The following is a 454,260-nucleotide window of genomic DNA, read 5'->3' as shown; positions in this document are numbered from 1 at the left end:
CCCGAAAACCCCTGCAAAACACCACAGCCACCACGCCAGAAAAAATCCCCGCAGCAAAACCGAAAAAGCTGTCCCGCCGGACGGGCTCCCTGCGCGGGAGGCGGTCACTTCGTGACTTGTATACCGGTCTTGGCGAGTGAGGTGCGTGGGTCCTCCCGCTGGTCGGAAGGACAGCCCTAGAAGAGACTTAGCTTGCGGGGCATCTCTATGCCGAGGTGCTCATAGGCTAAGCGCGTGGCGACTCGGCCGCGTGGGGTGCGGTCGAGGAAGCCGATCTGGATGAGGAAGGGCTCGTAGACCTCTTCGAGAGCGTCTTGTTCTTCGGCCAGCGCTGCGGCTAGAGTATTGAGGCCTACTGGGCCGCCGTCATACTTTTCGATGATGGTGCGGAGGAGGCGGCGGTCCAGCTCATCGAAGCCGTGAGCGTCTACCTCTAGGAGTGACAAAGCAGCCTGTGCGGTAGGGCGGTCGATCATGCCTTGCGCGCGCACCTGCGCGTAGTCGCGGACTCGGCGGAGAAGGCGATTGGCGATACGGGGGTGCCTCGGGAGCGCATGGCGATCTCGGCAGCGCCGTCGCGGTCGATGGGGACGCCCAGGACTTCGGCGGAGCGCTCGACTACGAAGCGGAGCTGGTCGTCGGTGTAGAACTCGAGGCGGAGCAGGATGCCGAAGCGGCTGCGCAGCGGGGAAGAGAGCATGCCAGGGCGGGTGGTGGCGGCCACGAAGGTGAAGGGGCGGATCTCCATGACGTGGGTGCGCGCGGCAGGACCCTGGCCGATGATGATGTCGAGCTTGTAGTCCTCGAGCGCGGTGTAGAGCTTTTCCTCAAGGACGGGCTGCAGTCTGTGGATCTCGTCGAGGAAGAGAACCTGTTTTTCGCGCAGGTTGGTGAGGATGGCGGTGAGGTCGCCTTGTATCTGTAGCGCGGGGCCTGAGGTCTGCTGGTAGCCGACGCCCAACTCGTTGGCGATGATGGTGGCGAGGGTCGTCTTGCCGAGGCCGGGAGGGCCGAAGAGGAGGACGTGGTCGAGCGCTTCGCCGCGTGATTTTGCCGCTTCGAGGGCGATGGCGAGCTGTTCTTTGGCTTTTTCCTGTCCGATGAACTCGGCGAGGCGGGTTGGGCGTAACTTTAGCTCGAAGATGTCATCGTCGTCGGCTTTGCCGGCCGAGACGAGACGTTCGGCTTCGGTGGATCGTGCTTGATTGAGGTCTATCTTCGCCATGCCCTGAGGGCGATACTAAGGCGAAGGACGGCCGGAAGCAACTGTAGCGCCCGGATATCTTTTCGGATGTTCGGGCTGAGAGGTTTCGACAGCTATGCCAACGATCGGACGAGCCGTTCTAGAGGGAGCCGGGAGCCTGATTGCTCTTGGTGGTTTGTACGACGTCTTTGTTCCCCGCCTGCCTGCGAATCTGGCGGTTGTGTGCGGAGGAGATCCCCGTAGCTCCAGATTGGTTCGGGAGCTGTTGCGTGCACTGGGTGGAGCGCTGGTTGGGATCGGTGTGAGTGTGGTGGTTCTCGCCGGCAGATTGGGCGCGGAGGAGAGAGCGCTCTTGAAGTTGCTGATACTCCTGCTGGTGCTGCCGTCAGAGGGGGTGAATGCGTTTGGGATGTTTCGAGTGGGCTCGCCTTACTACGTGCCGCTTGGGCTGATAGTGATTACGCTGGTGGGATTGGCGATGGGTTAGCAACTATTCCCTACGGAATGACAAACGAAAGAACTGGCAACTGCAACCGCAGATCCCTTCGGGGAGGACAACAAAAGAACAAGCAACGACAACCGCAACTGCGACAACAGCTGCGACCACAAATACAGGGACCCTTATTTGTGGAGGGAGTACACGACTGAACCGTGCGGGGGAGATCGACCTGGAAGGAGTTCAGGAGGCCTAGTTCCTTTCTCTGCCAGAGGTCGCGGACCTTGTACTGCGCCTTGTCGATGTAGCCGTACTCGGCGAAGGTCTTGTCGACGTGAACGGGCGCGTCACTGAGATTGAAGACGGCGAGATAGTACTTGTCGCCGCGAATGGAGCGCGAGGTCCAGGTGACGAGCGGCCCGTCCTCGGTGTTCATTTCGCTGGCTGTGGAGTCGTGGTCCATTTCGATGACGGCCTGATTGGTGAGAAGCGACTTGAGAGCATCGTCCATCTCGGTGAGATTGCCTCCAACGAAGAGCGGTGCTCGCGCGATGGCCCAGAGGGTGATCATCGTACGCTGCTCATCTTCAGTGAGCCTTGAGTTGCGTGGTTTACCTTCGCCGGGATTTGGACGGAGCTGGCCGACGGGGAGCATATCCGCATCGGGCCAGCTTCCTGGCTTTGCCTGATCGGCCCACTTCGCGAGGATAGAAAACTGATCCTTTACGCCCTGCGACCACGTGGCGTCGGGGTCCTTATCCCAGTGATCCCAGACATCGCTCGAGATGCGCCACATCTGCGCGTTCTTTTGGACCTCGCCGGCGTGCTCGATTGGCGTGGGCCCGGGCGAGAGGCTGAGCACGATGGGGCGGCCTGATCGCTCGATGGCTTTGTGAATCATTCGAATCTCGGCGCTCATGTAGGGGTGCGCGATGCAGTCCACCTTGAGGAAGTCGACGCCCCAGGAGGCGTACTGCTTCATCAGTGCGTCGTACCAGGCCTGTCCGGCGAGGTTGGCTTTCACGCCGAAGTTGTCCGGGTTCCAGGAGCAGGTGTCGGTGGTGTCTGCCGCCATGCTGGCGCGATAGTGCGTGGTGCCGATGTATGTGTTGGCGAAGACAGTTTTTTCGGGATGCCTCGGAGCATGTGGATTCCGAACCTGAGGCCGTCGTCGTGGACGGCATCGCTGAGTGGTTTGAAGCCTCTGCCGGTGGCGGAAGAGGGGAAGCGGTTGGGAGCGGGCTCGTACTGGCCACGGAGGTTGACGGTGTAGTGCAGAGCCTGCGGCATAGACATGTTTTCGGGGTTCTGCAGATACCAGCCTTCATCGATGACGACGTACTCCCAGCCGAACTCCTTGAGTTGCGCTGCAAGAACGACCGTGTTGGCGCGAAACTGGGCCTCGTTCACAGTGGGGCCGTAGGCGTCCCAGCTGTTCCATCCCATGGGTGGTGTAGGAGCTAGCGCTTTGTCCTGTGCTGTTGCGGAGACTGTGAGCAGAAGTGCCAGAGCCACGCTAAAACGCTTCATCACCATGCGAATAAACATATCAAAGTCAGCGTGCTCCGTTCAGTCGGGAGCGGAACCCTGCGATGGAGGCGATGGCTGCGTGAAGTTGCGATTAGACTGGACGCATCCATGAAGTCTTAGAAGTCTTACGCCAAGGAGTAGGAACGTGATCCAGATTCGCTCGGCCATCCGTGTTGCAGCCTCAGTTATTTCTCTCTCCACAGCTCTGATTGCGCAGTCGATTCCGTCTGCCGTGAAGGCAGCGGAGGCTTCCATCGACGGCGAAAAGATCCGCGCGCAGGTGCGCTTTCTGTCGGACGATCTGCTGGAGGGACGCGGGCCGGGGCTGCGGGGGAGCGAGATTGCGGCGAAGTACATTGCGACGCAGTTCGCGCTCTATGGGTTGAAGCCGGGCGGCGACAACGGAACGTATCTGCAGCAGATCAACTTTGTTGGGATGAAGGCGATTCCGGAGAAGACGACGATGTCGTTGATTCCTGCGAAGCCTGCGGGCAATTCGATTGATCTTTACTCGATCGATTTGAAGTATGCGGACGACTATACGGTGAGCAATCGCACGCTGACGCCAAGCGTCGATATCGATGCGCCGATTGTGTTTGTTGGTTATGGTGCGATTGCGCCGGAGTTTCAGTGGTATGACTACGCGGGCGTGGACGTTAAGGGGAAGGTGATTCTATGCATCGTGGGAGATCCGCCTTCGACCGATCGGAACTTCTTTGGCGGCGATGCGCTGACCTACTATGGGCGCTGGACGTACAAGTTTGAAGAGGCGGCGCGGAGGGGGCCGTGGGCGCGCTGATTATTCATCGCACGGATCTGGCGAGCTATGGCTGGGATGTAGTGAAGAACTCGAATACGAGCGAGAAGACTTATCTGCGGGATGATAAGAATCCGCAGCTGGAGGCGGCCAGCTGGATTCAGCTGGATGTGGCGAAGAAGATCTTTGCGTCGAGTGGGCTGGACGCGGATGCGGAGATTGTTGCTGCGGGCAAGCGTGGCTTCAAGGCGGTGGAGTTGCCGGTGAAGCTGAAGGCGCATATTGAGAGCACGGTGCGGTCGTTCCAGTCGCCGAATGTGGTGGGAATTTTGCCGGGGGCGAATGGCGGGGGTAAAGACCAGGCTGTGATGTATACGGCCCACTATGACCATCTGGGGTTTGTGCCGGGGATGGCTGGGGACAATATTTATAACGGCGCTGCGGATAATGGCACGGGCTGTGGGATGCTGCTGGAGATGGCGCGGGCGTGGGCACAGTCGGGCGTGAAGCTGCCACACTCGCTGATCTTTGCTTCAGTGACGGCGGAGGAGCAGGGATTGCTGGGCTCCGAGTATCTGGGGCAGCATCCGCCGATTCCTGCGGGGCAGATTGCGCTGGATATTAATTACGACATGATTCTGCCGATCGGCGTGCCTCTGGAGACCAATGTGAATGGCGCGCAGAGGACTACGTTTTATCCGACGGTGGAGGCTACGGCGAAGAGGTTCAATCTTGGGATTGTGCCGGACCCGAAGCCTTCGGCGGGAAGCTACTATCGCTCGGACCACTTCAGCCTTTCGCGTGTGGGAATTCCAGCGTTCTCGATTGAGACGGGAAATCTTTATGAAGGGCATGACGCAGCCTGGGGACATAAGCAGCATGAAGAGTTCACCGCGCATGACTATCACAACTTCAGCGACAACTTTCATGAGGAGTGGGACTTCAGTGGGAATGCGAAACTCGACCGCTTTGGCATGGAACTGGGCTGGGAGGCTCTGAGCGCGCCGGCGATCATTCAGTGGAAGGCGAAGGATGAGTTCGAAGCGGCGCGGAAGGCTAGCCAGGGAACCAGATAGGATCGCGTGAAGGAAGGTATGGCCGGAGAAGATCCGCGGATCAGTAGAAGTCGGCACAGCTAAGGAAGTAGCCGCAGGTTCGACAGACGAGCTTGCAGCGGCTGTCTTCGAGCCGCGAAGAGCAGGTGGGGCAGAAACGGGAGTGGTGTTCGGTCGGGAGCGAGGAGTTCGGGCAGGTTGTCGCTGCGTGGTCGGCTGCGGCGGGTGCCGAGGTTGAGGACATCTCGAAATGCTATTGCATGCGAGATTTTTCAAAGTCCTTTGTTTCAAGCCGCGCATCGAAAAAGGTACTGTTGATAGGTAACAGTTGAGAACAAAAGGAGAAATACGATGGATCGCACTGGCAGCGCAGTATGGCACGGCAAGATTATGGACGGCACGGGCACCATTTCCACGCAGAGCGGCACGTTGAAGGACACGCAGTACAGCTTCAAGACGCGGTTTGCCGATGGTGTTGGCACCAACCCCGAGGAGTTGATTGCGGCGGCGCATGCAGGGTGCTTCACGATGGCGCTTAGCGGACAGCTTACGGAGGCGGGCTTTACTCCCGACACCATTGAGACGACTGCGGTGCTGACGCTCGATGTTCATGGCGCGCCGACGATCACCAAGATTCGTCTGACCACGAAGGCGAAGATTCCTGGCATCGATAAGGCGAAGTTCGACGAACTGGCGCACAATGCTGAGGTTGGATGCCCGGTGTCGAAGGTGCTGAAGGCGGCGACGATTACGCTCGACGCTACGCTGGTTTAGAAGATGGGTGTCCTGCCGGACGGGCCCGCTACGCGCGGCGCGGCCACTTCGTGGCGGGTATACCGGTCTTGGTTGGACAGCGGTATAGATCCTCCCGTTGGTCGGAAGAGAATTCAATTCCGACCAACGGGAGGATCACAATCACAAGGTATAGAAGTCACGAAGTGACCGCACCGCGCGCAGCGGCCCCGTCCGGGAGGACTTATCAGTGAGCGTGGCCGTGATGGTCATGCCCGTGACTGTGGGCACCAATTGCCTCTAGCTCGGGAGGCGCAGCGCAGCCATGCGTAGTCTCACAGCCGGTGATCTCAAACTGGATAGTCGTGTGGGTGATGTGGAAGTGATCGCGCAGGGCGCATTTGATGTCTGCGAGGATGCTGCTGCACTCCGACATGGGCATCTCGGCGATGGTGACGTGACTCGCGAGCGCGTGGGACTGTGAGCCAAGGCTCCAGACATGCAGGTCGTGAACGTTGAGGACACCGTCGACCGAGGCCATGGCCTGACGAATCTCCCCGAGCTCGAGATTGCGCGGCGTACCTTCGAGCAGGATATTCAGGGTCTCGCGAATGATGCCGATCGAACTCCACAGGATCATTCCGGCGATCAAGATAGAGAGCACGGGATCGATCCACGACATGCCGGTGAAGAAGATAGCGGCGCCTCCGGCGATCACTGCGGCGGTGGAGAGCGTGTCGCCCAGCATATGGAGGAAGACGCTGCGGATGTTGACGTCGCCCGAAAACTTCCAGAGAAGAGTGGCGATGGTGCCGTTCATCAGCACGCCAGCGGCGGCTACGTACATCATCAGCTTCGGCTGCACCTCGACCGGCACGCTGAAACGATGGATGGCGGCGAAGGCGATCCAAATAGAGAGCACGATGAGAGTTGCGGCATTGACGAAGGCGGCCAACACGCCTGCTCGCTGGTACCCGAAGGTCTTCTGATCGGTTGCGGGACGTGCCTGAAAATAAACGGCTACGAAGGACAGCACGATGGCGAGGAGGTCGCTGACGTTGTGTCCGGCTTCAGAGATAAGGGCCAGGGAGTGTGCCCGCAACCCGAAGTAGAAAGTCGCCCCGACGTACGCCAGCGTGAGCACCATGGAAAGCCGCAGAACGCGCTGCATCTTGCTATTCGGGGTGGCGACCATGTGCATGAGAACAAGTGTAGTCTGCGCCGGGGTTGGGTTCAATCGAGGGATTGTGATGTGTGCGCCATCAGTCTGCTATTGTTTTCCGGATGCCAGATCAAATCCCCTCAGCGGCCGCTCCCTATCCGATAGCGAACCAGAGCCGCGTCGGTTTTCTTAAGAACCACATCACGCGCGCCAATATTCAGATAGGCGACTACACGTACTATGACGATCCGGCAGGGATGGAGGAGTTTGAGCGTAATGTCCTCTATCACTTCGACTTCGTCGGCGACCGGCTGATCATCGGCCGGTTCTGCTCGATCGCCATGGGAGTCAAATTCATCATGAACGGCGGTAATCACCGGACGGACTGGCTGACAAACTATCCGTTCCCGGTGTTTGGCGGCGAATGGTCGACGGCGATGCCGGAGAGCTGGCCGAACAAGGGCGACACCATTATCGGCAACGACGTCTGGATAGGACACGGAGCGACGCTGATGCCTGGCGTTCGGGTCGGAGACGGAGCGATCATCGCAGCCGAAGCAGTTGTCACGTCGGAGGTCGAACCGTATGGAGTGGTTGGCGGCAATCCGGCGAGGCTGATCCGCAAACGCTTTGACTCGGCGACGATTGACCAGTTGCTTCGTCTCTGCTGGTGGGAGTGGCCTATTGAAAAAATTACGTCGAAGGTGAAGGCCATCTGCAGTGGGGACCTGGCAAGCCTGACCAGCTAGAACGGTTTGTCGAGCTCGTCCTCTGCCGGATAAGGGACGGGTGGGCGGGTGCCTAGCCGTAGCCCGCTCCACGTCTCAGCTACGACGATGCTGTTTGCAGGATTTTGCGGGGCATAGCGGACCTGAATAGGAAGATCGGTGCGAACGCCGTGGACCAGGTCGGCGAGCATGGTGACGTCCTGAGCGCACTCGTAGGTTACGCCGGCGATGCGGTAGACGTAGACGATCATGTCTGGTGTCAGAGGGCCCTGGCGGACAGGCTCAGGATCGTCTGCAAGGTCCAGAGCAGGACAACGAACCTCCGCAACCATGGTGTCCATGATGGTTCCGTCGGTGATGCGTCCGACTCGCGCCAGCAACTCGCGACGCTCTCGCTCTATCTCTTCGGCAGAGGGCCTGCGGCGGGTTAGGACGTAGCTGACGACGCCGATCGTCGCCGCAGTCGTTGCTCCAATGCCGATGAGAACTCGCGGCGAACGGAGGACAAGCGGCAGATGAGTTGGAATCAGCGCAAACACAGTCTCTGCCCAAAAGCATAGACCATGGCAAGGGGATCGTGAGGGGGAAGGTGCTGTCTGAGTACACAACTTTCCGGGTATGGAACGGAGGAGTTACTTCGAGAGTAGGCGCTCGTTGCGCGATATACTGAAGATTGCCCATGAAGCCTTTCTCCTCTTCCAGCACCAGGTCGTCTGTTGTCGCCCAAAAATATCCACTCTGCCATCCGGTCTTGCCCATCCGTTGGATCTGGGCGAGGGGCGGCGAATTCGTTCTACTACAGTGATCTGTGTGCGCCGCGGCGACTCGGTCGTGATGGCTGCCGATGGGCAGGTGTCCCTTGGCGCGACGATTATGAAGGGAACGGCGAAGAAGATCCGCCGCCTGTACCAGGACAAGGTGCTGGCGGGATTTGCGGGATCGACCGCCGATGCGTTCTCGCTGTTTGCGCGGTTTGAAGGCAAGCTGGAGCAGTACGCCGGCAACCTGGGACGCGCCGCCGTAGAGCTGGCGAAGGACTGGCGCACCGACAAGATGCTCCGTCAGCTGGAAGCGCTGTTGATTGTGGCTGATCCGAAGCAGACGTTTCTGATCTCGGGTACCGGCGACGTGATCGATCCGGATGAAGGGATCGCGACGATCGGGTCGGGCGGCAGTTTTGCGCTGGCCAGCGCGAGAGCTTTGATGGAGAACACAGATTTAAGCGCCCGGGAGATCGCGGTGAAGAGTCTAATGATCGCCGCGCAGATCTGCATCTACACCAATGACCAGATGACGGTGGAAGAGCTGAAGTCTGAAGTGCCGGCGAGCCAGTAGCGTCGACTGTTCGTAGAAGTTTTATAGAAGGTTCGTCGCTGGGATATGCGACAAGGAGTACCGCACTATGGCAATTTTTCTACCTGGAGCCGCTGAAGATCAGGCACTCGCACTCGATGAGATGACGCCGCGCGAGATCGTCACTGAGCTCGATAAATACGTTGTGGGGCAGCACGCGGCAAAACGGGCCGTGGCGATTGCGTTGCGTAATCGAATGCGCAGGCAGAAGCTTGCGCCAGAGCTGGCCGATGAGATCATGCCGAAGAACATCATCATGATTGGGCCGACGGGCGTGGGTAAAACGGAGATCGCTCGGCGTTTGGCGAAACTGACGAACTCTCCGTTTCTGAAGGTGGAAGCCTCGAAGTTTACTGAGGTGGGCTATGTGGGACGGGATGTCGAATCGATTGTGCGCGACCTGGTGGAGATCGCGATCGACATGGTTCGCGAAGAGAAAATGGAAGAGGTCGAGGATAAAGCGGAGCTTGCGGCGGAGGATCGGCTGATCGATCTACTGTTGCCTCCGACGCCTGCCGCAGCACCTGCTGCGACTGCTGCTGCGGCCACGCACGAGCCAGGGAGCAATCTCATTCAGCTTCCGGTGGCTGCGCCGGTTGATGACTCCGAGGAGAAGCCGGGGGATCGGGAGCATAGGACGAGAGAGAAGCTGCGGCAACAGTTTCGCGAGGGCAAGCTGGATGAGCGCACAGTGGAGCTGGATGTACGCGACCGCAACCAGCCCAGCTTTGAGGTGATCTCCAATCAGGGTTCGGAGGAGATGGATATCAACCTGAAAGACATGCTGCCGGGCCTGTTTGGACAGCGCACGAAGAAGCGCAAGATGAAGGTGGCAGAGGCTTTCGACTACCTGGTGCAGGAGGAGGAGAACCGGCTGATCGATATGGATCAGGTGACTCGGCTTGCGGTGGAGCGCGTTGAGGATTCGGGGATTGTGTTTCTGGATGAGATCGATAAGATTGCCGGACGCGAAGGTGGGCATGGGCCGGATGTTTCGCGGGAGGGCGTGCAGCGGGATATTCTGCCAATCGTGGAAGGGACTACGGTTAATACAAAGTACGGAATGGTTTCGACGGATCACATCTTGTTTATTGCAGCCGGGGCGTTTCACGTGTCGAAGCCCAGCGATTTGATTCCGGAGTTGCAGGGACGTTTTCCGATTCGCGTTGAGCTTAACTCCTTGACGGTGAATGACTTTATTCGCATTCTGACGGAGCCAAAGTCGTCTCTGGTGAAGCAGTCTACGGCGCTTCTGGAGACGGAGGGGTTGAAGCTGGAGTTTACGAAGGAGGCGATTGCGGAGATGGCGCAGTTTGCTTTCAAAGTGAACGAAACTACCGAAAACATTGGGGCTCGGAGGCTGCACACGATTCTGGAGAGGGTGCTGGACGAGATCAGTTTTCAGGCGCCGGACCTGTTCAAGAGTCCGCGGGCGGAGATTACGGAGGAGGGCGTGGTCGGCGAAGTGCCTGTGTCTGCGTCGCTTACGTCAGAGCTGCAGATGCCGTCGCCGCCTCTGCCTGTGATTGAGCGGCAGACTGCTACGGGCGTGGAGAAGGTCATCGTGGTCGATCCGGAGTATGTGCGGCAGCAGGTGGCATCGATCGTGAAGGATCAGGATCTTTCTCGGTATATCTTGTAGTTTTTTTAGCGCGTGGTGGAGTGGTGTTTTTGCAGGGTTTTTCGCGTTTTTTGGTGTCCAAACGTGGTGTTTTGGATGGTGAAACGTGGTGGCGTTGTGGTGTTTTGTATGGCTGGAAGTGCAGCAAAAAGCTGGCGTAAAAATGCGCCAGCTTTTTCACTTTAATTTTCATGATCGATCGCCTGGTTCAACGGCTTCTGAGAAGACATAACTTTTACAACTGACTCAGGGCTCTCTTTCGAGCGGCTTTTGGTGTTGGAAAGCTAGATTTTGGGGTCTTTGAATGAAGTAGTGTCCCGGCGTTGTCATTCGTCGGTCAACGGCAGCAACTTGTTGAGCTACATCGGGTTCAATGGTCAGGCACAGTTTGAGCCTACTGTGACTTTTCGTCCTCTGTTTCATCTAAACAACAGAGGTTTTATGAATATGTCAGGGCTCAAATCGGTTCTTCTACTTTCCCTGGCGACTCTGTTTACGCCTGCCTTTGGACAACAGCAAGGCGCAAACCCAGCCCGCCCAGGAACTCTCAATTATGTTGAAGGTCAAGCTTCGATCGATGGCCACCAGGTCACGGCGCATTCTGTGGGCCAGGCGGAGGTGGAGCCGGGTCAGTACCTTGCGACCGCTGACGGTAAGGCGGAGATGCTGCTGACGCCGGGCGTGTTTCTGCGGTTGGATAAGAACAGCACCGTGAAGATGATCAAGCCTGACCTGACCCACACCGAGGTGAGCGTGGAGCAGGGGCGTGCCGAGGTGGAGGCGGATCAGCTCTACCCGCAGAACATGATCCTGATCGATCAGAAGGGCGGTCAGACGCAGATCCTGAAGAACGGGCTGTATGAGTTCAACGCAGATGCGAATACGGTGCGCACCTTCGATGGGAAGGCGGGGGTCTATCCCGGCAAGAACCTCGAGAGCAATGTGAAGCCTGTGGATGTGAAGGGCGGCAAGCAGATCACGCTCGTTGGCGAGGCGGTGAAGCCGGTGAGCTTCAACAAGGAAAGCTCGGAGGATGATCTATATCGGTGGAGTCAGTTGCGCTCGCAGTACCTGGGTGAGGCGAACATAGATCTTGCGGCGGAGTATGCGGGATACGGTCCGGCGTACGGCTACGGCGGTTTCGCGCCTGGTTGGGCGTGGGATGCTTCTCTGTATGGGTATGACTGGCTGCCGGGTGGCGGTCCGTTCTTCAGTCCGTTTGGATATGGCTTCTACTCTCCGTACTACCTGTATGGCGGCGGCTTTGTGTATGGCCGTGGCTTCTATGGGCGCGGCTACGGCTATCGTGGCGGATATGGATTCCGTGGCGGCAGCGGAGGCTATCGTGGGGCATCGGTCGCTGGTGGAGGATTCCATGGCGGCGGATTCCAGGGTGGTGGCGGTGGCGGATTTCACGGAGGCGGTGGAGGCGGCGGTGGCCACCGGTAAGTCAGACAGGAAGAGGGGTTAGGCGAAGAAGGGGCTGGATGGCGGGAGACGCTCTCCAGCCCTTTCTGTTTCGTGAGGATGCGTGGCGGTTTGAATCGACTGAAATCGATGGCTCTCCCTATCTCCGGTTTGTCTTCAACGCGGCGAGTCCTGTTTCTAAACGAATTGCTGTGTAACGTTTCGAAGGTGAAGGTCACTACCAGTGCGTTATCACTCTTTCGCCGGCTCTGATGTCCTTGAGAACCAAACAGACGTGAAAGTAATCCACCAGACCGGCGGAGTTGAGTTGGAGAAGTTTGGGGCAGAGTTGCTGTCTTGCGGAGGTTATTGCGGAGTGCTATTGTGTCGTAATTTTTATGTTTGATTTTCTCAGGAATACCGCATAATTGTGCAACAAACAGCGTTTCCATCTCTGTAAGACCGACGAGTTACCAGGGCCCCCGCGAACCAGGTGCAGTGAGTTTCAAAGACCCGGCGGGAGGGTCAGACATTTTGCTCTGTAATTTTTCTGCTGTCTTTAGAAGAGTTGACCGAGGCAGCCATCCGCCCATCGCAGGAAGGCTCTGCACAGTTCTCACTCTGGACTGCTTCACGTCTCTCAGTTTTGTAAAAGATGACTTTTGCCATCGCGCTGATGGTGCTTTGTGGACTATTGTTCTGGTTCAGGGTTTGAGGACTAAAGGTGACGGCACTCGTTCTGTCACCGAAGAGGTAACAAACGCATCCCGCGCGGGCTGCAGTTGCGGCCAAATCCAAGTGCGGCGATGCCCGGGTCCCAGATGAACTATGCGTTTCTTCCCGATCTTCTGGCGTTGATGATCCTGATTGTGATCCTGATGTTGCTCAGGCAACGACATCCTCAGGAGCGCGCCGATCTGTGGCTGCTGGGCTTGTTCTTTACGCTGGTGGAAGCGGGTGCGCATACGTTTTACGCGCCGAGCGGACCGCCGCAGAAGATTCTGCATGTGATCGTGATGGACTGCTACCTGCTGACGGGCATGATCTTTGTGTGGGCATCGGGAGTTTATCCTGTCTCCAAGGCTTCGCGGTTGCTTTATCTCTCGCTGAATACGCTGCCGCTGCTGGCGTTGTGCACGGTCTATGGTATGCACATGGACACGGGGATTGTCTTCTTCCCGTGCATGGCTGCGGGCATGGTGATTGGGGTTTCGACCTCGCTGTATCTTCGCCGCAGTTGGATAGCCGCCGTGCTGCATGTGTGTGGGTGGATGACGATGGGATATCTGATCCACGTCTCCGACTACAGGGCGGCAGTGTACTGGAGCCTGTGCTGCGTGTACGCGACCGCGGCGCTGAACTTCCAGCGGCGGTTGCCGACGGGAAGCACGGGCAGGCTCGCTATTGTGACCGGCTTCACGATCTGGTCGCTGTGCCTGCTTCTGCATCCGTGGATTGTGCAGTATCGCGCGTATGCCGATATCGCCTCGCACATATGGAATATGCAGAAGTCGCTGATCTCGATCGGCATGATTCTGGTGATGCTGGAGGAGCAGGTTTCGAGCAACGAGTGGCTGGCTCTGCACGATGAGTTGACCGGGCTGCCGAACCGGCGTCTGTTTGCGGACCGGCTGATGATTGCGCTCGACCGGGCTGAACGCACGCACAACCGGCTGGCGCTGATTGTTCTGGATCTGAACGGCTTCAAGAAGATCAACGACACGATGGGGCACCAGGCGGGCGACCAGGTGCTGCGCGAGGTATCAGCGACTCTGCGCAGGGGCGTACGGGCGTCGGATACGCTGGCGCGGCTGGGCGGGGATGAGTTTGTGATCGTGGCGGCGGATGTGGAGCCGGGGAAGTCGCTGGATCACCTGTTGGAGACGGTGCGGAGCACGCTGGACCGTCCGATCGTGGTGGAGGGCAAGCCGATGATGCTGTCGGCGAGCGTGGGCATGGCCGTATACCCGGAGGACGCTCACGACTCGATCCGGTTGCTTCGCGTGGCAGACCAGAGGATGTACGCGACCAAGCAAAGGCCGGCAGTCCAGACGGCCAAGGCCGTGGTTGGCCGGCCTGCGGTAGCGGACTCGCAGATGGCAGCGGTGGTTAGTGTGCAGAGATAGAGTTGCGGTATTGTATGAAAGTGTGACGCGAGGTGAAAGAAAAAGGGCAGAGACCTGGTTGCATCGGTCTCTGCCCTTTTTTGTAACCGTTTTTGTAACGAATCGAACTAGTGGTGTCCGTTGTCTGCGTGGCCGTGTCCGTCGCGCATCTCGTTGCCGTGGAAGTTCTCCATGTGGTCCACGTGATTCTCTGGCCGTGCGGCCTCGCCACGTGCAGGGTATGGGCCGTGGTATCCGTGCTCGGGATGGTAGTGGTTATCGACGTGGCCGGAGAAGTGTTCCGGGCCGTGGAACCAGGGACCCGTGCCGATAAAAACACCGCTACTGAACCATTCGGAACCGTAGTAGCCGTAGGGCGCGCAGTTGTAGGGTGCGTAGTCATAGTAGCCATAAGGGCATGCCGGAGCAGGTCCGATGTTGACGCTGATTTGAGCGTCCGCTTTAGGAGCTGCTACTGCAAAGCTGAAGGCAGCGGCAACTGCGGCTGCGGTGAGAATTTTAGTAGCGTGCATTTTTTCACCTCTGCCTTGTTTAGAACCAGGCGAAGGTGCGAGAGGTTGTCAGAGATAAAGTTTGTTCCAAGGCAACCCGGCGGCCTTTTTGAGGAGGCCGCCGGGAGGTAATCGTTTAATTGTGAAGACTAGCGAGCTGCAGTTGCCGGTTCACTGATCTCGCTGAGGCGCTTTTCGAGAATGACTTCGAGATCGACGATGGCCTTGGAGAAGCCGTCGATGCCTTCTTTCAGCTTGTCGTGCGCCATGCGGTCTTCGGCGTGCATCTTGTCGAAGGTGGCCTTGTCGATCGTGAGCTTCTTGATGTCCAGGCTCTGTGCTTTGGCCGGGTCGAGCTTGCGCGGCAGTGAGCCCTCGGTTTTTTCAAGCTCGTCAAGCAGCTTCGGTGCGATGGTGAGGAGGTCGCAACCCGCGAGTTCGGTAATCTCACCGATGTTGCGGAAGCTTGCACCCATGACGACCGTCTTGTAGCCAAATTTCTTGTAGTAGTTGTAGATGGTGGTGACGGACTCAACGCCGGGGTCTTCGGCACCTTTGTAGTCCTTGCCGGTGTCTTTCTTGTACCAGTCGAGGATGCGTCCGACGAAGGGCGAGATGAGAGTGGCCTTGGCTTCGGCCGCAGCGATGGCCTGGTGAAGACCGAAGAGCAGCGTCATGTTGCAGTGGATGCCCTCCTTCTCGAGGATCTCAGCGGCGCGGATCCCCTCCCAGGTGGAGGCGAGCTTGATGAGGACGCGGTCGTGTGAGATGCCGGCCTTGTCATAGAGAGCGATGATGGCGTGGGCCTCTTCGATGGACTTCTGGGTGTCGTAGGAGAGGCGGGCGTCAACCTCGGTCGAGACGCGGCCGGGGACGATGTCGAGAATCTTGAGGCCGAAGGCGACTTCGAGAGGCCGGAAGGCGGCTGCAGCGACTTCTTTGTCCGAGACGTGGGCGCCTGCTTCTTTGCGCATCTTCTTGAGCACGTCGTCGACGAAGGACTGGTATTCAGGTTTTTCGGCGGCGGCGGCGATCAGAGAGGGGTTCGTGGTCGCATCCTGTGGGCGGAACTGCTGGATGGCGTTGAAGTCCCCGCTGTCGGAGACGACGGTGGTGTATCCGCGAAGCTGTTCGAGTAACGATGCCATAATCTTTCTCCTTGGCTGTTATGCATATTTTATCAAGCTGTGAGCGATTGCGCTGTTTGTTAGAGCGCGGAAGGTGCTATCCGGCGGCAAACTGATTTTCTAGGACGCCGAGACTGTCTATTTCCACTTGGATGCGGTCGCCGGGCTGAACGGCTCCTACTCCCGCGGGAGTTCCTGTGGGAATGAGATCGCCGGGTTCGAGAGTCATGGTGGCGGTGATGTAACGGAGGAGGTCGGCGATGGAGAAGATGAGGTCGCGGGTGCTGCCCTGCTGCTTGACGACGCCGTTGAGGCGGGTGGTTACGGTGACGGGCGAGGGGGCTTTGGCATCGGGTCCGTTCGGGAATCCGACGGGGTCGATCTCGTCCGAGACGATGGGGCCGACGGGGCAGAAAGTGTCGAAACCCTTGCCGCGTGTCCACTGACTGTCGGACTTCTGGATGTCGCGGGCGGTGACGTCGTTGACGCAGACGTAGCCGCGAATGTAGGGGCGGACGTCTTCGTCGGGGCCGATCCTGTAGCAGCGGCGGCCAATGACGATGCCTAGTTCTCCTTCGTAATCAACGCGGTTGGAGAGGGCGGGAATGCGGATGGTGCCTTTGGGGCCGAGCAGCGAGGAGGGCGGCTTGAGGAAGAGGAGGGGCTCGGCGGGGACTTCGTTGCCGAGCTCGGCGGCGTGGTCGCGGTAGTTGCGGCCCACGCAGAGAATCTTCGAAGGGGTGACCGGGGGAAGGAGATGCAGGTCGTCGAGCGGGGTGGGTTCGAAGTCGACGGCGAGGGTTGGGATGGGGACTCCGCCGAGGATGCGGGTATTGAGGTCTTCCTGTGGGGCTTGCATGGGAAGCGTGGCCCAGAGGATGCCATTGCGCTTCTCGACGAGGGCGTAGCGAGGGAGAAAGGTGCCGTTTTCAGCCGACAGGTACTTACAGTAACGCATGTGTTTTTTATTGCTCCCTTAGTGTTTCCTGCACGTCCCCGCTTGGGGCGCTCTCGTTTCCGGTGGCATCGACTGCGGTAACGCGATAGGCGTAGCGATGACCGGGAATAGCGGTTTGATCGCGGTAGGCAGGGCCGACGATCGGGGATGGGTTCAGGCGCGTTGCTGATCCCGCAACTTGGCCTGTCGAGGTAACTTCCTGTCGATACACACTATATCCGGCAAGATCGATCTCTGTGTTGGGCGTCCATGAAAGATCGATGGAACGGTCTGACGCAGTGGCTCCGCCGGGGACGGCCTCAAGTCCAGTTGGGATCGCGGGCGGGAAGGTGTCGAGCATGGCGACGGTGACCGGAGCGGAGATCACGCTGCGAACTTCGAGGGCGCGGCCTGCGAGGGAGATCTCGCGAACCCGCCTGGCCATGTAGCGGTAGCTTTCGCCCTTCTGCGTCGTCTGGTCGATCGTGCCGCCTGCATCTGCGGCTTGTTTCGGAGTTTCCAGCTTTACGTCGTCCGGAGTTTTTGGCGGGGTCGTTGGCGTCGCCTGCGGTTTGGCGGAGGCGAATGCCGCGGGAGGGGATGTCTTTCTGGATTTGCTTCGGAGCGTAGGTTTAGGGGCGGTGGAAGAGGCTGAATTAACCGGGGCAGGAGTTGCAGACGTAGGCGAGGGCGCGACCAGATGGCGGTCAAGCTGCACCTGAGAGTATCCCGGTGCGGCGTCCTTCCGCTGCATCCACTCGAGCTGAATGCCTTCGCGGGTGGATGTCGCTCGGAGCTGCTCGACTGGCGGAGGGGCAGCGCCGGCAGCGGCGAAGGCCTCCGGGGAAGAGCCTGCGGAGCGCCCGTGGGCGTTGAAGAGCTGCACCCGGTAGGCCAGGAGGGAGGCCGGATCTACCGTCAGCGATGGAGGAAGAAGTTCTTCCGCCTGACTCGGTCCGCTCTGTACTGGGAGGCGCTTCGCTACAGCACATGCGGGAGTTGAAGGGGGACCAAAGGCGTGACCGGGATAGAGATGCGGCAGATCTCTGCTGTGATTGTGCCTTTGATTGCAATGCGATCGGTCGTCTTGTCCGGGGTCGTCCAGTGAAGAGTGACCGTGTCGCCGACCCTCTCGGCGGTAAGGTCCTTGACGACCTCGGGCAGATCGAGGAGGGGGCGTGAGGCGGCCCGGGACTGGCGCAGCCTGCAGCAAACACGATCGATAGCGCGACGGCGCCGCGGGATGACCATCGCCGGAGCTGCGAATGGCAGGGGATGAACGAAAACTTCATTGGTCTGTGACCATCATAGGCCAGGGAGTCAGAGAGCCTATGTCCGGACCTGCACCGGGTGCGCCGTTAGCAGAGCCCTCCCACGCGGATGACGAGTCGAGATGCCAGGACGCCGCACACCTTGTTCGAAGTTGTGATGAAGTTTTGACATCAACGACAACCGCAACCATAACAATCGGCCATGGAAATGGCGTGGCGACAGTGGTGTGGACCACGAGCACATTTCTGCATGGCGACGAACTGGCACTGTCGATATGCCCTAGTGTAGTAGGATCTTGCAAGCCGCACTTGTTCTGGTCGAGGTTGCGTGTATCCAAAACCGTCTCATCATTATTCGCCCTTCGGTTCCTCAATGTTCCCGCATAGTCAGCAGAATGTCTTTAGTGTGACGTGCTCGCCGCCGCAAGTGTATCGGCCTCAGCAGTCGAGTAGGCCAAACCCTGGATCTGCTCCCTTGCGAGTGTCGGCTTCACCCGGCGCTCCACTGCTTCCGGTACAGCGTAAGACAGGGGAGTCGTAGCGCCTAGTGTGTATCGCCCGACCCCTGCCCAGAGTCCTTCGCAGGCGATCGCGCCCCAAAGCAGGGGAGTACGACAGGCCGTACCGCCGCCGTACCGCCCTCAAATGAGCCTGACCCAGGCGAAGCTGGCACCGAACGGGAGGTCCGTCCAGCGTGGCTTTTTACCTCCGATCGGAAATCGGATCGCAATACCAAAGAATGCCATTCAGCGGAGCAGAGGGTCCGTCATTCAGAGAAAGTGCCGGATTTGCCAAAGTGATTGGCACGAAGAGGGCAGCTGCCGTTTCAGGCCAACCGTGGGATCTCAGATGGGCTATGGGTTCACGCAGGCGGTAACCAATAATGTTATTAGCAACATCGTGACGTTCGGGCTCGGAGCGGCGGCCAAGGGAGGTAATCTCAAAGGTAGGCTCATGGGTGGGCTCCTTGGATTGGGTGCGAATCTGGCGTTGGGAGCGGGGGATAACTACTTTCAAATTCCAAAGAAGACGACGTTGGTTTACAAGAAGGAGAGTCCGCATCTCTGAGAGACGCGTGGCGGCTCTAATATCCCAAGAAAGTGAAGCCTAGCGGCAGAGCCAGACTTTGAAGGCGCTGCGGCAGGGGTGATAGTTCGCCTTTTTCAGGCCAGCCTTCACTTTCGCGAGATTTTTGCCCCCAGAAGGCCTTTTCATAGTGTTTTCTTTGTGCTCATCCTAATCCACATCTCGGCACCACCGACTAAAGGCTTAACTCTTTTTCGAGAAGGACCCTGTGTAGGCAAATAATTCGCATCCAACCCAAAAGTGAGCCAGTCCGGACATCTTTTGATTGGGTTTCAACGTCTGTTGGCGTAGCGAATAACCTTATGAGCAAAACAATTTCTTCCCCTTCCCTTGCCACTGCCGAGATCTCAGTACAAACCGATAGCTTCATCCCCGGCGGCGAAGCTAACTCGACCGTAAACGTCCGTCACCTCCAGGTCGATGGCGAGGCAGCTGAGTCGTTCATCGCTGAAAAGCGCATCGGGGAACGCATCAAACACCTGCGGCTGAAGAAGTCGATGGGACTGGTGGAGCTGGGTCGCCATACAGGATTGTCGGCGAGCTTTCTGTCGCAACTGGAGACGGGACGTGTGGTGCCGACGCTGCGCAACCTGGCCCGCATTGCGATGGTGTTCTCGAAAGACCTGAGTTATTTCTTCGATCCGGAGCCGCAGACCCTGTTCCGGGTGCATCGCCGCCATGAGCGTGTGCGCCTGCCGCAGACCGGGGCCGATGATCCCGCCTACTTCTTCGAGAGCCTGGGGTACCTGGTTCCCGATCGTCAGCTCGATCCTTACTTCGCGGAGTTTCTGCCGGAGAAGGAGGGCCGTTCGCCACGCGCACACCAGCACGTCGGGTGCGAGTTTCTCTACCTGCTCTCGGGCACACTCGATGTGCGGCATGGCGAGACGATCCACCATGTGGAGGCTGGGGATGCGATTTACTTCGACGCCAATACGATCCACAGCTACATGTGCACCGGCAAGACGCCCGCAACAGCCCTGATCGTAACGTTGCAGCATCCGTTGTTGATGCAGCTAGGGAGTGGGACGCGGTCGGCGAATGGAACCAACGGGAAGGTCCGCGGCATTCCCGGCTCGATTCTGCCGCAGGCTTCTGTTGCAAAAAGCTGTCTTCGCAGATGCACTAATTGGGGACTAAAAGAACGATTCCGATAAACGCTTCTTCACCTCGCGGGCGAAGTCGTTTTCACTCCCGGCAGGTTCGGCAGGTCGACCTTCATGACGCCGAGACGCTGAAGGACTTTGCGGGTCAGCCCGGTCAAGGGCTTTGAATTCAGCCTGCTGGTCAGGACCCAGTGCAGATCTCTCTTTGCTGCCGGAACGGCCCGGCGCAGTCCACGGTCCTGCGGTCCGCTGGCAGCGTAGACCTGCACGTAGTAGTTCGTGTTTGTGATGGCGTGCCGGAGACGCAACATAGGTTCTCGGCCCTGGACTGCATCCTGCGGAAGCGGTGGCAACTCGTACATGTTCGGCATCAGGCTGGCGTCCTCGGCGCGAAGCTGCAGGAGAACTTCGGTGAGGGTGCCGCGCTTTCGCAGACTGAGCAGATACGCTGCGGGACGGCTGAGCTGCCCGCCTCGCGGCGGTGTGAGGTGCTCGCCACGAGTTTTGCACATCGCATAGACAGGGCAATTAAGACAGAGCGGAGCCTTCGGCAGACAGATCGTCGCACCGAGTTCCATCATGGCCTGGTTGTGATCGCCGGCGGCGTTGGTTTGTTCGCCGATGCGCCGGTTGGGTACGAGGGCAGACGCCTGTTTCTGGACGAAGGCTCGACCGGCGGCGTCTCTTTGCTCTGGCCTTCCGGTGAGGCGCAACAACACTCGCTCCACGTTGCCGTCGACTACAGCGATACTTTCTCCGAAGGCGATGCTGGCGATCGCTGCGCTGGTGTACTCGCCGATGCCGGGAAGAGTTCGCAGCTCTGCGGAGGTGCTGGGCAGGATGCCTCCTCGTTCTTCGGTGAGGAACTGCGCGGCTTTGTGCAGCATGCGGGCACGGCGGTAGTAGCCAAGGCCCGACCACAGGGCGAGAACTTCGGTCTCGGGCGCGAGCGCGAGAGCAAGGATGGTGGGGAAGCGTCGGAGAAAGCTCTGATAGTGCTCGATGACGGCGGCGACGCGCGTCTGCTGCAACATGACCTCGGAGAGCCAGGTCCGATAAGGATCGCTGATGTTGCGCCAGGGGAGTTCGCGTGCGTGGGTCCGGTACCAGCTCATCAGTCTTCGCCGGAAGAGAGCGGCATCGAGGGGTGCGCTTTTCGGAACGACAGGGTGCATTCGATCTTCGTTCGTGATTGCTGGCCTGGGTAGGGAAGACATCGCAGCAAGTCTATAGCGTCGCGAAAGAATACATCCTGAAAATTTTATGCATGAGAGGGCGTTTCGGTCCGGCAGCGGTCGTGAGCGATGAGGCGAATCTGCTGGCGAGGAGCCCTTAGCAGAGCTGATACTTCCAGTTGCGCTGCTTGCCCTCGGCCATCCATTCGACCGCAGTTGCGATGCGCTTTTCGCGTGTCTCGGGACGCTTGGCGTCGGCGATCCAGTCGGTGTACTCGCGCTTGCAGCTTGGGCTGAAGGCCGCAAAGACTGCGGCAGCTTTCTTGTTCTTCTTCAAAGCGGCGGTGAGTTCTTCAGGCGCTTCGACCGCGGGCTTCGGAGCTTTTACGACTTTGCCTCTGGCTGCCATGGGGCTGGTGTATTCGCCGCGGTCGATGATGGCTGTGGCCTGCCGGATGAGAGAGAGCATCTGCTTGTCGGACGGCAGGTCTTTGATGCTCGCAATGCGGCCGAGCGTGCCCATGCCGCCGCGCTGGACGATGCCGGCCTCGGTCAACACGGCGCCGATCTCTTTGCCCCAGAAGCCGAAGCTGCAATGCTCTTTGAATCCTGCCATGTTGCCGAGGATGACGCCGCCATACTCGAAGAACGGCATACTCCATTTGATGGTCTCTTCGACGCGTGGACAGCCCTTATGCATGAGCTCGCGTAGATGCTCCAGGATCGGCTGCGCGAAGGGCCTGGACTTCGCGATGTACATGTCTACCCTGGCGTTGAAGTTTGCAGCTGGCATGCTTTCTCTCCTGATTTCAGGACAGCAGTTTACACGGTGCTAGGCCGTGTCGCCCTCCTTGGTTTTGGGCACGATGGGCTCGTGCTTGACCGGATAAGGCGGTCCCTTGGAGAAGACCTTCTGCATCTCGGAGTCGTAGCCGTAGACGTCGTCGAAGAAGTGAACCTCGCCGCCGTCCTCGACGATAGCGGTGAGATAGAAGATGACGATCGGCAGAGGAGTTTTGAGGCTGACGGTCTTATTGTCCGGGCCGCTGTTCATGGCCTCCTGCACCTTCTCGAGATCCCAGTCGCCCTGGCCCTGGAGGACCCAGGCGGCGAGGTCGGCGGGTTTCTGAACGCGGATGCATCCGTGGCTGAAGTCACGTCTGGTCTGCTCGAACAGCGAGACGGCAGGGGTGGAGTGAAGGTAGATGTCGTACTGGTTGGGGAATATGAATTTGACCAGGCCAAGCGAGTTCTTCGGGCCGGGCTTTTCGCGCACCATCACGGCTCCCTGCGCAACCTGGTGGGCGGTGTAGTCGGTTTGGACTACCCCTTGTTGTTGGTGACCTCGAAGTTCTTGCTGGCGAGGTAGCCGCGATTGGACTCGATGTGCGGCACCAGCTCTTTGCGCGCGATGTCGACTGGGACGCTCCAGTAGGGTCGGAAGACGAGGTACTTCATCATGTGCGTAAACACAGGGGTTTCGTGCTGGCCCATCACTTTGCCTACGACGACGCGCATGGTGAAGTCGAGCTTGTGGTCGGGGTCGAAGCCGCGCAGGACGAACTCTGGCAGATTCACCATGAGGCGTGCGTGCAGGTAAGGCTCGGGGAGCCAACGCCAGCGCTCGAGGGAGTCCTGCAACTGGGCCACGCGGAAGGCCATCGGGACGTTGAGGGACGTGATCGTCTGCGGCGTGAGCTTGCCGTCTGCGGCGAGACCGTGGCGATGTTGGTAGTGCTTGACGGCGTCGGAGAGGGAGGTGTCGAAGGTGGTGGGAGACGCGAGGGTGGAGCCGGATGGGGCGTCGCCCTCGAGCTGGAGTCTGGCAAGCAGGGCGGGTAGTGCGGGGTAAGCGCCACCGGCGGCAACTGGCTTGGCGACTGTGGGCAATGGCTCTGTTTGCGTCTGACCTTGTTGCTTCGCGAGATCCATGTAGTGTGACAGTGCAGCTTCGGTCTGGCGGTACTGTTCGGAGTCAGGTTCTACGCCGGCGATCAGCTTGGGCACGTCGGCTGCGTCTACGGCGTTGTCGGAGACGAACTCGGCGAGGTCGTACTTCTTGTCCTGTACGGGAATCTCGAAGTTGAAGTGCGACGGGTTGACGCGGCCTATGCGCAGGTCGGAGATGTACCGCATGACGTTGACTGTCATCGCTACATCGAAGAGCGAGATGGCGTCTTCGGATTTACTGTCGAGCGCCTGCACGCGGTCGGCCCAGCGCGGCGCGTCGTAGTCTTCGGGAATGAGGCCCTTCGATGCGGCGTCCTGAAAAGCCTGGATAAAACCCTTCGCGGAGGCGGTGGGCGCTCCGTCGCGGGTCCAGGCGACCTCGTAGTTGCGATCGTCATAGAAGGTGGCCACGATGGATTCGTAGTCGGAGAAGTTCGGCCAGCGGAGATTGGGGACTTTGGTGGTGTCGACCTTCTCGGGCGGCAGCACTTTTTCTCGACCATCTCGTGCAGCTTATCCGCGTAGGCCGTCGTATTGGGTTGAGACTTCGACTTGCGGTGGCGATGGCATCCGCCGACCAGCAGCAAAACAGTAAGGGCCGATGCGGTACAGGCGGAGCGAAGAGAGACTTTCATCATTACGGGCGAGACCATCCTTCAGGGAGCAGCAACTTTATGAGGGTGCCGACCTATTATGCAGTATTTCTTGAGAGTTCGCGCGAATCCGACGGACGAACCAGTGGCGATCCGGACGCAGTTGGGTTTCGCGACGGGGAGAGGTTCAACGTGCGATCTCCGGCAGCAGCGACAGGCAGAGAACTGCCTGCATGAGAAGAATCGCACCTGACAGAGCGAGAAACATCTTCCGTTGACGCGTCTCCAGGACGTCTGCGAAGACTCCGCCAACAAACGTGAACAGGAACGGCAGCGCCCACAGCCATGGTTGCGATGTGGTCTGCGTCGTCACCAGCGGAAACAAGAGGCAAACCATGACGAGGGGCGCGGTGTTGCCGAAGTAGCGGCAGCGGCGGGTTGAAATGTAGAGCAGGAGCGATACAAGCGTCGCTACTACGATGGGTGCATTCGCCGTACTCAGGAAGAAGCGTTTGGCTCCATCGAGCGCAAACCAGAAACGTGCGCCGCCGCCGGTGAAGACGTAGCTGAATGGGGCGGGACGGAATGCGTAAAACGCGAACAGAATCGCCAGTGCGCCGACAGCGGAGAAGACGAGGATCTGCATGACGTAGCTGCGGCGACGCTGCGCGAGATACATCATCCACACGACTGCCATCACGGAGCCGATGATTGCAGCCAGCAGATGCGCGGCGGCAGTAAGTCCCAACGCGAGGGTGAGCAGTGCGATCCGGGGTCGCCATTTGCTGCGCGGCCCCTGCATGGCATGGGCTACTCCCATGGCCGTGTAGACGAGCCCGTAGAGCCCCCACATGGCTAGTACTTCGTTGTTGGGCGTAACGGCCGAACGAATGATCGCCGGACAGAAGCAGTAGAAGCCGAGAGCGAGAAATCCGCCCTCGTTGCCGAAGAGCCTTCGTGAGACCCACCATAGGCCGCCGCCAAGCCAGACCGCGAAGAAGATGAAGGGGAGGTGGAGGAGATATTTGACACTGAAGAGTTCGTGTCGCGCCTCCCACGTGGACCCGTGCAGCGAGCCCTGCGCGTAGAGCCGGTTGTCGGGTTTGCGAAGATTGTCTGTGCCCAGCATTACTAGCCGCTGCACGGTGAGAGGTAGCCCAGCGACGCGATACGCAAAGGTGCCGTCGCCGTTGAGGTTGCCGCAAGTGGTGAAGTAGCCGGCCAGCGGCGACGGCCGCTCCCACATCTCGCGCCCGCACTCGGCGTAGCGGTAGTCCTGCTGGGAGAGCTGCTGTCGGCCTACGACCCAGAGGCATTCGGCCAGAAAGATTAGCAACAGCAGCGCAGCCCACTGCTGCGGTCGTCCGAACTTAATGCGGGGGAGCTTCATTCCCATTCTGAAGTAGGCCGGCCTTTATCTTTCCTCAAGTCTGATGTCCCATTGGGCTGTCCGGGTGCAGCTGACGTGCATTTTGCCGCGCAACTTACACCGCCGGAGACGTTTCAGCAGCCGCCTCATCGAGTGTATCGTGAAGGTTATGCAGTCGCTTTCTTTTACCCCTGGTCGTGCGTTTCTCTCTGTCAATTCGCCGATCGTTCCCTGGACCGTGGTCTTTGAGGATGAAGGCGTCGCGGGATACTTCTATGCCTGCGATCGCTCGCAGGAGGTGCATGAACACAGCATTATGGATGCGATGCTGATCTACAATGTGGCCGCGCTGGCCAAGAGCGACGCCGAACTCCAGCGTCCTTGGCCACAGCGCATCGCCTCGGTGGAGTGGTCGCACGATGGGCTGCAGGCCGTGCTATATCTCGATGGAACCGCGCAGGCACTTTATGACTTTCAAGCGCACTGCGGATACTGTCGCATGGATTTTCCAAACTTCATGTCGGAGCAGGGGGATACGTGGCGCAAGTCGAGCCATGCGTGGTCCGATGCTGCGTTGCAGCGCTTTGAGTCGAATCTGTACGCCTGAGGAAGCGGCGTAAGATCAACCGAGAAACAGCTTCTCCACGTCGAGCCAGTCGTTGACGCGCTTGTAACCCGTGACGCCGGCGTTGTGAGGCGAGCTATAGAGGATGCCTTCGCCCTTGAACCGTCGCAACTGCCGCGGGTTGTCGTCGATCAAATAGTCCGCTCGGAGAATGCTTTTGTCGCCACAGTAAACGATGTGCGACGCGGGGATAAACGGGAAATGTTTTGCGAGCCAGCGATACTTCGCCTGGAAAGATGTCGGAACTTCCATCGCCGCGGTCGCGATAAAGACCTCGTAGTTCATGTGCAGCCGCTCGAGGACACGCTGCGACTCCGGCATGACGGACAGCACTTCGAAGAAGTCCTCCGAACGCAGATACGCGTCGAGCACGGCATGGCGGTCTACTGACACCACGTCCCACAGCCACTTGCCCTGCAGGTCTTTGAGACTGACGTTTTCGCCGAAGTGCTGGTTGTAGCGGAGCAGATGCTCGCCGAGCGCATCGGCCATCACCTCGTCCATGTCTATGCAAATTCTCTTCAAGATTTCACGCTAAGCCCTTGCTGTTCATTTCTTCAATATGGATCTAAAGAGACCGAATGATTGATGCTGCGATGCTCTCTACCGGAACCGTCTTGCGCTGCGGAGCATCCCGCGCCGGATCGTAGTAGAGCAGCCGTCCGCAGCTCTCGCAGGTCATCATGGTCTCGTCGTTGCTGCGGTCGCGGAGATCATTCCAGCGCTGCGGCCGCACCATCATCTGGCAGGCCATGCACTTCTGGTTGAGCGCTTCGGCTACGGCGGTCCCTTTGGCTTTGGCGATGCGGTCGTAGGTGGAGAGTGCGGCCTCGCCGATCTCCGCACGGACTGCGGTTCGTTTCTCTTCCACCGCAGCCAGCAGGGTCCTATCAGCGGCGATGGTGTCGGTCGCTCGGATTCGCTCGCGCTCTAAAGTAGCGGACGCGTCGGTGACAGCTTCGTCGGCAAGTTTCTTCTGCGACTCGATCCCTTCGCTGCGCTCCATGCTCTCGATTTCGGCGTCTTCGAGCTTGCTGATCTCCGCCTGAGCGAAGGCGATCTCGTGCTCGAAGGCGGTCACCTGCACGGTCGTTGTGGCCATGTCCATGTGCTTGCGCGTGCGGTCGATCTTGGCTTTCTGGTCCTTGACGTCAGACTCCTGCCGCCGCCGCAGCGCCTCTTCTTTAGCTATCAGGTCAATGATAACTGCGCGTTGCCCCTGCGTCGCCTTTGCCTTGGCGTCAAGCGCCGCTACGTGCTTCGGCAGCGCTACCATCTCGTCGCGGAGGCGTTTGGCCTCGACGTCGTGTGCCTGCAATACGATTAGCTTCTCAAGATCCGGATGCATTGGACATCTCTCTTTCCACTCGGTTCGGTCGCTGAAGAGGCTCAACTACAGCGGAAAACTCGAAGTCTAGCACTGCTCTCGTCACTTGTTAAGTATGCGCCTTACTGCTCGGCCAGCTTATCTACGTTGATGTAGTACAGATCGGTCGCCGCGTCGAACTGATCTTTGGTAAGGGACGTTTTCATGGTCTGCCAGTCGGTGGTGGGATGAATCGTCTCCCAGTGCTCCTTCAAGCCTACGCGCACAGGCATGGCGAAGGCTTTTTCGTCAGTCTTCCAGCGGTATTGGACCGTGCCGGCGGACTCGTCAAACTTCAGCTCCAGCGTGGGGATCGCTGTGTGACGCAGATACTGATCGAAGACGGGGTCAGGTTCCTCCCGGTTTGTTGGTTGAAGTACTGTTCAACATCTTCCGTCATGATGTTCTGATATTTGAATTGCTGATAGAAGTCGTGGATCAGCGCAAACCAGCGGGTGTCGTCGTCCACGATGCTGCGCAGGGTGTTGAGGAAGAGAGCGCCCTTGAAGTATTGGTCCTGCGGGGGCTCGGCGTTGGTGCCGCGTGCCGTGATGATGGGACGGTCGTTTTTTATCTTTTTCTTGAGCGCGTTGACGTACTTCACCTCGTCCTCGTGGCCGTAGTTGTACTCGACGTAGAGGCACTCCAGATAGGTGGTCCAGCCTTCGTGGATCCACATGTCGGACTTGTCGGCGGCCGTGATCGCGTTACCGAACCACTCGTGTCCGCTCTCGTGAATGATGATGAAGTCGAAGCGTGGGCTGATGCCGACGCCGGTCCAGTCGCGGTCGAGGTAACCATTGTGGAAGTGGTTGCCGTAGGCGACGGCGCTCTGATGCTCCATGCCTGCGTAGGGAACTTCGATGAGTTTGTAGCCGTCTTTCTTGAAGGGATACTCGCCGAAGTAGTGGTAGTAGGCCTTCATCATGCCCGGCACCTGGGCGAACTGACGCTTCGCTCCGTCGAGGTCTTCGGGCAGAACGTAATAGTCGAGAGGAAGGTCGCCGAACTTGTCGTCAAAGTGAACGTAGTTGCCGATGTTGAGCGCTACGTCGTAGTTGTTGATGGGGTAGTGAACCTTCCAGTCCCAGCGCGTGTAGCCGTCTCCGAGATCTTTCTTGCCGATGAACTTTCCGTTCGAGACATCCATGAGGCCGTTTGGAACGGCGACGTTGATCTCCATTCCGTCCTGGGGCTCGTCGCGCCACTGATCTTTATTGGGCCACCAGACGCTGGCGCCGGTCTCTTCGCAGGCTGTGTTGATCCAGGGATGGCCGACGGTGTCCTGCTTGAATGTGAAGCAGCCGAAGCGGCCAGTCTCTACTGGGCTTCCCGAATAGTGGACGTCGATGGAGTAGCTGTGGCCAGTGCGCAGGGTCTTGGGGAAGTCGACGAAAAAGGTGCCGCCGTCGCGCTCATAGTTCAGCGTGGATTTTCCCATCTCGATCTTGTCGATTCGGAGGGTAGGAAAGAGTTCGAGCTGAATGCGGGTGCCGTCGGTGAGCATCTTGAAGCGGATCGTATTGCTGCCGCTGATGAACTTCTTCTCGGGGTCGACGCGGAGCTCGAGGTGATAGGAGAGGAGATCGTTGTTGGCGCGATAGGGCCCATAGGATCCGCGTAAGAGATCGGCGTGGGTGGGTTGTTTGATCGCTGGCGGCGTTGTGGCGGGGGCAGCGGGTTGCGACGTCTGGGCATGGACGGGAAAGGCGGTGGCTAACGAAAACAAGACGCTGAGTGACCGATTGCGAAGGGCGGTTGAGAGCATTGATCTTAGCCTATCGCGATTTGACGGAAGTTGAATGGCAGATCAGCGTCGCTCCTCGACGAGAGATTTCATCGCCAGGCTCTCTGTGGTGTTCAACTCGGCGAGTCCTTCAGCGACGCCGGCGCGGTCCTGTTCGGAGCGGTTCTGGCTGACCTTCCATTTGCCTTCCAGGCGATCGATGATCATCTCAAGCCCGACGATACCTTTTACCTGCGAGGCGATATAGTCCGTCGGGGCATCCTCGATCTTCCACGGAACTGGGGAATCGGCCTCATGAATCGTTGTGAGGCTGTGCAGATGGGCCATCAACCACTGGCTGTCTTCGATGACACGCAGATGACCGTACGCATGAACCACCACGTAGTTCCAGGTGGGCACCACCTCCCCACTCTCCTGCTTCTCGGGATACCAGGTGGGCGTGATGTAGTGCTGAGGACCAGAGAAGATCGCAAGCGCTTCGAGGTCTGGCGAGAACTCGCGCCATTGCTGGTTGGCTCGTGAAAGGTGGCACTTGAGGCGGCCAAGAGGCGTGCTGTCGCGCTCCAGAACCATTGGAATATGCGATGCGAACAGACCGGCCGTCCCCATAGTGATGAGCGACGCAAATGGCTGCTCTTCGATCAGTTTATGGATAACCGGAGTGCGGGTTTCGCTATTTGCCCGAGGAATGTACATTTCCGCTTCTCCCGAAAGCTTTGGGTATGAAGTTATCACCGCATCAAACCGGATAGGCCGCTACGCAGATCGACAGATTTCGTTCGCAACTCTCTGAATCCCGGCTCACGCCGATACAATCGAATAAACCACACATGGCAGCTACAGTAATCGAACTCCCCGAGGCGCAGCTCTCTGAAGCGCATCGTCCCGAGCAACATCCGACTGTGGAACGCCCCTGGCGACCGCGGATCAACCCGTGGATCGTTGCCATGACGGTGACGCTCGCGACCTTCATGGAGGTTCTGGACTCCTCAATCGCCAACGTTGCGCTGCCCCACATCGCGGGCGGTCTGGGAGCGACGCAGGATGAGGCCACCTGGGTGCTCACCGCGTATCTGGTCGCGAACGCCATCATTCTGCCCGCCGGGGCTTACATGACGACCTTCATCGGGCGCAAGAAGTTCTACATGATCTGCGTCGCACTGTTCGGCATCAGCTCCGCTCTCTGCGGCTTTGCTCCTTCGTTGCCGATCCTGATCTTCTGCCGCGTTCTGCAGGGTGTTGGAGGCGGCGGTCTAGCACCTTCGGAACAGGCGATCCTCGCCGATACCTTCCCACCGGAGAAACGAGGGCAGGCCTTCGCGATGTATGGCCTCGCCGTGGTCTGCGCGCCTGCAATTGGACCAACGCTGGGCGGCTACATTACGGACAACTTCGACTGGCGCTGGATCTTCTTCCTCAATGTACCCATCTGCCTGATCTCCCTCTTCCTCACCTCGCGCATCGTCGAAGATCCGCCCTGGGTGAAGAAGCAAGTCGAGCAATCGCAGAAGGGCGGCATCAAACTCGACTTTCTCGGCTTCGGTCTGCTGGGCCTTACCTTCGGCTCGCTCGAGTTCATTCTCGACAAGGGCCAGGAAGACGACTGGTTCTCCTCGAACCTCATCACCTTCTTTGCCGTGGCGATGGTCGTTGCGTTTGTAGCGATGATCTGGTGGGAGCTCAAACAGCTCCGCGAAGGCCATCGCCCCATCCTCAATCTAACGCTCTTCAAGCGCCGCAACTTTTCAATCAGTTTTCTGCTGATGTTCGTGCTCGGCTTCTCACTCTACGGCACCACCATCCTGATCCCACAGTTTGTGCAGACGCTGCTCGGCTACACTGCCGAACTTGCCGGACTTGTCCTCTCGCCCGCAGGCCTGATGATGATGTGCATGATGCCCATCGTCGGCGTTCTGGTCGGCAGGGTCGATCCACGCAAGCTTATCGGCTACGGCTTCATCATGCTGACACTGTCCCTGATCACGATGCATACGCTGAACCTCGGCGTGAGCTACGGATACCTCGTCTTTGTGCGCTGCTTTCAGGCGTCAGGTCTTGCGTTCCTGTTTATCCCGATCAATACGATCTCGTACATCGGGGTAAAGCAGTCTGAGAATAACGACGTGTCGGGCCTGACGAATCTTGCGCGAAATATCGGCGGCTCTGTGGGAACCGCATTCGTCGCCACCATGCTCACACGTCGCACTGCAGCCCACGAGACGAACATGGTACGCAATCTTACGACGGGCAGTGCTTCTTTCATGAACCGGGTGGCAAAGCTGAAAGGGATGTTCGGCGGCCACAGCAGCGGCAACCCCATGACGGGCACTGGCTCCCACACAGCACAGGCCTATCTCTACAACGAGCTGCACCGTCAGGCGGGCATGCTCGCCTACCTCGATATCATCCAGTACATGGCGGTCTTCTGCGCGTGCATGCTGCCTCTGCTCTTCTTTATCCCGCGGCCACCCAAACACGCGAGTCCTTCGGCCGGCCATTAGGTAAGTTGTCTCAACAGGCGTGTTCTTGAACGCTCGTATCCGCACCCTCCGAAACTCGAAGCTAAAAACAACTTGACCCTCCCTTCAGCTGAAGAGAGGGTCATCCGACCTGAAAAGTTAGAACTTGTAGATTAGGTCTGCGCCAAAGAAGAACTGATTCCGCGCCGTTCCATTGTCATATCCGCGAGCGTTCCATGAGTGGTCGAAACGCAGTTCGGGGCGCAAGAGAATCGTGGTGCCGATGTACTTCGTCGCGTACAAGGTGTTCTCCGTGTACTTGCCCGGAATCCCCGTGCGCTGTCCCTTCTTGTCATCCAGGAAGTCCGTTCGAAATCCGGCGAAGAACTTCGAGTTGAACTCACGATTGACGTAATTCACGATGGCATACTCGGGGGCGGTGCACCGCAGCTGTCCGGGCGCGCAGAAAGCACCGTTAGCGCCAAGCTCCGTCGGCACAGGATTGGCCACGTTGCCCGCAACGTTCGGGACCTCGCGCTCATACATGTACCAGGCCTCGGTCGCCATGTGCCACTTCGCGTTGAACTTGTGGTACCAGGTACCGTCGTAGTCCTGCAGGTTGTTGTACGCGTATTTGCCGTCGTTGATGCCGTTCGCACAGGCGTAAAAGTTGTCGTGGTTGCTCGCGGTGGAGTAGTTCAGGCAGGCAATTGCCGACGGCTTGCGATCGTCCGACCATGGCGCGACGTCATGCCCTGCGGAGATACCTGCCTGCACCATCCACTGCTTGGTCAGCTTGAGCGTTGCAATCGCACCGGTGTCGGTGAACGGATCGATGGTGTAGAGAAGCGAGTGAGTCATGTTGTAGTTGTTCGGAGCGAGCTGCGCTTCGATGCCGGGCACTGAAAGGAAACGCCCGATGCGAATATTCAAACCTTCCTTCACAGGAAAGTAGAGATCGGCATACTCCAACACCGGGTCGAAGCCATAACGACGATTCTTCTGCAGCAACTGCTGGCTGAAGTAGTCCTTCGCGGTGGTAAAGCGATAGTCAATACCGTAGAACGCCGTAAGATGATAACCCCAGTCGAAGTGGGTCTTCTGCACAGTGTCCGGCAGACGTTCTACATACACCACAGCCTGGTTCAGCTCGACGCGATTCGGAAAGATGTCATAGGACAACGGAAAGTTGTTATTGGATGATGTGCTTGCATTGACGCTAGCTGCAACCCACCCAAAGATCTTCGTTCGGCTGTTCTCCAGCTTCAATGCAGTCATCAGCGGATACACATTTCCATCCGGAACACCGATTAGGGGAGATCCACCGTAGCCCCAGTCAGAGCTCGGGAATGGAGTCGAGTCGAGAGGCGCGTCCAGAGCGCGGCGAGCAGGCGTCGGGGAACTCGGCAGCTTCCCTGTCCAGTCCGCCTTGTAAAAACCTCCGAGTCGCTCGAAGAAGTTTCCCTGCAATCCGGCGCCGCTAGCTGGCGTGGCCGTGTTCCCATGCTTCTGCATCTCCGCAGGAACGAGAGGAACGTTATACATAACTCCTTCATTGCTATCAGTCGTAGAAGCGGCCGTTGTGCTACTCCCTAAATCCTTCGCGTCGTCAGGCCTCTGAGCTAGGACAACCCCAGTAATACTCGCAAAAAGAAGACTCAAGCACGCAGCGCGCGCCGAGCCAACATTGATCTCATACAATCGCATAACTCTCCCTGCCGATGGTCGATTGGCAGATCCCGCTCGATCTGGTTGCGACACAAAACGACATTTCTAAGGTTAGGCTGGGACCCATAAAGGAATCGTAAGGAAGGCCTAAAGAGTTCGTATGAGAGAAATATCTGTTTCAGACGGAAGATGTTCAGGGTTTGGCAGGAGTAAGTGGCGTTCCGAGCACCGGCTCCTTCAATCCTTTGATAGATGCCCCCTCTTCCCCTGTAGATCGAACACAATCACTTCGTTGCGGTCCTTCACCATCCATGGTGCCGGCGCGTAGAGCGTCTTCTGTGGACCGACATTCCAGATGCGGCCCAGCGCGTGGCCGTTGAGCCAAAGTTGCCCCTTTGTAAACTCGCTGGTGTCGAGGAAAGTATCTCCCGCAGTGCCTGGTTCGAAGCTGGCACGATAGAAACACGCGCCGTCGCAGGGCTCTTTTGAAAACTTCAAGCTGGCAGTGTCCTTGAGGGGCAGCGGATAAATCTCCCAGCCTGTTAGTTCTTTGCCGCCTAGCATCACCTGTTTGGTAATGCCGGCACGTTCGCCACCGATGGCTTTGCCGAAGTTGATCCGGCCGGTATTCTCCACCAGAATATCCAGACGGGCGTTGCTGACAACTGCAGGAAGCGTAAGACGGTCCTGCTTCAATCGCCGATCGAGCGTTCCGATCAGTCTGCCGTCCAGGTAGACCTGGGCATAGCTGTGAAGCTCATCGAGAACAAGCTCGCCCTGCGCCGCTGCGTTCAGCTTGGTGCGGTACAGAATGTAGCCGTAGGCCTGGTCGATATCTTCCATGCTCAACGGATGCTCCGATCGGACCGGCGCGGGCAGACTCTTCCACAACGACGCTGATTCGACGAATCGGATCTGCGGAGTCTGGATCGTCGGTGCGACCTCCGGCACCGGGGGTGGCGTGACTCCTGTGGACTTTGCAATGATGTCGCGAAACACGAAGTACTTGGGCGTGGGCCGTCCGCCTTCATCCAGCGCGGCGTCGTAGTCATAGCTGGTGACGTCCGGTTCATAACTTCCCGGTACGTCTCCGTTGGCTCCATTCATACCTCCGAAGCTTGTACCGCCATGAAACATGTAGAAGCTTACGGAGTAGCCATGCTCCAGCATCCACTGCAGATTGTCTGCCTGTTTGTCCGCGTGCGTGTTCGCGTGGTCTGCGCCATAGTGATCGAACCACCCTGCCCAATATTCGCTATTGATAAACGGCCCGTCAGGACGAACCTTTTTCAGCGTCGCAAACGCCCGCTCTGCAGTACCGTCTTCTTCACCGCCAAAGTTGATCCCAACTGGAAGCTCGGGCAGCGAGCCGTCCGACACTTTCTCCGGGCCGTCAGCGGTGTAGAGCTGCGACTCGGTGAATCCTGCATCGACCAGAAGCTTATGAATCTGCTCCATGTAAGCGTGGTCGTTGCCGAACGATCCGTATTCGTTCTCCACCTGTGTCAGGATGATCGGGCCGCCATTGCCCACCTGCAACGGTGCAAGCTCCTTGCCCAGACGAGCAATCCATTGTGCAGCTGGCTTCATGAACTTCGGATCGCTGGTGCGCACCACGGTGCTGTGATCTTTCAGCAGCCAGGGCGGGTAGCCGCCGAACTCCCACTCCGCGCACACATACGGACCGGGGCGAAGAATCACATAGAGCCCTTCCTGCTGAGCCTCGCGAACGAACTCTGCGACATCGTTGTTACCGGAAAAGTCATACACCCCGGGCCTCGGCTCATGTACGTTCCAGAAGACGTAGGTTGTGATCGTGTTCAAGCCCATCGCCTTGGCCATGCGAAACCGTTGCCGCCAGTAGGCTCGCGGAATTCGCGGATAGTGCATCTCCCCGAGATCACCTGAAACGGCTTTCCATCCAGCGTGAAGTGATCGCCTTCGACTGCAAATCGATGCGCCTCCCCTGTTGAGCTAATCCATTCACACTAAGAAAGCCGGCCAATAACAAAACGAAGATCTGGAGTCGCACTCAATCCTCACACGCACAAAAATTGATCGAGGCCCGCAGCAGATTGCGAGCCTCGAAATCATCGCCAATTCTACGCGGGTTACACCGGGAACGGATTGCGCTCTTTGAACTGAACCTGGTGCCAGTACGGATAAGCCTTCGGTAACTCGCTCGCCTTATCCAGCTCAGCCACTTGTTCTTTGGTCAGCTCCCAGCCAATGGCCCCGAGGTTCTGCTTCAACTGCTCTTCGTTTCTCGCGCCGACAACTAAAGTCGAAACCGTAGGCCTCCGCAGCAGCCAGTTCAACGCGATCTGCGGTACTGTCTTGCCGGTCTCCTTCGCAATCTCGTCGATGGCGTCGACCACGGCGTAGAGATATTCGTCGGGGACTTGCGGACCTGCATCATTCACGATGTTTGAATTCAGACGGCTGTCCTTCGGTATGCCCGTCTCGCGGCGGATCCTGCCAGTCAAACGTCCCCAGCCCAGCGGCGACCATACCAGAGCACCCACACCCTGGTCGGCAGCCAGCGGCATCAACTCCCACTCGTAGTCGCGGCCAACCAGCGAGTAGTACACCTGATGGCCAACATAACGCGACCAACCATAGCGTTCGCTTACACTCAACGACTTCATAAGATGCCAACCCGAAAAATTGGAGCACGCGATGTAGCGAATCTTGCCCTCGCGCACGAGGTCATCGAGCGCACGCAGCGTCTCCTCCACAGGCGACGTGGCATCGAACGCGTGAAGGTGATAGATGTCGATATAGTCGGTGCCGAGCCGCTTCAGCGAGCGCTCCGCTGACTGGATAAGATGGTAGCGGGATGACCCCACATCGTTCGGTCCCTTGCCAAGCCGGAAGGTCGCCTTGGTCGAGATCATGACGTCGTCACGATTGTGCTTCGCCAGCGCCTTGCCCAGTGCCTTTTCGCTCTCGCCGTCCGAATAGACATCTGCCGTATCGAACAGGTTCATCCCCGCATCCATGCAGATGTCGACGATCCGGTTCGCTTCTTCCTGCGTCGTCTCCGACCAGGCCTTGAAAAACTCGTTAGCAGTGCCAAACGTACCCGCACCGAAGCAAAGCTCCGGCACCTTCAAACCCGATTTACCAAGCTGTCTGTATTCCATGCAGATTAAGATGCAGCCAGCACTCTTTTCGCACTAAATTTTGAGCCTTCACAATTCGCCTTCGAGATCGAGCCGATCGCAGATCACTCAGCTAAGTCACCCGAATGTAGGTCGCGTAAGTTTGACTCTGTACCGAGGTAAAAGGCACCATCTTCACCACGCCATTCGCGCTTTGCAGCATCCATTCCCCGCCTTCGGCCTGCTGTATCGCCAGCGCCTGTGCACTGCTCGCCATCACCGGCTCCGAAGCCAGTGCAAACAATACCCTCGGCCCCAACATCACCGCTGCGGTCTCAGGATGCGCCTCGTCCAATATCTCGAGCCGCGGCTTCATCGGCAGTTGCAGCTTCACCGTATCGCCGGTCCGCCATTTGCGTTGAACTGTGGCAAACCCCGACGGTACCGCCATCTGGACGGAACGACCATTCACCTGTAGCGCGGCCCCGTCCGCCCACGCCGGAATCCGCAGCTTGAGTGCAAACGAAACCGCTCGCGTGGTCTTCATCCGCAGGCGCACCTCCGACGTCTCCGGATACGCTCCTTCCAGTTCCATCTCGATCTTCGCGTTGCCTTCGCTCCACCGCAAAGCAGAAGGCAGATAGAGATTCACCCACACAGCTCCCGGCTCGTGAAAGTATCCGTTGATCCAATAGTCCGCGACGACCTGCGGAAGCGTCCCTGAACAGCAGGGCCACCGATGGACCGAATAAACCCGCTTGCCTCCAGAGCCCAACACGTCGTTCGGCGTGCCGGCCGTGTCCGCGGCATTGTCTGTCGAAGATTGCGAGTGATAGTCCGCGTAATAAAAGGCGTGTCCATCGGGCTGCAGAGGCATAGCTCCAAGAACGGTGTTGTACATCACACGTTCCATGCTGTCTCCGTACCGCCCCTCGCGAGTGCAGCGCAGCAGATAACGCGTCAGCTTCATGTGCGCATAGGCTCCGCACGGTGTCTCGAAGCTGTTGTGGCTCTTTGCGAGGCTTGCGAAGACCTTCCCCGATCCGGGCGTCTGCAACATCTCGTCCGGTCCCCATCCACCAGTCGCAAAGCTCTGGTCGAGCAGCATGTCGAAACCGTTCTTCGCTGCGCGCAGATGCTTTTCGCTCCCTCCAACCATTTACGCCTGCATCGCCGAGCACAGCGCATTCACGTAGCTGTACGCATGCTTGCCGCCCAGCACGTTCTCTCCGCGTGCAAGTGAATCGAAGTAGCTCGCGTCGTCAAGGTAACGCTCCGCCATCTCGCGATACGCAGACCCCCGCGATCCCATTTGTGCCGATACAAGATACAAATTCTCCGGCAGTGTATAACTCTCGTCCCAGACCCAGGAGATATCCTTGCCCTCCCGCCAGACTACCTCCCGGTCAACTGCGTGCCCCGGCAACTCCGGCAACGCGGCCTTTCGTGTGCGATCGAGAATCTCCAGCGCATCGCCGTCGCCGGCAAGGCGGTGCGCATCCATCAATCCAGACACAAGCTTGTCGAAGCAGTAGGCTGGAAAGCGGTTCTTTGCGTAGTATTCGGTCGCAATGGTCTCGGCATAGAGGCGGTTCAAACGAACGACTCGTTCACGCAGCGCCGGATCGCCAGTGATGGCATGCATTCGCGACAAGGCCGATACCCATTGCCCAAACGTTGCACTCGGAGCCAACCCCGCGTCTTCCGTTCTGTAGTCATAGTCCGCCCGGTACTGATACCACCCGCCAATATCTTCGCCCGGCGCTTCCTGCCCAACCATCTTTCGAAAAGGCATCAGCAGACTGTCATCGCTGAGCCCCATCAGAACGGAGCGGGCGTTCTCCATCTGAGCCAGGTGCGGCGCACTCTTGAGGGTTACCTGTCCGTAGCCCACCTCATCGAGCGGCCGCACGTCAACTGCAGCGAACCCAACCTGTTGCAACGCTCCGCCTGCAACCACAGCGGCCCCGCCTCGCAACAGCGCCCGTCTGGATATCTCAAAGCTCACTCCAGCATTCTCCGCCTGGGTGGATAGATCTGTCACGTGCTGGAGTGCACAAGGCAGATCGTGGCTCTGAAGATTTAGCGTGCGTAATGAATAACCTCGCCGCGACAAAGCATGGGATGGATCGTTCGGCGACGCCGGCTACTGAAGGCCACTTCGCGTATTGCGCATGTTGACTTTGCAGGTGGCAGACTCCGGTGGATGCCGCCACCATATCTGGAAGTCGCGTGTCACGTCTGTCAGACCCATCGAGCGAAGTTCAGCCTGAACGTCCGGATGGCGGTCGGTGAAGCCCCAGAGATATTACGAAAAGAAGATCGGCCACGACGAAAGGTCGAGCGCTAAGAAGGTGATCAATATGACGAGAAATACCGTTACCCTGCGCGGCGTGATTACTCCATCGGCTTATCCACCTGCGACTGGTAGACCTCTTCCACCCGTGCGACCGTGTCGATCTCGCTCACCGGCTTGTCTGTCCTGATCTTCAGGATGCGCGGAAACCGCAGCGCAAAGCCGCTCGCATGGCGTCCACTGCGCATGATGTTGTTGAACGCTACCTCCAGCACCATCAACGGTTCCACCGTGCGGAAGAATCCCTGGTCTTCGAGAGTGTGTTCCATCATCCATGCGCTCATCTCAGCAATCTCGACATCGGTGAGACCCGAATAAGCCTTGCCTACGTTGAGTAGATCGCCATCACCACTTCGCACCGCGAACGTATAGTCGCTCAAAATCCCTGCGCGCTTCCCATGCCCAAACTCCGCCCCTGTCACCACAACGTCCAGCGTCGCCAGCTCACGCTTCAGCTTCACCCACGCAAGACCGCGGCGCCCCGGCTGATAGACCGACCCTGCCGCCTTCAACATCACGCCTTCGTTGGCTCGCGCCCTCGCGTCTGCGTAAGCCCGGTCAATATCCTCGGCTGACTCCACCAGACGCGACGGTGAGATCATCAGCCTCTCTACGCCTGCGCTCTCCTCGACTGCAAACAGCACCGCCTGCGAATCGCGAGCGCGTTCATCAACTATCAGCGGCGACACCACCTGCTCAACAAGCCGCTCCACCGCCGCCTCCAACCGATTGCGCCGCTCCCGCAACGGCAACTCAAGCAGCAGTTCGCCATCCTCGCACATCAGGTCGAAGGCCATAAACACTGCCGGCACTTGCTGACGCCATTCGTTTGAAACCCGCTTGCGTCCGATCCTTTGTCCCAACACCGCGAACGGTAGCGCACGTCCCTGTTCGAAGTCCCACCCCAGAATCTCACCATCTAAAATCAGCGAGCCTGTGGCTCTGCTTACCTCCGAGCAGACCTGCGCAAACGCCTCTTCTAAGTCCGGAAAGCTCTCGGTCACATCTTCCTTGTTGCGAGAGTAGATCGCCACCCGCCCCGGCTGAGTGGCATCTCCGAAGTGCACCTGCGCCCGCATGCCGTCGTACTTGTCCTCGAGAAACGCCTCGATACCCTGCGTCTGCCGAACGTTCGACGTCGTCTCATCTCCCTCCTCCTGTATGCTTTTTGCGATCACATCTCCTGGAGGAGCATCCGCAAACTCTTCGGCATCGACGTCGAGCTTTCGCGGCAAAACAACCTCACCGGGCGTCTCGCCCTCAGTCTCCACGGCAACCGCAACTTCGGCCTCACGGTCAGGATCGAGCTTTATCGCCCGCCTCAGACTGTCTTCCGCCTTTTTGTTCTTTCGCGGCTTCTTAGGTTTTATGACCGCCACCTTCGCGGGCTTTCCAGTGAATCGCTCCACCGCCTCCTCCGGCGTATCGACCGGCGAGGCCAGCATGAATCCCAGCGGATGAAACAGCCGCATTCTCGCCTCATTCAACGTCCCGGAAAACGCTCGACGCACCGCGCTGCCGAGATCGGCCTCTAACATCACCGCTCGCCGCACCGCCTCAACGGAGGCGCCAGCCGCAACGGCAATTGCCTCCTCCACCAGGCTCTGTTTCACTCCAATTCGCATGTCGCCGAGCATCAGTTTCAGCAGGTACTTCGCTTCGAGCGGAGTCGCCCTCCGCAGCAAGCCCTCGACCAGAGCAGCACGAATCGCCGTCGTCTTCGCCACCGCCATCGCCGCAAAGGCCTCCGATAACTCGGCCAACGTTAACTCAGGCGTCTTGGGCCCCTCGGCAGCAACCAGCAGATCGTATGCCGCCGCACCCATATCCCCATGCCGCCGATAAGCCGTGGTCAACGCCTGGTCGCTGGCCCCGCTCACAGCCAGCAGCGCCTTCGACAACAACGCCCCGCCAGCGTTCAGCTTCCGGGAATCCGCCTCTGCAAAAGGCGTGCCGGCAACATACAGCGCAAACCACCCTGCATCTTCACCTTCGGGCGCAGCCTCATGCGCGTCCGCAATCGCTGCAGAGATAGCTGCCCGCTTCTTCAGACGCCCAGGTTCACCAGCCAACTGCTCCGCCAAGCCTGCCACTGCAGAAAATAAAGCCATTTAGAAGCAGACCCCTCGCCGGAATTGAGTTCGAAAATGGAACTCCCCTGTAAAAGATGCATTCCGCATCATCCAGGTCAGGAGTAACATCTAAATAGACATGAACGCACTTGCAAATCCGGTGTCCACCCCCGCGTGACCGCGTCCCCCGACCGTCACGACTTTGCCTAGCTGCGCCTCTCCCTCACCCGATTCTCCTGATCCCACATCACTTTCACTCAATGGAGCAGCTATGTTCGACCGCCTCGACCAACTCGAAGCCCGTTATGAAGACCTCGGCAAGCAGATGTCCGACCCCACGCTCGTCAACGACCAGAAGAAGTTTCAGGCCATCGCCAAGCAACACCGCGACATGGAGCCGACCGTCGAAAAATTTCGCGAGTATCGCAAGATCAGGGACGGCATCGCCGAAGCCAAGGCCATGCTCGCCGACCCCGACCCCGAAGTAAAGGAGATGGCACAGGCCGAGCTCGACACGCTGGAGCCCCGCCTCGAGCCCGTGGAAGAGCAGCTCAAGGTCCTGCTCCTCCCCAAGGATCCTAACGACGAGAAGAACGTCATCCTCGAGCTGCGTGCCGGTACCGGAGGCGACGAGGCTGCACTCTTCGTCGCAGAGGTCTTCCGCATGTATATGCGCTTCGCCGAGCAGCACAAATGGAAGGTCGAGATCCTCTCCCAGACCGAATCCGGCATCGGCCACGGCCTCAAGGACATCACCGCCATCATCGAAGGCGAAAACGTCTACTCGCAGTTGAAGTACGAATCCGGCGTCCATCGCGTACAGCGCGTTCCCGCGACCGAAACTCAGGGCCGCGTCCATACCTCAGCGATCACTGTCGCAGTTCTTCCCGAGGCCGAAGAGGTCGACATCAAGATCGAGGCCAAAGATCTGCGTATCGACACCTTCTGCTCCTCCGGACCCGGCGGCCAGTCGGTAAACACGACGTATTCGGCCGTGCGCATCACACATCTGCCTACCAACACCGTCGTCAGCTGCCAGGACGAAAAATCGCAGATCAAGAATCGCGAGAAGGGTATGCGCGTCCTGCGCGCCCGCTTGTACGAGGTGGAGGCCGAACGCATCCACCAACTTCAGGCAAAAGACCGCAAGCAGCAGATTGGCTCCGGCGACCGCAGCGAGAAGATCCGGACCTACAACTTCCCGCAGAACCGCCTTACCGATCATCGCATCGGCCTCACCAACCACCAGCTCGCAATGGTGATGGAGGGGCAGATTCAACCCACCATCGACGCCCTCATCGCGCACTACACCGCCGAAAAACTCAAGGCCGAAGCAGAAGCTGCCTGAGCTGTTTCACGCCTGCCCAGTAACGAACGAAGAGAGGGCTGACTTGGCATTACCCGCACCCCACGGGAAGAGTCCATGTCAGCCTCCTCCAAAGGATCGACCTATGATCAGGCATTACCGGAGCGGCCGCCGCTCTGCCCGTCCCACGATGCACCCTATCTTCCTCGCTCTTGTTTCAACCCTCTTCGTACCCCTCCTTCACGCGCAGCCCGATACCAAAACACCACCCTTCAACGGAATCGCCCATGTTGCCTTCCGCGTGCACGATCTCGCCAACTCCGTCGTCTTCTACGAAAAACTCGGCTTCGAACAGGCCTTTGACCTTCGCAAAGACAATGTTCCCTACGAGTCCTTCATCAAGATCAACGACACTCAGTTCATCGAACTCCACGCGGCCGCCCCAACAGACACCGACACCGGGTTCCTGAGCCTCTGCTTTGAGGGCGCAGACGTCCAGGCAATCAACGACGACTACCTCAGCCACGGCCTCACCCCCACACCGGTGAGCAAAACAGATGCCGGGAATCTGCGCTTCATTATGGGAGGTCCCACCCAGCTCTCGGGTCCGCAGATCATCGAGTACACCCAATACGTCCCCGGCTCGCTCCACAGCACCGACCAGGGCAAGCACCTCGGCCCCGACCGAGTCGCCGAAAAGCTGATCGCAATCTCGCTCCCCATGGCCGACCCCACCTCTGATGGGCCCCGGTAATTTTGAGCCAGGAGAAATGTTAGTCTTCGACCAAATCTAACCCTATGGCTGAGGAGGATTTGGATGAGGAAGAGACGGTTCACGGTAGAGCAGATGATTGGTGTGCTGAAGCAGGCGCAAGTAGGCGTTCCTGTCGCGGAGGTGATCCGCAAGGCGGGGATTAGCGAGCAGACGTACTACCGGTGGAAGGCGAAGTACGCTGGCCTAGAGGTGGACGAAGTTCGCAAGATGGCTCAGTTACAAGAAGAGAACCTGCGTTTGAAGCAGCTTGTTGCAGAGCTAACGCTGGACAAGACGATGCTGCAGGATGTGCTCTCAAAAAAATGGTGAAGCCTTCGCGGCGTGGGCCGATGGTGGAGCGGCTGGTTGGAAGCTACCTGGTAAGCGAACGGCATGCCTGTCGTGTTCTACGCGTCCCTCGAGCGACCTACCGCTACCGAAGCTGTCTCGATCCACGGACTGAACTGCGGATGAGGATCCGCGAGATCGCTCAGGCAAGAGTGCGTTATGGATACCGCAAGATCCGCGTGCTGTTGAACCGCGAAGGCTGGGATGTGGGCAAGTACTTGGTGTACCGGCTGTACAAGGAAGAAGGACTGACGCTGAAGAGGATGAAGCCTGCCGGGAAGCGGAAGGCATCTCGAACTCGTGAGGATCGGATCAAGCCTACGGCTCCGAACGAAGCCTGGAGTATGGACTTCGTGATGGATCAGCTGCAGGATGGAACGCGGTTCCGCGCCTTGACGATCGTGGATGTGCATACGAGAGAAGCTGTAGCGATTCAAGTAGGACAGAGCCTGAAAGGAGACGATGTTGTGCGGACACTGAACCAGTTGAAGCTAGACCGTGGCGTGCCGAAGGTGCTGTTCTGTGACAACGGCAGCGAGTTCACCAGTCAGGCGATGGATCTATGGGCTTATCGCAACAGCGCTAAGATCGACTTCTCCAGACCAGGCAAGCCAACAGACAACGCCTTCGTTGAAAGCTTCAACGGAACCCTGCGAAGTGAATGTCTGAATATCCACTGGTTCCTCGATTTGAAGGAGGCAAGACACCTGATCGAAGCATGGCGGCAGGAATATAATGAGAGTCGTCCTCACGCAGCTCTCGATGACAGGACGCCGAGCGAGTTCGCCAGCCAGATCGCGGCTAGCCGCGATCTGGCTGGAACCTAAACAGGTCGAAGACTAACTCTGACCTTGGTACAGGAAAATTAGGCCCTTCACCTCCGCACGCGACTTTTACATCAATCAGCTCAACTTCAAGCCCATCGCCAACGATCCGATGAGTCTTCACATGCCCGGCGAGAGTGGTCAAGAAGTTGAAATCATGCCCGCGACCCCCGGCAGTCACGCGCGCATCACCATGGAATCGGCCAATCTAGGCAAGGCAGCGCGCCACCTCCACAAAGAAGGCGTCTTCGCCTTCAAAAACGGAGCCACTCTCACCGTGATCGACCCCGACGGCAACGTCCTCCAACTCGAAACACGTTAGCGAACCCTCCCCGTCTGCTACCGTAAAGTCACGCATGCGCCTCTCTCCACTTCTCGCACGCACATCTCCCGTCTGCGTCCTTGGATGCTTCGCCTGTACCCTGGCCCAACAGCCCGCCCCCGCGCTCGACCGGATCCTCACCCGCGTCGAAGCCAACACCGAGCAGTACAAGGCCGCTGTCCCCAGCTTCCTCTGCGACGAACACATCACCTCACAGGAGATCCGTGACGGCGAGCTCAAGCATGAAACCACTGTCGAAGCACTCTTCCGAGTGACTCGATCTGCCTCACCTGCTGGCGCCCTCGAAGAATCCCGCGAAATCAGGTCGGTCAACGGCAAATCGTCGAGCAGCAAAAAACTCGACATGCCCATCTCATTCAACGGCGGCTTCAGTGCGGCACTCGCGAAGTTTCTCTCGGCTGATCGCCGCGAGTGTTTCGACTACCAGGCCGATCCCGCTTCCCCTGCACCTCCCGGCACCGAAGCCTTCACCTTCACCGCTCGCGAAGCCGCCGCGAAACAACCTGCCTGCGTCTCGATTCAACCAGGCACCACCGGCAAATTCGTCATCGACGCCTCCACGATGCAAGTCACGCACATCGAACGAACCGTTCCGAATCCCATCGGCAAAGAACAAGCAGTGCTTGGCACAGCCTCCGTCGACTACGCTCCCGTCACCCTCAACGGAAGATCCTTCTGGCTCCCCTCCACGGTCGTCGCCTTCACCACAGAGACCACGAAGACGAACGCCTTCCGCTTCACCGCGAAGTACACCAACTACCATCGCTTCGCCGCGAGCTCAACCATCCTCCCCGCAACCTCAGACTCCACCCGCCCGCAGTGAAGGTAGCCGCCAGCATGACCCTCCGCCAGGCCATCACGAACGCTGCTGCAGAGCTGGCCGCCAACCCACACCTCAGCGAACACGCCCACCGCGACGCCGAACTCCTCCTCCTCCACACCCTGCAGATCTCCCGCGTCACCCTCATCGCACATCCCGACCGCGATCTCTCCCTGACCAACACACCCTCTATCAAATCGCAATCAACCGCCGGCTCCAACTCGAGCCCATCCAGTACATCACCGGCGAGCAGGAATTCTACGGCCTGCGTCTCCACGTCACTCCCGCTGTCCTCATCCCGCGCCCCGAGACCGAACATCTCGTCGAAGCTGTCCTTAAGCTGCTCCCCGCGAACCAGCCTGTGAAGCTCGTCGATATCGGTACCGGATCGGGAGCCATCGCCATCGCACTCGCCGTCCATCTTCCCCTCGCCGAGATCACAGCCCTCGACCTATCCTCCGACGCTCTCGCCATCGCAGAGCGCAACGCCCGCGAACACGGAGTAGCCAATCGCATCCAGTTCCTTCAATCCGATCTCCTCGTCGCCATCAAATCTCTTGGCCAGACCTTCGACGCCATCGTCAGCAACCCGCCCTACATCCCCGAATCCGACCGCCCCACCCTGCACCCCCAGGTTCGCGACCACGAGCCCGCCACTGCGCTCTTCGCAGGCGAAACCGGCCTCGACATCTACCGCCGGCTCATTCCGGAAGCCGCGAGCGCACTCAAACCAAACGGCATACTCGCCCTGGAAATCGGCCACGGACAGCAGAAACCGCTCACCCATCTGCTCGCCGGATGGAACGACGTCACCTTCGTCAACGATCTGCAGCACATCCCACGCGTCGCTTTAGCACGCAGACCGAACTCCTTCCACCCGGAACGCTAAAATCTGTCACAATGAAACCCTCCACTCAATTATTCGTATAACAGTCGGAGCCTGTGTTCCATGAGAAAGACTGAACTTCAAGATCATCTCTACGCGCTCGAAGAGCGTCTCCTCCACCCTGACCGTGAGGCTGACCGCACCGCGCTCATCCCGCTCTTCGCCGAAGAGTACAGAGAGTTCTGCACCTCCGGCCGCGTCTTCAACCGCCAACAAGTGATCGACGTCCTGCTCACCAGCGCCACCCGCCACGCGACTATTCACCACTTCTACATCGCACAACTCGCAGAGAACATCGTTCTCGCCACCTACCGCGCCACCACCTCTGTCGCCGTCTCCCACCGTTCTTCTCTGTGGATCTTTCGCGACAACCGCTGGCAGCTCGTCTTTCATCAGGGCACCATCGCCAGCTGACCGATCTGACATCACAGTGAAAATCGCTCGAATCTCCACAAATCAGATATCAGATTCTGCTACCCTCCCATCATGCGCCCCCAAGTACTGAATCTCCTTCTGACTACCTGCCTCTGCGTCATCCCCCGTCTCTGATCGCCCAGACTCCCTCGATTGAAGCGCGTATGGCCGCTCAGAACGACCTGTTCGAAGAGATTTACCAGGCCGACCTCAAGAGCAATCCCGAGCGCGCCACCGCCGTAGGCGACTATCGCTACAACGACAAGCTCGCCGACTACTCCGTCGAGGCCATCATCCAGCAGAACACCGCCAATCAGGCCAACCTGCGCCGCCTGTCAGCCATCGACGCCGCGGGCTTCCCCGAGCAGGACCTTCTCTCCCACCAACTCATGGAGCGCAGGCTGAAGCAAAGCATCGAGAACTTCGATCTCAAGAACTACGAGATGTCCGTCAACCAGCAGAACGGCATCCACACCTCTCTCCGACCTGCCGTTGGCCGTTCCGCTGGACACCGTCCAGCACTACGACGACTACATCGCCCGCCTCCACCAGATTCCTCACGCTCTCGCCCAATCTGAGGACATTTTGCGCCTTGGAGTCAAAGATGGTCTGATGCCGCCACGATTCCTGCTCGAAAAAGTCGCCCAGCAGGCCTCCGACATCGCCGCCAAAAGCCCCTTCCTGGTCGCTATCAACAAAATTCCCCCGACCTTCTCCGACGCCGACCGTCAACGCCTTACCACGGCCATCCAGCAGACCGTCGACACCGAAGTTTCGCCCGCATACCGCACCTTCGCCGCATTTATCGCAAAGGACTATGCACCCCACGGCCGCACCTCTATCAGCGTCTCGACACTGCCTGACGGCAAGCACCGCTACGAGGTCGCAGTACGCGAGCAGACGACCACCGACATGACCCCGGCGCAGATCCACCAACTCGGACTCGACGAGATCACCCGCATCACCGCCGAGATGACCACCCTCGCCCACAAGGCCGGCTTCAAGGATCTCGAAAGCTTCCGCGCCTCCATCAAGGCCAATCCCAAATACACCCCCACCTCATCCGAACAGATTCTCGACACCTTCCGCCACTACATCGCCCAGATGCAGCCGAAGCTCTCTGAACTCTTCACCGTTCTGCCCGACTGCCCGGTAACGGTCGAAGCCATCCCCGCCTACCAGGCCGCTGCCGCCACTCACTACCAGACCGGCACTCCCGACTGCAAACACCCCGGTCGCGTCTCCGTCGGCACCAGCGACTTCGCTCACCGCTCGCTCATCAACGACGAGGCCATCGCCTACCACGAAGGCGTTCCCGGCCACCACATGCAACGCTCCGTCCAGCAGCAGCTCAAGGGCCTGCCAGAGTTCCGCATCCACGGCGGAGGCTTCACCGCATACACCGAAGGCTGGGCTCTCTACGCCGAACAACTCGGCAAGGATGTCGGCTTCTATCAAGACCCGGTCAGCGACTACGGTCGGCTCTCCTCCGAACTCTTCCGCGCCGTCCGCCTCGTCGTCGACACCGGCATCCACTCGCAGGGCTGGACACGCGAGCAGGTCGTCGCTCTCTTCGAGCAGACCGACAGCCTCCAGGGTCCCGAGATCCAGTCTGAAACCGACCGCTATATCGCATGGCCCGGACAAGCGCTCGCCTACAAGATCGGCCAGCTAAAGTTCATCGAGCTGCGAGAGCGTGCGAAAAAGACCTCGGCCCGAAGTTCGACCTCCGCGCCTTCCACGATGAGATGCTCAGCGCCGGAGTGCTCCCCCTCGACCTTCTCGATCACCGCACGGATCGTTGGATAGCCGCTCAAAAGGCTCAATCTACCCAGCAAGCTACCTCCGGAGCAGCACACACACCCTAAAAACTCTAGTGTCCTGCCGGACGGGCCTCCTCCGCGGAGGGCGGTCACTTCGTGACTTGTTTACCTTGTTTCGTTTGACCGAACACCATCGGTCCTCCCGTTGGTCGGAACGAGAAATCTCAGTGCCGACCAGCGGGAGGCCCTAAGCAGACCATCCTGCCCAGACCGGTATACGCGTCACGAAGTGACCGCCCTCCGCGCAGGAGGCCCGTCCGGCAGGACAGAAGGATCGTTAAACGTATTCTTAGAGTCCCGCGTACCAGTCATACCCTAGCTTCGTCCAGTAATCGTCGGGCCGCATATCGGTGTAGGCGATCAATCCAATTCGTTTGATCTGTTTGTAACCGTACTTGATCGGCATATGTAACCGTATGGGTGCGCCATGCCACTGCGCCAACTGTCGCCCGGCCATCTCGGTCACCAGAAGGCTCTGCGGATGCATGCACGCCTGCAGGCTGAATCCGCAGTAGTAGTCCCCATCCGGCGTCTCCATGTAGACGTACTTCGGCAACGAGCCATCCGGCTTCTTCTCTGGCGGATACTTCTCAATCAGATCCGCAAGCCGGTACCCGCCCCAGTGCACCACCTGGCTCCAACCCTCGATGCACTTGAACTCCGTCACCAAGTCGTGGTGCCGCAGACTCGTAACGTCATCCATCTTCAGCAGCAGCCCCGGCGTCCCCGGGTCGAGCGTGTTATCCGACATGCCTGCCTCCTCCTGCCCACGCGGCCGCCTATTCCCCTGCGCCTTCTTCAACGCAGCAAACGCAGCCTCAAATGCAGGTGGCATCTTCACATCATTCTCCTTCTCGCCGTTCCCGCCGACCATCGTGCTCGCCGCGCCACCCTGCATCATCGGCCCTTCCCCCATCCCCGCGTCGCCATTCGGATCGGTCTTGGCCTTCGGCCCATCTCCTACCACCGCCGCAGCCTTTGGCGCTACCTTCGTATCCTGCTCGACGGGCCCAGCTTCTTTCTTCGCGACGTACTGGTACTCCCACGCCGTCACATCGTCGACATACTCAGGAAGACCCTTCGCATTCGCCACCCCCACCATCTGCAGCCGATAGCTCACCGGCATCAGGTCCATCTTCAATCCGTAGTTGCCGTTCGTCCGCAGCTCCATCGATCGGTCGACCGGATACGTCGGTGCAAGTCCGCGCTCATCGAACACCCCGCGCGACAACTTCGCATTCAACTCCAGCATCTTCCGCAGCGGCTTCTGGATCAGCTGGTCGCGCGGACTGCGATCGATCCACCGATAAAATCCGTAACCACCAACCGCCGCCGCTGCTGCAACCAAAAAGCTGCGACGCGTCCTCTGCCCCGACTGCGCCCTCACTGCAGCATCCAGCGTCTCTACCTTGACCGCCCGGGAGTCTCTCCGCTCCCGCTCTCCATCGCGTTCCCAATCGCGGTCAAGATCATCCTCGCGGTCTTTTTCTCCTTCTCCCACTTGCGGCGCTGCTCCTGCTCCTCGCGCTCCTCCCGTCCGTCGCTCATCCCGCCCTCCTTTCCTCGTCCAGCGAAGCCTTCACCGCCGGCACAATCTCATATCCGCTCACCATTGAGCGGAAGTTATTCCATCCCGCAAGAATCACCTGCACCACATGCACCAAAAAGAACGCACAAAAGCCCATCGTCAGCCAGAAGTGTTCCCATCGCGCCATCTCGTACCCGCCCAGCAGCGATGTGATCCAGTGCACCTGCGTCGGCTTGTAGATCGAAAGCCCAGTCACCAGCGATCCCAGACCCATCAGAACCACCGACGTATAAGCGATCCTCTGCGCTCCGTTGTACTTCTTCTGCGGCGGCAGCCCCTTGCGAAGATGCAGATCCACCAGCGTCACCTGGATCGCATCCATCAATGATCTTCGCTCCGGCACCAGCACCCGCCACTCCCCCGAGATCAATAGATAAGCCACATACAATATTCCGTTGATCGCAAAGATCCACATAAAGAAGAAGTGATATCCCAGCCCCTCAGTCACACGATAGGGCGCATTAATCAGCTTCCAGAACCACGGCGGAAACAGCCGCACCAGCGTCAGCGATCCCACACCCACTCGATACACCGCATGAGGATGCTGATACGCGTTATCCGAGTCATTCCAATAGATCAGCAACCCGCTCCAGATCATCGTGAATAAAACCGGAAAGTTCACCCAGTGCATCCACCGAATCGCCAGGGGATGCTTCTTCTCCAACCTGATCGTCGCCACCGCAGGCTCTCTTGCCTCGACAGGCGCTACAGCAACCCCAACTGTCGAAGCCACTGTCTCCGGCACGACTACGGAAGCAGCGGCCGCAACGGATTCATCCATCGCCTTACCACCCGCCATCGGTGTCGGAACCGGAGTTGCATCGACCATCTCTGCCGGGACCTCACCGGCCCACTGCTTCAACGTCGCACCCGGCTCACTTCTGTCTTTTGGATTCTCAGGCATTTGAGCTCCCATCGTGCACTCTCGCGCACAGCTTCTACAACGCAGCGCCTCCGAATCGTTAGAGTCCTTCCCGCGCCAAAGGTTACGCCATTCCTCTACGCGTCGATGCGCCCTACCTCAACTGCACCCGCACCTGGGCTCCTGTCTCATCAGCAAACGTAACCTTCTTTGCGCTCATCACCGCACGGCCCCCAGCGCCGCGGCCATCCAAAGGAAAGACCGCGGCGTGATCCGCATCCGTCCAGCAAACCAGCCCCTGAACGCAACCCAGAATCTGCGGCACCCCAGGGACCCCGCTCCATCCCTGCACCAGATACCGCCGTTCAGTCCCCGGCTCCTCCACCAGGACATCGTTAGAAAAATTAATAAACAGCCGCGCCCCATCCACCGCCGCGCCGTTCCGCTCCACCTTGCCCAGCGGATCCCGCAAAAGATTCTCTGCCGGAAGACCGCCACGAAGATCACCAGCAGCAACGTCCCCACAACCAGAATCTTTCTCAATTATTTCTCCTCGTGGTACTCCTGCTCTGTGTTGATGCCCCAGAGCGCAGCCTTATCCACATGCCCAGCCACGATACCATCCACTGCCGTCATCGCCGTCAACATACTGTGATCCTGGTTGTTGTACTTATGCATTCCGTTTCTCCCCACCAGAAACAGATTCTCGAATCCGTCGGTAAACTCCCGCAGTTCATCGAATCTGTTATACGTGCCAAAGTACGCCGGATAAGTCTTCGGAACCCGCACCACATGCCCATCCGAAACATCCTCCGCGTTCAAAATCCCGATCTTCGCCACCTCGGCAATCGCAAACTTCTTCAGCTCTTCATCCGGCATCTTCCAAAGATCGTCCGTGTCGTAGCAAAAGTATTCCAGCCCAATCCAGACCTTCGTCGGGTCCGCCACCAGATAGGGACTCCAGTTGTTGAATATCTGTAACCGGCCCAGTACCACATCCGGCTCCTGCACGTAGATCCACGTATCTTTCAGCAGCCCACCATCCGGCTCCTTCACCTTCAGCCGATCCACCAGCAGCCCCACCGTAATAAAGTCCCGATATTGCAACCCCGCGCTCACCTCGCGCACGTTCTCAGGCACCGAAGCATCCAACGCCTCCACCAGTTCGCGCATCGGCATCGTCGAGAAGAAATAATCTCCCGCGAAGGACTGCCGCTCTCCCGCCACATTCACCGCATCGATCGAAACCACTCGCTTCACGCCGCCTTCCAGCGAGCAGTGAATCCGATCCACCTTCCAACCCATGTGAATCTCACCCCCGCCCTCGCGAATTAAGTCCGCGACATGCTCCCAAAGCTGCCCCGGTCCAAACTTCGGATACATGAACCGCTCAATCAAGCTCGTATCCGTGCCCTTCTGCGCAAGGTCACCCGCCTTCGCTTTACCTCCAAGCGTTTTCTTCAAAAAGTGCTTCACCGCCGTCGTCAGGCTCAGCCCCTTGATCCGCTGCGCCCCCACTCCGCCGAGATCTCATTGCAAGGCGTCCCCCAAACCTTCTCCGTATAGCTTTTGAAGAACGTCAGATAGAGCTGCCGCCCAAACCGGTTAATCAGAAAGTCCTCAAGACTCTTCTCCGGCGCAATCTGGCTCACCTGCGACTTCATATAGCTCGTACCAACACGAAACGTCCTGGCCAGCCCAAGATTCTTCAACGTCGTCGCGGTCAGCGTGATCGGATAATCAAAGAACTTTCGCAGATAGTAGATCCTGCTCTTGCGCGGTCGAATCAGCATTACCAGATCCGGATCAGGATCGGGCGTCGCCGCCGTCACCATCATCTCCACCGGCCCTTCGCTCTCCGCCTCGTCCTCGACCTCTTCCGCCGCATGTGGATCAATCGGCCCCGCCCCACGCAACACCGGTTCCTCCGACAGACGCGCCGGTACAGCAACCACCCGCTTCTTTCCCTGATAAGAGATCTCCGGCTCCGACCCCATATCGCCAACGTCGGGCGGCATCAAGTCCACCCACCACTGCATCACGCGGTCACTCTTGGAGAAAAATCGATGGCCACCAATATCCATCCGATTGCCCTTGTACTTGATCGTGCGCGAGATCCCGCCAATCTCTTCGCTCGCCTCGAGGATGATCGGTTTTACATCCGACCGTCTCAGCAACTCCAGTCCCGCGGTTAGCCCTGCAGGCCCTGCTCCGATAATCACTGCTCTCCGCGACATGCGCCCGCCTGCTCCAGACGCGCACACCGCGCCAAACCCAAGCTTATCGTAAACAAATCGCTCACTGCCAGAGCGCAACGCGGTCCGCTGACTTCATCTCCATTTGCTACACTGTGCCCATAGCCCCAAGGCAGCTTGCGAAGGAGCCCCTACAACAAACATGACCGAGCCTGCCCTGCGCAACGTCTCCTTGCCCGAGCGCCTCCGCGCCCATCTCGCCATCGCCAGACTCGATCATTCCATCAAGAATCTCTTCGTTCTGCCCGGCGTCATCGTACCTCTCAGCGTCTATCCTGCGCTCTTCACTCCCCATCTCTTCGTCACTCTGCTCCTCGCATTTGTCGCGGTGACATTGATCGCCTGCAGCAACTACGTCATCAACGAAGTCCTCGACGCGCCCTTCGATCGCCTTCATCCAACCAAACGCAACCGCCCCGCCGCGCGCGGTCTGGTCAACATTCCCGCCGCCTACGTGCAATGGCTTTTGATGATGGTCGCAGGAATCGCCGTCGGTCTCACCATCTCCCGCATGTTCGCCCTCGTTGCGCTCGTCCTCTGGATCATGGGCTGCCTCTACAACTTTCCTCCGATCCGCACCAAGGACGTGCCCTACCTCGACGTCCTCACCGAGTCCATCAACAACCCCCTGCGTATGCTGCTCGGCTGGTACGCCGTCACCAACGTCATCGTCCCACCTGTCTCGCTCCTAATCGCCTACTGGATGCTCGGCTGCTACTTCATGGGCCTCAAGCGCTTCAGCGAGCTCTCCGAGATCGGCGACCGCACCGTCGCAGGAGCCTATCGCGCATCCTTCAAGCGCTACACGCCCGAGTCGCTGCTCGTATCGGTGGTCTTCTACGCCTCTACCGCTATGCTCTTCCTCGGCGCCTTCATCATCCGCTATCGTATCGAGCTTATCCTCGGCTTTCCTCTCGTAGCCTTCACCATGGCGATCTATCTCAAGCTCGCCTTCAAGCACGACAGCGCCGTACAGAACCCCGAAAAGCTCTATCGCGAACCTCTCCTGATGACCTCGTTTGCCTCCACCGCCCTGGTGATGGGCCTTCTGCTCTTCATCCGTATCCCACGTCTGGAGTTGTTCTTCACTCCAACCCTGCCCTCTACTACCCCTGCCGTAGCTCAACCCGCGCCCATCAGCTACACTCCACCCGGCTCACAGCAGCAGCGGCTTAGAGTCCCCGCGAAGATATGATCTCGTCGCAAAATTTGAGGGTTGAAAGCAGCCGCGACAGTCTTGCGCTCCCCTGGACAGCAGTCGCATCTCTGATCCTTACCGCCGCCATCTCCCTCCTCTGGTCGCACCACAAGCTCATGTCGCAGGACGAGTTCTTCGTCCTGCAGACCGACAGCGTTTCCAGCTACGCCCAACTGATCCACATCCAACACAGCTATCCCATCTCGCTCGATCCCCTCGTCTACCACACCCTCGCGCACTTTGCGATCAGCATCTTCGGTGCAGGCGCCTTCGCCCTGAGACTGCCCTCGCTGCTCGGCTACCTCCTGATGCAGCTCTGCCTTTTCTACTTTGTGCGGCGCATCGCCAACGAGCACGCCGCGATCTTCGCAATGGCGTTTCCCGCGATCACTGCGACTCTCTTTTACTCCGCCGAAGGCCGTCCCTACGGTTTGTTGCTCGGCTTCTATGGACTCGCCATGGTGAGCTGGCAAGCCGCTACGCGTCGCCAGTCGCAACGCACCGCCTCCCTCATCCTCCTCGCACTGGCAGTCGCACTCACGCTCAACACTCACTACTTCGGCGTCCTATTGCTCCTTCCCCTCTGCGCCGCAGAGCTCTTTCGCACCATCCAGCGCCGACGGCTGGACCTTCCCGTCGTAGCCGCCATCATCCTCGGCATGGCCTGCATCGCCTTCGCGTTACCCTTTGAAAAGTCCGCCGCTGAGTTTCGTAAGAACTACTACAACGCCGGAGACGTCAGCTACCACGCCATCACCCAGGCCTACCGCTCGCTCTTCCTGGACTACACTCACGCGAGCCTCAGCATCCAGCACTTCGCCGCCATCGGCCTTGTCGTCTTCGCAGCGCTCCTCGTCTTTGGCAGCGTGCGCCAGCTGCGCAACCAGGACCTCCAGCTCCCAACCGCCGAGCTTGTCTTCCTCATCGTCCTCGCCGCACTGCCCTTCTTCGGCTTCCTGCTGGCCTTCTTCGTGACGCACTCCATCGAGGTCCGTTACGTCCTCGGAGCAATCCTCGCGCTCAGCATTCTCCTGACGATTGCCCTGTTCCCATTACTTCGCCGAACCAACACCGCCATCTTTACGTTGTCCGCGCTCGCGATCGCCATCGTATTCACTGGAGCCATTCGCATCCACGCCGAACAGGCAAAGACCCGAGACTTCCTGACCTCGCTCACACTCAGCCCTCAGATCAAAGCCGCAATTCTCTCCAGTCCCAGCGGCCTGCTCTACCTGCAGGAGATGGGCACCTTCGAAGTAGCCAGCTACTACGAGCCCGACCCCGACATCCGCTCCCACATAGCCCTGGTCTACTCCAGCCCTCAGGAGCTGCTCTGGAGCCGACGCGACACCGAGTCGCTCACCGCACAACACATGCGCCACTTCACCGGATTTCCTATCATCGCCTGGGAGCAACTCTCCACCGAACCCGGCGATCACGTCTTCGTGCTTCTGCACAGCGGCTGGAACTGGACCGACCAGGCACTCGCAGCCGCACACGCTGAGATCAAGCCGTTAGGCCCCGCCATGGGGGCGACGCAGCCTCCCTGCGACTCTCACTTGGCTCCCAAACGCAATCCCCAAAATAATCTCGTGATCCTTCAGCCGCCGAGGAGCCATCAAGCAGCGATAGTTTCGACCGCTTCAGTACGACGAGCCAGCCGCATCAGCAGCACGAGCAACAGAAGCGCTCCAAAGTACATGTAAGACTGCAACACATTCCATCCGCGCCTGCCTGCCAGCAGATTAGTCGCCGCCAGAAAGTTGTCGCAAAGAAAAACGACAGCCCCCACAACCACGGCTTCTTGCTCTCCCAGCACCCATAAGCAAACCAGAACCACGCAAAGATTCCGAACACAATGCCGTAGTGGTGCTCCCACGCCATCGGCGAAGCCGCCACCGACGAAGCCCCATCGCAGCGATATCCGCCGTCGATCCGCGCAGCCTTCTCCACGGATACACCAGCACTCCACCTACCAGCACCAGCGACGTCACCACCGACGTGCGGTACACCCACGCAACGTAAGGGGTGTAAACATGCGGTGTGTACCCCAGATTCTCGCCGTTGAAGATCATGCGATTCAAAGTCCCAAACATCGACTGATTCGCAAAGTGCGACTGCGCGTTATGACTCAGACTCGCCAGCACGCCCACATAGTCAAGATTGTTCTGCCAACCGAAGACCGCAACCGACATCGCCAGCGAAACACTCGAGCAGATCAGGAACGCCCCCATCGCGCCCCATCTTCGGCGCACCGCCATCCACACCAGCAACAGCACATACTGAGGCTTTACGAACGCCAGCAAAGCAGCCACGATCCCCGCCTCGCGCTCGCGCCCCGAAGTCCACAGAAAAAGCATCACCGCGAAGCCAAAGGAGAGCATCGTCTGAGCGTTCCCCAGCGAGTACCCCTTCAGCAGCGGATAGCACCCCAGACAAGCAAGGATCACCGCAAGAACCGCGGGCCACGTCAGATCCGCGCCGCGCATTCGCAACAGCCTGCGCCCCATCGCAAGCGAGACCGCCGCGACCCCCACCACCGAGAGCCACGAAAATAGCGCCAGCAAACGGAGCATCATTGCATCGCCGACTCCAAGCCTGCGCAACTCAACCAGAGGAAGCTCGCTCGCCAGTGAATAGATAAGCGTGTCATAGAGAGGAGCCGCGTAGATCGGCTTCGTGGGATTGGCGTCAAAATAATCCTGCGACTTCATCATCGGAAGCCACGAGTCGGTCCACTGACGCATGTGCAGAAAGTCGCCCACCTCAACCTTGATGCTCCCCGGATTGCCCAGGTGTAGCGCCCGGCACAGACCCCACTGAACAACGTTGGCAAGCAGCAGACTACACACCACAAAGAGGAGAAGCCGCTTGCCGTGGGTAGCGGCGCTTGAATGATTCCCTGTCCTGGACGTCACGCCCCCACTCTACCAAACAGATCCGATTGAAAAGAAACGTTTTATTCGCATTGACCATACTTCTTCAACACACCGTCGCCACGCGTTCTGTGTTACCCGTCGATGTATCATGAAGGCGCCAGCATGCCCATCCCCGCACCCACCCTCCTCGGCGAACCCGCTTCCTCAAGCTCCACCGCAAAGCCCGGCTCCCCGATGAAGAAAAACGATTCGATCCAGATCCTTCGCGCAGTCGCGGCCCTCCTCGTAGTGCACGTTCATGCCCTCTTTACCGTCTCTCACCACGCCCTCCCCGCGCAGAGCCGCTTCTTCAATCTGGTCAATTTCGGATCATGCGGCGTCGACATCTTCTTCGCCATCAGCGGCTTCATTCTCTCTACCGTGGCCATGAACATCCGGCCCACACACTTCGGACATGCTCACAAGGCCCTCGACTTCCTCTTCCGAAGATTTATCCGCATCTTCCCCATCTACTGGATCCTCTCCCTCTTCTTCGTGCTGGTCCAGTTCAAGCAGCATCATCTCGTCCTGTCGTGGTTCGTCAACTCCTATCTCCTGCTTCCCTCCATGCGGTTTCCCCTTCCCACCCCACTCGTCTTCGTCGGCTGGACTCTGATCTTCGAGATGCTCTTCTACTACGTCATCACCCTCAATCTCTTCTTTGGCACCCGTCGCGTCATCGAAAGAACCATCCTTTCCATCGTTGCACTGATCGCACTGGGCGGCGTCCTTGGCTTCCAGCAGCCGGTCTTCATCCTGCTTGGCAATCCCATCAACCTGGAGTTCGTCTTCGGATGTGGGATCGGACTTCTCTTCGCACGTTACGGCAAGCGCCAAACCCTCGGCACAGTCCTCCTCTTTGCCGGAGCACTCCCGCTACTCTTCACTCTCATCTTCAATAAATATGACGTCGGTCAGGCGACCAACACCCTCAACGGTTCCCTCAGCTGGAACCGCGTCTTTCTCTGGGGCATTCCCGCTGCCATGATCATCGCCGGCCTCGTCTTCCGTTCCACCAGGATCCGATCGCCTCTAGGCCGCTTCGGCGTTCAACTCGGCTACGCATCCTACTCCATCTATCTGATCTCGCTGCCGGTCTTCTACGTCTACGATCGCTTTTATCCTCACACCGCGAAGCTCGGCCCAGACGCAAACGTGCTTCTGTCTTTTCTCGTCGTCGCTGCCATGGGCCTGCTCTGCTATCACTTCCTCGAAAAACCGATGCTGCGCTGCCTCACCGCGAAGTACCATCACCCCGCCGTACAGTCCGCCCCGTAGACAAGGACGGGCCCCCCATCGAAAGGGGGCCTCTAATCTTTACAACACATAAACCTCTTAAGAGACTAAAGCCTCGCGCCCCTGCACTTCGAACTCGAGACCGTTCTTTCCAGCCTTCACCACCACATGGTCGCCGTGCAGCACGCTGCCGTCCAGAATCTTCACCGCCAGCTTATCCTGCACCAGCCGCTGAATCGCTCTCTTCAAAGGCCGCGCCCCATAGGCCCGGTCGTATCCCGCTTTGAAGATCGCCTTCCTCGCGCCATCGGTCAGCTCCAGCGTAATCTTTCGGTCCGCCAGCAACTTCTGCAGATCCTTCAATCGCAGATCGACGATATGAGTCAGCTGCTCATCAGCCAGCGGATGGAAGATCACAATGTCATCCACGCGATTCAGGAACTCCGGCTTGAAGTGCTTGCGCAGCTCATCCATCACACGTACCTTTGCCTCTTCGAACCCGTCCTCGCCCTGCGCCCACGCCGTAGACAACTGCCCCGCGCCAACATTCGAAGTCATGATCAGCACAGTGTTCTTGAAATCGACCGTCCTGCCCTTCGAGTCCGTCAGCCGTCCATCATCGAGCACCTGCAGAAGCACGTTGAACACATCCGGATGCGCCTTCTCAATCTCATCAAACAGAATCACCGAATACGGTCTGCGTCGCACCGCCTCAGTCAACTGTCCGCCCTCGTCATACCCGACGTATCCCGGAGGCGCTCCAATCAACCGCGCCACTGCATGCCTCTCCATATACTCGCTCATGTCGATCCGCACCATCGCGGCCTCATCATCGAACAGGAACTCCGCCAGCGCCTTCGCCGTCTCCGTCTTGCCCATGCCGGTAGGCCCAAGAAAGATAAACGAACCAATCGGCCGCTTCGGATCGCTCAAGCCGGCACGCGATCGCCGAATCGCATTCGCCACCGCACTCAGCGCCTCATCCTGCCCAACCACGCGCTCGCGCAGACGATCCTCCATCTGCACCAGCTTCTGCGTCTCGCCCTCCAGCATCTTCGAGACCGGAATCCCAGTCCACTTCGACACGACCGCGGCGATATCCTCCTCGTCCACCTCCTCCTTCAACATCCGCGAAGGCCGCTTCGCAACTCCAGCAGCAACGCCAGACTTCGCCTCAGCCTCGTCCTCGCGAACAGCGGCGTCCTGCTCTGCCGTCAACTCGCGCAGCTCTGCCTCTCGCTTCGGAATCTCGCCATACTGCAACTCCGCCGCACGCTGCAGGTTGCCCTTCCGCGTCTCTTCGCCCATCTGAAACCGCAGCGCCTCCAACTGCTCCTTCAGCTCCGCAATCTTCCCAATCGCGCCGCGCTCCTTCTGCCAACGAGCACGCAGCCCAGCCGACGCCTCCTTCACCTCGGCCAGCTCGCGCTCTACAATCTCCAGCCGCTCCTGCGAGCCCGCGTCCTTCTCCCGCTTCAACGCCGCGCGTTCAATCTCAAGCGAAGTTGCCCGCCGCTCCAGGTCATCAATCTCCACCGGCACAGAACCAATCTGAATCGCCAGCGCCGCCGCCGCTTCATCCACAAGGTCAATCGCCTTATCCGGCAAAAACCGATCCGAGATATACCGATGGCTCAACACCGCCGCCGCTACAATCGCCGAGTCTTTAATCCGAACCTTGTGATGAGCCTCATACTTCTCCTTCAGCCCACGCAGAATCGCGACCGTATCCTCAACGTTCGGCTCGCCGACATACACAATCTGGAACCGCCGCTCCAGCGCAGCATCCTTCTCGATGTACTTCTTGTACTCACCCAGCGTCGTCGCGCCAATCGCCCGCAGCCCGCCGCGAGCCAGTGCAGGCTTCAGCATATTGCTTGCATCCAGCGACCCTTCGCTCGCGCCCGCGCCCACCAGAGTATGTAACTCATCGATGAACAAAATCACTTCGCCGTTCGACTCTTCGATCTCCTTCAGCACCGCCTTCAGCCGATCCTCGAACTCCCCGCGAAACTTCGCCCCGGCGATCATCGCGCCAAGATCCAGCGAGCACACACGCTTGTTCTTCAGAATCTCCGGCACATCCCCTAGAAAGATCCTCCGCGCCAGCCCCTCAACGATCGCAGTCTTCCCCACGCCCGGCTCGCCAATCAGCACAGGATTATTCTTCGTCCTGCGGCTCAGCACCTGCACCACGCGGCGAATCTCCTCGTCCCGCCCAATCACCGGATCGAGCTTTCCGCGCCGCGCCAGGTCCGTCAGATCCTTCGCATACTTCTCCAGCGCCTGAAACTTCCCTTCAGGATTCTGGTCCGTCACCCTCTGACTCCCCCGCACCGCACTCAGCGCCTTCAGAATCGCCTCATGGGTCCCGCCCAGCGCCGCCAGCGCCACCTGCACAGGATCATTCTTCGCCTTCGACAGCGCCAGCAGCAGATGCTCCGTCGAGACATACTCGTCCTTGAAGTTCTCCGCCTCTTTGAACCCCTGCTCCACCACCTTCTGCAGAGCGTTCGACATCCCCGGCTGACCCCCACCCTGCACCTTCGGCAGCTTCGCAATCGCCGAGTTCACCCCAGACAGCAACTGCTCGACCGGCACCCCAATCTTCTCCAGCACCGGGATCACCACTCCCTCGCGGTCCTCCAGCAGCGCCGCCATCAGATGCAGCGGCAGCACCTCCGGATTGCCGTTCTCCGCCGCATACCCGCTGGCCGTCTGCACAGCCTCCTGCGATTTCACCGTCAATCGATCCCACTTGATCGCCATAAGTCTTTATCTCCCCATCAAAAGCAACAGATTTGAGCTTTTCGTTTAGATTAGACGTCTGAGGTGCTTCAGAAGATGCGGAAATCTGATAGCAACTCACTCATATCTTACGAGGGTCGGCCAAGCCTTGTTCCCTCTATAACTTCCGCAACTGTCCCGCTCGACGCCGGGTATACCCCTTTAGTTCTATTATTCACCACCACCCATGGTGAATCTTTGTTGGCAAAGAGGATGCCGCCACCCGGCACACCACAAGCATCTACTTCCGTCGCAGCTCCCGGGTCCTTCGCCGTCCCGCGAAACAGGCGTCGGCCCCCACAAATACGCCCGCCACCCACCACGCTAACTCCTCCTCCCCTGGCCCAATCAGCCAAACCAGATAGTGGACGCGAGGCTATGCATTCACTTCCCCGGCCACGACTCCACCATCGGACAGGTTCGGTCGACACAACTCTGCCTCAACAAAGTCAACTGTGCCGCCGGGGTACTCTATCTTGAGCACTGGCCTTCCCAAGCCGGAGTCAGGCCGGGAGATACCATCACCCTGACCAGTCAGCTGAGGCCAACCGCAGGTTATGTTGCATCGTGGCATCATTCGGCACATCTGTTCCAAGCCCTCGGAAGAGCCGTCCCAGCCGATAGGGTTGCCGACATAATTGCCGTACTCGTCTTCCGTTGGGAAACTCGGTTTGGGGGCAAGAACCTGAAGCAAAAGGCGGATAGACGCAACAGACCAATCAATACTGAAAGTTTTGAACACATTCGCACCACGGGCGTGATAACTCACGCGCTTTATAACATGACGCCAAAACGGTTGTCATATCTTATTGACAATTCTAAGCTGCTGGATGCAATCGATTCCGCCACCCGTTTCAACCTTATGCCGCCACCCTCTGCAAGGTTATGCCGCCACCCGATACAGCGCCATTCCGCCACTGAATTAGGGAGCCGGGCGAGGGTGTCAAAAGTATCATCCGCGCCGCAGGCGTGATCGGGAGATTCGTAGTTGCTCAAAACACCCCGTATCTCGGAAAGTTCGACTAAACCGCTGACATGACGGCCGTTGCTGAAGTCAGGACTACGGCATTCGTCTCATCACATGCCCTTGTATACCTGCCGGAAGAGAGGTCCGTGTTTCTTCGAGAGTGGTATCGAGAATTCCATGGAAAGTGGGTATATAAAACGACCACGAGCTGGGTCAATATAGAAGCGCGCCAGTAGTTAAGGTCAATTTGCGGAGGGGACGACAATCGCGTTGCAGCGAATCGGAATTTGAGCATCAGTGTAAAGTTGCTACCGCCACAATTTAAAGGGAGGCTTATGAATATTCATCACGGTGCAGTCATGATCGCGTTGCTAAGCCTGGGCTTGGCAGCGCCTGGGCAGTTGACCGCCCGATCCGATTATGATCCGGGACCTGGAATGATACAAACAGAAAGTGCGGTCTCCGGTCTTCACGACTTCGACTTCCTTGTGGGTCACTGGCAGGCTCATCATCGAAAGCTGAAGCACCGCCTCGCCAATAGTCACGAGTGGACTGAATTCGAAGGCACGTTGTCTAACCAGCCGCTTATGGGAAGTTACAGCAATGTCGACGATACAGTGCTCAACGTTCCGGGTGCAGCCTATCGCGGTGTCGCACTGCGGTCCTTCGACCCGAAGGCCCAGCAGTGGTCAATCTGGTGGCTCGACAGCAGGACACCATCCGATCCACTGGATCCACCCATGATAGGAAGCTTCCACAATGGCGTAGGCACTTTCTATGGCGACGACACGGTCAACGGAAAGCGAGTTCGAGCGCGCTTCATCTGGTCCAACATCACTCCGACATCCGGTCACTGGGAGCAAGCGGACTCGCCAGATGAGGGCAAGACTTGGGAGACAAATTGGGTGCAGGACATCCAGCGAGTGCAATAACCGAGACACCGGATGGCATTAGGAACTCAGTCTGCGGAGCCCACGCGCAAAAAAGAGGAGTAGGAGGTGGGAACCGAGACGAATCTCTATCAGAATAGGAAGGCGGGGCGTGTTCAGTCCGCTGCAGGTCGGGCTGCCAATTCCTTTGCCAGAGTGAACGCGTACCTGATCGCCGCCCAAATGAAAGAGGGGAGGCATCTCAGCCTCCCCTGCAAAACACACCATCAACGTATTACTTAGCCGTCTGAGCCTCAACCTGTTTAGCGCCGCTGCCCACCTGCACCTTGATCTGCTTTGGCTGGGCCTCCGCCTTCTTCGGCAGTGAGATCGTCAACACGCCCGCGTCCGCAGAAGCCCTCACGTCCTCTGTATTCACAGTCTGAGGCAGGGTAAAGCTTCGAACGAAGCTTCCAAATCTCCGTTCGATTCGGTGAAAGTTCTCGGCCTTTTCAGTTTGTTCAAATTTGCGCTCACCCTTGATCACCAAAGTCTGGTTCTCCAGCCGTATATCGAGATCTTCCTGCTTTACACCGGGGACCTCCAACTTGAGCACCAGGCTGTCCGCGTCCTCATACACATCCACCGCTGGGGTAAAGCCCCCGCTCGAAGCCTCCACCGATCCTGCAAAGTCGTTGAAGATCGAGTTCAACCGCTTCTGCAGCCCGGCAACATCTTCAAAAGGCGTCCGCAACGGCACAAACCGAGTCATTGTCGTCATAAACCCTCCTACGTCAGTAACTTGAAATCTCAGGGCACCATCCATCAAGCCCTGCACTATCTTAGACGCATAACAGCTCCAACAGTTGCATAAAATATGACTAAATTACACTCAAATAATTCGCTATGAGACGTTTCTACCGAATCAACACCAAATTCAATGACTTACCTGAGACGGCGCGTTCCACCACCCGCCCACCCAGCCGGTGATGGGGACGAGAGGCCCTCTTGTCGTGCTGTCAAACTGTCTGCGATCAAACCGTAAACTGGTGATCTACAATCGTCACTTACAGCTCGGCATCTTTCCGTTCCGGAGGTTTGTCCTCTGATCCCATATTTGCGCGTCACCGCTCACACTACTCCCGCCAACAGGGCGGGGATGCCTGCGGCTGCTAAATGACCGTCTCGGTCGTGATGCCCACCTACAACGCGGAGACCTTTCTCCACGATGCCATCACCAGCGTTCTCCGTCAGACCCGGAGCGACTTCGAGTTCATCGTGGTCGATGACGGCTCAACCGACGGGTCACTCGCCATCGTGCAGTCTCACGCGCAGAACGATCCCCGCATCAAAGTATTCAGCCAGCCCAACGCCGGCACTGCAGCCACTCTCAATCGAGCCATAGACCTCGCCTCTTCGGACTGGGTCTTCATCATGCATGCGGATGACGTCATGCACGCGAACCGTCTCGAACGACAATTGGCCTTCCTCGATGTGCACCCTGAGTTGGCCGTCGCCAGCAGCCTGGTTAATCACATCGACGAGAAGGGAAGAGTGATCGGACAGGACAACTCCTTCTTGTTCACTCACGAGGAGATTGAAGAAAAAATTCAACTCAACAAGCTGATCGGTTTCAATCATCCGGCCGTCGTACTTCGCAGGAGCGTGATACAAGCTGCAGGAGGATATCGTCAGGAGTTTTGGCCCGCCGAGGACATTGATCTCTGGAACCGCCTCGCAGAACAGGGACATAAGATCCTCGTCCAGCCCGAGATCCTTCTCGATTACCGTATCCATGGCGGCTCGGCTTCTATCTCTCGTGCGCACCTTACTCGAAAAAAGTCCGCTGGCTAAGAGAATGTATGCTGCGTCGCAGAAGAAGCGAGCCCGAACTCACCTGGGAACAGTTCCTCGCGTTCCGGCGACAAACTTCCCTTCACCAGCGAATCAACGAGGAGAGAGTCGACTTCTCACAGATCTTCTACAAAGCAGCGGTTGGCCACTTCGCTGGCCGACGGTATATCCACACCGTCGGCAATGCAACTCTCGCTGTCCTCCTTCGACCCCGATACATCCTCTCCGAGATGATCACCAAGTCGAAGTGGCGAATGAAGAGCCTCAAGAACAAACGCAAGTAGCCCCTCTGGCCCTCCGCCACTCGCGCGAGAAGCAGAACCCGAACCTACTTCCCGTCCTCTGTCCCTCGGATAAACGCCGCTACATCCGCATGAAACTGCTTCAACACATCCTCGTTCACATAGACCATGTGCCCGCTCTGATAGTAGTGATAGCTGATATTCGCCTGCAGTTTCTGCGGGATCTGCAGATGATGCATCTCGAACTTGCCCTCAAAATACGGCGTCGCCAGGTCGAAGTAGCCGCCCGCCAGCATCACCTTCATCTTCGGATTCGACTTCATCGTGTACGCCAGGTCCGGCATCACGTTCGTCCCTCCCTCCTGCTGATTCGCCGGCGGACCACCCGGAGCCTGATGCCGCAGATCCCACGTAAAGTCCGGATCCCCATAGGCCCCCGGCTTATACGTCTGATTCTCGCCATACTTCAGCTCCGTCCGCATGTATTGATTCAGCGCCGCCGTATACGCCGACGAGATCGCATTGCTCTGCGGGTCATACTCCGCATCCGCGCTCAACGGATCGATGTCAGGCCCCTTATACCGCGTATCCAGCCGCCCCGTCGTCGTCTCGTCATCCAACTGCAGCTGCTTGCTGAACGCCGCACCCGTCACGCGAAGATTCGCACGCATCAGGTACGTCACCGGCAACCCGGTATATTGATGCAGCTTCTCCGCCACCGCCTGCTTCCTTGCCTCCGGCAGCTCAGACCCCTGCAGCAGCGCGCTCATGTAATCACCGATCGCATACTGCTCCACCTCGGCCAGAAACGGCTCCAGTGCCGCAGGCTGCGTCGGCAGTTTGTGATGATAGAACGCGCTCGCCGCAAAAGTAGGCAGTCCCAGCGCATAAGCCTGGTCCACACCAGGATTCCACTTCGGCCCATCGATGCTGTTATCGAAGCTCAAAATCTGCGACAGCAGAACAATCCCGTTCAGATCCACATTCTGCAAAGCGGCTGAAAGCACCGCACTGCGCGGCGTCCCATAGCTCTCGCCAAAAAGATACTTCGGTGAGTTCCATCGGTTGTACTTCGTCAAAAATCTCCGAATGAACCGGTCGAACGCATGCGCATCCTGATCCACACCCCAGAACGCCTTCTCTTTCTCCTTGCCCATAATCCGGCTGAACCCGGTCCCCGGCGCATCGATAAACACCACATCGCTCACGTCCAGCAGGCTGTTCTCGTTGTTGACGATCTTGTAAGGGGCTCCTCATCATGCTGCGCGTCGGTCGTCACCACACGCCTCGGCCCAAACGACCCCATATGCAGCCACATCGTCGCCGACCCCGGTCCGCCGTTGTACAAAAACGTCACCGGCCGCCCAGCAGGCGCATCCTTCTTGAAGTACGCCACATAAAACATCCGCGCCGTCGCAGGAGCCTCGTCCGGCTTCTCGGGATCAGGCGCCTTCTCTCCCGTATCCGGCAGCATCTTCCCATCCAGCCCCAGCATCGCGTCCTGAGAATCACTTGACCCCACCGTCAGCGTCCCCGCCACTGCACGGTAAGCGATCGCCTGCCCACCCACCGTCACCGATCCATCCGTCGTCGAGTCCGATGGTGGCTCCGCCGGCTCTACCACTGGCGTCCCCGTCACCACCAGCTTCTGTTCCTTCTTCTTGTCGCTCTCTTTCTTCTCCTGCGGTCCGGCCCCCATCGCGATAGCAGCAGACGCAAACAACACGCCACAAGACACACCGATCCGCACCAGCTTCCTCGACATCCTCACACTCTCCAAAAGGACAAATTTCCAGTGTGAGAAGTATATCCGCAAAAAATTTCGCAACCACTAATGCACTCTCAATTGCGTTTATGCGTTCGGCCAGCTACCGCAGCGCATACGCTCGGCACTCCTCCCTGCCGGGCATAGTCGTCCCTCACGAAACACCCACCCCCAGGCAACGGTGTTCACCAGCGAACAAGATTTCCGTTTTCGGACAAGTTCGGCTCCGAAAACGGCCGACCGTCACCCGTATCGCACAAAACACAGTGCTTGCATCACAGACTCTTTGGCTCGAATCAGTCTTTCTTCTGTTGCCGGGTGCCCCATATCTCGATTTTGAGATGTGGGCATTCGCGCAGAGCGCGAACCGCTTTAACTCATCAGCCACGCCACTACCGTAGCCAACCAACTCCGTCCTCGATACTGCCAAAACCCTGTCAAGCCCCAAAACCGCAAATCCCCGCGTCAATCCAGCACTTTCGCGTGGCATATTAGTTATCCCTAAACAGATATACTGAAATCAGAGAATTCAAAAGCCAAAACCAGACAGACAAAAGAGATTAGACACAATCTAACTCCTTTATTTGTAATATTTTGCAGGCAACTCAACTGGAATCAATATTTTAGCCACGCAACGTCCCTCCAAACCGCTGAAACAAAACAACTTCCGTGCAAGATACCCAGGGGGAGGGGAGGGTCAAGTCCACAGCGGAAAGGGCCATGCGACCATTGAAATCATGCCTAGAACAATAGAAGACCGGTCCCCGCGAGTAGTCGCGGCCCAGCCCCACGGACCAGCCGCAGCGATCACCCGCCGCGCCGCAGACCGCCTGCGAGCAGGACACCTCTGGGTCTACCGGTCAGACGTAGAGTCCCTAATCCCCCCATCGGAGCCACCGACCTCCAGCCCGGAGCCCTCATCACAGTGATGGACAGCCGTGGCATCCCCCTCGGAACCGGCCTCTACAGCGCCGCCTCGCAGATCGCAGTAAGAATCGTCTCGAACGAGGCCGCCCTGACCCGAACCGCCTACCTCGACCAAGTACGCGAACGAGTCCTCGCCGCCCTCGCCCTGCGAGACGAAGTTGCGCCCGAGTCCATGGAAGATGACGCCTGCCGACTCATCTTCTCCGAGGCCGACAACCTCCCCGGCATCGTCGCCGACCGCTACAACGACCTCGTCATCCTCCAACTCCTCACCCAGGGCACCGCGCAGGACGACATACGAAGCCTAATAACCGAAGTCGTCCGCGAACACCTCCGCCCCGACAACGGTGGCATCACCCTCTGGGAGCGCCCCGACCCAAAGATCCGCGAACTCGAGCAGCTCGCCCCGCCGACCCCAGGCCCCCTCCACACAAACACCACCGAATCGCCACAACTCACCACGATCTTCACCATCAACGGTCTTCGTTTTCACTTCGACGCAGGCTCCGGCCAGAAGACGGGTGCCTTCCTCGACCAGCGTCTCAACTACGCCGCAGCAGCAAGATACGCCAACGGCAACGCGCTCGACATCTGCACCTATCAAGGCGGCTTCGCCCTCCACATGGCCCAGAGCTGCCGCCACGTAACCGGAGTCGACGCCAGCCGCAGCGCCCTCGAAGTAGCCGATCGCAACCGGGAGCTCAACCCCGAACTTCCAGCAAAGGTCGAGTGGATCGAAGCCGACGCCTTCGAGCTGCTCCGCGAGTACGAATCCACCGGCCAACAATACGACACCATCGTGCTCGATCCGCCCGCCTTCGCCAAGTCGAAGCGCGCTGCCGAAGGCGCCATGCGCGGCTACAAGGAGCTCAACCTCCGCGCCGTGAAGATGCTCCGCCCCGGCGGAACCCTCATCACCTGCTCCTGCTCCCACCACGTCCCCCTGCAGGAGTTCACCGAGGTCGTCTCCTCCGCCGCCTCCGACGCAGGCCGACGAGTCCAGCTCCTCGAGACCCGCGGCGCCGCCCCCGACCACCCCGCCATCCTGACCCTTCCCGAGACCAGCTATCTCAAGTGCCTCATCTGCCGGGTGGGGTGACATCGGAAGAGATCCACAAAAGGTCCTCCCTCAGATTGCAGTCCGAAAGACGCCATATCGACGGAGAGGAATTTAAGATCAGGCAAACGAAGACCTCCAATCAATGACAGCGAGACCGCACGTGGAGAAGGTTGATGTCGTAGTACTCGGCGCTGGTGCGGCGGGAATGATGTGTGCCATCGAAGCCGGGAAGCGCGGACGCAAAGTGGCCCTGCTTGATCACGCCGAGCGCGTTGGAAAAAAGATCCTGATCTCAGGCGGTGGCCGCTGCAACTTCACCAACATTCACTGCCGCTCAGAGAACTTTCTTTCAGAAAATCCCCACTTTGCAAAGTCCGCACTCGCCCGCTTCACACCTTCAGACATGATCGCCATGGTCGAAAGACACGGCATCCGCTACCACGAGAAGACGCTTGGACAACTTTTCTGCGACCGTTCCGCCCACGACATCGTCGCAATGCTGGAACGCGAATGCACAGAGGCGAGCGTTCGCATAATCCTCGGCGCGAAAGCAATCTCCGTCCATCGCAAAGACTACCTCGAAGTTCAAACATCGGATGTAATACTTCGATCCGAGTCCGTAGTCATCGCCACCGGTGGCCTTTCAATTCCCAAGATGGGCGCAACCGCACTCGGCTATAGTCTGGCCGAACAGTTTGGCCTACGCGTCGTTGCGTGCAGGCCGGGCCTGGTTCCCCTCGCCCTCAGCCCCGAGGATCGCGAGCAATGGTGCGACCTGGCAGGTGTCTCGGCTGAGGTCGTGAGTATGGCGGGAACACGCCCTCGACGAGGTGACTTCCGCGAGAAGATGCTGATTACGCACCGCGGACTCAGCGGTCCAGCGATTTTGCAGACATCGTCTTATTGGCAACCGGGCGAGGCCATCACAATAGACCTCGCACCCGACTCAAATGTCCTGGCCGCGTTGCTGTCCAGAAATGCACGAAGAGATGCCACCGCAGCGACGAACGCCATACGCGCGGTCTTGCCGGCTCGTATGGCAGAGCGATGGGTTGCGCTCTACCAACCGGCCGACTGGACCAACGCATCTTTAGCGAGAATGGAACAGCATTTACACGAGTGGTGTCTTACGCCGGCAGGAACCGAAGGCTACGCCAAAGCCGAGGTCACAGTGGGGGCGTTGACACCGCAGAACTGGACGCGAAGACGATGCAGAGTCGTAAGGTAGCAGGTCTCTATTTTATTGGTGAGGTCGTCGACGTAACAGGATGGCTGGGAGGATACAACTTCCAGTGGGCGTGGGCCTCCGGAGTGAGTGCAGGACAGTCGGCTTAAGCACTCGCAGCATCCAAGGCCGGCGATTTACTGAACGATCAGTGTGAGATTGACACTTCGCGTCAAGCCAGCGCTCGTCGCTCCCGCAACTACGGTGTAAGTTCCCGCCGTTGTCACGGGGCCCGACGGCGCGCCTGGATTCGATCCACTCGTCAAAGGAATCTCCCGTCCCGCACCGCAGCCGCTCGCAACGAGCAGCAAACAGAGCAAAGCAAAACCGGCCACGTTTGAGCGGCGCGCTGGCCGCAGCACCAGCAACACGAACGGGAACAAAGTCGCAAACAAAAGTGTGCTCGGGCGACTAGTCGAAGATCGGCCCGATGAAGACGCCGCAGCAACCCCCGTCAACACCGTCACGGAGACTGTAGTCGTACTGCCAAGCGGAATGCTTGAGGGGGTGACGTTACAGGTTGAGTTAGCAGGAATCCCCGTGCAGGTGAAAGTTACCGTGCCAGAAACATTTGACGACGAACTGAGCAGCAACGGAAAAACAGCGTTCTGACCACTCGTAATACTAATGCTGGTAATCCCATTCGTGGTGAGTGTGAAATCAACACCCGGCCCGGTAAGTGAAAGTTTCTGAGGGGAATTGCCCGCGCTATCTGTCACGGTAAGCGATCCGGAACGCGGCCCACCTACGGTCGGCGCAAAAGCAACCTGCAACACGCACGCTGTATTAGCCGCAACGCTAGCACCGCAAGTGCTGCTATTGGGCAGAATCACATAGTCTCCCGTAAGCGAAATTCCTTGTATCGAGAGCGGCACATCCACGTTGTTCGTTAGCGTGACAGTCTGCGGAGCAGACTGAAGACCAACACCGGTAGCGGGAAACGCTACCGTCGAAAAGGGAGCCAGGGACACGCCAGGCGGCGCAACGCCGATACCGTTTAGCGCGACGGTCTGAGTTCTGTATTGATCCGATACTGAAAGCACACCACTGAGCGGTCCGATGTTCTTCGGCGCAAAACTTACATTCATCGAACACGTTGAATGCGGATTCAGCGAGTTGCCGCAGGCATTGACTACCGTAAAGTCTCCACTCGTAATCTGTGCAGCAATCAGGGTCAGCGGCAGATCGCCCGTATTGGACAGGGTGATCTGTTGTGCAGGACTTGCACTATCGATCTGCTGTACGCCAAAAGCCAATGACAGTGGCGAGAGCGCGTCTGTCGCAGGAGATGTCCCAACTCCAATCAGCGAGGCGGTCTGCGTTCCCACATCATCGGTCACGGTTAAGGTTCCGCTTCGCGTTCCGGAGGCCGTAGGCGTAAAGGCGATACCGACTGTGCATCCACCTGGTCCAAGGCTGGGACCGCAGGTGTTGACCGTGATTCTGTAGTCTCCGCCGGTTATGATCGTCCCCTGCAAGCCCACAGCGGCATTACTCGTATTGGAGATTGTAATGTTCTGGACCGGACTGGTTGCATTGAGAGGTGTTGAAGGAAAAGTGAGCACAACGGGATCGAGGACAATAGCCGCCGCGGCCAATCCAGTACCCGATAGTGTCACGGTCGCCTGCCCGCCGGCAACATTGCCGTAGACAGTGAGGATACCGCTACGACTCCCCGTTGCAGTTGGCAGAAAACGTACCTGAATCGCGCATGTAAGGTTGATAGCAATAGGCGCTCCCTTACAGTTATCAGTCTCATTGAAATCGACCGGGACTGCCACCTGGCTGACCGTAAGCGGGGCAAGCCCTGTATTTGTAACTGTAATAGTCTGCGTCGCACTCGCTGTACCGATCGACTGCGCGTGGTAGGTAGGCGAAGGAGGATTGAGGCTGATTGTCGGCTGCGCAGCGGTAGCTGCCGTAACCAGGGGAATCTGCCATAATCCGCGACCATAAGTTGCAGCGCGCAACTCACCGGTGCGGCCATCACCCGTTGCCATGGCTGGCGCAGCCGCGAGTTCGACTACAGGGGCATTCGGCAAATTAGTACCGTAAACGCTCCAACAATTAGCAGTGGTACAAGTGGTAACCTCTGTCGTGACATACACCCCCGTGTCCATCGCGACATAAAGAGTATTGGCATCGTTGGGATCGACGACGACGCTGTTCGCCGGGGCATCAGGAAGGTTGCTGCTGATGTTGCTCCAATGAGCACCGGCATCGATGGAGCGATAGAGATGCGCTGCGTTGATTCCATTTCCTGCAAACCCCATCACCGTCGCATAAATGGTGTTCCCAGTCGCGTCATGAGGATCCGCTGCGAGGGAGGAGAGATCGAAGCCCCTGAGTTGAAGCTTGTCCCTTGCCCATTTGTGACAGGTGAAGTTGCAAGATCGGTCCAGGTCGTTGTGCTGTTTGCGGTCCCCGCCGTGGTGATGGAGTAAAGATGGCCTCCAGCGCTCCCACCCCCATCAAGTCTTCCCGCCATTCCGGCGTAGAGAACCGGCGAACCTGCATCCTGCGCAGCCGATGCGTTACTTATGAGGCCACCTGCAGCTAGAGATCGCAGAACCGGATTTGAACTAGCGCAGGATGTGCCCTGAGGGCCGGCCAGAAAGCTGCTTAGCGCGTTCGACGACGACCACAAGGACCCATCACCCGCCGGTCCACTTCACACCCGGCAAGTCCCGACGAGAATATTGGACGGAAGAGCGGGATCGAGCAGCCAGGGAGCATCGATGAGGGAGTCATCTTCATCGACCTGCGCAGGCCCAATCGTCGGCGTCCCCATAAAGTCCGCGGACGTGCAGGCCGCACCTTTGGAACACTGACGGATACTCACCCCGGCGGCAGTGGAGACGTACCACAGCAATGGATTTGTCTGGTCGATTCCGACCGTGCCGCCTTCGCCCGTAGAAAGCTGCGGCCACGAGCTTGAACTCAGAGATGCAGTTGCTGCGGTGCCATTCGCCCCAAGACCGACAAGCAGCGCCCCGGCGTCCGACGGATGCTGTGCGAAGCTTATGACCTCTGCCAGTGAACCGAGGCCGCCGTTGAGGTTTTGAAAGTGAGTCGCGTCATCGGCGGAGCATGGAGGTAACTGCTCGTTTACACCGTCGGTCGACCGCCATAGGCCTCCATCGTTGCCAAGATAAATCAGTGGCTGGGAGGCCGTCGCCAACGTGGCAATCGCATGCTGAGCGGGCGCGACCTGCGCGGGAGCGGCACATCCATTTACCGCATTGGTCGAGTTGCGCAACACGCACCCTGCAGCAAGAGAGCAGCGATAAAGATCGGTCGTCCCGGCATACAAAATCGTGTCCTGGGTCGAGCCGCTCGGTCCCGATGGCGTAGCCGCAAGCGCAAGATTATAGTCTGCCTGGGGTATGACGTTGCTGCCATTGCCGATCTCCAGCGCGCCCGATGGCAACTGTTTGCCGAAGGTAACAATGCCGCTTCCGCAGCTCCCTCCGGATAGACCACACACATCCTGCCACAGACCTTGATCGAGATTATTCTTATCGACCGTCAGCGCAAACGTATCGCCAGTGTCAGGCTGTACAGCCAAAGCCCCGCAAAAGATCGGGCACGATGTGCTTCCTATCGAGTTTGGATCTACTGGACAGGCCGCTGTGGAGAGCCCCTGCCCAGGTTGGTTCGCAAGACGCGTCCACGTCACACCATCTGCTGACTCATAGTATCCGTGATAGCGAACCGCGGCGTAGAAGCGCTGACGAATGGGGTTCCAGACAACCGCTGTCGCCGCTCTACCACCGAGATCTCCGTTAGAAGGTAGCGGCGTCTGTACGGTTTGGCTGCCGTCCATGATGGTTGACATCTGCCAGGTGACACCGGCGTCGATCGAGTAGTAAAGGCCCATCACGCTGTTAGTCGTATCCGGCGCGTTGACGAGAACACCCTCGGCCGCCTGCGAGACCGCTGCTACGACAGTACCCGGAGTCGTTGAACTCCACGCAAAACCTGCAAAACCAAGTCCACTGAAAAGGTGATTACCTGCCACGCCATCCTGCGAGTTTTGAATGAGCGTCCACGTCACCCCGTTATCGGCGGATCGCAGCAGCCCGCTACCGTAAAAGGAATCGGATGCGTCGTTAGAATCCCCAGTCCCGGCCAGGATCACGCCGGCTTGAACACTGATTGCGCCGATACTGAGCGATGGGATGGCTGCAGTTCCGGCGTTCGCGCTGAACACCGGCAGCGTATCGGTAAGAGGGATGAACGTAACGCTGGCAGATGGTCCGGCCGCATTGCTCGACTTCCAAACTCCGCCGCCGGTCGTCCCAAGATAAACCGTATTTCCGGTTGGATCGGCCGGATCGATCGCAATCGCGGTAACGCGGCCCGTCACGTTGCCATAGGCGATGCTGGCGACCTGATTTGGCCCCACTGCCTGCCACGGCGCACTTAGACTCGATAGTTGAGGCAAAGCCGCTTGCTGCATCAGCATCCCTGCATGCTTCTGACGAGCGACATCCATGGCTTGCGCAGCCGGCACAGCTCCCGCAAGAGTACGGCCGCCGAGAAATCGACGCGACCGAACCATGTGCGAAGAGATGGAATACGCCGACGGAACAGTGCCTTCGGGCTTCGCAGTTGCTGGTGTAGGGTACAACTGGCCAAAGACGAGAATAGGCGCAGTAAACGTGAGAAAAAGAACAATCGTATAAAAAAAGCGACTCACACAGTGGCGGAGATGATGCGCGAGACGCTCGTGTTGTGAGGATACGACTAGGCCCATAGCGTGTGATCCGCAACTTAAAGACAGCTAACAATGATGCTGCAAGCTGACATAGGATGAGTCAACGCTAGAGCAGGAGAAGTACGACAGACTGTGCCAGAACGGGATGAGAAATCTCTCATCAACGTTTTGACTCTCAGAAATTACGGGGCTCTCTGGCCACCTCTTCAAAGTCTTCCTCAGCGAGCGATGTAGCAGGAATCGACAACATCCGCCTTTTCTCGAATCTACCATCAGCCGCAACAACGCCACAATCTCATCATAGTTGTAGGCTTACTAGTCGAGGACAAGAAACAAATATCGGCCGCCGATGTGGCAATGAAGGACGCGGTTTGCCGAGAAGATAGACCCCTCTGAACGCCTAAAACGCCAGCGAACTTTACTGAGGCAGGACTTCCATCTGCCGAATGTATTCTTTGGAATCGAACTTCTTGCCCGTCGACGCACCGGACATATATCTAATCTTGCCGAAGATGGGCCGCGTGCCCCAGGCGCGATCGAACTTTCCCAGGACCGCCCACGCAATACCGGCGTATCCGTTCGGGTCGCGGCCGTCCAGAAAATACTTGTCGTTGAGATAGATCGAGTACTTCATCGCCGTCGCAACGTCGGGTGTCCACTCCAGAATCTTCTTTGCCCAGTACATCCGCAGGTAGTTATGCATCCAGCCATATCGAACCATTTGGATCTGGGCAGCATTCCAAAGATCGTCAAAAGTGTGCGCATTCTCCAACTGATGAAGCGTGTACAAATGTTCGCGTTCGTCGCGAGCGTGTTCGGCGATAGTCGTCTTCGCCCAGCTCTCAGCGCAGTCAGGTGAGTCATAGTTTGCCGTGTAGCGCACGAAGTTGACAGCAAGTTCGCGCCAGGCGATCAGTTCGTTGAAGTAGCTGTCGCGCGCAGAGTGCAACTTGGGATTCGCCTTCGCAGCCGCATCCACGGCGAGAGCAATCGTGATTGGACCTATATGCCCATAATGTAGGTATGGCGACATGCAAGAAGTGCCATCGGTCTCCGGATGATTACGCTGTATGTCGTAGTCTTCCAAGAGTTTTCCTATAAAAAACTTGAGACGCCGGAGCGCGGCATGAGTTCCCCGTGCCACGCTTCAACCGGAAGAACGCTACGGTCGAGTTCCTTCCAATCGCGCGTCATATCCTCATGGACGGAATCGGCATGAAACCCCCGAGGCCGCTTCCATGCATGCTCAGCGCGGACATTTTCGTAGGGATGCAGAAATTCGGGCAGAAGACGATACAGGCGCGGACGAATCGTATAAGCACCGTACTGAGCCTTTTCTATAAGCTTCGAAGGAACGACTACATCCGTATCGACTGTCCAGAACGGAATCTTGATCTTCGATGCCAATTTTTTACGCCACTGTTCTGGCACCCGCATGGGATTTTCATCCCCAACCAAAAACACTGCATGCACGTCAGCTAACAACTGTTGGTGCGATTCGCGAGGAGCCCGACGCATCACAAACGTAATATTTCGACTCGCAAGATCGGCCTCGATATCCGGCAGACCCTGATTGAGAAAAACATAGTGACGCAGATTCGCGTGGGGAAAGTTAGAGATCCCCGCAAAATAGACTACAAGCGGAAGGCCAAGCAGGTTAGCCACTTTAGCGGCAAGATCAACCGCATGATTGTCGATACCGCGCTGAGCCCTTTGCATCCAGTAGACAACGCACCTTCCCTCCGGATCTGGCGCTCCATCCCGCCTCACTGTCACGCGGGAATCTTTCGACCAGCTCAGCAATTCTTCCGACAGGGCAGATCGCGGAAAGAGCATAATTCGAGTGTACGAGGTGCCGCAACACAAGTTCGACGCAATAAAAAATGCGGCCCGAAGGCCGCATCCCTGTGAAAACAATCTGCACTACCAAAGGCCCCATGCGCGGCTGATGTAGTCGCTCATAGTCATTGTGATCAAGACTAAAAACGTGAAAAACCCTGCAGCAACCGTCAACTTGATCAGATTCGACTGATATTTGACATGCATGAAAAACAGAATGACTACAACAGCCTTGAAGCTTGCAATAGCCAGCGCGACGACTGGATTGAAGATACCCAGATCAATATAGGCTGCGCCCACTGTAATCCCGGTAAAGACCAGCAACGTTGCAAAAACGATTCCATACGTCACCGGCGTAATGATGTGATGATCGGCATGCTCCGGATTGATGACATTCGACGGATCGTGATATTCGGACATAGTCTTCTCCTTCCAGGCCAAAACGGCAACTACAGCTGCGGCTAGGAGCCGGGGTGTCTGTTGATGAGATAAAGCAAGGGAAACAGGAAGAGCCAGACGATATCCACGAAGTGCCAATACAATCCGAAGTTCTCGATAGGAGCAACATACCCTGAAGAGAACTCTCCTCTATTGGCGCGCCATGTAAGCCAGAACAAGAGTCCAACTCCCAAAATCATGTGGAACGCATGCATTCCGGTCATCGCAAAATAGAGGAAGAAGAATACCTGCGTCTTCTGCGCCATATCAGGTGCAAGCGGCTTCTCCTTCAACCCATAAGCCTGCGGATTGACGAACTCGGACACATCAAAGTGCGCGCCTGGAATGTGATGCTTCTCCCATTTCTCGTGATACTCGACCGCTTTGATCCCGAGGAAGGCGACTCCAAAGAACGTTGTGAGCACGAGAAAAAGGACAAGCAGACCCTTCTTCTGCACCTCCGCAGCCCACACCCCAAGTGCCATGAAGAATCCAGAGGTGATCAGAATGGCGGTGTTGGCAGCGCCCAAAGGGATACTGAGCTGATTGGAAGATACGACGAACGCATCGTGATACCAGTTGCGGTACAGCAGGTAGGCGAAGAAGAGGCCGCCAAAGAACATAATTTCAGTCAGGAGGAACAACCACATGCCAAACGTGGCAGCCTCGCGCTGCTGCTCTTTCGTTTCAAAGTGATGGCGGTGCTGCGGAAGAACGACGTGTTCGTGTTCCGCCGCAACTGCGGTCTCGTGCGTGTGTGGATGCGTAGCTACGATCGTGTTATCCAACGGTCGTCACCTCTTGTGCAGTCTTGTGTGCGAGCCACTCGTAGTCATAAGCTTCATGATCCACGACCGGCGTCTCAATAAAGTTTTCGGTCAGCGGCGGCGATTGAATCTGCCATTCGAGTCCGGTAGCCTGCCACGGGTTATTGCCTGCAATAGCGCCGTACTTCAGCGACCACCCCAGATAAAGCAGCGGCAGCATGTAGCCGACGCCAAGTACCGTGGCACCCGCTGTCGACAGAACGTTCAGCACCTGGAACTCCGGCGGATAGGCGTGGTACCGTCGCGGCATACCCAGATAACCAAGAATGAACTGCGGCAGGAAAGTCAGGTTGAATCCGATGAAGGTCGTAACCGCTGCAAGCTTGGAGAGCGACTCAGGATACATACGCCCGGTCATCTTCGGCCACCAGAAGTGGATGCCCGCGAGAAACGCCATCAGCATTCCGCCCACCATCACAAAGTGAAAGTGAGCAACGATGAAGTACGTCTCCGTCAGGTGGATGTCCATACCCAGGGCGCCTAGAAAGACTCCCGTCATGCCACCGATCGTAAACAGTCCCAGGAACCCAAAGGCGTAAAGCATCGGGGTCTCGAACGTGATCGAACCTTTCTGCAAGGTAAATGCCCAGTTGAAGATCTTGATTGCCGAAGGGACCGCCACAAGCATCGTCAACAGCGAGAACACCAGCGCCGAGTAGTTGGAGACGCCCATGATGAACATGTGGTGAGCCCAGACAAAGAACCCAAACAGAGCAATCGCTACGGACGAGAACGCAACCGCCGTATAACCGAACACTCGCTTGCGGCTAAACGTGCTGATGACTTCAGAGATGACTCCCATGCCAGGAAGAATCATGATGTATACAGCAGGATGCGAGTAGAACCAGAAGAGGTGTTGGAACAGCAGCGGATCGCCACCTTTGGTTGGATCGAAGACTCCAATTCCAACCAGTCTCTCGAGCGCCACAAGAACCAGAGTAATCGCCAGCACAGGAGTGCCAAGCACCATCAGGATTGACGCGGCGTAGTGCGACCAGACAAACAGCGGCATCCGGAACCAGGTCATTCCCGGCGCCCGCATACGGTGGATGGTTACGATAAAGTTCAGCCCCGTGAAGATCGACGAAAATCCGAGAATGAAGACGCCCGTCGCAGCCGTGACCACATGGGTATTCAGGTAGTGCGTGGAGAGGGGCGTGGTGAAGGTCCAGCCAGTGTCTACGCCGCCCAGCACCATAGCTCCAAGAACGACGAGACCGCCAAGCCAGTAAAGATACCAGCTCAACAGATTAACTTTGGGAAAGGCGAGATCTTTCGCGCCCAACATGATCGGAATCAGGAAGTTCCCCAGGGTCGCCGGAACGGATGGAACCAGAAAGAGGAAGATCATCACGATACCGTGCATCGAGAAGAACTTGTTGTACGTGTCTGAAGCGACAAGATCTGGTTGGGGCGTCAGCAGTTCAAGCCTGATCAGACCTGCAAATGCACCCCCGATGAAAAAGAAGAAGGTGATCGAGATCAGATACAGCATCGCAATGCGCTTGTGGTCGCCAGTGAACAGCCAGCTGAGCAGCCCGTCCTCGTTGTTCAGATAATTGCGCTTTGGAATCGTGGCCGTCCTCTGGTCCGGCAGGTTGACGATCGTGTAACTCGTTGCACTCATGGCTTCACCACCCCTGGCGTTGTCGGCGCCGCTTGGTTCGACTGTGACGTGGTCAGCGTCTGCTGGACACGATAGTTGCTCTGCATAGCTTTGATGTACTCGACCAGATCGATCAATCCGTCTTCGCTGATCTGCCCCTGGTAGGTCGGCATGATCGGGGCGTATCCAGCGGTGATATGCTGCGAAGGATTGAGGATCGCATCACGCAGGTAAGCATCATTGACCAGCACCTGTGACCCGCTGGTTAGTTGCAACTTCGAGCCGTAAACACCTGCGAGATTCGGTCCGCGAGCAGCGGCACTCCCCGAATGGCATGCGTTGCAGCCCATACTGGCGAAGAGCCTCTCGCCATTCTGAGCCAACGACATGCCACTAGTGGACTCCTGCGTCCACTTATCGTAGTCATCAGGGCTTAGCACGGTAACTTCGCCAATCATTGCGGAGTGATTCGTCCCGCAATACTGCGTGCAGAAGATATGGTAGGTTCCTGGAGTCGTCGCCTGAAACCAAACCGTGGAGTAGCGTCCCGGAATCACCTCGCGCTTCACGCGAAAATCAGGAATGGAAAAGCTGTGAAACACGTCCTGCGAGATCATCGTCAACTGCACAGGACGGCCAGTCGGCACATGCAGCGCATTGATCTCGTGCTGCCCGCCCGGATGCTCTGCCTTCCACATCCACTGCTTGCCCACCACGTAGATGTTCATAGCGTTGGTCGGGGGTTGTAGATGCGGAAATACAGCAGCGCACCCCAAACAAACACAATCAGGAAGAGAGCGAGAGGGATGATGGTCCAGGTCGCCTCAAGCAGGGTCGAGCCTTCTACTTGGATCGCCTCCGGATGCCTCTCCTTGCGGTAGCGGATCGAGAAACCGAAGACAAGGAAACCCACCAACGTCAGGCCGACGACCGTGATCAACAGCAGGAAGAAGTAGAGCGCGTCAGCGTAGGGCGCGATGGTCGACGCCTCGCGCGGAAACAGCGCCGAAGCGTTAAGCCACTTCACCAAAAATTGCCACAGGACTGGACTGATATGCATCGTTACCCTTTATCCGTTCTCTTTCTTAGTCAGGTCGTGTTCGCGCGCTGGGTTGACATCTCGTCGAAACATCAAAAACATAAAGCCACCTAGACCCGCCACGGTCACCATGCCGCCAAACTGCACCACTCGCGCAATGATCAGCGAGTGCTTATTCGTCTGCGGATCGTAGTGATAGCAGTAGGTCAAAATGTTCGCCACGGGTGAACCAATCTTGTTGCCCGAAGCATCGATCAGCCCCAGCAGCATGTCCTTCGGCGAGTACTCCACTCCCAGGTAGTACTGAGCCAGCTTTCCGTCCGTCGTAACAATCTCGATTGAACTGGCGTGAGCGAACTGCGTCAGCTTTCCATCGGGCCCGGGAACCTTGACATATCCAAAACCAACCGCATTCGTCACCGCATCAATCGCCGGTCGCTGCCCCGTTAGGAAGTGCCAGCCCGAAGCAGTCTCCGGGCGCCCATAACGCTTCACATAGAAGGCCTTTTTTGCCGCCGCAGTCTCCGGAGTCTCACTCGGGTCGATGCTGATAATGACCACATCGAAGTCTTTCCCGGGTGTCAGCTTGACCATCTCCATCGCACCGGTCAGTCCGTCCAGCTCCTCAGAGCACAGCATCGGGCAGTTGTAGTAAACCAACGAAAGAATCGCGGGATGCTTCCCAAAGTAATCACCCAGCTTTACAGTCTTCCCGGTGTCGTCCACAAAGGACGCGTCCAGAGGAAGCTGCTGATTCAAATGCTGTGAAACTCCAACCTTCTGCAGCACCTGCGGCAACTGGTCGCCGGCGTTATCACCACTCTGCTTATCGCCATAACTTGAGACTTGCGCCGACAACGGAGCGCCCAGCAGTGCGAAACAAAGTATTGCCGCCTGCCATCCACCTCGGATTGTCCGCCCGTATCTCATATCTCTTCTCTATGATAAATCTGCTTGAGCAAATTCATTACTTTGCTGGAGCAAGCTCTGCCTGCGTTGCTGCTTCAGCTTTGCCGTATGTCATCTTTTGCTCCCGTGCTTCGATAACCTCAAGCTCATATCCAGTCCGGGCAAATCCGGAGGTCAAAGGAGCCGAGACCACTGGCTTCTCATCTCCGGCCATCTCGACGGTTGCCGCTGCCGCCTGAGGGTTGACCGGGAGACCGCGCTGCGCGATCAACTCCATTGCACGAGAGATCGGAATCCGAATCGACCCATTCTCGGCAGGAGTAACGCTGTAGTAGTTAAGCAGGAGATCCTCGCGGGCATGCATGTCCGCCGTCGCCTGATTGCCGTCATCAATATCCAGACGAGGCTCCGGGAAACTCGACGTCATCTGCTGGAACTCTCTCTGCTGCATCTCCGGGTTGCTGGCCAGATCCTGCCGCTTGCCGTTGGTGGTCTCGGCACCTGCAAACGCTGACAACTTGTTCCACCTGGTCGTCGGCCCGTCAGATTTTTCAATCGCCGAGTTGATGACCTTACCCATCACAAAGCAGAAGAGGAAGAAGACCAACACGGACCCAAACAGGCCAGCCAGAAATACAGCCACTCCGCCAGCATTGACGTCCGTCGTTTCATATCCCGGAGAATCCGCGTCAGGGACATGAGCGTCGTGTGCTCCCGGTGTTTGGTGCATCTCGTGATCGTTAGTGGGCATGTTCAGGCTCCAACATCTCTTCAACGTGAGGATCGTTCACATTGAGCAGAGGACGTGCTTGCAGTTGCGTCATGTAATAAGCAGCCCATAGCGAAATAACGGCCACGGGAACAGTGATGTACGCGAGAATTCCAACGTTGCCCGCGAGATGCAGATTGCCTGCAGCATCGGCAAAGTTCGGCTCAATCAGCCAGAACATATCCAGGCAGCGCGCGAAGATCATGAAGCAAGTCAGCCAGATCATCTTCTGCTTGTTCCGCTTCAGGTCCCGCGACAGCAGCAGGCAGAAGGAATCAGCCAGTGACAGATGAAGTCCGCCGAGCAGACATACCACCACCCGCCATGAATCCGGTTCAGATACCAGGGAATCTCGTCCGGCACATTGCCCGACCAGATGATCAGGAACTCGGCAAAGCAGAGATAGATGTTGAGCATCACGAACGCAAATGCCAGCTTGCCCAGATCATGCTGCTCGGTCGCCCTCAACATCGTCTTCATCGGCTCAAAGCGCGAAAGCAGAATCACCGAAAGAATGCCAAGCGCGAGGACAGCGTACCCTTGCCCTACCAGGAACTGCAGCCCCCAGATCGACGAGTACCAGGTGATGTCCAGTGACTTGATCCAGACAATCGCACCATCGGTCAGGAGAATGACGTAGATCAGAATTCCAATGCCGCTCAGGTTTTCGAACTTCACCCGCCAACGGTCAAAGCTCGGCTCGGTCCCACGCGCCGGATCTGCATCACGCTCCATCGACCACTTGTTGAGGAGGAAAGCAAACAGCAAGAGAATCGCGAAGATAAAAACCGTCTGAAAGATTGCAGCGCCAGGATTCAACATAGCGCGCTTCGCGTTCAACGTCATCGCCTGCTCAAGAGTTACCGCGTGATTTGACAACGCCTGAGCCACCGCTCCAGCCGTCGGAAACGCCGCCCACTGGTACAAATGCTTCCACAGGAAGATGATGGGTACGAACATAAGCCCCACCAGCCAGATCGTGCGCGTCATCGCCTCGAGCGGTCGTCGCAGCAACAGGCCCCACTTACCGCCGCTGACATACTGCAGCATCAACATCGCCAGCCCGCCACCCGCGAAGCTGAAGCAGATCATGTACCCCAACAGGTAGGCGCGAAGGATATGATTCTTTCCCTCATGGGTGAAGGCGAAGAAGATCGACAGAATCGTGGCGACCGCAAAAATGATCAGCGCACGCATCCGCCAGGCGGAGAGAATCTCCGGCGCAGCGAGCGACGCAGGCAGTACTCGCGGGCCGTGGTGGGAGTGGTCGTCCTGCCCGCCCGCTTCTCCGTTATGTTCGTGTCCAAATGACATGCGTTTCAAGCCTTCGTTCGGAAGCTTCCGAGGTTACTGCTTCGGTGCGGTTTGGCCGGCAGACGTCGCCGGAGGAACTGCGTTGGGTCGCGATGGTGCAGCAGAGGTCGTTCCAGCAGCCCCGGCTCCCGGGACGGGCAGCACATAAAGTCCATTGTCAGGTGTTCCCGTCACAGCAGTCGGCGGTAACACCCATTCATTAGCAAAGGAGCCTGGCAATCCCTCCCGTTCGGCAATACTTGCAAGCGGCTCAACATGAGCTCCCGATGCCACGTCCGCCTGCGTCGCCTTTTGGCTGAGCTGCAATGCCTTGATATAGGCGACAATCGCCCAACGGTCTGCAGGTGTGATCTGTGAGGAATAGTCGGGCATCGAACCATAGCCATTCGACATCACGTGGAAGAAATGCCCCAGCGGCGCGCTCTCGAGCCGAGCCGAATGGAAGCTGCCGGCCTTGGAGTACCCGCGCTGCACGATCATGCCGATACCATTTCCCACACGCGAGTGACACGGCGTGCAGTAGACGTTGTAACGCTCCTGCCCGCGCTCTAACACCTGGATCGTAGCCGGGAAGGGCATGCCATCTCCCTCTTTACCATTCACGAGCCCGGTATAAAAGTAGGCGTCTTCATGCAGCTGGTTCCGCGCAACCGTATTCTCGACCTGCGGACGCACGGAGCGGCCATCCGCATAAAAATCTGTCCCGCGCTGCGGAAAAAACTTTGGCTGATTATGCATATCCTGGCGGCAGCCCGTGACCACCAGCAGGGACAACGCTGCGGTGACGAGGCCAAGACGCCGGGATGTCAATCTCACTTGCGTATTAATGATCCACCTCCACCACGGAGACCGCAGGGAACTGCTCGAGGAACGTCCGTGTCTCTGCGAGCGAGAACTTGGGATCGACCCCTCGATGCACAGGAAAAACTTGTCGGTCGTCGCGCCGTTTCTAAAGTTCGGCGCGTTGAAGACCGGATGATAGAGCTGCGGCAAACCATTCAGTGCAATCATCCCGAGCGCCGCCGAGAACCCGGCGAATAGAATCGTCCACTCGTACGCTGGAATGATGAATGCTGGCCAGGAGAACAGCGGCCGACCGGCAATATTCAGCGGATAGGCCCAGACATTGATCCAGGTCTCCATCAGAAACGCCGTCGTCACTCCCATCAAGCCGCCAATCAGGCACACCAGCGGCACACGCGTCTTGTGGAAGTGCAGCGCCTCCGCAGCTTGTTCGACCGGGTACGGCGTATAGCACTCCATCCGGCGGTATCCCGCGCGGTGGGCTTCTTCTGTTGCATGCACTAACTCACCGGGCGTATTGAACTCGGCCAGTATTCCGTAGATTCCTTCGCGGGGCGGCATTAAGATTCCTCCTCACTAACTATCTCTGCGATCTGTCCGCCCGGCGTCACCTTGGTCTGTGGCAGCATCATCCGGATCTCGGACATCGGAATCATGGGCAGGAAGCGAACAAACAGAAAGAACAGGAACGTAAACAGACCCATCGTTCCCACGTAGATCATGTAGTCCCACTTCGTCGCACGATACGTACCCCAGCTCGAAGGCAGGTACTCGCGGTAGAGACTTGTCACAACAATGACGAAGCGCTCGAACCACATGCCCGTATTGACGATGAGCGAGAGGATAAAGAGGAACGTCACGTTGACCCGAAGCTTACGCGACCACAACGTCGTCAGCGGAATCGCGATATTGGTCAGGATCAGGATCCAGTACGCCCAGCCCATCGGCCCGAACATACGATTCCACATCATGAAGAACTCCCAGTGGCTGGCCGAAAACCACGCCATGAAGACCTCCATGCCGTACCCGTAGGCCACGATCGAACCCGTCGCCAGCATCACCTTCGCCATGTTGTCCAGATGGCGCAGCGTTACCAGGTCTTCCATGTGGTAAAACTTGCGGATCGGAATCGCCAGCGTCAGCACCATCGCAAAACCGGAATACACGGCGCCGGCAACAAAGTAAGGCGGGAAGATCGTCGTATGCCAGCCCGCCAGCGCCGCCACGGCGAAGTCGAAGCTGATGACCGTGTGCACCGAGAGCACCAGCGGCGTCGAAAGACCCGCCAGCAGCAGGGAAGCCGACTCATATCGGATCCAGTGCCGGGTCGAACCACGCCAACCCAGCGACAGCATCCCATAGAAATACTTCGCCGCCGGCATCGTCGCCCGGTCACGCAGCGTCCCGAAGTCGGGAATCATGCCGATATACCAGAAGATGATCGAGATCGAGGCATACGTCGAAACCGCGAAGACGTCCCACGCCAACGGGCTGCGGAACTGCGGCCACACGTTCATCGTGTTCGGGTAAGGGAAGAGCCAGTAAGCGAGCCACGGACGGCCAACGTGGATCAGCGGGAAGGTTCCAGCGCAGACCACGGCAAAAATCGTCATCGCTTCCGCGAACCGATTGATCGAGTTACGCCACGACTGTTTGAAGAGCAACAGAATCGCCGAGATCAGCGTTCCCGCATGGCCGATACCGATCCACCAAACAAAGTTGATGATGGCGAATCCCCAGGCACCGGGAATCGTAACGCCCCAGATTCCGACGCCTTTAATAAACAGCCACGTGCAGCCGATCACCACGCCCATCGCCACGCCGCCGCCGACCAGCAGGCCGAAAAACCAGCCCAGCGGAGTGTTCGACGTCAGCACGATCCCGGCAATCTTCTGCGTCACCGACCTGAAGTTATGGCCCGGCGCGATAACCGCATACTCGCCAGTACGCGGGTCGATCATGGGATCGACGATCGGGTCTTGCATGGGTCCTTTAGTCGCCATTATGCCAGCTCCGGATGCGGGTTGATGACTCCGGCCGTATAGGTGGTACGCGGACGGAAGTTGAGATCAGCGAGTACCTGGTAGTCGCGCTCCTCAGCCTTGGCCTTTGCCACCTTGCTTGCCTTGTCGTTGATGTTGCCGAAGGTAATGGCGCTGGTCGGGCAGGCCTGCTGGCATGCCGTGACAATTTCGCCGTCACGAATCTCGCGGTTTTCCTTATCCGCCTCAATCTTTGCCGCCTCGATACGCTGCACGCAGTAGCTGCACTTCTCCATTACGCCGCGCGAACGGACCGAAACGTCAGGATTCCGCATGAACTTCAGGCTCTCCGTGTCGTAGTCCGAATACAACAGGAAGTTGAACCGGCGTACCTTATACGGGCAGTTGTTCGAGCAATAACGAGTCCCAACGCAACGGTTGTAGACCATCGTGTTCAGGCCCTCAGGCGTATGCACCGTCGCGCCCACCGGGCAGACCTGTTCGCAGCCCGCGTTTTCGCAGTGTTGGCAAGCCATCGGCTGAAAGTGCGCCTTCGGTGCATGCAGGTCGCCTTCGAAGTACGTATCGAGGCGCAGCCACTGCATGTTGCGTCCTACCTTTACCTGTTCGCGGCCCACGACGGGGATATTGTTCTCCGCATAGCAGCTCACGATGCAGGCATTGCAACCAATGCAGCTGTTCAGGTCGATCGCCATTCCCCAGGCATTCTGAATCTTCAGCGTCGATGGGTCCTGCTTCTCGTAGTTCCAGTTATCCGGGAAGAACGAGTTGTCGTGCGGAACCTTCTCGCCCTGCGGCGAATATCCAACCTTGTCGATCAGCGTCCCGCTCGCGCCACCCTCATGAGCGAAGTTCGGATTCTTCTTGACTTCCTCGAGCGTCGCATAGCGGATGATCGAACGCTCCTCCGCCTCGTGCCCAGCCAGAGAGTACACACCCTCTTTATCCGACAGCGGCTTCTCCAGATCGTGCTGCGCAAAGCTGCCGCGATGCTCGATGTTGTGGACCTTCGTAATGCAAAGATCGTACGTTCCCGGCACCTTCTTCGCAGTCGCGCCTGAGACCGACAACAACCCGTCCATAGTGCGAATCTGGTAAGCATCGAAACCGACACCCTGGCCAACACGGCCCGCCTCAACGCCACGGCCAAAGCCAAGATGGACCGTAATCACGCCATCCGGATGGCCCGGAATCATCATCGCCGGCGCAACCACCTCGCGGCCGTTCAACGAAATCTTTACCGGATCCGACTCATCGAGCTTCAAATCGGCCAGCGTGTTGATACTCATGATGGCCGCGTTATCCCAGCTCAGGCTCGTCACCTGTTTGGGTAGCTCCTGCAACCATCCAACGTTCGCGAAACGGCCGTCGTAGATCGAAGGATCAGGCCGGAACGAAACTTCGAGGCCGCTCGGAGCAGCAGCCGACGCGAAGGACGATACGGCACTCTTACCCGCACCACCAGCCTTCGCCGTGAACGCAGTTCCTTCCACCCAGCCGTCGTGCAGCGCCTTACGCCACGCTGTAGCAAAGTCGCCCTTGATATAAGTCTTCGCATTCGCAACAACAACGTCGTAAGCCGACTGCTGCGGATCCGCCAGCAGCGCCTGCAGCACATCATGCGCCGACTTGCCGCCATACATAGGATCGATCATCGGCTGAATAATCGAGATCGTTCCGTCGTACGCACGCGCATCCGACCAGCTCTCGAGATAGTGCGCTTTGTTGATATGCCAGTTCGAGATCGCACCTGTCTCGTCCACATGCGAGGCAAGCTGTGCCGTCACCGGAACGTTCACGAAGGCATCCCTGAAGCCGAGATCCCACGGCGCCGAGTAGATCGGATTGACACCAAGCACCACCAGCCACTGAACCTTGCCGGCCTGCATATCTGCGACCAGCGACTTCAGGTCAGCGACCTGCTCGCTCGGCATCGGGTTCACCGTCTCGGTGTAGATAACCGTCTTACCCACAGCGCCCAGCGAAGAGTTCAAAGCATAAGCCGCAGCATGCACCGCCGGCGAAGCCTGCTCACCGGGAATCACAACGCACTTGCCGCCGCTGCTCTTCAAATCGGCGCTCAACGCAGCAAAAAACTTCTGCTGTTCCGCGGTCGCACCCTGCGGAGCCGAACCATTCGCCAGCGCCACCGCAAAGGTTGCAATCTCGCTCGGCTTCAACGCCAGCCGATGTTCCGCCTTGAACCCCGTTACCGTCGGCATGGTCTCGACGACGTACAGCCGGTTCATCGTCTTACCCTCTTCATACCGATGCCGTTCCGCGTAGCCGGAAGCCAGCGACAGGAAACCAGGATGAGCAATGCCACCCAGGAAGTCCGCATCGAGCGAAACGATGACATCAGCCTCTTCCAGCTTGTACTGCGCGTCCGCATAGCCGCCGAACGCCGCCTTCGAAGCCGCGCGCGAGGAGTCCTGGTTCACCGGCTCCCACTGCACCATCTTCGCCTGCGGATACGCCGCCTGCACCTGTTTCCACTGCGCCGCCAAAGTCGGCGAGGTAATTGTCTCGCTCAGGAAGTAGATGCCCTGCCCGCCAGAGGTCTTCTTCGCGGCGGTTGCAAACGCCTGCTGGAACTCACCCCAGGAAGAAACTTCACCGCGATGCAACACATGCTGCGAACGGTCTGGATCGTAGAGATCAAGCAGCGTCGCTTGCGTAAAAGCGTCCGACTTCCCCTTCGACATCGGATGCTCGGGATTTCCATCGACCTTGATCGGCCGGAACGAATCCGACTTCACCAGCACCGGAATCGCGCCCGTCGGAAATGGATAAGCCGTCGCAAAGTACATCGGCTTGCCGAGAACCAGGTCCTCAGGCTGCTTGATGTAAGGAAAGATCGGCTCATCCGGCTGCTTCGTACAACCCGCCAGTCCAGCCAGCGCCAACGACGCGCCCATCACCTTCAGGAAGCCGCGCCGGCTGACCGCATCGACCCACTCGCCCGCTCCAGCCTGTCGCGGAAACTCTTCCTGCATCAACTCCTGGAACGCCGGCGTATCCGCCAACTCATCCAGATTCTTCCAGAAGCGCCGACCCGTCTTGCCATCCAGCTTCGCATGAACCTCAGCAAGCGTCATCTTCGCCGGTGCAATCTGGGTGATCACTACGGGTTGTCCTGCTGGTGCTTTCATCTCAGCCATCGTCTCGTCTGTTCCAGTCTTGTTCCCAGTCGTCTTCATCGGTGGCACGTCTCACAGCTCGACAGCTGCTCCGGATTGCGGATGTGGTACTGGGCCGTCAGATACTTGCCCAGGTCAATCTGGCTCGTGAACTTCTGATAGCTCGCCGGCATCGTGATCCCCAGTGGCGGCACATCGCTCGATGTCGGCCCATTCGCCTCGGTGTTCATCTGCAGCATCGCCACCTCAGGACTCTTACCCGAAGGATTCGTCGTCGTGCAGCTCACACTCTGCGCAGTCGGGCCAGAGCCAGCCGCGCCCGTTGCCGTGCTCGAACACCACACCGGCTTCTCGCTCGAAGGCCCAGCCCAGGCCATGTTGTAGATCTCACTGGTGGGCCGCAGATTCACCGCAGGATTGCGATGGCAGTTCAAACACCACTCCATCTGCAGCGTGTTCTGCTGATACATCAGCGGCATCTCGTCCACGCGTCCATGACAACTCGCGCAGCCAATGCCTTTATTCACGTGGATCTCATGATTGAAGTAAACGTAGTCCGGCAGGTCATGCACGCGGATCCACTGAATCGACGCGCCCGTCGCCCAGCTCTGTCGCACCGGCTCAAGCAGCTCGGCGTTGGTCCAGATCTGCGCATGGCAGTTGATACAAGTCTTGGTCGGAGGAATCCCGGCATACGCGGCCTTCTCCACCTGCGTGTGGCAGTACTGGCACTGAAGGCCAAGTCCCTCAACGTGGTGCTTGTGGCTGAACGGTATCGGCTGATCCGGCCGCTGACCCTGCCGCGTCACCCACGGTGATCGCTGCAGTTCGTTCAGGGTGACGCCGAGCGCGATGACGATTACGCCAGTCAATACCAGGCTGAATCGAGCCAGCGCGTTCGAACTGCGGTCAAAAACTTGCGCCATGAGTGCGTTCCTGCTTCCTCTGCATTACCTGAGCTAAGGGTTGAGAAGTTGCTGTCAAGGGTTAGGTACTGCTGCTATCAATTTACCGGGTTACCGGGCAAATCCACACTCCGGCGGCTGGAGCGTCCGCAATCGGAGGTGCCCCGAAAAATTCCTGTCTCGAAACTCAGAGTATAGCAGTGGAAAAGAATGTCTCAACTCATCTGCAACAACTCGCAACTGATTTTCTTCCTGCAACATCCGATTATCGAACCCGCCTAGAACCGCCGACACAACATCTCGTGCATGCTTGTTCATCGGCTGAAAACCAATACAACATCTAACCTGCCTGAAACGTATCAGACTTGTAAATGCAAACCAACTTAGTCCGAATTCTGCTAATCGCCCACAAGACTTTTCCGCCCCTCCTGCGATACCGTCAGTGTCATGCCGCGTCCGTTCCACACGCCACGTCCTCCACGCTATAACACCGCTCAAGCCCTGCTCGATCTCTCGACCTCAGACCCCAAACTAGGCAAGCTCATCGAACGCGCAGGCCCCTTCAAGCTCAACGTCTCCAGCACCCAATCCCCTTTCGAAGCTCTCGTCGAAAGCATCATCTATCAGCAACTGCACGGCAAAGCCGCCGCCACCATCCACCGCCGGCTCCTCGAAAGCTTCTATCCCGTCACCTCCAACCAGCACTTCGCCGCGCAACATCTCCTCGACTGCCCCAACGAGCAGCTCCGCGCCGCCGGCCTCTCCCACAACAAGTCCCTCGCCCTCCGCGACCTCGCCGCCAAAACCCTCGACGGCACCGTCCCCACCCTCCTCCGCATCCGCCGCATGTCCGACGAGGCCATCATCGAACACCTCACCCAGGTCCGCGGTGTCGGTCGCTGGACCGTCGAGATGCTTCTCATCTTCCGCCTCGGCCGTCCCAACGTCCTTCCCGTCGACGACTACGGCGTCCGCAAAGGCTTTGCCCTCACCTTCGGCAAACTCAAACCCGCCGACAAGGTCACCCCCGCCGACCTCCCCAAACCCGACATCATGCGTCGTCGCGCCAAAAAATGGCAGCCCTGGTGCTCTGTCGCCAGCTGGTATCTCTGGCGCGCCTGCGACCTCGCAGCCGGAAAACTCCCATCCGCCTGATTTTAGAAATCCAACCAGGAACACCCTCAGGTCCCCAAATTTTCGCAAGAGGCGTCGCGAACGGTAGTTGGGAGTCAGCCTGTCCGCTCAGCCAATCCCGCCGCCTCAACACCTCAAACAACGTGATCCTCAAACACCAGAAACAGACGAACAATGCGCCGCTCCATCACCACCCTCACCCTTCTGCTCATCACCATCCCCATCGGCCTCGCCGTACGCTTTCTCCCGCTCGGTCTGCCCTGGTTCCTTTATAAATACCTCGGTTCCACACTCTGGGCAGAGGCACTCTACTGGTTCCTCGCCACCCTCCTCCCAACGCTCCGCCCAATGGCAGTCGCCACCATCGCCCTCACTATCGCCACGCTGCTCGAACTCAGCCGCCTAGTCCCCATCGCCTCCATTGACGCCTTCCGCCTCACCTCCGCTGGAAAAATCCTCCTCGGCCGCTACTTCTCTTTCAAAAACATCGTCGCCTACGTCCTCGCCATCACTCTCACCGCCACGCTCGACCACCTCGTCGCACATCGGCAGACAAAATCCTGACATCCCCTCCGTATAGTCCTACCTATGACCGAAGCGGGCCGTCGAACTCTGTCTGTCCTTGGCATCTGCGCGGCCTGGGCGCTTACCTCGGCCGCTCCTCTTCTCAAATATCTCTCTCCGGCTAAGGCAATAGTCGCCTTGGCACTTGGCTCTCTTTCCATCGTCATCGGTATGTCCTGCCTCATTCGTCTCAACCGAAGGCCACGTACGATCAGCATCGGCTGGTTCCTGCTTGTCTTTCTCGCTCTGACGGCAGCCTTCGCAATCCTCTATCCCCTCTCCCTGAGACACACCCTGAACATCGGATCGGACCGCGAAGATGCCCTCCGCATCGAACTCCTCGCCGTCCGCCATCACCAATACCCTTACGACACGCGCACCTTCCTGGGCAATCCACCGACCCCGCTGCCGGGAGCGATGCTGCTGGCCGCACCATTCTTTGCTATGGGACACATCGCCTGGCAAAACTTCCTGTGGCTCGGTCTATTCTTCGGCTTCACCCTCCGCTTTTTCCGCTATCGCGCAACCGCCCTCTTTTATCTCGCGGTATTCCTCCTGTTCGCACCAGCACATCTCAGCGACTTCTCCTCAGGCGGCGACTACCTCACCAACTTCTTTTACATCGCCATCGCCGTTACTCTCTTCAGCCAATCTCTGAATCATTCCCTTTACGCCTCCATCCCCGCCGCACTCTTTCTCGGTGTCGGCCTCTCGTCGCGCATCCTCTATGCCGTCATCCTGATTCCTCTGCTCTCGTTTACCCTGCAACGAACCTCCCGCCTCCGCACTGCCGTGCTGTTCTTTCTCGTTCTCCTCTCAACCTTGGCCGTCACTCTACCGGTTTTTTGGCGGCATCCTCTCTCGCAACTCCTGCTGCAGCTCCAGCAGAACGGAATCAAGCTCCGCTACATTCCCGCCGTGATTCATCCTCAGTGGACCCTCCCATTGCTCGCGATTCTCGTAGCTTCCACCGCCTTTTGGATTCGCATGGATCTTCCACGCCTCTTTCTCATCTTCGGCGCCGCAACCTTTGTGATGCTTGCGCCCTTCGTCGTAACCTTCGCACTCCACTCGGACAAGTTGCGTTACGCCTTCTTCTATCTCTCGGTTTCCACGCTTTCGTTCTCTCTTTGGGCACTCTCACGCTACGAGCACAGCGGACGGAACACTTATCTGATCCCGCCAGCGGAGCGTTCGCCCCGGACCGCATAACTCCACCCTTTAATGATTTACGGCCTCGCTCTCGTCGAATCCGCGAAATTTCTACTTCGCGCGCCGCACCCAACCCCTCCACCCGCGATACCCTCTAACTGAATACTTATGGCCAAACCTCGCGCCGCGAAGTCCCCCAAGCCGCAAACAGCCGTCGAAGCTCCCCGCTTCGTATGCATTCACGGCCACTTCTACCAACCCCCACGCGAGAATCCCTGGCTCGAAACCGTCGAAGTCCAGGACTCCGCCGCCCCCTATCACGACTGGAACGACCGCATCACCGCCGAGTGCTACGCCCCCAACGGCGCCTCCCGCATCACCAACAAGCAGGACGAGATCATCCGGATCATGAACAACTACGCCCGGATGAGCTTCAACTTCGGCCCCACGCTCCTCAGCTGGCTGCAGGACAAAGCCCCTCGCACCTACCGCATGATCGTCGACGCCGACAAGTTCAGCGCCCAGCGATACAGCGGTCACGGATCCGCCGTCGCCCAGGTCTACAACCACCTCATCATGCCCCTGGCCAACCGCCGCGACGCCCTCACCCAGATCCGCTGGGGCATCGCCGACTTCGAATCCCGCTTCGGCCGCAAACCAGAAGGCATGTGGCTCGCCGAAACCGCCGTCAACCGCAACGTACTCGACCTCATGGCGCAGGAGGGCATCAAGTTCACCATCCTCGCTCCCGTCCAGTGCGCCCGCGTGCGCCGCCTCGATCCTCCCGCAGGCACAGCCTCCAAACCAAACCTCGATCCCGTCGCCGCAGCCGCAGCCCCCGCAGAAGAGCCCTGGGTCCAGACCCCCAACGCCAACGTAGATCCAACCCGCCCCTACCTCGTCAAACTCGACGAAGGCCGCACCATCGCCGTCTTCTTCTACGACGGCCCCGGCTCCCGCGCCATCGCCTTCGAAGGCCTCCTCAACAGCGGCGAAAACTTTGCCAACCGTCTCCTCAGCGGCTTTCACCCCGCCTCTCCCGGAGACCCCGAACTCGCACAGATCTCACACGTGGCCACTGACGGCGAGAGCTACGGCCATCATCACAAACACGGCGAGATGGCACTCTCCTCCGCCATGCACCGTATCGAAGAGGGTCAGCAAGCCAGGCTCACCAACTACGGCGAGTTCCTCGAGAAATTCCCGCCTAAGTGGGAGGCCGAAGTCGCTGAGGACACCTCCTGGTCCTGCGCTCACGGCGTCGAACGCTGGCGCTCCAACTGCGGCTGTAACGGCGGCAAAGCCGGATGGAACCAGGAGTGGCGCGCTCCCCTTCGCGAGTCCCTCGACTATCTCCGCGACGCCACCGCGCCCCTGGCCGAACAGCTCTCCCAATCTTTCTTCAACGATCTCTGGGCCGCTCGCGACGCCTACATCCACGTCGTCCTCGACCGATCCCCCGCCTCCATCATCCGTTTCTTCGCCGACCACGCCACACGCCACCTCACCGAAGACGAGCGTGTCGCCGCCCTCGAACTCATGGAGCTGGAACGCCACACCCAGCTCATGTACACCAGCTGCGGCTGGTTCTTCGACGAGATCTCCGGCATAGAAACCGTGCAGATCATCGCCTACGCTGGCCGCGTCCTCCAGCTCGCCGCCAAACTCTTCGGCCCTCCCGGCGCAGCTCTCGAAGCCGAGTTCCTCACCCGCCTCGCCCGCGCCAAAAGCAACGTACCCGAGATGGGCGACGGCGCAGAAGTCTATCGCCGCTACGTCACCAACATGAAGATCGGACTCGAGCAGGTCGGCGCCCACTACGCCATCAGCTCCATCTTCCGCGCCTATCCCGAGCACGGCGAGCTCTTCTGCTTCGACGTCCATCGCGAATCGCAGGAGGTCTTCAACTCCGGCCGTGGCCGCGTCTCCCTGGGCCGCGCTCTCCTCTACTCCCGCATCACCGAAGAGAGCGAGGAGCTCTGTTTCGCCGTCCTCCACCTCGGCGACCAGAACCTCTCCGCCGCCGTCAAAGCCTACAACTCCACCAACCCAGCCGAGGTCGAGGCCTTCGCCACCTTCTCCACCGACATCAGCACCGCCATCCGTCGCGCCAACCTCCCCGAGGTCATCCGCCTCATCGACCGCTTCTTCGGCGAAACCGCCTACTCCCTCACCTCGCTCTTCGCAGACGAGCAGCACCGCATCCTCAGCACCATCCTCAACCAGACCGTCTCCGAGATGGAGGACTCCCTCCGCAAGATCTACGAAGACCACGCCTCCCTCATGCACTTCCTCACTGAGTCCGGCATGACCGCTCCGCCAGCCCTCGCCACCGCCGCCCGCTTCGCCATCAACGCCAGCCTGCGCCAGGCCATCGAGTCCGAAAACTTCGACACCGCCGAAATAGAATCACTCATCGCCCGTGCCGAGGTTGACCAGATCCCACTCGATACAACTCTACTCAGCTACACCACTGGACAGCGCATGAAGCGCGCAATGATCCGCCTGGAAGCCGCAGCCGCCGGAGACTCTCAGGCCTCCGACGCTCTGACCTCAGCCATTGAAGTCGCAGAGGCCACCCACAAGATGCCCTTCGAAGTGAACATCTGGCAGGCCCAGAACATCTGGAACGACCTTCTCCGCCGAAGCGACACCAACTACTGGTCCGACGAGTGGAAGGAAGGCTTCAAAAACTAGGCGAGACCATGAACATCAAAGTCGACCAGCTCGTCATCGAAGAGGGCGTCAGCGCCTTCTAACCACCACGCCCCAGACCATTCCAGTTTTTATATCCACGTTGCTTCCGAATCGCCAACTATCCGGAATTAGCCTGCCGATGAACACAAGGGCGTTGGTCACCCAACGCTGTTTTGACCCCAACCAGCATCAGTCTTCGTCTTCTCCCTCTTCTCGCTCCGCGCGCCTGAACGCATGCTGCAGAACATACTCTCCAACGGCAGTACCCGTCGCCTGTCCGTCATTGCACGCCGTACGGAAGTGAATGCCGGCAAACACCCGGGCATTGACGATCTCAGTAAGGGCCGCTGAGAAACTGGGGAAGGAGCGGACCACGCCGGTCATCACGTCAGAATCCACCATGAAGGAAGAATTCTTGCCGAAGTAGTGCGCCAGCACCGTCGCGGCTGCGGCACTGACCGTGGAGTGGCCCGACGGATACTCCGGATGGGGTGGCGTATTCAACAGCGGGACCCAGCTCGGATCCGCAATTGTCGCGGGATTTCCGTCCGTGTCAGCCAGTCGGATTGCCGTCACCGGCCTCCATGCCACGTAGTAGTACTTCGCCTCCCAGCAGGCGATAGCTGCATCTGCCATGGCAACGTTCACCGCCGCAAATATCAACGCATTCTCCTGCAATGTGGTGTGGTGTTCCTTACCCAGTAGAAAAAGCGCAATCCGGTTCCAGTAGAAAACGGCGGTGCTCGCATTCCAGAATTGACTGAAGAGAGTCTGGTCGGCCGTGCGAGTAACACTCGTCAAACTGCCCATCGACTTTGTTTCATTGAAAACCTTTGCGTATAGAGCGCTGGTCAAGGCTGGAGGACCACCCGGCCGGAACTGCGACGGAGACTTGATCACCCACGGAGTCATGTACGCGTACTGCGGCCCAAATCCGGGCAAGAATCCGGGGGAGTAGGACGCCACTGCCCAACATTGGTTCCCCCAAGGAAGGGTGGCGGAGCAGGAGTGAACCCATCGGTACTGCGCCAGGCCCAGATCGAGTCCGCAACCTCCTGGCCCCAATGGACTCCGTTGTCGATAGCCTCCTGCCGCTCATGGCGGGGGTGTTTCCCCACGAGTGCAGCCAGCGACGCGGCCCGCTGCGCATCAAGGGTGCTCTGTTGGGCGGGATACAGTCTCACCAGGCTCGCATAGGCCGCCTGGATAGCAGCAGCCCTTGGCGAAGACTCCCACGGGGCCGCAGGTTTCACATGGATAGGCGTATATCTGCGGGTGATCCCGTTGACCGCATCGAACACGGAACTCTGCACTATCGCCGCATTGCGGGTCATATCGAGAGGGTTGGTCTTTGCGACGAGCGCCGTCTGGAACATGATCTGGTTCCAGTCGGTGACTTCATCCGCGCGCGCGGTTGGAATAGAGAGACTCGCGAAGACGAGTGCGCTCGCAAGTGACAAAAAACCGCGAACATGACGTTTCATTTGATTTCTCCTTTTTTGGGGATAGACGTTCTGGAGCGAACAGGCCTGGATAGGTCGCAGATTGGTCGGTGGGAGGGCAGCGAGGTTACTGGCAAAACCGCACCGCACCGCCGTAAGGTGCAAGCGCGCTACTTCTGGTCATCGGCCTGGAACACTCTCTGGACAAGAATCTCGTGTGGTAATACCAACACGGTTAGCTACCTATCGCTGATTGATCCTCATGACAATCCCTCCTTATACAGGGTTGCGTGCGTATAGATTGCGTGCTGTATAGGATTGCGTGCCACTACGAGCTGGTCCCATGCCCGATCGAGGCATGGAACTGGCTGGATTTGAACTGGCTGGATTTCCCTTGATCCCGAGGCCCTGGAAGACTCGCCGTTCCATCGTTTCTTATGGCGACCAAGTGCCAACAGAACCAGCGCGGTTGCTATTGCGGTGCGAGGTTCTTCTGCAGACGCTGACCATGAACCCTGCGAACGTGCGAGGGGACAGTAAGAACGGCGTCGTAAATTTATCCTAAATATCCATTTATGGCAAGTTAAATATGCCACTCACTGGCTGCAAGCCAACCGTCATCGCCCCCACCGCCTGAGCCTTAGCGCTAACCTTTTGGCCACAGGGCCTGCACAACTCCTGGAGCAATCAACACCAGAGTCCGAAACTTGGCCCTCGCAATTAGAGAACTTTGCGCAATTTCGACGAGAAGAGGCGGTCAGCTTCAACTCCTCCAATGCAGCGTAACCGGCCCACTCAACGGATGCTCCCCCGTCCCCTTCAACCGCGCCTGCTTCAAAGCGAAGTACCACTTCGCCGGCTTATCCGCATCATCGATCAGCATCAGCCCCGGATGAAATCTCAACCCCTCGGCCTGCTCAATCATCGTCTGCTGATCCTGCCGCACAAACCGCGCTCCAAAGAACGTAGCAATAGAAGTTACAAATGGAACCCAGTAAAAAACATTCCAAGCCGCAACTACGTCAATCCTGCAAGTCGAACCAGTCACCGGCGTAATCGTAGTCAGGCTCGAAAACCATTTCTCCCCCGCGCGTATCGTCTCGTACCTCCGATTCGGCAGCACAAAATCAATCGTCGTCGTAATCGGCTCGCCATAAACTCCCAGCAGCTTGTAAGGCGCCGAGTTCGCGCTCGGAGCATGCGACGACATCCGAAACCCCGCATTCCTTCCGTTATTCTCCCTGTCCTCCAGCGGCTCAAAGTGCTTCGTCTTCTCATGAATACTCGCCGCCGACCGCCACCACCACGCCTGGTGCACAAACGGCCCATGCGCCGGATCTATCAACCCGATAATTCCATGGTCAACATTGCAGGGCAGCTCAGCCACCAGGTGCGCGCTCCGAAACCTCGCCGAAAACTTCGGCACCTCCGGCACCGGCGGCAGCGCCTCCAACACCTGCACTCGCCCCGCCCCCGCCTCCGGCAGATAAACCCAGGCGAACCCATCCCGCTCCTCACAAGGAAACGCACCCGCATAAATCTTCGTCGGGTCCAGCGTCTCATGGCTCGTCAGCGAAGGAATCTCCCTGCACTGCCCGCTGCAAGGCTCAAACTTCCAACCGTGATACTTGCACGTCACCGTCTCCCCATCGAACCATCCAGCCGACAGCGGAATCCCCCGATGCGGACAAAGATCCCGCATCGCAAACAGCCTCCCACCCGTCTTCCTCCCCAGCAGCAGCGGAACCCCCAGCAGCAGCGCCTTCGCCGTCTTGCCCTCCCGCAGTTCCCCAGCGCGCAGCGCAGGATACCAATCCCCAAAGATCAGGTCCGCAGGCGGCCCCGCAACCTCCGCAACTCGCACCAACTCACTCAACCTGAACGCCCTCGCTCAAACAACACGCTTCTCATCATATGGCCTGCCGGCCGGGCCCACTGCGCGTGGAGCGGTCACTTCGTGACGGATATACCCCTTCGGTTGGCGCTCCCGCTGGTCGCGATAAAAAGCTTTATGCCGACCATCGGGAGGCCCGAGGCGAAGCCGGTATACATGTCACGAAGTGACCGCCGCCCGCGTAGGGCGTCTTCACGGCAGTTGATAAACTCACCTAACACCTCGCACCTCCGCCACCATGCAGACGACACCCCCATCCCCCATGTCGCCCACAACAAAAAACCGCCTCATCCTCTTCGTCCTCTGGCTCCTCTTCTACGCAACCCTCACCCTCTTCGTCCCCCCGCTCCTCGACGACGCCGACTCCGTCCACGCCGAAGTCGCCCGCGAGATGCTCCTCCGCCACGACTGGGTCACCCTCTACGCCAACGGCATCCGCTACCTCGAAAAGGCCCCTCTCCTCTACTGGAGCATGGCCCTCAGCTTCAAACTCTTCGGTGTCAACACCGCCGCCGCACGTCTGCCCATAGCCCTCACCGTCCTCTCGCTCGCCCTTATCCTCGAAGGCTTCGCCCGCCGCGCCTTCAGCAGCCCTGAGCAAGCTCAATCCCCCGAGCCGGCCTCTACGCCGGCCTCATTCTCCTCTCCAGCTTCGGCATCTTCATCTTCACCCGCATCCTCCTGCCCGACGCCGACGTCTGCCTCTGGCTCACCCTCGCCCTCTTCTTCTACTGGGCCACCGAGTCCGGCCAATCCCCACCAAACCAACAAGACCCAACTCTCCATGGCCACAAAACTCCGGTCGCCCCATCCTTCGCGGCCTCATCGCGAAGGGCGGGAACGACGTTCGCAAGCCGCCACGCCAGCCCCACCCTCTGCTGGCTCTTCGCCGCCTGCTGCGCCCTCAACGTCCTCACCAAAGGCCTCATCGGCATCGTCTTCCCCTCCTCATCGTCCTAGCCCACCTCATCCTCACCCGCCGCAACCTTCACGCCGTCCTAACCCGCATCCGACAGCTCCACCCCTCTCAAGCACCATCGTCTTCCTCCTCATCGTCACCCCCTGGCACATCCTCATAGCCCTCGCCAACCCCACCCAGGGCCATCCCGGCAACCTCACCTTCTCGCAAGGCCACTGGTCCGTCCCCCTCCCCACCGACGGCAACGTCCACGGCTGGCTCTGGTTCTACTTCGTCAACGAGCAACTCCTCCGCTACCTCAACCTCCGCGTCCCCCGCGACTACGACACCGTCCCCCTCCTCCTCTTCTGGGCCCTCATCCTCATCTGGATCATGCCCTGGAGTGCATTCCTCTTTCGTGCCCTCGCCACCGTCCCCTGGCGCAAAGCCCTCCGCCCGCGAGTCTCCATCCGCACCCTCACCCAGCGCGAAAACACCCTCCTCCTCCTCGGCCTCTGGGCCATCATCCCCGTCCTCTTCTTCTCCCTCTCCACCCGCCAGGAGTACTACGTCCTCCCCTCCCTCCCCGCCATGATCCTTCTCATCGCCGCATGGCTCGACCGCGAAGCCACCGAAGCCGAATCCTTCGCCGTCCCCAACCCCCTCGTCCGCTCCGGCCAGCGCATCTCCGTCGTCCTCCTCGTCCTCGGCTCCCTCGCCGCCCTCACCGCAGGCTTCTTCCTCCTGCACTCCGCCCCACCCAACCCCGGCACCGACCTCGCCTCACTCCTCAAACAAAATCCCAGCGACTATGCCCTCTCCTTCGGCCACTTCCTCGACCTCAACGCCCAGGCCATGGGAGCCTTCCGCGACCCGCTCCTCCTCACCGCCATCGCTCTCTTCTCCGGCACCCTCGCCAACTGGCTTCTCCGCCGCGCCTACCAGCCGCACGCCGCAAACCTCTGCCTCACCGCCGCCACCTTCGCCTTCGTCTTAGCCGCCCACATCGGCCTGCAGATCTTCTCCCCGGTCCTAAGCTCCCGTCAGCTCGCCACCGCCATCGAGCCCGAGCTAAAACCCAGCGACCTCATCGTCATCCACGGCGAGTACGAGAGCGCCAGCACTCTCGGCTTCTACCTCGGGCGCAATGACCTCCACATCCTCGACGGCCGCTCGTCCAATCTCTGGTACGGCTCCTTCTTCCCCGACGCCCCACCCATCTTCGAAGATGCTCTCTCGCTCAAACTCCGTTGGCTTGAGCCCCGCCGCATCTTTCTCTGGCAGGATCTCTCCCAACCACTACCCATCCTCCCGGGCAAGATCCATTTCATCGCCCAAAGCGGCGGCAAAGAGATCCTCAGCAACCAACCCAACCCCTACTAAAGACTGAGTCCTGCCGGACGGGCCTCCTGCGCGGAGGGCCGGGCGTTCACACGCCTTTTTAGAGCTTCGCGTGGTCCTCCCGTTGGTCGGAATCATCTTCCCTCGCGACCAACGGGAGCGCCAACCGAAGGGGTATACAAGTCACGAAGTGACCGCCCCACGCGCAGTGGGCCCGTCCGGCAGGACAAAGCCATGATCTCTAAAAGGGTTCCTACAGACCTAAGTTACTTATCCGTCTTCCAAACAAACAGAAACTCATCGTTGCTCGAAGTGGCCAGGTTCATCTGACGTTGCCGCGCCGCGCGGCTCAGCGCCGACCGAACGTTCTCCTTCGAGTCCGGCAGCTCTGCCAACGGAATCTTCAGCGCGCTGCCTGTAGCCAGTTTCTCGATATCGCTCAACAGTTGAGTGATGATCTCCTTGTGCTTCCCATCCCTGCCCTTGGGAACATTCACCTGAAGCACCGACTCGAATTTCATTCCCTTCAAAAGCAATTCGTCGTCGTGGCTCAAGGTCCCCCTCGATCTGATGGTCTAAAACTAACCTAAAGTTAACGTAACACTAAATAGATTCATTCTCCGATGCACGGGTTGCTTTCTTCAACGGAGCCTAAGCTCCCGCATAACCCACAGATTTAAAAGAGTTAACCCGTATAGAGCAAACAGGTCTAGGTTTGAAAAAGAGGTAAAACCCATGGCTAAGAAGCTCAAATTTGAAGTCGTTTCAGTAGCGGACGTTCCCAGGGAAGACGCCGTAGCCCTCCCCAAAAAAACAAACCGCTCATCCTGATCGTTGACGACGAACAAATTATCGCCGACACTCTCTCGATAATCCTCTCCCGCAGCGGCTTCTTCACCATCACCGCCTACGACGGCCTCCAAGCTCTCGAGATCGCACGAAGCGCCCGACCCGACCTCGTCATCTCCGACGTCATGATGCCCGGAATGACCGGCGTCGAACTCGCCATCGCCATCACCCAGAGCATCCCCACCTGCAAGATCCTCTTGTTCTCGGGACAAGCCGCAACCGCCGACCTCCTCGTTCACGCCCGCAACGCCGGCCACAACTTCACCACCCTCACGAAGCCCGTACACCCCACCGACATGCTCCAGCGCGTCGCCGAGTGCCTTGCGGTACAACAGGCCGTCTTCACCACTACACACAACACCACGGACGATTCTTCCCGACCCGCAACCTACCTCGTAAACTAACCCTGCCCAATACCCGCCCCAGCCGATTCGTAGACATAGGGCGGCTTGGTCACCTGCTTCACAAAGTCTTCAAGTCTCTGCCCCTTCTTCTGCACAAACTCGCGCCCCAGCACCTCGACCTCTCGCATTCGGTCGATGCGAAACACTCTAAAGTCCTTCCGGAGCTCGCACCACGCTGCCAGCGTCCACGCCCCGCCCCAAAAGTAAAGCGCCAGCGGCCTAACCTCGCGCTCGCTGCTCTGGCCGTCCTCTTTCGCGTAGCAGAACGCCACCGCCCGCCGCCCCACGCACGCATCATGCAGCACATCCAGCCTCTCCTTCAAAGGCTGCACCATCCGGAACCCAGGCGCATACATCAGAATTGAATCCAGCCGCTCTCGAAGCTCCGCAGGCAGCACCGCCTCTATCCGCTGCAGCGCCTGGTCCGCCGAAGCCACACTCGCCGCCCCGCCCCACGCCTGCACCATCCGCGCCCCCAGCACCAGCGCCGTCAACTCATCCCGCGTAAACATCAACGGAGGCAGGTCCATATCCCGCCGCAGCGTATACCCAACCCCAGCCTCTCCCTCAATCGGCATCCCCGAGATCTGCAGATCGCGCACATCCCGGTAGATCGTCCGCTCCGAAACCTCCAGCTTCTCCGCCAGCATCCGCGCCGTCTGCAATCTGCCGCCGCGCAGCACTCGTACGATTCGGAAGAGTCGGTCAGCCCGTCGCATGCACCCATCCTATCCTCACTCCGTGGGTGTACACCGGCTTCGCCCAGGGTCCCCAATGGGTCGGCACAAATATTCACCGCGACCAACGGGAGCGCCAACCGAAGGGGTATACCCGTCACGAAGTGACCGCCCCGCGCGCAGCGGGCACTTGGCCACATCACCTCAAATCGAAGTATGCAGACCAATATGATTCCCCTCCGTATCCTTCAGGCACGCAAACGCACCATGCCCTCCAGGAATCACCGTACGCGGCATCAGCATCAACCCCCAGCCTCACGCACCCGCGCAATCACGGCATCCAGCTCTCCATCGCAGTTCAGATACACCATCGTGCCGCCGCGACCTGGTTTCCGAAACGGCCGCTTCACCAAGGCCCCCGCTACACCGCCCGGCGCCGCCGGAAAAACACGCATCGGATCCCCCATCTCTCCAAAATCATCCTTCTTCATCCTGCGATCGAGAATCGTCTCGTAGAACCTCGCGGCCCGATCCAGATCGGCACACGGAATCTCGAACCAAACCGCCCCTGACTTCGGCTGTTCCTTCATATTGCCTCCCTGACATTACGAACACAGAGGCAGCATACTGACACCCTCCTGACACCGTACTGTCAGGAGCCTTCACCGAATCTCATCAAAATCCACCCCACCCGTATCCACTCAGGCACCTGTTCCCTAAGCCGATTCCCGCACAGTACAAGCCTCCAGGTAAGCGCACACCAGAAACACCAGCTCCTGCCGCAAACCCTCAAAATGCTTCTCCGGATCACCCGACTCCAGCAATCTACGGCTCACCCCGGCCATCGCACTCATCAACATCGAAGCCACCATCTGCGGATCCTTCGTCAGCCGATCGCGAGCCGTTGTCAGCATCCCAACCAGCGCCTTATTCGTCTCCACACCGCTTCTCAGCGCAATCTTCGCCCCATCTACATCCGAACTCACCGAGTACAACGCCACACTCGTCTTCGCATCCCTCATCTTCGCCTCAAGAAATGCGTTGATCAGAGCCGTCGCCATCTCCTTCAGACTCTTCCCCCGCTCCTCTCTGCACACCCTGCTCATCGCCCCGGCCACCTCATCGAGATGCCGCGCCAACGCCGCCTGCAACAACGAGCTCTTATTCGGAAAGTACTGATACAACGTCCCCACCGACACCCCCGCCCGCGACGCCACCTTCGTCGTCGTCAACCGCTCCTTGCCCACGCTCAACAAAACCTGAATAGTCGCCTCCAGAATTGCATCCACGCTCGCAGCCGAACGAGCCTGCACCGGCGATTTACGCGGCTCCAACAGCACCTGGGAACGTTGCGGCAAATGCGAACTCCTGACCTGAGGCTTTCTTCATCTAACCACAGGTAACCACAACGACGACAAGCAGCGAACCGACAAAAGGAGCAACAGCATGACGCAACAAACAAATCTAGGCAGCGCCTTCACCTTCCCCGGCACCTCGATGACCGTACACCGCATGGGCTACGGGGCCATGCAGCTCGCCGGCCCCCACGTCTTCGGCCCGCCAAAGGACATGAACACCGCCATCGCCGTCCTTCGCGAAGCCATAGCCGCCGGCGTCAACCACATCGACACCAGCGACTTCTACGGCCCCCACGTCACCAATCAGATCATCAAGCAGGCCCTCCACCCCTACCCCGACCGCCTCATCATCGTCACCAAAGTAGGCGCACGCCGCGGCGCAGACGCATCCTGGAACCCCGCCCTCTCCCGCCAGGACATCATCGACGCCGTCCACGACAACCTCCGCAACCTCGCCCTCGACAAGCTCGACATCGTCAACCTCCGCGTCGGTGGACTCGCCGGCCCAACCAAAGGCTCCATCGAAGCCCCCTCACCGTCCTCGCCGAACTCAAAGCCCAGGGCCTCATCCGCCACCTCGGCCTGAGCAACGTAACCCCGCAGCAACTCGCCGAAGCGCAAAAGCTCACCGACATCGTCTGCGTCCAGAACCTCTACAACGTAGCCCACCGAACCGACGACGCCTTCCTCGACGACCTCACCAACCAAGGCATCGCCTACGTTCCCTTCTTCCCCCTCGGAGGCTTCACACCCCTGCAATCCGCAGCACTCGACGCAGCCGCAGCCGCCCTCCAATCCACCCCTATGCAAGTCGCGCAAGCCTGGCTCCTCCAGCGCTCCCCCAACATGCTCCTCATCCCCGGCACCTCATCCCTCAGTCACCTTCGCGAAAATCTAAAAGCCGCAACCCTCGAACTCCCACCCGAAATCATCACCAGCCTGGACTCAATCGCAGCAGCTCCCAAACAATAACGATCGCGCAGACTTGGGCGAAGATCCTCCGATACTATCCTCCCGTTGGTCAGCACGGAATCTGCATCACGACCAGCGGGAGAACCACGCGAAGCCCATCACAAGTCACGAAGTGACCGCCGCCCGCGCAGGGCAGACCTTGAGCAGGTAGTTCATAAACAAGTTCTGAAACATGGTGCACCCGGTCGTCGTACCCAACCTCAACCAGCGAATTGTCGCCAAGGTTGCGCGCCCGAGTGGTGGCGGCTTCGGCCATCGTCTCTTACTTTTTGGGATACGCAATCCTCGTCGTCACGATCTTCCCATTGAAGGCGAACGGTGCTTGGTCGAAATAGTCCAGCGACACGGGCGAGCCGAGATCGCTGCCGATGTCGAAACAATCGTTGGCGGTGAAGGCCAGCGCCGCCGTAATCGGCACCCGGCCCTGCGCCACTGCCTGACCGTTGACCTTCAACGTGACGTCCAGCGGAGCGCCGGGCTTGCGTGCTGCCAGCTTCGACTCGACCTCGACCTTCACGGCGCCGGTCGGCAGTTTTTCTTTCGCCTTGATCTGCGTCCGGTCGACCTCGAAGAGGTTGTATTCGTAGTGGAGCACGCCATCCTTCACATATAAGGAGAGGCCGCCGGAAAATCCGCCCAGGGCGTACAGAACACCGTTGGCGTTCGCAGCCACTTCCACTTCCATGCTGACGGTGTTGTCGAATTTTCCGAGCTTCGGCGCGGTGAACTCCGGCATCCCCGTGATCGGGCCGCTGAAAGTCCATTCGGTGTAGGGTGTGGAGGGCGCGTCTTCCGGGTGGAACACTGGCGTCCACAGGCCTCCGCCGATGGGCAGGTTCTCGTTCTTGGCCGACTCGACCAGGAAGAGGTTCTTCATGTACGCGACCCTTTCAGGCATCTTCGCTGCAAGGTCATTGGCCTGAGACCAGTCGGCATCGAGGTTGTAAAGCTCCCACACGTCATTGCTCGGGTTCCAGTCCGCTATGCCCTTGGGCAGTCCCGGCACCCATGGAATTCGGGGGCCGAAGGTGTCGGCATACCAGCCGTTCTGGTAAATGCCGCGGCTACCCATGATGTCGAAGAACTGCGTTGTCTTGCGCCCCTTCGCTGCCGCGTCGGCAAACGTATAGGCCATGCTGACGCCGTCAATCGACATTTGGTCAACGCCGTTGACTACGCGAGGTGGTGTGATGCCAACCACCTCGTAGATCGTCGGCACAATGTCGATGACGTGATGGAACTGCGGACGCGGCGCATCATCGTGTTTGATCTTTGCCGGCCACGAAACAGCCATCGGCTGGCGCGTGCCGCCGAAATGCGCAGCCACAAGTTTGGTGGATCTGTAAGGCGTCCCGCCCGCCCAGGCCCAGCCCGCGTGATACATGTTGTCGGTCTTCGCCGAACCCAGCACATCAAGGCCCCCGAGTTCGTTCAGCGTCTTGATGTGTTGCTGGGTCGTGGTCGGAATACCGTTCTGCGCGAGCATTTCGGAGATGGTGCCGTTCTGGCCCTCCGCCGACGCGCCGTTGTCGCCCCAGATGTAGAAGATGAGAGTATTGTTCAGCTTTCCTTCCCTCTCGATCTCATCAACAATGCGGCCTGCGTTGTAGTCGGCGTGTTCGGCGAAGCCGGCGTACACCTCCATCAGGCGGCGCTGGAACGGTTTTTCGCTTTCCGGAATGGAATCCCACGATGCAAGCGTCGCCGGGCGCGGAGTGAGCTGGGCATCCTGCGGGATCCAGCCCCTCTCCTTGGCACGCTTGAAGGTGCGCTCACGATAATTATCCCAGCCGTCGTCAAACTTGCCTTTGTACTTGTCGGCCCATTCTTTGGGGACCTGATGCGGGCCGTGCGCCGCGCCCGGCGCCCAATAAATGAAAAATGGCTTGTCAGGAGTGAAGGCCTGCTGCTCGCGCAGCCAGCTGATAGCGTCCGTCGCGATGTCCTCGGAGAGGTGATACCCGGGATGCTCATACTCGTGCGGATCCAGGACCGTAGTATTGCGCACCAGACGCGGCTCATACTGCGAGGCCTCGCCGGCGAGGAAGCCGTAGAAATACTCGAAGCCATAGCCGGTAGGCCAATAGTCGAACGGGCCCTTCGAGGTCGTCAGTTCGGCGGGCGTGTTGTGCCACTTGCCCCAGGCCCCCGTGTTGTAACCGTAGTCCTTCAGCACCTCGGCTACGGTCGCCGCCGACTTCGGGATCGTGCCGCTGAAACCGTCGAAATCGTTGGCCAGTTCGGCGATCTGCCCGTTACTGATGCGCGTGTGATTGCGCCCGGTCAGAAGCGCGCCACGTGTCGGCGAGCACATCGCAGTAGAGTGAAAACGGTTGTACGAAATCCCCGCCTTCGCGACGCGGTCGAGGGTGGGCGTGTTGATCTCGCCTCCATAGGTTGAGGCTTGGCCTGGACCGACATCGTCCATCAGGATGATAAGGATGTTCGGCGCATCAGAAGTCAGGTGCTTCGGGTCAACGCGCTTCTTATAGACAGAGTCCGGCATCGTCAGCCCGGCAGTGGAGGCGGAAGGCGTGGGCGGGAACGGCAGGACTTCCTGTGCACTTGCCGCAGACACGATGGCCGCGCCAATGAGGAGACCGTATGTGGTGAATAGAGTCTTCATTTATCGTTGTCTCTTTTCTCGTCTGGATTGAGCCATATTCGAGCTGAATCTCGCGCAAGCGAGATCGGCAATACTCCCAGCAGACCTATCGGTACTCGCGGTAAGAGTCTATAAGCGGCGGTGGTGAGTGGGTAATTAGCACAATTAACAGGTGCGCATAGAAAACTGTCCGGCATGGCGGACTTCCTCCAGAGTCAAAGGGCCATCCGCAAACGGCTGGTCATCAGATGACAAAAGGCCAACGCGCTAATCTGGCTTGGGTTAAAAAATCAATCTGCGGATTAGTCGTCAAAATTCGCTTCTCATCATTTAAGCGGCGTAGACGCGAACCTTCGCGCCGGCGTCCACCCGCTAATACCCGCCCGAATCCCCACCGTGCGACAGATTCTCGAACCGCGTATAGTCCGCCAGATACGCCAGCTGAATACTTCCAGTCGGTCCGTTTCTCTGCTTCGCGATGATGATCTCCGCCTTGCCCTTCAGATCCTCATTCTCGCGATCGTAGTACTCCTCGCGATGAATAAAGCAGACCACGTCGGCATCCTGCTCAATCGAACCCGACTCGCGCAGGTCGCTCAACAGCGGCTTTTTATCCCCACCCTCTGCTCACTCGCACGCGAGAGCTGCGACAGCGCCACCACCGGCACCTTCATCTCCTTCGCCAGCGCCTTCAGGCCGCGCGAGATCGCCGAGACCTCCTGCGTGCGATTCTCAAATCCCTTCTGCGCACCCGCCGACCCCGTCATCAGCTGCAGATAATCGATCACAATCAGATCCAGCGCACCATGCTGCTGCTTCAGCCGCCGCGCCTTCGCCCGCATCTCCGCCAGCGTAATTCCCGGCGTGTCGTCGATAAACATCTTCGACTCCATCAGCCGCTCCAGCCCGTTGATCAGCTTCGCCCGGTCCTCACGCATCAACATCCCGGTCTGAATCGCCTTCGAGTTCACGAGCGCCTGCGAAGCCAGCATTCTGCGCAGCAGACTCGACTTGCTCATTTCGAGCGAGAACACCGCCACCACCTTGCCCCCGCGCACCGCCGCATTCTCCGCAATATTGATCGCCCACGCCGTCTTGCCCATCGAAGGCCGAGCCGCAATGATCGTCAGCTCCGACTCCTGCAGTCCGCTCGTCATCCGGTCGAACTCGATGTAGTGCGTCGCCAGCCCCGTAACCTCGCGCCCCTGCTCATACAGCGCGTCGATCGACCCAAACGACTCCTTCACAATCGCCGTAATATCCGAGAACCCGCCCGTCACCGCATGCTCTGAGATCTCCGTCAACCTGCTCGTGACCTGGTTCAGCACATCGATCGCCTCGCGGCTCTGGTCCGAGGCCTCGATCATCCCCATATCGCACACCGTCAGCAACTGCCGCATCAGGCTCTTGTCGCGAACGATCCGAACATAGCTCTCGATGCTCAGCTTGCGCGGCAAACCCTCACTGAGCGACGCCAGATAAGGCAGCCCACCTACCGAATCCAGCTCCTTCTTCTTCCCCAGATAATCGGTGACGGTAACAATGTCGACTGCATGACCAACCTCCACCAGGTGCAGCATCGCATCGTAGATCTTCCGGTGCGAGTCCAGCGCAAAGTCATCGGTCTTCAGCAGCATCGTCGCGTCAATAATCGCGACCGGCTCCACCAGCATCGCGCCGAGAATCGTCATCTCGGCATGCACGGACGCCGGCCGTTCCTGCTCGCCGACAATGTGGGGATAGGTGGCCATGAGTCTTTAACCTTACCTGCCGCCTCCACCAAATTCCATCCTGTGCAGAAGATGTAGTCCTGTGGACAAGAGGTGGTCCTGTGCAAGGTGTGGATAAGAACATCCGTGCATCTTTAGTCTACGTCCGCACGTAAACCACCGAGTGATCGCTAAGTGCCATCCTTGGTTCACAGAAACGCAGTCGTTATACGCTGGTAAGCAGAGTCAAGCCCAAGTTCCGCAGGAGCAAAGATGGGCGTCGAAAAGGTTCTAGCCATTCCCGAGCAGGCCCAACGCGACAAAGCCTCCTTCGAGGTCCTCCGTGTCTGGATCGCCGAACAGGGCCAGCACGTCAGCATCCGCAGCGGAGCCTGGGAGGACCCCTTCGCCTGGGGCATCGTCCTCGCCGACCTCGCCCGCCACATCGCCCTCGCCCACCAGTTGCAAAACAAGGAAACCGACCCCGGAGCCTTCCTCAACCGCCTCCTCGAAGGCTTCGAAGCTGAGATTGAAAACCCCACCGACGAGCCCGAGGGCGAAGTAACCCAATAACCCACACACAACCCGCTAAAACCCACCCAGTTCAAACCCGCTCCCATCTCGAGTCGTCATTCTGAGCGGAGTGAAGGATCCCTGTATTTCGCCTTCGCCCTTGTTCGTTCTTCTCCACCACCCCCAAACCCGTCGTCTCGACCGAAGCGACAGACAGCCTTACCGTCTGTCGCGCAGTGGAGAGATCCCCGCATCTCGCCCTTGCTTCCCACCCAGACCAAAATAAATCCAAAATCCTGGCGCATTTTTCAACACCAGAATCTATGGTGCTGGAACACCACATCCACCACACATGCCACCACGTTCAGCCACGCCAAAAACCACGTCCAGACGACGTGGTTTCCTCAAATACCCCTGAAAACAGGCCCTCTCCCGCAGGCAGAACCAGCCGAAAATTATTTGTGCTTGTAATCCTGAAAAAGATCAGGAAACTGCTGCTTCAGAGCCGCCATCTTCGGCACATCGCACACCTGGATATAAGGATTATTCGGATTCTTCTCCGCATAGTCCTGGTGATAGTCCTCGCCGTCATAAAACGCCTTCAGCGGCGTAACCTCCGTCACAATCGGCTTGGGAAACACATGCGCCGCATCCAGCTGAGAGATATAGGCCTTGGCCACCTTCTCCTGCTCCGGCGACGTATAAAAAATCACCGACCGATAAGAAGTCCCCACATCCGGCCCCTGCCGGTTCAACTGCGTAGGATCATGCACCACAGAAAAGAAGATCCGCAGCAGCGTCCCATAACTAACCTTAGCCGGATCGAACACAATCTTCACCGACTCAGCATGCCCCGTCCCCTCCGACGAAACCTGGTCATAAGTAGCAGTCGAAGCAGATCCACCCGAATAACCCGCAGTCGTAGCCGTAACCCCTTTCACTCGCTGAAACACCGTCTGCACGCCCCAAAAGCAGCCACCCGCAAACACCGCAGTCTCATGCGATGCCGCAACATGCGGCTCATCCATCGCAGGAGCCGGAATCGGCTCTCTTCTCTCTGCTCCCATCACCATTCTCTTCCCCCTCCAAAAAGCATAAGCGCAACAACCCCAACCCCCAGAACGATCAACCCGGTCTTCACCACATTCGACATCGCAAACTCCAGTCCGCTTCGTATTGGACGCTCCGGCACCACAACCGGTTACATTCTCAAGCTTTCCCTCCCTTCCAGCTCTACCTGTACCCATATCAATCATCCAAGCCCAACAGGAGGACCAAACCTTGCCCGGCCGCGTTCGCATCGGAATCTCCGGATGGACCTACAAACCATGGCGCGGCGTCTTCTATCCCAAAGGCCTCGCACAAAAGAAAGAGCTCGCCTACGCCTCCTCACTCTTCCCCACCATCGAGATCAACGGCACCTTCTACTCCCTCCAGCGCCCCTCAAGCTTCGCCACCTGGGCCGAGCAGACCCCCGACGACTTCGTCTTCTCCATCAAAGCCAGCCGCTACATCACCCACATGCTCAAGCTGCGCAACGCCGAGCAGGCCCTGGCGAACTTCTTCGCCTCCGGCCTCCTCGCCCTCGGTCACAAACTCGGCCCCATCCTCTGGCAGTTCCCACCCAACTTCCAGTTCAACGCCGCCAAGCTCGAAGAGTTCTTTACCCTTCTTCCGCGCGACACCCACGCCGCTGCCGTGCTCGCCCAACACCACGACGATCGCCTCAAGGGCCGCGCCTACACCGCGCTTATGAGAAAGCGTCTCATCCGCCACGCGATGGAGATCCGTCATCCAAGCTTCGTCACACCAGACTTCATCTCCCTCCTCCGCCGCCACAACATCGCCCTGGTCTGTGCTGACACAGTCGAATGGCCCCTCCTCATGGACGTCACCTCAGATTTCCTCTACTGCCGTCTCCACGGCTCCGAAGTCCTCTACACCAGCGGCTACAGCGATCAGGCGCTCGACCAGTGGGCCGCTCGCATAGCAGCCTGGGCACGCGGAGGAGAGGTCACTGACGGCGATCACGCCAGCCCCAAACCCGCACGCCGGCGAACCGCCCGAGACGTCTACGTCTACTTCGACAACGACGCCAAGGTCCACGCCCCCAAAGACGCGCAAGCCCTCATCCAGCGAGTCAACCAGCTTCTAACCCCGACCAACGGGAGGACCGAAACACCTCACTCACCCACAAAAGGTACACAAGTCACGAAGTGACCGCCGCACGCGGAGGGCGCCCGTCCGGCAGGACAGGTATTAAGCCACCCGCGCCCGCCCCTGAATCTCGATGTAAACATGAATCAAACTAACCGCCGCCGGAGTAACTCCCGCAATTCGGCTAGCCTGTCCCAGCGTCTGCGGCCGCACCCGCGAAAGAATCTCCTTCATCTCACTCGACAACCCACTCACCGTCGAATAATCGAACCACCCCGGAATCGCCCGCCTCTCAGCCTTCCGCATCTTCTCCATCGACCGTCGCTGCTGATCCAGATACCCAGAGTACTTAATCTCCGTCTCCACCGTCTTCATCTCATTCCGAACCCACGCCGGCAGTTTCTCCTCACCCGCCGCATCCATCGCCGCTACCCAACTGCTCAGCGCCCCATCGCCGACCCGCAGCCTCTCACGAAGCACCGAAGCGACCTCCTCGATCGGCACCTCCGGCCGCTTCAAAAGCTGCGCAAATGTCTGTCCGCCAACCCCAGCGGCGTCACCGTCCAGCCTCTCCAGCAACGCAGCCGGCAACTCCTCCGCCCGCACCCGCGCCGAACCCAACAGCCTCTCAAACGCAACCGCCCGAGCCTGCTTCGCCTCATACTCCGCCCAGGCAGCATCATCGATCAGCCCCAACCGCCGCCCATGCGGAGTCAACCGCCTGTCTGCATTATCGATCCGCAGATGCAGCCGAAACTCCGCCCGCGAAGTAAACATCCGGTAAGGCTCATTCGTCCCTTTGCTGATCAGATCGTCAATCAAAATTCCCGTATAAGCCTCAGTACGATCCAGCGTAAAGCCATCCTCGCCCCGAACAGCCAGCGCCGCATTGATCCCCGCCATCAATCCCTGGCACGCCGCCTCCTCATATCCGCTCGTCCCGTTGATCTGTCCCGCAAGATAAAGCCCGGCAAACGACTTCACCCGCAGCGTACGATCCAGCTCCGTCGGATCGATCGCGTCATACTCAATCGCATACCCCGGCCGCAGCATCTCTGCATTCTCAAGCCCAGGTATCGATCGCACCATCGCCGCCTGAATCTCCATCGGCAGACTCGTGCTCATACCGTTGATGTAGACCTCATGCGTATTCAACCCCTCCGGCTCCAGAAAAAACTGGTGTCGCGTCTTCTCCGGAAACCGCACGATCTTGTCTTCAATCGACGGACAATACCGCGGCCCAATCGCCTCAATCTGCCCCGTGTACATCGGCGATCGATGAACATTTTCCCGAATCAGCCGCAACGTCTCCGGCGTCGTGTGCGCGATGTGGCACTTGATCTGCCGCAGCGGAATCTCTTTCGTCCGAAAGCTGAATGGCGTCGGGTCTTCATCTCCCGGCTGCTCCTGAAACTGGCTCCAATCAATCGTGCGCCCATCAAGTCGCGGCGGCGTCCCTGTCTTCAACCGGCACTCCCGCAGCCCCAGACGCTTCAGCGCCTCTCCCAGCAATACGCTGGCTGGCTCTCCACTACGCCCCGCCGTGTACTGCTGTTCCCCGCAATGAATGAGCCCATTAAGAAATGTCCCTGTTGTAACAATCGTCGCCGCAGCATAAATCAGGCGCCCATCCCGCAACTTCAAACCGCGCACCACCCTTCGCGGAGATTCCATTGACCTTGTGTTGTCATTCCGCATCCTGAGCGCAGTCGAATGGGGGCAGAATCTGCTTCTCCAACTTCCGTCGCAATACCTTCCGTCTCCACAATCAGGTCCACCACCTCAGCCTGCTTGATGAAGAGATTCTTCTGCCCCTCCAGCACCTCGCGCATCTTCACGCGATACAGCGCCTTATCGCACTGCGCCCTCGGCGACCACACCGCCGGCCCCCGCGAAGTATTCAGAAGGCGAAACTGTATCCCCGTGGCATCGGCAACCTCGCCCATCACACCGCCCAGCGCATCCACCTCACGCACAAGGTGTCCCTTCGCAATCCCCCAATCGCAGGGTTACAACTCATCTGCGCAATCAAATCCAGATTGAGCGTAAAAATCGCGGTGCGCAGTCCCATCCGCGCCGCCGCCATCGCCGCCTCGCAACCTGCATGCCCCGCACCCACCACCGCCACATCGAACTGTTCCGAAAAGCTCACTTCTCTATTCTAGGCGTCACTGCCCGTTTCTTTGTAATTGCACCTTTACAAGTCACTATTCCCAAACAACAATCAACCATGCGCCTTCATCGCCATCTCGCCGCCTTTGCGCTTCTCTGCGTCTTCCTTCCTCTCACCCTCCATGCCCAGCAACTTCCCGCAGCCATCACCGCCGACCCGGTCCACGACAAGACCAATCCCGCCGGCTTCGAAACCTTCCAGATCCCCAGCCACGGTGCGCTCCTCAACGCACTCGCCTACATCGCTCCTGGCCCCGCCCCGCATCCCGTTGTCCTTCTCCTCCACGGCTTCCCCGGTAACGAGAAAAACCTCGACCTCGCCCAGGCCATCCGCCGCGATGGCTGGGACGTCGTTTACTTCGACTACCGCGGCTCCTGGGGCTCCCCGGCGACTTCTCCTTCACCCACTCCATCGAAGACACACAATCCGCCATCGCCTTCCTGCGCGATCCCGCAAACGCAAAGAAGCTTCGCTCCGACCCGTCCTCCATCGTCCTCGTCGGACACAGCATGGGCGGCTTCATAGCCCGCTACGTCGGCGCGCAGGATCCCGCCATCAAAGCCGTCGGCCTCATCTCCGCCGCCGATATGGGCCTCGACAAAATCCAATCCACCAAACCCGATCAGAGAGACGCAGCAGTCGCCGCTCTCGCCGCTCACCTCGCTGCTGAAGGCATGGCACCGCTCGCTGGATGCACCCCCGAAGGCCTCGCCAAAGAGGTTGCCGCGAACTCCATCGCCTGGAATATCCTCGCGCTCGCGCCAAAACTCGCCACTCGTCCCATGCTCGTCATCACCTCAGACGATGGCCTCGCGCCCTCAAACGACGCCTTCGTTGAAGCTCTCAACAAAGCCGGCAATCAGGAGGTCACCGCGATCCACATGACGACCGACCACTCCTACTCCGACCAGCGCATCGCCCTCGAAAAGGCAGTCCTCGACGGCCTCGACTATCTTCAACATAAATAGCGCTGTCACACACAGCCGAGCCACCGGATATTAAACTGCTCTCAGCTTCGTTACATCTAATCGACGAAGCAGACGGAGCAACCTTGAACCGACTCGCGCTCAGCCCGATCAGCTTCACTACACCGCATCTGAATTTGCTCGCGCTGGAGATCCCCCACTTCCGTCACACCTGGTTCTTCGCCATCTTCCTCTTCTGCACCGCCATCGTGCTCGCAAACGTGGTGCACTACGTCCTGTTTCGCCTGCTGCGCCGCAAAGAAGAGGAGAGCAAAAGCTTCGGCTGGGGGGCCTTCAGCGCCGCCTCGGCAAACCCGCTCGCGCGATCTTCTTCCTCACCTGCCTCCTCCTCATCCTCCCCGCCGTACCCGACCTTCCCGGAAAGTTCGAAGACACCATACGCCAGGGCCTCATCATGGCGCTGGTCGCCTCCCTCGGCTGGTTCGCCGTCGGCTGCATCTACGTCCTGCAGGCCATCATGCTGCGGCGCTACGACCTCAACGCCGAAAACAACATCCGGGCACGCCGCGTCCACACCCAGTTCCAGCTCTTCCGCCGCATGCTTATCACCTTCGTCGTCATCATCGACATCGGCGCCCTCCTCTGGACCTTCAACGACCCCCGAATCTGGCACTACGGCTCCGGCCTTCTCGCCTCCGCCGGCATCGCCTCGCTTATCATCGCCACCGCCGCCAAATCCACCGCAGCAAACTTCTTCGCCGGCCTGCAGATCGCCGTCACCGAGCCCCTCCGTATCGACGACGTCGTCGTAGTCCAGGGCGAGTGGGGCCGCGTCGAAGAGATCAACTCCGCCTATGTCGTCATCCGCCTCTGGGACCTCCGCCGCCTCATCGTCCCCCTCAGCTACTTCATCGAAAACTCCTTCCAGAACTGGACCCGCCAGTCCTCAGACATCATGGGCACCGCCTTCCTCTACGTCGACTACTCCATCCCCGTCGAAGCCCTCCGTCAACAACTCGAGTCCATCGTCCACCCGTCGCCGCTCTGGAACAAACAAGTCTGCGGCCTCCAGGTCACCAACCTCACCGACCGCTCCATGGAACTCCGCTGCCTCATGAGTTCACGCAACTCCAGCGACAACTTTGACCTCCGTTGCCTCGTCCGCGAAAAGATGACTGAATGGATCCAGCAGAACTACCCCGAGGCCTTCCCCACCACCCGCTTCGCCTCTCGCCCAGACAGCTCTGCCCAACCGCAGGAAAACCAAAGCCTCCCAAATCTCCTTCAACCAACCGACCACCGCTAGACCTACATCCCCCGACCAACGGGAGGACCCACGCGCTCATCCAGCCAGGTCCGGTACACAAGTCACGAAGTGACCGCGCGCCGCGCAGGCGGCTCGTCCGGCAGGACAGAACTCGCTATAGACTAGCTACCATCGAGGTTTCACAGCATGCTAGGACAAACTCCGATCATCGCCTTCATTCCCACTCGCGACGCCGCACAGTCCCGCACCTTCTACGAGGACCTCCTAGGCCTGCGCTTCATCAACGACGACAAATTCGCCCTCGTCATGGAAGCCAACGGCACCATGATCCGCATCGTTCGCGTCGGCAACTTCACTCCCGCCCCCTTCACCATCCTCGGCTGGCAAGTCAAAGACATCCACCAATCCGTAGCAGACCTCACAGCCAAAGGCCTCAAATTCACTCGCTATTCCCACTTCGAGCAAAGCCCCGACGGCGTCTGGACCGCACCCGGCGGCGCAGCCAAGGTCGCCTGGTTCGCCGACCCCGACGGCAACACCCTCTCGCTCTCACAGCACTAGCCTGTCTCCCCCTCCGACCAACGGGAGGACCGGAAAAGGTATACACGTCACGAAGTGACCGCCCCACGCGGAGTGGGCCCGTCCGGCAGGACACCTCTGCGAATGGCGCCCCTCAAAACTCGACCCTCAGCCCCAGCTGCACCTGTCGCTCCGGCGACTGTCCCGTCGCCGCCCCCGTAAATGTCCCGAACGGTCGCACATTTAGCCCCTCCGCAGCAACCGTCGCAGCATTTTGAAACACCAGAGGCGTAATCCCATTCGCCTCCGTACCCACCACATAAGCACGCTGCATAATCGCGGAGTAGTTCACCCGATTGGTAAGATTGAACGCCTCGGCAACCCCGCGCACCTTCACGCTTTCGCTCACCAGCACAGCCTTGCTCAAACGCAGATCAACGCGTCCGGTATCCGGCAGCCGCAGCGTATTTCTTCCAACCGTCGGCAGATACACCGCCCCACCCGCGCCATTGATGCTCTCATGTCCACCGGCCAGCCTCGTGCCCCCAAAGATATCCAGGCTGTAAGGTCTCCCGCTCGTCTCTGTAAAGATGGGAGCGACCGCCCAGCCATTCACCGTCCTCCTCAGCCAATGCTGCTCGATCGCAAACTTCGGCTCCCACACCACGCTGGCCACAATCTTATGCGGATAGTTCAGCGCAGAAAGCCCCTTGTCATACCGCACGTCGAACGGATCGAACTGTCCGTTAGTTCGTGGCGTCGCGCCGCCGCTCTGTCCATAGTCGATCGCCTTGGCCCACGTCCAGCTCGCTCTGAACTCCAACCCGCCGCGGCTGCGTCGTCGAGCCTCCAGCACCAGAGCGTTATAGGTCGCATTCGCATTCGAAATAATGTCGGTCACAGGCCCGAAGTTCGTGTTCAGCCTCTGCGAATAAAACGGAATCACAAACGTCTCCCCATCCCGAACGCCCACTAAACCGGTGCCACCCTGCAGTTGGAACTCCTTCGTCGCAACCGACGGAGCAATATTGATATCCGCCGAGTTCGGCAGCTGCCGGTCAAGATTCAACAGATAGGTCGCACTCGCAATCATCCCCGCACCCACCTCGCGCTCAATCGAAAAGCTGCCCTGCTGCACCGCCGGCAGCCGAAATCTTCGATCGAACACCATCGCCGACGTCGTCTTCCCCACCGCCGCCGGCGGCATCGTCACGTACGAGCACGCATACCCAAACCCCTGATTCGCAACCTGCGGACAATTTGTGACCGTCGTCGGTAAGATCAACACGCTCGTCGTCGAAGAGGGCAGCGCAGTGTTTGACAACGCGCTACTCAATTTGGCGCCGGGCAGCCTGCCATAGAAAAGACCATACCCAATGCGAACAACCATCCGGCCCGACCCGGACGGCTCCCACGACACAGCCGCTCTCGGGCCAACATTATTGCGATCCTCCGGAAACACACTCGTCGCGCCCTTCTGCCCAAATGCCGCATCCAGCGTTGCATTGGGCCGCTGCGGCAGCGGAGAGAGTTCGTATTCGTAACGTAAACCGGCACTTATTGTCAGTCCCCGCCTCACCCTCCAGCTATCCTGCAAAAAACCGGCCCATTCCTGCGTGTTGAACGTCACTGTCTTTTGCCCAAAGCTCTGCGTAAAAGAGCGAAAGCAAAAATCATGGATCGGCGCCGTGATCGATGGACAACCACCATTCGGATACGCGTTCACATTGAAGGTATAGTCGGTGATCCAGTCCACCAACCCGCCGGAGTGACCAGACGTAACTCCGCTGTCGTAATGAAACGCTCCCTGCGGATTGTTCAGACTCGAAATATCGTCATGAACAAAGCTGACGTCTACACCCGCCTGCAGCTGATGCCGCCCTCGCACCACCGTCATCAAATCCGCCAACTCCACCTTATCCTCATCCGGATATGCCGTGCGCCCCAGCGAGTTCGACGGCCCAAACGTAAATCCATCGGGCCCAATCGCAATCTCCGGAGCGAATCCACCCGGCCCCACCGCCGGCTCCTGCGGCAGCGGCTTCGCCGCGGTCTCATACTGAAAGTCACGCCCATACTGAACCCGCAACTCATGCGTCAGCTTCGGCGACACCCGCCACATCCATCGCCCCAACAGCGAATCTACCTTCACATAGCTGCTCCCCAGGCTTGCGACTCCAAGATCCACCACCGGCGCAGACCGCACGCCCGACGGCGCACTTGACCGCGCCCGGTTGTATTGCAGACTCACGCGGTGGCGCTCCGTTGCCTGCCAATCCATCTTGCCGAAGTTGATTGTCTGGTCCTGTCGCCGCGCCACGGTCCCCGTCAGGCTGTCAAGATAGGTCAATGCAGCATTCACCTTCGCCCGCGTCACGCCTCGGTTGCCTAGCAACGCACTCTGCGTTGGTGTCAGCAGATAGAAGTTCGGATCATAGGGTGTCGAGACAGCCGGGAACGACCGGAGCTGCTGATCGTACGTATAAAAGTAAAAAAGTTTATCCCTCACTGCTGCACCGCCAACGCTGCCGCCGAACTGTTGCCGAAGATCGGAGGGCTTCACCGCGGTACTTGTGCTCACACCGTTCACATAGGTCGTCGCGATCGAAAAAGGATTCGTTGCTCCAAGCGCGCTCGACCGCACCAGGTAAAAACCCGTCCCATGCAGCGCATTCGTACCGTTCTTCGAGACCGTCGTGATGATTCCTCCCGCCGCATGCCCATACAACGCCGAGTAGTTCTGGCCGCTCACACGAAACTCCCTCACTGCCTCCTGAGAAAACGTGGAAGCAGCACCCGCGTGCCGACTATACCCACCCCCTCCATCCATGCTCCCTGCACTCACCCGCCGTGAAGACCCCGTCTCCGCAGCATCTTCGATCTCCCCCGCACTCTCCCCGCCCGTCCCACGCGGCACCGCGCCAAAGCTCTGGTCGTCATCTCCACCATCAATCCGGCTGCTGTTTTGCGTCGAAGCCACCCCGCGGAAGCTCAACAGCCCGTCCCCCTCCGGATCCGCGTTGACCGTCGGCGTCAATAAAGCGAACGTCTGCCATCGCCGCCCATTCACCGGAGTCCTCTCCATCTCCTCAGGCGTGACCACACTGGCCGTGGCCGCAGACGCCACCTCATCGACGCTCACCGTAGCCGGTCTCTCTGGCGCTGCGGTCACGTTCACCGAACTGACTATCCCGCCAACTTTAAGTTGCGCCTCCACCGAGGTCACGCCCCCAACCTCCACGACCACCGGCTCCAGCGTCAGATTCGCGAACCGCTCATAGTCCACCACCACGCGGTACTCTCCCGCGGGCAGATGAGCCACGACAAACTCACCTTTGCCCTCGGTCGTCGCGACAGCGGTAAATCCGTTCGCGAGATTCTGCGCCTGCACCACCGCGCCCACCAGCGCAGCACCCGTCGCATCCACGACAAAACCGCCGACCGCCCCATCCACCGAACTCTGGCCCCACGCACACCCCCATGGCAGCAGCGGCGCTACACCACAGCAAGCAGGCCCGGACAACGTTCCTCACACCCGCGCTCACCATCGCGCGTCCCAGACAGAACGACATGCACTCTCCGCGGATTCTGTACCGCTCTACGCCGCAACCACGGGAAGATTGAAAAGTAAGCTCGCCATGCCCTTCGCTATCCAGGCAAAACGTCGCAGCCGCAAATTGTCCGCACCACGCCAAAAACAACAGGACACTATGAGATTAGCCGCAGACGCGCCAATAATGAAAGACCACTTCCGTGTTAAACACAAAAGAGCGGCGACCGAAGCCGCCGCCCTTTTGAAATGACCAGGGTTAGAACTGCGCCCGAACCGACAACTGGACCTGACGGGGTGTATAAGAAAATCCGCTGGCGTTCGAGTTGGTCACGGAACCGAACAGAGGCAAAGCGGAGTTCGCGCTGCTCGTGTTGAACGTCAGCAGATTCGCGGTCACCTGCTTCGCTGCATTGGTCGTAGTACCGATGAAGTATCCGGTCGTATTCACTGACGTGACGTTCTGACGGTTCAGAATGTTGAAGCTCTCTCCAAGCAGCTCCAGCTTCACGCGTTCGGCAACATTGAACCGCTTCGACAGCCGAAGATCCAGCACATTCGTGCTCGGCTGCTGAAGGCCGTTGCGCTCAAACCCCGGCAGCCGGAATGTTCCGTTGACTGTGCCGGTTCCGCCCGATCCGTTTGCGCCACTCCCCACCGCGTTCAACTGCGCACCGTTGACAAGCCCGGTCGACAACGTCCCGCTGGTGGCTACCGAATAGGGCAAGCCGCTCTGCGCCGAGAAGTTCGGCGAAACCTCGTAGTCGTTCAGCAGATAGCTCTTCCAACCCGTAAAGCGCCACGGCGAGGTCGCCACCGCCGTCAGGACAAACCGGTTCGGAACATTCTGATTGGAGTTGCCATACTCCTCGCGAAGGCTGGTCGGGTCCAGCAGCGCATTGGCAGAGCTTCCAGTCGTATTGTTCTCCCCGTAATCCAAGGCGTGCGACCAGGTATAGTTCGCGCTGAACTGCAGGTTGTGCGTAAGACGGTGTGAGATCTGACCCACCAGCCCCTGGTAGTTCGAGTTCACTCCGCTGAAGATGTTCGTCTTCGCGCCGAAGTTGCAATCCGGACGCTGGCTCGGACAGATCTTGGAAGACGCCGTGCTCTTCGCAAAGAAGTTCGACATGAACGTGGAACCGTTCTGCAGCGGGCCTTTCCCGGACGTGTCCACCACCGTGTAGGTCACGCTGGTCGGAGCAGGCAGGTTCAGATCAACAAAACTCGGCAGACGCCGCCCAAACGCTCCCAGCCAGGTCACACTGACGACCGTATTCCAGCCCAGGTCCTGCTCCACCGTCAGGTCCGCCTGATGGATCTCCGGCAGCTTGAAGTTCTTGTCAAAGAACGTAGCGTTCGGTGGAGTTCCCGTGTTCACTAGTGCCGGAATTACCTCCGGAAACACCGGGGCGCCCGCGCTCGTCGACGTATAGGTGAAGCTCGGCTGACCGTTGAGCGAACCCGTGTTGATCAGCGCGTTATAAATCGACGAGTTGATCACGCGAGCGAAAAACTCTCCGTAGCCGCCCCGCAGAATCGTCTTGCCGCTTCCAAACACGTCGTAGGCAAAACCAACTCGCGGACCGATGTTGCTCTTGTTGCTCGGCAGGGAGCCCGTCTGCGGAATCGATGAAACGACAAGGCCGCTGACTGGCGACGGCAACTGTTCATACTCATACCGAATGCCGCCCGTCAAACTCAGGCGCGAATTCAACTTCCACTCATCCTGCACGAAGAACGCATAATCCCCCGTATTGAAATTTAGCCCGGGCCGACCAAAACCCTGCGTATAAGAGCTGTAGTTATGCGCCTGAGCAACTGTCTTCGGATTCTGCGAGAGGTAAAAGTCCGTAAGGTAGTTGGTCAGCGTGGAGTAACTATATCCGCCATACTGCGCAAATAGGTTGTTGATCAGGTCATACGTGTGGATGTAGTCGCCGCCAAATTTAATGCTGTGGTTTCCATGAATCCAGTTCACCGTATCGGCAACCTGATTCCGCCGCTCATCCGGCAGCGCAGCACGCTGCAGAAACGTCTGTGTTCCAAACGTGAAGCCATTCGTAATCGAGACACTCGGCGGAAGTCCGCCAAAAGGGTTGCTATAGCCTCCCAGGGTCGGCCCCACCAGGTTCGACGTCTCGTAGGCCGCGGGGGCCTGGGCGAACTCGAACTCAAAATCACGCCCATACTGATAACGAACCTCATTGCTGATGTTGTTCGTAATCACCGTATCCAGCTTCGCAATGCCGAACGTATCGCGTACATAGTCGTTGCCAAAGCTATGCGAACCATCAAAGACCGTAGCTGCGGTCTGGATGCCGGCCGGCGAGATCCAGCGTAACCGGTTCACCTCAAACGAAGCATGATTCCTTCCGTTGATCTGCCAGTCCACTTTAGGAAAGAAGATCGTCTGATCGCCCGTACGCGGCACACTGCCGAGCAGCGAATTCAGATTGGCAAGACCGCTGGTGTAATCCGTTGCAGCCGCACTATAACTGGCCAGTTTGAGATTCGTTTGCAGTGTGCACGCCGCCGCATCGATCGTGCTTGGCGCGGTCGCACCTTTCCCTCCGCACACCTGGCCGGCCGGAAGCGCCGCGTCAGGGGTAGCGAAGAAGCTCGTAGGATTGCTCGCCGCCGCGACCGCTGGGAAGTTTCTCTGAAAGCGATCCGCCGCAAAGAAGAAGAACAGCTTGTCGCGAAAGATCGGTCCGCCCACCGCCCCGCCCCACTGCTTGCGCCGATCCGTCGGCTTGAAGTTTACCGAACTGAAGGGTCCATTGGGAACCAGTTGCACGGTCTTTGTCGTAAACGCGTTCGCTGCTCCCCACTCCGCATCGCGATCGTAAAAGTACGCCTCACCGTGGAACTTATTGCCGCCTGACTTCGTGATCGAGTTCACAACGCCGCCCGCGGCCCGGCCATACTCAACCGTGTAGTTCGAAGTATTAACCTGAAACTCCTGAATCGAAGCTTTGGCCGTCGAGTAGCCCGCGCGAGTGCGTCCACGCTCCTCCGAAAAGTACGCCTGATTGTCGTCTGCTCCGTCGATGGTTACATTATTCAACAAAGTGCTCTGGCCACGAAAACTCAACAGCCCAAATCCGCTCGAATCGGCAACCACTCCAGGCGTCAGCAGCGCGTAGGCCGACCACCGATAGTTGTTCACCGGAAGATCAAGCAGCATCTTTTGATCGATCACTCCAGAGAAATCAGGCGACGTCGTATTCAGCACTGGCGCCTCGCTCGTGACCTCAATCGTGTCACTCACGTTACCCACAGGCATCTTGGGAGAGATGTCCGTCAGCAGTCCAACCTCGACGATCACCTCGCCGGAACGGTAGCTCCGAAACCCAGGCGCCGTAATTGTAACCGTGTAGGTTGCAGGCTGCAGATGGATCACCCGGAACACGCCCGAGCCATCGACCTTCACGTTCTGTTCAGCGTTCGTTGCGTTCGAGTGAACTACTACGATCGCGCTCCCAATTGCAGAACCGCTCGAATCCTCTACTGTACCGCCGATCGCGCCGTCGACAGCCGACTGCCCATAGCCCTGTAACCCCGTAACCGCGCAAAACATCGCAATCAGCGCGCCGCGCCTCATCAATCCCGAAATCTTCATCTGGTCTCCTGAGTTTGTTTCGCCCTGCAGACTGCACGTCCTTCCGCGCCTGCTGCGAGCCAAAGTCTTGCTTGCATCGTGTGAGTCTTCTCAGAGTCGCATGAGACGGTTAACGTAGGATTACGAGATGTAAAAATGCCGTCTTCTGCAAGCTCCCGCACGCCACCCTCGAATCGTCACACGACCTCGCGCCTATCGCCGCAACCCGCTCCCGGCGCGCAAACTTGTACACTGTTAATGAAGATGTTTATTGATGAAGCAAGAATTCGTATCAAGGCCGGCGACGGCGGCAATGGCTGCATGGCCTTCCGCCGCGAAAAGTTCGTCCCCAAGGGCGGCCCCTCTGGCGGCGACGGAGGCCACGGAGGCGACGTCCTCATGTCCTCCTCCCTCAGCCACAACACCCTCGTCCACTTTCGCTACAACCCCGAGCACAAAGCTCAGCGCGGCGGCCACGGCCTCGGCTCCAACTGCTCCGGATACTCCGGCGAAAGCACCACCCTCAAAGTTCCCGTAGGCACTCTCCTCTACGACGACGCCACCGGCGAGCTCATCCACGACTTCGCCCGCCCCAACGAGACCATCGTCATCGCCAAAGGCGGTCGCGGCGGCCGTGGCAATCAGCACTTCGCCACCAGCACCCATCAGGCCCCGCGCGAGCACGAGCTCGGCCGCGCCGGCGAAGAACGCGCCTACCGCCTCGAACTCCGTCTCCTCGCCGACGCCGGCCTCGTCGGCTACCCCAACGTCGGCAAATCCACCCTCATCTCGCGCCTCTCTGCCGCCAAACCCAAGATCGCCAACTATGCCTTCACCACGCTCGAGCCAAACCTCGGCGTCGTCCAGGTCGGCGACTTCCCCCACACCGAGTCTTTCACCGTCGCCGATCTCCCCGGACTCATCGAAGGCGCGCACCTCGGTCACGGGCTCGGCATCCAGTTCCTCAAACACATCGAGCGCACCAGCGTCATCGTTCATCTCGTCGACGTCTCCGACTCCGGCGCTGCCGAAGGAACCGCCCGTCCCGACCCCGTCGCCGACTACAAAGTCATCACCGAAGAGCTCAGGAGCTTCGATCCAGCCCTCGCCGCCAAGCCCACCATCCTGGTAGCCGCAAAGATCGACGTCGCCAATCCGGACAAACTCAAAAAGCTCACCGCGATGGCCAAGCGTCGCAAGCTGCCCTTCTTCGCCATCTCCGCCGTCACCGGCGAAGGCATCGAGCCGTTAAAGTTCGCCATCGCCGAGCTGGTCGCAACCCACCGCCCCATCGCACTCGAACCCGACAACACCGAGCCAGTAAAACTCAAACCCAACTACCCCCCACCGCCCGGTTCCGCCCGCGGCCGCGCCTAGCATTTCGATCTCGAGCCGTTCGGGACAACGTCAAACACTGGCTGCGAGTTCCTCCCCTCCTTCACCGTCGGCGTGTCGAATTCCTTTTTGCCGTGTCTTTTTGCCTCGTCATCCAGTATGGATTTCCGGTTGCCGTTGCCGTTGCCGTTGCAGTTTGCGGTTGCTGTTGCCTGTCCTTTTGTTGTCATCCCGTAGGGATCTGCGGTTGCCGTCGCCTCTTCCCCGTCACTCATACCCCGAAAAGGAAAGAACCACACCAATGCAATCCACAAAAAAGGCTGTCAAGCCCCCATTTCGATTAACCCATTTACAATCATGAATTTGTACCGTGCGCATTAGTTTAGTCCCGACAGCTACAATTGAAGAAAGGAGAGAAAAAGAGCCGGACTTTCAGTTAAAACCGTCTAAGCCGTTTGTTTTGAAATTTTTACCACTAACCCCTTTTGAATGACTAGTTTGCAAGATAGCTTCTTTAGCAAGTATCTGATAATAAAAGAGTTAGCGCCGAGAACCCCGGGGTACCCCTGGACAATGACATAAGAAGCGGAACATCAGTTGTCTTGCCATCCAAGTCACAAGACGCGTAAGGTTTAACGCGGACCCAGGTACCCACTGGGACAGGTGGTATCCAGCCAAAGTCGCCCCTCCGAGGGCGACACGCGGCGGAGCTGCACTGGAGATTGCAATGAGCTTGACCACGTTCTCAACGGAACGAGCCGGCGCCCAGGGTGGGCGACAGGCCGATTCCCCCGCTAAAGTTACCGTCCCCTCCCTCCTCGAAAAGAAACTACTACGTCGGCCAATCAGCGCCATCACGGCCTACGACTACGCCAGCGCCCGGCTCATCGACGAGGCTGGACTCGACGTCGTCCTTGTAGGAGACTCGCTCGCCATGGTCATGCAGGGACACGAAAACACCCTCGCCGTCACCATGGACGAGATGCTCCTCTACACCCGAGGAGTGCGGCGTGCCGTAAAACGCGCCCTGCTGGTGGCCGACATGCCCTTCGGCAGCTATCACACCGACGACCGCGAAGGCCTCGCCAACGCGATCCGCTTCATCAAGGAGTCCGGAGCCGAAGCTGTCAAGCTCGAAGGTGGCCGCGAACGCGCTGAGCTCATCCGGCGCATCACAGCCGCCGAAATCCCTGTCATGGGACACATCGGACTAACTCCCCAGAGCGTCCATCGCATGGGAGGCTACAAGGTCCAGGGCAAGACAATGGAAGCAATCGACGAACTACGCGCCGACGCCCTCGCCCTCCAGGAGGCAGGCTGCTTCGCCATCGTCCTCGAAGGTGTGCCCCGCGAACTAGCCCGCATCATCACCGAAGAACTCAGCATCCCCACCATCGGAATCGGCGCCGGCCCCGACTGCGACGGACAGATCCTCGTCCTGCACGACATGATGACCATGACCTTCTCGCCTCCAGCGAAGTTTGTCAGACGATACGCCGACGTAGCGGGAGTCATGCGCAAGGCATTGGAACAATACCGGCACGACGTCGAAGCCCGAACCTTTCCTGCGGACGCCGAAAGCTACCATTTCTCCCGCGAGGTCCGGGAATTGATGACAGAACCGATGGAAGTGGTGGGATAGCCGCAAAACCGAAACGAGAAGGAAGCTCTCAGAGTCGCGTCCAGCGGACTGATGGTGGCGCGCGTTTGGTGTCCTGAAAAGTGACGAATCAAAGATAAACCCGCAGCGATGCGGGCGAGAGGAGCTGTCAACCCGATGCAGATCGTAAAGAGTATTGCGGAGATGCAAAGTATCTGCCGCAACCTCCGAACCCAGGGCATAACGATGGGCTTTGTGCCGACGATGGGCGCACTTCACAAAGGTCATCTCTCTCTGATCCAGCGAGCCCGCTCTGAGTGCAAAACTGTTGTCGCATCGATCTTCGTCAATCCTCTCCAGTTCGCCCCAGGAGAAGACTTCGCCCAATATCCACGAACCTTCGAGGAGGACTGCAGACAACTCGAGAGCGAAGGTGTAGCTGTTCTATTCGCTCCCGACGCCACGGAGATGTACCCGAACGGCGCTGTAACCACCATCACCGTACCCGGCATCGGCGACCGGCTAGATGGAGCCTCGCGGCCTGGTCACCTTACCGGAGTAGCCACCGTTGTAGCGAAGTTATTTCACCTGGTGGCACCCCACCGCGCCTACTTCGGACAGAAAGATGCCGCACAACTAGCCGTCTTGCGACAGATGATTCAGGACCTGAACTTCGATCTTGAGCTCGTGAGTTGCGCGATCGTGAGAGATGCTGACGGCCTCGCTCTGAGCAGCAGAAATAAATACCTTAGCGTTCTGGAGCGTGAACAGGCGCTGGTTCTGCATCGAGCGCTCACTAAAATCGAGCAGAGCATCGCAGAGGGCGAACGCCACAGTTCCACGCTTTTGCAAATCGGAAGAAACACTCTAGAGACTGCGACGGGCATACGAGTCGACTACCTTGCCATCGTCGACGCCCGATCGCTCCTTCCCGTGGCGACCGCAGAGAGAGGCGTTCTAGTCGCAGTAGCTGCGTTTATTGGGCGAACGCGTCTGATCGACAACTTTCTCGTCGCCTGAAACCGAAAAACCGGTCGATAGCGCCAGAGCGAGCTCCGCGAATGACACGGAAGTACCATGCAACCCTTGCAAATATACGTTTATTGGGTTCGTGCTTTAGTAACATTCAGGGAGCGCCATCTTGGTGAGGACTTGTCCTTGAACCGGCGGCGGCGTGGACCGTCCACCGGCAAAGGATGCAAGACAGACTGCAGGGAAGAGGCAACTTCAGATGCCGAGCACTTCCATTCACGAACTCGCAATTCAGCAGATCGAGAGGCTTTCACGAAGAGGGTTTCAACGACTAGCGTTGCCACGGCCGCTTGAGAGCGCCTTCGAGCAGTCAACACTCGCGCGACGCTCCGAACGTCTCTGGCTGGAAGGTCTGGTAGCGATTGGCCTCTTCAATATTTATCTCCTCGTCGACCACTTTCTTCAGGACCGCGGCAACTCCTGGCTCCCGTTACAAATCCGCCTGTGCGTCGTCACACCCCTGGCCTTGCTGATTAATCTCAGCATGCGCTGGAGTCCAAACAAGATCTATCGCGAAGTAAGCATCGCCGGGGCAAGCTGCCTTATAGGAGTGACTCACCTCTACATCGAGAGTAATAAAAATGCGGCCTCCTCCGCATACGCTCAAGTGGGCGTGATAGTTGCGGTCATCTTTGTCAACGTGGTGATGCGGCTGCAATTCTTTTACGCTCTCAGCGCATCGGCCATTTTGCTGGCGAGCGATCTGGTCTTCATTCAACACGACCATTTCCTGAACTCTTCGGAAAAGCTACTCGGAATCACCTTGGCTGTCTGCGCCATTTCGATGACGGCAATTGCGAATTACAGCATCGGGCGAGAAGAACGATTGGGCTTCCTGATGCGGCTGCGCAGCGAGATACAAAGCAAAGAGCTCTCCTTCCTGAATGTCGAGCTGCAAAGGATTTCCTGCGTCGATAGCCTGACCGGGCTTGCCAATCGACATGCTTACGAGTTGCAGTTTGCCAAACTGTGGAGCGAATCTATTGACTCCCACTCATGCTTGTCCGCCATCGTGATCGACATCGATCACTTCAAGCTCACAAACGATACCCGCGGACATCTCTACGGCGACCGAGTACTGGTGCGAGTTGCTTCTCTGTTGTTGCAGGGTCTCCGCTGTAAGGACGACTTCGCGGCCAGATTCGGTGGCGAAGAGTTTGTGATTTTGCTTCCCGGCACAACACAGGAAGGGGCCATGATAGTCGCCGAACGCGTCCGCAAACTCGTCGAGGTGGCAGGTTCGCCAGCGCTACCCGAGCCCGGCAGCCATCCCAGGCTTTCAACGGTAAGCTGCGGCGGAGCGTCCTGCTACCCGAGCGACGTCAACTGCAAGGAAGACCTACTGGAGGCGGCTGATAAGGCGCTCTATCGCGCAAAGGAGCTGGGCCGCAACCGGGTATGCTGGGGCGAATTAGCGAAAAGACAGAAAGAACCGTCACCCACATACAAGCGACCTGCAAGGTTTTCGGTCAAGAGTGAGCCACTGACGAGCGTCGACTAACCCCACCGTTCGGTATCGCGGGTTCGATACTTCCTCCTGTGGGGGCCACTTCTGCAGCCTAATGGATTGTGGACAACTTTGTGGTCAAAACGCGCACCAACGTCCAGAGTGCGATGCCACATAATCACGTGGCCAAGGCTTTGGCCTTTTAGTGAGCACAGGATAGTGCAATTGCAATCTGCTACAACCTAGAAGGCCGAGCAATGATGTTTAGCCAGCGGGTGTTTCGCTCTTTGGAAATGGAATCGTCGCTGATCCAGGTTTCTTCAATGGAGAAGCCTGATTTCTCGAGAATTGCATGCAATTCGCTTTGGCTATAAAAAGCGAAAAACCGTCCATCTGGAAGTGATTCTTCGCCCACCCCCAGGATCATCGAAATGTAGAACGATGCATCGCTCTTAAGCGCAGACCGCAAGCGTTTTAGGACAGAGGGCAGAACTTTCTTAGGGAGGTGTAAAAGTGAAGCGCATGCCCAAGCCCCATCGAATTGGTTTTCGAATGCCAAATCTTCGAAACGCATCACTAAACAACGGACTCCTGAGAACTCTTCTGCCATCTTGGCAAGCACGGGGGAGCCATCTAGGCCGATCGGATCAAATCCGCCAAGTAGCATCGCTTTGAGATCTCTCCCCGAGCCTGCGCCTATGTCGACAACGCGGGAGCCTGGCTTCAGAGTCTTAAAAAGCGCTCGTAGATCGGTGACAGAATGACTTCGTTGACGCTCCCGCAGCAAATTCACGGATCACGGGCTCTGCCGTATTGGTGTCCGTTTTGGTCATATTCATGAGAGAGTCTTCCTTTTCCATTCTTCTACATCGCGTGTGATGGCCAAGAAGCCAGTGTTGATCAGTGACGGGAGTTCTAAGGGGAAAACTGAGGCAAGGTCAACGTTTAACAGCGCTCTCGGCTGCGATTCTGGCTCATCCCTTTCGACTCGGATCCCGTTCTTCGAATTCAACCCTTTCGCGAGCTCATGCTGGTGAGCCATAACCGCAAAGTGTGCAAGGTACCGTGCAAATACGCCCATTAGGTCAGCTTCTTCAGCACGAGCGTAGCCGGCCTTCTCTTGAATGATGTTAACGACTCGGGATCCAATAGCAACAATTTCGTCGATATAAATCTCGACATCGAAGGCCTGCCCATACACGTGCTGCATATGCATTACGACTCTGAACCGTGTCCATCCGCTACCGGGGAGGAGAATTTGGAACTCCTGTTTATCCTCGGAAGCTTGCCCGTTCGGGTTCTTAGAACTTACAAGCTGAAACCTGTCCGGCGCTGCTTTGCAGAGAGCCGAGTTCATTTGACGATAGAGACTGAACGACTGACCGAGTAAAGCTCGCAGTGGTCCGTACAGCAAAAATAGCTGCCTAAGCTGCCAATCCACGACGGCGCTGCTGATATTGGCTTTACTTTGTCTTTCAGCGAGGCGCAAATCGTTATCAGCTTTGACTTGGGCTAAACCCGCTTCCTGTTCCAGGCGCTCGCGCTGCTGCTTGTTATTTGCAAAAACACCAACGAAGACGCCCACTACACCAGTTACCGCTGCAATCAAAGCTGGTCCCAAGTCAACGAGAGAAAGCTTTTTATCGTCGTCAACTCGCTTCTCGATCTCTGAGAGGCTCGTCTCCGTACGGGCTGCCCTGTCGTCCAAAGCTTTGAGCCGTTGATCCACTTCCTCCAGTACCTGACCAACAGGCCTGGAGATCCCGGCACTGCGGTTTGAAACGCTGCTTAGACCTCTTGAGCTGGAAGCTGCCTTCTGAGCGCCCGCCAGCGGAGTCATCATTATCAAAACTACCGCGAGCAATGTGAAAGCTTTGCGCATCGTCATCATTCATTTAACTTTAGCGCTTGTTGAATGGCTTGGATCAACAGCAGACTTCCGTTGGAGGGAATTCTGATTCTGCGGGCGTCTTCCCGAACACGGGTATTCGAACCTGGCTCGATCGGGCCGTCAGTACCGTCGTATACGCGTTGCGATGGAAGTCGTTAGGAGCCCATCCCCGGGAAGTACATAGTCGCCTCAGTTTGGGCGGGGGCTAATCATATGCTCATTTCGCCTCGATCCGGACGATGGTGAATAATATTATGTCCTTCTATTCGGAGGCCTTTTTCATCCGGGGAGTTGTTCCAACCCTTGCGCGTTCCAATGTCGGTTCGGCCCAGCAAACCATGCGCTTCCTCTTGGGAGGAAAGTGCAGCGAATTCAGCGTAACGGGGGTGGAAGGCGTCGACAAAGGTCTCTTTGCGATGCAGGATCGGGGGGTTATTGAATCGCTGAAGTTTTTAATCCCATACGACGCCGTGGGCAAGAACACGCGAACACTGTAGGCCAACGAAGGATGAGCGTCGTCCTCGAATTCGGGATAACTAAGGAAGGACAGCTTTTTCCCATCTAGAGCGATCTTGATGAGGTCGTAATCCAGTTCGCCGACGATTTGGCGGGCAGCTAGAATCATCAGTCTCAGCAGCGGAGGCAGCTGCGCCTCGGCAGTACGGTGGATGTACAACGAGTCAGGCAGCTTTTGCCGACCGGAGAGAGTTTGCACTGCTGCTGAATGGCGCCAGGTTTGCCAAGCTCGAACAGGAATTCGACGCCAGCCTGAATAGAAGCCTTGTAGCTCGGCCAGAGCATCTTTATGTCAGCTTGGACCTCTTCTGGCATGACACGAATGGGCGGTGGAGTCAGACCCTGCAGATGCAACATCGCAATGTACGTAAGGAAAGTTTGACCGCTTTTGCTCCCGAGTTGAAACGAGAACATCTCGGTCGATAAGGCTTTCGGCGATTCGCTCGATCCGTTGCACAGAACCATATCGCTCGATCAAGCGGAAAAGGGACTTGAATTCGGCCAGGAGCGGTACTCGTCCGAGAGCCTTTGTCTGCGAGAGGTAGCGTGGCGTGCGTAGGGTTGACAGTAACAACTCCGCAGACGATGGCGTAATCGAAAATACGTTTGAGAAGATTGCGAAGCTGAGCGGCTGCGGATTCGAAGCCATTGTCGCGTTTCTTGAATACGAGCCGCTGCACATCTTGCGCTGTGACATCTCTCAATGCCCAGGTTCCGAACGCGGGGTAAATTTCTTTTTCAAGATAGCGGCGAAGTTGCTTAGTGTCCTTTCGATCTCTCTCGATTACCTCTCTGAAGTAACGCTCACTGAAGTCGGCGACGGAGGTAGAGTTCGCTAAAGCGAACTTTTCTAGTTGTTTTTGCTTCGCCGGCGATATGCCATCGTGCACCGCCTTCGCGAGTTCGTCGCGTTTCGATCTCGCAGCCTTCAAGCTCACAAGCGGGTATTTCCCCAGCGAGATCTTCTCCGTCTTTCCTTTGAACTGATACCTGTATCGCCAGGAAGCAGCTCCAGTCGGCATCACCTCAAGTGCAAGCCCACGACCGTCGCTTACGGCGTAACGAATTTCTTGAGGCTTCAGCCCTTTGATCTGAAGTTCGGTTAGCGGCATCTGCGCCTCAGATTGTCCACGGGAGCCGATTTTGGGAGCAACATGAGACGCAATGTACAGCGTCGTGGACAACTTAGAGAACGGCTCTCCAAGGATTTGCTTGGACGCGATTGGTCACTAAGGTACTGTACACATTGCAATAACCGTGATGGCATGGATTGGCTCGGAGCGCCAAGGAAGCGCTCTTATTTGCCGATGCAGAACTTGCTAAAGATGAGGTTTAGAATATCGTCGCTCGTCGTAGAACCAGTGAAAGCGTCGAGCGCGCGAAGACCTTCGTAGAGATCAAGAAGGATCATTTCGTGAGGGATGATCGCGGTCACCGCCTGTCTTGCCCGATTGAGAGCTACCAATGCGTCCGATACCGATCGCTGTTGGCGGTGGTTTGTGAGAACCGCGGTCTCCGCGTTTGGGATTTCCTTCGTGACCAGCGACAGGATCGCTCGGCGTAACTCTGGGATACCGGATCCGGTGAGAGCAGACGTTTCAACGGCCTGAAGACCGGGTTCTTGCGATTCCCGATGTCCGAGGTCTTGCTTGTTGATAACAATAAGGAAGGGCCGCCCCGCCAAGGTGGCAACAGCTGTCGCGTCTTCTTCATGGGGTGGTGCAGTAGCATCCAGGACCAGGAGCACTACGTCGGCTTCGGACATAGCTTCACGGGATTTAGCGATGCCTATTGATTCGGCTTCGTCGATGGAGTAACGCAGACCCGCGGTGTCGATGAGTTCGAGGGGAATGCCTTCGAGCGATACTCGTTCGGTGACCAGGTCGCGAGTCGTACCAGGCGTCGATGTGACGATGGCGCGGTCGCGTTGGATTAGTCGGTTGAAGAGAGACGACTTACCGACGTTGGGGCGGCCTACTATGGCCATCGTGAAGCCGTCGCGGACTATGCGGCCGTAGGCAAAGGAGGTCTGCAGTACGGCGAGGGGGCCTCGATTGCTGCTATCTGGGAGGAGATTTGATCTTGCGCGAGGAGGTCGATGTCGTCTTCAGCGAAGTCGATGCCAGCTTCCAGTGCGGCGATGAGGCTTATAAGTTGTTGTTTTATTGGGGTGATGTGACGTGATAGCGAGCCGCCAAGCTGTTGGGCGGCGATGCGGGCCTGATGAAGGGTGGTGGATTCGATCAGGTCGTGGACGGCTTCGGCCTGGGTAAGGTCGAGGCGGCCGGAGAGGAACGCTCGCTGGGTGAATTCTCCGGGTTCGGCGAGGCGGGCGCCTGCGTCGAGGCATTGGCGGAGGAGGTGATGGAGGAGGACGGGCGATCCGTGGGCGGAGATTTCTACGATGTCCTCGGAGGTGTAGGAGTGGGGGGACTGGAAGTAGGTGACTACGGCTTCATCGAGAACTTCGCCCGTGGAATCAAGGATTTCAGCGAAGCGGGCCTGGGCGGGGGCCAAGGGATGGCGAAGTTTCAGGAGGGGTTCGGCGATGGAGCGAGCAGCGGGGCCTGACAGACGGACGATACCGATGCCGCCGCGGCCGGATGGGGTGGAGATGGCTGCGATGGTGTCTTCGGAGTTGAAGCTGGAGTTGGAGTCGTTCACCGGGATTTTTCCATGTTAGCGGGAAGAAAAAATCCTGTGTGGTGATTGTGGTGTTTTTCTGGGGAGTTTTGCGAAAAGCGTGGTGCAGAACGTGGTGTTTTGATGGTGTAAGCGTGGTGAATTGCGTGGTAAACGTGGTGAAGTAAACACGCATTTTTGACGAGTGAAAAACCTGCCAACTTTTCGAAACTTTTTGCGAGGCGGTACTTCCGACCGAATTAGCCGCGGGAACGTAGGGGGCGAGCCGGGCGGACTGTCTGAACTCGTTTCAGGGAGCCTGCCTCGGCGAGTCACGAAAAGACGCGCCAGCCACCTGAAGGTGACCGGCGCGTGTTGATGGTGATTCGTTATTTATTCGACGCGGGACGATCCTGGTCGAGTGCTTATTGCGATTCGGATTAGATGGTGAGCTTGCGACGGACGACGCCAGCCAGCCCGATCAGCCCGGTACCAAGGAGAGCGAAGGTGCCGGGTTCCGGAACGGCAGGAGGCGGTCCAAGGACCTGAGAGTAATCAGCTGACAGATCCTCGATGAGGAAAGGATTGCTGCTGCTTGCCCCGGTAAGGGAGATGGTTTTGATGAACGTGCCGCTTTCGGACCATTCGTTGAGTGAGCCCTGGAAGATGTTGGAGGTGAAGAAGTCGGTTCCATCAAATGCGATTCCGGTTGTTCCACCGGAGTGAGCGGCTGCGTTGATGTAGTCGGTCTGAATGAGGTTGCCGTTGGTGTCGTAGAGGTCGTAGTTATCTACGCTGCCGTCAGCCTCGTTTGAGAGAAGATATCCATTACCGTTCATTACGAAGTACTCGAGACCATCACAGAAACCGGTGCAGTCTGCGAGCGACACCGTTTTCAGCAGCGTTCCGGTCGGGCTGTACAGGTAGGCATGGTTGGTGCCGCTGTAGTCGCCGACCCAGAAGTTTGTCCCGTCATAGGCGATGGTCGAAAGAGCTCTCGAGCCAGCGACCGTGAACAAGGGTCCGTTGTCTGTTTTTGTGGCGAGGTTGTAGGAGTAGACGGCGTTGGTGGTAGCCGAGGTGTAATACATTGTGGTCCCGACGACCACTACACCGCGACCGTTAAAGCCGCTGAGTCCGGTGTAAGTGTTGGTGACGGCACCCGTAGTCTTATCGATTTGAAAGACGTATGGAGAACCGTTGTCGGCGTTGTCTCCGTAGATGAAGTTGTCCGCGAGAGCTGAAGAGGTCGCGGCAGCGAAAAGGCAGGCTAAAACAAGTAATTTTTTCAAGAAACACCTCCAGAGCTGGTTGGAAAGACTGGACGAATCCCGAGCCTTCGTGTGGCTGCGGTTGAGAGAAAAAGGCCGCAGCTTCTCAAGCGAATGGCGTCGGAGGAACGACGGCATAAACGGAGATAGCGATGATTTTTTGAAGGGGCCTGAAAACCGTACCGGAGATCATAACCGCCTGGTTTGCGGTAGGGTCTCTATCGAGCGTTCACCAAGAAAACTTTCCGGATATTGGCGCTTCTTGGCTGACGCGAAGCTATGTGCAATTGCGGCTCCAACTGTGCCTGTTGAAAAGAAAGCATTTATTCGAGGGAAATTGAGAGTTCATGCAAAGAATTGCGGATTTATGGGAACTAGGGAACTTATTACACTGAACTACTGATCATAGAGAGAGTACCTGGTCGTGAGCTAAGGCCGATCGCAGACAAAGCAAGTTCCGCAAGATCGTGGATTTAGTTTGTCGCGATTGAACGGACTGCCCAATTGATGCGTGATGGCAAACGATTAGGATTGCGGAATGGGGACACAGTTTTCGAATGAGGCTTTGAAGTTTTTGCGGGGGCTGAAGAAGAACAACGACCGCGAGTGGTTTGGAGAACGGAAGGACGTCTACGAGAAGCAGCTGAAGGAGCCGATGCTGAAGCTGATCGGTGAGGTGAATGAGGCGATGGCGGAGTTTTCGCCGGAGCACCTGCGACCTGCGAACAAGATCCTGATGCGGATCTATCGGGACATTCGCTTTAGTAAAGACAAGCGGCCTTACAAACATCACGTGTCGGCGTGGTGGGCTCGGGATGGTCTGCAGAAGACCTCGGGGGTGGGTTTTATCTGCAGGTTAGCTCGACGGATGTACTGATTGCCGCTGGGGTTTATATGCCGGAGCGTGAGCAGTTGCTGGCGATACGGCGATACTTGGTGGATCATCATCCGGAGTTTCGCAAGGTTATGGCAGGGAAGAAGCTGCGGTCGCTGATGCAGGAGACCGATACGCTGTCGCTGACGCGGCCGCCGAAGGGGTTCGCTGCGGACCATCCCGCGATTGATTTGATTATGTGTAAGCAGTGGGGCTTGTCGGCTACTCTGCCGGTGGAGAGGGCTACTTCGCCGGGGTTGCTGAAGGATGTGGTGGAGCGGTTCAAGGTGGCGGCGCCGTTGATCAGGCTGCTGAATACTCCGCTGATGGGGAGGCCTAAGAGGCCTATGTTTTAGAGGCATGCGTCCTGCCGGACGGGCCCACTGCGCGTGGGGCGGTCACTTCGTGACTTGTTTACCGGACTTGATGGGGGAGGGCGTGGGTCCTCCCGTTGGTGGGGTGTGAGTTTTGCGGATTTGACGGCGCCGACAACTGGCCTTCGATAGCGTACATCTGATCCAAGTAGCTGGAGGGCGGGATGAGCGTGACGGCGATTGTTGTGGCGGTGGTTTGCGTTTTGGTGGTGGGGTGGATTGTGCGGCGCGTGCTGGCACAACGTGAGGTGAGGGAGAAGAGCATTGAGCCTGAGGCTTTGTATGCTCTGCTGCAGGCGAAGCAGATTCTGCTCTACGATGTGCGGCAGCCGCTGGATTTTCTGGCGCATCCGGAGATCATTCCGGGAGCTATGAGGATCGCGCCGAAGAATATCGCGGATGAGACGGCTCATTTTTCTCGTGACCAAAATTCAGTGATTTATTGCACGGGCGGCGATGATGAGACCAGTCAGATGGTGTTGGGGAAGGCGCGGGCGCTGAACTTTACGCGAGTGAAGCTGCTGCGGGGTGGCCTGGCGGCCTGGAAGGAGAAGGGTTTTCCGGTGGAGGCTTATACGGAGTCCTTCCATTTGGATACGGCGAAGTGAGGTGGTTGCTCAGTTGGCGTGCCGGTGTGGGAGGGACTTATGTCTCGGAACGTTTGAATGTATTCGCTTATTTGGAACAGCAACTGCAAAGGCTAAATACGGGGGTCTCTCCACTGCGCCGTGCGATAAGACCGCACGGCTTCGGTCGAGATGACGAGTTTCTACGAGAATAGCCCTGGTGAAGATCGGTGGCCTATTTCGTTATTTGACAAAGGCTAAATGCGGGGTCTCTCCACTGCGCCGTGCGATAAGACCGCACGGCTTCGGTCGAGATGACGAGTTTCTACGAGAATAGCCCTGGTAAAGACCGGTGGCCTGGTTGGTTATTTGATAGAGGCTAAATACGGGGTCTCTCGACTGCGCGGTGCGAAAGACCGCACGACTTCGGTCGAGATGACGAGTTTTATGAAGTTTTCGGTTTTTAGATGTTTAAAGCTTGGCTTTTACTTCCGTCATGAGCGAGCCGATGGGATTTGTGACGGCCTGCTTTGCGATGGTCCCTAAGGATTCGCCGCGCCGGTACATTAGATAGGCTGCGATGACACCTGATGCGATGGTTGCGAACAGGATCAGCTTGCTCATCGAGCGGCGATTTTCGGCTAGTTCTAATTCCTCGGTTCCCATGTTTCCCCCTGGAGCATTGCTGGCTGTAGGATGCAGATTTGTTTGCGGGACGCGTTTCCAGCGATGATCTTTTTTAGACGATGGGGCGGAGCGTTTCATAGCTGACGCGGACTGCTTCGAGCGAGGTCATTCCTTCGATGGGTGGATCCTGCTCGACGAAGATGTGCTGGAGGCCGGACTTCTCGGCGGCGGCGATGATGGGCTTGAAGTCGATGTGGCCGCGGCCGACTTCGGTGGGGCGGTGGGCGGGGTCGACGCCGAGGGTGGTGGTGACGGGGGTGCCGGCGGGGAAGTCCTTGGCGTGCATGAGGGGATAGCGGCCGGGATATTTGGTGAAGTAGTCGATGGGATTGTGGCCGGAGGTGATCATCCAGCCGCAGTCGAGCTCGAACTTGACGAGTTTGGGGTCGGTCTCGCTGAGGAGAATCTCGTAACCGGTGTGGCCGCCGTAGTCGCGGAACTCGAAGTTGTGATTGTGATAGGCGTACTGGAGACCGGCCTTCTGGGCCTGCGCTCCGATCTCGTTGGCCTTGGCGGCGATCTTTTTGAAGTCGTCGAGGGTGAAGGCTTTGATGAGGTCCATCATCTTCGAGACGTCAAAGCCCGGCGGGGTGGAAGGAAGGAGTACGGAGCTGACGGCGTAGTGGGCGCCGAGGGTGTTGGCCTGGTCGAAGAGTTGGGCGGTGTCGGCCATTCCGAAGAAGAGATGGGCGCTGGGGCATTTGAGCCCGGCGTCGTTGAGCATGGTTCGCATCTGCGCGGCGTTGATGTCCTGGAGGGAAAGGACTCGACTTCGCGGTAGCCGATTTTGGCGAGGGCGTGGAGGGTGGCGAGGGCGTCTTTTTCAGTTCGTCCTGCACGGTGTAGAGCTGAACTCCGATGGGCATGCTGGTTTCGCCGAATGCAGATCGGAGGGGAACGAGGAGGCGAGGCCGACGGCAGCGGACTGTTGCAGGAATAGACGACGTGAGGGATTCATGCTTCTCCTGATGCTGTTGTGAGTCTCTGCGGGTTTGGCTGTCTTCGCGGTTGTGGCGGATGCGATTGTTCTTTGATTGGATCGGGATCAGTCTACTTGGCGTCGGCAAAGCACTGTCAAGGGAATAACGCTAGAAGACGTGGCCGAGGCCGAACCACCATTTGCGGTGGTCGTTGCTGCCTGCGGCTCCGCCTATGTTAGATGGGGCCGAGGGCGGTGCGGACGATGAGGGCGAAGCTGCCGTCCCAGGCTTCGGATTCACGTTCGTCGACGGGGTTGAGGTTGTTGTAGACCTTGCCTCCCTCGAAGAAGCCGACTGCATAGACGCCTTCGCCGAGGAGTGGGGCAGGTGGAAGACTTTGCGTTCGTATGCGCCCTGAAGGAGCCAGTACTGGTTGCCGAGCAGCTCGTTGCGGCCGTAGGAGCCGAGGCGGAAGGCCCCCGAGAGGGAAGCCATGGAGGGCGGTGACCTCTGGCGGTGCGCCGAAGGAGGCGCCTCCGCGATGGGAAGGCTGTTGTTCTTCTCGATTATTTCGCCGCGGTGGGATCGAGGAGAGCTTTACGAATGATTGGAGCTACGCGTGTGCCGAGGAGTTCGATGGCGTGCAGGAGTTTGTCGTGGCGCAGGGCGGCTACGCTCATCTGAAAGCTGATGCGGGAGATGCCGCCGAGGGCTTCGTTCATCCTGAGGAGCTTTGCGGCTACGGTTTCGGGATCGCTGACCATGAGGGCGCCGGTGGGACGGCGGAGAGCTTCGAACTGATTGCGAGTGACTGGAGGCCATCCGCGTTCTTTGCCGATTTTGGTGAAGGCTTCGGCGTAGCCGGGGAAGAAGTCGTCGGAGGCTTGCTGGTCGGTGTCGGCTACGTAGCCGAGGGCGTGGATGCCGACTTTGAGCGAGCCGGGAGCGTGGCCTGCTCGCTTGCCTGCTTCGCGGTAGAGGTCGATGAGGGGGCGGAAGCGGTGGGGCTCGCCGCCGATGATGGCGACCATGAGAGGAAGGCCGAGCATGCCGGCGCGGGCGAAGGACTCTGGCGTGCCACCTACGCCGAGCCAGACGGGCAGCGGGTTTTGCAAAGGGCGCGGGAAGACTCCTTGTCCGGTCAGAGCTGCGCGATGTTTGCCGGACCAGCGGATGTTGTTGCTCTCGCGAAGGGTGAGGAGAAGGTCGAGCTTTTCGGCGAAGAGGTCGTCGTAGTCTTCGAGCTTGAGGCCGAAGAGAGGGAAGGATTCGATGAAGGAGCCGCGGCCTGCGACGATCTCGGCACGACCACCGGAGATAAGGTCGAGGGTGGCGAACTCCTGAAAGACGCGTACGGGGTCGGCGGCGCTGAGAACGGTGACGGCAGAGGTGAGGCGGATGGTTTTGGTAATGGGGGCTGCGGCCGCCGGGATGACGGCGGGGGCGGAGTCGAGGTATTCGCTGCGGTGATGTTCGCCGAGGCCGAACTGGTCGAGGCCAACTTCGTCGGCGAGCTTGATCTCTTCGAGGAGATGGGCGATGCGCTGTTGCGCGGTGACGGTCTGCCCGGTGATTGGATCTGAAACGAGTGCGGCGAAGCTGTCGATGCCGATCTGCATCTGTTGTCCTCTTTGTTTGATTGTCTCTTAGGTTGATGCGGAGGGAGGGAATTTGATTCAGGGTCGGTGCTCCTGTTGGTTTGGGTGGGGGTTGCGGCAGAAGAGGCAAAGACGAAATGCGGGGGTCTCTCCACTACGCTGTTCACGATGAGACTGTGAACAGCCTCGGTCGAGATGACGTGTATTTCGTGGGGGGACAGACAGAGACAACAGCAGATTCCTCCCCGGTTCGACTGCGCTCAGGGTACGAATGACAACCAAAGGACAACCGCAACAACAAATGCGGGGGTCTCTCCACTGCGCTGTTCACGATGAGACTGTGAACAGCTTCGGTCGAGATGACGTGTATTTCGTGGGGGAGACAGACAGAGACAACATCAGGTTCCTCCCCGTTCGACTGCGCTCAGGGTACGAATGACAACAAAAGGACAACCGCAACAACAAATGCGGGGTCTCTCCATTACGCTGTTCACGATGAGACTGTGAACAGCTTCGGTCGAGATGACGTGTATTTCGTGGGGGAGACAGACAGAGACAACAGCAGATTCCTCCCCGGTTCGACTGCGCTCAGGGTACGAATGACAACCAAAGGACAACCGCAACAACAAATGCGGGGTCTCTCTACTACGCTGTTCACGATGAGACTGTGAACAGCTTCGGTCGAGATGACGTGTATTTCGTGGGGGGACAGACAGAGACAACAGCAGATTCCTCCCCGGTTCGACTGCGCTCAGGGTACGAATGACAACCAAAGGACAACCGCAACAACAAATGCGGGGGTCTCTCCACTGCGCTGTTCACGATGAGACTGTGAACAGCTTCGGTCGAGATGACTGTTTTTGAGTGGTGAGTAGAGCAACTACAGATGCAAAACAACTACAACGTTGGCCGGCGGAGATGGTACATCCCACCCATCGCAAAGTGCGCGATGGATGGGGCACCCGGTGATTCCGGTGATATGAAGATTAGTTGATTGTTACTGCGTTGGATACGGATTGGTTAGAACCAGTGGTCGTGGTCGTGGCAGCCTTTGTTGTCGGTGATGGAGGTTAGCTTCTGGTCTGCGGCGGTGAGTGAGCGGCCGAAGCAGTCGCCGAGGGAGTCGTTGCTGCGGTAGGAGGCGCTGGAGTTGCCTACGCCGGGAGCAAGGATGCTGAAGCCGGAGCTTAGCTGAATAGTGTCCTTCGAAGCGACCTGCTCGTGAGCGTTGGAACGAAAATAGGAAAAGCCGTCGAGAGACTTTGCTTCAGTGTGGAGGTTCTGCTGGTCGACCGAGACTGTCTGCGTGAAGGTACCGTCGGGATTATTGATTAAGGCGTAGTCGATGGTGAGGGGAAAGAGATGTGCCTGGTTGTCTTTTCGATCAGGAAACTGTCGCGAGTTGTGGTCTCGGAGTCGACGGTGCTGGTCTGAACCAGGTTTTGGATTTCGGGTTGGGTTACCGGGTTGACGTTGAAAGTTTGCGCGCTGACGAAGTTGACCCTTTGAGCGACGGTGGTTTCGACGCGACCATGCGAGGTGTTGACGTATCCGGTGATAGAGAAGGTGCGGTTGGAGCCGACGTTGACGGTGCCGGTGGTGGTGCCGCTGGAGTCGGTGGAGAGGTTTTGGACGACCTCGGGATTTGGGGCGGCGGTGAGCGTGTTGCTCAGGACTCCGCCTGAGACTTCTTTGCTGCCGTGGTCGGTGTAGACGAAAATGTTCCCGGTGGAGAGGAAGAAACCGTTGGCGTTGAAGACGCTGACGGCAACGGTATGCTGGGCGCCATCGCCGAGCAGGCCGGCGAAGGGTGTGAGGTCAACGCGGTAGGGCTTGAAGTCGAGGGTTTGGACGCCGGTGATGGGCTCCCACAGAAAGGGGTCGATGCCGCCGGTGAAGATCCATGGAAAGACGGGAGCGACGCCGGCGGGTTTGCCGTCGATGCTGATTTCGGTCTCGCGGAAGGCGGTGTTGCCACAGGTTTCGAGTTCGCCTGCGACTGCGCTGGGGACGCAGAGATACCAGAACTCGTCGCCGATCTGGCTTTGCGAGATGACGTCGAGGTAGACCTTCTCGACGTTGCGCGGAAGGTTGAGAGTCGCGGTCGCCTGGTCGGCGGTGGTGTTGAGAGTGACGGGGCCGTTGCCGGCGCTGACAGGGACGACGATGTCGGGGGTGATGGGTGCGGGGGTGTGGAAGTTCGCTGGGTAGAACTCGAGTGCGGAGCTGGCGAAGATGATGCCGGTGAAGGTGGAGTTGACGATGTTGCCGATGGAGGCGAGGCCGGTCTGCGGAGTTTTGAAGAGCGCGGTGAGGTCGGTGACGTCGCGCTCGATGTGCCACGAGGGGCTGAGGGCGGCGCGGGGTTCGGCGGTGGTGCCGTAGAAGATGTTGGTGTCGCCGAGATAGAACCAGGCGCTCCGATCGAATTGACGGCCGGCGGTGACGGTGAAGTCCGCAGTGAGGACGACCTTGGCCCAGGGACCGGGACATGCTGCGGGCGGTGTGTAGGTGAGGGGCGCGCCGTTGAAGTTTTCAAAGGCAGCGTTGGTGAGCAGCGGGACGACGCAGGGCTTGGTGGCGGGGCGCGGGACGAGGGGCTCTGCTGTCGCTGGATTGGAAGAGCCTACCTGCGGAGTTGTTGGGGCGGGAACGACTTGCGCTGACGCAGTGCCGATGGTCAGGAATGCGAGAAAAAGAAATTTGAAGATGGAGGGGAGTGGCGCGACGACGCGTGAGGGGAGGTTGCTTTGCGCATGAACTTTGCTCCTTGGATTTACTGCGGAGCAAGATATCACATACTGATTGCGGGTGAGTATTCGGGGAGGAACCTTGCGGAATATGTTGGAATCGATCCGGACGGACGGTACGACTTTTTGCGCATGGGTCCTGGAGACAACGTGCAGTATTTTTATTGTGGCAAGAATGTGTGAATGGATTTTGCTATCGAAAACTTAAGCGGAAGACATTTTTTTGACTGTTCTGCCTCCTCGCGTTTCGAGGACTATCGGTGAGATCTTGCCCTTGAAATTGGGGATTTTTCTTGGAATTTATGAGAAAAATGTACCTGTTTTCGAACAAAACCGAGAAAAACCGGAAAAAACCTGTGGAAACCGAAGAAATGGAGTTGACAAAGCGCGCGGAAAGGCTGAAGGTGAATTGCGGTACGGTTCTCCGCACCCGCATGAACACTGGTGATTTCGCATTGCAAAACTGGATGCGCTTTACGAAATTTTTATGCGGGCAAGGCGAGCAGACCTTAGAGTCTATTTCGAAAGTAAGAAGGAGCAACACATGGCAAAGGGAATGACAAAGACAGCGCTGGTTCGCCACCTGGCGGAGAAGCTCGAACTGACCAACAAGCAGACCGCAGGCTTTCTGGAACTGCTGGCAGAGACCGCAGTGAAAGAGACCAAGAAGAATGGTGAGTTCACCATTCCTGGTATCGGCAAGCTGGTAAAGGCAGAGCGTAAGGCGCGTCTTGGCCGCAACCCGCAGACGGGTGAGACCATCAAGATCAAGGCCAAGACCGTGGTGAAGTTCCGCGTGGCCAAGGTTGCGAAGGACACAATCGCACCGGTCAAGAAGTAATTCGACTGCGACGCTCGCGTGCGCCGATTGGTGCGATAGTGTCGCAGGAGAAGGCCCTCCCACATTGATGCGCCTCAGAGTCTAGTCTGCTGATGCGTGAGAACAAGTAACACCAACCCGCTGTGTCCACGATTTGATCGTGTGGGCGCGGCGGGGTTTTCGTTTAAGAGCGAGAGATGCAAAGGCGTGCTGCGCGCACGGCGCGATCTGCCATCGAGGCTGACGCGCCCTTCGGCGCCTTTCAGCGTTTGGGGAGGAAGGCGCGGACGATGAGGGAGATGCCGAGAGAGATGAGGACGCCTTTGATGATGAGGATGGAGTTGTAGCGCCAGCCGAGCGTCGCGAAGGAGATGGCGACTCCCCACATGTAGATTTCGGATAAGAATGCTGTGGGCCAGGTGGGGCGCACCGGGGATGTGGGGATGCGCGTGGTGAATGAGGGGAAGAGGCGGGGGACTTTGGCGCAGTAGTCGAGATAGGGAGCGCCGAGTTTTGTGGTGAGGAAGGCCTCTTCTGCGAAGATGAGGCGTAGCTGGAAGAAGATGATGGCGAAAATAGAGAAGAGGCTCCGCTGGTCGGCATGAGGAGCGCAAGAGCGAAGGTGTGGAAGAAGGTGCCAAGGTAGAGCGGATTGCGGAGATACCGATAGGGACCGGCGGCAACGACGCCTTCGCTGTGCATCCCACCTGCCTGAACGACGGAGGGGTCAAGGTAGGCTGAGCCCCAGGTGCGCAGGAACGCTCCTGCGAAGGCACAGACGATGCCGAAAGCCAGGACTGTGATAGTCGCGGCGCTGAAGCCAAGCCAGCCGCTACGCGCGGGCCATGCCGCAAGGTACTGCCAGGTGCGGATGGAGTCCAGGTGCAGCAGACTGTTCCACGGGGCGATGAATCCGAGCAGGTAAATAACGACGCCGATGATGAAACGAAAACGGAACTCAAGGGGTGAGGCTTTCATGATTCGGCGATTTCTCTCCTGCTACTTGTGAGTCTCGTCTTTGTAGACCACGCCGGACTTCATGACGAAGGGGACGTGCTGCAGGAGCTTGACGTCCTGGAGCGGGTCGCCGTCGATGGCGATGAGGTCGGCCCACTTGCCGGGATCGATGGAACCGACGCGGTCTGTCCATCCCATGAGGTCGGCGGCGTTGAGGGTGCCGGTCTGAATGCCTTGCAGGGGCGACATGCCAAACTGATTGACGTAGACATCGACCTCGTGGGCGTTGAGGCCGTGGGGATAGACGGCGGCGTCGGTGCCGAGCGCGATTTTCACGCCCGCTTTGATGGCTTTGGTCGCATTTTGTTTTTCGACGGCGCTGACGTCTTTCATCTTGTGCTGGTACAGAGGCGGAAGGTTGCCGTACTGCTGCATCCAGTCGATCAGGTAAGCAGTAGGAACGAGGTAGGTGCCCTTCTTCTTCATGAGCGCGATGTCTTCGTCGTTGATGTAGCTGCCGTGTTCGATGGAGTCGACACCGGCTTCGGTCGCGAAGAGAATGCCTTGCGCGCCGTGAGCATGGGCGGCGACCTTGCGTCCGAGACGATGCGCATCGGCGACGATGGCCTGCATCTCTTCGAGGGTGTACTGCGAGGCTTGTGGGTCATCTCCCTTGGAGAGGACGCCGCCGGTGGCTCCGATTTTGATGAGATCGGCGCCGTACTTGATGTTTTCGCGGACCTGATGCTGGACGGCGGGGATGCCGTCTGCCACGCCTTCTCCGTGGACGTGGTACTCGTATGGAAGAAGATTCTCATCCATGTGGCCGCCGGTGATGCCGAGGGCAGGGCCGGAGACCTGCATGTGCGGGCCGGGAATGTGGCCGGCGTTGATCTCATCGCGTAAGGCAACATCGGTGAAGTCGTTCGCGCCGACGTTGCGCACGGTAGTGAAGCCGGCTTCGAGCGTGACCTTGGCGTTTTCAACGCCGATGATCGCCTCTTTAGCCGGCGTCATGGAGAGTTCGTAGTACGGATCGAAGTTCGGCGCCATGGTGAGGTGGGTGTGGACGTCGATAAGGCCGGGCATGACGGTGAATTTGGTGAGGTCGATCTCAATATCGCCGGACTGCTTCGGTGTGGAGGCCGTGGGAGCGATCGCGGTAATGCGGTCGCCTGTGATGATGATCGTCTGGCCTGCGGGTTCAGCGCCGGTTTTTACGTCGAGAAGATGGCCGGTGCGGAGGAGGGTGCGTGGTGTCGTTTGAGCGTGGACGCCAAGGACGGCAATTTGTAACAGAAAGAGGAATAAATATAACTTCACGTGATTGGCTTTACGCATTTGGAGTCTCCTGGCGTGTCTGTGAGAGCCTTCGATGTTTGTATTGCACGGCCTGAGTTGATGAGTGAACGTAATTCGCTGAGAGGACGGCGTGGCTCCGGGAGACTATTGCCCGCCTAGAGCGGAGAGAATCGAGTCGAAGTCTTCGAGGCCCGAGTATTCGATGATGACGCGGCCTTTGCCCTTTTTGTCCTCGATGCGCACCTTGAGGCCAAGGGAGCGGCGCAGGCGGTCTTGCGCTTCGCGGACGTTGGGGTCTTCGGGTAGGGCGTCGGCCTTCGACTCCTTTTTTCTTTTGCTTCGGGATTGATCAGGCCCTGGACGTAGCTCTCGGTCTGGCGGACAGAGAGTGACAGCGCGATAACCTTTTGAGCGGCTGCGGTGATCGCTTCGGAGGAATCGAGGGCGAGCAGGGTGCGGGCGTGCCCGAAGGAGAGGTCGCCGGACTCGACTTTTTGCTGGACCGTATCAGGCAAACGCAACAAACGAAGGAAGTTAGCTACACTGGCCCGCTCCTTGCCGGTGCGGATGGCCATCTGCTCCTGGGTCATCTTGAAGTCGTTGCTGAGGCGTTGGTAGGCGCGAGCCTGCTCGATGGGGTTGAGATCGGCGCGCTGGAGATTTTCGACGATGGTCATCTCGAGCGTCTGCTCATCCGAAACCTGACGGACGATAGCCGGGATGGTGGTTTTATTTGCTTTTGTGCTGGCCAGCCAACGGCGCTCGCCGGTGATGAGCTGGTAGCGGCCTCCACTAAGTGGCCGCACGACAATGGGTTGCACTACGCCTGAAGCTGCGATGGACTGCGCCAGCTCCGCTAACTTGGCCTCGTCGAAGTGGCTTCGGGTCTGGAAGGGGTTGCGTTCGATCTGGTCGAGAGGAATCTCGAGGGGCTTGCCGGTTGGCTCGACGACGGGCGGAGGTGGGGCGGGCGCGGCGGGGCGGTGAGGTAGGAGAGATTCGAGGCCCTTGCCCAGGGCTCGACGTTTGGGATCGGCGGTTGCGGTTGGCATGATTTACAGCTTTCTCTGGTGAAGTATTCGATCTTTTTTGACGAACTTTGTCCTGCCGGACGGGCCCACTGCGCGTGGTGCGGCCACTCCGTGGCTTTTTAACTCTTCGATTGCCAGAAACGGGGTTTCTTTTCGGGTTTGTTGAACGACTTGAGGGAGCTTGCGGCTGCAGCGGCTGCCGCTTTTCGTCGCTTCGCTTCCGGGCTGTCCATCTTGTTGCGACTCAGGAGTTCGAGGGCCAACTCGCGGTAGGCCTCGGAGCCGCGGGACCGTGGGTCGTAAAGCGAGACGGGCTTGCCGTGGCTGGGGGCTTCGGCGAGGCGGATGTTGCGGGGGATCGTGGTCTTGAGGAGCTTGTCAGTGAAGAAGGCCTGCAGATTCTCCGAGACCTGCTGGGAGAGGTTGGTGCGGTCATCGTACATAGTGAGGAGGACGCCCTCGAGAGCAAGGCCGGGGTTGAAGCTCTGACCGACGCGGTCGAGGGTGCTCATCAGCTCGGAGATGCCCTCGAGGGCGAAGTACTCGGCCTGCATGGGGACGAGGAGGCTGTCGGCCGCGACGAGGGAGTTGAGGGTGAGCAGGTCGAGGGCTGGGGGCAGTCGAGGAGAATAAAGGGGTAATCGGCGCGGATGGGCGCGATCGCGTCGCGGAGCTTGTATTCGCGGCGGTCGAGGGATATCAGCTCGATGGTCGCGCCGATGAGGTTTTTGCTGCTGGGAACGAGCTTGAGCGTGTCGATTTCGGTCGAAAGTAGAGCCTCTGCGATGGTGGTCTGGCCCACCAGGATGTCGTAGATGCTGAGACGGGCTTCCTCACCGTCCTTGGCACGGGCAAAGCCAAGGCCCCCGGTGGAGTTTGCCTGTGGGTCGCAGTCGATGAGAAGGGTACTGAGGCCTTCAAGGGCGAGGGCGGCTGCGAGGTTGATGGCAGTCGTCGTCTTGCCGACTCCGCCCTTTTGATTGACGACGGCAATCACTTTGGATGGCGTTGGAGATTTTGGGTCTGCGGCTATCTGCGCTACGTCTTCAGGCTTGGGAGTGAGCTGTTCAGTCGTCATTGCGATAGTTGCAGGGTATCGGGCGGCGGGCGGCGTGGCAATGGCGACTGGTCTGTGCAGAACGGGCAAGGGCTGTGGAGAACTTGTGGGATACGTGGTTTTGGCGTCTGGATTGAAGGCTTTCGGGAGCAGTGATGTGGAAAACTTTGTTCCACGTGGAACATCTAATCGCGAGTAGCGCGTAGAAGGATGCTGGCTTGGGTTCCTGGAACTGGGATGGGCGCCTGAAGGGTGAAGCCGGAAGGCTGGATGGGTGGGGCTCCGACAAGGAGGAGAAGTTCTTTGTCAGCAAGGGGAGCAGCAGCAGATAGTGCGGCGGCCATATTGTCGACGGCGCGGAGCGTAACTGTATGAAATCGCCGGGTTTCAGGCATGGTTTCGACACGGGCGGCCCATATCTCCACCGCCAGGCCGAGGGTTCGGACCGCTTCGCGGAGGAAGGCAGCCTTTTTATTTTGGGATTCAGCGAGAGTTACCGCGATCTCGGGGTGGAGGATGGCGATGGGTAGGCCGGGGAAGCCTGCGCCAGAGCCGAAATCCAGGAGGGTTCTGGTTTCGGGGTCTAGAAGTTGTCCGGCAAACAGGCTCTCGCCGAAGTGACGGCGAACGATTTCCATGGGGTCGCGAATTGCGGTGAGGTTCGTGCGGGAGTTCCACTTGAGGAGGAGTTCGAGGTAGAGGGAGAGTTGAGAGACAATGACGGGCGCTGCGTTCGGGAGATACGGGGTCAAGAGCGAGGCGATCTCCGCCTCTGAGAGAGTTGGCATGGAACTCCAGTATCTCAGGGTTGGGTTAGGAGAATCGTGGGAGAGTGTTCCACGTGGAACATATGAATGGAATCGCCCCCTTCAGGCGACGGAGGTGTGGACAGGGCGCGGGCTCCATGTGGCGGCTTGCTCGACGAACCGGTCGAAGAGAGCGCGGGAGGAGGGGCTGAGGTCGTAGCTGCGTTCGGGGTGCCACTGTACGCCCAGGACGAAATGTGAGGTAGCGCCTTCGCTCGCCTGACCACCCTCGACGCCTTCGATGACCCCGTCCTGCGGGCAGCGTGCGGCAACGCGGAGGCCGTCCCCCGGGATGCCGATAGCCTGGTGGTGGCTGGAGTTGATGGGGAGGCGGAGAAACTCGTCCTGCTGGGGAGCCTCGGCCGGATCAATAAAGGAGCCAAGGAGGGAGTCTGGCGCGATTGCGGCACTGTGGGCTATAGCGACACTTCTGCCGGCGGTGTGGTTTACGGGCAGAATGGAGAGATCCTGCACCAGCGTGCCTCCGCGCCAGACGTTGAGGAACTGCAGGCCGAAACAGATGGCGAAGATTGGTTTGTAGAGGTTGTGGGCGTCCTGGATGAGGAGTTCATCCACATTTTCGCGGGCGCTGTCGGCTGGAGAGCACTCGGGGATGGGTTCCTGACCGTATTTCTGCGGATTGACATCGGCGGGACTGCCGGGCAGGAGAACGGCCTGGCAGCTATTGATGAGATTTGCGATAGCTGTGGGGCTCTCGTTCAGGGGAATTTCAACCGGTACGCCCCCGCTGCGTTCGACCGCGGCGGCGTACTGGGACCAGGAGCGCTGGTTGTAGACGAAGTCGCGACTCGTAGGGACGGGAATGGCGATGCGGGGCTTCATGGCAGATTAATCATACGACCTGGCGCTGTGTTCCACGTGGAACATCTTTTTCGCGGATCGCACAAGTGAGCCTTCGTCACTCGATTGCGGAGTACTGGGAGTACGTGGCGGAGATGGAGTCGTAGAGCCGCTTAGTAAGGGAATCGGCATCCCGGGCATTGAGGCCGATGGTAGGAATTGGGTCGCCCACCACGATGAAGACGGGGCGAGGGTGAATAGCGTAGACGTGGATGGGAAGAAGCTCGTAGGTTCCGATGAGAGTGAGAGGAACCAGGGGGACCTGGGCCTTGATGGCCATGTAGGCGCAGCCGGACATCATCGTCTGCAGTTGGCCTGTCGCTGCGCGGCCGCCTTCCGGGAAGAGAACCAGTGGCAGACCGTGTTTGAGCGTCGCGACGCCCCGGTTCAGGCTGGCTACCAGGGAGCGGGGGCTCTTCGAGTCCACCGGGACCTGGCCCGAGCGATTGAGGTACCAGCCGATGAATGGAATCTTCCAGAGTGACTGCTTGGCCAGAATGCGGAATTGGAAGGGGAGTTTAGCGAAGAGGACCGGGGTGTCCATATAGCTGAGATGGTTCGAAGCGTAAACAGCGGTATCTTGTTCGTGGAGCTTCTCGCGGCCAATGATCTTGACGGGAGACAGGCTGACGAGCAGGAGCGCGCGCGCCCATAGGTGCGCAATGGCGTGTTGTTGGCGGCCCGATTTATCCCATAGGCCGGCCAGGAGGGAGATGCATCCGAAACCCGCAGTGGCAAGGCCTGCAAGGGGGACTAGAAGAAGGTACGACAGCCAGCGAAGCAAAAGGGGAGGCTGCTTCGCGGTGAAAGGTGGCCCCTCCGGCTCTTCCACGGAGAAGACGGGTTGAACCGAAGGCGTTGGTTCGGGTGATACCGAAACAGCACCGTTCTCAGTGTTGTCCGGCACGTTGTTTGCCAGGGGAGAGTCGTTCATAGCTCTCCGGCGAGGCGGCGGATCTCGCCCACTAAATACACGGAGCCGGTGGCGATGACGAGACCGTCTGAGGGCGTTACGGCACGGGCCTGAGCGAGCGCGGCGGCAAGGTGAGGGGCAGCGTGAGCTGGAATATCGAGAGCGTGGGCAGCGGCCAGGAGATCGTCGATAGGAGCAGCCCGGGGATTGTCGATTGGAGCGAAGACAATATGGTCTTTGCTGCGTTCCGAATCGGCCGAAGACGAGTCGAAGAGAGGAAAGAGGATCTGCGCCATCTCGTTGAGGTCCTTATCGCGGAGGCAGCTGAAGAGAAGGGTACGGGGCCGGGCTTCGGGAAGCTGTGCGATGGCGGCACGGAGGGTCCAGGCACCGGCTGGATTGTGCGCTACGTCAAGCAGGAGCTGCGGACCGCTGGGGAAGGTAAAGAGTTCGAGGCGACCGGGCCATTGCGTGTTTCGGATTCCTGCTTCGATATGGGCATTGGTTATTTTGTAACCTATCTGGTTACTTTCTAGAGTATTTTCGGCGCTTTTGTAAGCTTTCCAGTTACGTAGCTCCGCCACAGCGGCGATTGCCAGGGCGATGTTGCGCTGCTGATGATGGCCGGGGAGCGGCGAATCCACTTCCAGGGCTTCCCCATCGAGCGTGATGCTGTAGTGGTTGGCTGGTAACGGGCTCGCCGCTTCTTTTCCAAGCGCTCCCGCGCCGTGACCTGGAACAGATCTTGGAACAGCCGGGGTTTGGCCGGGGATGTAGCTGGCGGCGTTGACGGCGCGGAGATTGAGAGTGGCTGCAGCCTCGCCGATAGCCTGATTGGCCTCGGGGTGTTGGGGGAGGGTGATGAGGGTGCCGTTGGGACGCAGGATGCCGGCTTTTTCGCGGGTAATCTCGGCGATGGTGTTGCCGAGGTAATCCTGATGGTCGAGAGCGATGTCGGTGAGAATGGACAGGAGCGGGTCGACGATGTTGGTGGCGTCGAGACGCCCTCCCAGACCCACTTCAAGAATGGCAATGTCTACCGGGGACTTTTCCGCGCGCGTCGCGTTCTCTCCCGCGAAGTAGAGGAAGCCTACCGCGGTGAGCACCTCGAAAAAACTGGGCGGGTACGGCAGGTCGCCGGATTCGACGAGATGGCGGGCGGTCTCGTCGACCTCAAAGTAGAGGCGGGCGAAGTCTTCGTCGGGAATCTGGTGACCGCCGATCTGGATTCGTTCGTTGACGCGGATCAGGTGGGGCGAGGTGTAGAGGCCGGTACGATATCCGGCAGCGGTGAGGATGCTGGACAGGGTGGCGGCGGTAGAGCCTTTCCCGTTGGTTCCGGCGATCAAAACCGAGGGAAAGCTCGTTTGTGGGTCGCCCAGGGCTGCGGCGAGAACTCGCATGTGCGCGAGGTCGAATTTGCGGCGGGGCGCGTTGGGTGTGGCGGGGGCAAGTTCCTGCCCTAAAGCGTAGAGATGGTCGACCGCTGCCGAGTAGGACATGGGGCTATTTTAGGCGATGGCGTGGCTTTGAATACCGCGGCGAGCACCGTGACCCGGATCGAACTCTCAAATTCCACAGACGTGCCGCCCCTAACACCAAGGTGGGATATCGAGGGTGGTTCGGCGGGCGGATAGTGGGGTATCAACAGTTGCAACATGCAATGTTTTGCAAACTAATCTGCCGGTTCAAGCCCTGGAGGGGTTCCAAAACCCAAGGGGAGAAAGGAGACGTTTTATGCGCTTAGCACTCGGTATCGCTTTTGGAATGATCGCCGTAGCACCGTTTTTCGGTCGGTGGAGGGCGAATGTGTGGTTGAAGAAGCATGTCCCCGCAGAACGCACCATGAAGAGTGTTCCAGAGATCGCTTAACTGAAGCACTAACGTAAAGAAAAACAGGACCGTTGCCCATAGGGGTGCGGTCCTTTCCTTTTGTGGGTATCTGCTGATTGATCGAAAGGACTTTGGCTTCGATCTTATTTTGAGACCAGGAAATGGCGGACAGTTGTTTAGCTATCCGCCGTTGCTGCGATCTTCGTAGTCGTTTGGAGGCCGCGGGATCTACGTCGCGGACGAACTCATCTCTCTCGTTTGGCCTGTCGGGAGATCATGACGACTTTGGAGATGTCGCTGGGAATCCGGGCAGGACTGGAAAGCATCGCTGTCCTGGTAAACCGCGGCGATCCCGTCCAGCCCGGGAGTCGAAACAGATCGAAGGGGTGAGCCGCAGGAGTTTTATCGTCGCTCTGTTCCGGAGAGTGATGGTCGCGGAGCTCGCCGAGAACGATGGAGCGCGTGGTGGCGCGTTCAGCGGGCGAACTCGATTCCCAGTAGAGGCGGAAGCCCTGACCGCAAACCGAACAGTGAATGTCCTGCCGGAACTCGGATCTTCTAAGTAAGACCTGCATGTTGTTGTCGTCCTGTGGGCAATTTCCCCGAATTTCTGGACACTCTCAAACATCCTTACCGTAGCGGCAGTGTCCGGACGAGTCCATAGCACCCTCGTGTGAGCGGTATGGTTCGGTAGTAACGCCCCCGGGTTTTGACCGACGGCGACGGGGTTCGTGTTCCATTCGCAAGCCGTCGCCTCGACGCGATTTGCAGCAACCATCTATTCTTGAAGATGTGAGCGAGCAGATAATCAGGATTCAGCTTCCGGACGGTTCAGTGCGCGAGGTTTCGCGCGGTACAACAGCGTATGACGTGGCAATGAGCATCTCGCCGCGACTGGCTGCAGCAGTGGTGGTGGCGCGCATTCGTCCGCTAACGCCGGCGACTACGGGAGTTGTTGAGACGGATGAGACCTCGGAAGCCGCGATGTATGGCAGCGCCGAGAGCGGCGAACGGTTGGTGGATCTGACCGCGCCCCTAACGGAAGATGTGGCGCTCGAATTGTTGAAGGAGAGCGACGAGGCTGCACTGAAGGTGGTACGTCACTCCGCCGCGCACGTGATGGCCACCGCAATTCTCGAGCTCTTTCCCGAGACCAAGCTCGGACATGGACCTGCGACAGACTCCGGCTTCTTCTATGATGTCTACCGCGAGACGCCATTCAGTGACGAGGATCTCGCCGCGATCGAGACGCGTATGGGCGCGGTCGTTGCGCGCGATGAGAAGTTTCTGCGCGAGGAAGAGTCGCGCGAGATGGGATTGAAGGACTACGCCGAGCACGGCGACTTCATGAAGGTCCACTTCATCGAGAAGTTTACGCAGTCGGGCGACGAGATCTCGCTTTATCGCAACGGCAAGTTTGTGGACTTCTGCCGCGGGCCTCATGTGCCATCAACAGGGCGTGTGAAAGCGTTCAAGGTGACCTCAGTCGCTGGAGCCTACTGGCTAGGCGATGAGAAGAATCAGCAACTGCAGCGCATCTATGGCACTGCGTTTTTCAACACGAAGGATCTCGACGCCCACTTCAAACGATTGGAGGAGATCAAGGCTCGCGACCACCGCGTGCTCGGCAAGCAGCTCGACCTGTTTTCCATCCAGGAGGTCGCGGGATCCGGTTTGATCTTCTGGCATGCGAAGGGCGGGCTCATCCGCAAGACGATGGAAGACTGGATGCGCGAAGAATGTATCCGTCGTGGTTACGATATGGTCTACACACCGCACATCATGCGGCGAGAGCTTTGGAAGATCTCCGGACATGAGGGTTTCTATTCGCAGAACATGTATCCGCCGATGGAGCTTGACGACGCGGAGTACAGGCTGAAGCCAATGAACTGTCCCGGCCACATACTCATCTACAAGAACTCGCCCAAGAGCTATCGCGATCTGCCAGTGCGATACGCGGAGCTTGGCAACGTGTATCGCTACGAGCGGTCGGGCACCATGCACGGGCTGCTGCGCGTACGAGGCTTCACCCAGGATGATGCGCACATCTTCTGTACGCCGGAGCAGGTCGTCGACGAGATTGAAGGCTGCCTCGACTTCGCCGAAGCGGTGCTCAAGACCTTCGGGTTTAGCGAATACCGGGTCGAGCTCTCGCTGCACGATCCGAAGAAGTCAGGAGAGTTTGTCGGCAATCCCGGCGACTGGGAGAAAGCCGAGTCCGCCCTCAAGGGTGTGTTGACCAAACGCGGCGTCGCGTTCAAGGCCATCCCCGGGGAGGGCGCGTTCTATGGCCCGAAGATCGATATCAAGCTCGTCGACGTCCTGGGACGGCTGTGGCAACTGTCGACCGTACAGTTCGACTTCAATCTGCCCGCGCGTTTTCAGTTGGAGTACAAGGGCGAAGACGGAGAGCTGCATCAACCCGTGATGGTGCATCGTGCGCTGTTCGGTTCGGTGGAGCGGTTCTTCGGTGTGCTGATCGAGCACTACGCCGGAGCATTTCCGCTGTGGCTCGCCCCGGTGCAGATCGGAATCGTACCCATCTCGGAGAAGCATGTGGAGTATGCCGTCGCGGTCAAGGCGAAGCTCGAGGCTGCAGGCCTGCGTGTCGAGGTCGACCAGCGGAATGAAAAGATGAACGCGAAGATCCGCGAGTTCACATTGCAGAAGGTGCCCTTCGTGCTGGTGATGGGCGACAAGGAAGCTTCTACGGAGGCCGTTAGTGTGAGGACACGCGGAAAGGGTGATGAAGGCAGTGTTGCGCTCACCGACTTTATCGAAAGAGCCAGGGGATTGGTCGCTTCCAAGTCGGTTGCACTTTAGTCTAAGTCGGTTGCGCTTTAATCCAAGTCGGCTGCACTCTAGCTCTGCGCGTGGAGGAGTTGACCATGGCTTCGCTCTCCGATCAGGACCGGGCAGCGGCGATTCTTATTCTCGATCAGTTGCGCGAGCGAATCGTTGCTGTCGCTGGAGAGGATCGCGAACGACTGTTTCAGATGCGACGATACATCCTGAAGCGTTTGGAGTTCGACGAGCGTGGGACGCCGACGCAGCGCCGCAAGCTGAAAGAGGCGAAGCGGAAGAGTCAGCTTGGGCTTTGCGCGTTGTGCCAAACAACGTTGCCGGAGCGTGGCGCAGAACTTGACCGTTTTCGTGCCATCGATGGGTATACTGCAAGAAACACCCAGCTGGTTTGCCATAGCTGCCATCAGAAGGCTGAAGCAGAACGCGGATTCGCATGATGTTGAGAACCTGTTTTCTGAGATCTCCATCACTGATGATCGAACAATAAAGTATCGATCGAGCAGGGCGAGGGTGTTCGCGAGGCCGCGGATCTGTTGACGGACAAAGGTTTAGATTGAGTCTGCAAGCTGAACAGCAGTACAATCGACAGGGGACCGATGTTTACGATTAGCGACAGTGTTCATATCAATGCTCCGATCGAGAGATGTTTCCAGCTTTCGACCAACATTGAGTTGGTGGGAAAAACACTGGGAATGAAGCCGATCGAAGGCAAGACCAGGGGAATGATCGCACCTGGAGACAAGCTGCTGTGGGCTGGATGGAAGTTCGGCTTTCCGCAGATGCATGAGGCCCTCATTACCCGATACGAATCGCCTGTGTTTTTTCAGGACACGATGGGTAGGGGACGTTTCAAACGGTTCCAACACGACCATCACCTCTTCTACATCGACGGACGCACCGTTCTGAACGACAAGATCCGGTTCACCCTTCCGCTTTCCTGGGTGGGTAGGCTCGTCGCCCGTACGATCCTTGTGCCTTACATCTCCCGGGTGCTTCGGCGCAGGATGAAGCTGCTGAAAAAGGTAGCCGAGAGTCAGGAGTGGCGAAAGTATCTTCCGGAAGAGACACGAGCGGACTAGCGCCGGTGCGCGATCTTCCGATCCCCGACACGACAAATCCCAGACACAAGAAATCCCGACACAACAAATTTAGTTTGCATCTCTTAACCACTTCGAGTGCAGGCGTTGCCCTGCGTGCATCTCACTTCTTCTGAGGTGTTTCGATGAGGGCCGTCGTCCTGCATGAGTACGGTGGACCGGATAAGTTGAAGTACGAAGTTGTTCCTGACCCGGTTGCCGGCAGGGGCGAGGTGCTGGTGAGAGTTGTCGCCACCAGTGTCAATCCGATCGACTACAAGATGCGGAGCGGCGAGGCGAAGGAGCACTTTCCGCTGGAGCTGCCGGCGATCATCGGGAGAGATCTCTCGGGGATCGTTCGCGAGGTAGGCGAACGCGTGAGCGGCTTTGCGCCCGGCGACAAGGTAATGGGGTTCGCGACAAAAACCTACGCCGAGTTGGCGGTAGTCAAGGCGACCGATCTCGCGCTCGTTCCGAAGAAGCTGGATCCCGTGCATGCGGCAGCGCTGCCTCTGGTGACCCTGACCGGGGAGCAGTTGATCACTCGCGGCACGAAGATTCAATCCGGCCAGACTGTGCTGGTCTCGGGCGCGGTTGGCGCCGTCGGCCGATCGGCGGTATGGGCCGCGAAGAAGGCCGGGGCGATCGTAATCGCGGGAGTAAGAAAGTCGCAGCTAAAACAGGCGGAGTCCTTGAAGGCCGACCACGTACTCGCGCTTGATGACTCGGCGGCGATGGACAGGCTCGGATTTATCGACGCGGTCGCGGACACGGTTGGCGGGGAGACCGCGAACAAACTCCTGGCGAAGGTGAAACCGGGGGTGTCTTCGCTTCGGTACTGGGGCCCCCGACAGATGCGAGGTTTCATCCCACGGTCAGGGTCCAGGCGGTTCAGGCTGTGCCAGACGCTAAAACACTGAGAACATTGGCCGAAGATCTGATTGCTGGGCGATTTGACATTCTAATCGACAGAATGGTGCCGCTAGCTGAGGCGGGCGAGGCACAGGCTGCTGCAGCAAAAGGTGGGATAGGAAAGATACTATTACTGGCGTAATCTATCTCTGTTACGCCAAGTACTGAAGAGTAAACGGTGACTGGGTCATGGAGACAGTTCGATTAGAGACCTGGATTGATGCACCGGTAGAACTGTGCTTTCTGCTGTCCTTGAGTATTGATCTTCATCTTGCGTCGGCGCGTTCTTCCCGAGAGAAGGCAGTAGAGGGGTGACGACGGGGTTGATCAGCGAGGGCGAGACAGTGACCTTTCGCGGCCGGCATCTCGGTTTGAAACTGCGGCACAAGACCCGCATCGAAGTTCTGCGGCCCTACTCGTACTTTCGCGATGTCATGGTTAAGGGTGTGTTCTCACACTTCGAACATGAACATCACTTCGCGGAAATGGATGACGGTACCCGGTTACGGGACGAGATTAGATTTACCGCTCCCTGGGGCGCGATAGGACGACTTGCTACGAGGATCCTGGTCAAGCGTCATCTTACAAAGTTTCTGATGGAGCGGAATGCCGGACTTAAGCAGGTGGCGGAGTCTGAGGACTGGCATCGTTACCTCGACGGTCAATCCGTGACGATCGCGGTGGCTCCCCAAGGAAATTCGATCAAGAAGAGATGGGAAGCCAGCAGTCTGCTGCCTCGTTCGCAGACTTAGCTCCCAATAAACGCATCGTTAGCGCCGACGGAAACTGTTGCGAATGGCGCGTGTACGGTCGGCCGTCGGGATCGGCTGCGCAGGAGCCGGGCCCTCTGGATAGAGAACCACAAAGCGTCTGGGGCCTTCGCCGGAGGAGGCCGTCGGCAATCCGGACTTCGTCAGGGCGAGGTGAAGCATCCGGCGCTCGCGCGAGGTCATAGGCGGGAACGAGAAGGGCCTGCCGGTGGCGCGAACCTGCTCGATGGCTGTCTCGGCAGCCAGATGAAGTTCCCGGTCGCGTCTGGCTTTGAAGCCTTCAGCGTCGAAGAAGATGAGGTCGTGTTCTTCGGGTTCGAGCCGGAGGATCTTGGCAGCGAGATGCTCGATCGCGTGGAGAAGCTCGCCGTTGCGGGCAAGTAGAAGCGGAGTATCTGCGCCGGTAAACTCGACGCAAATCAAGGGCGACGGATCGGATCCGGAAGCACCGGGTATGGCAGAGGAGTTCGCGCCGGTAGGAGTGTCGGCGTAGGGTTGCACGTGGCCGTTGCAGGCAAGGATGTGAGACTGCAAATCGAGACTTCCTGTATCTGTTAAGACTTTCAGGAAGTCCGCGATCTTCTTCACAGCACGGCCCTGATCCATCAGGGGGTTCGTCATTTTCTTAAGACCGATTTCGAGGGAATGAAGTTTCAACCCTTTGTTATTTGATTCTCTCAAAGTATTACTGCTTTGGGGGCTGCACTGCCCGACGAAGGCTCGTTTATCGCACCAAACCCTATCGCTTTCCCGAAATGGTCGTCGGGGTCCCTGCCTTCCGGCGGGCTCGTTTGGCGGCGATCTCACGCATCTCCCGCCCGAGGCTGGTGCGGTTCATCACGGATTGCTGCACAATGCTGATCAGGTTTCCGATTGTCCAGTAAAGAGCGAGACCCGAGGCGTAGTTCCAGGTCATATAGCCCGAGACTGCCGGCATCATGAACGCCATCATCTTCTGCTGCTGCGGATCGACGCCGGGCGACGGCGTGTAGAACTGCACCAGGAACTGGCTCACGATCATCACGATCGGCAGGATGTGGTACGGGTCTGCGCTGGAAAGATCCGGCAGCCAGAACCAGTGCGCCTGCCGTAGCTCCACCACTTTGGGCAGCATGCTGAAGAAGGCGAAGAGCAGCGGCATCTGGATCAACGTCGGAATACAGCCCCCGAACATGTTCACCCCGTTATCCTTCTGCAGCTTCATAATCTCGACGTTCATCTCATTGCGCTTCGGATCGGTCGCCTTGTACTTCTTGTAGCGCTCCTTGATGGCGTCCATCTGCGGCTGAATGCGCTGCATCTTCAGGCCGCTCTGCATCGTCTTCACGCGCAGCGGCAGAATCAGCAGGTTGATCAACACCGTCAGCAGCACGATCGACCAGCCCCAGTTCGGCGCAATGTGGGCGTGGATGAACTGCAGCGAGAGAAAGAGATACTTGCCGATGGGTCCGAAGAAGCCGAAGTCCAGCAGCGGCTCCAGCGAAATAGTATTGCCGGTCGCGTGGATGCCGCGCAAAACGTTCACTGCCTTAGGGCCAACATACACGCGGGTCTGAGTGTGGCCACTCGTGTCCCCAAGCGCAGCGCCCAGAACCGGCACCTCAATCGCTCCCTTAGCCGGTGCGCCCGATCCAAGCCCCGTACGCCGAATCGTCTTTGCAACGTCCAGCTGGTTATGCAACATCGCCACAGTCGCGGTGTCCGGCGAATCCGGCAGGAAGATCGCTGCAAAGTAAGTGTCGCTCGTCCCGGCCCAGTCGAACGGCCCATTCAGAGTCTCGCCGCCCGATACCTTCTTCGCGGCCAGGTGCTGCTCTTTCGCGTTCTGTGCGTAATCAAGCTGCGCCCCCGCATAGGCGGATGCATTGTCCTGATCGCCGAAGCCGCCCGGCCAGTTGATCAGCGCGCGAACCGGAGCGCCGTTGCGCGTCACCTCGACATCGGCGTGCAGCACATAGGTCTCGTCAAACGAGAACGTCTTGCGAACCGTTGTCGCGCCGTCCGAATAGTTGAATGTCAAACTCGCAGGAGCGGCCAGCGCCCCGCTAGCCGACGGCACATACAGTGCCTTACTCAAGCTCGCCGTCAACGCAGCATCGTAGGTATACAGCGACAGCGGATATCCGAACTGCTGCGCAGCCTGCGTATGAACGAGATTCAGCGGCTTGCCGTCCGAATCCTTGTACTTCTTCAAAATCCAGCTCGACACCTGACCGCCGCGGTTGGTGAAGGTGATGCGGTAGAGCTCATTTTCGACCGTGGTGGTCGCCTCAGCAGGGGCCTGCACCGTCGGAACCCCGGAGGCCGCAGGAGCAGCTGCGGTTGAATCTGTCACTGCAGGGGAAGCCGGAGACTGCGCCGGCGCTTGCGTTCCGCCAACAGCAGCTGCGCTCTGGCTAACGTTGGGTGAGGCCGTCTGCGGATTATTTTTCGCGCGGAAGTACTGCAGGCCAAAGAAGACGGTGACCAGGACGAGCATCATGACGAGGAGCGATTTATTGTCGCCGCCGCCCTGTTGATTGGGGTTTTTGAACTCTGCCAAAAGAGACTTCCTATTCTTTGCTAAACGTAAGGCCGCCTCCGCAGACTTTGGAGACGCTACCTCTATGATAAATGGTCTGTGGAAATAGGTGCAGCCACTGCAGCCTTCGAGCTTTCCAGAGGCACCGGATCAAGCCCGCCCTTCGCAAAGGGGTGGCACCTGCCCACCCGCCGCAGCGCCAGCCACGACCCCTTGACGACACCGAAGCGAACCAGCGCAACATAGGCATACTCCGAACAGGTCGGAAGGTAGAGGCACTGGCTCGGACTGAAGGCATGAAGCACCGGCGACACGATCGCTTTATAGAAGCCGTAGGCCACGCGAACACCGAAACCAGGCTGAGAGTCCTTCATCGGTCTCAGAGCGACGCAGCAGACGTCTGCCTGCTCGCACGATCCCTGGGCTGCCGTTCAGCCGCCTTCTGAATAGCGCGGAAGACGATGGCAACCTCGCGCTCTAAGGTCGAAAAGTCGAGATCCATGACGCTGCGGCGCGGATGCAGAATCACATCGACCGGTGTGTTCAGGGTTGCAAGATTCTTGCGGACGGCCTCGCGCATGCGGCGCTTGATTCGGTTCCGGTCAACTGCCTTTCCCATCACCTTGCCCACCGTCAGGCCCACCCGCGGACTCGACGCGTCCGCGTCCCGCACCGGAGTTCCATCGGCCCCAAGCTGAGGGCGGAGTGTAAAGAAGTAGCTCATCTGTTTCGAAAACTGTTTGCGGCTGGCCTTATACACGCGCTGATAGTCGGCGTGTTTGCGCAGGCGGAAGATCGAATTTTGATTCGCGGTCATTGGCATACGGGCAGACGGCCTGCTGTCTCTATCGTAACCCTCCTCGCAACGCGAGGGCCAAGCGAAGCAGTACACAAGTCACGAAGTGACCGCCCCACGCGCAGTGGGCCCGCCCGGCAGGACATTGCCTGAAAAAATAGTTAGAAAACGTGGCTTCCCTGCCTCTCCTGCGCCATCAGGCAGTGCCAATACCGTCTGCTCACGCAAAGAAGCCCGCCTTTTCCCGGCGGGCCTCTCGAGGAAACGATCACCTCTGCGTCCATTCAAAACGCTAACTATTTCTTTTTGCCCGAGGTGCTGTCTCCACTCTTCACGTTTGTCTCTTGACCTGGTTTCTTGGTCGTTGTGCTGGGCTGGTTGCTGCCCTGCGAAGGATTATTCCCCTGGTTTCCCTGGTTTGGCTGATTCATATTCTGTGCCATAACGATTGTCTCCTTTGCCGGCCCTCGACCACTATCTCGGTGTTGCCGACACTCATTAAGAGACCTGTCGCAGCCGGAATGGTTGCCCCAAACAGATGCCTTACGTCCTGGTAGACGTTGGTTTAGCCTAGGCAATCCACCCGCAGGGGGAAACTCATTTCGAATCTGAACGATGAAGCTCGAATGCCGAGCGGGTGGCTATTAAAGGCAAACACCATCGAACGAGAGCCATAGCTCTCCCCGATGGTCTTTGGGAACCCCAGATACTTCTTTCGGATTTTCTATCGCTTACGATTTCCGGAGGAACCAGAAAGCGCCGTGAAGACGTTGACTGGCTAATTCGCTCTAAGCAAAAACTAGTCGCGGAAGCCGGCGCTGACGGCGATCTTATGACGGCCCTTGGCACGGCGGCGGTTGAGGACAGCGGCGCCAGCCTTGGTCTTCATGCGGGAAAGAAAGCCGTGGGTCTTGGCGCGGTGGCGACGGTTAGGTTGAAAAGTACGCTTCGGCATGACAAAAAACTCCTGCGCAGGGTAGAACACCTGCTCAAACTTCTAGGCTGTTGCAACAATCTCTGAGTATACCCGATAGGACGGGATTTTCACAGCCCCTTCCACTGCGTCCTTTGTGCCACAGAAGAATCTTAAACCCCAGTTCAAAGAGCAAGCCAAACCGAATAAGATGACCACTGCGAAAGAAAGCACAATGAAACAATCGAACAACTCTGATCCCACAACGCCAACCGCACGAGTATCAAGAGGGTCAAATGAAGTTTATGAAGGATTGGACGAATGAGTCTTTCCCAACTCGTGATTTCTTCTCGCCAAAGCGATATCGAAAACACCATCGATGAATTCACGCGACACCCTCCAGGAGAAGAACTGTCGCTACGAACAGGGGAAGAAATGCTTAGTCGCAGCGTATTTTTTCGTCAGTAAAGACACTGAATTTCACTTCTTCACTGGTAATGGTGCAACTTCCTTTTTTGATGGGAACCACTGAAAAACACCATCTTTTCCGTGCTACTATCGAACCCGATTCGCAACACGTTTTTCTGCACGTCCAGCCGTCCCGCACTCTGCTTCACGTTGAACTACTCCTCTCCGCGGCCAAGGTTGCAACGGGTGCTCAGCGGAGAGAATTCTGGCAACACAGGGGCCGTCTTTACCTGTCCTCAGGGGCAGGGATGGACTTCTATTTGCCACTTATCGTGTGAACCCGCACGACTGAAAGAAGTGCCACGTCTGGTTTTGAACAGGAAACAAGACAAGGAAACAAAGAATGTCATTCGTTCCGACGGCTACCGCCGTATTGAATTATTGGGTTCGTATTCTGGCTGCGCTCGAGAAGAAGATCAACCGCCAGTCTTACGAGACTTGGCTTAAGCCGACACGGTTCTCACATCTTGAGGGCAAAAAGCTCTTCGTGCGAATTCCCTCCACGGACTTTCAGCACATCGGCGACCGTTACGCCGACCTCATTCAGGAAGCTATCGACAATCTCGGACTCGACGTCGAGTCCGTTTCGTTCACCACGCCCGAGCAGGACCCACGCGCGCCCAAGGTACGCGAGGACGGCGGCTTTGCGCCTGTGCCGAGCCACAGCCAGAACGCGCCCAGGCAGCGCCTCGGTGGATCGACAAACTCAGTAACAGGGCCGACGCCCGAGCAGGCGCGATTCGACTGGAGCGCAGCCTCCCAGCTCAACCCCCGCTACCAGTTCGACGCCTTCGTCATCGGAAGCGGCAATCAGTTTGCATCAGCAGCGGCACAGGCCGTGGCAGAACGGCCTTCGAAGGCCTACAACCCGCTCTTTCTCTACGGCGGCGTCGGTATGGGCAAGACCCACCTGATGCATGCCATCGGCCACGACGTGAAACGTCGCCAGCCGCACGCCTCCATCAGCTACGTCAGCGGCGAAAAGTTCACCAACGAGATGATCAACTCGGTCCGCTACGACAAGATGACCGGATTCCGCGACAAGTTCCGCAATGTCGATGTGTTGCTGATTGACGACATTCAGTTTCTCGCCGGCAAGGAGCGAACGCAGGAGGAGTTCTTCCATACGTTCAACACCCTGCACGAGAGCATGAAGCAGATCGTCATTGCAAGCGACCGGCCTCCGAAAGAACTCGCCGACTTTGAGGATCGTCTGCGTTCGCGCTTCGAGTGGGGTTTGATCGCTGACATTCAGCCGCCGGATCTCGAAACGAAAGTCGCGATTCTGCAGAAGAAGGCAGAGAGCGAACAGACGCAGCTCCCCACCGACGTAGCGATGTTTATCGCCTCGAATGTGCGGACCAACGTGCGTGAGCTTGAGGGCGCGCTGGTGCGTCTGATCGCCTGGTGCAGCATGCATGGCGTCGAGATCACTCTCGCAGTCACGCAGCAGTGCCTGAAGCAGTTCATTGACACTCAGGTTCGCAAGATCACGATTGAGACGATTCAGCGCACCGTAGCGGAGCAGTTCGGCATGCGCGTCGCGGAGTTGAAGCAGAAGAACAACTCACGTCAGATCGTGGTGCCGCGGCAGATTGCCATGTTCCTGGCCAAGCAGTTGACCGAGGCTTCCCTTCCCGAAATCGGACGGCAGTTTGGCGGCAAGCACCACACAACCGTGATGCACTCGATCTCGAAGATCGACGAACAGCGCCGTGCGGACAAGGACCTGAACCGCACCATCAACAAGCTGATGGAGACGCTAAGCTAAAACCCCTGAAAGACTGTCCTGCCGGACGGGCCCACTGCGCGGAGCGCGGTCACTTCGTGACGTGTGTACCGGTCTCGGCAGGATAAGCAGCATCGGTCCTCCCCTTGGTCGGAATCATCTTCCCTCCGAGCAACGCGAGCACCACGCGAAGCAGTACACAAGTCACGAAGTGACCGCCCCACGCGCAGTGGGCCCGTCCGGCAGGACATTGCCTGAAAAAATAGTTCGAAAACGTGGCGCATTTTTAGCAGCTCGAAAACACGCTCCTAACCCACCATGTTTACCATGCAAAATACCACGTCTTCACCACCAAAACACCACCACAAAAATACCATTTTCTCCAAAAACCCCAATCAAAACACCCCTCCACCAGCGCCAGAAAAAATCTACTTCGGAAGATACTTCGCAGGGATCGGATTGGCAGGAGATTCAGAGTCCCAGAAGATGTTGACGATCCAGTACCGGTCCCCGTCCTTGAGCAACTGAAGGCTATTAATCCCTCGAGTAAAAGGAGTGGGATCATCCGCGTTGTGGCGCGACTCGTAAGTGCTCCAAACCTGAACAATATTGCCGAACTGCTCAATTTCATTATGAATGGAGCGCTCGAAGAATCCATTGGCCGTCATCCGTCCCTGACTGCGCGCGATGTAGCTGTCAATGGTAAGTACAACCGCATCACTACGCCCGCTGGTGGATGAGGTAGTCGCAGGAATAAGGCGCGCATCAGGGATAAAGAGCGAGCGCATACGGTCCCAGTCGCGTGTCTGGCCTTTAGCGCCGGAGATCACGCTGTAGACAGCGTTGAGGATCGCTTCAGGTGATTTCACGTCCTCAGGTTTCGCCTGCGGCCAGTCGGCTCTCGTCGCGATGGAACCGATCAAGGTGGGAGGAGCAGGTGGCTGCGCTGGGGCGGAAGGTGCCTGCGCGTGCGCGAGGGTTGCGAGAGATAGGGACAGCAGAGTAGCAACGATTCGGTTCGCCGGCTTCACGGAAGCTCCTTAAGTAACAGAGCTACTTTACTAAGGTCAGAGACATTCTGGTTAATCAAGAATGAGGCTGCTGCGCGCTGGAGGACGAAGGCATAGCCTGTGGAGCATGCTAAAGACCTTTCTTTTCTTTGGAAGTGAGGCGGGGACAATGCTGAATGCGTTCCCGTCTTTTTCGTCACCAAGTGATGTAGACTCCTTTGCGAATCCATTGGGGGCTGCTGATCTGCTGCATCATGAAGTCGGCTACGTCCTCGCGAGAGATGCGGCTGCCGTTTGGGGGCAAGGCGTCGCCGTCGATGCGATAGACGCTACGGCCGTGCGTGTTGGTGAGCATGGGAGGCATCACCATGGTCCAGTCGAGGCTGCTGTGGGAGAGGTTGTTCCATTGTGAGATCTGCGACGCCACGGGCCACTTGAGGAAGGTGTTGTACACGATGTTCTGGACGATCCAGCGACGCCAGGCTGGCTGCTTGTCGAGCGAGGTGGGGAGCGCGCCGGCGGAGCCAAGAACGATGATGCGGCGAACCGGTTTTGCCTGAGTATCGGTGTCCTGCATCGCAGCGATGATCTGCGGGATGGCGCGCTCGAGGACATCTTCCTTCTTGAGGGACTTTGCGCCAAGCGCCGACAGGACCACGTCGGCGCCCGCGATGGTTTGACGCACCGGGGCAGGGTCGAAGGCGCTCCCTCGGATGATCTTGAAATTCAGGTGCACCTGAGAGCCGGGAGACGCGGGACTCGTGAAGAGGAAGTGGGAAGGCGGGGTGGACCGGAACAGTGCTGTGACCTCGTAGCCGGCGCGGATGCAGCGTTGGGCCAGGAGTTTTCCGGTGGCACCACTGGCTCCGAAGAGAGCGATCTTCATGCGGGCTCCTTTTGGATTCGGGACTGATTATCCTCCTGATTGAGATGAAGGTGTGTAAAAAGGGGTTGGGGTAACTGCATGATTCTGTTTTATTTGTTGAATATTCCCACGGTTGGGGATGAGTCTTCTCGCAAGTTGAAAAGTGTGGCTGTGAAGAAGTGGGATAAGAGGGCCGTTGATGAGACGATCGGGCCTAGTCTTCCTAGACGTACGCTTCGGGTGGGCCGGTTTTCTAAAACAGGACACCAACGTAAACATTTATTTATGAATTTGATGGGAAGGAAATCCACTTTTCAAGTGACAACGGTTACTGCTACTAGTCTTTCTTCTCTTTTCTCTTGTTTCTTAGAAGCAGTCACGGGCAATGAAGGAGGTTCTGGCTGGTTTCGACATCGCACACAACGACCTTGGTTTCCACAAAGAAATCTCGCGCTGGAGGCGCCTTCACCCCTAAAATCAAGCAGACGTTGAACGGCCGAGATGCATCGTGGGTTCGATTCGGTGTACAGTTTGGCCAGCAGCAACCAACGAGATGGAGAGACAACTGTGACCATTGCGACCCAGGAGCCCGAGATGACTTTGCCGACCGAGACGAGCGCAGCGCCAGCCCCAACCGGCAACCTCGAGATCACCGTCTCCCGCGCTGAGTTGTTGCGAGAGTTGACCGCTGCCCAGAGCGTGGTCGAGCGAAAGACAACGATTCCGATCCTGTCGAACTTTCTGTTCGAGGCGACGCAGAGCGAGGGCGGCGACCGGTTGACAATTACCGCGACGGATCTTGATCAAAGTCTGCGGACGAGCTGCGCAGCCAAGGTGAAGAAGGCGGGTGCCTGCACGATTCCAGCGCGGAAGCTGTACGACTACATCAAGCTGCTGCCTGAAGGTGAGATCTCGATCAAGCTGATGGACAACCACTGGGTGCAGATCCGGGCGGGACGGTCGAACACGAAGATGGTGGGGATGGCGCGGGCGAACTTTCCGCAGGTTCCGGAGTTCCCTGCCAGTGGCGCGGTGAAGATCTCGGTTCCTTCTCTGAAGAACATGGTTTCGAAGACGATCTTCGCTATCTCGAACGAAGAGTCTCGTTACACGCTGAATGGTGCGCTTCTGGTACTGAAGGCGGAGAGCATGGCGATGGTCGCGACGGATGGACATCGGCTGGCGCATATTGAGAAGCTAGGAGAGACGCTGGATGGCGTGTCGGGCGAGAAGAAGACGCTGATTCCCCGCAAGGCGCTGAGTGAACTCTCCTCTCTGCTGGGCTCGACCGAAGCTGAGACGCTGGAGTTTGGCGATGACGATCAGACCCTGTTCTTCCGGGTTGGCGGGCGTGTGCTAACCAGCCGCAAGCTGACCGGACAGTTTCCTAACTATGAGGCGGTGCTACCTCGGGACAACAACAAGTTTGTGATCGTTCGTTGCGAAGATCTGATGGGGTCGATACAGCGCGTGGCGCAGTTTGCGGATGAGCGAAGTGGCGCGATCAAGATACGGCTGGAGCAGAATGAGTTGAAGCTCTCGTCTTCGAGCACAGATGCTGGTGAGTCGGAAGATACCATCGAGACACCCTATAATTACGATCCACTGGTAGTGGGGTTTAACAGCCAATATCTTATCGATTTTTTGAAGGCGATTGGCAACACGGGCGAGGTGCGCCTGGAGTTCAAGGATGCCCAGAGCGCCGGGCAGATGCGGCCCGAAGATGCGAATGAGGATGTGAAGTACAGATACATCCTGATGCCCATGAGAATCTGATCTGAGGCGGTTTGAAGAAGAAGTGTCGAATAAGGGATAATTTGGCGCACGCGCCATTTTTGGTACCTACCAAAAGTTGTAAAATGAAACAAACCCATAATTTAGCCAAATGGCCAGCTTATGGGTTATTTTTTGCCCCACTGAGCGACGTATTCGGCAAATTAGGTTTGCGAATTGAAGGTGTTCGTGAACGTGTCGGTTGACCCTTCCGAAACTCTGGGCCACGTTATGGTCTATTAGAGAGGTTTCGGCCAACTTATGGTCTCAGAGGTTCTTTGCGCGGGCATTGAAAGCTAGAGAGTTATATTGGCCAGATTTTGGGTTGTTTTTCAAAGACGACGAAAAGAAATAAGCATAGCTTTGCCGAATAGCTGGCTATGTCTATTCGCAAAGTTCTACACACCAAATGTTAAGTGATTTTCAAATTCTATTTCGTGTTGATTGACGTCGATGGACTTGCTTCAATTTACCGGCGTTGCATTGTGCTGATCGAGCGTTACGGAGTTTGGGCCGGGCTTAAGCTGGATGGCCTGTTCCCAAATAAGAGCTTGATTGTTATAGCGGGTAGAGATCATCAGGTAGTAGGTTCCCGGAGCCACGCCGGGTAGGGTTCCGGTGCCGTTGGCGTCGGCGCGGACGGCTGAAGCAGCATCAGCCTTGACAGCGTCCAGGATCTTTTGACAGTCCGGCGTTCTATTAGGACCACAAGCATTGGCCACATATTTGTAGGGCGACATTCCTGCGGGGACTGAGACGCCGCCTTTTGCGAGTGCGTTTGCGTAGCTGTCGCGCAAAAGAACGTAAGGGCGTCCGGCGAGAGAATTAGGAGTGCCGGGTTGCGCAGGAAGCCCGGAGGCTATCGACAGAGTGGCGTTGCCGAGAGGCGCGGCTGGAGTTGAAACGCCGCCGCCGCCGTTGGCGGTCCCTGTTGGCGGAGCCGCTGGCCCCGGGCTTCCTCTGGCTACAAGCGCCGCTGCAGAGCCGCCGTCAGAGGGGATGGTCTTGCTTGGGGTCAGGACAGCGAGGTCGCAAGTCTGCTCCATCGGGGCGAAGGTGAAGTCGCCATCGTCGTTCTGGCCGGTGACGATGCGTCCGTGGACCAGATAGGGGCCCGAGCCTGGGTCCAGGGAGCCGTTGGGGCCGAAGGTGAGGGTAAGGGGTGGTCTGAGGCTGCGACACGGATGACTGCGGGGGTTCCGTCGGCAACGACGGTGTAGGGATAGGCGCGGGCAGAGTCGGGACCACAGCCGAGGATGACGGATTCGGGGAAGAACTGGGCGCTGAAGCCGGTGGAGGCCGCGAAGATACCGTGCATGCGAATGCCGGGAGGTGTCGGGGGGCCTTTATCTCCGTCATTGAACATGGATTTGAGGAGGTTTGTTTGCATCGTCTGCACGCCAACCCCTGCGCCCTTAGAAGAGAGGTTGATGGCGGGGCAGGTGGCGCGCTTGGGGACGAAGTTGGTGTAGCCGGGTGTGGATGCCCCGGGGACGTAGGTGCTGCTGGTGTGGGTAGTGGCGGCGTCGTATTGGCCGTTGCCCTGATAGGTGAGCTGGGATTGGCCGTAGTTGCCGGCCTGGCTCTGATTGACGGTTTCGTGGGTGGTGGTTTGGGAGGTTTCGGTGTGGCCGGGGAGGAGCTACCAGGACTGTAGCCGCCGGCGACTACGCCATCGATGGTGACGGGGCCGGGCGGCCCGGTGATGGTTTCAGTGCCGTGGAGGCTGAGGACGAGAGGCTTGGGCCTGGTGTTGATGGTGAGGACAGCGCGGCCGCCTTTGAAGTCGAGGGAGTAGGCCTCTTGATTGGGCGAGAGGAAGGAGCAGCTGACGAGGACGCCGCCGTCGATGAAGTCGAGACGCCAATGACCGGGACCCTCGAAGACGCCAGCCATTTCAGGGCCGGGAGCGGGTTCTTTGGTGGCCGAGGGCAGAACTTGAGAGATCATCTGGCCGAAGGCTCCGAGAAGAGAGTTGCCGGTACAGGTAGCGGGAAGGCGTCCGGAGCTGACGCAGCGGCGCATGGCGCGCTCCTCGGCGTTTTTGGGGGGCGGATTTGCTGCTGCGAGGCGTTGGCTCCTGCGGGTTGAGCTCTGTTGAAGTTGGGCTGGGGGTTGGCTTTCTGAACGTTGGCGTTGTAGATCTCCTGCTGTCTTTTCTGAAAGGCCTGCGCGGCGGCGAGTTCCTTGGCGGTGGGCTGCTGACAGGTGGGAAGTCGCTTCTTGAGTGAGCCGCGGGTCTCGCTGGTGATGGCTGCGATGCCGGTGGGGCCGACGTGATCAGGATGCTCGACCATACAGGTGGCGGTGTCGGAGAGATCGCGTATGTTGCAGCCTTCTATGTAAATGTGCTCGCCGTTGCAGACATAGGTCACGTGGAGCTGGATGTCCTGCGCGGCCGCGGTGGCGAAGGGACCAAGTAGTGTCGCAGTGCACAGTTTCAGGGTGAGGCGGGCGGCTTTGCCATGGCGGCTTAAAGGGTGTGAGATCATCTTGAACCCCCTGAATTTCGAAGTTTACGCAACCTCCGATGGCCCTCAGAGGATTCGCTTGAGATAAGCGAGAGCCTGGATTCGAGTACTGCTCTGTGAAGGGAAGTCGATAGTAGAACTTTTTGAGGGGAAACAGCAAGCGACAGCAAACGTAATATAGGTTTATGAGTTCAACCGATGCTCTCGCGAACGTGCCGCCCGCAAACTCCTGCTCCGCCTGCCCGTCCGTTCGTTTCAGCTTCGAAAACACCTATGCGCGGTTGCCAGAGCGCTTCTATACGCGGGTAGACCCTACCCCTGTTCATTCCCCGCACCTGGTCGAGGTAAACGTGGACCTGGCCCGGAAGCTTGGGCTGGATCCTGATACTCTGACGACCCCGGAAGGTGTCGAGATATTTGCCGGCAACCGCTTGGCTGAAGGATCCGAGCCTCTGGCGATGGCCTATGCCGGGCATCAGTTCGGATATTTTGTGCCTCAGCTAGGTGACGGCCGCGCTAATCTGCTGGGAGAGCTGGTGGGGCATGACGGCATACGCTACGACATCCAACTCAAGGGCTCGGGCCCGACGCCCTACTCCCGGCGCGGCGACGGCAGAGCCGCTCTCGGTCCGGTCTTGCGTGAGTACATCCTGAGCGAGGCCATGGCGGCGCTGAACGTGCCGACCACGCGGGCACTTGCTGCGGTGACTACGGGCGAACAGGTGCTGCGCGAAGAAGTCATGCCTGGAGCCGTGCTGACTCGCGTGGCGGCGAGCCACCTCCGTGTGGGCACCTTCCAGTACTTCGCTGCACGGGGTGACACGGAAGGGACACGCACACTTGCGGATTATGCGATCGCGCGGCACTATCCTGAGGCCGCAAAAACGAAGCAACCATACCGAGCGCTGCTGAACGGAGTGATTAGCCGGCAAGCGCAGCTGGTCGCACAATGGATGCTCCTCGGTTTCATCCATGGAGTCATGAACACCGATAACACTTCTATCTCGGGCGAGACCATCGACTACGGACCTTGCGCTTTTATGGAGGCTTACGATCCGGCCATGGTGTTCAGCTCGATCGACCATCAGGGACGCTATGCCTACGGCAACCAGCCCCACGCCGCACACTGGAACCTGACCCGGCTGGCCGAGACTTTACTGCCCATTTTGGAGCAGGAGGCGGGAAACGAGGCGAACGCGCTCGCTTCGGCCAAAGAGGCGCTCGCTGACTTCGTTCCGCAGTACGAGACGGCTCGCGTTGCCGGTCTGCGTCGTAGGCTGGGCCTGTTTACAGAGAGCGACGGAGATGCCGCGCTGGCACAGGATCTACTGGATCGCATGGCCGCCAACCGCGCAGACTTCACCCTTACCTTTCGACGACTATGCGATGACGTGGACGTGCCAGAAGGCGGAGAGGGAGTACGCACGTTGTTCGATGAGCCAAGCTCCTTTGATGAGTGGGCTGGAGGATGGCGTCAGCGCCTGGGACAGGAGCCTCTCCCCGCACCGGTCCGTGCTGCGGCCATGCGATTGGCAAGTCCGGCATTCATCCCGCGCAACCACTTGGTCGAGGCCGCGTTGAACGCAGCCGTGGAGCGGCAGGACTTTCAGGCATTCGAGGAACTGTTGGACGCTGTGTCACGGCCATACGAAAACAGGCCAGACCTGGAAAGGTATGCCACCCCAGCCCGCCCTGAGGAACTCGTCAGGCAAACTTTCTGCGGAACCTGAGCGACGGATAGCGATCGCCACAGCTGCAAAATTTAGAATCTGTTGCCGTGAACTAGCCTCATTAGGCTTTTTCATTTACAAAGTCTACGGCGTCTTCTCCAGACGTTTTGAAGAGAAAACCTCATCAGGAAATGCATGCGACGTTCCATCAGGTCTCTTTTCTCTGCGGGCGTGTGAGTGTGTTCAGCTCTTCTGGAGTTGAGCGTATGCGCGTTTCAGCACCGCGGCCGAGGCTTCGAGAGACTTCTGTTCGACTTCGTTGAGGCGTAATTCGAGGACAGTCTCGACACCGCAGTTGCCTACTATGCAAGGCGTGCTGAGTGAGACTTCCTTGAGGCCGTACTGGCCGGTCATCATGGTTGAGACCATGAGAACAGAGCGCTCGTCTCGAAGGATAGCCTCGCAGATGCGCGTGACGCAGGCGGCGATAGCGAAGCAGGTGTTGCCTTTGAGTGCGGCGACCTCCGGTCCGGCGTGGCGGACACTGATCAGAAGTTCTTCCTGAGATGGCAGCGTGTCGACGCCAGGATATAGAGCGAGTGGGATGCCAGCGACTTGAGCGGCACTCCACACCGCGACCGAAGAGTCTCCGTGTTCGCCGATTACGGCCGCATGAACAGAGCGTGCATCGACGTTGAGCTTCTCACCCAGGATGTGGCGGAGGCGCTCTGTGTCTAGTAGCGTGCCGGTGCCTATAACCTGGCCAACTGGCAATCCCGACTCTGTTTGAGCAATGTAGGTGAGGACGTCGAGCGGGTTCGTTGCGATAAGGAGCACGCCATCGAACCCCTCTGCCATGAGTTTGCTCATGCAGCTTCGAACGATGATGGCGTTGCCTGCCAGCATGTCGAGTCGCGAACCGCTGAACTTCCCTGGCGTGCCTACGGTGATGATCGCGATGGAGCTTGCGGCGGCATCCTTGTAAGTGCCAGCGAAGATCGTCACCGGAGTGCCGAGCGGGACGGCTTGCTGGAGGTCGAGAGCTTCGCCGTGTACGAGGTTTTCGGTGTCACCGATGAGGACGATCTCGCGTGCGAGGTGGTTTTGCAGCAGGGCGTAGGCACAACTGGTTCCGACGTGACCGCAGCCGATGACGGTGATGCGTGTGCGTTGAGAGGGCATGGGCCTCCTTTGCGACGAATGCTGTGATCGAACTCGATGGTGCGAATTTTATCGCACGCCGATCACTGGCGCAGTTCAACTTCGGTGGCTCCCTGTCCGCCTTGATTCTGCGGTGGTTCGGTGACGGTAGTGACGTGGGGATGATTGCGAAGATATTCGCGTAGGGTTCGACGGAGTACACCCATGCCAGTTCCGTGCACGATGCGAATGCGCGGCAGGCCGGCGAGGAAGGCGCGGTCGAGGAAGCGTTCTACCTCTGTCTGCGCTTCGTCTGCGGTGCGGCCGATGACGTTGATCTCGGAGGTCATGTAGTCGGTGTCGTTGTTGGCTGTGGCGACGGTGATGCCTCCGCGTTTGCGCGCGGCTTCGAGCGGCGTGACTACCTTGACCGACTCGACCTCCGCGATGTCATCTATGGCGGCGCGCATCTTCATCGGGCCCATGGACACTTCGAAGTTTTTTGCGTCGATGATCCGGTCTACCCTTGCCTGACGCCCGAGAGACTTGAGTTTTACGAGATCGCCGACCTTGATGCCCTTGGGAAGATGGGGTTGAGCGGCTGGGTCGTTCTTGTCAGCGCGCGTTGTGTGGGCGACGACGGTGGAGTTGAACTGTTCGGAGAACTCGCGACGGAGTGTGGCCATGCGGCGGTCGGAGTCGCGAGCGATCTTTTGGGCAAGAGTCTTGTCGTCAATGGCTTTTACAGTTTCGCGGAGTTGGTAGGCGAAGTCTTCGAGGAGAGAGCTGAGTTTGGCCTCGAGCTCTCTGGTGCGGGCCTTTTGTTCGACCCGGCCTTCGACTTCGACGCGAGCCTTTTCGCGGGACAGCTCGCGTTCGCGAAGCTGCATGGTTTCGCGCTCGGCCGCAGCTGCGGTGAGCTGGTCGTGGAGTTGGTCGAGGAAGGCGCCGATGTCAGCGGTCTGCGTGGTCATCTGGGCGCGGGCTGCGGTGATGATGTCGGGCGCGAGGCCGAGTCGTGCTGCGATGTTGAGCCCCGCAGAGGCTCCTGGTACGCCGAGGCGCAGTTCGTAAGTAGGGGTGAGGGTCTGTTGATCGAAACCGACGGCTGCGTTGAGCACTCCGGCGTGGTTGGCGGCGTAGACCTTCAGGGAAGTGAGGTGGGTCGTGATGCAACACCATGTATTGCGCTTGAGGAAGTGGCTTGCGATGGCGACCGCGAGCGCCGCACCTTCTTCGGGGTCCGTGGCCGAGCCCAGTTCGTCGAGCAGGACGAGCGAGTCTGAGGTCGCTTCCCGGGAGATGCGATCGAGATTGACGACGTGAGCGGAAAAGCTGGAGAGATTGCGCTCGATGGATTGGGCGTCGCCTATGTCGGCGTAGATGCTCTGGAAGAGTGGGAGCTTTCCTTCTTCTGCGGGGACGGGGATGCCTGCCTGGGCCATCAGCGAGAGAAGGCCCAGGGTTTTGAGAGAGACTGTTTTTCCTCCGGTGTTGGGGCCGCTGATGATGAGCTGCTTGGCTTCGGGAGGAAGAATGATGGTGAGGGGAACCGGTGTCCTGGGTTCGGTGCCTGTAGCCAAGGCGTTAGCGCGCATGCGAAGCTCCAGCAGAGGATGGCGAGCGGCTGTAAGTGCCAGCTCCTGCGTGAACATTGGGCGGGAGCAGTTGAGGGTCTCGGCGAAACGAGCGCGCGCATGGTGAGATTCGACCTCGGCAAGAATGCACGCGCCGAGGTGGATTGCTGCGGAGTTTTGTCCGAGAGCGTGCGTCATCGCGACGAGGATGCGGTGTATCTCCGACTGCTCTTCGTCAAGGAGCCGAACGAGTTCGTTGTTCTGCTCGATGGTCTCGAGTGGTTCGACGAAGACGGTCTGGCCGGAGGAGGACGAGCCGTGAATGACGCCGGGGACTTTTCGCTTGAATTCGGATTTGACGGGGATGACGAAGCGGTCGCCGCGGATGGTTATGAGATCTTCCTGCGTGCTGCCCCTTCGCTGAGGCTTTGCAGAGATCTGCGGAGACTTGCTTCGATGGCGCGGTGCTGGCGCTCCATGGCGCGTCGGAGGCGGTTGAGTTCGGGCGATGCGTCGTCGTTGAGGCTGCCGTCGGGCTCGATCTTGCCGCGCAGGAGGCGAAGGAGTGGAGCGAGGTCGTAGTCGAGCAAAGGCGCCGAGAGTGCGGCGATTCCTGGCCACTCGTAGCGGGTCCCATTTGGAGGTGGGTCGATGAGGTTGCGCCACGCTGCGACGCGCTCTACGACGGCGAGGAGGTCGCGAATCTCGGTTGACTCGAGGGCAGCGCCTTCGATGCGGGCTTTGTCGAGGAGAGGGTGGGGTCGAAGAGTCCGCGGAACTCGAAACTGCCGCCTCGGGTGAGCATGGCGCGCAACTCGGCGGTGCGTTGCTGCTGCTGGTCGATCCAGGCGAGGTCGGCGCAGGGTTCGAGCGCTAGAATCCAAGCGCGGCCCAGGGAAGAAAAAGTACGACCGGCGATGTACTCGCGGAGGCGCGGCCACTCCAGGGCAGCAGCGCTCGCTTCGCGTAGCGGGGAGGGGATGATCGGCAATAGCTCTGGTGAATTCACTCCTTTTATCGTACCCTCGCAGGGAACTGATGATCGAACCTATGCGTAGCAACGAGTGCGCAGGACCGGCGCCCTGAGAGGTTGGAGGTGTGAGATGGTCTGTCAGGCATGTGGATCTCCCGTCGTCGATGGAGTTCATTTTTGTGCGAAGTGCGGGGCGCAGGTCGTTGCTGCGCAACCGATGTATGCAGCTTTTCCCCAGCCGCCGGTATTAACAGCGGTCCCCCGGTACAACGCAATCTGCAGACGCTCGGAGTGCTTTGGTGTGTTTTTGGAGCGTACCGGATTATCGGCGGGTTGATGGGCATGTTCTTTCTACGGGCATTTGCGTTCCGCAACTTCGGCGGATTCGACTGGCCGTTCAACAACCATAGTGGCCTTGAACACTCCTGGATGACCGCGTTGTTTCCTATGATCGCTGCTTACACGGTGGTTATGGCTGCGTTGGCTGCGCTGGTAGGGTATAGCCTCTTGATGCGGCGGCCCTGGGGAGGACGTTCGCTATCGTTGTCGGAGTTCTGACTCTATTGAAGCCACTCTTCGGCACCGCTCTGGGGATCTATACGCTGTGGGTGCTGGCTCCAGGGGCTTCGGGGCTTGAGTACGATGCGATCGCGGATCGAACCTGAAGGCTGGACGTAAACTGGAATCATGAACTTTCCTGCCACACGTTTACGGCGTTTGCGTCGAACCGAGGCGATGAGGTCGCTGGTTCGCGAGACTCATCTGCACCCCGGCGCGCTGATCTACCCCCTGTTTATCTGTCCCGGCGAAGGAATCCGCAAAGAGATCAGCTCGATGCCCGGGGTCTTCAATCTGTCGATCGATGAAGCGATGAAGGAAGCCGAGGCCTGCGCTTCGCTGGGGCTTGGCGGTTTGCTGCTCTTCGGTCTGCCGTCCGAAAAAGATGAAGAGGCCACCGGGGCATGGGCTGAAGACGGCATCGTACAGCAGGCGCTCCGATCGATGAAGAAGAATGGGGCGCTTGATTCCCTGGTGACAATCGCTGACGTTTGTTTGTGTGAGTACACCTCGCATGGCCACTGCGGCGTCGTCGCACGGGATGGCGACCACTACGAGATTCAGAATGACTCGAGTGTCGCGTTGATCGCCAAGACAGCAGCTTCGTTGGCCAGGGCTGGCGCAGATATAGTCGCTCCTTCGGACATGATGGACGGTCGGGTTGAGGCGATTCGTGATGCCCTCGACGCAGGCGGCCACGAACAGATTCCCGTGATGAGTTATGCGTCAAAGTTCGCTTCTGCGTTCTATGGGCCGTTTCGTGAGGCGGCTGACTCTGCTCCGCAGTTCGGGGACCGTCGCAGCTACCAGATGGACGGTGCGAATCTGCGAGAGGCTATGCGGGAGATCGACCAGGATATTGCCGAGGGTGCAGATATGTTGTTGATGAAGCCCGCGATGCCGTATCTCGATGTGATTCGCGCGGCGCGGGAGCGATACGATCTGCCGATGGGCGCGTACCAGGTGTCTGGCGAGTACTCGATGCTGCACGCTGCGTTTCAGCGTGGATGGCTGGAGCCTGAGCGGACGATGATGGAGTCGTTGTTGTCAATCCGGCGGGCCGGTGCGGACTTTATCGTGACGTACTTCGCGAAGGATGCAGCGAAGGTGCTCGCGTAGCGAACGATTTCGCCAGGCTAAGGCGAGTTGATGGGATCGTCGATGCTGTCAGGGGGAGTTGAGTAATGATCGCTTCCTCACCGAAACGGGCGCGCAGCTGTGCGAGCGTAGTGTCCTGCTGGACAGGCGAAGCATAGCGGATGTTGTAGTTCGCGATGGTACTTGCCACGAGATAAAGCTTCGCCCCCGGAATCGTTCGCCAATAGCTCTCGCGGAGCTTTTCGGCGCCGCGCTCCCGATCACGTTCGAGCTCCGCCTGCTGATAACGGGCGGCACGTTCAAGGAAGATGCCCTCGAGCTTGCCGTCTTGATCGAGAAACCAGTCAACAAGTTTCCCGCGATAGAGAATACCTGCTGCAAGAGCGTCGATCTCGACGTCGAAGTCCTGCTGACTACGCGGCAGGGAACGTGTGGTGAAGAGCAGCTCCCACTCCGAGACATACGTGAGAAGAAAGTCATCGCAAAATCGCTTCAACAGCCTATGCATGCGCTGGTTGGTGCTGTAATCCCCGTAGCGTGAGACGATCAGGCCGGACGCCCATCCTTCCAGCGCACAAAACAGCCAGAGTAAAGAGAGAAAACGGCCCTGCTCAAGAAACGCGCGCAGATAAGAGTCCGCCAGATGGACTTTTGCGGTGAGAGGATTCGGCGGGGTAAGTTCCGGGCCGGGAAGAAGCGAACGAAAGACGATACGATAGGCCTCGTCCTTGGAAGGTCCGATCGATAGGTTTGGCAGGTTGCCCAACGGTGTGTGCACCAGCAGGATCCACGAGAGAACAAAGGGCGCAATCGTGACGAGCAACGAGAAGACGACCTCTTCGGTGCGGGTGCGTTGGTATCTTCTTGCAGGGATGTAAGCTGAGAAGAAGAGTCGATAGATGACCCCTGGGGCAAGCAGGTAGCCGATCAGCAGAAATCCCGCGACCAGCGCACTCATCGTCTAGGCGGGCTTGCGGACGATGCGGAAGCGGTGGCCTCGATCATCGGTGAAGAGGGCTACCCCTGTTTCAGCTAGATCGCGCCGCACAGCGGCAATCTTCTCGGTGAGGGTGGTCTCCGGTGAAAGAGGCGAATCCGCATCCTCCTCTAAAACGCTGTTGCGAAGTGCGCTCGTCAGCCGGGCTACATTGCTAACCATCGAAACGTTTCTCCCTGATTCGATTATCAATCCTTTGTCAAGTAGTTTCGCCGAAATTTCGCCCTGGTTCACTCCTTCGTTACCCGTCCATCGAGGTTATGCAAGGTGCGTCTTCGTCTGTTCATGGTGCGCATCAACTGCTCTGCGCGAGAGCTGGTGTCCCGGGTGTGCGGACGATGGCCCAACTCTTGAGGGTAAAATTGAACTGTTTGAGTTCGACATCTTATGGAGTGTTCCCTTGGCAGATACGATTTTCGACTTAGTAGTGCTTGGCGGCGGACCCGCCGGATATACCTGCGCTATCCGCGCGTCGCAGTATGGCCTGAAGGCGGCGCTGATCGACGCGAATGACCGGCTGGGCGGAACGTGCCTGCTCTGGGGCTGCATTCCCACCAAGTCGATGCTCTTCTCCGCCGAGCTGTGGGATCACCTGAAGCATGCCGACAGATATGGCATTGAAGTGACGCAGCCCAAGCTGAACTGGAAGGGTGTATTGGCGCGCAAAGACGATGTGATCTCGCGTCACGTCAAGGGTCTCGACTTCCTGATGAAGAAGAACAAGATCAATGCCATCAAGGGCTACGGTCGCTTGACGGGCCCCGCGAAGGACGGTGTACACACGATCGAGGTGAAGACGGCTGATGGCAAGACCGACACCGTAAAAGCCAAGAAAGTTGTGTTGGCGACCGGTTCGGACGCACGTTTGCTCCCCGGCTACACAGCGGACACAACCATTCTGACGAACTACGAGATTTTGAAGATTGACGAGGCTCCCAAGTCGTTGGTGGTTGTGGGATCCGGCGCAGTCGGCGTCGAGTTCGCTTCAGTCTTCAAGAGCTTTGGTGCGGAGGTGACGGTCCTCGAAGCGCTGCCCCGCATGGTGCCCGCGGAGGATGAGGACGTCAGCAAGGAGTTGCTGCGCCTCTTCAAGAAACGTGGCATCGATGTCCACCTGTCGGCGAAGGTCGACAAGTTCGAAAAAATAAAGATGGCGTGCTCGTCCACTTCACGAAGTCCGACGGAACGGGCGAGACCAAGCAGGCCGAGAAGGTGCTGGTCGCGGTCGGCCGGGCTCCGCGTACCTATGACCTGGGTCTCGACAAGGTGAAGATCACTCCGGATCGCGGCTTCATTGTCACCAACGAATGGATGGAGACGACCGAACCTGGCATCTACGCAATCGGTGATATCGTCGCGGGGCTGCCTCAGTTGGCCCACGTCGGCAGCATGGCGGGACTCGTGGTTGCGGCCAGGATCGCCGGCAAGTTCGCCAAGCCAGTGAACCGCACCCGCATTCCGGGCTGCACCTACTGCGATCCTCAGATTGCGAGCGTCGGCCTTACAGAGGCGCAGGCAAAGGAGAAAGGCTTCCAGGTCAAGGTCGGCAAGTTCCCGTTCGTCGGCAACTCCAAGGCAACGATCCTCGATGCGCACGATGGCTTCGTCAAGGTCGTCTCGGATGCGAAGCACGGTGAGATTCTTGGCGTCCACATCATCGGCACTACCGCGACAGAGATTATCGCCGAGGCCGTCACTGCAATTGAGCTCGAGGCGACCATAGAAGAGATGATGTTCACCATCCACGCACACCCGACGGTGGCTGAGGCTCTTCTTGACGGCTTTTCGAGCGTTGAAGGCATGGCGGTCAACGTCTAGCCCGGATCAGTGTTAGGACAGCAGTCTGGCGATCTGGCTCGGCTGCTGTCTCCAATCGTCGACGCCACGAAGCAGCTCATGTATATCAATCTCCTCAATCTCGGTCGCGTCCCCTACAGCGCGGCCCTTGCCCTCCAGCAACAGGTAGTCGCGGCGCGAAAGCAGAATTTGATAGGCGACACGCTTCTGATGGTGGAGCATCCTCCCGTGTTGACGCTTGGCCGGAATGCGCATCGCTCCAACGTCCTCGCCCGCGACGAAGAACTGGCGCAGCGCGGAGTCGAACTGCACGAGGTCAACCGCGGCGGCGACGTCACGTATCACGGTCCGGGCCAGCTGGTCGGGTACCCCATCATCGATCTGCGCGGCGACCTGCCAGGTAAAAAGGACCGCATCTCGGCCCGGTCGACTATGTCCGTCTGCTTGAAGAGGTCTTAATCCGAACCTGCGGCGACTTTGGCGTCATGACGCAGCGTATCTGCAAGCTCACAGGCGTCTGGACGACGGCTGGTGGCAGCATCCGCGAGAAAAAATTGCGGCGATAGGTGTCCATGTCTCTCAGGGTGTCACCTCCCACGGCTTTGCGCTGAACGTAACCACGGATCTAAGAGATTTCGACTGGATCGTCCCCTGCGGCATCACCGATCGGCAGGTAACAAGCCTCGAGCTGGAGGTTGATCACGACCGCCAGCTAACAATGGACGCAGCTTTTAACTCGACAGCCCGGAACTTCGGCCGAGTTTTTGAGCGCCAGATGCTTTGGTGCGAATCAGTTGATCAGTTGCTCGCCGAGCATGTAGGAGCCCATAAGTCGGGCACCACGGCCGATGTTCGCTAACCGCACCGCGCGGCCAGCAATCACCCCGCCGCCGTATAATCCCATTTGCGTACGCCCGATAGCGGACCGGGCAGACACATGGCGGTTTTTTGCCGCTCGTACCTCGATGCCGCACCTGAAATCAGGGGAGAACAGATATTCATGCCGACTGACGTAGTTATGCCGCAGATGGGCGAATCCATCACCGAAGGCACCATCACAAAATGGCTTAAGAAACCGGGCGATGCCATTCAGCGGGACGAACCCCTCTTTGAGATCTCGACCGACAAGGTTGACGCGGAGATTCCTTCGCCCGCCGCCGGAACTCTGAAGGAGATCAAAATCTCCGAAGGTACGACGGTCCAGATCAACACGGTCGTTTGCAGCATTGACGAAGCCGGCTCGTCATCGTCGCCCGCTGCGTCTCCGGCAAAGACTGAAACCGCGGTTAATCCCAGAGCTGACACCGTCACACCTGCTGCGGCCGATGCACCATCCGCAGTTCAGGGGAATCCGCCTGCTGCCTCCAATGGCGCCGCGGGTCCAGGAACCGAAGTTCTAATGCCTCAGATGGGCGAGTCCATTACAGAAGGAACAATTACCAAGTGGCTTAAGAAAGTGGGGGATACAGTCCAGCGCGATGAACCCATCTTCGAGATCTCGACCGACAAGGTCGATGCCGAGATCCCTTCGCCGGTGGCCGGTACTCTCTCAGAGATCAAGGTCCAAGAGGGTGCCACCGTTACGATCAACACGGTGGTCGCAGTCATCGGTGGCGCGGCCGGAAAGGCAGCCGCGCCGACTGCATTGGCACCTGCATCCGCGAAAACCACGGTTGCTCCTGCCCCCGCCGCACCTTCCGCTTCTGCAGCAGCCGGCGAGCGCGTCCGTTCTTCCCCGCTGGTCCGCAAGATCGCGAAAGACAACAGCGTCGACCTCTCGCAGGTCCCTGGCACCGGAGCCTCGGGCCGCATCACCAAGACCGACATCGTCAGCCATCTGGAGCAGGGTCCAAAGCCTGTTGCTGCTGGGTCTGTCGTTCCTGCAGCCTCTTCGCCGGTCCCGGCTGCCGCAAAGCCGGCCGCTCCCCAGCCGCAACCCGGCGAGCTTGTTCCTATGACCAAGATGCGCTCCATCATTGCGCAGCGCATGGTCGAGTCCAAGCGCACCAGCCCACATGTCCACACTGTCTTCAAGGTTGATATGACGCGCATCGTCAAACTCCGCGAGAAGGAGAAGTCAAAGTACGAGCAGCGCAACGGCGTCAAGTTGACCTACATGCCCTTCATTACTCGAGCCGCTATCGTCGCCTTGCGCAAGCACCCCATCGTCAACGGCTCAATTGAAGGCGAAGCGATCCGCTACAACAAGAACATCAATATCGGCATCGCCGTCGCCCTCGACTGGGGCCTCATCGTCCCTGTTCTGAAGCAGACCGAAGAGAAAAACTTTCTGGGTATTGCTCGCGGCATCGTCGATGTAGCCGATCGCGCCCGCAACAAGAAGCTCGCTCCCGATGAGATCTCCGGCGGCACCTTTACGCTCACAAACTCTGGTATCTTCGGTGAGCAGTTCGGTACTCCCATCATTAACCAGCCACAGAGCGCGATCCTCGGCATCGGCGGCCTCAACAAGGAAGCCGAAGTCATCACCGATAAGGACGGCAACGACTCCATCGCGATCCGTTCCATTCAGCGCTTTACCCTTGGCTTCGATCACCGCATCGTCGACGGTGCAGACGCTGGTAAATTCATGTCTGATTTCAAGGCATACCTCGAGAACTGGTCCGAAGATATCGGCTAGCAGCTTCAACTTAAGCACAAGAAAGCGCGGCAGACTTAGTTCAAGCCTGCCGCGCTTTCTTCTCACTGCCGCTACAGCAGAGCCTTCGCTCGCAGCACCAGCTCTATAGCCTCATCCGCCGTAGCACCTACAGCCGACAGATGCCCCATCTTGCGCCCGTTGCGCGGCTTATGTTTCTCATATAAGTGGAGACGAACCCCGGGCACAGCCAGTGCCGCATCGAACCTGGGTTCGACAGTCCGCCCATCCTTCAGCCATAAATCGCCGAGGAGATTCGCTATGGCCGCGGGCTGCACAATGCCGACTTCACCTAACGGCAGATCACACACAGCCCGCACCAACTGCTCAAACTGCCCCGTCACACAAGCTCGGACGCTCGCGTGGTAGCTGTTGTGCGGCCGCGGAGCAAGCTCGTTGACCAGCAGGTCCCCACCGGTCGTGCAAAACATCTCAACCGCGAGAACTCCCTCAAGCTGAAACGTATCGGCAAGCGCCTTCGCGATCTCCCCCGCCTGCTCCTCCATCTTCGAAGACAGCGGAGCGGGAATTACACTCCAGGCCAGAATCTGCTCTTCGTGATGATTCAGCGCAGCAGGATAGACCTTCACCTCGCCATTGGGAGCACGCGCAACCAACACAGAGATCTCTTTTGCTAGGTCAACGGCCTTCTCAGCCACGCCAGCCCGTTCACCCAAGGCCTCCCAGGCACCCTTCACCTCATCGTCGATTGATGCGCCGGTAGTAAATCCAACCTTACCCTGACCCCGCCCGTCGTATCCGCCGGTAGCGCTCTTACAGAAGCACCTGCCTCCAAGTGCAGCCACAGCATTCCGCAGATCGTCCAACGACCGAACCGCGCGATACTCTCCCACGGGAAATCCGTTTCGCCTCAGCCAGTCTTTTTGCTCGATCCTGTCCTGAATCACCGCAAGCATCGCACCGCCAGGCCGTACTGGTGCATAGCTCGCCGCCGCTTCCATGCTGCCGGGCGAAATCTGCTCGATCTCCAGCGTCACTACGTCACATCCGCGCGCAAGGTTTGCCGCCTCCCGCGAATCATCCCAACCGGCCTCGATGCATCCATCCACCACAAACCGCGCAGGGCAAGCCGGATCAGGATCCAACACGAGGATGCGATACCCCATCCCACGAGCCGCCATCGCCGTCATCCGGCCTAGCTGCCCACCGCCAAAGATTCCAATCGTCGCGCCAGGCAGGATCGGTTTTGCACTCGAAGAGCCAGAGGTCACGCGCCAACCTCATCTTCCTTTACTACCTGAGCAAGAACCTCATCCCGTCGCGTCGCCCGCCACGCCACCAGTTTCTGCTGCAACACTGCATCCGTCGTAGCCAGGATCGCGATAGCTAACAGACCCGCATTCGTAGCTCCCGCCGCTCCAATCGCAAGTGTTCCCACCGGCACTCCCTTCGGCATCTGCACAATGCTCAACAACGAATCCATCCCTTGCAGCGCTGTCGCCGGAATCGGTACTCCGAGCACCGGCACCACGGTCTTCGCAGCAATCATTCCGGGCAGATGCGCCGCGCCGCCAGCGCCCGCGATGATCACCCTCAGCCCGCGCTCAACGGCCGAATCTGCGTAATCAAACAAAAGATCCGGCGTCCGATGAGCCGACACCACCCGCACTTCATGCGCGACGCCAAACTCCTTCAGCATCTCCACGGCGCCTCGCATCACCGCATAATCATTGCGGCTCCCCATCACAACTCCAACCAAAACAGTGCCCAGCGGCTCGGCGTCCATGGCCCGATTATACGGTTTCCAGCGCACGCCGCGCCCCGAGCAGCACTACGAACGCTTCGCCCACAGACTCGCGTTCAGACACATCACGACACCGTCAATCGTCATACTCAGTCCCTGCGTAAACTTGTCCGAATCGGCAATATGCTTCATCGTCACAGCATCGGTGATGTTGATCGCGGCCCCTACGATCTCTATCGCCACCTCCTTCTTCTGCTCCCCAGTCTTCGCCCCAAACAAAGCCTCAGTTCCTTGAACTACGCCTGGAAGCAACGCAATCGATCGCGAAAACAACTTCAGAAAATTCATAACCTCTCCCTATCGCCTCAAGTAGTCAATCGCCATATGGAACATGGCCAGTACCGCTCCGCCCGCACCCAACAGCCCCTTGATACGTTGCACGCTGCGTTCATGCTGCTCAACCCTGTCCTCCAGCTGAGTCAGTCTCCCCGGCTGTCCTATCCCCAGCAAATGTTCCATCTGGTTCTTCAGCACACTCAAATCCGCTACTACAACTCCCTCGCCCCTTACCGCGCCCACCAACCCACTCTCTACGCCGTCCGTTGCGGAGCCGCCCTCCTCCTCCGCTTCGTGGACTTCGACGAGGGCCGTCTCATCCTCCGTCCCTACTCTCGCGACTTCCCCGTCCAACTCCTGCCCCTTGCCTCGCACGAAACCCCGGCCGACTACATCGTAGGCCGCGTCTGCCTCATCTTCTCCGAGCTCTGAAAACCTATCCCAGAGACAAGGCGCCGAAGGCGCGTAAGCCTCGATGGCAGATCGCGCCGTGCGCGCAGCACGCCGTTGCCTGTCTAAAAGCCACTCGAAAAAACTCCGTACTCAGACCAGGACATACCCACAAGATCTCAGTGCTACCCTATCCCTAGCGATGAACCTCCGCATAGCAGCCATCCGCTCGGGCACTGACCCGGTCCGCAAGCTCACCACCGGATCCTTCCAACGCTGGCTCGAAACGCCCCTCACCTGCCCCAGGTGCGACGCCACTTACAACCTAGCCGTCGACTGGGACCAATCCTCCGACCGCTGGTTCCCCGAGACCTCCCGACCACTCATCACGCTTCTCAAGAAGGCGATCCACATGGGCCACACCACCGACCACCGCGTCTCTCACTTTGAAACCGAAGGCGTCGTCGTCGAAAGCATCACCCCACCGCTCCCCTGGAATCCCACGAAGCGCTAACACGCCCTGCAAACCGGAACAATGGACCTATCGCCTTCCTTCCTCTACACCCAAACTGGATAGGCGGGCGATCATCCACCTGGAAGAGTCAGCGCTCGCCGTCTTCGCCACGAATACGAGATCTACAGAAAGTCCACCAAAAATGCCTCACCCGCGGCATCTACTGAAACCCAATAAAACCCAACCCCAACCGCGGTCAGCCGTCTCCATTGCAGGACACAACGCCGATCGCGAAATCCCCGCAGAGCGCCTCTTGCGGCTCCCGGGGACACTAGCCTAAGCTACCGCCAACTCGTACTCTTCCGCGCTAAGATCAGTCACCAAACCAACGCTGGTCACGCCCACTGCAGGCTTCTTCCAGTCGCCCAACGAGCGGCTCAGCATCGATGCTGCGCAACCCTCACCGCAAAGAATCGTGATATCCCGGCTCCTCGCCAACTCTGCATCCCAGGGCATAAACGTAACGCCGCAGGATGTAACTTTGGCCAGAACCCAATGATTGCTGGTCTTCTTCTGGACCCCGCAAACGCATGTATAAACCGAAATTGCTGCCATATAGCTTTCCTCCCTGTTTCGCTGTTCCCGCGAACTCTGTGCTACATCTTGCATAGTTGCACTTGGCCTGCCAATGCTGCTAAAACGCCCGTCTTTCTTTGTTTTCAACGCTGTCGTCGCATCCTGTTACCACTCATAAGACACGATCAAATGCCCCAGATTGCCAAAAGTAGGAAAACATTTGCCACTCTCTCATCTCAAGGGTAATTTCTTCAGAAATCGAAACGGAACATACCATCTGATGCTGGAAAACCGAGCAGCGCCCCACAATTACCAGCACAAGCGAAGATTTAACGAAATCCCACCTTCGTGCCACACGGCAGCCAAAAAACACTCAACGCTCTTAAGCAAACCTGGCAGGTCGCCACTGTTTCAAGGGATGGCCGCTTATAGAGAACCCACTCATCAATCGCCGATGGAAGATCACAACACAGGCTGGCCAGTCGTATCAATCTGCGAAGATGAACCTCGCGTCGGTGAACGATCTGACGGGTCGTCCGGCCCGCCATGGCGATCCAGGTGAGCACGAGAAGCGCAACAGCAGAGAGTATGACGAGAACTGGTCGAACTTGTACGCCGAATACCTAACCTGTTCAAGCAATCCAGCGAAGAGCGACAGGAATATAATCTCTCCCTGAGATGGCAAGGACCCTCCGAAGAGGGTCATTGATTTTGATCTGCAGAGCCATCTGTTCTTAGGAATCGGCTCTGTCCCAAGAGCGTTCGTTTACCCCTTGGGGCCTACCGTGCCGCCGCCACTGGTCGAGCCGCCACCACCACCCGTAGAGCCGCCCGACGGTGCGGGGCACCCGCTGCTGTCGTTACCATGGCCATGATCGCACTCTTTGCCTTGGTTGTCGTCGCTGTAGCCGCCTTGGCCGGTGATCAGGTTGTATAACCAGCCGAGCATAGTTGAATGGGATTGTTGACCACCGCTGCCGTTATCGGAGGCGTAGACGGAGGAGGTTGCGAACAACGATAATCCAAGGACAAAGGCAATGAGCAGTCGACTGAACTTCATGTTTTACCTCGCGTAGTACTGGGGCGAAGATTATCAGTATGCAGATTTTTGCGTATAACACTTTTGGGTGACTGTCAGCGCAGGCACACCCGCAGGTCTTCACAAACTTGTCTTCCCCGGTGCATAAGAGAGCGATCGCTGGACAACAAGTGACAGCGAAGCCTCAGAGCCGTCACACCTGGGAATCCAGAATCACAAGCCCCCACGCCTGCATCTGATCAGGTGTCCAAACATCCTTTAGGTACGGCAAATTACGGTGATGTGCCAATTCTCAACTGTTATTTTTCGGAGTGACAGAGGTGAAAGAACTCCACCAACAAATTGTCAATAAGACCCAGCGGCAGTTGAGTACCAGGCATCGTCTGTGTCTCCTCCTTCTCAGTATCTCTGTCACCAGCGCAGCGGTAGCCCAGCACATGTCCGCACCCGAGCCGCAGACTGGAACGATCATCGGTACGGTAACCGATGTGAATGATGGCACCATTCCCGGAGCTACCGTCGCTCTTGAAGATTCTTCGCTCACTAATCCCCTGCATGTGAGGACGGGCGATGATGGTTTCTTCAAACTCAACCACCTCACTCCGGGAACACCCTACCATGTCACCGTCAGTGCCAACGGATTCGCGGACTGGAACTCCCCCGAGATCATTCTCCGGCCAGGTCAATATATGGACCTGACCGACATCCGGCTCCGGATTGCAGCCGCGATCACCACAGTCAACGCACTACTCTCCACCGAGGAACTCGCCACCGAGCAGGTCAAGTTGGAGGAGAAGCAGCGCGTCCTGGGATTCATCCCCAACTTCTACGTCGTCTATGACCACAATGCCGTGCCACTCACGCCGAAGCTGAAGTTCAGACTCGCTCTCAAGACCTCCATCGACCCCGTCACCTTTGCCGGCGCAGCCTTCGTCTCTGCCATCGATCAAGCCTCCGACACCCCCAACTACCAGCAGGGCGCCAAGGGCTACGGCCAGCGTCTGGGCGCAAACTACGCCAACGGTTTAACCGACATCTTGATCGGCGGCGCCATCCTGCCATCCATTCTCCATCAGGATCCGCGCTACTTCTACCAGGGCACAGGCACCAAGAAGTCGCGCGCACTCCACGCCCTCTCCACCCCCTTCATCTGCAAAGGAGACAACGGACGCTGGCAGCCGAACTTTTCAGGCCTCGGCGGATATCTCGCCTCGGGCGCCCTCTCCAACACCTACTATCCGGAGTCCAATCGCGGCCCGGGCCTGGTCTTCTCGACTACCTTTATTGACATCGCCGCCGACATGGCCAACGGCATGATACAGGAGTTCGTCCTGCGCAAGCTGACCTCTACCTCCAGGTCCCGACATCAGTCAGACGCGGGAAGCAACTAGAAAGCAGAAGGCAATCGAAAGTACGACAGCCCAGACAATCTCACTCCCCACAGGCCGCCTCAGCGCATAAGCCAGATGCCGAAGCTCTTCCTCTATGGGAGTAGATATGGCCGAAGCGGAGACCCGGCCTGCCATGCGGCTAGTCGACTCTCTTGTTGCTCGCCCGCCGCGGCTTCGGCTTGCTCTTGGCCGCCTTGAGATCGAGATTGAGCGCCACTGCAGCGCGGATGAGTTCCTTCAAGGCCGCCTCATCGATCTTCTCGCCTTCGTGAATGTCGATGGCGCGCCTGACGTTCCCGTCGAGGCTGGAGTTGAACAGACCCGACGGATCCTTCAACGCAGCTCCCTTGGCAAAGGTCATCTTGACGACATTTTTGTACGCCTCTCCCGTGCAGACGATGCCGCAGTGGGAGAAGACGGGAGTCCCCATAAACTTCCACTCTTCGACGATCTCCGGGTCTGCCTTGTGGATGGTTGCCCGCACCTTCGCGAGCATCTTCCCGCGCCAGTCCCCAAGTCCGTTGATCTTCGCATCGATGAATGCAGAGGCAGATTCCACCGCGACGGCCTTTTTCATATATAGCTCCAAACTCTCGCACCTATTCTCACTGCGCTCAGCGCAACCTGCAACCTCCTCAGACGTCGTGCACTGGTCAGTTTGGAGTGAATGACTGAAGTTTCCGAAAACCGGACTTGGCGGGAGGGTCGACTCTCTGTGGCCGATCATTAGGTCGGGTTCTGTCGCGAAGGCACTCGCCAGTGGCGGCTAAACAATCATGAAGCTGCACGCGAAAAGGAGGAAGAGCACCGTACACAAGCCGAGGGTAAAAAGCGATTGTTTTCGATTGCTGCTGGTACCCAAGCCAACCAGAGACAAACAGATGGAACCGAAGCCACAGAGGAGCCACAGGACGACATACAACCGAGTGAGCAACACGATTTGCTTGCCGAATATATGAGCTGACAATGCGCCAAGGAAGGCTGCCAACTCAATTGCACAAAGTATTTGTGCGACATCGTTATGCCTTCCCCACGAACGGCTACTCGGAGATGCCAGCTTCAATCGCGTTTCCTTTCTACACCTAACGATCGTACGCGTTCGATTTTCCCCGAAAACGGGGCGGTCTCAACCGGTCGGTGCAACACCATCTGATATGAATTCATTTTCTAAAGGTGGTGTTTATGGCACAAGGAAAACGGAACAGGCTTTCCACTGAGCAGCGGATCGAGATGTGGCGCCGTTGGAAGTCGGGCGAGTCGTTGCATGAGATTGGGCGCGCCTTCGGTAAGGGGCATGGTTCTATTCGGTTCCTGTTGACGCAGCGCGGAGGTATAGTTGCTGCTGCTCGTCGGCGTTCACCGCGAACGCTGACGCTGGCCGAGCGGGAAGACATCTCACGTGGAATTGCATCCGGTTCGTCGATTCGGGAGATAGCCAGCGGGTTGCAACGGCCTGTGTCGACAGTGAGCCGGGAGGTGTCGCGTCATGGCGGGCGGCCACTCTATCGAGCCAGTGAAGCCGATCGTCAGGCCTGGGAGTCGGCTCTGCGACTCAAGGTGTGCCTTCTTGCCATCGAAGAGAAGTTGCGGACGATCGTGGCCAGTAAACTGATCCTGGACTGGTCGCCGGAACAGATTTCGAAATGGCTGAAGGTCCACTATTCCAGCAACGAGAGCATGCGTGTGTCCCACGAAACCATCTACCGCAGCTTATTCATCCAGGCCCGCGGAGTGCTGAAGAAAGAGCTGGTTCAGCACCTCAGGTCCAAGCGGCTTATACGTCGCTCACGGCACTCGCGCGCTGCGGGACAGTCTCGAGGTCAGATCGTCGATGCCATCTCTATTAGCCAAAGACCTGCCGAGGTTGAAGACCGCGCTATTCCCGGTCATTGGGAGGGCGATCTGCTCGCAGGCAGCAAAAACAGTCATATCGCAACCCTGGTGGAACGGCATTCGCGTTTCACCATGCTGGTCAAAGTGCCCAGCAAAGACACCGCGACGGTCGTCGCCGCGCTGAGCAAGCATGTGCTTAAACTCCCCGCGACCCTGCGGCGCTCCTTGACCTGGGACCGGGGGCACGAGATGGCAAAACACAAGAGCTTCACGGTAGACACCAATGTAAAGGTCTACTTCTGTGATCCGCAGAGCCCTTGGCAGCGCGGCACCAATGAAAATACCAACGGCCTATTAAGACAGTACTTCCCCAAGAAGACCGACTTGTCCGTCCACTCTCAAGCCGATCTCAACAAGGTAGCTCTGCGCCTCAATCAACGCCCGCGACAAACTTTGGGCTTTGAAACTCCGGCGAGTAAACTGCAAGCCAGTGTTGCATCGACCGGTTGAGCCCGCCGGAGTTATAGGCAACTTTGGTTGCCCCGGAGTTCAAACCGGCCCCCTGCCCAACGTCGCCGCCTCCTCGCACCCTACGACCTGCGGTCAGGCGCTCGCCGGCGTAGCCTGCAGGCGGCGCCAGAAGAAGTACTAGAGACCCCAGAGCACGCCGACGGGGCCAACGCGGCGGGATCGCCGATCGAGAGGTGCGCGATGAGCGCCGAGACGAGATTGATGGCGAAGCCGGCGTAGGCGCACTCCTTGAGCCGCGCGGGGACCATGTGGACGAGCAGTGCGGCCACGCCCACACTTTCGCCAACGAAAGCTCGATGCGGAAACGCGTCTCTCGTGTTCATGCCGGCACGCCGCTTGTCGCAGGAAAGAGAACGCCGATGGTACGGCTTGCAGGTCGCAGCGCCCACGACGCCACAGTAAGACCGGCAATGATGAGAGGGGCGATGACGTGAAAGGCGTAAGCGCCATAGCCGCCGACCGCAGCGCAGGATGCGGCCGCGCCTGTCAGGTCAAAGAAGATGCCGGCGTACGCCCATTCCTTGAGCCGCGGAAAACGCGGCACAAGGATGGCAATCGCGCCAAGCACCTTCCAAATTCCCAGGATGCCAAAGAAGTACAGCGGGTAGCCAAGGACAGGTACCGTGCCATGGGGGTTGGCCCGAAACTGGATAAGCTGCCCCACACCGCCACTTCCAATAGGAAGCCCTACGAGAATCGTCGTTGTCCAATAAACAATGGATCTGGCTTTCGTGGTCATTCCAACCCCCGACGACCTGCTCCAGACCGCCGAAGAACTTCTGCCAGCCGTACTTCGCACCCTGATAAGCTGCCTGCTGATCAGGACCGAAGCCCGACTGCTCCATGCGAACGTGGGTGCCGCCCTCTGCCGGAGTCAGCGTGAAGAGCACCACCCATTGAAGCCCGGACTCGCCTCCGCCAACACCCCAGTTGTAGGACAGGCGTTGCAGTGGGTCGACGATCAGCACCTCGCAGTCGACAACACCATTCCAGTTCGGCATGGGGTCGGCCCGAAATTGGAACCTCCGCCCGACCACCGGCTCAAAGTCGTTGTTCATCATCCATTGCGCGAGGAGCGGGCTCTCCGTGAGCGCTCGCCACAGCTTCGCTGGCGGGTGTGGGAACATCCGCTCGATCACAAGGGTACGAGTAGTCTCTGCTGTATTGGTCATTGATTCCTGAGTCATGGCTCCATCCTTTCCAAAAGCGCTTCCAGACGGTCAAACCGGTCGCCCCAGAAGGCACCGTAGTGACGCATCCAGTCCACCATCGGCGCCAGTGCATCGGGCTGCGCGCGATAGTGTGTTTCACGTCCCTCACGGCGATGCCGTACCAGCTTTGCCCTCTTCAGCACCGTCAGGTGCTTGGAGACAGCAGGCTGAGATACCCCCGCATAGCGAGTCAATGCGTGGACCGTCTGTTCGCCCTGCCGGGTCAACTCCTCGAAGATGGCCCTGCGAGTCGGGTCGGCAAGAGCGCGGAACACGGAATTGGCTCTAGCCGTCTTCATCCTCGAAACCATAACCGTATGGTTATGGTTTGTCAAGACGCTTCTCATCAACTCAGCCTGAAAATCTCTCCGTCTCTCATCCGCTCACCATCGCCGAAACACTCATCGAGTCCAGATCAGTAACAAAAACTCGACTCAGAATGAGCGACACCACACCCACCTTGACCACAAGACTGCACGATGACCACCGCAGTCGTGTAAGCGGATAGCATAAGGCCAGTCAGGCCATCCGTCATGATCTTCGTCAGCCTCACGCGCTTGCGCATTCGCTCCATCCTCTACCTGCCCGTGTTTGCGATCTACACCGTGCGCTCACTTCGACAGGTGAAGAAGGCCCCCGGGTTCTATACCGGTGCGCTCCTGCCCGACCGAAGCTGGACTTTCTGGACCATGACCGCTTGGGACCAGCATGAAAGTATGCGCCGCTACATGACGACGGGCGCCCACAAGAGTGCGATGCCTCACCTGATGCATTGGTGCGATGAAGCCTCCGTTGCACATTGGGAGCAAGAGGAAAATACCCTGCCTTCCTGGGAGGAAGCGGACCAGCGCATGCGCCAGAGCGGCCGCATCTCGAAAGTGAACCACCCAAGTCCCGAGCACGCCAGCCTCAACTACCGCAAGCCGCGTTCCTCCGGCGGCGGAATCATCTGACGCCTTGCTGCCAAGCACCAGTTGCCTGCGTACTTCTGTGAGACAGCCCTTACCACTCCCGCCATCGAACGCAAAGCTAATCCCCCAACGCATCGTGCTAATTCGACTGCTCCAGTTCCTTCTCCTTCGCCAACTTCTCCGCAGCCTCGCTCTTTTTACCTATCGTTTGCAAAGCCAGGCCCCAACTTCCGTAGGCAAACGCATTCTTCGGATCCAGCTCGATCGCCCTCTGGTATTTCGCAATCGCCTCCTCATACTTTCCCTCGCCAGACAGCGCCTGTCCCCAGGCACCGTAGGCAAACGGATTCTTCGGATCCAGCTCGATCGCCTTCTGATACTTCGCAATCGCCTCCTCATACTTTCCATCGCCGTACAGCGCGCTTCCCCAGCCACTGTAGGAAAGCGCATTCTTCGGATCCAGCTCGATCGCTCTCTGGTACTTCGTAATCCCCTCGTCATACTCTCTCTCCACGCACAGCGCGTTTCCCCAATTGATGTAGGCAGACACATTCTTCGAATCCAGTCCGATCGCCCTCTGGTACCTTGCAATCGCTTCCTCATACCTTCCCTCGACGTAGAGAGCGTTTCCCCAGTCGACGTAAGTATCCGCATTCTTTGAGTCCAGCTCTATCGCCCTCTGGTATCTCACAATCGCTTCCTCATATCTTCTCTCGTCGTACAGAATGTTTCCCCAGTAGACGTAGGCATCCCCATCCTTCGGATTCAACTCGATCGCCCTCTGGTACTTCGCGATCGCCTCCTCATACTTTTTTCCTCGAACAGCACTATTCCCCAGTTGTAGTAGGGAAACGGATCCTTCGGATCTAGTTCGATCGCCCTCTGGTACTCCGCAATCGCCTCCTCCGACTTGCCCTCGTCGCTCAGCACTGTTCCCCAAAGATTGAAGCTGGCCTCCCGGTGCAGCAGATCCTGAGATGGGTCTTCGGTCATCGCCCGCGCAACTCTGATCGCTTTATCGAACTCCTGATGATCTGCCCAATAGGACGCCAGCACGTAAGGATTCACTTGTTCAAGACCCAACTCCGCCGCCCGCTGCACCAGCATGTTTCCATCATCCCGTTCGGCAACCCCGCTCAGCGCCTGGCTCCCGTTTCTCCCCTGCTTGAAGTACACCGTTACCATCGCCGGCCTCTTGACTGTTGGCGGGTCGGAAGTGGATGGCCCCGCATCCGCCGCGGGAACCACGATGTCGCCGCCCACGTGCTTTGGCTCACGATGAAAGAGGCTCCTCACCACATCGACGATCGTCTTCAGGCCTAGCTTCGTCCCCGGTATCTCGACCTCTGGAATCGACGCCTCCTCCCCTGCGATCCCAGAACGTCCTTCTTCATTCGGGTCTTTGTCGTCGCCTCCATAACGCGCAGCCTCTCCCCACTCGGTTCGCCATAACCTCTGGCGAAAGGCCCGCCTCCGAAAGACTCTTGGGAACGCCGAACGGATCGATGATGAGAACGTCCCGATTCACCTCGCGAACGACATACACAACCAACGGCAGAAAAAGAAAGACGAGAACGAAGCCCTTCACCAGACGCCAGAAAGTTATCCGCCCTGCGGCATCCCACAAGAACTCCTTCGCCCTCTCCACAAACTGCTTCGCGCTCTTGGGACGCGGCCGCCTTCGCAGGGGCACCGGATAAGACTTCATCGCCTCACCATCCTCCCGCTCAACTTTCTAAGGCTGACGAACAGATGCAGCAGGTTTACGCAACAGCCTAGCCCACAACTCCTCTCAACAAAAGTCTTAAACTCCTCTTCATAGCGGTGCCATGCGATTTCGAAACGACACTCTTGCTAAACTTGTACATAATGCTCTCCAAGCTTTACGCAAAGTGGATGTACTCCTGGGAGACAGCCCTCACCACCCGCGACACCAACCGCATCGTCCGCCCCCTCGAGTGGGGCTTCGACTGGCTCGAGGACTTCAGCCCCCTTGCTCGTGCAGCCAACCCGCACCTCAGCGACACGCCTGTGGCAGAAGACTTTGCCCGCATGACCGCCGTCAACCGCGACATCGTCGCCCGCGCCGACCAGTTCTTCGGCTACGAAACCCCCACTGACTTCCGCCTCGAGCGCCGCCACCCCCAGCTCTACCCCACCAACGTCCGCCCCGAAACGTTGGAAGAGGATGCCGAACTCAAGCGCCAGGCCGAAACCGGCGAAATCGAAGAGGCCGACTTCCTCCGCTTCACCTCACCCATCCGCACCCGCTACCCCGAGAACGATATCGTCAACGCCCGCTGGTACCCCGCGCACCCCGACAAGCAACGCGAAGCCCGCTCTAAAGGGCATCCAGTTAAACCCAAACAGGCCATGATCGTCATGCCCCAATGGAACGCCGACGCCTTCTCCCACAACGCCCTCTGCACCCTCTTCAACAGCTTCGGCATCTCCTGCCTCCGCCTCTCCAAGCCCTACCACGACGTCCGCCGCCCCGCCGAACTCGAGCGCTCCGACTACGCCGTAAGCTCCAACGTAGGCCGCACCACCGAAGCCTGCCGCCAGGCCGTAGTCGACATCCGCAGCTGCATCGACTGGCTCGAATCACAAGGCTACGAGCACTTCGGCGTCCTGGGCACCAGCCTTGGGAGTTGTTACGCCTTCATCGCCGCCGCCTTCGACCAGCGCCTGCAGGTCTGCGCCTTCAACCACGCCTCCACCTGGTTCGGAGACGTCGTCTGGGCCGGCCAAAGCACTCGCCACATCCGCGCCGCCTTCGAGCAGGCCGGCCTCACCCAGGATCAGGTCCGCGAGATCTTCTCCATCGTCAGCCCCATGTCCTACATGGAACGGTTTGCTCAAAGCTCCAGCCCCGCAACCCCGAAGCGAGTCTTGGTCGTCCACGCCACCTACGACCTCACCTTCCCGCTGAAATATTCGCTCGACGTCCTCACCAACTTCGACGCCTTGAAGATCGACTACGTCTCGAAGGTCCTCCCCTGCGGCCACTACACCACCGGCGAAACACCCTACAAGTACCTCGACGGCTGGTACCTCGGCTCCTTCATCTACAAATCCTTCAAGCAACTCGCTCAAACGAAAACCGCCACAGCTCTCGAATCTCACGCAACGGCAAAAGCTCGATAATCAGTGACTCTGAGCAGGTTAGCGCCATGGCATCCACCCCTCGTGATTTCCAACGTGCGCCTGCCAAAGCATGGTCGGCCCAGAACACGCATTATTGACGAGAAGCGTGTCACGGGACTGAACCGCGTCTGTTATGAGGACTAATCTGGGCTCTCGGTGAAGCTCGATGAGCGCACTGGCCTGTTACCGCTAATCCAGAGCGACGTCCACACGGACCGGTGAACACAAGTCAACTTATTGGGTTCATTATCCACCCGGTGCGGGACCACCTCAATGCTTCAGGAACGTCCCATCACCATTGAACAGGAACGAGTAGTGACCCTGCCTAACGTGCTCGATGATCTGAGGGTCAGTGCCGGTTTGCTCCAAGATTTCGCGCACGAAGAAGTGAAGTATCTTGCCGTAGAGTTCGACGACACGGGGCTGCGGCTGTCCGAATAACGTGACTCCTTCGGGGAGAACACTTTCGATAGCATAGTCGCCAGTCGATAGGTCAATGTTCGATTCGTACCGTGGGCGCGGCTCAAAGCTTAGATTCCAGTGACAGATTTTCGCCAATAACTCTCGGCCTTGAAGCATTGTCAAGGGGCCGGTGATCTTGTCCAGTATGTCGATCATCGACCTGCGCACAACGCGGGAGTCGTTCAGTACCGCAATCACCATCACGCCGCCGAACCGGAGCATGATGGACGCGCCATCCAGCACGTTGGCAAAGTCGAACTGCTCCCCACCTTCCGCGTCGCTTGCCGGGAATACAAGGATCGAACCGTAAACCGTGTCTTGCAGGAAAGCGCCGGTATGAAACGAGCGCACGATGCAATGTATGTGGTAAAGCTCGGTCCAGTCGTACGTATCAGCGATCCGTGCATCGCCCAGATTCCGGTTCAAGTGCCAGCGTAATTCCCGGTGCTTCAGGTGAGCCTTAAGGTAGATGAGCGCGAGCCAGTGCCAGAGAAGACGGCCGCGGTCTTTTCGAATTAGGCCCGTTACGCCTTCCAACCCTCCCGCAAACGCAGCGCTGATTGGGGTCTCGAAGATTTGAGCCATTTGAGTGTTGCAGTCTGCGCAACAGGGCACGGTATAGCGACCGTACATTACCGCGCCTTTGTTCGGAAGGCAATGTTCCCTGAGTGCAGCCCCTGTCCCGCAGCACCCAATCGGGGATTACATGCTCCTGGTTAAATTGCTTCGCCCCCGGTTTGGCACCGCAGATGAAACAGCCGTCGCCATCCGCTATTTCTTCAATAAAGCGTGGCACGCTGTACAAGATAATGCGGCCATCTTTAGATTCGACAGAATCGTCGTTGAGTCGTTTGAGCTGCATAATCAAATCAGATATCAGATTATCTACTATTCGATTCCACACGAGGTTCGGTCAGAAGTCGCCTGATCTTGGCATGCGACATATTTTTTGGCCGCATTGATGCCGTCCGCCATCGGACTGCTCGGCGCCTTTGGCCAGGAGCCCGACCACATATCGTAGGTGCGACGGCCAAGCAGCAGATCGAAGCTCCCGCCATGCGCGGCGGCGATTGCATCCCGGCCAGCGGGGGTCCGATAGGGCGCGGTCCAGTCGCTGTAGGGGAAATCGCGGTCATCGGCGGAGTGCTGGATCACGTCGTCCAGCGATATGTGTTCCATGATTTTGAGCTTTCTCATTTAAGTCTCCATGTTCTGGGTTGGAGTTTCTATTCTGTTGGCATTGCAAGGAACTCGCGCACCTCGACCGATGCGCGGCAGGCGGCTTTGCGTCCCCACGCCACGGCCTCATCCATGTTGGCTGCGTCGAGTATCCAAAAGCCCCCAATGTGCTCCTTGGTCTCAAGGTATGGCCCATCGGTGAGGACCACTCCTCCGCCGGGCTGCTTACGCAGTGATTTCGCATGGGACGGCGATTGCAGGCCGCCGGCGAAGAACCTGGCACCGGCAGCCCCCATCTCTTCATTGAGCACATCGATATCGCGGACCATGGCTTCGTCTTCAAGGGACGGGTCGTAGTTGTCGGGGTGGTGGATCGCAACCAGATATTGCGGCATATCTTCTCCTCTAGTGATCTGCAGGCTGGCTAATCGCCGGCCTTCACTACAACGACGAACAGCCGGAACAGATTTCGACAATCATTCCAGAAAATTTAGTTCTGGCCGCGCGTCAAGCAATCCCGTAGTGGGCACCCGGCAAGTTTCTCTGTTTGCAGGGAGGAGATGCAGTCCTCGCCCGTCTCAGCCACTTCGAGACCTCCGCCATCCACCACAGTTGTCCTGTTCCCACCCGCAATGCCGCTCCTGAATTTGGCGTGCCAGCACACGAGTCGGTAATGCTAAGTCGGCATAGCGGAAGGGATAAGGCCTCCTCAGGAGGGTAAGCGCGGTGGAAAGCCGATCTTCTGGTCCTCCATCCCATTGATTGCGGTTAAGAATCAAGCCCTGGCCTAAGTGGTTCGCTGACATCGAATTCGCCGACTTCCAGGTTGCAGAAGCAGACCCGGTAGAAGTTGACTGGAGTTTTATGGAACTTCAATAACCCAACCTTCGTATAATCCCCTCAGAGGTTCATCCCATGACACAGCCTCCGTATCGTCCGTCCGACGATCACGCCACCCGGCGTCTCGTTATCTTCATAGCTGTCTTTCTCGTAATCGTAGCCATCGGTTCCCAATCCCAAACCGGGCACCGCGGCACACGTAAATCACATGATTCCATGTGCGTCTGCCTCCCGTCCCGGGCGAGCCTGATGCTGAAGTCGGCGCTTGCGAAGGCGCAGGCACACTCCACCGTGATGGCGGCCGTCACCCAGAAATAGATCCCGCGCTAAGCGCAAACAGAAAAGCCACGAATGAGACCACCTCGTCTCTCATCCGTGGCTTCCTGAACGTCAATCTTTACTGCACGTGACCAGCTACTCTACTTTGCGCAGGAAGGCGCGAAAGTCTTCGTTGCGAGCCCCGCTCCACTTGGCGACAAGAAGCGGAAGAACCACCATCGTCGAGAACACGATTCCAACATAGAGGGTCTCCATAATGATCCTTTCCTTTTTGTCTGTTCAAACCCTTGCTGACAGTAAGAACGCGAACCCCAAACGAATGGATGCCTGCCAACAACCCTTATTTATCCAAAATCAAATTCAGATCCCAAAGTCGCGAAAATATACAGTTTTCCAGGGCAACCAATCACTGGATGGGGCACACCACATAAAAAATAAAGTTCAAAACCATGGCGCATTTTTAGCCGCCCGATAGTTCATTGCTGCGCTTCCATCTCAGCCACGCACTCCACCACAAACTCACCATCGAAACACCACACCCAAACACGCTCTTTTTCAAAAAACACCCTCAAAAATACCCTGAAATCCATGAATCAATCCCTTCACACCACGCAGAAAAAAATCCAAAAACAGTGACATAAAATAACCCCATGCCCATCGACATGAATGCCCCGCTGGCCGCCGCCGACCCCGAGATTGCCGAGCAGATAAAAAACGAAGTAAAGCGCCAGCACGAAGGCCTCGAGATGATCGCCTCTGAAAACTTCGTAAGCCGCGCGGTTTTGGAGGCCGCAGGCACCGTTTTTACCAACAAATACGCAGAAGGCTACCCCGGCAAGCGCTACTACGGCGGCTGCGAGTATGCCGACATCGTCGAAAACATAGCCCGCGACCGCGCCAAACAGCTCTTCGGAGCCGACCACGTCAACGTCCAGCCCCACTCCGGCTCCCAGGCCAACGCCGCCGCCTACATGACCATCCTCAACCCCGGCGACTGCATTCTGGGCCTCGATCTAGCCCACGGCGGCCATCTTACCCACGGCCACAAACTCAATTTCTCAGGCAAACTCTACAGAATCGTCGGCTACCAGGTCCGCAAAGACACTGAAACCGTTGATTACGACGAGTTGGAAGCCACGGCGATCCGCGAAAAACCCAAGGTAATCGTAGGTGGAGGCAGCGCCTACCCGCGCCAGTTCGACTTCCCGCGTATGCGCGCCATCGCCGACAAAGTGGGAGCTTACTTCATGGTCGACATGGCTCACTTCGCCGGCCTCGTCGCAGGGGGCGCCCACCCGTCCCCAATTCCACACGCTCACATCGTCACCACCACCACGCACAAAACGTTGCGTGGACCACGTGCTGGCATGATCCTTTGCAATCAGGAGTTTGCCGCAGCCGTAGACCGGAGCGTCTTTCCCGGCCAGCAGGGCGGCCCACTGATCCACATCGTTGCGGCCAAAGCAGTAGCCTTCAAAGAGGCTCTCACTCCAGAGTTTGCGACCTACGCAAACCAGGTAGTCATCAACGCGAAAGTCCTTGCCGAAGCCATCGCCTCCGAGGGCTATCGCATCATCTCCGGCGGCACCGACACCCATGTCATCCTCATCGACGTCTTCCAGAAAGGAATGCTCGGTTCTGAAGCAGAACATGCTCTAGGAGAGGCCGGGATCACGGTCAACAAGAATGCAATTCCCTACGACACCAACCCCCGATGAAGCCCAGCGGCATCCGAATCGGTACCCCAGCACTGACGACAAGGGGGATGAAGGAGCCGGAGATGCGCGTCATCGCCGGTTGGATCGCCGAGGCTCTCGAACACCGGACGGACCCATTGAAATTACAGCAAATTCGCAGTCAAGTGCTCGAAATGGCAGAGAAGTTCCCTTTGTACAGTTGGCTGAGAGAAGAATAACTTCCTCAAAATCAGCCCGCTTCAGCCCGAAGTTACATCGGCGCCGCTGTCTAAGTCATGGGCAACACCGGTTAATAGTCGCAGCCAAAGAGTGATCGGCGAGTATAGTTTTCGATTGAAAGGCGACTGCAGAGCCATGGATCGGTAGCCAGAGCGCGGCCGAACGGGTCTGCTGTTCCGCTGGCCTCCGAATCTTCGAGTGAAAGGGGACTTCATGGCGATGCAAATGATGACCTGGCTGATCGCCATTCCCCTGCTCGGCTTTGTAACTGGCCTTCGGACGATGACCCCCATGGCGGTTCTCTGCTGGTTCGCTTATGCAGGGCACCTTCCGGTAGACGACAGTTGGGCGGCATGGAGCGGAAAACTCCTGACCGCAATTGCCTTCACCGTGCTAGCGCTAGGGGAATACGTCGCGGATAAGTTACCCAGGACGCCCAATCGGACATCGCCATTCCCATTGACCGCGAGGCTTGTACTTGCCGGTCTGGTTGGAGCGATCGTGGCTGCAGGACTCAACGGATCCGGAGTCGAGGGCGTGATTCTTTGCGTGCTGGGAGCCCTGATCGGTGCTTTCGCCAGCTTTTAATTCGCCGAGAGATCGTGATTCGGTTGGGTTGTAAAGACTGGCCGGTGGCGCTCGTCGAGGACTTGAGCGCAGTCCTGTGTGCCATCCTCGCTATGGGGATAGTCACCGGATAACGCAGTTATGGCAGCGACATGCCCCATGGTCTTTGAATCAGGCCAGTTGCAGGACTTTGCAGCATTCCTGAACACCAAAGATATGGCAAAAGACGACTTCGTCGGAGTAGGATGTGCAATACCATAGCGCGTAGATGGCTGAAGGTGGGAAAGGCCCGAGACGAGTGATGCGTAAATGTGGTTGTCTTTGCTTGAAATATCGACTTTAGGGCCACCACAGGGAGGTGGAGACATGACCAGGAGCATCACGCGGATTGTGTTGACGATTTTGATGTATGCGGGGGTCGCTGTCTTCTTGTTTCCTTATTTCACAGGGCGAATTACTACCGGGGTGCTTTTCATGATCATCGGTGCCGGGGCCACTGTGCTCTTTGGGATCCTGCGCTGCTACCTCACCGAAGGGGACTGCGGGCGGATTCCCCATCACAGCCGCGATTGGTAGGTCGCTTTCTGGCTGGCCATCTACCCAGTAGAGCTTCGCCCTTAGCGCTTAGCAATCGTCTGGCGTTGCCAACAGGTCGAATACAATTTTTTGACCGTCTCTTCTTCAAAACAGAGCACTTCCGCATCACACTATCCAGCTCTGTAGAAAGAGGAAGAAATCTTTATGCTCACTCCCGCGCTTATTAGCGTCATCGTCACTCTGATTGTGGTTGGCCTTCTGCTTTACTTAATCGGGTTGATCCCGATGGATGGAACCATCAAACAGATCATCCGAGTGGTCGTGATCATCGCAGTGATCGTCTGGCTTCTACAGACGTTTGGCCTCCTTGGTTCGCTCGGCTCCCGCCATGCGTTACGATAAAGGTCCTCTCGTAGCGTTCTTTCGCCATGCCGACGAAGTCAGGTTAGTGACAGATCGAGTTCGAGTACCTCCGCGATCTTCGCGGCTGCCTGTGCGGCGGTGCAAAGACTCGTGTCGATCGAGAGCCGAGGCTTCGGCAGGAAAGATCCATCGAATCCTCCGGTTGCATGAATTTGATCGAATAACGTAGCGGAAGTCAGTTTGCGATATTGAAGCCGCGATGGGGTATTCAGGCGTCGCCTCAACTCGCTCAAGGGGCAGACCAGTTCAACAAAGTCAACTTCACCACCTCTCTTGGCAACCGTAGTCATCACCCTCTCGAGAAAGCCAGGCCGCACTGTCGGTTCGGGCGCGAAGGTAAAGATGAGGGCTGGCAACTTGCTAAGGCTGGCTTGATCGAAGACCGAGAGCCAGATCTCTTCACGAAGCGCAACGAAGGCTGGGGAGCCAAAGTCGAAGACCGACAGAAGCAAATCGACCGTGAGATGGTTATGGAAGAGTCTGTGGCCGGTCATCGCTGCCAGTTCTTGCGCGACGCTCAACTTTCCGGTGGCGGGCAAACCATAGAGGAAGATCAGCTTCATCGATTCATATCCTTCGCGCGATTTCTCCGCGCCAAGTATACGAGTCTCACTGTTCAGTTCGTCATAGAGGGTATAACAGCTCGCAGCCATCCTTCCATCACATCGTGCCCAACGACGCCGGCCTGCTGTTTTACAAGTTTGCCCGCAGAGAAGATGGCAAAGTTGGGAATGCCCCGTACGTTGAACCTGGCAGCTAGTTGCTGCTGCTTGTCGGTATCAACTTTCAGCACAAGCGCATGTCCAGCCATGTTCCTGGCAGTTCGCGCAACCTCGGGAGCGGCAGCATGACACGGCCCACACCACTCCGCCCAGAAGTCTACGAGAACCGGGACGCGAGAGCTCTGGACAATCTCGTCGAAGAGCGCCGCGTCTACTTGCAACGGCTCATCGAGCGGTGGCAGAGGAGTTTTACAAGCTCCGCAACGGCCAGTGTCTGACAGGTGATTTGCGGCGATTCGATTCTTCTGGCCACACTGTTTGCAGGTTCGGATTGCAGGCATTCTCGTCCCCCGTCCTATAGCAATTGGATGTGTCTCGGCTGATTCGGTCTCATTCGTCAACGCGTTTGGCGAATCTCCGCCGCTGCACTTTTCTCTTCAACAGCAACAGGTTGAATCGAGATCGAACGAGACTCTTTCAGCTCCTTGCGAATACCCGGACCCCGCATAACGACCTCCACTGTGTACTGACCGGGATTCATGCCGGGCGTGTCAAGCGACATCTCTACGTAAGCGAGGTAGCCTGAGCTCGAATCGACTCTGAAAGCCGTCTCTTTTTCCGTTGCAATGGGATTGTTTTTTGATCGAAGAATAAACTTTGCGGTCCAGTTCGCCGGCCCACGTTTTTCGAGCTTCCCCGTCGGATAGATCCGCACAAAAGCATGAAGCCGGTCTGATGGCGCGAACCTATCGGAAGCCTCGGGGTTGATCCTGCAGTCTACCGCGCGCATCGGGTCACTCTGCGAATGAACTTTTACGTCATCGTCGCGGTCGACTGTCGTTCGTCGCCGCAGGCCATTCACCGATCCGACCTGCTCCTCGCAGGATTTGCCCATGACCACGCTGCTTACCTCGATCAATTTCTGCTGAGGCACCTCGACTGCGATCTTCTGTGTTGCCGACGCGAAGACCTTTCCATTGCCATCGTGGACGGCAATGCGCCATAGATATTGCCCCGGATGCAAACGCCCATCTCTCTCCCACGCGACACGGTGCCCATCCCATCTCACTTGAATCGCGCGCTCCATTATCGAAGTGGACAAGCTGAGATCGTCAACCGACTCAACGACAGAGAGCCGTTCCGGACCCTGTCCAGGCCCCGTCCACTCGATAAGCGAACTCATAGGAAGTACCGGCTTGAGCCCGGAGCGCATGGGAAAGTAATCGACATGCTGCGAAATGCGAAACTCCGGTGAGCTCACGCTTCGTTCGGTCGCCCTTCTTACCTTGTCGATCAAATCTTTGGAGACCATCTCCGTATCAGCATCAGAAATCGTGTCGCCTGACGCCACTTCCAGGACCGCGGGTTGAATTGCGGGTGTCGGATTTTCAACTCGCGCTGAATTAGGCGTCGCCGATTGCGCATACGGCGATTGCTGAGCATAGCCGGCAAACATCCAGAATGCCGTCGTTGCAATCGAAATCCGCATCGAACGCATAGCGAGTCTCCATCCCAATCACCGATTCCGCTCGACGGAATTATAAGCTTCGTTCCTTTGATCTGAACGATCAATGCCCAGGTTTTGGCCGCGCTTCCATACTGGAGGGAAAGTCATGTTTCAAAGTCATAGAAATCGCCGATATCTTGTCGTCAGGCAGAAAGAACTCAGGCACGTCGGCGGTACCGGATGGAAAATTCGTACGTAGGATTAGGAGGAAAGAGCCGCGCCACCAGCCGAAGGCGATCCGCAAGAGCCAGCGGCGCAAGCAGCGGATACTCTCGCTCACGAAGTTCGGAGTAGTCGAAGTCCACCGAGAGCGAAAGCTGATAGATGGCGATTGCGTCGGAGAAAGCGGATTCAAGGAAGGCAGTCTTGGCCTTCTCGTCGATCACCGGTTTGCCGTCAATCTTTTCCGTCTTAGCGCCAAGGGCTAGACCACGGCTCTCCCAGGCATCCTGGCTGGTTTCGCCGCGAACATCAGCGACAGCTTGTCCCCATACGAGCTGTTCAAAGGCCTGGGGAACGCCGACCGCATCGACAAAGGCATGGCCGACGTTGATGAAAAACTCGAAGGCCAACGCGAAGCGGTCCCCCAACAGACGCGTAGAGATGAAGACACCTTCCGTGCCATCGTGCGTTACGTTGCGATGGCAGATCGCCTGATCGCCAAGCTCGGGCGTGTAGGCCGGCGCAACCATCGTAGTTTCGCTGCCCCGAGCCTCGCTCAGAGCAAGCGGCACAAAATAGTACGTCTTGCTCGAAATCGCACTGGAGATGGCGATTGGCACGGCCTGAACCATGCGCTCAAGATCATTATTGTCGAAGTTGTTATCGCCAAACGCTGTATAACGAATGCCGTTTGGCGCCTGCCGCACCGCTGCCTCGCGCATTACCTGCGCCGCCTGCACCAACTCGCTCTCAACACCTTCTGCCATAAAGCAGTATTCTACTGATATGACGCAAGGATCGCAGAACGGAAGCTCAGCCTCGCCCCGAACCTTCGGCGCGGGATATCTCTTTGGTGTGCCTTTGGGCGACCTCGGCTGGTTCACCAGCCTGTTGATGAGCTTTGCGCTAGGGTTCGCGGCCTTCTTCGCGGCGACCTTCTGCGCAATCCTTGGAATTCTGTTCTACAACACGGCAACACAACGTTCCGTTGATTTCTCGCTGACTTACACGCGGGTCGGACTTCCGGTGGGTGTGCTGGTATTGCTGGTGGCGCTGTCGTACCTGGGTACCCTTTGGATACGGCGGCAGCTTCGCAAAAGCTAAGATCCCTCCACAATTGCATTCGAACGGTCCAGCAATATCGAGACGCAACAGCTCGATGCGATCAGTTGGTGATATCTGCTATTCTTCGCTCTCAGAACACTTCCTGGAGGACCACCAAGTATGTCAATCGTTCGTGCCTTTGCGCGTTGGGGCTGTTGTGCGGCCGCAACTGCGAGCCTCGCCGTTCCTTCCGTCGCCGCCGACAAGAAAACCAAAGATGTGGTGGAGACGCCTTCCTACTACGGCCAGCAGCCAGCGACCGAGAGCATCGATCTGACGATGTATGCGCGCATCCGCGAAGAGGGCTTCAAACACTCCCACGTAATGGAGTTTGGTGGAGCACTGGCTGACGGAATCGGACCGCGTCTCACAGGCTCGCCGAATATGACGAAGGCCAACGCCTGGACGCGCGACACCCTTACAAAGATTGGCCTGGAAAACGCGCACCTCGAAGACTGGGGAGAATTCGGGATGGGCTGGCAGCAGATCAACACTTGGGTGCGAATGATATCGCCCGATCCCGAACCGCTCTGGGCGCAGGCCGCCCCGTGGTCTCCGCCGACGAACGGGCCAGTCACCGGCGAAGTCGTCTACATGAACGTGCAGGAGATGGGAGATCTCGAAAAGTACAAAGGCACGCTCAAAGGAAAAATTGTCCTCCTTGGCGCAATGCGCCCGACACCCGACATCACCGAGCCGCTCTTCCGCCGCTACACCGATGCAGAACTCAAGGAGATGGAAACCTATGAGTCGCGTGGTGGACGCTACACCCCGGGCTCGCCGGAATTCGCAAAGTTTCTCGCCGAGCGAATGAAGATCGCCGAGATTCGCAAAGCCGCACTCAAGATGATGGCAGACGAAGGCTCGCTCGCCGTGTTGACTCCGAGCCGCGATGGCGGCGACGGCGGGGAACCGGCATCATCTTCGACGACAACGGCGCTAACCTCGCCCGCGACGCACAGAAGAAGGAAAACGCAGTCACTATCCCCAATGCCGTAATGATGATCGAGCACTACAACCGCCTCGGGCGCCTGGTGGAAAACCACGTCCCGATAACACTCGAACTCAACATCGAAACCAAGTTCACCGGAGACCACGAGCATGGCTTCGACACCGTCGCAGAGATCCCTGGAACCGATCCTAAGTTGAAGGATCAGGTCGTCATGGTCGGCGGCCACCTCGACAGCTGGATCTCCGGCACCGGCGCAACCGACAATGGTGCAGGTTCCATCGTAGCGATGGAGGCGGTTCGAATCCTGAAGTCGCTCGGCATCAAGCCAAAGCGCACCATCCGTATCGCGCTCTGGTCCGGCGAAGAGCAAGGCCTCTTCGGCTCGCAGGGATACGTCAAACAGCACTTCGGCACCTTCGCTGAGCCCAAAGTTCCCGAGCCTGCGAATACACCGACGTTCATGCGTCAGCACGGAGCTCTCTCCACAACGAAGGAGTGGGAGACCCTCGACGCCTACTACAACCTGGACAACGGGACCGGCAAAGTACGTGGCGTTTACACGCAGGAAAACTGGGCGATCGCTCCGATCTTCAAGCAGTGGATCGCACCCTTAGCTGATCTCGGCGTAACGACTATCTCCAACCGCAACACCGGCGGCACCGATCACCTGTCCTTCGATGCAGTCGGTTTACCCGGTTTCCAGTACATTCAGGATCCGCTGGACTACGAGACGCGAACCCACCACTCTGACATGGACACCTACGACCGTCTGCACGCGCTTGACCTCGAGCAGGCAGCCGTCGTCGAGGCGATCTTCCTCTACAACACCAGCGAGCGCGAGGCCATGATGCCGCGCAAGCCCCTCCCACATCCAGAGTTGGAGAAGCAAATGACCGCGCCAATTCCCGGAATCTATCCGAACGGAGTTCCTCCCCCGACGGAGCGAAATAAAAACACAGAGAACTCACCCGGTCGAACGCACAGATACCCCCTCCGAAGGGGGTATCTTCGTTAGGTGGCCAAAACTCACCTCGGAGGTTTGACGATGACGGACCAGCAGACTAGCCAAGGAATAAAGACCTGCACCAGCCGCTACTCCGTCGACGAAACTGTCTCCCGGCTGGAGGCTATTCTCAGGGAAAAGGGAGTCAAGCTATTTGCAGTCGTAGACCACTCCGGCGAAGCCGCCGCAGCGGGGCTCGAGATGCATCCAACCAAGCTGTTGATCTTCGGAAGCCCGAAGGCAGGAACTCCCGTCATGCTGGCCGCGCCCAGTGCAGCCCTTGATCTTCCCCTAAAGATTCTCATTGCAGAAGGAGGCAACGGCAAGGTACTTCTCTCCTGGAATGATCCCGCATGGCTGGAACAACGACACGGCTTTCCGGCAGAGCTAACCGCGAACCTCGCCGCCGCAGGGATGTTTGCCACCAAAGCCGCCCAATAGTCAGGCTCACGCCAGTACAGCGCTCCGCTGCCGACAACAGCGGGCATCTCTCAAACTGTCTTACGTCGAAAGCAATCCGGACTATGGTCATTCACGATGCCGACAGCCTGCATCCACGCATATACGATGACGGGACCGACAAACTTGAAGCCGCGCTTCTTAAGCGCTGCAGAGATCGCCTCCGACAACTCAGTCTTAACTGGAACCGGACCCCTATTTTGAATAGGCTTATCACCAGCCATCTTCCAGACGTAAGTCGAGAAGTCCTCTCCCGCATCCGTCATAGCCATATAAATCCGCGCCCCATTGATGGTCGCTTCGATCTTGGCGCGCGAGCGGATAATGCCGTCATTTTGTAGCAGGCGCTCTATGTCAGCTTCCCCCATCCGTGCCACCTTCTTGGGATCGAAGCTACGAAAGGCTTTACGAAAAGCCTCGCGCTTCCGCAAGATGGTGAGCCAGGACAGTCCAGCTTGAAATCCGTCGAGCATCAGCGCCTCCCAAAGCGCACGGCTGTCGCGCTCCGGCACGCCCCACTCTTCGTCGTGATAAGCCTGCATCAATGGATCGTTGCCGGCCCATGCGCAGCGGTGAACAGCGTTCTTCGTCTTAGTCATGCGACAGTCGTCTCCTGTTTGTGCTCGAAGCGTTCATCGCTCATCTATCGACGAACGGTCGGAGCCAGCCCGCAACTAGTACTCAATCCTACGATGGTCGGCTCTCGCCGATCCCTAAAGCCATGCACTAAGCAACCGGCCGGCATTCCCAAGGACTTTCAGCGCGTCGGCGCGATCGGCGAAGTACCGGGCATTGATCTCAGCAGACCCAAGATCTTCAAGACTGCGGAACGCGCTCAGTTCAGCAGCGATCTCGGGCGGCGTGAAGAAGAGCTTGAACGGTTCTCCCGCCTGTTGAACACGAGAAGCGAGAGAGTCGTGAGCCAGTTGCTCGAAGAATGGAAGCGCGGATCGCGGTTGACCGTAGTCAAGAATGAGCGCACTGCCAGCACCCTGCGACGCAAGGAACATGACCGTAGCGCGGAAGGCCTCAAGCGTAAGGTACGGCACCACGCCAAGCCATGCGAACACAGCCGGCACCTTCGTGTCGAACCCGCTGGCCTCTAGCTGAGCGAGGAGAGACTGCTCCTCGAAGTTCACAGGCACATAGGTAAGGTTCACCGGTGCAGACAGTGTGGTGTCTTCCAGAAGCTCGCGCTTCCACTGTTGCGTCGCCGGGTGATCCACCTCAAACACGCGAAGTTGCGGATAGGGGTTGCGATGCGCAAACGTGTCGAGGCCCGCCCCCAGCACAACATACTGGCTGACACCCTGCGAAACAGCTTGAGCAAGAGTGTCTTCGGCGTAGCGACTACGTGCAACCAGGAAAGCGCGCAGAGCAACAGAGAACGGCCGATCCTTTCGATCTGGATTGCGAGTCGGCGTCCGGCGTAACTCCTCGGCGTAGGAGTCGCCGAGGATTGGAACAGCAACAGGGTCTTCGAAGACGAGAGGCTTTGCGTCGTAGAGTTGGTGCGCCGCGCGGCGTAGTGCTACGCGAAGCGCTGTGCGTGATGGACTCGCCGATTGCATTCGATCCGCTAACCCCGCCTAAGCGCCCATCCAGCTCAAGGTCTGCGAAAGATACTCTTTCATCTCTTTGCGCGAGACAATCGCATCAAGAAATCCATGCTCAAGCAGAAACTCGGAGCGCTGAAAGCCCTCCGGCAGCTTCTGCCGAATCGTCTGCTCGATCACGCGAGGCCCCGCAAAGCCAATCAACGCCCCCGGCTCTGCGATATTCAGATCACCAAGCATCGCAAAGCTTGCAGTGACGCCACCCGTAGTCGGATCCGTCATCACGGAGATATAGGGAATCTTCGCGTCGTCCATGCGCGCCAGGCCCGCAGAGATCTTCGCCAGCTGCATCAGCGAAGCAATGCCTTCCATCATGCGTGCGCCCCCCGAGGCCGCAACAATGATCAAAGGATGCCGTGTAGCGAGCGATCGATCGACCGCCCGCGCAATCGTCTCACCGACAACCGCGCCCATGCTCCCGCCGATAAAGGCGTACTCCATCACGCTCAGGACAACGCTGTGTGGCCCAAGCTGTCCAATCGCGTTGACGATTGCGTCGTTCAATCCGGTTTTTTCTGCGCCTCTGCAAGCCGCCGCTTATAGGGCTTCAGGTCGGTAAAGTTCAACGGATCGGTCGAGCGAAGTTCCAGGTCGACAAGCTCATACCCCGGCTCCAGCAAATTCTCGATGCGCGTACGAGCGTCCACACGGAAGTGATGACCGCAGTGCAAGCAGACGTGCTGGTTGGCCTCAAGCTCAGCCTTGAATAGAATCTTGCCGCAGTCGGGGCAACGGATCCACAGTCCCTCGGTCCGAACCGTCTTCTCCGAGTCGTTGACGATCTCGTTATCTTCGCGCTTGAACCAACTCATTCTTGCATGCCCTTTCGACCGCCACCCTGTTCATTGTAACGACTGAACAGTTTGCGCGGTGCGTTGGTAGTTGAGCTGGAGTCAGAGCGCTTCGGCGAGCCGAGAGTAGAGGCCGGCATGGTTGGTCTCATACAGAACCAACAGCCTCTGCCGCATCAGGTAGTACGAAGAAGCCACTTCATGCAGATAAAAGGGAATCCGCATCTGTTGCCTTCCAAAGAAGGTTGCCAGCATAATCTGCGTGACTGCGCGACGCAGCTGCAAACCATCGCGGCGCATACGCTCGGCAATGATGATGCCTTCGTCGAAGTTCCACCTCTCCACATAGGAGGCGAGGGCGACCAGTATCCGGGCGTTTTCGCGCATACGCTGCACCCCTTCAAGACCGCCCATCAAACTCCACATCTCAGCCGGTTCCAGCTCCAGAGCGTCCTTCTGCGGCACAAGATGATTCAGCGCCACCGTCATGACGCCTTTGGACTCAACCGGATGAAGCTTGACCACCAGCTCCTCCCACGTACAACGAGCCAGACGTCTTGCCGTCAAATAGGAATGGAGAAGCGCGCAGCCTAACAGGATAGTAACCAGAGCGGTAATGACTATAGGTGCCATATGGGTTACGTGTGGTCGCGCGTCCGAGTGACCTGCTGAAGATCGTACTGCACTCGGCTGTGAAGAGCAACGAGATAATCTTTCATTTCGTTTGACAGTGGCGCGCGGACACGTTCCGGCCTCCAGAAGGCGACGATCCAATACAGTAGGACGGCAATATAAAGGAAAGAGGGGAAAAGTTGGACCACTCGATACTGCTGGGTCCAACCCAGAAAGATACTGGTCAGGTCACTGACGGCGGACCCGAACGCCCACAGGGTCAACCCCTGGGCCAAAGCCATCACATGGTTACGCCATTCCAGCCCTAACCTGTTGGAAGCAAAGAGCATAGCCAGAAAGAGCTCACAGTCGAGCAGGGCAGTGAAAAGGTCTCCGCGGATCTCCCAAATTCCCGCGGTCGAACCTGGAGGTGTCTTTATCGAGAGACAAAGTCCGGCGGCGATCGCTGTGCCAGTCAACCCGACCAGCACAAACGAAGAACGTGCATCCCGAACCCAGGTTCCGGTTGGACGCAGGACAACTCGAGCAATCTCGAAGATCATACCCAGCTGAAAAAGAAAGTCCCCGCCAGCGAGAATCCAATACGTGATCTTGTAGATATTCGGTGTGCTGTGACGGGAAATCAGGAAAAGTGCAACCGACACCAGGATCGAATAAGTGATAAGCCCTGTGAAGACAGGGAACCGCCTCCACCGCTGACGAAGCAACAGCACGAGCAGCAGGGCGGCGAGACCGACAAAGTTCGCCGCCCAAATGATGTTGTCCAAAGCCGGAAAGTTCATTCCTGCCTCGCAGGCCTATCCGGAACGATCTTACAACCCGAAGACGGAGATGACGATACTTGCGTAGTCGCCCAAAGAGAGAGCAATGGAAGCAACCTGCGGATGCGGATTGCCGCCTGTCATGTTGGCAAACATGGGAGCAGCGGTGGAGAACAGAACAGCGGCGGTGAGCGCGAGATTGCGGATTGACTTGTTCATGGGGAGGCTCCTTGTGCGCAAATGTGCGCTTGAATCAGCCTAGGCCATGGATGCTTTCTAAATTAAGAAAAAACACACGTAACCTACACAAAAGAACCATCTATTGTGGGATGGACGATAAGATCGCACTCTATTATGACGATCCCTGCCACGAACGAACGGCCGTCCGAGAGTCTCTTATGGCAACTCTCGACCGTACCCCAAGAACACCGGTCCTTGATCATTTCGAAGTACCAATCTGGCACTTATGGCCCAAGTGAGGTAAAGGCAACAGATGCGGAGGCCTACCTCTGTCGAGCACAGTCGCGAGTGGCCCATGTATCGTGTGCACAGGGCCGCGGAGGGTCAATTGCCGTACATCTATATCGACAAGATCTTCCATGAACTAAGGTCTGAGCTGTTATCGGCCATGCACTCAGCCCTGGAGGCACAAGGCCGCAAAGGGCAGGTGGACGTGGACCGTCTCTATCGTGCGTTCACGCGCACAGCAGCCGGAAAATGCGCGAATCCGCAACGCGTCTCCGAAAAGTGCATAGTCGAAACGATGTCCTCCAAACCTCGCAAAGCCAAAGAGGCACGAATTGACGATTAGTCGTGCCCTCGCGAAAGTCAGTGACCTGAGTGGTAGGGGTGGCCGGCCAGGATGGTAAAGGCGCGGTACACTTGCTCCGCCAGCACCACCCGCGCCAGTTGGTGAGGCAGCGTCATGCGTCCTAAAGAAAGAAGTAGATCTGCCCGCTGCCGTGCCGCCGGCGACCAGCCGTCCGCCGGTCCAATCGCAAGCACCAGCCGCTGGGTTCCCGCATCGCGTAGCCGCCCAATCTGACCAGCAAACTCCTCAGAGCTATACTGCTGGCCACGACTATCCAGCAGAATCGCATAAGCCGGAGTCCTCCCCGCCTGTCGATCCAGCCATGTCAGCAACCCCGCCTCCGAATCAAACAGTTCAGAGGTACAGGTGGCATAGCGAGCCGTACGCTGCATGTACTCATCGATCAGTCGATCACCAGCCTCCGATTTAGAACGAAACTGGCGGGCGAGCACAGCTGCAAGAATCAGCTTCATTTGAACAGTGTGCCTCTTTTCGAAACAGTCAGCACCATCACTCTATCCAGAGCACGATCGGAGCCCCAACCAGCATCCTCCGATCGACCGACGGCGCCACGCCTCTATGCGTCTCATCTACTGCACGGAAGCCTTGCTAACCAATCGCAAAGCAGAAAGGCGGCGAACTCGGAATGAGTTCCCGCCTTTACCTTTGTAGTCAGAGAGAGGTTTCACACTTGCATCAAGGCCCTCTTTACTTCTTGGCCGATGGCTTTCTCTTTGTCTTCGTGGCGGCTACTTTAACGCTCTTAGCCGCCGAAAGCGTCTTCTTGGTGGTCTTCTTCGCCGCAACCTTTTTTACGACCGCACTGGATTTCTTGGAGGCTGCGATCTTCTTCGGAGCCGTGGGCGTGGGCGTCTTCTTTGGGCGCCTAGTCGTCAGGGATGCTTTGACTTCAGCGTGGAGATCGGCCACGCTGATCGTGGTCGCAGACTTTCGCAGTCGCTCCAATCCGTAAAACGCACGCTTCTCGGCCGAGAAAACATGGACGATGAAATCGACATAGTCCATCAAAATCCATTCGGCCTGGCGGCGGCCTTCGACAGAGTTGGGATAAACCCCAAACTCGCGTTTCAGACGAAGCTCAATCTCGTCGGTGATGGCCACATTCTGCCGGTCGTTGGTTCCGTTACAGATCAAAAAGTAGTCGGTCAGGCCGCTCTCGGCTGGATCCAGCGCGAGTATGCGGATATCTTCAGCTTTCTTGTCTTCGCAGGCCGCAGCCGCAGCGAGCAGTAGCTGATTGCTTTCAATTGAGGGCATGAGACTCCTTGGAGTTCCATGGTAGCGGGTTGCGGCTCCGGAAGCCAGCGCCCACAAGGGTAATCGCAACTTTCACCCTCCCAGGGTGAATAATCCTGAACCGCCTTTACACTGGCTCGCTCACCGCTACCCGTGCTCCCGGATGCCCCCGGCTATGCGACTTGTTTCTTCGCTAGGTGAAACAAGATGCGCCCATTCGCCAGCGTCAGCTCGTCGATGACCGTGAAATGCTCGGCAAAGGCCCCCGAAATGCTGCCTCGGTAATGTGATCGTAGAGTGCATCGCGTCCGCGCAGCAGCTCCCGAAACTTCGGATCCGCCGGTGGCACCCACTCCACAATCAGATGTCGCGTTGTCAGCTCGCTGCACAGCGCGGCGATACGATTCATCGGGATCTGGTTGTGCAGCAGCAGATGGTGCAACACTGCGAGCATCATTACGATGTCGAAATGCCCTGCGCAGCGGTTCAGGAATGAGGCACTCTCGCGATTCTCCCATCCAGTGGCCGGTGTAGGATGAGCCAGATCGACACAGAGCGGAAGAATATTCTTCCCGCTCACCTTCAGGCTCGCGTACAGCCGATCGACCGCCTGCAGATCGGTGTCGATCGAGACGACCTCAGCTCCGGCGTCCGCGGCCAGATTCGAGTACACCCCCGTGTTACAACCCACATCGAGCGCCTTCGCAGGCCGCGCCTTCCCCAGCACATCGCTCACAAACCTCCGCTTGTCGCCATGGTCTTCGTCGCTGTAGTGGTTCGCCGTCTCAGCGTAGTGCGACCAGGTCGAGGGGCGGTGGCCCGGCGTCACATGCCGCATATCATTCCTCAACGTCCTCATCGTCCTCAGCAGAATCTGCTTCGCAAGGTCTGGATCTTTCACGGTTCGCGGCGTCACCTTGCCGGCCTTACCCTTCTTCGTCTTGGCGAGCAGCGAAGGTAGCGTAACCGTGGCCAGAGCAGGCCGCCGCAACCGCGAAGCCAGCGAGAGTGCCGGATAGACGTCCTCTGGTTCATATCCATCGCGGCGTGTCAGCGAGGTTCGAAGCGGCCATCCCAGCCGGGAGTAAGCCAGCATCGGCAACAGAAAAGTTCGGACGAACTGGCCATAAGCAAGCCAGATCGTTTGATGCGGGTCTCCGCGTTCAATCGAAAGCACGTCGACGAAGATCGGCCGCGGCCCCTGAAACAGCACGTTTAAAGGCGTTGCATCCTTCAACTGCCAACCCTGCTCGACGAGGTCGCTGCACAGGCTTAGAGTGAGTTCCGCCGCTGCCAGCCACATCCCCGGACTCCACTCCCACGGGTAGGACTGGAACGAGATGCGCGGATGCCGCAGCACAAGCGTCTCGGCGATCGGAGACGACACTACCTCGCTCGCCACGAGCCGTCCCTGGGCAACCAGCTCCGAAGCCAGCAGCGTTGCCAGGAACGCAAGCATCTCCGTGTCGAAGGGAGCGTGAATGCTCCGGTAAGCTCCATCAGGACGAACCTCGACGCTGCCCGCAGGATCGCGAAAGGTAGAAAATGCGGGAAGTGGTAAAAGCTCTGTCATAGAAAGTTACGGTTCTGTTACTGCACAAAAGCGGCCGGGTTCAATAAACAAAAACGGCCGCGTACTTCTAAAGACATACTCCCATTCAGGAAAGTTTCGAGGAAAACAAAGTTTCGACGCTGACGAAACCAGAAGAACCAGAATGGGTCTGCACTATTGGTAAAGGTGGTGGCTCTGTATGTAGTCCAGAACACGCGGCGCGATCAGATCGATACAAGGATCGCCGCCCTGCAGCCGTTCGCGTAGTCCGGTGGCTGCAGTATCGTCATGAACGTTATCCAGCAGATGGACGCGGCTCTCCACATGCGCATTCAGCCCCAGCGAAGCAAGATTCTCAATCGGGAAACCCGGCCGGCTCACGACGATCCACTCGGCGAGCTGCAGCAGACGTTCGGGTTCGTGCCATCGCGGCAGGCCGAGGAAGCTGTCCGCTCCCACCAGATTGAAGAGCCGAGCCTCTGGCATCCTCTGCGCCAACTCGCTCAGAGTTTCAACAGTGTAGTTCGGCGCGCCATCAGCACGGGGCGCATCGAGCTGCGAGGCTGTAAAGCGAGGATCCTCAAGACACGCCAGCTCCACCATCGCGAGCCGGTCTTCGAATGGAGTTATCGTGCCATCCAGCTTCAGAGGCTGCCGGCCCGCAGGAGAAAAAAACGCTATCCAGTGCGAACGCATCCGCCGCCGCCGTCGCGATGGCAAGATGACCATGATGCGGCGGGTCGAAGCTGCCACCAAAAAGAGCTACGCGCATGCACTATTCTCTCGCGACCCGATGCTCTTAAAACGGAAGATGAAAGACAAACCCCATGCTGACCTGTTTGATCGGGTAGTTATGGCTCTTGTCCCCGAACGGGTTCAGGCCGCCGTAAGCGAACTCCGCGACACGCCAGTCAAGGACGGGCAGCAGCTTGATATCCAGCCCGGCAATACCCTCATACTCAAAGTTGTTTCGCAGAATTGGGCTGTTGCCGACGATTCCGTTATCGGTGACTCCGGCTTGGGTGTACAGCAGCCCGTAATCCGTACGGCCAAGTCCAAACGAGCCCTGAGCATAAGGCTTCAGCGGAGCTAACGGGGTATGAAAGACAAACCTCACGCCGCCCAGCGTTGAGTAGATTCTCGCTCCCCCGCCATTGAAGTTTTGATAGGCCCCGCGCTTAGTCGTCAGAATACTGCCACGGAGGTCCGCTCCCAGCGTTACCGGCCCAAGCTTTTTAAAATCGTAGTAGACGCCGCCCGTCCCACCCAGCGGATCCACCGTATTGGCACGTGTGCTGGTCACATTGGGAGTCTGCTCCGGCGACGAAGCAATATTGCTGAGCCGATCTACGGTGAACATTCCATAAACGCCGAATTGCGCGTGAGCGGAGGAAGCACTGACAAGGGCAACGATGGCAAGAAGGAGAAACGCTTTGCGGAAACTCATGTGCCGTTAGTTTACTAGTTCGTGCGGCCACAGTGCACCGGCAGCCGCGAATTGTGCCCCGCAAAGAAGATCTTCTCCCGAATGCGCGACAACTACACAGAGATAACTATCTCTCAGTGCGCAGCCCTATCTCGCAGCTTCAGCACCTCGTCCAGAATCCGTTCCGCCATCTCCGTCTTACTCATCACCGGAAACTCCACCGCACCGTCTTTCGTCAGAAAGCTGCCCGCGTTCTGTTCTGAATCGAACCCAATCCCATCCTCCGACACATCGTTGACCACCACCGCATCCACGCCCTTGCGCTCCAGCTTGGCGCGCCCATTCGCCATCGCATTCTCGGTCTCGGCCGCAAATCCCACCACCAGAGTTCCGTCCCGCCGCCGCCCCACGACCTCCCGCAAAATGTCCACGGTTCCCGCCAGCTCCAGCGAGACCGCCTGTGCTCCCTCGCGTTTCATCTTCTGTTCCGCAACACTCTTCACCCGGTAGTCACTTACTGCCGCTGCCATCACCACAACGGTCATCTCATTCAGTCGAGCCATCACAGCGGCCCGCATATCCTCCACCGTCACCACCTGCTCCACCTCAACCCCCGCAGGACATGGCAGCCCAGTCGGAGCGCTGATCAAAACCACCTTCGCTCCGCGCCTCCTGGCCGCCACCGCCACTGCGTACCCCATCCGTCCACTCGACCGGTTCCCGATAAACCGCACCGGATCGATCGCCTCCCGTGTCCCGCCAGCGGTCACCAGCACCGTCTCGCCGGTAAAATCTCCACCCTGCCCCACCCCACCCTCCGTACCCCCAGCCAATGTCTCCACAATCGCATCCACAATCGTCGCCGGCTCAGCCAGCCTTCCGCCCCCCACCATCCCGCATGCCAGATACCCACTCCCCGGCTCAATCACCTTCACGCCGCGCGCCCTCAGCGTAGCCACATTCGTCTGCACCGCCGGATGCTCCCACATATTCACATTCATCGCCGGAGCCACAATCACCGGAGCAGTCGTCGCCAGATACATCGTCGAAAGAAAATCATCCGCCAGCCCATGCGCAAACTTCGCCAGCATATTCGCCGTCGCCGGAGCCACCACCAGCAAACTCGTCGACTGCGCCGCCTGAATATGCTCGATACTGCTCACGCCATCGTCGCCCTCAGCATCGTCCTCAGCCGAACCCGTTCCCGCCTCCTCGCCCCACAGCGAAGTAATCACCTTGTGCCCCGAGATCGCCGCAAACGTCAGCGGCGTCACAAACTTCTCTGCCGCAGCCGTCATCACCACATGCGGGTCATACCCCGCATCCTGCAACAGCCGCACAAGCTCCACCGACTTATAAGCCGCAATCCCCCGCAAACCCCAACCGTAACCTTGTTACGCTCTGCCTTCATATCTTCTTCTTTCAATCGCGGCAAAATACTCACACCGCATTTACTCTCAGCATCTCGAGCACACAACTCTATCGTACCGAAACCACCTCCGAGAACAGAGCCCCATCTACCCACTCCAACTTCGTTATCATTTCAAACAAGAACTGTTGAGTCGCATCCCATCAACCCGCGACGTCAACTCAAGGGGCCTTCGTGAATCGTCGTAGTTTCCTGGCTTCAACCGCTGCATCCGTACTCGCCACCGCGACCGGCAACAAAGCCATGGCATCTGTCTCAGCCCCGCAGATATCCAGCTACACCCCGCAGTCTAGAGACACTCTGAATCCGCAGGGTATCCGCACTGCAGGAATCCGCATGCTGCCTGTGGTGCAAGGCAAGTACAAAGTTTGGACCAAGCGGCTCGGCAGCGGGTCCACAAAGGTGTTGCTACTCCACGGCGGCCCCGGCTTCAGTCACGAGTATCTCGAAGCGATGGAGTCCTTCCTGCCCGACGCAGGCATCGAGATCTACTATTACGACCAGCTCGGCTGCAACAACTCCGACCAGCCCGACGACCCCTCCTCTGGACACTCGCCCGCTACACCGAGGAGGTCGAAGAGGTGCGCCGCGGCCTCGGGCTCGATCACTTCGTCCTCTACGGCCACTCCTGGGGCGGCATCCTCGCCATCGAGTACGCCCTCAACTACCAGCAGCACCTCAAGGGACTCGTCATCTCAAACATGACCGCCGGCACGCAGTCGTATCTCAAGCGCACAGCCAGACTGAAGCACCAGCTTCTCTCCCCGGCTTCTCTCAGGACTTTGGAAGCGCTCGAAGCAAAGAACGCCTACGACTCTCCCGAATACGAAAAGATCATGATGACGGAGCTCTACCCTCAGATGATCTGCCGAACCAAACCGTGGCCCGAGCCCGTCGACCGCGCCTTCCGCCACTCCAATCAAAAGATCTACATCCAGATGCAGGGCGTCAGCGAGTTCGTCGTCACCGGCAACCTCAAAGACTGGGAGCGCTGGGACCGCCTCCACGAGATCAAAACCAAGGCCCTCACCATTGGCGCACGCTACGACGAAATGGACCCCGAAGACATGAGAAAGATGGCCACCCTCATGCCCAACGCAACATCCTTCATCTGCCCCAACGGCAGCCATCTCTGCATGTGGGACGACCAGGCCTTCTACTTCAAAAACCTCCTAAGCTACCTGCAAACGCTGTAAGGCGTTTGATCACAGTCTTGAGGAGAAAGCCCGTCGTTGACGGCCCTATCCGCATTGATCCTGATTGCTGAAAGCACCATCGCCCGCCTTGACCCACCCCACTGTGCCGTCAGCTCTCTTGACTTGCGCCCACCACGCGGTCTTAGGCTGGCGGACGTCACCTGCCTCCGCATCGAAGGTCTTCCCCTTGAACCAGATCAGCCAATAAAGCTCTCCCTCGTAGTGAAGGACATAAAAAACGTCGCCGGGATGAATGCCCGCCTCCGGAACATCGCGAGTTGCAACAACACGCAACGGAATCGAGCGTGTCTCGCCGTTTAGCGCCTGAACCCACTCCCCCTTCGTGAGTTGAGAGACTTTCTTGCCGTCGGGATGATCAAAGAGCACTACTGTCCTCTCTGCATGCCACTTCCGGTAGACACAGCACTCGAAAGGACAAGCTCCCACATCGATATAAGGGATAGGTGGCTTCAGAGCAGAAGAAGCGCTCACTCCAAGTGTCGAAAGGCTCGCGAAAACTAGAGTCTTCGCCAGTAAAACCATGGCCTGTGTACTCATGCGTTAAGCAATCGCCTCCACGGGAGTTTGGAAAGGATTTGAGAGTTACAAAGAGCTAGCGCGGCAACTGTTTTTTCAAAGGTAGTACAAACCTTGATGGGCCCCGGTAATTTTGAGCCAGGAGAAATGTTAGTCTTCGACCAAATCTAACCCTATGGCTGAGGAGGATTTGGATGAGGAAGAGACGGTTCACGGTAGAGCAGATGATTGGTGTGCTGAAGCAGGCGCAAGTAGGCGTTCCTGTCGCGGAGGTGATCCGCAAGGCGGGGATTAGCGAGCAGACGTACTACCGGTGGAAGGCGAAGTACGCTGGCCTAGAGGTGGACGAAGTTCGCAAGATGGCTCAGTTACAAGAAGAGAACCTGCGTTTGAAGCAGCTTGTTGCAGAGCTAACGCTGGACAAGACGATGCTGCAGGATGTGCTCTCAAAAAATGGTGAAGCCTTCGCGGCGTGGGCCGATGGTGGAGCGGCTGGTTGGAAGCTACCTGGTAAGCGAACGGCATGCCTGTCGTGTTCTACGCGTCCCTCGAGCGACCTACCGCTACCGAAGCTGTCTCGATCCACGGACTGAACTGCGGATGAGGATCCGCGAGATCGCTCAGGCAAGAGTGCGTTATGGATACCGCAAGATCCGCGTGCTGTTGAACCGCGAAGGCTGGGATGTGGGCAAGTACTTGGTGTACCGGCTGTACAAGGAAGAAGGACTGACGCTGAAGAGGATGAAGCCTGCCGGGAAGCGGAAGGCATCTCGAACTCGTGAGGATCGGATCAAGCCTACGGCTCCGAACGAAGCCTGGAGTATGGACTTCGTGATGGATCAGCTGCAGGATGGAACGCGGTTCCGCGCCTTGACGATCGTGGATGTGCATACGAGAGAAGCTGTAGCGATTCAAGTAGGACAGAGCCTGAAAGGAGACGATGTTGTGCGGACACTGAACCAGTTGAAGCTAGACCGTGGCGTGCCGAAGGTGCTGTTCTGTGACAACGGCAGCGAGTTCACCAGTCAGGCGATGGATCTATGGGCTTATCGCAACAGCGCTAAGATCGACTTCTCCAGACCAGGCAAGCCAACAGACAACGCCTTCGTTGAAAGCTTCAACGGAACCCTGCGAAGTGAATGTCTGAATATCCACTGGTTCCTCGATTTGAAGGAGGCAAGACACCTGATCGAAGCATGGCGGCAGGAATATAATGAGAGTCGTCCTCACGCAGCTCTCGATGACAGGACGCCGAGCGAGTTCGCCAGCCAGATCGCGGCTAGCCGCGATCTGGCTGGAACCTAAACAGGTCGAAGACTAACTCTGACCTTGGTACAGGAAAATTAGGCCCTTCAAACCTATAGCGCGTGCACCCTTTGGACTGGTGCAATAAAGCGGGCAAACCCTGTAACTCATCGACGCCTTCCTCGTCAAAGTTTGTGTGCTATTTCAGAGTGACGCATCGACAACTCATTGCTTTGTTTCGAGGGCCTTTCTTACGGCGTAGTAAAGTTCGCCGACCGTGAATGCACGCACTGTACTCGTACCAAAAAGTGTTGTCAGCTCCCACGGCGTCCATCCTTCCGAGTTGAAAAGATATTCTTTTGGCCCAAGATTGAACGTCTCACGATAGCCTTTTTCTTCCGACGACAGGCTAATACCAAGCTCCTTTTCAGTTGCGGAAAGAAGATCGGATCCGTCGTCTCCGGTAATCCCTAAATCTCTCTCAAACCGGGTTTCAAGGGTGATCTCCTTCTTCTTAGGAACAGAGGCCCACCTACGAACGAAATTTGCGAAATGCTCAAACGAAAAGCCGTCCATACTGCCTCCAAAAATGTCATTTCGCAGAGGCTGGCACAATCCTCAACGCATCCGCATCACACCCGCGCAGACCCTGACAAGAGATCGGCAGTAGTCCATCCTTCGCCAGACAAACCTCAACCGCCGTCAGACGCTTGTTCTCGCAGCTCACGACCACGCTTCCTTGCGGAAACGAAGGATTAGCCTTCGCAAACATATCGAGAATATCTTTCGGCCTCAACGGCTCCTCATGCTTCAGATCACGCAGCTTCTTCGGAATCCTCACCGAATGAAACGCCTGATGTTCCAATCCAAAGAACTCCTCCGGCGACATCGTTGTGCAAGTCCCATGCTTGCTCCACTCGTGATCCAGCAGCGGAAGGTCAGGAGTGATATCTAAATTCTGCTCAGGGTGCGCCGGCCCAGGCCTCTCACCGCAGTTCACCGGATACGATCCGTCATAGTTCTGCGGCCACAACCCATGCAGCACGAATCCTCTTGGCGCCTTGCACTCCGAACTCGCCCCTGGAACCGAACAGAACTCCGGCCCCCACGCAAGATTCATCAGGTAAAAGTCGAACTTCCCGGGCTCGCCCTTCTCTTGAGCACCGCTACTCAAACAAGAAATCAGCAAGGCCAACAATGGCAGACAGACCGTCGCAAAACGCCGCACAGAGAAAGTCTTCATCAACCAACATGCTAATGCAGCATCTACTAACCAACCCAAACCCAACACGCTACAATCACGAACAGCATGATCGCCCACCTTCGCGGACGCCTCCTCTCAAAGTCTCCCAATCAAGCCATCCTCGAGTGCTGCGGCGTAGGCTACGACGTCACCATTAGCGTCGCCACCTTCTCCGCTCTCCCCAACGAAGGCGCAGAAGCCACGTTCCACATCCACACCCACGTCCGCGAAGACCAGATCGCCCTCTTTGGCTTCTCCGAGATTCAGGAGAAGCGTCTCTTCGAAAAACTCCTCACCATCTCAGGCATCGGCCCCAAGCTGGCCATTACGGTCCTCAGCGGCATCGACGCCGGCCGCCTCATCACCGCCATTCGCTCCGGCGACCACGCCACCCTCACACGCATCCCCGGCATCGGCAAAAAGACCGCCGAGCGCGTAGTCCTGGAACTAAAAGACAAGCTGGACGATCTCGCCGTAGCCATCCCCACCACCACCGGAGGCCTCACCACGGCCCGGCAGGCGACGATGCCCTCTCCGCCCTGGTCAACCTCGGCTACCCCCGCCCCATCGCTCAGAAAGCCATCGAAACCGCCATCGCCAAAGACCCGGCCGCCGCCCACGACTTCGAAAGCCTCTTCCGCGCCGCCATGGCCGCCATCCGCTAAACGCCATGGCCCATCTGCGACTCATACCCATCCGCCGCTCTTTCGATTCAACTACTCTCAGATCCGTCATCTCGACCGAAGCGATAGACGGTCTCATCGTCTGTCGCGTAGTGGAGAGACCCCCGTATTTCGCTTTTTGTTCTTTTTCACCCCAAAAATAAACTTCAAAAACCTGTCACGTTTTTCGCAGCTCCAGAACCTGCATCTCCAGCCACGCAAAACACCACAACCACACCACGCTTCACCATCCAAAACACCACGTTTCGCAACCAAAATTTGCAAAAACCCCAGCAAAAAGAACCCTCCACCACGAGCAAAAAAATCTCTCCACAAAAATCAGACGGCCTCGAAACCGTTTGAGCGGTTTCGAGGCCATAAGTTCGCAGACGGCCCGTAAGCCGAATTCTGTTTTAGACGATCATTCCTCTACGCGACGCATTACTGCGGCGCTTTAGCAACCTACCCGCAAGTTTCGGCTCCCTCCACGGCGTTCCCGCCGTTTCAAGTCTCTCCGCCTGGGCGCATCGGGCCGATACGCTCCCGCCGCCTGAAGAGAAGCGGCAAGATCCCTGCCTATTTGGTCTTGCTCCGTGTGGGGTTTACCCTGCCGCGTCCATTACTGGCCGCGCGGTGCGCTCTTACCGCACCTTTTCACCCTTACCTCAGGCCGCTTGCGGATTTACCGAGGTAAATCACCAGCCTGGGGCGGTTCGTTCTCTGTTGCACTTGCCGTCCAGAGGTCTTGAAACCTCCGTCCCGGACGTTATCCGGCACACTGCCCTGCGGAGTTCGGACTTTCCTCCCCGCCCAACACCTTACGGCCCGGGCGGCAGCGATCATCCAGCCGCCTGCGTCTCCAAGTGTATCTCACGGAGGCGAACCAAACCCGCTCTGTTGCGTATTACAGAGCAAGGGAAGTCTCGCTTTGGAGACCACCGGCTGATAGTCTCAAGCGTACTCAAGGTAGATAAGGCGATGGAGTTCAAAGAGGCAATCAAGATTGCGCTGCAGTCGCTATGGGCGAACAAGCTGCGCTCGGTGCTGACGCTGCTCGGCGTCGTCATCGGCGTGGCCAGCGTAATCGCGGTCGTCACTCTGGTAAACGGAGCAAACGTCTACGTCGCCAGCAAGGTCAACAAGTACGGTGCAGATGTCTTCACCATCAGCAAGCAGCCACAGATCATTACCAGCTACGACCAATACCGAGCCTTCCAGAAGCGTAAGAACATCCTGCTTGACGACTACAAGAACGTCGCGGACAACTGCAAACACTGTACCGACATTGGAGCTCAGCAGACCTCTGTCGGGAAGATCGTCTACGGAACGAAGTCGAGCACCGACACGGTCATTCGTGGCAACACGTGGTCGATGCCGGAGATGCAGAACCTGAACATCGTGCAGGGACGCGGGTTCACTCCTACCGATGACGAGCATGCGTCGCACGTTGCGCTGGTCGGCTCCGACATTCAGGAGAACCTGCTTGGCGGCGACGATCCCATCGGCAAGGAGATACGCGTCGATGGCGTTCCCTACATGGTCATCGGGCTCGGCGAAAAACAGGGAAAGACGCTTGGCCAGAGCCAGGACAACTGGGTTGCTGTGCCCCTGTCGACCTTTCAGAAGACCTACGGTACAGCGAAGACTCTGACCATCTACGCCAAAGCGGGCGCGGGCGCGAATGCTTTGGAGATGGCGACCGATGAGGGCCGGCAGTTGATGCGCTCGGAGCGGCATGACCGGCCGGGCGAGGATGACAGCTTTACGCTCGAGACCAGCGATACCTTCGTTGGCCTCTGGAAGAGCATCAGCTCCGGCTTTGAAGCCGTTGCTGTTGCGATCGCGGGCATCTCGCTGGTGGTCGGCGGCATCGTGATCATGAACATCATGCTGGTAAGCGTCACCGAGCGCACTCGCGAGATCGGCGTTCGGAAGGCGCTTGGGGCGAAGCGGCAGGACATTCTGATTCAGTTCCTGATCGAGTCTGCTTCCATGGCGCTTGTTGGCGGACTGATCGGAGTGATCGGCGGAATGGGTGTTGCGCAGATTGTGACAGTTCTGCTTGGCTTTCCATCGTCGATTGCGATCTGGAGCATCTTCGCCGGGCTGGTTGTTGCTACGAGTACAGGGATCTTCTTTGGCGTCTATCCGGCGCGCAAGGCCGCAGAACTGGATCCGATCGTTGCACTGCGCGCGGATAACTAGGCCGGTTCTCAGGAGGCTTCGATGAACATCAGCGATCAAAGGGAAGCAATCAGAATGGCGCTGGATACGCTGCGCGCGAACAAACTGCGCTCCGGCTTGACCATTCTCGGGATCGTGATTGGCGTGATGACTGTAATCACGATCTCTTCGGTGATCAATGGGTTGAATGGCCAGGTTTCGGGCATGGTGGAGGCGATGGGGACCAATGTTCTCTGGGTGTTTCGCTTCCCGGTGATCGGCGTTCGTCCGACGACCGAGATGCTGACTCGGAAGCAGTTGACGATGGATGACGCGAATGCAATGGCGATGTTGCCGCATGTCTCTGGAGTCTCTCCTTCGCTGCGTTACACGAACTTTCAGTTCAATGCGGGTACCGTGACAGCGAAGTGGGGGACTCACAAGGTTGAGAGCGTATCGCTGGAGGGAGATACGGCGTCGTCGAAGGACGTGTATGACTGGGATATTCACAAGGGGCGATACTTCAACGACGGGGATCAGGAGCGCACTGCGAATGTGACGGTGCTGGGTTACGACACGGCAAACGACCTCTTCGGGGAAGAGGATCCTATCGGCAAAGAGGTACAGATTGAAGGGTTGACCTTCACGGTCGTCGGCACACTCGAGAAGCAGAAGGCGGCCTTCGGTGGCGGCAAGAATCCCCAGGACAACTATGCCTACTTTCCGATTACGACCTTTCACAAGCTTCATCCGGAGGTGCTGGATTACTGGATCAGTGTGAAGTTCGACGATCAGAAGAATAAAGCCCTGGTGATCGACGAGATTACAGACCTGTTGCGGCGGCGCAGGAAGGTGCATAACGAGCAGGACGACAACTTCGCGATCTTTGGAGCGGACTCGATTACGCGGTTGTGGAATCAGATTACGGGAAGCCTGTTTTTGCTGATGTTCGGCCTGTCCGCGGTTGGCTTGATGGTAGGTGGCGTGGGTGTGATGAACATCATGCTGGTTAGTGTGACGGAGCGAACGCGCGAGATCGGCGTACGCAAGGCGATCGGGGCGACCAAGCGAATCATTCTGATGCAGTTCACGCTGGAGGCCATTACGCTGTGCGCTCTGGGCGGCGTAATTGGGATCATGCTGGGCAGTATTCTGGCGTTTGGGCTGCGGTACATTCTGTCGTCCACTGTTTCGGCGTTGTGGGTACTGACTGCTTTCATCTGTTCGTGCGGGATTGGACTGGTCTTCGGCATCTATCCGGCGTGGAAGGCGGCGAACCTGAATCCGATTGACGCTCTGCGCTATGAATAAGTGGTAGGCGGCAGAGCTTGGCATGACGGTTGCGAGTCGGCGCGCGCCTGTTCGGTAGACTACTGAGATGGCCATCACAATTGAGGCGATCACGACGCTGTTGACACTTGCCGGGCTCGCCTATCTACTGCTGGCGCTGTGGGGGAGCCGAGACTTCGCGCACTATTGGCGGCGAAAGGGCGTCGATGCCGGCTTTGCCCCCGACGTTACGATTTTGAAGCCGGTGAAGGGCGTGGACCAACGCATGTATGCGGGTCTTGTGAGTCACTGCCGGCAGCAGTATGCGGGCAACTTCGAGATTGTCTTCGGCGTAAGCAGCCTGGACGATCCGGCGGTTGGTGAGATCGAGCGGCTGCAGGCTGAGTTTCCCGCGTGTGCAATCCGGTTGGTGGAGTGCCGGGAGCGGCTGGGTACCTCGGGCAAGGTGAGCAACCTGGTGCAGATGCTGCGCGAAGCCCGGTATGAGCATGTGCTGATCAACGACAGCGATATTCGGGTCTCTCCGCAGTATCTGACGCGGGTAATGCAGTGTTTTTCGGACGCGAAGGTGGGCATGGTGACGGCTCCTTATGTCGGCCGCACTGCGGAGGGCGGCAGCGGCCTGACGGTGTGGTCGCGGCTGGAGGCTTTGGGTATTTCGACCGATTTTCTGCCGGGTGTGCTGACGGCGCGCAAGCTGGAGGGCGGGATTCGGTTTGGGTTGGGATCGACGCTCGCTACCAGCAAGAGCGTGCTGGCGAAGGCCGGGGGTCTTGAGCCGCTGACGGAGTATCTGGCTGACGACTACGAGATGGGCGCGCGTGTCGCGGGGCCGGGTATCGTGTAGAGCTTGCCAATGAGGTGGTGGAGACGACTGTGCCGGAGTATCACTACCGCGGGTTCAAGGACCACCAGCTGCGCTGGGCAAGATCGACTCGGGATTCGCGCAAGCTGGGTTATCTCGGTCTGGGGATTACCTATGCGGTGCCGTGGGCGATGATGACCTGCATTGCGAGCGGGCTGGCGCTGTGGAGCTTTTTCTGCTGAGTGTGGTGCTGCTGGCGCGGGTGGCGGTGGCCCTTTCGGTGGGTGTGGGAGTGCTGCACGATGAGCAGGTGCTGCGCGACCTGTGGCTGCTGCCGCTGCGAGACTTTTTGGGCTGGGCTTCTGGGCGTGGAGCTTCGCTGGCGATACGGTGGTGTGGCGCGGAGAGCTGTTCGCGCTGCGGGATGGACGGATTACCCCGGTGCCTCCTGTCGGTTTTTGAGTGGAGGGCGGTCTTCCTATGTCTGGATTGCACAATGGTTATCCCGTAGTTGCCTGCCCGGTGGTGTACCCCCCGGGGGGGGTATTTCACGATAAAATCTTTAAAATGAGTGACATAGCATTTTCGACATTTCGTAAAATATTCCATTCAAAAGGGTTACGGCTAAATATTTCTTTCTAAAAGGGTTAGCGGCAATTTGCAAATTGAAACGAAAAAGCCCCGGGATGGTCATGATCGCCGGGGGCTTTTATTCTGCTCTATCTTCAATGATAGCGGACTCGCCATAACTCATGCGCCACGTGGATCTCGTTGATAGGGAAAGAGATGGATGGAATCGGGGCTTGACAGAAGAATTTGGCGTAAAACGGAGGTTGAGCAGCCGTATCCTCCCAGATTCCGGGAAGACTCTCAGACCGAGCTCGTAACTTCTTACCAGCCGACTTTTCGTTACTTGTCGAGGCGAAAACGACGGCCCACTTTTCTATGAGTAGACCCGATGCTTTATAGCGACCCACGCCTAATCGTTCAGCGACAACATCCTGAGAATCTCCTTCTCCAATGCCGGCCACGACGGTCCAAAAGGCGTCGCAATCTCGAAGTGACCAAGATCGGCGAAGCTGATCAGACTCACCTTCTCGTTGCTTCTTCTCGCAGCTTCTACGTAACTCTCTCCCAGGTAGATCGGGTAGAACTCGTCGCGCCGTCCCCATACCAATGTTTGTGCCACACCCAGAGGCAGCTTGGTGATCGCCGACGTATCGGAGTATCGCTGCGGAACTTCTGTGGGAGTCCCCCCAAGCATCTCTTCCACCACGGCTCGTCCACCACAAGCGCGCTGAAACGGAAGGACAGCCGCCATATCAGCGGGACCGGCAAGATCGATAACTCCGCGCAGCGGCAAAGGATCAGTCACGTAGATGGCGCTGCCTAAAGGCACGTGTCCGCGCGCTGCCGCCCACAAGGCCAGTTGACCTCCTCCCGAGTGTCCGATCACTATCACACGCTTCAGGTCTAATTTTTTGCTTGCAGCAATCGAACGCAGATGATCGATACCCTTTCCCACATCGAGATATGTCCCCGGCCATCCAGCGCCCGGCTGCCCCAACCGCCGATATTCAATGTTCCACGTCGCTACACCTTTCGCCTTCAGCGCATCGCCAATCGGTCCCATCTCGTGCAGATTCGAGAAGTCTGCCCGCCAGCAACCTCCGTGAATCAGGATAACGACAGGATGTGGTCCTGGTCCGGCAGGCACTCGGAGTTCGCCAAACTGATCGATCTCCTTGCCATAAAGAATACGTTCGTCCGCCGCTTTGGTTGGTAATGCCTGAAACTGTGTGGGTGTCATCAGACCGCTCGGTGTCTGCGCCAGGCAACTGATCGCGAAGAGAATGAACGCCATGAACCTCGTCATCTGCGCACCGCCACAGCCGCATTTCGTTGAACAACGCCTGTAGATCGGCCCATCAACGTCAGCGGCCCGACTAGTCGATTCTCGGTATTAATAGACTACTACCGACAAACGCGCATCTCGTCATTTTCTACTGGATTGTCGGCAACTCGGAATGGACAGCGATGAGCTGAAGCCTGAGTATCTGGGTTCGTAACAGTCCCCCACCGGTGTTTCCGACCCTCGATAGATGAAACGTGCAAGCGTGTTGGTGTAGAGTGTTTTCGCGTCGAGGGCATAGAGGTCGGTATGAGATTGGTGCGCATCAGCCCGTGTAACAGTCGGACCCGGAACCCCTTGAGCACCCCGGATTGTCGCCACGGGCAGTTTACCGCCCCGGAGCACGCTTTCTAGATTTCTCCGATCGGGGCTCCACGCCAGCGGCGCAGAGGAGGAAGCGATGGAACTTCTGCATCCGCATTGTGCTGGTCTGGATATTCACAAGGAGACGGTGGTGTCCTGCGTTCGTCATTTGAGGAGCGGCAAGGTGACGACAGAAATTAAAACGTTCAAGACAACCACGGAGGAACTGATAGCTCTCTCCGATTGGCTTGCAACGGAAGGTTGTACGCATATCGTCATGGAAGCCACCGGCGTCTACTGGAAGCCGGTCTGGCATATTCTCTCCGACGGCGAGTTCGAATTGGTGCTGGCCAATGCGGGCCACGTCAAAAATGTGCCGGGGCGCAAGACCGACGTTAACGACGCCGTCTGGCTAGCCGAGCTCATGGCCCATGGACTGGTCAAGGCGAGCTTTGTGCCCGACGAACCAACCCAGCAAATGCGCGATCTGCTGCGTACCCGCAAGCAGTTCGTGCGCGAGCGCAGCAGTCATATTCAGCGCATCCAGAAGACGCTGGAGGACGCCAACATCAAGCTGGATTTGGTGGTCACCGATGTTCTGGGTCTCTCTGGCCGCCGTATCCTCCAGGCCCTGATCGCTGGCCAGACCGTTCCCCAGGCGCTAGCCACACTGGCAGATCGGCGGATTCAGGCCACCTCGGCGCAACTGGAAGCGGCGTTGCGTGGCAGGGTGACGGATCATCATCGCTTTATGCTGAAGCTGCATCTGGATCAGATCGATGCCCAGGCCGCGGCCATCGCGCGCATTGATAAGGAGGTCGACGGCAACGTCGAACCCTTCGGGTCGCCCTCGAAATGCTGAACGGCATTCCTGGCGTCAGCTCACTTTCCGCCGAGGTGATCATCGCCGAGATCGGTGTCGATATGAGCCGCTTTGAAACCGCCGGTCACCTGATTTCCTGGGCTGGACTCTGTCCCCGCAACGATGAAAGCGCGGGCAAGCGGCGCTCCAGTCGAATGAAGAAAGGTGCGCCGTGGCTCAAGACCACTCTGGTGCAATGCGCCTGGGCGGCCGCGCGCACCAAGGACAGCTACTTCCATGCTCAATACCACCGCCTGCGCAGCCGCCGCGGCCCCAAAAAGCTATCGGAGCCGTAGCCTCCTCCTTGCTCACCACCGCCTACCATATGCTCAAGTCTGGAACCCTCTACCAGGATCTCGGCGCTAACCACTTCAACCATCGCGCCAAAGACAAGCAAGCCCTTCACCTCATTCACCGCTTAAAGAACTTGGGATTCAACGTTCAAATCACGCCATCGCCAGCCTAATCGAAATTCTGTTTCTTTCTAGTCTCCTCTGCACTTCGCCGTGAGATGAGACTGCTGGGTTCCGGTCGAGATGATGATTTCGCAGGAGGTTTGAGGCAGGCCTTCCTAGATGCCTACTGCTTCTTTCCGATGATGCCGGAGATGTGCTGTCCCGCGTTGGCTGGCATGATTCTTGGGCGGGCGGAGGGGGCGACCTCGGCGGCGAGGTTGGGCGGCCAGTAGGGGTCGGTGGCGGCGATGGGGCCTAGTGGGACGTCGGCGATCTTGGTGCTGATTGCGGTGTTCATGGTGTCGATGAAGGTGTTGGCGACTACGGCGTATCCGACGTTGGTGGGGTGAATGCCGTCGAGTGCGAAGATGCCGCCGAGGAAGCTGGAGGTGCCGGTGAAGCCGTTGATGGTGACGCCATTGGTGAAGGCTTGGTTGAAGAGGGCGTTGATGTCGACCAGGGTTGCGTTGGCGGCTTTGGCCTGGGCGGCGATGACCTGATTGAAGGCGGTGACCTGGGCCTGAACGGTGACGACCTCGGCGGCGGAGAGTACACCGGCATCGTCGATGGGGCCTTTCTGCATTCCTCCGAGGATCAGCGGGATCTCGGCGGTGCCGGTGGGGTTGACGAGGTCGCCGGGGACGATGCCGAGAACCTGGCTGAGGACGGCTGTGGGAACGCCGGTTTCGGCGGAGACTTCGCCGAGGACGAGTGCGGCGGGGGTGAGGTAGGGGACCCTGGTGACGTCGGGGATGTTGCCGATGACGAGGTGAGCGGGGGTTTTGGTGGTGAGCTCGGTGATGAGTGCCTGGTACTGGCTGGTGAAGTTGGCGACGGAGGTCATGCTGGCGGGCATGCCGGTTTCGTCGGCGACGAGGGCATCGTTGTTGCCGATCCAGAGGAAGATGGTGGTGGGCTGGGCTTTTACGGCGAAGGAGGCCTGGCTGTCGGCGACTCCGTAGCCGAGGCCGGGGAAGCCGAGGACGAGCTGGTTGAGCTGCTGCTGGCCGGGTGCGGGGTTGACCAGCGGGACGGTGTTCATGACGTCGTTGAGCAGGGCTCCGGGGACGGCGAGGTCGGTGACCTGGGTGGCGAAGTTGTCGCGGCCGGTGGTGACGCCGGGGACGGGCGCGATGACGGGCGGGGGTCCGAGGGAGACGAGTTTGAGGACGTTGGGGGCGCCGGGGTAGGCGATGAGCGGTTGAACGATGTTGAAGCCGGCCTGGGCGGCGAGGACTGGGGCCCAGCCGTGAACCTGGGTGGTGTCGAGGAGGGAGCCGCTCTGGAAGCCTGCGGTGAGGGAGTCGCCGAGGAAGACGGTGTTGGAGAAGTTGCCTGCGTTCTTGGCCTGCTGAGCCTGGAGGTCGGCCAGCTCTTTGGAGGAGCTGCTGCCGTTATTGTTGCAACCGGCGAGAGAGAGGTGAGGGCAGTGGTGAGGCTGAAGTGCAACAGGACTGAACGGCTATTCATTTTCATGGCGACGAACGAACCCCTTGGAGACGTCGCGGACTCCGGGTGGAGGCGCGGCGGGTGTGCTTTCTGCAGACGTGGCTTTGTATCACACTCGGGGTGCGATGGGGAACAAGGGGTATTTGGAGAGGTATCTGCCGGAGTGGGCGGCGACGGTAGGATAGGGATGTGAAGAGCTGGGTGGAGATTTCAGAGCGGCGGCTGGCGGGGAACTACGGGCTGCTGAAGGAAGCGGCGGGTGGGGATACCGCGGTGCTGGCGGTGGTGAAGGCCAATGCGTATGGGCATGGGGCGGCGGTGTGTGCTCCGGTGCTGGCGAGGGCGGGCGCGGAGTGGCTGGGTGTGACCGATGTTGAGGAGGGTGCGGCGGTACGGGAGGCTCTGGCGGGGGCCGGGATCTCGCGGGCTGAGCAGCCGGAGATTCTGGTGATGTCGGGGTTGTTGCGCGAGGATGCGGGGGATGTGATTCGGCATGGGTTGACGCCGGTGGTTTGGTTGAAGGAGCAGATGGAGTGGCTGGTGGAGGGGGCGGGGCGGAGCGGCGGTGCGGCGGTGCCGGTGCATGTGGAGGTTGATACGGGGATGGCGCGGCAGGGTGTGGTGGCCGGGCCGGAGCTGGATGCGCTGCTGGGGTGGGTTGGGGGGAGTCCGGGATTCGGGTGGATGGGGTGATGACGCACTTTGCCTCGTCGGAGGTGGCGGGGTCGGCGCAGACCTCGACACAGCGGGGAAGGTTCGAGCGGTCGGTGCGGATCTTTGCGGCGGCAGGGTTGCGGCCTGCGTGGGTTCATGCGGGGAACTCTTCGATGATGGATAACGAAGGGGTACGGAATGTGGCCTGGCTGCGGGGGGTGGCGGGGATTGCGGGGGCGCGGTCGATGGTGCGGGCCGGGATTGCGCTCTATGGGTACTGTCTGCCGATTGAGGGTGAGGGCCAGAGTGAGGTGCGGCAGGAGCTGCAGCCGGTGATGGCGTGGAAGACGCGGGTGATCGGGTTGCGCCGGGTGCAGGCGGGAGAGACGGTTGGGTATAACGGGATCTTTGTGGCGGAGCGAAGGATGCGTCTGGCGCTGCTGCCGGTGGGATATGCGGATGGACTGCGGCGGGAGCTTTCGGCTTCGAATGCGCGGCCGGGGGGTGGGCGGTGGTGCAGGGGCAGAGGGTGGCGATTGTGGGGCGGGTGTCGATGAATCTGACGATTGTGGATGTGAGCGGGATTGAGGGGATTGCGCTGGGGGATGAGGTGGTGGTGCTGGGCGATGGCGTGACGGCGGACGATCATGCGCGGCTGGCGGGCACGATCGCTTATGAGATTGTGTGCGGGGTGCAGGCGGCGCTTCGGTGTGGGGTTTGAGGGTTCGCCCTGCGCGGGCGGCGGTCACTTCGTGACTTGTATACCCCTTTGGTTGGCGCTCCCGTTGGTCGCGAAGGAAGGATCTTGTGCCGACCATCGGAAGGCCTGGGCGAAGCCGGTATATGCGTCACGAAGTGACCGCGGCCCGCGCAGGGCGCCCCGTCCGGCAGGACAGAGCTTCGATCTAAGTTTGGGTTTGGTGTTCGCTGACGAAGGCGAGCATCGTGGTGTTGAATTGGTCGGGTCGCTGAAGCGGTGCGAAGTGGCTTACTCCGTTCAGAAGGATGAGTTTTGCGTTTGGGATGTTGTGGGCGAGGTACTCGGCGTGTTCGTGCTTGATGAACTCGTCCTGTTCGGCCTGGACGATGAGGACGGGGACCTTGATTTTGGAGAGGTCGTGGGCGGTGTAGTTGGGTTGGGACTTCATCATGATGCCGACGGCCTCGGCGAACTCGTGGAAGTGGTCGGGTGTGGCGGAGAGTTGAGCGTAGTCCTGCAAGTGACGGGAGAGGCAACGGGAGAGCAGGGGGTTGCGTTGGTTGATTTGTTTCAAGCCGCTGGGGTCCATGTTGCAGCCGAAGAAGAATGCACCGGTGACGCGAGTGGGGCCTGTGCGGCGACGACGAGAGCGATGCAGGCGCCGTCGCTCCAGCCGATGAGAGATGCACTTTCGAGGCGCAGGGTGTCCATGACGGCGAGGACATCGGAGGCCATGAGCTCGTAGGTGTAGGGGCGGGTGTCGCGTGTGCTGCGGCCGTGGCCCCGGCTGTCGATCAGGATGACGCGCTGGCCAGCTTCGAGGAGCGCGGGGATTTGATAGCCCCAGTTGCCGCTGTGGCCGAGGCCTCCGTGGAGCAGGATGACAGGCGAGCCGGAGCCGTAGGTCGCGTACCAGATGCGGGCTCCCTGGTGTTCGACGTGGCCGTGGTCCTCGAGCGGTGGGAGTGCGGCGCCTTCGCCTTCGAACCTGGTCAGGTCGTCGTCACGGATCTCTAACTTCATTTCCACGTGCACCTCCGTCGGGTAATCGTTGCAGGAGAAGTCTATCGTTCTGGTGCGGTGGCAGCCATTTGCGTGCATGGCATGTGGGCCGTTAACATCAGCTAAGAGAAACGAGAGGAAACACTTCATGGAATCCATCAGCACAGCGCGTCGTACCGAAGATATCGCGCTCGATCTACTCAAGTTCGTTGCATCGCAGGCTAATGTTGGAAGCAAGTCGGCCGGGTCGACCGGTTTTGGTCTGCCGAGTTCGCCGAAGAGTGACGAACAGGTGACACATCTGCTTGATCTGTATGCCCGCTGCCGCGAGGCGGTTGAGGCTCCGGTCGAAAAGAAGTAGTGGCCGAAGAAGGTGTAGCACGGACGCAGGCGCTGCGGGTCGCGGTGGTTGGGGCGGGAGCCTTCGGGCGGAATCATCTGCGGGTGCTGCGGGAGCTCGAGCAGGCGGGGCAGGCGGTTGAGCTTGTGGCCGTGGTGGATCGGGATTCGGCGGCTGTGGCTGCGGCGTCGGAGAAGTTCGGTGTGCCGGGCTTTGAGACGATCGAGGCTTGTCTGGCTGCGGTTGGGCGGCTGGATGCTGCGTCGGTCTGTGTGCCGACGGTGCATCATGCGAGTGCGGCTGCGCCGCTGTTGGCGGCTGGTGTGGATCTGCTGATTGAGAAGCCGCTGGCGGCCAGTCTTGCTGACGCGGATTTGATTCTTGACCTTGCTCGCAAGCATGGACGCGTGGTGCAGGTGGGGCATCTGGAACGGTTCAATCCGGCGGTGACGGCGGCGCGGGAACATCTGCATAAGCCGATGTTCTTTGAGGCGCACCGGCTGAGCATCTTTACGCCACGTTCGCTGGACGTGGATGTTGTGCTGGATCTGATGATTCATGATCTGGATATTGTGCTGAGCCTGGTGGCTTCGCCAGTGCGCGAGGTGCGGGCGGTGGGGCTGCCGGTGCTTTCGCGCAAGGTGGATATCGCAAATGTGCGGGTAGAGTTTGAGAATGGCTGTATTGCGAACTTTACGGCTAGCCGGGTGAGTACGGAGCGGGTGAGGAAGCTGCGGTTCTTTCAGCCGCATCAGTATCTCTCGCTGGATTTTGCGCGGCAGGATCTGTTGATGATCGATGTGACGGCGGCGGCGGGGATGGATCCAGCGATGCTGGCTGCGATGGCGGAGAAGGCACAGCAGGCGGGGGCGCAGTTGGGTGGACATCCTTCGGCGGGGCTGTCGTTGAAGAAGGTGTCGGTGGAGTTGGGCGAACCGCTGCGGCTTGAGATTGAGGCTTTTCTGCGGGCGGTTCGGGAGCGCACTCGGCCGTTGGTCTCGGGGAGGATGGGCGCGCTGCGCTTGCTTTGGCGCTCGAGATCAATGAGGCGATTGCAGGGCATGCGGAGCGGGCGGGGTTGCAGGACTTTATGTAACTGCAGAATTTCCTGTGACGCTGGATTTTCTGGTTGAGTACGCCCTGCGCGGGCGGCGGTCACTTCGTGACTTGTGTACCCCTTCGGTTGGCGCTCCCGTTGGTCGCGAGGAAAGATCTTGTGCCGACCATCGGAAGGCCTGGGCGAAGCCGGTATACCCGTCACGTAGTGACCGCGGCCCGCGCAGGGCGCCCGTCCGGCAGGACAGAGCTTCGATCCAGCTGGTTTTCCCTTATTGGAAAAGGTGGAGATCGTTCGCTGAGTTTGGTGGATGCATCGTCCGGGGTGCGGTATGTTTGCGGAAGGAGCATGCGGGTTTGATTCTTTGTCTATGAGAACTTCTCGAGTTGTGGTGTTTGCGTTGTGGATGGGGCGGATTGCCCTGGCGGTGACTCTGCTTTCGGCGGTGGCGGATAGATTTGGGTTGTGGGGGCCGCATGGTTCTCCACGAGCGGCATGGGGTGACTGGGCTCACTTTGTGGCTTACTGCGGGGTGTTGAACAGCTTTGCGCCGAAGGCGTTGGTTCCAGCGCTGGCGTGGATCTCGACGGGGCTCGAGACTGTGTTTGGATTGGGGTTGCTGATTGGGTACAAGCTGGAGTATGTCGCTTATGGATCGGCTGGGCTGTTTGCGCTGTTCGCGTTGGCGATGACGTGGAGTCTTGGAGTTAAGGCGCCGCTGGACTACTCGGTGTTTGCGGACGCGGGCGGCGCGTTGTTGTTGGGGGCGCTGGCTTCGGTCGTGAAGAGCGAGGGACGATCGGAGCGCGGCTCCTATGTGGTGGCCGATGCCAGGGAGCGCTGGGCGGAAGATTAAAGCCGATCTCGCATCGCTGCAGATGTTGCCGAGGACAAAAGCAGATTCCTCCTCCTGTCGACTACGCTCAGGGTGCGGAACTACAACAAACGTGTTGCGGGCTGACGAGAAATGTGCGGTTGAAAGCCTCTTCGTGACGGGGGATTTGCTCTAGTCGGCCAGGGTGATGACGACTTTGCCATAGCCTAGTTTTTGCGGGATGGTCTTGGCGTAGGCTGATGCGGCTTGGTCGAAGGGTACGGCTGCGTTGACGAATGTCTTCAGCGATCCGGCGTCGAGCAGCTTCGCGATCTCGATGAGTTGAGTCTGGCTGGGCTCGACGATGAAGAAGTGATCTTTGGTGCGGGGATCGGTGCTGGTTTCGGCGTCGCCGGCGATGGTGACCATGCGGCCTTGGTGCTTGAGGAGTGGCCAGGAGAGGTCGCGGGTCTCGCCGCCTACGGTATCGAAGACTACGTCGATGTCGTGGACGAGGTCTTGAAAGCGGGCGGTCTTGTAGTCGATGACCACGTCGGCTCCGAGTTGCTTGACGAGGTCCAGGGTGGGGGTAGAGGCGGTAGCGATGACGTGTGCGCCGTGACGGTGGGCGAGCTGGACGGCGAAGAGGCCGACGGCTCCTGCTCCGCCGTGGACCAGGACGCGCTCGCCTGGTTGCAGCCTGGCGTGATCGAAGAGACCCTGCCATGCGGTAAGGGCGCCGATGGGGATGGTTGCGGCCTCAGCGTGCGTGAGGGTAACGGGTTTGGGCGCGATGCTGGCAGGCTGGGTGAGGCAGAATTCAGCGGTAGCGCCTTCGGCGAACCAGTCGTTCATTCCGTAGACGGGCTGGCCGATCGTGAAGCCGGTAACGTCTTCGCCTAATGCTGCGATGACGCCGGAGAACTCGTGGCCTGGGATTGCGTTTTCTCGTGGTGTTCCGGCTTTGGTGTGGGTGGTAGGGTACCAATCGACTTCGGTGACGTTTACGCCTGCGGCGTGCACGTGGATGGAGACCTCTCCTTTGCCGGGTGTTGGCTGAGGCGCGCGGCCGCGGTGGAGGGAGATCCTTCCGGGGATTGAGAGAGTTGCATCGCTTTCATGTGTCACCTTTTGCTGAGCTGAACTATGGATGTGGGTGGGTGTTTTCTGGATGCAAGCGATGCGGTCGGCATGGGTTTTGATGGGTTCGGTGCAGAGAGGCAAAAGCGGGTCTCTCTACTGCGTTGTTCACGACTGTGAATAGCTTCGCTTGAGATGAACGGATTCTGTTGGCTGTGGGAATGAAGATAACCGCAGATTCCTTCGCTCCGCTGCGGAATGACAACAAAAGAGCAGGCTGCGGATGACAACAAAGAGCAGGCTGGCAGAAGCGCTACGAACCAACGTTAGCAACAGCGACCGGGACGGAGGTTAGTCCATTTTTTGATGGGGACGTTGTCTGGGATTTTGAGTTCGAACTGGTCGTCTTCGAGTTTTTGATTGAGTGTCAGTTTGGTGATCGTCAGGGTGAGGGTGTATTGGTCCTGGGGGCGCGCGATCTCGATCTTCATGGGGAAGGGGTGTCGCCGAACTTCTGGTAGTTGCTGTAGAAGGCGCGTGTCACGATGGTACCGTCGGGGCCGTAGATGTCCTGCTGATAGGGCAGCAGATTGGCGCGGCCGATGTGGATGACGCGAACGGCGTGGGCGGTCTGGCCTTTAGGCTGCGCCAGAAATTCGAGGTCGTAATCCTGTTCCTCGATGAGATCTTTCTTGTTTTTTCGTTTGCGACGACGCGCGTGTCCTGGGTGAGCGAGACGACCTGGTCCGGGCCGAGACCTTTGATCAGAAGCGAGTCGAAGAAGACGGCGGGACGCAGATTTTCCAGGCCGTTGGTGGATGGTTTTGTGACCTCGCTGGTGCCGGTCATCGCAAGGTTTCGCCTGGGGACCCAGAACTTCCAGATTTTGCCGTCGCTGACCATATCGAGCGCTACCGAACCGAGAAAGGGGACGCGGAGCAGGACGCGGAGGTTTTGCGGCTTTCTGAGGAAGATGTATCCGCTGAAGCTGGGATACCGGGTCTCTTTGCCCTGGCGGCCGCCTCCGGTGGTGGCGACGATCTCGATGCTCGCGTTCATGGTTTGAACGGCGCCGAAGCGGACGTCGACTTGTTTGAGGAGATCTTCCAGCTCGGCGTTGAGTACGACGTCGGCGGGGCGCGTCTTGGGGACGATGCGGGTATGGGTCAGGCAGCCGGTCAGCGCCGGAGCCAGCCCAATGATTGCGATCGCCGCCGCTTGTTTTATCCTCATGAGCACAAACTTCAAGTATATCTTTCCCGGCTCGGTTCCTCTGATTCAGGCCGTGACGCGGTTTTTCTAGTGTTCCGTATACGAATTGGATGTCTTGAGGTTCCGATGCGCTTCTCAAACTTCTCGGCTAAAGCGAGGCTGGCTAAGGGGTAACTCCGGTTCCGGAGAGCTGTTGCTTTTGGGCTTGACGGTAGGACTGAACCTGCTGGGCGTGCTCCTGAAGGGTGGCGGAGAAGCGGGTGTGTCCTGAGGCATCGCTGACGAAGTAGAGGTAGTCGGTGCGGGCTGGACGCATTGCGGCTCGGAGGGCGGCGACGCCGGGGTTGGCGATGGGTCCGGGGGCAGGCCGGCGTGTTTGTAAGTGTTATAGGGCGACGGGGACTGGAGATCGGAGGCGTAGATGGTGCCGCGCCAGCGGTTGTCGAGCAGGGCCGCGTAGATGACGGAGGGGTCGGTGGCCAGGGGAATGCGTTTGTCGAGACGATTGACGAAGACTCCTGCTACGAGCGGGCGCTCGGCGTCCTGGCGGACCTCTTTCTCGATGAGGGAGGCCATGATGACGGTCTGGGGCACGTTGTTGATGAGGCCTAGTTGGGCGGCCTCCTGGTGAAAGCGGCGCACCATGGCGGAGAGGATCTGGAGCGGGGTGGCGTGGCGTGAGAACTGATAGGTGTCGGGAAAAAGATAGCCTTCGAGAGAGACGGGGGCGGTCCGTCGGTGGTCCAGGCGGCGATGAGCTCGGTGTGCTGGCGTTCGGCGGCGAGGAAGGTGTCGCGGGGGCCGAAGCCTGCGGCCTCGGCTGCCTGGGCGATGTCGAAGATGTTGAAGCCTTCGGGTATGGTGAAGGCGCGGGTGTAGACGTCGCCGTGGAGGATGCGCTGGTAGACGTCGGTCATGGGAAGCTGGCCATCGAACCGGTACTCGCCGGCTTTGAGGGTGCCTCTCATCTTGAGCCGGAGGAGATAGAAGGCGTAGCGGCTGCGGATGACGCCGCTGCGTTCGAGCTGTGCGGCGATGGTCTCGGTGCCGGTGCCTGGGGCGATGTCGACGAAGGTCTCGGTGGAGGGGCCGTAGGGCAGGTAGATGACGCCGGCTGCTACGGCTAAGGCGATGAGTAGAAGCAGAAGGAGGATACCGAGAAACTTCAAGTGCGCTCCGTGTTTTCTGGCGGGGAATGGTCAGCGTCAGGTTGCCGACGGGCTTCGGTGGTGTCGTCCGGCTCGTTACTCTCATTTTACGGCTGACTTTTACGGCTGGCTCTTTAACTGACGGAGGAGTGGACGCTCAGTAGACTCAAGTTTGAGACTACCGATGAAGATCTGAGGGTGGACCTCACTCTGAACTGGTGGCGACTATGTTGATTTTACGGTCGTTTGTTGCGGCTCGGGGGCGTTCGCAGGGCGTGGGCGGCAGGCGGGAGAAGGCTCGGGGATGGTTTTGCGGCCCGCCATCGTATAATCGAATTTTGATCAGAGAGCGTTGCCGCGCGAAGGGTTGCGTGCTCGCCAGTACCATCCGGAAGGCCCCATGCCAGAACAAGTAAAAAAGAGGCTTGCAGAAGAGATCAAGTTGCTGGAGCACGAACTCACCACCGAACTCCCTGCTGAGATCAAGAAGGCCGTCGCACTGGGCGACCTGAGTGAAAACGCCGAATACCATATGGCCAAACAGCGCCAGGTCTTCGTCAACGCCCGCCTGGGTCAGTTGAAGAAGCGGATGGGCGAGCTGGCGATGGTGAATCTCGTCAATATCCCCAATGACAAGGTTGGGTTCGGCTCGCGCGTGACGGTCTTCGACTCCAGCAAGGATGAAGAGATTAAGTATCAGCTGGTGACGAGCGAGGAGTCGGATGTGTCCAAGGGGTTGATCTCGACGACTTCGCCGATCGGCCGGGCGCTGCTGGGCAAACAGGTTGGCGATGTCGCAACGGTGATTACGCCGAACGGCAAGCGCGAACTTGAGATCCTCCAGCTGCTAACCATTCACGACGCCCCCGAGGAAGATTAAACACACGGCATCGCATGCGTGGGGTACGTGTGGCGATGTGATAACGAGGAAGCGGTAAAGACGGGGATTCGCCCCGGAGGACTAGTTTTTTGACCTGGACAAGCGCATTCGGCAAAGGCAGCGGCTGGTTGCTGCAGAAGATCGTGAACGGCCTAGCGCTGACCCGCATCTCGCCAAACGCACTGACATTCATTGGTCTGGTGATCAATATCATCGCCGCGTGCTTCTTTGGATTTGCGCGCCCCTCTAACGCCAACCGGATGTTTGCCTATGCAGGGCTGATTATCATCGGCGCCGGCGTCTTTGACATGGTCGATGGGCGGGTGGCGAGGAAGACGAACCAGGTTTCGGTGTTTGGCGCGTTCTTCGACTCGGTGATGGACCGGTACTCGGATGTTGCGATCTTCTTTGGGCTGCTGATTTATTACGCGCGCGGGAACCGGTTGTTTTATGTGGGGCTGGTGGCGTTTGTGATGACGGCGTGCGTGATGGTGAGCTACACCCGCGCACGGGCTGAGGCGTTGATTGGGACGTGCAAGGTGGGTTTCATGGAGCGGCCGGAGCGCATTGTCTGCGTGATTCTGGGTGCGCTGTGCAACCGGTGGGGCGTGATGGCTCCGGCGCTGTGGGTGCTGGCGCTGTTTGCGACATTGACGGTGATTCACCGCATCCGCTACACCTATCTGGAGACTGAGCGCAGGAAGCTGCTGGCGGCGCAGGCTAAATAGGCGAGCGGCACACGCGGTTACGATCGAAGATCTGTCCTGCCGGACGGGCCCACTGCGCGTGGGGCGGTCACTTCGTGACGTGTATACCGGCTTCGCCCGGGCCTCTCGATGGTCGGCACAAGATCTCCTCGCGACCAACGGGAGCGCCAACCGAAGGGGTACACAAGTCACGAAGTGACCGCCGCCCGCGCAGGGCGCACTCCCGCACTTAGACAATATGTCGATACAGCCTAAGACAGGATCCGCTGGATGAGGTTGGTCTTTGCGAGGTCGATGATCTCGTCGCCTCGTCCGCTGAAGACGCTTTTTGCCATGTAGAGCGAGAAGCCTTTCATCTGGTCGAGACTGATGTGCGGCGGCATGGAGAGCTCCTGTCGATTGACCATGACTTCGATCAACGCAGGTCCTGGAGTTGCGAACGCTGTCTTCAGAGCGGCCTCGAGATTGTTCGGTTTGTCGACGTGAACGCCGTGGATGCCGATGGAATTGGCCAGGTCGGCGAAGCTGGGGTTGTCGAGGTCGGTTGCGTAGTTGACGATGCCGCCGGCCTTCATCTCGAGCTCGACGAAGGCGAGAGCGCCGTTGTTGAAGACGACCATCTTGATGGGAAGCTTGAGCTGGCGGAGGGTGAGCAGATCGCCGAGCATCATGGCGAGGCCGCCGTCGCCGGAGAGCGTAACCACCTGACGCGTGGGGAAGGCTGATTGCGCGCCGATCGCTTGTGGAACCGCGCAGGCCATCGACCCATGCGAGAAGGAGCCGAGGAGACGACGGCGCCCGTTCATGGTGAGATAGCGAGCCGACCAGACGGTGGGAGTGCCTACGTCGCAGGTAAAAATCGCGTCATCGGCTGCGAGCTGGTCGATGAGTTTCGCGACGTACTGCGGGTGGATGGGGGTCTTGTTTTCGTCCGGACCGGCCAGCTCGGTCAGGCCTTCGCGGACTTTTTTGTAGTCTATTGTCTTTGCGTCGAGATGGGCGCGGTCCGTCTTTTTGTGAGCAGAGGAAGGAGCGCGGAGAGGGTGTCCTTGATGGAGCCGACGAGGCCGAGATCGACCTTGGTGCGGCGGCCGATCTGGTTGCCGCGCAGGTCGATCTGAATGACCTTTGCGTGCCTAGGGAAGAACTGTGGGTAGGGAAAATCGGTTCCGAGCATGAGCAGGACGTCGCAGTCTTCCATGGCGTGGTAGCCGGAGCTGAAGCCGATGAGGCCGGTCAGTCCGACGTCGTAGGGATTGTCGTACTCGATGTATTCCTTGCCGCGGAGTGCGTGAACGATCGGCGATTTCAAGGCTTCTGCGATGGCTATCAATTCTTTGTGCGCGCCTTTGCAACCGGCTCCGCCGAGGATGGTGATGTTTGTTCCCGCGTTGAGGATCTCTGCGGCATCGCGTAGCTCGTCGTCGTTGGGACGGATGAGGGGCTTTGCGCTCCTGATGGGTGCGAGGGTGTGTTCGGCGGGGGCGTTGTGCAGGAGGATGTCGCCGGGCAGGACGATGACGGAGACGCCGGAGAGGTTGATGGCGGTGCGCATGGCGATCTCAAGCACGCGCGGCATCTGTTCGGGCACACCGACCATCTCGCAGTAGTCACTGCACTCTTTGAAGAGATTTTGCGGGTGTGTCTCCTGGAAGTAGTTGGTGCCGATCTCCGCACTGGGGATGTGCGCGGCGATGGCGAGAACGGGGACGCGGCTGCGATGGCAGTCAAAGAGGCCGTTGATGAGGTGCAGATTGCCGGGTCCACAGCTTGCTGCACAGACTGCGAGGGAGCCGGTGAGATGCGCGTCGGCGCCTGCGGCAAATGCGGCGACCTCTTCGTTGCGCACGTGGACCCATTCCATGGTGCCGTCTCGACGTAGCGCGTCGGTAAAACCGTTGAGAGAGTCGCCCGGAAGACCGTAGATGCGTTTGACGCCGGCGATCTTGAGGCTTTCCACGATCAGGTCAGCGATTGTCTTTGCCATATCTTCCTCGGTTTCTCTGCAGGTCTCATAACAAGCGAACTGAATGGAATGGGATGGTCTAAATCCCGTAGACTTGGATGCGATGAGTGTTCAACCAGTTCTGTTAATTCATGGCGGTGCGTGGGCGATGCCCGATGATGCAATTGCCGCCCACGAGGATGGCATCGCGAACGCGCTTGCTGCCGGTTATGCACTGCTCGAACGAGGCGCTGCCGCGGTGGATGCCGTGGAGGCCGCGGTCGCGGTGATGGAGGACGATGACACCTTCGACGCGGGGCGTGGGTCGTTTCTGACACAGGATGGCCGGGTGCAGATGGACGCTCTGCTGATGAATGGCGAGAACCTACGCACCGGCGGAGTGGCGTGCGTGGAGCGGCTGCGGAATCCGATAAGGGCGGCGAGGCTGGTGCTGGATAAGTCGCCGCATGTGTACTTTGTCGGGACGGGAGCTGAGAGGTTTGCGCGGCAGCATGGCATGGCGCTTTGCGACAACACAGAGCTGGTGGTTCCGCGGGAGCGGAGCGGCTTTATAAGGCTCAGGCCGATGAGCTGGCGGGGTTGCCGGATGAGACCTTTTCGGGGAGTCTTGAGTCGCACGATACGGTGGGTGCTGTGGCGCTTGATTTTCATGGAAATATTGCCGCTGGAACCAGTACAGGCGGCACGCTGAATAAGGCTCCGGGGCGGGTGGGGGATTCTTCGTTGATCGGGTGTGGCTGCTATGCAGACAATCTCTCGGCGGCGGTGTCGCTGACGGGTTGGGGCGAACCGATTATGAAGCTGGTGCTGGGCAAGTGGGCCGTGGATCGTGTGTCGGCTGGGGCTAGTCCTGACGAGGCTGCGCACGAGGCCATCGATTATCTGTACAACCGGCTGGGCGGGCACGGCGGGATTATTTTGCTGGGGCCAGATGGACGCGTGGGGATGGCGCACAATACGCCGCGCATGGCGTGGGGACTACAGACGCCTGCAGGGAGACAGCTGGGCGTGACTCGCAACTAGCGCCAGTTGAATGCTGCAGAGCGGTGTAGGCAAAGCGCTCAAAACAGGGATATTCGGGAGCCGAATTTAAGAGGGATTGCACAGGTAACCCCGCCGTCCCCGGTTTCCTCTTGCCTACTGAATGATCATTCATGTAGAACATCGCGTCGTTAAAGTTGTCGGTCGGGCCGTCGCCAACGGAGTTGGGGCTGGCTGACACAATGGGAGCAACACGCATGTTCAATTTCAATTCGCGGCTTTTTTGTTTCAACGCTCTGGCCGCTGTTCTTCTTCTGGTGTGCTTCTCCACCGTTCTGCAGGCCCAGAACATCTCGACGGCGCAGCTCAACGGTACTGTTCACGACCAGACCGGAGCTGTGATTCCCAACGCGGCTGTGACGATCTCGGATGACTCGAAGGGCTTCTCCCGTTCGACGACTACAGATGCACAAGGAAACTACCGTCTGCTGCTGCTGCCGCCAGGTAGGTACACCGTAAAGGCGACGGCCAGCGGCTTCAACACGTATGTCAGCGAGAATGTGATTTTGACGACTGGCGAACAGGCCGAGCTTCCGCTCTCTCTTGCAGTGGGTACGACGCAGATTGTTACGGTTAGTTCAGGTGCGGACATCGTCGAGACGCAGCGGAGTTCCCAGTCGACTACGGTGGACCAGCTGCGTATCGACAACCTGCCGACGAACGGACGCAACTACATCAACTTCACGTTGACCAACTCGCAGATTGCGCGTGACGCTGCGCCTTCGATTGGTGCGATCCCTACCTCTGGGCTCAACTTTGGCGGAGTTCGGGCGCGGTCTAACTCGATCAACGTCGATGGCGCCGATGCGGGCGACTATATCTCTGGCGGCACGCGGACGACGGTATCGCAGGATGCGGTGCAGGAGTTCCAGATCATTACGAATGGCTTTGCGGCGGAGTATGGCAGGGCATCGGGCGGCGTGGTTAATATTGTGACTAAGTCGGGCACAAATACCACTCATGGGAGCGCCTTCGGGTTTTTGCGCAATCGTTATATTCAGGCGACGAACCCCTTTTCGACCGTGAACCAGCCAGCGTATACGCGGGTCCAGGCGGGTTTTACTATCGGCGGCGCGATCATACCTGACAGGACGTTTTACTTCTTCTCGACTGAGATCACGCGGCGGCAGGAGAGCGGCTTTTCGGATATCGGCACGAACAACTTTGGGCTGACGAGCATCGACGTGAGCCGGTTCTACGGGGTTCCGGGCGGCGCGCTTACGATTCAGGGTACGCCGGAGCAGCAGGCGTTTCTGCAGAATGCAGGGGTTCCAGCGAACACACCGGGAATTCAGCAGTACATCGCTCTGGTGGGATCGGGATCGTCGCTGGCAACGACCGGGCAGAATCCTGCGTTTCTGCAGTCGACGATTGGCGCGAGGAACTTCGTGACTTCGGGCCAGGCCACACCAAGTTCGTTTACGCCGCTGAACAGCCTGATCGGAAACTTTCCGGTGACCGAAAAGACCGAGGTGTATTCGCTGCGGATCGATCACAAGCTGACCAGCAATCAGCAGCTGGTTCTGCATGGCAGCGCGAGTCCAAGCTACATTACGGGCATACAAGAGAGTGCAGCAAACCAGAACCTTGGCGAGAATTCTTTCTCGCGCACGGCTACCCAGAGCCTGCACGACTTTGCGATTGCGGCGCAGTATACGGTTCTGATCGGCAACAACAAGGTGAACGATCTGCGTTTCCAGTATGCGCGGCACCCGGTGCTATTTGCCAACACGAACTCACCTGGCGGAGGCAGCACCGCAGTGAATATCCCTGGGTATGCGTACTTTGGCAAGACTCCTTTTTCGATTGTGAATCGGATTGAGAATCAGAACCAGCTGCAGGACAACTTTACATACACACATGGTGGCCACACGTTCAAGGCGGGTGTGGATCTTCGGTATATCCCGATTAATCTGCTGCAGGGGCAGCTCTATGGCGGGGGCGACTATACCTTTGCTGGTCTCAATGCCACCGATATTTCGCCTTTGCTCGAAGGGCTGCCAGGGTTCTCGGCCGTTCAGGCTTATGGTCTGGGGATTCCGCAGTCATTTGCGCAGGGCATCGGACAAACGACGTACAAGTATGACCTGAAGACGCTTGGTGGTTTTCTGCAGGATAGTTGGCGCGCCACCAGCAGAATGACGTTGAACCTCGGGGTTCGGTATGACGTTGAGGCTTTCCCCACGCAGCTTGCTTTGAATAGCAATACGAATGAAGCCGAGAGGATCTACGGGATTCGCGAGGGCATTCGACTGCAACCTACCAACTTTGCCCCTCGCATTGGAATTGCCTATGACCTGCGCGGAGATGCGAAGACTGTGATTCGCGCTAACTACGGGCTGTTTTATGATCGCGCTCCTGGGAATCTTGAGTCGCAGTCGACCAGCTTCAATTCGGCCAAAGTTCCCCTGGTCATTCTCGGGGGTGGCGCTCCTTGCAGCATAGCGAGCCCAAATGGCGCGGCGAGTCCTCTGAACTTGAACGCTACGAATGCGTTTCAGGGATCGCTGGGGAACCCGAACTGCCTTGGCGCGAGTGCGGCGGGGGTGAACTATCTCGCAAGCCAACAGCGGTTCGATCCGAACAACCCGAACTCTGTCTTCGTCAACCAGAACTTTCTGGCGACGGGATTTCCTCTGGCGATTCTTCCTTCGGGCTTGCCTGCAGACCTGTTCTACAAGACGCCTTATGTGCAGCAGATGTCGTTTGGAGTGGAGCAGGACCTGGGCCACGATACTTCGTTGAATGTTGCATTTACTTCGACCGGGGGCGGCACCTGAACCGTCCTATCAACGTGAATCCGGTGAATCCGCAGTTGCTGACGGCCAACTGGCGCAATGCGGTGAACGCGGTGAAGGCAGGAACGGCAGCACCTGGAACGGCCGGCCCGACTTCGAATCCGCTGACTGTGGGTACGGCGGCTGGGGTGAATCCCTGTGGAGTCGGCCCCACGGGTCCCTTTGTTACGCCAGCGCTCTTAAACTTCTTTCGCCCATCCGGGCTTAACACTTCGCTTGCGACGTTCCTTGCAAATCCGAACGTTGGTGGCGGGCAGTGCGTTGCCCTGGCCAGCGAGATCGCTGCGGCGGATGGACTTGGGGTTGGCATTCCTGTTCCGTTCGGCGACATGTCGCCCAATCTGACGACTGGAAGCTCGAGCTATAACGCTCTTAGCGTGAATTTGAGGAAGCGCCTGTCGACGAACTATGAGTTTCTGGTCAGCTACACATGGTCCCACGCGATCGACGACTCTACAGATGTGGTTTCGACTTCGGATGCACCGCAGAGCAACTTCGCGCCGAATGCGGAACGAAGCACTTCGACGTTTGACCAACGCCATCGCTTCGTACTCTCGGGGGTTTATAACACGGGTCATCTTGGAGGTTCGGGATTCTTTCCTGCGGCTTTCTCCGGCGTGACGGTGGCGCCGATCTTTGAGGTCTCCTCGGGGCGGCCGTTCAACATTCTGACGGGAACGGACACGAACTTTGACTTCGATCCGTTGACAGATCGGCCGAACGCGGTCGCTCGCGACAGCGGGACTACAAGCTGCGGCACGGCCCCGGTGCTTTCCAAGTACTCTCCGACTGGGGCGTTCAATCTGCCGTGCTATGCGGATGCGCCACCAGATGCAGGCCCCGCGAGCAGCTACTATGCAGGGAATCTTGGCCGCAATGTTGGGGTGAAACCGTACAACGTGTTTACGGATCTGCGACTAGCAAAGGCGTTCACGTTTTCGCACGAGATTGCGCTACAGGTGACGATGGATGTCTTCAACATCATCAACAAAAACAATACTCTGGATGTGAACCTGCTTTATACAGCGGCCGGTACGCCGACTGCGGCATCCGATCCGCGTCAGTTTCAGTTTGGAGCCCGTGTTTCTTTCTAGCTGAAACTGCAATTCTGCGGCTCCGTTCCGCCTTCACTCTTTCTCATCGGCAGTTCTGCAAGAGTGGCGCCAGGAGTCAGGCTGAAATTCGGAATCAGTTCACCTTCAGGTTTGCGTCGGCGTCCATCACGAGCGACTCGCCTTCGACCAGCAGGGAGTGGAGTTTCAGCGAGTCGAGCGAGAGAGCGTAGCCGGTGGTTTCGGTCGAGCGGCTGAGGAGCTGACGCATCAGCACCGCGGCATTGACCTTCATCTGCGCGGGGACTTTGTGACTCAGGAAGGGTGCAAGGATGAAGTTCAGCTCCTGGATTCACTGAGCTTTTGGATACGTGCGTCGCGAAATCCGATGCTCTCTTCTTCGGCTTCGGGGATCAGTGAGACGTCGGTGTCGGTGGTGAGCGAGACACCGAGGCAGGCGCCACGGACAGAGGTGCCGAGCTTCGATTTGGCGTGAACATGGACGACGATGCGGTCCTGGACGAAGGTGACGTGGGGCGATTCGGCGTAGACATAGCATGGCGAGTTGGCGTCGCCACGGATGTAGTAGCGGCCTTGCGGACCGTTGAACAACTGCGTCCGCAGTGTTCGTTCCAACGCCTGCGCCGAGACCTTCACCTCAATCGCCCGGGCGGGGTGAGATGCAGAGAAAAGAAGAGCAAAGAGAAGCAGGTAGAGCGGGATTCGGGGCATGTTGTTTAAAGCATAACGGCAGTTGCGATGGAGAGCTTGTCCATGTATCTTTGCGATCCCATCTTTCGGGATGGCTGGTAATCTGTGCTGACCATGAGTCGAAGATCTTCTCTATTCCTCGTCGTGCTTTTTGCGCTGCGATCTCGCAGCTTTCCAACGCTCAGGCCAGGCGCATGGTCTTGATCGATCAGGACGGCTCAGGCCCGGGCGGCTCCAACCAGATGGCGATGATGGTGCTTCTGCAGTCTCCGCAGGCCGAGGTGCTGGGCATCACCATGGTGAGCGGAAATGCGTGGGAGCCGGAGGAGGTGCAGCATACGCTGCGTATGCTCGAACTGATTCATCGAACGGATGTACCTGTTGTGCCGGGTGCGATTTTTCCGTTGGTCAGGACTGAGGAAGAGTCGAAGAAACAACAACAACTCCATGGGACGTTTCCCTGGTACGGGGCTTGGGGCGACCTCGCTTCGACGACGAGCCGACAACCTTATCATGGGCCGTACGTCGTGCCGAAGTTGGCGGAGGGCGAGCCTACGCTGAAGCCCCTGGCGGAGGATGCTGCGCACTTTCTTGTTCGGCAGGTCCATGCGCATCCACATCAGGTTACGATTTACGCCGCCGGGCCGCTCACTAATATTGCGCTTGCGATCACGATTGACCCGCACTTCGCCGAACTTACGCAGGGCATCGTGATCATGGGTGGCAGCCTGAGTCCGCAGACGGGCGATCCTGAGTTTGCTAACAATCCTCGACACGAGTTCAACTTCTGGTTTGATCCCGAGGCCGCGCACATTACACTTCGCGCCCACTGGCCGCGTATCGACCTGACGACGGTGGACATCTCGATTAAGACGGGCTTCACCAAAGCGATGCTGGATGAGATTGCTCGTTCGCCTAATCCCGGTGCGAAGTATCTGGCTGCATATACGGGCGAGTTCTATTACCTGTGGGACGAGCTTGCGGCCGCTGCGTGGCTTGATCCCGCAATCATCACCAACGAGGAAAAGCTATACGTTGATGTTGATTTGACTCGGGGGCCGTTCTATGGAGATACGTTGTCCTGGACTGCGGCCAACAAGCCTCAACTCGATGTGCAGTTGGTTCATGTACAGACCGACCTCGATTTGCCGCGATTCAACAAGCTCTTCGTCGAGCTGATGAAGGGGCCGCCTCAGAGTGGCACTCCGGTGAATTAACGAGAGGCGCTTCGGCGTTACCGGTGCCAGAGTCTGTATCCTGTAGGGATGGACTCGGTCCTGGATAGACGGGATATCTGGTCCACGGGAGGCTTGATGGAAAGGCGTGAATTCTTGACCGCATCTCTTGCAACTTCAGCGCTCGCACTCGCGAATCAGGGGTCGGCTCAGACCACATCCGGCAAACCGCGCGAATACTATGAGATTCGCAAGTATCACCTGCAGACCGGGCCGCAGATTAAGCTCACCGACAGTTACATATCGGAAGCGTTGATCCCAGCCTTGAATCGAATGGGCATTGCGCCTATCGGTGCTTTCCATCTGGACATTGGACCGGAGACACCGACGTTGTATCTTCTTCTGCCATGCTCGAAGCTGGAGACACTCGTCTCTGCTGAACTGCAACTTGTACACGATGAGCAGTTCATGAAGGCGGCAGAGCCCTTTTGGAATGCGCCAGCGACTGCACCCGCCTTTCAGCGCATCGAGAGCTCGCTTCATATTGCGTTTGAAGGTTGGCCGAAGTTGACTCCGCCCGCAGTAACGGCAGAGCACGGCAAGAGAATCTTTCAACTGCGCACCTACGAAAGCCCCAGCAGTCAGGACCATATTCGCAAGGTGGAGATGTTTCATCACGGGGAGTTCGACATCTTTCAACGTGCAGGATTCGGCCAGGTGTTCTACGGCGATACGCTTATCGGCCCCCGTATGCCGAACCTGACCTACATGCTTAGCTTCTCGGATCTGACGGATCTCAACCTCAAATGGGACAAGTTCCGCACCGATCCTGAGTGGACCAAGTTGAGGAGCTCGCCGCGTTACAACTTTGAGGAGATCGTGAGTAACATCTCAAATCTGATATTGAGCCCGACGGCTTACTCGCAGATATAACCTGCGACAACGATTCTCTTTCGTCAAGACGAGCGTAAGGAAAAGGAAATGATGGATATCAGTCAACTGACCGAACACTTTGGCCTGCCGGGTGTTCTCGCATTTCACGCAACGGAAGGTGGCCTTGTACGTGCCGACATTACGACGCCACACGCGACGGCGACAGTCTACCTGCAAGGTGCTCACCTGACAGCGTGGCAGCCTGCGGGCCATCAGCCTGCGATCTTTACCAGCCGCAAGACCGACTTCGCACCGGGGAAGGCAATTCGAGGCGGAGTACCGATTGCGTTTCCGTGGTTTGCGACGCGTCATGACGGAAAGACAGGACCTTCACATGGATTCGCACGGATTCAGGACTGGACACTCGCGTTTGCTGCGCTGGCTGGGGACGATCTGCACCTCACTTTTACGCTTGGGCCTAACGATCTCAGCCGCAGTCTTGGGTACGATCACTTCCGTCTTGCCTACCAGCTCACCGTCGGACGCACCCTGACGATGCAGCTGACAGTGGCTAACGATGCGGATACGCCCCTCGTCTTTGAGGAGGCGCTGCATACTTACTATGCTGTCGCGGATGTGCACGAGATCGCCATTACAGGTCTGGACGGAGTCAGCTATCTCGATAAAGTCGATGGTCTGAAAGAGAAGCTGCAGCATGGCGATATCACTGTGACGGGTCCGACCGATCGCGTCTACCTGGATACGACCGGCACCTGCAAGTTGAATGATCACGCCGGGAGGCGCCGCATTGCCGTCGCGAAGACTGGCTCCAACACTACTGTCGTGTGGAACCCCTGGGAGTCGGGAGCGGCAAAGCTGGCGGATATGGACCCGACGGAGTGGCATGAGTTTGTCGCGATTGAGACGGTCAACGCGGCGACCGATGCGATCACGCTCGCTCCAGGCGCTACGCACATCATGCAGGCTCGGGTTTCAGTAGAAGAGCTTAGTGCCTAGCGGACTTCGTTAGGCGGGAGTTGCGTGAGAGTTCGGAGTGGAGATTTTGCAGATCGGCCGCGGTGTCGATAGTCTCAGAGGGTGATGCTCATCCTTGCCTCTGCTTCTCCACGTCGTCACGAACTTCTCACGCAGGCAGGTCTTACGTTTAGTGCCGAGGCCGCAAATCTCAGCGAAGACCTGTTGCCGAATGAGGCTGCCGCAGCTTATGTTCAACGGCTTGCCGAAGAGAAGGCGCAAGCTGTGTGGAACGCTCATAGATTCACGGACGGATCTGAGGACCCCTTGGTTGTTCTTGGCGCGGATACGTGCGTCGTTGTGGATGGACACATTCTGGGCAAGCCTACGGACAGTGCCGATGCACGACGGATGCTGGAGCTGCTGAGCGGGCGCACGCACGCGGTGTTGACGGGCATCGCTGCGATCACGGCGAAAAAGACGGTGCGCGATCTCGACATTACCCATGTGACTTTCAACGTAATCACTGACGCGGAGATTGGAAGATACATCTCCAGCGGAGAGCCGCTCGATAAGGCCGGGGCCTACGCGATTCAAGGCTACGCAGCACGGTGGATACCGCGTATCGAGGGCTGCTACTTCAATGTTGTCGGACTGCCTATCGCTCGCACCATGGCGTTGCTTGCTCAGGCCGAATCGGATACGCCTGTTGTGGAGAAGGTCTAGGTCGACGACTTGCTGATGCCGGGGCTGCTCATTCGATGCTGGCGATCATCGCCGCGAGCAGAGCCGTTCGGGGCACCAGATGTTCGATGACGACAGACTCGTGGGCGGCGTGTGCGCCGTCACCTACCGCGCCCATCCCGTCGAGCGTTGGCACTCCGAGCGCACCGGTGAAGTTGCCGTCGGAGCCGCCGCCGGTAGATGCCTCCTCAAGGGCAAAGCCAATTTCGGCTGCGAGTGCCTGCGCCTTTTTGAAGAGCGCGATTGTTCCCGGTTTGCGTTCCATCGGGGGACGGTTGATGCCGCCGGTAATCGTGAGTTTGCAGTGGGGGTCTGAGACTTTGAGTTTGCGGAAAAGTCTGTCGACGTAGGCGGCGTCGCTGGCCTTCGCGATACGGACGTCGATCTCCGCTGAAGCGAGCGACGGGACGACATTGGACCGCGTTCCACCGGCAATCACACCACAATTTACCGTTAGTTTGCGCTGCAGATTTGTGAATCCGGAGATGGTTTGGACTAGTTTTGTGAGTTCCAGGATCGCCGAATGTCCGCGCTCGAAGTCGACCCCGCTATGCGCTCCGACTCCTGTAACCTCTACATTGTATTGACCTACGCCCTTTCGGGCAGTCTTATAAGCCAACCCCTGAGCCGGTTCAAGGACCAGGACGGCAGACGATTCTTTGGCCAGCTTCTCCGTTATCGGTCGCGAGATGCTGCTCCCGACCTCTTCGTCACTGTTCAGCAGAAGCGTTATTGGGCGAGCTAACTTCAACTGTTGCAATGTGTTGATAGCGGCGAGAGCCATTACTACACCGGCTTTCATATCTAGTACGCCCGGTCCGGAAAGCCGCCCCTTCGCCTTTCGCCACGGCATTGTCCTGAGTGTGCCGAGGGGCCAGACGGTGTCGAGATGGCCTAGAAGGAGGACAGGTCTTTGTCTGGAGCGCGACGGGCCGAAGTGGAGCTCCAGGACGTCGCCGAATTGGCGCCGTTTATGGCGTTTGGATCGGGCACCGATCGCTGCAGCCCACTGTTCGACAAGGTCGGCAGCTGCGTTAACTGCCTGCGGGTCTTCACTTGGAGATTCCTGCTGAACGAGATCTCGGAGGGTGTCTTCGATCCACCCGTCCTGGTTCTGGGTGGCGTTGAGGATCGTTTTGGCTTCCATGGACGGATGTTATAGCAAGCAAAAGGATTAGTGGATCGGCTTCTTGAGGAAAAAGTAGTCATCCTCGGAGCGAACTGTGGCTTATTTGCCACACCGGGAAGAGTTCTTTTCGCTGTAATGTCGGTGATGGTTCTTTCCGGAGACGCCTACTCGTGGCATTGGAAGCTCACTTTGAGCAGACAATTCGTTCGGAGATAGAGTTCAGCGGTATCGGCTTGCATAGCGGGGCGGCTGTGCTGATGCGATTGGTCCCGGCGCCGGCGGGGTCTGGTATCGTCTTTCGTCGCATAGACTTAGACAATTTTGAGATCGCTGCGATCGGGCGAAACGTTGCCAAGGTGAGCTATGCGACGAGCCTGATGCGGCAGAGCGTTTTGATTTCAACTACCGAACATTTGCTCTCTGCACTTATCGGCTATGGTGTGGATAACGTGATCGTCGAGGTGGATAATCTGGAGGTTCCGATCCTGGATGGAAGCTCTTTGCCTTACGTGCAAGCGTTTCATTCTGTGGGGCTTAAGCAACAGAGGAGGAAGCGGGAATATCTGAAGATTTTGAAGGAAGTTGAGGTTCGGGACGGATCGAAGTTTATTGGGGTCTATCCGGGGTCAGGCTATCGGATTCAATATACGATTGATTTCCCGCAACCTATTGGTTATGAGACGTTTAGGGGCGATCTTGCGACCGGGGACTATGTAAAATTAATTGCTCCGGCGCGTACCTTCGGATTTAAAGAAGATGAGGCTATGTTGCGGGATATGGGGCTGATTCGTGGGGTTTCGAACGAAAGCGCCATCATTCTTTCGCGGCGAGGTGTTGAAAATGGGCCACTTCGCTTCCATGATGAGTTTGTTCGGCACAAAGTGCTGGATTTGATTGGGGATTTGGCATTGGCGGGGCGTCGGATTCAGGGCCATGTGGTGGCTGAGCGGGCTGGACATGCGATGCATACCGCTCTTGTGCAACGACTTATGCGAGACAGGTCGGCGTGGGAGCTGGCGCATGGGTATGACGAGGTCGAGGAGCCGGTCAGGGTGATGGGCCAGCTGCAACCAGCCACGGTTTCGTGATTTTGTGGTCGAAACGCGTGGTTCGGTGATGGTGGATTGTGGTGACGATGTGGTGATTCGTGTGGCTGCTCAGTCGCGTCTTCGGGCGGTGCTGAGATGAAGGCTGTGGCGGCGATTGCGTTGGGGTCAAACCTCGACTCTGACTTTGGAAACCGCGAGGCGAACCTCGAACAGGCTGTCGGGTTGATTGGGGAGTTGGGCGAGGTGACCGCAGTCTCTTCGTTTCACGATACGGAGCCGGTGGGAGTTGTGGAGCAGCCGAGGTTTCTGAATGGGACGCTGCTGATCGAGACTGATCTGGAGCCGGTGGCTTTGCTGCGCGAGCTGTTGACGGTGGAGCGGGCGATGGGGCGGGACCGGGCTACAGCCGTGGCTAAGGGGCCTCGGGTGATCGATCTCGACCTGCTGCTTTACGCCAATCGGGAGTGGGGCGATGTGGTGATGGAGACAGAGGAACTGACGTTGCCGCATCCTTCGATGCAGGATCGCCGGTTTGTGCTTGAGCCGCTGAAGGAGATTGCGCCGGAGTGGGTGCATCCGGTGCTGGGGTTGACGGTGGAGGAGATGCTGGAGCGGGTGTAGGGCGCCGAAGTGGGCTGGGCTTGCTGCTGATTTTTGTTTCGCGTGACTATGGGTTAGCCATATCGTCTACCTGACAGGACGGGCACCCCAGTGGACAACTTGTTCAAAGATATTCGCTATGCGATGCGGCAGTTGGGTCGGGCACCGGGATTCACGGTTGCGGCGGTGCTTACGCTTGCTTTGGGGATCGGAGCCAATGCTGCGATCTTTAGCGCGGTGTATGCCCTGCTGCTGAAGTCGCTGCCATTTCAAAGTGCGGACCGCATTGTGGGGATCTATGAGGCGCACCCGCAGGTGGCGGCTGGAGCTGAGGTCACGTTTCCGGACTACCTGGACTGGCGACGGCAGCAGAAGAGTTTTGAGCAGGTGTCAGCCTACTCTACTGGCGCGCCGGAGACGTTGTCGCTCGCTGTTGATGGCCGGGCTGAGCAGGTGCGCAAGGTGCTGGCGTCGGGAAACTTCTTTTCGCTTCTGGGTGCGACGCCGCAGCTTGGTCGGACGTTTGTGGAGCAGGATGACAGCGTGGGGAACAACCATGTTGTGGTGCTGAGCGCGGAGGCGTGGCAGCGGTACTTTGGCCGCGACCCTGGTGTGCTTGGGCGTACGGTTGATTTGAATGGAGCGGCCTATACGGTGATTGGGGTGCTGGCGGCGGGCGCGGCGTTTCCTGGCGCAGGCGAGGTGTGGCTGCCGCTCTCGTTGCTGAGCAAGGAGGAGCAGGAGTCGCGGGTGTGGCATACGGTGAATGTGCTGGGGCGACTGCGGCCTGGGGTTTCGGTGGCGGAGGCGCGGGCGGATATGCAGACGGTGGCCGGAGGTTTGTCGCTGAGCTACCCGGCTACGAATGGATCGGTGGGTGTGGTGTTGCGGCCTTTGCGGGAGCAACTTGTGGGGGCGCTGCGTCCTGCGATGTTGAGCCTGATGGGCTCGGTGGTGCTGGTGTTGCTGATTGCGTGCGCGAATGTTGCGAACCTGCTGATGGTGAGAGCTGCGGCGGATCGTCGTCAGATTGCGATACGGCAGGCGCTTGGGGCGAGCGGGGGGCGGTTGTTTGGCCAGTCGTTGACGATGACGTTGATACTTTGTGTGCTCGGAGGCGGATTGGGCACGGCTTTTGCTGCGGTGACGCTGCCGTTGTTGCGGGTTGCTCTGTCGCATACCGCGGGGGTGACCATGGGTTGATTGAGTCGATCCGATTGAGTGTGCCGGTGCTGCTGGTGACGTTTGGCGTGTGTTCGTTGATGGCGCTTGTGTTTGGGTTGCTGCCGGTGATGAAGAGGCCGCGCGAGTTGGTGGAGGCTCTGCGACCGGGAGACCAAAGCAGCACAGGGAGGCGGGGTAAGAGCCTGCTGATGGGGGTTGAGATCGCCTTCGCGGTGGTGGTGCTGTTTCTTGGCGCGTTGCTGCTGCGCAGCTTTCAGAGGCTTGCGGCGGTCGATCCTGGATTTCGCACGGACCATATGCTTAGCTTCGAGGTGACGCTGCCGGAGCCGAGGTATCAGGATGAGACTCCGGAGACGAATCGTTTTTATGAACAGCTTCTGGAGAAGGTGGGGCATGTGCCCGGAGTTTTGTCGGTCGCGAGCACTACGCAGGTTCCGCTGAAAGATTCGCTTTCGATGTCGCGCTTCCTGATTGCGGGAGCGCCGCGGCCGGAGGTAGGGAAGTTTCCGTTTGCGCAGATACGTACTGTGAGTCCTGACTACTTCAAGACGATGGGGCTCGGGCTGCGACAGGGACGGCTGTTTGAGCAGAAGGACCTGGAGAAGGGTACAGCTTTGTTTGTGGTGAATCAGGCTTTCGTGGATCGGTATCTTGCCGGCAGAGACCCGGTGGAGACGACTCTTCTGCTGGGGGTGTTGAGTCCGCAGCCGGAGAAGTTTCCGATCTATGGCGTGGTGTCGAATGCGCGCGAGGTAGGCGTGAGTGCGGAGGCGGAACCGGTGATGTATATGCCGGGTTTTGGAACGCATGCGGTGGTGCTGGTGCGAACGCAGATCGCTCCGGAGAGTGTGGTGTCGGCAGTGCGTGCGGCGGTGCATGAGATCGATCCGACGCAGCCGATCTACCATGTGCAGACGATGGACGAGGTGTTGTCGGACACAGTGGCGCGGCAGAGGGTGACGGCGATTCTGCTGGATGTGTTTGCTCTGCTGGCGTTGATGTTGACCGGAGTGGGGATGTATGGCGTGCTGTCTTACTCGATTGGACAGCGCACGCGGGAGATCGGGGTTCGGATCGCGGTTGGGGCGACGCGTGGAGATGTTGTGCGTCTGGTGCTTGGTCAGCTCGCGTGGCCTGTTGTGTTTGGGCTGGTTGCTGGGGGAGTGGCGGCGTTTGCGATTGCGCGTGTAGTGCGTGGATTGCTGTTTGGAACCAGCAGCTTCGATCCGTTGTCGGTGGCCGCGACGGTTGCGGGAGTTGTTCTGATTGCGATGACGGCGGCGGTGATTCCGGCGCGTCGTGCGGCGTCGGTGGATCCGACGGAGGCTCTTCGGGCTGAGTGATCTGGGGTTCGGAGATGGGATTGGCGGGAGTAGATTTCCGCATATGCGTCTACGTGATGGCGAGGGCGCGGTACACTGACAGCATCGCAACGTATGGTTCTGCTGCGCGCGAATTTTTTGAATTGGAGCTTGATTATGTCTTTGACGATTTCGAGGAATGCTGGGTTCTGGAGCCGTTTCGAGGAGCGCGTTGCTCCGTTCAATTTGTTGCAGCACCCGTTTTATCAGGCGTGGTCGAAGGGTGAGCTGACGCGTGAGGATCTGCGGGAGTATGCGGCGGAGTACTGGCATCATGTGTCGGCGTTTCCGACTTATCTGAGTGCACTGCACTCGCGGTTGCCGGATGGGGAGATGCGGCGTGAGGTTCTGCGCAATCTGGCGGAGGAAGAGGGTGTGGATGCGGCTACGGCTCGTCCGCATAGCGATCTGTGGATGGATTTTGCTGCTGGAATGGGTGCGACTCGCGATGAGGTTGAGGGGCGCGCGGTGCAGCCGGAGATGGCGGCGCTGATGGCTACGTTCCGCGAGCTGATGCAGGAGGAGAAGGCTTCGGCTGCCATGGCGGCGTTGTATGCGTATGAGTCGAAGGTGCCTGCGATTGCGACGACGAAGGCTGAAGGGTTGGCGGAGCACTATGGGACAGAAGGTGCGGCGGCGCGTTATTTCACGCTGCATCAGACGGCTGATGTTGCGCATGCGAGTGTGTGGCGCGAATTGATCGACAAGCAGCTTGCGGGTGCGCCTGAGGAGGAAGAGGCGGTGCTGGCGGCTGGAGAGCGTGCGGCGAAGGCGCTTTGGGTTGCGCTGGATGGCGTGGAGCGGGAGCGTCTGGCGGTTAATTAAGGAAGTACCGATCTGCGATAAGGGCCACGCTCGAATGCGTGGCTCTTCTTGATTTAATAGCGATGGGCTTTGCAGCTAGTGGCGCGTGGGCGGAATGTAAAGGTTGAGAAAGACCCAGACGCTCATGTTTCCGAGATCGACCAGCATGTGAGAGAAGGTATTGGAACGCAGACTGCGTGTCTGACGGTAGGTTGCGCTCCATGCGATTCCCATGATCATGAGCGCGACAACCATCTGCCAGTTTCTACTTCCAACGGAAAAGACTCCCCATTGCAGAGGATGGGCTGCTGCAAAGAACAGCGTTGGGTACAGAAGTGCTGCCCAAGCAGGCCATCGCGCGGTTACTTCACCGAAGAGGCCGCGCCAGTAGGACTCTTCGATGAATGGGTTGATGAGGGCCAGAGCTATCCAGCAGACGATAAGAAGTGGGGAATGGAGCAGACTGAGGTGGAGGAGCAGGATGGGCCAGGGAATCAGGCCGATGAGGATGCCTGACGACCATGATCTCCATCCGGAGCTTCTTTTATAGGCCGCGAAGATGTTCGACAGACCATTGACGGAATAGAGAACGGCAATCATCCCGGACCAGTAGACCAGCTGCAATGGAACCCAGGCCCAGGCTCCTATGGAGGCGGAAAATACACGCGCCGTAAGGTGGCCTGCGGCGATGAGCAGGATCGGTGAAAGCAGCACGAAGCGGCGTTGCCTGGAGGAGAGAGCTGGTGGGTCCTGATCTCGTAGCGTCGAAGACTTTTCTATCACGCGAGTTTGGATTCGGGGGATTGAGTCATTACGGTCAGAAGCGCATGTACTGGCTGTGCTGTTGGTGGTGCCAGTGCGTGATCTGTTGGAGGGCCTGGGCGAGGGAGTTGACGACTACGTTGGGTTTGCCGCTGCCGAAGCGTTCGATGGATTGTTCGGCGGTCTGGTCGGGGTCGTTGGCGGAGTTCCAGAGGCCGACGACGATGCGGTTGGTGGGAAGATGAGAGCGGACGCGCTGGCAGATGGCTCGGGCTTGAGAGAAGGCGAAGGGCGGAAGCGCGGAGATGAAGACGACGGTGTCGGGCTCGGTGGCGAGGGAGTCGAGGATTTCGCTTGAGACGGAGGCGGCGGAGAGCAGGAGTGTTTGATGGGAGGCTCGCTCCATGAGCTGGACGAGCATGAGGGTGGTGAGCTCGTCGGCCTGGTCGCTGACGGAGATGCAGATGACGGCGAACTCTTTGTCGACGGCGCGTGGGAGGCGTGGGGTGGCGATCGGAGGGGCGTTCGCGGGTTCTTTCTGGTGGTAGTCGGTTAGTTCGGCGACGATTTCGCCGATGGTGAGGAAGAAGAAGTCGGAGCGCTTGTCGTCGAGGTTGCCCTGGTGGCGCTCCTGCTCGACGAGGGCGAGGGCGGGGATGAGGACGGAGTCGTAGAGCTCGACGAGTGGCTTGCCTTCGAGGAAGCGGTTGGCGACGGCGCGGGCTTCGCGCTGATCCATGGCGAGGAGTCGCTCGTAGAAGAGGGCTTCGGCGGAGAGCTCGGCGTCGGTGCCGAGGAGGGTGTGGAGGAAGGACATCTGCGGGACGTGTCGGCCCATGACGACGATGCAGACGGTGAGGGGGTGGAGAGGATGAGGCCGGGCCATCCCCAGAGGAGCGCCCAGAAGATGGCCATGGCGAGGAGCGCGAGGGAGGAGATGCCGGTGCGGGTGCTGTAGAGCCAGGGTTCGACGAAGTTGGTGGCGGTGAGCTCGAGCGCGAGGAAGAGGCAGAGGATGAGGATGGGCGGCCACCAGGTGGTGGAGATGGCGACGGAGACGATGAGGGGAAGGGCGAGGCTGGTGGCGGTTCCGACGTAGGGGACGATGCGGAGGATGCCGGCGAGGACTCCCCAGAGCGTTGCGTTAGGGACACCGATGAGATAGAGGCCGGAGCCGAAGAGGAAGCCATAGGCGGCGTTGACGGCTGTCTGGAAGAGGAGATATTGGCTGATGCGGGTGGCGGCCTCCTGCAGGGCCTGGGTCATGAGGTTGATGCGGCCCATGCCGGCGAGCAGGAGGATGCGGTGGCGGAGGTCCTCGCGCTTCATGAGGAGGTAGATGGTGAAGACGATGACGACACCGACGGTACCGATGGGGCGAAGGAAGCGCATGAGCAGCTCGGTGGTGGTCTGGAGCTGGGTGCGGTTGGGATCGATGACGCGGACGGGCTGGACCTGGACGGGGGTTGCGCCAGGGGCGATGAGGGGTGATGTCGCCGCTGATGTCTTCGACGGCGGTGAAGGCCTTTTCGAGGGACTGTTCGGCGGGAGAGTGGACGGTGGCCATCTTCTGCTGGATGTTGAGACGGTAGGCGGGTAGGGTGCGGGCTACGTTGAGCAGCTGGCTGGAGACGACGTAGCCGATGCTGAAGATGGTGAGGAAGGCCAGGATGCCGATGGTGGCGACGGCGAGGACGCGTGGGACTCGTCGGGCTTCGAGGCGGCTGACGGCTGGGGCGAGCAGGAAAGACAAGGTGAGCGCGAAGGTGAGGGGGATGAGGAGCTCGCGTGCGAAGTAGAGGATCAGGACGATGACGCCGAGCACGAGGAGAGGCTCAATCCTTGGGATCTCGGTAGTGCGAGCGCGGGACATGGGAGTTGTGAGACCTCGCGGGACCTGATGGATGCTCTGCGCTTATGCGGGCAAGAATACATCAAGCGTGCTGACGGGCGGGGGTTTATTGCGTCGAGCGTAGGCTAGAGTCTTGGTTGCAGATTTGGGTTGCAGATTTGTTGGAGGAGGATCGATGGACAAGACGCAGCTGGTGAGCGCGAAGGAACGCTATACCTTCGGACAGGAGCGGCGGAAGCAGATGAAGCGGCTGCACCATAAGACCTGGATGGCTAAGCAGCGGCGGGAGAGTCCACTGAAGCTGCTGGAGGTGTCGACGCGGGGACGGGTGCAATCGCTGGTGGCGCTGAAGAACGAGTTGATGGCGGCGTCGCCGTTTGGGTATTTTCGCGGGGCGGTGCCGGTGATGGCGTATGACCTGTCGCTGGTGGGTAATACGGGAATTTGCAACCAGCTTTGCGGCGACGCGCATGTGAGGAACCTGGGGGCGTTTGCGGCTCCGGATGGGCGGCTGGTGTTCGATATTAATGATTTCGACGAGACGATTGTTGCGCCGTTTGAGTGGGATGTGAAGCGGATGGCGACGAGCCTGGTGTTGGCGGGGCGTGCGGCGGGTGCGAAGAATCTGCATTGCAGGGAGGCCGCGACGGTGTTTCTGGAGCGGTACCGGACGATGATGCACTCGTTTGCGCGAATGACTGTGCTGGAGGTGGCGAAGTACCAGGTGCATCGGCTGGGAACTGTGTCGCCGGTGGCGGGGATTCTGCGGATGGCGGAGAGAGCTACGCCGATACACACGTTGCTGACGTTGACGGAGGTGGAGGGGCGTTCTTCGGTCTCGAAGAAGGGCGTCAGGACGGTGAAGGGTGCGGCGAAGAGTTCGGAGCCACCGCAGCAAGTGTTTCGGACGATTCCGCCAAACCTGAAGCGGGTGACGGGAGCGCATGCGGAGCAGGTGGTTGGATCGCTGGCGATGTATGCGGAGAGTCTGCAGCCGGAGCGGAGGCACTTTCTGGCGCAGTACCGGCCGATGGATGTGGCGTTCAAGGTGGTGGGTACCGGGTCTGTGGGGTTGCGGGACTACGTAGTGTTCATGGAGGGAAATGGAGCGAAAGATCCTCTGTTTTTGCAGATCAAGGAGGAGGTTGCTTCGGGATATGCGCCTTACGTTGCCGGGGCTCTGAAGGGAAGGAGAAAGCAGCACCAGGGACAGCGAGTGGTGAACGGAGAGCGTGCGATGCAGTTGCAGTCCGATCCGTTTCTGGGATGGACGACGATGGAGGGCAGGGATTACCTGGTGAGGCAGTTGAACGATCACAAGGCTTCGATTCAGTTGGAGGATCTGAAGGCCGCCGGATTGCTGGAGTATGCGGGGCTTTGCGGCGAGATGCTGGCGAGGGGGCATGCGCGGGCTGGGGATAGCGCGATGGTGGCGGGCTATGTGGGGACTTCGGCGCGGTTTGATGACGCAGTGGTTGCGTTTGCGGAGGCCTACGCGGATCAGACAGAGGTGGATTGGAAGCAGCTGGTGAAGTCGCTGAAGACGACAGGGAAGAAAGCTGTGAAGTAAAGAGTGTGTCAAACGAGACTTGTCTGCCGCGGCGTTATCTCTGCGTTGTTTTGAGCCGCTGCTCGAGGTCTGCAACGGATGAGATTTGGAAGGCGGGTTGAACCGTCTTGGCCAGGGATAGCGCCTTCTGATAGAAGGGCAGCGCGTCTTCCGGGCGGCCGTTTGCATCGAGCGCCTTCCCGAGCATGGTGTTCACCCGGGCAGAGTCAGGCGCGAGCGACTCTGCCTGTTGCGCTTCTGTGAGTGCTGCCGGCGTGTTTTTCCTGGAGGAGGAGGCCGGCTTTTTGAACGTGGCTAAGGGCGGCCGCAAGAGGGATGTCAAAGTGGCCGTCATAGACGAAGACGCCGTAGTCGATGGTGGCTGTTGGCTTGAGCGATTTGAATTGCTCGTACGGATTGAGAGCGCCGGGGCCGAACTCGAAGCCGGACAGGACGCCGGCGCTCATGAGCACGGGGCCGTCGATGGATGCAGGAACGTCGTGGGGTGAGTCGAAGTACAACGAGTCTGCGGTGATGAGCGGCTTGCAGGGGATACCGTAGTAGCTGTATTCGGCCACACCTTCGCCGAAGTAAGCGAACCAGCAGTTCTTGATTCCGCGCTGGTCCAGATAGAGCTTGACGGACTTCATCTGCTGGCCCCAGTCGGAGCTGGAGTCGCTTAGATATTTGTGAACGTTCCTGGGTCCTCCAAATGCTTCATTTGCGTAAGAGACGTAGGCCGGAAAGGTGGACAGCACCGACACTGCCTGAAAGAGCAAGAGCAGAGCGATTGCGTACAGCCAACGCCGGTTTTTCTGGATGAGGGGCCAGGTCGCTCCTGCAATAGCAACCGATAGGAAGATGTAGATGGGAAGAACATGACGGACTCCGATGTTCATGCCACCTGCCATGGCGAAGATCATGTAGATCCCGGCTGGGATCGCCATGTATAGGATCTCGCGCCAGCGTGTGATGCGGCAGGTTAACCCTGCCCACACCGTTATGCCCAGAAGGATCAAAAAGGTCAGGGTTGATTTGATCAGCATGGCTATGGGGAAGTAGAACCAAACCGGATGAGGGTAGATCGTGCCCAGCAGATAGCTGTGAAATGCCTTCGACTGGAAGAGAACATGAGCGAAGCCGTAGAGATACGACTCTGGTAGGAGATGCCATTTGGCGAAGACGCCTAAAACTTCGGCGAAGAGGGTGCCTGGAACTCTTTGCAGCTGTACTGTCATGGCGGGGTTGAGCTGCAAGCCTCCTTCGCGTGCAGCGTAGCGAAAGCCGTAGGAAGACCAGAGGACTGCTATCGAGAGGAGGCCGATGATCAGGAGGGCGACGGCGAGGCGCGAGGCGTATCTTGCGAATGGGATTGGTGGTTGGATCTTTGAGAGCTTGTGACGCGAGAGAAGTTCGAGCCCTGCAAGTAGCAGGAGCATTGGGAAGAGCAGGACTGCGCTGTGTTTTGTGGCGAGAGCGAGACCGAGGACTACGCCGACGGTGACGAGTCTCCAGGCGGTCGGAGATTTTATGCACCGGTAGAAGGCGTAGATTGCCCAGAGCATGAAGCAGGCTTGTCCCGCGTCGGTGGTCATGAGAGCGGAGTGACCAAGCAACGTGGGGTCGAAGGAGATCAGGGCTAGCGCTACGAACCCAGCGCCTGTTCCGAACATCTCCTGCGTGGCCAAAAATACCAGCACGGCTAAGAGAAGCGTAAGGATCGAAGCCGCCATTCGGACGCGGAAGAGGATTGTGTTTGCGTCGTTCTGGAAGAGAAAGTTTCTTCCTCCGATGACCTCCTGCAACCTGTAGGGGCGGTCGAGCAGAGGGGGCATCTTGAGGGTCATCCCCTGGAGCGGAAGTGTGGCAAGAAATTTGACCAGAGGAGGATGCTCGGGATTGAGTCCGAAGTCGCCGTTCCATTGCATGTATGCGGCGTAGGTGTGATCGGCTTCATCCCACGTACAGGAGTTGGCGCGCGCCATGAGGGTGAGTTGGAGGGCGATGATGGCGAGGAAAAAAGCTACGCCTGCGATGACGAGAGGGCGACTGGATTTCATTTCGGGTTGGATGTTCAGAGTATTAACCACTTTATGCATCGCGAGCATTTGGACGCCTGAAACTGGCGGAGGGCGAGTTGTAGAGAGCTGATTTAGACGGCGGGCTGGGAGTGGCGCGTAGCGTATTGGGCCAGGATGAGACCGATGAGAAGCATGGAGGCGGCGACGTAGAAGGGTGCGCCGGGGGTGCGGACGATGGCGTTGGCTCCGATGGATTGGCTGAAGATGTAGGTGAAGAAGCCGGGGCCGACGAGGCCGGCGATTCCGCGCAGGCTGTTGATGGCGCCCTGTAACTGGCCCTGTTCGGAGGGGCTGGTCTTGCGGGAGAGGAGGCTCTGCGCGGAGGGCCAGGTGAAGGACATCAGGTTGAGTAACGGGATGCCGAGCCAGAAGATGAGGCCGGTCTTGGAGAGGCCGAACATGGAGTAGCCGATGGCTCCGCCGATGAGGCCGAGGGTGATGGCGCCGCGCTCGCCTATTTTTGCTACGACGGGCTTGACGAACAGCGCGCCATAGATTGCGGTGAAGATACCGACGGTGGCGAGGGAGAGGCCGACGGTGCGGTTGGTCCAGTGATAGCGGTAGTCGGCGTAGATGACGTAGACGTTCATCAGAACCTGTTGCGCGATGTAACCAAGGAGCAGGACGCCGGAGATGGCGAGCATGCCGCCGCGTTTGAGGAGGTTGAGGGAGCCGACGGGGTTGGCGCGTGCCCAGGAGAAGCGGCTGCGGTTTTCTTTGGACAGAGATTCGGGGAGGACGAAGAGGCCGTAGAGTCCGTTGATGAGGCTGAGGAGGCCTGCGACCCAGAAGGGCAGGCGCGGGTTGATGTTGCCGAGGAGTCCGCCCACTGCGGGGCCGAGGACGAAGCCGATGCCGAAGGCGGCGTTCAACATGCCGAAGGCTGCGGCGCGGCGCTCGCGTGGGGTGACGTCGGCCATGTAGGCCATGGCGGTGGGGATGCTGGAGGCGGTGAGGCCAGAGATGACGCGGCCGACGAAGAGCCAGCCGAGTGCGGGGGCCCAGGCCATGAGCATGTAGTCGAAGCCCAGGCCGAAGTTGGAGAGGAGAACGACGGGTCGGCGGCCGAAGCGGTCGGAGAGTGAGCCGAGGATGGGCGAGAAGAAGAACTGCATCACGGCGAAGACGGTTCCGAAGAGGCCGAGCATGCGGGCGGCTGAGGAGGTGTCGCCGTGGAGAAAGCCTTCGATGAGGCGGGGGAGGACGGGAGCGATCATGCCGAGGGCGAGCATGTCGAGGGTGACGGTGAAGAAGATGAAGGCGGCGGCGGCGCGGCGGCCGGGGGTGGATGCGGCGTGAGGGGCAGGTCGGCAGTGATGTCGGGGGAGACGAGTTCGGGCTCGGTCATCATTGGATCCGGAGCCACGGGATCGGGCGTTGTGATTGGTTGCGGCGAGTTTTGTGGTGATTCTGCCATGCGATTGATGGCAGTCTACGTGAGTTTTGTGGCTCCTTCTTGGATATTTCGGCGATATTGTGTGGCGTGCGAAAACCTGCTGCGCGGCGATCGCGTCTGACGGGAAGTGCCGGAATTTACTGAGTCTTGTCGGGAGCGTGCTTTACTGGGTGCTGACGGAACGATGATTTCTGCTGATGAGATAAGGATCGAGGATTAATGCGGTTAGTTGTCAGGGTGACGGTGCTGGTGTGCCTGCTGTTGGGCGTGGGTTTGCACGCTCAAAGTTCGAGTACGGCGAAGCAAATTGTCGACACGATGCTGACCCATGAGAATGATCCGGCAGAGCATGGCAATCGATACATGTATGTGTCGGAGGAGCGGTCGGAGCGTACGGGTGGGCATCTGTGGCGGGAGCGCGTGGTGGAGACGTCGCTGGGCAAAGTGAGGCTGCTGCTGACAGAGGACGGCAAACCGCTGAGTGCCGAGCGTGCGGCGGCGGAGAGAGAACGGCTCGCGCAGATTGTCGCGCATCCCGAGGTTTTTCAAAGACGGGAGCAGGCGACGAAGAGTGACGAAGAGCACGCGGAACAGATGTTGGCGCTGCTGAGGAAGGCATTTCTTTTTGAAGATCCGCGCTTGGAAGGGAGCGATCTGCAGATTGGGTTTCGACCTGATCCTGGGTATAAGACACAGTCTCTGGAGGAGCGGGTGCTGCATGCGATGTGGGGTACGGTCGTGGTGGATCAGCGAACGATGCAGTTACACCGGATCGAAGGAAAGATGCCTGCAGATGTGAGTCTGGGGTATGGCCTGCTGGGTACGGTGCACGCAGGCAGCAGCTTTAGTACGACGCATGAGATGGAGCCGGGCGGCGATTGGAAGGACGCAACGGTTAATACGGCGATCGAGGGGAAGGCGCTGCTGTTCAAAGAAATCAGCAGGAATGAGCATCTGGTTCACAGCGAGTTTAGACAGCTGTCAGCGGATATCAGCGTTGCGCAGGCGGTTGAGATGCTGGAGCGGTAGGTTCTGCCGGACGGGCCTCCTGCGCGGAGTGCGGTCACTTCGTGACTTGTGTACCGCTTCGCCTGGTCCTCCCGTTGGTCGGGATGATGATCCCGCTCAGGCTGCGGCTACGCGCTGGATGAGGTTGTTTTGCTCTCTTTGGGATTCGGCGCCGATGGTGAAGGCGTCGAGGACTCCGGTGCCCAGTGCGTAGCGGATGGCTTCGGCTGGTTTGTCGCGGAGATCTCCCTGGCCGAGGATCTTCATGCCGACGATTCCCTTCCCTTGCGCGCGCATTTGTTTGATGACGCTGATCACGGTGGCGGGGTCGGCGTCCATGTGGGAGCCGATGGGGTTGAGGCGGACGAGATCGACTTCGACCCAGGGGAGGCGGCTGCGGCTTTCAGCGCGGGCAGGCTGTGGCAGGAGACGCCGTGGGCGCGGATGATGCCCTTCTGCTTGGCTTCGGAGAGGACGTCCATGACGCCTCGGTAGCGCGTGGTCCAGTCGGCTTCGGTGACGCAGTGGACGAGGACGATGTCGATGTAGTCGACGCCTAGCTCTTTGCGGTAGCGATCGAGGTCTGCGCGGACGCCGGCGGCGTCGCGGGTGTCGGTTTTGGTGAGGACGGTGACCTTGTCGCGGGGGATGTGCTTGAGGGCTTCGGCGACGTAGGGATGGCTGCCGTAGGAGTCGGCAGAGTCGAAGAAGCGGAGGCCGTTGTCGTTGTAGCCGTCGAGCAGGAGTCTGGTGAGTGGGGAGGTGCCCAGGCGGGTCTGATTGGAGGAGCCGCCGAAGCCGATGGTGCCGGTTCCCATGGCGAGGCGACTGGTGCGGATGCCGGTTTTGCCGAGGACAACCTCGTCTTGTGCGTGAAATTTCTGTGGGAGGGGATCTGGTTCGAGAAGGGCCGCACGCGCGATGGCGGACCGGGTAAGAAGGGTGGCGGCGAAGGTGCGGGTCGAGCGGCGAAGGAAGTCTCTCCTTAGCATGGCGCGATCTCCTTGGGGGTAGATTACGCCGATTCGCGTGTGGGGGAAAGGCTGTGTGCTGCCGCACGGGCCCACTGCGCGTGGGGCGGGCGTTTGCACGCCTTTTTAGAGCTTCGCGTGGCCCTCCCGTTGGTCGGGGTTTGCGACCAACGGGAGCACGAGCGGAGCGGTATACAAGTCACGAAGTGACCGCTTCCCGCGTAGGGAGCCCGTCCGGCAGGACAAGAATCACGCGATGACTTCGAAGGGACGCATCATGTCGTTGGCTTCATGCTCAAGGATGTGGCAGTGGTAGAGGTATTTGCCGGGGTAGCCTTCGAAGCGGATGATGACGCGGGTGACCTGTCCGGCCGGGCACTGGATGGTGTCCTTCCAGCCCATCTCGTTGGGGGCGGGAGGCTCGACGGGGCCGCGGAAGCGTAGTTTTTTGCTGGTCATCAGTTCGAACTGATCGAAGGTGCGACGGTCGAGTATCTGGAAGCGCACAAGGTGGATGTGCATGGGATGGGTGTCTTCGGTCTGGTTGACGAACTCCCAGATCTCGGTGGTGTTGAGTTTGGGAAACTCGGTGGTGGGGTCGTGCCAGTGCTTGTTGTTGATGAGCATGACCATGGGGTTCTGGAGGCGGTCCTGATACTCGTTGAGGGTGATGGTGCGGGTGAGAGTGGCGGAGGACTCGGGGGTCCGGGGGAGAGTGCGAAGGGTTTTGGGGATGGAGTGAAGAGGCGTGGAGGAGGATTGATTGGCGACGCGGAACTGGAGAATGTCGAAGGCTCCGGTGCGGAGATGGATGGTCTGGCCGGCGAGGTGGGTGAAGTCGATGAGGAGATCGGCGCGTTCGGCGGGGGCGAGGGCGAAAAACTTTTGCTCTACCGGTGTGGCGAGGAGGCCCTGGTCGCTGCCGATCTGGATCATGGGTTGGTGGTTATCGAGGGCGAGGCCGAAGAAGCGGCTGTTGGAACAGTTGAGGACGCGAAAACGGTAGAGGCGGGGCTCGACGTTGAAGAAGGGGCGAAGCTTGCCGTTGATAAGGATGCCGTCGGCGGTGAACTCGGGGATCCAGGGATGATCGGGGTCACCGGAGGTGGCGTAGAAGAGCTGGCCGTCGGTGGTGAAGTTGCGGTCGCACAGGAGGAGGGGGATTTCATAGGGACCGGAGGGAGGTTGAGGGCGTCCTCGGCCTGGTCGCGAATGAGGAAGAGACCGGTGAGGCCGGCGTAGGTGTTGAGGCGATTGAGACCCATGGCGTGGTCGTGGTACCAGAGGGTGGCGGACTCCTGCTGGAGGGGGTAGTGGCAGGTTTTGGATTGGCCGGAGGGGAACCAGTCGGTAGGGTAGCCGTCGTACTGGGTGGGGACTTTGGCTCCGTGGACATGGGCGACGGTGCGGACTTCGGGGAGGTCGCGTCCGCTGCCGTGGAGGCTGAAGTCGACGGGGAGGAAGTGTTTGGAGGGGAGATTATTGACCCAGGTGATCTCGACGGGCTGGTTGGAGCGGGCTTCGATGACGGGGCCGAGCGGGGTGGGTCCATAGCTCCACATGCGGGTGGGGGGACGTCGCGGTGGACTTTGGCCTGGATCTCGCGCATGGTGATGCGGAGCTTGCGGGGGAGGGGGTGCCCAAGGGGGTGTCAGGGACGGGGAGGGGGTCGACGAAGGGGGAAGCTCTAGGACGTGGAGCATGGGGTGTTTCGAGTCGGGAGCGTTGGGGGCTATGCGCGCGGGCATTGTGGATTGCATGTGCTCCATTTGGGCCAGGAGTCGAGGGGCGGTGCTGGGGCCGAGGAGGCTGAGGGCGGCGGTCTGCTGGAGGAAGCGGCGGCGGGAGGATAGCGGATGGGTCGGATCAGACAACGGGTGGGTTCTCCGGGGCAAAATAAAGCACGCACTCCGTGGGGAGTGCGTGCTGTTGAGCGTAACGGGTGAATGTGACGGTTTCGTGAAAGCGGCGGTTAGTTGCCGCTGGTGACCTTGCCGGTGGTGGGGTCCAGCACGACCACGTTGGGGTTCGGCACGACGGTGCTGGTGAAGTTGAACATACCGGTGAGGGCACCGGCTGAGGCATCGAAAGATCCGCCGCCGATGCGCTGGCTGGACAGGAAGATATCCTCGATGAAGCGGGGAATGGAGGCCTGGTCGGTGGGGGTGTTGTCGACGTAGTTCTTCTTCGCCCAGGGTGAGATGACCAGAAACGGCATGCGGGGGCCGTGTCCGCAGCGTCCCTGTACAGGAGCGCCGTTGGAGTTTGGACCGGGGAGCGAGGCAGCCGCGGCACCGGTGCAGATGGCCGCGTCGGCAGCGCTGGCGGAGCCGTTGACGATGTCGGTCAGGTGATCGTACCAGCCGTCGGAGTCATCGTAGGCGATGATGATGGCGGTGGAGGACCAGAAGGGCGACTTCTCGATGGCGTTGATGGTGTTGACGATGAAGGTCTGCTCGTCGAGTGGGTCGGAGTAGCCGGCGTGAGCGTCCTGGTAGCCGGGGGCTTTGAGGAAGCTGACTGCCGGCATGTTGCCGGCGGCGAGAGCGTCGGTAAAGTCGTGCATGTCGTACTGGTGGTTGGCCTGGTCGGTAGTTCCGATGGCTGCGGTAGGACGCAGGTGGTTCAGGTTGGCCGTGCTGGCATAGTACTGGAAGGGCTGGTGGTGCGGGATGTAGTCGAGTTTCGTCGGGTGGGTGGGGATGTTGACTGCGCCGGTGCTGCGGGTGCATCCGGTGGTTCCGTTCTTGTTGGTAACGGTGAGGTCGAAGCCTCCTTCAAAGAATCCCCAGGTAATCTTGGCTGCGTTGAGGAGATCGCCGATGTTCTTGCCGGACATGCTGAAGTTGGCGCTGTTGGTGGTGCAGATGTCTCCGGTGGGATCGGCGTCGTTGATGTCGGTAAAGCCGCCGTTGCCATCAGCAACGATATCGGAGGCGGTGCCCGCGGTTTGATTGATGACGCCGTTGGTCTGGCCGGAGGCGAGGTTGATGGCGCCCGGAGTGGAGGGGCCGAAGGTGGTGCCGAACGAGTGGTCGTTCATGGCGTAGTGCTGCGCGTAGTTCCACAGAGCGGTGACGGTGTTGCCGTCGTAGTAGCCCATGGTGAGTGCGGTGGTGTTAGCTTGGGGAGGGGCGTTGGTGACCGCAGCCAGGTTAGGTAAGTTCGGGACGCCGGCGCTGCTGTCCGGCGTGCCGACCGAGATCGGGAACAGGTCCATCTTGCCGTTGTCAAAGGCGAGCTGCTCGGGATTGTAGTTGTGGTCCTGATCCGCTGTGGCCGCCTGCGCAGGAGCAAGACGGAAGGGATTCGATGGGTTCGAGTTCATCGCGGCGACGTTGTTGGCGCTGCTCAGGTTCGGGTTCGCGGTGAGCAGGGATGGGGTGCTGATGTAGTTGGCGGTATTGGTTGGGGTGGCCGGGAGGGTAAAGGTGCCGGCTAGGGTGGCGGCGGCTACGGAGGCGGCGGTCGCAGCAGTGAAGGGCGTCTCACCGGCGAGGTTCGCGGCCTGAGGGTAGGTGCCGAAGTAGTGATCGAAGGAGATGTTTTCGCCGAAGATGACGACGACTTGCTTGATGACCGCCGGGGCTGTGGTCGGAGTAGGCGGCGGGGTGGTGTTGGCGTTGCCGTTGCCCGGAGGCGTGCTGACCGTGCCCTGGCCGCAGCCGCTGAGAATAAGGGTCGTGGACAACGAGAGGGCGAGAAGTTTCCGAATCATTTTTTGAGGCCTCAAAAGTTGGTAGAGATGCGATGCTCCTTATTGTTAGGTCTGAAAGTGACTGGATTTGTGAATTGAAGTTGAATGCCAGATGAATTAATGGAGTGTGACTGCTCCAAACGGGCTGTCCGTGCATCGTTGAGGCCGCAGTGGGTGGGCCTCTTACAATTGGAGTAATGGGATTTTCATTTGAGGTGGATCGGACTGCAGAGGGTGGCGGGCGGAGGGGACGGCTGAGGCTGCCGCATGGGGTGGTGGAGACTCCGGTGTTTATGCCGGTGGGGACGGCGGCGAGTGTGAAGGCGGTGCCGCAGAGTCTGTTGGAGGAGGTGGGCGCTGGTGGGAAGGGGCGCAGATCATCCTGGCGAATACGTACCATCTGTATCTGCGGCCGGGGCATGAACTGGTGCGGCGGATGGGCGGGGTGCATCGGTTTATGAGCTGGGAGCGGCCGATGTTGACGGACTCGGGCGGGTTCCAGGTGTTTAGCCTGAGTAAGTTGCGGAGGATTTCGCCGGAGGGGTGGAGTTTCGGTCGCACCTGGATGGGAGCAAGCATTTTTCTCTCCGGAGCACTCGATGGATGTGCAGATTGCGCTGGGGGCGGATATTGCGATGGTCTTCGACGAGTGCGTGGAGACGCCGGCGACGTGGGAGAGGACGCGGGAGTCGATGGGGCTGACTCATGCGTGGGCGCAGCGGTCGAAGGATCACTTTGAGTTACATAAGGATCGGGTGCCTTGGTTTTCTGAAAGACAAGGCAAGACGCAGAGTCTGTTCGGGATTGTGCAGGGTGGGATGTACGCGGATTTGAGGGAGGAGAGTGCGAAGCGGCTGGTGGAGATGGATCTGCCGGGGTATGCGATTGGGGGGCTGGCAGTGGGGGAGCCGAGGGAGGTGACGCGGGAGATGATCGCTCGGACGCTTGAGCATCTGCCGAAGGACAAGCCGCGGTATGTGATGGGGTTGGGTATCCGGATGAGATTGAAGAGTATGCGCGGATGGGCGTGGACATGATGGACTGCGTGCTGCCTACGCGGGCGGGGCGGCATGGGCTACTGTTTACGTCGGAGGGCAGGCTGAATATTAAGAAGAAGGAGTACGCGGAGAATCAGGGGCCGATCGATGCTGCGTGCGGGTGCATGGTGTGCCGGCGGTATACGCGGGCTTATCTGCGGCATCTGTTTGCTTCGGGCGAGCCGTTGAGTGCGGTGCTGAACAGTTTGCACAATATCGCGTTTTATCTGGATACGATGGAGCGGGTGCGTGGGGATCTGGCTGGGGCTAGTTGAGGTTGTTTTGGACGTAGATTCGGTAGCCCAGGGGCTTCGAGGGACTGCTGCCTGCGTTGACCATGTGTGGGGGAATTCGTTCTGCGTCGAGGTGGTAGTTGGCTTTTAGGTAGTCGTTGAACTGGGGCCAGCGGCTCATCTTTTGATAGGCGTAGCCGGGGCGCTGGGTGGCTGGGTCGCAGTCGTTGCTGGAGATGACGAAGACGGTGGGGGGATTTTTCATGATTGCCTGCCAGAAGGCTTCGCGGGATCGATCTCGTTCGGCGCCGGGTTGGTTGGAGAGCATGTAGCAGTCGTAGAGGAAGCCCGTGGCCTGGACGAGCCGCATGTTGTAGAGGGTGGGGATGCAGCCGTCGGCCATGTCGAGGCACTGGACGCGGGTGTCTAGTTTTTCGCCTCCGAGGCGGTTGAGGTCTGCGCGGAGCATGGTGTCGGACTCCTGATTGCGCCAGTCCTGCCAGAGTGCGTGCGCGGTGGAACCACCTGCGACGAAGACTACGCCGACTACGATTCCCGCTATGGAAAGGCCAGGTAGGAGCTTGTTGTTTGTGATGAAACGGAGTCGCCAGTGGGCTGCGTTCGTTTCGAGGGTCGTGGTGAAGTCGATGCCAATGAGGAGGAGGAGAAAGGCTTCGGAGGGGTAGCGATGATAGGGGAAGCCCTTTCTTTGGAGATAGAACGAGGCTAGTCCAAAGAGAACGGCGACGAGAAGGGCGGCGCGCTCCCAGGTGATCCAGTCTTTTTTGAGGATGACGATGGGAAGCCACAGCAGCACGACGGGGAGCATGACGGAGGAGATGCTGTGGAGGATGAGATGAGGGTAAGAACGGGGGCCCAGCAGGAGGAAGTAGGGGAGGAGTTGGGTGAGGGTTCTGAGGAAGTCGGCGGTGATGTGCTGGTGTTGGAGCCAAGCGAAGATCAGCAGGATGGGCGTCAGCATTCCGAGAAGCCCGGCGATGAGGTGCGAGGCGAAGGGTTGTTGTCTGCGTCGCAGGGTGATAGCTGCCAGAATCAGAACAGCTGGGGCGAGGAAGAGGACCGAGGGTTTAATTGTGGCCGCGACGCCGCAGAAGAATCCGAAGAGGGCGGTCATCGAGGGTATGGTGTTTCGGGGTGGGTCGGTTGCGGGATGCGTTCTGAGTCCGGTGAAGAGGAAGGCGTAACCGATGAGCAGGCAGACGGTCATGGTCAGGTCGCGCTGACCTAGTTCGACGAGGCCGTCGCGGCCGTGGATGAGGGCGAAGAGGGATGCTGCGAAGAGTGCGGCGAAACGGCTGTAGGGTTTGCAGATGACGAACATGGCGATTCCAGAGACGACCAGGAGTGTGAGGTCGAAGAGTCGCCAGGTGAGCGAGTTGACGCCGAAGAGGTGCATGACGGCGCCTTCGATCAGGAGCGTCGTCGGCATATTGGGATCGACGATGTCGCGATAGGGAGCCATGCCGCGATCCATGAGGAAGACGACGTAATGCATGAGGGCGGCGTCGCCCATGAGAGGCCAGTGCCAGGTGCGGAGGACGAAGAGAAGGAGGCATGCCACGAGGAACACGGAGGAGAGTGTCCGGGTGATGGCGTAAGACCTATCCGACATGTCTTCTGTGCTCCCGTTTCTTTCCGTGACTTTATTAGATCATTGCGCCCTGCGCGGGCGGCGGTCACTTCGTGACTTGTATACCGGCTTCGCCTTGAGCCTCCCGTTGGTCGGCGCAAAGATCTTTGCTCGCGGCCAAAGGCCACATCTCCCTTTATCGGAATCAGGCGAGGCGCAGGGAGTCGTGGTTTTGCTTGAGCTCGAGGCAGAGTGCCTCGACGACGAGATTGTGGTCTTCGCGTTGCGGCAGGCCGGAGACGGTGACACAGCCGATGATGCCTGCGCCGGTGACGTGGAGGGGAAGCTGCCTCCGTGGGCGGCGTAGTCGGCGTCGGGGAGACTGTAGCGCTCGCTGAAGGTGCGGTTGCTCTGCTCGAGTGCGAGGCCGATGGCGTAGGAACTGCGATGGAAGCGGGCCACTACGTTCGATTTGCGCTCTACCCAGCGGGGGTTGTCCGGAGTGGTGCCGGCGAGGGCGGTGTAGAAGAGCGGCTGATGAGGCTGGCCGAAGCGACGGATGTCGATGACGAGGGATTGGTTGCGGGAGACGGCCAGTTGACGCAGGCTCTGGCCGAGGCGCCAGGCGGTGTCGTAGTCGAAGGCGGAGAAGCGGAGTTCGGCCTCCTGGCGAGCGATGGCGGCGAGGTCTTCAGGGATGGGCATGAGCGGTGCTTCCTTCCTGCGTGCATACGGTTGCGGATCGATTAGTCCAAACGACACGTTGCAGACAGTTTATGAGATAGGCGGTCAGCACTCGACTGGCGGCGAAGGTTTACGCTGGGTTTGCGGCGATGGGCGTAGAGTGTTGAGAGCTTTTTGCGAGGAGATCGCGGATGACGGGACAGGATTATCGTCGGATCGCGTTGAGTTTGCCGGGAGCTTCGGAGGGGTCCCACCAAGGGCATCCTGACTTCCGGGTGGGAGGGAAGATCTTTTGTACTCTTGCGTTTGAGAAGGAGGGCTATGGCGTCTTGAAGCTGAGCCTGGAGGAGCAGGCTGGCCTGGTAGGGGATGCCCCGGAGGTGTTTTCTGCTGTCCCAGGAGGATGGGGCCGCATGGGAATGACCCGGGTACGACTGGACGCGGTGAGCGCGGATGTGCTTGAAGGGGCTGTGAAGATGGCCTGGAAGCGACGTTTGGCGAAGTGAGAGCCGAGGCGCTCGCCTTGACAGTGAGGGGCGGTTACGCGATGCTTAGGGGCTAGGCACACTTTTTGCACAATGAGCGAAGTTGCGTGCAGTTGGGCGCGCTTGCGTGTGTTTTCGGTTTTGGTTGCCGCTAAGAATAATTGCGTGGTTGAACGGAGTTTTGATTGATGTTTGCGATGTGGTTGCAGAGTGCGATGGGCGGACTGGGCAATCTTGGCAGTCTTGCACTGCCGATCCTGTTCTTTGTGGTGCTTTACTTTTTGATGATCGCGCCGAACCAGAGGAAGCAGAAAAAGTGGCAGGAGATGCTGGGACAGTTGAAGACCGGCGATAGAGTCACTACCAATGGCGGTATTCGCGGGACGGTTCTTACCGTGAAGGACGATCTTGTTGTCCTGCGGGTTCAGCCGGACGGCGTGAAGCTTGAGTTCGTCAAGAGCGCGATTGCCGCGGTGACGACGGACGAACAGGCAGCCTGAACGAACACTTCAAAATAAGCTGTAGCAGATATTAGATGTAGGCACGTTGAGATTGAACCGTTAACAACGGACGAGGAAGAAACAAGGATAGCGGCGGCGGGACCGAAGCAGGGCACTGCGGCTGCACCCTTCAATAAAGATCATGGGCAAGAATCTGGCCGGGAAATCGGCATTCATCGTTGCGGTACTGGTGATCTTCTGCTTCGGCATCGTGGGCATTCCACATGGCGGGCTCACGCAGTCGATCAAAGATCGTATCCACCTGGGGCTCGACCTCAAGGGTGGGACCCACCTTGTGCTCGAAGTGCATGTTGCTGAGGCGATCGCTTCGGCTACGGACCGCGATGTCGCGCGGCTTGAGGGCGATCTGCAGAAGGCTGGAGTTGTGGGCGCGACTGTAGGCAAGACGGATCCGTCGCGGCCGCACACGATTATTGTGTCGGGTATTCCGGCGGCGAAGGTGAGCGATGCTCGCTCGGTGCTGCAGGGGAACGACTATTCGACCTATGACGTCATCACGACAGCCGATGGCAACTCCGCACTGACGATGAAGGTCGGCGCGGTGCGTGATCTGGAGACGAGGACGCTCGATACCTCGATTGAGACGATCCGGGAGCGCATCGACAAGCTGGGTGTGAGCGAGCCGGTGATTCAGAAGTACGGGCTGGGGGAGAACCAGATCCTGGTGGAGCTGCCGGGCGTCGATGATCCGGCGCGAGTCGAGGAGATTATTCAGTCGACCGCCAAGCTCTCGATTCATGCTGTGACGGGCGGTCCTTACGAGTCGGATCAGACAGCGCTGCAGGCGAACGGCGGGGTGATTCCTCCCGACTCGATGCTGGTGCACGGCACCGGTTCTGCCGGAGCGCCGGATCAGATCTGGCTGCTGAAGCGGGTGAGCGAGGTGGAAGGTACGGACTTCCGCGATGCACAGCCGGGGCAGGACCAGAACGGCCGGCCAAACATCCGCTTCAACCTGACGACTGAGGCCGGGGATCGCTTCTATAAGTACACCGAGGCGCATACGGCTTCGAGCGCCACGCCGGGGTCGATGGCGATTGTGCTGGACAACAAGGTGCGTGAGGTCGCGGGGATTCAGTCGGCGATTCGCGATAGCGGCGAGATCACCGGTGCGTTTACGCAGCAGCAGGCGAACGATCTGTCGCTGATGTTGCGCACAGGCGCGCTGCCGGCTTCGATCTCTTACCTTGAGACGCGGACGGTTGGGCCGAGCCTTGGCGCTGCTTCGATTCATCAGGGCGTGGTTGCGGCGATTGCCGGCATGCTGGCGGTCATGATCTTCATGCTGATCTACTACCGCGGCGCGGGGATCAATGCTGACCTGGCGTTGATGCTGAATCTGATTATTTTGCTCGGGTTCATGGGGTTCACCGGCTCGACGTTGACGCTGCCGGGAATTGCCGGTGTAATTCTGACGATTGGTATGGGCGTGGACTCGAATGTGCTGATCTTTGAGCGCATCCGCGAGGAGTTGAGGGCTGGAAAAACGGCCTCGGCGGCGGTTGAGCAAGGGTTTAAGCATGCATTGGTGACGATCATCGATACTCACGTGACGACCATCGTCTCGGCGATGATCCTGTTCCTCTTTGGTTCGGGTCCGGTGCGCGGGTTTGCGGTGACGCTGGCGTTCGGTCTGTTCGCCAACCTGTTTACCGCGGTGCTGGTGTCGCGCGTGATCTTTGACGCGATTCTGCAGAAGAAGGAACGCGGCGCGGCGCTGTCTATTTAGATTTCGAGAGATTGCGGGGCCATTGGCTGCCGCTGAGGGTTTGAGCTTGGAACTGTTTCGTACAACGAATATCGATTGGCTCGGGAAGAAGTGGTACTTCCTTGGGTTTTCCCTGATTTTTTCTGTCCTCGGTGTGCTGAGCATGCTGTTCTGGCATCACATTCCGCTTGGGGTTGATTTCAAGGGAGGCACCCAGGTTCGCGTGGCCTTTGACCAGACTCCGAATGAGGATCACATTCGGCAGGCGATGGATCGGGCTGGCGTGCACGATGCCCGGATTCAGCGCGTCAGCGATCCCAGCGGCCATGCGGCCAATAAGGTGATCATTGCACTGCCGGAGTCGACGGCGACCGACCAGTCGCATGATGCCGGGCGGCAGAGCGTGGAGAGCGCCCTGAGCGCCAACTACCACGACTCCCCGTTTACTGTGGAGCAGGTTGAGATTGTTGGGCCTACGGCTGGAAAACAGCTGCAGAAGCAGGCGTGGCTGGCAACGCTGTACTCGCTGATCGGGATGCTCGTCTACCTCTGGTTCCGGTTTGAGTTGATCTACGGCGTGGCGGCCGTGGTGGCGGTGTTCCACGACACACTTATTACGGTGGGCGCGTTCAGTTTGACGAATCAGGAGATAACCCTTACCGTTATCGCTGCAATCCTAACGTTGATTGGTTATTCGATGAACGACACCATCGTCGTCTTCGACCGCATTCGCGAGAATCTGGCGCTTTCGCGAAGGGAGTCGCTGCATGATGTCGTCAATCGGAGCATTAATCAGACGCTGAGCAGAACGGTTATCTCTTCAGGTCTGACCTTCCTGACGGTGCTTTCGCTGTATCTGTTTGGCGGCGAGGTGTTGCATGGGTTTTCCTTTGCACTTGTTGTCGGCATCCTAATTGGCACCTATTCGTCGATCGCGGTGGCGGCACCGATGCTGGTGGCGTACCAGGACTGGCGGGTAAGCAGAGGCAAGTCGGTGACGTTACCTGCGGGCAAGCGCGCGAAGGTGTAGGGATCGGCTCTTCTGCCGATGTATAGCTGGGAACAAAAAGTAGCGGCTGGGAACAAAAAGTAACAACGCGGTGTCTAAAGAAAAATAGCTCTTCTTCACAGTAAAGAGGCTGCATATGTTCGAATCCTCGTTGATGGAATCCGGCGGCCAGATCAAGACCAAGTCCAAGTACTGGATGATTGGGACCTTTATCTTCAATGGCGCGATCCTGGCAACCATGATCCTTATTCCGCTGCTGTATCCGGAGGCTTTGCCGAAGACGGCAATGACCGCGATGCTGACAGCGCCGCCTCCACCCCTCCGCCTCCACCCCTCCGCCGCCGCAACAGATCGTCAAGCCGATCAAGATGGTGTCAGAGATCGACGCAGGCCTTCACGCTCCTACGAAAATTCCAAAAGATATCAAGATGCTGAAGGAAGATGCTGCGCCTCCTCCGCAAGTCGCCGGTGTTGCCGGCATGGCGGGTATGGGTAGCGGCAACGGCGTCCCCGGTGGCGTGATGGGCGGAATCGGCACTGCGCCGACTCCGGTTGTCAAAGTTGCTCCGCCGAAAGGTCCTCAGCGCGTATCGAGCGGCGTTGTGGCTGGTAACAAGCTCTCGGGGTCGAATCCGGTCTATCCACCGATCGCAAGGGCGGCTCACGTCTCGGGTGCTGTTGTTCTGCACGCCGTGATCTCGAAGAGCGGTACGATCGAAAAGCTCGAGGTAGTCAGCGGTCCTGAGATGCTTCGGTCCGCGGCTGTGTCGGCCGTCCAAGGGTGGCGCTACAAGCCGTACTTTCTGAACGGCGAGCCGACCGAGGTGGACACACAGATCACCGTCAACTTCAACTTCGGCGGCGGCTAACCCAAGGCTGGTCACGCAACAACGTCTCTCGCGGGTCTCCCAGGGGTTGTCGAACTTTTGGGGGATTCCCGGGTCAAGTTTTTGAAAGTTAGAGTTCTACCCAGGAGGAAATATTCCAGTGATTCTCGCTCATCTAGCAACAACCTTCGCTCACATTCCCGCTTCCCTCGCCTTGTACTTTGAAGAGGCGCAGGTCAGCTTCAGCGTTATGGGTCTCTGGTCCAATATGGGCTGGCTGGCTCGTTGCGTTGTCATCTTCCTTTTCATCATGTCCATCTGGTCGCTCGCTGTGATCATCGATCGTGCACTGTACTTCTCTGCAGCCCGCAAGCAGTCGCGTGAGTTTGCCCCTAAGGTTGCGGGCGCGTTGAAGGACGGACGTCTGGACGAGGCGATCAAGGTTGCCGACCGTTCCAAGAAGTCGCACCTCGCTGAGGTTGTTACGGCTGGTCTGCAGGAGTTCCGCAGCTTTGGTTCGGGCGGCACGATCACTGAGGAGCAGATCGAGAGCTCCAAGCGCGCACTCGAGCGCTCTGAGGCCATCGTTCATGCCAAGCTGAAGCGCGGTCTGGGCGGTCTGGCCACGATTGGTTCCACTGCACCGTTTATCGGTCTGTTCGGTACCGTCGTCGGTATTTTGAACGCCTTCCAACAGATTGCAACTCAGAAGACCTCTGGTATCGGTGCAGTCGCCGGCGGTATCTCGGAGGCTCTCGTGACCACCGCCTTCGGTCTACTTGTCGCCATTCCGGCCGTTATGACGTTCAACTACTTTACGGGTAAGGTCGAAGCATTCGACGTCGAGATGGACAACAGCTCGAGCGAACTGGTCGACTACTTCATCAAGCAGAGCCATCGGTCGTAAGCGTAGGTAAGCAGCAGTACTGCGGGAATCACAGCTCTGATCAGGTCCTCCGGACGTCGCAAGCGAACGACGTCCGGAGGCCGAACAGGATCGCAGGAAAGCAAATAGAGTAAATCGGACGGAGCATACGTTATGGGTATCAATAAGCGGGAGGAAGGCAAGAAGGTCAACTCCAACATCAACGTGACGCCGATGGTGGACGTGATGCTGGTGCTGTTGATCATCTTCATGGTCATCACCCCCATGCTGAACAACAAGGTCAACGTCGATCTGCCGAAGGCTGATGCCGCGGTGGTAATGGAAGATGCCAACAAGGAAGACGCGGTTGTCGTCGCTGTTACGCGCGACGGCAGGACGTTTCTTGGCGGCGATCAGGTAACGCTCGATGATCTTGGACCTAAGATCTCGGCGAAGCTGGAGAACAAGACCAGCAAAGAAGTCTTTATGCGCGCGGATATACGTGCCAATTACGGCAAAGTGATGGATGCGGTTGATGGAATCCGGTCCGCCGGTGTGAGCCAGCTTGGTCTTTTGACCGAAAGAACGGACGACAGCGGAACGGCGACAACCAAGAAGTAGACATGCAGGGTGTCGGACTCGCATTTACTGGAGCCGCAAGAGTATCTGAGGAGATTGCTATGGGAATGGGTGGTGGAAATACCGGCGGAGCGATGTCGGACATGAATGTAACGCCGCTTATCGACGTTCTTCTGGTGCTGTTGATCATCTTCATGGTCATCGTGCCAGTGACGCCCCGAGGGCTGGAGACGCTGGTTCCTCAGCCGCCCAAGGAGCATCAACCGGACAATCCGAATGATCGTACGATCGTGGTGCAGGTGCTCTCTAACGGAGCAGCAGCCCCGGCCTATAAGATCAACGACACGTCGTTCAACAAGACGGACCTGGAGCCCAAGCTAGTGGAGATCTTTGCGACTCGGCAGGAGAAGGTCATGTTCGTCAAAGGCGACAAGGATCTCGACTTCAGCAAAGTTGCTGAGGTTATCGACTTCGGTCATCAAGCCGGCGTCGATAATATTGGTCTCATTACACCTCGAGTGGAAGCGGGACAATAGATTCAGAAACGAAACTCTTGCGCAGGCGACTGGGTAACCAGTCGTCTGAAGCTTTTTGTAAGGACTGGAAGGTGCGTTGATCGAGCGCTCGCTGCCCAATACTCATTGGGGGGCAAGTCATGGCATTCTCAACGACTGGAAGCTCCGAAATAGTAGTAGTTTCGTCTCATATCAACGTAAACCCACTTATCAATGTCTTGCTGGTGATGCTCATCATCTCGTGGTGATCGTACCCGTAATACCGCGGCGACGGGTGAAATGTCGCTCAGTAAACTCCTTCGGCCTTTATTTTGCGCGCCCAGAATTTCGATTAGAATCTGATCTTGCTCAATAAGCTGATATTCGCGAATCTTGGCCACCGACCGGTCCGCACGTTGCTGAGCGTCCTTGCAATTGCCGTTGAGGTGACGATGATCCTGACGTTGGTTGGGGTCAGCCACGGGACGTTGGATCAATCCGCGCAGAGGGCCCGCGGGGTGGGCGCTGACATATGGTTTCGGCCGCCGGGATCTTCAGCGATCGGGCTGAGCTCGGCTCCGATGAGCGATAAGATTCCTGCTCTGCTGATGAAGGAGCCGCACGTCACGTTTGCGATGGGGACCATGGTCCAACCCCTCTCCGGGTTCGACGCGATGACTGGACTCGACCTTGAGGATTTTCAGAGACTGAACGGGGGTTTCGTTATTTGAAAGGCGGCCCGCTGGTCGACGATAACGACGTGATCGTGGACGAGTACTACGCCCAACAAAAAAATCTTCACCTGGGCGATACCCTTAATCTGGTCAATCATGATTGGAAACTGGTGGGAATCTTCGAATCGGGTAAGCTCTCTCGCATCTGCGTGAAGTTGCGGATCCTCCAGGGGCTGACTGGAAATCAAGGCCGTCTCAGCCAGATCTTCCTTAGGGTGGATAACCCAAACAACGCGCAAGCGGCGGTGGACGCTTTGCGAGTGAAGTATCACGGGTACCAGATTTACACGATGGAAGAGTTCACCTCGATGCTTTCTATCAGCAACGTTGGAATGCTGAAAAGCTTTATCGGCGTGGTGATTGGGGTTGCGGTGATCGTGGGCTTCATCGTGGTGTTTATGGCGATGTATACGGCGGTCTTGGAGCGAACGAGGGAGATCGGGATCTTGAAGGCAGTGGGCGGGTCTTCGGGATTGATTTTGAACATCCTGTTTCGCGAAACGTTGTTGCTGGCGCTCCTGGGTTCGGCGGTCGGCATTCTGCTGACCTATGGGACGCAGTGGTTGATGAAACATGCCGTGCCGGCAAGCCTGGTGCAGGAGACGGTCTACGGGTGGTGGCCGATAGCAACCGGCATTGCGGTCGTAGGAGCGCTTCTGGGTGCGATCGTCCCCGGAGTCAAAGCCGTGAAGCAGGATGTTACGGAGGCTCTGTCGTATGAGTGAGTCTTCGATCATCGAAGTGCGCGGTCTGGCGAAGACTTATCAAGTGGGAGAGGTCGCGGTGCATGCGCTACGCGGCGTCGATCTGGAGGTCGGAAAGGGAGAATTTGTAGCCATTATTGGCGCCTCCGGTTCGGGAAAGTCGACCCTCTTTCACATTCTTGGTGGGCTGACGCCGATGACCTCCGGTATGGTGCGAATCAAGGGGCGTGATCTGGCCGGCATGACGAACGCCGAGCGGACGGAGCTTCGCAAGACGACCGTGGGATTTGTGTTTCAGAAGTACAACCTGCTGCCGACCTTGTCTGCGGAGGATAATATCCGGATTGTGCAATATATTGGCGGGCGGAATATGGTATTCGACCCGGGATTTCTAGAGATCTTGAGTCTGCTCGGGATCACCGACAGGTTAAAGCACAAGCCCCGAGCACTGTCTGGTGGCCAACAACAGAGGGTGGCAATTGCTCGGGGGCTCGTGAATTCACCGGCGATTTTGCTGGCCGACGAGCCTACAGGCAATCTGGACAGTGAAAATTCGGCTGCTGTATTGAAGTTAGTAAAGGATCTAAACCGCCGTCTAGGGCAGACGATTCTGATGATCACTCATGACGCTGACGCTGCCTCGTATGCGGATAGGATCGTCAAAATGAAGGATGGGCGTATAGTTTAGCCACTTTTGTTTATGTTTCGGCTGGCCGCTCCTCAGCCAGAATGCATCGTATCTCGAAAGAGGCAGTTCGAACTATGCAGAAGCTCCATAGTTGTAGTACAAAAGACCGACGTTATTCCCTTCCAGAGGGAAAGAAAGCTGCTCTAGTCACGTTAGGACATATACCATTACAATCAAGCGAACACCGAAACATTGGTTAGATGGTTTTCCCCGGTCACTGCAACAGAAACTCGCGCCCTTTTTGAAGGAGATGATTCGCCCAATGAAATTCACCGCACGGATTCCGGTTACGGCCGCTCTGCTGGCGCTGCTCACTGCAACTGGCTGCAACGTTCTCAAGTCGCGGGACCAGTTGACCAAGGGCGTGCAGGCATTTAAGAACGCACGATACGAAGAGGCGACGAACCACTTCCAAAATGCGATTGCCCTGGACCCTAAATCCGAGGTGGCCAAGCTTTATTTAGCAACGGCTTACTCCTATCAAGTTGTTCCGAATCTGGATACGCCGGAGAATCTGGCGATTGCACAGAAGGCGTTGGACGGCTTCAACGCGGTTCTGGAAAAGAACCCAAACGACCTGACGGCGCTGAAGCAAATTGCCTCGATCAACCGTAATATCAAGAAATTCGATTCGGCAAAAGAATATGAGAAAAAGTTATCGCGATTTCTCCGAATGATCCCGAGGCTTACTACACTGTGGGTTTCGTGGATTGGACGCTGGCTTATAAGAACGCGATCACGATTCTTGCGGCAGACGGGCTGACCGATCAGGGCGATGGTAATCCCAAAAAGAGCAAGGGTGCGTGCCAGAAGCTGCAGGCCGCTAACACCGATCTTGTGAACGAAGGACTTCAGTATCTGAACAAAGCTGTCGAGCTGAACCCGACCTATGATGACGCCATGCAGTATCTGCAGCTGACCTATCGTCGCAAGGCGGATCTCGAGTGCGGCGATGAAACGGCTCGCAAGGCTGATATGGCTCAGGTCGATTCGTGGATCCAGAAGGCAATGGGCGCCCGGAAGGAAAATGAACTGAAGAAGGAAAAGGCAACGCAGGGCGGCGTTTCGATGCAGTAGCCGTTGTTCGTTGTCGCAACCTCTGAGGCCTCCTGGAATGGGAGGCCTCTTTGCTTGTAGGTCTGTCTTTCGGACTCATGAACTTGATGGTTGCTTACGGTAGAATGGCCCCTTGCGACGGTCGATAAAAAAAGTGTTGATTGCGAACCGCGGAGAGATTGCGCTGCGGGTGATTCGTGCGTGCCGTGAGATGGGGGTGGCCACGGTGGCGGTTTACTCGGATGCCGACCGGGGGGCTCTGCATGTGCTGCATGCGGATGAGGCCTACCGTCTGGGGCCGGCGCCGGCGGCCGAAAGCTATCTGCGGGGGATCTGATCCTGCAGGTGGCGAAGCGGACGGGGGCGGATGCTGTGCATCCTGGATACGGATTCCTGTCGGAGAATGCGGAGTTCGCGGAGGCTTGTGCTGTTGCGGGAGTGACGTTTATCGGGCCGCCTGCTGGCGCGATGCGGGTGCTGGGGTCTAAGACCAGGGCGCGGCAGGCGGCGGATGCGGCGGGGATGCCTCGGGTTCCGGGAAGTGTGACGGGGCTGGCGGATGTGGCGGAGGCGGTGAGCGTGGCCGCCGGGATTGGCTATCCGGTGATGCTGAAGGCTGCGGCTGGAGGCGGTGGGAAGGGCATGCGGGCGGTGACGCGGGCGGAGGATCTGGCGGCCGCGTTTACGGCGGCGAGCAGTGAGGCGGAGAGGAGCTTTGGGTCGGGCGAGGTGTATCTGGAGAAGCTGATCGAGCGGCCTCGGCATATCGAGATCCAGTTGATGGCTGATGGGCATGGAAGCTGCGTGTATCTGGGCGAGCGCGAGTGCTCGGTGCAGCGACGGCATCAGAAGGTGATCGAAGAGGCTCCTTCGGCCGTGGTGAGCGAGGGCCTAAGGCGGAGGATGGGCGAGGCTGCGGTCCGGCTGGCGCTTTCTGCCGGGTATGTGAACGCGGGGACGGTCGAGTTCCTGGTGGATGACGCGGAGAACTTCTACTTCCTTGAGATGAACACGCGGCTGCAGGTTGAGCATCCTGTGACCGAGATGGTGACTGGATTGGATCTGGTGCATCTGCAGCTTCGCGTGGCGATGGGCGAGCCTTTGCCGTTGACGCAGGAGGATGTTCGGCTGCGCGGGCATGCGATTGAGTGCAGGATCTATGCGGAAGATCCGGAGAATCATTTTTTCCGTCGCCGGGGTTGATTACGCGGCTGATTCAGCCTAGCGGGCCGGGGATCCGGGAGGACTGCGCGGTGTATGAGGGGTGGAATGTACCGCTCGACTACGATCCGATGTTGTCGAAGCTGGTGGCGTTCGCGCCGACGCGGGAGCAGGCCATCGACCGGATGCTGAGGGCGCTTGAGGAATATGTGATTGGCGGGATCAAGACCAATATCGGGCTGTTTCGGCGGATTCTGATGGATGAAGATTTTCGCGCGGCCCGGATCGATACGGGATATCTGGAGCTGTTGCTGGCTGAGCCGCCCGCCCCGGTGCGGGAGGACGTTCCTGAGGACGTTGTGGCACTGGCGGCAGCGCTGTTTGCGGCGTCTGTGCGGCGGGAGACATTGGCTGCACCGGTTGTCTCTGAGGAGAGCCGGTGGGCGGCGGCAGGGCGGCGGGAGGGGTTACGTCTGTGACGGTCTGGCTTGAGGTCGAGGGAGATAAGCGGCGGGTTGAGCTTCCGGAGGAGATCGGTGCAGGGTCCGGAGCCGTGGAGTGTCTGGTCGATGGGCGGTCGATCATGGCGGATGTCAGGTTTCTGCAGGCTGGTGTGCTGTCTCTGCTGATTGACGGGCGGCAGTACCGGTGTGTTCTGGATGGCGACGGGGTGGTGATCGGCGGGCGGCGATTTGAGTTTGAGGTTGCGGATCCGCGTTCGCTGCAGGGGAGGCGGGGGCCGGGGCCGGGACGGATGGGCCTCGGCCGGTGAAGGCTCCTATGCCGGGGCGGATGGTGCGGGTCCTGGTTGAGGTGGGCGATGAGGTGGAAGAGGGCCAGGCGGTTGTCGTGATCGAGGCGATGAAGATGCAGAATGAGTTGAAGTCGCCCAAGGCTGGACGGGTGGCGAGGATTGCTGTTGCGGTGGGTGATGCGGTCGGGTCCGGGGATGTGCTGGTGGTGGTGGAGTAGCGAGGTTCCGCGTCTCGTGATTTGCTGCAGGGATCGGCATTTCCTTCACTCCTTTGGTGAGGGTACCCCCTCCACCCTGGGGGTATTCTGGGAGTAAGTGTTTTTGAATCATTGGTTTATAGGTGGGTAGTGTCTGTAAAATATTGATTCCATGTCGGTTACCTGCAAAATATTACAAAAAAATGAGTTAGGGCCAATGCAAAGAGGCCCCCTGTTTGCGCGGGGGCCTCTTTCTTTCTCTGCTTCCAGTATAGCGGTTGGAGCGTAACTGATACGCCACGGGAATGTGCTGGATTGGCGCGGGGATTTGCGGTTTTGGGGCTTGACAGGATTTGCGGATGTTTGGGGGGGTGGCTATCCGGCCGAGGGGTGGGAGGAGTTGAGCCGGGTGGGTTCCGGCTTCGCCCCAATGCCCATTCATGCGGTGGGATTGTGGAGCGGGCTGCGCGAGGGTGTTGTCTTTCGTGGAGTGGGACAGCTGGTATGAAAGAAGGCAATTCAGTCGTTGCGGCTTCGCCTTCACTCCAGCCTTCGGCAGAGTTGAACCCACTCATCGCAAGTGCACGATGAATGGGGCACCCAATATGAGTCGATTTTCATGCATGGGCCACCCGCCAGATATAAGTTAGGATTACTCCACTCCAAGATTCATCTTGTTCCATAGTTAGAACCATAATCTCATTTAATTCAATGGGTTAGGGTTATGATTTCGCATGGCTTATCCCGAAGAGATTCAATGGAAGCTGTACCGAGCGAAGCAGCATTTCGACGAACTTAACGGCGAGATGCTGAAATGGTGGAATGGCGAACCCGGACATTTGGTTCCCTCTCCGGAGAGTACGCCAGAAAATCCTATCTACACGTTTGATCTAAAGGAGCCAGTCCCTGCTAGGTTCGGGCTTATCGCTGGCGACTGCCTCCAAAACCTGCGATCCGTACTTGACTACCTTGTATGGCAACTAGTCATTGCGAATAACAAAAAGCCGGGTCGTTGGAATGCATTTCCGATTTGTCAGACGCCCGAGAGCTATAAACAGGCACTAAAGAACAGCAGGCTAAAAGGTGTAACTGCGGAGGCGAGGGAGATCATCAAAAAGCTACAGCCAGCATTTTTGCCGAAAGGACCGAACCCTAAGGCGATCTACGTTCTAGATGAACTCACCAACGAGAACAAGCACCGTACACCCCTAATTACAAGCGTCGTCAGTACCTTCAAGCCAGATGAGCCATTGCCCTTCAGGCACGTCGAGCTTGAGATAACCAGAACGCGGAATGGACAATTGATACCTGGCGAGAGGATCGTCGCGTTTGTCGCGTATAAGCACCCGCTCGTAGAGCGTCTGGAAGTCATGGCCATTCTCGACGCCCTTTTTCTCGATGTTGCGGAGGACACCCTTCCACTCTTTGAGAGATTTTTTTGAACGCACGCCAACCTTTCCGCCGCGTGATATCAAACGGCTAGATGAAGGCTGAACCTAAAGCGCGTCGCTCAAACGCTCCCGGGAAGGATGTACCGAGTGACTTCGCACAATTCACAAATTTTTATGAGGCGGCTTGTAGCTGTACCGCACTCGAAGATCAAAGCAGAACTTGATGCAGAGAAGAAAGCGAAGCGATATAAGACCGCTTCCCCTCCCCTGCCTCTTCCTAGAAGGCTTCCGCCCCTCCCACCTCGCCAGTGACCTCAGCATAGGTCAGCCGCTATTCCGCGACCTGCGAAAAGAGTTTAGTGACCCACTGTGCGTCTGTCTTGCCCTTGCGGTTGTTATAGCGGAATACCTGTTCGTCAACGTGTGAATCCACGTGGAACGGCTCTACGGCAACGTAGGTGCCATTCAGACCGCGTTTGAGCAAGCTCCAGAAGTTCTCGATACCCTGAGTGTGGACGCGGCCATATGCAACGCGAATGTGCTGGATTGGCGCGGTGATTTGCGGTTTCGTGGCTTGGCAGTTTTTGTATATTTCGGAAAATGAAGGCGGCTAGAGCGGTTTTGCTGTTGGTGTGGAGGAAGGCAACCGCAGATTCCCTTCGGGAATGACAAACAAAAGGGAATTAGGCCTGTAATTCCCCAAACAAAAGGACACGGCAGACTCTACGCCAACTGGTAGTTTGCTCTAAAGACGATCTCAAGGGGTGCCGTGGGTCGAGCGAGAGCGGTTCGTGGATTGCGCGAATGCCTGCATCTGAGCTTGAGATATGGGGCGAATGACGGGATATGGGGCGGACGGCGATCAGGGGAGGTCGACCAGGATGTGGGCGCCGGAGGTGAAGACGATGTAGCTGCCGGAGACGGCTGAGGCGCCGTTGTAGGGTACGGTCGTGGTTCCCGGATGCGGGAGGGTTTCGGTCCAGATTGCGGCGCCGGTGGTGAGGGAGTAGATGGTGTAGGTGTACGGGGAGTAGATGGAGTTGGAGTCGACGGGGAAGAAGGCGGTGGTGGATAAGGGCAGGCTCTGGCCCGCGGGTGGGAGCTGCGGGAGTGCGGTGAGGGTGGTGAGCTGGGTGCCGGTGGCGTCGTAGATGACGGCTCCCAGATAGGGCGGGTAGACGTTGGTCCCGAGCGGGCCGAAGGTGTTGACCAGGACACGATTGTTGTCGATCCAGCCGACGGCGAAGCCATTGACCGTGGCGGCGAGGACACCGTTTTTGTAGATGCTGGTGGTGGAAGTGGAGGAGTAGTCGCCGGTGGAGACGGCGATGAGGGTTCCATCGGGGGAGAGCAGGATGGGGGTGGTGCCGTCGTAGACGCCGGAGGGTGGGTTATCGGACCAGAGGATGGGGGAGCCGGAGAGGGGTGTGACCTGGCGGGTGTAGTCGAAGTAGAGGCCGTTGTAGGTCGCCAGATACTGGCCGAGTGCGGTGCCTGAGCTGGCGAGTGAGTAGTCGAAGAGGAAGGGTGTTGCGGGGGACTGGTCGTTAAGTTGATAAGGGAAGGTGCTGGTGACGGTGCCGGCGGGGAGTGCGTAGATGTTGAGGGTTCTGTCTGGCTCGTATTGCGAGTCGATGTCGCTGGCTTTGGCGGCGAGGATGGTTCCGTCGGTGGAGAGGGCGAGCTTGGAGCTGGTGAAATTGATGGTGCTGAGTACGGTTTGGGAGGCGGGATCGTAGTCGAGAACTTTGCCGATGGCGGTGGCGATGGCTACGTGGCCGGGTGCTCCGGCGATGCTGAAGGCGTTGCCGTATCCGAAGAAGCGCGGTGTGGTGGCAGCGCTGGGGCCGTCGAGGACGACGCCGTGCTGATTGCCGACGGCCCACTGCGAGGGGGAGAGTGCGGCGAAGGCGGACTCGTAGGCGACGGGTAGGGTGACGGCGGTGCTGAGGGTTGGAGTTGAGCCGGAGAGGTCGATGGTGGACGCGGCTGCGGTTCCGTAGGGAAGCACGCCGAGGGTGGAACCAGAGGGAATGACGGCGGTGTCGGCGCTGAGGGTATAGGTGGCGGTGGGAGTGGTGGCGCCGATGGGGTAGAAGCTGAGGACGTTGACAGGGTAGGTCCAGAACCAGTTGGCGTAGCCGGTGAAGTTCAGGTAGCCGAGGGAGAGCATGCCTTGTTGAACTGTGGCCGCTGAGTAGGTGTAGACGTCGTAGACCGGGGGGTGAGAGGCGGGCTGAGGTTGGGGGTGTTGGTGAAAAAGTGGCTGCCGTCGGTGAACCATGAGTTGAAGTTGGCGGTGAAGGCAGGACCGATGGAGGAGGTTCCGGAGGGGACGGAGTCGATTTCGATGACGTTGGCGCCGGCGGGGCCGAGGGCGATTTGAATCTGTCCGGGTGCGGCGAAGGCTCTTGCTCTGGAGTAGTCGCCGGCGCGGGAGAAGAGGAGATGTCCGTCGGTGGTGCTCCAAACGGAGAGACCGGAGGCATAGCCGGACGCGATGTAGGTGCCGTCGGTGGAGAGCATCCACCAGGCGGCTGCGGCGGGGACGGGGTCGAGGCCGGGCGAGGTGAGAGTTGTGATGAGGCTTCCGTCGGTGGTGGAGCGGATTTCGACTGCGTTTGCGGTGCCGATGGCGAGGACGGAGCCTGCCATGTCGGCTGGATAGGGGTAGAGGAGGCCAAGGGTGGCGGGGTCGCCGCTGGCGAGCTCCGTTGTGGCGGTGTAGTCCCAGAGCGCCCAGTGACCGCTGGTGTCCTGAGTGAAGAGGCGGGTGGGCTGAAGACGCATGACGGCGAGCGAATTGGCGTGGCCGAGATCGAGCAGAGTGAAGACGCTGAAGCTGGCGACCGTGATCGCGAGGTTTGCGGTCGCAGAGCCTGCGGAGTTTGTCGCGGTGACGGTGTAGGTAGCTTGTGATGTGACGGTGGTGGGCGTGCCGGAGATTGCTCCGGTCGATGCGTTGAGGCTGAGGCCAGCGGGAAGTGCGGGGCTAACCGTGTAGCTGGTGACAGTGCCGGTGACGGTGGGTGTATCCGTGGTGATGGTTCGGGTGATGGTGGCAGCTATGGTGGCCGGGGAATAGACAAGGTTTGTCGGCGGGGCAAGATTCACGGCGATCTGTACGGTCGCGGTGGTCGAGCCTGCGGAGTTTGCTGCGGTGATGGTGTAGGTCGCCTGTGGGGTGACGGTTGTTGGGGTGCCGGAGATTGCGCCGGTCGACGCGTTGAGGCCGAGGCCTGCAGGGAGTGCGGGACTGACGATGTAGCTGGTGACGGTTCCGGTGACGGTTGGAGTATCGGTGGTAATGGCCTGGCCGGTGATCGCAGTGATGGTTGGCTGAGGATAGACCAGGTTGGTTGGCGGGGCGGGGTTCACGGCGATCTGTACGGTCGCGGTCGTCGAGCCTGCGGCGTTTGCTGCGGTGATGGTGTAGGTCGCCTGTGGGGTGACGGTCGTGGGGGTGCCGGAGATTGCGCCGGTCGACGCGTTGAGGCTGAGGCCTGCAGGGAGTGCGGGACTGACGGTGTAGCTGGTGACGGCTCCGGTGACGGTGGGAGTATCCGTGGTGATGGCGTGGCCGGCAGTCGCAGCGATGGTGGGCTGTGGGTAGACCAGGTTGGATGGCGGAGGAGGATTGACGGCGATCTGTATGGTCGCGGTGGTCGAGCCTGCGGAGTTGGCTGCGGTGATGGTGTAGGCGGTCAGTACAGTGGCTGATGTTGCGGTGCCGGAGATTGTGCCGGTCGTAGAGTTGAGGCTGAGGCCCGCAGGAAGGGCTGGGCTGACGGAGTAGGAGGTTACTGTGCCCGTGACGGTGGGAGTGTTGCTGGCAATAGGCTGGCCGATGGTAGCGGCGATGGTGGTTTGTGGATAGACCAGATTGGTTGGAGGGGTTTCGGTTCCAGGCGATTTTCCGCCGGAGGAGTTCCCTCCGCAGCCTGCAATCGCGCCGAAGAGAGACGTCAAGGCAAGGAGGAATATCGTGCAAGAGATAGGTCGAGGGTGCGGCCGTCTAGAGAGGAGGAACACAGCCTTACACTTCATAGCGTGCACCAGTCCAAAGTACAGCGGAACTGTATCACCCTCTGGGTAACAAATGTCTACCTATAAAGTGTCATTCACCCTGAAGTGCGTTGTGTTTTTTCCGATTTTATTAGGCGGCTTGGAGAGGTGGGCTAGAATGCGGAGACATTCCTGAGCCTTGGTTGGCTGAGTTGTAGAAGAGTTTGCACGAGGAGGGTCTATGAGCGATGTTGTGGCGGTGGAGGCGCATTCGGGACAGCCGGGGTTGAGCCAGGTGGAGCGGGTGGTGGATTCGTTTGTTGCTCCCTCGAAGACGTTTACAGATATTTTGCGGAGCACGAGCTGGTGGCTGCCATTTCTGCTGGCGGTGGTTGTGTCGATTGGCGTGACGTTCACGATCGATAAGCAGGTGGGCTTCGGTCGCGTGGTGGAGAACGTGATTCTGGATAGCCCGAAGCAGGAGGAGCAGATGCAGAGCCTGCCGATGGATCAGCGTGCGGCGAAGATGACGAGCATGTCGGCGGGGTATAAGTATGTGTCGTATGCGACGCCGGTGATTATTTTGCTCATCTCGGCGATTGGGGCGCTGATTAACTGGGCGAGCTTTAATTTCGGACTGGGGGCTAAGACGACGTTTGCGCAGATGTTCTGCGTGTGGATGTATGCGTCGCTACCGCGGCTGCTGAGTGGGTTGCTGACGATTGTGACGCTTCTTTTCGGAAGCAGCGCGGAGACCTTCAACATAAAGAATGCCGTGGGAACTAACCCGGCTTACTTTATGCCGGACGCGGCGCCGTGGTTGAAGACGGCGTTGAGTTTTTTGATGTGATCGGGATCTGGAACGTGGTGCTGCTGGTGATTGGGACCTCGATTGTGGCGAAGGTGAGCCGGGGGAAGGCTGCGGCTGTGGTGGTGGGTTGGTGGGTGCTGATTTTTATCTTGAGTGTCGCGTCGGCTGCAATGACGAGCTAGGGCTGAGCGGGTGTCTGTTGTGAGGTGAAGGTGGAGGCGGGGAGGTTTGCGCCGTTGTAGAGGTTGGCCTGGGGGAAGTTGGGCCAGGCGTAACGGACGTACTGCGGGTTGGGGATCGCAGGGCTGGCGACGACGATGGTGTTGCCGCTCGCATCGTGATCGATGTGGGCGTTGGCGCGGAGGAAGACGCGGTCGGGGCCGGCGACCTCGAAGCCCTCGGGGGCACCATTTTTTGTGTGGAGGCCGACGGCGTTGTCGAACCAGACGTGCATGGCGCCGTGGTCTGGATAAGCGAGGCGGAAGAGGGGGCCGGAGGCGGTGATGTCTTCGCCGTAGGCGATGCGACGGGCAAGGAGGGAGAGGCGCTCGCCTACGGCCTGCTTGTTGGCGGGGTGGACGTCGTGCTCGTTGCCGATGTCGATGGTGAGGGCCATGCCGGTGTTGACGAGGAGAGGGTCTTGCGCTGGGCTTCGCGGAGTTGTCCCCAGTTTTCCTGCGGGGTGCTGGCGTAGGCGGAGATCTGGACGTAGAGGAAGGGGAAGTTGCCCTGGGCCCAGTGCTGACGCCAATCCTGGATGAGTGCGGGGAAGAGTTTGTCGTAGAGGTCGACGGTGTTGAGGACGGAGTTGGCTTCGCCCTGGTACCAGATAACGCCTTTGATCGGGAGCGGGGTGAAGGGAGCGACCATCGCGTTGTAGAGACCGGCCGGACGCCAGGAGTCGGGGTCGGGATGCCAACGGATAGCGACCGGCTTACCTTGTTCGCGGTTGGTTTTGTCGAGTGAGTCCTGGCGGATCTCGGTGGTTTCGTGGTTCATCTTTTCGGCGCGGGCGGCGAAGACGGGCATGAGGGAGGCGTTGGAGCCGAGGGTGTCGAGACTGGTCCAGGCTTCGGCGAGAGTGCCTCCCCAGGTGGAGTCGATGAGGCCGATGGGGACGTGTTGCTGCTTGTCGCTGAGTGCTTTTTGCAGGTCGCGACCGAAGAAGTAGGCGACGGCGGAGAAGGTTTTTGCAGATTCGGGGGTGCAGAGGGACCAGCCGGTGGTGGCTTTGACGTCTTCGGCCGGGTAGTCGGCGGAGTCTTTTTCGATTCGGAGGAGACGGATGCTGGGGTAGTTGGCGGCTGCGATCTCTTTGTCGGCGTTTTGGATTTGAGTGCTGGGGTTGAAGCCGGAGAGAGGTATCTCCATGTTGGACTGGCCGGAGGCGAACCAGAGATCGCCGAGGAGGATGTCGTCGTAGGTGATGGTGTTGGAGCTGCGGACGGTGAGGGTGTAGGGGCCGCCGGCGGGTTGAGGGGGAGATAGATGCTCCAGCGGCCAGTGGCGTCGGCGGTGGCGGTGTTGGTGAGGTCGTGGAAGGTGGCGGTGATGGATTCGCCGGGAATGGCGCTGCCCCACAGGTGGATGGGCATGTCGCGCTGGAGGACCATGTGGCTGGAGAAGATCTTGGGGAGGGAGACTTCGGCTTGCGTGGTGAGGGTGGCGGCGAGGAGGCAGAGGGTGAGGCGAAGCTTCATGAACGGGTCTCCGACGGCTTTATATCTTTGGGCGACGAGTGTGTTGACGAGGCTGCGGAAGGGAAGGTTTCGTTTATGTATCTCACTGGAAGCGGGTGGGGTGAGAATGCTTTGGGGTTTGGCTTTGGAAGCGAAATGCGGGGGTCTCTCCACTGCGCGCTTCACGATGAAACCGTGAAGCGCTTCGGTCGAGATGACTGTGTTTTGGGGGTGAGGTGAAGGCAATTGCAATTGCAACTGCAATTGCAACTGCAAATACAATTGCAACTGCAAATACAATTGCAACTGCAAATACAATTGCAACTGCAACTGCAAATACCGGGACCCTTCGCTCCGCTCAGGATGACGAGTGCTTTGGACTGCCGAGAGGTTTACGAAAAAGCCCGGCAATATGCCGGGCTTCGTGAAGTTGATGCGGGTTACTCGGTCCAGCGTTTGAAGACGAGGGAGCCGTTGGTGCCGCCGAAGCCGAACGAGTTCGAGAGCGCGTAGTCGATCTTGGCGGGCAGAGGTTTGTTGGGGACGTAGTTGAGGCGGCACTGGGGATCGAGTTCGACGATGTTCATCGTTGGGGGGCGATCTGGTGCTGCATGGCCAGGATGGTGATTCCGGCTTCGAGGCCGCCGGCACCGCCGAGCAGATGGCCTGTCATGGATTTGGTGGAGCTGACCAGGAGCTTCCCGCCGGTGGCGCGCTCACCGAAGACGTTTTCGATGGCCTTCGATTCGAGGGCGTCGCCGAGAGGCGTCGAGGTGGCGTGCGCGTTGACGTAGTCGATCTGGTCGGGTGAGATGCCGGCGACTTTGAGCGCGTGCTGCATGGAACGGTAGCAGCCTTCGCCTTCGGGGGCCATGCCGGTCATGTGGAAGGCGTCGGCGGAGAGGCCGTAGCCGAGGACTTCAGCGAGGATTTTGGCGCCGCGGGCTTTGGCAGACTCAAGCTCTTCGAGGATGAGGATGCCGGCGCCTTCGCCGACCACGAAGCCGTCGCGATCCTTGTCGAAGGGGCGGCTGGCATGCTCCGGGTCGTCGTTGCGGGTGGAGAGGGCGCGCATGGCGGCGAATCCCGCCACACCGAGCGGGGTGATGGAGGCTTCGGTGCCGCCTGCGATCATGGCGTCGGCATCGCCGCGCTGAATGATGCGGAAGGCGTCGCCGATGGAGTGTGCCGAGGTGGTGCAGGCGGTCGCCGTAGCTTCATTCGGCCCGCGTGCGCCGTACTTGATGGAGACGTGGCCGGCGGCGAGGTTGATGATGGAGCCGGGGATGAAGAAGGGCGAGACCTTGCGCGGACCGCCACTGAGCAGATTCTGGTGTTCGCGCTCGATGACATCGAAGCCACCGATGCCGGAGCCGATGTGAACGCCGACCTGATCGCGGTTCTCTTCGGTGATCTTCAGGCCAGAGTGGGCCATCGCCTCGGCTGCTGCGGCCAGGGCGAAGTGAATGAACCGGCCCATCTTGCGGGATTCTTTCTTTTCGACGAAGAGGAGAGGATCGAAGTCCTTGACCTCAGCAGCGAAGCGGACTGGATGACCGGTGAGATCGAATGCCTTGATCTCGGCCATGCCGCTACGTCCGGCCATGAGACCTTCCCAAACTTCAGGGGCGGTTTTGCCGACCCCGCAGATCAGGCCGAGGCCGGTGACAACTACGCGACGATGCTCCATTGTTTACTTGGCCTTCTGGTTCTTTTCGATATAGTCGACGGCGTCTTTGACGGTCTTGATCTTCTCGGCATCTTCGTCGGGGATCTGGATGTCGAATGCTTCTTCAAACTGCATGACAAGCTCGACGACGTCGAGGGAGTCTGCGCCGAGATCTTCCTGAAAGCTTGCGCCCGGTGTGACTTCTGCTTCATCCACCTGAAGCTGCTCGACAATAATCTGCTTTACCTTCTCGTCTACTGCTGCCATTTCGTTCTCCTGTTTACGTCTGGAATCTGAAGCCTGGATATTTTGTCGCTCAAGGTCGACACGGCCAACCTCAAGCATACTGAGCGCCTCAGTGAGTGTAAAGCAAAGGGGGCGTGGGGTGGATGTTTTGAAAGTTGCAAAAAAACAGCAATGACCAGCAAGAATCAGACAGTGTTGTGGTAGCTGATGCCCGAGGAGAGCTGTCGAAGCACGGTTATTGCGCTCAGCTTTCGAGCGGGTTTTTGAAGGTCAGCCTGAAACGTGGTGGGGAGAGTGGAGGAGGCTTGAGATTGGCCAAATGAGGCGATCGATGATGCGTGGATGTCAAGTGCGCCAGCCGTGGCTCGAGTAGTTTGCAGCATCGGGCCTACGCGGAAATTCCGAGTTGGGCCTGGCGAAGATTTGGCGTAAATTTATACGATGGAAGCGATGACGATTGTCTGGTTTGTGGTGGGATGTGCGGTGGGCGGGGTGATTGCGTGGCTTATAAGGAGCAGCCGATCTCAGCTGGAGCGTACAGCTGCCGAAGCGCGGGCGGTGGTGCGTGAGGCTGAAGTGGCGGGGCTTCGTGAGGGCGTGGCTGCGAAGGATCGTTTGATTGAGGAGAAGGCGCGGGAGGTGGAGACGCTACGCAAGGAGGCAGAGGGGGCGCGGCTGGAGGCTGGAAGACTGCTTGAGCGGCTGCAGGCGGAACAGAAGGCCGCGGAGGAAAAGATACAGGCGCTGATCGACGTGGAGAAGAGCCTTAAGACGAGCTTCCAGGCTCTGGCGGGGAAGCGCTGGATGCGAACAGCAAGCGACTGGTGGCGCTGGCAAAGGGCGAGCTGGATAAGCAGCAGATGGAGTCTGCGAAGGATCTGGCGGCGAAGGAGTCGGCGATTGAGATGCTGCTGAAGCCGATGCAGGAGTCGCTGGCGAAGCTGTCGAACCATAGCCATGATTTGGAGGTGAAACGAGAGGGCGCCTATAAGGAGGTGCTGACCGAGATTCAGAATATGCAGAACTCGCACCGGGACCTTCGTAAAGAGACCACGCAACTGGTGGCGGCGCTGCGGGCTCCGAAGGTGCGGGGTAACTGGGGCGAGATGCAATTGAAAAAATGCGTCGAGTTTTCGGGGATGGTGCAGTATGCGTCGTTTGAGGTGGAGAAGTATGTGAAGGGCGAGGACGCGGCGATTCGTCCGGATTTGATTGTTAAGCTGCCGAATGGGCGCAGCATTATCGTCGACGCGAAGACACCGCTGGATGCGTTTCTGGATGCGAGCGCGTGCGAGGACGAGGTGTTGCGTTCGGCGCATATGGCGGCGCATGCGGCGCGGGTACGGAAGCATCTGGATGCGTTGTGTGGGAAGGCTTACTGGAAGCAGTTTCCGGAGTCGCCGGACTTTGTAGTTTGTTTTCTGCCGAGCGAGGTGTTGTTTTCGGCGGCGCTGGAGCAGGATCCTTCGCTGCTGGAGTACAGCGCAGAGAGTCGCGTGCTGTTGGCGACGCCCACGACGCTGATCGCGCTGCTGAAGGCGGTGGCGTATGGGTGGAAGCAGTCGCAGATTGCACGGGACGCACAGTTGATTCGGAATGAGGCGCTGAATGTGCAGTCGAAGCTGGTGGGGATGCACGATGCGATTGTGGAGTTGGGCAAGAGGCTGCGCAGTGCGGGCAAGGCCTATGACGACATGCTGGTGAAGGCTGAGGGTCGTGGCGGGTTGTTCTCTATCTCGCGCAAGCTGCGGGAGTTGGAGATTGGAGAGCAGGAGCTGCCGGTACTGGAGCCTGCTGCAGTGCAGCTGAGGCCGCTAACCAGTGATGAGTGGCAGGGCCGGTTGTCGTTGGTGGCGGCGGAGTCGGAGGGCGTGGAGGAGTAGGCCTCTGATGGTGATGAGTCATCTAAGATGGAGGCGAATGTGCCCGTTGCGCGAAGAGCGTGAGACGGTAAGGAGCGGGAATGCCGATTACGAATTACAGTGTGCTGGCGGGAAAGCCGACTGCGGGGAAGGTGGTGACTGGGGCGAGTACGCACTACCAGATCACGATGCAGGCTCCGGGTGGGCGGTTTACGGTGGCGGTGAATATTCAGTCGGTGGATGGGTCGGAGGTGTTGTATGACATCGTCGAGAACTTTACGCCGCCGGACTTAGCTGGGCTGCAGGCGCTGCCGATGGGGATGACGGCGCTGAAGAGTGAGCCGGGTGGGCTGGCGCTGGATTTTGTGCGCAGCACGGTGAACGGCGCGCCGATGATTACGAAGACGCAGATGACTCTGTTGCCGCAACTGAAGGCTCAGGCGAAGCGTGGAAGCGCGGAGGAGCAGATGGTGCAGCGGGCTCGGGCGAAGGCGCTGGAGAACGCTGTGGTGACGCTGCTGAATATGACGATTGCGGATAAAGACGGCGTGATCTATGCGTTTGGGAGTGCGTTTGCCGACTCGGGGAAGGTGGATGGGATTCACGATATCCATATGAATCAGGGGAATCCTGTGAATAACCATGGTGGGGATAATGGCGTTTGGCAGGATGGGGCGCTCTTTATCAATCTGCCGTCGAAGGGGACCTGGACGGCTGTGTTTATTGCGTTTCAGACGGAGAGTTGGAGGAGGGATTCGGCGGGGAATCCGGTTTAGAGGCGCTTGTCCTGCCGGACGGGCCCACTGCGCGTGGGGCGGTCACTTCGTGACTTGTGTACCGGTCTTCGTAGGATGGAAGACATGGGTTCCTCCCGTTGGTCGGCGCAGGCTGATTCCGACCAGCGGGAGGACTACTTCCCTTCACTCGCCACCACAAGGTACACACGTCACGAAGTGACCGCGCTCCGCGTAGGAGGCCCGTCCGGCAGGACAAAGCTTCAAATATCTTTCAGGATCTGGTCGGCGATGGCGGCGGCTTCGACGGTGGGGCGAACGTCGTGGGTGCGGAGGATGTGGGCTCCGGCGAGGACGGCCGCCACGTTGGCGGCGGTGGAGGCGTGGAGGCGGTCGTCCATCGACGGGGTTGCGCCTTCGAGAAGGACGGATAGGCTGGGGTTTTGGGTGAGGGTGTGGGCGAGGAAGCCTTTGCGAGAGACGCCGGCCAGGATCGGCAGGCCGAATTGCCGGAGTTGGTCGAAGTGCGCGAGGAGCGGGTAGTTTTCGTCGAGACGCTTGCCAAAGCCGAAGCCTGGGTCGATGACGATTTTGTTGCGCGGGATACCGGCGGCGGTGGCGGCTTCGAGGCGCTCGGCTAATTCGGTGAGGACGAGGGGCAGGACTGCCTCGGGCGGCAAGGGAGGGAGGCTCGGCCACTCCTGGGGGCGGCCGCGGGTATGCATGAGGATGGCTCCGCAGCCTGACTGCGCGCAGGTTTGGGACATGTCGGGGTCCCAGAGGTGGCCGCTTACGTCGTTGACGATCTCGGCTCCGGCTTCGAGGGCGCGGCGTGCGGTGGTGGCGTGGAAGGTGTCGATGGAGAGTATGGTGCCGGGCTTTTCTTTGAGGATGGATTCGAGGACGGGGAGGATGCGGGACTGTTCTTCGTCTGGGGTGAGAGGTGTGGCGTTGGGACGGGTGGATTCGCCGCCGAGGTCGAGGATGGTGGCGCCTTCTTCGAGGAGCTTGAGGGCCTGGGCGAGGGCTCGCTCGGGGGCGTGGTGGGGAGAGTAGAAGTAGCCGCCGTCGGAGAAGGAATCGGGTGTGATGTTGAGGATGCCCATGACGATGGTTCTCTGGCCCAGCGGCAAGGTGCGGGTGCGGAGGTGCCAGTCGTGATGGGTGCGAGGGGCGAAGGGCATGGTTGGATTCTATTGTGTGTCCTGCCGGACGGGCCCACTGCGCGTGGGGCGGTCACTTCGTGACGCGTGTACCGGTCTTGGCAGGATGTAGGTACTTGGTCCTCCCGCTGGTCGAAATCAGCCTGCGCCGACCAACGGGAGGCCCGTTACCGCCCGCTTCAACTAGAAAATGTAAACAAGTCACGAAGTGACCGCCTCCCGCGCAGGGAGCCCGTCCGGCAGGACATGATTTTGTAAACAGGATGCTAGACTGCGCGGATGATGAGGCTTTCCGGATGGGGTGCGGTTGGTTTGTTGGGGATTGCTGTGTGGGCTCAAGCGCTTTGTGCGCAGACGCAGAGCGTTGGATGCGAAGGGGCGGTTGCGTTGAAGGCTGGCCGAAGCGGGCTTTGCACGCCACTGGCGCAGATGATTGCCGGCCTGTTGGAGGACCCTGCGGTGGCGCGGGATCACTGGGGCATCGCAGTGGTGGGGATGGATGGTGCACCGATTTACTCGTTGAATGAAGGGCAGCTTTTTCAACCGGCCAGCAATGCGAAGTTGTTTACGACAGCGGCGGCGATGGCTTTGCTGGGAGCGAAGTCGACGTATCAGACGAAGGTGTTGGCACGGGGTATTTTTGAGGATGGCGGGAAGCTGACGGGGCATCTGGTGCTGGTTGGAAACGGAGATGCGAATCTGTCGGGCCGGGTGTTGCCCTATGTTGCGCCGGTGCCCGGAGAGAAGGCTGTAGAGGACTCCGGCCCTGCTCCGTTGCGGTATCTGGAGGAGATGGCGGATCAGGTGGTCGCGAGTGGATTGAAGAATGTGCAAGGGGATGTGATTGGGGACGACACGGTGTTTCCGTGGGAGCCTTACGCACAGGACTGGGCGATCGACGATGCAGTTTGGGGGTATGGCGCTCCGGTGTCGGCTCTTTCGATCAATGACAACCAGATCAAGGTGACGGTGACATCCGGGGACGCGATGGGCGCGCCCGCGAGTGTGGTGCTCGATCCGGCGATGTCTTATTACACGCTGGACGTTGCAGTGACAACCGGAGCGGCGAAGAGTGGGAGTACGGTGCAGATGGCGCGGGCTTCGGGGTCCAAGGTGTTGCGAATCTATGGAGCGATTGGTTTGCATGGGCAGCCGGATGTAGAGGAGATTGCGATTCAGGATCCGGCTGAGTATGCGGCGATAACTTTGAAGGGGATGCTGGAGGCTCGCGGAGTTCATGTGACTGGGGAGGCCAGGGCGCGGCATCGGGTGTTGATGGATACGGAGAGCTTTAGTCGTGAGTCGGGTGCGATTGAGGATGTTGCGACAAAGGAGACGTCGCCGCAACAGAGCATCGAACCGGCCGCGTTTGGGGTTGCTGTTACGGGGGAGGAGAGGACATTGGCCAGTCACACGTCCGCTGAGCTTTTGCAAGATGTCGTGGTGACGAATAAGACGAGCCAGAATCTGCATGCGGAGTTGTTGCTTCGACAACTGGGTGAGGCGCGTGGAAGAGATGGGACGGTCGCGCAGGGGGCGCGGGTGTTGCGGCAGTTTTTGTTGAATGCAGGTATTGATAAAGATGATTTTGTTTTCGTCGATGGGTCGGGGTTAAGTGGACATGACCTTGTTACACCGCGAGCAACGGTACGACTGTTGCAGTATGCGAGCGGGCAGACATGGTTTGCGGATTGGAAGAGCAGCCTGCCCATTGGTGGAGTGGATGGGTCGCTGGAGGGACGGTTTATGAAGGTTCCGCTGAAGGGAAAGGTATGGGCGAAGACGGGGACGCTGGGAGAGGCACGGACGCTGAGCGGGTATGTGGAGTGTGCGAGCGGTCGGACGGTGATCTTTTCAATCATGGTGGGGAACCACCTGCCGCAGGTTCATGCGGACCGCGATGTGATGGACAAGATTGTGGCAGCGATTGCGGCGACGAACTAGTCCTTTAGGACGCGCGAGCTGTCCAGCCTTAGACCACTTAGAATGGAGAGATGCAGAGTAGCCGATTGCGGGTGATTCGGACCGTCAATACGTGGGGCAGTTGATGGATGCGACCACTCTGCAAGTGCTGATCGTAATTTTTTTGCGACGCTGTTCCGGTCGGCGTTTGGATTTGGCGAGTCGCTGATTGCGGTTCCATTGCTGGCCCTTTTCATTCCGCTGAAGGTGGCAACGCCGCTTGCCGTGCTGGTGTCGATCACGATCGCCGCGGTTGTGGTGGCGCAGGACTGGCGGAAGATTCATGTGCGCAGCGCGGGATGGCTGGTGATCTGTTCGCTCTTTGGGATACCTGTGGGCCTGTTGTTGTTGACGAGCATTCATCAGCAAGCCGTTAAGATCGTGCTTGCGATTTTTATTATTGCTTTTTCGATGTATTCCCTACTCGGCCGAAAGCCGCCTGAGTTGAAGAACGATAGTGTGGCGTGGCTTTTTGGGTGTGGGTTTGCTGCGGGAGTTATTGGCGGCGCCTTTGGGATGAATGGACCTCCGCTGGTGATCTATGGGGCGATGCGGCGCTGGTCGGCGCAGCATTTTCGCGCGACCTTGCAGGCATATTTTCTACCGGCGAGTTTGATCGGCATGGTGGGGTACTGGATGGCGGGGCTTTGGGTTCCTGCTGTGACACACTATTACTTGCTATGTTTGCCTGTGCTGCTGCCGGGGGTCTGGCTGGGCAGAGTGGTGAACCATCGCCTGCAGGGAGATGCTTTTTTGAGGTACGTTTACGTGGGGCTGACGGGTATTGGAGTTATTTTGCTGGCGGAGTCCTTGCGTGGATAAGGTGCGATGAAGGGGATGATGAGAGGACATTTTCTTTTGCTGCTTGTGTGTGCGTTGGCGGGATGCAAGTCGATTGCGCCGCCTGTGCCGCTGGCAGATTTGAATGCGCAGCAGATGCATGGGCACGCGGTGTATCAGGCGCATTGCGCCCAGTGCCACTACGACCGCAAGGATGCGCCGTTGCATGGGCCGGCGCTGATTGGGATGTTCAAGAAGCCGTATCTGTCGAGCGGCGCTCCTGCGAACGATGACCGCGTCACGGCGACGATTGTGCATGGGCGCAACCTGATGCCGGCTCTGGGGAATACGCTTGATCAGCGGGATGTAGATGACCTGCTGGCGTATCTGCATACTTTATGAGCGATACCGATGAAGTAAAGAAGCTCGAAGCGCGGGCTCATGGGATGTTGCCAGGCGTGGCGGGGATAGCCCTGTTCATGCTGGTGTTGACGATGGTAAACGCGTTCGCTGCGTTGAACGGGAAGTTTGGTGCAGGCCCGGGAAAGTACGGCGTGCTGACGTTGTGCACGTTGCTGGCGGCGGGAGTGTTTGGGCTGCTGCGGCTGCGGCGATGGGGATGGGCGCTGGTGTTGGGTGGATGTCTGACGCTTTGCCTTGGGAACCTGTTTGTGTTTGAGAAGACGCACGCGGGGCCGTTTCTGGTGCAGGGATTGTTTGCGCTGGTGTTCTTTCTTTATCTGGTGAGGACGGAAGTGCGGGATCGGCTGCGATGAGCTGGTGGTTGCGTCATATCGGATGGTGGCCGCCGCTGTTTGGGACGGGGATCAAGGTGACGCGGCTGGATAAGGATCTGCGCGCGGTTGATGTGGAGATGCCGCTGCGGCCGTGGAATCGCAACTATGTGGGGTGCAATTTGGCGGGTCGCTGTTCGCGCTGACCGATCCGTTTTACATGATTATGCTGGCTACCAATCTTGGGCCGGAGTTTGTGGTTTGGGATAAGGCTGCTTCGATACGTTACAAAAAGCCTGGATTGGGGCGGGTTCGCGCGGAGTTTCGGTTGACGGCGGAACGATTGGCGGAGGTTCGAATGCAGCTGGGGGTGCGGGGCGGACGGATGTGATGTTTGTCGTTGAGGTGAAGGACGACGCGGGTGGGGTGGTTGCGGAGGTGGAGCGGGTGATCTATTGCGCGACGAAAAACGCGCATGAGGAGAGAAAAAATTGCGGAGCGGCGGCGGGTGAGGGGTTTGTTGTTTTGCTGGTGTTTTTGGGTGGGTTTTGAGTAAAAGCGGGTTTTGGGTGTGGTGTTTTGGTGGTGAGTTTGTGGTGGATTGCTGGTGGGGACCTGGTGGTTCGTCGCGTGTTTTTCAGCGCTGAAAGATACGCCAAAATTTTCGGATTTATTTTTCTGCAAGAGATTTTTCAGAAGATCGTCCTGCCGGACGGGCCCACTGCGCGTGGGGCGGTCACTTCGTGACTTTTGTACCGGTCCTGGTGGGTTAGCTGCGCCGGTCCTCCCGCTGGTCGGGATCGGGCTCGCTTTCGATTTGCTTATTTGCTTGCCTGGGTGTTTGCTGGGGGAAGGGCTGCCGGATTGGCGTAGGTCGCAGACGTTTGGACCGAGCCGATGGGTACGCAGGGACGCGGCGTGGCGGTCTGTCCAGGGAGCACCGGGGGCCGGCCGTTCGCATCTGGCCTGCGGGGCATGGCTGCAAAAGCGGAGTCGGGCGTAGATCGGCAGGCAGCGGAGGGGCCTCGATGGCGCCGGTCAGGACCTCGTTCTCCTTTGAGCCGGGCCATGCGTAGGGAGCCACACGGATGGGTCCGTAACCAACTACCGGGAATTTGGTTGGCACGGAAAAACTCCTGTCGACCAGTACGAAGGCCGACTGCTGTGTCTTGCCTAAGAGGCGATTGTCGGAGGCCAACTGCAGGACGTGATCGCCGACGGTCACAGTGAGCGTCTTGTCGTCGAAGGCATTCTTCTGCTCGACCGCGCCGGGGAAGGGATCGTTCGAGATGATCGTCGTGCCGACACCGGGCACGTAGATGTAAACATATTTGAGGTCCTTGATCTCGTAGTTCAGTGCGGCCTTGCCGGTCATTCCGTCGACCGTGAGAGTGCCGCGGCTGATGGAGACGGAGACTGTCTTTGGCGGCTTCTCTTTCGGGGCATGCAGCTTCTTCCCGTTCTCGTCGTATCCGAGTTCGCTCCTGGTCTGCATCACGGGCTTGCCCTCTGCGTCGAAGAGCGGGTGTCCCTTCTTGTCGCGCTGCTGCCTGACCGGCGGATTGAACATCAGCTTGCCTTCGGGGTCCTGCTGCTGCTTGCCCTCTGCGTCGAGCATGGGCGTGGGCGGCAGTTCTACGAGGGTTGTTGGTCCGGTGTACTCCTGCTTTTCTTTTTGTCCTTCGCAACGACGGGTGGGGCGGGTTGCAAGATTGCTGGGGACGATGCACCTTTGGCGTCTTCGATGGGGGATTGGTCTGCCCTGGCCCGGGCGTGGGCTGGGATCGGTCTGTCTGCTGCGGGGCTGTCTGCTGCGGGGCTGTCTGCTGCGCGGTTTGTATCTGCGCAGCGACGCGGCCGACGCAGGTAAAGGCCAACGCCAGGCCAAGCAATCCAGAGAGAGAGCTGGTGTTTGTTCGCGGTATGGTCCGCATGATTGAGGTTCGCGTCATCGAGGTTGATCCTCCGTGTTTCTCGGCTTTGCGCGGCCGGTCGGAGACGGCGCATGTGGTCCTGATAGTCCTTGTGGCGAGCATATCCCCTGTTCGTAATCTGTTCATGCTCTTTCTCTAGTTACGTCTACGACTTCCGGGCCATTACTTTGTGTGTACCGGGGTAAGGAAACCGTCGTCTTCATGAAGAGCGGAGTTGTCCGAGCTGTTTCTCCGTCGATCCGTTTCTCTTAGAACCTTTCCAGACATTCAAGTGATCTTGTAAAAGCTCTCCGGCTTGTGAACTGATTTCAGGGAACAAGCAACTGCAAAGGCGAGACGCGGGGGTCTCTCCACTGCGCCGTGCGATAAGACCGCACGGCTTCGGTCGAGATGACGATCTATAAAGTTTCTGGGCAGGTCTGAAGCTGTGTGGTGGGGCAAAAATCATTTGACATATTCCCATATAGGCATGTAATGTTTCGGCATGGCACGAGCAACCACCACTTCGGATACGTTCAACGCGGTTGCAGAGCCCCGCCGGCGGGAGATTTTGAGCTATCTTGCCGGAGCCGAGCGGCCGGTCGGCGAGATTGTGGCCGCGCTTGGCCTTCCGCAGCCTTCCATCTCCAAGCACCTGCGTGTGCTGCACGACGTGGGGCTGGTTCGGATGCGCTGCCGGGGTCGACAGAAGCTATACCAGACCAACGCGGAGGCGATACGCCCACTCCACACGTGGGCAGGAACCTTCGAGCGTTACTGGCAGCACCAGTTGCATCGAGTGAAAGAGCTCGCGGAGGCGACGGTCCGCCAGGGCTTAACAGATTCAAATTCCCCAACCCCGAACCTTAAGGAGAAACGATGATCGCCACCGAACAGACTCTCGAAAACCTGACCTTTACGCTTAATCAAGAGATTCACGTAAAGGCGCCGTTGGATGTAACCTTTGCCGCGCTGCTGGAGCAACTGGGGCCCGGCAACGAGACCGACGATGGCAAATCTCTCGCCATGAAGATCGAACCGTGGCCGGGTGGACGATGGTATCGCGACCTGGGGGACGGCAATGGGCACTTCTGGGCCAATGTGCAGGCGATCAAGCGGCCGACGCTGCTGGAGTTCGCTGGTCCGTTGTTCGCCTCTTTCCCGATGGTCAACAATGTGCAGTACCGGCTGAAGGAGGTCGATGGGGGAACTTTGATCGTCTTCCGACACACGGCGCTCGGTCTGCTGACTGAGGATCACAAGGCAGGGATGCCGAAGGGCTGGGCGTCGATGAACGACCGCGTTCGCAGGCACGCCGAGGCCGGTAGATAACGGCTCATATCGCGACCGATCGGTCGCAGGGGAGGCTCCAGCCTATGTGTCCAGTGTGCGTAGCAACCGCAATGCTGATCGCCGGCAGTGTCACCTCTACGGGCGGACTCTCGGCAATCGCAATCAAGAAGTTCGGCGTGAAGAACGCCGTGGATAACCATCCTGCTCCGACCCCATCCAAGCTGTCTGAAAGAGAGAACGGAGCGGGAGATATCGTCGCGAACACAAATCAAAGGAGAGATCAAGATGGCAACGAGCATGACTGAGAATCCGAAAGTAGTGTCGCAAGAGGAGTGGCTTGCGGCTTGCGAGAGACTTGTCGCCGAAGAGAAGCGGGTCACACACGAGCGCGACGCGTTAGCCGCCAAACGTCGGAGGATACCGTGGCTGGCGGCGGAGAAGAAGTACGAGTTCGACGGACCTAATGGGAAGGCGAGCCTGCTTGATTTGTTTGAGGGGCGTCGTCAGCTGATCGTCTATCGCGCCTTCTTCGAGCCGGGTGTGTTTGGCTGGCCGGACCATGCGTGCCGTGGCTGCTCGCTGGGTGCCGATCAGGTGTCGCATCTTTCGCATCTGAATGCGCGCGACACGACTCTGGCGTACGCTTCGCGCGCGCCGCAGCCGGATATTGAGCGCCTGAAGAAGCGGATGGGTTGGACGATGCCGTGGTACACCATTACGGATAGCTTCGACGTTGACTTTGGTGTGGACCAGTGGCACGGCCATAACGCGTTCATCCGCGACGGCGACAAGATCTTCCGCACCTACTTCATCAACAGCCGCGGGGACGAGGCGATGGGCAGCGTCTGGAATTACCTCGATATGACTGCGCTTGGACGGCAGGAGGAGTGGGAAGACTCGCCTGAGGGGTATCCGCAGAGTGCGCCGTACAAGTGGTGGAACTGGCACGATGAGTACGCCTCCAGCGGCTCGACCGATCCTAGATGGGCGAAGGTAGTCGCTGATGCTAAGGTGACGCTGAACCTGTAGGGCCAGGTGTGTGATCGCCTTTGACGATGGCCACTTCGTCGATCCGGCCAGAGCCAGCGGCCGCAGAGTTTCGCTGGCTCCTACTGTTTGGGCGGGTTGGATACAATGGACGGATGACTCCGCCCGTGGCCCAATTGAATGCAGAGCTGGTACAGATTGATCTGACGCCGCGCAAACCTGCGCCGAAGCCGGCGTGGTTGAAGGCGAAGGCTCCGATGGGGGAGACCTTTCATAGTCTGAAGAAGATGGCGCGCGAGTTGAACCTGCATACGGTGTGCGAGAGCGCACAGTGCCCGAATATTGGAGAGTGCTGGAATCAGAAGTCGGCGACGTTCATGATGCTGGGGAATCTTTGTACGCGGCGTTGCGGGTTTTGCGCGGTGCCGAAGGGGAAGCCGGAGCCGATTGACTTCGATGAGCCGCGGCGTGTGGCCTATGCGGTAGCGCAGCTTGGGTTGGCGCATGCGGTGATTACGAGCGTGAATCGCGATGACGATAATGTGGGCGCGGCGCGGGCGTTTGTGAGTGTGATCGAAGAGATTCGGATGCAGGCTCCGGCGTGCAGGGTTGAAGTGCTGACTCCGGACTTTCAGGGCAATGAAGAGGCGCTGCGGCTGGTGGTGGCGGCGCGGCCGGAGATTCTGAATCACAACATTGAGACGGTGCCGCGGCTCTATCGGGTGGCGAAGTCGGGTGGGCGGTATGAGAAGTCGCTGCGGTTCCTGCAGCATGCGAAGGAGCTTGCTGCGGAGATGTTTTCTGATCGGGATGGCGACCAGATTGTAACCAAAACAGGCATTATTGTTGGGATGGGCGAGGAGATGCACGAGCTGCTGGCAGTGTTTCGCGATCTGGCGGATCGGAAGGTGGATATTCTGACGATCGGGCAGTATCTGCGGCCGAGCCGGGATCATCTGCCGATGGCTCGATACTATACGCCAGAGGAGTTTGCATTTCTGAAGCATGAAGCTGTAGGGATGGGCTTCAAGCATGTGGAGAGCGGGCCGCTGGTGCGAAGTAGCTATCACGCGCAGGAGCAGGCGGAGTCTACGGGGCTGGTGTCAAAATCAACGCTAATCTGTACTGATCAACGATAATTTGTACCAGTACAAAATAGCGTTGCACGCGGCCAGCCAGATTGAGGGTTATGACGAACGCGTCAATCTCTTGCCATGGCATCCGCGACGTCTTGACGATGAGATTCTGTCGTCCTGGATGCTTAGTATTGCCTCCGGTAACGGGATTTCTGTCAGACGTCTTTGCGCGTGGCTTGGAAGCGACGATCGGGTTCGGGAAATAGATTCGATGAAGCCCTATAATCCGCTCGTAAACCATATTGCAGAGGCGGCTGGAGTAGAGAAGGATATTGTTATTAAAAGCCTTCCTACCGGCCTTTACGGACTGTTTGGGAAATCCATTTCCTCCACAGACTGGTCCTGGACATCAAATACGCAATGGCGCCTACTAGGAGGTACGCCACCAAACAATTTGGGCAACCAGTATTGTCCCATCTGTCTTCGGAAGTTCGGGCACTATCAGCTTTCATGGACTATCGCCGTCTATAGTTGTTGTCTGCAGCACAAGTGCTTCCTTCGAGATCACTGTCCTCATTGTGGAAAGAGATTTCTAGGTGCAGCCCGGTTTTTCGACTCGTGCATTGCTAAGCCAAAGAGAGATCTTCAACTCTGCGCATATTGCGGCAGATCAGTCGTGAATCATGAGCGATACGAGTTAGCAGATGAGAAAACTTTGAAACTCACCTACATGCTGGACTCGTTGGTAAGGAAACCAGCCTGTGTTGACTACTTTAAAGTATTGGCCAGACTTCTCCATGTTATGTGCCGTCCTTCCGCCTTAGCGAAGCACATGAGATCACAAATGCTGCCTAGTTCACATCAGATCACATCTAGATATTGGAGTGGCACACCGCCTGAATTCGAATATCTCGACGTGAAATCTAGAGCTTTTATGCTCCAGGCGGTAGTGAGTCTCTTCGCTGACTGGCCAGATTATTTAGTCGATGTCCTGAGATCGACGAATGACCTCCATCATTTACACCACTTGTTTAAGAACAAATCCCTACCAAACTGGTACGAGAGTGCGGTGAGAATCGCAGCAACAAGGAACCGTTGTCCTAAGCCTTCCGACAGGGAGCAGTTTCTCCATGCCGCGATACAGCAGGGTTGGGTGACAGCTGTTCAGTTCGCGAAAAAACTCGTGATTCTGGGCGTTTTCTTCATTTAGAGTCTGCGTAACGTCTATGTCCGGGAATCACAACTCTGGCAGTTGAACTCGCGATCAGGATGTCCTTAATCAGCTAGAGTCTTCTGTAGCTAGCGAAGCCCGAGGCCGAGAAGTCACCTGGCCCGAGAACATCTTCGGACCCTAACGCATCCTCGGTCACGACGATACAATCGGCTTCTTGTGCCCCGAAGAAGCGGATGGGCGAGCCGCTATCGAAACGCTAGAATTCCTGCTGGAAACGCAGTACTGCTAAAAGCTCTCCATCCAGCCCGAGCTACTGAGCACTGGCGTCCCAAGATTGGGCATACCTGCAATCAAAATGGCGGACGGTCCTGACCGGACCATGGGCCACAGGCTTCTCTACCAAGAAGACCTCCACCACGAGATACCGGGCCTCCTCAGACTTTAGGTTCGGTTTCGATTGAACTGCCGGGCGAAGGAAACAAATCGTTGAGGCGGGTTATCCAAATCCTTGAGCAAAGCGCTATATCTTACAGCTTGGGACTCCCAAGCCAACGTCAACCGCTTCCGCAAGTCCGACATAATCCACATCGCCATTGCGACAACGTGATGACGTTCGACGATAGTGCGGGTTTCAAATGGTGACCGCCCATTAGCGAGATGCATGTCGGGACAATTGAGTCGTTCGCGAATGAACTCCTTAAACCGCGGCGCCGTTCGCTCGGACAGGATCAACTTGCATTGCTGATGAAGTATTGCGTGGAAAGAGAAGCCAAATTGTGGCCTTTCACGGTGATTGGATTCGAGGCTTTTCAGGAACTTAACTGTTTCCTGGAATGATTTCTGGTCGTAGATTGGAATGGCGAGAGGCAATGCCGCACGAAGATCATCGCCGCATGAGTGGCAGATGCTCATTGGCCCGGCTAACAGCAGCATTGGCCTCCCCAGGTCTCGGCGGTGGAATGCTACTGGGACCCCGCACCGCCAGCACCGATCTCGGAGGAGAATACTGTGTTTGGGACAAAATGTGCAGTAAGCCACTCTCCATCGCCGGCGAAAATATGGCTCATCATCTTCGAGCAGACATTGCGAACAGTACTGCAGACCAAATCCGAGGTATTTACGATGGAACATCTGTAGCGGCAATATCCAGCGAAGTTGACCAGAGATATTTCTCGTTCGATAAAGTTTCCCCTATAGCCGTCCAACGTTGTAGCTGCAACACTCAGCCTCGGCAGGCCGGTATGACGAACGAGATTGGCGCGTAACCATCGTGGCGCCAGCCTATCGACATCGCGATTCCAGATTTGGTGGTCGGTTCCAAACACGCAATCAGAGAAGGCTTGGAGCTTCTGGCCGTTGCCGCGAGCCAGATCTTGCAACCAGGATGACAACAACTCATCCTTACGTGGTTGAGGATGAACCGGCCAGCGTCTAACGCAAGCCACGTGCCTCTCCTCTTCTCTGAGAAGGAGGCTTCTAGTTGAGCTCTTCTAGAAGCTTGCGATCAATCCGCTCCCTTTTCGTCTCGATTGCCTTGATAGCAGCGTGCATAAGAAGCTCAGCGATCTCTCCTATTGATGGGCCCCGGTAATTTTGAGCCAGGAGAAATGTTAGTCTTCGACCAAATCTAACCCTATGGCTGAGGAGGATTTGGATGAGGAAGAGACGGTTCACGGTAGAGCAGATGATTGGTGTGCTGAAGCAGGCGCAAGTAGGCGTTCCTGTCGCGGAGGTGATCCGCAAGGCGGGGATTAGCGAGCAGACGTACTACCGGTGGAAGGCGAAGTACGCTGGCCTAGAGGTGGACGAAGTTCGCAAGATGGCTCAGTTACAAGAAGAGAACCTGCGTTTGAAGCAGCTTGTTGCAGAGCTAACGCTGGACAAGACGATGCTGCAGGATGTGCTCTCAAAAAATGGTGAAGCCTTCGCGGCGTGGGCCGATGGTGGAGCGGCTGGTTGGAAGCTACCTGGTAAGCGAACGGCATGCCTGTCGTGTTCTACGCGTCCCTCGAGCGACCTACCGCTACCGAAGCTGTCTCGATCCACGGACTGAACTGCGGATGAGGATCCGCGAGATCGCTCAGGCAAGAGTGCGTTATGGATACCGCAAGATCCGCGTGCTGTTGAACCGCGAAGGCTGGGATGTGGGCAAGTACTTGGTGTACCGGCTGTACAAGGAAGAAGGACTGACGCTGAAGAGGATGAAGCCTGCCGGGAAGCGGAAGGCATCTCGAACTCGTGAGGATCGGATCAAGCCTACGGCTCCGAACGAAGCCTGGAGTATGGACTTCGTGATGGATCAGCTGCAGGATGGAACGCGGTTCCGCGCCTTGACGATCGTGGATGTGCATACGAGAGAAGCTGTAGCGATTCAAGTAGGACAGAGCCTGAAAGGAGACGATGTTGTGCGGACACTGAACCAGTTGAAGCTAGACCGTGGCGTGCCGAAGGTGCTGTTCTGTGACAACGGCAGCGAGTTCACCAGTCAGGCGATGGATCTATGGGCTTATCGCAACAGCGCTAAGATCGACTTCTCCAGACCAGGCAAGCCAACAGACAACGCCTTCGTTGAAAGCTTCAACGGAACCCTGCGAAGTGAATGTCTGAATATCCACTGGTTCCTCGATTTGAAGGAGGCAAGACACCTGATCGAAGCATGGCGGCAGGAATATAATGAGAGTCGTCCTCACGCAGCTCTCGATGACAGGACGCCGAGCGAGTTCGCCAGCCAGATCGCGGCTAGCCGCGATCTGGCTGGAACCTAAACAGGTCGAAGACTAACTCTGACCTTGGTACAGGAAAATTAGGCCCTTCATGGTGGAGCGGCTGGTTGGAAGCTACCTGGTAAGCGAACGGCATGCCTGTCGTGTTCTACGCGTCCCTCGAGCGACCTACCGCTACCGAAGCTGTCTCGATCCACGGACTGAACTGCGGATGAGGATCCGCGAGATCGCTCAGGCAAGAGTGCGTTATGGATACCGCAAGATCCGCGTGCTGTTGAACCGCGAAGGCTGGGATGTGGGCAAGTACTTGGTGTACCGGCTGTACAAGGAAGAAGGACTGACGCTGAAGAGGATGAAGCCTGCCGGGAAGCGGAAGGCATCTCGAACTCGTGAGGATCGGATCAAGCCTACGGCTCCGAACGAAGCCTGGAGTATGGACTTCGTGATGGATCAGCTGCAGGATGGAACGCGGTTCCGCGCCTTGACGATCGTGGATGTGCATACGAGAGAAGCTGTAGCGATTCAAGTAGGACAGAGCCTGAAAGGAGACGATGTTGTGCGGACACTGAACCAGTTGAAGCTAGACCGTGGCGTGCCGAAGGTGCTGTTCTGTGACAACGGCAGCGAGTTCACCAGTCAGGCGATGGATCTATGGGCTTATCGCAACAGCGCTAAGATCGACTTCTCCAGACCAGGCAAGCCAACAGACAACGCCTTCGTTGAAAGCTTCAACGGAACCCTGCGAAGTGAATGTCTGAATATCCACTGGTTCCTCGATTTGAAGGAGGCAAGACACCTGATCGAAGCATGGCGGCAGGAATATAATGAGAGTCGTCCTCACGCAGCTCTCGATGACAGGACGCCGAGCGAGTTCGCCAGCCAGATCGCGGCTAGCCGCGATCTGGCTGGAACCTAAACAGGTCGAAGACTAACTCTGACCTTGGTACAGGAAAATTAGGCCCTTCAATGAACGCGCTACACTAACTCCTCACTGGCACAAAAGATCGGGCAAACCAAGCCTGCTCCTCGATTTCACGCATCCGAAAATAACGCTGTTTGACGTAATCCTCATCGACCTGCGAATCTGGTTTACCTTCTGCTCTCGCTGCGTTTCGAATTTCTTTGAGATCCCAGATGCTCATGTCTGGGAATGTTGAGTCTCGCGTAGGAATCTCAAAATATTCTTTCAAGTCAGGGTCATAAAAATATATTGAGCTGAGGTGGTGATAGAACCTTTTGAACCTGAAGAGCCGTTTCAGTTTGGGCTTGTCAGGGTCGGGAGCATTGATCCAACGCCGTAGTACATCGTGGTAATAAAAGATTTTGTCGATCTCGACGCCATAGCGTTGTACCGTACGTTCCTCTAATGGCATGAAGTCCAACTGCAAACGGGTGCAATCTTTTAGGTCTACGATCCGAGGCTGTAGGCCTACAGGAGCGTGCTTATCTGTACCCTCAAAGACCCCAATCTTGTAACGTTGAAGAGGCGACATTCCAAGTTGAGAGTGTTCTTCAGCGTGATACGCGGCGATCCGCTCTACGAGCCACTGATTAAATTCAGTTTGCGTAAAGATTGCTTTGGCTTCAGAAGCATATGAGCCGCGCTCTTTCGGGTTTGAAAACGTGGTGCCGGGAAGAGAGTGGATAGCCTGGGCAAGCGTGCCACACCAGCGTTCGATGTGGCCTCCGAATCTAGGATTCTTAACTGGACGCCAGATCAGGTGTATGCCGTGATCGTCGCATGCAACCTTCAACATATTCATACGAAATGCATTGTCGCCGTGCAGAGTGGTCATCTTCCCCCAGACAGGCCACTCAGCGTGAGAGCCAAGCTTGGAAAGCCAATCTTCTTTTGGAAGAATCGAGTGAGCAATGCATAGCCCGGTTGACATCGCACCCGGAGGATCAGGGGAACTATAGAAACCCGTTACCATTCGGCTACAAACATCGAAGGCCAGAGAGAGCCACGACTTCTTAGTTGGTTTCCGGTATTTCTCATCCACCAACATAATATCGAGCAACATATGATCGATTTGGACCACATCTAATGGGCAATCGGCGCCAGGAAAGCTGCCGAGTATTGGATCGAGGAAGTGCTCCGCTGCGCGAGCACCATGCAAGCGTGAGTATGTTTGCCTCCTCGGAATCGCCTGAAGGCGATCTCTGACCGTGTTTAAACTCGGAATTTTCATAAGCTTCAAATTCGCGTTCGCTGAAATGCCAACATCGCAGCACGCCTGATCAGTAGTTATGGCTTCCTGCGCATTCGCGGCGTCTATCTTGTCTTTTATTTTTTCGTAAATACGACAAAGCCGCTTATCTTCTGATTTGAGCTGTTTAAGTGTGGTGGAAATAATACTTTCGACACGCTCGTCAATGGCCTTCTGTCCTGTATCTGATCTTTGCTTTCGACCAAAGTGAAGAAAGGCTCTCCTCCCTCTCATAGGCGGCGATCCAATCGTAAAGAGCGCCGGGCGAATAATTGAATTCGGCCGCTCTCGCCTCCACGTCGGCTCGCTTCCGGTCCCGCATATGGAGTAGTGGTCGGATTACTTCTAATTTAAATTCAGCACTCTCTCGCCATCTGCTAGTAAGGTCAAATCACCTCCGCGACAGGAACGCCTACTTGCGCCTGCTTCAGCACACCAATCATCTGCTCTACCGTGAACCGTCTCTTCCTCATCCAAATCCTCCTCAGCCATAGGGTTAGATTTGGTCGAAGACTAACATTTCTCTGGCTCAAAATTACCGGGGCCCATCAGTATGCCAAGCGGGCCAAGAGCCACGCGGTCGAAGTCGCAGGCGCCAGCCACTCAGTTTACGTCTCGCATCCAAAGGAAGTTGCAGAGCTAATTGAGAGTGCAGCACGTGCGGTCTCGAAGTAGCTCGGACTCCGTAAGGAGTCGCCACACCCGGAGAACCAAGTGAAAATTCTCGAAATTCAATCGTCACCAAGAGGCGAATCTTCCGACTCGAGCACGCTCATCAAATCGTTCATCGAGGCGTGCAAGTCCTACAACAACTCAATCGTTGTGGATACGTTGAACGTCTGGCATGAATCGCTACCGGAGTTCGACTACGAGGCAATTGGAGCGAAGTACAAAGCAGTAAAGCACGAAACGATGACTGAAGCGGAGTCCAACATATGGGACCGTATTCAATCGTTGATCCACCGCTTTCAGAACGCCGATCGAATCGTTTTAGGAACTCCAATGTGGAACTTTGGACTGCCTTACAAGCTCAAACACTTGATTGATCTCGTAGCGCAGCGAAACTATCTGTTTGCCTACGACGGTAAACAGTACAGCCCTCTCTTGAACGTGGAAAAGGCAATCGTTGTCTATACACGCGGCTCGCGTTTCCTCGAGGGTACTCCTATACCGCCCTCGCGATTCGATCACCAAGCAACCTATTTGGACTTTTGGTTGCAGCTTGTCGGTGTTCGAGATCTTCGGAGTGTGATTGTTGACAACGCGTGGAATCGAGATCGTCAGGAATCAGAAGTGAGCTTGGCGAAGGGGAAAGCGACTCTGGAACAACTGGTTGAGTGGTTTCTTAATTAACAGAACAGGCAGCAACGTGCGTTGACCCTGAGTTTGAGGATCGGAGGAGCGTTTGCTGCAGATCCGTAAAGATCGTCTCATGCACTTGCGGGAGGATGACGGGCATCTATGTAAGTCAGTGTCAAGGGGAGCGCATAGATAGCTGTCCAGTTCCCAGCGTGTCGATCCGATCTTGCTTTCCCGATGGATCTGACCGCTCGCATCCTTCACGCAATAGCTGATCGTCTTCTTGTGAATGTCCAGTCCGATGTAATAGATAGGAGCCTCCGAGGTCCTTCTCTCAATCAGCCTCATCGCTGAGTCCGGCATTTGCAACACTCGTGCTCTTGACACTGACTTACATTCAAACAAACCGGAAGTGATCCCGTAGCGCCCGCAAAGTCGGGTTTGCGGCAAGTTCGATTCGCTGACGGCGGAGGTTGTCGCTAACGCTGTTTCGGGAAGTTCGATTTTCGGACCTTTCGGTACGAGCTTTGACATCCTCTCTCCTAGTCGTTTCTCACTGACTCAGTGACAAATTGAACATGGGTCGACCTTGACATACCGACCTCCTTACCCCCTGATAACGCCCGCCACGTAGAACAATCAGGCGAAATGACTTAAAGCTAAACCGAATTTCATCGAAAACCGCTCAGGGCGTAGACTGGTGATGTCGCTTTCAATATCGAAAATCCTGGCCAAACATCGCTCGAATGGTTTTCTGGCGAGGGCGACGAAGATTTGGCTCGGTAGTTCGAACTGTCGTCTTGGGTCGGATGGCCTCAAAAGGAACAGCACCTGCAGTTCACCCGCGAATTCAGCAGAAGAGAAGCCTGAGACGCCGTTAAAGAATCGGAGAATTACCATGCGCTCAGAACTGATCTTTCGTGCCAAGGAAACCGTTACTAATAAATACAAACTTTGTCAGACTGCCTCGAAGGCGACCCGGCGGCTTCACATCTCCTCGACAAATACGACGGATACCATCAACAGTGCTTTTGCTCGCATCGCTGATGACTTGAATGAACCTAATCCTGACTCTTCCCGAACGAATACTACCTCTTTCTGGTGGGAAATGCGCTAACGGCCATGAAGCTTGCATGCTGGCGAAGCGACCATCAAAGGTTCGTCAGCGATCAATTTTTCGGTTGGTTCGCAGTTGTTGCGCGTGGCGGTCCCTTCGAACCAGCCTGCGTCCAGTCGATCGCGGTTGCAGCGTTATCGCATCCGAGCAGGCGTGCGCAGGGGAGCACAGCCGCGGACTAGTCAATCTGCTCGTCGAGTAACTATGGCGAGCGAGGCACGCTGCAGTTTACGAAGTCCCGCACCAAGGTTCAGGGATTCTTTCAAAACGGCAGATCGAAGAACTATTTCGCGGCGGCAATCTGTTTGATTCGGGCGCGGAGTTGGTCTAGGTCCTGTGGTGAGAAGTAGTGTCCATCGGCTATGACTCCTGCGATCTTGCGGGTGTTGCCGATGTTGTCCAGCGGGTTGGCTCTGAGAAGAACGAGATCGGCAATCCTGCCTCTCTGGATAGTGCCGAAGTCGTTGAGCCTGTTGTAGAACCTTGCCGGATTGAGGGTGGCGGTCTGGAGGGCTTCAAGTGGGGTGAAGCCTGCCGCTACAAAGCGCTGCAGTTCAAGATGGAGACTGATGCCCGGAATGACATCGACTCCCGCAGGTGTATCGGTGCCGGCTAGAAATGGCACATTCGCAGCGTGCAACTTTCTAACGATGTCGAGTTCGTGATCGACGAACTTCTCACGAACAGCAAGAGGGTCGGTGTCGAGGGATTTGAGGATGCCCTTCTGAGCTGCGGGCCACTGCTTGGTCACCCAGATGTGACCAGCGTATGCGAGGTCCGGGTCCCTGGTGTAGTCGATGGCGTCGACGAGCCACTGGCCACGCTCCCAGAAAAGGGTGGGGCACTGCCAGACATGGTTCTTCGCTAGAAGCTGAATGATGCCGGCCTCGCGGGCTGGATCGTAGCTCTGGAGGAACATTCCGGGGGTCTTCGTGCCGGTGAGGTATTTGTCCTCATCGAGGGAACTGGCCTCGAAGATACCGATGAGATGCTCGAACGTTCGCTGGCCGACGGATACGGCCTCGGAGGCGCGAATCGAGTCAGGGACGTGACCCTCGAATTCGATACCTAGCTTTTTCGACTCTTCGGCGATGGCGAAGTAGGCTTCACGAGGGACACCGGACTGGACCTTGATGAAGTCGACCCCTCGGCTCTTGAGCATGTCCACAGCGTTGCGTCCGTCCTCAGGTGTGGCAATGGGAACGGCGGCTTTGTAGTGGGACTTGGGACCGTCGAGCATGGGACCCGAGACAACCATGCGCGGTCCGAAGACGCGGTGCGCGGCTACGTCATCGCGGGCCTGGAGGACGGAGTCAAGGGCGCTGCCCATATCGCGGATGCCGGTGACACCGTTGGCGAGGAAAAGCGGAAGGATGAGGTCCGTGCCGTCAGCGGCAGTGCCATCGAAGTAGACGTGGGTGTGCATATCCCAGAGGCCAGGAATGAGGTACTGGCCCTTGGCATCGACGATCTGGCCTGCTTTGGGATTGGCTTTGGTGGAATGAGCGATGCTGGAGATGCGATTGCGGTTGATGACCACGGTGGTGTCGGGCTGACTTTTGCCGTTGGTGACATCGATGAGCGTTGCGTGGGTGATGGTGAGGGTTTGCGCCTTTGCGCAGGGCACCAGAAGCGGCAAGAAGAGAAGGAACTTTTGGAGGATCGACACAGAGTTATGGTAATGCTCGGACGATATTTCGCCGCGTTGAAACGTGCGTTGCCTTCTAGCACTCTTCGCATGCCTCGGGCGCGTGGTTGCAATGATTTCTCGCTAGGTACGGTTAAGAGCTTGCTCCCCGATGACGGGCAAACGGAAGTAATCGCGTCATGCCCATAAAGTCAAAGTCACCATCTCGCAAGCTCAATCCGTTGTTGCCTACACCCCGTTTTGCGGGATGTTCTACTCAGCTCTTCGTTACACTGCTCTTTATGCCCCGCCCGATCCTCCTCTCTGCGTTCGTTCTAGCGACCACATCCCTTGCCAACGCCCAATGGGAAATCCAGTCGGCCCCCACCACCGCCAGTCTGCGCGGCATTCATGCCCTCGGCAACGGAATCGCGTGGTCCTCAGGCTCTTCCGGCACCGTCCTCCGCACCACTGACGACGGTGCCCACTGGCAGCTCTGTGCGACATCACCCGACGCCGAAAAACTAGACTTCCGCGGCATCCAGGCCTTCGACGAAAACACCGCCATCGTCATGTCCTCCGGCAAAGGCGACCTATCCCGCCTCTACAAAACCATCGACGGCTGCCAGACCTGGAAGCTCCTCTTCACCAACCCCGACAAAGAAGGCTTCTGGGACGCCATCAAATTCGTAGACCGCACGCGAGGTTATCTGTTGGGCGATCCCGTTAAAGATAGGTTTCGCGTATGGCGAACAATGGACAGCGGTGAAACATGGCAAGACCAACAAGATTCGCTCCTCACAACATTTCGAGCTAATCCGCTCACGCAAGGTGCATTTGCCGCCAGCAACTCGGCTCTATGGGTCACAAATCTTGATCAAACTTACCTTGCTTTCGGAACCGGCGGCACGGCCGGTGCGATGGTTTATTCGATAGCCAGATTTGCTCTCGCTACAGGCGGTGCCGGAGGAGGATCGCGGTGGGAAACCTCCATGGGCGATAAGACTCAAAGTTCCGGAATTTTTTCAATTTATTTTCGTTATGACGCTGGGTCATTTCCCACGGGAGTTGCAGTAGGCGGCGACTATACAAAACCTGATGATTCTACGAATACGGCTGCCCAAACCCGCACTGGCGCAATAAATTGGCAACCCGCCCAAACCCCACCCCACGGCTACCGCTCCTCCGTAGCCTACGACCCCACCCAAAAACTCTGGATCACCGTAGGCCCCAACGGCACCGACATCTCCCGCGACGACGGCAAGAACTGGACAGCCCTCAAACCCACTGCTAAAGACCAACCCGACGCCGACAAGAACTGGAACGCCCTCTCCCTCCCCTTGGTCGTCGGACCCCACGGTCGTATCGGCAGACTCAATGCCAAGACACTAGCTCCATAACTTTGATCGAACTGCCTGTAAAATCCGGCGGTGGGAGTCAGACGCTGGAGAGTAAGGTGCGGTTTGCCGACCAACCACCCAGAACCCTGTCAATAAGCGCATTGGCCTGATAGCGTCAGCCGAGGATCATGGGCAAGGAAGCCGACTCGTGAGGACTGATGGCGGAAATTAGGCCGTAATATCTATCTGTTTTGTGATCGGGATAAATTTGCGGCTTCATTCGCCGCAGATACTTCCACGACTGCGGTTGGCAGAGTGAAATGAAACGTTGCGCCTCGTCCGTCGTTGGATGTGGCCCACAAACGGCCGCCTTGCGATTCCACGATTGAACGACTGATCGCCAGCCCCATGCCGCTGCCTTGAGGTTTAGTGGTGAAGAAGGCATTGAAGATCTCGTCCGCACCTCCGGCCGGCAATCCTACTCCGGTGTCGCTGACTGAGATCAGCACGTGGCCGCCCTTGCCTCGTCCCGTCTTGACCGTGAGCGCTCCGCCCGTCTCCTTCATCGCCTCGATACCATTGAGCATGAGGTTCATCAGTACCTGCTGCAGTTGCACCCGGTCCGCCGTGATTTTGGGAAGATCGGCGGCCAGGTCCGTACGAATCGAAACGGCATACTCGTTGGCTTCGCCCCGCAGCAGCAGGACCATTTCGCCGATGACTTCATTAATCGCGATCAACTCCCGTTTGGGAGGGGCCTTCTTGTACAACGATCGCAGGCGGTTGATGATTTCCGACGCAAGGGCTCCGGCTTCGATGATTCTTTCCGTTCCTTTGCGAGCTTCAGTCACTTCGGGCGGGTCGCGCTGAAGCCATCGCAGAGATGCCTTGGCATGAGCGGTTGTGATCTGTAATGGCTGTGCGAGTTCATGAGAGATGGAGGCGACCAGTTCTCCCATCGTGCTGACCCGATTGGTGTGTGCAAGTTCTGCCTGTAGCTCTTCCGCACGCTTGCGATCTGTCGCCGCACCGTACCATTTCACGACCTTTCCTCGCTTGTCCCGCAGCGGCACGGCGCGACTCAAAAACCACCGATACTCCCCGTCGGTGCGGCGGATGCGCATCTCCTCCTCGAACGGCTCACCACTGGCAAAGCTCGCTTCCATTCGTCGATGAATTCGATCCAGATCGTCGGGATGAATAGCAACTTTCCTGACTTCCTCCGCTTCCAACTGCGACAGGCCGGTATACTCAACCCAGCGTCGATTCAAAAATTGAAGGGCCCCGCGGGGTCCAGCGATCCACGACATCGCCGGAATGGTCTCAACGGCTTCGCGAAGTTTTCTTTCCTCCCGCCGCAATTGTCGCACTCGGAGTTGATGCAGCCCCCAAAGGAATGCCAGAACCGCAGCCACGTACAACAAGTGGCACCAAGTAGTCTGGTAGAAAGCCGGCAGTATTGTGAAAGCCATGTTTGCGGGTGCACCCGACCAGGCGCCGTTCGTATCGGACGCCTCAACGCTGAAGTGATAGGAACCGGGAGGTAGGTTGCGATAGGTAACGGGAGTGGCAGCCGCCGCTTCGTGCCAGTCCTTGTCTGTTTCCTGCAGCTTGTAGCGGAACCGAACGGCCTCGGGATCGGAGAGGCTCACTGCGGTGTAACTGATCTGCACGCTCGACGTGTGGGCTGGTAAAGAGAGACGAGAGTCGGTCGCGTAGCCTTTGTCGTCGGCAGAGACCGACTGGATGGTGATCGGAGGCGGCATTGTCCGTCTTTCAGAGCGACCTGCTGGATCAAGCCACACCACTCCGTTGCGCAATGTGAACCACAGTCGCCCATCGGTGCCCTCGATGGCGGTCGGAAACGGACGCGTCTGGTTGGCAACACCTGAAAGTCCCTCGCGTATGCCGAAGTGCTCGCCCTTGACCCGATACGCAGAGTCTTTCAAAGCTTCGGAGATCTCCGCCTTACGGATATGGAAGATCCCTGAAACCGCGTTGAGCCATAAATCTCCCCCGGATGTTTCCACGATTCCAGAGATTCCGCGCAGCCATTTGTCATCCACAGCGGCGATCTTGTGGAAGCGTCCCTGGTCAAACTGCTCCAGCCCAAATTCACCCCCGATCCAAATCTCCGATCCCCCTCCATAGATCGCCGTAATATTGCCCACCTGAAGATCATCGCTCGGACCGAATCGACGGACCCGGTCGCCATCCAAGACCGCCAGCTGGCTCTTCGCATAACCGAACCACACCCGACCAAGGCTATCGGTGAACGCAGTCATCAGGTAGGTCCCTGTCTTTGGGAGGTCGTCGCGGCCGCCGTAAGGTGTCCAACTGCCATTGGCAAACCGGTATAAACCGTGGCGGCCGAAGGAGACCCATACTCCTCCTTGTTGATCCTCAGTAATAGTCTGCAGGAATCCAAATTGGCTCATCATTTCCGGGGAAGGTCTACGCGAACGAAATCGTCTCCGACAAGATGCCAAAGACAATGTTCCCCAGAGAACCAGAACGTCTTGTCAGGTGCGCGGTAGGCGAAGAACGATGTCACCTGCGGAAGACGACGCTCGGCTTTGCCGCCCAGGACATGATAAAGGTTCGCTTTAAGATAATCGCTGCCGAAACTGATCCATACCGCCCCATTGTCATCAGCAACCACGGCGAAATCCGCACTCTCCGACGTTTCTTTCGGGAATTCCTGTCTGATCAACGGGGTGTAGAAGAATCGATGAATACCCCTGGTGTCTCCAAACCAGATATTTCCTTCACGATCCACCAACTGTGCCATCTGAAAAGGGTTTATGTTGTAGGTTTCAGAAATAGCTGGGGACGCTTTGTTCTCGACATCACGTAGACTGTCTTTTGGAAGGCGCATCAAGCCGGGCTTATCCGCGGGTGAGATCCACACCCCGTCGTTTCGATCAACCATTTGCATGCTTCGGGTGGTGACCGGGTAAGCAGGTAGCCTCTCATCAGCACCTTTGCCGGAGTCGGACACATGTGGGGCTACAGGCGAGGTCAGGACTGTTCGATCCGGCTCCCAGGTGAACCCGTCGACTGATAAATTGCTGCCAGCTGTTTTGAAGTGTCTGGTCCCCGACCTCAGATAGATGAGGTCTTTCGTGGTGTCAAGACCGCCCACTAAAGCCCAAAGTATCCCCTCTGAATCAAATCCAACCTGCGTAACGCGGCCAGCCGGAGCGTTCCACTCAACCCCGATATGCTGCCACCCCGAATGATCGAATCTCCATAGACCACTGGATGTGCCTGCCCATACAATTCCATCCCGATCCTGGGCAAAACCGTACACACTTCCTGTCTCGCTCGCATAATTGGTCACTCGCCCCTTGTCCAGCAAACTGTAGCCTCCCGACGTGTAGCCGATCCAGAGGCCACCAGACGGGGGCGCGAACAAGGAGTACAGGTTGGTTGAGAGGAGCTGATCGCCAAACGGCGAGCTGAATGGTTCGAATCGCGTTCCATCAAAGCGAAATAATCCATTTTGGCCGCCCAGCCATAGGAAACCATCATTGGTCTGGGCTAAACACGCGACGTCTGCGGGCGCTCCCTCTTTGAAGGTCCAGAAGTCGTGACCCACCTGCACTTTCCCCGATGCCGGCGTTTGCCCGAACGACGACGGACACCGAAAACAGGTAACGATCATTAAGACAACAAGCCAGCATAACTGCGAGGCTGTGACACGGATTGAGTGTGCTGAGCTGTCGCAACCTCCGACGGGAACAAAGGACCGCGCTGGTTGGTGTGTTTTCCTCACAGTAACCCACATTTTAGTCGTAACCCACTACAGGGAACACGAGCCTTCGGGAGCAAATACCTTGACGAATTAGCCCTGAGGGGACGTCCAGTCTTTACCGATGTATCTTCACGCCGACTTTGGGTTAGCGAGAACAGGGCTTAGCACTGATTGAGTTTGTCTACTTGGTCAGATCAGGGTTAGTACCGAAAAACGCCGATGTCGCCGGGAATGCTGGTGGATTCACGCATAATCCTAGTTCTGGGCGAGTGACGGGCAAACCGGAAACTACCCCGTTGTGCCTGTGAAGTCGGGTTTCTATGAGCAGGTCACTGGCGTCAAGTGTTTTTTGTTTTTCCCTTCATAGCGTCTTTGCCTTTGTTGATGTTTGTTGTGGTTGTTCCGCGTTGTTATTCTCCGCCGTGTTTCTATTCGCACTTTGAGTGAGCCGTTCGTGGCTCTGTGTCGGGTTGGGGTCAGAAGGAGAAGTCGATGCTGCCAGTTTTCGGCCGGCCTTGTGAAGGCCCAACCCGACACGCAGTCATCGGGACGCGGGGTTTAGCAACAGGGCACATAATTCGGATACTCAGGCAGCTACTGCATGAGAACGGGATGTACGGCTCTTGCGTGACCCAGATGCGATGAAGCAGTACTGCGAGCTTGCGAGCGACGGCGACGATGGCTCGATTCCGAGACTGCTTGCTTCCACGCGATGCCAGATGCAGGCCCCACTGCCGCAGGGTTGAGTCCCGTCCATGCGGCCCGAGCACATGGTTGGCGCACTCGACTAGCAGAGACCTGAGGTAGATATTGCCAGCCTTGGTGATGCCGAGTTGCGGGTCGTGGTCCCCGGACTGCCGGCGTCTCGGCCGCAGGCCGAGATAACAGCCCACATCGCGACTTCGCTCGAAGCGTTCCTTGCTGCCCAGCGTCAGAACGTACGTCAGTGCTGTGAGCTGGCCGACGCCATAGACTTTGATCAGCGCCTGCGTCTCCGGGTACTCCGTCTCCGTCAGCTGCTGGATCAGACGGTCATAGTGCTTGATCTTTACCGTCATGGTGGCGATCTGTTCGAGCACTGGGCCGAGTGCCAGAGCCAGACCTGGCGGCAGCACGGCCATGCACCGCTTGGCGAAGCACAAGGTGGAAGAGGCTGGTAGGCGATAGCCGCACGGCTTAGCCAACCCGCGCACCGAGTTCACCGCCGCCGTCCGCAGCCGAACGATCAGGTTGCCGGCACGGATCAAGGTCAGTGCTTCCTGCTGAGCGACCGTACGATGCGCAATCGGACGCAGGATCTTCGGATCGAGCCGCGCGTATCGAGCCAGCTTCTCCGCATCCACCTGATCGCTCTTCCGATCGCTGTGCGAGATCGCACGCAGTTCGCGCACGTTCGCAACGATCACTTCGTGACCCAGTTCCTGAAGCTGTTCGCTGATCCAGATCGAATGCGTACCAGCTTCCATCGCGATCCGCACCGGAGGCAGATCGGTAAACCACTTCTCGACTCCCGATGGGCTGGTACGAAATCGGCCCCGGCCCACAACTTCTCCATCTTCGTTGAGCGTGCAGTAATGGCTCCAGACATCCCCAAGGTCGATTCAATCTGGTCCTCGGCAGCCATGATTCGGCAATGGAAACTTATATCCGAAGGCTCCGTTTTGACGGAGCAAGGTATCAACGAGCCGGGTGCGCCACGATCGAATGGGATGATGAAAGCGGCAATAGACTTGATCCTCCTCGGATAACTTCAGGCCGGTGTCCCTAGTCCCCCATCACTGGATGCCCACGACAACTCCGGTTGTCGGGGGTCGTTACCGATAACCATGTTTCACGTGAAAACCTGTTCTAGACTTCTGAGATGGCTGGATTTGCCGTTGTAATGACGATCCTCAGTTGGGGATTGATCGGGATCGTCGGTGCTGGCGTATTGTCCCTGATCCTTTTCTCCTTGGCGCGAAGAAGGCTTCGTGAAGAAGATCGAGCGGACCGTAGTTTTGTCGTCAAGAATGCCGTCGCACCGTTCTTAGGTCTTGCTTGGCTTGTGGTCGCGCTTCTGATCCACGTCCAGATTTCAAACGGGCTGGCTCATCAAGATTGCGGATTGAGCGGGGACCCCTACGTGACACTTCCAAACGGATACGAGGTAGGCAGCCACAATACATACGACGGCTACGTGAGGGCCCTGGGGCACGCACAGACGTGCCGGTCGCGGGACCGGGTTATGTGCGTGCCATCATCAGTCTCCATTTAGCCAATGACGTATTTTCCGGTACACAGTTCGACTTCAAAACTTCCAGTGTTCGCCGCTTCACATTCGATACCCACAATCAGATGTTTCAGGCGGCTCCGGTCGGCCCGACTTCATGGGAGGCCGCTAACGATCAGGCCCAGTTGGGCGAGGATTCGTACTGGAAGGTCTATGCGCAATACAGACATCACTGGCCGAACTACGTCCTGCTGGTTTTTATCTTGGGAGGCGAAGGTGCAATCTGCTTCTGGATTCGCGGGTCGTGGCGAACAGCTAGGCACATCAACCCAGAGCCCAGTTCCGCTTCTCTGATTCCTTGAAAGTCAGGCGGGCTCAACCGGTCGATGCAACACTGGCTTGCAGTTTACTCGCCGGAGTTTCAAAGCCCAAAGTTTGTCGCGGGCGTTGATTGAGGCGCAGAGCTACCTTGTTGAGATCGGCTTGAGAGTGGACGGACAAGTCGGTCTTCTTGGGGAAGTACTGTCTTAATAGGCCGTTGGTATTTTCATTGGTGCCGCGCTGCCAAGGGCTCTGCGGATCACAGAAGTAGACCTTTACATTGGTGTCTACCGTGAAGCTCTTGTGTTTGGCCATCTCGTGCCCCCGGTCCCAGGTCAAGGAGCGCCGCAGGGTGGAGGGCAGTTTGAGCACGTGCTTGCTCAGCGCGGCGACGACCGTCGCGGTGTCTTTGCTGGGCACTTTGACCAGCATGGTGAAACGCGAATGCCGTTCCACCAGGGTTGCGATATGACTGTTTTTGCTGCCTGCGAGCAGATCGCCCTCCCAATGACCGGGAATAGCGCGGTCTTCAACCTCGGCAGGTCTTTCGCTAATAGAGATGGCATCGACGATCTGACCTCGATACTGTCCCGCAGCCCGCGAGTGCCGTGAGCGACGTATAAGCCGCTTGGACCTGAGGTGCTCAACCAGCTCTTTTTCAGCACTCCGCGGGCCTGGATGAATAAGCTGCGGTAGATGGTTTCGTGGGACACACGCATGCTCTCGTTGCTGGAATAGTGGACCTTCAGCCATTTCGAAATCTGTTCCGGCGACCAGTCCAGGATCAGTTTACTGGCCACGATCGTCCGCAATGTCTCTTCGATGGCAAGAAGGCACACCTTGGGTCGCAGAGCCGACTCCCAGGCCTGACGGTCGGCTTCGCTGGCTCGATAGAGTGGCCGGCCACCGTGACGCGACACCTCCCGGCTCACTGTCGACACAGCCCGTTGCAACCCGTTGGCTATCTCCCGAATCGACGAACCGGAAGCAATCCCTCGTGAGATGTCTTCCCGCTCGGCCAGCGTCAGCGTTCGCGGTGAACGCCGACGAGCAGCAGGAACTATACCTCCGCGCTGCGTCAACAGGAACCGAATAGAACCATGCCCCTTACCGAAGGCGCGCCCAATGTCATGCAATGACTCGCCCGACTTCCAACGGCGCCACATGTCGATCCGCTGCTCAGTGGAAAGCCTGTTCCGTTTTCCTTGTGCCATAAACACCACCTTTAGAAAATGAATTCATATCAAATGGTGTTGCACCGACCGGTTGAGACCGCCCAGGTTATCGGCAAGTTCGCTTCGAAGTTGCCGATATGCGCCCAAGCTAGGTCTGCATACCGTTCCGTCATCTTGATGTTGGAATGCCCGAGAAGCTTGGATAGCTCGCAGAGATCATCGCCGGACATCATGTACCAGGACGCGAAAGTGTGACGCAGGTCGTGAAAACGGAAATCTCGAATCTCCGCTCGTTCGAGCAGATCATGGGAACTTTTATCCGTACGCTGACGCCCACTTGTTGCTCTCGGCTCCGGAGGCAAATCGGCCCAGCCGGATACTTCTTCATCTCCTCAGCAAGAATGTCTCTCCACCTAAGACGAAAGATCTCCCCGAGCCTCGTACCGGTTCCAACTGCAATCAGCAAATTTGTCGCGAATTCGAAGGAGAACAGGTTGCACATTTGAGCGAGATCACCCGATATTGCGTTTGTTAAATTCTGTAAATCATTGCCCAAATTACATAAATCAGCTGCATTGCAGGTAGTGATCTTCGCCGAGTAACGTTCTCCCGAATCAAGCTCAACCCATCTGCCGTCGGTAAGCACCTCGACCGTTGTCATATCATTCTTTCGGCCGGTCGATCGGTTCAGGTGGTTCAGCCTATACGTACGGGAGGATCGTCATGATTGATAGAAAAGGTCGGACAAGCCAGTCGCGCAGTGCAAGAGTTGGAAAGCTCTTTGTTTCGTTGATCTTGCTTCTAGGCTGTGTAAGCGCGCGGGCGCAAACCACAGGATCGCTGTTGGGTGTAGTGACCGATCAGGGGGTGCAGGTGTTCCTGATGCAAAGGTCCATGTGACCAATACTGAAACCGGCTTCATCAAAGATGCGTTCTCGACTGCGGAGGGAACCTATTCGATTCCCTTATTGCCAGTCGGTCATTACTCGGTATCCGTAGAAGCGAGAGGCTTCAAGTCGTTTATCAAGACTGACATCTTCATTCCAGTTGCACAAAACATCCGCATCGACGTTCCGTTGCAAATCGGTGCGGTCAACCAATCTGTAACGGTTCAAGGCAACGCAGTGAATATCGAAACAACCAACGCGACGTTGGGTCAGACGATCGATACTGCTCGCCTCAATAGCCTTCCGCTGAACGGCCGCAATGCTTTAGGACTTCTTGGAACTCTACCTGGCGTGGCGGTTTCGAGTACTCCCACATATGTCACATGGGCACGTAGCGGTCCGTCATTTAGCATCTCCGGAAGCCGAACCGACTTTGCCAACCTAATGCTCGATGGCACGACCTTCACCGATGCCATCTCGAATACAAGCCAGAATCTTCCGACGGTAGACGCCCTGGAAGAGTTCCGAGTGCTCACCGACAGCTACGGCGCCAACTATGGCAGAGCCGGTGGCAGCGTCATTCTGGCAGTGACGAAGTCAGGAACAAATCAATTCCACGGTAGCCTCTGGGAATATCTGCGCAACGACGCGTTCGATGCTGCTAATGCGTTCACTCCTGCCGGAACGAGAAAGCCCATGCTTCGCCAGAACCAGTTCGGTGGTGATATCGGTGGTCCCGTCTTATTGCCAAAGTACAACGGTAAAAACAAGACGTTCTTCTTCTTTGGCTATGAAGGCCTTCGAATTCATCAACAGGCGCTGACAGTTGCTTTTCCGCTCACTGCAGCTGAACGCACCGGCGACTTTTCGGCATTGCTCCCTACTCAAGTCATCGTGAACCCCGCAACTGGTCTACCGTACCCGGGCAACAAAATCCCCGCTAACCAAATCGACAGCGTTGCGACAAACGTGCTGAATCTGTATGTACCGACGCCCAATCAGCCCGATGGAAGTCTACGGCTCGCGCAAGCCGTCCCCACCACTGCGAACCAGTATATCTTCAAGATCGATCAGGCTATCGGCGCCAAGGACAGAGTATGGTTCCGCTTATTCCGGAACAACACTTCGAGCGTTTCACCAGGGTCGATTCCATTCTTCGCAAGCCCGTCGAGCGGAAACTTCCAGAGCTATGCGGTCAATTGGACTCACACCTTCAGCGCCAATCTACTCAACCAGGCCCAGTTTTCGTACTCCCGTCCGGAAGGAATTTCGGATACCACGAAGAACGGCCAATCGGCCCAGCAACTCGGAATCAATGCCAATGGCTTCACTCCGTATCCTCAGACTCCGGGCATCAGCACAAGCGGCTTCTCGTTGGGTTCGGGCTGGTTCATCGATGAACCGTCGTATTTTCGCCAGATCGATGACACACTTTCTTGGATTCGCGGAAAACACGACATTCAGACGGGCATCATGATCAACTACCAGGGAAATGGGGACCTTGCTTATCCCGCGATGGGGTTGAGTTTTACTGGCTTGTACACGGGCAATTCAGCGGCTGATTTCCTGATCGGCCGTCCGCAAAACTTCAACGTCACGACTACGATTATCGACGACGGCACTTCCACCGTTGTCCAGCCCTTCATCCAAGACAACTACCATCTGACCAAAAGGCTTACCGTCGATCTTGGACTCCGCTGGGCGTACCAAACGCCCTGGACCCAAAAGCACGGAAACGTTTCGACCTTCACCTATACACCCGGCGCTCAATCCACGGTGTACCCGACAGCTCCGCCGCAACTTGTCGTTCCTGGAGACAAGGGCGTCCTGCCAGGACTATACCAAGGCTGGAAGGGGGTGCAGAACCGCGCATCGGCTTTGCGTGGGATATCTTCGGCGACGGCTCAACGTCATTACGCGGCGCATGGGGACTGTTTCATGCCGCAATCAACGAAGAAGTCGAAGCTATTCAAACGAACAACGAACCGTTCCTCGTAAGCTTCAGCACCGCGCCGCCTTCCACCGAAAATCCCTGGGGAAGTCAAACGGATCCCATACCCTATGACCCGAAGCATCCGAGCTTCGGACCGTTCCCGGGCATCACTCAGTCTTACATCGATCCGAACTATCGACCGGGGGATATTCAGCAATTCAATCTCAATATCCAGCATCGATTTGGCACAGACGTCTTTGCTGAGGTCGCCTATGTTGGAACCGTATCGCACCATCTTTATGACTCCCGCGACATCAACGCCGGGGTCTATAAGTCGGGTGCGACGGAAGACAACGCACAGTCGCGGCGCCCGATCTTTCCTCAATACTACGGCAGCATGCCGGGCCTCTTCTCCGATACCAATGCAAACTACCATGCGCTCCAGACGAGTGTGCAAAAGAGGTTTGCCCATGGCTATTCGGTGCAGGGCTCGTACACCTGGGGCAAATCGATCGACAACAGGTCTCAATCGTTGCTTGGATCAGGTGCACAGGACCCGAACAACTGGGGACGGGCTGAACGTGGACTTTCCGACTTCAATGTTGGTCAAATCTTTGCTATCAATGGCATCTGGGACATCCCAACTCCGCAAGGAAATGGCTTCCTTAAGGCAGTAGCTGGGGGTGGAGGCTGAGCGGAATCTTCCGATATAACGGCGGATTACCTCAGTCCGTCTACTCGGGTCAGGACAACGCTCTGATCGGTTACTCTCGTCCGAACGGTGGCATGGAGCGGGCAAATCTCATTGGGCCACCAAACCTCGACTTCGGTCGCTCCCGTCGGACTCTGGAAGCTGAATATTTCAATACATCGTCCTTTGCGCAACCTGCTCCCGGTACGTTCGGCACAGTGGGACGCAACACAATTGTTGGACCAGGAGCGCTCCAGAACGACATTTCCATCATGAGGAAGTTTGGCCTGCCTCGTGAGTTCGGCGCCTTCCAGTTTCGCGCTGACCTCTTCAATCTGATGAACTGGACCAATCTTGGCCAACCGAATACGACGCTCAATTCTCCATCGTTTGGCCAAATCACCAGTGCCGGTGACCCACGAATCGCACAGTTCGCACTCAGATACGACTTCTAGGGTTGAGACTTCTGCAAGCGAGCTTCCGAATACGCGCCACTGTTGACCGTGGCGCGTTTCTCTTTTGTTGATGACAGAACTTTCTCGCCGCAAGCAAAAGTTGGTCAGCCAGCTTTGTTTCGGCTACTAATAGTACCCATGGCCCGCACGACACGAAGGATCGCACTCATCTATGACGCCCGATCGACGTATGACCTAAAAGTGATGTCGGGAGTGGCAGCGTACCTTCAAGAGAACGACCACTACAGCGTCTTTATTGAAGAGAATGCGCTTAAGGACCAGCGACTACCCGACCTGAAGTCATGGGAGGGTGACGGAATCATTGGCAACTTTGACGATCCGGGAATTGCCCGGCAGGTCACCCAGGCACGACTGCCAGTCGTTGGTTTTGGGGGCGGATACGGATGGTATGTTGAAGGCTCTATCCCATACTTCTACACAAACAACAGGGCCATCGCGACGCTTACAGCTGACCATCTGCTTGATCGCGGGTTCAAGCACTTCGCCTACTGTGGCTATGCCAAGAGTCCGATTAACGGTTGGTCGCAGGAGCGCCAGGATGCCTTCGTGAGTTATCTGCGAAAACGGGCGACCACCTGTGCAGTCTTCGATCGTTTCCCTCGATCCAATCACCACTGGGCTACCTTCCAACGATCTCTGGGTGAGTGGCTGCAAGAACTTCCCAAACCTCTTGGTGTCATGGCGGCAAACGACAACCGCGGACGCCAGGTGCTCGAAGCGTGTCGCGCGTTCGAAATCGCGGTGCCCGATGATGTTGCGGTCGTGGGTGTCGACAACGACGAGCTCTTGTGCCGCCTGAGCAGCCCGCCTCTTAGCAGCGTGGAGCAGGGCGCCAAGGCGCTAGGCTATGCAGCCGCCGCTTTGCTTGCGCAGATGATCGAAGGTCACCATTCACGGAGGCGCCACTACGTCTCGGATCCCACCGGCATCGTGACGAGACAGTCATCAGATGTGTTGGCGATCGATGACCCTAAGGTCTCAGAAGCGATGACCTTCATACGCGACCATGCCTCAGAAGGAATCAAAGTCCCACAGGTTGTAAATGCGGTCGCAATCTCCAGGAGTGGACTTGAGACACGTTTTACTTCTGCTCTAGGGTATTCAATTCACGCGGCAATCGCTCAGACGCGCATGGAACGAGTAAAGCGACTCGTGTCAGAAACGGATCTGCCATTGAAGCAGATTGCTTCAGAAACCGGATTCAAATCGGTGCAACATATGACGACTCTTTTCGTACGGACATACGGCGAAGCCCCTGGAAGATATCGGCGCACTCCGACCCTTTGAGACCGTCAAGTTTCCTTGCTCCAAACGACAGCATAATTTGTTTACGCAAATCTATAAACGGATGACTAATTTAGATAAAGATGAATCATTGAATTGGGATGCTTGTAGTAGGTACCCTGCGGGGTATGGTTTTTGCAACCCCAGTCCGACGATTCGGGAATCATCAGCATCTGCCTGGATATACAAAAGCCCATTCCACCTCAAACCGCGGAGCAGCCTCAGAGGAAATAAGAGATGAACGGAAACAAACATTTTGCCCACTATCCGAGCTTGCGCGACCAGACGACACTGATTACTGGGGGAGCGTCCGGAATTGGTTCTGCGATGGTCGAGGAGTTTGCTCTGCAGGGGGCCAAAGTAGCGTTTCTGGATATAGCCAGCGGGCCAGCGGAAAAACTCATTCACTGTCTCGACGGTCGGTCAGCCCACAAGCCCCTGTTTGTTGCGTGCGACATCACGAACATCGACCTTTTGAAGTCGTCGATACAGAAGGTCCAAGACCACTTCGGCCCGATTCGAGTCCTGGTCAATAATGCTGCCAACGATGACAGGCATCAATTGAACGAGGTAACCACGGAATATTGGGACAACCGAATGAATGTGAACCTCCGGCATCACTTCTTCGCAATCCAAGCTGTGAGTGACGGAATGACTTCGGCGGGAGGTGGCTCGATTATCAATATGAGCTCGATTGCCTGGATGATCCCTTCTACCGGTCTTCCGGCCTATGTGACTGCCAAGGCGGGAATCGTCGGGCTGACCCGCGCGATGGCCCATCAACTCGGGTCCTCGAACATTCGGGTGAACTGTGTTTTGCCAGGAGCCATTCTGACCGAACGTCAGAAGGAGCTTTGGTGGAGCCCTGAGTATGAGGAGGAGATCATGGATAGGCAAGCACTAGCCCGATCCATCCTTCCGTCAGACGTCGCCAGGATGGTTCTGTTCCTCGCAGCCGACGACAGCTCAGGTATCACCAATCAAGGCTTCATCGTCGATGGCGGCTGGGTCTAGGAGCGGAGACTACATGACTTCCTGCTGCCCGCATTTCCTCACTTCGATCCACTCCTTACATATGCATCCCTGGGGGAAACAATGAAGCGCCGAGAGTTTATAGGACTAGCCGGAAGGCTTGTCGGAGGGGCGACGTTGGGACCTGCAATCACCTCCCTCGAATCAGCAGTAGCCGAACCCGCAAGACCTGCAGATCTCAAATTGAAAATTGCTCCCCATACACTCGAGATTGCAAAGGGCATCAGCATCAAGACTACGGCGTATAACGACCAGGTACCTGGCCCTGTCTTGCGAGTCCGCAAAGGAAAGCCGATCTCAATCGAGGTCAAGAACGCGACCTCGAACGCTGACCTCGTCCATTGGCATGGTCTCGCGACCGATACCCTCAACGACGGGGCCATGGAAGAAGGCTCTCCGATGATTGCTCCCGGACAAACACTTACCTACCATGTGACGCCCAATCCCGGCGGAACTCGTTGGTACCACACCCACGCAATGGCTGGCGCAAATTTGGCATTGGGATCGTATAGCGGTCAGTTCGGCTTCCTTTTGATCGATGATGGGCGAGATCGTGGGGACTACGATCGCGAGGTTAATCTTGCGATCCATCATTGGGAACCATCCCTCGCCCCCATGGTGGAGACGATGCGCGAAATGTCCGCGAATCACCCCCAGACTACGGGGTCCGATGTCGTCTACAAGTACGCCACTATTAACGAGCATATGCTTGGCGCCGGGGAACCAATCCGTGTCAGACATGGCGAACGCATACTCATGAGACTGCTGAACGCCAGCGCAACCGAGAATGTCATCCTGGCTCTGCCGGGACACACCTTTAGGATCACCGCCCTTGATGGAAATCCAGTTCCAAATCCTTGTTCCGTTGAAGTGGTATCTCTGTCAGTGGCGGAACGCATCGACGCTGTTGTCGAGATGAACAACCCTGGAGTCTGGACTCTTGGATCAACCAACCAGAAGTCGCGCGCGATGGGTCTCGGAGTAGTCGTCGAATACGCCGGCCAATCTGCATCTCCCGTTTGGAAGGACCCTGCCCCCTCGGAATGGGATTACATTCAGTTCGGTACGCAATCCAAGGCTGCGGCGCCTGACAGGCAGTTTGAATTAACATTTCGCGATGTCGGCCCAGTTCAGGGGTCGCAGTTCGACACGTGGACGATCAACAACAAATCGTGGCCCAATATCGAACCACTCGTAGTCAAGTCCGGGGAGCGCTGCAGATTGATCTTTCGCAACGGAAGTGGCGATCAACACCCAATGCACCTCCATCGACATACGTTCGAGGTTACTCGTATCGGCGACACACAACTGAGCGGCTTATACAAGGATGTCATCAACGTCATGCCGCTCGACAGCGTGGCAGTTGACTTTGTGGCGAACAACCCCGGAGATACTCTACTTCATTGCCATCAGCAGCTGCATATGGATTATGGCTTCATGCAGTTGATCAAGTATGGTGGCTAGATTTCAGAACTTTCGGCCGCAGCTCCCGACCAGTGGTCAGGGGGCGGGAGGCACGATGAAAACTAAAACGACAAACGCGGTGATTCTTTCTACTGTCCTATTGGCATGCTTTGCAGGAAGTCGCTGGATACCGGGTGCCTCGGCACATCACTCTCCCGCTGCATCAAAGACTGTCGTTACTGATTGGCCCAGCTTCGGAGGTCAGCCTTCCAACGATCACTATTCAGAGCTTAACCAGATCGATCGCAAGAACGTCTCGAAGCTCAAGGTAGCTTGGACCTATGAGACAGGCGAAGACGGAGGGATGGAGACGAATCCACTCGTTGTAGGGAGAACCTTGTATTCCTACACGCCCTCTCAGAAGGTCATTGCGCTCGACGCGGTTACTGGCAAACTTCTATGGAAATTTGACTCAGGAATAGTAGCCGAACAGCCTGTGCGCGGCATGTCTTACTGGACCGATGGCAAGGATGCCCGGCTTCTTGCCGGCATAATGAACTATCTGTACGCGCTCGATCCGAAGACTGGGAAACCCATTGCCGATTTTGGAGAGAATGGTCGCATTGATTTGAGAAAAGGGCTGCGCGGTGATTACAAGCTTGCGTCGATAGCTCTTACCACTCCGGGAATCATCTACAAAGACCTGATCATCGTCGGTGGCGAGATGCCTGAAACCTTGCCGGCAGTGCCTGGCGACATTCGAGCCTACGACGTACACACCGGAGCCACCCGTTGGACGTTCCATACGATTCCTCATCCAGGTGAGTATGGATATGAAACCTGGCCGACAGATGCCTATCTGCATTCGGGAGCTGCGAACAACTGGGCTGGTATGACTCTCGACGCAGAGAGAGGATCGTTTACATTCCAACCGGGTCTGCGGCATTCGACTTTTACGGCGGCGACCGTCTTGGCAACGATCAATTCGCAAACACGCTGCTCGCTCTCGATGCTGCGACTGGTGGAAGAATTTGGCACTTTCAGGGCGTACATCACGACGTTTGGGATAGAGACTTTCCTGCAGCTCCGTCACTAGTGACCGTTCGTCGGGACGGAAAAACCGTCGATGCCGTAGCCCAGACCACAAAACAGGGATTTATTTACCTTTTCGACCGTCAAACCGGCACTCCTCTCTTTCCGATCGAGGAACGCAGGTATCCCGCAAGCACTACGCCGGGAGAGGTTACATCGCCAACGCAACCCCATCCACTAAAACCCGAGCCATATGCAAGGCAGATCTTGACCGAAGATATGCTCACAAATCGCACGCCGGAGTCGCACGAGTGGGCCGTCAAACAATTTCGAACCTTCCGCAGTGAAGGACAGTTCGTTCCGTTTGGACTCGACAAGCAGACGATCCTCTTTCCTGGCTTTGACGGAGGAGCCGAGTGGGGCGGCCCCGCCGTTGATATCAAGACTGGCGTCATCTATATCAACGCCAACGAAATGGCCTGGACCGGTGGCCTGCAAGATATCAACGCGGTGAAAGACCCTGGAGAGGCTACCTACCGGAGCCAGTGCAGTATTTGTCACGGCGCTGATCGTACAGGTTCGCCTCCGGGATTCCCATCGCTTGTCGGTGTCGACAAACGGCTTTCGGACACACAAATAGAGTCGATCGTTCATCACGGTAAAGGAAGAATGCCGACTTTTCCGAACCTCGACGATACGCAGCTTAGTAAGTTGTTGGCGTACCTCAAGAATCCAGGGGCCGGTTCAAGCGCACCTTCAACCGATAAGAAAGAGATGGCATCCGTGGCCACAGGCTCTGTGAAACCGGACTCCATCGGTGGAGACGTGTATGAAAAACGGTGCGCGATTTGCCATGGAGAAAAGCAAGAGGGTATCCCTCCGTCCTTTCCGATGGTCTTGGGAGTCGGACAACGTCTGTCACATCAGCAACTCGTAGACGTAATCCATGACGGTCGCGGCAGGATGCCTGGCTTCCCGAAGCTTCAACCGGATGCTCTCAACGCTCTTCTGAAATTTCTCGGAGCACCGGACCTAAACGCTCCTCTACGCAAGCAAGCTCCGGAGTACAGCTTCACCGGGTATCGAAAGTTCCTTGATCTCGATCACTATCCGGCAATCGCTCCTCCCTGGGGAACGTTGAACGCAATCGATCTCAATACCGGCGAATACCTTTGGAAGGTGCCTCTGGGTGAATATCCGGATCTGGCAGCCAAGGGCATAAAGAACACCGGGTCGGAAAACTACGGTGGCCCCATCGTGACTGCCGGCGGCGTGGTGTTTATCGGTGCCACCCTCTACGACTATAAGTTCCGTGCGTTCGACTCCAAGACCGGCAAGTTGTTATGGGAAACCATACTTCCTTACGCTGGCAGGGCAACACCTGCAACCTACATGGTCGATGGCAAGCAGTACGTCGTCGTCGCCACGGGTGGTGGGCGATATCAGACTGCCCCCGCAAAGGGTGTTTACGTAGCATTTGCACTACCCTAACGTCCCGCTGCCGCTCGACTCGGTTGCGGACCATTGAGTTGGGCAGCCAATCAAGAAACAGAAGGAGAAAGGAACCCACTATGATCGCTCCTACGACCCGCAGAACATTTCTGTCTAGAGGTGCCGTAACGGTTGCGGGCACTGCTATTGCCGGCTCGCTCACGCCAATGCTTTGGGCCGAGCCGCTTGTCACCTATCCCGGAATTCAGCTTTACACCGTCGACAAGGAACTCAAGGCCGACATCAATGGCACTCTTGCTACCATTCGAGCCATTGGCTACAAGGAAGTCGAAGGAGCGGGCTTCGCAGGTCTCACGGCAAAGCAGTTCAAGACAGCCTTGGACACGGCCGGACTCAAATGCAATAGCACACATTTCTTCAACTTTGGAGACGGAGATCCGGCCCCGATCTTTGAACAAGCAAACACACTCGGCGTCCGGTATGTGGTGAGCTCGTTTATTGGGAAGTACGGCCAAAACGGGTCGGGCGGCGAGGCCGGCGCAGACGAATACAAGGCATTGGCGGATTTCTTCAACCAGCTGGGCGCTTCAGCCAATAAGGCCGGTCTCCAACTCGCCTATCACAACCACAACACCGAATTCAAAGATCTGGGACAGGGAAAAGTTGGATATGACATCTTGATCGAGTCAACGGATCCCAATCTAGTGAAACTAGAACTTGACTGCGGATGGATCAGCGCCGCTGGCTACAATCCAGTCGACTACTTCAAGCGCTACCCGAATCGTTATCGCATGGTGCATATTAAAGACTTCATCAAGCCCTCCAAACCAAGCACTTCTCTTGATCACTCTGAAGTACCGCAAGGGACCGTACTCGGAACCGGATACATCAAATACAAGCCCATATTGGCAACCGCCAAGACTGCAGGAGTGGAGCACTTCTTTGTAGAGCAAGAGCCCCCGTTTATCGGCACGACCGCGATCGAAGCCGCGAAGAAGGACTATCAGTATCTCGAGTCAATCTCTAAATAAGAGTATCAATCGGGCCACCGTAGCTCCGTCGCCTTTTCACCCAAGACATCGCACTCATTTTCAGTTGATCCCACTCGAGAGAAAACATGAAACTACTTCGCTTTGGCCCCTTAGGAAATGAACGCCCCGGCGTTCTCGACCAGCACAACCAGATACGCGATCTGAGCGGAATCCTCACCGATATATCGAAGGACGCTCTCCTCCCTGCATCTATCGAACGTCTCCGGAACCTGGACCTGGAAGATCTCCCACTTGTCGCAGGTCAGCATCGGATCGGCGCATGCGTCGGATTCGTAGGGAAGTTCATCTGCATCGGTCTCAACTACTCCGATCACGCAGCTGAGGCAGGAATGGCGGTCCCTAAGGAACCCGTCATCTTCATGAAGGCGACTTCGGCCATCTGCGGACCGGACGATAACATCGTGATCCCCAGGGGGTCCCTCAAGACCGACTGGGAAGTTGAACTTGGCGTTGTGATTGGGAAGCCCGCGAAGTATATAAGCGAGGCCGACGCTCTGTCCTACGTTGCCGGATACTGCGTGATCAATGACGTGTCCGAACGCGCATTTCAGCTCGAAGGCACTGGGCAGTGGACGAAGGGAAAAAGTGCAGACACCTTCGGACCAATCGGTCCGTGGCTGGTCACGGCGGATGAGATTCGAGATCCCCAGGCGCTCGACATGTGGCTTGAGATTGACGGCCACCGATTTCAACACGGGAATACAAAGACGATGGTCTTCGGAGTGTCCCGTTTAGTCAGCTACCTAAGTCAATACATGAGCCTCCAGCCAGGCGACATAGTCTCTACCGGCACTCCCCGGGCGTAGGTATGGGGCAGAAACCTCCCATCTATCTCAAGGCGGGAAACAAGATTCGCCTCGAGATCGAAGGACTTGGCCAACAGAATCAAGTGGCCATTGCGGAGAGCGGCACGGACGTCAACTAACCCGCGTCCAATTTGCTCCTAAGCGACATGAGGCAAACAAGTCTTGTGATTACGAGTCAAGAACTTTGGGCCGCACGGAGGTAGCAGGTGAAGCTAGGCATATTGTCCGAACCGCCGGCGGACGCTTGGTGGATTTAGTCGATTGAGGTTATCAAGCTTGCTGGACCCTCAGCGCGCAGAACACTCTTCGGAGCCCGTCCGAGGACTGATCCATACAGTTTTCTTGCTTAGCCTCTTCCTATGAGACCTCAGTCCATCGGCCGCCGTCGCGATGGCTCTTGATCATGGCTTCGATCAGCAGGTGCGCGCGATACCCATCCGTAAATGTCGCTAACGCGCCAGGCTTCTCGGACGGCGCACCTCCGTTCGAGATCCAGTCATAGGCGTCACGCATCACGTTCGTGAAGGCATCAGCCCATGCCTCCTGATGCCCACCAGGAAGATGCGCATATTTACGTGCCGCGACACTCATCAGCGACGGATCTTTTGCCAGACGGCGGTTCGATTGGTTCTGATATCCGATCCAAAGCTCGTTCTGATTCTCCTGCTGCCATCCCACAGAGCAAGCAGCGCCATTGATCTGGAGCTGAAGATTGTTCTTGTGTCCAGGTAGCACCTGCCCTACGGAGAAGCAACCCTTCGCACCGTTTTCGAAGCGCAGCAATACACTGGCAAGGTCCTCTCCGGAAACAGAGATGCGCTCAGCCTGTTCGTTCTTAGTTTGAGCAGAAGCCTCTGCAGAGCCCGCAGAGGCATAACGAGAATCTACGACCGTAGTCAGTTCCGCCAAAACTGATTGTATTCTGCTTCCCGAGACGTGTTCCGCAAGATCGCACCAGTGAGATCCGATGTCCGCCAGTGCCGAACTCACACCGCCCTTTTCACTGTCCAACCGCCATGAGTAGACTCCTGGGTCTGTCATCCAATCCTGCAGATAGAAACCGTGAACGAAGCTAATCTTTCCAAGTTCCCCTGACGCAACCATACCGCGGGCTTGCTGCACAAGGGGGTTGCCGCGGTAGTTGAACGTGACGACGTGAGCGACGCCGGCCGTATGCGCAGCCTCCAGTAAGAGTCTCGCTTCTTCCGCGCTCAAGGCGAGAGGCTTGTCCGAAATAACATGCTTACCAGCCTTGAGCGCAGCCAGCGTCACAGGATAGTGCAGATGGTTCGGAGTAGTGTTATGGATGACCTGGACATTGGGATCGTCAACCAATTCCTGAAACGAGCCGTAAGCGCGATCGACATTTAATTGCTTTGCCTTGCGGGCGGTCGACTCTGCGGACGAACCCGCGATCGCTACTACATCCACGTAGCCTAGCCGGCGGACCGAATCAATGTGATGTGCTCCTACAAATCCCGGCCCGACAAGCCCCATGCCTATAGTCTTCATATCTCGTTCTCCGAATAATCGTGCTCTTGAACTCTTTATGACCGCTTCCGCCCCTTCGTCCCAGGCGCCCTCTTCTGCTCCAAAACCTTCACGTTCTTGCCCTCGAGTGATCGCTCAATATCTCGGTGAGAGCCCCGCAGTACAGAGTGCATAGCTTCTTCCGCCTGCTCGGCACTACCACTCTTAATGGCTGCATAGACAGTTCGATGCTTCACGAGAGAACGACTGTATGCTTTCTTATCTGCATTTGTGAGCTTGAAGCTCACCCTTAGTCCTGCCTGAATCAGAGCTCCGAAGGGACGCATAAAACTGTTGTCAGTCGCGTCGAGGATTGCCAAATGAAACCTGAGGTCCGCTTCAACAGTTGCCTCGGTTTTGCCCGTCGCACTCTCCATCTCCTGAAGTGCCTTCTCGATCTCGAGGATCTGATTCTTACTCGCGCGCTGCGCTGCCAGGTATGCGCATCCCGGCTCGATGATTCGACGAAGCTCAGTCAAATCACCGATCGCTCCTCGAACTCCGTTCTCCTCCGAGAACTTCCACGAGATGACATCCGGATCCAGAGAGTTCCAGTCCTGCGCGGGCCTGACACGTGTTCCGGTCTTCCGGCGCACCTCAATCAATCCTTTTGAAGCGAGAACCTTGATGGCTTCGCGGATGGCCGTGCGGCTCACGCCGAGCGACGTCCCTAAGGCTGCCTCAGTCGGAAAGACCGCGCCAGGAGCGTACTCGCCATTCATGATTTGAACGCCGAGGTACTCTGCGATCCGCAGATGGAGCCCCTGTTTCAGGCGTTCGCCTAAAAAGGCAGATTTCAATTGGTCGGTGTTTTTCACGGATTTATTATATGTATAACGAAAAGGAGTCTGACCTCAAGGCAATCAGATACTCCAGCCACCATCAACAATGAACGCTTGTCCCGTGGTGAAGTTCGACTCATCGGAAGCTAAGTACAAAGCTGCTGAAGCGATTTCCTCCGGTGTGCCCAGGCGTCCCATCGGCTGCCGCGCGATGAAATTTGCACGCGCTGTTTCAGCATTCCCCGTGCTCGCCATCCTGTCTCCGAGAGATGGAGTCTCTACCGTTCCGGGACAAATCGCGTTGCACCGTATTCCTTTTGTCACGAAATCGGCTGCAATCGCCTTTGTCAGCCCGATGACGGCTGCCTTTGTCGATGCATATGCGAATCGACTAGGAGCACCCTTCAAGCTCGATACAATCGACGACATGTTGATGATGCTTCCACGGCCATTGGCCAGCATTCCGGGCAGATAGCTCCGGCACGTCCGATACATCGAAGTTACATTCAGGTCGAAAGAAAAGTTCCAGTTGTCCTCCGTGCAATCAAGAATCGATCCCTGGTGGACATAGCCAACGCAGTTGAACAAAACATCCATCGGCCCGGTTTTCACCGCGATCTCTTCGATCGCCTTGGAGTCGCGGACGTCGAGCAATCGTGTCTGAATCAACGGATCTGCTGCTCGTAACGATTCTAGAGCGGCCTCATTGATATCGGTAGCCCATACCTTTGCGCCCTCACGCGAAAAGCTCAAAGCGGTTGCTCGCCCGATTCCTTGTCCTGCTGCTGTAATGAAAGCGGTCTTGCCTTCTAGTCGTCTTGACATAGGTTTGTTCTGTTGCACCTTTCTACTCTTACGAGATCCTAATCCGTGAGAGGAACTCAGGAACACCGGAAGTTCCACACTGAACTCTGAAGAGGGCTCCTGCAAAGTCGCCATCAGTCTCACGGATGCTCCCGCCCGCTGTCGTGATGTATAGGTCTTTGTAGTCGGGACCGCCAAACGCAACACTTGACGACTTTGGCGCTGGGACAAGAATTCGACTCCGCTGAGTACCATCCGCCGAAATCTGCACCACACACCCTCCATCCCACAAGGCACACCAGAGGTCGCCGTTCTCATCCCGCGTCATCCCGTCCGGCAATCCGTCCCCAACGGCAAAACGCACGAATGTTTTGCGATTCGAGATCGAACCGTCATCAATGGAATAGTCGAAATATGAGATTTCGCGGGCGAAGGAATCGGTGTGATAGAGGCCTTTTGCATCGGCAGTAAATGCCATTCCATTGGAGCAGAGAATCCCATCAAGTAAGAGATGGACGGAACCGTCCAAGTCGACCCTATACAAAGCTCCCGCCTGGGTTTCTGTGGACATCGTGCCGCAAAAGACTCTCCCCTCGGGTCGGCGATTACGTCGTTGAAGCGAGAATTCTCTTCTCTTGGTATTGAAGGAACGACCTCAGTCAGAGTCCCTCTCTCCAGATGGCAATTGTTCCTCTGTCCATGAACAATAAAAGCGAGCCATCCGCCTGAATTGTGAATCCGCCAACCGTTCGCCCCTCATAACACCGTTCATGAGCGCCTGTGCTCGGGTCGAAGCGGAAGATCCACCCTCTCGGAATGTCGCACCAGTACAGCTTTTGCTCAAATGGATGCCAGATGGGATTCTCCCCTGTGTCGCACGCGTAGTCGGCAACCAACGCTACCGCGCCATCAATGATGGGCAGTCTACTTAGCATCTGAACCTCGTCTCTCGATTATGCTAGTACCTCTGCAATGTGTACTGCACTTACACGGCTGTGATTTTGGCGAATGCGAATGAATTATGTCGTTCAACAAATGTTCGCCAAGAATGACGAATGGCGCAGATGAAGACATGATTCACACCCTCGTGTGGCAGTGGCTGAGCGTCCTGTTCAAGCTCGTCGAAGATCATATATATACTTAATTGTGTCTGTCCATTACATCATACGTATAGTTATAACGAGGAAGCCGCATATGCCCAGCGAAAAGCGAAAGTACAGATCCTCAGAGTGGTTCGGCCTCTCCGGTAAAGATGGTTTTATACACCGCAGTTGGATGCGCAACCAAGGATTTCCAGGGGACGTGTTCGACGGGCGACCCGTTATCGGCATCTGCAACACCGCCTCAGAACTGACCCCATGTAACGCCCACCTCCGAGCATTGGCCGAACGGGTCAAATACGGCGTTTGGGAAGCAGGCGGCTTCCCGCTCGAGTTCCCTGTGATGTCCACAGGGGAAACAAATCTCAGACCCACAGCCATGCTCTTTCGCAATCTTGTAAGCATGGATGTCGAAGAGAGTATTCGCGGCAACCCTATCGACGGTGTCGTATTGATGTGCGGCTGCGACAAGACGACGGCATCACTGGTCATGGGCGCGGCGAGTTGCGACGTGCCAACCATAGTGGTTTCCGGTGGTGCAATGCTCAATGGCAAGTTTCAGGGACAAGACATCGGATCTGGCACAGACATGTGGAGGTTCAGTGAAGACGTAAAAGCCGGCAAGATGTCGATGGAACAGTTCTACGAGGCAGAATCTTGCATGTCCCGTTCGGCAGGTCATTGCATGACCATGGGAACCGCATCCACAATGAGTGCCATGGCGGAATCGCTGGGGCTAGCGCTTCCCTTTAATTCCGCGATACCTGCAGTCGACTCAAGACGATCGGTCCTCGCGCACATGTCTGGCCGTCGCATTGTCGACATGGTACGAGAAGACCTAACCATGTCGAAGATTCTGACAAGGGAGTCGTTTGAAAATGCAATCCGGGTGAACGGAGCGGTGGGCGGTTCAACCAACGCAGTCATTCACCTGCTTGCGATCGCCGGCCGCATCGGAATCTCGTTAAACCTGGAGGACTGGGATCGCATCGGACATGACACCCCTACACTGGTAGACCTCAAACCATCTGGCCGTTTTCTGATGGAGGACTATTACTATGCGGGTGGGCTTCCTGCCGTTATCAAACAGCTTGGGGACCAAAGACTGCTCCACCGCGACGCCATGACTGTCAACGGGCGCACCATCTGGGAGAACTGCAAAGAGGCTCCTAACTGGAACAATGAGGTCATTCGCTCCACGGAGAACCCTGTCACGGCCAAGGGAGGCATAGCTGTACTGCGTGGAAACCTCGCTCCTAATGGAGCAGTTATCAAGCCTTCCGCGGCGTCGCCTCACCTTATGAAACATCGTGGAAAAGCTATAGTCTTCCAATCCATTGAGCACTATCGCGAAAGGATCGGCGACCCCAATCTCGATGTTGACGCAACTTCGATTCTTGTCCTCCAAAATTGTGGTCCAAAGGGTTATCCCGGAATGCCCGAGGTCGGAAACATGGGGCTACCGCCAAAGCTGTTGGAGCAAGGAATCACTGATATGGTCCGGATCTCGGATGCACGCATGAGTGGAACCGCCTACGGAACCGTCGTCCTTCATGTCTGCCCCGAAGCAGCCGCTGGAGGCCCGCTTGGGCTTGTACGAGAGGGAGACATCATCGAGATCGACGTTGCAGCGCGTTGCCTACATCTCGAGGTAACAGAAGATGAATTGGCCGCTCGCCGAGCTGCCTGGAAGCCGGATCTTCCACCCGTCCATGGAGGGTATCAGCGCCTATACGTTGAGCATGTAATGCAGGCATCTGAAGGAGCTGATCTGGACTTCCTTGTGGGATGTCGTGGCACGCACGTCCCTCGCGAGTCACACTAGGAAGCTAATTGTCGCTGCCATTGGACGCCGCGTATTCAGCGTAGGCATGCGGGACGCCCAAATCTCGACCACGATGAACGTTTATGGCAACGCGCTGATGAAAGCAAAGCGGGAAGCCAATGCGGCCGTCGTCAGCAAGCTATTGAGGAAGGCATAACCCAATGCGAACGTGCCCAAAAACAACCCAACCCAACGGAGACGCATGTGGTCTTCTTACGGTGGGTTAGTCTGGGTTGGCGTTTTCGTTAATTGCGGGGTACGATTTGAACCTGCGACCTTTGGGTTAGTCGTTATAAACGTCTCCGACGGGTAGCTCTGCATAGAAGAATACCAACCCACGGAGGTGTTTACCCTCCGTGACAAACCACAGTCGCGTGCGTGGGCCGATCCTCTCGTCAAAACGGACCTGGTAGCCAACCGTTCCGCCAACCTCTTCGCCCGGCTCCCACGCGACCCTTCGTGCAGCCAGGCGTGCCGCAATCCTGCGCGGCTCGAGCATGATAACTTCGCCGCTGACAAGAGTAGCCGGTGAAACACGGGTGGTCTTCCCGGCTACCGTTTGCGACTTGGCTCCGGAGGCGGTAAAACGATTGGCCGACTCTGGCGCAAAGACAGAGGCTTCCGCGCGAGAAGCGGCGGAAGGCAACGATTTCGTCCTCACCATGGTTCGTGATGACGACATTTCGAGGAAGGTATCAAAAGATCTCTCCAGAGATCGGCAACGTTCCAACCTTACCTACAACCTCCGGAGCAACTGGAGACTTAAGAATCCAATACCGGCTGACCACGTTGGATCAACCTGTCGTTCCGCGCTCAGGGATCAATCTCTTGGCTTATACGAAGGGGTATACGGTCAATCCCGCCGCGCCCGGGGCGTTTCCCGTTACCGAAATCCAAGTCCAGGACTTCTTCCGGCTGAGTACACCTTCCTCCATTTTTGTAGGAGTAAAGCTGAGACGCTCCGGGGTGGCCCGCTGACGCGGACGTCGATGCCTGGAAACCTGCAGCCAGTCCCGCTTGCACAGTGAAACACCTCGCTCGAGTCGATAATGGACAGTTCAGTGATGAGATCTGCAGAAGACTGCAGCGATCTCGGTGAGGAGACTGCAAGGAATCGCACCTCGGGCCGCACTCTCCGGCTATAAGGAGGCAACCAGGGTAAAGCGAGAAGAGAATGGAGCGCCGATCAGCGATTCTGGAGCCCGATGTCGCTGGAATCGATATTGGAGCGGAGGATTTTACGTATCCACCAAAGCCGATGGAAGCGGCCTTTAGGGACTCTTCTCCACGCAAGTTGGCCACCTTATCGTGTCACATTGGGATCCCGGCCAGCTTATGATGTTTTGCAGTGGGCCCTGCGTAAGAATTGGTGTTGAAGAGGAGCAGGATAGGCTGGCCAGCTTATCGTGTTTTTGGCCGCTTTATGATGTCTTTGTCAGTGGTGGTGTCAAAAACACCATAATTTGGCCAAATGGTCAGCTTATGGTGTTTTTTTGTCGTCGTGAGGAGGAATGACGAAACCGTAGGTGACGAGATGCGCGTTTCTCAGGACCAATCCGTATACCGATTCTTCAGGTTTGCTGACCGTGGCCCTTCACCTCAGCTCCAATGTCGTGTACGCCGGAAGAGACCAAGGCTGTAAATCACTGCTCAAATCGAGCACGCCGCTCGGCGCAATTCCACACAAACGTTGAAAGTCTCGGACCATGTGCATTTGATCGAAGTACCCAAACTCGTGGGCGATGCTTAACCACGTCCGCCCTGGAAAGAAACGCTTCGCGTCAAGCGCCTGCTGGAAGCGCGTCGTTCGTGCGAAGCTCTTCGGAGTCAACCCAATCTCTTCCAGAAACCTGCGTTCATATTGCCTCACACTGAGTCTCGCCTGGTCTGCGATCTCATCGATGCGGACCGCGCCCTTGCGGTCCAGCATGTGATGAGCGGTCCTTGCGATCAATGTGCGTCCACGCGCACGAGAGACAAATGGCGTCAGGTAGTGCTGGGCCGCAAGGACGCGCTCTTCGAAGGTCTCGCACTCGGCCAGCTTTGACCACATGTCCAGGACCTCTCGTCCTAGAAGGTCCTCTGCGTCGTAGTCCTTATTGAAAATAACGCTTGAGGGGATGCGAAAGAGCGGCCATAACGAGAGAGGCTTCAAGAAAATCGCGAATGCTAAGACATGACCGGAAAAACTGACGCCTCCGCAAGGAGGCGTCAGCCCGCCGAAGACGTAAGTCTTTGGAGCAAGTCTGCTTCGGCCATCCGGATAGTCAAGGACCGCCTGACCGTCGAAGTAAAAGGCTATCCCCTGCTGCAAGCTGGAGCTATTGGGCTGCGAGAACGCTGCGCCGCCGCAGTCCATCTCGCGCTGCGCAAACACCTCGATAAACTCGCTCAGCTCAGGTTGAGGCTTTGCTGTCTGGATCGTGCGCACGAGGTGCCCTCCTTCTCAGCGGGCTCGTGATCGACGAACGTCTTATATAAAAGTATTTTAGGCCGTTTTCTGAACACCCCCATATAAAATGTCGCGTTTTTACTAGGCTGGCGTCCTCAGCTCAGCAGATAGTCGTTCGTGATGGACTTGTCGCCAAATCGACACACCCGAGGGACACCATGACGATCCGAGCAATACTGCGTCACGCCGCAAAGCCAACTCTACTTGCACTGACTCTTCTGCCTCACGCAGGGATGTTTAGCCAGTCTTCGCAGACAAAGAATCTGACCGTTCCAAAGACCTGGGACGACACGGAGATGGACAAGCTCGAAGTCCCCTGGCCAATCCAATCGGTTCCCCCAAACACGTCTCAGCCGACTACTATTACCGGATTCCAGTGCGGCCGATCTACAAGCAGTATCCCGTCTACGCACCCGGCCGCGAACCTGCAGGATACATGGAATGGCTCAAGCAACAGGAGCCAATCGTCCTCTGGGACGGCACGACACACAAACCGAAGCTGAAAACTCAAGCCGACTGGATCAAGGCCGGCGAGATCGTCCTCGACGCACCCATCATCTACTCCACCGAGCATAAGGGTGGATTTCGCATGGAGGACGTGACCAACCCCGCGTTCTACGAAAAGATCAGCATGCCCCTGACCCCCGACGGCATCATGCCCTTTATGCACTATGTCATCCGTGAAAAAGGCACAGTCGAGCTAGGCTCGTTCGGTTGTGTCATGTGCCATACGCGAGTAACGTCAGGCGGCAGTGTAGTCAAAGGGGCACAGGGAAACCTTCCCTTCGGCCCCGCGCTGGCGCAGGCAGACTCTTTTCCTTTCCCAGTTTTGGAGGCGCTATTTGGCATGCCTTGGATGACCCCAGACCCCGCTGATCGCATGAAGTCTCTCTCCGAGGACCAGATGCGAGCACTTTTGCCTCGGTCCCCGCCGGGGTCGCTGCTCGCCATCGGGGAAGTCTCTCCGAGCCTATCCAAGTACCCAACCTGATCGGCGTCGCGGACCGCCGCTATCTGGACCGCACCGGGCTCCAGCAGCAGCACTCCATCGTCGATCTCATGCGTTACGCCGCCCTCAATCAGGGCGCGGACTCTCTTGCCAGCTTCGATGGCTTCATCCCCGCCAACATCCCAACGTTCAACAAACTTCCAAACCCCTCCGACCCTATCGCCGTCGGCGGCCGCTACAGCGACGAACAACTCTACGCCCTTGCTCTCTACATCTATTCGCTCAAACCTCCACCCAACCCCAACAAGTTCGACGCGGCGGCCGCCCGCGGCCAAAAAGTCTTCGCCAACGAAGGCTGTACCCGCTGCCATACCCCGCCCCTCTACACCAACAACAAGCTCACCCCCGCTCCCGGCTTCACCGTCCCGGAAGACGCACGCGCAAAATACGACATCTCTTCCGTCTCCGTAGGCACCGATCCCTCCCTCGCAACAAACACCCGCCGCGGGACCGGCTACTACAAGGTCCCCTCGATCAAAGGCGTCTGGTACCGCAGCATGTTCGGTCATAGCGGCTGGTGCGCGACCCTCGAAGACTGGTTCGACCCCAAACGCCTCAACGACGACTACGTCCCCACCGGATTCAAACCCTACAACGTAAAAACCTTCGCTGTAAAAGGCCATACATTCGGCCTTGATCTAACTCCTCAAGAGAAACAGGACTTGATCGCATTCTTGAAGACTTTGTAGGACGAGATTTCTGTGTGCGAAGCATCAAAAGAGATCTCCGTGCGACCGGATTAGTACCGATAAATGGGATGAGCAGGTCCTTCGGATCGGAGAGACTGTTTCCCATGAAGAAGACGGCGCAGCACCTCATCGTGGAAGTACCCTGCAGACGGTCCAGAGTTGAGACGACGATCGGTATCGACCTTGGAGATGTCTGGAGCCATTACTGCACCATCAACCAAGACGGCGAAGTTGTCGATCGAGGCCGTTTCAGAACCAGCCCGAAGGCAGTTGAGAAGTGGTTTACCGATCTGCCGTCAGCGCGAGTGGCGATGGAAGCGGGGATTCATTCGATCTGGATCAGCGAGCAGCTTCAGGAACTTGGACACGAGGTCATCGTAGCGAACGTCCGCGAGTTGCGGGCGATCTCGCATAGTGACCGCAAGAGCGATCAGGTCGATGCCGAGAAGCTCGCTCGATATGCACGGCTCGACCCGAAGATCCTGCGACCGATTGCTCACCGGACGGTCGAACAACAGGAAGCGCTGACGTTGATCCGTGCCCGCGATCTTCTGGTTCGATTACGCACAGCGGCTGTGAACGCCGTGCGTGGGCTGACGAAGCCATGCGGCTATCGTATGCCCGCTTCCTCGACACGGTGTTTCGCCAAGCGAAGCCTGGCCGTTATGCCACCGGGACTCGCGCAAGCACTCGGTCCGGTGCTGGTGCAGATCGGGGAGATGACCGCTAAGATCAAGCAGTACGATCGACAGATCCAACAGGTCGGCCAGACAGAGTATCCGGAGACACAGGCACTCCTGAAGGTCCACGGTGTTGGCCACATCACGGCGCTGACCTATGTGTTGACCTTGGGAAGTAAAGAACGCTTTCAGCAGAGCCGCGACGTGGGCTGCTATCTCGGCCTGCGACCTCGACGCAGCCAGTCCGGTGATCGCGATCCTCAGCTCGGCATCACGAAGGCAGGCAACGTATACCTACGAAGTCTGCTCATCGAGTGCGCGAACCACATCCTCAGACCTCATGGTAGAGACTCATCGCTTCGACAGTGGGGACTACACCTGGCGTCTCGAGGTGGCAAGCAGGCGAGGAACAAGGCCGTCGTTGCGGTCGCACGTAAGCTGGCCGTTCTGCTTCATCGCATATGGACGACGCAAGAGCCTCACATGCCTTTTTATGCAGCAGCTGCTTGAGAGATGATCATGTCTACCCGTTGCGACGACACCGTGTTCCGATGACTGCGAGCCGACTTTGGCCTTAAAGGCCGTCTGATAAATGGCAGCATCGACTCTCCTCTCGAACCCCAACCGGCACCCAGCTTGCATCAAAACAGCTCATCAAGAGTGCGAATAGAAACTCGGTGGAGAGCAACATGCGGCGCACCAGAGACAGAAATACAAGAACTCTATGAAGAAAAAACGAAGAACAACCTTGACACCAGTGGCCTGCTCATAGAAAGTCGGCTTATAGGAAGTAATGCTCTCCGCGAGACCTCGGAAGCAACTCTGAGACTGTGGATGAGCGCATTGGCGATTTGTGGTCTAGACGAGAGCCGTTCCTTACGGGGAGCGCATTAATTAATACATGGCGCGAAGGGCTAATGCCGCCGCGTTCTTACGACGATGACAACCGGCCCGAACAGGCTGACACATAATCCGTCGAGAATCTCGCGCCTGCATCGGCAAGCTTCCGATTATTCCTTCGACAGGTCCTGCGTCACGAACGATAGCAGGACCCAGTTTCATTGGTCATCGTGTTACTTCACAGCCCATGAACGTTGGGTCTGTCATAGAGTGTTTGCGGGATGCTCCGTTTAGAAGCTCGGTTCGGAAAGTCGTTGATATATACAAACCTTTAATAGCGCGTCGCACTATTAAAGGTTGGGCGGGCCGCCTAGAATGCCACAACACTTATGGCGAAGAATCTCATGCTCGCGCCCTCACCAAGGCCCAAGACTTGCACATCCGGCTGGGAGGGTACCGGGGCTGTTGGTGATGGTCTTCCACCCAGACCAATAGGAATGCATCGCAAAACCTACGTGAAGTTAGCTAGACGATACCTTCGGCTTGAAGCGGCGATGGACTCAGCAGCAGCAGCACGATTTAGCTTCACTTTGTGATCATGGCGAAAGCTTTCCATCACCCTCGTTGGTCGACCCCGGTCACTCACGAGACACTGCAGATACAAACGCAAGGGTGCCGAGAACTGCAAGCAAGATAGACAGAACGATGAAAAAGCCCGTACAGTCTGTGGCACGATCGACATGGGCGTCTGCGAGATCCGCCCCCATCCTCCCATCACTCTTACCGGATCTTCTCAAACCGCACCCGGTCAATCCAACGTGACCTTCACCGCCGTACTGACAGGCAATTGCAACACGCCGACCGGAGTAGTCACGTTTCTCGACGGCGCAACCGTTCTCGGGACGGCTCCTCTCAACTCCAGTGGCATGGCTACCTTCGATACCTCGTTCCTGTTCGTCGGAACCCATCTCATTACTGCAACCTATCCCGGCGACTTCAACTTTGAAGACTCCACTTCCAACACGGTCACAGAGGTGATAACTGGGCCGCCCACTAACACGGCCCTCAACACCGTCAGCCCGAACCCCGCACGGCCCCTCCAGGCAATCACAATGACCGCGACCGTAACCTCCGCGTTCACCACCCCAATGGGAAACATCTCCTTCATGGCAAACGGAACCGTGCTGGCGACCGTACCTCTGACCGCCGCCGGCACCGCCCTCGCCACCGTCAGTACCCTTCACGCCGGCACCTACAACATCACAGCGGTCTACGGAGGCAGTACTCAGTACGCCGCAAGCTGAGCCGATGCTGGTAGAGATGGCGGTGACAACCCAGGACAGCCCATTACTTTCACCGCAACAGTCCACGCATTACAAAGTGGAATCACTTCAAACGCGATTATCGAAAATGTACTGGGAACGGACACGGCATCCCATTCTTACCGCGTCCCCAAAGCCTGCTCAACCTGATCGAGTTTAATCTCTGTCGTTAGCGTACATAAAATTCCGGTTCTTGACGTGACCCCAGTTACCTCTGGGACTGTTCGTACTCTCCGGTGCTCGTAAGCTCGAAGTGTTCTACCTGCTCTTGCATCCCAGGGTTGAACATCAACGGCTGATCGACAAGATAGGCGTGAAGAACTTCATTTCCTTTACGCCAAACGACATCTCGTGCTGTCACCTTGTCGGGTTTCCCATACTCCTTCGCAAGCCTACCTAGATAGAGATTCCAGTTCCAGTTCTGATGTACGTCTCCGATGATACCGCCGTCCCCGACCGCTTCAATCTTGGTGACCTTGCCATTGACGAGGGTAAAGTGTGCGTTGTCGAAGCTCTGTCGTGGACCTTTACACTCGTCTCCAGATGTTTGGGTTACGAGACAGTGGACAACTCCAAAGTACGGCACGCCGGGAGGCATTGAAGTTGATGGGTGCTCAATCGCCGCGAATTCTGTGAACGATTCACTCAACTTGTGGCCGACGAAGGTCGTTGTGTTTCGTTTACAGCCAGAGACTATTGTCAAGATGATCGCGAAGAGCGCCAAGTTCTTTCTACGTTCCATATTGTTCCCTTTCCATAACGGAGACTGATGTCGCGTTTCCGCGAGTCACCCATTGAGAGTGGGGAAAGTTCCTGCGCCAACATCATGCACGTTGGTCGCCCCAAACCACGAATTGAGCGTAGTAAGTGACGTTGGCGAAAGCTCCTGTGTGAACAACAGCGCTAACCTCAACGTTGGCCTTGAACAGCACACATACAGGAGATTACGGTTGCGTTCGTAGATCTCTTGCTTGTCTAGTGGCACTAGATCCGGTGCGTTCGCCCACGCGAGAAATTGGTCGAAGTTGTATTTGTTCCAGCCACGGCCTAGAACCACCAGCACATTCTCAAATTCGGCGCCTTTCACGCTGTGCTTTGTGGCAAACGGCGTATGCCCATTCAGGAATTTGACCAGAGCGCTCACCTCGCTGTACGACACAGAGCGGAGCTGTCTAATTCTCGCAACGAGTTCCGGCTCCTCCGCACCTTCCTTAGCAGCCCACGCCATGCTCTCGCGTTCGTGATTGAGTACCTTGTCCGGCAGCCTTGGGTAGCCCGCCACAAGGATGTGATCAATTACCTGCCCTACGGTTCCGGTCTCACGAATGGCTAACAGCTTGTCCATCGCGGTTGACCACTTCAACTTTTCAGAGTGAGAAGTGAGACGTGGCGCAGCCGTATCTAGTAGCGCGAACATGTCACCATAGCGTCGCTCGGAGTACGCCTCGCTGGCCGGTTCCAACTTATCCGCGAAAAAGGCGATGTGATCATCTTCTTTCTTAGAAAACCCTTCTGGGTATTTGAAAGCCCGAGCGAGTTCGCGATAGCCTTGCTCGGCGGCGATGCCATTATGCGTGAGCATCAGCACCTTCGTCGTGTCAGGAGAGAAGTTCCATCCTGTCTCTATCAAATGAACTTTACACGCTTCTAGGAAGCGACGGGCTTCATCTGCCGGCAAGTCACCCTTCCAATGACCGCCTCCTCCACCGGATTGTCGCTGACCGACCCAAGCATTTGTGTGAAATGCGCGGGACTCTCCGACAACATGTTCGTCCTTGACTGCTTGAGGCAAGGTCGGCCGCATTCTGTTCAAGACTTCGACAACGCGGGTCGCCGATCGGAAGTTTGCCTTCTTACCGATCTCCTGCAGGGTTGGATCTCCTACATGCCCACACGTTTTGTCATAGATTCGCTGCCAATGGTCGCCGAAAAGCCCGAGGATTGGTCCGCCTTTCCTCCCGAAGAGGTGGGTCTTCAGCGCGTCCATCACATCTCGATTGGTGTCCTGGTATTCGTCGATGAAGACATATGGGTAACGGCCCGCCAAGATCGACCGAAACTTCTCGAATTCAAGTAGCTTTGACGTTAGGCTCAGAACATCGTCATGATGAAGGGAAATCGTCGTGTCTGTGATCCTTCGGAAACCGAGATCGTACTCCACCACCTGCTCTTTGACTTCGATAGGACCCGCAAGCTTCTCTTTCCATGAGTCGAAAGTTTGTAATTCTTTCCTCAACGCTGGCTGAAAGCCTTTGATAAACGACCAGAAAAACGCATGAATGGTATCGACGAAAACCAGCGGGTCTCCGTCAATTCGGTCGGAAATGACCCCTGTGGCCACGTTCGTATAAGTGATGCAAGCAATGCGCTGGCAATTTCTGAGCCGATGAGACGTCCGCATTCTTGAAGGGCCTTATCCAGCGTTTTGGAAACGGGGTTTTCGCTGAGTCCAAGGCGAGTTCCCCCTCAGACAAGCCGAGTCTCTACAGGAAACAGGTGCTGTTCCTTAGGCGACGAGACACCGGGTTTGGCCGGGCACTCTCCTCTATAGCGCAGGCAATCGACGCTGGAGTTCCGGCTTCGGAAGCAATTCTCAAGATCGTTGGCATGGTCGGCGTTGGTCTTGAGTCGCCGCTACAGGGGTTAGGTGAAGAGGGGTTTGAAACCGGAGATGCCGGCGACGGTTCCAGATCAACAGTGGACGTGGCAGAAGAGCGGCGCTGGGACGACAGGAAGGTCCTATTTAGTAAGGAATCGAATGCCGAACAGTTCGAGATCGCGCACCGACTGCGAAGCCAGAGGACGGTGCTGGTCCAGGGCCCTCCGGGCACTGGCAAGACGCATACCATTGCCAATCTGATTGGCGATCTTCTAGCTCAAGGCAAAACCGTCTTGGTTACTAGTCAAGCAAGCAAACCATTGCGAGTGCTCAGAGATAAGATTGTGCCCGAACTCCAACCTCTCTGCGTGAGCGTTGTTTCCAGTGACGAGGTCGGGAGAAGACAGCTCGAAGCTTCCGTAAGTGGCATCACGGCGCGACTCGGGTCAGTTTCGGCACAGCAGCTAGAGTCCCAAGCGATCCGCTTAGAGATTGAACGCCAACGGCTACTTGACCGAATCGAGGAGCTTCGCAAAAAACTACTTTCTGCGGCGCTTGGCGAATACAGGACTATACGCGTCGGCGATGACGAGATCTCGCCGTCCGATGCTGCTCGATTCATCCGGAAAGGGCGAGGCACGCTCGAGTGGATACCAAGCACTCTAGGGAACCTCTGCGTAGGCGTCTGACTTTCTGGGGTCAGGGAGTGGGCATGGAAGATGCGCGGGTTTTGGTTGGTTTGATGCTGTTGGAGGGCTAATTGGAACGCGCATCCGCCCGTTTTCCGGGGCTTCCAGGCGCACTACTGCCCAAGGACTGCCAGACGTTTGCGGTGCAGGTACAGGTTCACCAGCGCGAAGTTCGCGCACAGGCGGTGATGGTTCTTCGCGATGCCTCTGTATCTCACTTTGTCGAAGCCGAAGATGCGCTTCAGGATCCGGAACGGATGTTCTACCTTGGCCCGCACCCTCGACTTACTCCGGTTCTTCTTTTTCTGTAACTCGTCGACATAGTTTTTGAACTTCGTCCGCTTGCAGGTCATGTCCTGTGCCTTCGGAGCGGCCTCTTGGATGGCGTCGGTCTGGCCCTGATAGCCGCCGTCGCCCCACACCTTACGCTCTTGGCCGTGCAGCAGTTCCGGTAACATGTGGCAGTCCGCCACGCTGGCTGCGCTCGTCGCCACAGAGTGGACGATGCCCTCCCTCGCGTCCACGCCGATATGCGCCTTCAGGCCGAAGTACCACTGGTTGCCCTTCCTGGTCTGGTGCATCGCCGGGTCGCGCTCGCCACTCGCGTTCTGGGTCGACGAAGGCGCATGCAGGATGGTCGCATCGACAATCGTGCCCGTCGCGATCCGGATGCCCCTGGCATCCAGATGCACGTTCACCGCATCCAGCATCAACCCGCCCAGCTCGTGCCTCTCCAGCAGATGACGGAACCGCAGGATGGTCGTCTCATCCGGCGCAGGCGCAATCCCAAGGTCCACGCCAACGAACCGCCGCAGCGCCGCAGACTCGTACAACGCCTCTTCCACCCCAGGGTCCGACAGATTGAACCACTGCTGCACAAAGTAAGTCCGCAGCATGATCGCCAACCCTACCGGCTGCCCTCCCTTGCCCGCCTTCGCATAGTGCGGTCGTACCAGGGCTTCCAGCGCAGACCATGGAACCACCTGCTCCATCTCGTCCAGAAACAACTCCCGCCGACTCTTCCGCCCGTACTTCTCAAACACACCCTGACTCGACAGACTCTGCTGCTTCATCGCAATCTCCTCGCAGCTATCAGATTAATCAATCAGGCAAGCGATGCAGAACTTGTGCAGACTCTCCCTAAAGCCCTTGACCAGCTTGCCGCTCAGCTCGGAGGAAGTAATTGCCCTCTATGCCACGAATGCAAAACTCAATGATCACGACATCTCTGAATTGGGCTGCGAATTGCCGGACGTGGCAGACTTGCTAAGTCCTGAGAACTTTCAGTCCGTCGTGAGCGAGTCAGAGAGTCTAGCAAGCGCCAACGAACATCCTCTTTTGAGGTTCTGGCAACAGGATGAGACGGGCACGCTTGCGGAGAATCTGAGGACACTTGCGTCTCGGGTACCGACTGTAACATCAGTCCTTTCGACAAGCGCCGAACCCTGGACTGACGTGTGCATTCTCGCCGGCATTCGCGGGGAACCTGCTCAGCGGGCTTGGCGAATGTTAACCAGCTTCGCGCGCGAGGTTCGGGAGCGAGCGATTGCAATGGAGGCCGAATCAGTCCTGCTGAGACCCTATCTTCCGACAGCACCATTAAAGGAACAACAGCAACTTTTAGGCGAAATCATAACGTCGATCTCGGCCGGAAAAGGACTTGGGCGCCTAACCCTTCTCATCAAGCGTGAGTGGAAGAAGCTAATCGACGAGTCGCGTATTGAGGAACGGCCACCTTCCACCGTTGAAGATTTCCGCTGCTTGAAGTCGCTCTGCGATCTCGAGTTGCAACGGCATGACTTGCGTAGTCGTTGGATGGCAATCTCAACGACTACGGCGACAGTCGACATGACGTACCAGCCGGAGTTAATCGCCTACCAGGCCACGGGAAGCATAGATCGAGCCCTTAGCTGGCACGACGCTGAATGGCAACCCCTGAAGACGGAACTTATGAACACGGCCTGGATTGGGAGGCTTTCTCGTCCAGCCAGCCTGTGGCACTTAGCGTTGACGGAGAGCTGCAAACGCTTAGGGAACCTCTGCGTAGGCGTCTGACTTTCTGGGGTCAGGGAGTGGGCATGGAAGATGCGCGGGTTTTGGTTGGTTTGATGCTGTTGGAGGGCTAATTGGAACGCGCATCCGCCCGTTTTCCGGGGCTTCCAGGCGCACTACTGCCCAAGGACTGCCAGACGTTTGCGGTGCAGGTACAGGTTCACCAGCGCGAAGTTCGCGCACAGGCGGTGATGGTTCTTCGCGATGCCTCTGTATCTCACTTTGTCGAAGCCGAAGATGCGCTTCAGGATCCGGAACGGATGTTCTACCTTGGCCCGCACCCTCGACTTACTCCGGTTCTTCTTTTTCTGTAACTCGTCGACATAGTTTTTGAACTTCGTCCGCTTGCAGGTCATGTCCTGTGCCTTCGGAGCGGCCTCTTGGATGGCGTCGGTCTGGCCCTGATAGCCGCCGTCGCCCCACACCTTACGCTCTTGGCCGTGCAGCAGTTCCGGTAACATGTGGCAGTCCGCCACGCTGGCTGCGCTCGTCGCCACAGAGTGGACGATGCCCTCCCTCGCGTCCACGCCGATATGCGCCTTCAGGCCGAAGTACCACTGGTTGCCCTTCCTGGTCTGGTGCATCGCCGGGTCGCGCTCGCCACTCGCGTTCTGGGTCGACGAAGGCGCATGCAGGATGGTCGCATCGACAATCGTGCCCGTCGCGATCCGGATGCCCCTGGCATCCAGATGCACGTTCACCGCATCCAGCATCAACCCGCCCAGCTCGTGCCTCTCCAGCAGATGACGGAACCGCAGGATGGTCGTCTCATCCGGCGCAGGCGCAATCCCAAGGTCCACGCCAACGAACCGCCGCAGCGCCGCAGACTCGTACAACGCCTCTTCCACCCCAGGGTCCGACAGATTGAACCACTGCTGCACAAAGTAAGTCCGCAGCATGATCGCCAACCCTACCGGCTGCCCTCCCTTGCCCGCCTTCGCATAGTGCGGTCGTACCAGGGCTTCCAGCGCAGACCATGGAACCACCTGCTCCATCTCGTCCAGAAACAACTCCCGCCGACTCTTCCGCCCGTACTTCTCAAACACACCCTGACTCGACAGACTCTGCTGCTTCATCGCAATCTCCTCGCAGCTATCAGATTAATCAATCAGGCAAGCGATGCAGAACTTGTGCAGACTCTCCTTAGGGGGCACGCATCAAAGGTTGGCGAGCTGATCCGCGCTCGTCTTCTCCAACTCCGGAGTAACGAGCTTGAAAGAACGATAGAAAGGCTAACCCAGCTTTCGTCGGGTTCAGCCGCAAACGTCGTCAGAGACTTGCGGCAGGCGGCGTCCGCATTCGACGGGGACTTGTACTCAGCATCGTACGCACGGCTGATAGCTTTGATTGCGCTTCGTCCAGTGTTCGAACTTCGTCAGAAGCTCCTAGCGAAACTGAAGCCGCTCGCGCCAGGATGGACAGAGAGCATCATTCAACGGAAAGAACTGCATGCTACTTCCTCCATTCCGGGAGACGCAAGAGCGGCGTGGTTATGGAGGCAGTACAGCCAGGAGTTGGATGCAAGAAACTCCATTCCTGTAAACGCATTGCAGTCGGAACTGGACTCCTGCCAGAAACAGGTACTTGCCATAACGTCCGAGTTGATCGACCGCTTGGCATGGAAGCATCAGCTGAGAAGAATCACGAATAGGCAAGACCAGCGCACCGCGCTTCAAGGTTGGGTTGACACGATGCGTCGGGTGGGAGCAGGAACCGGAATACAGGCTGCGCGTTTCCTATCCGAAGCTCGCAAGCTTATGAACCAATGCAAAGACGCTGTACCCGTCTGGATCATGCCGATGTCACGCGTTGTCGATAGCTTTGACCCCACAAAGACGTCATTCGATGTCGTTATCATCGACGAAGCGAGTCAATGCGACTTGGGTGGTCTGATAGCTCTCTGGATGGCAAAGGAAGTAATCGTCGTTGGGGATCATGAACAAGTGAGTCCAGACGCGGTTGGGCAGCAAGTACAGCAAATAGCCGCGCTCCAAGAGACATATCTTAACGATATTCCGAATAAACACCTCTATGACGGGCAATTGTCCTTGTATGATTTGGCTCGCCAATCGTTCGGCGGAACGGTCTGTCTTCGGGAACATTTCCGATGCGCGCCGGAGATCATTCAGTTCAGCAACAATCTTTCATACAATAGACAAATTAAGCCGCTGCGAGACACGACCTCAATCAAGGTTAAGCCTCCTTTGGTCACGTGCTGTGTGTCCGACGGGGATCGACGCGGAGATCATAACGACGAAGAAGCGCTTACGATTGCGTCTCTGATTTCGGCTGCCATCGCCATCCCTGAGTATGCAGGGGCGACGTTTGGGGTCATCGCGATGGTTGGCAATAGCCAAGCAGCTCTCATCGACAAGCTGCTGCGCCATAAGTTGACTGCTGCCGTATACGATGAGCGCAAATTAATGTGTGGGAACCCAGCGCATTTTCAAGGTGACGAGCGGAACATTGTGTTTTTGTCATTCGTGGACTCTCCAAAAACTCCAGGGCTGATGCATACCGTCGCCGCCGGCGCACGCGACATGTACAAGAAGCGCTACAACGTTGCGGCCAGCCGCGCGCAGGATCAGCTTTGGATAGTCCACTCGATGGACCGCCAGTCGAATCTCACTGCTGCCGATTTGCGGCCCCGGTTGCTCGATCATGCACACGATCCCGCTGCGTCGATGGATAAGGCCGGGGCATCATCAGCTGGAGTTGACTCCGAGTTCGAGCGGCTCGTCATGAAGGACCTTAAGATAAAAGGGTTCCGGGTCACTCCGCAGTGGAAGGTCGGGAGCTATCGAATCGATCTGGTCGTCGAGGGTGCGAAGGAGCGACTTGCGGTCGAATGCGACGGAGATCGGTTCCATACACTTGAGAATCTTCAAGCTGACATGGAGCGGCAGGCCGTATTGGAGCGCCTCGGGTGGCGGTTTATCCGTATCCGGGGATCTGAATACTTCCGAAAGCCTGAGCAAGCATTATTGCCACTCTATGAGCGTTTGGAAGTGATGGGTATCGACCCTCTCGGCGAAGAGTCGAGTGGTACCGAATCCGAACTCAGTAAGCGGGTAATCGCGGATGCAAGAGCAATCCGCGCCGAGTGGGAACTTGAACCGGAGATACTCGATGAAATCCTCAATCGAACTCGAACTACTTCCGTTGAATTTCGGACTGATGAGGCGGCCGAGATTCCCTTTGCGGATCAAGCGTCGACCTTTTGATTGAGGCGAAGATGTCCGGTTCTCCTATCGGTAGGAGCCATATGCAATTATCAGAACAGCAAAGCAGTGGAGAAACTTCAATCGAGCCTTTGCGACCGATTTATGAATATGGACGGCTCGCCGCAGACCTAGGGGAGAATTTCCCGGAGTCGAAGGCTTTGGCGCTCGCAACCTTCGCAATATGAGAGACATAGCGAGAGATTGGCCGGACGCTTCAATTTTGCAACACTTGTTGCAAAATTGCCCTGGAGCTTTCGCATTTGACACTGCGGAATTCAAGTTATAAATGGAGTTCTTTACAGAAGAGATGAGGAGCAATTGATGAAACGATCCGATTACCTCATAGACTACTGAACCCATAATCCGCCTCAAGATATGCAGGAGAGTGAGAAACTATGCGCTCAATGGTGGTGCCACAACGTCGGCCGGTGCCCCTCACGACTTCACGTCTTATGCGGGAAGCGGCACGTGCTCGACTGGAGGGACATCGAACGTCGACATCAACTCGGGCGGAGCAGCCGTATCGCCATTCGTCGCGGACACGGACTATTCCGGTGGTGGCACGTATGCCGTGACGCATGCGATCTCCACCACAGGAGTAACCAATCCCGCGCCGGCAGCTGTATACCAGGATGCTCGCGAAGGAACCATCACTTACACCGTCCCGGGTTTCACCGCAGGCAGCACACATACCGTAAGGCTACACTTCGCGGAACTCTACTTCAAAACTACAGGTCAACGTGAGTTCGACGTCGCCATCAACGGGACACCCGTTCTTACAAACTTCGATATCGTGGCGGCTGCGGGCGGTCAATACAAGGCTAACGTGCAGCAGTTCACCACCACGGCAAACAGCTCAGGGCAGATCGTCATCCATCTGAGCAACGGCAGCGTCAACCAACCGGAGATCTGTGGCATCGAAATCCAGTAAAAAAACGTACTTTTCGGCAGGGACACAGGATAAGTAATCGATCGACAAGATCACCGCAGACTTCGACGGTCTCCGGTGATCTTTCTAGGACGCAGTCCGCTGCCGCCAGTTGGTCTCCATGCATGCTGGAAGCCACAAGCAGCCGCAACGGCATTCGCATTGTCCCGACTGACGACACCGATCCCTTTGTAGACAATCGTCCGCACCGGACTTTCGGAAGGTAAAAGGCCACGCGTTGATGTCTGAACCAGCCGAAATGTCCGTTTCAGTAAGTACACTTTGCTAAGCTTCGAGCTCGATTGTTCTCGACCAAAGTCAGCTGGCCCGGCATAGCGGTCTACAAGTCTTGTAAGGCCAGGACACTATACTCAACATGTCATGAATTCACTCCTTCGCGGTGTTCTCCTTCTCGTAACAGCAGCATCCCATGCCCAAACTCCGCAGCCCCACACCGCCGTAGTTCACACACCCGATGTGGACCTCGCCACCTTTACTTACGGCAAACCGTCCACCGCCACGCCGATCATCGCAGTCAATGGCGGCCCCGGCCTCTCGCACGTGTACATGATCCAGAATGACGTCTGGACGCGGCGTATCGCGGAGCACAGGCAGGTGATCTTCTACGACCAGCGCGGCACGGGTGCCTCTCAGCACCTGCGCCCAGGCGCCGCACAGACGATGGATGCCCAGGTTAGCGACCTGGAAGCTGTCCGCGCCTCGCTGCATGTGGATAAGGCGGACTTCATTGGCGATTCCTACGGAGGCCTCCTTGCATCAGCTTACGCGACCGCGCACCCGGAGCACGTCCGCACTCTCATTCTGTCGGACTCCGCCGCACCAGGCTTTTCCAAGCTCCATCCGCGCCTGGAAGAGATTTTTCCCGATATCATCGCGCAAACAAAAGAACAGGTCGACAAACTACATGGTCAGGCCAACTCCGATTCGGAGGCCGCTGATCTCGATCTACGTGCCCATTTCCGGATGATCTTCTACTCCCAAGAGCTTTGCGACCGATACCTTGCCAATGCTCCCGACCTTGGCCTCGCCTCGGAGACTGGCGAAGCTGTCTCGAAAGCCGTTGCCAGCCTGGACCTTACTCCGCAGATGGCGCACTTCCACTTCCCAACCCTTGTAATCCAGGGCCGCTTCGATCTGAACGTGACCCCCGACATCTCCTGGACAGTGGCCCATGCCATCCCCGGAGCGCAACTCGTCTGGTTCGAGAAAAGCGGTCATCTGCCCTACTACGAAGAACCCGATAAGTACGTCACAGTGGTCAACCGATTCCTGTTCGACCACGATGCCACTCACGATTAAACGGATCGGACATCGCGGCGCCGCGGAACAACGCGGTCGAGCAACTTGCTGCACGCCAGTTTTTGAAGTTCTTCCACCACCCCATCACCGGAGAACAAATCAATCTTGAGGCAGCTGTGCCGTCCGGATTTTCATCGCATTAGTAAATTCACGACGGGAATCAAATCAGGGTGGCCGTTAAAACCTGCGCGCGAGCGGCGTTCGCTACCTCTTGCACTCAGGGCCGGTCGGGCCACAGGTGCCGGGGATAGCGCCGCATCAATTCCTTGCGTACCTGCGGATAGAGGCGCTCCCAGAAGCCTGCGAGGTCGGTCGTGGTCTGGACCGCACGATGATTCGGCGCGAGCAGATGAGCGACCAGAGGCGTTTTGTTCGGACCGATCTTCGGGCTCTCCGTCATTCCGAAGAAATCCTGCAGGCGCGATGAGATCCACGGTGGCCTCTCCTGTTCGTAGTGAATCTTCGTCTGCCGGCCGCTCGCAAGGCGCACGCTGAGTGGGGCGAGATCGTTCAGCAGTCTCCCATTCACCTGCTGTTCGAGCAGAGCGATGAAGCCCTCCGCCGCGTTTTTCAGTTCGCCGAAGCTATGCAGCCCAAGGCACAACTCGCGCAGTGTCTGCGGAATATCGGGGGCGTCGAAGCCTGCGAACGCCAGTCGCGCCAGGTGTTGGTCGAGGAGTTCCTTCTCCACAAACTGATCGATGCCCACCTCGAGCGCTCTGCACGCAAGCAGGTCGGCCGCAGCCCCATCCGGTGCGGGGCCGCGCGACTCGTCGATCACGAGCTTGTCGTAGAGAAGCGCGTTCACCTGCTCTACGCGCTCGTTGGTGCGGTTCCATACTACGGTCGAGCTCTCCTTCACCCGCTCGGGGAAGAGATCGAGCAGCCACTCCGGCTCGATGCGCGCGGTCATACGGACCAGCGGCATCGGCTTCTCCTTGCGGTCCTCCACGTCGATGGCCATCATGAACTCGCAGCCGTGCGCCGCACCGGCAACCTCTGCCGTGACGCCGTTCGACAGCATGATCTGACTGCCGGATCTTCTGCACGCGACGCGGTCCGGAAAGCCCGCAAGAACGGAGAGCAACAGAGCGTCGTCATCATGGCGAGGCTTTCCCGATAGGCGCGCTGCTCGCAGCAGTTGCTCTGCGTGCTGTCGCTCGCGAGGACTTGGCGCGCGATCCAGCGCTTCGAGCAGGTCACTCTTCTCGTTTCGCTCGCCAAGGCTGAGTATCGCGGCGACGCGGCATCCATCTTCGCCGACTCCTCGATCGATTGCCGCAACGAGGATGCGTGAGAGTCGCGGTGAGAGAGGGTAGCGGCTCATGCGCTCGGCCATCTCGCCCTTCGCTCCAATCTGATCGAGCAGCGACTCCGCGAGCTCGACAGCCTCGGCAGGCGGAGCGTCGAGCCAGTCAACTTCATTGAAGTGCCCGGCCTTCATCACCCGCAACGTCAACAGAAGCTGTGAAAGATCGCTGCGCGCAATCTCCGGACTGTCCTGCTGTGGCCGCAGCAGGTAGTCCTCTTCCGGATAAAGCCGAAGCACCTCGCCAAGAGCAGTACGTCCCGCACGGCCCGCACGCTGCGTGGCGGAGGCCTTGCTGACCCGGCCTACCTGCAACGTCGGAAGACCTGTCCACGGAGAGTACGTTGCGATTCGCGCAAGGCCGCTGTCGATGACGGCGGTCACGCCTTCGACCGTGACCGAACTCTCAGCCACGTTCGTCGCCAGGATCAGCTTTCGTGTCAGACTCGACATCACTGCCTGGTCCTGTTCGGCGGGCGTGAGATCGCCGTGGAGCGGCAGCAGAAGCAGCCCTGCACTTCGCGCGGCGGACTCGCACTCACGCATGGTCTGCCGTATCTCCGCGATGCCAGGCAGAAACGCGAGCATATGGCCAGAGTGCTTCTCTCTCAACAGAAGTTCGACTGCCTTCCGCACCTGCACCTGCAGCGACTCCGGAGAGTAAGGCATGTGGCGGATCGAGAGCGGAAACATGCGGCCTTCAGAACGGAGCACCGGACAATAGCCAAGGAAGCGGGCGATCGGCGCAGCGTCGAGCGTCGCCGACATCACGATGATGCTTAGCGCGGGCCTCGTCTGTTGAAGTCGTTTCAGCAGGGCGAGCGCAAGATCGCTGTCGAGATGGCGCTCGTGAAACTCGTCGAGGATGACCGCGTCCACGCCCTTCAGCGTTGGGTCGCTCATAAGCCGCCGCGTCAGGATGCCTTCGGTGACGAAGCGCAGTCGTGTGCGGGGCCCGGTCTTCTCCTCGAAGCGAACCTGGTAGCCGACAGTCCCACCGGCCTCTTCGCCAAGCTCCCACGCGACCCGGCGCGCGGAAAGGCGCGCTGCGATGCGACGCGGCTCTAAGACGATGACGTTGCCCTGCACCACACCGAGCACCGCAGGCGGAACGCGCGTCGTCTTGCCCGCGCCGGGCGGAGCTTCGATGACGAGATTCGGCGTCTGCCGCAGAGATTCGATCATCTCCGGCAGAATCGCATCCACCGGAAGTGCGGACTTGCGGCTCACCGTCTTGATCGGATCACGCTGGCTTCGGTGCCGTCAATCTGTACAAGCCGATGCGGCTCCCGTGTAGGCTATGGCTAACCATCCCTCAAGGAGTCGCCACGCTTGCGTACAAGCCTGCAATCTGCACTTCTTCTCGCACTCTTCGCAACTACTGTCTGCGGCCGCGGACAAACGGCGAAGTTGCCTGCCTCCGCCGATACCGATCTCCTCGAAGCCACCATCCCGCAGATCGAGGCGTTCTACCAGTCGCATCGCTACACCGTCACGCAGGTCACGCGCTGGTATCTGGCGCGCATTCATCGCTACAACGGTATCTATCGCGATATCGAAACCCTCGATGAACAGGGAGCACTTGCTGCGGCGGCACGGCTTGATCGCGAAGGCGTGGCGCGCATCCCACGCCACTGTGGGGCATTCCGATGGTCATCAAGGCAAACACATCTATCGAAGGCCTCGTGACGACCGATGGCTGGAAGGGTTACACCATCCCCGGCCATGAACTGATCGCTCCAAAGGATGCTCCCATCGTTGCCAGACTTCGCGCAGCGGGTGCGGTGCTCCTCGGCCATACCAACATGCCGGACTTCGCCGCCTCCGACACCAATCGCAGCTTTTCTTTCGGTCGAACGGGCAACGCTTACGATGTGCGCTTCTCGCCGGGAGGCTCATCGGGCGGAACGGTCACGGCCGTCACTTCGAACGAAGCTGTCCTCGGCAATGGGACCGATACGGGGAACTCGATCCGCATGCCCGCCGCGACCAGCTCTGTGGTGGGCGTCTTCCCAACGCGCGGCCCTGTCCCCATTGCGGGCATCGCTCCGCTCGATTGGCTGCTCGACAACACTGGGCCCATCGCCCGCAATGTGACCGACGCGGCAATCGCTCTCGGTGTGATGGCTGGGCCTGATCCCGCCGACCCGCGAACGACAGAGGCAGCCACCAAGGCCATGCCTGGGCCCTACACGCAATACCTGAAGAAGGACGCTCTGAAAGGCAAGCGCTTCGGCGTGCCGGCGTTCATCCTTGCGGGGGCGGGAATCCCGTTTCAGGGCGTCTGCCCCGAGTCCCCCGAGAAGTTTGCTGAAGACCGCCAGAATGCCGTTGTCCCTCTCGAGCCCGAGACCCGCGCCGCATTCCTCAAGTCGCTTGATGGTCTGCGCGCCGCCGGGGCCGAGATCGTCTTCTCTGACGACATCCTCCCGGACTCGTTCGCCGAGATCGCCGCACACACCTGCACTCTGCCCTACATCCAGCAAGGGACAGAGACGTTCCTAGCCAGCTACGGCCCCGCCGAGTATCCCTCCTCCGAACAGTACGCCAAGGCCGTTGGTTCGCCACTGCCGGGCACGATCATCAACGGCATGAACGATGGCTCACGCAAAGACCGTACTCCCATCATCGAGACCACCCTCGAGACCGATCCCAACGCCGAGGCCACCTACTTCAGGCCACGCCGCGATGCCCTCTTTGCCTATAACGACGCCCTAACCCGATTTCATCTGGACGGCTTCGTCTATCCCGCGACCCAGATGCCTCCTCCGGATGAGACCATGCCGCAAAAGGGCGAGGCCGGCAATATCAGCGGAGGCCCGCACTCCGACACGTCGTGGGTCAACATCCTCGGCGTTCCCGCCATCGTCGTGCCTGGCGGCTTTTATCCCAGCGGCCTGCCTTTTGGATTGGAGATCTCCGCGCAGTCCTGGCATGACGGCGACCTGCTTGGCTACGCCTATGCGTACGAACAGCAGACCCACCATCGCAGGCCTCCGGTTCTGGTCGAGAAGGGACTTCTGACGGCGAAATGAAGAGCTTTCTGATTAGCCTTGCGCTTTCTTTGTGAGCGACAGGGTACTCAACTGGACCCAACAGATGGGATGAGAAGGCCGGTCTCGAGCGGGATGCGTTAAGCTCCCAAGTTATCGACACGCTTGAAGCGCGGGAGACAAGGAGACCGGCGATGAAGAAGCTTACCACTACGATGATGCAGCAGACACTCAACAAGCAGGGCCGACGCCTGACCGTCGGTCTGGATCTGGGCGACAGGTCGAGCTTTTATTGTGTGCTCGATGAAGCAGGTGACGTCCTGATGGAGCAGAGGTTGAGCACGACGCTCAAGGCGATAAAAGAGATCTTTGGAGCGATGCCTCGGAGCCGTATCGCACTGGAGACCGGAACGCATTCACCGTGGGTAAGCCGGTTGGTGGTCCCAATGGGTCGACGCAACACTCATGCTCAGACCCACATTCATTGAAAACAAAAGCTAAAATGCGCTGGCTAGGGTTAGATCAGCCGGAACCTTACTCTGGCTAGGTTGGCCACATCAGCCAAACAGATCGATTCGTCAGGATTAAGCATTTTTGGATCAGCTGATTAGATAATGTTGCATCGACCGGTTGAGCTGGCACGGGTTTTGGGAAACTACGATTTGAACTTGCCGCAAACCCGACTTCACGGGAATATCAGTTGCCGGAGCTAAACTGAACGAGTTGGAGGCGACGGTGGCAGATCGAAAGTTGCACAGAGATCGTCAAATCAGGGACGTGGCTCTATGACAGTTTGGTTCCAACCGAGGTGTGGATAGTAAAGCAGAACTTTGAATATCACTACGAAGAAGACTACCCAGACGGCCCCGAAGCGCTCAACGGCGATGGTGAATGCTTCGGCATTGTCTACGCTCGTAATGGCACTAAGATCAGTCGTGGTCCCGAGAGGATGTCACTTGCAGAGGCGGTATCTGCCGCCGAAGAGATGACACCTGGATTGGTTTGGGACGATCACCTGATCCAGAAATTGTACGGAGGCAGGTGGCATTCCCGCACTCCCGTATCCGACGATGAGCAAGACGTTTCATAGTCCCTCTTTCAGTCGAAGCTCCCGAAATACGGAGTTTTGGGAAACTACTCCGATGAGATTGTTGAAGAGAGCTGTGATGTCTGTGGACCGTTACATATTTCCTTGGATCATCACGCGTGAAAATTGTTCCAAAAAATCGTTCGCGAACTCTTCGCATTTTTGCGGGAGGTGTGTACTTTAGGGTTCGTCTCCCAGTTTTCTGCTTCTTGTCTTTGGCCTGTCTTTAGGCGTGTTAGGTTTCAATTTTCGGTTCCCTGAGGTTTTTCGAACGTGAGATGCTCTGTTTGTCTGCTGCGCCGTTTCTGCCCCCTCGCCACCACTCTTTTATTTTCTTCATTTACACACACCGTCCTATGCGCGCTTTTGATAGCTGCGTTTGTTCGCCGTGTGTCTCGCCTATGACTTGGACATGGCTTCTGGTCGCGATGCTTGCGATAACCGGGTGTGGTAACGGAGGATCGCCGGCAATGGCACCAGGGGCAGCGCCGATAATCACCGCACAGCCGGCGAGCGCGACAATCCCGCTTGACAGCGCCGCGATGCTGACGGTGGCGGCGACGGGAACTGGTCCACTGAGCTACCAGTGGACGGAGAATGGGAATGCCGTTCCGGGTGCGACGTCGGCGAGCCTGACGACGGCTGCGCTGCAACTGGCGGACTCGGCCGATAAGTTCACGGTGACGGTGACCAACGCTTATGGCTCGGTGACCAGTAATGTGGCGACGGTCACGATCGGGCCGCGGGCGCCGGCGCAACGGGATATGCGCTTCAAACATGTGGAACTCGCGCCGGCCCTGGAGGGGATCGAGGCCACCAACATCATCGCAGAGATTCCGGGAAACATGTCTGAGGATACTTTCACCGGCGCGATCGGTTCGACCCTGATGGTTGGTAACCAGGACTGCGGCACCTCCGCGAACCTGACCTCCTGCGCCTGGCTATTGCAAGAGTTTGCGGCACCCGTGGGTATACAGGGCTATAACTCGTCATATCAGGCGGACTCGCTGCCGAATCTTGATAGCGATCTGGCGGCGGTGGGTGCGAATTCCGTCTTAACGTCTCTGGACGAGCAAAATGGGCCGGGATTCGCGTATGGGGTGTTTGCGTATTCGGTGGAGACAGATCCGACGGTGTCAGACGGGTTCACGATGCAGCGCGCGACGGTGACGGATGCTACGCTGGCGACGACAGTGTCGGCGATGGCGGCAAAGGGTGTGGTGGTCACGGCGGCGTCAGTGAACAGCGCCGCGGGAATCGATCTGGTGGCGTATGGCTGGAGCGGGGACCAGGGTACGACGTACGACGCACAGACGGTGTTGACTACGTACGTGAACCTCGGACCGCAGGCGCTGACCCTGGCGCAGCAGGGCTACATCATCACAGCGGTGGGAACGGCGGACGCGAACCAGATGTTGCTGGTGGGCACGAAGGTGCATGGCGATACTCTGCCGCGCAACCTCGCCTACGCTGGTTTTCAAGGCGGCGGTGGCACCTCGTCGAATGGCCAGATTGTCGTCGGGTACGTCTTTGGCAACGACGCGGGGAACAACCCGAACCTGCCCGCCGTCGAGATCCTATTGGCTCAGTAGGTCAGCGCTTCTTCGGAGTGACATGAGTCACAACAACATCAACGATCGGGACGCTTCGGACGGATGCGCCTGCTGCCAATTTTGCATATAGGCGACAACATCGTCCCCCAAAAGCTTAAAGATTGTGAGATTGGTAACACGAATTAGGCTATGCAGTCCCTTTCAATTCTCACTTGGCGATAACGGGCCGAGTCACTCTTCGACTGCGAGTCACTAGCTAAAACGGGGTTATAGGAAACGTCAACGTCGAACTTGCCGCAAACCTGACTTTCGGGGAACTAAGCTCACGTGGAGGGTGTCTAAAGAAGTCACAGGGAAACGACAGTGCTTCCCAAAATTCTATGCCTCAGCGCCGTCTCCTACGTTTTGTCAGCCGTACCTTGCGCTGGCACCGGGCGAGCAGAGACTGCCGTACCTCTAGAGATGACCATGGTTATGCTGCGAAGCGGACCTGGCTTACCGGTTTTTGAATTGAGGCTTCGGAATACCGGCGATCATGATCTCGTGCTGAGTGTCGGACTGCTCGTCGGGACAAAGCAGTACCCCGAAGCTGTGCACTTCTCGGTGACAGACAGGTCGGGCTTCACTTACCGGCTTGTGCGCAAGGGCTCGTTAGCGGGCCTTGCCGGGAGAGCAGATCCACTGATCGTCTCGCTACCTATGGAGGCTTCTTTCAGCTTCCCTGTCGATCTTGCCCGCTACTGCACTTTCTCAAAGGGATGTCCCCTCCATCTACCCTTAGGCCGGTACACCATAAAAGCAGATTATGACAGCACTGACGACCAAAACTCGGAGATGTTTTTGATCTGGAGAGGCCAACTTCACACTGCGGCCATCCCCTTCATCGTAGATGGAAATTGAAAGCTTTAGAGGAGTCTCTTCATGAAAAACGGGGTTCTAGGAAAGTTCGCAGTAGCTAAACTACACTTACCGGCCGAAGTGTTTTTGGAAAAGCTCTTGCGCTCTCTGGGCTCCGGACTCCGTCATTCTCACGGACTTTGCTGCGTTCTGAGGATCGGAAATGTACCCTCTCTTGTAAAGGCGATCCATAGCGTTCCAGTCATGCCCTTTCCAGGCTCGTATACCCGTACCTTCCTTGAAAGTTGTCAGGTGTAGGAGCGCGAGAACCATTTCGTCAACCTTGTCTTCGTCATATTCCATACAGACCTCGCTTTGATTGCAGTATCGCGATCTCAGCATTATGCCAGTCGAACAAACTTCGGCCCATGTCACCATGAGGACTACCGAAGGTGTCAGTCGCAGATGGGGGATGACGAACGTTCCGATAAGACGACTTTCTGGGAGCTTCCTCTGGTGTGCGGCCCGCGATTCTGAGAGCATGAGTGTCATGCTGACGTGGCCGAGATCGAAGAGAGTACAAGCGGCGATCGCATTCAGCCTCGCCCTAGCGTCGACGGTCTTCGTCCTCGCCAACATTGCGATGAAATCCTTCAACCACTTCTACTTCGCTCCGCATAAAGCGTATCCATACCCCTACCCAACGGTTACGGCTGCTCGGATTGCCACGTATCGAGATTGCGGCCTGACCTTCGTCGCAGTTTTCGCGATCTTCTATCTGGCCCAGCATTTCTTTCTCAGGACTCGCCATCTGAACTCCGATGGACGGGTTAATCGACTCTAGCCCTGCTTGGCCTACCAGCGCTTGTTCTAGCCGGAACCAGACCGCGCAGCTGTAGTGCATGGAAAACGGGGTTTTGAGCAACTTCAATTCGAACTTGCCGCAAACCTGACTTCACAGGTACAACGGAGTTGTCGCGGTAGGGACGACCATCGCTGATCGCCCCCCGCACAGATCCGTACGAGCGCGTCTACGCATACGGCTCTTACCATGGATCAATGGCGGCAAAACTGCTTGCCGCACACCGCCCATTCCCTGGGACATGCCAGTTCCCGCTCTGTGTCGGGAGCATGTGGGATTGAACGATGTTCTCCACGGTCCGTGCCCTTCCCTCCACAACCTCCGCCGAAGGTCGCCCCCTTTGTTCGGCTGCTTCACAGGTACTACGGCACAGTCCGACTTCTCCAGCACGTGCATGTCCGCCGTGCGGCTTGTGGCCTTCGCGGACCGGCCTTGATCGTTAGACCAAGGCGCGCTGGAGATCTCCCGGTTCTCGTGCATGTTGTTTCTCAGCGTGCGCGGGTTCTTAGACTACGCAGGACCGGACAACCACTCGCGAATAACGTGGCCGCCGTATTGCCTTCCTCCTACTCGGAATGGAGTCGGCATCCTGATCTACGGGCTTTTCGCAGCTCAATCGCCCCGCCCACCGATGCCTCTGTCTACGCTTCAAGAAACACCTCACGATGCCCCCTGCAAGACTCGAGGTCAGGATGGATTCGCTACTTGCCGCTCTGGTCCGCACACGGACGATGTTGGTCAACGCGGCGCGCGGCCTGACGAAGTCCTACGGGGAGCGGCTCCGCGGATGCAACGCACGCGGGATGAAGCCGAAGGCGGCCCAGGATCTGAGTCCGGAGTTGAAGAGTGCAGTGGAACCTATGATGGGAGAGATAGAGTCGGTCAGCGAACGGATCTGCGAGTACGATCAGATGCTCGAGTCCATGGCGCGGAACAGATATCCAGAAGCAGAGCGGCTGAAGCAGATCAAGGGAGTGGGAACGCTGATCGCGCTCACCTATATGCTGACGCTGGAAGATCCACACCGTTTTCACAAGAGCCGGGATGCAGCCTGCTACGTGGGTCTGCAACCTGGAAGGCGCAACTCGGGACAGAGCGAGCCGCAGATGCACATTAGCAAGGAGGGCGATCCGTATTTGCGATCACTGCTGGTGCAGGCTGCGCACCACGTTCTCGGTCCCTGGGGAGTCGACAGCGACCTGCGCCGATGGGGCATGAAGCTGGCTGAGCACGGAGGTAAGCGCGGAAAGAAACGCGCAGTCATCGCCGTCGCGCGTAAGCTAGCCGTCCTGCTGGCATTGTCAACTTGCACACGAAACCTGAAACACTGGTGCCATGAAGAGTGATTGCTCTCGTGACTCCGGCTATCGGTTCCCTTCCCAGGACATGACTGACCCGATGTGGTGCTGCGACGATTCTCCGGTGGCGGCACTCGTAGTCTCCAACCTTTGACTCCATCGATGCCCGCGATCCAATTGAAAGGTGCTTCATTCCCGAGGCACTGAAGGAATTCGCCATAGCCACGCAACTTCTTCATAAGCAGTCTTGCGATGTCGAGGAAGTAAAGGTTTCCGGTACCAGTCATTTTCAAAATGCCCGTGTCGATGCACCATAGCTCCCCAGTCTCAAAAGCAAACGCAACGGAGTCTGTTTCGGTCTCGCGGGCAGAGTTGTTTTCCACGGCGTATACTCCAATCCCGTCCTCGGCACGCAGGTGATCGAGACTACCCCAAGACATTGGCTGCAATGCAATATTTGGACCCCGCCCGCACTTCAGAAGTTCCTCATGAGTCGGCTCTTCTAGATTCTGGTATTTCGGAAGCATGCGAAGCCAAATCGCTGGACCATCCTCGAGAAACACCTCATAGCCTGGCCGCCTCCTCCTGTCCGATCATGCCGGCTCGCCTGGCTTCGCCCACCAGCTTGCGGACGGCCGAGAGCCGGACGTTGATCGTCGAAGGGGACAACGACTCCATGGCCGCCCGCCACTCCATTAATAAGGACCGGGAGAGAGGCCGGCTGGCACAGAATTGGAAGAGGTCGTCGAGCGCCTTGGCATAGTTGCGCTTATCCTTCGACCTGACGAGGGGGATTTCGCTACCTGCATGAAGGACTTCCCCGCACCCGCACAAGACCAGACACTGCATCGGTTGAGTAGGGACTTCGCTGATAGCCTTCATATTCATGTGCTGCACCTTATGAGCCCGGAAGCGTCGGCTGAACACCCGATACCTTACGCTGGTTCCACAGCCGGTCATCCGGTAGGTAGTCCCGATCCCCTACCGATCCCGGAAATGTGCCGAATCACACTCTCTGAAATTGTCTATGATACTCACCACCAGCGAGCGGCGCTAAACGTCACCATCCGTTGTACGACTGGTTCCCATTCCGAAACCCATGTCTACAAGGTCCACCATAGCAAGTGGACGCACTTCGCAGACTGCGGTTCCGGAATCTCTTAGTTCGCGAAAAACGGGGTTATGAGAAACATCGATCATGAACTTGCCGCAAACGTGTGCTTCATGGGCAGTTGGAGAACTTCTTCGGCCCTACAAGTCGTGCGACGACCCGACACGGTTACGTTGACCACCGTCGCATCGAGCTGCGAAAGAAAAGAGCCAATCACAGCAACCGACGTGATCTTCCAGACCAGCGGGTCTAGCCGGTCGGATTGTTAAAGTTGCTCAGGCAAGCTCATTTCTGTTTATTTCCAACCACCGCCGAGCGCTTTATAGAGCTGCACCAGACTCTGGTACTCGTTGTTGCGCGCCTGCGCGAGGGTGAGTTCGGCAGTGAACAGAGACCGCTGGCTATCAAGGACAGAGAGATACGTTGCGGTCCCGCCTTTATAGAGCATGAGCGATACCTTGACTGATTCCTCAAGATCCTTCACGGACTGTTCCTGGCGCTCGCGGACTGAGTGGTATTTGTCATAACCAATCAACGCGTCAGAGACGTCGCCGAAGGCTTGCCGAATCGTCTGCTGGTAGCCGATTAGAGCCTGCCGTTCTTCTGACTTGGCGTAACGCAGATTGTTGCGCAGTGCGCCACCCTCGAAGATCGGCTGGGAAAGTTCCGCTGAATAGCTTCCGATTCCCAGCGGAGCTGGGATACTCTGGGTGCCAAACTGGCTATGCCCAAATGCCGCACCTCCCGAGCCGAGTAGCGAGATTTGCGGAAAGAACATTGCCTTGGCGACGCCGATATTGGCATTGGCAGAAACCAAGCTCTGCTCGGCTTCGCGGATATCTGGCCGGCGCTCGAGCAGTTCCGAGGGCAGCCCTGCGGGTAACTGCGGAGGCAGAGTCTCGTTCCAGGTCCAGCCATCCGGAGTCTCGATGCCCAGAGCCTGTCCACGAGAAACGCTGCCTGGATACTTTCCCAACAAGATGTTGATCGCGTCCTCGGTCTGGCCGATTTGTCGCTCTAGATCCGGGATCTGCGCATTCGCCGTATCGAGCACTTGCCGGGCCTGGAGCACGTCGAGCGTCCTGGCTACGCCGTGCTGGAGGCGCAACTGCGTTAGCTTGAGGGAATCCTCTTGGGTCCGCACGGTATTTTTCGTGATCTGAAGCTGGAGGTCGAGGTCGCGAAGCAGAAAATAGTCACTCGCCACATCGCTTACGAGCGTCAGGATTACGGTCTGTTGTGCGTCCTTGGTGCCGAGAAGTTGAGCCCGGGCTGCTTCGGTCGCGCGTCGATAGCGCCCGAACAAGTCGACCTGAAACACAACGTCTCCGGCAAGCGAAAAAATGTTGGACTTGAGGTTTTCATCTTCCTTTCCGCCGCTAAATGTCGGATTGAGTGAGACCTGTGGAAACTCATTCGAGCGGGCGATGCCTAGCTGAGCTCTTGAGGCAGTGACCCGCTCGACCGCCAGTTGCACATCGTAATTTTGCTTCAGCGCCGTTCGGATCAGTTCCTGCAACTGAGGATCGTGGAACACTTGCCACCAGGGCAGATCGGCGAACGATGCGGTTTGTGGTTCTGTCGGCTGCGATGGATCAGGGCCGTGGAAAGCCGGGGGCGTCTGCACGGATGGCCGATGGTAGTTCGGTCCGACCGAACAGCCGGAGAGCATGGAGGCCGACAGGAGAAGGATCCATGTGGATCTTGTGCCGAATCTGTTTCGGAATCGATTACGCATCTTGATTACCCTCAGTGATTGCACCGTGCTGCGGTGCAGGCGCCGTGACGCGCGCTGGATCGGCCGGAGACCATCGCTCCACGAAATAGAAGATCGCGGGAACAAAGAATCTGCCGACGAAGGTCTCCGCTACCATGCCTCCAATCACGGCCGTTCCCATGATCTGGCGTGCTACAGAGCCCGCTCCTGAAGCGGTCCAGAGCGGCACGCAACCGAGAATAAAGGCGAGTGCAGTCATCATGAGAGGCCGGAAGCGAAGCCTCGCCGCGGAAAGTGCAGCATCAGTGATGGACATACCGCGTTCATAGTCCTCCTTGGCAAAGGCAACGATCAGAATCGAGTTTTTCGCGGCTAGCCCGATGAGCATCACCAGGCCAATCTGGGCGTACACATCGTTTTCCATTTGAACCATGTACGCAGGCTCAAAGAAGCCGAGCACGACGCGACGCAACCAGAGCGCGGCGAGGGCGCCGAATACCGCGACCGGCGTGCTGAGCAAGACGCTAAAAGGCACTGTCCAGCTTTCATAGAGGGCTGCCAGGATCAAAAAAACGAACAGAATCGAAAATCCGAAAATGACCGAAGCCGGCATTCCCTCCCGCGACTTTTGCTCCTGGTAAGACATGCCGATGTAGTCGAAGCCCATTTCGCGCGGCATCGTCTGCTTGAAAACATCTTCCAGGGCCGCGGTTGCCTGATCGGAGCTGTAACCGGGCGCAGCGCTCGCATTGATTTGCGCGGACCGGTACTCGTTGTAGCGCATGGTGAACTCAGGGCCGGAACGAGTCTCAAATTTTGCCAGCGCGGAAAGGGGCACCGTCTGCCCCTGGCTGTTGCGCACATAGAATTGCCCAAGATTGTCAGTCGTCGCGCGGTAAGGCGCCTCAGCCTCCACATACACCTGCCAGGTACGGCCGAAGTCGTTGTAGTAGTTAACGAATAAGCCGCCCATGTTCGCTTGAATCGTGTTGTAAACATCCGTCAATGCCACGCCCTGCTTCAGTACTTTTTCCTTGTCCACATTGATGAACTCTTGAGGCACGCTCGGGATAAACGTAGTGCTGACACTGGCGAGCTCAGGGCGCTTGCGGGCAGCTGCTAAGAATCTGGTCAGGTTGTCGGCAAGAAACTTGACATCCTTGCCAGCGCGGTCCTCAAGGACAAAGGTAACGCCACCAGCAGTGCCGACTCCTGGTATCGCCGGGGGCGAGAAACTGAAGACCGTCCCAGCCGGCAGCTGTTTGAGTTCCTGGTTCAAATGCGCCCTAATGGATTGATATTGTTCGCTCCGGCTTCCGCGCTCATTCCAGGGTTTCAGAGATACCCAAAAGAAAGCGTTATACGAAGTCCGGACGTAGCTGAGCAGACTGAAACCTATGACGCTGGTGGTGTACTGAACCCCCGGCGTGTTTGCGAGAAGGTTCTCGACCTGTTTTGCGGCCGCGCTTGTACGCTCCAGGGACGCGGCATTGGGAAGCTGCATATTGACGTAGAGGTAGCCCTGGTCTTCATCAGGCAGGAAGCTCGTAGGCAGATGCTTGCTGAAGAACCACGCGGCAACCCCAGCGACTACAAGCAGCACCATCACCATGCCGGCCTTGTGAATCAGGTTGCCCGACAGGCGGACAAAGCTATCCGTGGAGCGCTCAAAGTATGCGTTGAACCAATCAAAGAATTTTCCGAGCGGTCCGTGGGTCTGCTTCTTAGGCTTGAGAAGTAGCCCCGCGAGCGCCGGACTGAGCGTGAGGGCGTTAAATGCTGAAAGCATCACGGAGATCGCGATAGTGATGGCGAATTGCTGATACAGCCTGCCGGTGATACCCGGAATGAAGACCGTCGGCACGAACACGGAGGCCAGGACTAGAGCAATACCTACGACTGGACCGGAAAGTTCTTCCATAGCTTTTCGGGCCGCATCCTTGGGAGCCAAGCCTTCCTCGATGTGGTGTTGCACCCCTTCGACGACTACGATGGCGTCATCGACCACGAGTCCTATGGCGAGCACCAAGCCGAACATCGAGAGCGTGTTAATGGAGAAACCGAAGAGCGGGAACAGGATAAAGGTTCCAACGAGGGAGACCGGCACAGCGAGCATCGGAATCAGTGTGGCGCGCCAGTCCTGGAGAAAGAGATAGACGACCAGGATGACCAGCACAATAGCGATCAGGAGTGTCCAGAGAATTTCTTTCATGCCTGCCCTGACCGGGGCCGTCTGGTCGAGGGATATGGCATAATCCATGTCCTCGGGAAAGCGTTGCTTCATCTGGGCCATCAGCTTGCGGGCGCCCTCTACTGCTTGAACTGCGTTGGTTCCAGGCAACTGGTAAACGGCGATACCGGCAGCGGGCTTGCCATTCAGGCGACAGAGCGTGCTGTAGTCCTGTGTGCCCAGTTCGACTCGGGCGACATCTTTTACCCGAACGATGCCACCATTGGGCTCCTCGCGCACGATGACGTTGCCAAATTCCTCCGGCGACTTCAGGCGTCCCTGAGCCAGCACGGAATAGGTGAATTGCTGGTTCGCAAGGGCAGGCTCTCCTCCGACCTGACCTGCGGGGTTGACTGTGTTTTGCGCCTGGATCGCGTTGGAAATGTCTGTAACGGTGATGCCAAGCTTTGCCAATTGGTCAGGCTTCACCCACAGCCTAATGGCATACTGCCCCGATCCGAAGACCTGGGTCTGGCTGATACCGTACAATCGCGCGACAGGATCATTCAGGTTGATGTAGGCATAGTTCGCCAGATAATTCGCATCGTGCGTACCATGCGGCGAATATAAGTCGATCAGCATGAGCGGAGCTGTGGTCGACTTTTTGAGAGTGACTCCATAACTGGTCACCGAGGGCGGCAACTGACCGGTGGCGAGCTGCTCGCGCGACTGCGTGAGCAACAGGTCCGTATTGGGATCCGTCTTGAGATCAAAATCGACAAGTAACGTCGTTTGCTGGTTCGCGGTGGCGTTCAGCGAGTACATGTAGGTCATGTTGTCGACGCCACTGACTTGCTGCTCGATGGGTACGGCAACAGCCTGCTCGAGAGTCTGCGCGTCCGCACCTGGATAGTTGGCTTGCAGCCTGATCTCAGGAGGGGCGATATTTGGGAACTGCGCTACCGGCAAGGTCGCAATTGTGATCGCACCGACTATGACCGTAAGGATCGAAATCACGATCGCGACGATGGGCCGATTGATAAAGAACTTGGACATAATTCGATTCCTTTTGCGTTCTGTCTAATGAGTCAGCGGTCAGTCGACGTCGCTCTTGTAGGGCTTGGTTTGTATGGTCATTCCCGGCCGGAGACCCTGCTGGCCTTCGACGGCCACTCGTTCACCGGGATTCAATCCACTCTGGATAACCCACATCGAGTCAGTGCGCTGTCCGACTTGCACGGCACGCATGCTGACGTGGTTGTCCTTATCGACAACAGCAACGCGATAGCTGCCCTGCTCCTGGTTCACGGCGGCTTGGGGAATGAGCATGGCGTTCTGCTGCTCTCGGATCATGGCGCGGACCTTGCCATACTGCCCGGGCCGGAGAACATTTCCGGGATTCGCAAACAGCGCCGCCAATTGAATTGCGCCGGTATTTTGATTTACCTGTCGATCCGCAAAGTAAAATTCGCCCGGATGCGAATATGTGGTTCCATCGGCGAGGATGAGTTGCAGCTTCCAGTGATCCTTGTCTGGGTTCGAGATCCGCTGCTGGAGCGCGAGATACTCCTGTTCGCTGACAGCGAAATAGTCTCTGATGGGATCGACTGTTGAAACTGTTGTCAAGACTCCGCTGCTGGTGTTTACCAGGTCCCCTACCTGTGCCTGCGCAACACCGGCGATGCCGTCAATCGGGGAAACAATGCGTGTGAAACCGAGGTTGATGCCGGCCGTTTCGACTCCGGCTTCGCTGACCTTAATTTGAGCCTCCGCAGAAGCAATGGCAGCTTCTGCGGCGAGCACCTGGTTTTTGTTGGCGAGGTTCGTCTGATCTGCGTTATCGAAGTCTTGTCTGCTGACCGCATCGACCGCTGCCAGAGGAGCATACTTGTCTACATTGAGTTGACTCATCTGCTGGTTCGCCCGGGCTGTAGCGCGTTGCGCCTGGTCCTGAATCAATTGCGCCTTTGCCTGAGCCAGCTGCGCCTTGGCCTGGTCAAGCGCCGCCTGGAATGGTCGAGGATCGATCTCGAAGAGGAGTTCTCCCTTCCGGACGTAGGACCCTTCCTTATATTTCCGAGTGAGCAGATAGCCGGTGACCTGCGCTTTTACGTCTGCATTCACCTGCCCGGTGAGAGTCCCGATCCATTCTCCATAAACGGGAACGTCTCTCTGCTCGACGGTTGCGACCTCTACAATGGGTGGTGGCGGGGCCTGCACCGAGGCCTTGGCCCCCGAACGTGTCATGACAATGACCAGTATGACCGCGAGAACGGCGGCTGATGCCCACGCCATTTGCTTCGGTTTCAGAACGGAATCGATCTTCATTTGTTATTTCTCCTGCTCATGGTCGGTCGCATGTTCTCGGCAAAATCGTATTCGACGTGGAGGACAATACCGCTCCTGTCGTGCCGCACAACGATTTCTGCCGCTTCTAACGCTCTCAAACTTGCTCGAAACGCTTTCGGTGAGTGAATCGGCGGTTTTGCAACAATCAGCCGTCCCCCGCTATTTCGATTGCCACATCGACGTTGCCTAGACTCGTCGAATGAGTGAATGGCTTCCACAAGTTCAATTACTCGGACATCATCTCCAATAAGGCAGGCGATTCTTCTGCAAGTTCTGTCGCCTTGTCCAGGGAAAGAGGTAATCTCAGGGCGGCAGCAAACAGAAAGGCGTGTAGTCCGCAGAGAAGAACAAAGGCCGCGGTAAATGCGCTGGAGAGGCTGGCGCTGGACTTTGCCATCCCCAACCTCCATCCCAGGAAGGTCGCGCAGAGCGTAGTCAAAGTCGGTCCGCCGAGACGTTGCACGATGTTGAGTGAGGTTGTCGCCATTGGCAGGTCCTGTTTCCTCACAGAAGCATATGCAGCCGAGATGGAGGGAATGCCGACCGTGCTGAGGCCCATCCCACGCACAAAGAGGGCACATGCGAGCACGGTGAGTACAAGTCCGTGACTGGCCAGCCAGATAAATGGCAGCGTGGCTGCGAAGGCCAGAAATGCGCCTCCAGCCGATACCTTTCGTATCCCGAACCGCTGTGTCAGGGCTCCTATCCATGGATAGGAACAGATCATCCCCACTCCAAGCGGAGCCAGCAACCAGCCCGTCGCACTCGGTGATTTGCCACAGGCGCGGATGAGATAGATCGGAATCAGCATTTGGCCCGCGAACGAGATTCCGTTCGACATGAACTGCGCGGTGGCGGCCGCAGAGAAGGTCTTTCTCTTGAATAGCTGAAGATCGATGAGCGCCTTGTCCCCTTTTCGAATCGCCATCCTGAAGAAAGCCGCAAGCAGAACGATGGAAACTAGGAGAGCCGTAAGACCGATACGCTCGACTAGATGATCCGACCCATACAGGAAGAGCACAAGTCCAGGAGAGAGCAGGGCGAAGCCAGCAAGATCGAGTTCTCTTGACCTGGTCTCTTCGCGATCATTGGGCAGAAAGAGAACCGCCAGGATGATTGCCAATACACCGACCGGCAGGTTGACCAGGAAGAGCCAGCGCCAGGAGGCGTGTTGCAGAATGGCGCCAGCGATGACCGGGCCAAGGATCGGCCCCAGCAGGATTGGCACAGCCGCGTAGCCCATGACGCGCGCCACATGCTTTCCGGCAGCACGCACCATCATCATCTGCGTCAACGGAGCCATCAGGCCACCGCTCATGCCCTGGAGGATGCGAAATGCGATCAACGAGTTCGCCGACCAGGCCAGACCGCATAAGGCGGAGGAGAGCGTGAAGGCCGAAAAACACCAGAGGTAGAGAGATTTGGCTCCAATGCGCTCCACCAGCCAGCCGTTGAGTGGGAGCATAAGAGCGAGTGCCAGAAGATAGCCGCTGGTGACCCATTGAATCGCCGTGAGGCTGCTATGCAGATCCACGGCGAGACTGGAGAGGGATACGTTAACGATGGTTGCGTCGAGCTGCGCGAGAAAGGAGCCCAGGACCGCCACGGCCGTGATCTTCCACACCAACGGGTCAAGCCGGACGGTGTCGCTGGAGATCTTAGGCAAGGGAGGTCAGGACCTCATCGGTGGAGCGAACGCGAGTGAGACGAGGGAAGATCTCTTCAAACGCGTAGCGGTGTTGTTCGGCGTCCTGGGCGGAGCAAGCGTCTTCGACCAGCACAAAGGCAAATCCCAGTCCGGTGCCCTGCCGCGCAGTGGATTCGACGCCTACGTTGGTAGAAATGCCGGTCAAGACGACCGTGTCGATGCCGCGGTTCTTGAGCTGCTGCTCCAGATCGGTGCCGGCGAAGGCGCCCCAATGACGCTTGGTAATGAGGATGTCGCCGCGCTGAAAGCCAGCAGAAGAAGCGATCTCCGACGCGACGGCGGGCAGCGGTTTGTCGCCCATGTTGTGCGGTTGATCGACGGGAAGCTTCAGGAAATCGTTTAGATCGACACGCACGTATACAACTGGGGCGCCCTTGGCGCGGAAAGCGTTCGCGAGCTTCACGGAATTTTCGACAACCTTATCGGCACTGTGCGGCGCAGGGGTCATGCCGAGAATGGCATTCTGCAAATCGATGAGGACGAGTGCGGTCTTTTGGGGGTCGAGCTGGAGTTCTGCCATGGGTTCCTCTTTATTGAAGATATTGTGAACGCGAGGAGAGCCTCGCGTTCTCTTGGATTTAGAGTACGAGGCTTCCCTCGCTTTTGTCAAATCCCGTTCGCGTCGCACCACAGTTGGCATGAACCTCCGAGCTGTCATTACTTCGCCACATCCACAAAGAACGTCGAACTAGGGATGTTGCACCATTCGGACGATATAGATTGCGGCACCCGCCATGATCGCCAGAAGCCCGAGAACGACATACACCACAAGAGACATGGGAAGATCATCGAGGTCGTCCTGTTTGTGTTTTGCTCCTTGCCGTTTCATGTTCTTCCTTTCATGCCAGATCGATTCATAGACGGGATTATCGCCAAGCTAAAGATAGATCGACAGTGCGTGGAGGGCTTTGTCGAATAGGCTGCTAAATTTCCCTACAAGAGGAATAACTTCGGATCAGGGATTCGACCACCCCCGGCGCACGAGCATTCCTCCCAGAACAACGGACGCAACCGCCGTGCCCCGCAGCAACGGAACATATCCAAATCCCAGCCACTCGAAGCGCTCAGAGGATGCCTCTTGGCTAAAGCTGGTGTAAATCCCGTCGATTCCAAATAAGACGCACGCTACCCCGAGCAAGCAGCAGAACCACATTGCTACCGCTGTCCAATTTGCGGGTGCAATGTTTTCCCTGTCCGTTGTTGTTGCAATGGTCTCGATCCTCCCCTCGCCGTTCTCTCTGCGCTTTTGAGAACGTGCTATCGGGCCTTCGGGGAGTTTGTTCGCCGGGGCTTTAGTGGAGCATCCAGATAGGATTACGAGTTGTCGTCTACTGTCGGTTGCAATCACAATCTCTCTCTCTTTCTTTCGAACGCATCGAATATTTGTTGTCTCCGTGTTTACGGGAACCTCACTGCGTCTTAGGTGGCGACGGCGCAATCACGATAACGCGAGTGCATCCTCGCGTATACGGTTGACACAATACGAGGAATTCCTCGCGTTTGTCAAATGAGGATGGTGAAAGGCAATGGACGACAACATAGGTGAGGCGCGTGCATGAGCGGAAACGCGACTCTGCCTACAAAGTTCCGCCACGGCAAACGCAGAGATTCGATCTCAGAAAACGGAGCTTATGAGAGGTGCTGTTCATAGAGCCTGGCAGCGAACCATTGCTTGAAGTGGGTGCATCCAACTTAGTCTCTCTGGACGTCCGATCCTGCATCGAGATAGGGACTGTACCGCAGCAGGATCGTTCGATACAAGGAAGTTCAAGCGATCACTTACGCAAGACATCACTAAGATAATTCGCTAGAGCCTTCTTGAACTCCCGGATGATAAATGGATGGCGTTTGGCGTCCGATTCTGCGCAGACGTTTATCATTCCCCGCATGAGTTGGATGGCGACGTTTGCAGCCAGAAGTGCCTCGTCCTGCGACAACGAAGGCTTTTTCGCAACGAAGGCCTTACTGAACTGCGCTCGAAGATTGCTTCGAGTTGCAGCATCTCGTTTCAGCTGAATAGGGGCCGTCAGCAATGGGAGGTATCCGGGGCGTTTAGCAGCAAAATCTGACATCCGGGCCATCAGTCGCTCTGCGAATTCTGCAGCCGAAAGGGTCTTGGCTTCCTTGAATAAGGGTGTCCATACTCCGTCGATCTCTTGAGAATATTGTCGATGTAGAGCCAACGCTAGAGTTGGCTTGTCGGGGAAATAACGATACAGTCCGCCGATCGAGGAGCCAGCCCGCTCTGCAATAGCTGTCATCGTTGTCGCCTCGTATCCTACCTCAGCAAACAGGCCAGCGGCGGTATCCAGATACTCCGCGACTCGACGCGAAGACCGCTGCTGTTGTGGGACCGGGCGTTCGATGGGCAAGGAAGGCGAGGGCATTCTCGTATATTACTGCATCCCGCAGCGCGATATGTTCACGCTTGGCCTCAAGGAGACCTGCGGCAACGACGTGACCAGCTTCGCCATAGCAATCGACTGTCACGCGCAACTTTAGTTGACTCTAAGCATGAAGTTTGCGTCGGTGTACTCATCTTCAATCAACGGAACAAGTTCCGAACGATGGTTAAGATTCGTTTTGGGAGATCACTTTCTGAACCGCGAGGCTTAAGGAGCCTAATCCCCAGCTTGGCATGGCTCTCAGTAGATGAGCTGAGAGCCGTTGTAACGGGATACCCCTCGGCCTTCCAAGCATTGAGCCCACCGTCGAGTACGAATACGTTCGCGATACCGCGACGCAGAAGAGCGAGTGCCACGCGAGCGCTTGTAAATTCCCGAGGTGAAGAACAATACAAGACAACTTCGACATCCTTGGGCATAAAAACCTTATCTCTTATCCTCAGACGTGCTGGAGCGATGCGAACTGCACCTGGAATGCCTTCAACTGCCGCCCCTGAGCCCAAATTCCTGCATTTGATTGCGGCCATTGCATGGGGCACACAGTTTGGTCTCGATAGCCGATAAGTGTTCCCCTAATCCCACCCAGATCTCTGTTGATGCCAACAGACCGAGTCACTCATTGAGTGTGCCGGTGGTTGCAGGATCACTTCCGCAAAGCGCGTTTCTAGTTATTTATCACGCAAGGCCATCGCGATAGCAATACCCCTCTGGCAGATACAGTTATTGAAACTGACCCTATTATTTTTTTAATTTGTTTTTATCCGACCGGACGGTTATAAATATGGCCGAGGGCCGAAATGGGTCGAAAACGCATCATCAGCGACGAGCAGATCCTTGATGCCGCCCAGCACGTAGTAGGCAGGGATGGAGCAGGACAGTTAACAGTAGACGCGGTTGCCACGCAGGCTGGCATTAGCAAAGCCAGTGTTCTCTACTTCTACAAATCCAAGAAGGCTCTGATTGAGGCCACCGTGCAGCGAATAGTCCGGCTCGACCGCGAGGTAAACGAGGCTGCAATAAGGAGCCTTGACGCTCTGGATGGCGCGGTCGTTCGCGGACGCATTTTAGCGGCAGCGGACTGGATGCCCGAGGCATCCCGTTCCGTGGCACTTGATTTGTGTGCCGCAGCTGCGCAGGACCCGAAGCTTCGTCGCCCAGCGCAGGAGTTTCAAAACTCCATCATTGCTCGGATACAGAAAACGTGCGCTCATGCCAGAGGTGCAATGCTCGCACACCTCGCGCTCGAAGGCCTGAAACTTCTCGAACTCCTTGATTTTCATATTTGGCCGAAAGACGAACGGAACCGGCTGCTCCAGGACATCGAGTGGTTGATAAGCGTCGATCCTGGGCCATCTGGCTCTCTGCAGAAGAACGCATCGAGTGTTGCGGTCAAGCAGAGTGGCCCCGTTAAAAAGAAACGAGGCAAGAGTGCTTCGGCGACCACAAGTACTAAGGCCGCAGGTCGTGGCCTGTCAAAGAACTCCGGTCGCCCAGTCAGCACGAAAACAAGAGCTTGATGGCATCACTCGGCTATCACCTTTCCCACTCATGAGGAGACGTTCTCAATGACCACCAAATCCTTGCAGTCTTTCGTCGCCATTATCTTCCTGATGGCTGTTTCGTCCACGCAACCGGTACATGCTCAACAGCAGACTGCGGCTTCGCCCAAAGCGGTTGCAGCACCTCCGCGCGATAACGACGCCTGGTGGAAACACGCACTCGTCTATGAGGTTTACCCACGCAGCTTCGGCGACTCCAATGGTGACGGCCTCGGCGATTTGAATGGCGTGACGGAACATCTGGACTACCTGCAGCAGCTTGGCGTGGATGCCATATGGCTTGCGCCGATCTATCCTTCACCGCAGGTCGACTTTGGATATGACATCTCCGATTACGAAGCTGTTGATCCCCAGTATGGGACCCTCGCCGACTTCGATCGTCTGCTTCAACAGGCAAAGAAACATGACATACGAATCATTCTGGATATGGTCCTGAATCACACATCAGACAGATCTGTGTGGTTCATTGAGAGCGCCTCCTCCAGAACGAACCCTAAAGCCGATTGGTACGTCTGGAGCGATGGCATCTCCGCCACATCTGCAGGCTTGACCGATTTCCAGAAGAATGACGTTCACACCGGCCCCAAAGGCCAAGTCGTACCGCCAAATAATTGGACTTCCGTCTTTGGGGGAAGTGCTTGGGCGCGGGTGCCCGCGCGTCAGCAGTTCTACTATCACAAGTTCTATGCGGCCCAACCGGATCTGAACTGGCGCAATCCTGATGTTGAAAAGACGATGTTTGCCGCAATGCGGTTCTGGCTGGACCGAGGAGTCTCCGGGTTCCGCCTGGACGTCATTCCGGCTCTGTTTGAAGATCCTCAACTGCGGAACGAGCCGGAAACGAAGAACATGCTGGCTGACAGTTACACCTGGGGCCTGCCCGAAGTGCACGACGTGGTGAAACGCCTGAGGACAATGGTGGACAGCTACCCCGGTCAACGCGTACTCATCGGCGAGCTGCTGGAGCCGACGATGGATGGGCTCGATCGCTGGTACGGCGGGGCCGCGCATAACGAACTCCAGCTACCAATGGATTACTTCTTCGGCTTTCCGGGCTTTATGACAGGATCGATGCTTACTGGCAAAGACAAGCTGGATGCAGGCTTCTACCGGAATCAGCTTGTCGGCATGTCTACGCAGCTCCATGGTTCGAGACCATTTGTCTTCTTCGACAACCACGATAATGTTCGATCCATCGACCGGTTTGGTGATGGAACGCACAATGCAGAAATCGCCAGGGTAACGGCAGCACTTCTGCTCACCGTGCCAGCAACGGCGCAGACGTACTACGGTGCCGAGATAGGCATGGTGACAACCACGCCAACCCGGCGAGAAGATGTGAGAGATCCAATTGGTCGAACTCAATGGCCGCAAAACAAGGGACGCGACGGTGAACGCACGCCGATGCAGTGGACGCTCGGACCACAGGCTGGTTTTTCGACGTATCCGAACACCTGGCTCCCGATCCCGCCAAGCGCTGCAATTACGAACGTGCAGACCGAGCAGAAGCAAACTGATTCGCTGCTGAATTGGTACAAAGCACTCATTGCCCTTCGGCGATCATCTCCCGCGATGCGAGATGGGGGCGTTATGATCGTCGATGAGAAGAATGCAAATGTGCTTAGTTTTATCCGTACTGCACCTGCAGGTGCTAAGCCCGTTCTTGTCGTCATGAATTTGACCGCGAACACGCAAACCGCCAATATCCAATTGCAAGACGCTGGACTGAAGAGCAGCGTTCCTCAGACACTCCTTGCGAGCCCAGGGTTCCAGACGCCGACGAGCTTAGGCTCTATGAGCGTACCGCCTTATTCCGTTTGGATTGCGACGATACCCTCGATCCAGACCATGACCATGATGGGCGGCCTGCTTCAATGAGTCTGAAACCCATACGCGCTCTGCGGAATTCACAGAGATTCTTGGCATCATCCAGGCCAGTAGGGCCAAAGCGTTTGAAACCGTGAACGTCGCCTTGATCGAAACCTATTGGTCGATCGGCAAGCAGCTATCGCGGAAAGTCAACGAGGCTGACTGGGGGAAGGGGATTGTAAAAGAACTCGTCGACTGGCTGGGCAAGCAGGCACCTGACTTGAAAGGCTTTTCGGCCTCTAACCTGTGGAGAATGAAGCAGTTCTACGAGACCTATGCGGAGCTGCCAAAACTCGCAACACTGTTGCGAGAATTGTCTTGGTCAAAGCACTTGCTGGTGCCATCTCCGCTCGGCCACGCCGTCCCACTGCTCCAGACTCTCCGCTCATAAACAAAGTTCATCACAAAAAATCAGCAGAAGAAAAGGTGCGTTCCTCAGACGCGTACCTTCCAAAGTAGTTTCACCGGATTGCAAACCTCTCGCCCCCGGAACGATTCTTACGTCTGGGGCAGCTTGGAGCGCTTGGTGAAGCGTGCCACGCCGGGAGTGCCATTGAGATGGCTGACGAGCTGGTTGACAGCTTTACAGACTCTCGACACCCTTCTCTGTGGGAGCAGTGCGCACCAATATTGTGGAGAAACGAAAATGACTTTTAAGAAGTCTGTTTGCTTAGCCATCCAACAACATGTCCAAGGATCTCAATCCCGGAAAGAAGTGGTGCGTCAGATATTGCGAGGGATTCGGTGTCAGGCATACGCGTGTGTTGCCAATCCGAAATAGCAATGCGGGGGCAGTAGTGAGATAAGGGTGATTGTGACGTGAAGGTAAGTCTCCACGGGGGCGAATCCGAGCTGTCTATTCGTCGGGCTGCAAATAGCGGAGGAGCCCCCGACAATCCTCTACGAACGTAGGTAGAGCTTTGGATGAAATCTCCGTACGTGGCCGATAGACGAGAAGGTAGTCGTCTAATCTTTCACAAGATAGCTCTGAAGCTGTCCACAAGATAGACAGACTCTTGAGCGGAACTGGGGTTCTGAACGCGACGACGGTTTGCCGATATCCGAAGTCCCCCGGAACGCTACAGAGGAATGTCCACTCCGGAACTTCGTCTACAGACCCCGCAGTGGCCCGGCTAATTTCAGACCCCCAAGCAAAGAAGGACGCCCTGCTGATTGCTAGATCGCTCGGCAGTTTCACGTTCGTAGGCGTTTGCATCGGCTTTGCTCCTAAAAGCGATCATAGTTCCCGGACGTCAGTGTTGTCGGCAAGTTCGAAAACTGAACTGGCCGAAGTTAGTCATAGTCTCGTCTTAAAAGAAATTGGGTCAGCTTGAGTGGACGGGTAGTTCGACAACATCTTCGTTCGCGGACATTACCAACACATCCAGCAATGAAAGCGCTGGAGGCTGCTCTCAAAGTCGCATTTGCGGCAGATTCGAAGACCCTGGGCGATGAAGAGAACCCCGAAGGGCCTGATTGTGGTTGACCCCACAAGTTGAAATTTTGGCAGCATAAAATGAAATCGGTGGCCCCATAAGTGAAACGGAGAACCTCAAAGGCTGAAATCGAGGGGAAACAGGAATGGCCCCTTCGATCATGAAGGGGCCATCACTATACGGAATCATCTTAAGAGTGCGGTTCAAGTAATGACGTTGAATGTAACTTCGCTACTAGATTGATGGCGGTGGGTTGATGGTTGGAGGTCTCACTGAACTGTTACCTGGAAGATGGCGGTGTGCGAGAGTTTGTCTACCAAATCGGCGGCGGTTACGGTTATGGTTTGAAGACCGGCCGGAGTTCCGGGATTTGTAATCGTTGGGTTTTTGGGTGAAGAAGAGCAACCGGCGAGCGAGAGCAGACTTGCGGCGAGGAAGACGGCTAGGAGGCTCTTGCGCCTCAGATGGCGATTAAGCTTGCGCAGCCGATGCGGAGAGAAGATCAGAAGAATCAGGCTGGCCCAAGCGATCCCATGAATCGGCAGAGTGAGCTTGCGTAACAGGGTAGTCGTCGGTGCATTGGTTGTAATCGTAAGAGTGGTCGTAGCTGTCGCTCCGCTGGCCGGGGTCACGGAGGCAGGGGCGAAGGTGCAGGCCACTCCGGCCGGCAGGGTTCCGCAGGAGAACGTCACAGTTCCGTTGTAGCCGCCGAGTGGCGCGATGGAGAGGGTAGTCGTTGCCGATTGACCAGGCGCAATGGTTGCAGTGGTCGGTGAGGCGGAGACTGTGAAGTCTGGCGCTACGACTGCGATGGTAACCGTGTTCGAGACGCTGGTAAGGTTGGCCGCATCGCCTGCGTAGTTCGCTGTGACGGTAAAGCTGCCGGCGGTGGTGAAGACGAAGGGCAGTGAGGCGGTGCCGTTGGTGAGGGATGCCATGCCCAGCGTTGTGCTGCCGGAGACGAAAGTCACGTTTCCGGTTGGGTTCAATCCTGTGACGGATGCGGTGAAGGTGAGTTGCTGATTTTGATTGGCGCTACTGGTGGAGACGGTGAGGGTTGTCTTGGAGGTCACGGTAGCTACTGCAACGGAGACTTGATTGGAGGAGCTCGGCTGGTTGTTGGCGTCACCGGCGTAGCTCGCGGTGACAGCGTATGTGCCGACAGCTGGGAATGCGATTGACAGGGTGGCTACGCCGTTCGTGAGAGAGGCCGTGCCGAGGGTTGTGCTGCCTGAGGTGAAGGAGACGTTGCCGGTTGGCGGAATGACGCCTGTAACGGTTGCGGTGAAGGTGAGTTGCTGGGTTGGTGCGGCGTTGTTTGCGGAGACCGCAAGTGTGGTCTTTGAGGGGAACAGGGACGGTGCTGTCGGCGCGGGGTTGGTTTGATTGAGGAGCGCGGTTGCGCCGCCGCTGGTCCAGGTGAGGTAGTCCAAGGGGGCGGTTTTCGACTGTTGTGGCACTAGATTGTTCAGGCGAGCGAGGACAGCGAATGAAGCTACTTCTGATACTCCAGTCGCTTCCCCGATTATCCCGCTCGGGTTGCCAGAGTAGAAGGTATTACTGCCGGCGATGAAGTTTCCCTTACCGTCCCCCAAAAAAGGAGTGAGGCTCGCTGTTGTCAGTTCGTATGGCTCTTCATTGTCACCCAAGACGTTATATTGCAGGAGCAGATCAGGGTGACCGTCTGCATCGGCGTCGGTGATGCTAGCCAAAGCCATCTCTGCAAAGGGTGGCAGGGTTGCGGTATAGAAGGGGGAGTTCTGGAAGGTTCCATCACCGTTGCCAGCATATACACTCGCACCTACGTTGAAGCCACCGGTGACGGCATCGGGAATGCCGTCGCCGTTGAGATCGCCTACTGCCAGCACGGGTGCGGGCAAAGATGCGGTACTGAGCTGGAAGGTTCCGTCTCCATTTCCGAGATAGACGAGGCCGCTCCACAGGATATCGAGCTTGTGGTCGTTATTGAGGTCCGCCGCTAATATCAAAGGCGTGATGGAAGCGAGATTGTTTGCCTGGAGAGGAACGGGAGTACCGAAGGTTCCGTCGCCTTTTCCGGGAAGAAAGACGAGACCATAGCTTGAGGTGGGATCGAGATAGGCGTTGAAGTAGGAAGCCACGATATCGATGTTTCCGTCGCCGTTGAAGTCTCCGGAGATGGCGCTAAGGGCACCGATAACCTGCAGATCGACAGCGGTGGCAGGTGGCTGGAAGGTTCCGTCGCCATTCCCTTTGTAGATAATGAGCTTGGAATCTACTACGGGCTTAGCGGGGTAGAGAGACCCGTCTCCCGGTGTGATGATGGCTGCGTCCTGATTGCCGTCAGCATTGAAATCTGCGGTAACGAGAAGTTCGGCTGCAGTGCCAGCCGTGCGGTTGGTTACGGTGAAGGTACCATTACCTCGCCCGAGTGCTGTAACCAGATTGTTTTGTGCGTCTACAGTGAGCACATCGGTGAGACCATCGTTGTTGAAGTCTGCTGCGGCGAAGCCGGATGGTCCGACGGGAAGTGTGGGTATTCCTTGAAAGGTTCCGTCGCCGTTTGAAACAAGACGAGTGATCTGATTGTGAAGTACATCGACACCAGGGCCAAACAGTTCAAAGGCGAGATCGGTATTCCCATTATGCCCGGGTATGGGGAAGGCAGCTCCTATCAAAGGATAGGACGATCCTTGAGAGAAGTTCCCGTTGCCGTCGCCTAATAGGATTGTGGTTGTCTGATTGATGAAGGCGAGGTTGACGTTTCCGCCAGTTGTTCCAGCCGGGATTAACCCTGGGAGACTGGTGTTGTAAGGACCCAAGGGAAGATTCGATCCGATGGTGAAGACGCCGTTGGAGTGGCCAAGCATAACCTGTAATGAGAGTGGGACGGGGTTGAATGTGGCGGTGGCTAGATAAGCGATATCGGAGATGCCATCATGGTTGAAATCTGCTGCAACAAAATAAGCGCCCCCTGAGAGGCCGGCCGGGACGGGTGGCGACTGTTGTGCCTGGAGGGTTCCGTCGCCGTTTCCGTAAAAGACAGCGGTGTTAGTGCCTCCAACAAAGATGTCCTGCTTGCCGTCGCCGTTGAAGTCTCCTGAGCCGATGTTCAGCACTGGGTTTAGCGATGAGTAGGTGATGGACAGCGGATAGGAGACCGGTTTAGAGGAGAAGACTCCAGGGGCGCTTGTTCCCTGATTCAGTAGAACTGCTACTTGAAACAAGTTCGGGTTTGTTACGGTGGTAAAGACCAGGTCGGGATAACCATCGCCGTTGAGGTCCAAGGCGGCGATCTTTCCTGAACCGACGATTGGATATACGACAGGCGTCTGGAAGGTGCCGTCTCCGTTGCCGATCAAGACTGCAATCCCGGCGCTGACGCTGAAGACAAGGTCGAGTTTCTTATCGTTGTTAATGTCAACAGCTACGAGACTGAAGGGATCGATGTTCAGTGCGGTCGTTACGGACAGCGGTGGGTTGGTGTTGCTCTGATTCAGGATAATTGTCAGAGTGGAGGATCCGTTATCGGGCAGGATGGTGACCAGGTCAGCCTGTCCATCGCCGTTGAAGTCGCCGGTTGCGAGGACCTGTTGAGCACCGATGTCGAAGAGTGGGGTGACGGGGAAGAGTGGGTCAGTTTGTGCGAATGCGGGGAGGGAGAGGAGTGGGGCGATCAGGAGGGCAAGGAGTGATCGGACTCCGTGGTGGACCTTGAGGCAGTAGTTCGCAGACATTGTGGCACAGTCCTTCAATAATGAGGCGGAGGTAAGGGGAGTGGAAGCGAGTCGTTTTGGCCGTAGGCTCTATTCGCCTGCGGGGCTTAACGGTTGATTATGAGTTAGATACATATGTGTGTGATTTCAAGTACAAGATGCCAATCCCACAATGTCAAGATGTGGTGACGCTTTATTAAAAAATGCAGGGCCGCTGGCATGGAATGGGGACAGCTGTGCGTGGGCGAATCTCAAGCCTGCGGGGGACAGGACGAAAAGGCGCTAAAGCTTCAAAAGCAGTTGCGCTTTATCGGGGTCACGCAAGAAGAGATTTCAGCTTATTGGGACACGGTTCGCCGCAAGCTGCTGGTTTTACGAGGAACCTGGTTTCACATTATGGGGCAATCCACACTAGTCGGTCGAAATTGGCGAATCTCCGTTTTTCTGAACCGGCTCTGTTTAGTAATCTCGTGCAATGGCATCCACGAGGCACAAGCTGCTGGCATTTTATTTACCAATTCTGTGTGGCCTCGCGTCTTGCTTATCCGCGCTTGCACAGAAGCCATTCGATTCCAAACTCGATCCCGAACAGGATCTTCTCGCTGCGAAGGGCAAAGCCACGCAGGAACATAAGAACATTTTCCTCGATTTCGGTGGAAACTGGTGCGAGCCTTGCCTTAGGCTCGACGCCGCCCTGAATCAAGATTCCGAATTAGCCACAACGCTCGAACACAACTTCGTTGTGGTGCATGTCGCGGTCGGCATCTTCTCCAGTAGCAAGAAAGTGAATCGTCTGCGAGAGCAGCTGCCCAAGTTCAACAGATATCCCCACGTAATCATCCTTACTGCGGATGGAACCATTCTGCACGACGAAGTGACAGGCGATTTCCTGACAAATGCAGATGGCAAAGGCATTGACCACAAGGTTCTGGACGAATTCCTAGAGAAGTGGTCTCCGCAAAAGCAGTAGCCACTAATTTTTCGCTAGTGGATGCAGGATTGGGGCGAAAAGAGATGCTGGGGATCGAAAATCTGCTGGCGACGGATTGGCTCGGACTCGCGACAATGTATGGCCTGCCTTTCTGACTTCAAGGGAAAATCAGAGCCGAACGGTGAATTCGGGTCCGGCCGCCGAAACGGTCGAAGTTGCCGCAAACCTCGTTTTTCGTGAGCAAACCCCTTCGATTTGGGGCGCGGACTATGGAGAGCAGCCCTCAACTCAGAACTTGTGAACCTTATAGAAGTAATATCCAATGAAGCCGATAGCTCCGAGGTAATACATTGCAAGCGCCGACCAATACTGCGCTGGATTGATAGATCGCGAAGATACATCGCCAAAGCGTCCTGGGAGTTTTCCGACGCACGTTCCGCCCACTGCCATTACGGCCATCAATATCCCGAAAAATAATGCAATGTCTTGTCGACTAAACAGTTGTTGATGCACGAAGAACTCTCCCGGGATCGTTATCTAAGAGCATTGCATGAAAAGTCTTAGTGCAAGTCAGGTTTTCGGCAACTTCAAAATCGAAGTTTCTCAAAACCCCGTCTTGAGGAAGTTCATGCGCTAGCGTTCATTCAACTGTAGGAAGTCCGATTGCTTGTTGCTGGCGAAACCGCGCGTCACACAAGGGATTCAGGGTCTCTTTTTCTTCCTCGGTTACCGAAGGCTGCAGCCAGCGGGATGCAACAATGACGCCGTCCTTGAGTTCGTCCTGTCGAATGAGCTTTCCAAACCCATAAAACTCATTCATCACATTCTTCTCCTGATCCAACGCGACAGCAGGGAGCGGCATCTGGCGCGAGAGTAGATATTTTTCAACGTCGATGTGGGCGGGAATGCCATATTTTGTCAGTTCGGGGTCGAGTCCTTTTCTCACGATCTCGTTGACCTGAGGATCGGGGGTCCGATATATCGCCGTAGCTGAACCAAAGTTCAGACTGCCCAGACTGCCGTCTCGCTCATAGTTCGCCGAAACGATCACGTACTCCGGGCTGGTGCGGAAGATGCGAACCAGGCTGAGCGAGGTCAACGGAGGTAGACCTTCCGTCGGACTTGGGACTTCGGACGGCAGTTCGTGCTCTTTATCGTTGCCGTTGAACTCCACAGAGACCGAGCCAAAACCGTTTTCGATTGGCCTGGTGTAGAAGCACTCCTTTACCGCATCGACGGTGCCGAAGGGGCCGCTGAGAATTGCGTCAGTTTTTACCGTTCGATCCAAAACCTGGTCTTGACCTGTCTCCAGATATAAAGATCGCTCGCGTGCAACGGCTCCAGGCTTCCTCTCAAAATGATCCACCGATGTTGTCCACGCTCCGTGGAAGGGGCGTAGTAAGAGCCGACATTGGGTTCTTGGAAATTAGGGAGGTTGATGCCTCCCGTTAGAATCAAATGCAGACCGGAGTCGATCTTTAGCTCTCTAAAGTAACGCGAGGTCGCAGCGGGCGCGGCGGGAGATGTAGCGGGTTGTTGTGCGTGGATCGCAGCCGCGGTGAGTAATAGGACTAGAGACGGGACCCGGGTTGACATGGCCAACATGATAGCCGATGGGTTCAAGAGTCAATAGATGACTGCCGGTATGACTGACCCATGCGGTAGTGCCTGAAAAGTCGTGCCGGCTCAACTGGTCGATGCAACACTATCTTGAAGTTTACTTGCCGGAGTGTGAAAACCCAAGGTCTCTCGGGGTCGTTGATTCAGACGCAGCGCGATCTTGTTGAGATGGGCTTGAGAGTAGACGGACAAGTCGGTCCTCTTTGGGAAGTACTGTCTTAGTAGTCCGTTGGTATTTTCATTGGAGCCGCGTTGCCAGGGACTCTGTGGATCGCAGAAGTAGACTTTCACATTCGTTTCTATTGTGAAGCTCTTGTGTTTTGCCATCTCGTGGCCCCGGTCGCAGGTCAGCGAGCGCCGCAGAGTCGCAGGGAGTTTAAGGACGTGCTTGCTCAGCGCGGCGACGACTGTCTCTGTATCTTTACTGGGCACTTTGATGAGCATGACGAAACGCGAGTGTCGTTCTACCAGGGTTGCGATGTGAGTGTTTTTGCTGCCTGCGAGCAGATCGCCCTCCCAGTGACCGGGAACAGCGCGATCCTCAACCTCCGCAGGTCTTTCCCGGATGGAGATGGCATCGACGATCTGACCTTGGGATTTTCCGCCAGCCCGCGAGTGCCGTGAGCGACGTATAAGCCGTTTGGACCTGAGGTGCTGAACCAGCTCTTTTTCAGCACTCCACGGGCCTGGATGAATAAGCTGCGGTAGATGGTTTCGTGAGACACGCGCATGCTCTCGTTCTTGGGATAGCTTACCTTCAACCACTTCGAGATCTGTTCCGGCGACCAGTCCAGGATCAGTTTACTGGCCACGATCGTCCGCAGCTCCTCATGGTTAGCCAGAAGACACGCCTTAGGTCGCAGAGCTGACTCCCAGGCCTGACGATCAGCTTCACTGGCTCGATAGAGTGGCCGCCCGCCGTGACGCGCCACCTCCCGGCTCACCGTCGACACAGGCCGTTGCAGCCCGCTGGCTATCTCCCGAATCGACGAACCGGATGCGATTCCACGTGAGATGTCTTCCCGCTCGGCCAGCTTCAGCGTCCGCGGTGAACGCCGACGAGCAGCAGGAACGATCCCGCCGCGCTGCGTCAACAGGAACCGAATAGAACCATGCCCCTTGCCCAAGGCACGCCCAATCTCATGCAATGACTCGCCAGCCTTCCAGCGCCGCCACATCTCGATCCGCTGTTCAGTGGAAAGTCTGTTTCGTTTCCCTTGTGCCATAAACACCACCTTTAGAAAAAAGAATTCATATCAGATGGTGTTGCATTGACCGGTTGAGACCACCCGCATTTTCGGCAAGTTCGGTTTCAAAGTTTCTCATAACCCCGTTTTTCGTGCACTGGGATTAGGCGTTGGTCATTCGAGCGCCTTGATCAGACCGATCTTGTGGCCGCGTCCCGGACTGTTACAACGATCGCATCCCCGAGTGAAAGGCAGTCTAGTTCACCCGGTGGAAGGTCCGGCTCCAGCGGGTCTCGTCAAAGAAGTGGAGCGCGGTGTGGAGTGTGGAACTGGCTCTTTCTGACGGGGAAGTGTTGTACAAATCGTCCTCGGGTGTTTCGAAAGACCAGTAGACGAAAAGTGGACGGCCGATCAGGTTGGCTCGGGGGACCAGACCCCAGTAGCGGCCATCGTAGCTATTGCTACGGTTGTCGCCCATGACGAAGTACATGCCGGATGGAACAACGAGGTCTTCACCCTGGATGTGGTCGAGGAGGTCAAGCGACCACTCGGCGGTGACTCCGCGTCCTTTTGCTGGTGAGATAGCGGGGAATTCGTCGTTGTAGGGATCGTAATTGGCCGGGGTGGGCTTGGATGCGTACGGCTCGTCCAGGAGACGCCGTTGCGGTAAACGATGCCGCCCCGGAGGTGGATGCGATCGCCAGGGATACCAATGACGCGCTTAACCAGAATATCGTGCTGCCCCTTGGGATTAGGTGCCGGGCGGAAGAAAACGACGGGTTCGTCACGCCGCAGTTCGCGGTACGGGATGAGGTTCGTCCAAGAGGTAGCGGGCGCCAGGGTTGCGCGCTCTACGATTACGTGATCGCCAACGAGTAGGGTGCTGGCCATGGAAGAGGACGGAATGACGAAGTTTTGAAGTACGAAGCCCATGACAAAGGACCAGATGATGAGCATGCTTGTGATGGAAGCCAGCCCTTCAAGATGAGTCTCTTCGGGAGGCTGGCGCTTATTGCCCTGTCGGGCGCTGGGTTGTTTCTTCTGTATCACCATGACGCTTTATTGTAGCCGTGAACTGGTTGTCCACTCACGATAGCGCCGAGAAACTGCGTTTCGCAGCTTAGGGACGTGCCTATGGGGTAGTGAGCGAAACGCCGAGGCGCGTGCAGAGTTTCGATACAGTCGGCGGACGGCTCTCCTTGATCGACACAGCTTTGGGTTTACCAAAAGACTAAGCATTGGTAGCCAAAGGGTCGCATCGCAGCCACGCCTACACCAATTGAGAATACTGATCGTTGCGTATTCTCCTCTCGGTTCCGACGCATCATAATGACAGCATCAGGAGGATTTATGCATACATTCTCTCTCCATTTGCGTCACGAATCTCCAGACGGTCCATGGATCGCTTCATGCCCCGTTCAAGCCAACTTGGAGGGCTTTAGCGGACTGACACGTAGCTTCGCCAGCGAAGGAGCAGTGGCAACCGCTCTCGAGGCTGCCGGCGTAAAAATTGATCGGTCGAGAGAGGCTTTGGACGAAGTCCATAACGGCCATGCGTCGTCCCTAGAAATTAGCCAGAATGAGGCACAGAAGCTCGGCATTCTTCACACCGATTCGCCGGAGTAGCCCGACCTCGCGGCTCTCTGTAGGATCACTTTTCCGTCTGAGCAGCAAACCCTATCGCCTAGGATAGTCAAGGTAGGCGACTGTTCATAAGAGACGAAGTGCCTCGAAAGTCTGGTTTTCGGCAAATTCGATCTGTTGTTGCCGATAACCCCGTCTTTCGTGCACCACGATTGAGCGATTGTTCTAGCCCGAGCCAGATAAGGAATAGGATGGTCTGCTGCCTTCTAGATCGCGGACACTCCACCCAAACACGACCCTTTGTGTCGTCGATGAGCGCATTGGCCAGTTATCGCTTATCGAGATTCTGTCTGTACAAATGCACCTGGCTTCGTTTGGGATCTCGGATCACGATCCGGCCTTGTCCAGAGTTTTCCTGGAACTCTCCGGCGGCCTGGGCGCGTTAGCGTGAGGCCGTCGTGAAGGAAACAGGACCCTCAGGGGAACGAGATTCGATACAAATTTCGGTGCACCGTGGTATTCACGTATGCGAAATGCGAGAGGTCCGAGCCAGGCACAAGCCCGGCGCGGTTGACTGATCGCGAGCCTGGCACGACGCTCGGGTCTGCGAACGGCCTGATTCCTCTCGGCGGAAATCTCGGCAAGCTTTCTCCCGGGCCAACCGGGATCGCCAGACTTCGTCCGGTGCTCGTGCGCGACGGCGCTTCGACGGAGATGAAAAGGAACTTTCCGTTCGACGACCATGTTGGAGTGCAAGGGCCATCGCACATGATCCGCGGAGGTCCACCGTCGATTGGAATCGCCATGGGTCTTACGCTTGTGCCATCTGGAAGGGGAGCAACTGCCATAACCCATCGCCGGCCGGGCGAGATGCCTTGGACAACACTAATCGGGTATGGGACGGCTCTCGAACGCCCAGAACCGTCCTGGTTCATCTGCCCCATGTAGTTGACGTTCCCCTCCGTGAATTGAAACAAGATTTGCCCCCGCGGGCCAAAATGCGGCGACGTGTCGCCCGAATGACCGATTCGTTTGGCCGGGGAGCTTCTGTCGATAGGAGCTAGCCACAATTGGGATTTTCCGGCGGACGCCGCGGTGGCATAGACTGCTTGTTTACCATCCGGCGATACATCGTAGGCAAGCATAGAAACGTCGGGGAACACCGCTTCACTTTTGCCAGACTCAACTATCAGGCGCCAAAGCTCCGGGCCCGAGCCCGTCGGTTGATGCCGCCGCAGAAGGTAGTAAAGGGTCTTGCCGTCCGCGCTAAAGGAGGGAGGTGAAAGGCCACCGGTAGGCGTCGGCAAGGTGCTAATGTCCTCGACTATTTCTCCTTCCGAAGACAAAGATCGATCTCCATCGGTGTCATGAATCCAGATGGCGCTTTCATGAACTCCCATTGAGGTGATGACAGACCGGCCATCCTGCTCCACAGCCACTCCTTCCTCCTCGGTGGGGCCAAAAGTGACTTGCTCCGGCTGCCCGTTCGGAAAACGCTGGCGCCACAGATGACTCTGCCCTTCGACCGCTGCCGTGAAATACATCCATGAACCATCGGAAGACCAGCCTGCGGATTTGCACGCGCCCGTCGGCCCTATGGACCGAGTCTCAGAGCGGCCGTCGAGAGAGATGAGCCGACAAGAGACCCACGCCCCTGTTTCGTCCATCTCGGCCACCAAAGCCGATCTGCGATCGGGAGAAGCGAAGGAATAATGCGCCATCGCCCGTTCCGGTAACGGAAAATATAGTTCGCGGAAGTTCCCGCGCGTAATCGTTCCGGTAACGATCCCCATATGCAGACCCGAGCGGATTTCGGAGAAGAGCAATTGGCGTTCGTCCAGCCAGGTAAGCCCAGCCGCGTTGCGCAGGAAAAGATGGGAGTCGCCTCCCAGTACCGAGACAGTGTAGGTTGCAAAAGTGGGAACTTCCAGCACGGTGTAGGCGATCTGGGACCCATCCGGGGAGAAGGCCAAATTGTATTTCGGCCGCGGGTCGTCAGTCAGGCGCTTGGCTTCGCCGTTGGGGAGCACTTTCACGTAGATTTGATCGGCCGTAAGGAAACCGCTGCTGCCGCGAATGAACGCAAGCATGCGACCGTCCCTCGACAAGGCGGGAGCCGTCGCGGAATCCGTGAAATCGGTGAGCTGCGTGAACTTTAGCCCAGCCTGATGGGCTCTGCTGCTTCCGGAGTAGAAAAAGTAGGCCCCGGCGGCGACGGTGGTAACCAAGACGACTGCGGCAATTAGCAACGGATACTTCCAGATTGATTTGCGCGGCGGACCGGATAGGAGTGTATCCAGCGACGCGTCCGGAAATTTGTCTGGGGTGCCATTTGGCACTAAGTCCGTCTGCTCAACCACGATCTGCGTGAGGGAGCGGGTGTCTATGATCAGGTCCTCGCCGTCCAGCACAACTTCGCGCACTTGCGCAGCGAAACGATACCCGCGTCCAGGAAGCGTCACGATGTATCGCTCGTCTCCGGGGGCGACACCCAGCGCCTTGCGAATCCTGAAGATGTTCTGGCTCAGGTTCGCTTCCTCGACGAAGGAATCCGGCCATACCGCCTTCATCAGTTCGTCCTTGGAGACGACCTCCCGGCTGTGGCGAACAAGGATGAGCAGCGTTTCGAAGGCCTTAGGGGTGATCGCGACGGGTTGATTTTCGCGCAGTAGGACCTGTCTATCGGGGTCGACCTGAAAGGGGCCGAATTCGTAGAGTACTTTGAGTCCGGTTGCCATGCCTCGACCGATCTTGAACGCCGTTTCGGGCTGGATGTAGGCATCGGCGGCGTTCTCAACCTATATGTACCGAGTGCATCTTCGATTTGGCAGCGATTCTACCACTCATGGGTGAGAACTGAATGGGCCACGCGCTGGCTGGAGCGTCTCGTAAACCCTTCGCTTTCACTCAGAACAAAGGATGAAAGATTTTGTAAGAAGTATTACAGCGCTCTCTAAAGACTTGTAATCCGGATTGCGCGCAGGATGCGGCCAGTCGTAACTCAAAAACGATCGACGCATGGGAGTGCCGTTGCCGTGAAGACAACAAGAATCACTGTCGAGACTGAGACCCTCATGATCATTCGACGGGCAAAGGTAGCTTTGGCCTTATGTCCAGAGTGCCGTACCGAAGTTGAGGTCATCACGCTCAACAGCGACAGCCTGGCCGACCCGTTTACGGCGGAACAGATCCGGGAATGGATTAAGACAGGGAGGCTTCACTTTTGGCAGACGGTCGATGGACCAGCCCAGATTTGCGTCGCATCGCTTTTGCATTGCCTCGAGTTGGAAGACGTTCGGATTGGTTGCCCTTCCAATGAGAGCCCACTGGATGCCTCAAGGAGGCGGTTATGAAACGCAGCATTGCACCGACGAGACTCTTCATTGCTTTCGCCATCGTGTTCGTTCTGGGCATCGCGCCCAGGGCTCAGGCTGGTGAGAATAAAGTTTGCTCAAACGCTACCCTGCGCGGCAGCTTTGGATACACCGCCACAGGCACTCTTCTCCCTACCGCTGTCCCGGCCGCACTCGCCGGTCCTTTTGGTGAGATCGGTAGGCAAACCTTCGACGGGAATGGGCATACAACCGCAACCGCGACAATAAACGCAAACGGAAACATCGTAAATGTAACCATTGAAGGCACGTATACGGTGAATCCGGACTGTACAGGCTCCATGACACGCAACGTGTCTCCCTTGGGTGTTACAGCACACGATGACCTTGTGATTGACGACGACGGGTTAGAGCTTCGGACCATCGCTACAGACCCAGGGGAGATTGAGACCTATATTTACAGGAAGCAATTCCTGGAAGGTCGCTGGTAACACTAGAAGACCTGACCGATGTGGGAAGCTTAGGGTTTCCAGAGCATGCTCGCGAAACCCTGAGTGTCCTTCTCGATGAGTGGTAAATCGCCAATGCGCTCATCGAGCTCCGCGCAAACTAAACAATTCCGCGTTGCTCCCGAATGACGGGAAATTCAAAAGATCCGAAGCTCCCGAAATGTCAGTGTTTGCGGCAAGTTCAAATCGTAGTTGCCGACAACCTCGTTTTCAAGGAACTACGGGACGTCACTTGTCCGAGATGCCGACGATTCGTCCGGGTGGGATGTGCAGCACCTGCTTAGAAACTGTTGTTTTGAGATTTTGCGCAAAGACAATCGAACCCGTCAGCTTGGATTGAATATGAAGAAGCTGTTGCCCATCGCGCCGGGCGATGAGGCTGGCGTTCCATGGACAGAATCCGTGCCAGGGCCTACTGCACTAGATTCATCCGCCGCAAAAGCTCGTGAAAGCGGGGATCGCTGCGGATTCCGTCGTGTCTCGGATCTGCGTTCAAGGCCATCATGAAGATGCAGCGCTCGTCGAATGCGCGGTCGAACCAATCGAACGCCTCATCTACCCTGCCAAGTACCCGATAGTCTTCTGCAATGTCATACGAATAGCACTGGTGGCCGGTCTGTGAGAGTGAATACTGGAGATGGGCCTCGCGATAGCCCTGCCACCCGCTCTTCTCGTACGCCGATCGCAAAAGCTCGACCTGCTGTGGAGAAGCAAAAGCCTCGATCACCTTGAGTTCGGCAGCGACCGACTGATCGTACTTGCCCTCAACTTCATAGATGTTGGATACCCAACCTTGAACCGCAGCCGTTCCGTCCGGCGCAATTTCACTGGCGTGCACTAGCGCTGCCAGCGCTTCGTCGTAGTGCCGGCCGTAATAGAGCGTGCTCCCCAGGTACCGATTCGCGAAAAATGACAGCGGATCTAACTCTACCGCCTTTCGCATGTGGGCAATGGCCTCCTCAGTGCGAGCTCGCACAGTCAAATAAATTGCATAGCGGATCTCGGCAAGAGCGCTGTTTGAGCTGAGCTCGATCCCGCGGCGAAGGTTCCGTTCTGCCGCGTCCCAGTCCCACAGGAAGACTGTGTCGATCGTCCCTAATGCCGTGTAGCCTTCCCCATCGTTCGGATCCAACTCGATTGCTCGTTTCGCGGCGGCGATCGCATCCGGCATCACCTCGTTCACTGGAGCTCCGCCTGCTTCGTGCATCGTGATAAGTGCTTCCGCCAGTCCTGCATGCGCTGCGGCATATTCCGGATTGAGCGAAATGGCCTTGCGAAAATAAGATGCCGCCGTCTTACCGTCCCGCCTTTCGACGAAAAACCGCCCGCGTAGATAAGCGTCATGGGCTTCGGGATTGATGTGCTTCGGGCTTGCTAGCTGACTCTGGACCGACGGAGCCAGGGCAGTCTTCGTCTGATATGCGATCTCGCGCGCGGCATCATCCTGTAGTGACAGAACGTCGCTCAGCTGGCCCTCGAAGCTTTGCGCCCACAGGTGTTTATCATCCCGCGCGTCGATGAGTTGCGTCGTGATCCGAACGCGATCGTCCGCGCGGACCACCGAGCCTTCAATAATCGCGTCGACACCAAGCTCTTGAGCAATCTGCCGCAACGATTTTCCGCTTCCCTTGTCTCGCATCACTGAGGTACGGGAGACCACACGCAAGTTCGGGATCCGCGCCAGCTCTGTGATCAGTTCGTCGGTCATCCCGTCGGCGAAATACTCCTGGTTCGGATCACCCGACAGGTTTTGCAGCGGAAGGACGGCGATGGACCGGATCGGTTTGACCGCTCTGACGCGCTTTTGGAGAAACCAGGCGGCAGCAACAACTACCAGCGCCAGCAAGCACGCCAGAAGCCCCGCGCGCACTCCGAGGTGTCTACTTCTGGCTTCCTCGGTCGGGGCATCCGCGGCCTTTGCCTCAGCTTCCGTTCCGGCTGCGATCTTCGTCGGTTGGGGAACTATTGCGACCGGCTGGAGCTGTTGGCTGGGCCCTCTCTCTATATCGCGCACCGTAACGACGGCTCCATAGCTGCCCTTGGGGACCTCGATGCAGAGCAGATCGTCTCCACCCTCGCTGGCATAGTATTCGCGAAGACGACTGCGCAAACGGCCCGCTTCTACCCTGACCGTTGAGTCAACCGCCGGGTCATACTCGGTCCCTCGCTCAAAGACATCGACTGCAATGGCGTACTCTTTGGGCGGCGAGTTCGCCAACGACTTCTCGACAACATACCGAAGAAAAGCCTGACTACGGGTTGCAACCGCAAAGACCTTTGACTTGAGAATGCGTTCGACCTGTTCGGTAACCAGGATTGGATCGATTTGCGTTAGCTCTGTACGCATGAAAGGTAGCCGCAAGTCGTTCAAACAACGTGATGTAACGTGTGACTCACGTTACGTAACTTCCTGAGCCGCTCTCAGAACCTCAATATCGTTCCGGATCGCCGAGATATGGCTTCCACGAAAAGAGGATTCTGATATGCAAAAGCGTTCTGCAATCGTCGTAGTTGTCGCCTGCGCCGCAGGCATCGCCAGTATAGTACCGGTGACGTCCCACGCGCAGCTTTCCTCCAACGTCCAGGTCTACGCGTCCGGATTTAACGGGCCGCGCGGCCTCAAGTTCGGCCCTGACGGACTACTCTACGTCGCCGAAGCCGGAACCGGCGGCTCAACCTCCACCAACGGTCAATGCACCCAGGTCATCCCACCCGTTGGGCCCTATACCGGTGGTCTGACTGCCACGATTTCTAAGATCTCCAGCGCCGGGAAACGCGTGATCGTAGCCTACGGCCTTCCTTCCACCATCAGCAATATGCCCCCGACTTCGTCGGCGTCGCAGACGTGGCCTTTCTTGACGGCAAGTTGTATGCCGCACTCGAAGGCGGGGGATGCTCGCACGGGAATCCAACAATTCCCAACGCCATCATTGAGGTCGATACCGCAACCGGCAAATGGAAGATCGTCGCTGACCTTAGTGCATTCGTGAAAACTAATCCTGCAAAATACACCAACGAAGCAGACTTTGAGCCAGATGGTGTCCCTTACAGCCTCATTGCTTATCGGGATCGCCTCTATACGGTCGAGTCGAACCATGGCCAGCTCTTCTCCATCACTGCTCAGGGCGAAGTTCGAGAGGAGATCGATATTTCGGAGGCCGAGGCTCATATCGTTCCTACCTCAATCGCCGAGAGGAATGGCGACTTCTTCGTCGGCAACCTCGGCCTTTTTCCAATCACCCCCAGTTCCTCCAAGATATTGACCCTCTCGCTCAACAGGTATCCGGACCCGGCGCCCGGGCTCGATCCCAGCCCCGGGCTGCAAAGGCTGAGAGTAGCGGGTTCGCGGGCGGGCTTCACCACTATTGTCGCGGTTAACTTCGGGCCCGACGGCTTGCTCTATGCGCTCGAACTCTCCCCGGGGGCCGGCTTTCCCGCTCTCGGCATTGGCAAAGTCGTTCGCTTGAAAGGGGACGGCGAGATCGAAGATGTAGCCACCGGGCTCTCCGTTCCGACAGGAATGACCTTCGGCCCGGATGGTCACCTCTACGTATCGAACTTCGGAGCAGCGTCTCCGGGAGCCGGTGAAATCGTCCGCATTACGATTCCCTGACAAATAGTTCTAATCGAGCCGGGGCTTTAGCCTCAGAATACGGATCTCGTTCAAGGGGCTCGCCTGAAGACGAAAGGTGCGCGCAGAGATGCAGTATGACTCCGGATGTATCTGCCGGTGTGGCCAGAGCCTCGCCTGATGCATGGGTCATCCGGCGCGCCCCGATTTAATATCGGGCCGGTTCGGGGCTAGCGATGTGTATCAACGTCGCAGCCCACGGCAAGTTGCCGAGAAACCGGCTTCTCGGACAACTCCCGAAAAGTCGCCTTTTGACCAAGTTCGCCGGGCCAGCGGGTTCGACGGCTGAACTCGCTCAAATCCCCTTTTTCGTGCACTACAAGACGAACAACGCTTACGGCAACGGCGCATTCAGATATTTGCGGAGCCCCTAGAGCGTGGCTGTTGCGGGCTTTATCTCTTCTGGAGCGATTAAGCCACGGTTCCAGCGATCATCCGCGCGCAGAATATATTGCCTTACGACATGACCCCAGGGGATGAGGGAATTAAAATGACAACTACGAGAACTGCCTGGATGTCACTGGCCGCGGAAGGGGTCACCTGGTGATCGAGCCACAGCGGCAGAGCGAATGCAAGAAGGTAGATCGCTTTCCAGATGAGCTCGAACAGCAGCAACGGGATCATCTGCACCGGATAGCGAAGTCCGAGAACCGCAGTCAGGCCGAGACCCGCGAATAAGGAGAGTTGAATGCCGTGGGCAACGGCTTGCTCCGGGCTGTGGTGAATGACGGTCGGCCAGATGACGAGACCAAGGCCTACCGCGAGGATCAGATAGCAAAGCCGCAAAGTGTAAAGGCGAAGGAGTGAAACTTCGTGCATGGGGCACCTCGATATGTTTAGAGTCTGCAGCGCATTAGGGGCCCGGGGAACAAGGGACTGGGATCGACGCCGAGAGCTGACTGCAACTCCTCACAGCAATGAGGTAGAGAGCGGTAATACTACGCTTCGTGGGCGCTACATGATACGAAGAACTCTCTTAGAGCCAAAACGCGCCATTGGTAACGGTGAACCCAACCGCCTGCAAAGTCCGGTTTGCGGCAACTTGGCGCCCTGCTCCGCTGGCATAATGTAGCTCACGATGCTGCAAGCTGCGGGAGGTCAAAATGGAGCATGATGAAGCCAAGATAGACGAGATGGTTCTCGCACTCCTGTATCTGACGATGTTCAACGATGGCGTTGAAATACGATCCTGGAAGGGGCACGACTGGAGCGCGATGGGTCGGCTTTACAAGAACGGCTACATCTCGGACCCTCGGAACAAGGCACATTCGGTAGGCATGACCGATATGGGGGCAAAACGAGCAAGAGAGCTTTTCGAGAAGAACTTCCTACGGGAGCTTTAGCCTTCGTCTCCCCAAAGTTGCCGCAAACCCCGTTTGCGGGAAGTTGAGACGGGATACCGTCAGTGCGCAGCTACTGAAGGCGTTGGAGCGTTGGCTTCCATACCTGCTTTCCCGTTTTGTCGATATAACCCCATCTTCCGTCCCGCGTTACAACTTCGGCCAGACCATTGTGAAAGGGATGAGCCTGGGAAATGTCTCTTAGTTGAATTACCAATTTGCCTGTTGTATCGATGTATCCCCATTCTTTGCCGATTCGTACCGCCGCCAAGCCCTCCGAGAATCCATGGGTAAGATCGAATTTTGGCGGGATGGCCTGTTTACCCGACTGATCGATGAATCCATATTTCGTATCAAAAAGGTTTCGGGCCAGACCATCATTGAATTCCCCCATACAGAAGAGCAGTCCTGCTGACCGCTAGGGCCCGGTAGGCGGGAGGCGGCGCGAGATGCTGCTGCGGCAGCCGACCTCACTCTAATCGGCAAAGCGGAAAATGCGTATCACGCTACGAGTGGCACATACATCGATTCTTTAAATGCTCTTCAAGACTTACCTGCAAGTATCGCAAGCGGTCAGGCGGACGGGCACAATTTCTCGATCCTTTCTTCATCACGTACAGCCTTCAAGGCACAGTCCACCCCGACTGATATAGGTAAGACAGGAATCAAGACTTGTACGATCGATCAGACTCTCACTATCGCTTGTCCATAAAGTCGGCTTTCCGGACAAGTGACCCTTGGCTCAACCGCTGCCAACAGGGCAATGCACTCATCGAGGTATCGGGTCAATGCAGCTTTTTGGCAAATGTCCGTATAACGGACATCTCGTACAGTTGCTAAATTTCTTCCGAGAAACCAGTATCCCGTATCGCCGAAGAATGCAAGCTGGTATCCAATAGCTCTGACGCCAGTACAGAATATCGCTGAAGATTCAGCTCAAAATCGGCTCTCCAGTACAAAATAGCGATAAATCTGACAGCTGGTGGCTGTCAACTACAACGCTAATTCGTACTGAACAACGCTAATTCGTACCAGTACGAAATAGCGTCGTGCGCGGCCAGCCAGATAAGGGGTGACGAACGTGTCAAATCTCTTACCATGGCACCCGTGCCGTCTTAATGACGAGATTTTGTCTTCCTGGATGCTCAGGATTGCGGCCGGAAATGACGTGTCCGTCAGAAGACTTTGCTGGTGGCTCGGGGACTATGGCAAAGTACGTTCCACAGTAATATGGGTAACCGGTATTGCCCAATTAGTTCCAAAAGCATAATTCGGCTCCCCAAAATTGATCGGGCGGGTGGCCCGGGGTCTAAAACGGCTGAATCCCTGGGTGCCCCTTCTTCGGCACGTTTTTCTCCTAAGCTGGGCATTCGCGCAAGGGCGCCGACAAATCTGAGACTCGCCGAACAAGAAAAGTGACCTGTGGCCATCACCTAGGCGAATGATCCCAAAGTATGCGAAAGAGTCGTATCAGATAGTAGAGAGGATAGAGCAACTTGGGGAGAGCGAGGGCCGCTTGATCTCTCTCATTCGGCCGCACGAAATCAAGCGACAGAAGAAAATTGATGCGATCTCGGAATCCGAGCAATTGGATGCCGTAAGGTAGGCGTGCCGCCGGTCTGTTGCCCGGTGCGTTAAACAAACTCTCCTCGATATATTGCGCCAGCTTGCGTGCGGTAGTGTCGGACTCATAGCGCCGCAGAACAGCCGGAGGAACTGCGGCACCCGCGACTCGATGAGCAAGAAGCACGCCGAGGGTGAGCGTTCGTCGCAACCCTAACCGTTTGCCTTCGTGCAAAACCTCCTGCCAATCAAGACCAGGTACCGAATCCAGAAGTTGGGCGACATCGCGGATCCAGATAAGCCGTGACCACACATGCTTGCTCCCATGCATGCAAAGAACCAACAAGGTAATCTCGGGGCTCATAACCGGAACTTCTGCGCCCGCCAACATCGCGGTTCGCCGCCGAGGCCATACCCAATCCATACCAAGATCGCGTTTGAAGTGTCGTGAAGAAAGCTCCAGTCTCCAGCGAAGCTCCATCACCATTCCGTCCGTTTGCCGCTCGAAATGGTATTCGTAACAGTACGACGGAACCGGCATACCATTGGCCCGCACGGGAGTTTTCAGCTCGTACCCCCGCTTCAGAAGAATGGCCGCTGCTGGCAGGACGTCCGTGTAGCGGATAAGAACATCCAGGTCGCCGGCAGGACGAGTCGTGAGGTCGTGGTAGACGGACGCCCCCAACACGACTCCCTTAAAGGGCATGGCGGCAATCTTAGCCTGATCGAACGCCCTAAGAAGGCTGATCAACTCCGCTGCGTTCGCCAGGCTGTGGAACGCATTGCGATCGTACGCGGCTCGCAGGCGTTCCTGCATAACTGGCGGAACAGCTGGACCCATCTCCCCGAGTTGCGAGGCCAGCATCGGCAACATTCGATGCTCCTCCGCCATACGAAAGAGCCCATCCCAATCCCGGACTCTCTCCGCGAGCCAATCAATCCGATCAGCGGCACCACCCGCAGGCAGGCGGGCAATAGCGCGCAACAGTTCGCACGAAGCGTGATCCGCCGACACCTGCAATGGTGTGGAAATCCCCATGCGGCTCCCCAGATTCCGGCCAGTATATAGCCGCAGGAACCCCTGACACGTAAAGAAGGATAGGTACAGAGAGGATTGATTACCAAGGGGACGTTCTAAGTTACCAAAGGAAGAGTGACAAAAGGTTCGAGCGCGCGTAAAGTCTGCAGCACAGAGTGTTACGCAAACGGCCTCCGCTTTTCAGGTTGAGAGAAAAGTTGAGAGAAAGAGGTCCTCCATGCTGGTAGAGCGTACGAATTCAAATGCCTTAGCAGTCAATCCTCTTCCCGACGGTTCAAAAGTCATCGTGGACTCCGAGAACCAACGTGTTTTTGCCTTGAACACAACGGCTGGCGCAGCTTGGGATGCGTGCATCACTCCGGCAACGTTGTCCAGTGTGGCGGAAAACATGCGGCGCTCGTTCGACCCAGCGATAACCGAAGAACTTGCGGAGGAGGCGATTCTGCAGCTTCGGAAGCAGAAGCTCGTTCAGACGTCAGGATCATCCTCGCAAGGCACCCGCCGCCAGTTCATCGCAACGTTGGGCGCCATCGCTGTTCCCTCGTCGTCTCTTTATCGGTCGCTGAGCAGCGGGCGTACGCCGACGATGCAGGGTCCTCACGGCCTAAGCATAAGCACCCTAAAAAAGATCATTAGCGTTTGCGGCTTTGAAGTGTGCTTTGCGCGATCTATGCCGAAGACGGTTTCCGGGAACTGAGACCTCCTCGGCGTTCTCAGAAGCGCCACGATCAGATAACTGGAAGTCCATCCTCCTCCGGTCCTCGAAAATGGCATATCGAATGCCCAGCGCTCGGAACCAGTGCTCTCTTATCAGGGCTTACGATGGCGACGCAGGATGGTTTCGAAGTTCGCGCTTTCGGCTGTGACATTCAAGTGGAAGCGGCTTGTCTTGAAGCGTACGCCGTCCTGGAACGCTACGTCTTCCCTTCACTGCCAAGAGCAGTTAGAACCAGCGACCGGCCTGATCTCTTCATTCGCCTGATTCAAGTTGCGGATCAATTTCAGTTGTTGGTAGACGCTGCAGTGGTGGGATCGGCTCACACGGCGGCCAGCTTGGTGCCAGACCTCATAAGAGTATTGGACGAGGCCGTGATCCAACGGCTGACGACGCTGCGGGCCATACATGCGGGCGCCGTCTTATGGGAGGGACGGGCATTGCTGCTGCCCGGCGCCACGCACTCCGGAAAATCGTCGCTCGTGGCCGAATTCCTGCAACGAGGCGCCACTTACTTCTCCGATGAGTATGCGCTGATCGATTCAGAGGGGTGTGTGCACCCGTATCCACGTCCCCTGCTCCTCCGGAATAGCTGCCCTGAGCAAATCCCGGTGCTTCCGTGTGAGTGGAACGCTCCGATAGGAGAGACACCGGTGCCGGTTGACTGGATTCTGTCCCTTGAGTACCGGCCCTCCCTCGCCTGGAGTGTCTCCCCGGTCTCGCAAAGCGAAGCGCTGCTAATCCTGTTGCAGAACACGCCACATGCTTTGGCGGAATCGCCGGATCTCGTGGAGGTATTCCAACGTGTGGTTGCGGGAGCCACCTGTTACGCCGGGCGCCGATCCGAAGCCACACATGCCGTCGATCAGATTCTGCGCTTGGTTAGCGGCCCTGTGTAATCCAAGACCTCAGCCAAGCCTCGACTCGGCACAGTCGTCGGTATGAGCACAGCGGCGGCTACCAAGATATTTGCGGACCGACGGGCGGCCCACATCTGAGATCGGGTGCCCCATGTCCTACGAGTTTTCGGGCCCTCGCCCGGTCCAGCAAGTGGATGCCAGAGAACGCCTCGTCTCTGCTGAACACACGATTCTTCCAGCGTGCTTCATGACCTGAAGCCGGACTCAAGCGATGAGAACAAATCAGCGGCCCAGTTCACTATTTCAATCCGAACCAGCGACGGCTCCCGTATTGTCGGCCATCCGGAATGTATGGTTCGCCGCGTTGTCGCAAGCGAAAAGTGAGAGTGACGGGTTGGTCTGCGCAAATGTATTCGTCAATAAGGGCGAAGATGTTGTCAAGGGCAAAGATATCCTTCCCGTTGCCTGGAGCAACGCTCGGAGTCGAAGCTTAGAGACCAGAGCCCGAGCGGATCCCTTTGTCGAATCATCTTGGGTGGAGCGTTCTCCACCAACCATCAATTCGGTCACAACTGCGACCATGATTGCTTATTCGGACACCCAATCTTTATTGGGTGCGAGGGCGCCTACTCAGCCTGTCGGTCTTGCTTGCGCTGACCAGAATACATTTCAGGCTACCCTCGATGAAAGAATCTGTGGATACGGTGTCTGTGTACGAAGCATCCAATACATCCGTATCGCAAGCTTACGAGCCGTCGCCACCTTGGCGACGGTGAAGTGCTTCTGATGGCAACGGTGCAGATATTCTTTTCGCAATTCAGGATCAAACCGTACCGCGATGTTGGCCGCTTCCACCAGAAGAAATCGCAAGAGCCGGTTGCCTTGTTTGCTGATCCCACCCATCCGCTGCTTTGCTCCGGATGAATGCTCTCGAGGGGCCAATCCCAGGTAGCTGGCGACCTGCTTGCCACGTGGAAAGCGAGGGACATCTCCCAGGGTCAGCACAAAGGCAAGTGCTGTTACTGCACCTACTCCTGGCTGACTCATCAGGAGAGGCACACCTGGATAGCCTTTGGCCACTCGCGTCACTGCCTCGTTGAGGCTCTCGAGTTGAGCATCCAACATCGCCAGTAAGTTCAGTAAGTCCTTCCTGCGTCGATCTGTCCATGGCTCCAGCGGTAGGCACGCGAGCGCCGCTCGGCCCTCCGTGCTCCACAGCTTCTGCTTTTTCTGCATTCCCTGATTCAGCATGAGGTGCTGCAATTCGTTCTTGACCCGAGTACGTATCTGCACCAGTTTGTGACGGTGTATCAACAATTGGCGATGATCCCGCATCTCGGCGTCTGGTATCCAGATCCGTGGAAACCTTCCTTCCACCAGCAGCTGCAGTATGTGTTTTGCATCTCGACGATCCGTTTTCTGCTTCCGCACGTAGCTGGCACGAATTTGCGCCGCGTCTCCGACACAGACCTCGTGACCCAACTTCTGCAACAGCTGCACGAACCACTGATCATTTCCTACGGTTTCAATGCCCACAATCGCGGGCCAAGCCAGCTTCCGATAGAAGCCTTCGGCTTCTCCGCTCGTGTGCATCAGCTTGTGTTCTTCGGTTGCTCCAGTCTCGGTATCGAGCATGGCGATTTGTTGAAAGCTAGGATGAAAATCACAACCTACTATGATCATCGGACCTCCTCCTCCCGCTGACCCTGGTCTCTAAACCAGACATAGTCTACGGGCTTCACTTGAGCCTTCGCCCTTATCTAATCAGCCTTCGTTGGAGCAGTAGCTCCTGGCCAGGATGGAATGCGCTGCGCTCTTTTCCCCATTTGTAATGCAGCCTTGAAGGGCTTCTTCCGGTTACGGGTTTTGAGAGCGCCGGGTTCGACCGTTGTGCCATCTCATTGTTTGCCAGCAGACCTGGCAGGAAAACATAGAATTCAGTAGCAGCTGGGCTGTAGTTGTGGGAATCGCGGATGCGATTTCCAAGCCTGGCTTCAGCCCGGCGTCATCTGCAGGCCAGGACAGGTGGCTATAGGCTTGGCCTGTGGTGAGCACGGCCCAGGGCCATCCGCGCCAGCTTGTTCGCCAGCGCCACGCCCACGATGTTGTAGTGAGTCCGTGCGGTAAGCTGTGCCAACCATGCGCTCAGGCCGGAAGACTGTTTCTCTCTAAACTGCAGGACGGCGCGTGCGCCCTGCACGAACAGCCGTCGTAAGTAGGAGTTCCTGCGCTTGCTAATTCCGAGCAGTTTTTGCTTGCCTCCGGTTGAGTGCTCGCGCGGAACTCAACCCAGGCTGCGAACTCCCGGCCCTTGCGAAAGGCCGCTCCGTTCCCGATGGCTGCGACGAGCGCCGTCGCGGTAAGCGGTCCGATACCAGGAATCGCATCCAGGCATCGACAGACTTCGCTCTCTTGCGCAGTCTTCTGAACCAGCGCGTCAGCTTCTTCGAGCCGTATCGATAACCACACGTTTTCGGGGAAGTTGTTATGTACTCCCAACCGGGCTAACCATCTACCGATGGGACTCGACGCCGTAGAGATTGTCAAGCGCACTGAAGAACTGTTCGTCATAACCATCGAAGACGACGAAGCTACCGCTGTCGGTACTGTGGAGGACTTCTACAACCTGATCTGTCGGAAGTTGAATGTGACCCCGCTTCAATCCCCCGTCACCTCCGCAAAGCTTCCCACAATTACGCACAAGGAAAAGAAGTTTTTGTTTCTTTCCACGCACACGCCGCTGCCAGCCCCGCCGGAAGTTCTCCCTTGGTCATCACAAGGTGTGTGGGACGCTCTGGTCGCCGTTTTTGTCGATCAACAAGGTTTGAAACGAGAAGAGATTCTCTACAGCGCCCGCATCGTCGAAGACCTTGGCGTCGACTGAAGCCGTCGGTCCCTCCTGCAAAGTCGCGTTTCTATGAGCAGGTCACTGGCGTCAAGTGGTTTTTGTTTTTCCTTCATAGCGTCATTGGTCTTTGCTGTTGTTGGTTATGGTTGTTCCGCGTTGTTGTTCTCCACCGTGTTTTCATTCGCACTTTGAGTGAGCCGTTCGTGGCTCTGTGTCGGGTTGGTGTAAGAAGGAGAAGTCGATGCTGCCAGTTTTCGGACGGCCTTGTGAAGCCCAACGCGACACGCAGTCATCGGGACGCGGGGTTGAGCAACGGTGAGCATGATTTGGATCCTCAGGCAGCTACTGCATAGAACGGGATGTACGGCTCTTGCGTGACCCAGATGCGATGAAGCAGTACTGCCAACTTGCGGCCGACGGCGACAAACGTACCCATATCCCGCAGCACATCCCCTCATTCGAACTGAATAGAAAGTGGTCCGCATGACCTTGGGCAACAAGGGATGCGGGTAACCCTCAGCGTAGGACTCACGGTATATATGCCCGAAGATCCTGCTGATTCTCCAGAACTACTGGAGCAGGCAGATCAGGCCCTCTATTCTGCCAAATCCGATGGGCGCAACCGCGTCGGAGTGTGGAGACGCCTCTCTACCATGCGAACACGCCACTTTAAACCGCTAGAGTCGGTGCGTTTTCGCCAGTTAGATTAGCGAATTGGCGATTTGTCGTCCCCCAGATAAATGTAACGGCAACTTCCGGATTGCCGACCACCTGGAACTCTGAGGAATGCTCTGACATGCGAGTTCGCTGGGTGACAGACCCTGTTCTCGCCAACTGACAATTCGGCACCACTCTCGGGGTGGTTCCTGCACGACAGGGGGAGCACGGAACAATCTCAGTCCGGATCACTGTCAAGGCCCCACTTTGCATAGCAAGAAATCCCGCATCACCCGAACAACAAACGCCTGATCGTCAACGCTTGCATAAGCAAACCGAAGCAATGCCTATATCTCCAATTTTGAGTACCATCTCGCTCATAGCCGGACGCGGTGGTCGTCGCTGTCCGTAACAAGCGACCAACATCTCGTTTAAGGTTTGGCGGGTAGAAAGATCGAAAAGCAAGTTCCGTGCGTGCCTGGATGCACGCTGCTTCGTGTCAGAATCGAGCCGCCAAAACGATCCACAATCCCGCTCGCCACCCAGAGACCTAGCCCAGTCCCATTCTCTCCCTTGGTAGTAAAAAATGGCTCAAAGATGCGACGAACGTTGGTTGCAGAGATGCCAATTCCGTTGTCGGAGATGGTGACCCGCACGCCCGGGATCGCCGAATTCTGCCAGTGAGACGCTTTGCGAGCGCGGACATCAATGGTGCCGCCTGGATCGACGGCCTCCATCGCATTAAGAAGCAGAGTCGAGAAAATCTGGCGAGTCTCGCCGGGATAGGTTCTGATCGTCGTACCGTCTAATCGATACCGTCTCGTTACATGAATCCCCTTAGCTTCGATGCGCTTGTCATAGATGCTCAAGACGCTGTCGATCAACTGTTCAACGTTCACAGGTGTAGGGAAAGCTGATTCTCTGTAAAAGCTTAGAGACTGTTGGGTGAGATGCGTCACACGACGCAACTCGCTCTCCGCCATCGCCGCACATTCCTGACCATGTGCATCCAATCCGGGAGACTGTGCCCATATGCTTACCAGGTTCGCTACAGCCTGCAAAGGATTGTTCATTTCATGAGCCAGCGTGGCCGCCAGACGTCCTGCGGCTGCCAGCTTTTCCGATTTGATCAACGCTGCTTCCGTAAGCTTGCGATCGCTGATGTCGTAAAAGCAATTGATGGCCCCTGTGATTTCTCCATAGCTGTTTTCAAGGCGGCGAATATTTACGACGACGACGACCCGAGAGCCGTCAGGCCGCTCGATGAGCACTTCCTGGTTACGCGCCTCCTGTATCTTGCCCTCCAGTACCTCGGCCATGGGGCACTGCTCGTGGGGCATAAAACTGCCGTCCGGGCGGAATAATTTGTACGATCCGCAAAATTGCTCGTCGGTGTCTCCCACCGCAGGCGTACGACCCCACAACTCCACCGCGCGGCGGTTGAAATTCTGAATCGTGCCGGAGATGTCACAGTAATAAACGGCCACAGGGCCCAGGTTGAAGAGAGTTCGAAAGCGCTCCTCACTTGCGCGCAAGAAGTCAGACGATTTCTCTAACTCTTCGTTTGCGGATTTGACAGCATGGATGTCCTGCAACGCCAGCACTACGCCATCGATCTTGTTGTCCTGCGTCCGGTAGGGCAGGATACTCAATCCGTGCCAACAGCCTTCCAGGTCCCGCACCTCGCGCTCGACCGGCTGCAGGCTGTCCAGGACCTTTGTGATCTGCAATTCGAGGTCGTGAGATGTTATGTCTGACTCTTCGATATTGAGCTTGATATCGGCAAATGGCCGCCCAATGTCGGCGGCGAGCACCTTGAACAGTTTGGTTGCCGCCGGCGTGATACGTCGTATGTAAAGCCGGCGGTCCAGCATGACGACGGGAATTCGCGTACTGTTCAGCAAATTGAGAATATCGTTGCTCAGGTCATGAAGTTCGCTGTTCTTGTTGCGCAACTCCGCATTCAGCGTCCCCAGTTCCTCGTTGGCCGATTGCAGCTCTTCCTTTGAGGTTTCCAGTTCTTCGTTCGTGCTCTGCAACTCCTCATTCGCGGAAAGTATCTCCTCGTTGGCCGACTGAAATTCTTCTTTGAGCGAGTTTTCCGATTCGATAGCGGAACGCAGGGCGTCGCGCGTACTGGCAAGTTCCTGCTTCAGCAGTCTGATTTCCTGATCGCTTGGATTGCGACCTTTGAATTTGGGTTCCGAAGCAGCTTCAACTGCAGGGGCAAGCGGCCGCGTGACATCATCGAACAGGATCAGGAAAAATGTCTATCCCGTGCTCCGTTCTCTGTAGACCGCTTGTTTCCCAGCGGCGTCACTGACAGGTTGAGCATCCGCTTGTACCCGTTCTCGGCGAACGGGATATCCTCTTTCCTGGCAGCGACGCCCTTTTTGTCGCGGCGGTAATCAACGCCCGCAGCTCGATAGCCAGGCCGTTTCGCGCCAGTTTCAACACATTCAGGCTGGGTGTGCCCGGCGGAGGCGCCAGATATGGCGTCGTCCGCCCCCGGAACTGGACCACTTCCATCTCGCGGTTGATCACTACTCCGACCGGAGCGTGTTCCGTCAGCACCACACGGTCTGCCTCGGCCTGCACATCCAGTTCATCCTTGTCCGCGGAGTGGGATTTCAGCGCGTTGCCGGAGACCTTGAGCATGCTCTGCGGGGGTAATAGCTCTGAGCAAAGTCGTAGTGTAGGCGCGATGTGATGGCTTTCTTGGCGTAAATCTTGTGCTTCTTGTCCACCGTTGAGAACAGTTCAGAAAAGCGGAGACGCTTTCTGAACTGCCCAGAACCAGAAACCCGGAGGACTTCAAGGCATAGTGCAGAATGGGAATAATCTTCTTTTGCAGCACGGGCTGAATGTAGATGAGCAGGTTGCGGCAGGCGACGACATTCATCTGCGAAAAAGGCGGATCGTTCGCCAGATTCTGCCGGGCAAAGACGCACATATCTCGTACCGCCTTGTTGACGCGGTATCCCTCTTCCACCTTGATGAAGAAGCGCGCCATGTGCTCCGGCGAGATTTCTTCCACGATGCTTTCCCGGTATATCCCGGCACGCGCCTTTTGAATTCCCTTCTCGTTCAGGTCGGTTCCGAAGATCTGCACCTTAAAACTGGAGGCTCGGTCGCCCAGGAACTCCAACAGGGTCATGGCCAGCGAGTAGGTCTCCTCGCCCGTCGAGCAGCCCGGCGCCCACATTCTGATGGTGCCTTTGTTGCCCTTATCCTTCACGATGGCAGGATAGACCTGCGTCTTCAGGGTCTCGAAAGCCTCGAAGTCGCGGAAGAAGCTGGTCACAGGAATCAGAACATCGTCAAATAATTTCTCTCCTTCGTCGGGATGCTCCTTCAAGTGACTCGCATATTCACGCAACGAATCTACTTTGAGGAGCAGCATACGGCGCAATGCCCGGCGGTGAATCGTGTTCGGTTTGTATTGGCTGAAATCGACGCCGCTGGACCTGCGAAGTTGAGCAAGGACGGCACTGAAATCTCTTGCATGGGAGGAGGGAGAATCGGGGCTGGCCAGTCCTAGGTCTTGTCGCTCCGCACCGGACTCGGCACCCGGCTTCTCCGCGCTCGAATCCTCTTCCTGTGGTTTTTCCAGGTGGCGGGGTGACAATTGAAAAACGCCGCCGGCTAAGGCCATCAGTGTGTTGGGAGGAATCACGTAGACACGGTTGGGCTGGATGGTGACGCCGGACCTAACCTCTTCGACGGGCATCTTGTTGCTTTGGCGATAATCTCCGTCAACATGCTTTCGTGGCTCGGGTCCAGATGCTGGATCAGCACGAACGGCATCCCCGTATCGGACGGCAGAGCATGGAAGAATTCTTTATAAGCTTCAAGGCCGCCAGCGGACGCTCCAATGGCGACTATGGGAAAAGAACCTTTCCCCACTGCGGCATCTTTCGCTTGGGATGTTTTTTTAAAGAGGATGCGGATTTAGAAGGGCCGGACTTCATCTTCGCTTGCTCCTGCTTCGTTCGATGCGACTTGCAGCACGCGAAGTTGTGAATCCCAACGCCGGGAGAAATCGGTGGCACCCAGAGCATCGTACAGAGCGGCTAAAAACAGCAAATCACGGGGCTCCTCTGCCAGCTCGAACGAATCTCTTAGCCTTGGGGCATCACTACCATCTGCTCCAAACAGGGTCCGGACCGTCGAATTACGGTAAATCGCCAACTCACTCACCGAACAGTGCGGACACAAGACTTTCCAGATTCTCTGGGTTCTGGGCGGATTAGAGGCTATCCGGAATAATCCCGTAGTTCCTGCAAAGTCGGGTGGATTCGATAGTCATCCTCGGAGCAAGTCCATCAGAGCTCAAAAAGCCCACTGCCCAATTATCCATGGCCAGGAATTGGCAACATCAATGGAACCGCCGTCCCAGCACGTGCGTACACCGATGCAGCCCCGGGAATCCCAGGGAAATACACGACGATGCGTAAGGAGGGGGAGCATGAACGCCGAAATACGACTCGCTTTACGACAGTTGAGAAAAGCGCCTGGATTCGCCCTGACCGCCGTGCTCACACTGGCACTTGCCATTGGCGCCAATGCTATCGTGTTCAGCGTACTCGATGCGTTGATCCTGCGACCGCTCAACGTGCCTCACCCTGAGACGCTGTTTATGCTGGAACGCGCTTACGGGTCAGACACAACTCCATCGGAGTCGTATCCGGATTACCGCGACCTGCGTGACAGGAACCGCAGCTTCGACTCGCTGGTGCTATACAACATCATGGGCGGCGTGGGGCTCGATACCGGCAACGGAAATCCCTCCGTAGTCTGGCCTTATACCGTAAGCGGAAATTACTTCGATGCCCTGGGCATTCAGCCCTATCTTGGCCGATTTATCCATGCTTCCGAAGAACATGGGCCGAACAGCGTGCCCGAGATTGTTCTGAGCTATGCGCTCTGGCACAGCAGCTTTAACGGGGATCCTGCCGCAGTGGGCCGCACTGTGCAGATCAACAAGCATCCCTTCACCATCGTCGGCGTCGCTCCGCGTGACTTCCGCGGCACCGAACTCTTCTTCGCGCCCGATCTCTGGGCTCCCATTGTCGATTCGCCGCAAATTACTGATTGGTTTTCGCTCGAGGAGCGTGGCAACCATAGCTCCTGGGCGATCGGACACCTCAAGCCTGGAGTAACACCAGGGGCAGCTACTTCGGACTTGAACACCATTGCAAATTCGCTGGCGAAAACTTATCCCAAATCCGATGATGGCCTGAAATTCTCCTTGTCCCGCCCCGGACTCGCCGGAAATACCCTCGGTCGACCCACGCGCGCTTTTATGTTCGGGCTCATGCTCCTTGCAGGTCTTATCCTGCTTGCCGCATGCGCCAATCTTGGTAGCCTGTTCGCCGCGCGGGCGGCGGATCGCTCACGCGAAATCGCAGTCCGCATGGCTCTGGGATCGCGTCGCCAGCTCATCTTCCGCCAGCTCATCACTGAAGGCGTTTTGGTCTCTCTGGCCGGGGGTATTTGTGGCATGGCGGGAGCCGCGGTCATCCTGCGCGCCCTCAGCACATGGCGACCGATTCCGAATATTCCGATCAATGTGCCAGTCAATGCGGACGTGAACACCTACGCTCTGGCCTTCCTGCTGGCTGTCTTCAGTGGCTTGTTCTTTGGCTTGGTCCCTGTCCGCCAGATTCTCCGCTCCGATCCCTGGCAGATCATCCGTACGGGGTCCACAAGTGTTGGCGGCTCACGTCGCTTTACACTGCGCGACGTTCTGCTAGGTTTGCAGATCGCCATTTGCGCGGTCTTAGTCACCGCTTCGCTCGTCGCCGTGCGCGGCTTGGCTCGTTCGCTGCAAAGCAACTACGGTATTCAGCCTAAAAACGTGATGCTCGCACAGACCGACCTGAAGATGGCTGGATATGATGCCGACAAGCGTGTACAGATGCAGAAGCGCATGCTCGATGCTGCCGCAGCAATCCCGGGCGTCACGGCCGTGGGATATGCCGATCGCCTTCCACTCAGCATTGGCGGAGGAGATTCCGACGTATACGCCGACACCACCACCGATTTTCGCCCGACAAACGCTGTAGCCGATGCCCAGAACTTCAGTGTTTCGCCTGACTATTTCCGGGCCGCCGGAACAGCTCTCCTCGTCGGGAGAGCCTTTACCATGCACGACGAAGACAAGGCTCCCACTGTGGCCGTCGTAAATCGCGAATTTGCCCGCAAGGTCTTCGGTTCCGTGGACAAGGCGGTAGGTGGCCACTTCAAGTTTTGGGGCGACAAGCGAGCGGAAGTGGTAGGCGTGGTGGAAGACGGCAAATATCAAACCTTGACCGAAGATCCCAAGCCGGCCATGTTCTTTTCCTTCCTCCAGCACTCTGCGAGCGACACCTGGCTCGTGGTTCGCTCGGAGCGCGACCCGCAAGAGATCGCCGCAGCATTGCAACGCTCGATGCGCAGCCTCGATCCAGCGCTGCCGCTCGAAATCAGAACCTGGAACAGCGAGTTGGATTCCGCCCTCTTCGCCGCTCGCGTCGCCACCGTTTCTCTCGGCGTGCTTGGATTGCTGGGTGCGATGCTTGCCATCACCGGCATCTTCGGAATGGCTGCCTATACCGTCAGCAAACGCCTTCGCGAACTCGGTATCCGCATAGCCCTCGGAGCTGGTCAACACGAACTACTCGGTGCAGCGCTCGGACGTACTTTCCGGCTGCTCGCCATTGGATCGATAGCCGGCTTGATTCTCGGCGTACTGGCAACCGGTGTCCTGTCGTCTATCGTGTATCAGGCCACGCCAAAAGACCCGGTCATCCTCGGCGGCGTCATTCTCACCATGCTTTGCGTCGGTCTCGTAGCCGCCTTGGTTCCCGCCCGGCGTGCGCTCGCTGTCGACCCGATGATCCTGTTGCGCGAAGAATGAGTTGGAGCAAAACAACTCACAGTCGACAAGTGATTACTTGCCGATGCACACATCGACACCATGATGAGTCCGCAGAAGTCGGCCAGTGTTTACAACTCCAGCCCAAATGGACGCCAAACCCGGCTTCTCGGACAATGCCCGGCACTCGTTTCCGGCAACTTTCTTCTTTGCGGACCACCGAGATGATTCACGAGCCATCAGCCATACATCCTGGGGGCGCAGGTAGGTGCGGAACGGATGGGTGGCTCTGGTGAAGGTTACGGGTATTGAGTGCCCCTCTTTCCAGACTCCTTCGAACTTGGATCCCTCATCGTTCAGCTTGCCTGAATAACTGAGCCGCAGGGAGTCCACAGAGAAGTTGAGCGTCCCGTGGCGGAAAGTCACGTTGGGAAGAAAGGCTGCGTTGATGCTGCTCTCAGGGATATCCAGGGTAGCTTTGAGAGTGTCGCAGTTTGTTGCGTTGATGTGGAGGTACACAGCCTTCTGTTTGCCACCCTCGTCGATTGATCCGACCCAATCTCCTCCGATGGGAACAGGGCGCTCGAGTTCAGCGGAGTCGGCGAGTCGCTTTAGCGTGAGGTTGTGGTCCTTTCCTTCGCTCCAGACGCCTTTGAGTTCTTTTCCGTCTTTGCTGAGGTCGCCTACGTAGGTTGCGCTGACCTGAGAGATCTCTAACCTAAGGGTTGACCCTGTGAAGCTCGCGGTTGTCACTGGAATGCCTGAAGCATCCTGATCGAGGCTGTCAAGCAGTGCGTCGTACCTTCCGTTTGTAGCTTGGTGGATGTGGAAGACCAGATGGAGGTCTTTTCCGTTCACCTTCATCGAGCCCTGCCAGTTCCCCACGACCGTGGTTTGTGCCAAGGCGGCAAAGGGAGCGGAGCAGAGGGTTGTGGCAAACAAGAGGGCGCGAAGTCTTGGGAGCATTCGAAGTCCTGAGTACAAGGAATTAGAGGAGTACAAGCAATGCTCCCGCAACGTCGGGTTTCCGGCAAGTGCGGGACTGGCGACTGCGGTGGCAACAAGTCCCCACTAACACCTCGTTTTCGAATGAATATCCCTAGCGACTGCCGGTACTTCGCTACAGGTAATTGATCAGCTCTTCAATCACAGACAGTAGAGATTGCATACGCGCGGAATTCTCTATACGTGAAGCTACGGCAGGAACATAAGCTGCAGCTTCAGGGTTGGAATGGCGAGCTGACGGTTGCGTCATCCACGATTGCGAAGCGGCCATCGGGCAGTCTGGTGAGAGTCGGGGCATAGCTACCAAGGAGCTGGCGCCTCCACCACACGCCCTGCGAACGTCTCTCTTCCAGACTCGAGAACCAGTACTGCCAGAGAACAGCACGAACCAGACGTGGCGGAGCATCAGGGAAGGGATTCCCGGAGAACAGCCCCAGCACGGAGCGATCATTAACGAGGAGAGACTCTTCCGTCTGCGGAACGATCGCATTCTGCTGCCAGGAACCGAGAGAGGCAAACCAGAGGTTCCAGTCGAAGCGTGGCTGATAGGGAGCGTAGATGCGCGGGCGTTCTCTTACGTCCTGCGGCTTATAGCGGAAGGGATATGCGTCCCAATGCTGGCCGTCGTTGGAACCTTGAAACTCAATCTCATAACGATGCGGCGTCATGACGGCAAACAGGCCATACTGATTTGCGATACGAAACGGTTCGAGCCACACCACAGGCTTTGCAGGAAAAGGAACATCCAGCCGGAACATCCGTACAAAGGGAAAGACGGTCGCGTAAAAGATCCATGCGAAGACAGCAGCGAGCAAACCCGATCGAATGGCAGTGAGCGAATCCACTTCTGTCACTGGTGTCAATGAATTTGCTTTTCTATCTGGACCAGGCGGTTCATCGAGTTTCGCATTGCCCGTATGATGAGCCTCCACATCCAGGCTGTCTCTCCAGCGCAACGGGATGAAGCGCCGTAGAAACGCATCATCGAGTAACAGGATTGCGAGTATTAGGACAAGATAGTTGAGAAAAGCGTAGTTCGCGGTGGCGATCACGACGACTTGCCACATCGTGACGATAAAGAAGCACGCGGTCTTCCAATGGCCCGGAAGAAAAGCCATCCAGACCAGAATGAGTTCCATCACCAGCGTCGCGGCGGCGGTTGCAGTATGAAACCAGTGCGGAAGATGCTGCAGGTACCACCCGATCCAGGTGGGCAGTGGGCCATTCTGGTAATACTCGTACAACGCTGTCAGGTTTCGCCATGTCGGATCCCCGCTCTCCAGTTTGACTACTCCTGACTGGAAGTAAATCCGGAACCACTCCCAGAGCAGCAGAAACATGGCGGCTCGCACAGGCGGCTGATCTTTTCCCAGGCCGGGATAGCGGCCTGATGGCGCAAGGAACAGCGAGAGGAAACCTGCCTCCAGCAACATACCGTCCGACTGGTACCCAGAGAAATCCTGCGCCGCACTTACAAAAGAGAGAAAGCACAAGAAGCAGACGACCAGCATGGTGCGTGGCCACAGATTCGCAACAAGAACAATAGAAGCGATAAGACCGATCCAGCACAGTGCCATCAACAGGCGGTCGCTACTGGAGAACCACAGCAGGGTAGGGGCGTACCAGAAGCGCAGCACGCCTAAAGGCCGCACGGTCTGCAGGTACTCCGCTGCCGGGAGAATGCCTTGCGATCCAATCAGGCCGCGAACTTGAAAGAGAAGCGCGAAGAATGCCGAAAGGTAAATCAGGCCGAGCCCACGCAGGAAAAGCCAGCGCGCGACGAAGTGATTTGTTGAACCGTATGCCGGTTCAAAGAGATAACGAAATGTGGTCTTGAGACTCTTCATCGGCTAGCTTTCATCAGTTCATTTGGGTGCTTTCGATGTCAGTTGTACCGGCTCATATGTAACAACGCTTCAGTTCGGAATGGACATTTCCGCATCTGATTAGGTCAGTGCCTGTGATCCACGAATCCCAAAGCATCTGACTGTTGTTTTCTAGCGTTCTATGACAACGGCTACCATCATCGGCTCCGGTCCCAATGGCCTTTCGGCGGCCATTGTGCTCGCCTCTGCGGGGGTTTCGACCACGGTCATCGAACGCAACCCGCAGATTGGTGGCGCATGTTCGACTGCGGAGATCACGCTGCCGGGGTATCGGCATGATCTTGGCTCCTCGGTCTATCCGATAGGTATCGCGAGCCCTTTCTTCCGGTCGCTGCCCATCGATATACCCTGGATCCAGCCGTCCGCGCCCTGCGCTCATCCACTCGATGATGGTACAGCTGTCTTGCTCGAACGTTCGATCGAGGACACTGTAGCGAACCTCGAATCCTCCGACCGCAGCAACTATCGCTCGCTCCTCAAGCCGCTCGTAGACCGTTTCCCCGAGCTTGTGCCGGAACTTCTTGGACCAATTCAACACGTTCCGCAGCATCCGCTTCTGCTCGCTCGCTTTGGCCTGTCCGCATTATTGCCGGCAGCATCGCTGGCACGTTCGCGGTTCTCCGGGGTTCGAGCACGCGCGTTGTTCGCAGGACTGGCCGCCCATTCGGTTCTGTCGCTGGAGTCTCCTGGTTCCGCCGCAACCGGCCTTGTCCTTATGGCGGCGGGACACTTCAGCGGCTGGCCCATCATCCGGGCGGGCGCTCAGACGCTGACGGATGCTCTCGCTCGCCACCTGGAGTCGCTGGGTGGCTGCATTGAGACCAGCGGCGAGGTGACACAGCTTCCTGACACGGACCTTATCCTTGCAGACGTGACTCCGCGTCAGCTTCTCCGAATCGCCGGCTCCGCGCTACCATCAACATACCGTCGCCAGCTCGAGAGATTTCAATATGGAGCTGGCACGTTCAAGATCGACTATGCTCTCAATTCTCCCATTCCCTGGAAGGCGAAGGAGTGCTCGCGTGCAGCCACCGTCCACCTTGGAGGAACGTTGGAAGAGATCATCGCCTCCGAGCGTCAGTTCACCTCCGACGCTCCATTTATCCTGCTCGTCCAGCCATCGTTGTTTGATTCATCCCGTGCTCCGGCGGGTCACCATACCGCATGGGCGTATTGCCACGTCCCTAACGGCAGTGGTCGAGATCGTGAGGCTGTGATCGAAGCGCAGATAGAACGCTTCGCCCCCGGCTTCCGGGATTGTATTGTCACGCGTTCCCTCTCCCTCCGGCCGCACTCGAGCGGTGGAATCGGAATCTGATCGGGGGCGATCTCTCCGGCGGCGCCATGAACCTCCGCCAGCTACTCTTCCGTCCCACTGCCTCGCTTTATCGGACGCCGGTAAAAGGGCTCTATCTTTGCGGTGCTTCGACGCCTCCCGGAGGCGGAGTCCATGGCATGTCCGGCTTTCACGCAGCTCAGGTTGCCATGCGACACGGCTGACCTGCCGGGTGATTTGGACGGCGACGGTCGCCGCCACGATGCTGCCTTCGTTCCGGATGAGGTGTACGTGGTCACCACCGGGATCAGGACGCGTCAAACGAGCGGAAACCCCGAGGCCCCCGGGGTCTCCTCACCGCACATCGCATCAGTTAATGCTCTGGCAGGTCTCTGGTTGTGGCACATCGATCCGGCGGTTCATTTTCAGCGGATCATGCGGAACGAGTTGGACAGCAACGTTCGCTGCCGGTTCGGTTGAACTTTCGTTACGTATGATGTGCTCTTCGCCCTCGCCGGGATCTACGAACGTGTCCCCTGCGTGATAAACGTGCGGCTCGCAGTCCGCATGGTACTCCGTCAAAGTTCCAGCGGTGACAATGATGAGGCTATGACCCGGGTGCGTGTGCCAGCCAGTGCTTGCGACAACACCCATCGTGACTGGCGCCCAGGTATTGCTCTGTATATATAGGTCCGACGCCCCCTTCGTCTTCTGCAACGATAGCCACGCGTTACCCTCGAATCCGGCGGGAAGCGATTTCTTTCTGGCGTGGTTGAAGACTTCAAATTCCTGTAACGTGCCGAAGTAGAGCGTCGTGCCCTTGAACCCTGTAGTGGCAGTTGTGGCCCAGACCTTTCTTGCGTAATGGTGGGCCGCCACCAGGATCGCGGCAGAAAACAACAACACCAACCAAATCTGTCTTCGTCTCATGTCGATCTCCTCTTCTCTCTGGCGTCGCCGGATGGAGACGCATGCGGACACAATGGGACACGTTGGCAGGTACCTTCAAGCGGTAAGGCGCAGAAGTGCAGCCATTCCTTGATTTGCCATCGAATGCAGTCTTTTGCTGTGTCTTTACAGGCAGGGAGGCTACAATTTGGGTCGTCACAAACGCGGGCCACCAGGAGAGCGTGATGGGTGAACCGACCGTTGGCGCACCGCCATCCGATAGACCGCTTGAAGACCGGCTGGATTCGTGGAAGGAGATCGCGGCCTACCTCAAACGCGATGTGACGACGGTCCAGCGCTGGGAGAGGCGGGAGGGGATGCCTGTCCACCGACACCAGCATGAAAGGATGGGCTCGGTCTACGCGTCTCGGGCGGACCTGAATGAGTGGATGCGCAGCCGGAATCTTCGAGTAGGGCAGGAGAATGGGAACAATGCCCTATCGCCCGATCCTCTAGCACAACGTCCGCGGTCGGCGATATCGACCTTTCTTACCAGATGGACTTTCGTCTTGCCGTTGGCAGCGGTGGGATGCGCGCTGGCGATTGGCGCAAGCTTCTGGTTTCAGCGGACGGAGCACTTCTGGCGAAACCCGATCGCCGACGCGCGGTTTCAGACAGTCACGGACTTCGGTGGAATGGAGCAGGCCGCTGCACTGTCACGCGACGGTCATTTCGTGGCGTTTCTCTCCGACCGCGACGGGCCGATGGACGTCTGGGTCACGCAGGTCGGTTCCGGACAGTTCCACAACCTTACCCGCGGGAGCGCGCCGGGACTCGTCAATCCATCGGTCCGGAACCTGGGGTTCTCGCCCGATGGCTCTTTGGTCACGTTTTGGGATCGTAGGCAGGACGGTTCGAGTGGCGGCAACATCGGCATCTGGGCGGTGCCAACTCTGGGCGGACAACCGAGGCCATACCTGGAAGGCGTGGGCGAGTTCGACTGGTCGCGCGAGGGCACCCGGCTCGTATATCACACACCGGGCCCCGGAGACCCGCTGTTCGTGTCAGATGGCGGCGTACGATCAGAGAATCGTCCCATCTTTACTGCGCCTGCCGGTGAGCACAGTCACTTTCCACTGTGGTCCCCCGACACTGCGTTCATCTACTTCTCCCAGGGCGGGCTCCCAGACAAACTGGACATCTGGCGCATCAGGCCAACCGGTGGAACTCCTGAACGGATCACGTCGCACATGGGGCGCGTGATTTATCCGGTGTTATTGGATAGGCGTACCCTGATGTACCTCGCCAGCGATCCCGATGGTTCGGGACCGTGGCTTTATGGCATGGACGTCGAGCGCCGCATTCCCCACCGGCTGACCTCTGGACTTGACCCGTACACGTCACTAGCGGCCAGCGCTGATGGTCGCCGTCTGGTTGTTACGCGCGCAACTCCTAATAGAACACTCTGGCGCTTGCGAATCGGTGACTCACCTACAGCGGGATTGGAGGCTGCTCCGATCCCTCTGACGACCACCATGGGATTCTCCCCACGTTTGGGTCCCAATTATCTTCTGTATGTCTCGGCGACCGGCAGAGGCGAGAGCATCTGGAAGCTCGCCAACGGGACCACCACAGAGTTGTGGCGCGGCGAGGGAGCGCGGGTCTTTGGCGGCCCGGCAATCTCTCCTGATGGACGATATGTCGCATTCTCGATCCGGCAACACGGGCAAACTTTTCTGTACGTGATGCTGGCGGACGGCACCAACGCACGGATCGTGGCGGATTCGCTCGATCTGCAGGGCGCTCCGGCATGGGCACCCGACGGCCAGTCAATCACCTCGGCGGCCGACGATCACGGTGTCCCACACCTCTTCCGCGTGCCGGTCAACGGTCGCTCCCCCACTTCTTTTGTCCAGGAGTACTCGGTCGATCCCGTGTGGGCGCCCGATGGCCGCTTCGTTGTCTATTTGGGCCCCGACATCGGCACCACATTTTCTGTGAAAGCCGTCACGCCCGAGGTCACACCGCATTCTCTGCCGGCCCTGACCCTGACTCGGGGGCTCGACACCTTGTCTTCCTGCCCGGAGGACGGGCACTGGTGCTCCTGCGAGGAGAGATTGAACATAAGGATCTCTGGCTCATCGACCTGGAGACGGGCGCCGAGCGGCAGTTGACGAACCTCCTTCCCGAATTCGACATTCGCGACTTCGACATCTCCCCCGACGGTCGTGAAGTTGTCCTCGAACGAATGCAGGAGCGCTCGAATGTGGTACTGCTGGATCTTCCCCGACCATAATCTGCCAGGATCCCAAGCAGTCGCCGCGCTCTGAATAGCAGGCCGTTTACCGAGGCTTTAGAGCCGATGCACAGGTCTCGATCGGCCTGATGGCGCCTACGCGGCATTGCGTGCGCAGCTACCGGGCAATCTAATTCCGACTGGACAAATCTTCGTGCGGTCGTAGGTATCTACATCTCCTGGACGCCCTGGGTGACGCAGAACTCCAGTGCGCTGCGCTGTCCCTGCGGCTGGGGTCTGCAGGGTCGAAATGACATCAATCAGAACTAGAACGAAAGACGGCGCAATTTAGCCGCTCCATTGGACTGTTCTCGAATGACGGGCAACCCGGAAGTTACGCAGTTGTGCCTGTGAAGTCAGCGTTTGCGGCAGGTTCAAGGTCGAAGTTTCTCATAACCCCGGCGGTCTCAACCGGTCGGTGCAACACCATCTGATATGAATTCATTTTCTAAAGGTGGTGTTTATGGCACAAGGAAAACGGAACAGGCTTTCCACTGAGCAGCGGACGGAGATGTGGCGCCGCTGGAAGTCGGGCGAGTCGTTGCATGAGATTGGGCGTGCCTTCGGTAAGGGGCATGGTTCTATTCGGTTCCTGTTGACGCAGCGCGGAGGTATAGTTGCTGCTGCTCGTCGGCGTTCACCGCGAACGCTGACGCTGGCCGAGCGGGAAGACATCTCACGTGGAATTGCATCCGGTTCGTCGATTCGGGAGATAGCCAGCGGGTTGCAACGGCCTGTGTCGACAGTGAGCCGGGAGGTGTCGCGTCATGGCGGGCGGCCACTCTATCGAGCCAGTGAAGCCGATCGTCAGGCCTGGGAGTCGGCTCTGCGACCCAAGGTGTGCCTTCTTGCCATCGAAGAGAAGTTGCGGACGATCGTGGCCAGTAAACTGATCCTGGACTGGTCGCCGGAACAGATTTCGAAATGGCTGAAGGTCCACTATTCCAGCAACGAGAGCATGCGTGTGTCCCACGAAACCATCTACCGCAGCTTATTCATCCAGGCCCGCGGAGTGCTGAAAAAGAGCTGGTTGAGCACCTCAGGTCCAAGCGGCTTATACGTCGCTCACGGCACTCGCGCGCTGCGGGACAGTCTCGAGGTCAGATCGTCGATGCCATCTCTATTAGCGAAAGACCTGCCGAGGTTGAAGACCGCGCTATTCCCGGTCATTGGGAGGGCGATCTGCTCGCAGGCAGCAAAAACAGTCATATCGCAACCCTGGTGGAACGACATTCGTGTTTCACCATGCTGGTCAAAGTGCCCAGCAAAGACACAACGACGGTCGTCGCCGCGCTGAGCAAGCACGTGCTCAAACTGCCCTCCACCCTGCGGCGCTCCTTGACCTGGGACCGAGGCCACGAGATGGCCAAACACAAGAGCTTCACGGTGGACACGAATGTAAAGGTCTACTTCTGTGATCCGCAGAGCCCTTGGCAGCGCGGCACCAATGAAAATACCAACGGCCTATTAAGACAGTACTTCCCCAAGAAGACCGACTTGTCCGTCCACTCTCAAGCCGATCTCAACAAGGTAGCTCTGCGCCTCAATCAACGCCCGCGACAAACTTTGGGCTTTGAAACTCCGGCGAGTAAACTGCAAGCCAGGGTTGCATCGACCGGTTGAGCCCGCCCACGTCATCGGAAAGTTCGGGGCCGACAGGTTGAAGTTGCCGAAAACCCGTCCTGAGCCACCTGTCCGAGATGCCGACTTGTCGCCAAAGTGACTTAGATACAAGTTTAACATATTGAGAAACTGATCGAGCCATCTCGCACCGGGAACCACCCACGAATGGTGACTTGATCATTCTTTTCAATCCATCCCGTCGGCAACGACGAAGCCTTCCATCGTGATGCGCATTTAGGTTCCTCTACTAGCGATATACTTTTTCCGTTCGACCGCGTTCATCGGTCTCCTATTCCATCCGTAGGAGGTACCACCATGTCAGTCCCACCCCCGCCGGCGGCCTGGGCAGCAACTCGAACTACATCCTCACCAGCCAGTGCAACAACATCACCGGCCTCAGCGTCACCATCAACGTCACCCAGGACATCGTGCATCAGGACTCCTCCGGTATCTGGTACCACGGCTTCGGATTCCAGCTCAACTGCAACTCCGCCCCCGACTTCTTCAACGCCTGGCAGCAGTTCATCTTCATCGTCCTCGGCACCCCCATCGGCGATCCCCAGATCAACCTCGCGCTTGCCGACTACACCGCCTCCACAGACTCCATCTACGTGGACTACTTCGGCGTCCTCGTCTTACCCAACCTCGTCCTCTCCGCCGGCTACCAGCTCCAGATGCAGCTCAAAAACGACGTCAACGACAATATTGTCGGCATCACCTGGATCATCACCGATCTCGGTTTCCTTCCCGCTCCCAACACGCCCATCACCGGATACTGGTCCCCCAGCCCCAACCCCAACACCCCCGCTTTGACCCAGCAGCACATCAGCTACATTGGCATTGACGCACATATTCACGAGCGCCTCCACGACCCCTCCTACAACTGGGTCGACAACGACCTCACCCTGCTCTCCGGCAACGGCATCGCCCCCGCCGCCGACAGCGCACTCGATGCCTACTTCGGTCCCGACAACGGCGAGCACGTCAACTTCATAGGCACCGACGGCCAGGTCCGCGAGCTCTACCTCGCCTTTCGCGGCCAATGGGTCAACAACGACCTCACCGATCTCTCCAGTGGCACCCTGCCCCTGCCCAACACCCCGCTCGACGGCTACGTGGACCAGGACGGCGGCCAGCACGTCAACTTCATCGGTACCGACAACCACGTCCACGAGCTCTTCCTCGCCCCGCACAGCCACTGGATCGATAACGACCTCATCCATAAGTCCGGCGACGGCATCGGCCCCCGCCCCAACAGCCCTCTCGACGGCTACCTCGACGCCGACAATGGCCAGCACGTCAATTTCATAGGCACCGACAGCCACGTCCGCGAGCTCTACATCGCCCCCCACGGCCACTGGGTCAACAACGACCTCATCCACCTCTCCGGCGACGGCATCGGCCCATCCCGCACCAGCTCCCTCTGCGGCTATCTCGGCCCCGACGGCGGCCAGCACGTCAACTTCATCGGGACTGACGGACAGGTCCACGAGCTCTACATCACTCCCCACGGCCACTGGGTCAACAACAACCTCAACCAGCTCTCCGGCAACGGCATCCGGCCCGCGCCCAACAGCCCGCTCTCCGGCTACTGGGGCGACAACAACTCCCAACACGTAAACTTCATTGGGACCGACGGCCACGTCCGCGAGCTTTACATCCACCCCAACGCCCAGTGGGTCAACAACGATCTCAACCTGCTCTCCGGCAACAGCACGGTCCCCGCCGCCGACAGCGCGCTCCACTCCTACGCTCAACCCGACGGCGAGCAGCACGTCAACTTCATCAGCGCCGGCGACGCTCACCTGCACGAGCTCTACATCCGCCCCAGCCACCAGTGGGTCAACAATGACCTCAACGACCTCCAGCTGGTCAACTACACCGTCCAACCCCTGCCTCTCAACACCGGCCAGTTCGCCCCCATCAACGCCTTCCAGGTCAACCTCGTCGGCCCCATCAACTCCGACGGCGCCGTCCTCTCCGCCGGCGCCGGAACCATCACCTACTCCGCCCGCACCCCACTCACCGTCCAGAACTCCATCCCTTCCTGCACCGCCAGCCAGTTCGGCACCGCCGAAACCGCCAACAGCTTCTACGGTTCCCTCGACGCCGGTCCCAGCGACCTCATCACTCAGACCTTCTCCACCAGCAGCTCTCAACCCATAATCCATTTTCACGGCCCAGTGCCCACCAAAGGCCTTCAGCTTCCCCTCGAACTCAATAAACCACTGAAGCCCATCCGTCGCTAACCCCGATGTCTGTCCGACGGACTTTCCCACCGGCGCCACAATCCAGGAAATTTCAAAGCCGCTGAAAACGTTCCCGGGCCGCTGTGGCGTCCTAAATAGTACGAAATAGCGTTTAATCTGACTGGCTTAGGGGCCGCGTGACGGATGTTCCGTGGGCGTGATTCGAAGGACGACTACTTCGCTGGACAATCCTTTCGCCCGGTGTCTGCGACGCTTGCGATCAACCACTTTCCGTCCTTGCGGACGATGTTGAATAGATCGGTTCCGCAGTGATCTACCTTGCCGTCTACCACGAATTCAAATGGAGCCCAGACGACTGCGAGGTCGTTGTCGATTCGGATGAGTGGGTCGTGGATTCGCTCCTCGATGTGGGTCTTTCCCGGTCTTCCTACCCGGTCTGCGAAGGCTTCGAAGGTCATCTGGGTTGGGTTGCCATCGCGCATGAGAACCATGGTGCCGCCGGGCAGAAGAGGTTCCTTGATCGCGGCGGCGTCGCGTTTTGCCATGCCGTCAAACATCGCCTGGACGGGAACAAGGACGGCCTGTTCTTCCGGTGTTGCGGCGTGGAGTGCGGGGGGCAGAGAGCCGATGACCGTTGTTCCGGCGACAAGCAGGAGCAGGCGCAGTGAGTGAGAAGTGTTCATGGGGTCCATTTTAGCGGTAGTGATTTAGCCGGGGGCTGGGTGGAGTCTTATGCGGCAATATCTCTTTGTCCTGCCGGACGGGCCCACTGCGCGTGGGGCGGGCGTTCGCACGCCTTTTAACTTGTCTGGGTGAGTGGAAAGCGACGGCCCTCCCGTTGGTCGGGATGTGGGTTGCTGGTTGGACGTAAGATGATTGCACGTTGGGCTTGCAATTCGCTTCAAGGGGGATGGGCTATGGGACAGGTTGAGGTTTCGGCGAGGTTGGGGTTGAGTGAGCTGGCTCCGCGACTGGTGCAGTCGGAGATTCGCGCGATGAGCGTGGCGTGCGATGCGATGGGTGGAGTGAACCTGGCGCAGGGAGTGTGCGACACCGACGTCCCGGAGGTGGTGGCCGAGGGGGCGGTTCGCGCGATTCGCGATGGGTTGAACATCTATACGCGGCTGGATGGGATTCCACGGCTTCGGCAAGCCATCGCCGAGAAAGTCGCGCGGACGCTGGGGATTGTGGTCGACCCGGATCGCGAGGTGCTGGTGACCAGTGGGGTGACGGGGGCGTTTCAGGCGGCGGCGATGGCGTTGCTGAATCCGGGCGATGAGGTGCTGGTGTTTGAGCCGTTCTATGGGTATCACGTGAATACGCTGAGTTCGCTGCGGGTGTCGGCGGTGGCGGTGGCGTTGACTGCGCCGGACTGGGGGCTCGATCTGAAGGCTGTGCGGGCCGCGATCACACCGAAGACGCGCGGCATGGTGATCAATACGCCTTCGAATCCGGCGGGGAAGGTCTTTACGCGCTTCGAACTGGAAGGGCTGGCGAGGATCGCGGAGGAGTTCGATCTGTTCGTGTTTACGGATGAGATCTATGAGCACTTTGTTTATGGCGGCGCGACGCATCTGAGTCCGGCGTCGATTCCTGGGATGCGGGAGCGGACGATCCTGATGTCGGGGTTTTCGAAGACGTTTTCGGTGACGGGGTGGAGGGTGGGGTATCTGATTGCCGATGCAAGATGGCTGGGGTCGATTGGGTACTTTCACGATCTGACGTATGTGTGTGCGCCTGCTCCGATGCAGCAGGGGGTGGCGGATGGAGTGGAGCAGCTGGGGGAGGATTTTTATAGCGGATTGGCGATGGAGCATGAGGTCAAGCGGACGATGATTGTGGAGGCGCTACGCGAGGCTCACATGACGCCGCATGTGCCGGACGGGGCCTACTACGTGCTGGCTTCGGCGGCCGCGTTGCCGGGGGCTTCGGCGGCGGAGAAGGCGCGGGCGTTGCTGGCGAAGACGGGAGTGGCTTCGGTGGCGGGGTCGGCGTTCTTCAGGCCGGGGAAGGGTCAGGATCTGCTGCGGTTCTGTTTTGCGAAGAAGGATAAGGATCTGGCGGAGGCTTGCCGGAGGCTGCGCGAGTTGCGCTAGGGAGCGGCTTGTTCGCGGGTCTACTAAGATGAAGAGGTATGCCGGCATTTTCTGAAGTGACGCGGATTGAAGCTGCGATCAAGAATAAGAGCTCGAAGGAGCTGGAGTGGTCGCTTTGGTACTGCCAGATGCGGCAGGCGGTCCCGAGTGCGCGGCCAGCGGATTTGAAGTACTGGCGAGGGATCGAGGCGTTGGTGAAGGAGACGATGGCTCCACCGGCGGCGGCGAAGGCTTTTCCGGTAAAGAAGAAGAAAGCGGGACGTGGGTTAGGAATGGGGCCTGTTGCAGGGGGAGATGAGTCCTAGTGCTTCTCTGTTAGAAGCTGATGTCCTGCCGGACGGGCCTCCTGCGCGGAGGGCGGTCACTTCGTGACTTGTGTACCTTGTTAGGGTGAATTGATTTGCGTGGGTCCTCGCGATGCTCGGAGGGAGTGTTCGTGCCGACCAGCGGGAGGCCCTACGCTGGTGATCCTGCCACGTCCGGTATACGCGTCACGAAGTGACCGCCCTCCGCGCAGGAGGCCCGTCCGGCAGGACATGAGTCGTTCAGGTTTTTACGGCTTGCCTCGCATGGTTGGTTGCGTCTCTGTAAAATATCGGATGGCAATGGAGGAGAACGTATGGCATCGGCAATGGCAGGGATCGAGGCGTTGAAGGGCACACATCAGCAGCTGAAGGCGAAGATGGAGAGCACGGTGGAAGACTTCCGTGGACATCTGCTTTCGGCGCGGACGGGGCGGGCGAATGTGCATATGCTCGACCAGATCAAGGTGGATTACTACGGCACAGATACGCCCGTGGCCCAGATGGGGCAGGTGTCGACGCCAGAGCCGACGCTGATTCTGGTGCAGCCCTATGATGCGGGGATGGTGTCGGCGATCGAAAAGGCGATTCGCACGTCGGGGACGGGGCTGAATCCGATGACCGATGGCAAGGTGATTCGCGTGCCGGTGCCGCCGATGACCGAGGAGCGCCGCAAGGATGTGGTGAAGCAGTTGAACAAGACGCTGGAGGACCATAAGACCGCGATCCGGAATATCCGGCGCGATGGGAACGACCAGATCAAGAAGGCGGCGAAGGATAAGCTGATCTCGGCCGATGACGAGAAGCGCGCGAACGAAGAGGTTCAGCAGTTGACCGATGCGGAGATCAAGCGGGTGGAGGATCTTTTCAAGGCCAAGGAAAAAGAGATTTTGACGGTCTGAGAGTCTTCAGATCTGAGATTGAACCCGAGATCGAACGGCCTTCACTGTACCTGGTGGAGGCTGTTTTCATGTGGTCCGGTGAATGGAGTCGGATCTGAATCTTCGTCGCGGCTGACGCGTCTGCGTTCCCCTCGGTTTTTGAGAAGGACTCGCTGCTTGCAGGTGGAACAGAGCCAGGGGAAGTAGCCGAAGAGGGGGAGGAGGTTGTCCTCAAGGAGTCCGACGCGCCTGGTTCGCGAGAGCTCGCCGTGGTGGCATTTTGTGCATTTCATCGGTGCCTCCGCTGGGCTCGACTTGCACAGCCACACGCTGGTAAGAGGTACGGCGGGTGGTTCGGGTTGGATTGCCGGGTGTGCGATTTTGTGGAGCGGGTTCGAGGGTGAGTTGAAAGCGGCGGCCGCCGTGAGCTTCGAGGCTGTAATGTTTTTGCGATTTGCGCCGATGACTGGATCATCGGTCCTCGCTTTGCAGGATGGGCGAGATCTCTGGGAGGCGCGCGTGGACGAGTTCGAGGGCCGGTTTGATGGTCGGTCTGATAGCCAGGAGGAGCGGCGGGGTGTGGCGTTGGAGGGGGTCGTCGAGCGACGGGAGCATACGCGCTACGCCGTGGACGCATGGGCCGAGGTGATGGTGAAGGATGGGACGATGCTGTTTCGCGGGCGGGTGCTGGATGTGAGCCAGGGAGGGTGCTACATCGAGACCGAGGCTCGGCTGCGGCTGGCCCCGGGGACGCCGGTGGAGATTATATTTCGCGCGCATGAGCGAGTTTTGCGGTGTGAGGGGACCAGCAGGATGGTAAGGACGCGGGGTGCGGGGTTTTTGTTTGAGGGGATGAGCGCGAAGGTGCGGGCTGGGCTGGAGGGTTTGATCGCGGAGTTGAGTAATGAAGGTTAACGCACCTGTTCCGTTTCCGCGTTCGATCGGGGGTAGAGAGATGAGATGCGGAGATCCTTTGTTTTCGCTCGGAACGACAGCAAAGGAGGAACACAGCAGGAGCAAAGCGAAATGCGGGGTCTCTCCACTGCGCGGGGACGATGAAGCTGTCCGCGCTTCGGTCGAGATGACGGATCTCAAGTTGGACTAGAAGAGAGCGATGAGGTCGAAGATTGCACTACGTGGTGTGGTCGATGATGATCTTCCAGCCGTCGGTGGTTTTTTCGAAGACGAGGGAGAAGATTCCTCCTGCGTTGCCGCCATCTTTTTTGCCTCGCTCGAGGTGGTACTTGCCGATGCAGACGGCGTAGTTTTCGTCGAGGGGTGGACCTCAAGCTCGGAGAAGGAGAGGGTGCCCATGGCGGCTCGGGTAGGGTAGTCGCGCTTGTACTGGTCGAGGAGGCCGGCGTAGCCGCGAGAGATCTGGTGGGTGATGAAGAGAGTGTCCGGCGAGTCTTTGTAGCCGCTGGCGAAGGCGGGTAGATCGCCGCGATTCCAGGCTGCCTCCTGGGCGAGGAGAACCTTGATGACATCGAGCTCCTGGCGCGAGGCGGTGTGGAGACGATCCGGGTTTTGCGCGGGGAGGGTGAGCGGTGCGAGGAGGACGAACAGGACGGCAGCAAGGCGGAGAGAGGAACGCAGTGGCATGGGAGACCTCGAAGGGGAGCTGTCTGGTTTAGCGTTGCTTCGTGTGGTTGCTTCCTGGAACGCCGTGTCAGTTTGGATTGATAGTAGACCATGTTGGTGGAAGATTTGGCCTCTGAATTCTCTGCAGTAACTATTCGAGCACCCACCGGATAGTCTTCTATCTGTCTTCGGAGAGAAGGGGATGCCCTGCCCGTTTATGGTGCTTCGGGATCGCTTCGAACGGAGAACTGCCGATACGGTGGATGCCGAGATGCTTCGCGAGCCGGCTTTGTAGCCGAGGCTATTCGCGGTTGAAGTGGGTGTTGTCGAGGTCTTCGGTTGGCTTGACGCCTACGGTGGGTGTGATCCAGATGATCGTGACGAAGGCGCAGAGGCCGAGGGCCACGTGGGGGTGGGAGAAGGCAATGGATAAGGCGACAAGATAGATGAAGAGGGAGAGCTGGTTTTTGCGCTGGACGGAGGTGTCCTCCGCTTCGAGCTTGTTGGCAATGCGGAGACGCCGGGCGATGGAGAGGCGCAGGAGAAGGAAGCTGAACCCGGTAAAGATCATCGAGGCGATGTAGAGGACGACGGAGAAGGAGTCGAGTTTTTTTCGAGAACGTACGAGGTGAAGAAGGGCAGGAGCGAGAGCCAGAAGAGGAAGAAGAGGTTGGCGTAGAGGACGAGCTCGTCGGCTTCTTCGGTGCGGTGGACGAGGTGGTGATGGTTGATCCAGTAAATGCCGGTGAAGGCAAAGGAGATCGCGTAGACGGCGAGGGTGGGGAGGACGGTGTAGAGTCCGGCAACGCCCTCCTGGTGGGGGACCTTGAGCTCGAGCACCATGATGGTGATGATGACGGCGATGACTCCGTCGGAGAAAGCTTCGAGGCGGGCTGGTGTGGCGAAGTGATGGCGTGGCATGGGTTCGTCGCTGGGCTGTGGTGTTGGGAGCAGCATACAACGGTGATCGGCGCAGAGTAGCAGGCTATTGAGACTAAAATGGTGGAATGGCTGCAAATCCTCTGGAGACGAGCGCGCCTTCCAGCGCGAGGAAGGTTGTTCATGCGGTTTGTTCGCATGACTGCCCGGATTCATGCGGCGTGCTGGTGACGGTGGATGAGCTGACGGGCCGGGCGGTGAAGGTGCAGGGTGATCCCTCGCATCCGGTGACGCGTGGGTTTTTGTGCGGCAAGGTGGCGAAGTATCTGGACCGCGTTTATTCGCCGGACAGGCTGTTGTATCCGATGCGTCGGCGAAAGGGCGTGGCGAAGGGGTCGCTGCCGCAGGGGCGCGAGACGGAGGCGTTTGAGCGGATCTCCTGGGATGAGGCGCTGGACGAGATTGCTGCGAAGCTGACGAAGATTGCCGCGGAGTTTGGGCCGGAGAGTGTGCTGCCTTACAGCTATGCGGGCACGATTGGGCAGCTTGGGTATGGGTCGATGGATCGGAGGTTCTTTCATCGGCTGGGGGCTTCGCAACTGGCGCGGACGATCTGTGCGGAGGCCGGCGGGACCGCACTGAAGGCTGTGTATGGAGTGAAGCTGGGGACGGTGCCGCAGGACTTCGCGCACGCTGGGCTGGTGATTGCGTGGGGTGCGAATATTCATGGGAATAACGTGCACCTGTGGCCGTTTATTGAAGAGGCGAGGCGCAAGGGGCGCGGCTGGTGGTGATCGATCCGTACAGGACGCGGACGGCGGCGCTGGCCGATGAGCACCTGGCGATCAATCCGGGGACCGATGCTGCGCTGGCGCTGGGGTTGATGCACGTAATTCTGAGCATGGACCTGGAGGATCGCGAGTATGTGGCTGCGTGCACGAACGGATTTGAGGAACTGCGGGCGCATGCGCTGAAGCCGGAGTACTCGCCGGAGAGTGTGGCGAAGGCTACGGGGATCGATGCGGGTGTGATTGTGCGGCTGGCTCGGGCTTATGCTGCTGCGGGACGTAACGGATCTGCAAGGCCGGCGGTGATTCGGCTGAACTACGGCATTCAGCGGAGTGAGAACGGCGGGACGGCGGCGCGGGCGGTTTGTATGCTGCCGCTGTTGACCGGTTCGTGGAAGTACAAGGGCGGAGGGTTGCAGCTTTCAACGTCGGGTTCGTTTCCCTTCAATGAGAAGGCGCTGCAGAGGCCGGAGTTGATGCTGGCGAGTCCGCTGGGACGTGCGGCGCGCGTGGTGAATATGAGTCAGCTGGGGCAGGCGCTGACTTCGCTGGGCGATGGTACGGATGACGGGCCTCGCGTGAAGGCGCTGTTTGTGTATAACTCGAATCCGGCGGCGGTGGCTCCGAACCAGAACGACGTACTGCGCGGGATGAGGCGCGATGATTTGTTTACGGTGGTGCATGAGCAGTTCTTTACCGATACGGCGGACTATGCGGATGTGCTGCTGCCGGCGCCGACGTTTCTTGAGGTGAAGGATGTGCAGGGTGCGTATGGGCACCTGTTCGCGCAGGTGAGCAACCGGGCGATTGCGCCGCTGGGTGAGGCGCGGAGCAATGTTGCGATGTTTGGTGAGCTGGGACGGCGCATGGGTTTTGACGAGGCGTGCTTTGACGATCGTGAGGATGAGTTGATCGATCAGGCGTTGAAGACGGAAAACCCGTGGTTCGCTGGAATCACTCGCGAGAGATTGGAGCGGGAGGGGCATGTTCCGCTGCAGATGCCGGTGGATGCAAACGGTGACGTGTTGCCGTTCAGCACGGCGGAGTGGTTCAAGACGGCGAGCGGGCGCGGCGAGTTGTTGCCGGTGCCGGTGTTTGCTGCGCCGACCGAGTCTCGCGCGCATGCTGCGGAGGGGGCGTATCCGTTGGAGTTTCTGCCGCGTAAGGCGGATAACTACATGAACTCGACGTTTGCGAATATTCCTCTGCATCAGCGGATGGAGGCGCGGCTGGCTGGCGTGCTGGAGATGCATGCGACCGATGCGGCTGCGCGACAGATTGCGACGGGGGATGCGGTGGAGGTGTTCAACGGGCGCGGGAGCATTATGTTGAGGGCGCTGGTGAATGCGCAGGTGTCGGCTGGCGTGGTGGCGGCGCGGCTGGATTGGAGTAAGCTGGGCAGCGATCTCTCGGGGAACCGCGCGAATGTAAATGCGCTGACATCGGAGACGTTGACTGATATTGGCGGCGGCGCCACGTTTTATTCGACTTTGGTAGAGGTACGGAAGGGGCAAGATGACGTTAGGTGATGTAAAGGTATTGCCGGGGCTGGATGAGATCAAGGCGGCCGCGGAGTTGATCTATAAGACGATGCCGGCGACGCCGCAGTACAGCTGGCCACTGCTGAATGAACGGGCTTCGCAGATTGCCGGGGCAGTTGAAGTCTGGGTGAAGCATGAGAACCATACGCCGGTGGGTGCGTTCAAGGTTCGCGGTGGGTTGGTCTACATGGACTGGCTGCGGCATGAGCGGCCAGAGGTGAAGACGGTGGTGTCGGCGACGCGTGGGAATCATGGTCAGTCGATGGCGTTTGCAGGCAAGCAGCTTGGCCTGCGGGTGGTGATTGTGGTGCCGTTTGGAAATAGCCCGGAGAAGAACCGTTCGATGCGGTGCCTGGGGGCGGAGCTGGTGGAGTTTGGGAATGACTTTCAGGAGGCCAGCGAGCATGCGGCTTCTCTGGAAGGGAAGTTTGGCTGGCATCGGGTGCCGAGCTTCGATCTGCGGCTGGTGACCGGCGTGTCGACGTATGCGTGGGAGATGTTTACGGCTTGTCCGGAGCTGGATACGTTTTATGTGCCGATTGGGATGGGGTCGGGTGTGTGCGGGACGATTGCGGCGCGGAATGCGCTGGGGTTGAAGACGAAGGTGGTGGGTGTGGTGTCGAGCCATGCGCCGGCGTATGCTCTTTCGTTTGCGGCAGGGGCGGTGCGGGAGCATGAAGCGACGACGGAGATCGCCGATGGTGTCGCGTGCAGGAAACCGGATGCGACGACGCTGGAGATTCTGAAGGCGGGGATGGAGCGCATTCTGATGGTCGATGACAAAGCGGTGAAGGAGGCGATGCGGGCTTACTTCGTCGACACGCACAATGTGGCTGAGGGTGCGGGGGCGATCGGGCTGGCTGCGCTGCTGATGGATCGGCCGAAAGGTGGAAAGCGCGTGGGGACGGTGCTATGCGGTGGGAACGTGGACAGCGATGTGTTTGGGAGCGTGTTGTGCGATGGCGGGTTGAGCTGAGCCGATAACCGAGTCTCTCTACAAGCTCCAGAGCATCCTCAAGCACGTCAATCGCTGCGGTTACAGCAGACGACTTTCTGAAACCTTCTCGCCAGAGGCGTGCTAGTCTGGCGCGGTCGGTTTCTGGTGTTCACTTCAGCTTCCATGGAGTATGCGATGACACGCTTCTGCTTGTTGCCTGGGTTGGTTTTGCTGGCTTCGGTTTCCGGACTTGCTTCCGGGCCTGGCGATCGCCTGGTGACGGACCCCAAGAGCGTGATCTCCATGCAGAACACGGCGGGGTCCTCTCCGATGCCGGTGGCCGAGTTACTGCAGACGGTGCGGCTTGGCGGGGCGACGTGGTCGCCGGACGGCAAACAGATCGGATACATCAGCAACGCTTCGGGACGGCTGAATCTCTGGGTGATGCAGGCGGATGGAACTGGAGCGCGGCAGCTGCTGAAGTCCGATGACCGGCAGTCCAGCCCCGCGTTTACAAAAGATGGCAAAGAGATTGTGTATGAGCAGGACAAGGGCGGGGACGAGCTCTACGACCTGTATTCGGTCGCGGTGAGCGGAGGAGAGCCCCGGAATCTGACGAACACGGACAAGACCAGTGAGAGCAACCCGCTTTTTCGAACGACGGCAGGTGGCTGGCGTTTGGCAGCAAAGAGAAGGTGGAGTCTTCGATCAATCTTGCAGTGATGGAGTGGCCTGCCGGGAAGGCGCGGTTGTTGACACACGAGAAGGATCCGAAGGCCTCGTGGGACGCTGTGGATTGGAGTCCGGATGGACGATATCTGTATGCGGTGCGCGCGGTGGGGACAGACGACGCTGATGTATATCGCGTGGAGGTGAAGAGCGGGGCAGCGGAGAATCTGACGGCGCATGCCGGGAAGGTGTTGATGCAGGCGTCGGCGGTGTCGCCGGATGGGAAGACGCTGTTGATGAGTTCGAATGAGAAGGGCGGGTACGCGAATGTTGCGCTGCTCGATGTGGCCTCGAAGAAGAGGCGCTGGGTGACGGATACGCAGTGGGAGGCGCATGCGGGTGGCTTTTCGCCCCAAGGCGACACCTTTACCTACATCCTGAACGCGGATGGACGGGCGGCGATTAACTTTGTGGATGGAAAGACGCTGAAGGCGAGCGATCGTGGAGTGCCTGCCGGGTTGAACACTCCGGGCGCGGGGCCGACGGCGTTTCGTGAGGATGGAAGCTATCTGTTTTCGCATCAGGATTCGACGCATGCGCCGAATCTTTATTTGTTGAGTGCAGGCGGGGCTGTGACGCAGGTGACGCATAACGAGAGCCCGGTGTTGACTTCTGCCACGCTGCCGTCGTCGCAGCTTGTGACGTATAAGAGCTTCGACGGGAAGATGATCTCGGCGTTGGTGTGGGTGCCGTTCAATCTGAAGCGGGATGGAACTGCGCCCGTGGTGGTGATGCCTCATGGCGGGCCTACGGGCCAGACGCTGGACAGCTTCAATCCGCGGGCGATTCTGCTGGTGTCGCGCGGGTATGTGGTGATTGCGCCGAATGTGCGCGGGTCGACGGGCTACGGGATGGAGTTTCAAAAAGCAAACTACAAAGACCTTGGTGGCGCTGATCTGAAGGATGAGATTGCCGGCGTGGATTTTCTGAAGGCCACGGGATTTGTCGACACGCACAAGGTGGGAATCTGGGGCGGCTCGTACGGCGGATTTATGACGCTGATGGCGATCGGAAAGAATCCAGATCTATGGGCTGCGGCGGTGGATGAGTACGGAATTCTGGACTGGTACACGATGCTGCAGCACGAAGATGCTCGGCTGCAGGAGTATGAAAAGACGTTGCTTGGCGATCCGGTGGCGGACAAAGCGGTGTATGAGGCTTCGTCGCCGCTGAAGTACATTCGGGAGGAGAAGGCTCCGCTGCTGGTGTTGCAGGGCGAGCGCGATATTCGCGTGCCCAAGGAGGAGGCCGAGCAGGTGGTGGATATTTTGAAGAAGGAGGGGCGCACGGTGGATGCCGTTTACTACCCCGAAGAAGGGCATGGCTTCATCAAGCGGGAGCATCAGGTGGATGAGCTGACGCGGTCGGTGGGCTGGTTCGATAAGTATCTTAAAGGAGAGACGAAGGCTCAGTGAGGTTGGCGATGCATGCAGCAGGGTTTCAGTGCGCGGGTTGTGGGGAGTGGGTGGAGACGACGGTGGATGAGTCGGGCGGTTCGAAGCAGCAGTATGTAGAGGACTGCCAGGTCTGCTGCCAGCCGAATGTGTTGACGGTGCGGTGGGACGGGTCGGCGCAGGAGTTTACGATTACGGCGGAGTTGGAGAGTTAATTTCGTCGGCGGGTGCCTTTGGCTGGGTGCGTTCGTCCAACGATCACGCTGAAATTCGTTGGTTGGATTGGGGTTCGTCCGACCAGAACCTCGGGGCGAACTCGCTAACCGCTGGCCGCTCCCATATAATCAGGACTTCGCTGACTTTGCTGGCGAGCGTCATTTTTAGAGCAGTGAGGGTGTGCGTATCTTTACCGTGAATCGAGAGAGCGGAAGCTCCCTGAAAAGCAAGACCAAGACTGTGTGCACGCGCTCCAGACGCTCCCGCATCGCTTATGCCGCGTACATGATTGCGTTTACGGCGCTGGCCGCTTCGTCGCTCTCGGCCCCGTCGCTTTCGGCCCAGACCGGGGGTCGGTATCGGGCAATGTGGAGACGCTGTGCCAGCCTCAGGTGATCGGTAATCGACGCATTCCCAAGGAATCGGTGCTGGCCAGGCTGTACAGCCGGCAGAACGACCTGTACGACCCGCTGGTGGTGGAGCGGGACTTCAACTCGCTTTGGAATACGGGTTACTTCGACGACGTGCGGATTGAGCGCGTCGACAGCCCGAAGTGCGTGCAGTTGATCATCTACGTCAAAGAGAAGCCGACGATTCGCGAGATCAACTACAAGGGTTTGGGCGCGGTGACGCAGTCCGACATTCTGGATCGCTTCAAGAAGGCGAAGGTTCCGCTTTCGGTCGAGAGCCAGTACGATCCGACGAAGATCAAGCGCGCCGAGGTTGTGCTGAGAGATCTTCTGGCAGAGCACGGGCACCAGTTCGCCACGATCAGGACCGAAGTGAAGACGATTCCGCCGGCGGCGGTGGCGATTACGTTCAACATCAAAGAAGGGCCGACCGTAAAGGTAGGCAAGATCGCGTTTCAGGGCAATAACAGCCTGAACGATCGCACCCTGCGCGCCGCGATGAAGAACTTGCGGCCGATCGGGATTCCGCATTCGATCATCCTGGAGAACCTGTTTGCACGCACCTTCGACGCCAGCAAGCTCGATGAAGACACCGAGCGCGTGCGCCAGGCCTACCGGGACCGCGGCTACTTCAAGGCTCTGACCAGCGAGCCGACGACCCACATCCGGGACGCGGGCGGCATCAACCCGTTTACGCTACATCCGTCCAAGGGCAAACGGATCGACATCCTGATGCCGGTGGAAGAGGGTTCGCGCTACAAGCTGGCTGGCATCACCTTTACAGGCAATACGCACTTCACGAACACGAAGGCGCTACGCGCGCAGTTTGCACAGAAAGATGGCGAGTACTTCAACGCGACCTTGTTTGGCAAAGGCCTGGATCAGCTGCGTAAGGCGTTCGGCGAAGGGGGATTCATCAACTTCGTAGGAACGCCGGTACCGACGATCGATGAAGCGAATAAGACGATCAAGCTGAACATTGATATTGATGAAGGCAAGGCTTTCTATGTCTCGCGGATCGAGTTTACGGGGAACACGATTACGCGCGACAAGGTGATTCGGCGCGAACTTCTGTTGGAAGAAGGGCAGGTGTATAACAGCCGCCTTTGGGATCTTTCGATCCTGCGCCTGAATCAGCTGAACTACTTTGAGCCGTTGAAGGCGGAGCAGGATTCGGAGAGCCGTCAGAATACGGACGATGGAACGGTCGACCTGTTGCTGAAGCTGAAGGAGAAGGGCAAGAACTCGATCGGCCTGAATGGCGGTATCAGCGGGTTGTCGGGAACGTTTGTCGGTTTGAACTACGAGACCAATAACTTTCTGGGGCTGGGCGAGACGCTGTCGGTGCAGGCAAATATCGGCGACCTCTCCCGCAATCTGAGTCTCGGATTTACGGAGCCTTATCTGCGGGATAAGCCGATCTCGCTGGGCGCGCAGATCTTTGCCAGCAAATATGACTTCAATCCTTCGAAGAGCCAGTCCGCGACCGGCCAGGCCGCGGGAAATCTAACGACGGCGCAACAGTCGTTGCTGACAAACTATAACCAGTCGACGACCGGGTTGACGGTCTCGGCGAGTGAGCCGCTGCGGCATCTGTTCTCACGAACCGGCGTGACCCGCATCGGTCTGTCGTACTCACTGTCGCGGTCTTCGGTTACGACGTTCAACCAGAACACGACCAACGTGTTTCAATCGCTCGCGTTCCGGTCCGGCGTCGCGGGACAGAATCAGTTGAGCGGCATTATCACTTCGGTGGTGACGCCGAGCTTTACCTTCTCGAGCCTCGATCGCGCCGTTGGACCGCATCACGGCAAGGACTTCAACATATCGATGCAGGTGGCGGGCGTGGGCGGTAATGTGAAGTACATCTCACCGATTGCCAGCTATCGTCAGTTCTTCCCGATGAAGGGACTGCGGGTAAACAACGAGGGCCACAACGTGCTGGGTTACCGCATCCAGTTGGCTCATACGTCGGGCTTCGGCGGCGAGGTTGCTCCGCCAACGCATCGTCTGTATAGCGGTGGCGAGTCGGATCTTCGCGGGTTCGACATCCGGTCGGTCGGTCCGTACACCTTCATTCCGAATAAAGTTCAGTACATCCTGACGAACCCGGATGGGACCTCGGTTCCGCGCGATCCGACGAACCCGGCGCTGGGCCCGGTCCAGATTCCGCTGCCGATCTACCGCATGGTGTCCATCGGCGGCGATACGCAGATCGTCGCGAATCTGGAGTATCGGATTCCGATTGTCAACCAGGTAACGTTCGCGTTCTTCAACGACTTCGGCATGACCTTCGACGCGCTGCACGGCCAGTTGCGCCAGAGCACGGCGGGTCAGTCGCTGATCGATGGCGCGCAGTATGGATGTCCCACGATCGTCAACGGAGCCTGCTTTGGCGGTCAGTCGGTGAAGTTCCCGAACCTGCTAACGATTGTGCCGGGAACAAACTATGTTCCGCGTGACTCCCTCGGCGCCGAACTGCAGGTCATTCTGCCGATCGTCAATGCGCCTTTCCGGATCTTCTACGCTTACAATCCGCTGCGTCTTTACAAGACGGTTCCGCAGCAGCTTGCAGTGCCGAACTCTGGTCCGGACAACGTGAATACCTTCAAGAGCTACTTCCCGAGCGATGGAGCTGGCCAATTCAGTTACCAGCAGGCGCTTCAGTTTTATGGAGCGGATTACATTCTGCGCGAGCCCAGGAAGACGTTTCGCCTGACGGTGAGTACGACTTTCTAGGGAAGATAGGTCCTGCCGGACGGGCTCCCTACGCGGGAGGCGGTCACTTCGTGACTCGCATACCAGTCTGGGCACGATGATCTGCGCAGGGCCTCCCGTTGGTCGGCATGATCTTTCCTCCGAGCATCGCGAGGACCACTGCAATTCATTCACCCAAACAAGGTACACACGTCACGAAGTGACCGCCTCCCGCGTAGGGAGCCCGTCCGGCAGGACCTATCTTCTAATAGCTGCGTTGATACATGCGGGAGATGCGGTCGTGCCAGCCCAGGCCGTCTTCATCCATCCAGGCCCATAAAAAGCCGATGCCCAGCGGACAGGCGGCAAGCACGCTCGCGAAGATGCGGCGGCGCATAGCCGAGCGCGTGGGATTGTCGTCAGAGAGTGTGCAGAGGCCAATGCGGGCATAGCGCATCCCGGGCGTAGCCTCGCTGAAGGTGAAGAAGAGAAGCTGATAGAGCAAAGTGAGGATGGTCAAGGTGCCGGCGGTGCCGATGGCGGCGGTCTGCAGGTTCATCGGAACGATGTGCGGGGCGAAGTTCGCGGAGCTGGCCGAGAGCTTGCCAACGGTGACGGCAAAAGCTGCGACGAAGCACAGGAAGGAGGCTGTAATGATGCAGCCATCGACGATAGCGGCCATAAGGCGCAGGTTGAGAGGCGCGGCTTCGGGTCTGTGCTCGAGCTGGAAAGGCGCTTCAGCCGATTCCACCGGAGCCGCGACGGGGTGGGCCGCAAGAAGGATCGAGGACCACTCGGGCGCGATGGATTCTACGACCGGGGAGGTGGAGATCTGGGCCGCTTCCACTTCGAAGATGCGGAGCTGCGCTGCCGGCACACTGTGCGGGACCTGATCGGCATCTTCGCGGAGCGGACCTTCCGCCAGTCGCGGGCGGGCTTTACGCGCCGCTACCAGTTGACGCGGAAACTCGATGAGGTTGGCAGGAATCTCAATGGGAGGGCCTGATTCTTCGAAGACGGGAGCCTGGCGGAAGGCGATCTCCTCGTCGAGCGCCAGAGTTTCAGCTTCGTTCGACGCTTCGTAGGTCTCGTAGATCAGGGGCCGACGGGGGGCAGAGACTTGTTCCTGAAGCGGACCGCGGCTTGCGTCTTCATAGAGTCTCACGGTGAGAGCAGGGACCGTCGTCTGAGATGCGGTTGGAGGAGTGTGTGGCAGCGGTTCGGCGTCGGAGGGTACCGCGCTGGGGAGTTTCGCCGGCGGGACTGGCGCAGGAGATGGGGGCGTCAGGTTCCATTGATCGAGGTCGGCCAGGAGCTGATACTGAGCGTCGGCTACGGCCCTCGCGCTCAGCGCGGCGATCTCAGCTGCAGCTTCGGCCTCACGGATGGCAGCTTCGGCCTGCTCGGCGAGAAAGGTGCGGTAGCTGGGGGAGTTGGCGTAGCGCTCGGCGACCGCGGCCGCGATGCGGGAGGAGCGGGACCGTTCGGGGCCGGGTTGCGCGATGGCAGTGATCGCGGAGCCCGATTGCTGGTTGCGGCGGGCGCGGTGAGTGGCCAGGCGCTGAGCTACCTGTTCCTTGAGCGCAAAGGGTGCAGCGGCTTCCGTTTCCGCCGCGTCTTCGTCCAGTGGTAGCAGGTCACGCTGTGCAGAGCTCATTATGCTCAATTCCAAACTCGCTTCCGTAAAATCGTTTAGCCTCAAAGGGTGGCACGTCTGACAAGTTTCAAACCGAACGAACCTGGGAGGAAGACCCATTGGCAGCGCCGACTGCCTTTGCTGGCTTTGCTGTCCGGCGGATTGAAGCCGTTGCATCCAGTCTCGAAGGATCGCGGAAGAGGCTCCAGGAGCGTTCGAACGACTGTTTACCTCTTGATAACTATCATGGTGCTCGCGGCAAGTCATCCACATCTGTGGGGACAGCAGGTGACCAATCAGGCAACCCCCTTGCGGGAGCGGAGCAGACGTCTTCCAGCCTGCCAGACGCCCCGGAAGCGACGCAATATCCGGTTGCAGAGGTGCTGCCCGCGAACGACGACACGACCGATGTGAAGACCGAGGAAGACACGCTGTTGAGGAACGGAAGCGTCGTCACCTTAGACGGAGATGTCAAGATCACCTATCGCGACCGAATCGTAGAAGCGGACCACATAGAATTCGATCAGGACACCGGGGATCTGACAGCGACGGGGCATCTTCATGTGAGCGGGGGCGCAAACCACGAGGACCTTACGGCCAGTCACGGCACGATGAATCTGAAGCAGCAGACCGCGACTTTTTACGATGTGGCCGGATCCGTGGGACTCAAGAGCGCGGGACACACGCTGACGTATTCAAGCAGTAATCCGTTTCTGTTTACGGGGCGGATGGTGGTGAGGACGGGGCCTCAGTCGTACGAGATCTACGAGGGTACGTTGACGACGTGTCAGCTCCCACATCCAGACTGGATGCTCTACGCGGGAAAGTTCACTGTGGACAGCGAGAAGGCGAAGGCGCAGAGCAGCACCTTTCGATTGATGAACATTCCTGTGCTGTTCTTGCCATATGTCACGCATCCGGTCGACTCGGAGCAGAGGCAGACAGGCTTCATGATCCCGGTGCCGGGGTACTCCTCGACCAAGGGATTTACGCTGGGCGAAGAGTTCTACTGGGCGATCAATCGCAGCACCGATCTGACGGTGGGCGCTCAGTATTACTCGCTGCGTGGGTGGGAGCAGTCGGCGACGTTTCGATACCGCGGGCTGGGCAATGACTTTGCCAAGGCGAGATATACAGGGCTGGTCGACCGTGGAATCTTTACCAACGGCGTGTATTTGAACCAGGGCGGAGAGGATGTGACGTTCTCGGGACGCCACGACTTCAGTTC

General features: G+C 57.8%; 441 protein-coding genes, 1 other RNA gene and 33 pseudogenes (1 of these 475 cut by a window edge). 228 read left to right on the top strand and 247 right to left on the bottom strand.

Annotated elements, in window-relative coordinates; genetic code table 11:
• Window positions 1-176: 176 nt before the first annotated feature.
• A pseudogene (gene ruvB, locus RBB80_RS06420) lies at window positions 177-1,225 on the bottom strand (Holliday junction branch migration DNA helicase RuvB).
• A 94-nt stretch (window positions 1,226-1,319) separates the two neighbouring features.
• Here ruvB and RBB80_RS06415 point away from each other — a divergent pair.
• Window positions 1,320-1,691 (top strand): hypothetical protein, encoded by a 372-nt coding sequence (locus RBB80_RS06415; RefSeq protein WP_433967413.1) that lies wholly within the window; start codon window positions 1,320-1,322, stop codon window positions 1,689-1,691.
• Between the two features lie 10 nt (window positions 1,692-1,701).
• On the opposite strand, the gene RBB80_RS06410 is transcribed toward RBB80_RS06415, so the two are convergent.
• Window positions 1,702-2,715 carry a glycoside hydrolase family 27 protein gene (locus RBB80_RS06410; protein ID WP_433967412.1) on the bottom strand — a complete coding sequence of 338 codons (1,014 nt, stop codon included), beginning with the start codon at window positions 2,713-2,715 and terminating at the stop codon, window positions 1,702-1,704.
• Window positions 2,661-3,170 (bottom strand): hypothetical protein, encoded by a 510-nt coding sequence (locus RBB80_RS06405; RefSeq protein WP_433967411.1) that lies wholly within the window; start codon window positions 3,168-3,170, stop codon window positions 2,661-2,663. The genes RBB80_RS06410 and RBB80_RS06405 overlap by 55 nt, the downstream gene beginning before the upstream one ends.
• Window positions 3,171-3,315: 145 nt before the next feature.
• Here RBB80_RS06405 and RBB80_RS06400 point away from each other — a divergent pair, with 145 nt between their 5' ends.
• Window positions 3,316-3,969, top strand: coding sequence for a hypothetical protein (locus RBB80_RS06400; protein WP_433967410.1), 654 nt, complete (start codon window positions 3,316-3,318; stop codon window positions 3,967-3,969).
• Window positions 3,957-5,003 (top strand): M28 family peptidase, encoded by a 1,047-nt coding sequence (locus RBB80_RS06395; RefSeq protein WP_433967409.1) that lies wholly within the window; start codon window positions 3,957-3,959, stop codon window positions 5,001-5,003. The genes RBB80_RS06400 and RBB80_RS06395 overlap by 13 nt, the downstream gene beginning before the upstream one ends.
• Before the next feature lie 40 nt (window positions 5,004-5,043).
• On the opposite strand, the gene RBB80_RS06390 is transcribed toward RBB80_RS06395, so the two are convergent.
• A complete protein-coding gene (locus RBB80_RS06390) occupies window positions 5,044-5,226 on the bottom strand; it encodes a hypothetical protein (protein ID WP_433967408.1) in 183 nt (60 codons plus the stop codon).
• A gap of 107 nt (window positions 5,227-5,333) precedes the next feature.
• On the opposite strand from RBB80_RS06390, the gene RBB80_RS06385 reads away from it, so the two are divergent.
• Complete coding sequence (locus RBB80_RS06385) at window positions 5,334-5,756, top strand: OsmC family protein (RefSeq protein ID WP_433967407.1); 423 nt, start codon at window positions 5,334-5,336, stop codon at window positions 5,754-5,756.
• Window positions 5,757-5,961: 205 nt separating this feature from the next.
• Here RBB80_RS06385 and RBB80_RS06380 read toward each other — a convergent pair whose 3' ends face one another.
• Entirely contained in the window at window positions 5,962-6,915 is a 954-nt protein-coding gene (locus tag RBB80_RS06380) for a cation diffusion facilitator family transporter (protein WP_433969532.1), read from the bottom strand.
• Window positions 6,916-6,998: 83 nt separating this feature from the next.
• On the opposite strand from RBB80_RS06380, the gene RBB80_RS06375 reads away from it, so the two are divergent.
• On the top strand, window positions 6,999-7,625 hold the full coding sequence (locus tag RBB80_RS06375) for a CatB-related O-acetyltransferase (RefSeq protein WP_433967406.1): 627 nt from the start codon (window positions 6,999-7,001) through the stop codon (window positions 7,623-7,625).
• Here the strand turns inward: RBB80_RS06375 and RBB80_RS06370 are convergent.
• On the bottom strand, window positions 7,622-8,143 hold the full coding sequence (locus RBB80_RS06370; RefSeq protein WP_433967405.1) for a hypothetical protein: 522 nt from the start codon (window positions 8,141-8,143) through the stop codon (window positions 7,622-7,624). The two genes, RBB80_RS06375 and RBB80_RS06370, sit on opposite strands and share 4 nt — an antisense overlap.
• A gap of 115 nt (window positions 8,144-8,258) precedes the next feature.
• Here RBB80_RS06370 and hslV point away from each other — a divergent pair, with 115 nt between their 5' ends.
• The 4 genes from hslV to RBB80_RS06350 all read left to right on the top strand — a co-directional run bounded on the left by hslV (window position 8,259) and on the right by RBB80_RS06350 (window position 14,111).
• Complete coding sequence (hslV, locus tag RBB80_RS06365) at window positions 8,259-8,939, top strand: ATP-dependent protease subunit HslV (protein WP_433967404.1); 681 nt, start codon at window positions 8,259-8,261, stop codon at window positions 8,937-8,939.
• 67 nt (window positions 8,940-9,006) lie between these two features.
• Window positions 9,007-10,599, top strand: coding sequence for an ATP-dependent protease ATPase subunit HslU (gene hslU / locus RBB80_RS06360; protein WP_433967403.1), 1,593 nt, complete (start codon window positions 9,007-9,009; stop codon window positions 10,597-10,599).
• A gap of 426 nt (window positions 10,600-11,025) precedes the next feature.
• Window positions 11,026-12,027, top strand: coding sequence for a FecR domain-containing protein (locus RBB80_RS06355; RefSeq protein WP_433967402.1), 1,002 nt, complete (start codon window positions 11,026-11,028; stop codon window positions 12,025-12,027).
• 764 nt (window positions 12,028-12,791) lie between these two features.
• The gene (locus tag RBB80_RS06350) at window positions 12,792-14,111 is read left to right on the top strand and encodes a diguanylate cyclase domain-containing protein (RefSeq protein ID WP_433967401.1); all 1,320 of its coding nucleotides are present in this window, start codon (window positions 12,792-12,794) and stop codon (window positions 14,109-14,111) included.
• A 107-nt stretch (window positions 14,112-14,218) separates the two neighbouring features.
• Here the strand turns inward: RBB80_RS06350 and RBB80_RS06345 are convergent, their stop codons facing one another.
• The 5 genes from RBB80_RS06345 to RBB80_RS06325 all read right to left on the bottom strand — a co-directional run bounded on the left by RBB80_RS06345 (window position 14,219) and on the right by RBB80_RS06325 (window position 17,917).
• Window positions 14,219-14,623 carry a hypothetical protein gene (locus RBB80_RS06345; RefSeq protein ID WP_433967400.1) on the bottom strand — a complete coding sequence of 135 codons (405 nt, stop codon included), beginning with the start codon at window positions 14,621-14,623 and terminating at the stop codon, window positions 14,219-14,221.
• Window positions 14,624-14,751: 128 nt separating this feature from the next.
• A complete protein-coding gene (locus RBB80_RS06340; protein ID WP_433967399.1) occupies window positions 14,752-15,750 on the bottom strand; it encodes a transaldolase in 999 nt (332 codons plus the stop codon).
• Window positions 15,751-15,826: 76 nt separating this feature from the next.
• A complete protein-coding gene (locus RBB80_RS06335) occupies window positions 15,827-16,687 on the bottom strand; it encodes a fumarylacetoacetate hydrolase family protein (protein ID WP_433967398.1) in 861 nt (286 codons plus the stop codon).
• A gap of 7 nt (window positions 16,688-16,694) precedes the next feature.
• Window positions 16,695-17,552, bottom strand: a complete 858-nt coding sequence (locus tag RBB80_RS06330) for a fibronectin type III domain-containing protein (RefSeq protein ID WP_433967397.1) — start codon at window positions 17,550-17,552, stop codon at window positions 16,695-16,697.
• A 95-nt stretch (window positions 17,553-17,647) separates the two neighbouring features.
• Window positions 17,648-17,917 (bottom strand): hypothetical protein, encoded by a 270-nt coding sequence (locus RBB80_RS06325; protein WP_433967396.1) that lies wholly within the window; start codon window positions 17,915-17,917, stop codon window positions 17,648-17,650.
• Window positions 17,918-18,786: 869 nt separating this feature from the next.
• Here RBB80_RS06325 and RBB80_RS06320 point away from each other — a divergent pair.
• A complete protein-coding gene (locus tag RBB80_RS06320; RefSeq protein ID WP_433967395.1) occupies window positions 18,787-19,005 on the top strand; it encodes a hypothetical protein in 219 nt (72 codons plus the stop codon).
• Between the two features lie 320 nt (window positions 19,006-19,325).
• On the top strand, window positions 19,326-20,180 hold the full coding sequence (locus RBB80_RS06315; RefSeq protein WP_433967394.1) for a helix-turn-helix domain-containing protein: 855 nt from the start codon (window positions 19,326-19,328) through the stop codon (window positions 20,178-20,180).
• An 8-nt stretch (window positions 20,181-20,188) separates the two neighbouring features.
• Here RBB80_RS06315 and RBB80_RS06310 read toward each other — a convergent pair whose 3' ends face one another.
• The 5 genes from RBB80_RS06310 to RBB80_RS06290 all read right to left on the bottom strand — a co-directional run bounded on the left by RBB80_RS06310 (window position 20,189) and on the right by RBB80_RS06290 (window position 25,237).
• A complete protein-coding gene (locus RBB80_RS06310) occupies window positions 20,189-21,304 on the bottom strand; it encodes an A/G-specific adenine glycosylase (protein WP_433967393.1) in 1,116 nt (371 codons plus the stop codon).
• A 157-nt stretch (window positions 21,305-21,461) separates the two neighbouring features.
• Window positions 21,462-22,097, bottom strand: coding sequence for a YdeI/OmpD-associated family protein (locus RBB80_RS06305; protein WP_433967392.1), 636 nt, complete (start codon window positions 22,095-22,097; stop codon window positions 21,462-21,464).
• A gap of 39 nt (window positions 22,098-22,136) precedes the next feature.
• On the bottom strand, window positions 22,137-22,583 hold the full coding sequence (locus tag RBB80_RS06300; protein ID WP_433967391.1) for a L,D-transpeptidase family protein: 447 nt from the start codon (window positions 22,581-22,583) through the stop codon (window positions 22,137-22,139).
• Window positions 22,584-22,627: 44 nt separating this feature from the next.
• Complete coding sequence (locus tag RBB80_RS06295) at window positions 22,628-23,743, bottom strand: L,D-transpeptidase family protein (protein WP_433967390.1); 1,116 nt, start codon at window positions 23,741-23,743, stop codon at window positions 22,628-22,630.
• 291 nt (window positions 23,744-24,034) lie between these two features.
• The gene (locus RBB80_RS06290) at window positions 24,035-25,237 is read right to left on the bottom strand and encodes a hypothetical protein (protein WP_433967389.1); all 1,203 of its coding nucleotides are present in this window, start codon (window positions 25,235-25,237) and stop codon (window positions 24,035-24,037) included.
• Between the two features lie 148 nt (window positions 25,238-25,385).
• On the opposite strand from RBB80_RS06290, the gene RBB80_RS06285 reads away from it, so the two are divergent.
• Complete coding sequence (locus tag RBB80_RS06285; RefSeq protein ID WP_433969530.1) at window positions 25,386-25,823, top strand: DUF2251 domain-containing protein; 438 nt, start codon at window positions 25,386-25,388, stop codon at window positions 25,821-25,823.
• Window positions 25,824-25,838: 15 nt separating this feature from the next.
• Here RBB80_RS06285 and RBB80_RS06280 read toward each other — a convergent pair whose 3' ends face one another.
• The 5 genes from RBB80_RS06280 to RBB80_RS06260 form a co-directional block, all read right to left on the bottom strand.
• Window positions 25,839-26,345, bottom strand: coding sequence for a 5' nucleotidase, NT5C type (locus RBB80_RS06280; protein WP_433967388.1), 507 nt, complete (start codon window positions 26,343-26,345; stop codon window positions 25,839-25,841).
• A 64-nt stretch (window positions 26,346-26,409) separates the two neighbouring features.
• The gene (locus tag RBB80_RS06275; protein WP_433967387.1) at window positions 26,410-27,189 is read right to left on the bottom strand and encodes a zinc ribbon domain-containing protein; all 780 of its coding nucleotides are present in this window, start codon (window positions 27,187-27,189) and stop codon (window positions 26,410-26,412) included.
• A 101-nt stretch (window positions 27,190-27,290) separates the two neighbouring features.
• Complete coding sequence (locus tag RBB80_RS06270) at window positions 27,291-27,440, bottom strand: hypothetical protein (protein WP_433967386.1); 150 nt, start codon at window positions 27,438-27,440, stop codon at window positions 27,291-27,293.
• Between the two features lie 62 nt (window positions 27,441-27,502).
• Window positions 27,503-28,975 carry a M1 family metallopeptidase gene (locus RBB80_RS06265; RefSeq protein WP_433967385.1) on the bottom strand — a complete coding sequence of 491 codons (1,473 nt, stop codon included), beginning with the start codon at window positions 28,973-28,975 and terminating at the stop codon, window positions 27,503-27,505.
• Between the two features lie 42 nt (window positions 28,976-29,017).
• Window positions 29,018-29,650: an FMN-binding negative transcriptional regulator gene (locus RBB80_RS06260; protein WP_433967384.1), complete on the bottom strand. Its 633-nt coding sequence runs from the start codon at window positions 29,648-29,650 to the stop codon at window positions 29,018-29,020.
• A 134-nt stretch (window positions 29,651-29,784) separates the two neighbouring features.
• Here RBB80_RS06260 and RBB80_RS06255 point away from each other — a divergent pair, with 134 nt between their 5' ends.
• Entirely contained in the window at window positions 29,785-31,455 is a 1,671-nt protein-coding gene (locus RBB80_RS06255; RefSeq protein WP_433967383.1) for a DHA2 family efflux MFS transporter permease subunit, read from the top strand.
• A 117-nt stretch (window positions 31,456-31,572) separates the two neighbouring features.
• Here RBB80_RS06255 and RBB80_RS06250 read toward each other — a convergent pair whose 3' ends face one another.
• From RBB80_RS06250 to RBB80_RS06225, 6 genes are all read right to left on the bottom strand, one after another.
• The gene (locus RBB80_RS06250) at window positions 31,573-32,928 is read right to left on the bottom strand and encodes an outer membrane beta-barrel protein (RefSeq protein WP_433969528.1); all 1,356 of its coding nucleotides are present in this window, start codon (window positions 32,926-32,928) and stop codon (window positions 31,573-31,575) included.
• 390 nt (window positions 32,929-33,318) lie between these two features.
• Entirely contained in the window at window positions 33,319-34,971 is a 1,653-nt protein-coding gene (locus RBB80_RS06245; RefSeq protein ID WP_433967382.1) for a glycoside hydrolase family 35 protein, read from the bottom strand.
• Window positions 34,972-35,192: 221 nt separating this feature from the next.
• The gene (locus RBB80_RS06240; RefSeq protein WP_433967381.1) at window positions 35,193-36,227 is read right to left on the bottom strand and encodes an aldo/keto reductase; all 1,035 of its coding nucleotides are present in this window, start codon (window positions 36,225-36,227) and stop codon (window positions 35,193-35,195) included.
• Window positions 36,228-36,318: 91 nt separating this feature from the next.
• Window positions 36,319-37,344 (bottom strand): beta-L-arabinofuranosidase domain-containing protein, encoded by a 1,026-nt coding sequence (locus RBB80_RS06235; RefSeq protein ID WP_433967380.1) that lies wholly within the window; start codon window positions 37,342-37,344, stop codon window positions 36,319-36,321.
• Window positions 37,345-38,229: a beta-L-arabinofuranosidase domain-containing protein gene (locus RBB80_RS06230; RefSeq protein WP_433967379.1), complete on the bottom strand. Its 885-nt coding sequence runs from the start codon at window positions 38,227-38,229 to the stop codon at window positions 37,345-37,347. It lies immediately after the preceding gene.
• Between the two features lie 353 nt (window positions 38,230-38,582).
• Complete coding sequence (locus RBB80_RS06225; protein WP_433967378.1) at window positions 38,583-40,652, bottom strand: ATP-dependent DNA ligase; 2,070 nt, start codon at window positions 40,650-40,652, stop codon at window positions 38,583-38,585.
• 232 nt (window positions 40,653-40,884) lie between these two features.
• Here RBB80_RS06225 and prfA point away from each other — a divergent pair, with 232 nt between their 5' ends.
• From prfA to RBB80_RS06180, 9 genes and pseudogenes are all read left to right on the top strand, one after another.
• Complete coding sequence (gene prfA, locus RBB80_RS06220) at window positions 40,885-41,961, top strand: peptide chain release factor 1 (RefSeq protein ID WP_179580912.1); 1,077 nt, start codon at window positions 40,885-40,887, stop codon at window positions 41,959-41,961.
• A gap of 103 nt (window positions 41,962-42,064) precedes the next feature.
• Complete coding sequence (locus RBB80_RS06215) at window positions 42,065-42,673, top strand: VOC family protein (protein WP_433967377.1); 609 nt, start codon at window positions 42,065-42,067, stop codon at window positions 42,671-42,673.
• Between the two features lie 63 nt (window positions 42,674-42,736).
• A protein-coding gene (locus RBB80_RS06210) for an IS3 family transposase (protein ID WP_433964155.1) occupies window positions 42,737-43,848 on the top strand; the annotation gives its coding sequence in 2 pieces (ribosomal slippage) (window positions 42,737-42,989 and window positions 42,989-43,848; 1,113 coding nt in all).
• Between the two features lie 154 nt (window positions 43,849-44,002).
• Window positions 44,003-44,167 carry a hypothetical protein gene (locus tag RBB80_RS06205; RefSeq protein ID WP_433967376.1) on the top strand — a complete coding sequence of 55 codons (165 nt, stop codon included), beginning with the start codon at window positions 44,003-44,005 and terminating at the stop codon, window positions 44,165-44,167.
• Window positions 44,168-44,201: 34 nt separating this feature from the next.
• Window positions 44,202-45,011 carry a hypothetical protein gene (locus tag RBB80_RS06200; protein ID WP_433967375.1) on the top strand — a complete coding sequence of 270 codons (810 nt, stop codon included), beginning with the start codon at window positions 44,202-44,204 and terminating at the stop codon, window positions 45,009-45,011.
• A 14-nt stretch (window positions 45,012-45,025) separates the two neighbouring features.
• Window positions 45,026-45,121: pseudogene (locus RBB80_RS06195) on the top strand (peptide chain release factor N(5)-glutamine methyltransferase); the annotation flags it as partial.
• Window positions 45,122-45,204: 83 nt separating this feature from the next.
• A complete protein-coding gene (prmC, locus tag RBB80_RS06190) occupies window positions 45,205-45,897 on the top strand; it encodes a peptide chain release factor N(5)-glutamine methyltransferase (protein WP_433969527.1) in 693 nt (230 codons plus the stop codon).
• Between the two features lie 60 nt (window positions 45,898-45,957).
• Window positions 45,958-46,308: a DUF4440 domain-containing protein gene (locus RBB80_RS06185; RefSeq protein ID WP_433967374.1), complete on the top strand. Its 351-nt coding sequence runs from the start codon at window positions 45,958-45,960 to the stop codon at window positions 46,306-46,308.
• Between the two features lie 164 nt (window positions 46,309-46,472).
• Window positions 46,473-48,176, top strand: a pseudogene (locus RBB80_RS06180) (DUF885 domain-containing protein).
• A 244-nt stretch (window positions 48,177-48,420) separates the two neighbouring features.
• Here the strand turns inward: RBB80_RS06180 and RBB80_RS06175 are convergent.
• The 4 genes and pseudogenes from RBB80_RS06175 to RBB80_RS06160 form a co-directional block, all read right to left on the bottom strand.
• On the bottom strand, window positions 48,421-49,632 hold the full coding sequence (locus RBB80_RS06175; protein ID WP_433967373.1) for a molybdopterin-dependent oxidoreductase: 1,212 nt from the start codon (window positions 49,630-49,632) through the stop codon (window positions 48,421-48,423).
• A gap of 43 nt (window positions 49,633-49,675) precedes the next feature.
• Entirely contained in the window at window positions 49,676-50,623 is a 948-nt protein-coding gene (locus tag RBB80_RS06170) for a cytochrome b/b6 domain-containing protein (RefSeq protein WP_433967372.1), read from the bottom strand.
• Window positions 50,624-50,735: 112 nt separating this feature from the next.
• Window positions 50,736-51,053, bottom strand: a complete 318-nt coding sequence (locus tag RBB80_RS06165; RefSeq protein WP_433967371.1) for a hypothetical protein — start codon at window positions 51,051-51,053, stop codon at window positions 50,736-50,738.
• A gap of 71 nt (window positions 51,054-51,124) precedes the next feature.
• Window positions 51,125-52,818 (bottom strand): annotated as a pseudogene (locus RBB80_RS06160) (NAD(P)/FAD-dependent oxidoreductase).
• A 160-nt stretch (window positions 52,819-52,978) separates the two neighbouring features.
• Between RBB80_RS06160 and RBB80_RS06155 the strand changes: the two are divergent.
• Together RBB80_RS06155 and RBB80_RS06150 are read left to right on the top strand one after the other, a co-directional pair.
• A complete protein-coding gene (locus RBB80_RS06155) occupies window positions 52,979-54,031 on the top strand; it encodes a UbiA prenyltransferase family protein (protein ID WP_433967370.1) in 1,053 nt (350 codons plus the stop codon).
• Window positions 54,028-55,740 carry a glycosyltransferase family 39 protein gene (locus RBB80_RS06150; RefSeq protein WP_433967369.1) on the top strand — a complete coding sequence of 571 codons (1,713 nt, stop codon included), beginning with the start codon at window positions 54,028-54,030 and terminating at the stop codon, window positions 55,738-55,740. Before RBB80_RS06155 ends, RBB80_RS06150 begins: the two co-directional genes overlap by 4 nt.
• 39 nt (window positions 55,741-55,779) lie before the next feature.
• Here the strand turns inward: RBB80_RS06150 and RBB80_RS06145 are convergent, their stop codons facing one another.
• Window positions 55,780-56,952, bottom strand: a complete 1,173-nt coding sequence (locus RBB80_RS06145; RefSeq protein ID WP_433967368.1) for a glycosyltransferase family 87 protein — start codon at window positions 56,950-56,952, stop codon at window positions 55,780-55,782.
• Window positions 56,953-57,075: 123 nt separating this feature from the next.
• Between RBB80_RS06145 and RBB80_RS06140 the strand changes: the two genes are divergently transcribed.
• Window positions 57,076-58,230 (top strand): acyltransferase family protein, encoded by a 1,155-nt coding sequence (locus RBB80_RS06140; protein WP_433967367.1) that lies wholly within the window; start codon window positions 57,076-57,078, stop codon window positions 58,228-58,230.
• 57 nt (window positions 58,231-58,287) lie between these two features.
• On the opposite strand, the gene clpB is transcribed toward RBB80_RS06140, so the two are convergent.
• Window positions 58,288-60,957 carry an ATP-dependent chaperone ClpB gene (gene clpB, locus RBB80_RS06135; protein WP_433967366.1) on the bottom strand — a complete coding sequence of 890 codons (2,670 nt, stop codon included), beginning with the start codon at window positions 60,955-60,957 and terminating at the stop codon, window positions 58,288-58,290.
• A gap of 1,320 nt (window positions 60,958-62,277) precedes the next feature.
• Between clpB and RBB80_RS06130 the strand changes: the two genes are divergently transcribed.
• On the top strand, window positions 62,278-62,874 hold the full coding sequence (locus RBB80_RS06130) for a hypothetical protein (protein ID WP_433967365.1): 597 nt from the start codon (window positions 62,278-62,280) through the stop codon (window positions 62,872-62,874).
• 232 nt (window positions 62,875-63,106) lie between these two features.
• Here the strand turns inward: RBB80_RS06130 and RBB80_RS06125 are convergent, their stop codons facing one another.
• Window positions 63,107-63,592, bottom strand: a complete 486-nt coding sequence (locus RBB80_RS06125) for an Hsp20/alpha crystallin family protein (protein WP_433967364.1) — start codon at window positions 63,590-63,592, stop codon at window positions 63,107-63,109.
• A 395-nt stretch (window positions 63,593-63,987) separates the two neighbouring features.
• On the opposite strand from RBB80_RS06125, the gene RBB80_RS06120 reads away from it, so the two are divergent.
• Entirely contained in the window at window positions 63,988-64,665 is a 678-nt protein-coding gene (locus RBB80_RS06120; protein ID WP_433967363.1) for a glycosyltransferase family 2 protein, read from the top strand.
• Between the two features lie 8 nt (window positions 64,666-64,673).
• Window positions 64,674-64,949: a hypothetical protein gene (locus RBB80_RS06115; protein ID WP_433967362.1), complete on the top strand. Its 276-nt coding sequence runs from the start codon at window positions 64,674-64,676 to the stop codon at window positions 64,947-64,949.
• A gap of 44 nt (window positions 64,950-64,993) precedes the next feature.
• On the opposite strand, the gene RBB80_RS06110 is transcribed toward RBB80_RS06115, so the two are convergent.
• Window positions 64,994-66,115 carry a S10 family peptidase gene (locus RBB80_RS06110; protein WP_433967361.1) on the bottom strand — a complete coding sequence of 374 codons (1,122 nt, stop codon included), beginning with the start codon at window positions 66,113-66,115 and terminating at the stop codon, window positions 64,994-64,996.
• The gene (locus RBB80_RS06105) at window positions 66,112-66,672 is read right to left on the bottom strand and encodes a hypothetical protein (RefSeq protein WP_433967360.1); all 561 of its coding nucleotides are present in this window, start codon (window positions 66,670-66,672) and stop codon (window positions 66,112-66,114) included. The genes RBB80_RS06110 and RBB80_RS06105 overlap by 4 nt, the downstream gene beginning before the upstream one ends.
• A 928-nt stretch (window positions 66,673-67,600) precedes the next feature.
• Here RBB80_RS06105 and RBB80_RS06100 point away from each other — a divergent pair.
• The 3 genes from RBB80_RS06100 to RBB80_RS06090 all read left to right on the top strand — a co-directional run bounded on the left by RBB80_RS06100 (window position 67,601) and on the right by RBB80_RS06090 (window position 69,994).
• Window positions 67,601-68,698 carry a class I SAM-dependent rRNA methyltransferase gene (locus RBB80_RS06100; protein ID WP_433967359.1) on the top strand — a complete coding sequence of 366 codons (1,098 nt, stop codon included), beginning with the start codon at window positions 67,601-67,603 and terminating at the stop codon, window positions 68,696-68,698.
• Between the two features lie 103 nt (window positions 68,699-68,801).
• Window positions 68,802-69,887: an NAD(P)/FAD-dependent oxidoreductase gene (locus RBB80_RS06095; protein ID WP_433967358.1), complete on the top strand. Its 1,086-nt coding sequence runs from the start codon at window positions 68,802-68,804 to the stop codon at window positions 69,885-69,887.
• Entirely contained in the window at window positions 69,869-69,994 is a 126-nt protein-coding gene (locus RBB80_RS06090; RefSeq protein ID WP_433967357.1) for an NAD(P)/FAD-dependent oxidoreductase, read from the top strand. Before RBB80_RS06095 ends, RBB80_RS06090 begins: the two co-directional genes overlap by 19 nt.
• A 27-nt stretch (window positions 69,995-70,021) precedes the next feature.
• Here RBB80_RS06090 and RBB80_RS06085 read toward each other — a convergent pair whose 3' ends face one another.
• The 18 genes from RBB80_RS06085 to RBB80_RS06000 all read right to left on the bottom strand — a co-directional run bounded on the left by RBB80_RS06085 (window position 70,022) and on the right by RBB80_RS06000 (window position 90,218).
• The gene (locus RBB80_RS06085; RefSeq protein ID WP_433967356.1) at window positions 70,022-72,157 is read right to left on the bottom strand and encodes a choice-of-anchor D domain-containing protein; all 2,136 of its coding nucleotides are present in this window, start codon (window positions 72,155-72,157) and stop codon (window positions 70,022-70,024) included.
• Complete coding sequence (locus RBB80_RS06080) at window positions 72,157-72,531, bottom strand: hypothetical protein (RefSeq protein WP_433967355.1); 375 nt, start codon at window positions 72,529-72,531, stop codon at window positions 72,157-72,159. The genes RBB80_RS06085 and RBB80_RS06080 overlap by 1 nt, the downstream gene beginning before the upstream one ends.
• A gap of 24 nt (window positions 72,532-72,555) precedes the next feature.
• Window positions 72,556-74,643, bottom strand: coding sequence for a WD40/YVTN/BNR-like repeat-containing protein (locus RBB80_RS06075; RefSeq protein WP_433967354.1), 2,088 nt, complete (start codon window positions 74,641-74,643; stop codon window positions 72,556-72,558).
• Window positions 74,644-75,022: 379 nt separating this feature from the next.
• On the bottom strand, window positions 75,023-75,691 hold the full coding sequence (locus tag RBB80_RS06070) for a hypothetical protein (protein WP_433967353.1): 669 nt from the start codon (window positions 75,689-75,691) through the stop codon (window positions 75,023-75,025).
• Between the two features lie 8 nt (window positions 75,692-75,699).
• The gene (locus tag RBB80_RS06065) at window positions 75,700-76,323 is read right to left on the bottom strand and encodes a deoxyribodipyrimidine photo-lyase (RefSeq protein ID WP_433967352.1); all 624 of its coding nucleotides are present in this window, start codon (window positions 76,321-76,323) and stop codon (window positions 75,700-75,702) included.
• Window positions 76,324-76,527: 204 nt separating this feature from the next.
• A complete protein-coding gene (locus RBB80_RS06060; protein WP_433967351.1) occupies window positions 76,528-76,863 on the bottom strand; it encodes a cytochrome C oxidase subunit IV family protein in 336 nt (111 codons plus the stop codon).
• A 41-nt stretch (window positions 76,864-76,904) separates the two neighbouring features.
• Window positions 76,905-77,669: a cytochrome c oxidase subunit 3 gene (locus RBB80_RS06055; protein WP_433967350.1), complete on the bottom strand. Its 765-nt coding sequence runs from the start codon at window positions 77,667-77,669 to the stop codon at window positions 76,905-76,907.
• The gene (locus tag RBB80_RS06050; protein WP_433967349.1) at window positions 77,662-79,335 is read right to left on the bottom strand and encodes a cytochrome c oxidase subunit I; all 1,674 of its coding nucleotides are present in this window, start codon (window positions 79,333-79,335) and stop codon (window positions 77,662-77,664) included. The genes RBB80_RS06055 and RBB80_RS06050 overlap by 8 nt, the downstream gene beginning before the upstream one ends.
• Window positions 79,332-80,042, bottom strand: coding sequence for a cupredoxin domain-containing protein (locus tag RBB80_RS06045; protein WP_433967348.1), 711 nt, complete (start codon window positions 80,040-80,042; stop codon window positions 79,332-79,334). The genes RBB80_RS06050 and RBB80_RS06045 overlap by 4 nt, the downstream gene beginning before the upstream one ends.
• Window positions 80,039-80,374, bottom strand: coding sequence for a cytochrome c oxidase subunit II transmembrane domain-containing protein (locus RBB80_RS06040; RefSeq protein ID WP_433967347.1), 336 nt, complete (start codon window positions 80,372-80,374; stop codon window positions 80,039-80,041). The genes RBB80_RS06045 and RBB80_RS06040 overlap by 4 nt, the downstream gene beginning before the upstream one ends.
• Window positions 80,375-80,383: 9 nt before the next feature.
• Window positions 80,384-81,283 carry an SCO family protein gene (locus tag RBB80_RS06035; protein ID WP_433967346.1) on the bottom strand — a complete coding sequence of 300 codons (900 nt, stop codon included), beginning with the start codon at window positions 81,281-81,283 and terminating at the stop codon, window positions 80,384-80,386.
• Window positions 81,284-81,320: 37 nt separating this feature from the next.
• Window positions 81,321-82,013, bottom strand: coding sequence for a hypothetical protein (locus tag RBB80_RS06030; protein ID WP_433967345.1), 693 nt, complete (start codon window positions 82,011-82,013; stop codon window positions 81,321-81,323).
• Complete coding sequence (locus RBB80_RS06025) at window positions 82,003-82,257, bottom strand: hypothetical protein (RefSeq protein ID WP_433967344.1); 255 nt, start codon at window positions 82,255-82,257, stop codon at window positions 82,003-82,005. The genes RBB80_RS06030 and RBB80_RS06025 overlap by 11 nt, the downstream gene beginning before the upstream one ends.
• 17 nt (window positions 82,258-82,274) lie before the next feature.
• Complete coding sequence (locus RBB80_RS06020) at window positions 82,275-83,345, bottom strand: hypothetical protein (protein WP_433967343.1); 1,071 nt, start codon at window positions 83,343-83,345, stop codon at window positions 82,275-82,277.
• 33 nt (window positions 83,346-83,378) lie between these two features.
• A complete protein-coding gene (locus tag RBB80_RS06015; protein ID WP_433967342.1) occupies window positions 83,379-84,710 on the bottom strand; it encodes a quinol:electron acceptor oxidoreductase subunit ActD in 1,332 nt (443 codons plus the stop codon).
• Window positions 84,710-86,152, bottom strand: a complete 1,443-nt coding sequence (gene nrfD / locus RBB80_RS06010) for an NrfD/PsrC family molybdoenzyme membrane anchor subunit (RefSeq protein ID WP_433967341.1) — start codon at window positions 86,150-86,152, stop codon at window positions 84,710-84,712. Before nrfD ends, RBB80_RS06015 begins: the two co-directional genes overlap by 1 nt.
• Entirely contained in the window at window positions 86,152-89,352 is a 3,201-nt protein-coding gene (locus RBB80_RS06005; protein WP_433967340.1) for a TAT-variant-translocated molybdopterin oxidoreductase, read from the bottom strand. Before RBB80_RS06005 ends, nrfD begins: the two co-directional genes overlap by 1 nt.
• Window positions 89,349-90,218, bottom strand: a complete 870-nt coding sequence (locus RBB80_RS06000; protein ID WP_433967339.1) for a cytochrome c3 family protein — start codon at window positions 90,216-90,218, stop codon at window positions 89,349-89,351. Before RBB80_RS06000 ends, RBB80_RS06005 begins: the two co-directional genes overlap by 4 nt.
• 426 nt (window positions 90,219-90,644) lie before the next feature.
• Here RBB80_RS06000 and RBB80_RS05995 point away from each other — a divergent pair, with 426 nt between their 5' ends.
• The 4 genes from RBB80_RS05995 (at window position 90,645) to RBB80_RS05980 (ending at window position 95,744) form a co-directional block, all read left to right on the top strand.
• The gene (locus RBB80_RS05995; RefSeq protein ID WP_433967338.1) at window positions 90,645-91,352 is read left to right on the top strand and encodes a DNA-3-methyladenine glycosylase family protein; all 708 of its coding nucleotides are present in this window, start codon (window positions 90,645-90,647) and stop codon (window positions 91,350-91,352) included.
• Window positions 91,353-91,505: 153 nt separating this feature from the next.
• Entirely contained in the window at window positions 91,506-91,895 is a 390-nt protein-coding gene (locus RBB80_RS05990) for a DUF2809 domain-containing protein (RefSeq protein WP_433967337.1), read from the top strand.
• 24 nt (window positions 91,896-91,919) lie between these two features.
• Window positions 91,920-93,107: a hypothetical protein gene (locus RBB80_RS05985; RefSeq protein WP_433967336.1), complete on the top strand. Its 1,188-nt coding sequence runs from the start codon at window positions 91,920-91,922 to the stop codon at window positions 93,105-93,107.
• A gap of 108 nt (window positions 93,108-93,215) precedes the next feature.
• On the top strand, window positions 93,216-95,744 hold the full coding sequence (locus RBB80_RS05980) for a DUF3536 domain-containing protein (RefSeq protein WP_433967335.1): 2,529 nt from the start codon (window positions 93,216-93,218) through the stop codon (window positions 95,742-95,744).
• 189 nt (window positions 95,745-95,933) lie between these two features.
• Here RBB80_RS05980 and RBB80_RS05975 read toward each other — a convergent pair whose 3' ends face one another.
• The 3 genes from RBB80_RS05975 to RBB80_RS05965 all read right to left on the bottom strand — a co-directional run bounded on the left by RBB80_RS05975 (window position 95,934) and on the right by RBB80_RS05965 (window position 99,062).
• The gene (locus RBB80_RS05975) at window positions 95,934-96,545 is read right to left on the bottom strand and encodes a vanadium-dependent haloperoxidase (protein WP_433967334.1); all 612 of its coding nucleotides are present in this window, start codon (window positions 96,543-96,545) and stop codon (window positions 95,934-95,936) included.
• 107 nt (window positions 96,546-96,652) lie between these two features.
• A complete protein-coding gene (locus RBB80_RS05970; RefSeq protein ID WP_433967333.1) occupies window positions 96,653-97,228 on the bottom strand; it encodes a hypothetical protein in 576 nt (191 codons plus the stop codon).
• Between the two features lie 721 nt (window positions 97,229-97,949).
• Complete coding sequence (locus tag RBB80_RS05965; RefSeq protein ID WP_433967332.1) at window positions 97,950-99,062, bottom strand: Rieske 2Fe-2S domain-containing protein; 1,113 nt, start codon at window positions 99,060-99,062, stop codon at window positions 97,950-97,952.
• A 280-nt stretch (window positions 99,063-99,342) separates the two neighbouring features.
• Here RBB80_RS05965 and RBB80_RS05960 point away from each other — a divergent pair, with 280 nt between their 5' ends.
• Window positions 99,343-101,361: a hypothetical protein gene (locus RBB80_RS05960; RefSeq protein WP_433967331.1), complete on the top strand. Its 2,019-nt coding sequence runs from the start codon at window positions 99,343-99,345 to the stop codon at window positions 101,359-101,361.
• 224 nt (window positions 101,362-101,585) lie between these two features.
• On the opposite strand, the gene RBB80_RS05955 is transcribed toward RBB80_RS05960, so the two are convergent.
• A complete protein-coding gene (locus RBB80_RS05955; protein WP_433969525.1) occupies window positions 101,586-101,840 on the bottom strand; it encodes a hypothetical protein in 255 nt (84 codons plus the stop codon).
• Window positions 101,841-102,143: 303 nt separating this feature from the next.
• Here RBB80_RS05955 and RBB80_RS05950 point away from each other — a divergent pair, with 303 nt between their 5' ends.
• On the top strand, window positions 102,144-102,572 hold the full coding sequence (locus tag RBB80_RS05950; protein WP_433969523.1) for a response regulator: 429 nt from the start codon (window positions 102,144-102,146) through the stop codon (window positions 102,570-102,572).
• Here RBB80_RS05950 and RBB80_RS05945 read toward each other — a convergent pair.
• The 3 genes from RBB80_RS05945 to RBB80_RS05935 form a co-directional block, all read right to left on the bottom strand.
• Window positions 102,569-103,291, bottom strand: coding sequence for a helix-turn-helix transcriptional regulator (locus tag RBB80_RS05945; protein WP_433967330.1), 723 nt, complete (start codon window positions 103,289-103,291; stop codon window positions 102,569-102,571). The genes RBB80_RS05950 and RBB80_RS05945 overlap by 4 nt on opposite strands.
• A gap of 260 nt (window positions 103,292-103,551) precedes the next feature.
• Entirely contained in the window at window positions 103,552-103,839 is a 288-nt protein-coding gene (locus RBB80_RS05940) for a VOC family protein (protein ID WP_433967329.1), read from the bottom strand.
• Between the two features lie 126 nt (window positions 103,840-103,965).
• Window positions 103,966-104,607, bottom strand: a complete 642-nt coding sequence (locus tag RBB80_RS05935; RefSeq protein WP_433967328.1) for a TetR/AcrR family transcriptional regulator — start codon at window positions 104,605-104,607, stop codon at window positions 103,966-103,968.
• An 88-nt stretch (window positions 104,608-104,695) separates the two neighbouring features.
• Between RBB80_RS05935 and RBB80_RS05930 the strand changes: the two genes are divergently transcribed.
• Window positions 104,696-105,193: an aldo/keto reductase gene (locus RBB80_RS05930; protein ID WP_433967327.1), complete on the top strand. Its 498-nt coding sequence runs from the start codon at window positions 104,696-104,698 to the stop codon at window positions 105,191-105,193.
• Complete coding sequence (locus tag RBB80_RS05925) at window positions 105,175-105,579, top strand: aldo/keto reductase (RefSeq protein ID WP_433969521.1); 405 nt, start codon at window positions 105,175-105,177, stop codon at window positions 105,577-105,579. Before RBB80_RS05930 ends, RBB80_RS05925 begins: the two co-directional genes overlap by 19 nt.
• 49 nt (window positions 105,580-105,628) lie before the next feature.
• Here RBB80_RS05925 and RBB80_RS05920 read toward each other — a convergent pair whose 3' ends face one another.
• From RBB80_RS05920 to dnaB, 3 genes and pseudogenes are all read right to left on the bottom strand, one after another.
• Window positions 105,629-105,835 carry a hypothetical protein gene (locus tag RBB80_RS05920; RefSeq protein WP_433967326.1) on the bottom strand — a complete coding sequence of 69 codons (207 nt, stop codon included), beginning with the start codon at window positions 105,833-105,835 and terminating at the stop codon, window positions 105,629-105,631.
• A gap of 6 nt (window positions 105,836-105,841) precedes the next feature.
• Complete coding sequence (locus tag RBB80_RS05915; RefSeq protein ID WP_433967325.1) at window positions 105,842-108,205, bottom strand: arylsulfatase; 2,364 nt, start codon at window positions 108,203-108,205, stop codon at window positions 105,842-105,844.
• 351 nt (window positions 108,206-108,556) lie between these two features.
• Window positions 108,557-109,935: pseudogene (gene dnaB, locus RBB80_RS05910) on the bottom strand (replicative DNA helicase).
• Between the two features lie 231 nt (window positions 109,936-110,166).
• On the opposite strand from dnaB, the gene RBB80_RS05905 reads away from it, so the two are divergent.
• Window positions 110,167-110,466: a DUF5076 domain-containing protein gene (locus RBB80_RS05905; RefSeq protein ID WP_433967324.1), complete on the top strand. Its 300-nt coding sequence runs from the start codon at window positions 110,167-110,169 to the stop codon at window positions 110,464-110,466.
• Window positions 110,467-110,861: 395 nt separating this feature from the next.
• Here the strand turns inward: RBB80_RS05905 and msrA are convergent, their stop codons facing one another.
• Complete coding sequence (gene msrA / locus RBB80_RS05900) at window positions 110,862-111,473, bottom strand: peptide-methionine (S)-S-oxide reductase MsrA (protein ID WP_433967323.1); 612 nt, start codon at window positions 111,471-111,473, stop codon at window positions 110,862-110,864.
• Between the two features lie 214 nt (window positions 111,474-111,687).
• On the opposite strand from msrA, the gene RBB80_RS05895 reads away from it, so the two are divergent.
• Entirely contained in the window at window positions 111,688-112,626 is a 939-nt protein-coding gene (locus RBB80_RS05895) for a DUF72 domain-containing protein (RefSeq protein WP_433967322.1), read from the top strand.
• A gap of 39 nt (window positions 112,627-112,665) precedes the next feature.
• On the opposite strand, the gene mnmG is transcribed toward RBB80_RS05895, so the two are convergent.
• Window positions 112,666-114,237, bottom strand: coding sequence for a tRNA uridine-5-carboxymethylaminomethyl(34) synthesis enzyme MnmG (gene mnmG / locus RBB80_RS05890; protein ID WP_433967321.1), 1,572 nt, complete (start codon window positions 114,235-114,237; stop codon window positions 112,666-112,668).
• Window positions 114,204-114,682, bottom strand: a pseudogene (locus tag RBB80_RS05885) (FAD-dependent oxidoreductase). The gene mnmG and the pseudogene RBB80_RS05885 overlap by 34 nt, the downstream one beginning before the upstream one ends.
• 111 nt (window positions 114,683-114,793) lie before the next feature.
• Between RBB80_RS05885 and RBB80_RS05880 the strand changes: the two are divergent.
• The 4 genes from RBB80_RS05880 to RBB80_RS05865 all read left to right on the top strand — a co-directional run bounded on the left by RBB80_RS05880 (window position 114,794) and on the right by RBB80_RS05865 (window position 117,490).
• A complete protein-coding gene (locus RBB80_RS05880; RefSeq protein ID WP_433967320.1) occupies window positions 114,794-115,261 on the top strand; it encodes an alpha/beta hydrolase family protein in 468 nt (155 codons plus the stop codon).
• A complete protein-coding gene (locus RBB80_RS05875; protein ID WP_433969519.1) occupies window positions 115,147-115,704 on the top strand; it encodes an alpha/beta hydrolase family protein in 558 nt (185 codons plus the stop codon). Before RBB80_RS05880 ends, RBB80_RS05875 begins: the two co-directional genes overlap by 115 nt.
• Before the next feature lie 412 nt (window positions 115,705-116,116).
• The gene (locus RBB80_RS05870) at window positions 116,117-116,968 is read left to right on the top strand and encodes a mechanosensitive ion channel family protein (protein WP_433967319.1); all 852 of its coding nucleotides are present in this window, start codon (window positions 116,117-116,119) and stop codon (window positions 116,966-116,968) included.
• Window positions 116,969-117,115: 147 nt separating this feature from the next.
• Window positions 117,116-117,490 (top strand): VOC family protein, encoded by a 375-nt coding sequence (locus RBB80_RS05865; protein WP_433967318.1) that lies wholly within the window; start codon window positions 117,116-117,118, stop codon window positions 117,488-117,490.
• Between the two features lie 112 nt (window positions 117,491-117,602).
• Here the strand turns inward: RBB80_RS05865 and RBB80_RS05860 are convergent, their stop codons facing one another.
• Both RBB80_RS05860 and RBB80_RS05855 read right to left on the bottom strand, forming a co-directional pair.
• Window positions 117,603-120,971, bottom strand: a complete 3,369-nt coding sequence (locus RBB80_RS05860; protein WP_433967317.1) for a carboxypeptidase regulatory-like domain-containing protein — start codon at window positions 120,969-120,971, stop codon at window positions 117,603-117,605.
• Window positions 120,972-121,257: 286 nt separating this feature from the next.
• A complete protein-coding gene (locus tag RBB80_RS05855; protein ID WP_433967316.1) occupies window positions 121,258-124,623 on the bottom strand; it encodes a carboxypeptidase regulatory-like domain-containing protein in 3,366 nt (1,121 codons plus the stop codon).
• 243 nt (window positions 124,624-124,866) lie between these two features.
• On the opposite strand from RBB80_RS05855, the gene obgE reads away from it, so the two are divergent.
• Window positions 124,867-125,979, top strand: a complete 1,113-nt coding sequence (obgE, locus tag RBB80_RS05850) for a GTPase ObgE (RefSeq protein WP_433967315.1) — start codon at window positions 124,867-124,869, stop codon at window positions 125,977-125,979.
• Here the strand turns inward: obgE and RBB80_RS05845 are convergent.
• Window positions 125,976-126,236 carry a hypothetical protein gene (locus RBB80_RS05845; RefSeq protein WP_433967314.1) on the bottom strand — a complete coding sequence of 87 codons (261 nt, stop codon included), beginning with the start codon at window positions 126,234-126,236 and terminating at the stop codon, window positions 125,976-125,978. The two genes, obgE and RBB80_RS05845, sit on opposite strands and share 4 nt — an antisense overlap.
• Window positions 126,237-126,664: 428 nt before the next feature.
• Between RBB80_RS05845 and panB the strand changes: the two genes are divergently transcribed.
• The 3 genes from panB (at window position 126,665) to RBB80_RS05830 (ending at window position 130,070) form a co-directional block, all read left to right on the top strand.
• Window positions 126,665-127,579, top strand: a complete 915-nt coding sequence (gene panB / locus RBB80_RS05840; protein ID WP_433967313.1) for a 3-methyl-2-oxobutanoate hydroxymethyltransferase — start codon at window positions 126,665-126,667, stop codon at window positions 127,577-127,579.
• A 135-nt stretch (window positions 127,580-127,714) separates the two neighbouring features.
• The gene (panC, locus tag RBB80_RS05835; RefSeq protein WP_433967312.1) at window positions 127,715-128,557 is read left to right on the top strand and encodes a pantoate--beta-alanine ligase; all 843 of its coding nucleotides are present in this window, start codon (window positions 127,715-127,717) and stop codon (window positions 128,555-128,557) included.
• A 211-nt stretch (window positions 128,558-128,768) separates the two neighbouring features.
• Complete coding sequence (locus RBB80_RS05830) at window positions 128,769-130,070, top strand: diguanylate cyclase (protein ID WP_433967311.1); 1,302 nt, start codon at window positions 128,769-128,771, stop codon at window positions 130,068-130,070.
• Between the two features lie 181 nt (window positions 130,071-130,251).
• Here RBB80_RS05830 and RBB80_RS05825 read toward each other — a convergent pair whose 3' ends face one another.
• Together RBB80_RS05825 and RBB80_RS05820 are read right to left on the bottom strand one after the other, a co-directional pair.
• Entirely contained in the window at window positions 130,252-130,809 is a 558-nt protein-coding gene (locus RBB80_RS05825) for a class I SAM-dependent methyltransferase (protein WP_433967310.1), read from the bottom strand.
• A 42-nt stretch (window positions 130,810-130,851) separates the two neighbouring features.
• A complete protein-coding gene (locus RBB80_RS05820; protein WP_433967309.1) occupies window positions 130,852-131,907 on the bottom strand; it encodes a hypothetical protein in 1,056 nt (351 codons plus the stop codon).
• 239 nt (window positions 131,908-132,146) lie between these two features.
• Between RBB80_RS05820 and RBB80_RS05815 the strand changes: the two genes are divergently transcribed.
• The gene (locus RBB80_RS05815; RefSeq protein WP_433967308.1) at window positions 132,147-132,404 is read left to right on the top strand and encodes a hypothetical protein; all 258 of its coding nucleotides are present in this window, start codon (window positions 132,147-132,149) and stop codon (window positions 132,402-132,404) included.
• 354 nt (window positions 132,405-132,758) lie between these two features.
• Here the strand turns inward: RBB80_RS05815 and RBB80_RS05810 are convergent, their stop codons facing one another.
• From RBB80_RS05810 to RBB80_RS05795, 4 genes are all read right to left on the bottom strand, one after another.
• The gene (locus RBB80_RS05810) at window positions 132,759-133,535 is read right to left on the bottom strand and encodes a tyrosine-type recombinase/integrase (RefSeq protein WP_433967307.1); all 777 of its coding nucleotides are present in this window, start codon (window positions 133,533-133,535) and stop codon (window positions 132,759-132,761) included.
• A gap of 185 nt (window positions 133,536-133,720) precedes the next feature.
• On the bottom strand, window positions 133,721-134,410 hold the full coding sequence (locus RBB80_RS05805) for a GTPase (RefSeq protein ID WP_433967306.1): 690 nt from the start codon (window positions 134,408-134,410) through the stop codon (window positions 133,721-133,723).
• A 17-nt stretch (window positions 134,411-134,427) separates the two neighbouring features.
• Window positions 134,428-135,087, bottom strand: a complete 660-nt coding sequence (locus RBB80_RS05800) for a hypothetical protein (RefSeq protein WP_433967305.1) — start codon at window positions 135,085-135,087, stop codon at window positions 134,428-134,430.
• A 398-nt stretch (window positions 135,088-135,485) separates the two neighbouring features.
• Window positions 135,486-136,337 (bottom strand): PEP-CTERM sorting domain-containing protein, encoded by an 852-nt coding sequence (locus RBB80_RS05795; protein WP_433967304.1) that lies wholly within the window; start codon window positions 136,335-136,337, stop codon window positions 135,486-135,488.
• A gap of 517 nt (window positions 136,338-136,854) precedes the next feature.
• Between RBB80_RS05795 and RBB80_RS05790 the strand changes: the two are divergent.
• Window positions 136,855-137,546: pseudogene (locus tag RBB80_RS05790) on the top strand (DUF2461 domain-containing protein).
• Between the two features lie 182 nt (window positions 137,547-137,728).
• Window positions 137,729-138,172: a rhodanese-like domain-containing protein gene (locus RBB80_RS05785; RefSeq protein WP_433967303.1), complete on the top strand. Its 444-nt coding sequence runs from the start codon at window positions 137,729-137,731 to the stop codon at window positions 138,170-138,172.
• A 429-nt stretch (window positions 138,173-138,601) separates the two neighbouring features.
• Here the strand turns inward: RBB80_RS05785 and RBB80_RS05780 are convergent, their stop codons facing one another.
• From RBB80_RS05780 to RBB80_RS05760, 5 genes and pseudogenes are all read right to left on the bottom strand, one after another.
• Window positions 138,602-138,796, bottom strand: coding sequence for a hypothetical protein (locus RBB80_RS05780; RefSeq protein ID WP_433967302.1), 195 nt, complete (start codon window positions 138,794-138,796; stop codon window positions 138,602-138,604).
• A gap of 73 nt (window positions 138,797-138,869) precedes the next feature.
• Window positions 138,870-139,574, bottom strand: a pseudogene (locus RBB80_RS05775) (sugar phosphate isomerase/epimerase family protein); the annotation flags it as partial.
• Window positions 139,575-139,905: 331 nt separating this feature from the next.
• Entirely contained in the window at window positions 139,906-140,232 is a 327-nt protein-coding gene (locus tag RBB80_RS05770) for a hypothetical protein (protein WP_433967301.1), read from the bottom strand.
• A 71-nt stretch (window positions 140,233-140,303) separates the two neighbouring features.
• On the bottom strand, window positions 140,304-141,356 hold the full coding sequence (locus RBB80_RS05765; RefSeq protein WP_433967300.1) for an LLM class flavin-dependent oxidoreductase: 1,053 nt from the start codon (window positions 141,354-141,356) through the stop codon (window positions 140,304-140,306).
• A gap of 1,310 nt (window positions 141,357-142,666) precedes the next feature.
• Window positions 142,667-144,133 carry a peptide-N4-asparagine amidase gene (locus RBB80_RS05760; RefSeq protein WP_433967299.1) on the bottom strand — a complete coding sequence of 489 codons (1,467 nt, stop codon included), beginning with the start codon at window positions 144,131-144,133 and terminating at the stop codon, window positions 142,667-142,669.
• A gap of 245 nt (window positions 144,134-144,378) precedes the next feature.
• Here RBB80_RS05760 and RBB80_RS05755 point away from each other — a divergent pair, with 245 nt between their 5' ends.
• Window positions 144,379-144,645, top strand: a complete 267-nt coding sequence (locus tag RBB80_RS05755) for a hypothetical protein (protein WP_433967298.1) — start codon at window positions 144,379-144,381, stop codon at window positions 144,643-144,645.
• Window positions 144,630-144,926, top strand: a complete 297-nt coding sequence (locus tag RBB80_RS05750) for an HU family DNA-binding protein (RefSeq protein WP_158792936.1) — start codon at window positions 144,630-144,632, stop codon at window positions 144,924-144,926. Before RBB80_RS05755 ends, RBB80_RS05750 begins: the two co-directional genes overlap by 16 nt.
• Before the next feature lie 241 nt (window positions 144,927-145,167).
• Here the strand turns inward: RBB80_RS05750 and RBB80_RS05745 are convergent, their stop codons facing one another.
• From RBB80_RS05745 to RBB80_RS05695, 11 genes and pseudogenes are all read right to left on the bottom strand, one after another.
• On the bottom strand, window positions 145,168-145,335 hold the full coding sequence (locus RBB80_RS05745; protein ID WP_433970145.1) for a hypothetical protein: 168 nt from the start codon (window positions 145,333-145,335) through the stop codon (window positions 145,168-145,170).
• 224 nt (window positions 145,336-145,559) lie between these two features.
• Window positions 145,560-145,883 (bottom strand): annotated as a pseudogene (locus tag RBB80_RS05740) (methyltransferase family protein); the annotation flags it as partial.
• 21 nt (window positions 145,884-145,904) lie between these two features.
• A complete protein-coding gene (locus RBB80_RS05735; RefSeq protein ID WP_433967297.1) occupies window positions 145,905-147,203 on the bottom strand; it encodes an amidohydrolase family protein in 1,299 nt (432 codons plus the stop codon).
• A 105-nt stretch (window positions 147,204-147,308) separates the two neighbouring features.
• Window positions 147,309-147,407 (bottom strand): hypothetical protein, encoded by a 99-nt coding sequence (locus RBB80_RS05730; RefSeq protein ID WP_433967296.1) that lies wholly within the window; start codon window positions 147,405-147,407, stop codon window positions 147,309-147,311.
• Between the two features lie 173 nt (window positions 147,408-147,580).
• A pseudogene (locus tag RBB80_RS05725) lies at window positions 147,581-148,216 on the bottom strand (ParB/RepB/Spo0J family partition protein); the annotation flags it as partial.
• Window positions 148,217-148,314: 98 nt separating this feature from the next.
• Window positions 148,315-148,875: a ParA family protein gene (locus RBB80_RS05720; protein WP_433969517.1), complete on the bottom strand. Its 561-nt coding sequence runs from the start codon at window positions 148,873-148,875 to the stop codon at window positions 148,315-148,317.
• Window positions 148,860-149,273, bottom strand: a pseudogene (locus tag RBB80_RS05715) (ParA family protein); the annotation flags it as partial. The gene RBB80_RS05720 and the pseudogene RBB80_RS05715, both read right to left, overlap by 16 nt.
• Before the next feature lie 164 nt (window positions 149,274-149,437).
• Complete coding sequence (rsmG, locus tag RBB80_RS05710) at window positions 149,438-150,040, bottom strand: 16S rRNA (guanine(527)-N(7))-methyltransferase RsmG (RefSeq protein ID WP_433967295.1); 603 nt, start codon at window positions 150,038-150,040, stop codon at window positions 149,438-149,440.
• Window positions 150,041-150,121: 81 nt separating this feature from the next.
• Window positions 150,122-150,901: a gamma-glutamyl-gamma-aminobutyrate hydrolase family protein gene (locus RBB80_RS05705; RefSeq protein WP_433967294.1), complete on the bottom strand. Its 780-nt coding sequence runs from the start codon at window positions 150,899-150,901 to the stop codon at window positions 150,122-150,124.
• Between the two features lie 76 nt (window positions 150,902-150,977).
• Window positions 150,978-151,853, bottom strand: coding sequence for a lysophospholipid acyltransferase family protein (locus RBB80_RS05700; RefSeq protein ID WP_433967293.1), 876 nt, complete (start codon window positions 151,851-151,853; stop codon window positions 150,978-150,980).
• Complete coding sequence (locus tag RBB80_RS05695; protein ID WP_433967292.1) at window positions 151,850-153,334, bottom strand: bifunctional folylpolyglutamate synthase/dihydrofolate synthase; 1,485 nt, start codon at window positions 153,332-153,334, stop codon at window positions 151,850-151,852. The genes RBB80_RS05700 and RBB80_RS05695 overlap by 4 nt, the downstream gene beginning before the upstream one ends.
• Before the next feature lie 235 nt (window positions 153,335-153,569).
• On the opposite strand from RBB80_RS05695, the gene RBB80_RS05690 reads away from it, so the two are divergent.
• Window positions 153,570-153,704, top strand: a complete 135-nt coding sequence (locus RBB80_RS05690) for a hypothetical protein (RefSeq protein WP_433967291.1) — start codon at window positions 153,570-153,572, stop codon at window positions 153,702-153,704.
• Window positions 153,705-153,910: 206 nt separating this feature from the next.
• Here RBB80_RS05690 and RBB80_RS05685 read toward each other — a convergent pair whose 3' ends face one another.
• Entirely contained in the window at window positions 153,911-154,240 is a 330-nt protein-coding gene (locus tag RBB80_RS05685; protein WP_433967290.1) for a hypothetical protein, read from the bottom strand.
• 217 nt (window positions 154,241-154,457) lie between these two features.
• Between RBB80_RS05685 and thrS the strand changes: the two genes are divergently transcribed.
• The 5 genes from thrS (at window position 154,458) to RBB80_RS05660 (ending at window position 159,210) form a co-directional block, all read left to right on the top strand.
• The gene (thrS, locus tag RBB80_RS05680) at window positions 154,458-156,488 is read left to right on the top strand and encodes a threonine--tRNA ligase (protein WP_433967289.1); all 2,031 of its coding nucleotides are present in this window, start codon (window positions 154,458-154,460) and stop codon (window positions 156,486-156,488) included.
• Between the two features lie 65 nt (window positions 156,489-156,553).
• A complete protein-coding gene (locus tag RBB80_RS05675; protein ID WP_433967288.1) occupies window positions 156,554-156,907 on the top strand; it encodes a hypothetical protein in 354 nt (117 codons plus the stop codon).
• Window positions 156,908-157,066: 159 nt separating this feature from the next.
• Complete coding sequence (locus RBB80_RS05670; protein WP_433967287.1) at window positions 157,067-157,549, top strand: SRPBCC family protein; 483 nt, start codon at window positions 157,067-157,069, stop codon at window positions 157,547-157,549.
• Window positions 157,550-157,692: 143 nt separating this feature from the next.
• Entirely contained in the window at window positions 157,693-158,466 is a 774-nt protein-coding gene (locus RBB80_RS05665; RefSeq protein ID WP_433967286.1) for an NADP-dependent oxidoreductase, read from the top strand.
• A gap of 303 nt (window positions 158,467-158,769) precedes the next feature.
• Window positions 158,770-159,210 (top strand): SRPBCC family protein, encoded by a 441-nt coding sequence (locus tag RBB80_RS05660; RefSeq protein ID WP_433967285.1) that lies wholly within the window; start codon window positions 158,770-158,772, stop codon window positions 159,208-159,210.
• Window positions 159,211-159,228: 18 nt separating this feature from the next.
• Here RBB80_RS05660 and RBB80_RS05655 read toward each other — a convergent pair whose 3' ends face one another.
• From RBB80_RS05655 to rpmH, 6 genes are all read right to left on the bottom strand, one after another.
• Window positions 159,229-159,849: a protein jag gene (locus RBB80_RS05655; protein ID WP_433967284.1), complete on the bottom strand. Its 621-nt coding sequence runs from the start codon at window positions 159,847-159,849 to the stop codon at window positions 159,229-159,231.
• A 118-nt stretch (window positions 159,850-159,967) separates the two neighbouring features.
• Window positions 159,968-161,770: a membrane protein insertase YidC gene (gene yidC / locus RBB80_RS05650; RefSeq protein ID WP_433967283.1), complete on the bottom strand. Its 1,803-nt coding sequence runs from the start codon at window positions 161,768-161,770 to the stop codon at window positions 159,968-159,970.
• Window positions 161,771-161,832: 62 nt separating this feature from the next.
• Window positions 161,833-162,123 carry a membrane protein insertion efficiency factor YidD gene (gene yidD, locus RBB80_RS05645; RefSeq protein ID WP_433967282.1) on the bottom strand — a complete coding sequence of 97 codons (291 nt, stop codon included), beginning with the start codon at window positions 162,121-162,123 and terminating at the stop codon, window positions 161,833-161,835.
• A 5-nt stretch (window positions 162,124-162,128) separates the two neighbouring features.
• Complete coding sequence (gene rnpA, locus RBB80_RS05640) at window positions 162,129-162,572, bottom strand: ribonuclease P protein component (RefSeq protein ID WP_433967281.1); 444 nt, start codon at window positions 162,570-162,572, stop codon at window positions 162,129-162,131.
• Between the two features lie 269 nt (window positions 162,573-162,841).
• A complete protein-coding gene (locus RBB80_RS05635) occupies window positions 162,842-162,988 on the bottom strand; it encodes a hypothetical protein (protein WP_433967280.1) in 147 nt (48 codons plus the stop codon).
• 356 nt (window positions 162,989-163,344) lie between these two features.
• Entirely contained in the window at window positions 163,345-163,500 is a 156-nt protein-coding gene (rpmH, locus tag RBB80_RS05630) for a 50S ribosomal protein L34 (protein ID WP_089406876.1), read from the bottom strand.
• Between the two features lie 769 nt (window positions 163,501-164,269).
• Here rpmH and dnaA point away from each other — a divergent pair.
• Window positions 164,270-165,697, top strand: coding sequence for a chromosomal replication initiator protein DnaA (dnaA, locus tag RBB80_RS05625; protein WP_433967279.1), 1,428 nt, complete (start codon window positions 164,270-164,272; stop codon window positions 165,695-165,697).
• A 386-nt stretch (window positions 165,698-166,083) separates the two neighbouring features.
• Here dnaA and RBB80_RS05620 read toward each other — a convergent pair whose 3' ends face one another.
• Window positions 166,084-166,686, bottom strand: coding sequence for a hypothetical protein (locus RBB80_RS05620; protein ID WP_433967278.1), 603 nt, complete (start codon window positions 166,684-166,686; stop codon window positions 166,084-166,086).
• Between the two features lie 175 nt (window positions 166,687-166,861).
• Window positions 166,862-167,551, bottom strand: coding sequence for an NAD(P)-dependent oxidoreductase (locus tag RBB80_RS05615; RefSeq protein ID WP_433967277.1), 690 nt, complete (start codon window positions 167,549-167,551; stop codon window positions 166,862-166,864).
• Window positions 167,552-168,124: 573 nt separating this feature from the next.
• Between RBB80_RS05615 and dnaN the strand changes: the two genes are divergently transcribed.
• On the top strand, window positions 168,125-169,306 hold the full coding sequence (gene dnaN, locus RBB80_RS05610; protein ID WP_179583232.1) for a DNA polymerase III subunit beta: 1,182 nt from the start codon (window positions 168,125-168,127) through the stop codon (window positions 169,304-169,306).
• 461 nt (window positions 169,307-169,767) lie between these two features.
• On the opposite strand, the gene RBB80_RS05605 is transcribed toward dnaN, so the two are convergent.
• Both RBB80_RS05605 and RBB80_RS05600 read right to left on the bottom strand, forming a co-directional pair.
• Window positions 169,768-170,349 carry a hypothetical protein gene (locus RBB80_RS05605; protein ID WP_433967276.1) on the bottom strand — a complete coding sequence of 194 codons (582 nt, stop codon included), beginning with the start codon at window positions 170,347-170,349 and terminating at the stop codon, window positions 169,768-169,770.
• The gene (locus RBB80_RS05600; protein ID WP_433967275.1) at window positions 170,319-170,693 is read right to left on the bottom strand and encodes a hypothetical protein; all 375 of its coding nucleotides are present in this window, start codon (window positions 170,691-170,693) and stop codon (window positions 170,319-170,321) included. The genes RBB80_RS05605 and RBB80_RS05600 overlap by 31 nt, the downstream gene beginning before the upstream one ends.
• Here RBB80_RS05600 and RBB80_RS05595 point away from each other — a divergent pair.
• The gene (locus RBB80_RS05595; RefSeq protein WP_433967274.1) at window positions 170,688-170,960 is read left to right on the top strand and encodes a hypothetical protein; all 273 of its coding nucleotides are present in this window, start codon (window positions 170,688-170,690) and stop codon (window positions 170,958-170,960) included. The genes RBB80_RS05600 and RBB80_RS05595 overlap by 6 nt on opposite strands.
• A gap of 289 nt (window positions 170,961-171,249) precedes the next feature.
• Here the strand turns inward: RBB80_RS05595 and RBB80_RS05590 are convergent, their stop codons facing one another.
• The gene (locus tag RBB80_RS05590) at window positions 171,250-171,795 is read right to left on the bottom strand and encodes a hypothetical protein (protein WP_433967273.1); all 546 of its coding nucleotides are present in this window, start codon (window positions 171,793-171,795) and stop codon (window positions 171,250-171,252) included.
• Window positions 171,796-171,959: 164 nt separating this feature from the next.
• On the opposite strand from RBB80_RS05590, the gene RBB80_RS05585 reads away from it, so the two are divergent.
• Complete coding sequence (locus tag RBB80_RS05585; RefSeq protein WP_433967272.1) at window positions 171,960-173,504, top strand: protein adenylyltransferase SelO; 1,545 nt, start codon at window positions 171,960-171,962, stop codon at window positions 173,502-173,504.
• 183 nt (window positions 173,505-173,687) lie between these two features.
• On the opposite strand, the gene RBB80_RS05580 is transcribed toward RBB80_RS05585, so the two are convergent.
• From RBB80_RS05580 to RBB80_RS05570, 3 genes are all read right to left on the bottom strand, one after another.
• On the bottom strand, window positions 173,688-174,626 hold the full coding sequence (locus tag RBB80_RS05580; RefSeq protein ID WP_433967271.1) for an L-lactate dehydrogenase: 939 nt from the start codon (window positions 174,624-174,626) through the stop codon (window positions 173,688-173,690).
• 62 nt (window positions 174,627-174,688) lie between these two features.
• Window positions 174,689-176,782, bottom strand: a complete 2,094-nt coding sequence (locus RBB80_RS05575; protein ID WP_433969515.1) for an endonuclease MutS2 — start codon at window positions 176,780-176,782, stop codon at window positions 174,689-174,691.
• Window positions 176,783-176,840: 58 nt separating this feature from the next.
• Complete coding sequence (locus RBB80_RS05570; RefSeq protein WP_433967270.1) at window positions 176,841-177,170, bottom strand: hypothetical protein; 330 nt, start codon at window positions 177,168-177,170, stop codon at window positions 176,841-176,843.
• 141 nt (window positions 177,171-177,311) lie between these two features.
• Here RBB80_RS05570 and RBB80_RS05565 point away from each other — a divergent pair, with 141 nt between their 5' ends.
• Window positions 177,312-177,692, top strand: coding sequence for a hypothetical protein (locus tag RBB80_RS05565; RefSeq protein WP_433970144.1), 381 nt, complete (start codon window positions 177,312-177,314; stop codon window positions 177,690-177,692).
• A 129-nt stretch (window positions 177,693-177,821) separates the two neighbouring features.
• Complete coding sequence (gene hemB / locus RBB80_RS05560; RefSeq protein WP_433967269.1) at window positions 177,822-178,811, top strand: porphobilinogen synthase; 990 nt, start codon at window positions 177,822-177,824, stop codon at window positions 178,809-178,811.
• On the opposite strand, the gene RBB80_RS05555 is transcribed toward hemB, so the two are convergent.
• A complete protein-coding gene (locus tag RBB80_RS05555) occupies window positions 178,765-179,748 on the bottom strand; it encodes a hypothetical protein (RefSeq protein WP_433967268.1) in 984 nt (327 codons plus the stop codon). The genes hemB and RBB80_RS05555 overlap by 47 nt on opposite strands.
• Before the next feature lie 3 nt (window positions 179,749-179,751).
• On the bottom strand, window positions 179,752-179,949 hold the full coding sequence (locus tag RBB80_RS05550) for a hypothetical protein (RefSeq protein WP_433970143.1): 198 nt from the start codon (window positions 179,947-179,949) through the stop codon (window positions 179,752-179,754).
• Here RBB80_RS05550 and RBB80_RS05545 point away from each other — a divergent pair.
• The 5 genes and pseudogenes from RBB80_RS05545 to RBB80_RS05525 form a co-directional block, all read left to right on the top strand.
• A pseudogene (locus tag RBB80_RS05545) lies at window positions 179,855-181,125 on the top strand (dihydrolipoyl dehydrogenase family protein); the annotation flags it as partial. The gene RBB80_RS05550 and the pseudogene RBB80_RS05545 overlap by 95 nt on opposite strands.
• A complete protein-coding gene (locus RBB80_RS05540; protein WP_433969514.1) occupies window positions 181,099-181,605 on the top strand; it encodes a hypothetical protein in 507 nt (168 codons plus the stop codon). The pseudogene RBB80_RS05545 and the gene RBB80_RS05540, both read left to right, overlap by 27 nt.
• A 9-nt stretch (window positions 181,606-181,614) precedes the next feature.
• The gene (locus RBB80_RS05535; protein WP_433967267.1) at window positions 181,615-182,043 is read left to right on the top strand and encodes a lipoyl protein ligase domain-containing protein; all 429 of its coding nucleotides are present in this window, start codon (window positions 181,615-181,617) and stop codon (window positions 182,041-182,043) included.
• Window positions 182,044-182,050: 7 nt separating this feature from the next.
• Window positions 182,051-182,443 carry a lipoyl protein ligase domain-containing protein gene (locus RBB80_RS05530; RefSeq protein ID WP_433969513.1) on the top strand — a complete coding sequence of 131 codons (393 nt, stop codon included), beginning with the start codon at window positions 182,051-182,053 and terminating at the stop codon, window positions 182,441-182,443.
• A gap of 141 nt (window positions 182,444-182,584) precedes the next feature.
• A complete protein-coding gene (locus tag RBB80_RS05525; protein ID WP_433967266.1) occupies window positions 182,585-184,225 on the top strand; it encodes a 2-oxo acid dehydrogenase subunit E2 in 1,641 nt (546 codons plus the stop codon).
• Between the two features lie 71 nt (window positions 184,226-184,296).
• Here the strand turns inward: RBB80_RS05525 and purK are convergent, their stop codons facing one another.
• From purK to RBB80_RS05510, 3 genes are all read right to left on the bottom strand, one after another.
• Window positions 184,297-185,475 carry a 5-(carboxyamino)imidazole ribonucleotide synthase gene (gene purK, locus RBB80_RS05520; RefSeq protein WP_433967265.1) on the bottom strand — a complete coding sequence of 393 codons (1,179 nt, stop codon included), beginning with the start codon at window positions 185,473-185,475 and terminating at the stop codon, window positions 184,297-184,299.
• Window positions 185,472-185,948 carry a 5-(carboxyamino)imidazole ribonucleotide mutase gene (gene purE, locus RBB80_RS05515; RefSeq protein WP_433967264.1) on the bottom strand — a complete coding sequence of 159 codons (477 nt, stop codon included), beginning with the start codon at window positions 185,946-185,948 and terminating at the stop codon, window positions 185,472-185,474. Before purE ends, purK begins: the two co-directional genes overlap by 4 nt.
• Window positions 185,949-186,035: 87 nt before the next feature.
• Entirely contained in the window at window positions 186,036-186,296 is a 261-nt protein-coding gene (locus RBB80_RS05510) for a hypothetical protein (protein WP_433967263.1), read from the bottom strand.
• Between the two features lie 36 nt (window positions 186,297-186,332).
• On the opposite strand from RBB80_RS05510, the gene RBB80_RS05505 reads away from it, so the two are divergent.
• Window positions 186,333-186,716, top strand: coding sequence for a hypothetical protein (locus RBB80_RS05505; RefSeq protein ID WP_433967262.1), 384 nt, complete (start codon window positions 186,333-186,335; stop codon window positions 186,714-186,716).
• A 160-nt stretch (window positions 186,717-186,876) separates the two neighbouring features.
• Window positions 186,877-187,188, top strand: a complete 312-nt coding sequence (locus RBB80_RS05500) for a hypothetical protein (RefSeq protein ID WP_433967261.1) — start codon at window positions 186,877-186,879, stop codon at window positions 187,186-187,188.
• A gap of 276 nt (window positions 187,189-187,464) precedes the next feature.
• Here RBB80_RS05500 and RBB80_RS05495 read toward each other — a convergent pair whose 3' ends face one another.
• Both RBB80_RS05495 and RBB80_RS05490 read right to left on the bottom strand, forming a co-directional pair.
• The gene (locus RBB80_RS05495) at window positions 187,465-187,743 is read right to left on the bottom strand and encodes a hypothetical protein (protein WP_433967260.1); all 279 of its coding nucleotides are present in this window, start codon (window positions 187,741-187,743) and stop codon (window positions 187,465-187,467) included.
• Between the two features lie 727 nt (window positions 187,744-188,470).
• A complete protein-coding gene (locus RBB80_RS05490; protein WP_433967259.1) occupies window positions 188,471-188,764 on the bottom strand; it encodes a hypothetical protein in 294 nt (97 codons plus the stop codon).
• A 299-nt stretch (window positions 188,765-189,063) separates the two neighbouring features.
• On the opposite strand from RBB80_RS05490, the gene RBB80_RS05485 reads away from it, so the two are divergent.
• A complete protein-coding gene (locus RBB80_RS05485; RefSeq protein WP_433967258.1) occupies window positions 189,064-190,134 on the top strand; it encodes a carboxypeptidase-like regulatory domain-containing protein in 1,071 nt (356 codons plus the stop codon).
• A gap of 139 nt (window positions 190,135-190,273) precedes the next feature.
• Here RBB80_RS05485 and RBB80_RS05480 read toward each other — a convergent pair whose 3' ends face one another.
• Complete coding sequence (locus RBB80_RS05480) at window positions 190,274-190,711, bottom strand: DUF1801 domain-containing protein (RefSeq protein WP_433967257.1); 438 nt, start codon at window positions 190,709-190,711, stop codon at window positions 190,274-190,276.
• A gap of 605 nt (window positions 190,712-191,316) precedes the next feature.
• On the opposite strand from RBB80_RS05480, the gene RBB80_RS05475 reads away from it, so the two are divergent.
• Window positions 191,317-192,477: an IS30 family transposase gene (locus tag RBB80_RS05475; RefSeq protein WP_433967256.1), complete on the top strand. Its 1,161-nt coding sequence runs from the start codon at window positions 191,317-191,319 to the stop codon at window positions 192,475-192,477.
• Between the two features lie 80 nt (window positions 192,478-192,557).
• Here the strand turns inward: RBB80_RS05475 and RBB80_RS05470 are convergent, their stop codons facing one another.
• The 4 genes and pseudogenes from RBB80_RS05470 to RBB80_RS05455 form a co-directional block, all read right to left on the bottom strand.
• On the bottom strand, window positions 192,558-192,821 hold the full coding sequence (locus tag RBB80_RS05470) for a DoxX family protein (RefSeq protein ID WP_433967255.1): 264 nt from the start codon (window positions 192,819-192,821) through the stop codon (window positions 192,558-192,560).
• Complete coding sequence (locus RBB80_RS05465) at window positions 192,818-193,237, bottom strand: DoxX family protein (RefSeq protein WP_433967254.1); 420 nt, start codon at window positions 193,235-193,237, stop codon at window positions 192,818-192,820. Before RBB80_RS05465 ends, RBB80_RS05470 begins: the two co-directional genes overlap by 4 nt.
• 70 nt (window positions 193,238-193,307) lie before the next feature.
• Window positions 193,308-193,556, bottom strand: a pseudogene (locus RBB80_RS05460) (SRPBCC family protein); the annotation flags it as partial.
• Between the two features lie 125 nt (window positions 193,557-193,681).
• Window positions 193,682-194,008, bottom strand: a complete 327-nt coding sequence (locus RBB80_RS05455; RefSeq protein ID WP_433967253.1) for an ArsR/SmtB family transcription factor — start codon at window positions 194,006-194,008, stop codon at window positions 193,682-193,684.
• Window positions 194,009-194,242: 234 nt separating this feature from the next.
• Between RBB80_RS05455 and RBB80_RS05450 the strand changes: the two genes are divergently transcribed.
• Window positions 194,243-194,662 (top strand): DUF3291 domain-containing protein, encoded by a 420-nt coding sequence (locus RBB80_RS05450; RefSeq protein ID WP_433967252.1) that lies wholly within the window; start codon window positions 194,243-194,245, stop codon window positions 194,660-194,662.
• Window positions 194,663-194,759: 97 nt separating this feature from the next.
• On the opposite strand, the gene RBB80_RS05445 is transcribed toward RBB80_RS05450, so the two are convergent.
• The 3 genes from RBB80_RS05445 to RBB80_RS05435 all read right to left on the bottom strand — a co-directional run bounded on the left by RBB80_RS05445 (window position 194,760) and on the right by RBB80_RS05435 (window position 196,328).
• The gene (locus RBB80_RS05445) at window positions 194,760-195,458 is read right to left on the bottom strand and encodes a tetratricopeptide repeat protein (RefSeq protein ID WP_433969512.1); all 699 of its coding nucleotides are present in this window, start codon (window positions 195,456-195,458) and stop codon (window positions 194,760-194,762) included.
• Window positions 195,386-195,919 carry a tetratricopeptide repeat protein gene (locus tag RBB80_RS05440; RefSeq protein WP_433967251.1) on the bottom strand — a complete coding sequence of 178 codons (534 nt, stop codon included), beginning with the start codon at window positions 195,917-195,919 and terminating at the stop codon, window positions 195,386-195,388. Before RBB80_RS05440 ends, RBB80_RS05445 begins: the two co-directional genes overlap by 73 nt.
• Window positions 195,920-196,010: 91 nt before the next feature.
• The gene (locus RBB80_RS05435) at window positions 196,011-196,328 is read right to left on the bottom strand and encodes a hypothetical protein (protein ID WP_433967250.1); all 318 of its coding nucleotides are present in this window, start codon (window positions 196,326-196,328) and stop codon (window positions 196,011-196,013) included.
• A 161-nt stretch (window positions 196,329-196,489) separates the two neighbouring features.
• Between RBB80_RS05435 and RBB80_RS05430 the strand changes: the two genes are divergently transcribed.
• Window positions 196,490-197,767: an alpha/beta hydrolase family protein gene (locus tag RBB80_RS05430; RefSeq protein ID WP_433967249.1), complete on the top strand. Its 1,278-nt coding sequence runs from the start codon at window positions 196,490-196,492 to the stop codon at window positions 197,765-197,767.
• Window positions 197,768-198,037: 270 nt separating this feature from the next.
• Here the strand turns inward: RBB80_RS05430 and RBB80_RS05425 are convergent, their stop codons facing one another.
• The 3 genes from RBB80_RS05425 to RBB80_RS05415 all read right to left on the bottom strand — a co-directional run bounded on the left by RBB80_RS05425 (window position 198,038) and on the right by RBB80_RS05415 (window position 199,803).
• A complete protein-coding gene (locus RBB80_RS05425) occupies window positions 198,038-198,766 on the bottom strand; it encodes a hypothetical protein (RefSeq protein ID WP_433967248.1) in 729 nt (242 codons plus the stop codon).
• A gap of 351 nt (window positions 198,767-199,117) precedes the next feature.
• Window positions 199,118-199,426, bottom strand: coding sequence for a hypothetical protein (locus tag RBB80_RS05420; protein ID WP_433967247.1), 309 nt, complete (start codon window positions 199,424-199,426; stop codon window positions 199,118-199,120).
• 29 nt (window positions 199,427-199,455) lie between these two features.
• Window positions 199,456-199,803 (bottom strand): YciI family protein, encoded by a 348-nt coding sequence (locus RBB80_RS05415; protein ID WP_433967246.1) that lies wholly within the window; start codon window positions 199,801-199,803, stop codon window positions 199,456-199,458.
• Window positions 199,804-200,323: 520 nt separating this feature from the next.
• On the opposite strand from RBB80_RS05415, the gene RBB80_RS05410 reads away from it, so the two are divergent.
• The 5 genes and pseudogenes from RBB80_RS05410 (at window position 200,324) to RBB80_RS05390 (ending at window position 203,949) form a co-directional block, all read left to right on the top strand.
• A complete protein-coding gene (locus RBB80_RS05410) occupies window positions 200,324-200,566 on the top strand; it encodes a hypothetical protein (protein WP_433967245.1) in 243 nt (80 codons plus the stop codon).
• 611 nt (window positions 200,567-201,177) lie between these two features.
• Window positions 201,178-202,442, top strand: a pseudogene (glyA, locus tag RBB80_RS05405) (serine hydroxymethyltransferase).
• A gap of 214 nt (window positions 202,443-202,656) precedes the next feature.
• Window positions 202,657-203,031, top strand: coding sequence for a DUF4126 domain-containing protein (locus tag RBB80_RS05400; protein ID WP_433967244.1), 375 nt, complete (start codon window positions 202,657-202,659; stop codon window positions 203,029-203,031).
• 345 nt (window positions 203,032-203,376) lie between these two features.
• On the top strand, window positions 203,377-203,586 hold the full coding sequence (locus RBB80_RS05395; protein ID WP_433967243.1) for a hypothetical protein: 210 nt from the start codon (window positions 203,377-203,379) through the stop codon (window positions 203,584-203,586).
• A gap of 165 nt (window positions 203,587-203,751) precedes the next feature.
• Window positions 203,752-203,949: a Thivi_2564 family membrane protein gene (locus RBB80_RS05390; RefSeq protein WP_433967242.1), complete on the top strand. Its 198-nt coding sequence runs from the start codon at window positions 203,752-203,754 to the stop codon at window positions 203,947-203,949.
• 38 nt (window positions 203,950-203,987) lie between these two features.
• On the opposite strand, the gene RBB80_RS05385 is transcribed toward RBB80_RS05390, so the two are convergent.
• The 4 genes from RBB80_RS05385 to RBB80_RS05370 all read right to left on the bottom strand — a co-directional run bounded on the left by RBB80_RS05385 (window position 203,988) and on the right by RBB80_RS05370 (window position 207,128).
• Window positions 203,988-204,533, bottom strand: coding sequence for an AAA family ATPase (locus RBB80_RS05385; protein ID WP_433967241.1), 546 nt, complete (start codon window positions 204,531-204,533; stop codon window positions 203,988-203,990).
• A 53-nt stretch (window positions 204,534-204,586) separates the two neighbouring features.
• Window positions 204,587-205,033 carry a thioredoxin family protein gene (locus RBB80_RS05380; protein ID WP_433967240.1) on the bottom strand — a complete coding sequence of 149 codons (447 nt, stop codon included), beginning with the start codon at window positions 205,031-205,033 and terminating at the stop codon, window positions 204,587-204,589.
• Window positions 205,034-205,089: 56 nt separating this feature from the next.
• The gene (locus RBB80_RS05375) at window positions 205,090-206,190 is read right to left on the bottom strand and encodes a hypothetical protein (protein ID WP_433967239.1); all 1,101 of its coding nucleotides are present in this window, start codon (window positions 206,188-206,190) and stop codon (window positions 205,090-205,092) included.
• A 167-nt stretch (window positions 206,191-206,357) separates the two neighbouring features.
• On the bottom strand, window positions 206,358-207,128 hold the full coding sequence (locus tag RBB80_RS05370) for a hypothetical protein (protein WP_433967238.1): 771 nt from the start codon (window positions 207,126-207,128) through the stop codon (window positions 206,358-206,360).
• Between the two features lie 19 nt (window positions 207,129-207,147).
• Between RBB80_RS05370 and RBB80_RS05365 the strand changes: the two genes are divergently transcribed.
• The 4 genes from RBB80_RS05365 to RBB80_RS05350 all read left to right on the top strand — a co-directional run bounded on the left by RBB80_RS05365 (window position 207,148) and on the right by RBB80_RS05350 (window position 209,861).
• Entirely contained in the window at window positions 207,148-207,465 is a 318-nt protein-coding gene (locus tag RBB80_RS05365) for a hypothetical protein (protein ID WP_433967237.1), read from the top strand.
• A gap of 120 nt (window positions 207,466-207,585) precedes the next feature.
• A complete protein-coding gene (locus RBB80_RS05360; protein ID WP_433967236.1) occupies window positions 207,586-208,464 on the top strand; it encodes a hypothetical protein in 879 nt (292 codons plus the stop codon).
• Window positions 208,464-209,432, top strand: coding sequence for a M20/M25/M40 family metallo-hydrolase (locus RBB80_RS05355; protein WP_433967235.1), 969 nt, complete (start codon window positions 208,464-208,466; stop codon window positions 209,430-209,432). Before RBB80_RS05360 ends, RBB80_RS05355 begins: the two co-directional genes overlap by 1 nt.
• Before the next feature lie 30 nt (window positions 209,433-209,462).
• A complete protein-coding gene (locus tag RBB80_RS05350) occupies window positions 209,463-209,861 on the top strand; it encodes a DUF302 domain-containing protein (RefSeq protein ID WP_433967234.1) in 399 nt (132 codons plus the stop codon).
• 50 nt (window positions 209,862-209,911) lie between these two features.
• Here RBB80_RS05350 and RBB80_RS05345 read toward each other — a convergent pair whose 3' ends face one another.
• The 13 genes and pseudogenes from RBB80_RS05345 to coaBC all read right to left on the bottom strand — a co-directional run bounded on the left by RBB80_RS05345 (window position 209,912) and on the right by coaBC (window position 220,102).
• Window positions 209,912-210,478, bottom strand: a complete 567-nt coding sequence (locus tag RBB80_RS05345; RefSeq protein WP_433967233.1) for a DNA-3-methyladenine glycosylase I — start codon at window positions 210,476-210,478, stop codon at window positions 209,912-209,914.
• A gap of 114 nt (window positions 210,479-210,592) precedes the next feature.
• Window positions 210,593-211,450, bottom strand: a complete 858-nt coding sequence (locus RBB80_RS05340) for a class I SAM-dependent methyltransferase (RefSeq protein ID WP_433967232.1) — start codon at window positions 211,448-211,450, stop codon at window positions 210,593-210,595.
• A gap of 18 nt (window positions 211,451-211,468) precedes the next feature.
• Window positions 211,469-212,307, bottom strand: a pseudogene (gene accD / locus RBB80_RS05335) (acetyl-CoA carboxylase, carboxyltransferase subunit beta).
• An 81-nt stretch (window positions 212,308-212,388) separates the two neighbouring features.
• On the bottom strand, window positions 212,389-212,811 hold the full coding sequence (locus RBB80_RS05330) for a hypothetical protein (RefSeq protein WP_433967231.1): 423 nt from the start codon (window positions 212,809-212,811) through the stop codon (window positions 212,389-212,391).
• Between the two features lie 113 nt (window positions 212,812-212,924).
• Window positions 212,925-213,701 (bottom strand): hypothetical protein, encoded by a 777-nt coding sequence (locus RBB80_RS05325; protein WP_433967230.1) that lies wholly within the window; start codon window positions 213,699-213,701, stop codon window positions 212,925-212,927.
• Between the two features lie 30 nt (window positions 213,702-213,731).
• Window positions 213,732-213,899, bottom strand: a complete 168-nt coding sequence (locus tag RBB80_RS05320) for a hypothetical protein (protein WP_433967229.1) — start codon at window positions 213,897-213,899, stop codon at window positions 213,732-213,734.
• Window positions 213,900-214,508: 609 nt separating this feature from the next.
• Window positions 214,509-214,964, bottom strand: a complete 456-nt coding sequence (locus RBB80_RS05315; RefSeq protein WP_433967228.1) for a 23S rRNA (pseudouridine(1915)-N(3))-methyltransferase RlmH — start codon at window positions 214,962-214,964, stop codon at window positions 214,509-214,511.
• 235 nt (window positions 214,965-215,199) lie between these two features.
• Entirely contained in the window at window positions 215,200-215,769 is a 570-nt protein-coding gene (gene rsfS, locus RBB80_RS05310; RefSeq protein WP_433967227.1) for a ribosome silencing factor, read from the bottom strand.
• A gap of 205 nt (window positions 215,770-215,974) precedes the next feature.
• Window positions 215,975-217,321 carry a class I SAM-dependent methyltransferase gene (locus RBB80_RS05305; protein WP_433967226.1) on the bottom strand — a complete coding sequence of 449 codons (1,347 nt, stop codon included), beginning with the start codon at window positions 217,319-217,321 and terminating at the stop codon, window positions 215,975-215,977.
• A gap of 153 nt (window positions 217,322-217,474) precedes the next feature.
• Window positions 217,475-217,903 (bottom strand): nicotinate-nicotinamide nucleotide adenylyltransferase, encoded by a 429-nt coding sequence (locus tag RBB80_RS05300; protein ID WP_433967225.1) that lies wholly within the window; start codon window positions 217,901-217,903, stop codon window positions 217,475-217,477.
• Window positions 217,881-218,072: a hypothetical protein gene (locus RBB80_RS05295; RefSeq protein WP_433967224.1), complete on the bottom strand. Its 192-nt coding sequence runs from the start codon at window positions 218,070-218,072 to the stop codon at window positions 217,881-217,883. Before RBB80_RS05295 ends, RBB80_RS05300 begins: the two co-directional genes overlap by 23 nt.
• Before the next feature lie 27 nt (window positions 218,073-218,099).
• A complete protein-coding gene (locus RBB80_RS05290; RefSeq protein WP_433967223.1) occupies window positions 218,100-218,747 on the bottom strand; it encodes a hypothetical protein in 648 nt (215 codons plus the stop codon).
• A gap of 113 nt (window positions 218,748-218,860) precedes the next feature.
• Window positions 218,861-220,102 carry a bifunctional phosphopantothenoylcysteine decarboxylase/phosphopantothenate--cysteine ligase CoaBC gene (gene coaBC / locus RBB80_RS05285; RefSeq protein ID WP_433967222.1) on the bottom strand — a complete coding sequence of 414 codons (1,242 nt, stop codon included), beginning with the start codon at window positions 220,100-220,102 and terminating at the stop codon, window positions 218,861-218,863.
• Window positions 220,103-220,523: 421 nt separating this feature from the next.
• Between coaBC and RBB80_RS05280 the strand changes: the two genes are divergently transcribed.
• Window positions 220,524-221,351: a proline iminopeptidase-family hydrolase gene (locus RBB80_RS05280; RefSeq protein WP_433967221.1), complete on the top strand. Its 828-nt coding sequence runs from the start codon at window positions 220,524-220,526 to the stop codon at window positions 221,349-221,351.
• Between the two features lie 45 nt (window positions 221,352-221,396).
• Here RBB80_RS05280 and RBB80_RS05275 read toward each other — a convergent pair whose 3' ends face one another.
• The gene (locus RBB80_RS05275) at window positions 221,397-221,909 is read right to left on the bottom strand and encodes a hypothetical protein (protein ID WP_433967220.1); all 513 of its coding nucleotides are present in this window, start codon (window positions 221,907-221,909) and stop codon (window positions 221,397-221,399) included.
• A 173-nt stretch (window positions 221,910-222,082) separates the two neighbouring features.
• On the opposite strand from RBB80_RS05275, the gene RBB80_RS05270 reads away from it, so the two are divergent.
• A protein-coding gene (locus RBB80_RS05270) for an IS3 family transposase (RefSeq protein ID WP_433963841.1) occupies window positions 222,083-223,193 on the top strand; the annotation gives its coding sequence in 2 pieces (ribosomal slippage) (window positions 222,083-222,336 and window positions 222,335-223,193; 1,113 coding nt in all).
• Window positions 223,194-223,358: 165 nt separating this feature from the next.
• On the opposite strand, the gene RBB80_RS05265 is transcribed toward RBB80_RS05270, so the two are convergent.
• Together RBB80_RS05265 and RBB80_RS05260 are read right to left on the bottom strand one after the other, a co-directional pair.
• Window positions 223,359-223,709 (bottom strand): hypothetical protein, encoded by a 351-nt coding sequence (locus RBB80_RS05265; RefSeq protein WP_433967219.1) that lies wholly within the window; start codon window positions 223,707-223,709, stop codon window positions 223,359-223,361.
• 16 nt (window positions 223,710-223,725) lie between these two features.
• Window positions 223,726-224,376: a ribonuclease T2 family protein gene (locus RBB80_RS05260; protein ID WP_433967218.1), complete on the bottom strand. Its 651-nt coding sequence runs from the start codon at window positions 224,374-224,376 to the stop codon at window positions 223,726-223,728.
• Window positions 224,377-224,442: 66 nt separating this feature from the next.
• Between RBB80_RS05260 and ruvA the strand changes: the two are divergent.
• Together ruvA and RBB80_RS05250 are read left to right on the top strand one after the other, a co-directional pair.
• Window positions 224,443-224,805, top strand: a pseudogene (gene ruvA / locus RBB80_RS05255) (Holliday junction branch migration protein RuvA); the annotation flags it as partial.
• A 110-nt stretch (window positions 224,806-224,915) separates the two neighbouring features.
• Window positions 224,916-225,041 carry a hypothetical protein gene (locus RBB80_RS05250; protein ID WP_433969510.1) on the top strand — a complete coding sequence of 42 codons (126 nt, stop codon included), beginning with the start codon at window positions 224,916-224,918 and terminating at the stop codon, window positions 225,039-225,041.
• Between the two features lie 378 nt (window positions 225,042-225,419).
• On the opposite strand, the gene rnpB is transcribed toward RBB80_RS05250, so the two are convergent.
• Window positions 225,420-225,893, bottom strand: an RNA gene (rnpB, locus tag RBB80_RS05245) — RNase P RNA component class A.
• A 123-nt stretch (window positions 225,894-226,016) separates the two neighbouring features.
• On the opposite strand from rnpB, the gene RBB80_RS05240 reads away from it, so the two are divergent.
• From RBB80_RS05240 to RBB80_RS05220, 5 genes are all read left to right on the top strand, one after another.
• A complete protein-coding gene (locus RBB80_RS05240; RefSeq protein WP_433967217.1) occupies window positions 226,017-227,243 on the top strand; it encodes an ABC transporter permease in 1,227 nt (408 codons plus the stop codon).
• A 21-nt stretch (window positions 227,244-227,264) separates the two neighbouring features.
• Entirely contained in the window at window positions 227,265-228,512 is a 1,248-nt protein-coding gene (locus tag RBB80_RS05235) for an ABC transporter permease (RefSeq protein ID WP_433967216.1), read from the top strand.
• A gap of 67 nt (window positions 228,513-228,579) precedes the next feature.
• Window positions 228,580-229,338, top strand: coding sequence for a glycosyltransferase (locus RBB80_RS05230; RefSeq protein WP_433967215.1), 759 nt, complete (start codon window positions 228,580-228,582; stop codon window positions 229,336-229,338).
• A gap of 14 nt (window positions 229,339-229,352) precedes the next feature.
• Window positions 229,353-229,538 (top strand): hypothetical protein, encoded by a 186-nt coding sequence (locus tag RBB80_RS05225; protein WP_433967214.1) that lies wholly within the window; start codon window positions 229,353-229,355, stop codon window positions 229,536-229,538.
• The gene (locus RBB80_RS05220; protein WP_433967213.1) at window positions 229,520-229,807 is read left to right on the top strand and encodes a hypothetical protein; all 288 of its coding nucleotides are present in this window, start codon (window positions 229,520-229,522) and stop codon (window positions 229,805-229,807) included. The genes RBB80_RS05225 and RBB80_RS05220 overlap by 19 nt, the downstream gene beginning before the upstream one ends.
• Before the next feature lie 468 nt (window positions 229,808-230,275).
• Here RBB80_RS05220 and RBB80_RS05215 read toward each other — a convergent pair whose 3' ends face one another.
• Window positions 230,276-231,172: an alpha/beta hydrolase family protein gene (locus tag RBB80_RS05215; protein ID WP_433967212.1), complete on the bottom strand. Its 897-nt coding sequence runs from the start codon at window positions 231,170-231,172 to the stop codon at window positions 230,276-230,278.
• A 436-nt stretch (window positions 231,173-231,608) separates the two neighbouring features.
• Between RBB80_RS05215 and RBB80_RS05210 the strand changes: the two are divergent.
• Window positions 231,609-232,839 (top strand): annotated as a pseudogene (locus RBB80_RS05210) (IS110 family transposase).
• A 113-nt stretch (window positions 232,840-232,952) separates the two neighbouring features.
• On the opposite strand, the gene RBB80_RS05205 reads toward RBB80_RS05210, so the two are convergent.
• Window positions 232,953-234,200, bottom strand: a complete 1,248-nt coding sequence (locus RBB80_RS05205) for an SGNH/GDSL hydrolase family protein (RefSeq protein WP_433969508.1) — start codon at window positions 234,198-234,200, stop codon at window positions 232,953-232,955.
• A gap of 266 nt (window positions 234,201-234,466) precedes the next feature.
• On the opposite strand from RBB80_RS05205, the gene RBB80_RS05200 reads away from it, so the two are divergent.
• Genes RBB80_RS05200 through RBB80_RS05190 form a run of 3 tightly spaced genes read left to right on the top strand, consistent with a single transcriptional unit; the run spans window position 234,467 to window position 235,652 of the window.
• Window positions 234,467-234,970 carry an alanine racemase gene (locus RBB80_RS05200; RefSeq protein WP_433967211.1) on the top strand — a complete coding sequence of 168 codons (504 nt, stop codon included), beginning with the start codon at window positions 234,467-234,469 and terminating at the stop codon, window positions 234,968-234,970.
• Complete coding sequence (locus tag RBB80_RS05195) at window positions 234,970-235,488, top strand: alanine racemase (RefSeq protein WP_433967210.1); 519 nt, start codon at window positions 234,970-234,972, stop codon at window positions 235,486-235,488. Before RBB80_RS05200 ends, RBB80_RS05195 begins: the two co-directional genes overlap by 1 nt.
• Window positions 235,485-235,652 (top strand): alanine racemase C-terminal domain-containing protein, encoded by a 168-nt coding sequence (locus RBB80_RS05190; RefSeq protein WP_433967209.1) that lies wholly within the window; start codon window positions 235,485-235,487, stop codon window positions 235,650-235,652. The genes RBB80_RS05195 and RBB80_RS05190 overlap by 4 nt, the downstream gene beginning before the upstream one ends.
• A 184-nt stretch (window positions 235,653-235,836) precedes the next feature.
• Here RBB80_RS05190 and RBB80_RS05185 read toward each other — a convergent pair whose 3' ends face one another.
• Window positions 235,837-236,205, bottom strand: coding sequence for an alpha/beta fold hydrolase (locus RBB80_RS05185; protein WP_433967208.1), 369 nt, complete (start codon window positions 236,203-236,205; stop codon window positions 235,837-235,839).
• Window positions 236,202-236,654 (bottom strand): alpha/beta fold hydrolase, encoded by a 453-nt coding sequence (locus tag RBB80_RS05180; RefSeq protein WP_433967207.1) that lies wholly within the window; start codon window positions 236,652-236,654, stop codon window positions 236,202-236,204. The genes RBB80_RS05185 and RBB80_RS05180 overlap by 4 nt, the downstream gene beginning before the upstream one ends.
• A gap of 127 nt (window positions 236,655-236,781) precedes the next feature.
• On the opposite strand from RBB80_RS05180, the gene RBB80_RS05175 reads away from it, so the two are divergent.
• From RBB80_RS05175 to RBB80_RS05165, 3 genes are all read left to right on the top strand, one after another.
• Window positions 236,782-236,994: a hypothetical protein gene (locus tag RBB80_RS05175; RefSeq protein ID WP_433967206.1), complete on the top strand. Its 213-nt coding sequence runs from the start codon at window positions 236,782-236,784 to the stop codon at window positions 236,992-236,994.
• Window positions 236,994-238,106: a Gfo/Idh/MocA family oxidoreductase gene (locus RBB80_RS05170; RefSeq protein WP_433967205.1), complete on the top strand. Its 1,113-nt coding sequence runs from the start codon at window positions 236,994-236,996 to the stop codon at window positions 238,104-238,106. Before RBB80_RS05175 ends, RBB80_RS05170 begins: the two co-directional genes overlap by 1 nt.
• Before the next feature lie 294 nt (window positions 238,107-238,400).
• Complete coding sequence (locus RBB80_RS05165) at window positions 238,401-238,886, top strand: hypothetical protein (RefSeq protein WP_433967204.1); 486 nt, start codon at window positions 238,401-238,403, stop codon at window positions 238,884-238,886.
• A gap of 150 nt (window positions 238,887-239,036) precedes the next feature.
• Here the strand turns inward: RBB80_RS05165 and RBB80_RS05160 are convergent, their stop codons facing one another.
• The 5 genes and pseudogenes from RBB80_RS05160 to RBB80_RS05140 form a co-directional block, all read right to left on the bottom strand.
• Window positions 239,037-239,972, bottom strand: coding sequence for an NADP-dependent oxidoreductase (locus RBB80_RS05160; RefSeq protein ID WP_433967203.1), 936 nt, complete (start codon window positions 239,970-239,972; stop codon window positions 239,037-239,039).
• 278 nt (window positions 239,973-240,250) lie between these two features.
• Complete coding sequence (locus tag RBB80_RS05155; RefSeq protein ID WP_433967202.1) at window positions 240,251-240,415, bottom strand: hypothetical protein; 165 nt, start codon at window positions 240,413-240,415, stop codon at window positions 240,251-240,253.
• 49 nt (window positions 240,416-240,464) lie between these two features.
• Window positions 240,465-241,157, bottom strand: coding sequence for a hypothetical protein (locus RBB80_RS05150; protein WP_433967201.1), 693 nt, complete (start codon window positions 241,155-241,157; stop codon window positions 240,465-240,467).
• A 114-nt stretch (window positions 241,158-241,271) separates the two neighbouring features.
• A complete protein-coding gene (gene mltG / locus RBB80_RS05145; protein WP_433969506.1) occupies window positions 241,272-241,883 on the bottom strand; it encodes an endolytic transglycosylase MltG in 612 nt (203 codons plus the stop codon).
• 98 nt (window positions 241,884-241,981) lie between these two features.
• Window positions 241,982-242,305: pseudogene (locus tag RBB80_RS05140) on the bottom strand (endolytic transglycosylase MltG); the annotation flags it as partial.
• 379 nt (window positions 242,306-242,684) lie between these two features.
• Here RBB80_RS05140 and RBB80_RS05135 point away from each other — a divergent pair.
• Both RBB80_RS05135 and RBB80_RS05130 read left to right on the top strand, forming a co-directional pair.
• The gene (locus RBB80_RS05135; RefSeq protein ID WP_433967200.1) at window positions 242,685-243,164 is read left to right on the top strand and encodes a GreA/GreB family elongation factor; all 480 of its coding nucleotides are present in this window, start codon (window positions 242,685-242,687) and stop codon (window positions 243,162-243,164) included.
• Between the two features lie 89 nt (window positions 243,165-243,253).
• A complete protein-coding gene (locus tag RBB80_RS05130; RefSeq protein WP_433967199.1) occupies window positions 243,254-243,892 on the top strand; it encodes a CDP-alcohol phosphatidyltransferase family protein in 639 nt (212 codons plus the stop codon).
• Between the two features lie 230 nt (window positions 243,893-244,122).
• Here the strand turns inward: RBB80_RS05130 and RBB80_RS05125 are convergent, their stop codons facing one another.
• Both RBB80_RS05125 and RBB80_RS05120 read right to left on the bottom strand, forming a co-directional pair.
• Window positions 244,123-244,677, bottom strand: a complete 555-nt coding sequence (locus RBB80_RS05125; protein ID WP_433967198.1) for a thiamine pyrophosphate-dependent enzyme — start codon at window positions 244,675-244,677, stop codon at window positions 244,123-244,125.
• A 170-nt stretch (window positions 244,678-244,847) separates the two neighbouring features.
• Window positions 244,848-245,858 (bottom strand): thiamine pyrophosphate-binding protein, encoded by a 1,011-nt coding sequence (locus RBB80_RS05120; RefSeq protein WP_433967197.1) that lies wholly within the window; start codon window positions 245,856-245,858, stop codon window positions 244,848-244,850.
• A gap of 82 nt (window positions 245,859-245,940) precedes the next feature.
• Between RBB80_RS05120 and RBB80_RS05115 the strand changes: the two genes are divergently transcribed.
• From RBB80_RS05115 to RBB80_RS05100, 4 genes are all read left to right on the top strand, one after another.
• Window positions 245,941-246,528, top strand: coding sequence for an isoaspartyl peptidase/L-asparaginase (locus RBB80_RS05115; RefSeq protein WP_433967196.1), 588 nt, complete (start codon window positions 245,941-245,943; stop codon window positions 246,526-246,528).
• Entirely contained in the window at window positions 246,471-246,860 is a 390-nt protein-coding gene (locus RBB80_RS05110) for an isoaspartyl peptidase/L-asparaginase (RefSeq protein ID WP_433967195.1), read from the top strand. The genes RBB80_RS05115 and RBB80_RS05110 overlap by 58 nt, the downstream gene beginning before the upstream one ends.
• A gap of 215 nt (window positions 246,861-247,075) precedes the next feature.
• Window positions 247,076-249,658 (top strand): TonB-dependent receptor domain-containing protein, encoded by a 2,583-nt coding sequence (locus tag RBB80_RS05105; protein WP_433967194.1) that lies wholly within the window; start codon window positions 247,076-247,078, stop codon window positions 249,656-249,658.
• A gap of 23 nt (window positions 249,659-249,681) precedes the next feature.
• Window positions 249,682-250,770, top strand: a complete 1,089-nt coding sequence (locus RBB80_RS05100; RefSeq protein WP_433967193.1) for a hypothetical protein — start codon at window positions 249,682-249,684, stop codon at window positions 250,768-250,770.
• A 94-nt stretch (window positions 250,771-250,864) separates the two neighbouring features.
• On the opposite strand, the gene RBB80_RS05095 is transcribed toward RBB80_RS05100, so the two are convergent.
• Window positions 250,865-251,023: a hypothetical protein gene (locus tag RBB80_RS05095; RefSeq protein WP_433967192.1), complete on the bottom strand. Its 159-nt coding sequence runs from the start codon at window positions 251,021-251,023 to the stop codon at window positions 250,865-250,867.
• 44 nt (window positions 251,024-251,067) lie between these two features.
• Complete coding sequence (locus RBB80_RS05090) at window positions 251,068-251,460, bottom strand: hypothetical protein (RefSeq protein ID WP_433967191.1); 393 nt, start codon at window positions 251,458-251,460, stop codon at window positions 251,068-251,070.
• A gap of 173 nt (window positions 251,461-251,633) precedes the next feature.
• Between RBB80_RS05090 and RBB80_RS05085 the strand changes: the two genes are divergently transcribed.
• The 4 genes from RBB80_RS05085 (at window position 251,634) to RBB80_RS05070 (ending at window position 255,188) form a co-directional block, all read left to right on the top strand.
• On the top strand, window positions 251,634-252,656 hold the full coding sequence (locus RBB80_RS05085) for a nucleoside hydrolase (protein WP_433967190.1): 1,023 nt from the start codon (window positions 251,634-251,636) through the stop codon (window positions 252,654-252,656).
• Between the two features lie 114 nt (window positions 252,657-252,770).
• Window positions 252,771-253,547: an NIPSNAP family protein gene (locus RBB80_RS05080; RefSeq protein WP_433967189.1), complete on the top strand. Its 777-nt coding sequence runs from the start codon at window positions 252,771-252,773 to the stop codon at window positions 253,545-253,547.
• Window positions 253,548-253,595: 48 nt separating this feature from the next.
• On the top strand, window positions 253,596-254,504 hold the full coding sequence (locus tag RBB80_RS05075; RefSeq protein ID WP_433967188.1) for a D-hexose-6-phosphate mutarotase: 909 nt from the start codon (window positions 253,596-253,598) through the stop codon (window positions 254,502-254,504).
• Between the two features lie 84 nt (window positions 254,505-254,588).
• A complete protein-coding gene (locus tag RBB80_RS05070) occupies window positions 254,589-255,188 on the top strand; it encodes a Maf family protein (RefSeq protein WP_433967187.1) in 600 nt (199 codons plus the stop codon).
• A 28-nt stretch (window positions 255,189-255,216) separates the two neighbouring features.
• On the opposite strand, the gene RBB80_RS05065 is transcribed toward RBB80_RS05070, so the two are convergent.
• Window positions 255,217-256,353 (bottom strand): M20 family metallopeptidase, encoded by a 1,137-nt coding sequence (locus RBB80_RS05065; protein ID WP_433967186.1) that lies wholly within the window; start codon window positions 256,351-256,353, stop codon window positions 255,217-255,219.
• A gap of 152 nt (window positions 256,354-256,505) precedes the next feature.
• On the opposite strand from RBB80_RS05065, the gene lpxC reads away from it, so the two are divergent.
• From lpxC to RBB80_RS05040, 5 genes are all read left to right on the top strand, one after another.
• Window positions 256,506-257,423: a UDP-3-O-acyl-N-acetylglucosamine deacetylase gene (lpxC, locus tag RBB80_RS05060; protein ID WP_433967185.1), complete on the top strand. Its 918-nt coding sequence runs from the start codon at window positions 256,506-256,508 to the stop codon at window positions 257,421-257,423.
• A gap of 96 nt (window positions 257,424-257,519) precedes the next feature.
• Entirely contained in the window at window positions 257,520-258,005 is a 486-nt protein-coding gene (gene folK / locus RBB80_RS05055; RefSeq protein ID WP_433967184.1) for a 2-amino-4-hydroxy-6-hydroxymethyldihydropteridine diphosphokinase, read from the top strand.
• Window positions 258,006-258,095: 90 nt separating this feature from the next.
• The gene (locus RBB80_RS05050) at window positions 258,096-259,187 is read left to right on the top strand and encodes an ABC transporter permease (RefSeq protein ID WP_433967183.1); all 1,092 of its coding nucleotides are present in this window, start codon (window positions 258,096-258,098) and stop codon (window positions 259,185-259,187) included.
• On the top strand, window positions 259,184-260,512 hold the full coding sequence (locus RBB80_RS05045; protein WP_433967182.1) for an FtsX-like permease family protein: 1,329 nt from the start codon (window positions 259,184-259,186) through the stop codon (window positions 260,510-260,512). The genes RBB80_RS05050 and RBB80_RS05045 overlap by 4 nt, the downstream gene beginning before the upstream one ends.
• A 135-nt stretch (window positions 260,513-260,647) precedes the next feature.
• On the top strand, window positions 260,648-261,355 hold the full coding sequence (locus tag RBB80_RS05040) for a CADD family putative folate metabolism protein (RefSeq protein ID WP_433967181.1): 708 nt from the start codon (window positions 260,648-260,650) through the stop codon (window positions 261,353-261,355).
• Between the two features lie 75 nt (window positions 261,356-261,430).
• Here the strand turns inward: RBB80_RS05040 and RBB80_RS05035 are convergent, their stop codons facing one another.
• Complete coding sequence (locus tag RBB80_RS05035) at window positions 261,431-262,117, bottom strand: CPBP family intramembrane glutamic endopeptidase (protein ID WP_433967180.1); 687 nt, start codon at window positions 262,115-262,117, stop codon at window positions 261,431-261,433.
• Window positions 262,118-262,648: 531 nt separating this feature from the next.
• Window positions 262,649-263,488, bottom strand: a complete 840-nt coding sequence (locus RBB80_RS05030; protein ID WP_433967179.1) for an AI-2E family transporter — start codon at window positions 263,486-263,488, stop codon at window positions 262,649-262,651.
• Here RBB80_RS05030 and RBB80_RS05025 point away from each other — a divergent pair.
• Window positions 263,487-263,696: a hypothetical protein gene (locus RBB80_RS05025; protein WP_433970141.1), complete on the top strand. Its 210-nt coding sequence runs from the start codon at window positions 263,487-263,489 to the stop codon at window positions 263,694-263,696. The two genes, RBB80_RS05030 and RBB80_RS05025, sit on opposite strands and share 2 nt — an antisense overlap.
• Here RBB80_RS05025 and RBB80_RS05020 read toward each other — a convergent pair.
• Window positions 263,679-263,969: pseudogene (locus RBB80_RS05020) on the bottom strand (AI-2E family transporter); the annotation flags it as partial. The gene RBB80_RS05025 and the pseudogene RBB80_RS05020 sit on opposite strands and share 18 nt — an antisense overlap.
• A 154-nt stretch (window positions 263,970-264,123) precedes the next feature.
• On the opposite strand from RBB80_RS05020, the gene RBB80_RS05015 reads away from it, so the two are divergent.
• Window positions 264,124-265,518, top strand: coding sequence for a DUF2252 domain-containing protein (locus tag RBB80_RS05015; protein WP_433967178.1), 1,395 nt, complete (start codon window positions 264,124-264,126; stop codon window positions 265,516-265,518).
• Between the two features lie 34 nt (window positions 265,519-265,552).
• Here the strand turns inward: RBB80_RS05015 and RBB80_RS05010 are convergent, their stop codons facing one another.
• From RBB80_RS05010 to RBB80_RS05000, 3 genes are read right to left on the bottom strand one after another with little or no spacing between them, the layout of a single operon-like run.
• Entirely contained in the window at window positions 265,553-265,705 is a 153-nt protein-coding gene (locus RBB80_RS05010; protein ID WP_433967177.1) for a tetratricopeptide repeat protein, read from the bottom strand.
• 19 nt (window positions 265,706-265,724) lie between these two features.
• Window positions 265,725-267,605 (bottom strand): glycosyltransferase family 39 protein, encoded by a 1,881-nt coding sequence (locus RBB80_RS05005; protein WP_433967176.1) that lies wholly within the window; start codon window positions 267,603-267,605, stop codon window positions 265,725-265,727.
• Between the two features lie 44 nt (window positions 267,606-267,649).
• On the bottom strand, window positions 267,650-268,795 hold the full coding sequence (locus RBB80_RS05000) for a TCR/Tet family MFS transporter (protein ID WP_433967175.1): 1,146 nt from the start codon (window positions 268,793-268,795) through the stop codon (window positions 267,650-267,652).
• Between RBB80_RS05000 and RBB80_RS04995 the strand changes: the two genes are divergently transcribed.
• On the top strand, window positions 268,751-269,095 hold the full coding sequence (locus RBB80_RS04995) for a hypothetical protein (RefSeq protein WP_433967174.1): 345 nt from the start codon (window positions 268,751-268,753) through the stop codon (window positions 269,093-269,095). The two genes, RBB80_RS05000 and RBB80_RS04995, sit on opposite strands and share 45 nt — an antisense overlap.
• A 98-nt stretch (window positions 269,096-269,193) precedes the next feature.
• Entirely contained in the window at window positions 269,194-270,003 is an 810-nt protein-coding gene (locus RBB80_RS04990) for a hypothetical protein (protein ID WP_433967173.1), read from the top strand.
• Window positions 270,004-270,099: 96 nt separating this feature from the next.
• Here the strand turns inward: RBB80_RS04990 and RBB80_RS04985 are convergent, their stop codons facing one another.
• From RBB80_RS04985 to RBB80_RS04965, 5 genes are all read right to left on the bottom strand, one after another.
• Complete coding sequence (locus tag RBB80_RS04985; protein ID WP_433967172.1) at window positions 270,100-270,321, bottom strand: hypothetical protein; 222 nt, start codon at window positions 270,319-270,321, stop codon at window positions 270,100-270,102.
• Window positions 270,297-270,974 carry an aldo/keto reductase gene (locus RBB80_RS04980; protein WP_433967171.1) on the bottom strand — a complete coding sequence of 226 codons (678 nt, stop codon included), beginning with the start codon at window positions 270,972-270,974 and terminating at the stop codon, window positions 270,297-270,299. The genes RBB80_RS04985 and RBB80_RS04980 overlap by 25 nt, the downstream gene beginning before the upstream one ends.
• 228 nt (window positions 270,975-271,202) lie before the next feature.
• Window positions 271,203-271,889: a multicopper oxidase domain-containing protein gene (locus RBB80_RS04975; protein ID WP_433967170.1), complete on the bottom strand. Its 687-nt coding sequence runs from the start codon at window positions 271,887-271,889 to the stop codon at window positions 271,203-271,205.
• Entirely contained in the window at window positions 271,886-272,827 is a 942-nt protein-coding gene (locus RBB80_RS04970) for a multicopper oxidase domain-containing protein (RefSeq protein WP_433967169.1), read from the bottom strand. Before RBB80_RS04970 ends, RBB80_RS04975 begins: the two co-directional genes overlap by 4 nt.
• A 98-nt stretch (window positions 272,828-272,925) precedes the next feature.
• Window positions 272,926-274,671 carry a phospholipase C gene (locus RBB80_RS04965; RefSeq protein WP_433967168.1) on the bottom strand — a complete coding sequence of 582 codons (1,746 nt, stop codon included), beginning with the start codon at window positions 274,669-274,671 and terminating at the stop codon, window positions 272,926-272,928.
• Between the two features lie 176 nt (window positions 274,672-274,847).
• Between RBB80_RS04965 and RBB80_RS04960 the strand changes: the two genes are divergently transcribed.
• Window positions 274,848-275,111: a hypothetical protein gene (locus RBB80_RS04960; protein ID WP_433967167.1), complete on the top strand. Its 264-nt coding sequence runs from the start codon at window positions 274,848-274,850 to the stop codon at window positions 275,109-275,111.
• Window positions 275,078-275,962: pseudogene (gene tgt / locus RBB80_RS04955) on the top strand (tRNA guanosine(34) transglycosylase Tgt). Before RBB80_RS04960 ends, tgt begins: the two are co-directional and overlap by 34 nt.
• Here tgt and RBB80_RS04950 read toward each other — a convergent pair.
• Window positions 275,955-277,553: a hypothetical protein gene (locus RBB80_RS04950; protein ID WP_433967166.1), complete on the bottom strand. Its 1,599-nt coding sequence runs from the start codon at window positions 277,551-277,553 to the stop codon at window positions 275,955-275,957. The pseudogene tgt and the gene RBB80_RS04950 sit on opposite strands and share 8 nt — an antisense overlap.
• Before the next feature lie 163 nt (window positions 277,554-277,716).
• Window positions 277,717-278,216, bottom strand: a pseudogene (locus tag RBB80_RS04945) (heme-degrading domain-containing protein).
• Between the two features lie 170 nt (window positions 278,217-278,386).
• Here RBB80_RS04945 and RBB80_RS04940 point away from each other — a divergent pair.
• The 20 genes and pseudogenes from RBB80_RS04940 to RBB80_RS04845 all read left to right on the top strand — a co-directional run bounded on the left by RBB80_RS04940 (window position 278,387) and on the right by RBB80_RS04845 (window position 291,419).
• Window positions 278,387-278,701, top strand: a complete 315-nt coding sequence (locus RBB80_RS04940) for an MmcQ/YjbR family DNA-binding protein (RefSeq protein ID WP_433967165.1) — start codon at window positions 278,387-278,389, stop codon at window positions 278,699-278,701.
• 167 nt (window positions 278,702-278,868) lie between these two features.
• Window positions 278,869-279,180: a preprotein translocase subunit YajC gene (yajC, locus tag RBB80_RS04935; RefSeq protein WP_433969504.1), complete on the top strand. Its 312-nt coding sequence runs from the start codon at window positions 278,869-278,871 to the stop codon at window positions 279,178-279,180.
• A gap of 142 nt (window positions 279,181-279,322) precedes the next feature.
• Window positions 279,323-280,930 (top strand): protein translocase subunit SecD, encoded by a 1,608-nt coding sequence (secD, locus tag RBB80_RS04930; RefSeq protein ID WP_433967164.1) that lies wholly within the window; start codon window positions 279,323-279,325, stop codon window positions 280,928-280,930.
• A 46-nt stretch (window positions 280,931-280,976) separates the two neighbouring features.
• On the top strand, window positions 280,977-281,939 hold the full coding sequence (gene secF / locus RBB80_RS04925; RefSeq protein WP_433967163.1) for a protein translocase subunit SecF: 963 nt from the start codon (window positions 280,977-280,979) through the stop codon (window positions 281,937-281,939).
• A 115-nt stretch (window positions 281,940-282,054) separates the two neighbouring features.
• Entirely contained in the window at window positions 282,055-282,414 is a 360-nt protein-coding gene (locus RBB80_RS04920) for a hypothetical protein (protein ID WP_433967162.1), read from the top strand.
• Window positions 282,347-282,787, top strand: a complete 441-nt coding sequence (locus RBB80_RS04915) for an energy transducer TonB (protein ID WP_433967161.1) — start codon at window positions 282,347-282,349, stop codon at window positions 282,785-282,787. Before RBB80_RS04920 ends, RBB80_RS04915 begins: the two co-directional genes overlap by 68 nt.
• 118 nt (window positions 282,788-282,905) lie before the next feature.
• Window positions 282,906-283,652, top strand: coding sequence for a MotA/TolQ/ExbB proton channel family protein (locus RBB80_RS04910; RefSeq protein WP_433967160.1), 747 nt, complete (start codon window positions 282,906-282,908; stop codon window positions 283,650-283,652).
• A 132-nt stretch (window positions 283,653-283,784) separates the two neighbouring features.
• The gene (locus tag RBB80_RS04905; RefSeq protein ID WP_433967159.1) at window positions 283,785-284,231 is read left to right on the top strand and encodes an ExbD/TolR family protein; all 447 of its coding nucleotides are present in this window, start codon (window positions 283,785-283,787) and stop codon (window positions 284,229-284,231) included.
• Window positions 284,232-284,290: 59 nt separating this feature from the next.
• On the top strand, window positions 284,291-284,725 hold the full coding sequence (locus RBB80_RS04900; RefSeq protein WP_433969502.1) for an ExbD/TolR family protein: 435 nt from the start codon (window positions 284,291-284,293) through the stop codon (window positions 284,723-284,725).
• A 323-nt stretch (window positions 284,726-285,048) separates the two neighbouring features.
• The gene (locus tag RBB80_RS04895; protein WP_433967158.1) at window positions 285,049-285,414 is read left to right on the top strand and encodes a hypothetical protein; all 366 of its coding nucleotides are present in this window, start codon (window positions 285,049-285,051) and stop codon (window positions 285,412-285,414) included.
• Entirely contained in the window at window positions 285,411-286,142 is a 732-nt protein-coding gene (locus RBB80_RS04890; protein ID WP_433967157.1) for an ABC transporter permease, read from the top strand. The genes RBB80_RS04895 and RBB80_RS04890 overlap by 4 nt, the downstream gene beginning before the upstream one ends.
• Complete coding sequence (locus RBB80_RS04885) at window positions 286,135-286,809, top strand: ABC transporter ATP-binding protein (RefSeq protein WP_433967156.1); 675 nt, start codon at window positions 286,135-286,137, stop codon at window positions 286,807-286,809. Before RBB80_RS04890 ends, RBB80_RS04885 begins: the two co-directional genes overlap by 8 nt.
• A gap of 241 nt (window positions 286,810-287,050) precedes the next feature.
• Window positions 287,051-287,572, top strand: coding sequence for a tetratricopeptide repeat protein (locus RBB80_RS04880; protein WP_433967155.1), 522 nt, complete (start codon window positions 287,051-287,053; stop codon window positions 287,570-287,572).
• Entirely contained in the window at window positions 287,506-287,886 is a 381-nt protein-coding gene (locus tag RBB80_RS04875; RefSeq protein ID WP_433967154.1) for a hypothetical protein, read from the top strand. Before RBB80_RS04880 ends, RBB80_RS04875 begins: the two co-directional genes overlap by 67 nt.
• A 133-nt stretch (window positions 287,887-288,019) precedes the next feature.
• A pseudogene (locus RBB80_RS04870) lies at window positions 288,020-288,276 on the top strand (biotin carboxylase N-terminal domain-containing protein); the annotation flags it as partial.
• 57 nt (window positions 288,277-288,333) lie between these two features.
• Window positions 288,334-289,068 (top strand): hypothetical protein, encoded by a 735-nt coding sequence (locus tag RBB80_RS04865; RefSeq protein ID WP_433969501.1) that lies wholly within the window; start codon window positions 288,334-288,336, stop codon window positions 289,066-289,068.
• Window positions 289,014-289,505, top strand: a complete 492-nt coding sequence (locus RBB80_RS04860) for a hypothetical protein (RefSeq protein WP_433967153.1) — start codon at window positions 289,014-289,016, stop codon at window positions 289,503-289,505. Before RBB80_RS04865 ends, RBB80_RS04860 begins: the two co-directional genes overlap by 55 nt.
• Window positions 289,466-289,798, top strand: coding sequence for a hypothetical protein (locus tag RBB80_RS04855; protein WP_433967152.1), 333 nt, complete (start codon window positions 289,466-289,468; stop codon window positions 289,796-289,798). The genes RBB80_RS04860 and RBB80_RS04855 overlap by 40 nt, the downstream gene beginning before the upstream one ends.
• Entirely contained in the window at window positions 289,795-289,998 is a 204-nt protein-coding gene (locus RBB80_RS04850) for a biotin/lipoyl-containing protein (protein WP_433967151.1), read from the top strand. Before RBB80_RS04855 ends, RBB80_RS04850 begins: the two co-directional genes overlap by 4 nt.
• A gap of 713 nt (window positions 289,999-290,711) precedes the next feature.
• Window positions 290,712-291,419 (top strand): hypothetical protein, encoded by a 708-nt coding sequence (locus RBB80_RS04845; protein WP_433967150.1) that lies wholly within the window; start codon window positions 290,712-290,714, stop codon window positions 291,417-291,419.
• A gap of 280 nt (window positions 291,420-291,699) precedes the next feature.
• Here the strand turns inward: RBB80_RS04845 and RBB80_RS04840 are convergent, their stop codons facing one another.
• The 3 genes from RBB80_RS04840 to RBB80_RS04830 all read right to left on the bottom strand — a co-directional run bounded on the left by RBB80_RS04840 (window position 291,700) and on the right by RBB80_RS04830 (window position 295,337).
• Window positions 291,700-291,906, bottom strand: a complete 207-nt coding sequence (locus RBB80_RS04840; RefSeq protein WP_433969500.1) for a transposase — start codon at window positions 291,904-291,906, stop codon at window positions 291,700-291,702.
• Window positions 291,907-292,230: 324 nt separating this feature from the next.
• Window positions 292,231-293,541 (bottom strand): hypothetical protein, encoded by a 1,311-nt coding sequence (locus RBB80_RS04835; protein ID WP_433967149.1) that lies wholly within the window; start codon window positions 293,539-293,541, stop codon window positions 292,231-292,233.
• A complete protein-coding gene (locus RBB80_RS04830; RefSeq protein WP_433967148.1) occupies window positions 293,520-295,337 on the bottom strand; it encodes a putative Ig domain-containing protein in 1,818 nt (605 codons plus the stop codon). The genes RBB80_RS04835 and RBB80_RS04830 overlap by 22 nt, the downstream gene beginning before the upstream one ends.
• A 277-nt stretch (window positions 295,338-295,614) precedes the next feature.
• Here RBB80_RS04830 and RBB80_RS04825 point away from each other — a divergent pair, with 277 nt between their 5' ends.
• Both RBB80_RS04825 and RBB80_RS04820 read left to right on the top strand, forming a co-directional pair.
• The gene (locus tag RBB80_RS04825; RefSeq protein ID WP_433967147.1) at window positions 295,615-296,223 is read left to right on the top strand and encodes a YIP1 family protein; all 609 of its coding nucleotides are present in this window, start codon (window positions 295,615-295,617) and stop codon (window positions 296,221-296,223) included.
• Window positions 296,220-296,366: a hypothetical protein gene (locus tag RBB80_RS04820; RefSeq protein WP_433967146.1), complete on the top strand. Its 147-nt coding sequence runs from the start codon at window positions 296,220-296,222 to the stop codon at window positions 296,364-296,366. The genes RBB80_RS04825 and RBB80_RS04820 overlap by 4 nt, the downstream gene beginning before the upstream one ends.
• Here RBB80_RS04820 and RBB80_RS04815 read toward each other — a convergent pair.
• Window positions 296,363-296,800 carry a hypothetical protein gene (locus tag RBB80_RS04815; RefSeq protein ID WP_433967145.1) on the bottom strand — a complete coding sequence of 146 codons (438 nt, stop codon included), beginning with the start codon at window positions 296,798-296,800 and terminating at the stop codon, window positions 296,363-296,365. The genes RBB80_RS04820 and RBB80_RS04815 overlap by 4 nt on opposite strands.
• A complete protein-coding gene (locus RBB80_RS04810) occupies window positions 296,737-297,765 on the bottom strand; it encodes a sialate O-acetylesterase (protein WP_433967144.1) in 1,029 nt (342 codons plus the stop codon). The genes RBB80_RS04815 and RBB80_RS04810 overlap by 64 nt, the downstream gene beginning before the upstream one ends.
• A gap of 2 nt (window positions 297,766-297,767) precedes the next feature.
• Here RBB80_RS04810 and RBB80_RS04805 point away from each other — a divergent pair, with 2 nt between their 5' ends.
• Window positions 297,768-298,103 (top strand): hypothetical protein, encoded by a 336-nt coding sequence (locus tag RBB80_RS04805; RefSeq protein WP_433967143.1) that lies wholly within the window; start codon window positions 297,768-297,770, stop codon window positions 298,101-298,103.
• A 200-nt stretch (window positions 298,104-298,303) separates the two neighbouring features.
• Here the strand turns inward: RBB80_RS04805 and fabF are convergent.
• A pseudogene (fabF, locus tag RBB80_RS04800) lies at window positions 298,304-299,553 on the bottom strand (beta-ketoacyl-ACP synthase II).
• 3 nt (window positions 299,554-299,556) lie between these two features.
• Window positions 299,557-299,799 carry an acyl carrier protein gene (locus RBB80_RS04795; protein WP_179580522.1) on the bottom strand — a complete coding sequence of 81 codons (243 nt, stop codon included), beginning with the start codon at window positions 299,797-299,799 and terminating at the stop codon, window positions 299,557-299,559.
• Window positions 299,800-300,228: 429 nt separating this feature from the next.
• Here RBB80_RS04795 and RBB80_RS04790 point away from each other — a divergent pair, with 429 nt between their 5' ends.
• The 3 genes from RBB80_RS04790 to RBB80_RS04780 all read left to right on the top strand — a co-directional run bounded on the left by RBB80_RS04790 (window position 300,229) and on the right by RBB80_RS04780 (window position 302,416).
• Complete coding sequence (locus tag RBB80_RS04790) at window positions 300,229-300,693, top strand: hypothetical protein (RefSeq protein WP_433967142.1); 465 nt, start codon at window positions 300,229-300,231, stop codon at window positions 300,691-300,693.
• A complete protein-coding gene (locus tag RBB80_RS04785; protein WP_433967141.1) occupies window positions 300,603-301,661 on the top strand; it encodes a DNA recombination protein RmuC in 1,059 nt (352 codons plus the stop codon). The genes RBB80_RS04790 and RBB80_RS04785 overlap by 91 nt, the downstream gene beginning before the upstream one ends.
• A gap of 80 nt (window positions 301,662-301,741) precedes the next feature.
• Window positions 301,742-302,416: a YukJ family protein gene (locus RBB80_RS04780; protein WP_433967140.1), complete on the top strand. Its 675-nt coding sequence runs from the start codon at window positions 301,742-301,744 to the stop codon at window positions 302,414-302,416.
• A gap of 221 nt (window positions 302,417-302,637) precedes the next feature.
• Here RBB80_RS04780 and folP read toward each other — a convergent pair whose 3' ends face one another.
• Window positions 302,638-303,558, bottom strand: coding sequence for a dihydropteroate synthase (folP, locus tag RBB80_RS04775; protein WP_433967139.1), 921 nt, complete (start codon window positions 303,556-303,558; stop codon window positions 302,638-302,640).
• Between the two features lie 258 nt (window positions 303,559-303,816).
• Between folP and dacB the strand changes: the two genes are divergently transcribed.
• From dacB to RBB80_RS04745, 6 genes are all read left to right on the top strand, one after another.
• Window positions 303,817-305,481, top strand: a complete 1,665-nt coding sequence (dacB, locus tag RBB80_RS04770; protein WP_433967138.1) for a D-alanyl-D-alanine carboxypeptidase/D-alanyl-D-alanine endopeptidase — start codon at window positions 303,817-303,819, stop codon at window positions 305,479-305,481.
• Between the two features lie 198 nt (window positions 305,482-305,679).
• Window positions 305,680-306,321, top strand: coding sequence for a sulfite exporter TauE/SafE family protein (locus RBB80_RS04765; RefSeq protein WP_433967137.1), 642 nt, complete (start codon window positions 305,680-305,682; stop codon window positions 306,319-306,321).
• Window positions 306,322-306,327: 6 nt separating this feature from the next.
• Complete coding sequence (locus RBB80_RS04760) at window positions 306,328-306,681, top strand: c-type cytochrome (RefSeq protein WP_433967136.1); 354 nt, start codon at window positions 306,328-306,330, stop codon at window positions 306,679-306,681.
• Window positions 306,678-307,055 (top strand): hypothetical protein, encoded by a 378-nt coding sequence (locus tag RBB80_RS04755; protein ID WP_433967135.1) that lies wholly within the window; start codon window positions 306,678-306,680, stop codon window positions 307,053-307,055. The genes RBB80_RS04760 and RBB80_RS04755 overlap by 4 nt, the downstream gene beginning before the upstream one ends.
• A gap of 112 nt (window positions 307,056-307,167) precedes the next feature.
• Window positions 307,168-307,404, top strand: coding sequence for a DUF4442 domain-containing protein (locus RBB80_RS04750; protein ID WP_433967134.1), 237 nt, complete (start codon window positions 307,168-307,170; stop codon window positions 307,402-307,404).
• Window positions 307,404-307,565 carry a hypothetical protein gene (locus RBB80_RS04745; RefSeq protein ID WP_433967133.1) on the top strand — a complete coding sequence of 54 codons (162 nt, stop codon included), beginning with the start codon at window positions 307,404-307,406 and terminating at the stop codon, window positions 307,563-307,565. The genes RBB80_RS04750 and RBB80_RS04745 overlap by 1 nt, the downstream gene beginning before the upstream one ends.
• A gap of 217 nt (window positions 307,566-307,782) precedes the next feature.
• On the opposite strand, the gene RBB80_RS04740 is transcribed toward RBB80_RS04745, so the two are convergent.
• A complete protein-coding gene (locus RBB80_RS04740; protein ID WP_433967132.1) occupies window positions 307,783-308,631 on the bottom strand; it encodes a hypothetical protein in 849 nt (282 codons plus the stop codon).
• An 86-nt stretch (window positions 308,632-308,717) separates the two neighbouring features.
• Between RBB80_RS04740 and RBB80_RS04735 the strand changes: the two genes are divergently transcribed.
• The 7 genes from RBB80_RS04735 to RBB80_RS04705 all read left to right on the top strand — a co-directional run bounded on the left by RBB80_RS04735 (window position 308,718) and on the right by RBB80_RS04705 (window position 313,492).
• Complete coding sequence (locus tag RBB80_RS04735; RefSeq protein WP_433967131.1) at window positions 308,718-309,086, top strand: hypothetical protein; 369 nt, start codon at window positions 308,718-308,720, stop codon at window positions 309,084-309,086.
• A gap of 345 nt (window positions 309,087-309,431) precedes the next feature.
• Window positions 309,432-309,809, top strand: coding sequence for an ArsR/SmtB family transcription factor (locus tag RBB80_RS04730; protein WP_433967130.1), 378 nt, complete (start codon window positions 309,432-309,434; stop codon window positions 309,807-309,809).
• Window positions 309,806-310,258, top strand: coding sequence for an SRPBCC family protein (locus RBB80_RS04725; RefSeq protein WP_433967129.1), 453 nt, complete (start codon window positions 309,806-309,808; stop codon window positions 310,256-310,258). Before RBB80_RS04730 ends, RBB80_RS04725 begins: the two co-directional genes overlap by 4 nt.
• Window positions 310,259-310,329: 71 nt before the next feature.
• A complete protein-coding gene (locus RBB80_RS04720; RefSeq protein ID WP_433967128.1) occupies window positions 310,330-310,524 on the top strand; it encodes a hypothetical protein in 195 nt (64 codons plus the stop codon).
• Complete coding sequence (locus RBB80_RS04715) at window positions 310,505-311,248, top strand: DUF899 domain-containing protein (protein ID WP_433967127.1); 744 nt, start codon at window positions 310,505-310,507, stop codon at window positions 311,246-311,248. The genes RBB80_RS04720 and RBB80_RS04715 overlap by 20 nt, the downstream gene beginning before the upstream one ends.
• 113 nt (window positions 311,249-311,361) lie before the next feature.
• Window positions 311,362-312,345, top strand: coding sequence for a lipoyl synthase (gene lipA, locus RBB80_RS04710; RefSeq protein WP_433969498.1), 984 nt, complete (start codon window positions 311,362-311,364; stop codon window positions 312,343-312,345).
• Between the two features lies 1 nt (window position 312,346).
• Entirely contained in the window at window positions 312,347-313,492 is a 1,146-nt protein-coding gene (locus RBB80_RS04705) for a TniQ family protein (protein ID WP_433967126.1), read from the top strand.
• A 405-nt stretch (window positions 313,493-313,897) separates the two neighbouring features.
• Here the strand turns inward: RBB80_RS04705 and RBB80_RS04700 are convergent, their stop codons facing one another.
• The 3 genes and pseudogenes from RBB80_RS04700 to RBB80_RS04690 all read right to left on the bottom strand — a co-directional run.
• Window positions 313,898-314,389: a hypothetical protein gene (locus tag RBB80_RS04700; protein WP_433970139.1), complete on the bottom strand. Its 492-nt coding sequence runs from the start codon at window positions 314,387-314,389 to the stop codon at window positions 313,898-313,900.
• A 123-nt stretch (window positions 314,390-314,512) separates the two neighbouring features.
• A pseudogene (locus tag RBB80_RS04695) lies at window positions 314,513-314,587 on the bottom strand (hypothetical protein); the annotation flags it as partial.
• 56 nt (window positions 314,588-314,643) lie between these two features.
• Window positions 314,644-314,901 (bottom strand): annotated as a pseudogene (locus RBB80_RS04690) (TniQ family protein); the annotation flags it as partial.
• Window positions 314,902-315,110: 209 nt separating this feature from the next.
• On the opposite strand from RBB80_RS04690, the gene RBB80_RS04685 reads away from it, so the two are divergent.
• Window positions 315,111-316,221, top strand: a protein-coding gene (locus tag RBB80_RS04685; protein WP_433963841.1) for an IS3 family transposase whose coding sequence is annotated in 2 segments (ribosomal slippage) — window positions 315,111-315,364 and window positions 315,363-316,221 — 1,113 coding nt in all. Because the reading frame shifts where the segments join, the coding sequence is not laid out codon by codon here.
• 40 nt (window positions 316,222-316,261) lie between these two features.
• Window positions 316,262-317,095: pseudogene (locus tag RBB80_RS04680) on the top strand (IS3 family transposase); the annotation flags it as partial.
• A 64-nt stretch (window positions 317,096-317,159) separates the two neighbouring features.
• Here the strand turns inward: RBB80_RS04680 and RBB80_RS04675 are convergent.
• Window positions 317,160-318,623 carry a Mu transposase C-terminal domain-containing protein gene (locus tag RBB80_RS04675; RefSeq protein ID WP_433967125.1) on the bottom strand — a complete coding sequence of 488 codons (1,464 nt, stop codon included), beginning with the start codon at window positions 318,621-318,623 and terminating at the stop codon, window positions 317,160-317,162.
• A 480-nt stretch (window positions 318,624-319,103) separates the two neighbouring features.
• Here RBB80_RS04675 and RBB80_RS04670 point away from each other — a divergent pair, with 480 nt between their 5' ends.
• Window positions 319,104-319,742 (top strand): FMN-dependent NADH-azoreductase, encoded by a 639-nt coding sequence (locus RBB80_RS04670; protein ID WP_433967124.1) that lies wholly within the window; start codon window positions 319,104-319,106, stop codon window positions 319,740-319,742.
• 585 nt (window positions 319,743-320,327) lie between these two features.
• On the opposite strand, the gene RBB80_RS04665 is transcribed toward RBB80_RS04670, so the two are convergent.
• Window positions 320,328-320,615, bottom strand: a complete 288-nt coding sequence (locus RBB80_RS04665; RefSeq protein WP_433967123.1) for a hypothetical protein — start codon at window positions 320,613-320,615, stop codon at window positions 320,328-320,330.
• 473 nt (window positions 320,616-321,088) lie between these two features.
• Entirely contained in the window at window positions 321,089-322,474 is a 1,386-nt protein-coding gene (locus RBB80_RS04660) for an amidohydrolase family protein (RefSeq protein WP_433967122.1), read from the bottom strand.
• 158 nt (window positions 322,475-322,632) lie between these two features.
• Between RBB80_RS04660 and RBB80_RS04655 the strand changes: the two genes are divergently transcribed.
• Entirely contained in the window at window positions 322,633-323,832 is a 1,200-nt protein-coding gene (locus RBB80_RS04655) for a WD40/YVTN/BNR-like repeat-containing protein (protein WP_433967121.1), read from the top strand.
• Between the two features lie 182 nt (window positions 323,833-324,014).
• On the opposite strand, the gene RBB80_RS04650 is transcribed toward RBB80_RS04655, so the two are convergent.
• From RBB80_RS04650 to RBB80_RS04640, 3 genes are all read right to left on the bottom strand, one after another.
• A complete protein-coding gene (locus tag RBB80_RS04650) occupies window positions 324,015-326,213 on the bottom strand; it encodes an ATP-binding protein (protein ID WP_433967120.1) in 2,199 nt (732 codons plus the stop codon).
• Window positions 326,210-327,133, bottom strand: a complete 924-nt coding sequence (locus RBB80_RS04645; RefSeq protein WP_433967119.1) for a two-component regulator propeller domain-containing protein — start codon at window positions 327,131-327,133, stop codon at window positions 326,210-326,212. The genes RBB80_RS04650 and RBB80_RS04645 overlap by 4 nt, the downstream gene beginning before the upstream one ends.
• 872 nt (window positions 327,134-328,005) lie before the next feature.
• Complete coding sequence (locus RBB80_RS04640; RefSeq protein WP_433969496.1) at window positions 328,006-329,130, bottom strand: IS110 family transposase; 1,125 nt, start codon at window positions 329,128-329,130, stop codon at window positions 328,006-328,008.
• A 601-nt stretch (window positions 329,131-329,731) separates the two neighbouring features.
• On the opposite strand from RBB80_RS04640, the gene RBB80_RS04635 reads away from it, so the two are divergent.
• Entirely contained in the window at window positions 329,732-330,100 is a 369-nt protein-coding gene (locus tag RBB80_RS04635; RefSeq protein ID WP_433967118.1) for a hypothetical protein, read from the top strand.
• A gap of 13 nt (window positions 330,101-330,113) precedes the next feature.
• Here the strand turns inward: RBB80_RS04635 and RBB80_RS04630 are convergent, their stop codons facing one another.
• The 3 genes and pseudogenes from RBB80_RS04630 to RBB80_RS04620 all read right to left on the bottom strand — a co-directional run bounded on the left by RBB80_RS04630 (window position 330,114) and on the right by RBB80_RS04620 (window position 331,596).
• The gene (locus RBB80_RS04630) at window positions 330,114-330,812 is read right to left on the bottom strand and encodes an IS30 family transposase (protein WP_433967117.1); all 699 of its coding nucleotides are present in this window, start codon (window positions 330,810-330,812) and stop codon (window positions 330,114-330,116) included.
• 215 nt (window positions 330,813-331,027) lie between these two features.
• Window positions 331,028-331,225, bottom strand: a pseudogene (locus RBB80_RS04625) (IS30 family transposase); the annotation flags it as partial.
• A gap of 77 nt (window positions 331,226-331,302) precedes the next feature.
• On the bottom strand, window positions 331,303-331,596 hold the full coding sequence (locus tag RBB80_RS04620; RefSeq protein ID WP_433967116.1) for a tyrosine-type recombinase/integrase: 294 nt from the start codon (window positions 331,594-331,596) through the stop codon (window positions 331,303-331,305).
• A gap of 444 nt (window positions 331,597-332,040) precedes the next feature.
• Here RBB80_RS04620 and RBB80_RS04615 point away from each other — a divergent pair, with 444 nt between their 5' ends.
• The 10 genes from RBB80_RS04615 to RBB80_RS04570 all read left to right on the top strand — a co-directional run bounded on the left by RBB80_RS04615 (window position 332,041) and on the right by RBB80_RS04570 (window position 343,283).
• A complete protein-coding gene (locus tag RBB80_RS04615) occupies window positions 332,041-334,119 on the top strand; it encodes a carboxypeptidase regulatory-like domain-containing protein (RefSeq protein ID WP_433969494.1) in 2,079 nt (692 codons plus the stop codon).
• Window positions 334,120-334,451: 332 nt separating this feature from the next.
• Window positions 334,452-334,748 (top strand): hypothetical protein, encoded by a 297-nt coding sequence (locus RBB80_RS04610; RefSeq protein WP_433967115.1) that lies wholly within the window; start codon window positions 334,452-334,454, stop codon window positions 334,746-334,748.
• Between the two features lie 92 nt (window positions 334,749-334,840).
• A complete protein-coding gene (locus tag RBB80_RS04605; RefSeq protein ID WP_433967114.1) occupies window positions 334,841-335,200 on the top strand; it encodes a hypothetical protein in 360 nt (119 codons plus the stop codon).
• 138 nt (window positions 335,201-335,338) lie between these two features.
• Complete coding sequence (locus RBB80_RS04600) at window positions 335,339-336,508, top strand: substrate-binding domain-containing protein (RefSeq protein ID WP_433967113.1); 1,170 nt, start codon at window positions 335,339-335,341, stop codon at window positions 336,506-336,508.
• 234 nt (window positions 336,509-336,742) lie between these two features.
• Window positions 336,743-337,519, top strand: a complete 777-nt coding sequence (locus tag RBB80_RS04595) for an SDR family NAD(P)-dependent oxidoreductase (protein ID WP_433967112.1) — start codon at window positions 336,743-336,745, stop codon at window positions 337,517-337,519.
• Between the two features lie 81 nt (window positions 337,520-337,600).
• Complete coding sequence (locus RBB80_RS04590; RefSeq protein ID WP_433967111.1) at window positions 337,601-339,001, top strand: multicopper oxidase family protein; 1,401 nt, start codon at window positions 337,601-337,603, stop codon at window positions 338,999-339,001.
• A 55-nt stretch (window positions 339,002-339,056) separates the two neighbouring features.
• Complete coding sequence (locus RBB80_RS04585) at window positions 339,057-340,037, top strand: PQQ-binding-like beta-propeller repeat protein (protein ID WP_433967110.1); 981 nt, start codon at window positions 339,057-339,059, stop codon at window positions 340,035-340,037.
• 215 nt (window positions 340,038-340,252) lie between these two features.
• Window positions 340,253-341,464 carry a c-type cytochrome gene (locus RBB80_RS04580; RefSeq protein WP_433967109.1) on the top strand — a complete coding sequence of 404 codons (1,212 nt, stop codon included), beginning with the start codon at window positions 340,253-340,255 and terminating at the stop codon, window positions 341,462-341,464.
• Between the two features lie 80 nt (window positions 341,465-341,544).
• A complete protein-coding gene (locus tag RBB80_RS04575) occupies window positions 341,545-342,456 on the top strand; it encodes a sugar phosphate isomerase/epimerase family protein (protein WP_433967108.1) in 912 nt (303 codons plus the stop codon).
• Window positions 342,457-342,542: 86 nt separating this feature from the next.
• The gene (locus RBB80_RS04570) at window positions 342,543-343,283 is read left to right on the top strand and encodes a fumarylacetoacetate hydrolase family protein (RefSeq protein ID WP_433967107.1); all 741 of its coding nucleotides are present in this window, start codon (window positions 342,543-342,545) and stop codon (window positions 343,281-343,283) included.
• A gap of 357 nt (window positions 343,284-343,640) precedes the next feature.
• Here the strand turns inward: RBB80_RS04570 and RBB80_RS04565 are convergent, their stop codons facing one another.
• From RBB80_RS04565 to RBB80_RS04545, 5 genes and pseudogenes are all read right to left on the bottom strand, one after another.
• A complete protein-coding gene (locus RBB80_RS04565) occupies window positions 343,641-344,795 on the bottom strand; it encodes a Gfo/Idh/MocA family protein (protein ID WP_433967106.1) in 1,155 nt (384 codons plus the stop codon).
• 35 nt (window positions 344,796-344,830) lie between these two features.
• A complete protein-coding gene (locus RBB80_RS04560; protein ID WP_433967105.1) occupies window positions 344,831-345,613 on the bottom strand; it encodes a FadR/GntR family transcriptional regulator in 783 nt (260 codons plus the stop codon).
• Window positions 345,614-345,676: 63 nt separating this feature from the next.
• Window positions 345,677-346,420, bottom strand: a complete 744-nt coding sequence (locus RBB80_RS04555) for an SDR family oxidoreductase (RefSeq protein ID WP_433967104.1) — start codon at window positions 346,418-346,420, stop codon at window positions 345,677-345,679.
• Between the two features lie 28 nt (window positions 346,421-346,448).
• Window positions 346,449-346,988: pseudogene (locus tag RBB80_RS04550) on the bottom strand (SMP-30/gluconolactonase/LRE family protein); the annotation flags it as partial.
• Window positions 346,989-347,058: 70 nt separating this feature from the next.
• Complete coding sequence (locus RBB80_RS04545) at window positions 347,059-347,334, bottom strand: SMP-30/gluconolactonase/LRE family protein (protein WP_433967103.1); 276 nt, start codon at window positions 347,332-347,334, stop codon at window positions 347,059-347,061.
• 259 nt (window positions 347,335-347,593) lie between these two features.
• On the opposite strand from RBB80_RS04545, the gene RBB80_RS04540 reads away from it, so the two are divergent.
• The gene (locus tag RBB80_RS04540; protein WP_433967102.1) at window positions 347,594-349,324 is read left to right on the top strand and encodes an IlvD/Edd family dehydratase; all 1,731 of its coding nucleotides are present in this window, start codon (window positions 347,594-347,596) and stop codon (window positions 349,322-349,324) included.
• 283 nt (window positions 349,325-349,607) lie between these two features.
• Here the strand turns inward: RBB80_RS04540 and RBB80_RS04535 are convergent, their stop codons facing one another.
• Window positions 349,608-349,970, bottom strand: a complete 363-nt coding sequence (locus RBB80_RS04535) for a hypothetical protein (protein WP_433970137.1) — start codon at window positions 349,968-349,970, stop codon at window positions 349,608-349,610.
• Between RBB80_RS04535 and RBB80_RS04530 the strand changes: the two genes are divergently transcribed.
• Window positions 349,864-350,352, top strand: a complete 489-nt coding sequence (locus RBB80_RS04530; RefSeq protein WP_433969492.1) for an NAD(P)-binding domain-containing protein — start codon at window positions 349,864-349,866, stop codon at window positions 350,350-350,352. The genes RBB80_RS04535 and RBB80_RS04530 overlap by 107 nt on opposite strands.
• A 566-nt stretch (window positions 350,353-350,918) precedes the next feature.
• On the opposite strand, the gene RBB80_RS04525 is transcribed toward RBB80_RS04530, so the two are convergent.
• Entirely contained in the window at window positions 350,919-351,755 is an 837-nt protein-coding gene (locus RBB80_RS04525; RefSeq protein ID WP_433967101.1) for a helix-turn-helix domain-containing protein, read from the bottom strand.
• 397 nt (window positions 351,756-352,152) lie between these two features.
• Between RBB80_RS04525 and RBB80_RS04520 the strand changes: the two genes are divergently transcribed.
• The 4 genes from RBB80_RS04520 (at window position 352,153) to RBB80_RS04505 (ending at window position 356,298) form a co-directional block, all read left to right on the top strand.
• Entirely contained in the window at window positions 352,153-352,767 is a 615-nt protein-coding gene (locus tag RBB80_RS04520) for a hypothetical protein (RefSeq protein ID WP_433967100.1), read from the top strand.
• 68 nt (window positions 352,768-352,835) lie between these two features.
• Window positions 352,836-353,474, top strand: coding sequence for a hypothetical protein (locus RBB80_RS04515; RefSeq protein ID WP_433967099.1), 639 nt, complete (start codon window positions 352,836-352,838; stop codon window positions 353,472-353,474).
• Between the two features lie 104 nt (window positions 353,475-353,578).
• Entirely contained in the window at window positions 353,579-354,664 is a 1,086-nt protein-coding gene (locus RBB80_RS04510; RefSeq protein WP_433967098.1) for an IS110 family transposase, read from the top strand.
• 1,070 nt (window positions 354,665-355,734) lie between these two features.
• Window positions 355,735-356,298, top strand: a complete 564-nt coding sequence (locus tag RBB80_RS04505; RefSeq protein ID WP_433967097.1) for an Ig-like domain-containing protein — start codon at window positions 355,735-355,737, stop codon at window positions 356,296-356,298.
• Window positions 356,299-356,524: 226 nt separating this feature from the next.
• Here RBB80_RS04505 and RBB80_RS04500 read toward each other — a convergent pair whose 3' ends face one another.
• From RBB80_RS04500 to RBB80_RS04490, 3 genes and pseudogenes are all read right to left on the bottom strand, one after another.
• On the bottom strand, window positions 356,525-357,058 hold the full coding sequence (locus RBB80_RS04500; protein WP_433967096.1) for a hypothetical protein: 534 nt from the start codon (window positions 357,056-357,058) through the stop codon (window positions 356,525-356,527).
• A 45-nt stretch (window positions 357,059-357,103) separates the two neighbouring features.
• Window positions 357,104-357,994, bottom strand: a complete 891-nt coding sequence (locus RBB80_RS04495; RefSeq protein ID WP_433970135.1) for a hypothetical protein — start codon at window positions 357,992-357,994, stop codon at window positions 357,104-357,106.
• A gap of 285 nt (window positions 357,995-358,279) precedes the next feature.
• Window positions 358,280-358,717 (bottom strand): annotated as a pseudogene (locus RBB80_RS04490) (UvrD-helicase domain-containing protein); the annotation flags it as partial.
• Between the two features lie 95 nt (window positions 358,718-358,812).
• On the opposite strand from RBB80_RS04490, the gene RBB80_RS04485 reads away from it, so the two are divergent.
• Window positions 358,813-359,604, top strand: a complete 792-nt coding sequence (locus RBB80_RS04485) for an AAA domain-containing protein (protein WP_433967095.1) — start codon at window positions 358,813-358,815, stop codon at window positions 359,602-359,604.
• Window positions 359,605-359,717: 113 nt separating this feature from the next.
• Here the strand turns inward: RBB80_RS04485 and RBB80_RS04480 are convergent, their stop codons facing one another.
• Entirely contained in the window at window positions 359,718-360,677 is a 960-nt protein-coding gene (locus RBB80_RS04480; RefSeq protein ID WP_433963888.1) for an IS5 family transposase, read from the bottom strand.
• Window positions 360,678-361,110: 433 nt separating this feature from the next.
• Between RBB80_RS04480 and RBB80_RS04475 the strand changes: the two genes are divergently transcribed.
• The gene (locus RBB80_RS04475; protein ID WP_433967094.1) at window positions 361,111-361,659 is read left to right on the top strand and encodes a hypothetical protein; all 549 of its coding nucleotides are present in this window, start codon (window positions 361,111-361,113) and stop codon (window positions 361,657-361,659) included.
• Window positions 361,660-361,772: 113 nt separating this feature from the next.
• Here RBB80_RS04475 and RBB80_RS04470 read toward each other — a convergent pair whose 3' ends face one another.
• Together RBB80_RS04470 and RBB80_RS04465 are read right to left on the bottom strand one after the other, a co-directional pair.
• Complete coding sequence (locus tag RBB80_RS04470; RefSeq protein WP_433963888.1) at window positions 361,773-362,732, bottom strand: IS5 family transposase; 960 nt, start codon at window positions 362,730-362,732, stop codon at window positions 361,773-361,775.
• A 762-nt stretch (window positions 362,733-363,494) separates the two neighbouring features.
• Window positions 363,495-363,650 carry a hypothetical protein gene (locus RBB80_RS04465; RefSeq protein ID WP_433970133.1) on the bottom strand — a complete coding sequence of 52 codons (156 nt, stop codon included), beginning with the start codon at window positions 363,648-363,650 and terminating at the stop codon, window positions 363,495-363,497.
• On the opposite strand from RBB80_RS04465, the gene RBB80_RS04460 reads away from it, so the two are divergent.
• From RBB80_RS04460 to RBB80_RS04450, 3 genes are all read left to right on the top strand, one after another.
• Complete coding sequence (locus RBB80_RS04460) at window positions 363,600-364,880, top strand: AAA domain-containing protein (protein WP_433969490.1); 1,281 nt, start codon at window positions 363,600-363,602, stop codon at window positions 364,878-364,880. The genes RBB80_RS04465 and RBB80_RS04460 overlap by 51 nt on opposite strands.
• Before the next feature lie 385 nt (window positions 364,881-365,265).
• The gene (locus RBB80_RS04455; protein WP_433967093.1) at window positions 365,266-365,811 is read left to right on the top strand and encodes a malectin domain-containing carbohydrate-binding protein; all 546 of its coding nucleotides are present in this window, start codon (window positions 365,266-365,268) and stop codon (window positions 365,809-365,811) included.
• Window positions 365,812-366,189: 378 nt separating this feature from the next.
• On the top strand, window positions 366,190-367,128 hold the full coding sequence (locus tag RBB80_RS04450; protein ID WP_433967092.1) for an alpha/beta fold hydrolase: 939 nt from the start codon (window positions 366,190-366,192) through the stop codon (window positions 367,126-367,128).
• A gap of 217 nt (window positions 367,129-367,345) precedes the next feature.
• Here RBB80_RS04450 and hrpB read toward each other — a convergent pair whose 3' ends face one another.
• Window positions 367,346-369,667: an ATP-dependent helicase HrpB gene (gene hrpB, locus RBB80_RS04445; RefSeq protein ID WP_433967091.1), complete on the bottom strand. Its 2,322-nt coding sequence runs from the start codon at window positions 369,665-369,667 to the stop codon at window positions 367,346-367,348.
• A gap of 102 nt (window positions 369,668-369,769) precedes the next feature.
• Here hrpB and RBB80_RS04440 point away from each other — a divergent pair, with 102 nt between their 5' ends.
• The 4 genes from RBB80_RS04440 to RBB80_RS04425 all read left to right on the top strand — a co-directional run bounded on the left by RBB80_RS04440 (window position 369,770) and on the right by RBB80_RS04425 (window position 374,109).
• On the top strand, window positions 369,770-370,126 hold the full coding sequence (locus tag RBB80_RS04440) for a hypothetical protein (RefSeq protein ID WP_433967090.1): 357 nt from the start codon (window positions 369,770-369,772) through the stop codon (window positions 370,124-370,126).
• Window positions 370,087-371,472 carry an amidase gene (locus RBB80_RS04435; protein WP_433967089.1) on the top strand — a complete coding sequence of 462 codons (1,386 nt, stop codon included), beginning with the start codon at window positions 370,087-370,089 and terminating at the stop codon, window positions 371,470-371,472. Before RBB80_RS04440 ends, RBB80_RS04435 begins: the two co-directional genes overlap by 40 nt.
• A 152-nt stretch (window positions 371,473-371,624) precedes the next feature.
• Complete coding sequence (locus RBB80_RS04430; RefSeq protein WP_433967088.1) at window positions 371,625-371,918, top strand: hypothetical protein; 294 nt, start codon at window positions 371,625-371,627, stop codon at window positions 371,916-371,918.
• Window positions 371,919-372,987: 1,069 nt separating this feature from the next.
• Window positions 372,988-374,109 carry a hypothetical protein gene (locus tag RBB80_RS04425; protein ID WP_433967087.1) on the top strand — a complete coding sequence of 374 codons (1,122 nt, stop codon included), beginning with the start codon at window positions 372,988-372,990 and terminating at the stop codon, window positions 374,107-374,109.
• 927 nt (window positions 374,110-375,036) lie between these two features.
• Here RBB80_RS04425 and RBB80_RS04420 read toward each other — a convergent pair.
• Window positions 375,037-375,240, bottom strand: coding sequence for a DUF6429 family protein (locus tag RBB80_RS04420; RefSeq protein ID WP_433969489.1), 204 nt, complete (start codon window positions 375,238-375,240; stop codon window positions 375,037-375,039).
• Between the two features lie 217 nt (window positions 375,241-375,457).
• Here RBB80_RS04420 and RBB80_RS04415 point away from each other — a divergent pair, with 217 nt between their 5' ends.
• Both RBB80_RS04415 and RBB80_RS04410 read left to right on the top strand, forming a co-directional pair.
• Window positions 375,458-375,751: a hypothetical protein gene (locus tag RBB80_RS04415; protein WP_433967086.1), complete on the top strand. Its 294-nt coding sequence runs from the start codon at window positions 375,458-375,460 to the stop codon at window positions 375,749-375,751.
• Between the two features lie 710 nt (window positions 375,752-376,461).
• Entirely contained in the window at window positions 376,462-377,115 is a 654-nt protein-coding gene (locus RBB80_RS04410) for a transposase (protein WP_433967085.1), read from the top strand.
• A 516-nt stretch (window positions 377,116-377,631) separates the two neighbouring features.
• Here RBB80_RS04410 and RBB80_RS04405 read toward each other — a convergent pair.
• The 8 genes from RBB80_RS04405 to RBB80_RS04370 form a co-directional block, all read right to left on the bottom strand.
• Window positions 377,632-377,955, bottom strand: coding sequence for a hypothetical protein (locus RBB80_RS04405; protein ID WP_433967084.1), 324 nt, complete (start codon window positions 377,953-377,955; stop codon window positions 377,632-377,634).
• Window positions 377,956-378,473: 518 nt separating this feature from the next.
• Window positions 378,474-379,850, bottom strand: coding sequence for an efflux transporter outer membrane subunit (locus tag RBB80_RS04400; protein WP_433969487.1), 1,377 nt, complete (start codon window positions 379,848-379,850; stop codon window positions 378,474-378,476).
• Window positions 379,851-379,908: 58 nt separating this feature from the next.
• Window positions 379,909-383,121, bottom strand: a complete 3,213-nt coding sequence (locus RBB80_RS04395; RefSeq protein WP_433967083.1) for an efflux RND transporter permease subunit — start codon at window positions 383,119-383,121, stop codon at window positions 379,909-379,911.
• Between the two features lie 39 nt (window positions 383,122-383,160).
• A complete protein-coding gene (locus RBB80_RS04390; RefSeq protein WP_433967082.1) occupies window positions 383,161-384,393 on the bottom strand; it encodes an efflux RND transporter periplasmic adaptor subunit in 1,233 nt (410 codons plus the stop codon).
• Window positions 384,394-384,640: 247 nt separating this feature from the next.
• On the bottom strand, window positions 384,641-386,080 hold the full coding sequence (locus RBB80_RS04385) for a DHA2 family efflux MFS transporter permease subunit (protein ID WP_433967081.1): 1,440 nt from the start codon (window positions 386,078-386,080) through the stop codon (window positions 384,641-384,643).
• Entirely contained in the window at window positions 386,073-386,642 is a 570-nt protein-coding gene (locus RBB80_RS04380) for a hydrolase (protein WP_433967080.1), read from the bottom strand. The genes RBB80_RS04385 and RBB80_RS04380 overlap by 8 nt, the downstream gene beginning before the upstream one ends.
• Window positions 386,643-386,810: 168 nt before the next feature.
• Complete coding sequence (locus RBB80_RS04375) at window positions 386,811-386,951, bottom strand: hypothetical protein (RefSeq protein WP_433967079.1); 141 nt, start codon at window positions 386,949-386,951, stop codon at window positions 386,811-386,813.
• Between the two features lie 946 nt (window positions 386,952-387,897).
• Window positions 387,898-388,509: a TetR/AcrR family transcriptional regulator gene (locus tag RBB80_RS04370; protein ID WP_433967078.1), complete on the bottom strand. Its 612-nt coding sequence runs from the start codon at window positions 388,507-388,509 to the stop codon at window positions 387,898-387,900.
• On the opposite strand from RBB80_RS04370, the gene RBB80_RS04365 reads away from it, so the two are divergent.
• Entirely contained in the window at window positions 388,487-388,624 is a 138-nt protein-coding gene (locus RBB80_RS04365) for a hypothetical protein (RefSeq protein WP_433970132.1), read from the top strand. The two genes, RBB80_RS04370 and RBB80_RS04365, sit on opposite strands and share 23 nt — an antisense overlap.
• 43 nt (window positions 388,625-388,667) lie before the next feature.
• On the opposite strand, the gene RBB80_RS04360 is transcribed toward RBB80_RS04365, so the two are convergent.
• Window positions 388,668-389,054: a rhodanese-like domain-containing protein gene (locus tag RBB80_RS04360; protein WP_433967077.1), complete on the bottom strand. Its 387-nt coding sequence runs from the start codon at window positions 389,052-389,054 to the stop codon at window positions 388,668-388,670.
• 270 nt (window positions 389,055-389,324) lie between these two features.
• Here RBB80_RS04360 and RBB80_RS04355 point away from each other — a divergent pair, with 270 nt between their 5' ends.
• From RBB80_RS04355 to RBB80_RS04345, 3 genes are read left to right on the top strand one after another with little or no spacing between them, the layout of a single operon-like run.
• Window positions 389,325-390,044 (top strand): TetR/AcrR family transcriptional regulator, encoded by a 720-nt coding sequence (locus tag RBB80_RS04355; protein ID WP_433967076.1) that lies wholly within the window; start codon window positions 389,325-389,327, stop codon window positions 390,042-390,044.
• A 48-nt stretch (window positions 390,045-390,092) separates the two neighbouring features.
• A complete protein-coding gene (locus RBB80_RS04350) occupies window positions 390,093-391,964 on the top strand; it encodes an alpha-amylase family glycosyl hydrolase (RefSeq protein ID WP_433967075.1) in 1,872 nt (623 codons plus the stop codon).
• A gap of 37 nt (window positions 391,965-392,001) precedes the next feature.
• Complete coding sequence (locus RBB80_RS04345) at window positions 392,002-392,346, top strand: DUF1016 N-terminal domain-containing protein (RefSeq protein ID WP_433969486.1); 345 nt, start codon at window positions 392,002-392,004, stop codon at window positions 392,344-392,346.
• Between the two features lie 1,314 nt (window positions 392,347-393,660).
• Here the strand turns inward: RBB80_RS04345 and RBB80_RS04340 are convergent.
• Window positions 393,661-397,107 (bottom strand): FG-GAP-like repeat-containing protein, encoded by a 3,447-nt coding sequence (locus tag RBB80_RS04340; RefSeq protein WP_433967074.1) that lies wholly within the window; start codon window positions 397,105-397,107, stop codon window positions 393,661-393,663.
• A gap of 454 nt (window positions 397,108-397,561) precedes the next feature.
• Here RBB80_RS04340 and RBB80_RS04335 point away from each other — a divergent pair, with 454 nt between their 5' ends.
• Window positions 397,562-398,056 carry a thioredoxin family protein gene (locus tag RBB80_RS04335; RefSeq protein ID WP_433967073.1) on the top strand — a complete coding sequence of 165 codons (495 nt, stop codon included), beginning with the start codon at window positions 397,562-397,564 and terminating at the stop codon, window positions 398,054-398,056.
• 601 nt (window positions 398,057-398,657) lie between these two features.
• On the opposite strand, the gene RBB80_RS04330 is transcribed toward RBB80_RS04335, so the two are convergent.
• The 5 genes and pseudogenes from RBB80_RS04330 to lepB (RBB80_RS04310) all read right to left on the bottom strand — a co-directional run bounded on the left by RBB80_RS04330 (window position 398,658) and on the right by lepB (RBB80_RS04310) (window position 401,877).
• A complete protein-coding gene (locus RBB80_RS04330; protein ID WP_433967072.1) occupies window positions 398,658-399,305 on the bottom strand; it encodes a hypothetical protein in 648 nt (215 codons plus the stop codon).
• A 398-nt stretch (window positions 399,306-399,703) separates the two neighbouring features.
• Window positions 399,704-400,402, bottom strand: coding sequence for an IS30 family transposase (locus RBB80_RS04325; RefSeq protein ID WP_433969484.1), 699 nt, complete (start codon window positions 400,400-400,402; stop codon window positions 399,704-399,706).
• Between the two features lie 215 nt (window positions 400,403-400,617).
• Window positions 400,618-400,815 (bottom strand): annotated as a pseudogene (locus tag RBB80_RS04320) (IS30 family transposase); the annotation flags it as partial.
• Window positions 400,816-401,080: 265 nt separating this feature from the next.
• Window positions 401,081-401,347 (bottom strand): signal peptidase I, encoded by a 267-nt coding sequence (gene lepB / locus RBB80_RS04315; RefSeq protein WP_433969482.1) that lies wholly within the window; start codon window positions 401,345-401,347, stop codon window positions 401,081-401,083.
• Entirely contained in the window at window positions 401,236-401,877 is a 642-nt protein-coding gene (gene lepB / locus RBB80_RS04310) for a signal peptidase I (protein ID WP_433967071.1), read from the bottom strand. The genes lepB (RBB80_RS04315) and lepB (RBB80_RS04310) overlap by 112 nt, the downstream gene beginning before the upstream one ends.
• Window positions 401,878-402,174: 297 nt before the next feature.
• Here lepB (RBB80_RS04310) and RBB80_RS04305 point away from each other — a divergent pair, with 297 nt between their 5' ends.
• Window positions 402,175-402,450: a hypothetical protein gene (locus tag RBB80_RS04305; protein ID WP_433967070.1), complete on the top strand. Its 276-nt coding sequence runs from the start codon at window positions 402,175-402,177 to the stop codon at window positions 402,448-402,450.
• A gap of 434 nt (window positions 402,451-402,884) precedes the next feature.
• Here RBB80_RS04305 and RBB80_RS04300 read toward each other — a convergent pair whose 3' ends face one another.
• On the bottom strand, window positions 402,885-405,146 hold the full coding sequence (locus RBB80_RS04300) for a winged helix-turn-helix domain-containing protein (RefSeq protein WP_433967069.1): 2,262 nt from the start codon (window positions 405,144-405,146) through the stop codon (window positions 402,885-402,887).
• Between the two features lie 611 nt (window positions 405,147-405,757).
• On the opposite strand from RBB80_RS04300, the gene RBB80_RS04295 reads away from it, so the two are divergent.
• Window positions 405,758-406,231, top strand: a complete 474-nt coding sequence (locus RBB80_RS04295) for a hypothetical protein (protein WP_433967068.1) — start codon at window positions 405,758-405,760, stop codon at window positions 406,229-406,231.
• A 430-nt stretch (window positions 406,232-406,661) separates the two neighbouring features.
• On the opposite strand, the gene RBB80_RS04290 is transcribed toward RBB80_RS04295, so the two are convergent.
• Entirely contained in the window at window positions 406,662-408,095 is a 1,434-nt protein-coding gene (locus tag RBB80_RS04290) for a tetratricopeptide repeat protein (protein ID WP_433967067.1), read from the bottom strand.
• A 30-nt stretch (window positions 408,096-408,125) separates the two neighbouring features.
• Between RBB80_RS04290 and RBB80_RS04285 the strand changes: the two genes are divergently transcribed.
• Window positions 408,126-408,386 carry a hypothetical protein gene (locus tag RBB80_RS04285; RefSeq protein WP_433967066.1) on the top strand — a complete coding sequence of 87 codons (261 nt, stop codon included), beginning with the start codon at window positions 408,126-408,128 and terminating at the stop codon, window positions 408,384-408,386.
• Window positions 408,387-409,094: 708 nt separating this feature from the next.
• Window positions 409,095-409,862 (top strand): ScyD/ScyE family protein, encoded by a 768-nt coding sequence (locus RBB80_RS04280; RefSeq protein WP_433967065.1) that lies wholly within the window; start codon window positions 409,095-409,097, stop codon window positions 409,860-409,862.
• 474 nt (window positions 409,863-410,336) lie between these two features.
• Here the strand turns inward: RBB80_RS04280 and RBB80_RS04275 are convergent, their stop codons facing one another.
• The gene (locus tag RBB80_RS04275) at window positions 410,337-410,699 is read right to left on the bottom strand and encodes a hypothetical protein (RefSeq protein WP_433967064.1); all 363 of its coding nucleotides are present in this window, start codon (window positions 410,697-410,699) and stop codon (window positions 410,337-410,339) included.
• Between the two features lie 284 nt (window positions 410,700-410,983).
• Here RBB80_RS04275 and RBB80_RS04270 point away from each other — a divergent pair, with 284 nt between their 5' ends.
• Complete coding sequence (locus RBB80_RS04270; protein WP_433967063.1) at window positions 410,984-411,223, top strand: DUF6429 family protein; 240 nt, start codon at window positions 410,984-410,986, stop codon at window positions 411,221-411,223.
• Window positions 411,224-411,293: 70 nt separating this feature from the next.
• Here RBB80_RS04270 and RBB80_RS04265 read toward each other — a convergent pair whose 3' ends face one another.
• The gene (locus RBB80_RS04265) at window positions 411,294-411,614 is read right to left on the bottom strand and encodes a WG repeat-containing protein (protein WP_433967062.1); all 321 of its coding nucleotides are present in this window, start codon (window positions 411,612-411,614) and stop codon (window positions 411,294-411,296) included.
• A 1,035-nt stretch (window positions 411,615-412,649) separates the two neighbouring features.
• On the bottom strand, window positions 412,650-413,822 hold the full coding sequence (locus tag RBB80_RS04260; RefSeq protein ID WP_433967061.1) for a nucleotidyltransferase domain-containing protein: 1,173 nt from the start codon (window positions 413,820-413,822) through the stop codon (window positions 412,650-412,652).
• A 217-nt stretch (window positions 413,823-414,039) separates the two neighbouring features.
• Between RBB80_RS04260 and RBB80_RS04255 the strand changes: the two genes are divergently transcribed.
• On the top strand, window positions 414,040-414,519 hold the full coding sequence (locus RBB80_RS04255; protein ID WP_433967060.1) for a PqqD family protein: 480 nt from the start codon (window positions 414,040-414,042) through the stop codon (window positions 414,517-414,519).
• 125 nt (window positions 414,520-414,644) lie between these two features.
• Window positions 414,645-415,436 carry a hypothetical protein gene (locus RBB80_RS04250; protein ID WP_433967059.1) on the top strand — a complete coding sequence of 264 codons (792 nt, stop codon included), beginning with the start codon at window positions 414,645-414,647 and terminating at the stop codon, window positions 415,434-415,436.
• Between the two features lie 630 nt (window positions 415,437-416,066).
• Here RBB80_RS04250 and RBB80_RS04245 read toward each other — a convergent pair.
• The 3 genes and pseudogenes from RBB80_RS04245 to RBB80_RS04235 form a co-directional block, all read right to left on the bottom strand.
• Window positions 416,067-417,080, bottom strand: coding sequence for an IS110 family transposase (locus RBB80_RS04245; RefSeq protein WP_433967058.1), 1,014 nt, complete (start codon window positions 417,078-417,080; stop codon window positions 416,067-416,069).
• A 346-nt stretch (window positions 417,081-417,426) separates the two neighbouring features.
• Window positions 417,427-417,669: pseudogene (locus tag RBB80_RS04240) on the bottom strand (transposase); the annotation flags it as partial.
• 26 nt (window positions 417,670-417,695) lie between these two features.
• A pseudogene (locus RBB80_RS04235) lies at window positions 417,696-417,968 on the bottom strand (transposase); the annotation flags it as partial.
• On the opposite strand from RBB80_RS04235, the gene RBB80_RS04230 reads away from it, so the two are divergent.
• Entirely contained in the window at window positions 417,916-418,281 is a 366-nt protein-coding gene (locus tag RBB80_RS04230; RefSeq protein WP_433970130.1) for a hypothetical protein, read from the top strand. The pseudogene RBB80_RS04235 and the gene RBB80_RS04230 sit on opposite strands and share 53 nt — an antisense overlap.
• A gap of 104 nt (window positions 418,282-418,385) precedes the next feature.
• On the opposite strand, the gene RBB80_RS04225 is transcribed toward RBB80_RS04230, so the two are convergent.
• Complete coding sequence (locus RBB80_RS04225) at window positions 418,386-418,568, bottom strand: hypothetical protein (protein WP_433967057.1); 183 nt, start codon at window positions 418,566-418,568, stop codon at window positions 418,386-418,388.
• A gap of 144 nt (window positions 418,569-418,712) precedes the next feature.
• Between RBB80_RS04225 and RBB80_RS04220 the strand changes: the two genes are divergently transcribed.
• Window positions 418,713-418,955: a diguanylate cyclase domain-containing protein gene (locus RBB80_RS04220; RefSeq protein WP_433969480.1), complete on the top strand. Its 243-nt coding sequence runs from the start codon at window positions 418,713-418,715 to the stop codon at window positions 418,953-418,955.
• 378 nt (window positions 418,956-419,333) lie between these two features.
• On the opposite strand, the gene RBB80_RS04215 is transcribed toward RBB80_RS04220, so the two are convergent.
• From RBB80_RS04215 to RBB80_RS04200, 4 genes are all read right to left on the bottom strand, one after another.
• Window positions 419,334-420,941, bottom strand: a complete 1,608-nt coding sequence (locus tag RBB80_RS04215) for a PAS domain-containing protein (protein WP_433967056.1) — start codon at window positions 420,939-420,941, stop codon at window positions 419,334-419,336.
• A 277-nt stretch (window positions 420,942-421,218) separates the two neighbouring features.
• Window positions 421,219-421,560 carry a hypothetical protein gene (locus tag RBB80_RS04210; protein WP_433967055.1) on the bottom strand — a complete coding sequence of 114 codons (342 nt, stop codon included), beginning with the start codon at window positions 421,558-421,560 and terminating at the stop codon, window positions 421,219-421,221.
• The gene (locus RBB80_RS04205) at window positions 421,508-422,632 is read right to left on the bottom strand and encodes a CheR family methyltransferase (protein ID WP_433967054.1); all 1,125 of its coding nucleotides are present in this window, start codon (window positions 422,630-422,632) and stop codon (window positions 421,508-421,510) included. Before RBB80_RS04205 ends, RBB80_RS04210 begins: the two co-directional genes overlap by 53 nt.
• Window positions 422,575-422,808 (bottom strand): chemotaxis protein CheB, encoded by a 234-nt coding sequence (locus RBB80_RS04200; RefSeq protein WP_433967053.1) that lies wholly within the window; start codon window positions 422,806-422,808, stop codon window positions 422,575-422,577. Before RBB80_RS04200 ends, RBB80_RS04205 begins: the two co-directional genes overlap by 58 nt.
• A gap of 562 nt (window positions 422,809-423,370) precedes the next feature.
• Here RBB80_RS04200 and RBB80_RS04195 point away from each other — a divergent pair.
• On the top strand, window positions 423,371-425,803 hold the full coding sequence (locus RBB80_RS04195; protein WP_433967052.1) for an ABC transporter permease: 2,433 nt from the start codon (window positions 423,371-423,373) through the stop codon (window positions 425,801-425,803).
• Window positions 425,804-425,836: 33 nt separating this feature from the next.
• On the opposite strand, the gene RBB80_RS04190 is transcribed toward RBB80_RS04195, so the two are convergent.
• Window positions 425,837-426,727, bottom strand: a complete 891-nt coding sequence (locus RBB80_RS04190; protein WP_433967051.1) for a hypothetical protein — start codon at window positions 426,725-426,727, stop codon at window positions 425,837-425,839.
• Between the two features lie 254 nt (window positions 426,728-426,981).
• Entirely contained in the window at window positions 426,982-428,613 is a 1,632-nt protein-coding gene (locus tag RBB80_RS04185; RefSeq protein WP_433967050.1) for a lipase maturation factor family protein, read from the bottom strand.
• A 160-nt stretch (window positions 428,614-428,773) separates the two neighbouring features.
• On the opposite strand from RBB80_RS04185, the gene RBB80_RS04180 reads away from it, so the two are divergent.
• Both RBB80_RS04180 and RBB80_RS04175 read left to right on the top strand, forming a co-directional pair.
• Window positions 428,774-429,970, top strand: coding sequence for a phytoene desaturase family protein (locus RBB80_RS04180; protein WP_433967049.1), 1,197 nt, complete (start codon window positions 428,774-428,776; stop codon window positions 429,968-429,970).
• Window positions 429,971-429,996: 26 nt separating this feature from the next.
• On the top strand, window positions 429,997-430,152 hold the full coding sequence (locus tag RBB80_RS04175) for a hypothetical protein (protein ID WP_433967048.1): 156 nt from the start codon (window positions 429,997-429,999) through the stop codon (window positions 430,150-430,152).
• A 145-nt stretch (window positions 430,153-430,297) separates the two neighbouring features.
• On the opposite strand, the gene RBB80_RS04170 is transcribed toward RBB80_RS04175, so the two are convergent.
• Window positions 430,298-430,858: a cupin domain-containing protein gene (locus tag RBB80_RS04170; protein WP_433967047.1), complete on the bottom strand. Its 561-nt coding sequence runs from the start codon at window positions 430,856-430,858 to the stop codon at window positions 430,298-430,300.
• Between the two features lie 203 nt (window positions 430,859-431,061).
• Between RBB80_RS04170 and RBB80_RS04165 the strand changes: the two genes are divergently transcribed.
• The 4 genes and pseudogenes from RBB80_RS04165 (at window position 431,062) to RBB80_RS04150 (ending at window position 434,735) form a co-directional block, all read left to right on the top strand.
• The gene (locus RBB80_RS04165; protein WP_433967046.1) at window positions 431,062-432,990 is read left to right on the top strand and encodes a hypothetical protein; all 1,929 of its coding nucleotides are present in this window, start codon (window positions 431,062-431,064) and stop codon (window positions 432,988-432,990) included.
• Window positions 432,987-433,112 carry a hypothetical protein gene (locus RBB80_RS04160; RefSeq protein WP_433967045.1) on the top strand — a complete coding sequence of 42 codons (126 nt, stop codon included), beginning with the start codon at window positions 432,987-432,989 and terminating at the stop codon, window positions 433,110-433,112. The genes RBB80_RS04165 and RBB80_RS04160 overlap by 4 nt, the downstream gene beginning before the upstream one ends.
• A 463-nt stretch (window positions 433,113-433,575) precedes the next feature.
• Window positions 433,576-433,821: pseudogene (locus RBB80_RS04155) on the top strand (IS30 family transposase); the annotation flags it as partial.
• 215 nt (window positions 433,822-434,036) lie between these two features.
• Entirely contained in the window at window positions 434,037-434,735 is a 699-nt protein-coding gene (locus RBB80_RS04150; protein WP_433969478.1) for an IS30 family transposase, read from the top strand.
• Window positions 434,736-435,013: 278 nt separating this feature from the next.
• On the opposite strand, the gene RBB80_RS04145 is transcribed toward RBB80_RS04150, so the two are convergent.
• Window positions 435,014-435,169: a hypothetical protein gene (locus tag RBB80_RS04145; protein WP_433967044.1), complete on the bottom strand. Its 156-nt coding sequence runs from the start codon at window positions 435,167-435,169 to the stop codon at window positions 435,014-435,016.
• On the opposite strand from RBB80_RS04145, the gene RBB80_RS04140 reads away from it, so the two are divergent.
• Window positions 435,164-436,984: a hypothetical protein gene (locus tag RBB80_RS04140; RefSeq protein WP_433967043.1), complete on the top strand. Its 1,821-nt coding sequence runs from the start codon at window positions 435,164-435,166 to the stop codon at window positions 436,982-436,984. The genes RBB80_RS04145 and RBB80_RS04140 overlap by 6 nt on opposite strands.
• Before the next feature lie 173 nt (window positions 436,985-437,157).
• On the opposite strand, the gene RBB80_RS04135 is transcribed toward RBB80_RS04140, so the two are convergent.
• Window positions 437,158-437,628 (bottom strand): nuclear transport factor 2 family protein, encoded by a 471-nt coding sequence (locus tag RBB80_RS04135; RefSeq protein WP_433967042.1) that lies wholly within the window; start codon window positions 437,626-437,628, stop codon window positions 437,158-437,160.
• Between the two features lie 234 nt (window positions 437,629-437,862).
• On the opposite strand from RBB80_RS04135, the gene RBB80_RS04130 reads away from it, so the two are divergent.
• The 3 genes from RBB80_RS04130 to frr all read left to right on the top strand — a co-directional run bounded on the left by RBB80_RS04130 (window position 437,863) and on the right by frr (window position 440,245).
• Window positions 437,863-439,041 (top strand): pyridoxal phosphate-dependent aminotransferase, encoded by a 1,179-nt coding sequence (locus RBB80_RS04130; protein ID WP_433967041.1) that lies wholly within the window; start codon window positions 437,863-437,865, stop codon window positions 439,039-439,041.
• A gap of 38 nt (window positions 439,042-439,079) precedes the next feature.
• On the top strand, window positions 439,080-439,346 hold the full coding sequence (locus RBB80_RS04125; protein WP_433967040.1) for a hypothetical protein: 267 nt from the start codon (window positions 439,080-439,082) through the stop codon (window positions 439,344-439,346).
• Window positions 439,347-439,660: 314 nt separating this feature from the next.
• The gene (gene frr, locus RBB80_RS04120) at window positions 439,661-440,245 is read left to right on the top strand and encodes a ribosome recycling factor (RefSeq protein WP_433967039.1); all 585 of its coding nucleotides are present in this window, start codon (window positions 439,661-439,663) and stop codon (window positions 440,243-440,245) included.
• Between the two features lie 41 nt (window positions 440,246-440,286).
• Here the strand turns inward: frr and RBB80_RS04115 are convergent, their stop codons facing one another.
• Window positions 440,287-440,517 carry a hypothetical protein gene (locus RBB80_RS04115; RefSeq protein WP_433967038.1) on the bottom strand — a complete coding sequence of 77 codons (231 nt, stop codon included), beginning with the start codon at window positions 440,515-440,517 and terminating at the stop codon, window positions 440,287-440,289.
• Here RBB80_RS04115 and RBB80_RS04110 point away from each other — a divergent pair.
• Window positions 440,507-441,139, top strand: a complete 633-nt coding sequence (locus tag RBB80_RS04110) for a PilZ domain-containing protein (RefSeq protein WP_433967037.1) — start codon at window positions 440,507-440,509, stop codon at window positions 441,137-441,139. The two genes, RBB80_RS04115 and RBB80_RS04110, sit on opposite strands and share 11 nt — an antisense overlap.
• A gap of 186 nt (window positions 441,140-441,325) precedes the next feature.
• On the opposite strand, the gene RBB80_RS04105 is transcribed toward RBB80_RS04110, so the two are convergent.
• The 3 genes from RBB80_RS04105 to RBB80_RS04095 all read right to left on the bottom strand — a co-directional run bounded on the left by RBB80_RS04105 (window position 441,326) and on the right by RBB80_RS04095 (window position 442,726).
• Complete coding sequence (locus tag RBB80_RS04105; RefSeq protein WP_433967036.1) at window positions 441,326-441,826, bottom strand: hypothetical protein; 501 nt, start codon at window positions 441,824-441,826, stop codon at window positions 441,326-441,328.
• 280 nt (window positions 441,827-442,106) lie between these two features.
• Window positions 442,107-442,376 (bottom strand): hypothetical protein, encoded by a 270-nt coding sequence (locus tag RBB80_RS04100; protein WP_433967035.1) that lies wholly within the window; start codon window positions 442,374-442,376, stop codon window positions 442,107-442,109.
• Window positions 442,373-442,726, bottom strand: a complete 354-nt coding sequence (locus RBB80_RS04095; RefSeq protein ID WP_433967034.1) for a TMEM175 family protein — start codon at window positions 442,724-442,726, stop codon at window positions 442,373-442,375. The genes RBB80_RS04100 and RBB80_RS04095 overlap by 4 nt, the downstream gene beginning before the upstream one ends.
• An 86-nt stretch (window positions 442,727-442,812) precedes the next feature.
• Between RBB80_RS04095 and RBB80_RS04090 the strand changes: the two genes are divergently transcribed.
• The 7 genes from RBB80_RS04090 to bamA all read left to right on the top strand — a co-directional run bounded on the left by RBB80_RS04090 (window position 442,813) and on the right by bamA (window position 451,438).
• Window positions 442,813-443,478: a molybdopterin-dependent oxidoreductase gene (locus RBB80_RS04090; RefSeq protein ID WP_433967033.1), complete on the top strand. Its 666-nt coding sequence runs from the start codon at window positions 442,813-442,815 to the stop codon at window positions 443,476-443,478.
• Complete coding sequence (locus RBB80_RS04085) at window positions 443,472-445,001, top strand: molybdopterin-containing oxidoreductase family protein (protein WP_433967032.1); 1,530 nt, start codon at window positions 443,472-443,474, stop codon at window positions 444,999-445,001. The genes RBB80_RS04090 and RBB80_RS04085 overlap by 7 nt, the downstream gene beginning before the upstream one ends.
• Window positions 444,988-445,989 (top strand): threonine dehydratase, encoded by a 1,002-nt coding sequence (locus RBB80_RS04080; protein WP_433967031.1) that lies wholly within the window; start codon window positions 444,988-444,990, stop codon window positions 445,987-445,989. Before RBB80_RS04085 ends, RBB80_RS04080 begins: the two co-directional genes overlap by 14 nt.
• 156 nt (window positions 445,990-446,145) lie before the next feature.
• Window positions 446,146-446,673, top strand: coding sequence for a TolB family protein (locus tag RBB80_RS04075; protein WP_433967030.1), 528 nt, complete (start codon window positions 446,146-446,148; stop codon window positions 446,671-446,673).
• Complete coding sequence (locus RBB80_RS04070) at window positions 446,646-448,094, top strand: S9 family peptidase (protein ID WP_433967029.1); 1,449 nt, start codon at window positions 446,646-446,648, stop codon at window positions 448,092-448,094. Before RBB80_RS04075 ends, RBB80_RS04070 begins: the two co-directional genes overlap by 28 nt.
• 8 nt (window positions 448,095-448,102) lie before the next feature.
• Window positions 448,103-448,288: a CPXCG motif-containing cysteine-rich protein gene (locus RBB80_RS04065; protein ID WP_179580454.1), complete on the top strand. Its 186-nt coding sequence runs from the start codon at window positions 448,103-448,105 to the stop codon at window positions 448,286-448,288.
• A gap of 369 nt (window positions 448,289-448,657) precedes the next feature.
• The gene (gene bamA / locus RBB80_RS04060; RefSeq protein WP_433969477.1) at window positions 448,658-451,438 is read left to right on the top strand and encodes an outer membrane protein assembly factor BamA; all 2,781 of its coding nucleotides are present in this window, start codon (window positions 448,658-448,660) and stop codon (window positions 451,436-451,438) included.
• 223 nt (window positions 451,439-451,661) lie between these two features.
• On the opposite strand, the gene RBB80_RS04055 is transcribed toward bamA, so the two are convergent.
• On the bottom strand, window positions 451,662-453,053 hold the full coding sequence (locus RBB80_RS04055) for an RDD family protein (RefSeq protein ID WP_433967028.1): 1,392 nt from the start codon (window positions 453,051-453,053) through the stop codon (window positions 451,662-451,664).
• A 98-nt stretch (window positions 453,054-453,151) separates the two neighbouring features.
• Between RBB80_RS04055 and RBB80_RS04050 the strand changes: the two genes are divergently transcribed.
• Window positions 453,152-454,260, top strand: partial view of an LPS-assembly protein LptD gene (locus RBB80_RS04050; protein ID WP_433967027.1) — the 5' end (the start) only. The gene runs 1,537 nt beyond the window's last position; the window shows 1,109 of its 2,646 coding nt (coding positions 1-1,109); the start codon lies at window positions 453,152-453,154; its stop codon lies beyond the right edge, outside the window.

Origin of the sequence: Tunturiibacter gelidiferens (genome assembly GCF_051013345.1) — a bacterium.
GTDB lineage: Bacteria > Acidobacteriota > Terriglobia > Terriglobales > Acidobacteriaceae > Edaphobacter > Edaphobacter gelidiferens_A.
Note: the sequence above shows the minus strand (reverse complement) of the source record. Positions and strands in the feature narration are given on the sequence as shown.

What these genes read in the sequence shown, in the direction of transcription:
- RBB80_RS06415 (WP_433967413.1), top strand. Translation starts at nt 1,320, where the DNA reads ATGCCAACGATCGGACGAGCCGTTCTAGAGGGAGCCGGGAGCCTGATT.
- RBB80_RS06410 (WP_433967412.1), bottom strand. Translation starts at nt 2,715, where the DNA reads ATGGCGGCAGACACCACCGACACCTGCTCCTGGAACCCGGACAACTTC.
- RBB80_RS06405 (WP_433967411.1), bottom strand. Translation starts at nt 3,170, where the DNA reads ATGAAGCGTTTTAGCGTGGCTCTGGCACTTCTGCTCACAGTCTCCGCA.
- RBB80_RS06390 (WP_433967408.1), bottom strand. Translation starts at nt 5,226, where the DNA reads ATGTCCTCAACCTCGGCACCCGCCGCAGCCGACCACGCAGCGACAACC.
- RBB80_RS06385 (WP_433967407.1), top strand. Translation starts at nt 5,334, where the DNA reads ATGGATCGCACTGGCAGCGCAGTATGGCACGGCAAGATTATGGACGGC.
- RBB80_RS06380 (WP_433969532.1), bottom strand. Translation starts at nt 6,915, where the DNA reads ATGCACATGGTCGCCACCCCGAATAGCAAGATGCAGCGCGTTCTGCGG.
- RBB80_RS06375 (WP_433967406.1), top strand. Translation starts at nt 6,999, where the DNA reads ATGCCAGATCAAATCCCCTCAGCGGCCGCTCCCTATCCGATAGCGAAC.
- hslU (WP_433967403.1), top strand. Translation starts at nt 9,007, where the DNA reads ATGGCAATTTTTCTACCTGGAGCCGCTGAAGATCAGGCACTCGCACTC.
- RBB80_RS06355 (WP_433967402.1), top strand. Translation starts at nt 11,026, where the DNA reads ATGTCAGGGCTCAAATCGGTTCTTCTACTTTCCCTGGCGACTCTGTTT.
- RBB80_RS06350 (WP_433967401.1), top strand. Translation starts at nt 12,792, where the DNA reads ATGCCCGGGTCCCAGATGAACTATGCGTTTCTTCCCGATCTTCTGGCG.
- RBB80_RS06345 (WP_433967400.1), bottom strand. Translation starts at nt 14,623, where the DNA reads ATGCACGCTACTAAAATTCTCACCGCAGCCGCAGTTGCCGCTGCCTTC.
- RBB80_RS06340 (WP_433967399.1), bottom strand. Translation starts at nt 15,750, where the DNA reads ATGGCATCGTTACTCGAACAGCTTCGCGGATACACCACCGTCGTCTCC.
- RBB80_RS06335 (WP_433967398.1), bottom strand. Translation starts at nt 16,687, where the DNA reads ATGCGTTACTGTAAGTACCTGTCGGCTGAAAACGGCACCTTTCTCCCT.
- RBB80_RS06325 (WP_433967396.1), bottom strand. Translation starts at nt 17,917, where the DNA reads ATGGTCATCCCGCGGCGCCGTCGCGCTATCGATCGTGTTTGCTGCAGG.
- RBB80_RS06320 (WP_433967395.1), top strand. Translation starts at nt 18,787, where the DNA reads ATGGGCTATGGGTTCACGCAGGCGGTAACCAATAATGTTATTAGCAAC.
- RBB80_RS06315 (WP_433967394.1), top strand. Translation starts at nt 19,326, where the DNA reads ATGAGCAAAACAATTTCTTCCCCTTCCCTTGCCACTGCCGAGATCTCA.
- RBB80_RS06310 (WP_433967393.1), bottom strand. Translation starts at nt 21,304, where the DNA reads ATGCACCCTGTCGTTCCGAAAAGCGCACCCCTCGATGCCGCTCTCTTC.
- RBB80_RS06305 (WP_433967392.1), bottom strand. Translation starts at nt 22,097, where the DNA reads ATGCCAGCTGCAAACTTCAACGCCAGGGTAGACATGTACATCGCGAAG.
- RBB80_RS06300 (WP_433967391.1), bottom strand. Translation starts at nt 22,583, where the DNA reads ATGGTGCGCGAAAAGCCCGGCCCGAAGAACTCGCTTGGCCTGGTCAAA.
- RBB80_RS06290 (WP_433967389.1), bottom strand. Translation starts at nt 25,237, where the DNA reads ATGAAGCTCCCCCGCATTAAGTTCGGACGACCGCAGCAGTGGGCTGCG.
- RBB80_RS06285 (WP_433969530.1), top strand. Translation starts at nt 25,386, where the DNA reads ATGCAGTCGCTTTCTTTTACCCCTGGTCGTGCGTTTCTCTCTGTCAAT.
- RBB80_RS06280 (WP_433967388.1), bottom strand. Translation starts at nt 26,345, where the DNA reads ATGGACGAGGTGATGGCCGATGCGCTCGGCGAGCATCTGCTCCGCTAC.
- RBB80_RS06275 (WP_433967387.1), bottom strand. Translation starts at nt 27,189, where the DNA reads ATGCATCCGGATCTTGAGAAGCTAATCGTATTGCAGGCACACGACGTC.
- RBB80_RS06270 (WP_433967386.1), bottom strand. Translation starts at nt 27,440, where the DNA reads ATGCCTGTGCGCGTAGGCTTGAAGGAGCACTGGGAGACGATTCATCCC.
- RBB80_RS06265 (WP_433967385.1), bottom strand. Translation starts at nt 28,975, where the DNA reads ATGCTCTCAACCGCCCTTCGCAATCGGTCACTCAGCGTCTTGTTTTCG.
- RBB80_RS06260 (WP_433967384.1), bottom strand. Translation starts at nt 29,650, where the DNA reads ATGTACATTCCTCGGGCAAATAGCGAAACCCGCACTCCGGTTATCCAT.
- RBB80_RS06255 (WP_433967383.1), top strand. Translation starts at nt 29,785, where the DNA reads ATGGCAGCTACAGTAATCGAACTCCCCGAGGCGCAGCTCTCTGAAGCG.
- RBB80_RS06250 (WP_433969528.1), bottom strand. Translation starts at nt 32,928, where the DNA reads ATGCAGAAGCATGGGAACACGGCCACGCCAGCTAGCGGCGCCGGATTG.
- RBB80_RS06245 (WP_433967382.1), bottom strand. Translation starts at nt 34,971, where the DNA reads ATGCACTATCCGCGAATTCCGCGAGCCTACTGGCGGCAACGGTTTCGC.
- RBB80_RS06240 (WP_433967381.1), bottom strand. Translation starts at nt 36,227, where the DNA reads ATGGAATACAGACAGCTTGGTAAATCGGGTTTGAAGGTGCCGGAGCTT.
- RBB80_RS06235 (WP_433967380.1), bottom strand. Translation starts at nt 37,344, where the DNA reads ATGGTTGGAGGGAGCGAAAAGCATCTGCGCGCAGCGAAGAACGGTTTC.
- RBB80_RS06225 (WP_433967378.1), bottom strand. Translation starts at nt 40,652, where the DNA reads ATGGCTTTATTTTCTGCAGTGGCAGGCTTGGCGGAGCAGTTGGCTGGT.
- prfA (WP_179580912.1), top strand. Translation starts at nt 40,885, where the DNA reads ATGTTCGACCGCCTCGACCAACTCGAAGCCCGTTATGAAGACCTCGGC.
- RBB80_RS06215 (WP_433967377.1), top strand. Translation starts at nt 42,065, where the DNA reads ATGATCAGGCATTACCGGAGCGGCCGCCGCTCTGCCCGTCCCACGATG.
- RBB80_RS06205 (WP_433967376.1), top strand. Translation starts at nt 44,003, where the DNA reads ATGCCCGCGACCCCCGGCAGTCACGCGCGCATCACCATGGAATCGGCC.
- RBB80_RS06200 (WP_433967375.1), top strand. Translation starts at nt 44,202, where the DNA reads ATGCGCCTCTCTCCACTTCTCGCACGCACATCTCCCGTCTGCGTCCTT.
- RBB80_RS06185 (WP_433967374.1), top strand. Translation starts at nt 45,958, where the DNA reads ATGAGAAAGACTGAACTTCAAGATCATCTCTACGCGCTCGAAGAGCGT.
- RBB80_RS06170 (WP_433967372.1), bottom strand. Translation starts at nt 50,623, where the DNA reads ATGCCTGAGAATCCAAAAGACAGAAGTGAGCCGGGTGCGACGTTGAAG.
- RBB80_RS06155 (WP_433967370.1), top strand. Translation starts at nt 52,979, where the DNA reads ATGACCGAGCCTGCCCTGCGCAACGTCTCCTTGCCCGAGCGCCTCCGC.
- RBB80_RS06150 (WP_433967369.1), top strand. Translation starts at nt 54,028, where the DNA reads ATGATCTCGTCGCAAAATTTGAGGGTTGAAAGCAGCCGCGACAGTCTT.
- RBB80_RS06140 (WP_433967367.1), top strand. Translation starts at nt 57,076, where the DNA reads ATGCCCATCCCCGCACCCACCCTCCTCGGCGAACCCGCTTCCTCAAGC.
- clpB (WP_433967366.1), bottom strand. Translation starts at nt 60,957, where the DNA reads ATGGCGATCAAGTGGGATCGATTGACGGTGAAATCGCAGGAGGCTGTG.
- RBB80_RS06130 (WP_433967365.1), top strand. Translation starts at nt 62,278, where the DNA reads ATGAATATTCATCACGGTGCAGTCATGATCGCGTTGCTAAGCCTGGGC.
- RBB80_RS06125 (WP_433967364.1), bottom strand. Translation starts at nt 63,592, where the DNA reads ATGACGACAATGACTCGGTTTGTGCCGTTGCGGACGCCTTTTGAAGAT.
- RBB80_RS06120 (WP_433967363.1), top strand. Translation starts at nt 63,988, where the DNA reads ATGACCGTCTCGGTCGTGATGCCCACCTACAACGCGGAGACCTTTCTC.
- RBB80_RS06115 (WP_433967362.1), top strand. Translation starts at nt 64,674, where the DNA reads ATGCTGCGTCGCAGAAGAAGCGAGCCCGAACTCACCTGGGAACAGTTC.
- RBB80_RS06105 (WP_433967360.1), bottom strand. Translation starts at nt 66,672, where the DNA reads ATGTCGAGGAAGCTGGTGCGGATCGGTGTGTCTTGTGGCGTGTTGTTT.
- RBB80_RS06100 (WP_433967359.1), top strand. Translation starts at nt 67,601, where the DNA reads ATGGACAGCCGTGGCATCCCCCTCGGAACCGGCCTCTACAGCGCCGCC.
- RBB80_RS06095 (WP_433967358.1), top strand. Translation starts at nt 68,802, where the DNA reads ATGACAGCGAGACCGCACGTGGAGAAGGTTGATGTCGTAGTACTCGGC.
- RBB80_RS06090 (WP_433967357.1), top strand. Translation starts at nt 69,869, where the DNA reads ATGCAGAGTCGTAAGGTAGCAGGTCTCTATTTTATTGGTGAGGTCGTC.
- RBB80_RS06085 (WP_433967356.1), bottom strand. Translation starts at nt 72,157, where the DNA reads ATGGGGTTTGCAGGAAATGGAATCAACGCAGCGCATCTCTATCGCTCC.
- RBB80_RS06075 (WP_433967354.1), bottom strand. Translation starts at nt 74,643, where the DNA reads ATGGGCCTAGTCGTATCCTCACAACACGAGCGTCTCGCGCATCATCTC.
- RBB80_RS06065 (WP_433967352.1), bottom strand. Translation starts at nt 76,323, where the DNA reads ATGCAAAGGGCTCAGCGCGGTATCGACAATCATGCGGTTGATCTTGCC.
- RBB80_RS06060 (WP_433967351.1), bottom strand. Translation starts at nt 76,863, where the DNA reads ATGTCCGAATATCACGATCCGTCGAATGTCATCAATCCGGAGCATGCC.
- RBB80_RS06050 (WP_433967349.1), bottom strand. Translation starts at nt 79,335, where the DNA reads ATGAGTGCAACGAGTTACACGATCGTCAACCTGCCGGACCAGAGGACG.
- RBB80_RS06045 (WP_433967348.1), bottom strand. Translation starts at nt 80,042, where the DNA reads ATGAACATCTACGTGGTGGGCAAGCAGTGGATGTGGAAGGCAGAGCAT.
- RBB80_RS06040 (WP_433967347.1), bottom strand. Translation starts at nt 80,374, where the DNA reads ATGCATATCAGTCCAGTCCTGTGGCAATTTTTGGTGAAGTGGCTTAAC.
- RBB80_RS06035 (WP_433967346.1), bottom strand. Translation starts at nt 81,283, where the DNA reads ATGAGATACGGGCGGACAATCCGAGGTGGATGGCAGGCGGCAATACTT.
- RBB80_RS06030 (WP_433967345.1), bottom strand. Translation starts at nt 82,013, where the DNA reads ATGCCCACTAACGATCACGAGATGCACCAAACACCGGGAGCACACGAC.
- RBB80_RS06025 (WP_433967344.1), bottom strand. Translation starts at nt 82,257, where the DNA reads ATGATCTGGCTGACTTGCTTCATGATCTTCGCGCGCTGCCTGGATATG.
- RBB80_RS06020 (WP_433967343.1), bottom strand. Translation starts at nt 83,345, where the DNA reads ATGTCATTTGGACACGAACATAACGGAGAAGCGGGCGGGCAGGACGAC.
- RBB80_RS06015 (WP_433967342.1), bottom strand. Translation starts at nt 84,710, where the DNA reads ATGCCGCCCCGCGAAGGAATCTACGGAATACTGGCCGAGTTCAATACG.
- nrfD (WP_433967341.1), bottom strand. Translation starts at nt 86,152, where the DNA reads ATGGCGACTAAAGGACCCATGCAAGACCCGATCGTCGATCCCATGATC.
- RBB80_RS06005 (WP_433967340.1), bottom strand. Translation starts at nt 89,352, where the DNA reads ATGAAGACGACTGGGAACAAGACTGGAACAGACGAGACGATGGCTGAG.
- RBB80_RS06000 (WP_433967339.1), bottom strand. Translation starts at nt 90,218, where the DNA reads ATGGCGCAAGTTTTTGACCGCAGTTCGAACGCGCTGGCTCGATTCAGC.
- RBB80_RS05995 (WP_433967338.1), top strand. Translation starts at nt 90,645, where the DNA reads ATGCCGCGTCCGTTCCACACGCCACGTCCTCCACGCTATAACACCGCT.
- RBB80_RS05990 (WP_433967337.1), top strand. Translation starts at nt 91,506, where the DNA reads ATGCGCCGCTCCATCACCACCCTCACCCTTCTGCTCATCACCATCCCC.
- RBB80_RS05985 (WP_433967336.1), top strand. Translation starts at nt 91,920, where the DNA reads ATGACCGAAGCGGGCCGTCGAACTCTGTCTGTCCTTGGCATCTGCGCG.
- RBB80_RS05980 (WP_433967335.1), top strand. Translation starts at nt 93,216, where the DNA reads ATGGCCAAACCTCGCGCCGCGAAGTCCCCCAAGCCGCAAACAGCCGTC.
- RBB80_RS05970 (WP_433967333.1), bottom strand. Translation starts at nt 97,228, where the DNA reads ATGAAACGTCATGTTCGCGGTTTTTTGTCACTTGCGAGCGCACTCGTC.
- RBB80_RS05960 (WP_433967331.1), top strand. Translation starts at nt 99,343, where the DNA reads ATGTCGCCCACAACAAAAAACCGCCTCATCCTCTTCGTCCTCTGGCTC.
- RBB80_RS05955 (WP_433969525.1), bottom strand. Translation starts at nt 101,840, where the DNA reads ATGAAATTCGAGTCGGTGCTTCAGGTGAATGTTCCCAAGGGCAGGGAT.
- RBB80_RS05945 (WP_433967330.1), bottom strand. Translation starts at nt 103,291, where the DNA reads ATGCGACGGGCTGACCGACTCTTCCGAATCGTACGAGTGCTGCGCGGC.
- RBB80_RS05940 (WP_433967329.1), bottom strand. Translation starts at nt 103,839, where the DNA reads ATGAAGGAACAGCCGAAGTCAGGGGCGGTTTGGTTCGAGATTCCGTGT.
- RBB80_RS05930 (WP_433967327.1), top strand. Translation starts at nt 104,696, where the DNA reads ATGACGCAACAAACAAATCTAGGCAGCGCCTTCACCTTCCCCGGCACC.
- RBB80_RS05920 (WP_433967326.1), bottom strand. Translation starts at nt 105,835, where the DNA reads ATGGCCGAAGCCGCCACCACTCGGGCGCGCAACCTTGGCGACAATTCG.
- RBB80_RS05915 (WP_433967325.1), bottom strand. Translation starts at nt 108,205, where the DNA reads ATGAAGACTCTATTCACCACATACGGTCTCCTCATTGGCGCGGCCATC.
- RBB80_RS05905 (WP_433967324.1), top strand. Translation starts at nt 110,167, where the DNA reads ATGGGCGTCGAAAAGGTTCTAGCCATTCCCGAGCAGGCCCAACGCGAC.
- msrA (WP_433967323.1), bottom strand. Translation starts at nt 111,473, where the DNA reads ATGGGAGCAGAGAGAAGAGAGCCGATTCCGGCTCCTGCGATGGATGAG.
- mnmG (WP_433967321.1), bottom strand. Translation starts at nt 114,237, where the DNA reads ATGGAATCTCCGCGAAGGGTGGTGCGCGGTTTGAAGTTGCGGGATGGG.
- RBB80_RS05880 (WP_433967320.1), top strand. Translation starts at nt 114,794, where the DNA reads ATGCGCCTTCATCGCCATCTCGCCGCCTTTGCGCTTCTCTGCGTCTTC.
- RBB80_RS05870 (WP_433967319.1), top strand. Translation starts at nt 116,117, where the DNA reads ATGGCGCTGGTCGCCTCCCTCGGCTGGTTCGCCGTCGGCTGCATCTAC.
- RBB80_RS05865 (WP_433967318.1), top strand. Translation starts at nt 117,116, where the DNA reads ATGCTAGGACAAACTCCGATCATCGCCTTCATTCCCACTCGCGACGCC.
- RBB80_RS05855 (WP_433967316.1), bottom strand. Translation starts at nt 124,623, where the DNA reads ATGAAGATTTCGGGATTGATGAGGCGCGGCGCGCTGATTGCGATGTTT.
- obgE (WP_433967315.1), top strand. Translation starts at nt 124,867, where the DNA reads ATGTTTATTGATGAAGCAAGAATTCGTATCAAGGCCGGCGACGGCGGC.
- panB (WP_433967313.1), top strand. Translation starts at nt 126,665, where the DNA reads ATGAGCTTGACCACGTTCTCAACGGAACGAGCCGGCGCCCAGGGTGGG.
- panC (WP_433967312.1), top strand. Translation starts at nt 127,715, where the DNA reads ATGCAGATCGTAAAGAGTATTGCGGAGATGCAAAGTATCTGCCGCAAC.
- RBB80_RS05830 (WP_433967311.1), top strand. Translation starts at nt 128,769, where the DNA reads ATGCCGAGCACTTCCATTCACGAACTCGCAATTCAGCAGATCGAGAGG.
- RBB80_RS05820 (WP_433967309.1), bottom strand. Translation starts at nt 131,907, where the DNA reads ATGATGACGATGCGCAAAGCTTTCACATTGCTCGCGGTAGTTTTGATA.
- RBB80_RS05815 (WP_433967308.1), top strand. Translation starts at nt 132,147, where the DNA reads ATGGTGAATAATATTATGTCCTTCTATTCGGAGGCCTTTTTCATCCGG.
- RBB80_RS05810 (WP_433967307.1), bottom strand. Translation starts at nt 133,535, where the DNA reads ATGCCGCTAACCGAACTTCAGATCAAAGGGCTGAAGCCTCAAGAAATT.
- RBB80_RS05805 (WP_433967306.1), bottom strand. Translation starts at nt 134,410, where the DNA reads ATGGCCATAGTAGGCCGCCCCAACGTCGGTAAGTCGTCTCTCTTCAAC.
- RBB80_RS05785 (WP_433967303.1), top strand. Translation starts at nt 137,729, where the DNA reads ATGAGCGTGACGGCGATTGTTGTGGCGGTGGTTTGCGTTTTGGTGGTG.
- RBB80_RS05780 (WP_433967302.1), bottom strand. Translation starts at nt 138,796, where the DNA reads ATGGGAACCGAGGAATTAGAACTAGCCGAAAATCGCCGCTCGATGAGC.
- RBB80_RS05770 (WP_433967301.1), bottom strand. Translation starts at nt 140,232, where the DNA reads ATGGCTTCCCTCTCGGGGGCCTTCCGCCTCGGCTCCTACGGCCGCAAC.
- RBB80_RS05765 (WP_433967300.1), bottom strand. Translation starts at nt 141,356, where the DNA reads ATGCAGATCGGCATCGACAGCTTCGCCGCACTCGTTTCAGATCCAATC.
- RBB80_RS05750 (WP_158792936.1), top strand. Translation starts at nt 144,630, where the DNA reads ATGGCAAAGGGAATGACAAAGACAGCGCTGGTTCGCCACCTGGCGGAG.
- RBB80_RS05735 (WP_433967297.1), bottom strand. Translation starts at nt 147,203, where the DNA reads ATGCGTAAAGCCAATCACGTGAAGTTATATTTATTCCTCTTTCTGTTA.
- rsmG (WP_433967295.1), bottom strand. Translation starts at nt 150,040, where the DNA reads ATGCCAACTCTCTCAGAGGCGGAGATCGCCTCGCTCTTGACCCCGTAT.
- RBB80_RS05705 (WP_433967294.1), bottom strand. Translation starts at nt 150,901, where the DNA reads ATGAAGCCCCGCATCGCCATTCCCGTCCCTACGAGTCGCGACTTCGTC.
- RBB80_RS05700 (WP_433967293.1), bottom strand. Translation starts at nt 151,853, where the DNA reads ATGAACGACTCTCCCCTGGCAAACAACGTGCCGGACAACACTGAGAAC.
- RBB80_RS05695 (WP_433967292.1), bottom strand. Translation starts at nt 153,334, where the DNA reads ATGTCCTACTCGGCAGCGGTCGACCATCTCTACGCTTTAGGGCAGGAA.
- RBB80_RS05690 (WP_433967291.1), top strand. Translation starts at nt 153,570, where the DNA reads ATGCGCTTAGCACTCGGTATCGCTTTTGGAATGATCGCCGTAGCACCG.
- RBB80_RS05685 (WP_433967290.1), bottom strand. Translation starts at nt 154,240, where the DNA reads ATGCAGGTCTTACTTAGAAGATCCGAGTTCCGGCAGGACATTCACTGT.
- RBB80_RS05675 (WP_433967288.1), top strand. Translation starts at nt 156,554, where the DNA reads ATGGCTTCGCTCTCCGATCAGGACCGGGCAGCGGCGATTCTTATTCTC.
- RBB80_RS05670 (WP_433967287.1), top strand. Translation starts at nt 157,067, where the DNA reads ATGTTTACGATTAGCGACAGTGTTCATATCAATGCTCCGATCGAGAGA.
- RBB80_RS05665 (WP_433967286.1), top strand. Translation starts at nt 157,693, where the DNA reads ATGAGGGCCGTCGTCCTGCATGAGTACGGTGGACCGGATAAGTTGAAG.
- RBB80_RS05655 (WP_433967284.1), bottom strand. Translation starts at nt 159,849, where the DNA reads ATGACGAACCCCCTGATGGATCAGGGCCGTGCTGTGAAGAAGATCGCG.
- yidD (WP_433967282.1), bottom strand. Translation starts at nt 162,123, where the DNA reads ATGAAGGACTCTCAGCCTGGTTTCGGTGTTCGCGTGGCCTACGGCTTC.
- rnpA (WP_433967281.1), bottom strand. Translation starts at nt 162,572, where the DNA reads ATGCCAATGACCGCGAATCAAAATTCGATCTTCCGCCTGCGCAAACAC.
- RBB80_RS05635 (WP_433967280.1), bottom strand. Translation starts at nt 162,988, where the DNA reads ATGGCACAGAATATGAATCAGCCAAACCAGGGAAACCAGGGGAATAAT.
- rpmH (WP_089406876.1), bottom strand. Translation starts at nt 163,500, where the DNA reads ATGCCGAAGCGTACTTTTCAACCTAACCGTCGCCACCGCGCCAAGACC.
- dnaA (WP_433967279.1), top strand. Translation starts at nt 164,270, where the DNA reads ATGTCATTCGTTCCGACGGCTACCGCCGTATTGAATTATTGGGTTCGT.
- RBB80_RS05615 (WP_433967277.1), bottom strand. Translation starts at nt 167,551, where the DNA reads ATGAAGATCGCTCTCTTCGGAGCCAGTGGTGCCACCGGAAAACTCCTG.
- dnaN (WP_179583232.1), top strand. Translation starts at nt 168,125, where the DNA reads ATGACTTTGCCGACCGAGACGAGCGCAGCGCCAGCCCCAACCGGCAAC.
- RBB80_RS05605 (WP_433967276.1), bottom strand. Translation starts at nt 170,349, where the DNA reads ATGGAGCAGACTTGCGACCTCGCTGTCCTGACCCCAAGCAAGACCATC.
- RBB80_RS05600 (WP_433967275.1), bottom strand. Translation starts at nt 170,693, where the DNA reads ATGCAAACAAACCTCCTCAAATCCATGTTCAATGACGGAGATAAAGGC.
- RBB80_RS05590 (WP_433967273.1), bottom strand. Translation starts at nt 171,795, where the DNA reads ATGATCTCACACCCTTTAAGCCGCCATGGCAAAGCCGCCCGCCTCACC.
- RBB80_RS05585 (WP_433967272.1), top strand. Translation starts at nt 171,960, where the DNA reads ATGAGTTCAACCGATGCTCTCGCGAACGTGCCGCCCGCAAACTCCTGC.
- RBB80_RS05580 (WP_433967271.1), bottom strand. Translation starts at nt 174,626, where the DNA reads ATGCCCTCTCAACGCACACGCATCACCGTCATCGGCTGCGGTCACGTC.
- hemB (WP_433967269.1), top strand. Translation starts at nt 177,822, where the DNA reads ATGAACTTTCCTGCCACACGTTTACGGCGTTTGCGTCGAACCGAGGCG.
- RBB80_RS05555 (WP_433967268.1), bottom strand. Translation starts at nt 179,748, where the DNA reads ATGAGTGCGCTGGTCGCGGGATTTCTGCTGATCGGCTACCTGCTTGCC.
- RBB80_RS05550 (WP_433970143.1), bottom strand. Translation starts at nt 179,949, where the DNA reads ATGGTTAGCAATGTAGCCCGGCTGACGAGCGCACTTCGCAACAGCGTT.
- RBB80_RS05540 (WP_433969514.1), top strand. Translation starts at nt 181,099, where the DNA reads ATGGAGACGACCGAACCTGGCATCTACGCAATCGGTGATATCGTCGCG.
- RBB80_RS05525 (WP_433967266.1), top strand. Translation starts at nt 182,585, where the DNA reads ATGCCGACTGACGTAGTTATGCCGCAGATGGGCGAATCCATCACCGAA.
- purE (WP_433967264.1), bottom strand. Translation starts at nt 185,948, where the DNA reads ATGGGGAGCCGCAATGATTATGCGGTGATGCGAGGCGCCGTGGAGATG.
- RBB80_RS05510 (WP_433967263.1), bottom strand. Translation starts at nt 186,296, where the DNA reads ATGAATTTTCTGAAGTTGTTTTCGCGATCGATTGCGTTGCTTCCAGGC.
- RBB80_RS05505 (WP_433967262.1), top strand. Translation starts at nt 186,333, where the DNA reads ATGGAACATGGCCAGTACCGCTCCGCCCGCACCCAACAGCCCCTTGAT.
- RBB80_RS05500 (WP_433967261.1), top strand. Translation starts at nt 186,877, where the DNA reads ATGAACCTCCGCATAGCAGCCATCCGCTCGGGCACTGACCCGGTCCGC.
- RBB80_RS05495 (WP_433967260.1), bottom strand. Translation starts at nt 187,743, where the DNA reads ATGGCAGCAATTTCGGTTTATACATGCGTTTGCGGGGTCCAGAAGAAG.
- RBB80_RS05490 (WP_433967259.1), bottom strand. Translation starts at nt 188,764, where the DNA reads ATGAAGTTCAGTCGACTGCTCATTGCCTTTGTCCTTGGATTATCGTTG.
- RBB80_RS05480 (WP_433967257.1), bottom strand. Translation starts at nt 190,711, where the DNA reads ATGAAAAAGGCCGTCGCGGTGGAATCTGCCTCTGCATTCATCGATGCG.
- RBB80_RS05475 (WP_433967256.1), top strand. Translation starts at nt 191,317, where the DNA reads ATGGCACAAGGAAAACGGAACAGGCTTTCCACTGAGCAGCGGATCGAG.
- RBB80_RS05470 (WP_433967255.1), bottom strand. Translation starts at nt 192,821, where the DNA reads ATGAACACGAGAGACGCGTTTCCGCATCGAGCTTTCGTTGGCGAAAGT.
- RBB80_RS05465 (WP_433967254.1), bottom strand. Translation starts at nt 193,237, where the DNA reads ATGACCACGAAAGCCAGATCCATTGTTTATTGGACAACGACGATTCTC.
- RBB80_RS05455 (WP_433967253.1), bottom strand. Translation starts at nt 194,008, where the DNA reads ATGAAGACGGCTAGAGCCAATTCCGTGTTCCGCGCTCTTGCCGACCCG.
- RBB80_RS05450 (WP_433967252.1), top strand. Translation starts at nt 194,243, where the DNA reads ATGATCTTCGTCAGCCTCACGCGCTTGCGCATTCGCTCCATCCTCTAC.
- RBB80_RS05435 (WP_433967250.1), bottom strand. Translation starts at nt 196,328, where the DNA reads ATGAAGTCTTATCCGGTGCCCCTGCGAAGGCGGCCGCGTCCCAAGAGC.
- RBB80_RS05430 (WP_433967249.1), top strand. Translation starts at nt 196,490, where the DNA reads ATGCTCTCCAAGCTTTACGCAAAGTGGATGTACTCCTGGGAGACAGCC.
- RBB80_RS05420 (WP_433967247.1), bottom strand. Translation starts at nt 199,426, where the DNA reads ATGAGAAAGCTCAAAATCATGGAACACATATCGCTGGACGACGTGATC.
- RBB80_RS05415 (WP_433967246.1), bottom strand. Translation starts at nt 199,803, where the DNA reads ATGCCGCAATATCTGGTTGCGATCCACCACCCCGACAACTACGACCCG.
- RBB80_RS05410 (WP_433967245.1), top strand. Translation starts at nt 200,324, where the DNA reads ATGACACAGCCTCCGTATCGTCCGTCCGACGATCACGCCACCCGGCGT.
- RBB80_RS05400 (WP_433967244.1), top strand. Translation starts at nt 202,657, where the DNA reads ATGGCGATGCAAATGATGACCTGGCTGATCGCCATTCCCCTGCTCGGC.
- RBB80_RS05395 (WP_433967243.1), top strand. Translation starts at nt 203,377, where the DNA reads ATGACCAGGAGCATCACGCGGATTGTGTTGACGATTTTGATGTATGCG.
- RBB80_RS05390 (WP_433967242.1), top strand. Translation starts at nt 203,752, where the DNA reads ATGCTCACTCCCGCGCTTATTAGCGTCATCGTCACTCTGATTGTGGTT.
- RBB80_RS05385 (WP_433967241.1), bottom strand. Translation starts at nt 204,533, where the DNA reads ATGAAGCTGATCTTCCTCTATGGTTTGCCCGCCACCGGAAAGTTGAGC.
- RBB80_RS05380 (WP_433967240.1), bottom strand. Translation starts at nt 205,033, where the DNA reads ATGCCTGCAATCCGAACCTGCAAACAGTGTGGCCAGAAGAATCGAATC.
- RBB80_RS05375 (WP_433967239.1), bottom strand. Translation starts at nt 206,190, where the DNA reads ATGCGTTCGATGCGGATTTCGATTGCAACGACGGCATTCTGGATGTTT.
- RBB80_RS05370 (WP_433967238.1), bottom strand. Translation starts at nt 207,128, where the DNA reads ATGGCAGAAGGTGTTGAGAGCGAGTTGGTGCAGGCGGCGCAGGTAATG.
- RBB80_RS05365 (WP_433967237.1), top strand. Translation starts at nt 207,148, where the DNA reads ATGACGCAAGGATCGCAGAACGGAAGCTCAGCCTCGCCCCGAACCTTC.
- RBB80_RS05360 (WP_433967236.1), top strand. Translation starts at nt 207,586, where the DNA reads ATGTCAATCGTTCGTGCCTTTGCGCGTTGGGGCTGTTGTGCGGCCGCA.
- RBB80_RS05355 (WP_433967235.1), top strand. Translation starts at nt 208,464, where the DNA reads ATGATGATCGAGCACTACAACCGCCTCGGGCGCCTGGTGGAAAACCAC.
- RBB80_RS05350 (WP_433967234.1), top strand. Translation starts at nt 209,463, where the DNA reads ATGACGGACCAGCAGACTAGCCAAGGAATAAAGACCTGCACCAGCCGC.
- RBB80_RS05345 (WP_433967233.1), bottom strand. Translation starts at nt 210,478, where the DNA reads ATGACTAAGACGAAGAACGCTGTTCACCGCTGCGCATGGGCCGGCAAC.
- RBB80_RS05340 (WP_433967232.1), bottom strand. Translation starts at nt 211,450, where the DNA reads ATGCAATCGGCGAGTCCATCACGCACAGCGCTTCGCGTAGCACTACGC.
- RBB80_RS05325 (WP_433967230.1), bottom strand. Translation starts at nt 213,701, where the DNA reads ATGAACTTTCCGGCTTTGGACAACATCATTTGGGCGGCGAACTTTGTC.
- RBB80_RS05320 (WP_433967229.1), bottom strand. Translation starts at nt 213,899, where the DNA reads ATGAACAAGTCAATCCGCAATCTCGCGCTCACCGCCGCTGTTCTGTTC.
- RBB80_RS05315 (WP_433967228.1), bottom strand. Translation starts at nt 214,964, where the DNA reads ATGAAGCTGATTCTTGCAGCTGTGCTCGCCCGCCAGTTTCGTTCTAAA.
- rsfS (WP_433967227.1), bottom strand. Translation starts at nt 215,769, where the DNA reads ATGCCCTCAATTGAAAGCAATCAGCTACTGCTCGCTGCGGCTGCGGCC.
- RBB80_RS05305 (WP_433967226.1), bottom strand. Translation starts at nt 217,321, where the DNA reads ATGACAGAGCTTTTACCACTTCCCGCATTTTCTACCTTTCGCGATCCT.
- RBB80_RS05300 (WP_433967225.1), bottom strand. Translation starts at nt 217,903, where the DNA reads ATGGTGGAGCTGGCGTGTCTTGAGGATCCTCGCTTTACAGCCTCGCAG.
- RBB80_RS05295 (WP_433967224.1), bottom strand. Translation starts at nt 218,072, where the DNA reads ATGCGCGTAGCTCTTTTTGGTGGCAGCTTCGACCCGCCGCATCATGGT.
- RBB80_RS05290 (WP_433967223.1), bottom strand. Translation starts at nt 218,747, where the DNA reads ATGAGTTTCCGCAAAGCGTTTCTCCTTCTTGCCATCGTTGCCCTTGTC.
- RBB80_RS05275 (WP_433967220.1), bottom strand. Translation starts at nt 221,909, where the DNA reads ATGAGTACACAGGCCATGGTTTTACTGGCGAAGACTCTAGTTTTCGCG.
- RBB80_RS05265 (WP_433967219.1), bottom strand. Translation starts at nt 223,709, where the DNA reads ATGGACGGCTTTTCGTTTGAGCATTTCGCAAATTTCGTTCGTAGGTGG.
- RBB80_RS05260 (WP_433967218.1), bottom strand. Translation starts at nt 224,376, where the DNA reads ATGAAGACTTTCTCTGTGCGGCGTTTTGCGACGGTCTGTCTGCCATTG.
- RBB80_RS05240 (WP_433967217.1), top strand. Translation starts at nt 226,017, where the DNA reads ATGGAGTTCAAAGAGGCAATCAAGATTGCGCTGCAGTCGCTATGGGCG.
- RBB80_RS05235 (WP_433967216.1), top strand. Translation starts at nt 227,265, where the DNA reads ATGAACATCAGCGATCAAAGGGAAGCAATCAGAATGGCGCTGGATACG.
- RBB80_RS05230 (WP_433967215.1), top strand. Translation starts at nt 228,580, where the DNA reads ATGGCCATCACAATTGAGGCGATCACGACGCTGTTGACACTTGCCGGG.
- RBB80_RS05215 (WP_433967212.1), bottom strand. Translation starts at nt 231,172, where the DNA reads ATGACGAGGTTCATGGCGTTCATTCTCTTCGCGATCAGTTGCCTGGCG.
- RBB80_RS05195 (WP_433967210.1), top strand. Translation starts at nt 234,970, where the DNA reads ATGACGCACTTTGCCTCGTCGGAGGTGGCGGGGTCGGCGCAGACCTCG.
- RBB80_RS05190 (WP_433967209.1), top strand. Translation starts at nt 235,485, where the DNA reads ATGAATCTGACGATTGTGGATGTGAGCGGGATTGAGGGGATTGCGCTG.
- RBB80_RS05180 (WP_433967207.1), bottom strand. Translation starts at nt 236,654, where the DNA reads ATGAAGTTAGAGATCCGTGACGACGACCTGACCAGGTTCGAAGGCGAA.
- RBB80_RS05175 (WP_433967206.1), top strand. Translation starts at nt 236,782, where the DNA reads ATGGAATCCATCAGCACAGCGCGTCGTACCGAAGATATCGCGCTCGAT.
- RBB80_RS05165 (WP_433967204.1), top strand. Translation starts at nt 238,401, where the DNA reads ATGAGAACTTCTCGAGTTGTGGTGTTTGCGTTGTGGATGGGGCGGATT.
- RBB80_RS05155 (WP_433967202.1), bottom strand. Translation starts at nt 240,415, where the DNA reads ATGAAGATCGAGATCGCGCGCCCCCAGGACCAATACACCCTCACCCTG.
- RBB80_RS05150 (WP_433967201.1), bottom strand. Translation starts at nt 241,157, where the DNA reads ATGAGGATAAAACAAGCGGCGGCGATCGCAATCATTGGGCTGGCTCCG.
- RBB80_RS05135 (WP_433967200.1), top strand. Translation starts at nt 242,685, where the DNA reads ATGCCAGAACAAGTAAAAAAGAGGCTTGCAGAAGAGATCAAGTTGCTG.
- RBB80_RS05125 (WP_433967198.1), bottom strand. Translation starts at nt 244,677, where the DNA reads ATGAACGGGCGCCGTCGTCTCCTCGGCTCCTTCTCGCATGGGTCGATG.
- RBB80_RS05120 (WP_433967197.1), bottom strand. Translation starts at nt 245,858, where the DNA reads ATGGCAAAGACAATCGCTGACCTGATCGTGGAAAGCCTCAAGATCGCC.
- RBB80_RS05115 (WP_433967196.1), top strand. Translation starts at nt 245,941, where the DNA reads ATGAGTGTTCAACCAGTTCTGTTAATTCATGGCGGTGCGTGGGCGATG.
- RBB80_RS05105 (WP_433967194.1), top strand. Translation starts at nt 247,076, where the DNA reads ATGTTCAATTTCAATTCGCGGCTTTTTTGTTTCAACGCTCTGGCCGCT.
- RBB80_RS05095 (WP_433967192.1), bottom strand. Translation starts at nt 251,023, where the DNA reads ATGAAGGTCAATGCCGCGGTGCTGATGCGTCAGCTCCTCAGCCGCTCG.
- RBB80_RS05090 (WP_433967191.1), bottom strand. Translation starts at nt 251,460, where the DNA reads ATGCCCCGAATCCCGCTCTACCTGCTTCTCTTTGCTCTTCTTTTCTCT.
- RBB80_RS05085 (WP_433967190.1), top strand. Translation starts at nt 251,634, where the DNA reads ATGGTCTTGATCGATCAGGACGGCTCAGGCCCGGGCGGCTCCAACCAG.
- RBB80_RS05075 (WP_433967188.1), top strand. Translation starts at nt 253,596, where the DNA reads ATGATGGATATCAGTCAACTGACCGAACACTTTGGCCTGCCGGGTGTT.
- RBB80_RS05070 (WP_433967187.1), top strand. Translation starts at nt 254,589, where the DNA reads ATGCTCATCCTTGCCTCTGCTTCTCCACGTCGTCACGAACTTCTCACG.
- RBB80_RS05065 (WP_433967186.1), bottom strand. Translation starts at nt 256,353, where the DNA reads ATGGAAGCCAAAACGATCCTCAACGCCACCCAGAACCAGGACGGGTGG.
- folK (WP_433967184.1), top strand. Translation starts at nt 257,520, where the DNA reads ATGAAGGCTGTGGCGGCGATTGCGTTGGGGTCAAACCTCGACTCTGAC.
- RBB80_RS05040 (WP_433967181.1), top strand. Translation starts at nt 260,648, where the DNA reads ATGTCTTTGACGATTTCGAGGAATGCTGGGTTCTGGAGCCGTTTCGAG.
- RBB80_RS05025 (WP_433970141.1), top strand. Translation starts at nt 263,487, where the DNA reads ATGAGCAGCTCGGTGGTGGTCTGGAGCTGGGTGCGGTTGGGATCGATG.
- RBB80_RS05030 (WP_433967179.1), bottom strand. Translation starts at nt 263,488, where the DNA reads ATGCGCTTCCTTCGCCCCATCGGTACCGTCGGTGTCGTCATCGTCTTC.
- RBB80_RS05015 (WP_433967178.1), top strand. Translation starts at nt 264,124, where the DNA reads ATGGACAAGACGCAGCTGGTGAGCGCGAAGGAACGCTATACCTTCGGA.
- RBB80_RS05010 (WP_433967177.1), bottom strand. Translation starts at nt 265,705, where the DNA reads ATGCTCGGGAAGGCGCTCGATGCAAACGGCCGCCCGGAAGACGCGCTG.
- RBB80_RS05005 (WP_433967176.1), bottom strand. Translation starts at nt 267,605, where the DNA reads ATGCTCGCGATGCATAAAGTGGTTAATACTCTGAACATCCAACCCGAA.
- RBB80_RS05000 (WP_433967175.1), bottom strand. Translation starts at nt 268,795, where the DNA reads ATGATCGCTCCCGTCCTCCCCCGCCTCATCGAAGGCTTTCTCCACGGC.
- RBB80_RS04990 (WP_433967173.1), top strand. Translation starts at nt 269,194, where the DNA reads ATGCGGTTAGTTGTCAGGGTGACGGTGCTGGTGTGCCTGCTGTTGGGC.
- RBB80_RS04985 (WP_433967172.1), bottom strand. Translation starts at nt 270,321, where the DNA reads ATGGACGCCGACCCCGCCACCGTGATCAGCGTCATCAAACAAATGCGC.
- RBB80_RS04980 (WP_433967171.1), bottom strand. Translation starts at nt 270,974, where the DNA reads ATGCTAAGGAGAGACTTCCTTCGCCGCTCGACCCGCACCTTCGCCGCC.
- RBB80_RS04975 (WP_433967170.1), bottom strand. Translation starts at nt 271,889, where the DNA reads ATGATCCAGATCGGCAGCGACCAGGGCCTCCTCGCCACACCGGTAGAG.
- RBB80_RS04965 (WP_433967168.1), bottom strand. Translation starts at nt 274,671, where the DNA reads ATGATTCGGAAACTTCTCGCCCTCTCGTTGTCCACGACCCTTATTCTC.
- RBB80_RS04960 (WP_433967167.1), top strand. Translation starts at nt 274,848, where the DNA reads ATGGGATTTTCATTTGAGGTGGATCGGACTGCAGAGGGTGGCGGGCGG.
- RBB80_RS04950 (WP_433967166.1), bottom strand. Translation starts at nt 277,553, where the DNA reads ATGTCGGATAGGTCTTACGCCATCACCCGGACACTCTCCTCCGTGTTC.
- RBB80_RS04940 (WP_433967165.1), top strand. Translation starts at nt 278,387, where the DNA reads ATGACGGGACAGGATTATCGTCGGATCGCGTTGAGTTTGCCGGGAGCT.
- yajC (WP_433969504.1), top strand. Translation starts at nt 278,869, where the DNA reads ATGTTTGCGATGTGGTTGCAGAGTGCGATGGGCGGACTGGGCAATCTT.
- secD (WP_433967164.1), top strand. Translation starts at nt 279,323, where the DNA reads ATGGGCAAGAATCTGGCCGGGAAATCGGCATTCATCGTTGCGGTACTG.
- RBB80_RS04920 (WP_433967162.1), top strand. Translation starts at nt 282,055, where the DNA reads ATGTTCGAATCCTCGTTGATGGAATCCGGCGGCCAGATCAAGACCAAG.
- RBB80_RS04915 (WP_433967161.1), top strand. Translation starts at nt 282,347, where the DNA reads ATGCTGAAGGAAGATGCTGCGCCTCCTCCGCAAGTCGCCGGTGTTGCC.
- RBB80_RS04905 (WP_433967159.1), top strand. Translation starts at nt 283,785, where the DNA reads ATGGGTATCAATAAGCGGGAGGAAGGCAAGAAGGTCAACTCCAACATC.
- RBB80_RS04900 (WP_433969502.1), top strand. Translation starts at nt 284,291, where the DNA reads ATGGGAATGGGTGGTGGAAATACCGGCGGAGCGATGTCGGACATGAAT.
- RBB80_RS04885 (WP_433967156.1), top strand. Translation starts at nt 286,135, where the DNA reads ATGAGTGAGTCTTCGATCATCGAAGTGCGCGGTCTGGCGAAGACTTAT.
- RBB80_RS04865 (WP_433969501.1), top strand. Translation starts at nt 288,334, where the DNA reads ATGCGGGTGCTGGGGTCTAAGACCAGGGCGCGGCAGGCGGCGGATGCG.
- RBB80_RS04845 (WP_433967150.1), top strand. Translation starts at nt 290,712, where the DNA reads ATGGCTTATCCCGAAGAGATTCAATGGAAGCTGTACCGAGCGAAGCAG.
- RBB80_RS04835 (WP_433967149.1), bottom strand. Translation starts at nt 293,541, where the DNA reads ATGCTCTCCCTCGGCTACCTGAACTTCACCGGCTACGCCAACTGGTTC.
- RBB80_RS04825 (WP_433967147.1), top strand. Translation starts at nt 295,615, where the DNA reads ATGAGCGATGTTGTGGCGGTGGAGGCGCATTCGGGACAGCCGGGGTTG.
- RBB80_RS04815 (WP_433967145.1), bottom strand. Translation starts at nt 296,800, where the DNA reads ATGGCCCTCACCATCGACATCGGCAACGAGCACGACGTCCACCCCGCC.
- RBB80_RS04795 (WP_179580522.1), bottom strand. Translation starts at nt 299,799, where the DNA reads ATGGCAGCAGTAGACGAGAAGGTAAAGCAGATTATTGTCGAGCAGCTT.
- RBB80_RS04790 (WP_433967142.1), top strand. Translation starts at nt 300,229, where the DNA reads ATGACGATTGTCTGGTTTGTGGTGGGATGTGCGGTGGGCGGGGTGATT.
- RBB80_RS04780 (WP_433967140.1), top strand. Translation starts at nt 301,742, where the DNA reads ATGCCGATTACGAATTACAGTGTGCTGGCGGGAAAGCCGACTGCGGGG.
- folP (WP_433967139.1), bottom strand. Translation starts at nt 303,558, where the DNA reads ATGCCCTTCGCCCCTCGCACCCATCACGACTGGCACCTCCGCACCCGC.
- dacB (WP_433967138.1), top strand. Translation starts at nt 303,817, where the DNA reads ATGATGAGGCTTTCCGGATGGGGTGCGGTTGGTTTGTTGGGGATTGCT.
- RBB80_RS04760 (WP_433967136.1), top strand. Translation starts at nt 306,328, where the DNA reads ATGAAGGGGATGATGAGAGGACATTTTCTTTTGCTGCTTGTGTGTGCG.
- RBB80_RS04755 (WP_433967135.1), top strand. Translation starts at nt 306,678, where the DNA reads ATGAGCGATACCGATGAAGTAAAGAAGCTCGAAGCGCGGGCTCATGGG.
- RBB80_RS04745 (WP_433967133.1), top strand. Translation starts at nt 307,404, where the DNA reads ATGTTTGTCGTTGAGGTGAAGGACGACGCGGGTGGGGTGGTTGCGGAG.
- RBB80_RS04740 (WP_433967132.1), bottom strand. Translation starts at nt 308,631, where the DNA reads ATGCTCGACGCAGAGGGCAAGCAGCAGCAGGACCCCGAAGGCAAGCTG.
- RBB80_RS04730 (WP_433967130.1), top strand. Translation starts at nt 309,432, where the DNA reads ATGGCACGAGCAACCACCACTTCGGATACGTTCAACGCGGTTGCAGAG.
- RBB80_RS04725 (WP_433967129.1), top strand. Translation starts at nt 309,806, where the DNA reads ATGATCGCCACCGAACAGACTCTCGAAAACCTGACCTTTACGCTTAAT.
- RBB80_RS04720 (WP_433967128.1), top strand. Translation starts at nt 310,330, where the DNA reads ATGCTGATCGCCGGCAGTGTCACCTCTACGGGCGGACTCTCGGCAATC.
- RBB80_RS04715 (WP_433967127.1), top strand. Translation starts at nt 310,505, where the DNA reads ATGGCAACGAGCATGACTGAGAATCCGAAAGTAGTGTCGCAAGAGGAG.
- lipA (WP_433969498.1), top strand. Translation starts at nt 311,362, where the DNA reads ATGACTCCGCCCGTGGCCCAATTGAATGCAGAGCTGGTACAGATTGAT.
- RBB80_RS04700 (WP_433970139.1), bottom strand. Translation starts at nt 314,389, where the DNA reads ATGCTGCTGTTAGCCGGGCCAATGAGCATCTGCCACTCATGCGGCGAT.
- RBB80_RS04675 (WP_433967125.1), bottom strand. Translation starts at nt 318,623, where the DNA reads ATGAGAGGGAGGAGAGCCTTTCTTCACTTTGGTCGAAAGCAAAGATCA.
- RBB80_RS04655 (WP_433967121.1), top strand. Translation starts at nt 322,633, where the DNA reads ATGCCCATAAAGTCAAAGTCACCATCTCGCAAGCTCAATCCGTTGTTG.
- RBB80_RS04650 (WP_433967120.1), bottom strand. Translation starts at nt 326,213, where the DNA reads ATGATGAGCCAATTTGGATTCCTGCAGACTATTACTGAGGATCAACAA.
- RBB80_RS04630 (WP_433967117.1), bottom strand. Translation starts at nt 330,812, where the DNA reads ATGGCTGAAGGTCCACTATTCCAGCAACGAGAGCATGCGTGTGTCCCA.
- RBB80_RS04610 (WP_433967115.1), top strand. Translation starts at nt 334,452, where the DNA reads ATGCCGGGCCTCTTCTCCGATACCAATGCAAACTACCATGCGCTCCAG.
- RBB80_RS04605 (WP_433967114.1), top strand. Translation starts at nt 334,841, where the DNA reads ATGGAGCGGGCAAATCTCATTGGGCCACCAAACCTCGACTTCGGTCGC.
- RBB80_RS04600 (WP_433967113.1), top strand. Translation starts at nt 335,339, where the DNA reads ATGGCCCGCACGACACGAAGGATCGCACTCATCTATGACGCCCGATCG.
- RBB80_RS04595 (WP_433967112.1), top strand. Translation starts at nt 336,743, where the DNA reads ATGAACGGAAACAAACATTTTGCCCACTATCCGAGCTTGCGCGACCAG.
- RBB80_RS04590 (WP_433967111.1), top strand. Translation starts at nt 337,601, where the DNA reads ATGAAGCGCCGAGAGTTTATAGGACTAGCCGGAAGGCTTGTCGGAGGG.
- RBB80_RS04585 (WP_433967110.1), top strand. Translation starts at nt 339,057, where the DNA reads ATGAAAACTAAAACGACAAACGCGGTGATTCTTTCTACTGTCCTATTG.
- RBB80_RS04580 (WP_433967109.1), top strand. Translation starts at nt 340,253, where the DNA reads ATGCTCACAAATCGCACGCCGGAGTCGCACGAGTGGGCCGTCAAACAA.
- RBB80_RS04575 (WP_433967108.1), top strand. Translation starts at nt 341,545, where the DNA reads ATGATCGCTCCTACGACCCGCAGAACATTTCTGTCTAGAGGTGCCGTA.
- RBB80_RS04570 (WP_433967107.1), top strand. Translation starts at nt 342,543, where the DNA reads ATGAAACTACTTCGCTTTGGCCCCTTAGGAAATGAACGCCCCGGCGTT.
- RBB80_RS04565 (WP_433967106.1), bottom strand. Translation starts at nt 344,795, where the DNA reads ATGAAGACTATAGGCATGGGGCTTGTCGGGCCGGGATTTGTAGGAGCA.
- RBB80_RS04555 (WP_433967104.1), bottom strand. Translation starts at nt 346,420, where the DNA reads ATGTCAAGACGACTAGAAGGCAAGACCGCTTTCATTACAGCAGCAGGA.
- RBB80_RS04545 (WP_433967103.1), bottom strand. Translation starts at nt 347,334, where the DNA reads ATGCTAAGTAGACTGCCCATCATTGATGGCGCGGTAGCGTTGGTTGCC.
- RBB80_RS04540 (WP_433967102.1), top strand. Translation starts at nt 347,594, where the DNA reads ATGCCCAGCGAAAAGCGAAAGTACAGATCCTCAGAGTGGTTCGGCCTC.
- RBB80_RS04515 (WP_433967099.1), top strand. Translation starts at nt 352,836, where the DNA reads ATGCGTTACGCCGCCCTCAATCAGGGCGCGGACTCTCTTGCCAGCTTC.
- RBB80_RS04510 (WP_433967098.1), top strand. Translation starts at nt 353,579, where the DNA reads ATGAAGAAGACGGCGCAGCACCTCATCGTGGAAGTACCCTGCAGACGG.
- RBB80_RS04505 (WP_433967097.1), top strand. Translation starts at nt 355,735, where the DNA reads ATGGGCGTCTGCGAGATCCGCCCCCATCCTCCCATCACTCTTACCGGA.
- RBB80_RS04500 (WP_433967096.1), bottom strand. Translation starts at nt 357,058, where the DNA reads ATGGAACGTAGAAAGAACTTGGCGCTCTTCGCGATCATCTTGACAATA.
- RBB80_RS04480 (WP_433963888.1), bottom strand. Translation starts at nt 360,677, where the DNA reads ATGAAGCAGCAGAGTCTGTCGAGTCAGGGTGTGTTTGAGAAGTACGGG.
- RBB80_RS04475 (WP_433967094.1), top strand. Translation starts at nt 361,111, where the DNA reads ATGTTAACCAGCTTCGCGCGCGAGGTTCGGGAGCGAGCGATTGCAATG.
- RBB80_RS04470 (WP_433963888.1), bottom strand. Translation starts at nt 362,732, where the DNA reads ATGAAGCAGCAGAGTCTGTCGAGTCAGGGTGTGTTTGAGAAGTACGGG.
- RBB80_RS04450 (WP_433967092.1), top strand. Translation starts at nt 366,190, where the DNA reads ATGAATTCACTCCTTCGCGGTGTTCTCCTTCTCGTAACAGCAGCATCC.
- RBB80_RS04435 (WP_433967089.1), top strand. Translation starts at nt 370,087, where the DNA reads ATGGTCATCAAGGCAAACACATCTATCGAAGGCCTCGTGACGACCGAT.
- RBB80_RS04430 (WP_433967088.1), top strand. Translation starts at nt 371,625, where the DNA reads ATGAAGAAGCTTACCACTACGATGATGCAGCAGACACTCAACAAGCAG.
- RBB80_RS04425 (WP_433967087.1), top strand. Translation starts at nt 372,988, where the DNA reads ATGGCACCAGGGGCAGCGCCGATAATCACCGCACAGCCGGCGAGCGCG.
- RBB80_RS04420 (WP_433969489.1), bottom strand. Translation starts at nt 375,240, where the DNA reads ATGGTTCTCGCGCTCCTACACCTGACAACTTTCAAGGAAGGTACGGGT.
- RBB80_RS04415 (WP_433967086.1), top strand. Translation starts at nt 375,458, where the DNA reads ATGCTGACGTGGCCGAGATCGAAGAGAGTACAAGCGGCGATCGCATTC.
- RBB80_RS04410 (WP_433967085.1), top strand. Translation starts at nt 376,462, where the DNA reads ATGGATTCGCTACTTGCCGCTCTGGTCCGCACACGGACGATGTTGGTC.
- RBB80_RS04405 (WP_433967084.1), bottom strand. Translation starts at nt 377,955, where the DNA reads ATGAATATGAAGGCTATCAGCGAAGTCCCTACTCAACCGATGCAGTGT.
- RBB80_RS04400 (WP_433969487.1), bottom strand. Translation starts at nt 379,850, where the DNA reads ATGCTCTCCGGCTGTTCGGTCGGACCGAACTACCATCGGCCATCCGTG.
- RBB80_RS04395 (WP_433967083.1), bottom strand. Translation starts at nt 383,121, where the DNA reads ATGTCCAAGTTCTTTATCAATCGGCCCATCGTCGCGATCGTGATTTCG.
- RBB80_RS04390 (WP_433967082.1), bottom strand. Translation starts at nt 384,393, where the DNA reads ATGAAGATCGATTCCGTTCTGAAACCGAAGCAAATGGCGTGGGCATCA.
- RBB80_RS04380 (WP_433967080.1), bottom strand. Translation starts at nt 386,642, where the DNA reads ATGGCAGAACTCCAGCTCGACCCCCAAAAGACCGCACTCGTCCTCATC.
- RBB80_RS04375 (WP_433967079.1), bottom strand. Translation starts at nt 386,951, where the DNA reads ATGAAACGGCAAGGAGCAAAACACAAACAGGACGACCTCGATGATCTT.
- RBB80_RS04365 (WP_433970132.1), top strand. Translation starts at nt 388,487, where the DNA reads ATGGGCAAGGAAGGCGAGGGCATTCTCGTATATTACTGCATCCCGCAG.
- RBB80_RS04370 (WP_433967078.1), bottom strand. Translation starts at nt 388,509, where the DNA reads ATGCCCTCGCCTTCCTTGCCCATCGAACGCCCGGTCCCACAACAGCAG.
- RBB80_RS04360 (WP_433967077.1), bottom strand. Translation starts at nt 389,054, where the DNA reads ATGGCCGCAATCAAATGCAGGAATTTGGGCTCAGGGGCGGCAGTTGAA.
- RBB80_RS04355 (WP_433967076.1), top strand. Translation starts at nt 389,325, where the DNA reads ATGGGTCGAAAACGCATCATCAGCGACGAGCAGATCCTTGATGCCGCC.
- RBB80_RS04350 (WP_433967075.1), top strand. Translation starts at nt 390,093, where the DNA reads ATGACCACCAAATCCTTGCAGTCTTTCGTCGCCATTATCTTCCTGATG.
- RBB80_RS04340 (WP_433967074.1), bottom strand. Translation starts at nt 397,107, where the DNA reads ATGTCTGCGAACTACTGCCTCAAGGTCCACCACGGAGTCCGATCACTC.
- RBB80_RS04335 (WP_433967073.1), top strand. Translation starts at nt 397,562, where the DNA reads ATGGCATCCACGAGGCACAAGCTGCTGGCATTTTATTTACCAATTCTG.
- lepB (WP_433967071.1), bottom strand. Translation starts at nt 401,877, where the DNA reads ATGGTGATACAGAAGAAACAACCCAGCGCCCGACAGGGCAATAAGCGC.
- RBB80_RS04305 (WP_433967070.1), top strand. Translation starts at nt 402,175, where the DNA reads ATGCATACATTCTCTCTCCATTTGCGTCACGAATCTCCAGACGGTCCA.
- RBB80_RS04300 (WP_433967069.1), bottom strand. Translation starts at nt 405,146, where the DNA reads ATGGCAACCGGACTCAAAGTACTCTACGAATTCGGCCCCTTTCAGGTC.
- RBB80_RS04295 (WP_433967068.1), top strand. Translation starts at nt 405,758, where the DNA reads ATGAAACGCAGCATTGCACCGACGAGACTCTTCATTGCTTTCGCCATC.
- RBB80_RS04275 (WP_433967064.1), bottom strand. Translation starts at nt 410,699, where the DNA reads ATGCACGAAGTTTCACTCCTTCGCCTTTACACTTTGCGGCTTTGCTAT.
- RBB80_RS04270 (WP_433967063.1), top strand. Translation starts at nt 410,984, where the DNA reads ATGGAGCATGATGAAGCCAAGATAGACGAGATGGTTCTCGCACTCCTG.
- RBB80_RS04265 (WP_433967062.1), bottom strand. Translation starts at nt 411,614, where the DNA reads ATGGGGGAATTCAATGATGGTCTGGCCCGAAACCTTTTTGATACGAAA.
- RBB80_RS04260 (WP_433967061.1), bottom strand. Translation starts at nt 413,822, where the DNA reads ATGGGGATTTCCACACCATTGCAGGTGTCGGCGGATCACGCTTCGTGC.
- RBB80_RS04255 (WP_433967060.1), top strand. Translation starts at nt 414,040, where the DNA reads ATGCTGGTAGAGCGTACGAATTCAAATGCCTTAGCAGTCAATCCTCTT.
- RBB80_RS04250 (WP_433967059.1), top strand. Translation starts at nt 414,645, where the DNA reads ATGGCGACGCAGGATGGTTTCGAAGTTCGCGCTTTCGGCTGTGACATT.
- RBB80_RS04245 (WP_433967058.1), bottom strand. Translation starts at nt 417,080, where the DNA reads ATGATCATAGTAGGTTGTGATTTTCATCCTAGCTTTCAACAAATCGCC.
- RBB80_RS04230 (WP_433970130.1), top strand. Translation starts at nt 417,916, where the DNA reads ATGGGACTCGACGCCGTAGAGATTGTCAAGCGCACTGAAGAACTGTTC.
- RBB80_RS04225 (WP_433967057.1), bottom strand. Translation starts at nt 418,568, where the DNA reads ATGCTCACCGTTGCTCAACCCCGCGTCCCGATGACTGCGTGTCGCGTT.
- RBB80_RS04210 (WP_433967055.1), bottom strand. Translation starts at nt 421,560, where the DNA reads ATGCTCAAGGTCTCCGGCAACGCGCTGAAATCCCACTCCGCGGACAAG.
- RBB80_RS04205 (WP_433967054.1), bottom strand. Translation starts at nt 422,632, where the DNA reads ATGCCCGTCGAAGAGGTTAGGTCCGGCGTCACCATCCAGCCCAACCGT.
- RBB80_RS04195 (WP_433967052.1), top strand. Translation starts at nt 423,371, where the DNA reads ATGAACGCCGAAATACGACTCGCTTTACGACAGTTGAGAAAAGCGCCT.
- RBB80_RS04190 (WP_433967051.1), bottom strand. Translation starts at nt 426,727, where the DNA reads ATGCTCCCAAGACTTCGCGCCCTCTTGTTTGCCACAACCCTCTGCTCC.
- RBB80_RS04185 (WP_433967050.1), bottom strand. Translation starts at nt 428,613, where the DNA reads ATGAAGAGTCTCAAGACCACATTTCGTTATCTCTTTGAACCGGCATAC.
- RBB80_RS04180 (WP_433967049.1), top strand. Translation starts at nt 428,774, where the DNA reads ATGACAACGGCTACCATCATCGGCTCCGGTCCCAATGGCCTTTCGGCG.
- RBB80_RS04175 (WP_433967048.1), top strand. Translation starts at nt 429,997, where the DNA reads ATGAACCTCCGCCAGCTACTCTTCCGTCCCACTGCCTCGCTTTATCGG.
- RBB80_RS04170 (WP_433967047.1), bottom strand. Translation starts at nt 430,858, where the DNA reads ATGAGACGAAGACAGATTTGGTTGGTGTTGTTGTTTTCTGCCGCGATC.
- RBB80_RS04165 (WP_433967046.1), top strand. Translation starts at nt 431,062, where the DNA reads ATGGGTGAACCGACCGTTGGCGCACCGCCATCCGATAGACCGCTTGAA.
- RBB80_RS04150 (WP_433969478.1), top strand. Translation starts at nt 434,037, where the DNA reads ATGGCTGAAGGTCCACTATTCCAGCAACGAGAGCATGCGTGTGTCCCA.
- RBB80_RS04145 (WP_433967044.1), bottom strand. Translation starts at nt 435,169, where the DNA reads ATGCACGATGTCCTGGGTGACGTTGATGGTGACGCTGAGGCCGGTGAT.
- RBB80_RS04135 (WP_433967042.1), bottom strand. Translation starts at nt 437,628, where the DNA reads ATGAACACTTCTCACTCACTGCGCCTGCTCCTGCTTGTCGCCGGAACA.
- RBB80_RS04130 (WP_433967041.1), top strand. Translation starts at nt 437,863, where the DNA reads ATGGGACAGGTTGAGGTTTCGGCGAGGTTGGGGTTGAGTGAGCTGGCT.
- RBB80_RS04125 (WP_433967040.1), top strand. Translation starts at nt 439,080, where the DNA reads ATGCCGGCATTTTCTGAAGTGACGCGGATTGAAGCTGCGATCAAGAAT.
- frr (WP_433967039.1), top strand. Translation starts at nt 439,661, where the DNA reads ATGGCATCGGCAATGGCAGGGATCGAGGCGTTGAAGGGCACACATCAG.
- RBB80_RS04115 (WP_433967038.1), bottom strand. Translation starts at nt 440,517, where the DNA reads ATGAAATGCACAAAATGCCACCACGGCGAGCTCTCGCGAACCAGGCGC.
- RBB80_RS04105 (WP_433967036.1), bottom strand. Translation starts at nt 441,826, where the DNA reads ATGCCACTGCGTTCCTCTCTCCGCCTTGCTGCCGTCCTGTTCGTCCTC.
- RBB80_RS04100 (WP_433967035.1), bottom strand. Translation starts at nt 442,376, where the DNA reads ATGATCTTTACCGGGTTCAGCTTCCTTCTCCTGCGCCTCTCCATCGCC.
- RBB80_RS04095 (WP_433967034.1), bottom strand. Translation starts at nt 442,726, where the DNA reads ATGCCACGCCATCACTTCGCCACACCAGCCCGCCTCGAAGCTTTCTCC.
- RBB80_RS04090 (WP_433967033.1), top strand. Translation starts at nt 442,813, where the DNA reads ATGGCTGCAAATCCTCTGGAGACGAGCGCGCCTTCCAGCGCGAGGAAG.
- RBB80_RS04080 (WP_433967031.1), top strand. Translation starts at nt 444,988, where the DNA reads ATGACGTTAGGTGATGTAAAGGTATTGCCGGGGCTGGATGAGATCAAG.
- RBB80_RS04075 (WP_433967030.1), top strand. Translation starts at nt 446,146, where the DNA reads ATGACACGCTTCTGCTTGTTGCCTGGGTTGGTTTTGCTGGCTTCGGTT.
- RBB80_RS04065 (WP_179580454.1), top strand. Translation starts at nt 448,103, where the DNA reads ATGCATGCAGCAGGGTTTCAGTGCGCGGGTTGTGGGGAGTGGGTGGAG.
- RBB80_RS04055 (WP_433967028.1), bottom strand. Translation starts at nt 453,053, where the DNA reads ATGAGCTCTGCACAGCGTGACCTGCTACCACTGGACGAAGACGCGGCG.